This is a genomic window from Pseudoalteromonas sp. SR45-1 (assembly GCF_014163655.1).
Taxonomy (GTDB): Bacteria; Pseudomonadota; Gammaproteobacteria; order Enterobacterales; family Alteromonadaceae; genus Pseudoalteromonas; species Pseudoalteromonas distincta.
Genome location: NZ_JACJDR010000002.1, coordinates 1 through 396,067, shown reverse-complemented (window position 1 = coordinate 396,067; position 396,067 = coordinate 1). Strand labels below are relative to the sequence as shown.

Sequence of the window (396,067 nt, the reverse complement as noted above, 5' to 3'; positions counted from 1 at the left end):
GTTGGCGCGGCAGTATCAACTTCGCCTGTTGTTGTTGCGGTAGTTTCATTACCTGCTGTATCGGTAACCGATACTTCAACCGTAAACTCACCCTCACTTAATTCATTTGGTACATCAACACTAAAAGTGCCATCGGCTTGTACTTCAGTGGTGATTATTTGTGGGTTACCAGCGTCATCAGTTACTGTAATAGTAACAACCGTGCCCTCCGGCTCCCCCGTTGCGGTGCCTGAAATAGTTGGTGTGGTGTCGTTAGTATCACCTACGGGGTCAATAATAACTGTTGGCGCAGCAGTATCAACTTCGCCTGTTGTTGTTGCGGTAGTTTCATTACCTGCTGTATCGGTAACCGATACTTCAACAGTAAATTCACCTTCACTTAATTCATTTGGAACATCAACACTAAATGTGCCATCGGCTTGTACTTCTGTGGTTATGCTTTGTGGGTTACCTGCTTCATCCGTAACTATAATAGTAACAACCGTGCCTTCTGGTTCGCCCGTTGCGGTGCCTGAAATAGTTGGTGTTGTATCGTTACTATCCGCCAGTGCATCAATCGTAATATTTGGTGCGGTATTATCAATAGTTCCCTGTGCAGAAGCTTCACTTTGGTTACCTGCTTCATCACTAACGATGGCATTAACACTAAAGTCACCTTCAACTAACTCATTAGTATCGGCTGTCCAGCTACCATCAGCTAGCGTTTGTGTTGTAATTGTTTGTGTATTACCACCAGCATCTGTAACGATTAACGTAACAGTTGTTCCGGCTGGTACATTTTGTACAGAACCTGAAATTGTTGGAGTAGTATCGGCGCTATCTGGGATTGTATTAATTGCTATAATTGGAGCTGATAAATCAATTGTTCCACTAACAGTATCGCTTGCTTCATTACCCGCAGCGTCTGTTACTGTTGCTGTAATTGTAAAATCGCCTTCAGCAACCGCTTGAGTTGCACCTACTTGCCAAGTTCCATCTTCTGACACAACCGCCGTCAATGTTTGAGACTCACCATTTGCATCAGTAACTAAAACACTAACAAGGCTACCCGGTGCTACATCACTTGTTGTTCCGCTAAATGTAGGCGTTGTATCGTTTGAATCAGCAAAGTCATTTATTGCAACTAAAGGAGGGGTGGTATCAACTGTGCCTAATTGTGAATCTTGAGCTGCGTTACCTGCATTATCAGATACATTAGCAGTTACGGTAAAATCCCCCTCGCTTAAAGCAGTTGGAACCTCAATACTCCAAGTACCATCCGCACTTATAGTAGTAACTAACTGTTGCTCAGCCCCTAGATTATCAGTAACAGTTAAAGTCACTTCACTGCCCGATGCTAATCCTTGGGTAGAGCCTGTAAGAGTAGGTGTTGTATCGTTTGTATCTGCGATATTGTTAATAGTCACACTTGGTGCGGTTAAATCAACCGTACCTGTAACAGTTGCCGTACTGCTATTGCCTGCAGTGTCGCTAACACTCGCTGTTACTGTGAAATCTCCTTCACTGAGATCTGCAATAATATCCGCTGTATATGTACCATCTGTATTTGTAGTTGTTGTAAGTGTTTGTTCATTACCTTCACTGTCAGTTATTACTAATGTAACTTCGGTCCCTGCAGGTACATCAATTACATTACCGCTTACAGATGGGGTTACATCATTCGTATCCTCAATAGGATTAATCGTGATTGCAGGATCTGTTAAATCAATTTCTCCAGTTTCACTTGCAGAAGCTGTATTACCCGCAGCATCAGTTACAGTTGCAACCACACTAAACTGGCCTTCAACTAATTCATTACTTGCCTCAACTGACCAGCTTCCGTCAGCACCAGTAACTACTTGCACGGTTTCTGCTACGCCATCGCTTCCTGTAAATGTAACGGTTACTACCGCACCAGGTTCTACGTCTTGTGTAGAGCCGCTAATTGTTGGTGTTGTATCGTTAGTATCAATAATAAAATTAATACTTACAGTTAAATCAACATTACCTACTGCACTTGCTTGCGCTTCATTACCCGAGTCATCTATAACAGCAGCAACTACTGTAAAGTCGCCCTCCGGTAGAGGAGTTGTTACTTGTGCAGTCCACGAACCATCTTCTTGCGTCACTGCAAGTAATGTAAATGTGCTGCCATCGCTTGCCGTAATAGTTAAAGTAATGGTTGTACCTGCAGGCACATTACCGGTGTTACCACTTAAAAATGGAGTGGTATCGTTAGTATTAGCAATTGCATCGATTTGAATTGAAATAGGAGCAAACGTTATTTCGCCGTTTGTTTGCGCAGATGCCTCATTACCCGCAGCATCGGTTACTGACGCAGTTGCGGTAAATTCACCACCTGGCAAGATTTCACTAGCATCAACACTCCATGTGCCATCTTCATTTAATAAAGTAGTTAAAGTTTGTACGTTACCGTTTATATCGGTTACTAATACTGTAATTACAGAGCCCGCTGGAGCGTCTTCTACCCTACCTACAAATGTTGGTGTAGTATCGTTAGTATCAGCAATTGCAGTAACGGTAATATCAGGGTTTGTTAAATCAACAACACCTTGGTTATTTGCTTGGGCTTGATTACCTGCAGCATCACTTACACTTGCATCAACCTCAAACTGCCCTTCAGCCAATGGCGTAGTTACGTCGATAGACCAATCCCCATCAGCGTTAGTTTGGGTTAATAATGTTTGAGTTTGACCATCAAAATCGGTAATAACCACACTAATAATAGAGCCTGCAGGTACATCTTGCGCGTTACCTGTAATCGTTGGCGTGGTGTCTTGAGTGTCGTTAATATTATTAATTTGTACCGAAGGCGCCGTTAAATCAATTACTCCTGAATCACTTGCTAATGCTAAGTTTCCTACACTGTCGCTTACTTGTGCATCAACAGTAAAATCACCTTCAGGTAAAGGAGTCCCTACTTCTACACTCCAGCTTCCATCGGCTTGGGTAACTGCAGTTAATGTTTGTATTTGTCCTGCACTATCTGTAACAGTAATTGTTACTTGAGTGCCCTCAGGAACACCATTTGTTGTTCCAACAAGTGGTGGTGTTGAGTTATTTGTTTCATCAGTTACATTTACGGTGATTACCGGAGCAGTTAAATCTACATTCGCTAAAGCTTGGTCTATAGCTTGATTTCCAGCTGCATCAATCGCAACAGCGCTTACGTTAAACTCCCCTTCAGATAAAGGTGAGGTGGTAGTAATTACCCAATTTCCTTGAGCATCAACCTGAGTAACTATTGTTTGTACCGTACCTGCACTATCCGTTAACGTGACTGATACATTATCCCCAGTATTCAAACCAGATACTGTCCCTGTCACTGTCACTGTTTGCGAAGCAGAATCGGCAACAGGATCAATAGCAATAAGTGGAGGTGTTGTATCAACCTCAATTGAAATAGTGTCGTTTATAGGATTACCAACAGGATCCGTCGCTTCAACAACAACCGTTACAGGGCCATCAGCAATTGGTGTTGGTAGGGTTATTTCAAAGGTACCATCAGGGCCAATTACAACACTAACTACTTGAGAGTTTCCATCAACATCAGTTACCGTTACATTAACCGTTTCGCCGATTAAGTTTTCGCTCGTACCGGTGATTGTAGGTTGTGATGAGTTAGTAATACCTAGCTCATTAAGTGAAATAGATGCAGTAGTTGAATCAGGCACAATACCGTCAGAGGTATCTCTTAAATTAAAAGCTTCAGTAGCGCCTTGCTCAAAAGATGAATCAAAAGTAACACTACTAGGATCAACACTTTCAGAAATTCGGGTTAGCTGTACAAACGAACTGCCTCCATCTGCACCCGCAGCGTTACCCCCACCAGCGGCTGTTGCCTCTAAATTATCTAGAATGTCCCCATCACCTTCTAACGCATCTAAAAAATCTGTTACATCAGAATTAGCCGCTGTTGATGGGTCTTGCTCTGCCCCTAAATCTAAGCTTGCAATTGCTTCATCTAAACTTTCATCAAAAACAGTTGTTTCGCTAGAATCTCTGGCTTCTTTCGCTAATAAGTCTGGTGTTATTTTTACCTTTTGATTTGCGGGTATAGATAAGGTTTCACCTTGCACATCAATTTGTAAAGACGATTTAATAGCAGTAACAACTAAATCACCCACGGTGATAATGTCACCAACATTTAATGCTCTTATTGACCCATCATCCAGCACCACACCTGCCGAACCTTGAATATCAATAACTACCAGTTGATTTGCTTCCATTTTGGTACCCTCAAACTTTTTAAAATAACAATCTAATAAGTTAAAGGTAGGACAAAAAAGCCACATAGATACTGTACTCAAGTACAGGTTTAAAAGAAAAATTCAAAAAATAAAAAATCAACAAGAAAGTGGTAGAAAATTTTTTTTATGCTAACCAAAACGATTACTTGCAAAAATAGTATTCCTTTACTAAATACTTAAGGGAGTATTTACGGTCTTAACAGGATCTAAGAGGAAGAAATGATTACAAAAAACACTTTTAAGAAACATCAAGAGACTATGTTAATCGGACTAACGATTACAGCCGCAACTCTACTAAACTATGTGCATGCAAATGAACAATCAGCAATGCCACTTACCTATGTCTCAAGTAAAGCGATTGAAAACAATCCTGAAGTACAAGAAGCATGGCATGCTTTTAAATCTTCGATTTATGGAGTAGATGCTGCCCGCTCAGGTTATTTACCAAGTGTTGATGTATCAGCAAGCGCGGGCTATGAAAGAAGAAATTACGGTGTTGAAGAAGAATATAACCGTAATACAGCCGAGTTAAGTGTTACTCAAATGCTTTACGACGGTTTTAGAACCTCGAATACTGTTGATCGCTTTAAACGCATTCAACTCATTAGGTACTTTGAGCTTATTTCTCAAACAGAACAAACAGCACTTGAAGCCTCAATAGCCCTGCTCGACGTACAAAAATTCAAAGAGTTAGTACAACTTGCAGAAGCAAATTTACAAGAGCACGAGTCTGTATATCAACAAATAGAACAAAGTGTAGGAGCTGGTGTAGCGCGCGCTGCCGATCTAGAACAAATTAGTGGGCGCTTATCTTTAGCACAATCTAACGTATTAACGGAGTACTCAAATTTACATGATGTAAGCGCTCGCTACTTAAGGGTTGTAGGAGAGCTTCCTATGAACGATATAAAGCAAGCTGACCTTGATGAAAAAAATATACCAATTTCAGTTAATCAAGCGCTAGACGTCGCTTACAAAAATAGCCCTTCATTTTACGCCTCTTTGTATAATATTGAAGCACAAAAAGCGAACGCAAAAGCACAAAAAGCAGCGTTTCATCCTAACGTAGATTTATCTGCCCGCTACGGTAGCCAAGATAGAGATGAACTTGGTCAAAATGAAACCAGAACAGAAGCGCGAGTCGGCATCGATATTAGCTATAATTTATATAATGGTGGTCTTGATAATGCCAATTTAGAACAAGCCTATCAGGATATAAACATTGCAAAATATCAACGCGATCAGTCTTGTATTGATATTCGTCAGAGTCTGCAAATTGCTTATTACAACGTCACTATATTAGAGCAAAAGTTACCGGCGCTTGATCAACACCGCGAATCATCAACTAAAGTTAAAATTGCATATAAGGATCAATTCGATATAGGCCAACGAACTCTACTAGACGTACTTGATGCCGAAAACGAGTCATTTCAATCAACACGTTCATACATAGTGGCGCTTTACGACCGTCAATCAGCTATTTTAACTATGCTAAAAGAAATGGGGAAATTACTGCCAGCACTTAACGTGATGTCAGATAAATACCCTACATTAAAAGAGCTAACTGACGACCCTATTGTTCATAACGCACAAAATATCTGTCCGAGTTACGATGTAGCAACCACTTTTAGCCGCAAGGCATTTCTTCAAAAAAAAGCTAAGCAAGATAATGCATACATGAGTGTAACGGCTATGCCAAGGTACTTAGATATACCGCTGGAAACCGACACGACAGCAAGCAGCTTTACCGATGATGATGGTGACGGCGTACCAAATGAGCAAGACACTTGCCCAAGCACACCTTTGAGTACAAATGTAGATTTATCTGGTTGCACAATTTATAGCGCATCAACCTCGAATATAGAAATTGGTATTCCTTTTTCTGCTGACTCAAGCGATGTAAGGTCTCAATATATTCAAGAAATTAGTCGGCTTGCAGATTTTTTAAAAGAGAACCCAACTAAACAGGTTGAAATACAAGGTCATGCCTCTTTAGATGGAGACCGTAAATATAACCGTAAACTATCAGAAAAACGTGCGTTTGCCGTAGCTGAAATTCTGATTAAGCAATTCGATGTAGAACCTAAACGTGTTAAATCGTTCGGGTATGGCATCGATCAACCACGTGTAAACGAAATATCAGTAAGAGCAAATGCTGCGAATCGACGTATCGAAGCTGTAATTACTGATACCTAAAGACAATTAACGTTATGTAAATAACCTAAACTCGGCATGAAATATTTAAGTCGAGTTTAGGTTTACTAGTAACAATCCTATGCAGTTCTACATAACATTGGATGGTGTATGGAATTAAACGATGTACTTGATCATGGTGGCATCCTCGTTGACTGCCTAGCAGTTTTATGTCGTCATCATGGTAAAGAGTTTTCAAGAGAAGCACTATTAAATGGACTTCCTCTAACTGATGGAAATCTTACTCCATCAGGTTTTTCGCGCGCAGCAAAGCGCATCGGCTTTAAATCAAAAGTAGTTAATAAGCCATTACAAAAAATTAATACAGCACTGCTACCTGCCATCTTAATTTTAAAAGATAACCAAGCCTGTGTTATTAATTCTATTGATTACGATAAACAGTTGGTGAGTGTAATTTACCCAGAACTTACAGAATCAGTTATCGAACAAAGCATTGATGAGTTAGCTGCTAACAGTGTAGGTTTAGTTATTTATGCTCAACCAGAGTTTGCATTTGATGAGCGAACACCTGTACTTGAAAAACTATCAAAAGACGGATGGTTTTGGGGAGTAATTAAAGAATGCCGCTCACTTTATAAGGACGTAATTATTTCGGCTGTTGCTTTGGGTTTTTTGTCGGTTGCTATGCCTTTATTTGTAATGAACGTATATGACCGCGTAGTGCCCAACCACGCAACAGAAACCTTATGGGTACTTGCCATTGGCATTTTAATAGCACTCACTGCTGACTTTGTTTTGCGTTTAGTAAGAGGCTACTTTGTAGAGCTTGCTGCCAGTAGAATAGATGTCAAAGTATCGGCTGTAATAATGGAGCGGGTATTAGGTATGAAACTAAAAAACCGCCCATCGTCCGCAGGCTCCTTTGCTAGCAACATTCAATCATTTGAAGCTGTACGTAACTTTTTTAGCTCCATAACACTTGTCGCATTAGTAGACTTGCCATTCGTAGTTTTGTATTTAATTGTTATTGCCATTATTGGCGTACCTCTAAGTTTACCTATTATCGCGGGCGCACTTATATTATTAGCTTACGCTATAGCCGCACACCGCAAACTTGAGGCTCTTTCAGAACAAACAATGAAAGCAAGCTCAATGCGAAATGCAGTATTAGTCGAAAGCTTAACCAATATTGAAGATGTAAAGAGCTTTCACTCAGAGTGTAAAACACAGTCTGTATGGGAAAAGTCTACCATTTACATTGCACAAGTAAACGCACATAGCCGACTCGTTTCAAGCTCTATATCAAATACAGCATCATGGATACAGCAATGCGTAGGCGTAATAATAATGATAATAGGCGTACACCTCGTTATTGAAGGTGAGCTAACTCAAGGCGGGTTAATTGCAGCCTACCTATTATCGTCTCGTGCTATGGGCCCAATCGGGCAGTCGGCCGCTGTTTTAGCACAATATCATCATGCCGCAATAGCAATGCAATCACTGAACGAGATTATGGAAAAAGAGGTCGAGCGTCCACCTGGTAAGCATTGGTTAAGCCACCCTATTTTAAAGGGCGATATAGAATTTAAAGATGTATGTTTTAAATACTCTGACGAATCTCATAATGCGCTCAACGGCGTTAGTTTTAAAATTAAAGCCGGTGAAAAAGTCGCCATTTTAGGACGTAATGGCTCAGGTAAAAGTACATTAGAAAAGCTTGTTTTAGGACTATACGAACCCTGTTCAGGATCAATTTTGATGGACAATAATGATATACATCAAATTGACCCAGCTGAGCTTCGTCATAATATTGGCTACCTACCACAAACCGTTGCCCTGTTTTATGGAACCTTGAAAGACAACCTCACCATGAGTGCTTGGCATGCCAAAGACGAGCAAATTATTGAAGCCTGTGAGCGAAGCCAATTATTTGATTTAATTAATTCGCACCCAGACGGATTTGATTTACAAGTAGGCGAGCAAGGTCGTCAATTATCAGGTGGCCAGCGCCAAGCTGTAGGTATGGCAAGAGCCATAATTAACGACCCTCCAATACTATTACTAGATGAGCCAACCTCATCGCTAGATCATAATAGTGAAAGTAAAATTATTAACAATTTAAAGGGTTATTCTAAAGATAAAACCTTAATCGTGGTGACTCACCGCTCATCATTACTTGAGCTTGTTGACCGAATTATAGTTTTAGATAACGGAAAAGTAGTTGCTGATGGACCAAAACAAAAAGTAATTGCAGCGTTAAATAATAAGACAGTGGAGCAAGCCTCATGAGTGACAATAAAAAACCACTTGAACAGCGCTCCTTTGAATCTGTTAGCAGAGCAATAGAAGCAAGAAAACAAGGCAAGCCATCAGTATTTAATAAACTATTTAAAGGATGGATTTCTCCGCCTAACAGCCAAGACTGGGTAGTAGATGCTCAGTGGGAAAAAATGCAACAGGAGCCAGCAAGCGCTAGGTTATTGCTCTATTTAATTTGTTTAACGTTTATATGCCTTATTGTGTGGTCTGGTTTTGCTAATTTAGATGAAGTTGCTCGTGGTGAGGGGCGTGTTATTCCCTCCAATAAATTACAACTTATTCAATCTTATGATGGTGGTATGGTCGAAAAAATAAATGTAAAAGAGGGGCAAATAGTAAATGAGGGTGATGTACTCATTAAAATAGACCCTACCCGCTTTATTTCTAGCTTTAGAGAAAACCAATCCAAAGTTGAGTCGTTAAGCGCAAAAGTAGCGAGGCTCAGAGCACTCACTCAAAAAAAGGAGCTCGTATTTAGCGAGTCTGTTATTAAAAATGCGCCTAGAGTTGTGCAACATGAGCGTTCTCTTTATTTGAGTAACAGCCAAGAATTAGAGCAACAAGTAAGTATTCACAAACGCCAACTAGAGCAGCGACACCAAGATTACATTGAAGCCAAAGCGGCACTTGAGCAGCATACGAGCGCGCTGCGCTTAACAAACAGAGAGCTCTCTGTTACTCGCCCATTGTTACGCACGGGTGCTATTTCAGATATAGATATTATTCGTTTAGAGCGCCAAATAGTTGATCTAAACGGCGAGATAAACAGAACCAAGGCAGTTATAAATAGGAGCCTTTCGGCCATTAACGAAGCTAAAAATAAAGTAACCGAAGTTGAACTCGTTATGATTAACCGTTGGAACAATGAACTATCCGAAGCGCTACTTCGACTAGATTCAATTAAAGAAACTGAATCTGGCTTGGCCGATAAAGTAACTCAAACTGAAATACGTTCTCCTGTTAAAGGCACTGTACAGCGATTATTAGTTAATACTGTTGGCGGTATTTTACAGCCCGGTAGTGATGTTATGGAAATTGTCCCGCTTGACGATCAACTTGTAGTAGAGGCAAAAATTCCGCCTAAAGACATTGCATTTTTACGCCCTGGGCAATCTGCGATGATAAAATTTAGTGCCTACGACTTTGCCGTATATGGAGGCCTTGAGGCAGAGGTTTTACATATTAGCGCCGATACCATTACAGATGATCGTGAGAATACCTTTTATTTGGTGCAACTAAAAACCACCAAAAATAACTTTTCAAAAGAGCTGACTATTATTCCAGGTATGACCACTCAAGTGGATATTATTACTGGTAAAAAAACCGTACTTGAGTATCTTTTAAAACCAGTTCTTAGAGCTACATCGCAAGCAATGACAGAGCGTTAAGCATTTAATAAATGGAGAAATAATGCGCCAAAGTATTTTTATTACACAGCCTGAATTTGAATCGAAGCACTGGCGTGCAGCGTTTCCTGGTTGTTTAATATGCACAAAAGAACCAAACAGAGTAACGGCATCAAGTATTATTTGGGTTTTAGCCGGTACACCGAACTGGCTTGAGCTCGTTAAAAAGTATTCGCAACAACGTTTACTCGTTATTGTTATGACCAACGAACTAGAAATAAATCAACTAAGGAGTGCGCTTGAAGCAGGAGCTAAAGGATACGTAGAAGCACTCGCCACTAAAGTAATTATTGAACAAGTACTTGAGACTATTTGTTCTGGCGGAATATGGTTACCAGGACAATTACTATCTAATTTAGTGGGAGCTTTATCAAATACACCGTTTAAATATGCGAGCACATGCGAGCTTGAGTTACTCACAAAACGAGAACGCCAAGTAGTTGATATTGTTGTAACAGGTGCAACTAATAAGCAAGCTGCAGAATCTTTAAGTATTACAGAGCGTACGATTAAAGAGCATATGGGTTCTATATTTAATAAGCTAAAAGTACGCGACCGCATCCAATTAATGTTAGTTGTAAAAGGGCATTAACCGCACGGTTAATGCCCTTTTACTCTTTAATAACCCCATCAAAGCCTAAGTTAATAAGTGTATCGAGGTCATCTTGACTGGTAACACCTTGTGCGACCACTTTAATACCAATAGAGTGCGCTAACGTACAAACCCCTCGCAGGAATGTTTGGTTATCTTGGCTGTAACTAATATTATGCCCATAAACGCTATCAATCTTAATCATTTCAAGCCCAAACTCCTGAATTTTTTCAATTTTAGTAAATTCAGGACCTACACGTTTTAACGCCACCTTAGCGCCCATACACCTTACATCTTCACAAAAGCCTTTAAATATTTTTATTTCGCTGACGGCAATACTTTCTCGTATATCAAAGCAAATTTTAGAGGCTAAATCAGGAAATGCCGATAGATAGGTAAGAATTGAAGCAAGCGCAGCATCATCAAGTAATGTTTGGGCAGATAACTCAACCGAAATCAGCTTACTTGGTGGCTCAATACTATACTGAGCAACCAACGCCTTAATTAATCCCCAATCTAAACGCGCTAATAACTTTAAGCGATTAGCCCATTGGTAATAATAACTTGCCCGATATATTTGCCCGCCAAGCTCTAGGCTCAGTCCTAATTGATTTTGCATCAACTGCCCCGTAAAACTCGTTACTGGGTATGTGTTAATTTCTAGCGCTTTGTTATCTAGAGCTTCTTCTATTGCATTTTGCCAACTCGTTGCATCATCAAATAACTCGCTTTTTTGTTTATTGTCACTTACTTTTGCTTGAACACCTGGTTTATTATCGGCTGATTTTAAAAGTTCATCGGCTCGTTTTAATACATCAAACCGCGTGTCATTCTTTTGTATGTAAGTGCAACTATGCGGTATAGCTAATTCAATATTTTTATACTCTTCAATAAAAGATTCATGAAGCCTAACTACTTTTTTACTCAATACCTCAATATCATCAGTATCACTAAACAGTACAGTAAAGTCATTATGTGATATTCGGGCTATGTAGTTTTCTGAAAAGTGTGCTTCATTTGATTCTAAAAACTCGATTAAAACCTGCGAAAAACGACGTAAGAAATTAACCATTTCTACACGGCTAATTTGTTCGCTCATTTTATCTAGGTTTACAACCCGAAATAAAAACAAGGCGCCATGGGCATGATCTTTCGATTTTTGTAAGTGGGCCTCAAGCGTTGCACCAAAGTATTCTCTATTTGCTAAACCAGTTAGCTCATCATGTTGTGATTTAAATCTAAGCTCTTCTAAACGTTTACTATCTTCTTTAATAATACGACTAAAACGGGTAGATAATTGGTTCATAGATTGCACTAAACGTGCAAACTCAAATGTACGAGGGACGGTGGATTTAATAAAACGTTTTTCACCAAATGCATTAGCCTGATACACAACATCATCTAGCGGTTTTAATATCCTACTTAAAAAGTAAGCACTAACTATACAAGCAAAAAAAGCGACAATTAAAAAACTAAAAAATAGTTTAAGCGCACTTTCCCATAAGGCTTGCTCAGCATATTGACTATGGCTTTCTATAAACAAAGTTCCAAATTGCTGCCAACCATTATTTACTTGCCCAACTCCTGGTTGAACATTTAATCCATACATTGCCCTAAACCACTTAGGAGCCGTCGCTTTAAGCTCATCGGTAAATGTGCGTTTAACAATCACCTCACCATTAGGGTTTTGTAGTTCTATTCGCTTATAGTGACCGGTATCAAATGTGGCTGAAACTAATAATTCAAGCTCAACGGGGTCTTTGTCTAATTGACTGATCATCAACGCAAGTGAGCTGGCGTTATCTACATTTTTTAAGTACAGCTGGGTCGAAAAATAACTTTTAGCCGAATTAGTACTAATTAAAACACTACTTATAAAGCCCACAAAAATAACAATTAATAATGCAATCCATAGCTCTTGCCTGAGTGTTATTTTTCGTTTTTTAAGATACTTAGATAAGGAAAATGATGCCATTACCACATAACTCCTTCTTTGGTTGTCTGCTCCAAAATTTTACGCCAGCGTGAAAGTCTTGCTGTTGGGCTGGCTACACTTTTGGTTGAATTATTAGCCCATAAACCTTGGCTGTTAAAGCTAAAAACAGGGCTTAAATCTACACGTTTTGCAGCAGGTAAAACCTTTGTTATTAAACTGTCTAAAATAAGTGGCTGAGCGTTTGGTGTAGCAAAATAACCTAACACCATATGCGCTTGCGTTTTGTTAGTGCCCGCAATTTTTGCTTTTACATAAATAAGGCGTAACTTGTCGTCGCTCACACCTAACGCTCTTAAGCTGATATATTTTGCTATTGCGTAATCTTCACAATCACCGAGGCCTCTGCCTAATGTTTCTAAAGGGGTTGCCCAATAATCGTTTTGTTTCCAAAGCAAAATATCTGTTTGGTAGCGTAAATTACGCGCAAAAAAATCATTAACAATAAGAATTTGTTGTTGCTCTGGCTTGTTTTGAGTTTGCACCAACATGCTTTGCCAGTTGCGTGCAACCGCCGCTCGCGCAGGCCCGTATTTTTGACCCATGAGCTCTATAAAGGTATTAAATTGAATAGTTAGTCGGCTTGCAAGCACACCACTGGAGAGTACAAAAAACAGCAATAGGTAGCGCAAATTGGCTTTGCACCATATAAATAATTGAGGATTTAAATGACTTGGCTTAATCGCCATTTACAGAGCCACTGTTAATATAAGTGGCAATAAAATACATCTGTTGAGCACTACGCAATCTGCTTAAAATTAATCCTAACAACAGCATAGCACTCAATATAGGAGGATGAGATATTTTGAATAACTTTTTTAGTAGTACGTTACTTTTTTAACTTCGCGTGGTTTTACTTCACCTATGTATAAATCGTGCACACGCTTCATATTAAGCTCAAGCTCGGTCACGTAAGTATCATCTACTGCGTAAGTTTTAATTATTTGTGCACCTTTAATAAGCCCCTGCACTTTACTTTCTAAGTAATCGTCTTGAGCAATTGAGCCTTCCACCGTTGTTCCTGCGGTAATTTTTTGCCCATAGACTTGCTCAGTAAGCTCGCGGTAAGCTTCAAGCTTAGAAGCCTTAATGGCCATAAGTTGCTTTTGCGACGCGTTAGCGCCTTTTTGCAAGCTAATAGGCGCATACCCTATCGCTTTTAAAACGGGGTAATTATTTGGCTCTACATATTTATATTCAACATGCTTATCAAAAACGCTGCTACAACCACCTAAGGTTAAACACCCAAGTGTAATAAGTAATGAAATTGCTCGCATAGCATTTAGCCCTTGTATAGTAATTAGCAGTACATATGCACGTTTAATGCCATTTATAGCATTACTAATAATTACCAAATAACATTGGTACAGTCCTTGCTCTACCTAGTTAATAGCTAACGTTTAATTGGAGTAAAATTATGAAGTCGTTTTTATCATTGGCATTTGCAGGGTTAAGTGCAACGGCATTATTAACGTTCTCCCCTTTTACTAAAGCGCAGTGGTATGAATCAACGGGTCACGCGAACGTCCAAAATGGTGATACGAGCGCTGCCAAATCTGCCGCTATAAAAGATGCGATTACACAGGCGTTAGTATTCTCTGGCGCACGGGTTAGCTCTGTGCAAACCTTGGTAGATGGCGTGTTAATGCAAGATCAGCTAAAAATTAGCAGCCACGGCGAAATTCAAAAAATTGAACTGGTCAGCGAAAATAAATACGACAATAAATTTGCCGTTACATTACGGCTCGATATTTTTTCTCAAACAGAGCAATGCCCACAAAATAGTTTTAATAAGTTTGTGGCCGTTACACAAAGCCAACTTGTTCATCGTGAACATGCCAAAATGGGTCAAATATTTGACGTAAGCAAAGCGATTAGCAAAAATATTTTTACTTCCCTGCAAAAATCAAAAATGAGCGCAGTGCCTATTGCTTACTATAATAATGCAATAAGCGTTGATAAGTACTTTTCGCAGCAGCACGACTATTCAAATGCCCAATTAGAAGAAATATCTTCGCGCAGTAACGCTCAATATGTATTACTTAGCCAAATAACCAGCCTTTCGACTAGCGACAAACTCAATAACGATTATGCATTTTGGCAAGACGAGGCGTATGAGCGCAGCTACAACATTGAATTTGTATTATTTGATGGCACTACCTATGAGCAACTTTGGCAAAATAGTTACCATACTCAAGCAATTTGGCCATTTGAAAAAACAACCATAGTTGACGTTAATAGTGATAGGTTTTGGCAATCGCCTTATGGGCAAAGCATAACCGATATCAACCAAGCAGTAAGTTATGACATTCAAGCAGCCATGGCGTGTTTGCCAACTCAAGGCAAAATAATGCACATGGAAAATAGCAAAATCGTTATTAATTTAGGTAAAGCTCATGGGTTAAAAAAAGGCCAGATGCTAAGCATTGCGCACCATAACTATTTAACCGACGCAGCGGGTAATGTTATGCCACACACCATCACCACGCTTAATAAAATTCGCGTTGAGCAGCTTTATCAGCAAACTGCAGTAGCTGTCAGTATTGATGACAAACCACTACCTGGCGTGCAAATTAACGATGTAGTAGAAATAATCAGCCAAGATCTTTAGTTAATTTAGCTTTTAAATTAGGGTGAGCCGATAACCACTTGCCCAATTGTTCTACACCCGATAAATGCGGATAATGCTTTCTGCATGCAAACACCACATTACGCTGCTGATTAGGGAATATAGGCAAGTAATCAATCCCTACACGGTCGGTACATGCCAGTTTTGGTACAAATGTAATACCGTCATCCATGGCCACTAACGCTAATAATGTTTCTAAACTATTACCTTTATACTGATTAGATATATCGACTCCCGCAGAAAAACAAAACTTTTGGGCTTGATCTTTAAAGCAATGACCATCACTTAACATTAGTAGGCTGCATCCTTGAAGGTCGCTCAACGCCACTTTTTTATGCTTAGAAAGCGCGTTATCTTGTGATACCGCCACTAAAAAATCTTCTTTGTATAAAGCAACCGTATGGTAATTAATAAGCTCTGGCACATCGGCTAAAATAGCAAAGTCGAGTTCGCCATTATTTAAAGCTTCTAAAATTGTTGCTGTTTGCATCTCAATAAACGAAAACTGACTATCAATAAATGCCGCTTTCATTGATGTTAATAACGCAGGCAACAAGTAAGGCGCAATGGTAGGAATAATACCAATAGTTAATTTACCTTGTAGGGGCTCATTAGAAGTAGCAGCAAGTTCTTTGAGTATTTGCGTTTGTTCTAAAATAATCTCTATTTGCGTCAACAAACGTTCACCTTTTGCTGTTAACGTAACTTGTTTAGTTGAGCGGTCAAATAAAGTAACGCCAAGCTCATGTTCGAGTTTTTTTACTTGGCCACTTAATGTAGGCTGACTTACAAAACATGCATTGGCAGCTTTGCGAAAGTGCTTGTATTGCGCTATTGCTTTTACATATTCAAAATCTTTTAAGTTCATATTCAGCTCCGCATGATAGTTTATAACTATCAGTTTAATACAAACAAACGATTGGAACTATATTTAATTATTCGCCATAATGGCTATCAACAAATCAAGAGGAACAAAAAACTATGTTAAACAATATCGAAGGTCAAACAGTCCCAAGTGTTACATTTGCAACTCGTCAAAATAACGAATGGAAATCAGTAACAACAGATGAAATTTTTAAAGGTAAAACGGTTGTAGTGTTTTCACTACCTGGTGCATTCACACCAACATGTTCATCAACTCACTTACCACGTTACAACGAATTAGCAGGCGTACTTAAGCAAAACGGCGTTGACGAAATTGTATGTTTATCAGTAAACGATACCTTTGTAATGAACGCATGGGCTGAGCATCAAGAAGCGCAAAACATTACTTTATTACCAGACGGCAACGGCGAATTTACTGACGGCATGGGCATGTTAGTAGACAAAAACGATCTAGGCTTTGGTAAGCGCAGCTGGAGATACTCTATGCTTGTTAAAGATGGCGTGGTTGACAAAATGTTCATCGAACCAGATTTACCAGGTGACCCGTTTGAAGTATCTGACGCAGACACAATGCTTGATTACATCAACCCTAAGCAAGCTAAACCAGAACCTGTAAGCATCTTTACTAAACCTGGCTGTCCTTTTTGTAAAAAAGCAAAAGAGCTTCTTGCAGAAAAAGGCTTCGCATATGAAGAGATTGTTATGGGTGCAGGCGCATCACTAACAAGTCTAAAAGCTGTATCTGGTCGTGACACTGTTCCACAAATATTCATTGGTGGTAAACACATCGGTGGTTCAGACGACTTAGAAAAATACTTTGCTTAATTAAGTAAAAAATAGCAGGGGCGTACGCGCCCCTCTATATCAATCTCATCGCTTAGATTGAAAATAATAAAGGATACCACTATGAAAGAATTGCAAACCGATGTTGTTGTTATAGGCGCTGGCACTGCTGGTTTAAGTGCTTATCGTAATGCTAAACAGTTCACACAAAATGTATTAATGATCGAATCAGGCCCATACGGCACCACATGTGCACGTGTTGGTTGTATGCCAAGCAAGTTATTGATTGCAGCCGCCGAAGCCGCACACGCAATTGAAATGGCACCTGCATTTGGTGTTCATAGCTCAAAGCCTGTTATTGATGGCAAAGCAGTTATGGCACGCGTTAAAAGTGAACGAGATCGTTTTGCAGGATTCGTAGTAGAAGCCGTAGATGAATTACCAGATGGTGATAAAATTCGTGGTTACGCTAAATTTTTAGACACAAACCGCATACAAATAGACGACCATACAATTATTACAGCAAAACGCTTTGTAATTGCCACCGGTTCACGCCCTTCATACCCTGGCGTATTTAATAACTTTGGCGACAAACTTATTATAAACGACGACGTATTTGATTGGGATGACCTACCAGAATCAGTCGCTGTATTTGGCCCTGGTGTAATAGGTCTTGAAATTGGCCAAGCACTCAGCCGACTAGGCGTAAATGTAAAACTATTTGGTGTAGGCGGCGCAATTGGCCCACTTACAGATCCAGTAGTAAAAGACTACGCGAATACTGTTTTTGCTGAAGAATTTTTTGTAGATACCGACTCAAACGTATCTGACATGATGCAAGTTGGCGACAAAGCACAGCTAACTTACACCGACAAACAAGGTGAAAAACACACCGAACAGTTTGACTACGTACTTGCAGCCACAGGCCGAGTACCTAACGTAGATAAACTAGGCCTTGAAAACACCGGCATTGAACTTGATGAACGTGGCGTACCGCACGCAGACACGCACACAATGCAGTGTGGTGAGTCGAACATATTTATAGCAGGCGATGCAAGTAACATGCTACCACTGCTACACGAAGCATCTGACCAAGGTGCTATTGCAGGTCAAAATGCAGGGCGCTTCCCAGATGTACGTATAGGTCTGCGCAGAGCAAAAATTGCAGCTGTATTTAGCGACCCACAAATAGCCATGGTCGGCGAAAGCTACAAGCAAATTACTGACCGATTAGGCCCATGCGGTTGTTTTGAAGTAGGCGAAGTAAGCTTTGAAAACCAAGGTCGTAGCCGAGTAATGCTTAAAAACAAAGGTCATATGCGTGTATATGCAGAGCAAGGTACAGGCTTATTTTTAGGTGCAGAATTTATTGGCTCACAAGCCGAACACATCGCTCACTTATTAGCTTGGGCTGTACAAAACAAAATGACCGTACCAGAAATGCTTGATATGCCATTTTACCATCCAGTAATTGAAGAAGGGTTACGTACCGCCCTTCGCGACTTAAACGCCAAACTTAAATTTGGCCCAGACATTGTAAATTCATGTATGGAATGTGGCCCAGGCGCATAACCTATTTACCACACATACAAACTTGCTAAGCAAAAGCCAAAACTAACGTTTTGGCTTTTTTTATAATTTTTTTAAGCTGACCTCTCAAAAAAAAATTTAGCTGTTACACTTAATTGATAATTCAATTAAAAAGATGGAATAGCTATGCCCAATAATAAATTTAGACTAGTCACTCGCAGCGATTTTGATGGCTTAGTTTGTGCCGTATTGCTCAAAGATTTAGACCTAATTGACGATATTTTATTTGTTCATCCAAAAGATATGCAAGATGGCAAAATAGACATTACCGAAAACGACATTACGACCAACCTCCCCTACGTTGCAGGCTGTCATATAGCATTCGATCATCACCTTAGCGAAACCGTTCGCAACTCAAGCGACATAAAAAACCATATTATTGACCCAAAAGCCCCATCAGCAGCTCGCGTAGTTTATGACTATTATGGCGGCGCTGAAAAACTTCCAAATATTTCTGTTGAAATGATGGACGCGGTAGACAAAGGCGATGCTGCTCAGTTTTCAAAAGACGAAATATTAAACCCAACCGATTGGGTATTAATGAACTTTATTATGGATGCGCGAACTGGACTTGGCCGTTTTCGCGAGTTTAAAATTTCAAATTACCAATTAATGATGAAACTGATTGATGCGTGTAAAGATCAGAGCATCGAAGAAATCCTACAAATGGAAGACGTAGCCGAACGTGTTGCTTTATATAACGAGCATAACGAAAAAGCCAAAGAGCAAATTTCTCAATGCGCTACCGTTCATAAAAACTTAGTAGTCCTTGATTTAACTCAGGAAGAAACAATTTACGCCACCAACCGATTTGTTATTTATGCCATGTACCCCGACTGCAATATCTCGATTCATAAAATGTGGGGCCTTAAAAAGCAAAATGTAGTGTATGCCATAGGTAAATCAATAACTAACCGCAGTTCAAACACCAATGTTGGCGAACTGTGCCTTAAATACGGCGGCGGCGGCCATTTAAATGCAGGTACTTGCCAAGTAGAAACAAGTAAAGCTGAAGCTGTTCTTAGTGAATTAATTGATACTATTACAAGTGATGGTTAATATTAACTTACAATAACCAGAGTTATATAATAGCTCTGGTTATTTCATTTTAGTAGAGTGAGTTTTAATCGCTCTCTTTTTCATATAAATTTCTGTAATAATAAAAGAAATAATGACCTCATGTTAGATACTAAAAACTTCGAAAAAACACTTTACCAAGATACCAAAAAAGCATTTAAAAACATTATACAAAAATACGGTAACGATCTTTATGTAATGGGCTTTTACCACACAGGTAGCTACTCACTACTGCCAATGTTTAATACCTTATCGGATTTAAAAAAAGTATTTGAAGCAGAGTACAACAACGATGTAAGTAGCTTTTACATGGCTAAATGGAATCCAGAAGACTACCCGATGCTTGAGGATTATTCCGAATACTTTGATGAAACAACTCTAGAGTACCAAAAACTAGAAGACAGCATTGATTTGTTTCAATCAGATATAGAAGCAATGGATAATTGGCATCAATGGCTTACGACAATGGAAAAAGTGCTCATACAATTAGATGCCGAAGGAATATTTTCAAATGGTATCGAACGCGAAAAAATCACTTTAGCAATACTCGCCTATGATGAAGAAGAAAGCATTCAATTTAAAAGAATCAAACGACTTAACCCACCAACTGTTCTAGCACAAATTCAAGCCGACTTTGAAGCCATGGTTTCAGAGCGTGAAAAATGTGAGCAAGAAGCTTTAAACGCCTTTAATTAAAAAGTGCAGCACTACTACATATACGCTATACACAAAGTATAAGGAAGGGAAGTTAAAATATAACTCATTGATTTAATTGGTAGCCCCTGCAGGAATCGAACCTGCAACTGCCCCTTAGGAGGGGGCCGTTATATCCATTTAACTAAGAGGCCACAAATAAGCTGTGTGCTTAGAGGTCTGAATTATAACGGCATCTGGTTTTTTATATCAAGCGACAACTGAACTTAATTGCTTGATAAGTATATATCTTCTTTATTTAGTACATAAATTGGGATTAGTTTTCGACTACTCGCGACGATTTTTTTTGTATGCGCATTAATTACACGTGTATTAACAACAACAGCATCATGTCGATAAATTAATGTACCCGCTAATACATGGCTCGCCATTTGCTCTTCGCTAAGCTTTTCAATATCACGCGAGAAAGCAAAATCACCACGGCTATTTACATCTATTGTTTGGGTTGTTTTAAAATCAACCACGCCATAACCAAACTTTTGTAACTGATGAATTAACGTTTCAGAAATTTGATTACCCAATTGATTACTTTTAGTAAGCGATGAATCAAGATCGACCAAGGTAGTAACGGCAATATTAATATTGGTGTCGGTATCACTTTCAAATTCAAGCGTATCAACCAAATCAAGTGCCATTTGCTCTACATAGTTAGCAAGTGTTTTATGGTGCTGAAGTGGTGTAAATTGATTACCGTTAACATCATCTTGAGTTGATTTTTGCTCGGCTATTTTAAGCATGCTTGCTAGGTCATAATTTACTTGTGTGGTTGAAGGCGTATTAATTTCAGCACTTTCACTATTTTGAGTAAAGGCACAACCTGCTAAGTTAGCTAAAGCAAAAAAAACGATAAAGCGGTTAAATAATTTACTATACATAATTATCTCACTTGCTTGCTTGTTTTAACATTATGCCATCAGTGCGATAGCTACTATTAAGCGCATCAACAACCGACTGTGGAATAAACCCTTGTGCAGAACCTACTACGGCCTTACTTTCTAGCCCAACAATACGTGCATTAACAAGTACACCACCTTGATGGTTTACAAGCGTACCGGCAAGTACATATTTAAAGTTTTGATCTTGATTTAGCTCTAAATAGTCGCGACTAAATACAAAGTCGCCTGTTGAGGTAACACGCATATAATCAGTTGTTTTAAAATCAATAACGGGTACACCAAAGCTGTGTAATTCATGCATGAAGCTTTCTGCAATTTGGTTCCCTAGTAAGCTACCATCGTTGTAGTCTTCATCTAAAAAAACAAAACTCGAAACAGCTAACGGTGTTTGTTCACTTACGTACTGTAAGTTTTCAACCATGTCTTGCATTATGCCGCGCACATAATGGTTAATATTTTTGCGCATTGGCGGTGTTGCTTTTGTGTAGTTATCCTGTGGAGCCATTCCTGACTGAAATAAGTTATCATCAGAAACAGGCGCTGCAACGTCGCGTTGGTTACTCACCAGTTGGTTGCTTTGCTCACTTTGTGGTGTTGCGGTGTCTGTATTCATTGTGCCTAGTATTTGAGAGCAACCAAAGCCCAGTGGTAAGCATAATGTAATTAATAGGTTTTTCATTTTGTGCTCCAAATTAGTATTCGCTTCGGTATAAAAGTCCGTCACGCTGCTGAATTTTCTCATTGCCCCACATTACATTAATTGGGATCTCGGTACTTCCCGCAGAGAGCACCTGTTTATTTTCTATATTCACAAGCCGTGCATTAACTATGTATGCATGCTGCTGGCGAGTCACTGTTCCTGTGATAACTAAGTCAATATTTTGGCGATTACGTAATTTACTTAAATCGCGACTTAAAATACTGTCTGAGTTTTCTGATAAAGAGAGGTTATTCCCAAGTCTGTACTCAACGGTGTGATAACCCAGTTGAGTAAATTGTGTAAGCAGGCTTTCTTGGATCTGCTGGCTTAAGCCTGAGGCCTGCCCTGTCACTAATTTAGTATCTAGTGCATCTGCATAAAAGAAGCTACTAACGCCAACACGTGCATTAGCATTTAAGGCTCCATTTAGGTGGTTAAGTTGCGACGTTAAATTAACTACATAGTCATTAACCGTAAAAGGAGCCATGGCCGCTTTAGGTGCATTTGTAGGCACACTTGGTTCTGGTGGTGGCACCAAGTTACAAGCAGCTAAATTTAAAAACAATAAAGGCAGTAAAAGGCGCATAATTGCCATCCTCTTCAAAACATACTGAGGATAAAGCAATTTGTATGCCGACTTAACTATTGTGCGATAAAAGGCTGATCTACGTAATAGCTAACTAAACAATTTATATTTTGGCTCTTTAATTTTTGACAGTCAGCCATAGCGTTTTTTTTGTCTATGTATGCGCCTAGCTTTAAACGGTTATACATAACTCCTTTTACATTTATTGTTTCAACATTCATTACAAAATTATCGCCTAGTAAGCTAGGAAGCTTTTTTTGTAGTTGCCTAAAAGCTAAAGAGAGTTGTTCTTTTTGCGTTATTGAAAGCACTTGTAAAGCAAATTTGGGATTAACTGGTTTTGTTAATTGTAAATTGGAGCGATTAATTTTGTTGGTATTAACGATTTCTGCTTTTATTACTGGTGCGTTTTTCTGCTCATTTTCTTTTGCAATTGTATTAAGTTGCGATATTAGTAAGCTTAAGTCTTCTTCAATAAGTAATAAGCGCGCAAGTTCAGGCCTCATATTTTGCCACTGCTGGGAGCTCATTTTTAGAGCTTCAAGTTCTTGCTTTGTTATTTTTACGTAGCTTTTTTCGTCAGCTATTTCCGTCTGAGTAATACTATTATCAATTGCTTTATTATTCGCACAACCATAACTTAGCAACATTGCACTGATTAAAAATATACATTGAACTCTTTTCATCCTAATTCCTTTAATGGAGTATTTTATGTGTTTCAACAACACACTTTAATCCTTGCGCTTTTACTGAGTCGCATACAGAAATAAGCTCTGGCGAACTGTTTGTTGCGTACGCTAAGGCTAAAATAAATTTATTTTTAGCTTTATCATGCATATAAAAAGCTTCTTGCTGCTCTATTCGTGGTGCTATTAAACGGTAATAAATTTTTAAGATATTTAACGAACTAAAACTTCCTGCATTGGCAATGCTTCCAGTTGTTGCACTGAGCGCCTTTAACGTTAAATCAACGCCCATTACTACATCTCCTTGAGGCGATAAATTAACTGTTATATTTTGAGTGTTTTTTAGCTGCTTGCGTTGTTTATATTCATCATCAATTACTGCTTTATACTGCCCCGGTTTAAGGTCTGTAAATAAATAATAGCCATCATATGCTGCTTGAGTTTGTGCAACTTGATCCCCTTTTTCATTCAACAGCGCTATATTTGCAAAGGGTTGGATCTGTGTTGTATCACCTTTTTGTTGATAAACAACTCCCTCCACTTCACTTGCATTATTTAATGCAAAATCCATATACTCTACAAAACCAGCCCTTGGGGTAATAGAAAAACCCTCATTGGCTGGTATTAAAAACGGATCTTCAAAACTATTTCTATCAAGTATTATATCTGTTGTACGATTTGCTGGCATTGAAGTTAATAACGCAACGCCGTGTTCGTCTGTAATTGCTTGACGATAATTGTGAACGCCTTTTACTTTTACGCCGGCAACGCCGTGCTCATCATCATCCATAATACCGTTATTATTTTGATCTAAAAATACGCGTAACATTAAGCTACCCGTGTTAGTTAAGCTGCGCTTAGAGACAAAATATGTATTGTGTTCAACATCAAACCCTAAGCTAAAACGACTATAAATACCGAGCCGCCAATCATCGTTACTGTTGTAGTTTAAGTTACTCGTTAAACTAAACTTGTCGCTTTGCCAATTGAGCCCTAATTCGGCCGATTGAATATTATTACGAAGTGAATCAATTAAAGTCAGTTCGGCTTGTAAATCTCGGCCCAAGTTGCGGCTAAACTCAGCCTCGTAACTAACAAGCTCACTTACTGGCGATATACTATAATCTATACCAAACCTTGTGTAGGTTCTCCCAAAGCGCTTTTGAAAACGTGTTGTTCCAAAAGTACTCTTAGAGCTATCGTCTTGTTGCCACAGCAATTGGTTACTTAGTGCAAACCCTGAGTATGAGTAGTTGAACTGGTTACGTACTTGCTTAAAACGCCCTCTAGTATCACTCTCGTCATATAGGATGTTATTTTGATAAGAAAGGCGTCCATAGGTATTATTCATTAGCCCACCAGCTAAATTTATTTGGTAGCTATTAAAATCTTGCTGCTGTTCGTCGGTACGATTTGTAGCGCTAAAAAGTAGTGATTGTTCGGCAATTTGAGTTCGGGCTGTAAATTCAAATTCTTGTTCATTATTATTATTTTTTTCAATATTCGCATTTAATAATAATCGGTCAAATAAGCTTATGTTGGTACCAAATGCATACTTAAGTAGATCGTCATCCGTATTTTTTTGACCTGATGTAGCAGTGTATACAGATATATTATCTGTAAGCCCTTGCTCATATCTACCCGCAACTTGCCAACCCTGCCCCTGCGAGCTTGAAACATTGTTATTTAGTAACTGCTTGCCTTGTTCAGTAACCGACAATTCATAGTTACCTTGTCCCTGCTTAAGTTGATTTCCGTCCACAAAGTAATAATCACTTTTACGCTCAACTTGACCTTGAGGCCCATAAAAAATAAGCTCAAAATTATTAGCTCCAAATAATAGGTTTATATTATCAAAAATATAACGCCCATCTGCGAGGCTAAGCTGCTGGTCTATTAATATTTCATTACGATACAGCTCTACATCCCAACCTGGCTGTATAGCACCGCTTAAGTTAACTTGGTTATTAACTATTTTTCTACTGGTTACATTATTAGAAACTTTAACACCTCGGGCATACTGACTACTGTAGTTATTACCTACTTGCGTGGCGATAACATCACCAAAGGATATTTCAGTAGGCATGAAGCTGTTTTTTATTTCTTTGTCTAAGTTTTGCTTTGTAAACGTTAACCTAGAGTTGGTAAGTAAGTCAGTACTTCGTCCAGACAAAAAATACTCTGCAGATAAATACGCAAAGTCTTGAGTGCCTAAAAGTGAATAGTTCGTAGAATGTCTATCATCGCTCGCGGTAAAATTTAGTTGTAAGTCGGCAACCGGAGAAGATAGCGCTTTATATGGGCTAGCTTTCCATGGGAGCGTAGGTGGCGATCTCTTGTTAGGTGATTTTAGGTTGCGCGACTGTCTGTATCTTTGTTGTTCAACCGGTAAGGGGATCTCTGAGCTTATAAGTAATTCTAAATCTGGGTAATCAATATTAAACTCTAGATTTAAAGCATTATGTAAACTTTGAATATCTACATAAATATCATCTTCAATGGTAATTTGATTTTTTGCTAATAAGTAGCTCTGTGTAGGACTAGTAAATACAGCGGGTGTAACCGCTGCATTTAGAAAAAGAGGTTGTTGATTTGCTCCAACACCTTGAGCAATTCGATTGCTAGCATCAACATTCATTGCAAATTGTAGAATATCAAATAAGTCGCTTAAACTAACTTGTACACTTTGCTCGCTTTTAATTGCTGCAACTTCACCTAAGTAGTATGAGTTTAAATAAAGCGAAAGTATTAATAACTCGCCTGTGGCGATTCGCTGTTGCTGATTTTCTTTGTTTTTATAATCAATTACTTCAACGGGCTTAGTTAGCTTTAGTTCAATTGCGCGTAGTGTTGTTAAAGCATCCCCCACGGAAGAATTAGGATTAGCTATTACACTATTACTAAGCAAACTACTTATGCTTAGTAATAGTGCATACAATAAATTATTTAGCGTCATTCACAGTTAAAACATTAAGTGATTGTGAGGTTAAAGGCAGAGTGTATTGTGCAAATGTAAGGTCTTTATATTCTTGACTGCCTTCATATTTAAAAATGACTTTTCCTGCTTTATCTAAATTTTTGTCACTAAATAAACTAAGGGTTACAAACGCATTATCCACTTCTGGATAAATACTTAAATTACCAATTTCTGCAATTTTAACTTGCTCGTTATTGCTATCAACAAAGTAAGCACTTAATTTACCGTAGCTACTAAACTTACCTTCTCGTTTTATATTCAATAAAAACTGAGGACGTTGATTGCTTTCATTTAGCACTAGCTTAGCTTGTTCTATGGCAACTTCTGGCTCTTTCATGTCTTTACGTAACAAAATAGGAATGCTGTAGCTCATAATCATATTAACTTTTATTGAGCTTGTTTTATTAGTATTTTCACCAGGCAATGCTTGAAATAGAAGATGAGAGCGGTACTCACCAGAAGCTAGACCTTTAGGTTTACGTATTGCTATTTTTACTGTTTGTTTTTCACCAGGTGCTAAACGCATTTGTTTTGGTGACAAACGTGCCATTGAACTTAAACTTTCGCTTGTAGCCTCTGCCAACTGTATGTAGCCACCGCTAGGTTGCGCTTGCTTCTCACTCCATAAAACACGATATGTTTGATATTCATCCCCCGTATTAATTACGGTAACTTTAGCGGTTCGTTGACGTTCATCAAAACTAATACGGGTTGGAGAGATAAGTAAATTTGCGTATGCATTTTGTCCTAAAATACATACACTCAGTGCGAGCAGCACTACAACTTTATAAAGCATGTTTTTCCTTTAGTAATCAATCGTAATTTCTAATTGGGTGTCAGTAATAAAACTACCATCTAAGTAACTTTGGCTAGTCCCTGTCGTTATTAAACGGCCACCTACTTTGAGTAAAAGATCTCCAAATTCATCGCTAGTTTGCGTGCTTGGTAAATCCACTAATACAACCGAAAACTTGGCACTATTAGCTCCAAGTACTTCACTTTGCAATGTAGAGTCACTCATTTTATTAAACGATATTTGAGTAAGCGGAGGTAAATCGGTAAATAATAGTTCTGCGGGATTCCCCTCAGTTAATACGTAAATACTACCAAATGTGGTTATTTCACCATTGTGGTTAATCGTGATAGAGCTTAAAGTATTATTTTGAGGGATAACTAAAGTGCCAAAATTAAGCGCTTCTTGTTGTATGCTTGCGCTATAGGCTTGCTCGCTAAACATTAACGAAATCCAAGCAGAAACATACAAAAAGCGCATTGTTTGTTTAAACACTAATTAATATGACACTTCAATATTAAAGCTACCAGAATACTCACCATCAGGGTAATCCACACTTGATGCGTTTGATGAAGTAGAAAGAGTCGCGCCTATATTAAATGATACAGCGCCATCAGCACCAGCTTGTAGGTTAGGAGTACCCTGCGTATAAAGCGCTCCTGCATTTGTTCCGCTCGTTATAAAGTAAGTCCAAGCATCTACAGTAAAATCAGGTTCATTTAAGCCTTGGCCAGCTAAGGGTAGTATCAAAGTATTTACTGGGTCGCTAATGGTTAAAATAGAGTTTGGTACTACATCTGACACACTGAAAGCACCCGCTTCACCACCTTCAATTATTGAGATACTCGCAGCGTTACCAGTTGGATTATCTTGTGAAGTAACAGGGCTCGCAGCTGGATCAGGATTAACTGTCAGCGTTGCTTGTTCGGCGCCTAATGGATCTGAAATAGCACGAATAGTACCAAAATTTAAATCGTTATCTTTTGTGAGTACTACAGCATTTTGTACTGTTACTTTCGCTTCAAATGACTCTGTAGCAGCATAAGTGCTAAACGAGCTGACCACGGTGGCTACAGCTAATGCAGATAAATAAAACTTCATGCTAAATCCTTATAAGAAAATGGGCTTTATCAAATATTTGCCCAACTATAGTTAGTATCGACTATTAGTACAAATACTTTAATACTATATAAGTTTAAAAGTCCTAATTTATTAATTATATTGGTTTTCCGACAAAAGCAGCAATATTACATACTTGATCAAGCTGATTAGCTAAATAACAAAACGCACTTACTTGAGCATCGTTTATAAATGGACCTACACGTAATCCATACAAAGTCATATTATTATTTTTACGTTCAAACATAGTAAAATTAAATTGAGTAAATGCACTAGGGTATAATTGCTTAAGCCTTTCGACTCTTGCTCTAACAAGCTCTGGCTTTAAATACCAACCAAGCTGTGCTCCAATTTTAGTTTCATCTGTTAAGGTGAGTTCTGAGTTTTGTAAGTTTGGTGTTTTTACTTCTGGAGTGTTATTTAGTGCCGTCGGTTCCAAATTCTGTGAAGGCTGATTACCATAGGTGATATCGATTTTACTTTGCATGAGTAAAGGAGGGTTTTCAGTTAATTCACTTTGAGACGATAACGCCATAATTAATAGCTGTAAATCATCTTCCATAGCAGTTAAACGACCAATGCTTTCTTGCTGTAAGTGCCACTGCGAAACATACTCTTTTACTTGTTTATCAGTTATTAAAGAATGCTGCACGCTCTCGTTATTTACAGTTGCGCTGCTGCATCCATATAAATAAAAAGATAAGAATAAAACTGATATTAAATGACAAGACTTCAAATACCGCATTACAAAATGCACTCTACTAACCAAGATAATAAATCAAAGCAAATTTTGCGCCAATTTATAGCAACTTTTTAATTAAGTAGTCTATTTTGAAGTAAGAAAACCGAGTTGATAACAAAACAAAATTGCATTATTTAATTACTATCACTAATTATTGCTGTATTGCTCTAGCTACTGCCTCCGTGCACTCGTATATCAAAATTATTAGCGATAATTGCGTCAGGTTTAATCCCCAAGATTGATTAGGTATTATTACAGATTGATATTACGTAATACGGGCTACAGCCTTACTGGCTTATCGGTGTAGTTACTTACTATGCAATCGAGTTTATACAGCTTGAATACGTCACAGTCTGCTTTTGCATTTTTAAAGTTTTGGTAAGAGCCAAGTTTTAGCCTGTAAAACATTTTGTCGTTTATTTTGGCGGTTTCTACGTTAGTCAATATTTTGTCTCTAAATAACGGTGCTGCTTTAGTATTTAGCTCTTGCCATGCTTTAGCCACACCTTGCTCTGAGTCAACCGAAGCTACTTGCAAAGCAAATACATGTTTTGGTTTATTTAATTTTACAGCTTGTTTTTTATTACTGTAGTTTTGTTTAACTTGTTGGCGTGACTTAACATTGCGTGTGTTTCGTGGTGAACGTACAGACTTACTGCTATACCCTTGATTAGACTGCGCTATTGCTTTGCTGTTTATAATATCAATATGATTTACGAGATAAGTTATTTCTTTTTCTAACCTTAAAATTCGCTCTATGCCTTCACGAGCTTGTTGCCACTGCATTGCGGCATCTTTTAGCTGAGCAAGTTCAAGGGCTGTAATTGATACGTAGTCAGGCGAGTTACTTTGAGGCTGTTCATCAATGGTTTTTATTTCAGGCGTAACGCTGCATGCTGTGCCAAATAAAAGCATTAGCAAGCTAAGTAAAAGCCCAATGTTATTTTTTTTATATATAAACATGTATTTGCTGTCCTGAAAGCAGTGTTTTCACTACATTTCAGTTAAACATTCTCACAAGAAAGCGTTTAACTTTATTTAAGCTGTGAGCTATAAAACTTAGCTCTTCGCATGCTTGTCAGTGTTTTGTAAAACACAACGTTGCATACTCCCACCCTTCCTTGAGAGCATTATTTAATACAAATTTAATGCCAGTTAACACAAACTTTACAACATAAATAACAATATGTCTGTAATGACCTAAAAATTTTATTTTTAAAGAGGCTCCTTTCTTATTTTACTCTAGGGCCTGTTGACCTTTCAGGATTAAAACTTGTTCAATCTAGGGGCTATTTAATCGCGGCGCGAGGTTTGTAACCTAGTGGGCTCGATAACTGCTCCTGCGTTATTCTACTGACTTACATCCCTGTAAGAATAAGTAAAAACCGAGTAAAGCTTCCGCGTCCTGCTCACGCCCCTTACCTACATCCATGTAGGCAACAAAGAGTAAATTGCCCCGAGGCAGAACCCTTCGGGCAGCGCATGTTTGGCATCTATACTACGTTATCACCTATTTATGGGGAACAACCACACTACATAGGCTCTGCCTTGCCTAAATACCAAACAGCCTGCTGCAAATTTAGCCTCGAAAGATAAACAGGCCTGATAAAACTCATAAAAAAGGCGCCGATATAGGCGCCTTTCATGATTTACATTAACTGTTAAATCAGTTTTTTAATAAATGACTTTAATTCATCAGCAAATTCATCGCGACGAAGTGCAAATTCAATAGTCGCTTTTAAATAACCAATTTTACTTCCACAATCGTGGCTACGGCCTTTTATAGCGTATGCATCTACTTTTTCGTGTTCCATTAACATCGCAATTGCATCAGTTAATTGAATTTCATTGCCTGCTCCTTGCGGAGTTTTTGCAAGTAACGGCCATATGTTTTCGCTTAATACGTATCGACCCACTACAGCTAAGTTAGATGGCGCTTCGTCTACTGGCGGTTTTTCTACCATGTTAAAAATTGGCGAGCTTTCACCTTGTTTTAAGTCAACATCGCCTAAATCAACCACACCAAACTTATCTACTTCATCCATTGGTACTGGCTCAACCATTATTTGGCTATGCTTGTTTTGCTCAAAATTAGCGATCATTTCTGCTAAGTTATCTTTTTTAAGATCGCTCTCTACATCGTCAATAATTACATCCGGTAGAATAACTACAAACGGTTCGTTACCAATAATAGGCGCAGCACAACTAATAGCATGGCCTAAGCCTTTTGCTTCACCTTGGCGTACGTGAATAATGGTTACGTCTTTAGGGCAGATTGCTTGCACTTCGGCAAGTAGTTGCCGCTTTACACGCTTTTCTAAAGTAGCTTCTAGTTCAAAGCTCGTATCGAAGTGATTTTCGATTGAATTTTTACTTGAGTGAGTTACTAACACTATTTCTTTAATGCCTGCAGCAACGGCTTCGTTTACTACATATTGAATTAAAGGACGGTCTACCACTGGCAGCATTTCTTTAGGAATTGCTTTAGTGGCTGGTAACATACGAGTACCAAGGCCTGCTACTGGGATGACTGCTTTCATTTTATGTTTTCCTTAATCTTTTATTATACTGAAAATGGGTATTGAATCGCTTCGTGGCATTGATAGCCTGTTACTTCAAAGTCGTCTCGTGTTACCCACGTTTCTATGTCTTCTAATGATTTAATTTCTGGATTAATTTTTAACTGAGGTGATGCAAATGGCTCACGCGTTAACTGCACATCACGCATCAGCTCAAGTTGGTTTTCGTAAATATGTGCATTAGCAATTTTATGATACGCCTTACCCGCTTTGTGGCCGGTAATTTGAGCCACTAGCGCAAGCAACACAAAACACTGAATTTGATTAAAATTAAGGCCAAGTGGCACATCACAGCTTCGCTGGTATGACGTTAAATATAGCGTATCACCAAGTAAGGAGAAAGTGTGTGTATGCATACACGGGCGCAGGCAACCAAGCTCAAACTCACCTGGATTATAAAACGTGATTATTTCACCACGGTCATCAATGCCATTTTTTAAGTTATTAATAACTTTGGAAAGCTGATCAAGCGTTGAGCCATCTGGTCGTTGCCAACCACGACCTTGTACGCCGTAAACACGCCCCATGTCATCCTCACCTTTACGGTTAGGATTATTAAGCCATGCATTGTTATCGTTTGCGTTAGCATCCCACGTTTTACAGCCAATTTCACGAAATTGCGCAGCGCTGTCGTACCCGCGTAAATAGCCTAACAATTCAGCAATCGCTGCTTTGTAGTAACTTTTGCGTGTAGTGATCATCGGAAACTGATTATTAGCCACATCGTATTCTAAATCAGCATTGATAACGGTTAAACAACGCGTACCTGTACGTTTATTTTCGACCCACTGCCCTTCGTCAACAATACGCTGACATAATTCTAAATATTGTTTCATGCGTTACTTCTTATTATGCTTTAGCTGTGGTTATTTGTTTAGGTTGTTTATATGCCCAAATTAATAAGCCTAAACCACCTACAATCATAGGTAACGAAAGTATTTGTCCCATTGATATAAAGTCGGCAAATAAACCTAATTGTGCATCGGGTTGGCGGAAATATTCAATACAGAATCTAAACACGCCATAACCTAATAAAAATACACCGGCTACGCTGCCTGCTGGACGTGGTTTTTTAATAAACCATTGCAGGATTAAAAACAGCACTAAGCCTTCAAAAAATGCTTCGTATAATTGCGATGGGTGACGCGCAAGCGGACCGCCCGTTGGAAATACCATTGCCCATGGCACGTCGGTAACACGCCCCCATAATTCACCGTTTATAAAGTTACCAATACGTCCAGCTAAAAGCCCTACAGGAACCAGTGGTGCAACAAAGTCGCCCACTTGAAGAAGCGACTTTTTACGCGTCCACGAAAAAATTGCGACGGCAGTTATAACGCCAAGTGTTCCACCATGAAACGACATACCGCCCTGGTCTATTCTAAATAAATACAGTGGGTTTTCTATAAAGTAGCTAAACTGGTAAAACAATACGTAGCCAATACGCCCACCTAGTATTACCCCTAACATGCCGTAAAACAGTAAATCGCTTACTTGCTCTTTAGTCCAACCCGAATTTGGCTTTGATGCTTGACGATTTGCAAACCACATCGCAAATGCAAAACCTATTAAATACATCAAGCCATACCAACGTACGCTTAGCGGTCCAACAGAAAAAATAATTGGATCAATTTGAGGAAACTCAAGTGCCATAAAAAATAAACCTTTAGCTAAAAACCATTTTAATTGCGATAACTACAAGCAGCACCGCGAAAACTTTCTTAATTGTATTAACAGGTAAATAGTGAGTTGCTTTGGCGCCAATAGGCGCAACAAACCACGAGGTAATAACAATTCCAAATAATGCAGGTAAATAAACAAACCCAGCAAAACCATGCTCTAAATCGGTAACATGCCAGCCTGCGCTGATGTAACCAATAGAGCCAAATAATGCTATAACAATTCCGCACGCGGCTGCGCAGCCAATTGCTTTTTTTATATCAACCGAAAAATAATTAAGCATAGGTACTATTAAAGCACCACCACCAATACCAATTAAACCTGATAATCCGCCCATTATCGCAGAAAATCCACCTAAAATAGGACCTGCTGGTAACGGTTTATCTGACATCGGTTTATTACGCGCGGATAGCACCATTCTTGCTGCAATAAATACAACACTTATAGCAAACACTGTACGCAATATTTGTTCAGGGATTAAACTTGCTGCAAAGCCACTAATAAGTGCACCTAAAGCCACACCCGACATAACCCATGGGGCAATATCCCAAGGCACGTTATCATTTTTATGATGAGCCAGCGCTGAAGACGTTGAAGTAAATAAAATAGAAGCGAGTGAGGTTGCAATAGCAATTACTAATACATGATCAGCCGACGTTACATTAAATGAGAGTAGCAGAGTGCTTAGAACTGGAACGATAATTAAACCGCCACCAATGCCTAGTAACCCAGCTAAAAACCCAACAATACAGCCTAGTAGTGCGCAGCTTGCGACTAACAAACCTAAGTCATACATAGTAATCTCAAATACCCTTTTAAGGTTTATATATTAAAGGATTATAAAACTAATAGCATCTGTGTATTGCAATTAATTAGGCGTATAAGCTTATTTGGGAGTGTAAAACAAATCACCTAATTTATGCTCTAGCATAAAGCTTCGCGTTAAACGTAGTACTTGTTTGGCTGTGGATTGCGCTAAGCATTCACTTAATAGTTGTTCCATGTCACTGACATTTAAACGCCTAAGTACCCACTTCACTTTGTTAAGCGATGATAAGTTCATACTAAGGCGTCTGTAACCCATGGCAATAAGCAAAATGGCACCTTCAGGATCGCCGCCTAGTTCACCACACAAACTAAATGGCAGTTCATATTGCTCACATTCGTGCGCCACTTTATTTAGTACTCTTAGTACACCTGGGTGATAAGGGTTAAAAAGTTCGGCTACACGTGCGTTAGCCCTGTCTACTGCTAATAAATACTGTGTTAAATCGTTACTACCTACTGAGCAAAAATCGACTTTTTTCGACCACTCTGGAAGCATAAATACACTTGAAGGTACCTCTAGCATTATCCCTATGTCGGGTCTTTCTATGGTTTGCTCTGGGTATTTTTCACTTAACTCAAAATAAGCCTGTTCAAATAACGCAAGTGACTCATCAACTTCTTCAGTGCCGCTGATCATAGGGAGCATTATTTTTAGATTGCCTAAACCAATATTGGCTTTAAGCATCGCTTTTAGTTGATCTAAAAATAACTCTGGGTGATCAAGGCTAATACGAATGCCACGCCAACCTAAAAATGGGTTTTCTTCGGTAATGTTAAAGTAATCGAGTACCTTATCGCCCCCAATATCCAATGTACGCATAACCACAGGATTAGGATGATAGCTAGTTAGTACTTCTCGGTACCAATTTTCTTGCTCTGATTGCGAAGGAAACTGACCCTTTTGCATAAACCACGCTTCGGTACGGTAAAGCCCCACACCGTCACAAATATGCGCGCTACTTTGCTCGGTATTAAGCTCAAGGCCTGCGTTTAATAATAAGCTAACATGCTCACCGTCAAGCGTAATTGATTCTGAGTCTTGCTCTGCTAAAAAGCGGTTATTAAGTAGGTTATCTTGATGCTGTAACTCTGTGTATTCATCCATCAACATTTGTGAAGGCGATATATATAAACGCCCAGCAAATGCATCTAAAATCATCGGTTTGCCATTAAACTGCAGTAGAGGTAAATCTTCTATACCCCAAATGGCAGGGATCCCCATCGCACGCGTTAATATAGAAGCATGGCTATTTGCAGAGCCATTTACGCTTACAACGCCTGTTAAGTGACCTTTTGGCACCTCAGCTAGCATGGCGGGTGTTAAGGTATTAGCAATTAAGATAGTGTTGGCCGGATAATTTTTAACAGCGTGCTCGGTATTTACAAGATGGTGTAATACGCGAAGACCAATGTCTTTAACGTCAACAGCACGCTCTTTTATATAAGGGTCTTGCATGGCATTAAATTGAGATATTAAACGCTCTATTACAATTTTTAGGGCGCTTTTAGCACACCAGCCTTCTTGTAATTGCATTTCAACATTATACCCTAAACTTTTAGCGTCAAGCAGTTGTTGATACACATCAAATACCGCAAGAGCTTCGTGCGGAATAGAATCGCTTAGCGTCATAGATAGGGTATTAAATTCTTTGCGCGTTGCAGCTACAGCTTGTGTAAACAAACGGCGCTGCTCAGTAACGTCACTGTCTTTTAAAAGCTCAATAGATTTAAAATCGAGTTTTGGTAATACTACAAATGCTTGCCCTATACCTATTCCAGGTGCGCTCGATACGCCTTTTAAAACAGACGTTTGATGAGATGACTCATCTTGGCGGAGTATTTCTTTAATTTCAGCATGCGCTAACTGTGAAGCAAGTTGAGCAGAAAGCGTTATTAAAAACGACTCTTCGTCTTGGCTAAATACACGTGCCATTTTTTGTTGAACAACAATAACACCCAGTACTTTTTTTTGATGAACAACGGGTACAGATAAAAAAGCGTTGTAGCCTTCTTCATTTACTTCGGGGGAGAGCTTAAAGCGAGGATGTGATTTAGCAAATGCAATATTAATAGGTTCTTCGCGTTGTGCTACTAGGCCCACTAAGCCTTCGGTAAACCCAATTCTAAACTTACCCACCGCATCAGGATTTAACCCTTCGGTAGCCATAAGTACAAAATTGTCTTGGCTGTAATCTGCAAAATAAATGGAGCAGCACTGGGTTTTCATGGCATCTTTAACCATTTGCACAAAGCACACTAATGCGCTGTCTAAATTCGCTTGTCGCGATACAGACTCCGCAATAGATCTCAGTGTAGCCAGCATACCCTGCTCCTTTATTGTATCGAGAAATTACTACCTTTTACTTCGCCAATGATCTTTATGTTGTTCTCTCTTATTAAAAGGCATGGCGAAAGGAGCAAACTCTTTCATTACTCGTCGATAAACATCCCGTTTAAACGATACAACCTGTCTTACAGGATACCAATAACTTACCCAGCGCCAATCATCAAACTCTGGATGATGGGTTTTAAGTAAATTTACATCTTCGTCTTTACAGCGTAATTTTAGTAAAAACCATTTTTGTTTTTGCCCAATACACACCGGACTAGAGTCTCGGCGGATTAATCGTTTGGGTAATTTATAGCGTAACCAATGTTTTGAGCTTGCGACTATTTCTACATCTTCTGGTCGCAACCCTACTTCTTCGTGTAATTCACGGTACATGGTTTGTTCTGCAGTTTCGCCATCATCAACACCACCTTGGGGAAATTGCCAAGAGTGTTGACCATAACGTCTGGCCCAAAAAACCTGTCCCTGATTATTGCAAATCACAATTCCGACATTGGCACGAAAACCTTCGGCATCAATCACCTTAGTGCCTCATTTGTAAGTCGATTTTTAATGATTGTTCCACATTAGCCGCAATACGGCAAATACTATTATACCCAAGCCAATTAGTGAGCTAAGTTTGAGCTTTTAGTATGTTGATAAATTAATAGAGAATAGGTAAATATTTAGAAAATAACTCAGCAAAGCTATTGCGGTTCTTGTTTTCCTCTAGTTACTCACAGTTTGTGCATAACTTTTGTAAAACACGCTCATTTTGCAAACAAATCCACAATATTAGATCTTAAAACTTAGCTTCTCCACAGATTCTGTGGATAAACATGTTCATATAGTTGTATTTATCCTTACAACTTTGAAATGGCTTAATCAAAACTGAACGTGCACATTTAAAAAAACCTGCAGAGTCAGTAACTTAAAGTAAAGTAGCTTAATTTCAATATGTGCAAAATTAACACAAACAACAGGCGGTCAAAAAACGTACAACCCTAAAGATATCCACGGCTTAGCCTATTTGCTATCATGGCTATGGTATTTATACAACCGAAATTAAGAATATGCGACCTACAAAACCACACTCAATAAACGACTTAATGCAGCGCGTTAACAGTATTGCCGGATTAACACTTGGGCAACTTGCAAACCAGTACTATTTTAAAACACCTGATGATTTACTACGTGAAAAAGGCTGGACTGGGCAACTCATTGAATACGTACTAGGCGCTACTGCAGGCTCAAAACCCCTCCCCGATTTTGAAGATTTAGGAATTGAGCTAAAAACACTGCCTATTTCTTATAAAGGTAGGCCACTGGAAACTACGTTTGTATCGGTTACACCTTTAATGAACGTGACGGGAATGACGTGGCATACCAGCTCTGTGCGTAAAAAACTAAATCATGTTTTATGGCTGCCAATTTTAAGCGAACGTGATATTGCGCCGTTTGACAGAACCATCGGCAGCGGCTTTTTGTGGCAGCCTTCACCTGAACAAGACGCTTTGTTACAGCGCGACTGGGAAGAGCAAATGGAGCTAATTGCACTAGGTAGAGTCGACGAAATATCAGGCCATTTAGGCGATGCTATGCAAATACGCCCCAAAGCTGCTCATAGTAAAATAGTCACTGATGCTATTGGCCCAAATGGGCAAATAATTAAAACCCTACCCCGTGGTTTTTATTTAAAAACCAGTTTTACAGGTGATATTTTAAAGCAGCAGTTTCAGCTATGAGTGCGTAAGAAGTTAAAGCATGAGTAAAGCGTTATACTTTTGTGCTCCACTCTTTAGTGCTGCGTACATCAACAAGCTTAAAGCATACAATTTATTTTCATCTCTTTGGAAAAAGTATCAGGCATAAAAAATCCCCGCATAGGCGAGGATTTTATCATCTAAAATTAAAAGTTATATTCTATGTAAAATAGAATTACTGACCTTTAACTTCTTTAAGACCGTTGTACGGTGCTTTATCACCTAATTGCTCTTCAATACGTAGCAATTGGTTGTACTTTGCAACACGGTCAGAACGGCTCAGTGAACCTGTTTTGATTTGACCTGCAGCAGTACCCACTGCTAAATCAGCAATTGTTGAATCTTCAGTTTCACCAGAACGGTGAGAAATAACAACAGTAAAACCAGCATCTTTAGCCATTTTGATTGCAGCTAAAGTTTCAGTTAAAGAACCGATTTGGTTAAACTTAATTAAGATTGAGTTAGCAATACCGTTGTCGATACCACGTTTTAAAATCTTCGTGTTAGTTACAAATAAATCATCACCTACTAATTGGATTTTATCACCCATTAGTTTAGTTTGGTGTGCAAAGCCATCCCAATCAGACTCATCAAGACCATCTTCAATAGAAACGATTGGGTACTGATTAGTAAGATCTTGTAAGAAGAAGTTAAATTCTTCAGAAGTGAATTTTTTACCTTCACCTTTAAGATCGTAGATGTTTGCTTCTTTGTCGTAAAACTCAGATGCAGCACAATCCATCGCTAAAGTAATATCTTTACCTAGCTCGTAACCTGCGTTTGCAACAGCTACTTTGATTGCAGCAAGAGCCGCTTCGTTAGATGCAAGGTTAGGTGCAAAACCACCTTCATCGCCAACCGCTGTTGAATGACCATCAGCTTTAAGCACTTTAGCAAGGCTGTGGAATACTTCAGCGCCCATACGTAGGCCTTCGCGGAAGTTTTTAGCGCCAACAGGTTGGATCATGAATTCTTGAATATCTACAGAGTTATCTGCGTGCTCACCACCATTGATGATGTTCATCATTGGAAGTGGCATAGAGTAAACACCTGGTGTGCCATTTAAGTCAGCAATATGTTCATAAAGCTCAACTTTTTTAGACTGTGCAGCTGCTTTCGCAGTTGCTAGTGATACAGCTAAGATTGCGTTTGCACCTAATTTTTCTTTATTTTCGGTACCATCTAAATCTAGCATCACTTTATCAACAGCGTTTTGATCTAATGCATTTTGACCAGCTAAAGCATCAGCAATTTCTTTATTAATATAACCAACTGCTTTTAATACGCCTTTACCTAAGTAACGTGATTTATCACCGTCGCGTAACTCTAATGCTTCACGAGTACCAGTAGATGCGCCTGAAGGTGCTGCTGCACGACCCCAAGAACCATCTGCTAAATGTACGTCTGCTTCAACAGTTGGGTTACCACGCGAGTCCATAATTTCGCGACCGATTACTTTTACGATTTCTGACATCTTGATTCCTCTATATTCCCAAAATGGTGAGTTCAGCTAACTTTACTACGTTTTGTATAGCTTAGTCAGCCCTTAAAACAAAAAAGCCGTGCAATATGCACGGCTTTTAAAATTACGAATTCGCTTTTTGGTGGATGTGTGCAGCTGCTACAAACCCTTCAAATAACGGATGACCATCACGTGGCGTTGACGTGAATTCCGGATGGAACTGCGCGGCAATAAACCATGGGTGATCTTTATTTTCGATAATTTCTACCAGTTTTTTATCTTCTGATAAACCAGTAAAGCTTAAGCCTGCTTTTTCAAGTATTTCTACGAAGTTATTATTTACTTCGTAGCGATGACGATGACGTTCAACAATTTCGTCGCTGCCATATACTCCATGTACTTTAGAACCAGGCGTTAAATGACATTTTTGTGCGCCTAAACGCATAGTGCCACCTAAATCAGATTTTTCGCTACGTGTTTCAACATTACCTTCAGCATCTAGCCATTCAGTAATTAAGCCAACTACAGGCGCTTCTGAATTTGCATTAAATTCTGTAGAGTTTGCATCTGTTAAACCTGCAACATTACGTGCATATTCAATTAATGCTACTTGCATCCCTAAACAAATACCTAAGTATGGTACTTTATTTTCACGTGCATATTTAGCTGCTAAAATTTTACCTTCAACACCACGTCCGCCAAATCCACCCGGTACTAAAATAGCATCTAAGTGTGAAAGTAATTCAACACCTTTGCTTTCTAAGTCTTGTGAATCTACGTATTCAATGTTGATTGTTAGGCGGTTTTTAAGACCCGCATGCTTTAATGCTTCGTTAACCGATTTGTACGCATCTGGTAATTCAATATATTTACCAACCATACCAATGGTCACTTCACCCGTTGGGTTAGACTCTTGATAAAGTACTTGTTCCCACTCAGCTAAATCAGCTTCTGGTGGATCTAAGTGAAAACGACGACATACAAAGTTATCTAATTCTTGTGTTTTTAATAACGCAGGAATTTTATAAATGCTGTCTACATCGGGTAGTGAAATAACCGCTTTTTCTTCTACGTTTGTGAATAATGAGATTTTTGCACGCTCATTATTAGGTAGTTTACGGTCTGAACGACAAATAAGAATATCTGGCTGAATACCGACTGAGCGTAACTCTTTAACAGAGTGCTGAGTTGGTTTCGTTTTAACTTCACCGGCAGGGCCTAAAAATGGCACTAGCGTTAAGTGAATAAATAGCGCGCGTTCGCGGCCAATTTCAGTTCCCATCTGACGAATTGCTTCAATAAACGGTTGTGATTCAATATCACCTACAGTGCCGCCAATTTCTACAATAGCAATATCATAACCTTCAGCACCGTCGTATACACGCTGCTTAATATCGTTAGTGATATGTGGAATAACCTGAATAGTAGCACCTAGGTATTCACCACGGCGCTCACGACGTAATACGTCTTCATATACACGGCCTTGTGTGAAGTTATTACGACTAGTCATTTTGGTACGGATAAAACGCTCGTAGTGACCTAAATCAAGGTCAGTTTCTGCGCCGTCTTCTGTAACGTAAACTTCACCGTGTTGAATTGGGCTCATTGTGCCTGGGTCAACGTTGATGTAAGGATCCAGCTTTAAAATGGTAACATTTAAACCACGGGCTTCTAAAATAGCGGCCAGTGAAGCTGCGGCAATACCTTTACCCAACGAAGAAACAACTCCGCCAGTAACGAAGATAAATTTTGTACTCATGCGAACCCTAGAATATCAGGAATTAAAAGGAATATAACACCCAAAGAAGAGCCTAAGGGTATATCATCAAGACGGGGCGAAATTGTACCAAAACACGGCTTATCAATCCAGCTAAAATTAGCTAATACGCGCACAAAAAATGTGCACTATTTAACATTAAGCCTATTTTACTTTTTTAATCGCATCCCACGCACTATCCATCTCTTCAAAGGTTGCTGTATCTAAGCTTTTACCTTGCGCATGCAAATAAGCGTTTACCTTTTCAAAACGCGCTGAAAACTTATCATTAGCGCTACGAAGCAGTTGTTCGGGATCTCGTTTAACATGGCGTACAACATTAACAGTGGCAAAAAGTAAGTCGCCGAGCTCTTCCGCTGTATGATCAGATAACGGGTCTTGCTCAATCGCTTCTTTTACTTCAAGCACTTCTTCACTCACTTTATCTAGTGCACCATGATACGTTGGCCAATCAAAGCCAAGGGAAGCCACGCGTTGTTGAATTTTTTTGGCTTTACTTAAGCTTGGCATATTGCCAGGGATATCTTGCCAAAAAGAAGGGGATTCGGTTTGCGCTCTAGCACTTCGCTCCTGTGCTTTGATTGCTTGCCACTGCTGCGATAATTGATCGTCTGTTAACTCTTTTTTTTCACCAAACACATGCGGGTGACGACGGGTAAGCTTATCGTTTAATTGCTCTACTAGATCATTAAAATCAAATAGATTTTGCTCTTGTGCAAGTTGCGCATAAAAAACTATTTGAAATAGCAAATCACCCAATTCACCTTTAAGCTCATCTAAGTTGCCTGATTCAATACAGTCGGCAACTTCGTACGCTTCTTCTAGCGTATGCGGCACAATAGATTTAAAATCTTGCTTGAGATCCCACGGACAACCGCCCTTGGGATCTCGCAGTGTTTTCATTATGCTAAGAAGTTGTGTAAGCGCTGTATTATCATTCATGATTAATGACCACGCTTGGCATCATGTACACCTTCAATTTGGTGTAATTTAGAAAGAACACGGTTAGTACCCGATAAGTCATGTACTTCTATTTGCATTGTAAATATAGCTAACTGATTATCTTCAACCGTATTTACGTTCATGTTTAAAACATTTACTTTTTCGTTAGCAAGTACTGAGCTTATATCGCGTATCAACCCTGAACGATCGGTGGCTTCTATTTTAATACTTAGTGCGTACGAGCCGTTAATATCATCTGACCAACTTACCGAAATAACACGCTCAGGATGCTGGTTTTTTAAGTTATTAAACGAATCACAGTCTTCCTTATGAACACCTATTCCTCGACCTTGGGTTATATAACCTATTATTTCATCGCCAGGTACTGGGCGACAGCACTTGGCTACATGGCTCATTAAGCTGCCTACACCATCAACCACAATGCCGTTTTTATCACCAGTTACTTTACTTGGTGCTTTAATGCGAATAACCGGCTCATCTTCTGTCCGATCACTTACAAAGTTAAGCATTTGATTGAGGCGAACATCGCCCGCACCAATCGCAACCATTAAGTCATCCAGCTCTTTAAAGTTAAAACGCTTAATGGCTGGCTCTAAATCTTTATATGTTAAATTGAGCTTTTGTAATTCACTGTCGAGAATTTCTTTCCCCGCACTTAAGTTTTTGTCGCGGTCGAGCTGTTTAAACCAGTGGTGGATTTTAGCTCTAGCACGGGATGATTTAATGTATCCTAATGACGGGTTTAACCAATCACGACTTGGATTTGGTTGTTTTTGGGTCAGTATTTCTACCTGATCTCCTGTTGTAAGTTGATGCGTAAACGGCACTATTTTACCGAATATTTTTGCACCAATACAACGATGCCCCACATTTGAGTGGATGTAGTAAGCAAAATCAAGCGGTGTAGCGCCAAGTGGTAAATCGATAATATCGCCGCTTGGGGTAAATATGTATACGCGATCTTCTACTACTTGGTTTTTAAGCTCTTCTGCTAAATCGCCACCATCAACCACTTCTTCTTGCCATTGGAGTAGCTTACGCAACCAGCTGATTTTTTGCTCATAACCCGAACCGCGCCCTGGTAATGCACCTTCTTTGTACATCCAGTGTGCAGCCACCCCTAACTCAGCATCTTGATGCATGTCGCTGGTACGAATTTGTATCTCTACCGTTTTACCTTCAGGTCCAAATACCACGGTATGAATTGACTGATAGCCGTTTTGTTTTGGGGTTGCTACATAGTCGTCAAACTCTTTATTAAGATGACGCCAATTGGTGTGCACAATGCCCAGCGCACCGTAGCAGTCTTGCAATCGTTCAACGACGATACGCATTGCCCGAATATCAAAAAGCTGATCAAACTCGTAGTTTTTTTGCTGCATTTTTTTATAAATGCTGTAAATGTGCTTAGGACGGCCATAAACCTGGGCCTCTATGCCCGCTTCACTTAAACGATTTTTTACTTGCTCAACCATATCTTCCATGTAGGCTTCGCGTGTAAGACGTTTGTCGTCAAGTTGTTTGGCTATGCTTTTATAGGTGCCTGGGTGCAAATATCTAAACGATAAATCTTCCAGTTCCCATTTTAATTGCCCTATTCCTAATCTGTTTGCCAATGGTGCAAAAATATCAGCCGTTTCTTTAGCGGCAATGACGCGGTCTTCTTCATCCGCATTTTTTACATTGCGTAAATGACATACCTGCTCGGCAAGCTTAATGACCACGGCGCGCACATCTTCAACCATGGTTAATAACATTTTTCGAATATTATCAACTTGCATAGTGCCTTTACCTTGATGCGATAAAGTACTAATAGTGGCCATTTGTGCAACCCCAGTTAACAGCATGGCTATGTTATTCCCAAGCTGCTCTTCGATGGTTTCAAGCGATATTAAGTCGTTTAAAAAATACGGGGTTAAATACGCAGTAGCTAACGATTCGGGGTCGAGATTTAGCTCAGCTAAAATTTCAACCATTTCGATTGCAGTAGTTTGCCTGCTTTCACTATCACATTTTACGCAGAGCGCTTGGGCTTTAGTAAGTAGCTCTGTTTTTTCTTCAGACAAGGCAAGAAATGAAAGCCGAGTGCTAAAATCTGTTGTCTCATCTTGTTGATGTGATTGTCGTGTAGCTACCATAATGCGTTCTACCTCCGTTGAAATAACGCCATAGTTTCAATATGCCCTGTATGAGGAAACATATTCATTAGCCCAATTTTATTAAGATCAAAGCCAGCTTGTGAAATAATTGCGCTGTCACGGGCTAAAGTAACAGGGTCACAAGAGACATATAAAATAGTTTTAAACTGCTTTAAAGGTAATTCCTCTAATACAGCCATAGCACCAGTCCTCGAAGGATCGAGTACAAGCACATCTAAGTTTTTGCTAAACCATGGGGCGCTCTGTATGCTTTGGGTTAAATCAAAGCAATGAAACTGCGCATTGGTAATAGAGTTAGTTTGCGCATTTTGAGCAGCCATTGCAACCGCTGAAGTCACACCTTCTACACCAATTACAGATTTTGCTTGTTTTGCTAACACTAATGAGAAATTACCAATCCCACAAAATAAATCCAATAAATTTTCATCACCTTTTAAATCAAGCCAATTTGCAGCTTGCTTTAACATAGCTTCGTTAACTTGCGCATTTACCTGAATAAAATTACCTAAACCAAATTCAAATTTTAGATCAAATTCTTTAAGATAATAAAATGGCATGGCTAAGTGTGAATGTTCTATTGCATCGCTCTCGCTTTGCCATACAATTTTAAACTGCTGGCTTTTTGTTATGTGCTCAACCAAAGCCTTTGTATCATCATTAATTGCTTTAGTGTGACGAATAACAACAAAGTTTTGTTTATCACTTTGGCATAACTGTAAATGGCTTATACTGTGCAGTGCTTTGTGTTGATTAATTAAATCATCAAAAAGTGTGAAAACATCTGTAAATACTTCATCAAGTACTGCACATTTATTAATACTCACAATATTTTTTGAGCCACTTGCTCTGTAACCCACGCGCATTTTTTTAGCTGCTTTATCAAACATAACAGCTATACGAGCGCTGCGTCTGTAATGCACAGGTTTACTTAATAATGGGGTTTGCCAGTTTAAGCTGTTTAATTTAGCAAACTTACTAAATAACTGAGTAACTGCAGTTTGTTTTTCTACAACTTGTTGGCTTACTTCTAAATGCTGTAATTGGCAACCACCACACTGATTATAGTGCTCACAAAAAGCATCTACTCTTGATTCACTCGCTTGAATAACTTTAGTTACTTTTGCACTACTGTATTTAGCTTTATCTTCGACGAGTGTTGCTTTGACTGTTTCGTTTGGTAATGCACCGCTTACAAAACATACTTTATTGTTATGTTTAGCAATGCCACGCCCTTGATGATCCATTCCCGTTATAGTCAATTCTAGTGTTTGTTGCTTTAACGGTTTTTTTTTCGCTTTAAAAATTTGCGCCATTAGGCATTACCTTTACTTTATTTATGAAGCACCTATATTTAGATGCTTTAGAATGCGTGTTGAACCGTATATACTCAAGTCATACTAATAACGATAAAACGCTCTCATTATGACCAAATTAGGCTTACGCGATTCTGTTTTAACACTAACCCTGATCCCAACGGTGATCATAGGATTACTACTTGGTGGCTATTTTACAATAAATCGTTACATTGAGCTTGATGAAATTTTATATCAGCAAGGCACTACTATTTCTGAGCCCCTTGCTATTGCGCTTGAGCAACCCATGCTCGAAAAAAACAAACAGCTATTGAATCGCCTTATAAGCTACACACATAACAAGCACTCCCCTACAATTAAGTCGATTGCAATTTTTGATAAAAATAATGCGCTATTAATGACCAGTAATTATCACCGCTCATTTGAAAAGTTAATTAGTCAAAAAACGCTCATAAATTTAAAAACCACCCATGTGCAAAAGTCAGATGAGCTTGTTACATTTTTCACACCCATTATTAACCATACAAGTCACGATTCTAAATGGGACCCGTCGGCTTTTCAGTCATCTCTGGGCACCGTTATTATACAGCTAAACAAAGACCAAGCTGTTATAGGGCAACAACGAGCTTTATTAATTAGCGGTATTGTGATTATTTTATCATTGGTGTTTGCAGCTATTTTAGCTTTAAAGTTAAGCCGCATGTTTATGACGCCGCTTAATAAGTTAGTACTTGCAACCGACAAGTTAGTTGAAGGTAAAAGAAGTACTGGCCTTAACGACAACATGATTGGTGAGTTTGAGTTACTTCGAGAAGGCTTAAACACCATTGCTCACACTATGGTGATGCAAAAAGATGAAATGCAAAAAAATATTGATCAAGCAACAAGCGACTACCGCGAAACACTAGAGCAATACGAAACGTCAAATATAGAGCTCTCGTTTGCAAAAAAAGAAGCGCAAGATGCTAACCGTGTAAAATCAGACTTTTTAGCTAAAATGAGTCATGAGCTTCGTACTCCGTTGAACGGTGTTATTGGATTTACACGTCAGCTTTATAAAACACCGCTGAATAAACATCAAAAAGATTACCTCGACACTATTATGCTCTCAGCAAATAGTTTAATGACTATTATTAGCGACATTCTAGACTTCTCCAAACTAGAAGCCGGTGCAATGGAACTTGAGTCGATTCAGTTTCAACTTCGTGATGCTGTAAATGAAGTAATGACACTACTCGCTCCTAGCGCACACGATAAGCAATTAGAGCTATCCATTTACATTAACCAACAAGTACCGGATGACTTAACAGGCGATCCCACTCGCTTTAAGCAAGTCTTAATAAACCTATTAAGTAATGCGATTAAATTTACCGAAAAAGGCTCTATTAAGGTCGACATAAGCCATCGGTTACTCGACGACGAACGCACTTCTTTACTTGTGTCAGTAACAGATACTGGCGTGGGTATACCTATGGATAAGCAAGACTCTTTATTCACTCCATTTGGGCAAGCAGACTCAAGCATTACACGTAAGTTTGGTGGTACAGGCCTTGGTCTTATTATTACCAAGCATATTGTTGAAGCAATGAGTGGTCGTATAACGTTAAATTCTGCGCCTGGTAACGGTACCTGCTTTACATTCAATAGTGTGTTTAGTTTGCCAAATCACGTATTTACAAATGACTTACCGACTAAATCGCTCATTGGTAAGCGTATCTTATATTTAGAGCCACATGAGCATACGCACCATGCCGTACTTTCGTTATTAACCCAGTGGGAATCAAGCGTGACGGCATGTTTTAACGAGACTAGCTTTTTAGACGCTATAAAAAATACTGAACATAAATATGATGTTTGCTTAATTGGCCACATGGCATCAGTTGATGATATGCAGCAACTAAAAAGCTATGTAAAAGCCGTGCGTGAATCTACTGATTACTTATATTTAATGCTTAATACTGTATCGCACAATATGCGAGAAGCCTTTATAGGCAGCGGTGCTGACGCGTGTTTAAGTAAACCACTTAATCACCGTAAGTTATGTGAAGTACTTGCCGCACCTTACAGGCTTGACCACCCTACTCATAATATTGAACAAAACGATCAAGCTTTGCTGCCGTTAAAAGTATTGGTTGTTGATGATAACGATGCCAATTTAAAACTTCTCCATACTTTATTAAGTGAACAAATTGAAGTAATAGAAACGGCACATAATGGTTCACAAGCATACAGCTTAAGTAAAAGCCATAAATACGACATAATTTTTATGGATATACAAATGCCAATTATGGACGGTATAACCGCATGCAAGCTTATTCGCGAATCATCACTTAATGAAGATACACCAATTATAGCTGTAACGGCACATGCCCTTCAAAGCGAAAAAGAGCAACTACTAAAAGATGGCTTTAAAGGCTATTTAACTAAGCCTATTGATGAAGATATGCTTAAACAAATTATTAGCGACCATAGTCCACAGACCCCGGTTAATCGTGATAAAACAAAAACAGATACACCACAAAGCCCTGCACCATTTCAAAGTAGCCGAATTGATTGGGCGCAAGCCCTACAGCGTGCTGGCGGAAAGAGCGAGTTAGCGCTAGAGATGCTTAATATGCTACTTCTAAGCGTCCCTGAAACTCTTACATTGCTTGCTAAAGCGATAGAGGGTAACGATTGTCAGCAAGTCTTAAGTATTGTCCACAAGTTTCATGGCGCATGTTGCTACACTGGTGTACCAAAACTTAAATCACTCGCAGAAACAATTGAAACCTCACTTAAAAATAAATGCTTGTTAGAGAATATTGAACCTGAATTATTTGAGTTACAGGACGAGCTTGAAAACCTACTTGCAGATGCAAGTGTGACCGAACTGCAAAGGTAAGGTTTTATTTTAGATACAAAAAAACGCGGTATTTACCGCGTTTTTAATTAAGCTATTTGAATACTTATGTAAGTTCGTATTACATTCTTGCTTCAATCATTAAGCGTTTCATGTCGCGTACGGCTTTATCGAGTCCATCTATTGCTGCACGAGCAATAATAGCGTGGCCAATATTTAGCTCGTAAATCTCAGACATTGCGGCAATGGGTTTCACGTTATGATAATGAAGACCATGGCCAGCGTTAACAATCAAACCTAAGCTTGCTGCGTATTTAACACCTTCACGAATGTGCTCTAACTCTTTGTGTAAATCAGTATCATTTGTGGCATCAGCGTACGCGCCTGTGTGTATTTCTACATAAGGAGCACCACATTCTTTGGCTGCATCTAACTGTGCTTTATCTGCATCAATAAATAGCGATACTTTAATACCCGCTTCGGTAAGCGTTTTTGTTGCTGCTTTAATTTTATCTATATTACCGGCTACGTCTAAGCCACCTTCGGTTGTTAATTCTTCGCGCTTTTCAGGTACTAAACACACGTACTCAGGTTTTACTTCAAGCGCGATTTTTATCATTTCATCGGTAACAGCGGTTTCAAGATTCATACGAGTTTGAATGGTTTTAGCCATTACATAAACGTCGCGATCTTGAATATGGCGTCTGTCTTCACGTAAGTGAATCGTAATACCGTCTGCGCCTGCATGCTCTGCTACACTGGCTGCATGAGCTGGATCTGGATAGCTTGTTCCACGCGCTTGGCGAAGTGTTGCAATATGATCTACGTTTACACCCAAAAGAATATCTTTCATTTTCTTACCTGTAAAATTACGTTTATTGAGAGGCCATAAATAGCTCGCGGCTTTTTAATGGTTTACTACCTAATAAGGGTTTTAATAAATAGCGACTTAATTGCTTTGCCATATATAGCACATCATTTTGGCTAAAGTCATGATTTGCTATGGCGTTGAGTTGTTTGCCACTAAATCCAGAACGTGTATCTTCTTGTACTAAAAAACCAAGTTCGGGGAAATAACTATACGTCTGCTTTTCATCTATTGGTTCACCACTGGCGTCAAAACTAAAATCCACGCCATAACCGAGTAATTCCAATAGTTGAAACTCGTATGAGCGAAGCACCTCTTGTAAATTAGCCCCGCTGTTTAGGTTTGATAGATGAGTTTTATATAGCTCAAATACTTGTTCAATTGGCTCGTTAACAGGAACGATACGATTTGTAAGCTCATTTAAATAAAAACCACAATAAAGCTCATCACCTTTTAAAAAGTGCGAGTTCCCATGCAGTTCAAACTTATTGATATATTTTAAATCGTACTTGCCACTGTAATTAACAAGCAGTGCCTGAAACGGCTGAAGTTGTGCTTTATGTTTAGTGGCCTGGCGACCACTAATTCGGGCCAGCATTCTTAACTGACCAACGCCTTCTACAAGCATATCTAACATTACTTGGGAGTCACTATAAGGACGCCGATGTAATAAATACGCGGTGTAGAAGTCGCTATCCATTCACTAAGCTACTGCTTGGTCTAGTCTTCACTGTAACCTAAGCTTCTTAGTGCACGTTCATCGTCAGCCCAACCCGACTTAACTTTAACCCAAAGCTCTAAGAATACTTTGTTATCAAGCATTTCTTCTATGTCTTTACGGGCTTCACGACCAATGGTTTTTAGCTTTTCGCCTTTATTACCAATAACCATGCGTTTTTGTGTTTCGCGCTCAACAAGAATCAACCCGTTGATATGCCAAATACCGTTGTCTTGCCATTTAAACTGCTCAATTTCAACAGTTACAGAATACGGCAATTCTTCGCCCATAAAACGCATTAGTTTTTCACGAATTACTTCAGCTGCCATAAAGCGCATTGAACGGTCAGTTACATAATCTTCCGGAAAGTAAAATTCGCAAGGAGGTAAGCGTTTAGTTACTTCTGCTTTGATTAAATCAACATTTTTACCTTGCGTTGCCGATACTGGCATAATTCCAACAAAATCAAACTTGTCACTTAACCACTTCATATGAGGCAACACAAGGTCACGGTCTTTAACTTGGTCTATTTTATTAATAACCAATAATACCGGCTTACCACTTTGCGATACTTTATTAAGTACCATGTCGTCATCGGCATTCCAATGAGTGCCCTCAACTACAAAAATAATAAGCTCAACATCGCCGATAGAACTAGACGCGGCACGGTTCATTAAACGGTTAATCGCACGTTTTTCTTCAACGTGTAGACCTGGTGTATCTATGTATACCGCTTGGTGTTTATCTTCGGTATGAATACCCATAATACGATGACGCGTGGTTTGTGGTTTACGTGAGGTAATACTCACTTTTTGCTCAATAATTTCATTAAGCAAAGTCGACTTACCTACGTTTGGGCGCCCTACAATAGCAACCATTCCACAAAACGTATCTACATCACCTTCATGAGGCTGTATTAGGGTATCAAGGTTCATTTTTAAGTATCTTCAATGCTTTTTCAGCAGCTTTTTGTTCGGCTTTACGGCGCGAGCTACCTACAGAAATTATGCTATCCATTCCATCAACAATACATTCGACCGTGAATGTTTGATTGTGTGCTTGGCCTTTGGTATCAACCACAGTGTAACCCGGTAAAGATAATTTACGGGCTTGTAAATACTCTTGCAGCAGGGTCTTCGGATCTTTTTGGTTAAGCCCTGGTGAAATAGCATCTAATCGTGATTCGTACCATGACAATATAAGATCGCCACAGCTATCAATACCTGAATCTAAAAATGCAGCGCCAATAATAGCTTCTACTGCATCAGCAAGCGTTGACTCGCGACGGAATCCGCCACTTTTAAGCTCGCCCGGCCCTAAGCGTAAATAATCGCCTAGGCCAAATTCAAGACCAAACTCGGCAAGTGTTTGACCACGCACAAGCGTTGAGCGCATGCGGCTTAAATCGCCTTCACGCGCTTTAGGAAATTTGGCATAAAGTGCATTGGCAATCACAAAGCTTAAAATAGAGTCGCCTAAAAATTCTAGTCGCTCATTATGCTGGCCTTTGTGGCTGCGGTGCGTCATTGCTTGCTCAAGTAAACCTTGATCGGCAAATTCATAGCCAATTTTTTTATATAATTCTGTTACATTTTTTTTCATCGTTACTGAATATTACCTAGGCGCTCAAAGCGAACACCAGTTGGAACCCATCCTGGTAAAATATCATCAGGGCCATTCTCAAATTCAAAACTCATCCATATAAAGACAGCTTTACCCACCAAGTTTTCTTTTGGTACAAAGCCCCAAAAGCGACCATCTTGGCTGTTGTCGCGGTTATCACCCATCATAAAATAATGATCAGCAGGAACAGTCCATTCATCAGAAGGCGTGCCCGGTTGCTGGTAGTAACGCCCTTTTCTCTCAGGCGCTTGTGGGTTGATTAATATATCATGCGTAACTGTTGTTAAATTTTCATTTACACGAGCTAGAGGCATTGGGCCTTGTTTAAATTCGTTATCATTAATTAGTTTAAAATCAATTTTATTGAATTCATTACATAAAAGCTCACCCTGCTGGGTTTCGCCTTCTTTACAATTTGGCTGAATATATAAACGTTTATCGCGATAAACAATTTTATCGCCAGGTAAACCAATTGTACGTTTAATATAGTCAACATTTTCATCTAAAGGGTATTTAAAAACAACAATATCACCACGCTCAGGCTGCCCAATCTCAACTAATTGAGTACGCCAAACAGGGTCTTTTATTCCATATGAATACTTTTGTACTAAAATAAAATCACCTACTAATAATGTAGGCATCATTGAACCGGATGGAATTTGAAACGGTTCAAAGATAAATGATCTAAAAATAGTAATTGCTGCAATCATCGGGAAAATCGACTTTGCTGTTTCTGTTAGTACTGGTTCTGGTGCAATTAATGCCGCCGTTTCTTCATCTAACGGAGCTCCAGCAGACGTTTGCGCTATCGCTAAGCGCTCCTGTCTTTTAGGTGCATACATTAAGTGATCTATTAACCATATTAAGCCTGAGCCTAAAGTTAATAACACCAATAAAACTGAAAAATAACCAGCCATTTATAATCCTTTGTTTTTATTTGCCAACTTTTAAAATAGCTAAAAACGCTTCTTGAGGCACTTCAACATTACCTACTTGCTTCATACGTTTTTTACCATCTTTTTGCTTTTTAAGTAGCTTTTTCTTACGGCTCACATCACCACCGTAACACTTAGCAATTACGTTTTTACGTAATTGTTTTACCGTGGTACGGGCAATAACATGTTGTCCGATAGCAGCTTGAATCGCTATATCAAACATTTGACGTGGGATAAGCTCTTTTAACGCATCAGCTAACTGGCGACCACGAGACTGTGCACCATCTCTGTGAACAATTATTGCAAGTGCGTCAACGCGCTCACCATTGATTAAAATATCAACACGCACCATATCTGATGTTTGAAAGTGTTTAAAGTTATAATCAAGCGACGCAAAACCACGGCTAGTTGATTTTAATTTATCAAAGAAATCCATCACCACTTCAGCCATAGGTAGCTCGTACGTTACAGCTACTTGCTTTCCGTGATAAGTCATTTTTGTTTGGCTACCACGTTTTTCAATACACAAAGTAATAACGTTACCTAGGTATTCTTGTGGTACCAAAATATTAGCTTCAACAATCGGCTCTCGAATCTCTACAATATCGTTTACTGCAGGCAAATCAGATGGATTATCAATCTGAAATGTACCTTCTTTAGTAACTATCTCATAGATTACCGTAGGTGCTGTTGTAATTAAATCAATATCGTATTCACGCTCTAAACGCTCTTGAATGATTTCCATGTGTAGCATACCTAAAAAGCCACAGCGGAAACCAAAACCTAGTGCAGTTGAATTCTCTGGTTCAAAGAATAACGACGCATCGTTTAAGCTTAATTTATTAAGTGCATCACGGAACGATTCATACTCATCTGATGCAATTGGGAACATACCCGCATAAACCTGAGGCTTAATTTTTTGAAAGCCAGGTAAGCGAAGTGGAGCTGCATTTTTTTGATGAGTAATAGTGTCACCTACTGGCGCACCATGTATCTCTTTAATACCAGCAATAACAAACCCTACTTCACCTGTTCTTAAAATACCGGTGTTGGTTTGCTTAGGAGTGAACACACCTACTTGGTCGGCAGTATGTATATGCTCGTTCGACATTATTTTTATTTTGTCGCCAGTGCGTAATTCACCGTGCTTAATACGCACTAGTGATACAACGCCTTGGTATGGGTCAAACCAAGAATCGATAATAAGTGCTTGTAAAGGTGCATCTTTGTCGCCTACTGGCGGCGGTACATCTTTAACGATCATTTCAAGAACTTCGGCAATACCTACACCTGTTTTAGCGCTACACTGCACTGCATCAAGGGCATCAATACCAATAATCTCTTCAATTTCTTCTGCAACACGTAAAGGATCTGCTTGCGGTAAATCGATTTTATTAAGTACTGGAATTACTTCTAATTCCATTTCAATAGCGGTGTAACAGTTAGCTAGTGTTTGTGCTTCAACGCCTTGGCCTGCATCAACAACAAGCAACGCGCCTTCACAAGCAGCTAAAGATCGTGAAACTTCATACGTAAAATCAACGTGTCCTGGAGTATCAATGAAATTAAGTTGGTAGGTTTCGCCGTCGTTCGCTTTGTAATTCAACGTTACACTTTGCGCTTTAATGGTAATACCACGTTCGCGCTCAATATCCATTGAATCCAAAACTTGTTTTTGCATTTCACGGTCGGTTAAACCGCCACAAACTTGGATCAAACGATCTGAAAGGGTCGATTTACCATGGTCAATATGGGCGATGATCGAAAAATTACGGATATGCTTCATAAACTGGATTCTATACTTCTATTTTAATGGACTAAATATGAATACCTAAGTGACTTGAAAATACTTGCTTTAGGATGCCATAAGCTAAATTTGTATATAACAAACTGTACTTACGCTTTTTAAGATGGGTTACAACCATTTTATGTATTGAATAACAATAAGTTATATTTACTTAACTTAAATAATTCAGCCAGATAAAATAATTTAAAAAACCACGATTCCCTGTATTTCCAAGTTACTTTGGTATAAAACGGCAATTTTACATTTAATTGGCGTCAATCACCATCTATTTGAGTTAAAGGGATACTAATTGGGTGAATTTTTATAACTTTTATATCGTGCTTTAGAGATTTCACGCGAGTTTTAGCTATAAAAAAGCCAGTAACGCCACCTAGAGCAGCAGCTAAAATCTGCCAGCCTTCGGAAGCTATAAACAATTGCGCCGCAACAAATGCAAAAACAAGACTCAAAAGGAGCGGTAGCATGTAAACCACAAAAGCATGCTTAACGACATGACTATCATCTAGTGACAAAGTGACCTTTTGCCCTATTTCTACTGAGGATTCAAATTTATAAGGAAAGGTTTTTTTTGCAGTGCCAAATAATTTACTAAACACTTGTGAGCCGCAACGACCATTGCAGCCTTCACAAGCTTGTTTTTGCTGTGCTTCTAAATGAGCAATGTGGCCATCGAGGGCCACAACAGTGAGGGTTTGTTCAATCATAACAATCCTTACGGAATCGTCTATAGTGCGCGGGTAACTGACTCTGCAATCGCTTTTGCGGTCATACTCGGTACATTACCAACAACCGAAACATCAAAATTACCGCCATTATGCACATATACTGTCGTTGCACCAGAAGTGAGTGCTCCACTTAAACGCTTACCTGGTAATGGGCGCTGAATAAATACAGAAACCTCAACAAAACCATCAGAGAACAAGTAATAATCAGTTAACTCGTTATTTAAATCGAGCTTATGTCTGTCTGATTTTAGCAACTCAAAGCCATCTGGTAACCAGCTAATTTTCCAATTAGTGGCAGTACTATCTTCATTTATAAGTGCATCGTTTGGCAAAGGCGTTGGAAAGTTTCGATTGAGCACTTCAACTAGCATACCGGCTGGCTGCTCTGTCACACTAATATGTGTAAGCTGTAACTGCTCTAAGGCTTCACCTTCATGGTTAACGTACGCGGCTTTTAGCAACAACGACGATTCCATATCCAGCCAAATCCAATAATTATATTTATACTCGTCTTTAGATTCAATGCGAACAAGTTGCGCTGCGCGCCCTGCAATACGCCCTTTGCCGCCTAGTACAAAATCATAGTGCGCACTTAAGCGATCTATATCTTTAAATAGTACTTCAGGGATTGGACCTGCTATTGAATCTGTTTTTAGAGAATATGGTTCAGACTGAGGTTCAAAATAAGTAACTTGATTATCGATACGGACCATTTCAAGCCCAGCACCGTTAAGTAAACTTAAATGCTCAAGTTCGGTGTCACCTTGTAAAGCATGCACCCATCGGTAGGGTTCCATTGTTTTACCTTTGACAACCACAAACGAGGCGTCAAAATTACGGGTGTGAACGGCATTAGCCATTTTGAGTAATAAATCTTTGGCAGGATTTGTGTCGTTGGCAAATGCATTGAAGCTTACTACCAACGACAGAACAAAAGTGATTACTTTCATTTAATTAGTTTTTTTCCTCAGACGCTTTGGTATTAGTTTGCGCTGTTTCTAAAGAATTCGCAACTCGTGCTTGGCGTTGATGCTCAAGAACTAACGCACCAATACGCTGTTGCTGTAGTTCACGTAAACCTTGCTCAGCATTTTCAAGCGCAGGCTCAGACGAATAACTTACTGGCGAGGCCATACCTGCTAGCGGTGTGGTTTGCAGTAATGGAATTTCACTTTGCTGCTCATTGTTACTTTGAGGAAGCGTATTAACGCCCACAATAGCAAACATCGCTACACTTGCTGCAATAGCTAATTGGGCAACTGGTTTGCGCCAATTAAAAGCGACTACTTTGTTATCTTGTACTGTTTCAGTCATTGCTTGAGGCTGTGTTTTTGACTGACTAAAGTCAGCATAAACAGGCTCGCTTTCTAGTGCTAATGCAACGCGATCGCTAATATCAATATGTATGTCGTTATTATTTTTTTGAGCACGCATCGCATCACCAATTAACGCATAACGGCCAAACGTAGTTACATCTTGCTCTGCAATTTTTGCATCAGTTAGATGTTGCTCGCCATCAAGTAATGCCGATAACGCTTCGTTATCTAACTTGTTAAGGTGTGCTTTTGTCATACTAAGACTCGCCTATTAATGGGTTTAATTTGTTATCTATTGCTTCACGGGCACGAAATATACGCGAACGCACAGTCCCGACTGGGCAATCCATTACCACTGCTATTTCTTCATAGCTCATCCCTTCTATTTCTCTAAGGGTGATTGCGGTTTTAAGATCTTCAGGCAAACTATCAATCGTATTAAAAATAACAGCGCGTACTTCTTCGCTTAAAAGTAGGTTTTCAGGAGATGCATTCGATCGCATTGAATCTGCACAATCATAAAACTCGGCATCTTCAGCGTCTATATCATTTGCTGGCGGCTTACGCCCCTGGGCTACTAAGTAATTTTTAGCACAATTAACGGCAATACGGTATAACCACGTGTAAAAGGCGCTGTCACCTCTAAAGTTAGGAAGTGCACGGTAAGCTTTAATAAAAGCTTCTTGTGCTACATCAGCAATATCGCCTTGGTTAGATACATAACGTGAGATCAAACCTGCAATTTTGTTTTGATACTTCTTTACTAATAGGTTGAAGGCGTTTTTATCTCCTTGCTGGACCCTTTTTACTAGCACTAAATCTAATTCCTGCTCGCTCATTCGAGCCGGTACTCCTATGTCTGATTTTTGCTTGTTATTCATATTGTCGTCATTGTTCACAAATACTCTGACCTCTTTATGAATAAAAAGTTCTGCTTAATATTATTTTTTTATAAAATAGATGATAATAACGGCGCTAAGCCTTTAAAATCACTACGTAGTAGTATGACAAATATGATACAACTACAGATATTAAAAACAAATATTGCTCTATATGAGCATTGTAACCGCAAAGTACCTCTGACATGAACCAAAATAAACATCACATTGCAGATGTCGCTATTATAGGTAGCGGCGCAGCAGGCTTATCACTTGCATTATCTCTAGCTAATTATTGTAACGTTACCGTGATCAGTAAAGGAGCGCTTACCGAAGGTTCTACTTTGTATGCCCAAGGCGGTATAGCTGCTGTATTTGATAAACAAAACGACAGCATAGAATCTCATGTTGAAGATACACTCGATGCAGGCGGCGGTTTATGCGATAGAGACGCTGTTCATTATACCGCCAGCAATGCCCACGATTGCCTACAGTGGTTAATCGACCAAGGCGTACCCTTTGATATGGAGTTTGATAGCAAAGGAAAAGAGCGTTTTCACTTAACACGTGAAGGTGGTCACAGCCATCGTCGTATATTGCATGCAGCCGATGCAACAGGCAAAGCGGTGCAAACAACACTTATCAGCCAAGTTAAAATTCATAAAAATATAACGCTTTTAGAGCAATACAACGCCATTGATTTAATCACAGATAAAAGCGCCGGAAAAACAGGCTCACACATTGAAGGCATGTATGTGTGGAACAAAAAAGCTAAAAAGGTAGAAACCATTTCAGCTAAATTTGTTGCTCTTGCAACCGGTGGTGCAAGTAAAGTGTATTTATATACATCTAATCCAGACGTATCAAGTGGTGATGGTATTGCAATGGCTTGGCGTGCAGGTTGTAAAGTTGCCAACATGGAATTTAATCAATTTCATCCAACAAGTCTTTATCATCCAGAGCTACAAAACTTTTTAATTACCGAAGCCATGCGCGGTGAAGGGGCTTATTTAAAGCGCCCTGATGGAACTCGGTTCATGAAAGACTTTGACAGCCGTGAAGAGCTTGCTCCACGCGATATAGTGGCACGCGCAATCGATTTTGAAATGAAGCGCTTAGGCGCTAACTGTGTTTATTTAGATATTAGCCACAAAGATAAAGACTTTATTATTGAGCACTTTCCTACTATTTACGCAAAATGCTTAAGTGTAGGCCTCGATATAACGAAAGAAGCAATCCCAGTTGTGCCTGCTGCGCATTACACCTGTGGTGGTGTAATGACTGACTTTAACGGCAAAACAGATCTCGATAATTTATATGCTGTAGGTGAAGTTGCTTACACAGGCTTACATGGTGCAAACCGTATGGCAAGTAATTCACTATTAGAGTGCATTGTATTTGCCCACGCTGCAGCTAAAGATATTTTAAGTAAAATTGAACATGCACCAGAGCCGATAGCGCTTCCTCATTGGGATGAGAGCCGTGTTAGTAACTCAGATGAAGAAATTGTTATTACCCATAACTGGCATGAACTACGTTTATTTATGTGGGATTATGTAGGTATTGTACGCTCTACTAAACGCTTAGAACGAGCACTGCATAGAGTTGAGTTGCTACAACAAGAAATACACGATTACTATGCAAACTTTAGAGTAAGTAATAACTTACTTGAGCTTCGTAATTTAGTGCAAGTATCAGAGCTGATTATTAGAAGTGCTATGGAGCGAAAAGAAAGCAGAGGCTTGCATTACACTATTGATTACCCTGAACAAAGTGAAAATCCAACGCCGACTATTTTGACTCCAAAACGCAATTAATTGCGCCGACAGTGGCACGTTTTAGACGCGCATAACTTTGCTCATTAACGCCATTGGCTGAAATTATAAGCCAATGGTTGTTACTAAAACCTTTAATATGAAGCCATATATTATTACCATAAAATCGGCTTTTGTTACTTATTTCACCCTGAATTTTTAAGCTCTCGCCCTCAAATCTAAATAACTTTGGTTCTAATATTATAATGCCCTCATGTGGGTGAATTGCTAATACTTTGCGCCACATTATCAAGCCAGCTAGTGCATTTATTATTAAACAAAAAAGCATGGCTAATAGTGAATCTAAAAATAAACATAATATAAAACTAAGTATACAAAAAAAGACCACAATTGGTTTGTGGTCAGCTTTATTATTTGTAACCGTAAACCTATACACGAACTCGGTCTAAGATCAGCGAAACCATACCGTTTAACTGCTCGTCTTTACATTCTTCATGACCCATAAACCATGCAAATAAGTCAGGGTCTTCTTCTGTTAGCAAACGCTGAAAGATAGCCTGTTGCTCTGCGCTCAAAGAGTCGTATGCTTCTTCTACAAACGGCATAAACAAAACATCTAGCTCTAACATGCCACGACGACAAGCCCAACGAATACGTGCTTTACTATGAATTTCAACCATTTTAAACCTCATACTTAATTGACTCGAGTTTAACAAACACAAGCCTATTTAGCAGCTATTAATCTCTCATTAAATAATAAACCCACACCAATAAGCGCTTGTCTGTACCATACGTAACAACTGCGTTATTATGTCACTTCATTTATATTGCAAAGAAGGTTTTTATGTCGAGCGTTTATGCATGTCCGTTATCTCATCAACTTATTAGCCTCTGCGGTGCTGATAAATTATCTTATTTGCACGGACAAATCACTCAAGATCTAAATAAATTAACCAGCAGTAATTATTTGTGGGCTGGCCATTGCAGCGCCAAAGGTAAACTTTGGGGTGTATTTAAATTATTTTCTTACCAAGATAGCTACTACCTTGCGGGTAGCCAAGCTGAAGTTGAAAAATCATTAGCTGAACTTAAAAAATACGCTGTATTTGCAAAAGTTGATATTACTGAATGCTCAAAGCGTTTAATTGGTTTAATTGGTGATGATTTATCGGATGTACTGGCACAACTTGATATTAGCTTTGAAGGCGATGCAAGCGCGTGTGATTTTACGAATGGTAAAGCGCTAAAATTAGCTGATAACCGTGTTTTAATAATGGTTGATAACCAATTTAGCATGCCTGATAACGTATCCACACTTGATAACGAAGCCCCTTGGCAACAAGCAGCGATGCTTGCCGGTGAGCCTCAGCTAAGTGCAGATGCAATTGGCGAGTACGTTCCTCAAATGGTAAACCTACATGCTATTGGCGGTATAAGTTTCAAAAAAGGGTGTTATACCGGTCAAGAAACAGTAGCTCGTATGAAGTACCTTGGTAAAAATAAACGTGCAATGTATATCGTTTCAGGGCAAAGCGAAGGGATTCTTTCAGAGCCTGATTTAGAAACCCAATTAGGCGAAAATTGGCGCCGTGCAGGTAAACTTATTGCACAAAGCTTTGATGAGCAAACAAATAAATTAACAGGCCTCGTTGTGTTGCCAAACGATACTGATGTAACTCAGGTACTTCGTGCAAAACACACACCTCAGGTGGAGCTAAGCATTCTGCCTCTACCCTACTCTCTTGAAGATGAATAAATAGGAATGACTATGATCGTTGCGGCAAACAAAGTGGTAAAAATGCATTATTCAGTAATGGATAATGATGGCAATAGCATTGATAACTCGTTCGGTGGTGAGCCACTACACTTTATCATTGGTACAGGCTATTTAATTTCAGGCCTAGAAAATGCTTTGCTGGGCAAGCAACCAGGCGACACGCTTAGCGTAAAGGTTGAACCTGAAGAAGGTTACGGCGAGCGCCACGAAAACCTAATGCAAGCAGTACCTAAATCAATGTTTGAAGGTATGGAAATTGAAGTTGGCATGCAATTTCGTGCATCAACAGATGATGGTGACCAATCAGTAATGATCATCGATATTCAAGATGAAGAAGTGATTGTAGATGGTAATAACCCACTTGCAGGTATAACACTTAACTTTGATGTAGAAATACTAGAAGTACGTGATGCTACAGAAGATGAATTAACTCACGGCCACGTACATGGCGAAGGTGGGTGTGGCCACGACCACTAATGCACTGCTAAACAGATAAAAAAAGCGCCTTAGGCGCTTTTTTTATATCATATTGTTACGCTTAACCGTTTCAGCTTTTGGCTTACTAGGCAGCGCGATAGATACGTTTTTTTCTTTTAAAGCAGCTAGTAAACCTTTTTGATCGTTTGTACCAACTCTATACAAGGTGCCATCTTTGAGCGTTAACTGTATTGCACTAAAGCCAGATACTGTATATACCCAACCATCATGAGTAATTCGCATACCAATACCGTGCCTGTAAGAGTTTTGAACTGCTTTTGCTTCTGCTACTTCGCTAAGTTCAATACTTTGCCCAGCAACGCCTGGACCAAACGCCCAGCTAATATTTTTATCATCTACTTTTACTGTTAGGCCATGGAACAAAAAGCCCACCAGCACTAAAATCCCAGTAAATATTATTAAAGGTCCATCAGCGCCTAACAAGTTCCACGCAAGCGCCACAAAACCGCCAATCCACGCTAATACAAAAAAGATAAACACCGCATACTGTTTATGCTGATACATAATATTCTCTAAATTAAATAAATACTTAAAAGCTGTATACCAATGTAGCACTCAGCTCTGAGTCAAACTTGAGTTTATCATCTTCGGGTTTTGAATTATAACGATACATGTAGGTAAATTTGAGTGATACCGCGCCAATCACTTGGCTTATCAGTGCGGTTTCCGATTTTAAGCGAGAATTAAGACCTGAAAGCGACTGCTCTATACTCACATCTTGATTAAAACGAGTGCGCTTAGAAACTAAACGTTCCCACTGCATTGCTACACGTACTAAATAACCGGTTTTATCAATTTCATCTTCGCTCACATCCGAATCTTCATCGGCGACTGAACGGTATAAACCAGGTCCTATATCAATATCTACTTTGTTTTTAGAGCCTTGATATACACGCGCACCATAGCCTGTCGCCACCGTGCTTTTAAAATCAAGTCCACTAAATTCATCTTCTTCGTAATCACCGTAAATAAAAAATGAGGAGTTTTTAACACCTACTTTATAGTTACCTTGCGCTGATACAAAAATACGATTAGCTGTAACATCAGTGCCACCGCTTTCATCGTTCTCATCACGCTTATAAAGAGAGTCTATTTTAAATTGGTTACGCCATTTTTCAAAATCTTGGTATAAATTACCTTTGAGCTTAAAACTGGTCGAATTGGTGTTACCTTTACTTAGAATAAAACCAAATTCAGTATCACCGTAAAGCATATCACCTTTGTGTAACTCATGAATTTCTTCATCAGAGAGCTTGCCATATTCATGAAAATCTTCAAATGGATCAACAGCCCAACTTGGGCAGCTAATTATTAAAAAAATTAAAAATAAATACTTACGCACAACACTCTCTCTGCACACAATTATAAAAATAAGCGGTATTGCTTATTCACTCTCTTTCCATAAAATATGACAAAACGGAGCATCTTTATCACGACTAATCAAAATTTTAGCAAACAAAACATCATCATTTTCAAATTCTAAACCAACTAGCACCTGAATAAAGTGCTCTGGCTCAATCTCAAGGGCAACAAAATCTTGCCACTGATCGTCTGGCTCGTCTTCTTCGATAAAGCCTAGGTCTTCTCTAAACTCATTAAAGTCTTCAACATCTTTATCACTCAAGTTATTTGGCGCTAGCTCTAAAAAAATATCATAAGCTTGGTGAGTAGCTTCTTCTACCGTATATAAACGTGGACCCGACATATGTGCTTAACCTTAAGCTTTTAAGTTGCGCTATATTATCAAATCTCATCATCATTTTGATAAAAAAAAGCGTAAAACACTGACTTTTTTGTAACTGAGTCATGCTTTATTCAGCATACAGCTCAAACAATAAATAACAATTTAACTAACCCATTGAATATCAAGATTACTTTTTTAATTTAAGCTTAAAATAACAACGTAAAAAATTTTATTATCTCAAGTTCTAATTGTTTAGCTTTTTCTCATCTAAATCTAACCCTTTAAGACTACAGCTTTAGCAATAAATTCCATTTATTTAAAAAATACCGTCACTTTACTTAATTCTTATAACAACATAAGCTCAACTAACAGGTCAGAGGAGTGTGTAATGATAAAACTAGAAAAACAAAATGGCATTGCAACCGTCACGCTTAGCAGAGCAAAAAAACAAAACGCATTAAGCTTTGAAATGTTTGTAGAGCTAAACAAAGCCATTAAAAACATAAAAAGAGATCGCAGTATTCGTGCTGTAGTAATAAAAGGCGATGGCGAGCATTTTTGTGCAGGGCTTGATATATCAGCCGTAATGGCGGCACCATTGAATATTATAAAATTATTGCTTAAATGGTTACCTGGCAATCAAAATTTAGCGCAAAAAGTAGTATTAGGCTGGCAGTCACTGAGCGTGCCTGTTATTGCACAAATTGATGGCAACTGTTTAGGGGGAGGATTACAAATAGCGCTGGGTGCTGATTACAGGATTGTTCATATTGATGCCAAGCTTGCCATTATGGAAGCGCGTTGGGGCTTGTGCCCCGATATGGGCGCAAATGTAATGATGAGCGGTTTAGTTAAGCGTGACCAAGCACTTTGGCTTGCAAGCCACGCAAACCCAATCACAGCACAACAAGCAAATGAGCTAGGTTTAGTTACTCAGCTTACCGATGATACTCAACAAGCCACGCAAAACATGCTCAATACATTACTTGAGCGCTCACCCGATACGCTTGCTGCTATTAAACGTGTTACACAACTTAGCTATAAACCAAACCAACGAAAAATACTCGCTAAAGAAACTTTCAGCCAAATTCGCTTACTGCTAAACCCAAACACTAAAAAAGCAATTGCTAAAGCAAAAGGAAAAGCGGATATAACCTACGCAAATACAAAGCATTGGTAGACTATTGCACAATGCATAAAAGAGTTTGATTTGTTAAAGTTAAGCCCTTATCTTTTCTGTGAGCCACTTTGATGAAATATCTGCTCAGTAGCGCTATTATATTACTATGTTTAGCCTGCGCTAAACTCATTATGCACTTTATTGGTGGAAGCTTTCCTGCACCGCTACTCGCTATGGTTATTTTATTAGTTTTACTCTTATCGGGTATTGTAAAAGAGCAACATGTAAAACCATGCGCCTCCCCTATTTTAAATATTATGCCTATCTTTTTCATTCCAGCTGGCGTGGGATTTATTGAGCATCTCGGCCTTATAAAATCGCACTGGGCATTTTTAGCATCAGTTGTGGTGCTTGTCCCTATAACTACCTTATTGCTTGTTAGCAGTGTAATTGCGTACTTTAAGGGAAGAGAAAATAATGACTAATTTTACTTTTTCCGCTATTTCAGAGCTACAGCCTAATTTATGGTGGCTAAGTATTCCTTTCATTATTGTATTATTTTTAGCGCTAAGGGCCGTAAACCAAAGTATAAAAAGCAGCGTATTTAAATCGCTCACCAACCCCGTATTTTTAAGTATTAGTATTATTGCTTTATTACTCGTTAATCTAAATTTGCCTTATACGCAATTTGCCACGCACAGCAAATTACTAAGCTGGTTATTAGAGCCCGCAATTGTGGCTCTAGCGCTTCCTTTATATCAGCAGTTTACACACGTACGAAAAAATCTATTACTCATAGTCGCAACATGTAGCTTAGGCATTGTTAACGCAACCGTTGTGGCATTTTTGCTAAGCATATTATTTAACGCACCTGCACAGCTAAGTGCATCTGTTGCCGCACTCAGTGTGACGACCCCAATATCTTTAATTGTTACCGACTCGTTAGGAGGGATTAGCTCACTTGCTGCGGCTTTAGTTATTTTTATTGGTTTACTAGGCGCTTTATTTGGTTTTATGCTTTTTAAACTCATTAATATTTTTAATCACGAATCTCAAGGCGTTGCCATGGGCACAGCTTGCCATGCAATTGGGACAGCTGCTGCTATTGCTGAGCATCCAAAAGTAGGCGCTTACTCATCAGTTGCAATGGCACTAAGTGCTTTATTAACAGCGATTATAGTGCCGCTGTTATATCCATTTTTAGCCAACATTTTGCTATAGTTGGAAAAATACAACATAGCCCTAACATAGAGCGCTTTATGATCAGTTCTGAAATCGAACAGTTTGAAAAATATTACACCATGCTTACTGAGTATATGGTTACCTACAGTATGCAAATTGTTGGCGCTATTTTTATCGTCCTCATTGGTTTGTGGATAGCACAAAAGCTTGCCAAATTTGTAGCCGCGTTAATGACCCGCCATAACGTTGATATTACGCTCACAAACTTTGTCAGTAGCGTGGTAAAAGTACTGCTCATTGTAATGGTTATAATTATTGCACTTGGCAAAATAGGTATCAGCGTTACGCCATTTGTAGCAGCCATTGGTGCTGCATCTTTAGGTGCTGGTTTAGCGCTGCAAGGAATGCTTTCTAATTATGGTGCAGGCCTTGCCATTATAGCCACGCGACCTTTTGTTGTTGGTGATACTATTGAAGTTAAAAATGTAAGCGGCCAAGTTAAAACAATTGAGCTTGGCTACACTATTTTAATCAATGAAGAAAAAGTAGAAATCACCATTCCAAATAAGCACATAGTGGGTGAAATACTTCATAACTCATTTAGTTACTCATTGGTCAAAGGTGAAATAGATATAGCTTATAGTGCATGCTCTGATAACGCGATTAGCCTCATTGAAGACGTACTTAAAGCACATGAATTAGTCGCACAAAATCCGTTATCACAAGTGGGTATTGAACGCTTCGCCGATAGCGGTGTTACAATAAGCTACCGATATTGGGTGCCTACTACTAAAATTATCGAAACCAAACTGGCTATTAACGGTGGTGTTTATAAAGCAATTAATAACGCTGATATTGAAATTCCATTCCCTCAACGCGTCATTACAATTAACAAAGCCGACCTAGAAAGCTAATTTATTTTTATTTTGAGCTTGCATATCTGCAAGCTCATCCTTTACTACCCCCCTCTGCTCAGAATAAACTCAAATAGTTGTGTTATAGATTTATTTGCCATATAAATAGTGTTAATAAATATCAATACGCACTTAATTTTAATAATAAAAAAACAATAATGAGTAATGATGATGCGCAACCCCTTCTACCTAGGCGATTGGCAAGTAACACCTTCAACTAACTCAATTCAACTCACTGGTAAAGCCATACAGTTAGAGCCCAAAGCGATGGAGGTTTTATTGCATTTGTGTCAACAAAATGGCGACATTGTAAGCAGCGATGAATTGCTCAATAAATGCTGGAAAAATACTGATATTGGCGATAATCCATTACATAAAACTATCACTCAGCTAAGAAAAGCGCTCGGTGATAAAGCCAATGAACCACATTATATTGAAACTATCCGTAAACGTGGCTACCGCATTATTGCAAAATTATCTTTTCCGTTAGCAGATCCTATCCCAAGCACTAAAAGTACATGGCAGGGAGGATCCCCTTTCTTAGGCCTGCGTGCATATAACCCAAATGATACCCACGTTTTTTTTGGCCGTACCCAATCTATAGCTACCCTGCTGGAAAGGATATCTAGCCAGGTAAATTACGGTCGTGCTTTTTGCTTAATACTTGGCCCTAGTGGTACAGGTAAATCCTCGCTTGTTAATGCTGGAATTTTACCAAAACTGCTAGATGAGCGAGGCTATAATGGCATCGGTGTTATTTCCTACACCCAGATCGACTTTGCAGATGTGCATAAAAATAGACTTTTTCTAGACTTAGCTTCTGCATTACTTGATTGGGATATAAACGACCAGCCTGTGTTTGAAGGATTAAGCGCGCAAACACTTGCAGAGCAACTAGAATTGGCAATAGATGGCGTAATTAACGCCATACAAGCTGGACTTAGTAAAGCCTCTACAAAACTTAAAACACCCCAGTTATTTTTATTTATTGACCGCTTAGAAGTACTGCTTTCTTCTCCTATATTTAGTAGCGAAACACGCAGCCATTTTTTATCGGTTATTGAACGCTTAGCAATTTCTAAAGCTGTGATTGTATTTAGTGCGTGTCGTAACGACTTTTATCCTTTAGTGGTTGAACAACCAAGTTTAATGGCAGGCAAAGCTCATGGCGCGCACTACGATTTAACACCGCCAAACCGCCAAGAACTCCAACAAATTATTCGCCTGCCAGCGTTAACCGCTAATTTAACGTTCTCCAATGACCCACAAACCCAAACACCACTGGATGAAATATTGTGCGCCGATACCGCCAATAACCCCGATGCATTGCCCATGCTGCAATACACATTGCAAGAGCTGTACTTACAGCGCAGTGATAATAACGAGCTACTGCACAGTGTTTACAAAAAACTCGGGGGTATTGAGGGCGCCATAGGCAAAAAAGCAGAAGATATATTTATTGATCTTAGTAATGAGCAACAGCAGCAACTAAAAAGCGTATTATCACAACTGATCACTTTAAACCCAGATGGTAAAACCATTACGAGCCGCGCTGCCCGCTGGCAAACATTAACCAACACAAGTCAAAAAGAGCTTGTGCAAGCCATGGTCGATAGCCGTTTATTTGTATCGCATTTACAAAACCAAGAAGCCTGTTTTAGTCTTGCTCACGAGGCATTATTGCGTCAATGGCCGCGCGCAAAACAATGGATTAATGACCATAAAGATGCCTTAGCAATAAAAAGTCGTTTACAACATCAAACACGAAATTGGGTAGATGAAGGCAAAAGTAGTGCTTACCTCCTAGCGCCAGGTAAACCACTACAAGAAGCGCAGCTATTACTTAACGACAAACTGTTTAAATTAGATGATAACGAGCATGCTCTTATCAAAAGCTCTGTAAACAAAATAAAAACAAAAATAAGAGCAAAACGAGTGACCGTTGCTTTATTGTGCTTACTTACATTTACCGCGTTATTGATGAGCTTCATTAGTTTTAAAGCCCAACAGCATGCGCAAAACAAGCAGCTTGAGGCCGAAAGCTTACTAGGGTTTATGGTCGGCGACTTTGCCGATAAATTACGTAGCGTTGAACGTATGGACTTACTTGATGGTATTAGTAATAAAGCACTTGAGTATTTTACTAATCAAACTGACGATTCAAGTTCACTTTTTAGCTTTAGCGATAATAAAGCACAATTTAACAACCGTTTTCAGTACGCACAAACCCTCGAAGCAATGGGTGAAGTAGCTTATTCCCGAGGTAAAACTGATGAAGCCTTTACCGCCTTTGAAAACGCCCGCACCCGCCTTGAGGCATTATTAAAAATACAGCCTAATAACTTAGAGCTACTAACGCTTGCAGGTGCCAATGCCTTTTGGCTTGGTCAATTAGCTTATGATCAAAATGATCATCAAGCTACTGAGCAAATGTTTAAAAAATACCACGCTTACAGTAAAAAAATGTATGCGCTGGCAGCCAATGATTTTAACTCCATTATGGAATTATCGTATTCATCTAATTCTTTAGGTTCTTTATACATAGAAAAATCCAACTACAGCGCTGCAAAAAAGAACTTTGCAGAGTCACTTTTACTTAAAAATAAAGCGCTTAAACTGAAACCTAATAACAAAGATTTACTTCGAGATAAATCCGATACGATTAGTTGGCTTGCAAAAACAGAAGAGAAGCTAAGTAACTTTAATGAAGCAGTTAATATATTGGAAGGTGCAGTTGACGTAATCACAAAATTGATTGCTGACTACCCTAGTGATGCAAGCCTTTTTTACACGTCAGCAAACCTATATATGCAACAAAGTTATTTACTGAGCTATTTGAGTGATAAACGGATGGCCCATAAAAAAGCCAGCTTGGCTAATCAAGTTATCAATGAAGCTTTAGTACAAGATCCAAAAAACAATAAATTTCAGCTTATGTATTATCGCTCTTCAGCACATTCACTAATGCTATCTACTGATGAAGCTACTGACTCAACAATTGAAAAAATAATTAATTTTTTAAAATCTCAAAATTTTAAAAATACCAGCACTATTAATACACAAATTACACTGATTCAATATTTTATAAATAGACAATCACCACTCAAAGCGCAGGAGTTATTAACTGAGCTTGAGAATAATGAAAACTACAAACATCAATTAGCCAGCCTAACTAAAACTGGTGATTACTTAGTATATACAAGAATAAACTTAATCAAAGCAAACTTAGCTACAACTAATAAACAGCGAGAGCAATTTTGCTTAAGTGCTATCAAAGCAATTTCTGAAGCTGCAAAAATAAGTCAGAGCGTAAAAATAACATACCCACTAGTACAAGCTTATACCTGTTTAAACAGAGAAGACGAGATATCAGAAATAAAAACAAGCCTAGTTAAATTAGGCATTACGAACTTCCAACTATAATTACTCATAAAGGAAATGATATGAATAACACCCTAGAAAATGTCGACTTTCAAGTAAATATTGAACTTAACAACGGTGAAGCTATTTTTAGCTATACAAAAAATGGCGAACCCGCTACTGGCGGTGGTGTTGTAAGAACTGAAACCGCTGGCAACTACAATTTAGACGATGCCACAATTCAAAATGGTTTCGTATTTACTGGCGCTACTATCACCAATATCGACACACAAAAACCATGCGCCCAAGACTTCAGCTATAAAGTAAGTGACAACGGCCACACAATTATCATTACCGACACAGATGAAAATAATGGCTCTGTATGCTTAATCTTTAACGTTGAGTGCAATGGCAATAAATATGAAAGCGCTGATCCTCAAGTTAAGAATGAAAAAGAACTCTAATTAGTAATGCTTATTTTTAAATTGCACAGGCATATTAATTGCGGTGTAATTTATTTAAAAACGCCCCTTAAATAAACTTAAATAAACTTAAATAACAACAACTTAAATCAGAAGGTTACCGAAAGGTTTAAAAACGATAAATTGAATAAACTGCTAGACATAAAGTTTCATTAACAATAAAAATGAGCAACACCATGTCTAACAATAATGAAAATAGCAAAGCAAACAACACCGACAGCGCTGTATCTGCATTAATCAGCAGCATTTCTAATACCGTTAACAATGAAAAAATAAGCGCAATTATTAATGTCACTAATGTCATGGCCGATGCTATTTTTATTGTTAATGCAGATGGGGTGTTTGAATCAGTAAATCCCGTAGCAGCACGTTTTTTCAATGTAACGTCTGATTCATTAATAGGTAAAAAATGGCAAGATTGTTTACAAGAACAGTATCGCGATGACTATAAATACATGTTTGAAAGTTGGAAAAACAACTATCAAACACCACTCAATCATGGTCCGAAAGAAGTTAAAATAAGAAAAAACAATGGTAACTGTTTAGATGTTGAGTTATCTATATCATGTTTACCCGAATCGGTAGTCGCAAGTACCCCACTTTTTATTTGTATAATGCATGATATTTCAAAGCACGTTAAAAAATACAAAGTACTGGAAAACGTAGCCAGACTTGATCATCTCACTGGTATTGCTAATCGCTGTACTTTAGAAAAAACCATCATTAAAAATTGGCAAGAGTGCATAGTTAACAAGCAGCCTCTTAGCTTTATACTTATTGATATTGATTACTTTAAATTATTTAACGATAACTTTGGCCATGTAAAAGGTGATAAGTGCCTTCAAAAAGTCGCTCGTACAATTGAAGAGTGCTTACCATCTAAAGACAGTTTAGTAGCACGCTATGGTGGTGAGGAGTTTGCTGTTGTGCTGCCTCGTTCGCACATTTCAAATGCACAAATGATTGCTAAGCGTATTCAAGAAAAAATACTCAACATTAATTTTAGAGATCTCGGTTTACCAGCGAATGTAAAAATAAGTGTAAGTCAGGGTTTAGCGTGTGAATACAATAATCAATACAGAACATCTGAGGCATTAATATGCGCGGCGGATACTGCCTTATACAGAGCGAAGTCGGAAGGTCGTAATAAATTATGTATAAGGTGATGTACTAACTATTTGGTATAGCATTTATCTACTAAAATAAAAAAACCGCAATTGCGGTTTTTTTATGACTTGAGAAAAGCTTAAATATCGATTAACAATCCTTCATCCTTTTTAATCTTTTCGATCACCATATAAGTATGATGAGTACCCACGCCGGGAATATCTACTAAGTCGCCAAGAACTTGTCTATATTCTTCCATATTAGAAACGCGAATTTTTAATAAGTAATCATAACCACCAGCAACCATGTCACATTCGACTACTTGTTCTATCCTTAATATGTGCTCTCTAAATACTTTAAATACAGCTGTATTTGAAGCAACAAGCGATACTTGAACATGCGCTACTAAGCTCTGATTAAGTTTAGCTTCGCTAAGCTTGGCATAGTAGCCTTCAATATACCCTTCTTGCTCTAATCGTTTAACCCGATCTAGGCACGGGCTGGCACTCAAATTAACCTGTTTTGCGAGGTTAACATTAGAAATTCTGCCGTTCTTTTGAAGAACGTCTAGTATGGCTAAATCAATGCGATCTAGCATGCGTAATCTATTTGGAATTGTCATAACAGAATTTTATGCGGATAAGTTAAATTTATACCCTGTAAATTATCGTAAATCGCGAAATTTAACCAGCATATTCTGCTGAATTTTAATTAGAATGCACTCACAATATCACTGGTAATTTATTGGTAATTAATTTTACTTTAATTCTTAACATCCTGAGGGTTGCTTATGTTATTCAACGGCGATTTAACTACTACTTGTCCTATCAGACAAAGAATCCGTGACTTCTACCGCATAGATGAAAATGCAGTTATTGATCATATTTTACCGCTTGCAGAAGTAGGCGTAAAAGCACGAAGTCGTGCCTGGGAAAGAGCCCGCCAGATTGTTTTGAACATTCGTAAAGAGCAAGATGGGCAAGGCGGTGTTGATGCGCTTTTAAATGAATTTTCACTCTCTAGTGAAGAAGGCGTTGTATTAATGTGTTTGGCCGAAGCACTGCTTCGCGTACCAGATAAAGCAACTCAAGATGTACTTATTCGTGACAAGTTAGCCAAAGGTGATTGGAGCTCTCATCTAGGAAGCAGCGATTCTTTATTTGTAAACGCATCTTCTTGGGGATTATTAGTTACCGGTAAAATGGTTAACTACACAGACAAAACTAAAGAACAACAGTTCGGCATGCTTAAAAAGACCATTGGTCGTTTAGGTGAGCCAGTTATTCGTAAGTCTGTAAACTTTGCTATGAAAATTATGGGCAAGCAATTCGTAATGGGTCGTACCATTGACGAAGCAATTGAACGTGCAGCCGAAACAGAGCAAAAAGGTTATGTGTATTCTTACGATATGCTAGGCGAAGGCGCGCGCACAATGAAAGATGCGAAGCGTTACTTTGACAGCTACATGAATGCTATACACTCAATTGGTAAAGCGGCCAATGGTCGTGGTCCAATTAAGAGCCCTGGCATTTCAGTTAAGCTTTCTGCTATTCATCCGCGCTATGAGTTCACTCATAAAGACCGTGTGATGGAAGAAATAGTCCCTAAGTTAAAAGAACTTGCTCTTGCCGCTAAAAAATACGATATCGGCTTTACCGTTGATGCAGAAGAAGCAGACCGTTTAGATATTTCATTAGATGTAATTGAAGCGGTATTCAGTGATGAAGATCTTGGTGATTGGCAAGGGTTTGGCTTAGCGGTTCAAGCCTATCAAAAACGCGCTATTTTTGTAATTGAATGGCTAACTGACCTTGCAACCCGCGTTGGTCGCAAGATGATGGTACGTCTAGTTAAAGGCGCATACTGGGATACTGAAATCAAAACCACACAGCAAGATGGTTTAGATCACTACCCAGTATTTACCCGTAAAGCAACAACAGACGTTTCTTACAAAGCGTGTGCTATTAAAATGCTTGAAGCGCGCGATGTGCTTTATCCGCAATTTGCTACACATAACGCTTACACTGCCGCGACTATTTTAGAAGTAGCCAAAGGCGACAATACAGGTTTTGAATTCCAACGCTTGCATGGTATGGGTGAGTCATTATTCGACCAAATCGTTAACGAAGAAAAAATTCAGTGCCGCGTGTATGCCCCAGTTGGTCAACATGAAGACCTCCTTGCGTACCTTGTTCGTCGTTTGTTAGAAAATGGTGCTAACTCATCATTTGTGAACGCCATTGTAGATACAACAAAACCTGTTGAATCATTACTTCCAGACCCTGTAGAAACATTGCAAGGCTTGCGTAACAAGTACAATACGCAAATCAAAATGCCAATTGATTTATATGGTGAAGAACGTGCTAACTCTAAAGGCATGGATTTAACCGACATTAACGTTATTACCCCTTTCAAAGAGAATCTTGAAACATGGTTTAACGAGCACTTAATTGAGCAAAGCCAAGTACCTGAAGGCTCATTAGCTGTTAAAAACCCAGCAAATCACAAAGAAATCATCGGCCACGTTAAATTGCAAACTGGCGAAGAGATGAAAGTATTACTGGCTAACGCTGAAGCAGCACTTGAATCATGGTCACAAACACCAGTAAGAGAGCGAGCTAACTTACTGCGTCGCGTTGCTGACATATTAGAGCGTCATCACGACGAACTTGTTGCTATCTGTATTAAAGAAGCAGGTAAGGTAGCGCAAGATGGTATTGATGAAGTACGTGAAGCGGTTGATTTTTGTCGTTACTACGCGGCGCGCGCTGAGGAGCTATCGCAAGATGAGCGTTTTGAAGCCCGTGGCGTTATTTTATGTATCAGCCCATGGAACTTCCCGCTTGCAATATTCTTAGGCCAAGTTGCTGCTGCGATTGTTACAGGTAACACTGTAATTGCAAAGCCTGCTGAGCAAACAAGTTTAATCGCCCTTCGTGCTATTGAACTAATGCTGTCTGTTGGTTTACCTGAGCATGTTGTTCAACCGGTTATTGCTCGTGGTTCTGAAGTAGGCAAAACAATTGTTCCTGATGAACGCATTCAAGCGGTTATGTTTACAGGCTCTACTGAAACAGGCACATTAATTTCTCAAACACTTGCTGCACGTAACGATATTCAAGTACCGTTAATTGCAGAAACAGGTGGCCAAAACTGTATGATTGTTGACTCAACGGCGCTTCCTGAGCAAGTAGTTGACGATGTGATCAGTTCTGGTTTTCAAAGTGCTGGGCAACGTTGTTCTGCTCTTCGTGTTTTATTCATTCAAGATGACGTAGCAGATGGCATTATCGAAATGCTTAAAGGTGCGCTAGCTGAGTTACACATTGGCGATCCATCGTTACTATCAACTGATGTTGGTCCTGTAATTGATGAAAAAGCACTTAAAAACTTAAATGAGCACGTTGAGTACTTAAAAGGTAATTCTATACTTCATTACGAGTGTAAAATTCCGGATAACACGCAAAATGGCGCATACTTTTTTGCTCCTCGTTTATACGAAATCAAAGACTTATCAGTACTTAAGCGTGAAGTATTTGGCCCATGTGTTCATATTGTTCGCTTTAAATCGAGCGAACTTGATGATGTGATGGATCAAATTAACAACACAGGTTATGGCTTAACAATGGGTGTACATTCACGTATTGAAGAGCGCTGTGAGTACCTTGCTAAAATGTCACGTGCGGGTAATGTTTACATTAACCGAAACATGATTGGTGCTATTGTTGGTGTGCAACCATTTGGTGGCCGTGGTTTATCAGGTACTGGCCCTAAAGCCGGTGGCCCTAACTACCTTCAACGTTTAGTAAAAGAAAAGGCATCACCAGATAACGTGCAAATGACAAACCTGACGCCAGATGAGCTTGATTTACACCACTACAGCGGTGCAAATGAGCAAGTTAAAAAGCTAATGGCTAACTCAATGCGCGATGAAAAAATCTGGCGTGCAACACCACTAAACGACCGTGTTTCGGCTGTGCGTCAGTTGCTTGCTAAAATCGCGACGGTAGAAATTATCGACGATTTAGCAGACGATTTAGCATTAACATTATCAGAAGCTCGTGCACAGCTTAACCGCCTTGAAAAGCACATGCGTAAATTTACTACCCTGCCAGGGCCAACGGGTGAGTCTAATACACTTCATCTAGAAGCGCGTGGTTGTGTAGTGTGTTATGCAGATAAGAGCACATCATTTAACTTCTGGGCATTGTCTATCATTACCGCTATTGCCGCAGGTAATACGGTAATTACTGTAGCGTCTGAGCTGTTTTACGATGAAGCTGTTGCCTTTAAAGATAAATTTATCTCTACAGGTGTTGCTGAAGGTGTTTTCCAAGTAGCTAAACCTAATCAGTTACAAGCTATCTTAGCTCACCCTCATTTAGCTGGTGCGGTAGTTGCCGCTCGCTCGTCTCGTTTAGGCTACTTCAGCCAACAGCTTGCACAGCGTAAAGGCGCAATTTTACCGGTAATTAGCTCTGAGTATTACGATACATTAATCAAGCGCTTAATTACTGAAAAAACAATTAGTATTGATACAACAGCATCAGGCGGTAATACCTCGCTAATGACGCTTGTTGAAGATGATGAATAATTAAGCTAATGCTTTTTTACTAAAAAATAAAATAAGGCACTGTAAAGTGCCTTTTTTATTTGGTCGTTACGTATAAGTTTGTTAGTTTAAAAGTAGATTAACAACTGAAGCCGTAAAATTGAAAACCATTCCTATTACTAAGTTAGTCCCAGGTATGTTTGTGCAAAGCGTTACCAAACAAACTGGCAGCATTAAAATTAAAAACCAAGGCTGGGTTAAAACTCAAGCTGGTATTAATAACCTGATAAAAGCAGGTATTTTAGAAGTAGAAATCGACCCAGATAAAACCCTCATTGATTCAGTCCCTGAAAAAGATACTATCGCTACACCTACAACAAAAATAAAGCGTAATCCTTGGCAAAAAATAAACAGCGCTGAGCAAGAAATGGGAAAAGCAAAAAAGCTTTATGACGAAGCAAAAACACTGCAAATAAAAGCATTTAAAGATATAAAAGCTGGCCGTGATATAGATATAGGGCCGTTTAGAGAACTGGCAAGTGGCTTTATGGATTCTGTTTTTAGAAATCAAGATGCCCTAGCCTGCCTTACCCAAATGCGCCAAAAAGATGCCTACCTACTTGAGCACTCAATTAATGTATCAATATTAATGGGTATTTTTGCAAAACACTTAAATATAGAGAAAGACACTATTGTTGAGCTGACTACCGGCGCACTATTACACGACATTGGTAAAATAAAAATCCCTGATGAAGTGCTAAACAAACCTGGCCGCTTTACAGACGACGAATTTAAAATAATGAAAATGCATTCGCTTTTCAGTAAAGAGATATTAGAAGACTCTGGCTTAACAGGAATCGCTGTAGATATTGCAGGTATGCACCACGAAAGACTCGATGGTAAAGGCTACCCGTTTGGTAAAAAAGGTGACGAGATAAGTCAGTATGTGCGTATGGCGTCAATTGTAGATGTTTATGATGCACTTACCGCAGAACGTGTTTATAAAGCAGGCATGGAGCCAATAAAGGCGTTTAAAATATTAAAAGACGGGTGCCCTGATAGCTTTGATCCTGTGCTGCTTAATAAATTTATTCAATGTATTGGCATCCATCCGGTAGGAACGCTTGTAAGGTTATCGAGTCAAAGAGTGGGTTTGGTCACCGAGAGTAATCCGGGGGCACCACTAAAACCTGTCGTTAAAACATTTTACAGCGCTAAGCATAGCCGCTACACCGAAGTAAAAGATATTGATTTATCTAATAAAAAAACTGTAGACACTCTTGAGTCAGCGATTAAACCTAAAGAATATAACATTGATTTAGAACGCTTTTATAAAAATTCAATATTATCCTAAGCACTATTGAGAGCTCAATATTCTACCGAGCTCTCAACATGATAACTAAGCGCTTACTGCGGCCAGTCTTGCAAAGCTTTTAAGCTAAACTCATAACCATCAAAATCTAGCACACTTTGCTCAGGTGTAATTTCTGTGACTGTTAGAGCTCCTATGCTTTCTCCTTCGTGTAATTCTCGGCCATTTAGCTTGATCCAACGTTTATCAGCACTCGATGAATATATATGCGCTTGATATTTAATACTAGGTAACATTGATTGCAAACCATCAGGTAATAACTCAACAGGCTCAACACGTGATGACGTTTTTGACGCTTGAGTAACTTCATAATCTTGGTTTTTTTCGACATCTTGTATAGCTTGCGCAAATGCATTTTTAAGAGTTTTAGGCACAGCATCAAGCTCAGGGTCACTCGTCTGTTGAGATTGGGTGCTGCCATTAATTGGCTTACCCAATACTTTATATTTACTCATATCAAGTTGAGCCGATGCGGTATTTTGATTTTGCCCAAATACCGCAGTGTTTTGTGCATTATTTGGATTGTAATTACTTTGTGGGTTAAACGCTGGCTGATTATAATTTTGAACAGGCATTACTTGTTGCATGTTTTGCTGATTATAACCTGCTGCGCTCGTGACCTGGCTCGACGGCATAGGAATATACTGACCATTTGGGGTTAATAACATTTGCTGTACACCATTGGGGGTTTGCACATGCACAAGTTGCCCTTCAATCGTTGCAGTATTTGTTGGAGCTACTTTAGCAGGCTCCAACTTAGCTACTTTAGCAGACTCCAACTTAGCTACTTGCTGTTTTTCGGCTTCAGTTTCAGCACCTTCCTCTTTAACTTCTTTGTTAGGCGATGATTTTTCGCTTTTCACCACCTTAATTACAGCGGGTTCCGCTGCGTTTAATAAAGTCGTACTTTGAAACCACTTTCCGGCGGTAAAGCCACCCGCTACCGCAATAAAAGCAGCTAAGCTTGTACCAAATACTAATGCTAATCGTCTATAACGCTTAAGTGCTTGCTGTTGCTTTAACTGCTCAGATTGTAAGTCGTACTGTTCAGCACTCATATCTGATTGCTGCGACTGCTTTAGCGCATCTAATAAATAAGACATAACTTACCTAACTATAAAATAAATGAAAGCCCAATGCCTACGGCAAATAAAGCAGCGAATGCAAGGCTATAGGGTACAAATGACGTTGCTTTGTTAGCTTCGTTAACCGGTGCTACAAAATCCATGGGTAATGACTCATGGGCTGATTTTTTTATTATATCGCTATCAACTATCAACTGCTGCTTTGCAAAAGTCCCAACTAAAGCACGCTCACATACCAAGTTCATTAATCGTGGCACACCGCCAGTTAATTGATGAACAGCTTGCATGGCATCCATCGAAAAGATTCCTTTATCACACCCTGCAATATGTAACCGATGCTTTATGTAAGCGACTGTTTGGCCTTGCGTAAGTGGTAATAAATGGTAACGAGCCGTTATCCTTTGGGCAAGTTGCCTTAATTCGTTGCGCTTCAAAAGGTCTTGCAGCTCAGGTTGACCAACCAATACTATTTGTAATAATTTTTTATGATCGGTTTCTATATTTGTCAGCAAACGTAATTGCTCAAGCACGTTAGGGGCAAGTAATTGTGCTTCGTCAATAATAAGTATAGTGTGCCCGCCCGATTTATTATTAGTCTCTAAATGCTTTTTTATAATATCGGTAAGACTTTTAAGCGTCGCATTATGAACATCGTAACTAATATTGAGCTCATCACAAATACTGGCTAATAACTCCAGCTCTGAAAGCGCTGGATTATGGATCATCGCTACTTGAGTGTTTTCAGGAAGCTGCTCTAACATACTGCGGGTAATTGTAGTTTTACCTGTACCTACTTCACCTGTTAATAATACAAAACCACCGTCTTCACCTAATCCATAGGTAAGGTGTGCTAAGGCTTCTTTATGTCGTTCACTTAAAAATAAGTAATGAGGGTTGGGCGAAATCGAAAAAGGTTTTTCGTTCAGGCCAAAATAGCTTAAATACACCGTGATGTTCCTTCGTAATTAAATCACGGCCTATAATGGCAAAAAAATGCGCTGAGTGACAACGTTGTAAGCGCTTTATTATTGAAATAACGTAAATTTATGTAAAACAAAAAAAGTGCAGCTGTTTTAAGGCTGCACTTTTGTCTGTCTAATCTTAGTATGCATTTTACTCTTCGTAGCGCACTAACCGTAAATACACATTACTGGTTTTAGCATGTAAGCTATTCAACCCGCTATCAAATTGATAAACCCACGCTGAGCTCATCGTGCTTATACCCGATGTATTTGACCAATAGTTTTGAAGCTTAGTGCCCAAAAATACGTCTTCATTAATACTCGGCTCTGTGCAACTGTGCTCTAAAATACTCGCCAATTCTTTAATGTTAGGCATTTGCCAATCATCGTAATCTGCGGTTGTATCATTTTTAGCACCGCGTAGTGCCTCTTGCCAAGTAAGAGAAGGTGTTGAGCCTTCACAAAGTTGTGTCTCTGTATTATAAGTTTGCCCATAACTACAGCGTTGCCACATAAGGCCTGTTTCACTATCAGACACTGTGCCATCTACATTTATGGTAAATCTATCTGTCGGTGTTGTGGTATCTGCACCGTCGTAGCACGTTTGCGCCGCTGCAATATTAAAGCTCAAGCTTATAGTTGCCAGTGCATAGAGTAATTTTAATTTCATTATTTTCTCCTAACGACTTCTAACTAAACGTACATAAGCAGTATTTTCTTTTGGATAAGCAAGGTCGTTACCATCACTCATATCAATGATATACGCTTGAGATAAACTGGTACCATCAGCTGCTGTTTGTGAGGTCCAGTAACGTAAATGGCTTAATGCACTTTCACTTGGCATATTAGGAAAAAATGCCTCATCAATTAATATGCTTTGCCCTTGTTTACCGTAATCAATTAAGCCCAAAAGCTCTGTATAAGTAGGTAATCGCCAGTTAGTACCACCACAAAAATCTAAATCATTAACTTCGTTTATATAACTTTGTACTCCACAACTTGTATTGTCCGGACACGTTGAATTGGCTGTACTGGTATCGGTAAAAGTCGTATTCCCTACATCCCAAAAGTAATGATTTTGACCATCACGTAGCGAAGTATTTGGTACCGTGCCAGATGCCACACTTTTCACCTCCCATACAAGCCCAGTAACATTATCGCGTATACAGGTAAAGTCACTACTATCATCACCAACTTCATCAGCAAACTGATTAAGTTTAGTGTAATCAAACGCTAAATTACCTTTGCCAACTTTATCTAAGCGGTTTGCATAGCTATCGCGTCCAAGCTCTGCATCTTGCGCTGGAAAGTCATCACTCTCACAATTAATACGTTGAGTATTGTTATAACACTCACCAACACCACTATCGTTGATGAATCCAAGTGCTTTGGGTGATACATCAACAAATAAGGAGTCTGTATCTGTGCGTCCTTTTGAGTCGGTTACCGTGACTTCAAAGCTCAATGTAGACTCAGTATCAACATCTGAGGCAAAAAATGTCGTTGTACATTGGTCGCTATTGCTTAATGTTTCGCTATTACCGGTAAGTTGTTGCCATTCACACTTATAGGTATCGGTAACTGTTTCGCTATTTGTAGCATCAAGCGTTACTTGCTCAAACTCTTCGACATTTTGATCAGCGCCTGCATTTGCATCCACTAACTCATTTGTTTTGTTGAGTGTCATTGAATATTGAGTGCTCGCCTCGCCACCTTCATCATCAGTGACAGTTAGCTGCCAAGATAAATTCACGTTACTTTCAAGTAATGGATGAGAAAAACTAAGAGTTGATTCATTAAAACTCTCAATATCTAAATCAGGACCCGATAGCAATTGCCACAAATAACTATCAATTTGGCCATTATCATCAGGATCGCTCGACTCTAGGGCACTCAAAGTCACTGTATCTTTGTATACAGAGGGAAGTGTTTCAGGAGATGTTTGTGTAACAACAGCAAGAGGTAGTTGGTTATTAGAGCTCACTGAAATAGAAATGTCGTCACTAACAGCGCTACTACCTGTACTTTGATAGCTCACTCTTAATATTATTTCACTATCAGTTTTTACGTCAGGTGCAGTAAGTGTTTGCTCAGCGCCTTCAAGGGGGAAACCTTCTATGCTTGGGCCACTAACTTGTTGCCATGAAAACGTACCATCAGCGGGGGAACCTTGTGCTGTGATGGTAAATTCAGATTTTTCGATAATTTGTAAATCGGCTCCAGCATTAACAGACGTTTCAACAACTGTATTATCGCTATCACCGCCACCGCCTCCACACGCACTCAGTAAACTACAAGAAATGAGGGGGATTAAAGCAAACGCTTTCATACGCAGCACCTTATTATGTCAAATAATTACTATAGTGTAATCACTAGCAATAAAGATGCCATTAAAGTACTACATATATGTGTCTTGATGAATACGTACAAACAACTTCGTACCGATTTTACTGTAATCTATTTTGTATTCACGCCCGTCTAGAGCTTGAATAAACAGCAACTGCTTTTCTTCGCCAAATACATCAGCGCTACTTACATAAACCATTTCTAAATAACGCTCTTTTGCATCACGGCGGTTTTTAGGTAATTCTTCTTTAAATGGCTCCAGACCATGTTGCGTTACTTTAATTCGAGGATGAATTTCAGAGTTTACAATCACTAAATCATGCTTTTTATCTTTATGTATTATGGTGTTTCGACCACTTTTTAAAAAGGCTCTCTCTTGACTCATTTTTCTTTCCTACAGTCGTAGCTTAATTACTAAGCTGCGACGCTATAAACTGACTAGGCTCGCGCTTCCACTTATTTAAGTTAGCACTAAATGCCCAAATATCTCTATCTAAAACGCTGGCAGGCAATAATAAATCGTAACCTGTTAGCTGCTGAAGGTGCTTAGTTCTATTAGCAAACATGGCTATAAGCCCAGTATAGCTTATCCCTTTATGGGATGTGTAATGTGTATCTTCTATTAACCATTCTGATGGGCAATTGCCATTTTTGCAATGTTTTTGAACGACTTGCATAAATAAATTACGCTGCTCTATTAATAATTTCCCTGCAATTCTAGGCGCTATGCTTGATAAAAAGTCGTCTATATCATTTACCTTAACGCCAACCGCATTTAATTCTAAATAGTCAAAGCCATCTTCTACTTTGGGTATTCCACTGTGATGAAAGTTACTATGAGGCATACACCAAGCTCCGTACTTGTGGCAATAAACGAGCTCAGATTCGCTTAATATAAGGCTATGGTATGGTTCTTGAGATTTTAAAAATCCAATAAAAATAGCCACAAGGCACAAGCTCACTAAAAATATTTCAAGTATGCTAATCTCACCCGGCCTCAGTAAATTAAATAACATAATAAAGACTAAGCCTATAGCACCTACAACAATCGCCTCAATTGCGTTTCGCGCGCCCTGTGCCCGAAACTTAATGACATTGTCAGATTTATCCATATTGGTAAAACACCATATAAAAAACAAACATAATAATGCCCCAAATTATGACCTTTCTTGTTGTTATACATAAGTTACAGCTAGTTTTAAATTTCATACATTACCGCTTTTTCCTCAACAAAATAGGAACAATGAATAAATCTTATTTACTTTTACGCTTAACGCACAAATTTATGAGATACATAACCGTCTTTTCACGGTCTTATTTCGTACAATACTTACAATTCATTTTCAGGTATGAAATCAATGTACTCAAGACAATCAGGTAAAGCACTTTTTCCATTTATTATTACGTTACTTCTAATATTTAGCGTTTATTTATATTTACCCGCTAGCCACGGCGAACAAGCCGATTCATCACAAATGTCTACCCAAGTAACGGCTCATACTGTTACCTCTGAGGAAAACGCAGTGATGATAGAGGCCATCGGTAGTGCACGTGCAAACCAAGCTATTTATATAAAAAGTGCGCAAAACGATTATGTCACAGATATATATTTTAAAGATGGCGACTTAGTCAGTAAAGGACAAAAATTAGTACAGTTACAAAGCCAACAAGAGCAACTTGCAGTTAAAGAACTCGGTATTAACTTACGTGAGGAAAAACGCCAGTTAGATCGCCTTACCGAACTTTCACGCTCGCAATCAACGGCAAAGTCATTACTTGAAGAACAATTATCTCGTGTTGATGCCACTGAAGCTCAACTAGAAAGCGCTAAAACAAAGTTAAATGAAATGACTATTACCGCGCCATTTTCAGGCCTGTTAGGTAAGCGTGAAATATCAGTTGGCGCCTACGTAAGCAACACAACAATAATCACCACACTTGATGATATTAGTATTATTAAAGTTGACTTCAAAGTACCTGAAAAATATTTAGCACAATTAAACATAGGTATGAAAGTACTTACCCAAAACGATGCCTACCCAGGGCAGACATTTAACGGCAAGGTAACGCATATTAGCTCGCGTATTGATTCGGTAACACGCAGTGTTGAAGTAACTGCAAGTTTTGCTAATAAATCAGGATTACTTCGCCCTGGTATGTTACTAAATACAGCACTTGAGCTAAGCAGTAACCAAGCTTTAATGGTGCCAGAAAAAGCGGTTATCCCTTTACAAGACAAACACTTTGTTTTTCAAATTCAAGACGGAGTAGCCAATAAGGTTGAAGTGCATGTTGCTGGCAGAAATAATGGCTGGGTTGCTATCGATGAAGGTTTAAATGATGGCGAGCAAATTGTTACTGAAGGGCTAATAAAAATTCGCTCTGGTAGTAAAGTAAGCGTAAAGGGGTAATACGTGAAAATTACTGATACTAGCGTTAAACGCCCCGTTTTTGCCATAGTAATTAATTTACTGCTTCTTACTTTTGGTCTGGTTGCATTTACTATGCTGCCACTTCGTGAGTACCCTGATATTGAAACACCAATAGTAAATATCAGCACTGAATACACAGGTGCTTCTGCCGAAATTATAGAAACAAAAATAACGCAAATAATAGAAAATCGAATTTCCGGTATTGAAGGCATTAAAAGTATAAACTCATCTAGTCGTAATGGGCGTTCAAACATTACCATTGAGTTTGATATTAACCGCGATATAGATGCCGCATCTAACGATGTACGCGAACGTGTAGCACGTGCACTTGATAGTTTACCCGATCAGGTACGCCCACCAGAAGTGTCTAAGTCAAATAGTGATGAAAGCCCAATCGCATGGTTTGTATTAAACAGCGAAACAATGGACTCGTTACAGCTCTCTGATTACGCACAGCGTTTTATTGTTGACCGTTTAGCCGTTGTAGATGGTGTATCTAACGTGCGTATTGGTGGTGAGCGCCAATACGCCATGAAAATTTGGCTAAACCGCCAAGCAATGGCTGCACGTGGCATTACCTCGAGCGATATTGAAAATACACTGCGTACAGAAAACGTTGAATTACCTGCCGGCGAAATAGAATCAATAGATCGCGACTTTACCGTGCGTACCGCACGTAGTTATAAAGATCAGCGCGATTTTAAAAACCTTGTTATTAAACGTGGTGAAGAAGGTTATTTAGTGCGTTTAGGTGAAGTTGCCGACGTAAAATTAGAAGCTGCCGATGACGAAAGCTTATTTCGTGGTAACGGGCGCAACATGATTGGCCTAGGAATTGTAAAACAAGCTAAAGCAAACACGCTTACCGTAGTAGATAACGCACGCAGTGAACTTGAAAAAATCAAACGTAACCTACCTGAAGGCACCACAATTCAAGACAGCTACGATTCGTCTGTATTTATTAAAGAATCAATTAGTGAAGTTTACAGCACACTTGCCATCTCTATGGGTTTAGTCGTACTCGTTATATTTTTGTTTTTAGGCAATATACGAGCAACGCTTATTCCTGCGGTTACCGTACCGGTCGCACTTGTTGGTAGCTTTATGTTTTTATTAGCAATGGGCTACTCAATCAACTTACTAACTTTACTTGCCTTAGTACTGGCTATTGGTTTAGTAGTAGATGATGCCATTGTAATGCTTGAAAACATTCACCGTCGTATTGAACTGGGTGAGCCGCCATTACTAGCTGCATATAGAGGTGCGCGTGAAGTTGGTTTTGCCATTGTCGCAACCACGCTTGTACTAATATCGGTGTTTGTGCCATTGGTGTTTATGGATGGCCGTATAGGGGCATTATTTACTGAGTTTGCAATGGCGGTAAGTGCTGCCGTATTTTTCTCAAGTGTTACAGCGCTGACTCTCGCACCAGCCTTGTGTTCTAAAGTACTTAAAGTATCAGACAAACCAAATAAATTTAGCCAATGGATGGACCGCCAGTTTACTAAAATTGAAGTAAGTTACCGTAATTCACTCTCCACCAACATAACCCGTAAATGGGGTTTAATGGTGAGCCTATTATTAGCGGGCTTTGTTAGTTACTCGTTGTTTTTACAAGTCCCCTCTGAGCTAACGCCAAAAGAAGACCGTGGCACGTTCTTTATTATGATGAGCGGCCCTGAGGGCGCAAGTTATGAAAATAATGCCGCTAATATGGCTAAAATTGAAGAACGCTTAATGCCTTACTCGCAAGCAGGTGAGCTAAGTCGCGTACTTGTTCGAGTACCTGGCTGGGGTGGCAGCGGCGGTGTTGCTATTGTTGGTATGGCCGATTGGGATAAACGCAAACGCTCAACATGGGAAGTAATGGACGAAATAAGCGGTAAAATGCAAGAAGTTACCGATGTTCGTGCATTTGCCATTATGCGCCGTGGTATTGGCGGTGGTGGTTCATCTCGCCCTATTGAGTTTGTATTGCAAGGTAATGATTATGCACAACTTGCCGATTGGCGTGACCGTATAATTAAGCGTGCCGAACAAAACCCAGGTTTAGTAAGAATCGATCATGATTATAAAGAAACCTTTCCGCAATTTTTAGTCAGCATAGATAAAAACAAGGCCGCTGATTTAGGCGTTTCAGTATCTGATGTAGGCCGTACACTTGAAACAATGCTTGGCCAGCGCCGTGTTACAACCTTTATTGACCGCGGTGAAGAATACGATGTAATTTTAAAAGGGACGAAAGAAGACTTTACTAACCCTACTGACATTTCAAATATATACCTTAAATCACGAAGCGGTGAACTAGTCCCACTTGATAGCCTTATCAGCTTAAAAGAAGAAGCAACCGCATCGCGCTTAAACCGATACAACCGTATGCGCGCAATTACATTAAGCGCCAACTTAGCCGACGGTTATACGCTTGAGCAAGCGCTTAACTTTTTAAACGAAGTAGCCGCGCAAGAAAACGATATAGATGGCGCCGTAGATTACAAAGGCGAGTCGCAGCTTTATTACGAAGGCGCATCAGCGATGACCTACGTATTTATACTTGCACTCACTGTTACCTTTTTAGTACTGGCAGCACAGTTTGAAAGCTTTATGCATCCGTTCGTCATCATGCTTACCGTACCACTTGGTTTAATGGGCGCTATGTTCGGACTTTGGGCTACAGGACTTACCTTAAATATTTACAGCCAAATAGGTATTGTCATGCTCATAGGGCTAAGTGCTAAAAACGGTATTTTGATTGTAGAATTTACTAACCAACTACGCGATAAAGGCGTTGAATTTAGTGAAGCTATTTTGCAAGCAGCAACTCAGCGTTTGCGCCCTATTATTATGACCTCGCTGACTACGGTTATGAGTTCGGTACCTTTAGTACTTGCTTCAGGTCCGGGCGCTGAAAGCCGTATGGTGATAGGTGTAGTCGTGTTTACTGGGGTTATTGTATCGACCCTACTAACTCTTTTTGTTGTACCTGCTGCATATTATGCACTTGCACGTAACACTCAATCACCTGAGTTTTTACAGCAAAAATTAGACAAACAAGCCGCTGAAAAACCTTTCGAAGAGATCTAGCCTCTTAATTGCGCCGTAACCTTGTTGTTGCGGCGCATACAATTTATGCTCGCCTTTAAACCCCATATACATTTTAGGAATACTTATGAGCTCAACAACGCAAGTAGCAACATTTGGTGGCGGCTGTTTTTGGTGTATAGATGCTGCATTTAGACGTGTAAATGGCGTACTAACCGTAAGCTCTGGCTACACCGGTGGTGAAACAAATAACCCAACATATGATTCTGTATGCTCAGGCACAACCGGTCACGCTGAGGTTGTTAAAATTGAATTTGACGCGACTGTAGTTAGCTTTGAAACACTCTTAGCAATGTTTTTCACACTGCATGATGCAACACAATTGAATCGCCAAGGTAACGATATAGGCACACAATATAGAAGTGTGGTTTACTATCACGATGAAGCTCAACTTAAGCAAACCAACGAAATGATAGCTCAACTGCAAAGCCATGTCGCTGAGCCAATTGTGACAGAAGTCAGCCCTGCCACTACGTATTATCCAGCAGAGCATTATCATCAAGATTACTATAACGAAAACCCACAGCAGGGTTACTGTAGTATTTTAATAGCACCTAAATTACATAAGTTTGAAACCGTATTTAAAGAGTTCTTAACTGACTAGCTAATTTGAGCAGTTAAATTGATTAGTTAAACTTAGCTAAACATTAAAAAGCCCGACATATGTCGGGCTTTTTAATATTAATAAATACCGTTAAAACTGGTAGCTTGCGCCTGCAAAAAAGCGACGCTCTGGCGTGTTGTAGTAATACACTTCACCCGTTGTAAAATCAGTGTTTGAATCAACAGCGTTATATTCTTTATCAAATAAGTTTTCTACACGAAGTGAAACTTCAATATGTTCATTTACTTGATAATTACCCGCTAGGTTCCAGAGTGTATAAGAGCCTAAGCGCGTCACAGCACCTTGTCGGTCGCTACGGTATTGCATGTCTAAGCTTGCATCAAAAGCACCAAACTGTTTTGCAAGTTCCCAGTTAAAAGTACGTTTAGCAACATTACGCAACTCTGCGCCCGTTTCTTCGTCTTCAGCGCTTAAATAAGCAAAGTTAAGGTTGCTATCAAAACCAAAAAACTGCTGAGATAAGCTAAATTCAACCCCTTCGTAACGTGCTTCATCGATATTAGCCAATGCAAAGTTTGCATCGTAATCAATCTTATCTTCTATATCGTTTCTAAATATTGCAATATCAACTTGCGCGATATCAAAATCTACACTCAAACCTAACTCACGGTTTACTGATTTTTCAGGTTGTAAATCAGGGTTACCATAAAGTGGATAATATAAATCGTTAAATGTAGGAGCTTTAAAGCCAGTACTTTGGCTTATACGAAATGTTGCATCTTCAGATAAATGATAACCTGCAGCGGCTGTATACGTTGTTTCGTCGCCAAATTGCTCATCATCATCTTGGCGAACAGTTAAATTAGCCAGTACTTTATCTGCATCATAGTAAGCACCTACAAACACAGCAAGTACATCGCGGCTGTCTTCAACAAATGGTTGCGAACTATGCGACACATCATCGTTGTACCAATTAATACCACCACTAATGTTAAGTTCATTAGATAACAGGTACTGGCCGTTATAATCAATTTGTGCGCGTTTAGTTATAAAGGTACTTGTTGTTGGCCCAACTGAAAAATCGACATATGTATTGTCTGAATCATCTGTTGAAAGCGCTAAATCAATACTATGCGTTTGGTTAGTGTAGTTTTTGCTCCAACCTGCAGAAAGTTGATAGTTTTTAAAGTCATCTCGTTCAATCGTACTATCTGCTGGGCTAAAGCTACTGTCGTAATCTGCATAACCTTCACTGTATTGGCCTAATAACTTAAAGTCGCCGTAATGTGCATCGGTGTAGTTTACTTTAAACCCAAGGTTTTTATTTTCATAGCCATCTTCATCAGGTGCTACGCCTTGCAGTACATCAAAGTTATCTGTTTTTTCAAAGCCTGCGTTAAATGCTGTTGTTATATCATCTGATTTTACAGAACCTGCAACTTGATAATTTTGATAAGAGTCAGAACCAAATGTAGCGCTTAGGGATAAGTTATCTGACTCACGCGTAATAATATTAATAACACCAGCGAGTGCATCAGAGCCATAAACAGCCGCGCGAGAGCCTTTAATAATTTCTATGCGTTCAATACTATTTAAAGGGACATTATTTAGTGCTTTTTGACCAAGTGTTGCTGAGCCTGTACGTACACCGTCAATTAAAATCAACGTATCGCCAGAGCCTGTACCACGAAGTGACACACCTGTATTTTGACCAAAACCACCGTTTGGATTAACTTGAAAACCCACTCGCGTGCTTAAAAGTGTAGGTAAATCGCGTACGTTACTAGCTTCTATTTCAGCACGTTCAATAACATTTACACTCGCTAAAACGTCGTTAATTGATTGCTCAAACTTATTAGCTGTAACGGTTATTTTTTCAATTGATTGCTCTGCACCAGACACAGAAAATGAAAGCGCAGCAGAAATTGCAACGCCTAGAGTTGTTTTGTTTAACATGAGATCCCCTACCTTTGCCCACCGCAAAGATTTAAGTAAGTAAGATTGCATCAAGGCCGGTCTCCGGACTCAGTAAGCACATAAAAACATGCAATACTCTACCGTTGCGGGGGCAGTGTTGGGCTTGTAGTCATCATGAAAACGCACCAACTTCCCGATTATCCTGCTAAAAAAATCATTACATGAAGTGGCTAGCAAGCACCTTGAAAATATGCCGTCATTGTGAGCATTTTGTTTACAAATGTCAATGGACGTCTATATAGCTAAAAGCTATTTCAGTTCAGTGCTGTATTATTATAGCTTGAAGGAATACCGTACTTATCAAGTAGCTTCTGAAGTTGCATTTGTGTAGTAGGTAAATTTAATATTTCATCCATTTTGCGACTAGATATTTTATTTGATTGTGAGTTAATCAAAAAATGTGTTTCATACACTGCATCTGGTACGTCACTCTTAAATAGTAAATCCATATTTAAGATATTCTGCTTTTTAAAATACTGATAAGCAATACTGTTTAAAACCCCGACTTCAGCGCGCCTTAATAGCAGCATTTTAACTACATTGAATTCATCGATTGTAAGGCTTACCTGGTGCTCTTCTCTCAAGTATTCGGCATTTGTATTAAATCCTGCAAATTGATACGAGTACCCTAAAACCCCAACTTTGGTTAATTTGTCCAGATTGTCAAAATAAGTTTGTTCTGATGCATTCTCTTTGAGTGTATAAAGCTCGTTTTTGGTGATGGTATAAAATTCAGTTTTTTCAATGTTTTTCTGCGTTGTTTTTGGCAGCCATTGCATTGCCATTAAAAATAAAACGTCGAAGTTATTTTTTTCAACAGACAAAGTAAGCCTTTTTACAGGTAAAGAAATAAGTATAAAGTTAAATTCCTCCTGTGCGTCGTTTAAAATATTAATAAACTCAGGAGCAAAGCCCTGCTTTTTTTGCGCGTTAATAATAATCGGAAAGTAGCCATCTTCGACCAATACATCAATATCAACTGGCTTTGATAAGCTTGGCTTGGTAAATATAAGCAAAACAAATAACAGAAATAATTGATGGGGTCTCATTTTAATACCTTCTAGAGTGAAATTTTTATTATATTCAATTAAATATAATAGCTTAAATATCAAAAGGTGGATTAATACATGCAGAACTACGAGAGGATAAGGTGGGAAAGTTGTAAAAAATTAAGTAGCTTTAATCTGTCTGCAAATATAGACAAATTAAAGCATTTTTATTAAAAACAGTTTATAAATTAGTCGCGAAAGTTTTTAAACTGAAAAGGCTGACCTAAATCGGCACTGCGTACTACCTGCATTGCCTCTTGAAGATCGTCACGCTTTTTACCTGTCACACGCACTTCTTCGCCTTGAATAGCGGCTTGTACTTTAACTTTTGAATCTTTAATGGCTTTAACCACTTTTTTGGCCATGTCTTTTTCGATACCTTGTTTTAACCCAACGTTACGAAATACATTTTTTCCTGCACGGCTAATATCTTGAAGTTCTAAACTAGCTACATCCATACCGCGCTTTGAAATTTTTCCCGCTAAAATATCGAACAACTGCATAACTTGAGAGTCAGCTTCTGCTTTAAGCTTAATTGTTTTATCGTTTAGCTCAATAGATGCATCAACGCCCCTAAAATCAAAGCGAGTCTCTAGTTCACGGTTTGCGTTATCAACCGCATTTTTAGCTTCGTTCATTTCTACTTCAGATACAATATCAAATGAAGGCATTAGTATACTCCTAACTATTTAATCTTAATTTTATGTGGCAATTATAACGCTAAAATTATAAATCTTTACATTTTTCTGCATCTTGTTCAGGTGCGATACTAAATTAGTTTGATATACTTGCGCCTCTTTTTTAAGCGATTTTAGGATTTGTCGTGACAAGGCGTGTTTATCAAGCAGTTTTTTTAATCAGCATAGTGGCTTTCACCTTTTTATTTGCTAAAGAAATAAAAGGTGGCGTTGTAAATTTATTCCCTCATGTTGATAAAGTCGCCCATTTTGGGATTTTTTTTATATTAGCCATAATAATGGATAAGGCTTTTAAGCTTCCTTTATATGCTCAAATACTCTTATTAGCAGGCTATGGCGCCTCGATAGAAATAATGCAAGACGCACTACCTTATAGGCAAGCATCACTTGGTGATTTTTTTGCTGATTTTGCAGGTGCTGCAAGCTACTTTTTACTTAGAGTAATTTTTACACCTCGAAAAAAGAACCCACATGGCTAATATTTTAATCGTTGGCGATGGCGCTATTGGCTTATTGCTGAGCCACTTTTTGAGCGCATCGCATAATGTCAGTGTTTTAACTCGTAAAAACCCAACAAACACCCGCTTTTACAGCAGAGGTAAGGGTGCATCAAAAAAAATTGACGCTAAATTTATTTCATTAAATCAGCTAGATAAAGCAACTGAATTTGATGTAATTTTATTTACCGTTAAAGCTTTTCAAGTGCTTGATGCGTTTTCTCAAATAAAGCCATTTTTACCAACACATTGCTCTGTTGTACTTTCGCACAATGGAATGGGCAACGCTGATGAGATAAATAACCAACTAAACACCCATCAAGCACTCTACTTTTTAACGACAAGCATAGCGGGCTTTAAATCAAACCAATATATTGTGCAACACACAGGTGAAGGACAAAGCGTTATTGGTGGCTGTAATGAGCTTGCACTTCAAAATAGTGCGCCAATAGCTGATATTTTTAAAGTAATACCCAACCTAAAGTTTACTAATAACATTCAGCAGCTTCGTTTTGAAAAGCTACTCGTCAATATTGCCATTAATCCATTAAGCGCTTTAAGTAATGTAAAAAATGGCGAATTACGTGCACCTAAGTACAATACAATAATTTTTAATGCACTCACTGAAGCATGCAATATTGCAAAGGCTCAAGGGCTTAATATCCCATTAATTAAAGCTCTCAATACCGCTTATAAAATAATGGAGTTAACCGCAAATAATTACTCATCAATGCAGCAAGATATAGCTCACAATAGAGAAACTGAAATATCAGCTATATGTGGCTATATTAGCCAACAAGGTAAACTTCACAGTATTCCAACGCCTTACAACGATGAGTTGTTAGTCAAAATTCAGGCAAAAAAAAGCGTGGTATAAACCACGCTTATATAAGCTTTTAACTTTACGGGCGATAAACTTTTACAGTTTCGAAGCCCTGTTCGTGCAGCATAAGTGCCTGTAGTTGGCTCATTACGCCTCTGTCACAATATAAATAGTAGTCAGTGTCTTTTGGTAAATCACCAAACTTAGTAGCCAAACGGAAGAACGGCAAATGCACCACTTCAACACCATCGATTGCAAGCGGTGCAGCTTCTTCTTCTTCTGGTGAGCGAATATCAATTACTACAGAGCCTGCAGGTAAATCAGCAACCGACTCAGCCTCTTTTAGCTCTTGCTTGGCTTCTACGTCAATATCGCGTACATCCATTATGCGCGCGTTATTTACTACTGTATCTAGCACATCAAAATCGAACTTTTCTTCTTCGGCTTCTATTACTTCAATTTTGGCTTTAACTGTCGGCTTTTTAGAAATAACACCACAATATTCAGGCATCGTTTCAGCCATTTCAGCTGTACCAATTTGGCGAGCAAGATTAATAATTTCTTGTTTATCATTTTGAATTAGCGGGCGTAAAATAAGCGTTTCGGTAACACGGTCAATCACGCTTAAGTTCGCTAATGTTTGACTAGATACTTGGCCAATACTTTCACCAGTAACAAGCGCCTGAATGTTTAACTTTTCAGCCACTACACTTCCTGCTCGCATCATCATACGTTTAAGTACAACACCCATTTGGCTGTTTTCAACGTTTTCTAGAATTTCAGCAACAACAGGTTCAAAATCAACTGTTATAAATTTCACTTTATGTGTTGAGCTGTATTTTTTCCATAAAAAATAGCTCGCTTGCTTAACACCAATCTCGTGCGCTGCGCCACCTAAATTAAAGAATAAAAAGTGCGTACGTGCGCCTTTACGAATCATTTGGTAACTTGCTACGCCAGAGTCAAAACCACCCGACATAAGCGAAAGCACGTCTTCTTGCGTTGGTAGTGGAAAGCCCGCCATACCAAAATGCGTTTGCGAAACAATGTAAGCTTTATCGTCTTTTACTTCTAAGCGTATTGTTACTTCTGGACGGCTAAGCTTTACGCTTGCGCCTTCAATATGTTGATTTAGCCCACCACCAACATAACGCTCTAAATCAGTCGAGGTAAAGTCGTGCTGGCCTATACGCTTAGCACGCACACAAAAGGTTTTACCCACAATTGTGTGACCCACTAACGCTATTGTTTTTTGATAGATGTCATCAAGAGTTTCAAATTGCGTTTCAGTTACTTCAATAAACTGAACGATACCAGGTATGCGTTTAAGGCTGTCGATAAAATCAAGGCGAACTTGTGCATCTTCAAGCTTTGTAACAACTGAAATATTATCCCAGTTATTTCTTACTTGTACTTTTTCGTCAAGACGTCGCAATACAATTTTAATGTTATTTTCTAACACTTTAGTAAAGCGTTTACGGACCGAACGGCTTTTGATGGCTATTTCAGGATGTAGTTTGACGATAAATTTAAGCATAGTTCACTCTTAGACTGCGGGAATTCGCGCTCCCAGGCATTTGGCGCGCGATTATAGCAAAAAATTCAGCGTCTAGGAAACAACCAAAGGGCAACGGCTAAACAACAGTTGGGGCTTGTTGCGCTAACTCAGTGTATTTTTCGCGTAATAGGTTCATTTTATCAATACTTTTATCGGTACTGTACGCTCTAAATAATGTAAGTACTTTTAAAATACCGTGATATATATCTTGCTCAGCAAGGGTACCGCTTGGCCTACGAGCCTTAATATAAGGCGTCCAAAAACTAACAGTTAACTTTAGTGTATGGGCTAAATCAATGACATCTTGCTCATCAATAGCAATCATTTCACTATCGCGAAGACCTAGAATAATTTTACGAACTTGCTCTAATAACTCTAACTGAAAATCAATGTAAGCTTGTTTTAGCTCAGTGTCTCTGGCGAGTATATCGCCAAGATTGTCGTAAAAAAAATGGTAACGCCACATCAATTCAAATAACGAATCTAAATAAGCCGTTAAATGATTAAATGCATCATCATCTTTATTAATAGGTTTAAAGTGAGTATTTAAATGATCGCGATACAGCGCAAAAATATGACGGATAATGTCTTCTTTATTTTTAAAATGATAATAAAGATTACCCGGGCTCATCCCTAAGTTTGATGCAATATGATTTGTCGTTATTGCACGCTCACCATTTTCGTTAAACAACAAAATACTGGTGTGTATTATTTTATCCTTGGTATTCATATGCTAATACTCAAATTATCTATAGGCTACATTACACTCAAAAGAGGTAAACAGTATAAACAAATATGAATCATTAAAACACTCCCACCATGGACTGACCTGTTCAAAGAAAGTAAGTGTTTATATGCTTTATTAGCTAGGCTGCTTTGTGGCATAAACACTGTTAAACTAGCGCTAAAATCATAAATAGTGAACATTATGAAAGTTATTGCAATTTACCCGGGCACCTTTGATCCACTAACCAATGGTCATACAGATCTTATTCAACGTGCAGCTAAAATGTTTGATACTGTATTAGTTGCGGTTGCGAACAACCCAAGTAAAAAACCCTGCTTTAACCTTGAAGAACGTGTTGAACTTGCAAACTCTATTTTAAGTCACTTAGATAATGTTAAGGTCATTGGTTTTTCTGGCTTATTGGCTGACCTTGCGCGCGATCACAATGCTAATGTGCTTATTCGTGGTATTAGGGCTGTATCTGATTTTGACTATGAATTTCAATTAGCTAACATGAACCGCCGCCTGAATCCTGATTTAGAAAGTGTATTTTTAACACCCGCAGAGCGAAATTCATTTATTTCATCAACGCTTGTTAAAGAAGTAGCACGTCACAATGGTGATGTAAGCGAGTTTGTAGACCCTGTAATTGTCAAAGCGCTAAAAATTAAATTGGGCTGTGGTACCAGTTAATAATAAATAAGGCCTGTTAGCACTGAAAACCATTACTAATAGGTCCTTTTATTAAACACTTTATTTAGCTTTCCTTCTAACCAAGCAAGTTTTAAAACATCTTTACCTATAAAGAAAACTAAAACCATGGTCAAATCTGTAAAATTTATACCTACTATGTACACCCACCAGAACCACCAAAATTCATAATGGTGCATAACATCATTATCTATATACATTGCAAAAAATAGTAAGGTGTTTATACCTAAACCAAATAATAAATAAATGTATACACCGCTAATTCTTATAAAAAAACCAGATAAAATAATAACAAATAGAGTAATACTATCGAATAAGAAAAAATCGAAGTAAGTTATCGAATCCATATCAATAAAAATACTAGAAGAGTAAGAAAGTGCCATGATGAAAGATAGCCAAACAATGCTTTTATCTGCGTTATTTATAGAGCTTACTAAAGAATATAGAAAAGCCATCAAAAAGCCCCACTGTACAAAAGCACCTATATAAAAAGAGATATTTGTATTTAAAAGTAGCTCAATCATCTTACCCCAACACTATATAAACCGTTATTGTACCGCTTAACATATAACGGCAACATAAAAAATGCACAAAATCACTCTTCTTTTAAGTTGAGCTTTACTGCCTCAGCGATCTAAACTTAACCTTCTAACACACCTTAAAAGCTTGTTTAAGCCTAAAACATCCTTATTGATGATTAATACCAATGCCATTGTAAAGTCGACAAAATACATTCCAAAAATATAAACTGTCCAAAACCACCAATAGTAAAGAGTACCTGCAATTTCAATATCGTAATGCATACCTAAAAATAAACATGCATTAATAAAAAGCCCTACAATTAAATAGTCAAAAGCAATTGGTACTAATTTTTTATATATAAATCGCCAAAGTATCAGGGCGCTAATAGTAGCAAGATCATAATAGAAGTAATTTAGGTGAGGATTTTCAATCAGTGGATCCATAAAAAGACTAGATATATATGAAACCATCATTATAAATGAAAGATGCGCTCTACTTTTATCATTTTTATTAATACTCGCTGATAGGTTATATAAAAATGCGATTAGGAAAAACCATGTAAATAGTATTGCTACGTTATATCCTAAATCTACCAGACCCCAAAGTATATCAGCCACTACTTCTATTCCTTTTTCATAATACTATTGTGGAACCATATTTTAATTGCAGCTAAAGCTAAAAAATCTTTGTTTATAAAAAATATAGCTACCATTATGAAATCAGCAGCGTTAACCCCTATTACGTAAGCATTCCAAAGCCACCAGTAGCTTGTATTATTTGATATATAGATGTCGTAATGCATGAGAAAATGTAAAGCTGAGTTTACAGCTAAGCCAGTAATGATATATAGATAGGTAATACCACCATGCCAGAGCCGCCTAAGGGAAATAATAACTAGGAGAGTTAAAATATCGGAAAACAAAAAATCTAGATAAGTTACCGTATCCAGATTTGTAAATATACTAAATGAATATGAAATACTCATAACCAAAGACAAATACACTCTTTCTTTATTAGGCTTATTAATCGAATGAGCAAGGGAGTACAAAAAGGCCATAAGGAATCCCCATTGTACAAATGCACCTATGTACAAAGAAACTGTTGGGCTAATTATGAGTTCACTCATTATTCTTAAGATTTTTTTTATTCAAATTAATAATTTTTAAAGGCGACATTTTTATAAGATTTTTATTAAGTATTAGCGAGAGCATCATCAATACATCTATTAAAGTACTCCCAACAGAATAAAAACTCCAATACCACCACTCATCTAAGTGGTAAAGAATATATAGATCGTAATGCATTACTGATGCGAGGAGGCTATTAATGAATAAGCCTATCAGAATAAAATTGGCACTTGGGCAACATTTAATAAAGTCAATTTTTATAAAAAAGAGTATCGCTACTATGGTAAGAAAATCATATAAAATCCAATCTAAATAAGGAGCATTCAATATAGTAAAGTATCCACTTAAAAAATATGAACACAACATAATGCTTGATGTAATGAGAAGGGATTTATTTTTAATATTGACACTAGATACTAAGCAGTACAAAAAGGCCATTAAAAAGCCCCATTGTGTAAAAGCATTTATATAATCCAGAAAAGCACCAGTTAAGTACATTTTAAACTAGGTTACTTTATGGGTATCGTTTGACTTGAAGTAGCTGAGAATTTTGTTCTTTAATTTATGAAGACCGAGGAAATCTCTATCAATAATTAATGCGACTATCATAATTAAGTCCATTAAATTAACTGCGTATGTATAAACATCCCAAAAAAACCATCGTTCCATATTTCCGAATATATACATATCTAAATACATACAAAAAAAGAAAATCGAATTTATAGACAATCCAACAATTAAATACAAAAAAGAAGGTGTTGTTTTTTCGGTTATTTTATATATGCATATTAACGCTAAAATAGTAGAAATATCATACAAAGCCCAATCCAAGTATATTGAGTTTTTAATAGAAAGCCATGTATAGAAGTAGTCAGATAAGGTATAAGATATCATCATAATAAATGAACTGAGCAGAAGAGTTGTACCTCTTTTTACATCTAATGAGTATACAAACACATTAAAAAAGAAAGTCATCAGAAATCCCCACATCGTAAAAGCAGACAGTGAGAACAACCCAAAAAGCTCAGTTAGAATCATTTAAAACCTTAAATTATTACTTTGGTCTGACAGGCATTACACTGCCCCCGCCACGTTGTAAGCTATCACTACTTGCTGCAGCAATAGCCTCTTGAGAAATGCTTACTGTATCAGATTGCAGGGTTTTAGGGCTAGCAGTTTGTTCCATTGCAGGCTTTAATTGTTGTGTTTTGTTGTATGCTTGCATTTGTAATTGGCTATTAGCTGAAACTTGCATGTGATTGATCCTTGTAAAAGTTTTAATTATATTTGGTGCAACTTTTAACCACATTATTATGTAGATAAATGCATTACCTGTTTTAAGCAGTGATAGCTATTTTGCTACCTATCTTATACATAGCAATCAATGTGCCAACTTTTTTTGACACATTAAAATTCACTCAAAAAATATAACCCAACCAAACAACTCCGACCAGTTTACTGCAAATATAAAAAAACGCACAGGGATAACCGTACGTTTTTTGTATCCAGGGAGTTTAAGCTACGTATTTACACGGGATCTCCGCACGTGTACTTAGCTTCAAAATATATTCCATTGCTACTTCGTCACAATTTTCTTTACGAAGGCAAAGTTCACAATCTTTCATTACTTTTTCAGGCAAAGAGTCTTTGCTACAAAAAGTAAAACGTTGTTGTTCAAAAAAATCGGGTACACGGGTCAATACAATAACTCGGTTAAGTGCCAATTTTTTGGCTTTAGCAAGTAGGTGCTCTACAAGCTGTCTACCCTGCCCCGTCACTTTACTTTTTGGGTCTATACCCAATGAGCGTATTTCAGCAAGGCCGGTATCGTAAATGTATAACGATGCACAGCCCGACACTTTTCCATTTATTTCAGTAACTGCAAACTCGTTAATAGAGTGCACCATATCGCTTTTTGCACGAGGTAAGTTTTCGCCTACCGTTGCCCAATGCTGTATAAGTGTGGCTATTGCCTCTACATCATCTAAATTTGCATCACGTACCGTTATTTGCTGTTTTTTTTTGGCTTCTTTAACAGCATTAGTTACTTGCTCAATAGACGTCCCACCAAGCGCTTGACGCGCTTTTATACACGCATCAATTTTAAGTACTGGGTAAACATCGTCTTCAAATACAGTGTTTACTGATTTGTACTGCTCAAGTGATAGCTCCTCAAGCGTTTTACCTTCGCTAATCGCAAGCTGTACAAGTACACCCACAATGTGATGCCCTTCTCTAAATGGCACACCTTTAGCAACTAAGTAATCAGCAAGCTCGGTGGCATTAGCGTGGCCGCCTTTTGCCGCTGCTAACGTTTTATCGCCATTTACTTTTACGCCTTTAATACATGCTTGCGCCATATGAATACATGCAAGCCATGTTGGCATAGCGTCAAACAGGCCTTCTTTGTCTTCTTGCATATCTTTATTGTATGCAAGTGGCAGTGCCTTTAATGTCATCATCATAGCGCTAAATGCACCAAATACACGTCCGGTTTTACCGCGAATAAGCTCGAGTGCATCAGGATTTTTTTTCTGAGGCATGAGCGATGAGCCTGACGTGACGTTATCAGCAAGCTCTATAAATCCGGCTTCACCCGAATTATAAAAAATCAGATCTTCAGACATACGAGATAAGTGAATCATCGAAATAGACGCACAACTTAAAAGATCTAACACGAAGTCACGATCAGATACGCCATCAAGGCTATTTTTTGTAGCCGCTGTAAAACCTAATCCGTGGGCTAATGCTTGGCGATCAATCGGATAAGCTGTACCTGCTAATGCACCACTGCCTAATGGGCAAAAATTCATGCGCGCTTTAGCATCTTGCAGGCGGCTTTCATCGCGCTCTAGCATTTCTACATACGCCATACACCAGTGGCTAAACAATACTGGTTGTGCGCGCTGTAAATGCGTGTAACCTGGCAATATTGTGCCAAGCTCTCGCTCTGCAAGCGCTACAAATTCGCCTTTTAGCTGTGCAATGGCATCTAGTAAATGATCGGCTGTATCACGGCACCATAGTCTAAAATCGGTGGCAACTTGGTCATTACGGCTTCGGCCTGTATGTAATTTTTTAGCTAAATCACCTACTTTTTCAATTAGAGCAGCTTCAACATGTGAATGAATGTCTTCTGCACCTGAAGTAGCAACTGATTGTGGATCAGCTTTAACTTCTTCAAGTAGCTCATTTAATGCAGCAACTAATTTTGTATGCTCATCACTTGAAAGTACATTTACCTGTTCAAGTGCACCAGCCCATGCCACAGAGCCAATAATATCTTGCTCTGCTAACTGGTAGTCAAAGGGAAGAGAGTCGTTAAATTGCTTAAACGCCTCATCTGGACCCGTAGAAAAACGTCCGCCCCATAATGCCATGAAATCTCTCCAAACCCTGTAGTGCCCCTTTTATAAGGGGCTATAAATAATTTACTTTTTAGCCAATGCTGAAATTCTGCTTGAAAGCGAGAATAAACGAATAAAGCCTTCAGCGTGTGACTGGTCATATACATCATCTTCGCCAAATGTAGCAAATGCTTCGCTGTATAAGCTATTTGGTGATTGCTTTTGAACCGCAGTTACTTGACCTTTATATAGCTTAAGTACCACTTCACCTGTTGCCACTTTAGAAAGTGCTTCTGCACCGGCTAAAATAGAATCTTTAAGTGGTGTAAACCAACGTCCGTCGTACACTAAATGTGAAAATTCACCACCTAGTACTTCTTTCCATTTACGGCTCGCTTTATCAAGCACTAGCTCGTCAATGGCTTGAAGCGCAGCCATAATTACTGTGCCACCTGGTGTTTCATAACAACCGCGTGACTTCATACCTACTAAACGGTTTTCTACAATATCAACACGTCCAACGCCATGAGGCGATGCAATATCGTTTAATTTAACTAAACAGTCATATGGTTTAAGTTCTTCGCCATTTACAGCAACCACTTCGCCTTCAACAACTTTTAAAGTTACTAGTTCTGCCTTATCTGGTGCTTGCTCTGGAGAGTTAGTCCAAGTCCATACTTGCTCAGTTGGTTGGCACCATGGATCTTCAAGCTCACCACCTTCGTGCGAAATATGCCAAGCGTTAGCATCACGGCTATAAATTTTTGTAGCAGATGCTGAACACGGAATGTCACGCTCTGCTAAGTAATCAAGTAATGATTCACGACTCGATAAGTCCCACTCACGCCATGGCGCAATTACTTTTAAATCTGGAGCAAGGGCTGCAAAACATGATTCAAAACGAACTTGGTCATTACCTTTACCAGTACAACCATGAGAAAGTGCATCAGCACCTACTTTACGTGCAATTTCAACTTGTGCTTTAGCAATAATAGGACGCGCCATAGACGTACCTAGTAAATAAGTACCTTCGTAAATCGAGCCCGTTTTAAGTGTTGGATAAATGTAATCACTTACCATTTCATCTTTTAAATCAACTACGTAACATTCTGAAGCACCTGAAGCGATTGCTTTAGCTTCTACGCCTTCAAGTTCTTCTGCGCCTTGACCTACATCCGCTACAAACGCAACAACTTCACAACCGTAGTTTTCTTTTAACCATGGCACGATAGCCGATGTATCAAGACCACCTGAATAGGCTAAAACGACTTTTTTAATTGAACTCATAGGTGTTCCTTAACAAAATTTGGATTTAGTAATGTAACTAACAAAGCATTTTGCGCGTGCATGCGATTCTCTGCTTGTTGAATAATTTTCGATGCTGGACCATCCATTACCTCAGAGGTAATTTCAAATTCACGGTGTGCCGGTTGGCAATGTAATACCGTAGTTGCACCGGTTTGATCTAGCAATGCCTGATTTAATTGATAAGGCATATATTTTTCTTTAACTTGCTCAAGCGGTGTTGTATCACCCATTGATACCCATGTATCTGCATATACAACGTTTGCACCAACAGCCGCTTCAACACGGTCACTTACCATCACTGATGCGCCATTCATTGCCGCTATTTGCTCTGCCTTTTTAAGGATTTGCGAATCAGGCGAGCTGCCTTTTGGCGTTACAGCAACAAAATCAGTGCCAAGCGTTGCCGCTAAAAGCATTAATGAATGAGTTACATTGTTGCCCTCACCTAAGTAAGCCACTTTAAGCTCGCTCACATCGCCGTGAACTTCTTGAAGCGTTAAAAAATCAGCAAGCGCTTGGCATGGGTGGTATAAATCACACAAACTATTTACTACCGGTACTGATGCGTATTCACCTAATGTAGTTAATGTGCTGTGCTGATTTACGCGCGCAACAATACCATCGGCCCAAGTAGAAATATTAAGTGCGAAATCTTTAATTGATTCACGTGCACCCATAGCGCCATTTTGCTGATCTAAATAAACTGCATGGCCACCAAGGCGGTTAATACCTATATCAAACGATAAGCGAGTACGTAAACTTTGTTTTTCAAACAATGTTACGATTGATTTTCCCGCTAATACATTGCTGTATTTTTCTGGTTTTGCTTTTATATCTTGCGCTAACTTTAATAAATTAAGTGCGCCTTCTTGGTCTAACTCTAAACCCGTTAAAAAATTCTCAAACATAATAAACCTATGGTGTAATCTTAGTTCCGACATGCTCGCCTTGTAGCAGAGCAGTTAAATTTTCTGGCTTTTGCCAGCTGGAAATATACACACCGCGTCGTAAATGTTGGGCAGCGTGAAGGCTGGTCTTAACTTTGACCTCCATCCCGCCCACAATTACTCCATTTGTAATTAAAGTATCAATGTGTTTTGTGTCAAGTTGATGTAACGGCTGTTTATTTTCATCAAGCACTGCTTCAACATCCGTCATAAAAATAAGCTCGGCATTTAAGTTACTAGCAATAGCCGCTGCAGCTTCATCTGCATTTACGTTGTACCAAAGCCCTTGCTCATCAAAGCCTATAGAGCTAACAATGGGTAGGCGACCGATTTTAAGTAAATCATTAACAATAGAATCGTCGTTGCTTTTACATTTACCCACCAAGCAAAGCGCTTTTAGCTTTTGAGTGGCAGTAACACCTGCCTCAAAAAGACTTAAGCCGACAGGCTTGTGCCCAGCACTAATAGCTTGAGTCATTAATTGTTTATTAGCGCAACCTGCAAGCGCACCCACTATATAAGGCATTTGCTCTGTTGGGCTAATACGTAATCCTTGGTGTTTAGCACTGGCAAAACCCGCTTGTTTTAACCATGTATCAACTAAAGCGCCACCGCCATGTACAATCACAAACTCATCATTTGTTTGCTCATTTAATACATCAAACAACGCTTTTGCTGCATTTTCTGTATTAAGTACTGCACCACCTAGTTTAATTACCCACGTTTTTTTACTCATTTAAAACGCTCCTTTTAAACCAGTGGTATGATCTAAATTCATAGAAATATTAATACACTGCAAAGCTTGTCCAGCAGCGCCTTTTAATAAGTTATCAATAGCAGACATCACAATTAACTGCGTTCCTTGTTGCTGCCAGCCAATATCAACAAATGGCTGCTTAGCTACACCTTTAATTGAAGGTACTTTATCGCCTAATAAACGAATTAATGGCTCGCTCGAAAGTACTTGATAAGCCGATGCAACGTTTTCCTTGGTAACGCCTGGCTTAAGCTGTACATAAATAGTTTCTAAAATACCGCGCGGAAAATTACCTAGATGCGGTGTAAACAACACTTTGTGGCCAAGGTGTTGTTCAATTTCAGGGCCGTGGCGATGGTTAAACAAACCATAAGGTGCAAGCGACACTTCACAAAAATGCGTTCCTACACTGGCTTTACGCCCTGCGCCTGTAACGCCCGAAACCGCATTAATAATAATACTTTCGCTGCTTAATAAGCCTGCTTGCTTAAGCGGTTTTAGCGCATTAAGCGCTGCTGTTGGGTAACAGCCTGCAACAGCAATTAGCTTTGCATTAGCGATAGCATCATGGTTCCACTCAGCTAGACCGTAAGCCGCTTCATTTAAAAGCTCTGGATGTTGATGCTCAAAACCATAGTAAGTAACGTAGTCGTCATTGCTTGCTAAACGATAGCCACCAGATAAATCAAATACCTTTTTACCCATAGCTAAAAATTGCGGCGCTAGATCAACACTTACTTTGTGATCGGTACATAAGCATACGTAATCAGCATCACTTTGAATGTCATCAAAAGCTGATACGCTAAGAGGAAGTAAAGGGCAGTCTAGTAAGCCAAGGTGCTCTGGGTATAAATCACTTAGCAATTTATTTTTATCTAAGCTACCCTCAGATACATAACAGCCTGTTAAAGTTAAGTTTGGATGCTTAGCAACTAAACTTGCTAACTCTGCGCCGCTGTATCCGCTTGCGCCAATAATCACTACATTCATTTGTTACTCGTTATCTTAAAATTAATTACTACTTATCTATAATGTTCGCTTAAACTAGCTTAGACGCTAATTAAGTCTTTTTTATTAATGAATTTTGATTATCGTCGCATTATTTTCATGGCGTTACTTTTAATATATTTATGCTTAAAAAGTGAATTGATATTCATCATAAATACTTTTATATTGTTATGCAATTAAATTGAATAATAATTTTGGATTTTTTTATGCCTTTGCCTTCGTTTATTTTCATGTACCAACAATTGATTGCAGCCCCTTCTATTAGTGCTATTGAAGACAACCTGTGTATGAGCAATAAAAACGTAATTGAACTCCTAGCCAGTTGGTGCGAAACAATCGGTTTTACGTGTGAAATTATAGAATTAGAAGGAGGTAAAGGGCGCTATAATTTATTAGCAAAACGCGGAGAAGGTGATGGCGGATTAATGCTAGCTGGTCATACCGACACAGTGCCTTTTGATGACAGTCGTTGGAATCATAATCCATTTAAACTTACCGAACTCGATAACAAATTGTATGGGCTAGGAAGTATTGATATGAAAGGCTTTTTTGCTTTTGTATTACAAGCGATTAGTGAACTTGATGAAAAGCAGCAAACTCAGCCTATTTTAATCCTTGCCACCGCCGACGAAGAAACAACGATGGCTGGTGCACAACAAATATGTAAGCACCCGAATTTAAAACCTGCGCGTTGTATAATAGGCGAACCTACTGATATGACGCCAGTATTTATGCACAAAGGCCATATGAGTACAGCAATAAGAGTGGTTGGTCGCTCTGGGCATAGCTCCGATCCCGAACGTGGTCTTAACGCCATTGAAGTAATGCATAAAGTGATTACAAAATTGATGATCTTAAAAGAACAATTAAAGCATAAGTATTCAATAAACCACTTCGAAATCCCTTATCCAACATTAAACTTAGGTAATATTCATGGCGGCGATAACGCGAATAGAATTTGTGGTTGCTGTGAAATGCATATAGATATGCGCCCATTACCAGGTTTAAGTGTACAAGAACTACAAGCATTAGTACTCGATGCAACGAAAGAGATAAATCAGCAATACCCAAATGCGGTGAGCGTTATTGATTTACATGAACCAATACCGGCATTTAGTGGGAGCACCGACAGTGCTTTAGTAAAAATGGCTGAAAAAATAGCGGGGCAAAAAGCGGTCGCAGTAAATTACTGCACTGAAGCGCCGTTTATCCAGCAACTCGGTTGTGAAACGATTGTAATGGGCCCAGGCTCAATTAACCAAGCACACCAGCCTGATGAATTTTTAGCGATGGAAAAAATAAAACCATCACAACAAATAATCACTGATCTTATAAAAGCAAATTGCTTTAGCTAATAAGATTACAATAAAGGCGCCAATTGGCGCCTTTATTAATACAGAACTAAGGCCTAATCACCTTTAACTTCTAAGTTAATAAACTTAACTAGCTCTTCAGGTTGCCCTACTAGCATCATAACTTGTTGGTTAATTTCCATCATAGTTTTACCTTCAGGTAGCTTTGCAGACACACTGAATGAATTTAAACCTTTCGCAAAGCTAGTTAAAGCCTCTGCAATATCTTCAGTTACAGGAGCTTGTTGTAACTGTTGCTCTAGCGTCATTTCCATTTGCTCAAGCGTCATACCTTGCTTTTCAAGCTCGCTTGAGAGTAAATCTTTTAATTTACCCTGGTTATTTAAGGCAAAGCTAACATTACGCGGCTCTAATTTACTCATTGCTTGCATAACAAGTGTTTGCTGCTGTAATTCTTGCTCATACGTCAGCGGTTGATCACCCGCTTCTTGCTGCGCCTTGCTAATAGCCAATGAAGCATCCATTAACGCTTTTGAATTAGCTAAACCCATATCCATATTAAAACTAACAATGTCTTTTGCATCAAGCTTAACTACTACATCACTATTGCCAGACTCTTCATCGTAATCAAGTGATGAATGTAAGTCGTAACTTGCCGACGCTAACATTTCGTTTGTATCAGCTGGTAATTTTGATACGAAGCTTTTATCAAACTGAAAGCTTTTTACATCAAATGATGTATGTGGTGATATTTTATCCGGCTCGTAGCCAGTTATTTCAATGCTTTGAATATTAGCAACATTGTCACCTTCAGGGCTTATTACTTCCATGTTTGTTATTTCTACACTCTTTGAAATAACACTTGCCGATAAACCAGCGTATTTAAATGTAGCGCCAGTTTGCTCGCTTACTAAAGCAAGTTGCTTATCTACTTCTGCACGCACTTCTTGAGTTGCTACGTAGTTTGCGTAACTAACACCACCCACGCCTGCGGCCACAAGAGCTGCAACTATAACTAATTTTTTCATGTCATTTCCTTATTTAATTCTTTCTATAAAGTGTCTCAACTTAAGAGTAACACTGAAGAACATCACCGATAAGTGTTAATTAATCAAACTAAGTAACTCATGTACGGTTTTTACAGGGGTAATTTTAGCGCCTAGCCCTTCCATCGATTTATGGTAATTGCGAAATGGAATATATATTTCTGTAAAACCATGTTGTGCAGCCTCTTTAACACGCGGTACACCACTGTCTATTGGGCGTACATCGCCGTTTAAGCTAAGTTCTCCCATAATACACGTGGTACGAGGTACAACAAATTCGTTTAAACTGCTAAGTAACGCGGTTACTAATGCTAAATCGATGCAGGTTTCTGTCTCATCAATTCTTAAACCACCCACAATATTAAAAAACGTATCGTGAAATATTTTAGTTTTAGTATGCTTACGTAATATACCGGTCAGCATTTTTATACGATTCATATTTAAACCAACACAAACACGCTGCGGAAATTCAGCTTCTGTTTCGGTAGTTAAACATTGAATCTCAAGCAATAAATTACGATTCCCTTTACGAATACAGGTAATAGTAGAGCCAGGTGAGTCGGTGGTTGAACCCGATAAAAATATTTCACTTGGATTATCAACGCTTAACATTCCACGTTCACACATTTTAAAAATGCCAACAGTATCAATATCACCAAAGCGGTTTTTATTTGCCCTAAGGGTTCGTATTTGCCCATCGTTGGTATCTATGTGTAAAAGCGCATCAACAATATGTACAAGTGTTTGAGGGCCTGCTATTTCGTTATTTTTATTTACGTGAGCAATAATGAACATGGTTACATCATTTTGCTTACAGTACTGAGTTAATGCTTGGGCGGCGCTTTTTACCTGCGAAGGCGAACCTGGGCTACCATTTGCCGTATCGGTTACAACAGCTTGAATAGAGTCAATAACAGCAAACTTAATTTTATTTTTCTCGAGCTCTTCGATGATGGTTTCAACGCTCGTTTCTGAAAGTAAATAAAGCTCGTCCGGGTTATAGTTTAACTTTAAACGATTTACCCTGTTTTTAAACTGCGATAAAGATTCTTCTGCCGTACAGTAAAGTGACGGCATCCGTTGTGACATTCTCGCCACTAGGTCAGATAGCAAAGTTGTCTTACCCGCCCCCGGATCGCCGGAAATTATATTAACAGAGCCAGTAGTCACCCCGCCGCTTAGTACGCGATCAAGCTCGCCGATTTCAGTTAGCTGCTTTTCAGCCTCTGATGTAGCAATATCATTGATTTTTTTAGAGCCACCACCAACACCACCAGCATAACCACCAACGTTTGCTCGTATTGATGCTTTTTTACTGTGCCCTGCTGAAGGCTTAAATTCCGCTAATGTGTTCCACGCACCGCAGCGACATTGACCCTGCCAACGTTGATAGTTCATGCCACATTCGGTACAAACAAATTCTACTTTTGCCGCTTTAGCCATTGATCACTTTACCTACTATTCTTTAATTAAAAAAATTCTTACTATTAAGCGCTTATTTTGCCATTTCAGGCATTTACTTAGCAACAAACTCTTGCCTGCTTAAAAATCTAGCGTCACAATCAATAAATACACATGGTGTTTCTTTTTAGCTATAATTTAGGGCATACTTTTTGCTTTGTAATAGTTTAAAGTAACTTGCCAATAAAATGGCAAATAACACATACATAACAAGAGCTAAACAGTAGTAACTCAAATAATTGTACCTATATTAATAACATAGCGCGATTTAACGTTTATTGAACTTCTAATAAATGGACTTAACAGTATACCTACTTTTTCAATTAGACGGTGATGGTTTTATAAATGGCTGATGACATAATGCTCAAACACGAAGACCTCGTGAATGAGTTAAAAACATATTTAGGCAACGCTAAATTTGATCTAATTTTCAAATCAAAAACCGCAGGGTTAACTAAACCTGAGCAATTTTTAATGAAAATGGAAATGTCGCGTTTATCTCAGCCAGTGGCACGTTTTGTTGATCTTCGCGGATTAGTGACAGGCCAAGTAAAACCATATGAGCATAACGGCAAGCAACACTTTATGGATGACACAGCCATTGAAGTGTTTGAAAAAGCGCTTAAACAACATGGTGAATACACCTTAGCTGTTTACGAAGCCGTAATGAATACAGAAAATAACCACCGCGTATTACAAAAACAAGCAGCCGAAAAATCAGAGTTACAAGAGTTAGAAAATAACTTAAACACTGAAGTAATTAAGTTTGCCTCTTATGAGAGCCGCCGTGAAGAACGGATGAATTACTCAATAAAAGTAACGATTGATTACAAAGATAAAAAGAACATTGCTGCTAGCACCTCAGATATATCTTTAAGCGGTTGTAAAGTTAAGCTTGCAACGCGCTACTCTATAAAAAAAGGCGAACTCATCGCAATGCGCTTAGTAGGCCTTGAGCAAGACTTTGAACTTGGCCTAAAAAACGGTATTCAATACGAAGTTGTTGCAGTAGAAAATATCTCTCGTGAATTTAATCACATCCGCTTAAAGCGCACTTATATAGAAAACAACGATGCCTTTAATGACTTTTTAGAAAGTTTTATTCATGGTAATAAGCGTCGTTATAAAGTAAATCTAGATAATACGCTCGATGCTGTAGTATCAAAGGGGTATGAGCAGTACTACATTCCTCGCGTAACGTCTTTATATGTGTTTTTAAGTAAAAAAGATGAGCAATATTACCCAAGCCTTAGCCTTACCACTGAAAATAATATTTTTATTCAGCGCTACTTTACCGATGAAAGAAAAATACCGTGTTTGTACAATATACTTAATCATCAGCGTATTACACAATTACTAACTCAAATTACCGCAGTAAAAGAAGATTACCTCTATACATTTACACATATATCATCAGGTAAAATTTATTACTACTCAGCGACGCGTACAGAGTTAAATAACAACCCTAAATTACGTGATCTATTTTTAGGTTTTGGTAGCCAAAAAGAGAGCTGGCAGTGCTTTAAAATACAAGTAATGCCAAGTCATCCAGATGATTCTTTTATACCGCTTTCACTACCTAATAGTGCCGGTGAAAATATAGAAAAATTAAATAAGCCGCCTTCACCTCGTGTAAAAGGCCTTATAAAAGATGTTAAGTATATTGTTGTACTTACAAATATTGGCAATAAAGCTGAACAAGCAAATTATAAACAACTTACTTTTGATAAAGCATTAGTAAATCAGCTTAAGCACTTTGGCCACGCAAAACACAAAACACCACCCTACTTAGATATTGTGCCACTTGAATACGTAAATTTACGCTCGCATAAGCGCTATCTTTATAAAACACCAGTTAGTGTCACTATTAATGATGAGGTATTTAACGGCTATACACGTGACTTTTCGGTAATGGGTTTGCAGTTAGAGTGCGAACAACCTGCCACATTTAAAAAAGGCGATATAGTACTTTTAGCATTCCCTGAACTTCAAAAAATAACTAAAAAGCATAAGCTTAGTGAACTAAAGTACGAAGTAATGGCCATCAGTAAGTCATTTACTACTATTAACCTAAAAGCAAATCGTATTGCTGATTTACCCCATGCTGGCGTGACCTTTTTCACTCAGCTAATAGAAGGTAATAAAGACAAACTTAAAGTATCTGAAGAAGCACCTAAAGTAGAAGGCTTATCTACCGCACTTAGAAATATGGTTACAAAAAGCGTTTGCCAATTTCCGCTATATTTACACAAAGAAGCTGCACACTTTAAAACCGGCGCAATTGGATATGGGTTATACGCCAGCCCTATGCACGTGATTTTGCAAAACTTTGGTTTATTAAGTAACAAAACTGACTTTTCGAGCATTCTGACCGAAGAGCAAATTATTAATGTAATAACACCAAATATTAAAGATCGCAGCCGCCAAGATGCACCGCTTGCTTTTACACTTGCTATTAACTTCGATCCTCGAAAAGGCAGTATTGAAGAGGCTATTGTTAGCCAATGCGCTTTAGGTGAAGACTACTCAAGCTTTTATAAACAAATTAGTAAAGGTATTACATCGCAACTTATATTCGTAATGCGTTTGTATATATCGCGCACAGGTCGCCCCGATACTGATTATCTTTCTAATGAGCTAAAATACGTAAGTCAGTACGCAATGCACAAAGCTAAAGATTTAGAAGAAGCCTTATGGGCCGTAGCTGGTGTAGGTGATGTAGTAGATATAACTGAAGAAGCGCTAAGCCATTTAGAACTAAAAAAAGAGCAAGTAGCACAAATGAGCCGCCGTAAGCTAATTTGGTTAAACCGCTTACGTTAAGCGGTTTAACTTAATTTATTTTAAAGTGTTGGTTGTTTTTCTAACGGAATAGCCAACATATACAACAATTGCAATAATGACCCATCACAAATAGCCGCCTGTGCTTGCTCAACCACTTTTGGCTTACCATGTACGGCCACACCTAGGCCTGCTTTTGCCATCATGACTAGATCATTTGCGCCATCTCCAATAGCTACAGTTTGTGCTTTTTTAAGCCCTAGCTTTTGCTGAAGCACCTCTAAAACGACCGCTTTTTGCTGCGCATCGACAATCGTACCCAGCACTTTACCTGTTAGCTTGTCGTTTTTAAATTCGAGCACATTAGCGTGCACTTCATCTAAATTAATCAGCTCTTGTACACGCTCTGCAAAAGGCACAAAACCACCTGAGGCAATCGCCAAATACCAGTTATGTTGCTTTAAAATTTGGCACAGCATTTTAATGCCAGGCATTAATGGTAATGTACTTTTCAGTTCTTCAATTAAGCTTTTTTCAATACCTTCAAGCTTAGCTACACGCTGATATAAACTCTCACTAAAATCAAGTTTACCCGCCATTGCAAGTGCAGTTACAGAGGCAACTTCATCGTATACGTTCGCAAGGCGTGCTATTTCGTCTATGCACTCAATAGTTATTGCAGTTGAGTCCATATCCATAACCAATAAACCTGGCTCATATAAATTAGGCGGCGTATCAACTTGCACTAATTGACAATCAAGCGTGTTTGAAAATTCTTGTAGTACTAACGGGTTTATAGTTTTATCTGCATTTTGCGCGTAAAAACACAGTGCTGGTGCAAGCCCTAAATCAGGTTGGTATTGGCATATAGCGGTGACTTTTTGGTTATGTGTCGCTAAAAAGTCAACAATACTGGCAATGTGTTTTTCCGCAAAATCACCCGCAAATGCGATGCTAAATAACCCTAATGCTTTGTTTGGAATATAATCGAGAGGTGTAGATACACCACCACTATAGCTAAACCATTTATTTAGAGTTAAGTGTTGTAATGGTTGCTCAGCAGCTTGCTGTGCCATGTTGATTTGCGACATGGGATCTCCGTGTTTATTTTTATTTTCCTGATAGTTGGCATCTCAAAACTGCTATTCTCAACACTAAATTCGCCATCAGGTGGGGTTTAAGGTTATAGTTAGTGTAGTTGTAACATCAAATCAAAATGCTGTCAGTAGCATAAACGGTGACTATGAAAAATAACCATATTAAAAACCCTATAAGCGCATCCCAAAGAAAGCGGCTCGTTCGCTTAATTCTTGCGGCTGGCTGTTTTGTATTACTAAGCTGGGTGGGTGTTAATAGTAGTTTTCAGAGTCACCAGTTACTTTACGATAGCGCCGACAGCACTGCAAAAAGCCTCACTCAATTTATGGCTTTAAATGTTAAAACGCCGCTTATAGAAAAGAATAAACCACAACTCAACGCCATTTGTAACGATATAAGTAAAGATGAGTTTGTGCTTTCTGCCACTATTTATGATCAACAGGGCATTTTAATTGCCAGTAGTGACAATTGGCAATCACACCATATTTATGGTCAGCTTCCGGACTCAACACCGGGTATTAGTAAACTAAAAACACCTTTTATGGAACCCGTGATAAGCGATGATGACCGCCCTATAGGCTTTGTGTCTGTTACTTATTTAACTCGCGCTGCAATATCCGACAGCCACAATCATTTTCATGACTTAGGTCGGCAGGTACTATTAATGCTAGTGATTGCTTGTATTTTTACGTGGCAGTTAGGCCGTGGATTAAAGCGCTGGCAGGTAAATCGTTATATGCAAAAAACATCTGAACAAGAATCATAAAGTTGCTTTGCAAGCGTCTCTTTTTCGCTGTGTGGCTTTAAATCACATAGTGCTTCAAACACATCAGGTATATGTAATGGCGTGTTAACCTTCCCTTGGTAGCCACTTAACGGCATTGAAGGTGAATCCGTTTCAAGCACTAAGTGCTCGGGCTCAATAGCGGCAATAACAGCACGGGTTTTAGCTGCACGTTGATAGGTAATAACACCGCCTACGCCAAGCTTAAAGCCCTGTTTGATATAATACTTCGCTTGTTGGATTGAACCTGAAAATGCATGAATCACTCCCCCATTTTTTGGCTTACAACGTTTAAACGCTTGCGCAATTAAATCATGGCTTTGCCTGTGATGTACAATGAGCGGTAAGCTTAGCTCATTAGAAAGCCCTATTTGCTGTTCAAATAAATAAGTTTGTTTAGAGAGGTTTTCAATGCTTCTATCAAGCCCACACTCACCAATGGCCACTAACTGATGCTTATTTGTAGTTGCAAACTCGAATAACGCTTCTATGTGCAATTCTTTATGCTGTTTTAAAAAATAAGGGTGCAGCCCTGCCGCTATTTTTATACTTGGATAGGTTGCTTTGAGCTCTATAAGAGTATGCGATTGAGCAAGCGTAATACCCGGTACAACAAACTGATTAACTCCCTTTGCGACGCACTCGCCTATGAGCGACTCACGACTTGAATCAAACTCACTAAAATCGAGGTGGCAATGAGAGTCAATAAATTGCACGGTTACTTACTCATCTATTTATTAAGGGTTTAAGCGTGTAATTTGCCAGCTGTTATCTGCTTGGCGCTGATACATAAAACGATCATGTAAACGATGCGCCCCACCTTGCCAAAACTCAATTTTAGTGGGCACTACACAATAACCGCCCCAAAAATCAGGTAATGGAATTTCACCTTTAGCAAACTTATTTTTCATATTAGCAAAGGTTTCCATTAGTACTTTACGTGATGACACCGGACGGCTTTGCGCTGATGCCCACGCTGCTAATTGGCTTTCTTTAGGACGAGATAAAAAGTACTTTGCCACAGCAGAAGTTGGTAATGGTTTAGCCTCGCCATAAACAATAACTTGGCGTTCCATGTGATGCCAAGGAAAGTGCAAGGAAATTTTGTTATTGCCTTTAAGCTCCTGCGCTTTACGCGAACCTGTATTGGTAAAAAATACAAAGCCGTTATCATCCAGGTGCTTTAAAAGCACTATACGCTGTGAAGGCTGACCGGTTTCATCAACAGTTGCTACAACCATCGCTGTTGGATCGGGTAATTGGCTTGCTACAGCATGCTCAAGCCATGTTTCAAACTGCTTGAATGGGTCATCTTGCAAGTTATCTTCGCTTAACGCGTCTTGCAGGTATTCACGGCGGATATCTTCGAGTTTCATAACAAATCCTTTAAATAAAGACTTAGAAAAGAGCTTAGGGTAGCGAGCTTAAAACAATAGATATTGAGTAATAACAAGTATCGAGTCTCAGGTATATACGATAGAAATAGCACCGAGTCTCGGGTGTATCGTTGGGTTTCGTTTCACTCAACCCAACCTACAATGTAAAACATTGCATCTGCAAGTGTAGAAGTGCTGACAAGACGGAGTGCTTTTTTATGCCAAGGAGCATACATTTAGTATGTGACTTAGGCTAAAAAAGCACGACAACGCAGTCAAAGCGAACTACACGCAGCAGATTACATTTGCTCCATAACTTCAATACCAAGTAAGTCTAATCCCGTTTCTAATGTTCTTGAAACCAAATTACACAACACTAAACGGCTATCGCGCACGCTTGGCTCTACGCCTTCTTTAAGTACTGGGCAGGCTTCGTAAAATGTCATGTATAAGCTTGCAAGCTCGTATAAGTAACCACATAGTACGTGCGGTGTTGCTTCGCTGATCATTAAATCAAGTACTTCTTCGAGCTGTAGTAGCTTAAGTGCAAGTGCTTTTTCTTGAGGCTCAACAATTGCAACGTCTGAATTTAATGTAGCAGCATCAACGCCTGACTTACGGAAAATACTGCGTACGCGTGTATAAGCATATTGTAAGTAAGGAGCGGTTGCGCCTTCAAAACTTAGCATGCTGTCCCAGTTAAAAATGTAATCACTGGTACGGTGCTTAGAAAGGTCGGCATATTTAACTGCGCCAATACCTACTTTACGGGCAATTTCGCTGCGATCGCTATCACTTAAATCAGACTCACGTTCAGCTAATTTTGCTGCTGCGCGGTTAATTGACTCTTCTAATAAATCAGCAAGTTTTACTGTGCCACCAGTACGTGTTTTAAATGGTTTATTATCGGCGCCCATCATGGTGCCGAACGGGCAAAACTCGTAGCTTGTTTCGTCTCTTAATAAACCAGCTTTACGCGCTGTTAGCTCTACTTGGTTAAAGTGTAGATTTTGACGTGCATCTACAAAAATTAAGATGCGATCAGCACCTAATTTATTTGAACGGTAGTCACATGCCGCTAAGTCTGTTGTTGCATATAAAAAACCACCGCCAGATTTTTGTACGATAAAGGCTGATGGCTCGCCATCTTTATTAGCTAGCTCATCTAAAAACACCACTTGCGCGCCTTGCGACTCTACGGCAATGTTTTTATCTTTAAGTAGGCTAATAATATCGTTAAGCTCTGCATTGTATGCGCTTTCAGCCATAATATCGGCTTGGGTAAGCGTTACATTTAAACGCTTGTATACTTCTTCAGAGTGTTTAACTGAGGTGGCTATAAATAGTTTCCAAAGTTTTTCACAATGCGCATCGCCGCCTTGTAATTTAACAACGTAGTCACGTGCTTTATCTGCAAAGCCTTCTTCGTCGTCAAAGCGTTTTTTAGCATCGCGGTAAAAAGTTTCTAAATCAGCAAGCGCAACAGTATCTAAGTCAACGCCTTGACTAATTTGATCTTCTAAATGCGCGATTAACATACCAAATTGCGTGCCCCAATCACCCATATGATTTTGACGCACAACCGTATCGCCTCTAAATTCAAGCGCACGTACAATTGAGTCACCAATAATAGTTGAACGTAAATGACCTACGTGCATTTCTTTAGCTAGGTTTGGTGATGAATAATCAACAACTACTTTTTGTGGCTTAGCGTGCTCGTTTACAGCTAGTTTTGCATCATTGTTAGCCGCTTTCACGCTTTGCGCTAAAAACTCAGGCTTTAAATGAATATTAATAAAACCTGGACCCGCAATTTCAGTCTTTTGTGCAATATCGCTTACATCAAGGTTATCAATAATTTTTTGTGCAAGCTCACGCGGGTTGCTTTTCATTTTTTTAGCTGCGCCCATGGCTGCATTAATTTGGTAATCACCAAATTGTGGACGCGTGCTTTGCGTTACTGCCGGGTTTGTATCTTCAGGTAAGCCTGCACCGACCATAGCTGCAATGGCTTTTTCAATTAAAATAGTACGAATATTCATATTTTTTTACCTTTATAAACCCGCCAAAGCAGGTTTTCTTTTAATTCTTGTAAATGAGCTCTAGTTTTCGCGTGTATGGCTAAACGTTACTTCTGGGTAACGCTCGACCGATAAGTTAAGGTTTACACGGCTCGGCGCAATGTAAGTTAAGTTATCACCGCCATCGAGTGCTAAATTGCTTTCGCATTTACGTTTAAATTCTTCAAACTTTTTAACGTCATCACTGCTTACCCAGCGTGCCGTATTCACGTTTACGCCTTCATAAATAGCATCAACGTTATATTCTGCTTTTAAACGTGCTACAACCACATCAAACTGAAGTACGCCTACCGCGCCTACTATTAAGTCGTTATTAATAAGTGGTCTAAATACCTGTACAGCCCCTTCTTCAGAAAGCTGTACTAAGCCTTTTAATAATTGCTTTTGCTTAAGCGGATCGCGAAGGCGAATACGACGAAATAGTTCAGGGGCGAAGTTAGGAATACCACTAAATTTAAGTTTTTCGCCTTGCGTGAACGTATCACCAATTTGAATTGTACCGTGGTTATGCAAGCCAATAATGTCGCCAGCGAAAGCATCTGCGGCACGTTCACGATCGCCCGCCATAAAGGTTACCGCATCAGAAATGCTCACTTGCTTGCCAATTCGCACGTGATTCATTTTCATGCCTTGGCTGTACTTACCCGATACAATACGCATAAATGCAATACGGTCACGGTGTTTAGGGTCCATGTTGGCCTGAATTTTAAATACAAACCCGGTAAAGTTTTCTTCAGTTGCAACAATTAGTCTGTCTTCGGTTTCACGTGGTAATGGCGTTGGCGCCCACTTAGTTAAACCATCTAACACGTGATCAACACCAAAGTTCCCAAGTGCGGTACCGTAATAAACTGGCGAAAGCTCACCGGCTAAAAACAAATCTAAATCAAATTCGTTTGATGCACCAATAACAAGCTCAAGCTCATCGCGTAACTGCGCAGCTAAGTCTTCACCAATGGCAATATCTAACTCTGGATTATCAAGGCCTTTAATTGTGCGAACATCTTGAATTTTATGACCTTGGCCCGTTTTATATAAAACAGCTTCATCATTATGAATGTGATAAACACCTTTGAACTCTTTACCACAACCAATTGGCCAAGTAATGGGTGCACAGGCAATATTTAGCTCTGTTTCAACTTCGTCCAGCACTTCCATTGGGTCGCGAATATCACGGTCACATTTGTTCATAAACGTAACAATAGGTGTGGTACGCAGGCGTGTAACTTCCATTAGCTTACGGGTACGGTCTTCTACACCTTTAGCCGCATCAATAACCATTAAGCACGAATCTACTGCTGTTAATGTACGGTACGTATCTTCAGAGAAATCTTCGTGTCCTGGCGTATCAAGTAAATTAACAAGTGCGTCGTTATATGGAAATTGCATTACAGAAGTAGTAACTGATATACCACGCTCTTTTTCCATTTCCATCCAGTCAGATTTAGCATGCTGGTTAGAGCCGCGACCTTTTACAGTACCAGCTCTTTGAATAGCTTGTCCGAATAACAATACTTTTTCGGTAATCGTTGTTTTACCAGCATCCGGGTGAGAGATGATAGCAAAGGTCCTTCGCTTGCTGATTTCATTGATAATAGTCTGGTCTGCCATTGATAAATTCTTTTAGTTTATATGCGGGGTTGAATGCATTTTAATAAGCGTCTGCGAGTAAACCCGTTATGTTGATCGTAATTAACTACTATTCTCGCTGATTTTCACGTTGCAAACAGCTGATAATAAAGCGTCAATAGTTGATTTTTTAATAATGGCAATTGTAACAGGAGTCGGTATAAAAGTGTGCTATCTACTTAAAAATATCTTAGCTTTAAAATAAATGTGTACAGCAAGCGATATTTAAACGACCTACAATTTGCTCGTAGATCGTTTAAATAAAAATGAGTAGTTACTTAACAACATCAATAGTAGGTACAACCGACATTCCAACACGTAGTTGACTAAGTAAAGGCTGCTTAGCATCTAAACTAATCTTTACCGGTAGGCGCTGCGCTATTTTAGTAAAGTTGCCTGTCGCATTATGCGCACCAATAGTGGAGTAACTTACACCACTTGCTGGACTTAGACTGTCAACGTGTCCTTTTAATGTCACGCTTGGCAATGCATCAACTTTAATTAGAAACTTTAAAAGATGTAAAACTATGTAAGTTTTTTAAACAGCGAATTAATATTATATCCATGTAACTTGTTAAATTTAAATAACTTAAACATAAAAAAAAGAGCTAAAGATTATGCAACTAATGATTGTAATTTAGCCACCAAGACCGCTATAAGCTTGTGTAATCAGGTCGTAACGCATATTATTGGCAGATTGCATGGAGGATAAGTCGTTTGGTCATGAAAACCAGTAAGTTAAGTATAAGATTATTATGGTATATAACACCTCTTGTTATTCTGCCACTGCTATTTTTAGGTGGCTTTACGCTCACCAATGTCACTAATTCAACACAAAAACAAGCTGATTTAATAATGAGCCGTTTTGTTGAGCAACAACAGCAAAAAATATTCAACTATATCGACTCTTTTCACTCTACTGCAAAACTACTCTCAAATTCGCCGGTACTTAGTGACTTTTTAGCAAACGATATTAGCGCCAACGGTAATTACACCCGAAAACTTGGCGCGCTTATGGATGTATTTGCCAGTTACAGCGAAGCTTATCCAGATATAATTAGCATTAATTTAGTTTCAGCAAGTGGGAAAAGTGATGCCTACTACTCTAATAACCTAACAACAGCGCCTAAAAGCTATCCATTTTTTAATCGAGTATTGCAAAGTAATTTAAGTACACAGCAATTTATGATTCAAAAGGACGATGGCACCACGAGCTTATATTTCATTCAACGAATTGACAGCGTTGATTACTACTTGAAACGTCCACAGCAGCTTGGTTTTATTGTAATACATATAGAGCCTTCAATACTCAACTCCAGTATTTTAGAAGCGCCATATAACAACACACTTAATTTAATGTTGACCAAAGACGGGAAAATTTTATTTAGCTCCGACTACAACATGCGCGGCCAATACATAAGCGAATATGAACTTAACCAAGTACATGATCTTGCCGATATAGGCATGCTTTCTACCATTGAACTCTCAAGCATAGATAAAATAGAGCGAATGATTTTTGCCGTACAAATGCCCGGTGGATATTATTACGTTTCAACCATTCCCAAAGGTGTGCTTTATCAATCTGGTAAAGCCATAAGCCTAATAACAGGCTTAATTGTTATTATTTCGATAATCACCCTGCCAATATTAATTTTTATAGTGGTACGTAATTTACTGCTTAATCCAATTGAATTACTAGGTGCTGCAAGCCACCGTGTTGGTGATGGCGATTTGTCGGTGCACTTACCAGCTCATACAAATGACGAAGTGGGTGTTTTGTTTAACGACTTTAACCACATGGTTAATCAAATTAGACACTACCAGCAGCAGCTTGAAGAATATAAACACCACCTTGAAGATAAAGTAGAAAGTCGTACTAAAGCACTTGAAGCCATGAACAGCCAACTAGAGCTTGCAATTGGCCAAGCCGAGCAAGCTAATCAGCTTAAAAGTCGTTTTTTAGCTAATATGAGTCACGAAATACGAACGCCACTTACGGCTATTATGGGCTTTACAGAGCAATTACTCCACAACGACAAAGTAGCCAACGACAAACAACATCTAAGCACTATTTTACGTAATTCAAAACACTTACTAGAGTTAATAAATAACATACTCGACTTATCTAAAATTGAAGCCGAAAAGCTAGCTGTCGATTTGTCTGCGTTAAACGTAGTGCAGCTTGTGCATGACATTGAATCAATTATTCAACCACTGGCACAAGAAAAACAATTAACCCTTAATATTGATTACCAACTGCCGCTACCTCGCACCATTTATAGTGATGTGACCCGCTTAAAACAAATACTTATAAATATTGCAAATAACGCTGTTAAATTTACCGAAAATGGCAGTGTGTCTATTTGCGTGCATTATTTACAAGCAAGTCAAAAGCTAGAATTTGTAATTAAAGATACCGGCATTGGGATGTCTGAGCATCAAATAGAGCGTGTGTTTAAACCGTTTGAGCAAGCCGATGCCACAACCACACGTCGTTTTGGTGGTACAGGCCTTGGGTTGTGTATTTCTAAAAATTTAGCACTGTTACTTGGTGGCGATGTAACGCTTGAAAGTGAAGTTGGCGTTGGTAGCCGCTTTACAATTAGGGTGTCGTGTCAGTTATCTGATGATCAACCAATGCTTGAGTTTTTAACGCAAGAAAGCCAGTTAATACCAGAGAAAGACCCTCTCTTATCGTTTGCGACCAATAACTTTGAGGCTAATATTTTAGTCGCTGAGGATAACCCTGATAACCAGCTATTAATTAAATTATTACTGCAAACTTGGGGCCTTGAACCCGATATTGCTAGTAATGGCGCACAAGCTGTAGAAATGGCACTCGTTAATGACTATCAGCTTATTATAATGGATATGCAAATGCCTGTAATGGGCGGATTAGAAGCGACTAAAATGCTTCGTCATGCAGCATACGATGGCCCCATTATTGCCCTTACTGCTAATGTAATGAACCACGATATAGGTACTTACCTAGAAGCTGGCTGCAACAAAGCACTCGCTAAACCCATTGATAAAGATGCTCTGGAAAATGTACTCGTAAGCTACCTACATCTTGAAAAGGATAATCAAAATAAGTGGGACAGCTTATTAAAAAGCGAAAAGTTTCAGCAAATTACTGATAACTATTTAGCCAACTTACCTACTTATTTAGAAGAAGTTAAAACTCTGCAACATTGTAATGACTGGGAAGCATTAAGAAGTATAGCGCACAGTATTAAAGGTAGTTCTGGATGCTTTAATTTTGATGAGATTTATCACAGCGCTGCGGCACTTGAAGAAAATTTAAAAAGTAACAATAAAGTGCCAAGAGACGAGCTAGTAAATAAATTAATAGCAGCCATTGAGCAAGCAATTAGTGGCAAAGTAACCTAAAAGAAAACTTACAAAATAGTACAAGTTCGGTGCGTTAGTGCTCTATGCTTAAAACGCTAACCACCGACTTTAATTATGAAAAGTTTAAACCTAATGCCATGCCCATTAAAATAGCGTCTTCAAAGCCATTTTTGGCCGGATTATCACTTGGATAGTAGTTTTTACGCACTGACATCTCTGTAAAGCCAGCGTTCTCGTATAGCGCAATAGCCCGCGTATTAGATTCGCGTACTTCTAAAAAGAGGTTTTCAGCATTTTGCTGTTCACCATATTCAATAAACTGGGCTAACAACTGCCTTGCAATACCCTTACCCTGGTGGCTTGGTGTTACACAAATATCCATAAGCGTAAAATCAGGCCCTGCTTTTTCACCAATATAAAAACCGATCATGCTCACCTCATCAAATGCGGCAACATTAAAATAGCGCCCGCCTATACACGAACTCATTGTATTTAAAGTCCACGGATGGCTATGACATGCTGTTTCGATGGCCATTAATTGAGGTATTGCAGTTTCATCTACTGATTTAAAGTTTATCAAGGTGTTCACTCATTAAAGCCCATAAAGCACGCTTCTCAGAGGCGTTGAGCTGTGGGGTTGGCAATGTAAGCTGATTGTCGTTTAATTGCATCTCACTACCCTGTACAACGCTATTTATAATAATAGCCCCTGCACTGAGCTTAATGTCTGCAAATAGTTGCTCATTTATCGTTAAAGAACTAGCTGTCGTGCTTTGCGATAAAGTATCTGCTTGGTCATTTGCTTGAGAACAATAATGCTGATTGAGTTCAAGATTTTCTATATCAAAAATAGCTGCGTAACGTGGATGCATAACAACTCAGTAGATTAGACATTTGAACAATATAAGAAGTAATAAAAAAGATGTAAAGAAGAAATGGCAGGGGCGGAGAGATTCGAACTCCCAACCATCGGTTTTGGAGACCGCTGTTCTACCAATTGGAACTACGCCCCTGCAATGACGACGAATTATAGAGAAGTTTCGCCAAAGGTAAAGAGAAAAATCACTCTTTTAGTTTAACTGCTTTTTAAATAAACAAAACGGCGAATTAGCATGCTAATTCGCCGTTTTTTAATCACTTAAAATTAGTTAATTAAAACTAAAATTAATTATTCCCATTCGATAGTTGCAGGTGGTTTACCTGAAATATCGTAAACAACACGAGAAATACCATCAATTTCGTTAATGATACGGTTTGAAACCACACCTAAAAACTCATATGGTAAATGTGACCAGCGTGCTGTCATAAAGTCGATTGTTTCTACACAACGAAGTGATACAACCCAATCGTACTTACGTGCATCGCCCATAACCCCTACCGATTTAACTGGTAAGAATACAGTAAACGCTTGGCTTACTTTATGGTAAAGCTCAGCTTTGTGTAGCTCTTCGATGAAAATCGCATCTGCGCGGCGAAGTAAATCACAGTACTCTTTTTTGATTTCGCCAAGTACACGTACACCTAAGCCTGGTCCAGGGAAAGGATGACGGTAAAGCATGTCGTACGGTAAACCAAGTTCTAGACCAATTTTACGCACTTCATCTTTGAATAATTCACGCAATGGCTCAACAAGGCCCATTTTCATGTCATCTGGTAATCCGCCCACATTGTGGTGAGATTTAATAACATGCGCTTTACCTGTGGCAGATGCCGCAGATTCAATAACGTCAGGATAAATTGTACCTTGCGCTAACCATTTCGCATTTTTAAGCTTTTTGGCTTGCTCATCAAATACATTAATAAACGTGTGACCAATGGCTTTACGTTTATCTTCTGGGTCTGACTTACCAGCTAAATCATTTAAAAACTGCTCTTCAGCTTCAACTTTAACAATGTTTAAGCCAAATTTATTACCAAACATGTCCATCACTTGCTGACCTTCGTTTAAACGAAGTAAACCATTATCAACAAATACACATGTTAGCTTTGCGCCAATTGCACGGTGAATAAGCATAGCCACAACTGATGAATCAACACCACCAGATAGACCTAAAATGACTTCGTCATCACCTACCGTTTCTTTAATACGCTCAATAGCATCATCAATGATTTTTGCAGGAGTCCATAATTTTTCACAGCCACAAATATCAATAGCGAAACGCTCAAGCAAACGTAACCCTTGATGAGTATGCGTTACTTCTGGGTGAAATTGTACGCCGTAAAAACGCTTTTCTTCGTTAGACATTGCAGCATGTGGACAAGTAGATGTTTTAGCTGTTGTTGTAAAATCAGCTGGAATGTCCATTACTTTATCGCCATGACTCATCCATACGTCAAGTATGCCGTTGCCGCCATCAGTAATATGGTCTTCAATTGCATCAAATAATGCACAGCTGCCTACTTTTTCAACTTGTGCGTAGCCAAACTCTTTTTTATCAGAGCTGTGTACACTTCCACCAAGTTGAGCTGCCATTGTTTGCATACCGTAGCAAATACCTAGCACAGGCACGCCTGCATTAAATACATACTCAGGAGCGCGCGGGCTGTTTTCAAGTGTTGTTGATTCTGGACCACCAGAAAGAATAATACCTTGTGGGTTGAACTCGCGGATTTGCTCTTCAGTCACATCCCATGCCCAAAGTTCACAGTAAACACCAATTTCACGCACACGACGGGCGATTAATTGAGTGTATTGTGAACCAAAGTCTAAAATGAGAATTCGTGAATCGTGAATATCTTTGCTCATGGAGTATCTCGTAAAGTCTGATGCTAAATGCCGTTTGTTAATGTAAACGACTAAAAAGAGGGCTTGCAAAGCAAGCCCAGTATATTAAATTAATTACGCTGCTTAACCTAAGCGGTAATTTGGTGCTTCTTTAGTGATTTGCACATCATGAACGTGCGACTCACCCATACCTGCTGAAGTAACACGTACAAATTGTGGTTTTGTATTAAGCTCTTCAATTGTTGCACAACCCGTTAAGCCCATAGCACTTCGTAGGCCGCCCACTTGCTGATGAATAATCGTTGCAATAGGACCTTTGTAAGCTACGCGACCTTCAATACCTTCAGGTACTAACTTGTCTGCTTCGTTTGATTTTTGGAAGTAACGATCTGATGAACCTTCTTTTTGATCCATCGCGCCCAATGAGCCCATACCACGGTAAGATTTGTAATAACGGCCTTGGTATAACTCAACTTCACCTGGTGCTTCTTCAGTACCAGCAAGAAGAGAACCCACCATTACACACGATGCACCAGCAACAAGTGCTTTAACAATATCACCAGAAAAACGAATGCCACCATCAGCAATAACAGGAATGTCGCGACCTTTTAAGCCTTCAACAGCATCTGAAATAGCGGTAATTTGTGGAACGCCACAACCGGTAACAATACGTGTAGTACAGATAGAACCAGGGCCGATACCTACTTTAACTGCATCCGCTCCGGCATCAGCTAGTGCAATCGCACCTTCAGCTGTTGCAATGTTACCTGCAATAATTTGTAAGTCTGGGTACTCTTTGCGAGTTTTAGTAACACGGTCAATAACGCCTTGAGAGTGACCATGCGATGTATCGATAAGTAAAACATCAATACCCGCTTCTACTAATGCAGCAATACGCTCATCAGTACCTGCGCCAACACTTACAGCAGCACCTACACGTAAACGACCTTGGTCATCTTTACATGCGTCAGGTTTGTCTTGGGCTTTTTGGTAATCTTTTACTGTGATCATGCCTTTGAGTTTAAATTCATCATCAACAACAAGGATTTTTTCAATGCGGTGTTCGTGCATTAAGCCTAAAATTTCTTCGCGTGCTGCGCCCTCTTTAACGGTAACAAGCTTTTCTTTTTTAGTCATAACGGTAGAAACAGGCTGTTCAAGCTTAGTTTCAAAACGCATATCACGACTTGTAACAATTCCTACAAGCACATTGTTGCTGTCGGTAACCGGAAAGCCTGAAAAACCTTTTTCGTGCGAAAGCTCAATTGCATCTGCAATTGTTAAATCGGCAGTAACCGTTACAGGGTATGAAACAATACCTGCTTCGTAGGTTTTAACTTTACGTACGTTTTTCGCTTGTTCTTCAATAGTCATGTTTTTATGAATAAAACCAAGACCACCTTCTTGCGCAAGGGCAATAGCTAAACGAGCTTCTGTAACAGTATCCATAGATGCTGAAATAAGCGGCAAGTTAAGTTTGATACCACGCGTTAAGCGAGTTGAAATATTTGCCGTGTGTGGCAAAACAGTAGAATGACCAGGTACTAAAAGTACGTCATCAAAGGTAAGAGCTTCTTTAGCGATTCTAAGCATTTTGGCAACTTCTCACATGTGGATCTAAGATAAGGAATTGCGGCCAAATTTTAACAGCGTTGTTGGCATGAGTAAATAATATTTCGCAAATATTTATGATAAAGTAGTGCAATAAATAGTTTTAGGTTGTTTTTTATGTTTTCGAAGCCTTCGCAGGCGGTTTACACCGTTTCACGCCTTAATAGAGAAATTCGCACAATTCTTGAGCAAGGTTTTGCATCTTTAGTGCTCACGGGCGAAATTTCTAACTTTATTACCCCTGCATCTGGACATTGGTACTTTTCGTTAAAAGACGATAAAGCACAAATTAAAGCCGCTATGTGGCGTGGGAATAATCGCAACCAAAGCTATCGCCCTGCAAATGGCGCGCAAGTTACAGTAAAAGCGCGTGTATCACTTTATGAACCTCGCGGTGACTACCAGCTTATTGTTGAGCATATGGAACCGGCCGGCGAAGGTCAGCTAAAACAAGAATTCGATGCACTTAAAATGCGTTTGGCCGCCGAAGGATTATTTAGCTCTGCGTATAAAAAACCACTTCCGCAAAACATTAATCGTATTGGTGTTATTACCTCAGCAACCGGCGCTGCTATAAAAGATATTTTAACGGTACTTAAACGCCGTGCGCCGCAGTTAGAAGTAATCATTTACCCTGCTATGGTACAAGGCAAAGAAGCACACCTACATTTAATTAATCAAATTGAATTAGCTAATGCTCGTGATGAAGTAGACGTACTTATTTTAGGACGAGGCGGCGGATCACTTGAAGATTTATGGTGTTTTAATCACGAACAGCTCGCACGGGCTATTTTTGAAAGTGAATTACCGATAGTAAGTGCAGTAGGCCATGAAATAGATACAACCATTAGCGATTACGTTGCTGATGTTCGTGCAGCAACTCCATCAGCCGCAGCTGAGCTTGTAAGCCCAAATACGCAAGAGTTACACAACAAAGTAACGCAATTGGTTAATCGTTTATCTAACGCGTTTAAGCACGACATTGCCGATAAACGCGCTCTAGCAACGCAGTTACAACACCGCCTTAATTTGTGTCATCCGCGTAGTCAGCTTAGTCAAAAATCACAACGTTTGGATGAGCTAAGCATTGCGCTGCAACAAGCTATGCGTAATCGTTTATATCAGCAAGAACGCACACTCAATAACTTAACGCCTCGTTTGATGCGCCAATCACCTGATAAAAAACTCGCTTCAGCAAGCCATCAACTCTCGCAATTACAAGCTAGGCTAAACCAAGCTATACAGCATCAGTTACAACAAGCGAATAATAGCTTAGCACTGCAAGCAAGCAGGTTAGACTCGGTAAGTCCGCTTAATGTTTTAGCGCGCGGTTATAGCATCACTAAAACACAGCAAGGAAAAGTAGTTAAATCTGTGGGGCAAATTAAAACAGGCGATGTTTTAGTTACAGAGTTAGTCGATGGCTCTATAGAATCACAAATTATTTAAAGCTCTGTACTTAGCAACATTTTAAGTTCGCTATCGCTCGATGTGGAGGTAGTGCTTTTAAATTGTTGCCAAAACTCTTGTTCCATCAACTTATCGTTTAGCTCTCGCCATTGAGCATTACCAAATGTGTCGTTATCAATGGGGGCGGCAAGTTCAAATTCACATACTGTTTTTTTACATTTTGCACTAACAACGTCAGGAATAATTGATAAATCAGCTGTTAATAAAAAATCTTGTAATGCCATTTCAGTACGATAAGCCCATTCTTCGTCGCGCGTTTGATTTTCAAATTTATCACGTAAAATCTGCTCAAAATCTGAAGGGCCCCTCATTTTCTTTAAAACACTTTTGAGCGCCGCTTTCTGTTCGGCGAGTTGCTGCTTAAGCTGAGTTACTTGCTCTTCTAAAGGTAGTTCATCAAGCATTTGGGTTTCTGAATTGGTTGTAGGCGTGTCTTCAGCGGGCTCTATACTAGCGACTTGCTCAGGTACTGCAGAGTCTGCATTACTCAATACCTCATTACTTTGTTGTTCAGTATGAAGCTTTTTCTGTTTTTCATAACTTGGCTGCGACTTAACAGATCCCGGATAACTTGAAGCTGCATTAAAGTAGCTCCAAGTTAAACCTACACCCGCAATAAACCCAATCCCTAGAGCCAATAAACTATTCTTGTTCATGTTAATTCCTTTTAAGTTTTATTATTTTTAGTTACTTATAACATTGCACTCGTGTGCGATTCGTTTTCAGGCTCAGGATTTGCTAAAAAGTTTTGGTTCATACTTTGCGCCGGACACTCACAATCCGGTCGACCAATAATTTTAGCGGGTACGCCAACAGCGGTTGTGTGTGGTGGAACATTGCTAAGTACAACTGAGCCCGCACCAATTCGTGCGCCCTCACCTACTTCAATATTACCCAGTACTTTAGCACCCGCGCCAATTAATACGCCTGCTCTAATTTTAGGATGACGATCGCCCTGCTCATTGCCTGTACCGCCAAGCGTTACAGATTGCAAAATTGATACGTTATCTTCAATTACCGCTGTTTCACCAATAACAATACCGGTTGCGTGGTCAAACATAATGCCTTTACCCACTTTACATGCTGGGTGAATATCGACCCCAAACACTTCAGAATTACGGCTTTGAATAAAGCGCGCTAGCTCTTTGCGATTTTGTTGCCACAAACAATTAGCCAAACGGTGCGCCTGAATAGCATGAAAACCTTTTAGATTTAATATAACCGTAAGATAGGTTTCTGATGCAGGGTCGCGGTCTTTTACCGCTTTAATATCCTCAGCAACAAAAGATAGCATACGGTCACATTTTACAAATGCTTGGTCAAACAGCTCTCGGATAGTGAATGCAGATACCACCGCATCAGCCAACTTATTAGCAACAATAAAGCTCAATGCCGAACCTAAACAATCATGATTTAAAACACATGAATAAACATGACTTGCTAATAATGGTTCACGTTTTACTACATCGTTAGCTTCGTCGCGAAGCTGTTGCCAAATTGCATGACGCATAATACTGCACTGCCTTAAGTTGATATAAAATAGCCTTTTCCCAAGTCTAACGGATTTAACCACTAAGGTGTTAATCCCTTAGTTATTTGTTCTGGTTATTAGGTATAACTGTTTATTAAGTTTCATTATTAAATAATAAAAATGCCTCGATGCTTATAGCACCGAGGCATTATTTTAACGCTTAAAAAACACTTAAATTATTGAAATACTTTATCGACTTTCATCACTTCAATATTTTTTGCAGGAATTGCTAATTTATAATCAGCAATCACTTTATCTTCAGCCACTAATTCAGCAGGTTTATTAGTGTTATAAATCATTGGTGATGTTTGCTGCGATGCTAAACGTTTTTGCATATCAGCGCCGTCACCAGTAATAAATACATAGTGAACATTGTCTGTTTGTAAGTTTTCTTTAATAACGCGATTTACATCAGCAAGCGTTAGCGTTTTAAGTTTGTTAGTTACGTAACTTACAAAGCTATCTGTGTTATAAAATTCGCTATCAAGTGCATAACCTAATTGGCGATTTTGACTTGCGACCATTTGCGGCACAAAGTTAATTAAAAAGTTACGCGTTGCTTCAAAGTCATCTTCGCTCATACCATTTTTAATTAGCTTATCTAGCTCAAACAAGGCGGTACGTGTTGCAAAGTGCGCATCGTTATTAGAGCGAAGTGGGCGTAACCACACTTGAAATATTTGCTCTGAGCGCCCTAGGTTTGCATCTGGCTTGGTTTGAAACATACCACGTGGAAAGTATTCAATGTATGCGTAATCGCCATAGTTCATGCCGCGAGTTTCACGAATGCGCTCATATAAAAAGCTGTTAGAACTACGGTGCTCACCAAAGTACGAACGCACAAGCCAAAGGGCTGTCCAGTCTTCGCTACTTCTTATTGTATCAATAGGGAAACCAAACGATACCGCCGTCGATTGCGCTGACTTTTCTACAATAGTTGCATGATGACCTTTAAGCACTGGCGCATCAGGAATACTTAAACGGCTTTGCTCACCTTTTGGTAGCGTTGCAAAATCGCTCATCATTTTAGCTTTAAGGTTTGCAGGCACAGCCCCAATTAAGCCAACCGTGAGTTTAGATTGCGTAAGCTCGCTGTTATAAAACGCTTTAACATCATCTAGCGTCAACACTTCTAAATCCGAAATATCACCGTAGTTGTAACTTTCGTAAGGGTGATTTTTGTAAAGTTCACTGTATAGCACTTCTTTGCCTAGCTCTTCATCGTTAGATGCTTTTAAGCCTGATTTAATACCATCGATCATTTCTTTTTTAAGGCGTTTAAAGTCATCGTCTCTAAAGCCTGGGTTTAATAATTGATCGCTCACAAGTGAATACCACTGCGCTGCATTGTCTTTATGAATACGCCCTTGGAACGACAGCATTTCTTTATCTATTTGATAACCAAAGCTACCTGCAAGCGGATAAAGTGCTTTTTGAATATCTTTATAGCTTGTCGCCTCTGAGCCACCTTGTGCAAGCATTGCCGCAGTGAGCGCTGCGACACCTTTTTTGCCTTGAGGGTCGGCAGCCGCGCCGGTATTGAATAAAAAGTTAACATCGATTAACGGCGAGCTATTGGTTTTATCAAGCACTTTAAATGCAGGTGCCGCAGGTGCTTGTTCAAGCTTTGCAGTAAGCGCATTTAAATTAACTTCTTGCTCAAAACCTGGGGCTTTATCAAGTGCCGACATTGTTAATGTGGTACGTGCGTTATCAGTAAAGTATTTATTAGCAACGGCTTTAATATCTGCGCTGGTAATATTATCTGATGATTTATAAAGCTGGTTTATAACTTCAGGATCGCGCTCAAAATGCATGTAGCTGGCAAGCGTTGATGCAATCGCTTGCGACGAATCTAAGCCGTTAATAAAGCTGTATTTAAGGTTCGATTTTAAATCACTGAGCTTTTGCTCATCAACAAGCTCAGTGCGTGCTTTTGCATAAGTGCGGTTAATGGCATCGCGTGCAGTGGCTAAATCATCTGCATTTTCTACTTTAACAAATACGTGTAATAAACCCGGATCTTTAGTCTCTGGGTTATAAGTAAACATTTGGCTGGCAATTTGTTTGTCGACCACTAGCTCTTGATATAAATCAGAGTTATTTGAAAAATAAAGCTGTGAGATTAAATCAAGTGCCGCTCTGTCTTTTTTAGCAGGCTCCCACGCAGCGCCTTTGTACGATACGAGTAACCAATGCCCTGGTAGCGCTTCATCTTGCTGGTGCAAATATTTTGGTGCTTGTTGAACAGGCTCGGCTTTAATGTCGGCAACATAGTTACCCTTTTTCCAGCTACCCCAATGCTTTTTAACCATTGCCATTGTTGCTTGTGGATCTACATCGCCCACAATAACAAGTGACACATACTCAGGCTTATAAAATTTAGCAAAAAACTCTTTTCCGTACGCCATTTGATCAGGCATGGCTTCTATGTCTTTAAAAAAGCCCATAGTGGTGTGTTTATAAGTATGCTTATCAAACGCTTCTTCGCGCACAGCGCTTAATAATTTACGAATTGGGCTCGCGTTGTTTTTTAAGTACTCACCTTTTACCGTTTGCGCTTCGGTTCTAAATTGCTCTTCGGTGTAGGTTAAATTTTGAAAAATATCAGCTTCAAGCTCAAGCACTTTATCAAGATGCTGTTTTGAAAAGTTTAAATGGTAGTTTGTGTAATCGTTTGTTGTATAAGCGCGGTTATCAACACCTGAATTTTTTAATATGTCTGAATATACGTCTTCAGGGTATTTTTGTGAGCCTTTAAACATCATGTGTTCAAAAAAGTGAGCAAAACCTGTTTTGCCCTCTTCAACTTCGTTACGCGACCCTACCGATACCGGAATTTGCAGCGACACGACATCAGGGTAATCGGTTTTAACAACCATGACACGTAAGCCGTTTTCTAGCTCTTCAATTAAATAATCTTGCGAAAAAACACGATCATCAGCTTTATTTACTTGTTCTTGTTGTGCTGTTGTTTGCGTGCTTTGGTTTTGTTGCATGGCGCAACCCGTTAACGCCAGCGATACCGCTAAGCTGGTTGCTAATAATTTAAATTTCATTGTTGTCCCTTTTTAAATTGAGCAAATTTGTTGTTAGATTTAATACTAACTCACCCTCGATTATGCCCCAAAGCCAATAAATATAAGAGTCCCAAGGGAATTTATTATGTAAACAACTGTGTCAATTATAAATTATGGGAACAAGCACTATGAATAAACATCATGTTAATTGAAAAATTTTCACTAAATAAATCTATCTAGACGTCTAAATGGCTGCTATATTAAATCCATCAAAACGCACTTGGCTGGAATGAGGATTATGGCTTTATCATTAAAAGAGAAAATAGAGGACACCAACCAAGGTGTTTATCTTATTGGTACTACCCCGCCTAAAATAGGCACCGATAAAGCGCAATTAAAAACTATTGCAGAAAAGCTATTAGGTCGCTTACACGAAATTGAATACGACGGCGTAATAATTTACGACATTCAAGACGAAAGCAGTCGAACCAATCAAGCGCGCCCGTTTGCGTTTAAACAAACCGTTGATCCGCGTGAATACAGCCATTTACTGCGTAATTTATCTGCACAAGATGTAATTACTTATAAAAGTGTGGCGCAGCGTGGCGTAGGCGAATTTAAAGATTGGCTAAGTGAAACTAAAAACGACTACGATTTACAAAATGTAGTTTTAGTAGGTAGCCCGTCATCGGTAGGCGATATAAAGCTAAGCCTGCCAGATGCGTATAAAGCATTGGCTGAGCAATCAGATGATTTCTTTTTAGGTGGCGTTACAATTGCCGAGCGCCATTCAAGTAAACGAAATGAGCACGAACGATTAATAGAAAAAACAGCACAGGGTTGTAAGTTTTTTATATCGCAAGCTGTTTACGACGCACAAGCTACTATAGAGTTAATTACTAGCTACGCACGTACATGTAAAGCACAGGGTATTACACCTCAACGTATTATATTAACGTTTACCCCGTGCGGCGGCGAAAAAACCTTAGAGTTTATGCAATGGTTGGGTATCTCAGTGCCAGAGGCTACAAAATGGCGCATGCTTGATGCAGACAATACATTAAGCGAATCAGTTCGTATTTGCCGCGAGAACCTCGACTTAATACTTAAAAGCTGTGCACATTTAGACGTGCCGTTGGGCTTAAATATTGAAAGCTTAACAAACCGTAAAGAAGAAATTGATGCATCAATAAACTTATACCGTTTATTAAAAGCCATTATGGAATTGAACCTTGCGGAAAAGCTAATAGCTTAGAGCTTGAGCCTAAACCAATTCACACCCTTCTTGGCAAGCCTAGTGGCTTGCTTTTTTTATTAATCTTAAATTAAAAATGGTTATGAGCTTTTAATTAAGCCTATAATTTCACCTCTCTTAACTTGCTGATTGACCGAGTAATTCATATAGCAGTACTATCACTTAATTGTTAACGATAGAGCGTTAACAATTTTCTGTAAATGATAACTGTGGATAGGGAGATCAGATAAATGGAATCAATTAACTTAACACTCAAAGTTATAGGTGAACTATACGCAGGTAGCTGTTTAGAGTTGACAGCGAACAACGCTCTCTCCAACATTTCTAATATTATAACTTATATAGCAACAGTGTTAGTTACACTAACGGCTATCGCGCTTCCGCTAACACAACAGTCATTGCAATGGATGGAAGACAAGTACGATTCTGAAAGTGTAGTTAAATACTTAAATGACAAAGCCCCCATTCAAGCTAATTCAATAGTACCAAAAGTACTAATATACTTACTGTTTTCGCTAATCTTTTTTTTGGCACATGAGCTTTTAACAATACCTTTAAAAGCGTTCCTCTTTATCACTATCATTACCTATTTTGCATATGTCGTAGTAATGTATTCTAGGTATTTTGCATACGTATTTAAGAACCTGAGTAGTACAACGTATATATATGACAAAATATTAGAAAAAACTGAGAGTTTAGATGAAATCACAGTCACTGAAATTGCAGTTTTAATGGATATTGAAAAAGTTAGATTAATCAAAAAACAAGAAATTAATGAGTTAAGTAGTCAAGCTAGGGATCTTGGGCATTTATTAAAAAGTTCAGATATCCATGAATCTATTGAAAGTATGAATACCTATCTTAATAGCCTACATAAAATTTTATATAGCTTACCTAAAACAGCGCCCGAGGAAAAATATACAAAAACAGCTAACTTCTTATCTTATCTAACATTTCAGCTACTTGGTGATTCAAAACATGATATATCTTTAAGTAGATTAAATGAAATTATAGTGTGGGTTGAGAGCAAAAGGGACGATACATATAAACCGCTTACATCCGGTAGGTTTTTAATTGAATTCGAACATTTTAAGAACAGAGTTAATATTTGCATTCCTGACTTAATAAAGCATTTGAGAACTCTGATATGGCACTCTAAGAAAGAAAATATACATATCATAACAGAGCTTTATAAAAATATTTGTAAATCATTATGGCAGAGAGAGAAAAATGGCTCTTATTTTTACTTTTTCTTTCACTTCAAAATTGGTGAGCACTTATACAAAACTAACCTACATAAAGAACTAGAAGAATTATTTAAAAATAATGAATCAAAAGTCACTAAATCTCAGATCACGTTAGTCCTAAAAAATGCAGGCGTCCAGGATGACAAAAAGGTCGATGAATTTATGCTAGAGGTTTGGGACAACGCATATGTTAAGGCTGCAGAACAGTTAACATATACTTTCCTTCTGTATTTCCATAATAAAGAGAGTCACCTCCTAACAATAAGGAATATAAACAACCCAATAAAAACAAATTTTAACAACCTTACATCAGAGCTATTACCGAGTTCGATAGATGAAATATTTTCGCACATTACAAATTCAGAAAAGTTAGATTATTTTGTCTTTGGAGATTCACCAAGAGAGAACATAATTCATTCATCAGGGATGCTTCTAATCTATGAGGTTATTAAATGCATTTACAATAATAAAAAACCTTTATTTTCCTGTAAGCAGTTCCAATATCAAGACTTAAGTATTCTTATCTATTCGGCTAAAAGGTTAGAGATTATTGTAAAAAACATCGTCTTAATTAACGAAGTATCCCATTTCATATCGAGTCATTACTTAACTATTGATGAAGTTTTAAATGCAGCAAATACTCTTCTAGCTACGATGATAAAAGAGTTAGACGAATATAAATTAGAGCTTGAAAAAAATGGAGATTTAGACCCAAATGCTTTTAAAAAAATTAAGAAAGTATTTGAAGACGAAATAGAAAATAGCCCTATAACTTTAATAGGGTTGAAGCAAATAAAATTAGTAAATGAAAGCATATCTTCATTTAGTGTAAAGCTACCTAGAACAACTTTTTTAAGAAACAACAATATAGACACAGACTTTTGGAATATAGGCTCTATTTTAACAAAACATATAATGAATGAGCTTAATTTGATATTACGAAAGCGTGGATGCTCGCAGGCTAAGAACTTTCCCAGCGTAAGCTCTGGTATTAAAGCTGTAGTTATTACAAGGGGAATACAGCAATACCTAGTTGATAATGGCTTCAGTTTCACAGATAGAGAAATAATTTGGCCCGATAATACTACAGCTTACTGTTTAAAATTAAACTACGGAGCTATTGATAGTTTTTATTGTATATCAGATAAAGACACTTTATTTAAATGTCAAATAGGCGAATCTAATCCTTTTAAATTAGGCATAGTTGATATGGGAGAGGATATTGAAGTAAATATTCATTTTTTCTTTAAAGCTAATTTATGAAATATTTATCCTTTCTATTTCAATGATCAACCTTAATTGAGGCTAATTAAAACATCAGCGTTAATTTAACGCTGATGTTTTTTTGAAAATAACGTTTATTTTTTTCCTACTTATTGTTCAACTTTTTAGCGAGCTTATACGCTTGTTTATTTTTATACATTGCGTGGTCTGCATCATTTAATAGCGTTTCAAAAGGCTGCTTTTGTTTATTAGTAAAGCTATAACCTATGCTGAGCGATAAATCGCAAACGTCTTCTTTGAGTAAAGCTTTTGAATACTCTGAGGATATTTTATCCATGATGTAGTTAATTTTGCTTTTATCACTTAATTGCATTACTGCAACAAACTCATCACCACCTAAACGCCCTACTATGTCGGCATCCCTTAAATGGTTTTTTAGCGTATCTGCCAATATAATTAAGGCTTTGTCACCCACTTCATGTCCAAAGGTGTCGTTTAATTTTTTAAAGTCGTTTATATCAATAAACAAGCAACATACGTCGAAGCCCAAACGCAGTGCTAAATTAAGCTTTTGCTGAGCTAGTAAGTTAAGTGCTCGGCGATTATAAATATCTGTTAATGAGTCTAACATGGCTATTTCGCGCATTTGTTCATAGCTGTAAACAAGCGCTAGGTCGTCTTCAATTAAATCGCGTAGTTGCTCTATGAGCTCAAAGTATTCATCGGTGTAGCTAGTTATTTTAGTGTCTTTTAAGCATAGCGTGCCAAATACTTCACCTTCTGGCCAATGAATAGGTAAGCCTAAGTAGGATTCAACACCGTCCTCAACTACTTCTGGGAGGGTGTTCCATGCATCGTTATTGCTTGCATCATTAACATATAAAATATTATTAGTTTCAGCGACGTGCCGACAAAAAAGAGGAGTTTGAGGGGGAAGTATCGGGTTGGTTTCAAAGCTTGAGCCACCTTCGTTATTTCTAATAACAACGCGATAGCCTTTGCTTGTTGCCTGAACTATATAACCAGACGGGGCTGAAAAAAGCCCCGTGATAAGGTCCATTGTTTTTTGCCATTTATGCAAAGATATTTGGCCATCAACACCAGAGAATGCCCATTTATCAGTTTCAAACATTAACTTTACCTCGGCTATTTAATAGCTCCAGTATAGGCAAAAAAGTAAACTAAAAGCTATTATTTACGACGTCTACTTGGCTCTCTTTTACCTGTAATGCGTTTTTTATCGCGATCTTTTCGAGATTTATTCGTATTTTTACGATTATCTTTGGGCTTTTTATTTAAGTCAGGCTCGTAACCTTCTAACCACTGCGGCGTTAAACGCGTATCGAGTAATACTTCAATTTCTTCTAGCAGCCATTGCTCATCAAGACTTACCAATGACATAGCAAGCCCTTGTTCACCAGCGCGACCTGTACGGCCAATACGGTGCACATAATCCTCGGCAATGTACGGCAGTTCAAAATTAATTACGTATCTAAGTGTAGAAATATCTAAACCACGCGCAGCTACATCGGTTGCAACAAGTACGCGTGTAATACCTTCTTTAAAGTTTTGCAATGCACGGTCGCGTGCGCCTTGCGATTTGTCGCCATGGATTGATTCGGTTTTTAAACCATCTTTACACATTTCTTTAGCAAGCTGATCAGCCATTTGTTTTGTGCGAGTAAAAATAAGCACTTGGCGCCAGTTTTTCATGCCAATCATGTGCGATACAAGCTCGCGTTTGCGGTCCTCATCAACCGAATAAATAATTTGTTCTACTTCAACGGCTGCTGAGTTACGTTTATCTACTTCAATTAGCTCTGGATTTTTTAGTAACTTTTTACTGAGCTCAAACACGCTGTCATCAAACGTAGCTGAAAATAATAAGGTTTGGCGATCGCCTGGAATATGGCGCAATATACGTCTTATTTCATCAATAAAACCCATATCAAGCATGCGGTCGGCTTCGTCAAACACTAAAGAGTCTACGCTTGAAAGTACCACACTGCCTTTAACTATATGATCAAGCAAACGCCCTGGTGTGGCCACTATAACTTGTGCTGTTTTAAGTGCTTTTATTTGAGGGCCAATACTTGCACCACCATAGGCTAAAGCACCATTGATGTTAGTGCCTTGTGCGTACTTTTCAAAGCTGGCAAATACTTGCTGAGCAAGCTCTCGTGTTGGCGTTAAAATTACAACGCGGGCAAGGCCTTGCTCATCTTTTTTAGGGGTATTTAAAAGCTTATGTAACAGAGGTAAAACAAAGGCGGCGGTTTTACCCGTACCTGTTTGCGCGCTGCCCATTACATCACTTCCGGCTAAAATAGGCGGAATAGTTTTAATCTGAATTGCGGTAGGCTGAGTGTAATTATTTTGCTCAATCGCTGTTAATAATAACGGGTCGAGATTAAGTGATGAGAACGTAGTGGCAGACATAGGCTTAGCTTTAAAATAACAAAGAGCGCTATTGTACGCATATTACTGTACTGCGTAAATTAACCAGTCCAGAAAAGTATTTAATCGTGATTGCTCTCTTTCGCTTTAGCGCTAAAATAATAAAAAAGGCGCTAAATAACCGTTGTATTTAGCGCCTTTTATAATTTGCTGTAGCTTTAAGCTGGCTTTAGTGTCGCTTTACGTTCGTTGTAAAACGCTATTAAATCGTCAACTGTTGCTTGGCAGTATTCGCGAATACCCGAAACCACCATGTGCTTTTCACCACAACCCACTTTAACGCCGTTTTCTAACAGGTTAAAACGTAGTGTAATTTTTCCGCGCTTACCAGTGTACTCAAAGCTTGGCTCTGCAAATTCAAGTATTGGCGCTGTTATATCAAGGTTATCAAGATTAATAAGCATTGATTCGTAAATTATCATCGGACGAGCAGGGTTTATCATTACCTCTTGCTTGCCCATTAATGGGATAATTACATGCGGAAAGGTAGTACCAGAAAACTCAACATAATTTTTTATTAGACTATTAGTTAGTGCTGGGCATTGGCTGGTTTTACCGCTGCGCTTTACCTTTAAAATGACTTTTTCGCCATTGGTTACATCAAACTCATCGGCTCCCTCAGGGAAATGAAGTTTGGTGTTTTCATCAACCATACCGGCAAAAGTAAATTCCATTTGTTCACTAATACCGTAGCGGTCTAGTACCAATGAAAAAAGTAAGTCTCCTGGCGCGCAAAACTTTTTGGCATCTTTGTCATGAAGTGGATTGTAATCGTCAGCAACGCATTTAGCGAAGCGACAACCCTGCTCACGAGAGATAGAAACATAATCAGCATGCTGCTGAAAAAAAGGACTTAACATAGTTTGTTCACTGCTTAAACTGCTTATAACCTATCTATATTACCAGAAAAAAAATATTGAGAGGTCGAATCTGTTAGATTAATGGCTAAATAAAACAGAGTAATAAAAAACAATGGCCTTTTATTTATTAGCACTATCAATTATATGTGTTTTTCCGTACTGCAAAATATCAATAATGCGGCAACCCCTTTGGCACTACTTAATGGCTTTAAGTGTAGTAAGTGGGTATTTTCAAGGTTATATAAATTTGTATGCTCTGCTCAGCATTGGGCTTTACGTTGTTTTATACTACTGTGTGCTAAATGCAAAGCGGGCAATAATACGCGCTATTTTAGGTACTGTTTTTATAATTTCCTCACTGGCATTAGCACTTCATTGGGTGCCTGGTTTTAATAACCTCCCTATTGTTATAGATGAGCGTATTACAAGCGATGCGATTGCTTTTACCCTTTATGCTAATTTTGATAAAGCTATGGCTGGGTTATTCCTTTGTGCTTACTTTTATTCGAATAAAAAAGCTTTAAAAGCAGACTCTAATAAAGCAGGCCCATTAAACGTTAAACAACCCATTTTAATAGTTATTACTACTGTTTTAGCTTCGCTCACTGCGGCTTTAACACTTGGACTTGTAAGCTTTAACCCAAAAGTGCCCAACTTTTGGTTAGCCTTTATTGCTATTAATCTTTTATTTACCTGTGTAGCTGAGGAAGCTTTATTTCGAGGTTTATTACAAACCAAACTTAGCCAAATAATCACATCTACTCGCCTAGCGCTACTTGCCCCAATAATGACAGCTGCAGTGTTTGCTTTGGCGCATTTTGCTGGAGGATTTAACTATGTATTGGTCTCATTTATTGCAGGCTTAGGATATAGCTATATTTTTTATAAAACGCAGCGCTTAGAGTGGGCTATTATATGTCATTGGTTAGTTAATGTTTGCCACTTCTTTTTGTTTACTTACCCTATGCTCAGTAAAATCTAAATACATTTACAAATGCTAACAATTTACCCGTTAGCAAACATTGCCAGCGTTTGATTTTGTTAGTAATTTACTACTTTAAATAATAAATTAAAGGACTAATAAATATGCTACGTTTTATAGCGGCAATAACAGTGCTGGCCACAATAACCGGTTGTTCAGGAATGACCTATCATACAGACATAGACAACGGTGTTTTATCTCAAGAAATTGGCACCTACGTTAATAAAAGAGATTTACAGCAATTTTATAGCGACCAAGAAGCACACGAAAGTGGCGCAACACTTTTAGGCCGAATAGAAGGTGAAAGCTGTGATGGCGACGGTATGGGCAACAATAATGTAAGCTACAATCGCTCTAAATCAAACGCGATTGATTTACTTAAAGCTGATGCTATGCGCAGGGGCGGGAATGCTTTTACTATTAATTCCTGTAGTGAAACCTCTGTATCGTACTGCGACCTATCTGTTTTATGCACCGGACAGGCCTACGACTATTAATAAGTAAAAGTGCAAATTATATATTAAGCGCAAAGCTCAGTAGTACACGCTTTCCAGACTCGATTTTAGATACGCTGTGTTCGTACTTATCGGGTCTGAACAAATACACGCGATTAAATAAATTTATAATGCATTTTGAGCATTTAAATACCCCACCCGCTTTAGGTTTCTCTAATACAAAATTAAGCTTGTAATAGCGCCCTTGCTGCACAGGGTCAATATGGTTCATTACGCTATGATTGGTTGGGTAAGTAACAAGGTTTATCGAAAATGTGTTACTGCTAAAAATGGCTTTGTTTTTTACAGGTGCAATCATACTGCCTCCTATGAGTTTATATGCCGCATTGTAGCATTTAGTAAATTATGAATGCTTAGGCTAAACAATATCAAAATACGATGTCATATAGCTAAACAGCCTGAAACAAAAAAGCCGAACTTATTTTACTAAGCTCGGCTTTTAAAAGTACATTGTTTAGCAATTATGCACTTGGGTATTCGCGGTACGCACGCTCTATATTTTTAGCCTGCTTTTTAGAAATACCTAAATGAGCAAGCGCAACACGTAAACGAGCACGTGATAAGTCAGAGCCTAATATTTCCATTGCATCAAGCACTGACGTACTTGATGTTTTGCCTGTAATTGCGACAAAAATTGGCTCTAAAAAGTCTTTAATTTTAAGCTCGTGGAATGTAGCCACTTCTTTTGCAATTGCAAAAATAGCGGGCTTATCAAAGCTACGTAAGCCTTCTAGCTGCCATACAAAAAATTGTAGTGCTTGGCGTATTACGTTTTCGTCTGCTTTACCAGCTGTTAATAGCGCAGGGTCGTAAGTTGGAATACCACCTACAAAGTGCCCTGCCAGCTCAACCATATCCGAAAGGGTATTAATACGCGTTTTAGCCTCAGGTAATACTTTAGCTAACATTTCACCGTTAAACTTCCAATCAACAAAGCGCTGAATTAACTGCTCGTCGGTTAGATTTTCGCGGATCCACATGCCGTTTAACCAGCTTAATTTATCCACGTCGAATACTGGGCCACCAAGCGATACGCGCTTCATGTCAAAGTTTTCAATCATTTCATTAAGTGTGAACTTTTCACGCTCATCTGGCATTGACCAACCCATACGACCTAAGTAGTTAAGCACGGCTTCTGGCAGGTAACCCATTTCTTTATAGTAGTTAATAGACGTTGGGTTTTTACGCTTAGATAGCTTTGATTTATCTGGGTTACGTAGTAATGGTAAATGACCAAGTACTGGCGCTTCCCAACCAAAATCTTCGTAAAGTTTTAATAACTTAGGTGCTGAGTTAATCCACTCTTCGCCACGGAAAATATGACTAATTTGCATATGGTGGTCATCAACTACGTTCGCTAAAAAGTACGTTGGGAAACCATCCGCTTTTAAAAGCACTTGCATGTCTACGTTTTCCCACGGGATCTCAATTTCATCTCGTAGGTAGTCGTTAAACTTAAATGTGCCTTCGCTTGGGATTTTCATACGTATAACGTAAGGTTTGCCTGCCGCTAAGTTTGCTTTAATTTCTTCATCTGTATGGTTTAAACCACGACCGTCGTATTTAGGGCGCAAGCCTTCTGCCATTTGCTCTTCACGCATTTGATCAAGCTCTTCGCTTGTTGCAAAGCAGTAAAACGCTTTACCATCGTCAACTAACTGATGCGCGTATTTTTTATATAAATCGCTACGCTCAGATTGACGGTAAGGACCAAATTCGCCACCCACATCAGGACCATGATCCCACTCAAGCCCTAACCAGCGTAAGCTATCCATAATCGCAAGTTCAGACTCTGGCGTGCTACGTACTTGGTCTGTATCTTCTATACGAAGTACAAATTCACCGCCTTGTTGTTTAGCAAAACAGTAGTTAAATAAGGCGATATAAGCGGTGCCAAGATGCGGGTCACCAGTTGGCGACGGGGCAACACGGGTGCGAATTGTCATGGTAAATTCTCTTTAAATAAGTGAGATAATAAAAGTGGTTTATGCAGCTACTTTGTTTAAGTAAGCAATAATATCGTTTGATTCATACAGCCATTGTACTTGGCCATTTTTCTCTATACGCAGACAAGGCACTTTAACTTTGCCGCCTTGCTCAAGAAGCTCTTGACGATATTGCTCATTATTTTTTGCATCACGCGTTTCTATGTTTAAGCCTTCGCGCTTAATAGCGCGGCGTACTTTTACACAAAACGGGCATGCTTTAAATTGGTACAGTTTAAATTGTGAGGTTTGCTGATCAAGCTGTGCTTGCTCGTCGCTTGCACGCTTTTTACTGCGAGGAGTAAATACAAAATTAAAGAATAAGATTATACAACCTAAAAACCAACGAACTAATTTCATGTTCTGTGCTCTGCTTACAACAATTTAAGGAGCCAGATTTTAGCACAAATTTACAATCAAAAAAGCTCAATACTGTTATCTATCTTTGGTTCGTTATTAACTTCTAATTCACTGTAGGAGGTAACTCTATTACGGCCAGTATTTTTAGAGTAGTAAAGCGCTAAATCAGCCTGATTTACAATACTCGATACAGTATCAATACTCACTAACTCTAAAAAACCAATGCTAATGGTTAATTGGCCAATTTGTGGAAAAGGGTATTGGGCAACATTAAGGCGTAACCGGTTAAGTGCAACATGTGCATCAGCCTCTGTTTTTGCTTGAAATAACATTGCAAATTCTTCACCACCATACCTAAATACATAGTCTTCAATTCTAAAATTATTTTTTAGTAGCCGTGCAACAAGTAAAATAACCTCATCGCCAATTACATGCCCGTAGTTATCATTAATATTTTTAAAGTTGTCGATATCGGCAATAGCTAAATACCAACGTCGCTTTTTATTGTTATCATTTCTTGGTAACAAAAAACCGTTACCCGATACAATCTCAATTACTTTTTTATCAAATGTTTGCCTATTTAAAAGCTCTGTAAGTGGATCTAACCGCGACTTATATAATAGCCCAAGCTGATTAGCATAAATATTTAAAATATGTACAGCTAACATAGTTATTCGTTCTGGTAATTCTTGCTCGGTTTCTATTAATAAAGTGCCGACTACTTTTCCAAAATGATAAATAGGCACGTAACTTGATGTGCTACTAAAGGCATAGCTCACCCTAATTTTATTTTGAGTGACCTTTTGTAATAACAATGATGCTTCATCTGGGCTTAATTGCTCTAAATTACTGTTTGAATTAATAAGAGTAGGGGGTATGGGGGCTGAAAAATTTTTATTGACGTAAATGGCAAAATTATCAACTTCGAGCAAGTCGCTAATTATTTGTATTAATGCGCTATCTAAATCACTTTCTTCCTCTTGCTGGGTAAGCTTAATAATCCATTCGTGCCCACACTTATTTGCCTTCATTACACTGCCTAAACTAATTAAACTTTTATTAGTCTAGACAATACTCATGAATTTACTAAGTTATGAGGTAATACTTATTAACTAATCCTTTAGAATAGGTATTAAAGTAATACTAAGTCGTCGCGATGCAATACTTCTGCACCACTATCGTATTCAAGTAACTCACCTATTTGATTTGAGTGTGCGCCTTTGATTTTATTTACCTCGGTACTGCTAAAACGCGTTAAGCCACGTGCAATTACTTGATTTTTAGTATCTATTAAATCAATTAAATCGCCTCTTTCAAAACGTCCAAATGCATTAGTAACGCCTTTAGCAAGTAAGCTTGCACCTTTATTTTGAAGGGCACTAATAGCACCTGCATCTATAACAATTTGGCCGGTACTTTTAGGCCCAGCTAGTAGCCATTTTTTACGGCCATCTTTTGGGGCGGTGAGTTTTAAAAAGCGTGTACCAGGTAACTCGTCACTCATACATTTTAAAATAACGTTTTTACCAGCGCCTTTAGCAATAATGACTTCAACGCCTGCACGCCTTGCGATGTCGGCTGCTTGTAATTTGGTTGCCATGCCGCCAGTACCTAAGTTTGTACCACTGCCACCAGCAAGTTGGCGCAGCTCATCGTTTATATGTGTTACTTCGCCAATGAGGGTGGCATCGGCATTTGTGCGAGGATCGCTGGTAAATAACCCTTCTTGATCGGTAAGTAGCAATAATTTATTAGCATTAGCCAAAATAGCAACAAGTGCCGATAAATTATCGTTGTCGCCTACTTTTATTTCACTGGTAGCGACTGCGTCATTTTCGTTAATGATGGGCACAACGTCGTAATTTAATAACGCATTGAGTGTATCGCGGGCATTAAGGTAGCGCTCTCTGTCGTCTACATCAGCGCGAGTAAGCAGCATTTGCCCTACATTTACCCCATATAAAGCAAACAAGCTCTGCCAAATATGAATAAGTTGACCTTGTCCAATTGCAGCAAGCATTTGTTTATCAATTAAGCTTCTGCCACAGGGTTTTAATAGTTGTTCGCGCCCAGCAGCAACCGCGCCGCTCGATACTAAAATAACCTGATGCCCCTGCTTTTTAAGCTCGCAGCATTGGCGTACTAATTCAACCATATGTGCTTTGTCTAGCTTATCGGTGCCGCCAGTTAGTACGCTTGTACCAAGCTTTACAACTATTACCTGTTCCCTTTGCATGTGCTTTTTACTATTGATTAATTAAAGATGAATTAATTTATACCAGCTCGGTATTTTTGAACAAGTTAAAAATTTTCATGCTAGGATCTGATTTTATTAAATTAAGTAAATTACTCTCTATGCCTGCCAGTTTATGTTTAATTATTGCCACCTTTTTATGGGGCAGCTCTTTTATTGCGCTGAAATACGCCATTGCTATTTACGACCCTGCATTGGTGATATTTTTACGCATGCTCACCACGTTAGTTTTGTCGCTTTGTTTATGGCGCTACGTTATTCGGTTTGAGTACTTAAAAGGTGACTGGAAGTATTTAGTGGGTATGTCGCTTGCTGAGCCTTGCTTATACTTTTTATTTGAAGGCCATGCAATGGAATACACATCAGCCTCGCAGGCCGGTGTCATTGTCTCTTGCTTGCCTATTATTATTGCGTTGCTTGCCTTTGTATTACTTAAAGAGCATATAAGCAAAGCCATTGTTGTCGGTTTTACGCTGTGTATAGGCGGCAGTATTTTACTTACGCTTCTTTCACCAAGTACCGACCAAGCACCTAATCCGTTACTAGGTAACTTTTTAGAGCTTATGGCTATGGTGTGCGCTGCATTTTATACCGTAAGTATTAAACATTTAGCTAATCGCTACTCGCCCCTGACTTTAATTGCGTTGCAAGGTATTAGCGGCAGCTTGTTTTTTGCGCCGTTTTTATTTTTTATCGACCTACCAAGCGAAAATCAACACGACTTAACTGCGCTCATGAGCATTTTGTATTTAGGCTCGTGTGTAACCCTTGGCGGCTACGGCATGTACAACTATGCAATTAGCAAGGTATCGGTATTAACCGCTGCTGCGTACTCTAATTTAATTCCTATTTTTACACTTATTTTGTCAGCTATTATTTTGGGCGAAGTGCTCAACGTTTGGCAATGGCTGAGCATATTTGTGGTATTTATTGGCGTAATGGTAAGCCAGCGCCATCAAGAACTCGTGGTTGATATACCGCTTAGTGAATCAGGCGAAGACATTTGCGCAGATACAAGCAATCTTAAATCAGTACCCGAGGCAAGCGAATCAAAAGGGTAACAGGTAAGCAAATACAGCCCAGGTGTTTGTAAAAATGAGTTTTGGGATTGATGAATAACCTCAATCCCCGTTACCTTATAATTTTGAATCACCCCACTTTGCAGCTGCAAAGTAAACGCCTCTCCCACTTTGGCGTTTTGTAAAAATGCAAAGTGGGTGTCGTTATGCCCAGCTATTAGCGCGCCCTTTTCGTTTCCAAATTCTTTTCCGCCCAGCTCCCCTGCAGGTAAAAATTGGCTAGGCGCAAACGCTAAATTACGACCACTCGCTCCAGCCAATACACTTAATGTTTTATTATGGCTTGGCCAATCAAGCTTTGCAGTCACGTAGCTGTCGGCGTAATACCACGGCTTTACTTTAGTGCCGGGTGATTTAAGCGCCTCTTGCCATGCTTGCTCAATTAATACTTGAGCAAGCCATGCTTTTGCCTGCATATAAGCACCGTGACCAAATAATCCAAGCCCAGCTATTAGTAAACCCGCGCTTAGCCACTTTTTCATTTACGTGCCCTGCTTAATTTAAATGATCGGTTTATTTTAAGGGCGCTAAATCCCAATAATAAAATACAGCCTAGTAATATATGTAACCTGCTTTGCCCATCGGTTTGCGGTAAACGCATTGCCATACCTTGTGGTACTGCATTAGTAGCTTGCGCCGTTTGCTCTGCCACTTCTTTTATTTGAGTTTGTTCAATCGCTATAAAAGCAGTAAACGGGCTAAGTAATTGATGAGTAAGCGCAAGCTCCTGTACTTCATCTTTAACTACACTTTGCTCGTTGTATAAAAGTAATGACTTGATTTTTTGGCGCGCCCACAGTTTTGCTATACCTTGAGCGCTTGAGCTATTTTGTGTACTTAATTTAATACTTAAAGGACCTTGTGCTGTTTGCCCAGCAAGTACCACATTTTTAGCATTATTAAGTTTTATGGCGACCATGATAGGCTCACCAAAATATAAATCAGGTAGTGGTGACGGCCAAAAATCTAAGCTGTTACCGCTTTCATCGCTTAGCCCCAAATTAGTAATAGCCGGATGTGCAAGCTTATCAAACAACTGCTGCATTTTAGGTTGCACCTCGCTTGTGCTGCCTATAAACGTAAATGAGCCTTTACCTATATCTGCCGCTCGGCGCATAAAAAAGCTATTCGGTGCGCTGCCAATACCCACTGTAAATAAGCGGCTATCGCCTAATTTACTTTGAATATTTTTAAATAATGCATCTTCATTACTTACGCTGCCATCAGTTAAAAATACAACTTGGCGCACAAAACCATCAAACTCGCTACCATCAAGTACGGCATTAAGCGCACCTTGTATTTCAGTGCCACCGTCGGCCTCTAGGCTATAAATAAATCGCTCTGCACGGCGTAAATTAAAGTCACTGGCTATAAGTGGTTTATCGCTCATTGGAGTTACTATGTTGTCAAAACCAATAATGTTAAAGCTGTCGTCGCTATCAAGTAATGAAAGTGCATAAAACAACGCTTTTTTAGCTTGCTCCATAGATTGCCCATGCATAGAGCCTGACGTATCAACTACAAATACCATTTCACGAGGTAAGCGCTGTGTTTGTGTGAAATGATCCCCTGGTGGCATTAGCATAGCAAGCCCGTATCGGTCACCATTTTCAAACTGCTGAGTAAAAAATGCGGCTTGAGCTTGCTCTTTTTGCAGCGGTTTAAACTCAAGTACAAAGTCGCGATTAACTGCATTTGTCTCATTTAACGCTATTTTATATTGTCCAAACGCGGTGTTTTGCACATCAACATTGTGAAATTTAGAATTGATATCCACCAGCTCTAAGCCTACGTCTATATCTATGTTTAAGCTAAATTGGCTGCTTGGTACGTTATCATTTTGATTACTGCTTTTAATACTGTAAACAGGGCTTAACCATCCCGTTGGGAGTGAGTTAAAGTGCGTTTGGTTCTGAGTACTCACCTCAACTTCACCACTAATCGCGTGATAACGCGGTGTAATGGTAGTAGGAAATCTAATAGCAAATGTGCCGCTGCTGTAATCAATTATTTCTTGATACTCAAGCTCAATAATTACTTGCTCACCAGGACCAATGTTTGCCACATTCGTAATAAACATATTGGCGCGTTGCTGGCGTACAAGGGCCGCTTGCTTACCTGCTTTTTTAGCTTCTTCGTATTTTTTTTCGGCTTCCACTTTTTTATCAATTTGGCCTTTAATGACTCGCTCACCTATACGCATAGTCATGGCATGTACGGCGCTTTCATCAGGCAATGGAAAAACGTAGCGCGCATTAACCGCAAACGGGTTTTCGTTTTGATAGGTTTGCGTGACTACAACATGATTAATCAGGCCAGTTAAGGTCATATTGGCGTCGCTTTTTAATATTATTGCTGGGCCTGCTGGCGCACCATTGCTATCAAAAAGTTCTAACTTGGGTGATTGCGCATGGCTTTTGAAGCTCGCTAACAGCACAATCGCTATGAATATAAAAATGCTTACTTTAGTAAGCATTTTGGTCGGTTTACTCAACATAAAATCACTCCATCGAACGCTTTGTTTTACTTAGATTCAGTTAGATTTAGTTACTCGCCGTTTGGCCATTTACTGGATTCATTGAGCGAGTGGTAAGCGTTACGCGTCTATCAAAAAAGTTATCTTCCACCGTGTTGCTGTTAGCCAATGTTTGCTGCTCGCCAAATGCCTGCGTGCTTAAACGTTTGTGGCTCACACCGTGCTTTATTAAATAGCTTTGCACGGCATTTACACGCGCTTTAGAAAGTAAAAGGTTGGCTTGCTCATCGCCGCGCTGATCGGCAAAGCCACTTAAATCAAGTGCGAGTTGTGGTTGGTTGTTTAACAAGGTAACGAGTTGGTCTAACTGCAGTGCAAAATGCGGGGCAATAACACTTGAACCTGTTTTAAATTGCACCGTCATCGCCAATAAGTTATTAATTTGAACTTGAGTAAACTGCTCATTTTGATTGGCAAGCACTTCTAGCTGTTGCTCTAACATATTGTTGTGGTTAAGCACGTGTTGGTAATCGCTGGTTTTTTCTTTCATAACCGTAATTGCACGCTCTTGCTCTGCAATTTTGTTATCAGCTACTTTTGAATCACCTATTAAACCACCGGCAAATGCCCCAATAAACGCGCCTATTGGCCCGCCTACTACGCCGCCAATAATAGCGCCTGCACCTAAACCAATAGCCGTTTCTTTATGGGCTTCTTTTGATGGCGTGTTAGATGTTGAGGCAATTGCTGGAGTACAAAAACTAGCAACGAGTGTTAATGCAATTAATGTCTTCTTCATGATTTGACCCTTAAACTTACTTTTTAATTTGTGATGTTTTGTTTTGATGGACCTATTAAAACAAGTTCAAGTGGCAACAAAGGGGATCAAAAATGGCAAACTGCTGAGCAATTGTGGCAAAAAAATGGCAATTGCCTTTTTAAGCGTACTTAGCTTAAAAACTTCGATATAGTGCACAGCAGAGCCGATAGGATAATGATTAAGATGAAAAAAATAGCCATCGTTGAAGATGAACCCGCAATCCGCGAAAACTACATAGAAATGCTGAGCGCACAGGGCTACCAAGTCAGTGGCTTTGCCGATCGCGCCAGCGCTGAAGCTGCATTTAAAAATGCCCTGCCCGATTTAGCCATTGTTGATATTGGCCTAGGCCATGAAATAGATGGTGGTTTTTTACTGTGCCAAACATTGCGATCGCTTTCTAAAACACTGCCTATTATTTTTTTAACCGCCCGCGATAGCGAAATAGATACCGTATGCGGCCTACGCATGGGCGCCGACGACTACCTAACAAAAGACATAAGCTTGGCTCACTTGGCTGCACGTATTGGTGCGCTATTTCGCCGAATGGAAGCACTTGAACAACCCGCTGATGCAAATGCACTCATAACACGCGGGCAGTTAACGCTCGACACGCAACGTATGCAGGTATTTTGGCAGCAACAATTAGTTGATTTAACCGTAACCGAGTTTTGGATGCTGCATTCACTCGCCCAGCGACCAGGCCATGTTAAAAGCCGTAACGATTTAATGAGCGATGCAAAAATTTATGTAGACGACAGCACTATTACTTCACACGTAAAGCGTATTCGTAAAAAATTTATAGCACTCGACAGCTCCTTTGATTGCATAGATACCGTGTATGGCATGGGCTACAGGTGGGAAGAATACTAATGCTACGATTTGGTCTACGCAGTAAATTTATATTACTTTCATGTTTTTTGTTTTTGCTACCGTGGCTTGGCTACGAGTACGTATGGGAAATGGAAAAGTTTTTACGCCAAGGCCAAGAAAAAACCCTCGTAGGCACCACTCGCGCACTTGCTACCGCATTACATGAGCGCCCTGCATTATTTGACGAGCAAACCAACTTTTTAGACCAAGTTGTAAAAGGTCGTGATTTATACGCTTATAATCTTAAAAACCCTATTCAGCTCGACGGTAAACTTAACGATTGGGACAGCTATCAACCGTTATTTTGGCACTACGACAAACGCTATTTACAAAAAACAGATAACAAACATCAAGCCAGTGACTTATCGTTTGATCATATGGTTGGCAAGTTTGATAACTACTTATACGCCGCATTTAAAGTCACCGACAATACCCTTATTTATCGCGCTAAAAATAGTTTAAGCATTACCAATAACGATTATTTACAAATTGGCTTAAAAACACCTGACGGCCAATTTAATACCTATATAATTGCGCCACGCCAAGATGGCTGGGTTAATGCGTTTGATGCAAATACCAAAGCCCCTTTTACAAAAATTCAGGGCTATTTTGAAAGTACCGAATCAGGTTATAACGTAGAGCTGCGCTTTCCTATTAGCATGCTGGGCAACAAACTTGGCTTTGCTATTGTTGACATTGATAGTAAAGAGGCATTGCTAGAGCCTAAAATAATGTCGACCTCAAACTTAAATAACCCAAACGATTTAGGCTCAGTATTAGTCCCTTCTCCAGAAATTAGCCGTATTTTAAAAGGTATGGGCCACAGTGGTAGCCGCATTTGGGTGGTTGATAACCATCATCGTGTACTTGCGCAATCGGGTACTATTCAAAATGCAGATGGCGTATGGGCTGATGGACTTGCTAACAAAGCACCTGAAACTTGGTGGCAGCGCTTTGAGCAAAATTACTTACACCCAATTTACTATAAAATATTAACGCGCCCCGAAAATGAGTTTTTAGATACCCTGCACGATGTAGCTTCTATGCAGGGCACACATTTAGCGAAAGCATTAAAAGGACAACCTGCATCGTCTTGGCGCTTAACTCCCGACAGCAAAGCCGTTATTTTATCGGCCGCTTACCCTATTTGGATTCAAGACCAAGTAATTGGCGCGGTAATAGCAGAGGAAACCACAAACGGCGTACGTACGCTGCGTAACAAGTCACTTGAAAAACTCTTTAACGTTATTTTAGCTGTGATGCTAATTGGTACTGTCACATTGTTCTTTTTTGCCTCACGTATATCGAACCGAATTAGGCGGCTGCGCGATACCGCTGAGCAAGCAATTGATGCACAAGGGCGTGTTACCGGCAGTATTAATTACAGCGATGCTAACGATGAAATTGGGGATCTGTCTCGTAGTTTTTCAAACATTGTGAGCCGACTTGGTGGCTATACCGATTACTTAGAAAATATGTCGTCGCGGTTATCGCATGAGCTGCGCACGCCAGTTGCCGTAGTGCGCTCATCACTCGAGAACTTACAAAGCTTGCCACAGAACGAGCAGAGCCAAAAATACCTCGACCGCGCCAGTGAAGGCGTTGAACGCTTAGGTAAAATAATAACCACCATGAGCGAAGCCACTCGCCTTGAGCAAAGCATTCAAAGCAACGAACCTGAACCTTTTGATTTACAAAAAGTAATAAATGGCTGCATGCAAGGCTATCAGCTTACTTACCCAAACCAGTTATTTACGCTTGATGTATGCCAAAACAAATTACCTATGCAAGGTGCTCCGGAGTTTATAGCTCAGCTGCTTGATAAACTTATTAATAACGCGCTGGAGTTTAGTGAAGCCAATACGGCTATTAATGTAGGCCTTAAGCAGAGCGAAAATAAAGCAACATTAACTGTGAGTAATACTGGTCCCGCTTTACCTGAAGGGTTAACTGAGCATATTTTTGATTCAATGGTGTCGGTACGTAGCCAGCAAATGCAGCAACAGCCACATTTGGGATTAGGGCTTTATATTGTAAGGCTGGTGTGCGACTACCATAAAGGCAGTGTAACCGCGCAAAACAACGAACAAGGTGATGGTGTAGTATTTACCGTAACACTGCCGTTAGTTAATGGTTAAGGCTGTATTTATACCGTTATATTTGTACCGTTATATTTGTACCGTTATATTTATAGCCACTGCATTATATGCAAATAGTAAGTACGCAATAAATTAAATTCAGCTGTATATTTTTAGTTAAAAAGAGTTATCAAAATTCACCTTAACTCCATATAAATTAACAAATAAACCCCTCTCATCCCTTAAAACCCGCCGGTTACAATTTAGTACAACTTCAAATGTAACTATTCACTTTTTATTCAGTCGAATGACCATACCCTACATCATATTAAAGTATTAAATTGAAGGAATACTCATGAAACCATCACTAGAGCGTGAAGAACTAGACTTTATTTTTGACTTATACAGGCCCTCTAAAAAACCTGAGCCTGAAGAGATAAAACCAAAAAGCACCAATTACAAAGAGCTAAGAAAGCACGACGCGACTAAAAACCAAGGCGTATCGCACTACTTAGTCTGATTTTATTACGCTTGGGACTTCTCATGTTCTAAAAATGCTTTAATGCAGTTTATTTCTGCAAGTTTTACTTCTTCGCCTATTTCAGGGCCTTTTTTGCCATTTTTAAGTGCATCTTGCACTACTTGTTTCTTATCCATTTTTTGCAGTTCAGTATGAATTGCTCGCAGTTTAGCTGCTTGCGGGTATGGCTTATCTACCAGTGTTTCACCACGCCCTTGTGCATCGCATTGGCATGCTTGGGTAAACGCTATAAAACGTTCTGGGTATACCAACGCATTTAAGTTAGTCACTATTAGCTTGTGAATGGTTTGCGGCCTTAACTGATCAACTGTATGGCAAAGGGTGTGATTATCACTGGTGAGTACACCAATATCGCGAAAACGGTTAGGCACTTTTAAGCGCTCACAAAACGCCTCAATAACTGCAACGCCTTCGCGTTCATGCCCCCGTAGGTTTCCATATTTTTTAAAACTAAGCGCTTTTCCAAAATCATGGGTAAGTGCAGCAAAACGTGCTTCCAAGTTAAAATTTAAATCGGCTGCACGCCTAAGTACCAACATAGTATGCACAAATACATCCCCTTCAGGATGATGGTTTGCCGGTTGCGGTACATTAACCATGCGCTCAAGTTCTGGAAAAATACCCAAGCCTTGCAATGCTTCAAAATAAAGCTCAGGGTGCTTTTCACCCAGTGCTTTTTCAGTTTCAAGCCACACGCGCTCAGGTACTAAATGATTGAGCTCACCTTTATTTTTAAGCTCGCGCATTAATGCATAGGTACTTGGGTGAATACGCCAATCGCTGCCATAGCGCGCTAAAAAACGGGCAATACGCAGTACTCGAACAGGGTCTTCTACAAATGCCTCAGTGGTGTGGCGCAGTGTTTTATTTTGTAAGTCAGTTTGGCCATTAAACGGGTCAATAATATTACCGTATTCATCAAGCGCCATTGAATTTATGGTCAAATCACGCCTTGCTAAATCTTCTTCTAGCGTAACGGTTGGGCTGGCATCAACCACAAAGCCTGTATAGCCTTTGCCACTTTTACGCTCTGTGCGCCCTAGTGCATATTCTTCTTTTGTTTTTGGGTGTAAGTAAACCGGAAAGTCACTACCTATTGGCACAAAACCAAGCGATTCCATCGTTTTTGGTGTTTCCCCAATCACTACATAGTCGTTATCTTTTGATTTTATATTTAGCAGTTTGTCGCGCACTGCACCGCCAACGAGGTAAACTTGTTTTAAGTTACTTTTCACTTTATTCCCAATAACACTTGCCCAATTGTTTGACGCTAATCATATCATTAATTAAAAAATTCTGCGGTATTTGCCAAGCTTAAGTAAGCTCATTACAATGGCGCATTATTTTTAGCTATAGCCTCACAATTAATGAAAAACCATTCATCAAAAAAAGAACTCATGTTACTACCCATTTTATTAGTGGTTATTTTGATGTGTGTGGCGGGTCACTTTTTACTACAAGCAAATTTTCAAGACAGTAATGTGGTTGAATACATGTTGGCAGCACTGCCGTTTGCTATGTTTGGGTTGGTTATTGTGGCGTTTAAAATGGCGGCTAAAAGCGAAAAGGATGAACAAAACGAGCAGGACTCTTAATCCTACTCTGTTTTAGCTACTTATTATAATTTAAAGTATGTGATAGCCAAACCAGTCTGGCTTTATCGGCTGCGATATACCGCTGGGCGTGAGCTTAATGTTTAGCTGGCTGTCGAGTAAATCAATGGCAAAGCAATCGTCCACATCATGTAAATCATCTTTATGAATATGACTAAGCCCTGCGAGCAAATCGTTTTTAGCGCGCTCTTTAGCTTCATGGCTACTGCTTGCAACATACAGTGCAAAGTCATGTTGCTCAGCCATGGAATCACTTCTGTAAGCGCCTAAATTTACAAAATAGAGTTGTTTATTTTGCTCCACATAGCTATCAACAACTTCTACTTTAAAGCCATCAATATGATTAATTGCCATGTAGCTATCCATGTGAACACTACTTCTGTCGCCTACCCATTGGCTTTTTAACTTTGAGTAGGTTTGCTCTATATTCTCCCCTACTACAAAACGAATATCATGCATTTCAATGTGGCAACCTTGAATCCGGCCACCTAAATACACCATAAATAACTGCATGCTTTTCCTTAACCTAAATTATCAACATCAATATTATGCTTTTTAATCAACTTATAAAAATCTGAGCGGTTGCGCTTGGCAAGCTTAGCGCCTTCAGCTACGTTACCACCTGCCATTTTTAAAGTGTTAATTACATAGTCGCGCTCAAACTCTTTTTTAGCGTCGTTTAGTGATAATGGTTCTACGTTTGTTTCGTTACTATTTAGCGCAGCTAACACTAAATGCTCTGAAATAACATCGCTTGGCGTTAATGCTACAACCTGCTCTACTACGTTTTGTAATTGGCGGATATTACCTGGCCAGTCGTAACGTACAAGCGCATGCATAGCATCGCTTGCAAAGTGTTTTTCAGTTTGGTTCATGCGCTTAGCAATGCTTGCACTAAAGTGCTGTGCTAATAAGCTTATATCTTCGCGGCGCTCACACAGTGGCGGTAATTTTAAATTAACTACGTTTAAGCGATAGTATAAATCTTCTCTAAATTGCTGGTTTAAAATAGCTTCAGGAAGATTTTTATGTGTTGCCGACACTATGCGTACATCAATTGCTATCTCTTCTTGAAAACCTACTGGGCGAATTGTTTTTTCTTGTAATACGCGCAGTAACTTAACCTGTAAGTTAAGCGGCATATCGCCAATTTCGTCTAAAAATAACGTGCCACCCTGTGCTTGTTGAAACAAACCTTGGTGATCTTTAATTGCACCCGTAAACGAGCCTTTTTTATGACCAAATAATTCGGACTCTAAAAGCTCCCCTGGTACAGCGCCGCAGTTAATTGCAACAAAAGGGCCACCGCTTACATGGCTATGCTGGTGAATCGCCTGTGCGAGTAATTCTTTACCAGTACCACTAGCCCCCGAAATAAGTACATTAACTTGCGTTGGCCCAAGTAGTTTTACTTGCTCTAACAAGTGCAGCATTGCACCACTGCGCGTAACTATATTACTTTTAGGTGCAGCTTCATCGGCGTTAACACCATGAATTTCTATCGCTTTTGCAAGGCTGTCAAATAGCTCATCTTTATCCACTGGTTTAGTTATGAATGCAAAAATGCCCTGCTTAGTTGCCTCTACTGCATCAGGAATTGAGCCGTGCGCTGTCATCATAATGACAGGTAATGCAGGGTAGCGGCTTTGCAGCTGACGATGCAGTGCCATACCATCCATTTCATCCATGCGTAAGTCGGTTATTACGGCGTCAAACACTTGGCTTTTAAGTATTTGTAGTGCGGTTAAGCCGCTTTCGCAGGTTGTTACTTCGTATCCTTTTGATTCAATACGAATAGCGAGCAGTTTTAATAAGCTAGCGTCGTCGTCTACGAGTAATACTTTTGCACCTTGTACTTTAGTTGCGGCCATAGTTACTGCTCCTTCGTTTCTTCTCGTAGTAAAAGTTGCTGCTCAATCGTTGCTAACGATGAGAGGGTTTCTTGCATTTTATTATTAAGTGCTTGCTGCTCTTTTTTAGCATTTATTTGCATAGTTACTTGCTGCTTTTGAAGCCATAAATATTGCTTTATGTCATCAGGCCAAAAGTAAGCAAGATCGAGCTTTAGCAACTGAGTCATTACCGTATTTGGATCATTATTTATGTTTAAGCACATAAATTTAAAAAAGCGTTTAAGCTCGTTTTCGCCTGTAAAAACATTTTTGCTAGGTACCAATTTAAACCCGCCACACTGATTAGCGTGCCATGCAATAACTTGCTCTGCAGGAGGATAGCTTGGTTCAATTTTTGGTCTAGGTTTTGGACTAGGGTTACTGTTTTTGTCGGTCGTTTTTTTTGTATCGACCACAGGTGCAGGTGTAATTGACACACGCTCTTCTTGCCCATTATTAATTTCACAACCTGATATAACCATGCTGCTACTGAGCACACATAAAATAGCGATTAAACGCAAGCGCATGTTAATTAACTCCTAGATTTTTTGTTATGGGAATTTTAATTGAAAACCGGCAACCATGTGGCTCGTTATGCTCAACACTAAGTGTACCTCTTAGCTGTTCAACAGACTCTTTTACAATAGTTAAACCCAGCCCACTGCCTTGCAGCGTAACATTTTTACTGTGTTTACCTTGATAAAATGCGCTGAAAATTTGAGTTTTTTCTTGCTCTTTAATACCGCACCCTTTATCAAGTACAACGATACAAAGCTGGTTTTGCTCAAGCGCTAAATTAATAGTAACGCTTTGCTTATCTTCTGAAAATTTTAAGCCATTTGAAATAAGCTGAATTAAAATCATCTCAATAAGCTCACTAGGTAAAGCAAGCGGTTTGTTAGGTAAAGTATTTTGCCACTGCAGAGCTTGCTGACGCGCAGTTAAGCGATGCTCAAAATGGCTATTAATTTTATTAATAAGAAGACTAAATTCAACTTCGCTTAGACTATCTTTACTGGTGCGAATAGCATTATAACTCAGCAAGCTGTCAATCATTGTACGAAGGCGCACCATAGATTGGCTAATAAGCTCAAGCACTGCTTTTTGCTCAGCGGTAATTGGACCTACTATTTCATCAGTTAATAAGTCAGTGCCTTCGACCATTGAAGCAAGCGGCGTTTTTAGCTCATGAGTTACATGGCGTAAAAAAGTATCTTTTTGCTGCTCAAGCATATGAAGCTGTTCTTGTACCCATTGGAGCTTTTCTCCTAGCTCAACAAGCTCAGCTGAACCTTTCACAGATATTTTTTGCTGCCAATGCCCCTGCCCAAGCTTATCAATAACCGTAGTTAACCCTTTTAGCCGCCCACTTATGCGCCATAAAAAACCTCCCCCAACAATTAAAGTCAGTGGAATAAGTGCCACCAGCCAATTTATAAATGACGCTTGCAGGCTTGTAAGCTCTTTTTGGTTATTGGTAATTTGCGCTTCGTTTTTATCACGTAACCATAAAGTAAGCTCAGCAACTAAATCGCTCACTGGCACAAATAGCTCAGCTTGCTGTTGTTTTTTCTCAACAAGCTCTACATGCGCGGTTTGTAAGGTGGTATATAAGCGTTGCCATTGGTTGATATACTCTTTATTCGTGTTTACAAATTTGAGTTCATCAATGCTTTGTAGGGATGATTGCCATTTATCGACAATGAGCTTATCAAGCGATTCACTTTTTAATACCCAGTTTTGCCTAGTGGCCCGCTCAAGACTGTTGAGTTCTTGTTTTAGAGTATTAAACGATTTAGTAACTTGGTAATTGTTACTCACAATACTTTGAGTAACCGCTAATTGCTTGTTAAGCGCATTTAAAAATACAATCACCACTATAGAAAGCGGGAGCAACGAAAGCAGCATACTCATTGCAAATTGCCCGATTAAATTAGGCCGCCAGTTAAGCATTGCTTGGTATTTTTTAGCTATGGTTGCTGGCATTTCGTTTAGCCCTTTTAAATTAAGCGTTCTATTATTAAGTGCTTACCTTATACACTAGCTGAACCAGTAATTATATTTAATACGATTAACAGCCAGCACTATAAAACAATGTGTCGCCAAATAGAGACAACATAACTCCTTGATTTTAATAAACTCCCTTTCAACCCCGCTAAATAGTGTTGCAAAAGGCGCACAAAAATTACAATAAACCCAGTAAAAACTTCTCACTGGCTTAAAGAAAAAATAATAACCAATTGAAAAATATCAACAATTATTATTGGCACCATTTTTGTAATAGGTGTAATAACTTTAATCAATAAGGAAATAATAATGAACAAACGCATTTTAGTAATTTCATCATTACTGGCTTTAGGCTTTTTAGGCGCTAATGCACACGCAATGGACGTTCACGCGACTTTTAACGAACTTGATAAAGATAGTAACGGCACATTAAGTGAAGCCGAAGCAGGTGAAGATGCTGTGTTACACGAGAATTTTTCTCAAATTGATACTAATCAAGATGGGCAATTGTCGCTAGATGAATTCAAAAAATTTATTCAATAAACTCATTTAATAAGGAACGTGATTATGAAACAACTTATAGCCGCTTTTTCATTAATGTTTTTAGCAATTAGTGCCACTGTAATTGCATCGCCAACAAATGTGCGTTTTGCCCACTTAGATAAAGACATGGACGGACAAATATCAATTGCAGAAGCAAAGGAAGATAAGGAAGTAATGAGACAATTTGCCGACTTAGATGAAGACGGTGATGAAAAAGTCTCAAAAAAAGAATTTGAAAGCTTTAAACCTTAATGAGTAATTACTGATTAAGCTTTACTTAAGCTTGTTATAGGTAAACTGGAATTAAAAGCATTTGCCATAATCCCTGAGGGAGTGTGTAAAAGGATTTAATGTTGGGAGTTAAATTACGGCAAGTGCTTTTTCCTTTTCACTTTATTTTAGCCACAAACTTTAAATACATCTTTTGGAAGGAACACCATGAAGATACTTCCCCTTATTATAAGCATCTTAATGCTATTAAGCTTTGATGCCGCTGCACTTGATGTAAAGCAACGCTTTGATCACCTCGATAGCGACAAAAGTGGCTATTTAACGCATGACGAACTTGATCCCCAACCACAACTATTAAACACATTTGTAAAATGGGACAAAAACCAAGATAACCAAATTTCGTTAATCGAATTTAAAAATTACCTTACCAATAACCTCTACTGAGTATTTTTCATGAAAAAAACAAGCTATATAGCGCTTTTTGCGTTTAGTATTTTTAGCACATTAGGCTTTGCTGCAAGCAACAATGTTGCAGAGCAATTTGAAAAACTTGATAGAAACCAGGATGGTTTTTTAACACGTTCAGAAACCGCTGTAGACCCCGCTTTGTGGTCTCGGTTTTCAAGCTATGATCAAGACAAAGACGGCAAGCTAACGCTAAGTGAATACAGTTTATACGCTAGTAAATAAACCCTTTCAAAAGCTAGATATTTTATGTTCTAGCTTTACTGCTTTTTTCTTCATCATAATTTGTCTCACATATTGGTATTATAAAGTTGGGTTTGCTAGTGTTAACGCACTAACAATAAAAAATAATGCCTTATGTCGCTCAAAAAAATAATAAAACCACTCATACTAGCCAGCCTTTGCGCTAGTTCTAGTTACACTATTGCACAAACAAAAGTAATTTATAATGCCAACGGTTATACCCCTTTATATCAAGGTGAAGTACAGCAGTTTACTACCCTCGTTATTAAAAATGGCAAGGTAGTAAAACTAGGTAGCGATACACTTAAAGATAGTTACCCAGATGCCAAGCTAATTGACGCGCACGGTAATACCTTATTACCAGGCTTAATTGATGCTCATGGGCACGTTATTGGCCTTGGCGATAATTTATCGCAACTTGATGTACGCGGTGCAACATCGGTTGATGAAGTAACGAATAAACTAAAAGTATTTGCCGATAACAAACAAGGTTGGATTATAGGGCGAGGTTGGAACCAAGAGCTATGGCCTGATACACGCTTTCCTACGGCTAAAGATTTAGACAAAGTAGTTAACGATCGACCTGTGGTGCTTTCTCGAGTTGATAGCCATGCCATTTGGGTTAATTCAAAAGCGCTCGAACTTGCAGGTATTACCGCCCAAACAAAAGCACCTGAAGGCGGTGAGATAATTAAAGACGAATTTGGCAATCCTACGGGTATTTTTGTAGACAAAGCAGAATCGCTAATTACCCAGCATATGCCAGCCCCTTCAAAACAAGATATAAGTGACTCACTTGATGCAGCAGGTAAACATTTATTAAGTTTAGGCATTACCTCTACTCACGATGCTGGTATTGATAAAACCACATGGGAGGTTTATAAAGAGCGCGGCGACCTTGGTAATTTACCACTGCGTATTGTGGCAATGTTAAGTGGTGCAAGCCCTGATTTAGACACAATGTTAAAGGCAGGCCGGTACCACGACAAAAATGACTTTATGGAAATTCGCAGTGTTAAAGTTTACGCCGATGGCGCACTGGGCTCTCGTGGTGCAGCACTTATTGAAGAATATGCAGACAGACCTGGTCACCATGGTTTAATGCTTGAAACACAAGAGAAACTCGAAGCACTCTTTACACAAAGCTTTAAAAGCGGCTTTAGCGCAAATACTCACGCCATTGGCGACAAAGCAAATAAAGTAGTACTTGATGCCTATCAAAATGTGTTTAAAAAAACGGGCGGTATATTACTGCGAAACCGAATAGAGCACGCCCAAATTGTAACCCCTGATGATATCCCTCGCTTTAAAGCGTTAAAAATAGTCCCTTCAATGCAGCCAGTGCATGCCACTTCAGATATGCATATGGCAGAGCAGCGTTTAACTGAAAAACAACTAAGCGGCGCCTACGCGTGGCAAACATTTTTACAGCAAGGTTCGGTGGTTGCTGCGGGCTCTGATTACCCTGTAGAGCTTGCAAATCCATTTGATGGTTTGTATTCAGCCATTACACGCATGGATCATAACAAACTACCGGAAAACGGCTGGCGAGCAAGTGAAGTACTAAGCCGCGAAGATGCATTACGTGCATTTACTCTCGGTGGCGCCTATGCAGCTCATCAAGAATTTAAGGTGGGTAGTTTAGAAAAAGGTAAATGGGCCGACTTTATTTTAATTGATAAAGACTACTTTAAAGTGCCTGTTGACGAGATCTACAAAACAAACGTACTGCAAACATGGGTAGCAGGAATAAAGCGATACGAAAAAACTAAGACAGAAAATACCACCGAAAAATAAAACTAAAAAAGGGTTAACGCAAGTTAACCCTTTTTGGTTGTGTAGGAAGGCACTTTTAGCTAAACATGTTTTTCACATCTTTTAGCATGTCGTTGTACTCATCACTTGTGAATAGCTGCATAGACGGTATAACGCCTTTGTCTATATACGTTTGCAGCGCTGCAGACTTATCAGAAACCTGTAACGTGCCCTCTAAAATAGCCCCTACTCGAATAAAATCCACGTAACTTACTTTTTCAGGTTTGTAACTTGGGTCAGCCCAGCTCTGAGCTACATCAACAAACTCTTTAGGGAATTCCCACGCTTGCATAATAGATGAGCCAACCTTTCCGCTAAGCTTTTGAATTGCATGAGCCAAAAAGCTTGGATTAGCAAATACCTCTGGGTGGCGCTCAGCTTCAGTTAAAATTGGTAATACACCAATATTATAAACAAGTGCGGCGAGTGTAATAGAATCGCGGTTAAGTGACGTGTGCTTACTATTTTTTAAATAAAACTCCATAAGTGATATTGAATGGCTAGCAACGGTTAATGTTTTTTGCCATGCCTTACCCATGTAGCCTTTAATTAGCTCATTATTTGATACAAATAATTGTTCCATAGCCATAGCTGTAGCAATGTTTTTAATTTGACGTAATCCAATACGAGTCACTGCTTGTTGTAAATTAGATACTTTTACAGAACGTCCCATAATCGCACTATTAGCTACTTTTATCATACGAGCTGAAAGCGCTGGATCTTGTGAGATTACATCTGACATTTGGATTAAATTCACATCTGGGTTATCTGCAGCTTGGCGAACCTTAATCGCTACTTCAGGTAGCGTTGGTAAAACCAACGTATCGTTATTTATTCTATCGACTAGAATCGTTAATAAAGCGTTTTCTGTAGACATAAAGCTGCCATCCTTTTGTGTTCAGCCTGTAAAGTAACTGCAAACTCAGGCAGTTAATTTTCGTATTAGTAATATAATTAGTATTGTCTAACTTACCGATAAAGTTAAGAAAATTATAGAAGTTTATTTTTATTTATAATGCTTTACCGCTCATGCTTGCCTTACAACGCCAAATACTTGCTATTTACCATTTAGTTTTGCTTTAATGCACTCACAATAAGGAAGCGTTTGTACATACTTAATATTTTAACTAAAGCAGTACAAATTATTAAACTTACTTTTTAACAGGCAATATAATGATCTTAAATAAAATTAGCCAAGCAATTATGCTCTCTGGTGTTGTTTTTCTTAGCGCATGTTCTGAACAAGCGCCGTCTTCTACCGACAACACAGCCGTAGAGCTTGCTCAAAAAAGCAGTGCACAGTCAGGCCCTAAGCTTATTAATGCAGATAAACAACGTTTAGATATTTACACCGACTTTAGCTTACAAAGTGATTTATCGCACTTAAGCGATAATCAACGAGCAATGGTTGCAAAGCTTATTGACGCTTCAAAAATAATGGATGAGTTATTTTGGAAGCAAGCATTTGGTGAAAATAAAGATGCTTTTTTAGCAAAACTAAACGATGAAAAAGTACGTAAATTTGCTGATATTAACTATGGTCCATGGGATCGTTTAAATGGTGATGAAGCATTTTTATCCAGCTATAAAGAAAAACCTCTTGGCGCACAGTTTTACCCTGCTGATATAACCAAAGAAGAGTTAAACAATGCAGACGTTGAAGATAAAACAGGGCTTTATTCTGTAATTAAGCGTGATGAGCAAGGTAAGCTTTACAGCGTGCCTTATTCAAAAGAATACGCTGATGAGCTTGCAAAAGCCGCTGATATTTTACGTGAAGCAAGCAAACTTGCTGACGATAAAGAATTTGCTAACTATCTAAACTTGCGTGCCGATGCTCTACAAAAAGATGACTTCCAAGTATCTGACTTTGCTTGGATGGATATGAAAAATAACCCAGTAGATGTGGTTATTGGTCCAATTGAAACTTATGAAGATCAATTATTTGGTTACCGCGCAGCTTATGAATCTTACGTACTTATTAAAGATTTAAAATGGAGCGAACGCTTAGCTAAATTTGCAGCATTTTTACCTGAGCTTCAAAAAGGCTTACCTGTAGATGCTAAGTACAAACAAGAAGTACCAGGCTCTGACGCCGACCTAAATGCATATGATGTTGTTTACTACGCTGGGCATTCAAACGCGGGTAGTAAAACAATAGCAATTAACTTACCAAACGATGAGCAAGTACAGCTAGAAAAAGGAACTCGTCGTCTGCAACTTAAAAACGCAATGCGTGCTAAATTTGATAAAATTTTAGTGCCAATTTCAGAGCAGTTAATTGTACCAGAGCAGCGTAAACACATTACTTTTGACGCATTTTTTGCCAATACGATGTTCCATGAAGTGGCTCACGGTTTAGGTATTAAAAATACAATCACAGGTAAAGGTACTGTTCGTCAATCACTACAAGAACACGCAAGTGCCCTTGAAGAAGGTAAAGCCGATATTTTAGGTCTATACATGATTGAACAGTTACTTAAAAAAGGCGAAATTACTGAAGGCACTATTGAAGATTATTACACGACCTTCATGGCAGGTATATTCCGCTCAGTTCGTTTTGGCGCATCAAGCGCGCATGGTAAAGCAAATATGATCCGCTTTAACTTTTTTGCTCAAGAAGGTGCTTTTTCTAAAAATGAAGAAGGCTTATACCGCGTTAATATGGAAAAAATGAGCATTGCAATGGCTAAGCTTTCTCGCTTAATTTTAACCTTACAAGGTGATGGCGATTACGAAAAAGTAGATCAACTAATTGCAACGCATGGCGACATTAAAGAAGAGCTTGCTAAAGACTTAGAAAAACTAAGTAAAGCTAATATCCCTGTAGATGTAACATTTAAGCAAGGTAAGGAAATACTAGGGCTTAAATAAGTTTAGTTAAACTTAGTTAAACCCTAAAAAAGTGTTGCAGCTTATAACTGCAGCGCTTTTTTTAGCTCTGTGATTTGTAGATCTGTATAAGGCACTGCTGGGTGTTTACCCCATATTGGCGCAGGCCATGCAGCATCACTCGTAAAACGCGCAATATGATGAATATGCAACTGCGGCACCATATTACCTAAAGCCGCTATGTTTAATTTATCAGGTTTAAATACATCCATTAATAATTTACTTAGCTTGGCTGACTCTTTTAAATAAACAATTTGATCATCCTCAGATAAATCAATTATCTCTTTTAAGTTAGCCTGCCTAGGCACTAATACAAACCACGGATACAAGCTGTCGTTCAATAAAAGTACTTTACACAATGGCCAATCGGCAAGTTCTATACAGTCGCGTTTAAGTTCTGGCGCTAGTTTAAATTCAGGGTGAGTCATTGCTATGTCCTACTTTGTCTTTGATAATCACCACTTTATAGCATTTAGTTGCAGTTGCACACGCTTGGCTTTACCATCAAAGCAATATTTATAATAAGCTAAGGCAACCTTGTGCTAAAAAAAATAAAACACCTCTCACTAGCTATACCGTTAATGGTTGGCGCTATTAGTGTTCAAGCAAAACCTTTATCGCTGGAGCGAATTTTTGACGATCCGAGCCTTTCTGGTAAATCACCTGTACAACTTAAATTTTCGCCTGACGGCAGCCGTGTAACTTACCTACAAGGCAAAAGCGATGACTACAACCGCTACGATTTATGGGAATACAATCTAAAAGATAACACCAACCGTGTGCTAGTTGATTCAGCAAAGTTATTTTCAGGCCCAGAAAACCTATCAGATGAAGAAAAAGCACGCCGCGAACGCCAACGTATTTTTGGTAAAGGCATACTTGAATACAAATGGTCTAAAGATGGCAAAGCACTTTTATTCCCACTCAATGGCGACCTTTATTATTACGATTTAGCCTCTGCTAAAAGTAAAAAACTAACCGACAGTGAAACATTTGAAACCGATGCACGCTTTTCACCTAAAGGTAACTACGTATCGTTTATTCGAGAGCAAAACCTATTCGCTTTAGAGCTTGAATCTGGTAAAGAGATTCAGCTTAGTAAAGATGGCGGCGGCGTAATTAAAAACGGCATGGCCGAATTTGTTGCTCAAGAAGAAATGAGCCGTATGACAGGTTACTGGTGGTCAGGTGATGAAACTAAAATTGCCTATACCCGCGTTGACGAAACCCCTGTAAAAGAAGCTATCCGTAACGAAATTTACGCTGACGAAGTTAAATTATTTAACCAGCGCTACCCGTTTACAGGTACCGATAATGTTAAAATTCAACTTGGTGTGGTTAAGCTAAACGACCAAAAAGTAGATTGGATTGATTTAGGTAAAGATGAAGACATTTACATTGCACGCGCTAAATGGCTAAAAGACGGCAATACACTGTCGTACCAATGGCAAAATCGCTCGCAACATAAATTAGAACTGCGTTTTTATAACAGCGAAACTAAAGCCCAAAAAGTAGCGCTGACCGAAAACAGCGAAACGTGGATAAACCTACATTTTGATCTTGAGTTTTTAAAAGACAAAAAACACTTTGTATGGGCATCTGAGCGCGACGGCTTTAAACATTTATATCTGTATCGTACAAACGGTCAACTTGTTCGCCAAATTACCTCAGGTGACTGGGCTGTTGATAGCTTAAAAGGTATTGATGAGAAAAAAGGCATTGTTTACTTTGCCGGTCGAAAAGATACACCGCTTGAAAGCCATTTATACAGCGCGCCTTTATTTAAAAAAGGCGATGCCAAACGTATTACCGAAAAAGGTCAGTACCACAATGTTGTGCTAGCAAAGGACAGCAAAACCTTTATCGATAATAGCTCTTCTGATAATAAACCAAACTCAGCAGCGCTTCGTAAAGTAAACGGTGAATTTATTACCTGGCTTGAAGAAAATAAGCTTGATAGTAACCATCCGCTTACCCCTTATTTAAGCGACTTAACAAAACCAGAATACGGCACAATTAAAGCCGAAGATGGCCAAGTTATGCATTACCGTTTATTTAAGCCTAGCAACATTACTGATGGGAAAAAGCACCCTGTTATTGTTAACGTATACGGCGGCCCGCATGCTCAACGAGTGACGAATAGCTGGCGCAGTAAAAACTTGTACTTTCAGTACATGGCGCAACAAGGTTACGTAATTTTTCAACTGGATAACCGTGGTTCGTACAACCGTGGTAAAAAGTTTGAAGATGCTATTTATAAACATTTAGGTGTGGTTGAAGTTGCCGATCAAATTAAAGGCGTAGAGTTTTTACGTACACTTGATTACGTTGATCCACAACGCATCGGTGTTTATGGCCACAGCTACGGCGGCTACATGGCACTTATGACTATGTTTAAAGCAGGCGATTACTTTCAAGCCGGCGTATCAGGTGCTCCAGTAACCGATTGGGCTCTATACGATACACATTACACAGAGCGTTATTTAGGTCACCCTGATACAAATGCTAAAGGCTATGAGGACAGCGCAGTATTTCCATATGCTGATGGCTTAAAAGGCCCATTAATGATTTACCATGGAATGGCTGATGACAACGTATTGTTTACGCATTCAACTAAGTTATTTAAACAACTGCAAGATAACGAAAAACAGTTTGAAATGATGACCTACCCAGGATCTAAGCACAGCCTACGTGGTAAACAAGTGCAAACACACTTACATCAAACAATTACAAACTTCTTTAATCGCCATTTTGACGTTAAATAAGCAAGTAAAGTAATAACAGACTAAAGGCTGATTGATAAATCAGCCTTTTTTTTGCATTAATAGGCGTTAAGCCTAGATTAAACTCTTTTTTTAGCTACGCTTATTCTATGCGCTAAAGCGCACACTTTTTGAGGATAAATGTATGCCTAATCTACGAAGTTTTAGTATATCCCAGCGTTTTTCACTGTTAATAGCCATCGTTGTATTTGGACTAATAATACTTAGTATATCGAGCCTAACTCATCAATATAGTTCGCTAAAAGACGAGCAATACATAAAAACACAAAATGTAGTAGAAACGGCGTACAGTATAATCGAGCACTATTATGCGCTTGAACAAGATAACACTCTCACTCAACAACAAGCTCAATCACAAGCACTTAATGCAATAAAAGCACTGCGCTACGACAAAACCAATTACTTTTGGATTAACAATTACCAGCCAACAATGGTTATGCACCCTATAAAACCTGCGCTTGATGGAAAAGATTTAACTAATAACAAGGACCCTGACGGCAAAGCACTGTTTGTTGATATGGTAAATATAGTTAAACGCTCTGGCGAGGGATTTATCCCTTATAAATGGCCAAAACCAGGTAAAGATAAACCGGTTGAAAAAATCGCATTTGTTAAAGGTTTTAATCAATGGCAGTGGATTATTGGCTCGGGTGTTTACCTTGATTCAATTGAAGAAGCATTTAGCGAGCAACGTAACCTTATAGTCATCAGTGCAATAATTATGATTATTGCTGTTATTTTACTTAGTTACTTTATAGGTAAGAGTATTTTAATACCGACTCGCTTAGCAGCCGATATGATGAAAGACATTTCTCAAGGCGAAGGCGATTTAACCCGTAAATTAAATGAATCCGGTAATGATGAAATATCTGAACTATCACGTTCATTTAATTTATTTGCTCTAAAAATGCGAGAGTCACTTGTTCATGTAGCACAAAGTGCAAACGATGTAAGCGAACATGCGCATACAGTTGACGACTCAAGTAGAACAAGCCACTCATTTATTGAGCTTCAAAACGATAGTTCAACCCAAGTTGCAGCTGCCATGGAGCAAATGACTCACCAAATACACGATGTGAGCCGTAACGCTGAAGCCGCAGAGCAAGCAGCTAAGGATGCAGCACAAAATGCATCAACGGGTAAAAATGTGGTTGCGCAAACAATTACAGCAATAGAAACACTCTCAAGCAACATTGAAACAGTCAGCCGTGTAACAGAAGATTTAGCCAACGAGAGCCATAATATAGGCTCTGTGCTTGATGTAATAAGAAGCATATCGGAGCAGACAAACTTACTGGCATTAAACGCTGCCATTGAGGCTGCTCGCGCAGGAGAGCATGGTCGAGGATTTGCTGTTGTTGCAGATGAAGTAAGAACACTGGCCAGTCGTACAGGGCAAAGTACTGACGAAATTCAAACCATGATCACTAAACTACAAGAAGGTGCAAAAGCAGCAGTAGAAGCAGTTAAATCAAGCCAAGCACTTTCAGTTTCTACCGTAGAGCAGGCGTCATCAGCCAATACTTCACTTAATGAAATAGAACGACTTGTTTCAATTATTACCGAAATGAACAGCCAAATAGCACGTGCCACAGAGCAACAAACGCAAGCTGCCGACGAGGTTAATTTGCGTATTAATGAGCTATCTCAATCAACTGAGCAATCATTAAATAATACTAAGCAGCTTACCGATGCCAGTGATAACCTCAAACAAAGTAGCGAAGGTCTTTCGAGCGTAGTTAATCGTTTTAAATTAGATTAATCGATAGCGTTCTCATAAAATGCAAAAGCCCTGAATTAACAGGGCTTTTTTATTACATGTAAGTTTTTAGCTTACAAACAATAACGTGCAAACAAGCTCGTTACTGATGCAGCTGTTGGCTTACCATGCTGCCAATCACCGCCTTCAACACCGCTACCTGCTATATCCATATGAACATAAGGTAGAGGCTGTGCAGAGTCGTTACCGTGCTTATCAAGCCCACCAACAATAGCCATAAACGCCATAGGGAACTGATGTCCACGAGCAGTAACGGCAGATGCTGCGTTATTGCTAGATAAAACATCGTCAGCTAGCGTACGTGGTTTAATAAAGTCGTAGTCTTCACGGCGTGAACGCGATACTTCAGCGCCATCGGCCCACAAATCTCCAAGGTCAGCTATTTGACGTGAAACACCAGCACTACGAGCTGGACCATTTTCAACATACGCACCGTAAGGACCCATTGCGCGAGCTGCATGACCCGTTAATGTAGCAACAGTAAACAGCGTTGGATTAACCTCACCTTTAGCTAAATCTTTCATTTCGCTAAGCAGGTCGCCCATTGCTAAACGCCCTTCTGCATCGGTATTACCAATACGGACACGAACACCTTCACGGCTAGTAATAATTTCATCTGGCACAAAACAATCTGAGCCAATAGAGTTACGAACAACAGCTAAGTACGAGACCACTTTAACGCCTTTAGGCTGATAATCAGCAACGGCTTTCATAAAGCCCGCAACAGAAGCTGCGCCGCCTTTATCACGGCTCATGCCTGCCATATGGCCGCCTACTTTTAAATCTGCACCGCCTGTATCGTATACAAGGCCCTTACCTACAAACATAAGTGTGCGAGTAATTTCGCCCTCTGGTACATATTCAAGCTTGACAACACGTGGGTGATGGCGCTCAACTGCATACGATGCGCGAGCAACTGTACTTAGCATTGGGTAGTTTTTATCAATAGCTGCAATATCATCAATTACGTCAACTGCAATGTTTGAGCCTTTAAACAATTCAACGCAGTAATCAGCAAAACGTGGGGGAGCCATACGCTCAGGTTCAGTACCACACAGGTCACGCGCTGCATATTGGCCAGCTGCAATTGCATTAACAGCTTTAATAGTTTGCTCGCTTGCGCCAACTAAACCAATCTGTGTAATTGGTTCAATGCTTTCACCGTGATATTCACGCGCTTCTAATGGCTGCCATAAGGCTTGGCAAGCGCCTAAATAAGCAACCTCTAAAGCATGCTGATAACGGCTATCGCCATTTAAATTTGGTAAAAATAATGCAGGGTTAATACTGCCCGACGCTTTTGCTTCGTTAATTGCTAATTTAGCAGCATCAAAATAACGACGCACGTCGTCGTAATCTCTATTTAACGGACCGGTTGGCGCAAGTACAACGCGCTTGTTTTCAATTACTAATAAAGTAACTTGCTTACCGATGCGAGAATCTACGTTTGCTTGAGCTAAAATAGTATCACGTAATGAGTTATTTGGTAACTGAGAAAAGTCATTACTAATAATAATAAGCGCATCATGAGATGTGCATTCAAGGCTTGCACTAACCGCTTGAGGGTATGCCATAAATAAGGTCCTGTTAGAAAACATAAGCCCCTATTATCGTCGATTTAAATATTGAAGACCAGCAAGGAGCGATGAGCTAATCACATAACCTATCAATAAATGGCAACTTGGAGTTACAGGCTTTACAGCTTAATCGAGAATACTAAGTTGGAAGTTTTGCTCTGGCTCGTTTTTAATGCCAACGCCTATGCCAAGTAATCTTACAGGCTGTTGTAGCCCACGCTGGTAGGCCTTAGTAAATAGTTGGATAAATATTTCTGTGTTGAGCTCGTGATATACCTGATCGGCTGAGGTCACTACAAAATTTGCAAACTTCACCTTTACACTCAATTTATTAATACGGTTTCGTAACTGCTGTTTATTAAGCCTTAAAACTAATTCGTCTAACAATCTTGGCAGCTCATCTAAGCACTCTTGCAAACTTGTTTTGTTGTACTCGTAGGTATGTTCAACACTCAGCGATTTTCTTATACGATCCGTGGATACTTTACCAACATACTCACCTGCACATTTTTGATAAAGCGACACACCAAAATTACCCACATGTTGCTGCATCCAGTTAACGCCTTTATCACGTACATCCTTGCCGGTATACAAGCCTTTTAAATTTAGCTTTTCGAGCGTTACTTTGCCCACTCCTGGAATTTTCCCCAGCGGTAATTGCGCTAAGAAGTCATCAACCTCATCAGGCAAAACGACAAATTGACCATTCGGTTTGTTTTCGTCACTGGCTATTTTGGCAATAAATTTAATCGGTGCAATACCTGCTGATGCAGTGAGCCCTGTAGCATTGTAAATATCGGCTCTTATTTGCTGTGCAATAAGTGTGGCACTGCCTTTACATGCGGTGCTGTCTGTTACATCTAGATAGGCTTCGTCTAAAGAAAGGGGTTCAATTAAGTCTGTATAGCGGCTAAATACTTCACGTATTTGGTTTGAAGCTTCTTTGTATACAGCCATGCGCCCTGGGACAATAACTAAATCGGGGCATAATTGTTTAGCATGATAGTTCGACATAGCCGAGCGCACACCATACTCTCTAGCTATATAGTTAGCGGTTGAGAGCACGCCTCGTCGGCTATTGCCTCCAATAGCAAGCGGTACACATGCAAGTTTTGGATTATCTCGCATCTCTACTGCTGCATAAAAGCAATCCATGTCTATGTGAATAAACTTCTTCATCACCACAATAATAACTGGTTATTTATACAGTCATTATTATAGAATAAAATGTGATATGCAAGCCTAGGGCCTGTTTATCTTTCGAGGTTAAATTTGCAGCAGTATGTTTGGTATTTAGTCAAGGCAGAGCCTATGTAGTGTGGTTATTCCCCATAAATAGGCGATAACGTAGCACAAATGCCAAACATATGCTGCCCGAAGGGTTCTGCCTAGGGGCAATTTACTCTTTGTTGCTCGGTTTTTACTTAGCCCACTAGGTCACAAACCTCGCGCCGCGATTAAATAGCCCCTAGATTGAACAAATTTTAATCCTGAAAGGTCAACAGGCCCTAGTTAACGATTAAAAAAAGTGTTTATTGTCCTCCGATCTCTTATAACCTCGTAGCCAATACATAACCTCAAATAAAAATCCTGCCAACATTAAAATGATAGCGCCAGATTCATTCCCCATCGCGTAACAGGTAAAAGAGGCTATAAAAACCAAACAAGCTAAGGACCAATTAATTATATTCTGCATATTATTACCTTTGTGTGTGTTTTTGTGTGTCTGTGTAATTTAACTGTAGACCTAAAATTAAACAGGTACAATCATCTTATAAAAAAACATGCCATTAATTACCTTGAGCTCGTAACACCATGTTGATAATCTAAGTACTTTAAAATCAAGGGCCAATAAATAATGCAAACGTTTAAAGATCAGCACCCTATTCATACCGATATCACCGTAGCATGGGCTGATATGGATGCGCTACAACACGTAAATAATGTAGTGTATTTACGTTACTTTGAAATAGCCCGAATCGACTTTTTAAATAAAATAAATCTGTTCGACACAATAAGCCCAAACGGTGTGGGCCCAGTAATAAGCGAAAATAACGTTCGCTATAAACGCCCAGTAACTTTTCCCGACACACTCACTGTAGGCGTTACAATTACAGATCTTAAAACAGATCGCTTTACCATGAACTACACCGTTTATAGCCATGCACAAAAAGCAATAACGACTACGGGTGCATCTAAAGTTGTAATGTTTGATTTTACTACAGGGCAAAAAGCCCCAATCTCCGAGCCTCTTTTATCGGCTTTAATCAGCCATGCTCAAAACTAATTTAGTTAAGGAATTTTTATGCAATACAACCCACTAGGTAGCAGTGGCGTAAACGTATCTCGAGTGTGCCTAGGGAGTATGACTTGGGGTAAACAAAATACTCAAAGCGACGCTGATGAACAAATAGCCTACGCGCTAGAGCAAGGCGTAAACTTTATTGATACAGCCGAAATGTATGCTGTGCCTCCTTCGCCAGAGACCTATGGCAAAACCGAGGAGATTATTGGCAACTGGCTATCGCGTAATAAACAAAAACGCAGCGATGTGGTACTAGCTACAAAAATTGCAGGCAATGGATTGTCGTGGGTACGTGATGGCGGCAATATTACTCGCCAAACAGTAATAGAAGCCGTGGATGATTCACTTAAGCGACTTCAAACAGACTACATTGATTTATATCAACTACATTGGCCAAACCGCTCTACCCCTCACTTTGGCAGACAATGGCCCGGCACTCTTAAATTTACCGACGTAAATACACAAGAGCAACAAGCTAGTATGCTTGATATTCTAGAAGGCCTTAATGAATGTGTTAAAGCAGGTAAAATTAAACACTGCGGTTTATCTGACGATACGCCATGGGGTATAAGCCAGTTTTTAAGTTTGGCCAAAGAGCATAACTTACCGCGTATGGTATCTATTCAAAATGAGTTTAGCTTAGCGCACGCTAAAGACTGGCCGTATTTAATAGAACAATGTGTACACGAAGATATTGCCTACTTACCGTGGTCGCCTTTAGCAGCCGGTTTATTAACGGGTAAATACCTAAACGGTGCTCGCCCAGAAGGTTCTCGTTGGACCTTCATGCAGCGTAACGGTATTTTTAGAGATACACCCAATGCAGAGCAAGCAACTAAGCAGTATGTTGAGCTCGCTCATGCAAACAATATTACTCCAGCACAACTAGCCTTAGCATGGTGTAACCAAGTAGATGGCGTAACTTCTTCAATTATTGGGGCAACATCTATAGCTCAACTAAAGGAAGATATAGACGCATTTAGCATAACGCTAAACGACGAAATTCTTAGTGAGATTAACACCATATTTAGAAACCATCCGATGCCTTATTAAGCATGTATGAGTTAAAAGCAGCCTTGAATGAGGTTGCTTTTTAACTAAAATATTTGACCCTACTACAACCAACACTATACTTTTATTAAGTTTTCTTAATTCAACGAACACTTATCAATGCTGAAAAACGGATACTATGCATTTTGCTTATTAATTGTATTCAACGCGCACGCCGTTGAGCAAAAAGTACAACCTCTAGAAGAGATTATTTGGCTGCAAAGTTACACGCCCCCTTTTCATATAGCTAAAAGTGAAAGCGCACCACAAGGCGGTATTTGCGACAACCTAACCGAGCAACTCATTAGAACCATAACTGATGTAAAACATACTCGCTTAATTGTTCCTCAGCAGCGTATAAATAAATATTTAAATGAAGGGAAAAATGTATGTTTTCCGTGTGTTATTTATAAAAAAAATAATAACCAACAACTTAACTACTCAAATCCAACAACGGTATATCCCCCATTTTCAATTATCACGACTAAAGATCTAAAGCCGCAATTAGAAGAAAAGCACGGCTCGCCTATTCACCTTATTAATTTATTAACCGACCCGCAATATGTATACGGGCAAGCGGCTGCACGTAAATTTACAACTAAAATTAATACAATTATTGAAAATACAAAACGAGATAAAGAGTCTTCGTTAAGTTGGAGTAGCGAAAATGAAAGTCAGGCTGTTATAGCACGCTTGAGTCACGGCTTTTTAGACTACTCAATTGATTACCCGTTTATGGCTGATTACTTTAATAAACAAGGGGAGTATACGAATATAGAAAGTGTGCCAATTGCAGAAAATGACATTCAATTTATAAGAGGAGCAATAGGCTGTGCGGCTAAAGCACCTAATAATTTTGCAGAGCAAGCCCTTAAAAAAATTAACCGCGCATTAAAAAATAATGTACTTCAATCGCCTGAGTATCAACAAAGTCAGCATAATTGGCTTAAAACCACCTTTACTGACTTTGATAAACACTACCAACAGCAAGTCATTAATTTTTACTTACTTGCCACTGATGCTCAAGCAAACACTGATCATTAGCATAAAGCGCCACTGCAAAAATACTTTTAGCTGTTACCTCACCTACGCCCGACGGTGTACCTGTCATTATTACATCACCGTCTTCTAAGCTCATAAATTCACTAATTTCTTGTAAAATTGAGTCAGGGTTGTGCAGCATAAAATGAGTATCACCTCGCTGAATCACTTCATTATTAATTTTAAGTTCAAAGGTAAAGTGCTTCATTGCATCAGTTAGCGCTACAAAATCAGTTAAAATTACAGAGCCGTCGAACGCTTTAGCGCGCTCCCATGGAAGCCCTTTATTTTTTAATTTACTTTGCGCAGTACGCTTAGTTAAATCAAGGCCGAGTCCAACACCTGCAAATTTTTTATCTTTAACTACAAAACATAGCTCGGTTTCATAATGCAGCGTATCGCCGTTGTGAGCTGCAAATAACGTATTAGTAATTGCGCTATTTGGCTTATTAAATAAAACCATTTGATCTGGCGTTTCGTTATTTAGCTCTGCAATGTGTGCGGTATAATTACGACCAACACACACTACTTTTGATGGTGTTAATTCTTCAGATACTAACTTTATTGAATGCATATAAATAATGTCTCAGTTATTGGACCTGTTGACCTTTCAGGATTAAAATTTGTTCAATCTAGGGGCTATTTAATCGCGGCGCGAGATTTGTAACCTAGTGGGCTCGATAACTGCTCCTGCGTTATTCTACTGACTTACATCCCTGTAAGAATAAGTAAAAACCGAGCAACAAAAAGTAAATAGCCCCTGGACAGAACCCTTCGGGCAGCGCATATTTGGCATTTGTGCTACGTTATCGCCTATTTATGGGGAATAACCACACTACATAGACTCAGCCTTGCCTAAATACCAAATAAACTGCTGCAAATTTAACCTCGAAAGATAAACAGGCCCTAGCTAATAAGCGTTTCAAGTAAGCTCAAATTAATAGGTTTAAGTAAAACTCGGTCAATATTTAAATCTTTTATTTCTCTTGGATCTGGCTCTGCGCCACTTACAATCACTAAACGTAATTCAGAGTATCGTTCATTAATTTGCTGGCCTAAGTCAACGCCACGACCATCAGGTAAATGCATATCTAACAATACCTTATTAAATTGCTGGTCGTGATTAAGTATTTGCAAACATTGTGCGCAGCTAGACGCAATGACGGTTTCAACGCCTAAACTTTCTAAAAGTAGTTGCGTAATTTGCGCTGCATCATGATCGTCTTCCACAAGTAAAAAGCGCTGCTTTTTCTCGGTTAAGCCATTACTACAATTTATATCTTTAGCTTGCGGTGCATGCTCTGGCGCTACCAAGTAATCTTGCAAACATTGATATAAAGCCGCGCTATCAACAGGCTTTGGTATTACATCGTTAAAACCAAGTGCAGCAAGCTCCTCATGTATGCCTTTCATCGTAGCGGCAGTGAGCGCAATTATTGGGCCTTTGTAGCCCATTTTTCTAAGCTCTATGGTGGCTTCCTTGCCGCCCATTACAGGCATATGAATATCAATAAAAATAATATCGTAAGGCGCTTTATACGCATCTGCTATGCGTACTTTTTCAAGTGCTTGCTGGCCATGTTCGGCATAATCTACGCGCGCACCACAGGTACTGATCATATGACCAACTAGCATGCGTAAATCACGTAAATCATCAACCACTAACACTCGCCCATGCACTTTGCATGGAGCCGATTTACTTTGTAATTGTGGGGCACTACTAAAATTAAGTACTTGTCGTTCTACTTCGCTAATATCACCTGGATATACCGAAATCGTAAATGTAGAACCTTTGCCTATTTCAGAGTGCAAACTAATATCACCGTGCATACGCGCTAACAATTCAGCACATATTGCCAAACCTAAGCCTGCGCCACCTACAGAGCGTGATTCTACATCGGCTATTTGTTCAAATGGCTTAAATATAAGTTCTTGTTTTTCAGGGGCAATGCCCATACCTGAATCTTTAATGCTAAAAAATAGCATTTCGCGATCATCAAGCCATTGCGTCCACGCATTAACAACAATTTCGCCTTTATCGGTAAATTTAACCGCATTGTTTATTAGATTTATTAAAATTTGACGAACTCTTGTTGCATCCAGTCGTGCAACCAAAGGTAATGGCTGATGTGATTCAAAGCGCAGCGTAAGGCCCTTATCAAGCACCGATACGCGCATTAGCGTGTATACATCGGCAAGCATGCTATCAAGGTTAACTTCGCTTAGGGTAAGTTCCAGTTTATCGGCAGCTATTTTAGATAAGTCGAGCACGTCGTTTAACAAGCTCAATAAGTGTTTACCATTTCGATAAATAACACCCAATTCATTTTCAGCTTGCTGACTAAAATCGCTCTGCATTAACAGTTCGGTGTAGCCTAAAATAGACGATAGAGGAGTACGTAACTCATGGCTCAAATGAGCTAAAAATCGATCTTTTGAACGGTTTTCGGCTTCAGCTTTTAAGCGTTCTACTCTCTCGCCTTCAACATCTTTACGTGCCAAAGCATAACGAATAGCACGCGCAAAGCGGCTCGAACTCATTTCTGTTTTAATTAAGTAATCTACTGCACCGGCATCAAGCGCCGCCGAGTCTAACTCGTCGTTTGACTGCCCGGTAAGCATAATAATGGGACCGCTAAAGCCATTGGCAATTGCTTCTTTTAATACATCTAAACCATTCGATGCACCCAAGCGGTAATCAAGCAGGCAAATGTCGTGCTCATTTTTACTAAGCGTTGCAATTGCCTGCTCTGGAGAGCTTATCCATTGAATGTTAAACGTGTGTGAATCCAATTGGTCCAGATAGTCGCAGGTGAGTATGTAATCATCTTCATCGTCTTCTACAAGCAGCAACTGAGTCACTTTATCTAACATACAATCTCCATTAATCGTTAAATGTTGTCGGTAGCTCTACAAATTCTACCCAGTATTTTCCTAGCGTTTTCATCAAATCAACCAAACCATCAAACGTTACTGGTTTTGTAATGTAAGATGCAGCACCTAAGTTATACCCTTTAACCATGTCTTCTTCTTGTTTAGACGTAGTTAATATAACAACCGGAATTCCCTTTAAGTTAGGGTTTCCTTTTATAGCTTCAAGCGCTTCACGGCCATCCATTCTAGGCATATTTAAATCAAGTAATATAAGTCCAGGACGCGGCGAAACTGCTTTGTCTTCAAACTTACCTTTACGCTCTAAATACTCAAGCAACTCAACGCCATCTTCAACAAAATGAAGCTCGTTAAGTACACGACTTTCAGCAAGGGCATCTTGTGTTAACAAACGATCATCTTCATCGTCGTCTGCCATTAAAATAGTAATCGGTTTTACTTTTGAATAGGGCATTTAAGCCTCTCCTTGCAATGTGAAAAGCTCAGCTTCCACAGGTAGTTTTATAATAAAGGTTGCACCTTCACCGTCTTTACTTTGGGCTGTAATTGTTCCGCCGTGGCGCTCCACAATACGCCTACATACAGAAAGGCCAATACCCGTGCCTTTATATTGTGAGCGTCCATGCAAGCGCTGAAACGGTACAAATATTTTATCGGCATATTCTTGTGAAAAACCAATACCGTTATCTTCTATGGTAATAACTTGAAAACTTAAATGAGTATTATGATCAGAGCTGAAAATATCTTCATCTTGATAACTGATTTTTATGTGTGGGTTTACGTCGGGACGCCTAAATTTAACAGCGTTCGACAATAAGTTTAAAAACAGCTGCTGCATTTGGCTTTTATCGGCCTGAATAACTGGTAAATCATCTACATCAATTTGTGCTTCAGACTCTTTTATCGCAATCTCTAAATCACTTAATATATCAGCTACAACTTCATTTAAATTCGTGTCATCAAAATCTTTACCACGCGTTGTAATTCGCGAAAACTCTAATAAGTCGTTAATCAAGTTAGACATACGCTGCGCTGCATTTTTCATGCGCCCAATGTAATCCATCCCCTTTTCACCCAATTCATCTTTAAACATGGTTTCAAGACGGTCGCTAAAGGCTTGGATTTTTCTAAGAGGTTCTTGTAAATCATGGCTTGCTACAAAAGCAAACTCTTCAAGCTCTCGGTTACTACGGCTCAATTCATCTGAATATAATGTTAGCTCTTGTGTCCGCTCAGAAACCTTCATTGCTAATGTTTCGTTTTGTTTTTCAAGCTCAAAACGATATTGTGCTGCATTTCTTAAATTAAGGCGCGTCATAATAAACATACCAATAATCAGTAACGCACTCGTTATTGCTGTTATAGCGAATGTAATTTTAGCTTCATTTTTAATCTGTGCTAATTTAGAAAAATGGCTTACTTTAAAGAGTAATTCACGGTCTTGAATTTCATTAACATACTCTCTAATTTGCTTATAAAGCTTTCTTCCTTTATGCGTATTTAATACATACAACGCACGTCTTTCTTTGTCATCTAGCGCAAGGTTTACAGTTTGTTTTAATTCTTTAATTTTACTATCTACAAGAACTAACAACTGGGCTATACGCTCAGCTTGACCGTCAATCTCAGAGTGAAGCGACTTGACATGATCTGTTTGCGCTTCAATTTGGCCTACAGCATCGTAGTACGGCGTTAAATAGTCAGTCTCTTCTGTCAATAAATAACCACGCTGCCCAGACTCAGCCTGCACTATGGATAGATGCAGCTTCTCAATTGCAGTGGTTAGCATGCTAGTGTTGTCTAAACTTTTTTGGGTTTGTGTTAAGCCTTGAATCGTATTCAATGCTAAAAATGCGTTGCCCACAATAATACCTAGCACAACCACCATAAATGTTGCCCAAGTGATATTCGCTTTACCTTGCTGTTTTTTCTTGCTCATTTAGCTTCCCGAATTAAAGTTTATACAACACTTAATATTTATTGAGAGTCTGATATTTTTTGCAAACTTTCGCTGCACTGTTGGCAATTATTGATAATTTTATCAAGTGCATCTAACGCTTTTTCTTTTGGCATATCGTTTTCAAGTACCAATTTAATCAGCTCAGCATTCATCGAAATACGATTTAGCGGCCCTCTTGCATCGTGTACTAATTTATTGAGTTGCTCTGTTTGGTTATCGGATGTCATGCCCTTCCTCAAATCTATTTATATTCGCCAATACCGCCATATGCATTAAGGCGGTTATAAAGTGTTTTAGTACTAATACCAAGCATTTGTGCAGCAAGCGTTTTATTACCTTGGACCTTATCAAGCGTTGCATGAATAAGTTCTTTTTCAACTTCTTCAATTGTTTGCCCTGCTGATACAGGCTTTTCGGCAGCTTGATTATTAACGCGCGAAAAGGGTGACTCTAAGTTATCAGGTAAAATAATGTCGCTGGTTTGTGGGTCGCTCATAATAAATGCACGGTGTATAGCATGGCGGAGCTCTCGCACATTACCCGGCCATTCATAGCTTTGCAGCTCTTTGAGCTGTGCGGCAGTCCAACTAAAGGCAGTGCCGTTTTCGTCATTAAGTTGATCTAAAAAGGCTTTCGCTAATAAAGGTACATCTTCTTTTCTATCGCGAAGTGGCGGTATATCAATAGGAAAAACAGCCAACCTAAAGTAAATATCTTCACGAATAACATTATTTTGTGCCAAATCGGTAAGCGAGCGGTTAGTAGCTGAAATAACACGGCAATTGGTTGGTATTTCTCTGTTACCACCTACGCGTGTTACCTTTTTAGTTTCAAGCACTCGCAGTAAATTTGGCTGCATATCAATTGGCATTTCAGTTACTTCATCTAAAAACAAAGTACCGTTATTTGATTGCTCAAATACACCTTCTTTACGTGCAATTGCGCCTGTAAATGCGCCTTTTTCGTGGCCAAATAACTCACTACCAATTAACTCTTTTGAAAGTGCGCCACAGTTGCTAGCAACTAATGGCCCTTCGCACTGGCTTGCGTTATGAATAGCTTGAGCCACTACTTCTTTACCTGCACCACTTTCACCCATAAGCATCACGTTAGCATTTGTTTTAGCTACGCGTTCAATCATGTTGTAAAGCTTTTGCATTGGCTCAGATTCACCAATTAAACCGCCAAAGTGGCGTACAATACCGCTCGACTTTGCTTTTTTAACTGCTTTTTTAGGGCCATTTAAAACGAGTTCTAAATCTTCACGTTGTAATGGTTTTAATAAATGCCCTACATTTGGCTCACACATATCAGCTAAAATACCTTTAACTGAAGGATGGCCCGAAATAAGTGTAATTTTTGGAGATTGCCCAATCGTTTTTAAGTGATCAAGTAAGTGCAAACCGCTACCATCAGGCAGCATAAAATCAAGCAGCACATGATCAAAGGCATTATTTTCAAACCATTGATGTGCTTCTTTTAAACTGGTAGCTGTGCTTATATTGTGGCCGAGGAATTCGACTATGTGGCAAACAACGTCACTAAATTCAACGTCGTCATCTACTAAAAGTATGTCTAACATGATAAATCCCTATGCTTTTTCCTTATTCTACGCAACCTAGATATTAATTTAAAGGTGCGCCCAGAATCTAATTTTTAAAATAAACTTAAGCGATTAAATGCTATTAATGTTACCAACCTAATATTTACGTATGCTGAAAAAAATCGATCACAAATTATGATTAATAATTAAAATCGTTTCTATTTATAGAATGGTAGCAACTATTATTATTAAAAACCTAAAAAAGGAGACGAAATGCAGCAATTAAAAACCTTAATACATTCAGGTATTAATATTGACCAAGGTACTCAATTTACACGCTTAACAGCTCGCGCCATTGTAATTAAAAATAATAAAATACTTTTAATGTATACAAACCGTTATGAAGACTACAGCCTACCCGGCGGTGGAGTAGATGACGGCGAAAGTATTGAGCAAGGCTTAATTCGCGAACTAAGCGAGGAAACCGGTGCACAACAAATAAGTGTAGTTAAAGCTTTTGGACTCTATGAAGAGTATCGCCCTTGGTATAAAGACGATTTTGATATTATTCATATTAAATCGTATTGCTTTGTATGCAGTATTGCCGACAAGTTTGGCAAAGCGCAGTTAGAGCATTACGAGCAGCAAAATGGCATGACAGCCAAATGGGTTGATATTAACGACGCAATTGCACATAACGAGCGCACCATTGCTAACAGTGAAAAACAAGGGCTTTCTATTTTACGAGAAACTTACTTATTAAAGCGCATTGCAAAGGAGCTAATATAAAGCTCTGTGTTTGCCCCAGAGGGTGTTGTAAATTTTGCAACGCCCAGAATATTTTACTGCCTCGAGCACCTCAATTTTTATATTTAAAAAATCCTCCTTCAGCAAAAATATAAATTTAATTAATAAAATCAGATGGATAAAAACAAAATCAACTTTTTATAAAAACTGGCTCTAGCCTTGCACCTTTTAAATAACTAAATTTGTAAGGAGATAGAAATGAGTAACACAGTTAAAACGATTAATCCCGCAACTGAGCAAACCATTGAAACCTATACACTACTTTCTCAAAAGGAAGCAGAACAGGTAATCGAAAAATCTCACGAAACATATTTAAAATGGCGATTAACGTCATTCACTGAACGTGCAAAATACCTTAATAAGTTAGCCTCACTCTTTGAAGATCAAAAAGAAGCTATTGCAAAACTCATGACCGAAGAAATGGGTAAAGTTTATGAGCAAGGCTTTCAAGAAGTTGAACTATGTGCAGGAATTTGTCGTTATACAGCCGAACAAGGCCCACAAGTACTTGCTGACGAAGAACGTGATATGGACGGCGGCCGCGCAATTATCAGCTACCAACCAACAGGTGTACTATTAGGTATTCAACCGTGGAACTTTCCGCTTTATCAGGTAATTCGCTACAGTGCTGCTAACATCATGGCGGGTAACACAACCGTATTAAAACATGCTGGTAATGTATTTGGCATGGCTGAAAAAATAGAAGAGCTATTTAAACAAGCTGGTTTCCCAGAGTATTGCTTTAACAATCTACTTATCGACGGCAAAACAGCCAGTTCTTTAATTTCGCACAAAGCAATTAGCGGCGTAACCTTTACCGGTAGTGATGCGACAGGTAAAAAAGTAGCAGAAGAAGCAGGTAAACACGTTAAGAAAACAGTGTTAGAGCTTGGTAGTAACGACGCTTACTTGGTACTTGATGACGCAGACCTAGAGCTTGCAGTTAAAACCTGTGTAACCGGGCGCATGATCAATAACGGTGAAACGTGTGTTTCAGCTAAACGTTTCGTTGTTGTAGAGTCACTTTACGATGACTTTAAAGCGCAAATTAAAGAGCAATTTGAAGCCATGAAAATGGGCGACCCAATGGCAGACGACACAGACTTAGGTCCAATGGCACGTGAAGACTTACGCGACGGCATTCACGACCAAGTAATGGAATCAGTTAAAGCAGGTGCAAACATAGTAACGGGCGGCGAAATACCTTCGCAAACGGGCTACTACTACCCACCTACTCTACTAGATAACTTAGCCCCTGGTATGCCAGCCTATGACGACGAATTATTTGGCCCAGTAGCTTCGCTTATTAAAGCCAAAGACAACGACGATGCAATGCGCATCGCTAACGACTCTCGCTACGGTTTAGGCGGCGGTATTTTCTCTAAAGATGAGAAAAAAGCCATTGAACTAGCTAAAAAGTACTTTGACACAGGCATGATCAATATTAACGGCTACGGTTTAGCACAACCTAACCTACCGTTTGGTGGTGTTAAAGAAAGTGGCTACGGCCGAGAGCACGGCGGCTTTGGTATGCGCGAATTTGTGAATATCAAATGTATTATGATCAATAGCTAATTTAGCTTTAAATACTAATACATTAAAAAACCTAAAAGTGGGTAACCGCTTTTAGGTTTTTTTTAACTTTAAATGAGCAGTTTGCTTTTTAATCATTATCAACATAAAAGAATAATATAATAAATTCAGAGGCACTAATTGCAGCTAGCTGCATTATCAGCAAAAACATAATACCAATCCCAGCCTGAGGGTCAGGTTCAATACCAAAGACAAGTACTGGCGCTAAAGTAATAGTAAATAATGCAGCTATAATTCTAATAAAAATGAGCCGTTTATTTTTTTATAGTTTTTAGCGTTAGCTAAAAAATATAGAAGCAAATAAGGCAACAGCATAAACGCAAAGCCAATTTCAGTTGGCATCCAGTACTTAATAGCAACAGCAACTAAAGATAAAACAGCAAGCGCCTTAACTGGATAGTACATTTTTTTATAATTCACATGCTTTCCTTTGCACGCAGTGCTTTATTAGCACCAAATAAAATATTGCCGAACAATATAAAAACTTTAACTATGCAATGCAATGCAATGCAATCTATTTCACTAGACTTAACCTGACAGGCAACAATGAGCGATAAGCGGTCATTGAGATTGGCCAAATATCGTCGTGAATTGATTGGTAAGGCTGCTCTTTGCGCATATATTCATGAAAATGAGCGCTGAGCGCATATTGTTCTATTTATCTTTTCTTTAAAGTTTCAGAAACTTAGTAATAGTAATACCTTAAACTATTTGTTAAAACTATATCATTCAGAAAAATGAGCGTGACGTCGGCAGAAATATGCGCGATGAGCGCACTATTAAATTGTTAGGTGCTAGGAGGTTAACTGACATATGGAGCATGAATTGATTCGGCAAGTTCAAACTAAAGATTATGAGAGTATTGCAAACATATATAACCATTATGTTTCAAATACTTCTATTACGTTTGAAGAAACGACCGTTACAAGTACCGATATTCGAAATAGAGTAGAAAAATCACGTAGCACCAATCTTCCTTGGCTCGTTATGGAAATCAGTGGCTCTATTGTCGGTTATGCTTACGCTACCAAATGGAAAGAGAGAGCTGCATACAGATTTTCTGTAGAGTCTTCAGTTTACATTTCCGAAAAGCATCACGGTAAAGGCTACGGAACACTTCTTTACACCGAATTAATTAAGAATTTGAATTTACTAGAAGTAAATTCCGTAATCGGAGGCATTACGCTACCAAACCTTGCAAGTGTTGCTTTGCACGAGAAATTGGGTATGAAAAAAGTTGCTCACTTTAGCAATGTCGGTTTTAAATTTAGTAAGTGGTTGGACGTAGGGTATTGGCAGTTGAAACTCCGCACCTAACAAGCCAATAAACTCACTCACTTCGTTCGCTGGGACGCATACATGCGGAGCGGCTGCGCCATTATGCCCCACATGTATGCGCCCGTTATTGGAAAGTTAGGCATCAATGAGAAACATTTTGGCAGCAGTATTTGCTTCAACAGTTATTCAAATTCCACTCTCATATATTCTTTTTTCACGAGAATCTCTTGTGCTGGGGCAAGGATTTTTGGATTTTTCAAATGAGCAACAGCTTTTAATATTGGGGTTTGTTTTATTTGTAGCGCTATCTTTTATTTTGTTTGTTGGATTACCAGCCTTCTTTTTACTTAAAAAACTAAAACGTAACTCATTATTTTATCTAACTACTATTGGCGCTGTTGCTCCTATAGCATTCTTGTTACTGCTGGAATTGTCGACCGATACTAGAACCGGTTTTAGTTCTGGTGAAAACTATTACGGAACATATAGAGCGATGGTTGAAAATGGACTAAGGACTAAATGGGGTGTGATAAAATACACCGAAGAGCTGGTAGTCTATTCCATTCATGGTTTCTTCAGTGCATTGGTATTCTTTAAGATTGCAAATCGAGGCGTTGATGCCTAACAAAAACATTATTTCGCTCGCAGGCTCGCTGGGACAATTACTCGCTGGCTGGCGCTTCGCGCAGTATAGCCAGCAAGTAATTGCCCCATATGTTAAGCGTTAGGGCTCAAGGAGAATGTATTTGAATCGTCTGCTTCTTATTCTTAGTTTAAGTATTATTTCTTTTGATTCTTTCGCTTGTAGCTGCAAGGAACTATCAGCAAAAGAGTACTTCGAGAGTGCAAGTAAAGTCATGCATGGCAAAATTATGAAACTTGAGATAGTGTTCGACGAGCAAGATAGACCATTTCAAAAAATTACACTTGATCATGACTCAATGTTAAAAGGTTCTTTTTCAAAGGTTATATACTCTGCACTTGACGGCAATGCCTGTCACGGCATGACTTTTATGCTTGGTAAGCAGTATGTCGCATTTACCGATGAATCGAATTGGATTACTGGTTTTTGTGGGGGCACTCAGGCGATTTGGCCAAACATGGAGTTTAGTCAAGAATTCCTCAACACAATTAAGCAATTGAGCCCTAACAAGTCGTTAAAGCAGGACAAATAACAGTTGGCTTTTGCTCCTGCGTCGCTTATTTTAGCCAACATATTATTTGCCTCTTAACGAGGCGTTACCACTGTTTGCAATTGGCACTCTCCTGCCACTCGACAACATAAATAATGATTATAACTGGCAAGGTATTTTACTGTGTCGGATGGCGCTTCGCTTATCCGACCTACACTGCCTAATAGCTATAACTTTTCCTCAAACCTCGGCACTTTTCGCTTATCTGCCTTATTCATAGCAAGCTCTTGAATTTCTTCTTGCTTAAGCTCATCGGGTTTATCTTCTAGTGACTCCTGATTAGCGTTTTCGTAAGAAAGCTCAGTAAGGAGTGCAAAGTGATCAGAGCCATACTTAGCTAAGCGCTTAATACGCTTTACTTTAAAGCCTTCGCTGTGAAATAAGTGATCGAGCGGCCAACGCATAAAAAAGTAACTTGCATGAAAGGTGTTATAAAAACCACGGCCTTTTCGAGGGTCTAAAAAGCCACTTATTTGCATAAACAAACGGGTGCTACGCGACCATGCTACGTCGTTTAAATCTCCGGCAACTAAAGTAGGCCGTGTAGGGTTTTTAAGTGCTTTAGCCACCATTATTAGCTCTGAGTCGCGCGGGCGCGATGAGTCTTCTTCGGTCGGGCTTGGCGGTGCTGGGTGAATAAAGTGCCCTTGCATTTGCAGGCCTTCATCGTTTTCAAACAGAATATGAATTGAAGGAATATCTTCTTCTATTAGCTCACATATTTGTGCATCAAGAATTTTAAACTTGCTGTATAAGTGCATGCCGTAACGATTGTCTTTAGGGCATTCTATGTAATACGGGTAATTTTTTTTAATGACTGATAATTTATTTTCCCACCAGCTATCGCTTTCAAGCGTAATGAGCAGGTCGGGTTGGTGCTCATCTACAAGGCTAATTAGCTGCTCACTTTTATGGTTCGACATCAGTACATTTGCCGACATAATTCGTACGCTGTGGTCTATATGCTTTGGTGCGCTTTGCACTTCTTTTTTAGCAAGCCACGTATACGGGTAAATCCATTTACCTTGTAAAATCATTATAAGTAATGAGGTTAAGGCTATAAACACGTAGCCTATTGCGCTACTTTGCCATAATAAAAACAACGATATAACGGCTACAAAACTGGCAATATAAAATACCTGTAAGCGCACAAAGTCGCAGCTACGCACTAAGTAATGCTGGCTGTACGACATAGGCAACAAGGTAACCAGTAAAAAAAAGCCAATAATTATAGCCAGCGCAATGAGCATTTTAATATCCTTATAAAGTTAGTTTAGCGACTTAAAATTGAAAGTATTTCTCGGGTGTCGTGCACCATGTGAATAACTGTACGGTCTATTTCAATACTCACTGTACCATTATCTCTAGAGCGTTCAATCACTCTACCTCGTTTATATAAATCACGATCTAAATAGTCGCCTCGGTGGTAGCTTTTACTTAGCCCTGGTGGCGTCCAACCTGCGCGAATTAGCTGCTTAGCCTCTTTTTTAGAAAGGTAGTCATTGTCGTTGTGTTTATGTGAATGATGCTTATTATGGCCGTGTTTATGACCATGCTTATCTTTATGCGGTTTTGCGTCTGCGCTTATTGAACATAAAGCCAATGCTATTAGTGCTGTGTATGTTAGTGCTCTCATAAATAATCTCTAGCGTAATTTATAGCTAAAGGTTAACAAACACGGCTGAACATCATATGAAACAACTTACACTTATTTAACGTTGTTTATATTGTGTTTTACAGTGGCTTCGCATAATAGCGGGATCGCGTAATTTTAAGTGTTTTGTTTTACGACCAGCATGGCGTTTACGCCACACTTTAAAACTGCCTTTTGAAATATGTTCGCGCATAAATACCACCAGCTGCGGGTATTTTAATCCGTATAACTGCTCTATTGCCTCAAAAGGGGTTCTATCTTCCCACGCCATTTCGATAATGCGTGACTGCTGCTCTGCGTTAAACATGGTATATCTCACAAAATTTAACTTATACGCTAGGTAAAAATACTTAGATCAATGCAATTAAGCTCAGTAACTGTATAATTGGCGTTCAATTTATGTATTTTAAAAGATATCGAATTTTTATTTATGCGCGCAATATTTCTGTTTTTAGCTTTAACTTTACCTTCATTATTGCTTGCAGCGCCAAGTAAAACCCTGCGCTGCGTAACAACTCACTACCCGCCTTTTACTATATTTGATGAGAAAAGCGATACGTTCACAGGTTTAGATATTGAATACTTAACCTTTATTGAGCGTAATTTGAATCTTAAAATTGACGTAATTCATCTGCCATGGGCGCGCGTTAAAAAAGAAATGGCGCTGGGCTACTACGACTGCTATTTCTCTTTGGCCAATACAGAGGAACGAGCAAAGTATTTAGATTTTACAAGCGTGCCCTTGCATACTACTAAGTATGGTTTATTTGCTTTAAACAAAGATAAACTACTCACTGACGATTTATCAAATACCCCAATAGCGATGCTACGCGGTGTTGCTGTGCCTGAGGTTATTGCTAAAAAGTATAAACTTGATGAGAATAATCTGCTTCGCTCACTTTCAACTAAAGACACTTTTGAGCTGCTAGAAAAAAATCGCGTTGAATACGCAATAACTAACTATCAAGCAGGTTTGTGGTACTCAAAGGAATATAAAAACGTATACGCTAGGCAACTCAATGAGTTTACGTTTCCTACTTACATTGCTTTTAAGCGTGGCGTAATAGATACAAAATTAGTTGATGAGCAAATAAAGCGCTTTAAAGCACAAACTCAATAATTAACACTGTACACGTTAAGAGATAACCAATGTTTACAAAACTACCAAAGTGGGTTGAATATGGCGCGTTTACGCTCGCATTTATAGCGGGCATAGTAAACGCTGTAGGCTTATTGGGATTTGAGCACCAGGCTATTTCGCATGTATCTGGCTCTGTTACTTTACTTGGTATTAAAGCAATAACTAATCCCAGTACTGCTTTATTGCTACTTTCAATAATTATTAGCTTTATGTTGGGTTCGGCACTGTCGGGCTTTTTGCTCTCTGGTGGCTCATTAAAACTTGGTCGTCATTACGACACTTTGCTTTTTATTGAAGGATTGCTACTACTTGCGAGTGCTTATTTACTCAAAAACACATTCGTTTACGGCATTGTTTTAACGTCTGCTGCGTGTGGGTTACAAAATGCGCTAGCAACTAATTACAGTGGTGCTGTTATACGTACGACACATTTAACCGGTATTTTTACTGACCTTGGTTTAATGCTAGGTAAAGCGCTTAAAGGTGAGCAATTTGATATCCGTAAAGGCGTTATGTTTTTACTCATTATTGCAGGCTTTTTACTAGGCGGTATAACCGGCTACGTTTTATTTAAGCATTACTTAGTGCTGGCTTTGGTATTTCCTGCTGTGGCTTGTTTTGTTTTATCAATTACGTATCGGGTTTATAGGTTACGTACGCTTTAACGCAACAAGTTTAAATGCATATTAAAACCGCATATTATAGAGGCAATGCAATATAGATTACTTTCAAGGAATGTATGAAACCTTATTTTTTGCCGCTGATATTACCCTTTAGCCACACTGCGTTTGCCAATAATCAAAACGACGATGCAATAGAAACCATAACAACTACGGCATCACGTATTGAAGCGCTATCTACTCCACTCCCTTTATCAATAAGTACACTTAGTGAAGCGCAGCTAAATAGCATAGCGCCTACCCATATTGAAGAAGCCCTGCAACGTGTAGCAGGGGCTAATATTCAACGCGGAAATGGCCAAGAGTATTTACCCGCACTTCGCTCTCCGGTACTTTCGGGCGCTGGCGCTTGTGGTGGCATATTGACTTTGGAGGATGGCATACCACTTAGAGCCGCTGGGTTTTGTAATATAAACGAGCTATTTGAGGCGCACAGCGAAATGGCGCAGCGCATTGAAGTGCTAAAAGGCCCAGGCTCTGCACTTTATGGCTCAAACGCTGTGCATGGTGTTATTAATGTAATAACGCCCGACACCACACAAGGCGGTGGCTTAGTTGGTTTAGATTATGGCTCGTACGGTTATACTCGCTACAAACTACGCGCAGGGCAAGATTACGGCAACAGCGGTATCGGCATTAACGCAAGTGTTACCGACGATAGCGGTTACCGCGACGACGAAAGCGTAGAGCAACAAAAAGTAAATATTCGCCATCGCTATTCAAATAATAATTTATTACTTACCTCAGGCCTTACTTATACAAATCTTGATCAGCAAACGGCTGGATTTATTACAGGCTTTGAAAGCTATAAAAACGAAGACCTCGCGCAAAAAAACTTTGACCCTGACGCATTTAGAAAAGCACGCGCATTTAGAGCATGGAGCAATGCAACATGGCAATTAAATAACGATGATGTGCTCTCTACTACGTTATATTTTCGTGACCAAAGCATGGACTTTTTTAAGCACTTTTTACCCGGCACACCGCTTGAAAAAAACAGCCAAACAGGTTTTGGTGTGCAATCGCTTTATCAACATAATTTACAACGTAATATAAAAATAAACCTAGGGCTTGATGGCGAATACACGCAAGCCGATTTTACTCAAAGCCAAAACGAGCCCACTCAAGGTTCTGCATTTTTAGTTGCTACAGTACCCCAAGGTAAGCATTACGATTACGATGTAAACGCCACGCTTTATGCCCCTTTTGCATCGGTTGATTGGCAATTAAATAAGTGGTTACTTACTGCAGGTGTGCGCTACGAGCATATGCAGTACGACTACACCAATAATATGCTAGCAGGTAGAACAAAAGACGATGGCACAGAATGCGGCTTTGGTGGCTGCCGATACAGCCGCCCTGAGAGTGGGAAAAATAGTTTTAGTAATCTATCGCCAAAGCTTGGGGTTAGTTATCAGTACAATACAAATAACACGCTTTATGCAAACTTTTCTCGCGGTTACAGAGCGCCACAAGCGGCTGAACTATACCAATTACAACGCGAGCAAACTACTGCAAATTTAAGCGCCGAAATAGCAAATAACGCAGAGCTGGGTATTAAAGGAATTTACGAAAAACTACGTTATGGCGTGTCACTTTACGCTATGAGTAAACACAATACGATTTACCGCGATAGTGACTTTTTTACGGTAAATAATGGCAGCTCTCGCCATCGTGGTATTGAGCTTGAGCTTGACTACCAGCTCACTAAGTCGCTTGCGCTTAACTTTGCTGGCACTCACGCAAAGCATACTTACACTAACAACCAAATACTTAACGGTTTAAATATAAACGGCAACGACATAGATACCGCGCCGCGTAATATTGCTAATCTCGATTTAACATGGCAGGCATTAAACAACGCGCAATTTGCTTTGCAGTGGCACCGCGTTGGTAACTACTACACCGACCCAGAAAACTTAAATAAATACCAAGGGCATGATGTTTTAAGCCTACGCGCACAGTGGCAAGTTACTAGTAATCTTGAGCTACTTGCTCGTATTATTAACTTAACTGATGAGGCCTATGCAGAGCGCGCCGATTACACCAGTTTTACCGGCGACAGATACTTCCCGGGTAGGCCTCGTAACGCGATGCTTTCGGCAACTTATACGTGGTAATGCTTATTTGAGGGCTAAGCTGATTTAAATCGCTCATGTATTTCATGGGCGACTTTTTCATTACCTTTTTAAACATAGTAATAAATGCACTCACCGACTCATACCCTAATAACTCCGACACCTGCTGCACACTTTGCTTATCAGAAAGCGCTTTTAAGGCTGTAATTATATGCAATTGCGTACGCCATTTTCCAAATGTCATACCGGTTTCTTTTTTAATTAACCGCGCTAATGTGCGCTCAGTTAATGCAAACTGCTTAGCCCATTGTGGTAGTGTTTTTCGGTTGTTTGGCTTGTTTATAAGCTGATCGCTCATGGTTTGAATTACCTCGTTTTTAGATAATACAAAATCCAGTGGTTGTACGGGCATATCAATAAGTTGATCAAATAACACCTGCGCTAAACGCGCTGTTTTACTATTTAAAGTATAGTGCTGATTATGCCCAGCCAACTCACACATTAGCTCTTTAACCAACGGCGTAATAGCTAACGTACAGGTATTTAGCGGCATACCGTTTTTACTACTATCAATAAATAAATGACAAAGCTGCGCGTTATCAGACGCCCTATTGCTATGCACCTTTTGTGCTGGGATCCAAATTGCACTGTGCGTGGGCACCATCCACATTTTGGCCGATACTTCACACGTTACATACCCATGCAGCGCTAAAATTAATTGCCCTTTTGGATGGGTATGTAGTGGTATTTCGTGACTTGCATGGGCATGCTCTATTTTGGCTATTATGGGCTGCGCCATAGTTTCAAAATTTTTAATGTCGTCCCAACCAATTGCATCAAACATAGTTTTGTCTGTTTTTAGTTATTTAATGTCATTATCTCTAAATTATAGTTTTTACTAAGCCTTTATACTAGCGCCCATTAAGTATTAGCTTTAATGGTCTTCCCTTTTGTTAAATAACACACCTAAATCACGCTTTGCTGGCATATTACTTGTGCTTGGCATATTACTTATTGCCGCAAATTTACGCGCCACATTTACAGGTATTGCACCTGTGCTTGAACAAATTATTAATCACTTTGGGCTTAGCGCATCGCAAGCTGGTTTTTTAACAACACTGCCACTCATAGCCTTTGCGGTTGCATCGCCAATGGCGGCAACTCTTGCTAAAAAGCAAGGGTTAGAGCGTACCTTGTTTGTGGCTTTGTTATTTATACTTGCAGGGGTTGCAGCGCGGGTAATAAATACCTCAGCCATGCTTTTTGTAGGCACCGCTATTATTGGTGTGGGCATTGCCATCGCAAACGTATTATTACCAAGTTTAATTAAGCGCGACTTCCCTGCAAAGGTTGCGTTAATGACCTCAGCCTACGTGCTTACTATGGGCGTGGTATCGGGTGGGTTTTCTACTTTGGTATTTCCGCTTAGTCAGTTAAACGGATTAGGATGGCAACTTGCGCTGGGCTCATCAGCTCTTATTACTTTGGCGAGTATTATTGTATGGATGTCGCAATTAAGTAAGCACACAAAACCCGCGAGTATTGCTCAACACACTGACACGTCAAAAAGTGTATGGCGTTATTTACTAGCATGGCAAATTACCCTACTGCTGGGCTTAAACTCGTTTTTAAATTATATAATTATTACGTGGTTACCAAGCATATTAACCGAAACCGGTCACTCAGCTACCCAAGCAGGTGCTTATCATGGTGCTTTTCAAATAGCGACTGCATTACCGGGTTTAATATTAATTCCGTTACTTGCCAAATTAAAAGATCAAAGCGCGCTTAGCTTTATTTTAGCCATGTTGAGTGCACTCAGTGCATTGGGACTGCTTTACATGACTAGCTTTGCTTTTGTTTGGACCCTAATGCTGGGCTTTTGCTCTGGGGCATGTTTTATATTGGGGCTGTCGTTTATTAGTTTACGAACTGACGATTCGCAACAAGCAGCGTCGCTTTCAGGTATGTCGCAAAGCGTAGGTTATTTGCTCGCGGCTATTGGTCCTATGCTAGCTGGTGCATTACACACGACTACGGGAAGTTGGAGTGCGCCATTGTGGTTGTGCGCTATTGCCGGAGTACTGTGTGCATTATGTGGTTTAGGCAGTGGTAAAAACACCACTTTAGCTAAATCAGCTAACTAGCTGCTGTAACCACGAAAATAAACCAGACGAAGGTTTACTACTCGCGTGCTTTTGCTCATAGCGTTTATTCGTTACTTCGCGCTGTTCACGGCGCTCTTGTGCTAAATTAGCTTTTGCAGCAAAACGCAAGCGCTGCTCTTGAGTAAGCTCATCATTAAAACTAATGGCTGTTTTTTTCACTGCTCGGCTGCTTTTAGGTGAACTACACATATTATTCTCCAAATGACTGACTTATAAGTAGACAGTCATTTGGTTAAATAAATTTCAAACCGCTTACTAAAAAGTAATACTGATAACCCCAACTAACTAGTTTTGTGGGGTTGTATCAAACGCAGGTACTTCGTGTAAGCCGCTCAACCAGCTCAATGTTGATTTAGCCCAAATTTGTGCTGTTGGCGTAAACTGATCACGCTGATCAACCGCACCAATACGCAAGCCATATACACGGTCAGCTTTAGCTTCGTTAGTTGCATAAAGTGTTGTACCACATGTGCCACAAAAACCTTGCGCACGCTTGTTACCGCTTTGCGCTGTTTTAACAAACTCTTTTGGCTCACCTTGGGTAAACACGACCGAATTTGGCTCTGCAATAATAACGGCTCTAAATGGGCCGCTCGACATACGTTGGCAATCGCTACAATGGCAAACAAGTGCGTTGTTATTTTGAGACTTTGCTTGGTATTTAATTTCACCACAGTAACAGCTTCCAGTAATTTCCATTATTTAAATCCTTAATGCTTATGAAGATTGAATCGAGATATAAGACCGGCAATATCGATTCATTATTTTTAAAATATAAAAAAACTGCTCGCCGGTTCATGTGTATGTTCGGTTAGATTTTTAATTTTTGAAAGTGATTTTTTAAAAGTTGAGCAAGTGCTAAAAACATGATCCGATGTTTTAAATAAAACAGCAATACCACGTTAAGCTAATAGCGTAACGTGGTGTGTTTAAGCTATCTTTTATGTGCGTTTAAATAATCAACAGCTAACAGGCTAAGCGCCTTAGTGCCTACTTTAAACGATGATTCGTCGGCATAAAAATAAGGTGAGTGATTACTAGCCACTGTATTTAAATCTTCCTCACTTGGTGTGCCGCCTAAAAATACAAATACACTTGGCACTTCTAATGCGTAAAACGAAAAGTCTTCTGCGCCGGTTATTTTTCCCATTTCAACTACGTTTTCATTACCTGCTGCTTTTTTAAGGCTAGGTAACATTTGCGCAGTTAACTTTGGGTTATTAATCGTTACCGGATAACCTTCGTGAATGTGTACCTCTGCAGTTGCACCTGACGATTTAGCAATGTGCGTGGCTGTGGTTTTTATTTTTTCAAATATTTGTGCTCGGTTATCCATATCAAAGTTACGAATTGTACCTACCATTTCGACTTCTTCAGGAATAATATTATTACGTACCCCACCCGCTATCTTACCAAACGAGACAATAGCAGGCTCTTTGGTAATGTTGATGTGGCGACTAACAATATGATTTACGCCTGTTACTATTTGCGCAGCTGCGGCAATGGGGTCAACCCCAGTCCACGGTGCAGAGCCGTGTGCCTGCTTGCCATGTACTGTTATTTCAAATCGGTCTGCACTGGCCATTGCTGGGCCACTTCTATAGCCAATTTTACCGCTGTGCAAACTAGATGTTATGTGTAACCCAAAAGCAGCTTCTGGTTTGTATTGTTTAAATATGCCTTCTTTAAGCATTAACTCAGCGCCCCCCTCTTCCCCCTCTGGTGCGCCTTCTTCTGCAGGCTGAAATACAAACATAATATTACCGTGTAGCTCATCTTTCATGTTTGCAAGCACTTGTGCAGCGCCCATTAGCATAGCCACGTGCGTGTCGTGACCACAAGCATGCATTATGCCTACATCTACACCACGGTAATTAGTGGTTTTAGTTGATTTAAAATCAACATCGGCTTTTTCAGTAACTGGCAGCGCGTCCATATCTGCGCGTAGCATTACTGTCGGGCCTGGCTTTGCACCTTTTAATAGCCCCACAACACCTGTATAAGCAATCCCTGTTTGTACTTCCATACCCAGCGACTTTAAGTGCTTAGCGACAATACCTGCTGTGCGGGTTTCGCGATTTCCAAGCTCAGGGTTTTGATGAAAATCACGTCGCCAATCAATAACCTGTTGCTCTATCTTTTTAACTTGCTGATCAATGTTTGCATTGGCATTAAACGCACTAAGGGCAGCAAAGCCCAACGCTATTGAAATTAGTGATTTTTTCATCCTGTTTGTCCTTATTATATTTATTGGTTTTATAATATTGATGAGCACGAGCCTTTATGTATTATTGAGAACATAATTAGTTTGCTCTATAACCACTATTACTGAAGGCTCTACAATAATCAATCCCATTTAAGCTAGATGCCCAACTATGAAGGGCCACTTCACTTTTCACTGGTTTTATCTACTTTTAGTTTAAAGTTTTAGCGCTAATTAAGCCTACCACTTTTGCTTTTGTTGATTTAAAAATGGCACTAAATAGTCCACCAAAGCGCGGACAGTTGGGCTTAATAAACGTTGCGATGGATAGAGTAAATTCACGGGTAATGGGCTTGGCACATAATCGCTATTCAAACTATAAAATAAGAATAGCAATGTAGAACCTCCCCTTATGTTGGGGGTAATTATTTATATGCATTCGCATTTTTAATGCTGTCAAAATCGTTAAAGCGCACGTTGTGCTGCGCCATTACTTTAAGTATTTTTTTACTTAGCATTTGGCGTAAATAAAACGGCTGATTTGGCACAAAATGATGAATGGTATGCGTTTTACCAAAGTTAAAACAAAATAAGTGAAACGGCATAAATAAACGACTCGTTAGGACATGAGTTTGTTCAAGCATGTTATTAACGCCGCCATAGTAATGCATGCTTGAGGTAACAAAATTAAGCGAGCTTGAGCGAATAATATTAGGCACAATGAGCACAACCATTAAAAATTCAAACACATCCATTGTACTTAACAACCAACTAGGTGAATTTAGCGAAAGTGGTATAAATAAATCAACAATATGAAATAAAATAACGCTATATAAAACAGCATAATACGCAGTCGCTATCGGAAATCCCGCATTAAAAACACTCGAAAAACTAAAGCCATTAATTTCTTTTCTAAAACGTTTAGTAGAAATAATTAGCCCTAGTAACCCATCTACAATAACTAGCGCACGTAAAAATGGATTTTTAATACCGTTACCCACCAAGCGTTCTTCTAGGTCTTGTTGTGTGCCTGAGGTTTTGTGATGGTGTAAATGCATTTTACGTCGGTACCATGGGCTAATAGTATTTGGCCGCATTAACCATACTACTAACATCATAAAATTATGCATGAAAGGCTGATTGCTAAAGTATTGTTTATGTATAAGGTCGTGCTCTAACTCATGGGAAATAGACGCAGCAATAGCGGCAAGTACTATACACACCCAAGCAGGTATTAGGGCTAAATAATATAAAACACCAACACCAATTAATGCGCTAAGCGACAGCAATAAAATAATTAACCCTAAGGTATTTTGATGTTCAAGTAATGGGTATTTTTGACGAAGTAATGCTTCTTCTGCCTTAATAGCTTTAACAATCGATTGAATGTTCTGTTTGGCACTTAATTGGGTCATAATTAATGTCTTAAAAACCTTGTTGTACAAATAATACCTGAACCAAGCGCAAAATCGGCATAAAGCAGGAATAATTATTATAATACGATTCACTATTATCAATAGTTCAATTGCTTATTTATTCAATCGCATAACAGTTTAATAGCACTCATAACCCAAAATATTCGCTTTATATATCAGCCCAAAAAGACTTAAAAAATTTACCGATGGAGTCTCCTTGCTATAAACGATTAATTATCAACCAGTTGTTTATGCAAATAAAAGAAAAGGCTTGCCGCCCCCTCTTTTGTTTGTATAATGCGGATACAGAATAAGAGGTATATAAGTATCCTTTTTATTTTAAGTGGTTTTTCTTTATCTTTTTATGCTTAAAAGATTAAAGAAAAATTATGCCAGCGTGATGAAATTGGTAGACATGGGGGATTCAAAATCCCCTTCCGAAAGGAGTGCCGGTTCGAGTCCGGCCGCTGGTACCACTTTTTGAACCTCAGCTAATTATTGGCTGAGGTTTTTTTATGCCTAAAATTTAACTAGTAATCTATACCACTTCGCTTTACGAAGTGAGCTACTTTTAGATAAGAAAACCGTGTCGATAACAAGGTAAAACCTAGTTAAGCTGAAGCAAAAGCCACAAACCTTCCATTAAAGCCATCAATGTAATTAGAAAGGTACATAAATCTAATTAGCATGCGAGTTATGCGTCTTGCTCTTGATTTGTTATATTCCCAATTCGATTATTTAACTCTTCGTCACTAACATCTTCTTTATGTGTACCAATGATCCATATATGACCAAATGGGTCTTGTAGTGTGCCGGTCCTATCACCATAAAACTGATCATGTACGGGTCTTATTTCTGTTGCACCAAGCTCAATTGCTTTTTTAAACACGGTATCAACATCTTCAACATAAAGCATAAGGCTTAGCGCTGTACCACCGAGTTCTTTTGGGTTTTTTAAATGCTCTTCAGAACCATTATCTGAAAGCATAATATGCGAATCACCAATTATTATTTCTGCATGGGCTATTCCACCATCAGGTAAAGGCATCTGCATTACATGTTCAGCACTAAATGCATCACAATAAAAATCTATCGCTTTTTGTGCGTCATTCATAATTAAATAAGGTGTAACTGAATGAAACCCTTTTGGTATTGCTGAGACTGCCATAATATTCTCCTTTACTTACGCTGTGATTTTTAATATTTAATTAACTAAATATGCGTTTAATTGCCCCTAAATTTAAGCTTAGCTCATACAAAAAATTGCGTTACTTTTCGAGGTTTAAACGCTTATGCCAAGCAGCAATACTTTCATCAGGGTATTCTTCAAACTGCTTGTCACCTTCATTAATGGGCGCATTTACCCAATTTGCTTTACTACCAAGCATTAAATGAGTGCGCTCTGGCGGTATGGGTAACTCACTATCTATTGCACCAGCAAAGGGATGAACTTGCTCAGGCCAACGTGCATCGTATAACCATAAGTTAGCACTACAATGCTTACAAAAATGACGCTCTGCAGGGCTTATTTTATCGCCTGTTTTTGCATGATAAATAGTTATGTGTTCACGCCCTGTAACCTCAAGCGTGCTGTATTGCGCGTTTAAATTAATAACAAACCCGCCGCTCCCTGCGGTTTTACGGCATATAGAGCAGTAACATAAATTGTAAGGATAAGGGTGTTTTGAGTTGACCGTAAATACCACTTTGCCACAGTGACAAGCGCCATTAAGCTTCATAATATATCCAATATTTATTGTTGGCTTGAACTAATACCTTAACTAGGTGAGCTAAAAAAAACCACAACAATTACATGCTGTGGTTTTTTAATTATTGAGCTTACTAACGCTCCCAATATCTTAAATTACGCAAAGTATTTATAAATTTATCGGCTGAATGTGCCTCTAAATCTATCCAACCATCATCTACTTTTCCATCAAGGCCTGCCGCTTTGAATAAAGGCTTAGCCTCATTTGTAAAGCCTATAAATTTCATATGTGCGTACGCATCACTTACAAAGTCTTTAGCTTCTGCTACGGCAGCTAGTTTTTTAGCTCCATCTTCGGTGGTGAGTACAAGTACCGCATCGTATAAAACCGATGGACCACCATTAATAACCTGATCAGCTTTAAAGTGTTTACCTTTACTGCATTTAGCACCGCCAACTTGCGGGGCAATAATTTCAAAGTTTGCACCTTCACTTTTAAGTGCATTGGTAACCGATTCAAAAATTTCTGCATTAAAGCCATCACTTACTAAAATACCTAATTTACGGCCTTTGAAGGTGTTGGGCGCATTTTTCAAAATACTTAACGCATCAGATACAGGTAAGTCTTTACGTGTCGGCATAGCAGCTTCTGCCGGATCTGGCATTTCTTGCAAGCCAAGTCCTTCGGCAACTTTATTTGCGAGGGTTTCGTCAATATTTAACAAGTGCGATACCAAACGTTCTCGTATTGGCAAATGCTCAACTTTAGACAGCTCAAACACGTACGCAGATTGAATATGCGCCTGCTCTACCTCTGTTTGACTTAAATAAAATTGACGAGCTTGACTGTAATGATCGCTGAATGTTTCTGAGCGATAACGCAGTTTATCACCGCCATTTACTTCAGGTTCGCTTGAGCTTTTAAAGCCATGTACTGGGCATTCGCGCGGGTTGTTTTCGTCGCCGCTCCATGAGTTTGGCTCATAATTAACACGCCCTTTTGGATTGTGCATTGCCATGTGGCCATCTTGCTGAAAATGACGCATTGGACATTTAGGCGCATTGACCGGAATATGCGTAAAGTTAGGGCCACCTAAACGCTTGGTTTGAGTATCTAAGTATGAAAAGTTACGACCTTGCAGTAGCGGGTCAGGTGTAAAGTCGAGCCCCGGTACAATGTTTTGAGTACAAAATGCTACTTGCTCTGTTTCTGCAAAAAAGTTGTCTACAACACGGTCAAGCACCATACGACCAACAATTTGCACTGGTACTTGCTCTTCAGGTATAAGCTTGGTGGCATCAAAAACATCAAATTCAAATTCATCAGCAAATTGCTGATCAAACACCTGTACACCTAGTTCCCACTCAGGGAAGTCGCCGTTGCCAATAGATTCCCACATGTCTCTGCGATGAAAATCAGGGTCCGCGCCGTTTAGTTTAAGTGCTTCGTTCCATACTACAGATTGCATTCCGCCTTTTGGTTTCCAATGAAATTTAACAAATTTTTCATCACCTTTGGCATTAATAAATTTAAATGTATGAACACCAAAACCTTCCATAAAGCGTAAAGAGCGTGGAATAGCTCTATCAGACATTGCCCACATAACCATGTGCATTGACTCAGGTGACAAACTCACAAAGTCCCAAAAGTTATCATGTGCTGTTTGCGCCTGCGGAAAACCACGATCAGGCTCGGCTTTAGCGCTATGAATTAAATCAGGAAACTTCATTGCATCCTGAATAAAGAATACCGGTATATTGTTACCCACTAAATCCCAGTTTCCTTCTTGGGTATAAAATTTTACCGCAAAACCGCGTACATCACGTGCTAAATCTGGTGATCCTTTATTACCTGCAACCGTAGAGAAGCGAGTAAACACAGGCGTTTTTTCACCTTTTCGCTGAAAAATATCTGCACAGGTTAAATCTTCAAGCGTGTCGTAAGTTTCAAAATATCCGTGTGCACCATAGCCTCTAGCGTGCACTACACGCTCAGGAATGCGTTCATGATCAAAGTGAAAGATCTTCTCGCGCATTATGTGATCTTCTAATAATCCGGGGCCACGTTTGCCCGCACGTAATGAGTTTTGATCGTCACTTACAGGGCAGCCCTGCGCGGTGGTCATGGTAGGGTGTTCATCCGACGCTTTTTGATGCAATTCGCCGCCATGCCCTTTATTACCTGAGTATTTAAATGATTCAGCCATGTTTAGTCCTTCATACAGTTTGATTTAATGGGTCGATAGTTTTTATGAGCTTTAAAACTAAAAGCGACTATGCAAATGCAAAATAAAGGCCAGACATCAAACCTAGTAAAAAAGGGCTGTACAGATAACAATGTAGTATTTGAGATGATTTATAAAAGAAAAGGTTACACAGGTATGTAACTTTTTCACACAAAAAAAGAGCACTTAAAAGTGCTCTTAGGTTTATGCATTTTTAAATTTAGTTAATCTTTATTCTCGTTAACTAAAATAACTTTACGATGTGGGAAAGGTATTTCAATGTTGTTTTCATCAAGTGCTTTTTTAATTAACTCTGGCACCGTGTAAAGAATATCGAAGTAATGCTCGCCCTTACAAAATGGCCTTACTAAAAAGTCTACTGAGCTGTTGTTAAGTGTTTCTACTTCAACAAAAGGCGCTGGATCTTTTAGTATATGTGGGTGCGCTGCAAGTACCCCATCTATAACTTTACGTACAGCCGTTGTATCTTCACCGTAAGCAACACCAAAATGCATATCCACACCACGAATTGGATGATGTGAATGGTTTATAATTTGCGCGCCCCAAATTTGACTATTTGGTATAATAACCTATTGGTTATCGAACGTTTGTAAAATAGTAGTAAACATATCTACTTCTGTTACTTTACCAAAACGCCCTGCAGCCTCAATAAAGTCATTCACTTTATAAGGTCTAAATATTAGCAACATAACGCCTGCGGCAAGGTTCGACATTGCACCTTGTAACGCCAAGCCTATAGCAAGTCCCGCAGCACCGAGTAAAGCAATAATAGAGGCTGTTTGTACACCAAAGCGATTTAACACAGCAATAATAACGAACGCTAATATGATGTAGCGAGCCATGCTGCCTAAAAAGCGAAAAAGCGTATCGTCAAGATGAGTGTATTTATGACACAAGCCAATAATTAAATTGCGTACTTTGCCCGCTAACCATAAGCCCGCAAGTAAAATTGCAATTGCTAGTAATATGTTGGTTGCCCACGTAATTGCAGCGGGTAAATATTGATTAATATCAATGTTGTTTATTATGTCTTCCATTGTTTTTCCTGTTTTAAAACTTTTAGCTAGTTTTGCTATGCCAAACGCAATAGTTTAACAAAAAATTAACTAAAGTACGAATATAGGTTCAGTTTTACATGTATAAACACTTTGAAGGAGGGATTTCTTAACTACTGCTTTTAAAACTATGGATTAATAAAATATAATTTTAAGCCCTATTTAGCACCAATATTTAATTAAAGATTATACCCAGTAATATCTTGCTATAACGCAGTTTGGCTCATATAGTCAGCAAATTATCACACCTTATTTTGAACATCTTTGTTTATGAAATCTTCTGCTAGTGATTTTGGTACTTTATTAGGTTATGCACCTGGTAATGTTGCTGTTTACTCATCTGATTATGATACGGCTGATGAAAGCATTTATCCTAATCGTAGCGCCTATCGTAGTTACCTAGACGGTATTTACATGGGCTATAAATGGCAATGCGTTGAATTTGCCCGTAGATGGATGTACCTCAATCATGGTTATATTTTTGATGACATAGCCATGGCTTACGATATTTTTGAGCTGCGTTCAGTGCGCGATGTAAATAGCCAAAACAGATTGCCACTAAACGCGTTTAAAAATGGTGCTAAACATCACCCTCAAGTAGGTAGTTTACTTATATGGGAAGAAGGCGGCGAGTTTGAAGAAACAGGTCATGTTGCTGTCATTGTTGAAGTGCATGAAGATAAAATACGTCTTGCTGAGCAAAATGTAGGGCATCAAATATGGCCAACAAATCAAAACTGGTGCCGTGAACTAAAAGCAAAAGTAACTAAAGATGGCGACTATTGGATTGAGTGCTCTTACAGCGACGCCACTATTTTAGGTTGGATGACACAAACTGATGAAACAGAATATGCTGAGCCAACGTTTGAGCTAAACACTGACTTATTTACTATAGAAACCCATAAAGCAGTAGATACAGGCCAAGCAAACAAGTCATGGTTAAATATTGCGAATGACGATGAAGCTGCCTACGTAGAAATGATGCAAGGCCATAAACTTACATCAGTAGATGAGGATCAACATAATTACTTTGCAATATCTCAAACGGCGCAGCAAAGCATTGAGCATGCAACAAATGAACTGCATGGCTTATTTATGCATGCAACCGACTATGTATTGCAGCACCCTGAGTTATTAAAAAAGTTTAATTTACCCGATGTTGTGCTTAATAAAATTCGCCAATCGTGGGATAACCGCTTAAACCAATTAATTACCAGCCGGTTTGACTTTGCCTTAACAGCAGCAGGTTTAAAAGTTTACGAATACAATTGCGATTCGGCATCGTGTTACATGGAAAGCGGCAAAGTTCAGGGAAAGTGGGCAAAACACTTTAGTGTTAAAACAGGTGTAGATGCAGGCCAAAATTTATTTAAAGATCTCGTAAAAGCATGGCGAAAAAGTGAGGTAAAAGGTCTTGTTCATATTCTGCAAGATGATGAACCAGAAGAACATTACCACGCATTATTTATGAAAGAAGCTATTGAAGCCGCAGGCTTTGAATGTAAGCTAGTAATTGGCTTAAGCACACTTCGCTGGAATGAGTCAGGCAACATAGTAGATACTGATGGCGCACAACTGAGTTACGTATGGAAAACCTGGTCGTGGGAAACCGCACTTGATCAAATTCGTGAAGAATGCGAAGCCGACCAATCATTAGGTGATAACTTTGAACCACAATTCAAAGCTGGTGAAACGCCACGCTTAGTCGATGTATTACTGCGTAAAAATGTCATGGTGTTTGAACCGCTGTGGACATTAATTCCAAGTAACAAGGCTATTTTGCCAATACTGTGGAGCTTATTCCCTAATCATAAATATTTACTTAATACCGCGTTTGAGCTTAACGACGAGTTATTACAATCCGGTTATGTAGTTAAACCAATAGTAGGACGCTGTGGCGCTAATATTCAACTTATTGATGAGCAGCAGCAAGTTATAGAAAAAACAATGGGGCACTTTGCAGAGCAAGACCAAATATACCAACAACTATTTGCACTGCCTAAAGTAGACGACTACTTTGTACAAATATGTAGTTTTACAGCCGCCGGTAAATACTCTGGTGGTGGCGTGCGTGTTGATAAAAGCATGATCATAAACGGTCATAGCGATTGTATGGCGCTGCGTATTAAATAATAAACAATACTAAGCCCGCAATTTGCTGCGGGCTTAAGTTTGTGTAGCCCTTCCCTCTTTTAAGTTTTATAGCTATCTCAAGCGAGTTACTCCTGTTAGAGTAAATTTATTAAACACCACAAATTAAGGTATTTCATGGCGAATCAATTTAATGTACTCGGCACACGCTTAAAACTATGTTGCGGTAATGGTGGCTACACACGTGAAGGGTTTTGTTATGTACCAGAATCAGATCTTGGCAATCACAGTGTGTGTGCAATTATGACTGATGAATTTTTACAATTTTCAAAATCACAAGGTAACGATTTAATAAGCCCGAACCCTCTTTACGATTTCGAAGGTTTAAAAGCCGGTGATAAATGGTGCTTGTGTGCAGTAAGATGGCTTCATGCTATTTCAGCAAACGTTGCGCCACCAGTGGTGCTTGAGGCTACAAATAAAAAATCATTAGAAATAGTGCCGCTCGATGTTTTAAAAGCGCACGAATACATAGCCAACGTTTAAATACACCTAAGAGTAACTAAATCGAAGTCTGCATATTTTACAAATATATGCAGGCTTTTCAAAAACCCAATCTCCTCTGCAGCCTTAGAAACCTTAATTTAAAATATAACCAATTGTTTTTGAATCACTTTTCAAATAAAGCAACTTACGGCATAACAGTTGCTTCATTAAGTTTAAGTCATGCTCATAACGCAACATATTATATGAGCAACACATTACTTAATGTAGGAGAAATTATGAGTAACAATAACGAATCAAACAAAACAACTAAATTTACCGCGCCAGGTATGAGTGACGAATCAGCCCAAAAAACAATAGCTACCCTCGATAACCGCATGGTTGCATTGATAGACTTACAACTAACTTTAAAGCATATTCACTGGAACGTAGTGGGACCTAATTTTATTGGCGTACATGAAATGATAGACCCACAAGTAGACATTGTGCGCGAAATGACAGATACAATTGCAGAGCGAATTGCGACTCTTGGTGCAGTACCTGTTGGCACACCAAAATCAATTGTAGATCGCCGTACTTGGGACGAATACTCAGTAGGCAAAGGCCTAGTAACCGAACATTTGGCTGCGCTTGATAAAGTATATAATGGCGTTAATGCCGATCACCGCAAAGCGATTGAGACTCTTTCTGAGCTAGATCCGGTCTCTGAAGATATGATCACCAGCCAACTAGCCGATTTAGAGCAATTTCAGTGGTTCATACGAGCACATTTAGAATCATCTACAGGCGAATTACAAAGCTAATACATCTAAAGTAAGAAAGCCCAGCATTGTTATGCTGGGCTTTTTTTTGCGTAAAAATCTATTTATCGCTACCTAGCTTACCGCCCCTACCCCAGCTAGTACAAAATCAATATAAAAACAATAGAAAATTGGTATTACCAAAATGATTTTTAATTATTTTAACCTCTCCACTATTTCGCAAATTTATAAATCATTTAGAACTTTTAATGGTCGCTCTTCCAATTCAATATCACTTAAAAAGTAAACTAAACACGTATAAAAGTACGACATAAAATTTCAAAATAGTACCAACAAATGTATTAAATAGTACAAATAATATATAAAAATGCCTTTGGTAAAGATACTTCAATAAAATTCATTCAAAATACAAAAAATAAAAACACCCTATAAGCCATTAAATTTATTAAATATAAAAAAATAAAAGAGGTTTTTGTAATACACATTGTGAAATTTTGGTAAACAAAGGTTGTAAATAAAGTTGAATTGGATTAATTTCAACCATACCACCTGTATGACACACTACAGGAAAGAAACAGTTAAATTGGTTAACCAAGCCAAGTAACAACACACACACAATGACGCAAGTCGTACCCAAACGGGAGAGATACATGAAACTCAATCAAATTACTTCAACATTAATTAATAAGCATAAAAGAAGTAGCTCTACAACAATCAGTGCCGCAGCCCTTTTATTAATGGCTTCTTCAAATATTGCAGCGCAAGAGGCTCCCGCAGCTTCAGAAACGGCAGCTGCAGACATTGAAGTTATTGAAGTAAAAGGCATGCTAGGCAGTATGAAAGCCGCCGCTATGCTTAAGCGTACTGACGGACGTATTGTAGATGCGATTGTTGCTGAAGACATTGGTAAGTTACCAGATAATAATATTGCAGAAGCGTTGCAACGTATTACTGGCGTATCTATTAATACCGATTTTGGTGTGGGTGACAGTGTTTCGATTCGTGGCTTACCTCAAAACCGTGTTGAATTAAATGGTCGCTCTACTATTGGTGACTCTCGTGACGGCATTAGCTTGCAAGATTACCCATCAAGCTTCTTAAAAACAGTAGAAGTAGTTAAGTCTCCTACTGCCGATATGATTGAGGGTGCATTAGGCGGAACAGTTAGTTTAAAGACAGTTCGCCCATTAGAGTTAGATAAACTAACTGGCGCAGTTTCATTAGATGGCGAATACGCTGATAAAACAGAAAATGTAGCTCCTATTTTTAGTGGTTCAATTGGTAACAACTGGGACTTTGATGAAATGGGTACCTTTGGTGCCATTGCTATGTTTTCATTCCAAGATCGCGAAATTCGCCAAGATGAAACATCTAGCCGTGTTAAACCTCAAGATATCGAAATTAATGGCCAAGAAGGTAATACACCTAGTGGCAACGCTATCGTAAGAGACGAGCACAGTGTTGAACAATACGTAGAGCAGCGTAAACGAACTGCTGTAAATTTATCTCTTCAATGGGCACCACAATCTGGTAATGGCATGGTGTATCTTGATTTAAGCGGCACAAAGCGCTCAGGTGAACAAGCTGGTAACTCTATTTTAGGTGTCGCAGGTTCACTATCAACAGATGCAAATACAACTCAAGATGCTAACGGCGTAAATAATTACACGTTAACAAACGAGTTTGGTATTCCTAAAACATACAGTGACTTTCGTGAAACTGACTCGTTTTCAAATGCACTTGGTGCAGAGTGGAACCTTACTGACAGTATCAAAATCTCTGGTGAAATTGCGGTAGCATCATCAGAAAGCGTAAGACCTGATTCTGAATTTACACTTCGCCCAATCGAAAAATCAACATTTGAAGCAAGTGGTGGAACTCAGCTAACAAATCATTTATATGATGGTGCATTTTCTCAAGACGGTAATAAATTACCAAGCATCATTCATTCAGATCCTAATGCATTTACTGACCCACAAAACTTAGCACTTCGTACGTTTAAAAGTGAAGATAGAAGAACAGACAATGACGAAACAGCTATTCGTTTTGATGTTGAAATGTTTGAGCCACTCAGCAGCTTAAGCTGGGTATCTAAAGTAAAAGCGGGTGTACGTGTTACTAACCGCGATTACGAATATGAGCAATACAAAGTAGAAATTAAAGACATTTATAAAAATGCATTTAACGACTCAGACGGTTCGTTAGCCACTTTATGGGTTGATGACTACAACGCTGCTTTTTCAAATAGCTTTACAACAGTTAGCCACGACAACTCATTTGACCAATTAGGTCATTCGGGACAAAACGACCTACTAACCTTTTTAAGCTACAACGGTTTATCTAACCCGGCCAATACTTACGCTCAGCTTCAGCAGTTACTTGCAGGTACTAACCTAGCGTCAACAGGTAGTCTTTCAGATAACCAAGAGTTCCAAGAAAGCGCATACCGCAACGTAGTTGAAGATACTGCTGCCGTGTATATATCAGCCTACTTAGACTTTGATAACATCACTGCAATTGTGGGTGGTCGTTATGTAACTACAGATTTAGAATCAAGCGTATTTCTTAATGGCGAAAAAGTAACTGGCGACAATGACTACAGCGACTTTTTACCAAGCTTAAACGTAACGTATAACTACTCAGACGAAACATTATTCCGCTTTGCTGCTGCAAAAGTTATGCGCCGCGCTGACTTTAGCGAACTAAGCCCTGCATTTGACGTTAATAACGACATTACAGGTGCAACGCAAGGCTCTATTGATTTAGAACCATATCGTGCAACGCAATACGACTTATCTGTAGAGCATTACTTTGACCAAGGTAACGTAATTTCTTTCGCAGTATTTTATAAAGATGTTGAATCTTTCTTAAGTAACGAAAGTAGCTGTGTAGCTGCATCAAGCACTTCAACAGGTCAAAACGTAACTCAATGGAACCAAGTATGTCAGCTTGACGTTGCAGGTGTTTCACAAGACAACCTAGTTTACTCGGATGCAACTGACTTCCCAGTAGATGCTGATGGCTTTAACTATGTAGCAGGCTTACGTGACGCAGGACTAACGGGTATCGATACTGTTAAAAATGTAAACGGTGAAAACGGCTCAGTACAAGGCTTTGAAGTTGGTTATCAACAGTTCTTTACAGACCTACCTGGTGCATTTTCTGGCTTAGGCATTAACGCAAACTACACATACGCAGACAGCGAGCAACCAAACGGTAACCCGTTATTAGATATTTCTAAAAATACGTATAACTTACAAGTATTTTGGGAATACGAAGGTTTCTCTACTCGTCTAGCTTATAACTACCGTGACAGTTTCTTAGATACTGAAAACGAGAAACGTGTAGAAAATATTAACTCAGACGGCAGTATTTCAGCAGAAGGTACTGTTTACGGTAATAACTACCGTGACGACAGAGGCCAGTTAGACTTCTCTGCAAGCTGGGATATTAACGAAAACGTGACCTTAGTAGGTAATGCGACCAACTTAACGGGTGAGCCTTCTATTTACCTATCTGAACTAGGTGGTGCTTGGAAGTACACTGAAGCGGATCGCCGTTACAGCTTCGGTATTCGCGCTAAATTTTAATTTTCCCTAAAAACTAAAGCCTGCTTTTATGCAGGCTTTTTTACGTCTATAAAAAAGTGGCACTTGTGTTAAAACATCGCACAATTTTTATAACTAAATATTTATTTAAAGCAATAAAATTATCATTGAATAATACCCCAAACTAAAATTTAGATACCGCGTAAACAATATCAACCTTCTGCACTTCACTTTTAGCGCACAAACTAAGCACCATACATTGCACTAAAAACCAGCAACCTTGCAGCTTGGTTATAAAATGTCTAGTATTCTAAAGCTGTACTTATAATTGGTACGAAAAAAGGATTAACAATGTTTCTAAAATACATAACAACAATATCAATCACATTATCATTACTATTATTAACAGCATGCGGCTCTGGGGGAAGTAAAACAAAAGAGGCTGAAAGCATTGAAATACCACAATCAAAAGCGGTTATTAATAACAGTCCCTTAAGTGACTACAAAATAATTATCTATGGTAATAGCCATAGTTCACAGTTAGGGGGCTTATTAGAAATAATTATTACAAGCCAGTTACCTAGCACTTCAGTCAAAATAACGACTGTCAGTGGTCGATTTTTAGATGAAATAGTCGCAGTAAATGCGAATGTCGATAAATTAAAAAGTGATAACTGGAGTCATGCAATTTTTCAAGGTCAAAAGTACTCACAATCAGGTTCGACTGACTACCCTACAGGTGCAACGGAGCGATTAATCTCGAACGCAAAAGAGCATAAAATTACACCAATTTTATTTCCAGAGCATCCTCAAAAAGGAGATCCCGCAGAAGCAAAGCAGGTTTACGACCTCCATTTATCAATCAGTAAAAAACAACCTAGCTGCATAGCGCCTGTTGGCTTTGTATGGAATCGAGTATTAGAAATAATGCCTAGTATAAACCTTCATAGTGCCGACGGTAATCATGCATCCTATGCTGGCAATGTCCTTACAGCGATGACCTTTTATCAAATCATTACCTCGGAATTAACAGACACAATGCCATTTATTCCTGCTATAGATTTAACACAGCAAGAACAAGCTTTATTTGGACAAGTAGTAACAGAGGTGCTTGAGTTATATCCGGCATGTGGTGCTAAATAATCTTAAAAAATTTAAAACTAGATTTTAGATTTAGTGATTTCTTGAGGTGCTCAATATCAGTACATTAATACTACGCACATAAGCTGATTAAAAGACACCTCAGGAAAATTCAATTTTCACTTTTTTGCCAAATTATAAATTTAATATCTTGATAAATAATCACCTGCAATTTATTAAAATAACCGTCGTCCTAGCTATACTTATTTGAATATTAAATTTACTATCAAAACGTTGTAACTATTAGCAGGAAAACTAAGGTGCTGTCGCGTTTATATAATTTTATGCCCGGTTTAAATACATTGCTGCACTATGAACGCCAATGGTTTGCTGATGATGTAAGGGCGGCGCTATCAGTAGCTGCAGTGGCTTTACCTGTTGCCATTGCTTACGCACAACTAACCGGTGTTAACGCCGCCGTAGGGTTATACTCTTGCATACTGCCAATGATGCTATATGCACTTTTCGGCACTTCAAAACAATTAATAGTCGGCCCTGATGCCGCAACCTGCGCCGTTATTGCCGCTGTAGTAACACCTCTTGCTGCAGGTGACAGCTTTAAGCATTGGCAACTTGTTGTCACCATGACCGCCATGACCGGCTTTTGGTGCTTTATAGCCAGTAAATTTAAGTTAGGTGTATTAGCTGACTTTTTATCTAAACCTATTTTAATGGGCTTACTAAACGGCGTAGCTATCACTATTATTGTGGGTCAATTTTCTAAAGTATTTGGTTTTACTTTTGATGAGCGCTACTTACTTGAACGCCTCGGTGGTGTGCCCACATACCTAGCGCAAACACATGTTCCCACCTTATTAATGGCTTTGTTTACACTGGCGGTCTATTTTGCCATGAAACGGATAAAGCCCACGTGGCCTGCATCTATGTTTGCTATTACCTTTGGTGCGCTTTTGGTATGGATTTTTGATTTAAAACAATTTGATATAAAAACCATTGGCACCGTAACTGGCGGGCTTCCCGTTTTTAATACCCCTGTTTTTGATTTAGGGATTATTCGTGAGCTGGTGGTACCCGCACTTAACTTAGCCATCGTGAGCTTTGTTAGTATGATGCTAACTGCCCGCAGCTTTGCTGCTAAAAATGGCTACGACATAGACGCCGATAAAGAATTTAGAGCGTTGGGTATTGCCAATATAGCGTCAGCTCTTTCGCAAGGTTTTGCAGTCAGTGGCGCCGACTCACGCACCGCTGTTAACGATGCAACAGGTGGTAAAACGCAGTTAGTATCAATAATTGCAGCAGCTATTATTGCGCTCATAGCTGTATTTTTAACAGCCCCACTTGAATTTATTCCAAGCGCAGCGCTAGGTATTGTACTTATTATTGCCTCTGTCCATTTACTCGATTTAAAAGCTGTTTGGCAATTAAAACGAAAAGACAAACAGGCATTTTATCTCGCCTCAGCCACCTTACTTGCTGTGTTATTTATTGGCGTTATACCAGGGATCACACTTGCTGTATTACTAGGGTTATTTCAATTTATTCGCACTGTTATGCGTCCAACCGACAATATACTCGGCGTAGATGTTAACGGTGTAGTAAGAAGTTTAGACGCCACAGATAAAGCAAAAGCAGTGCAAGGCGTGTTTATCTATCGCTTTAATTCACCTTTAACTTACTTTAATGCCAGCTACTTTAAACGCAGATTACTTGAGCAATATGCAAGGCAAAAAGACGATACACAATGTGTAATAATTGACGCTGTACCCTGCTTTACTCATTTAGATTTAAGCGTAATGGCCATGCTTGCAGATCTCGACGTTATATTTAAAAAGCGTGATATAAGGCTTGAGCTTGCAGGTAGAAAACGTCAGTTACTTTCGTGGTTTGATATTGCAGGAATGAAGTCAGGAAAAGAAGGTATATATATTCACTCAGATTTATACATCGCCCTAAAAAGAAATAGCGTAAGCCAGCACACGCAAGAGGTTAGCTTGTTTGAGTCAGACGAAAATAAAGAACCGCTCACACAGCAATAAAATACAATAAGCAGATCAGCTAACTGATCTGCTGTTTAGTACTAATTACTTTTTATACTTTTGGATAGTTTGAAGGAAAAAACGCTTTTTTAGCGTCTTCATCAAACTCTTTTTTAAATTCGATGTCAGTGCCAATTGCGCGTGCGCGTGCAACCGCTGGGCGGTTATTAATACTTTCAAACCAGCGCTTAAGATTAGGATATGGTGCTAAGCCCTCTTCGCCCAGTACAACTGGTGCTTTATCAATCCAGCCCCAAGCAGAAATATCAGCAATAGTATACGTATCACCCACAATAAAGTCGCGCCCTTCAAGGTGCGTATCAAGCACTTCGTAATGGCGCTGCGCTTCACGTAAATAGCGATTAACCGCGTAATCAAGCCCTTCTGGCGCCATGTGTCTAAAGTGTACACTTTGCCCTGAATACGGCCCCAAACCAGATGCGATAAACATTAACCACGACAGCATTTCAGCGCGGTCATCTGGTTTTCCTTCAAGCTTTCCATACTTTTCAGAAAGGTACATTAAAATAGCATTCGAATCGAACACACGTATTTCACCATCAACAATTGCTGGCGCTTTAGCGTTTGGATTAATTGCTTTAAATTCAGGTGTATGTTGCTCACCTTTTAAAGTATCAAGAGGAACAAGTTCAAACGGTAAGCCTGTTTCTTCTAAAAAGAGTGCAACCTTCATTGGGTTAGGAGTATGGTGAAAATAAAATTTAATCATGTAAAGTTCCTCAATAATTGAGCAACGATTAAAGCACAACTTGAGCGGGTGTTCAAATTAAGTTTTAACTAAGTAAAATACACAGTTAAAACGTGATTTAACTGTGAGTATTTCGTGATACTTCAATCTTAAATATCATTTAGGCTGAATGCAATATCAGCCTTTGCGAGAAGTAACATGCCTTTTAAAGCTCTATCCCATCCATTTTTAATTTCACTTGTTGGGTTAATAATTTTTTGCTTTCAAAGCCAAGCTGCTGAGCAAGTAACTATTTCCAGTACAGCTAATCCGACTACCTTTTTAGAGCTTTACACGTCGCAAGGTTGCAGTAGCTGCCCACCAGCAGAGCGCTGGATTTCAACGTTTACAGATGATGAAAAACTATGGACTGATTTAATCCCTATTAATTTTCATGTTACTTATTGGAATTATTTGGGTTGGAAAGACCCGTTTGCCTCTGCTGTGTTTAGTAAAAGACAACGCACGTATAAGGCACTCGGTAAAAGTAGGATTGTAGCTACTCCAGGATTTATGGTTAACGGCAACGGGTGGCAAGGTTGGTTTTATAAACAAGCTATTCCTGTAGCTAAAGCCCGTTATTTAGGTAATTTAAAAGCGACTATAAACAACAGTAAAATTAATCTCGAATACGATACTGTTAATATCGAAGATAATACTGACCAAAACTTAATAGCCCATGTAGCTCTGTTAGGCTTTGGTATAGAAACACAAATACACAGCGGCGAAAACGCAGGCCATAAGTTAAAACATGACTTTGTTGTTAGTGGCTACGAGCAAAATGACATGCAGACCAAGCAGCAATTATCATTAGCTGACTTAACCCTGCCTCGCGCTAAAAAAATATCGCCAACAAAGCAAGCCTTAGTGTTTTAGGTATCTAAAAAAGGCGATCCTTCCCCACTACAAGTTGCAGCCGATTAGTTTTAAAAATTACAGTTAATTGAATAAAATTACTAATTAACAACTCAGCGCGCAATAAATCTCCTTGTATATCAACTATAGAAAAAGGCTTTCAATAATTTAAAAACTAATGAATTAGCATTGTTATTACAAAGAATTTATTCTTTTTCATTGTGTGTATCTGTATAAAACATAAATAACATTGTATTTACATCAACTTTTGTTTATAAAGTAAGTTGAATGGACTCTTGAAATAAGTAATTGACTTATAAGTATAAAAATCAAGCGCCTATCAATAAAAACTTCTGCAATTATCTATATGGACAAAAATTTATGCGAATTAACCAAAGCCACATTAAAACAATTGTAATCGCTGCAATTACAGCTTCGTCTTTAGCTGGGTGTGCTACAACATCATCAAAAGTAATAGAAACACCAACTGTTGCTAGCTATAACACAACCTACTCAGGTGCAAAAAGCAAACTAGTCGTAGGTCAGTTTGTAAACCGTTCGAGCTTTCAAAATGGTATATTTGCATCAGGCCAAGACCGTTTAGGTAGCCAAGCAAAAACAACACTAATGAGCCACTTACAACAAACAAATCGCTTTAGTGTGCTTGATCGCGACAATATGGCAGCCCTTGCGGAAGAGGCAAAGTTAACAGGTACAAAACAAGTTCTTAGCGGTGCTAAATTTGTTGTAACTGGTGATGTAACAGAGTTTGGCCGTAAAGCCATTGGCGATCGCCAGCTTTTTGGTTTATTGGGTAAAGGTAAATCGCAAATTGCTTATGCTAAAGTAACGCTTAATGTTGTTGATGTTACTACATCAGAAGTTATTTATTCAGTGCAAGGTGCTGGTGAATACAGCCTATCAGAACGTGAAGTTATTGGTTTTGGTAGCACAGCTTCATACGATGCCACATTAAATGGCAAAGTACTTGACCTAGCTATTCGCGAAGTCGTTAACAAGTTAGTTACTGGTCTTGAAGCTGGCCAATGGGGCAATAAATAATGAAAAAGCTAATTACCTTAGCATTTGTTTGTATAGCCCTAACGGGTTGTAACTCAACGAAAGAACCTATTTACTATTACGGCGACTATAGCACTGCCGTATACGCCTATTTAAAAGCAGATGACGTAACAGCCGAAGAGCAAATTAGTATGCTTGAGCAAATTATTGCCGATGCCGCAAACAAAAGTAAGAATGTTGCACCTGGCTTACATGCTCACCTAGGTATGCTGTACTTTGAAACGGGTAATCCTTCATTAGGCACTACTCACTTCGAAACTGAGAAATCACTTTTCCCAGAATCAGTTCATTACATCGACTTCCTTCTAAAATCTGCGAAAGGCGCTTAATATGCTTAATTTAAAATCATACACAGCGATCGTATTAGTCGCATTACTCGCTGGTTGTGTTTCACCTCCACCAGCACATGACTACACAGCATTTAAACAAGCAGACCCTCACTCAGTTATTATTTTACCTCCGCTAAATAATACACCTGAAGTAATTGCACCATACAGTGTGATGACTCAAATGGTCGCGCCTATAGCTGAGTCGGGTTTTTATGTTTTTCCTGTTGCTTTAGTTGATCAAACCTTTAAAGGTAATGGCCTCACTGTTGCAAGCGACGTACACCAAGTACCGGTGAATAAATTACATGAAATTTTTGGTGCAGACTCTGCGCTTTACATCACTATTGAAGAATACGGTACTAGCTATGTTGTAATTTCTAGCGAAACAGCTGTAACTGTGTCAGCCTCACTAGTTGATTTACGCACTGGCGAGCAATTGTGGCAAGGCAAAGCAAGAGCCTCTTCAGCTGAACAACAAAGTAATGGCGGTGGTGGCCTTGTAGGTATGCTTGTTATTGCAGCAATCAATCAAATTGCTGAAACGGTAACCGATAAAGGCTTTGAAATCGCAGCAATGACTTCAACACGCTTACTTTCTTCAGATGTTTACAACGGCTTATTATATGGACCTCGTTCACCTAATTATGGCCAACCAGCACCAAGCGAAAAGAAAAAATAAACTTTATAATTACTAATCTATTCTAGAGTTTTAAAAGGCCGTACTACCAAGTAGTAACCGGCCTTTTTTTTTGGACGCTCAATTAGTACCGGCTATGCGCAACAGCCGTACGACTATTAATTATCTCAAACCAACCACTTTAGCAGTCGTTCAATTTACTTATGTTTACAAATAATTATGATTTAACTAGATTTACTGATTATTTTTATTCACAATTCGTTCACTTTAATACATTAGTTATGCTCAGCGTCATGGCTAATCTTATATTTCAGTTTATTTATATGGCTTATCAAAGCTCAGATTAAGGAAGATGTAATGCGAAAGCTACTCTCTGTAATATTTTTATCAACGAGCTTCATTTCCGGTTGCGGTGGCGGGGGTGAAGACGCCCCAAACTCCGCTGTAACTGCTGTTAATGAAACATCAAAATCAATTAGTGCCACTTGGTTTTACGAGTACCCAAATAAATGCTTAGAAACATTTCAGTTTAATACAGATGGTAGTTTCGAAATCAATTCTAATCAGTCGAATGTAACCGGTAGCTACTCATTTGATGCATCTGTTGATAGCGGTGAACGTCACTCATTAACCCTAAGCTTTGAGCAACAAAATCAAGGGTATGACTGTGAAAGTTCTTTTGATTATATTGTTGGGGCTAACCTTGAGCTATTTGCTAGTTTTCCTAATGAACAACAAATGCAATGGTATGAATCAGGCACTGGCGGCAGTGCTATTTTTACACTTGATAGAGCAATAACGTTGTCTTTATCAAGCGCACCTACTGAAGCAAAAGCAGGCGAAGAAGTTACATTCAATGTAAATAAAGATGCTGAGTCAGACACCCCAGTCGAGTTATTATACGGACCCACTGGAATGACGGTATCAAGCAAAGGGGAAGTAAAATGGACCCCACTATTGCCTATGATAACGCAACAAAATACGGTTAAATTTGCTTTTACATCTGATAGAACCCTTGAGCCATTAGTTAGTGAAATAAATGTAACAATACCAAACTTTAAAGCACCTACAATGCGAAAGGATATTGAGCTCACCCATATATCTAACGGTATGCAAATTGGTAACTTCATTGGCGATGAAAATAACGAAATGTTGGTGCTTGATAAATTAGGTGGACTGTCTGTTATATCTCAAAAAAGCGATGGATTCGAATCAATTTACAGCTACCCATACTCTTTTGGCGGTAATCAGAATGAAATGCGCCTATCTGTATTTAAAGAAGATAATGGCGCAAACAATACCTTTGTAGGAACAAATAATAATATCTATCAAGTAAGAGGTTTTACACAGCCCCCTCGCAGTGTATTTTCGACAAGTAAAACTATCCACAATTTTATGGTAAAAAATATTGATAGTGATAGCGAACCTGAATTAATCGTAATTTTTGGTGAAAGCTATAGCGCTAAAGAAGCTGTTGTTTACGACAATAATTTTCAAACAGAGCTTTTTAGCTTTTCTCTAGAGGGAGATTCTCCTATTGAAATAGCTGTTGCCAATATCGATAGCGACACATCATTAGAATTAATACTCTCAAACGGTGAAGTTTTTGATATCCAAAGTGCTAGCAGTCAATGGTTTAACGCTGACGGCTTTGGCCCAATTATGGCAACAGGTGACGTAAATAGCGATGGTATAGATGAGATCATTAGCACTGAAGGATGGAATTCGATAACAGTATGGAATGCTAATGATCGCTCTCAAATCCTAACTATTAATAATCAGGATAATTGTTCTGTAGCCACAGCAAATATAGATAACGACCCAGCCGATGAGATAATAATTGGCGACTGCCAATGGGGTCAAGTTCACGCCTACGATATTACTGATAATACCCATGCAGAGCTGTGGACACTGCCACTTATAGATCATGGCAGCGCTGCGATGGTTGTTGGCGATATTAATAATGATGGTAAAGAAGAAATTGTTTGGGGGACAGGCTTAAGCAGTTCAGGTAAAGATATACTAGTAGTCGCTGGTATTACTCCAAATTCCGAAATTTTATGGCATAACGCAAATAGAGAATCACCTTCACAATACGATTCCTATATTGCAGCTGGGTGGGCAAATATAAGCCCTGAAAAAGAGGCGGCAGTTTATATAATTCCTAGTACAAATAGTGGCTATATTCGCCCTCGATACTTAACTATGAATGAAGATGGTGAAGTTACACCTAATTATAATAGCTCATCAAATATTCTCGAAGCAGCCCTAGCAGCAATAGGTGATATAGATTCAGACAATTATGATGAATTATTTATATTTGGAACTCGCAATTACTCTCCTTCCCTAAACGTAATTGAATTAGAGTCTGATATTTCTAAATGGCAAGTAACGACAGAAGATGACTCTTCTAATTATAATGCTTTAGAGGTTACTGATATTAATAACGATGGCTATGACGATGCATTAATAGCCACATATGAAACACTTACCGTACACGACATTAGTAACAATAATATTCTAGCTACATGGACAGCTAGCAGTGCCATCACCTCAATTACTGCCACAACAAGTACTTTAGGGGAAAAATTAGTAATACTAAGTACTCGAGATAGCCTAACAACTCTTACCTTTGAGAATAATAAACTGAGCATGCGCTCCAGTTCAGTAAACTCAGAGGAATGTAAGAGTCTTTATGCACAACCTCAAACGGATAGTGTTTTATGTTTTTCTCCTGAATACTCATATCAGGGTAATTTAGTTACTTTTTCATTAGACTTAGAACTATTACTAAAAGCTCGAATTAATGGTGAAGTAACAGGCCTAATACAATTACCTTATTCTGATAATGTATTAATTACCACAAACTCAAGTGACAATAATTATTATTCACAATCAAGTCTTATCTCTGAAGTTAGTACAAAGACAGGTGACATTATATGGCAAGGCTACCCATTAGCGGGAGAAGTAATGGGTAACTCAATAAAATTTGGCAAAATAGGTAAAGATACAGTGCCACTAGTTTTTGGCACTAATGTTGGAATGTTTTTAACTCATTAATTTAAATTAAAGGGCTACTTGTGGTTTATTAAAAATAATAAACCACAAGTATGCGCGAGAAAGTAGAGATAATTTAGTTTTGACTAAATAAACATGAGGTTTAAAAACTAAATTTAATAGCAACAGAAAAAATAGTTTTTATAATAATACTAACTAAAAAAGCCACCATAAAAAACATAGCAAATGCTGAAACAGCCCCGCCACCGGTATACCCTGCTTTAGCTTTTTCCACCACCAATACATAAATTCCTAACCCTACGCTTACCTTAAACCATAGCCAGTAATCGTTGCTAAAAAGAGGAATTGCAGCAAAACCTATTATGGGCACTAATATTTTGCCCTCTTCGTTTTTGTGTAATAAATAAAAAGCCATAATCGCAATATAAAATAGAGCCGTTATATCAGGCATATAAATAACTTCCTTGTAAGAAAATAATAAAACCAATAAACGCGGCGATTATACCTATTACTGAGTCCCTATAAAATCTGATAATTGTGTTTACTTTTTAGCTGTGCAATATTAATTCACTAATAAGTACAAGGATTGCTAAACCTATTTACAGGTTTGGTATAAAAACTAAAAGGATGAATATGATTAAGCCATTTTACGCTAGCTGTTTGTTAGCCCTCTTGCTATTAACACCCAGCCTTGTAATAGCAAATCCGACAGCCTCGCAATATCAGGAAATTCTTAACGAGAGCCTATTTGAAAACGAGCCCGGGGTATCGGTAATTATAAGCAAAAATGGCAAAGTACTTTTCAAAGGAACGCGCGGGCTTGCCAACCTTGAGCATAACATTGCACTTAATGAGCAAAGCGTTTTACGTTTAGGTTCTATTTCAAAACAATTTACTGCAGCTGCAATTATGATGTTGCAAGAGCAAGGTAAGCTAGCGGTTACCGATGATATTCATAAGTATGTTGCAAGCTTCCCCACCGAGGGCAACCTCGTCACAATCGAAAACTTATTAACCCACACCTCAGGCATAGCCAACTACACAGATGACGACGACTTATTCGATAAAGAAATACAAGTACCCATCAGCGTTGACGATACACTCAAGAGATTTGCCAAACACCCAATGGTGTTTGAACCCGGCGAAGCGATGGCTTATTCGAACACGGGCTATTCACTGCTAGGTAAAATAATTGAAGTGGCGAGTGGGCAATCTTACAAAGACTTTATTGAACAAAATATATTTAAAAAACTAGGGATGACTCAAAGCAGCTATGAAGGGCAAGAAATTGTTGCTCACCGCGCAGCTGGGTATGAGCAAACAGAGCAAGGCTTTATAAACACAAGTTATATTAATATGGACTGGCCTTATGCCGCAGGTGCGCTTATATCTACCCCAACCGACTTAAACATTTGGTTTAGCGCATTATCGTCTGGCAAGCTTATTAGTAAGGCAAGTTATGAGAAGATGGTTAGCCCTTTTAAACTCAATGACGGCAGCTTTTCATCCTATGGTTACGGATTAATTATTAAGCCTTTGAATGAATACACCGTAATTAAACACACTGGCGGAATAAATGGCTTTTTAGCACATGCACGCTATATTCCAGAGCAAAAGCTATATGTTGCAGTACTGGCTAATTCAAACCACATAAACCCTATTTTTATCAACGAAAAACTCACAGCCAAAGCACTGGGTATTGCGCTCCCCGAGTTTAAAAAAGCAGATGTAACAGCGCAGCAGTTAGCGCCCGTATTGGGTGATTACCGTATTGATAAAAACACCTTACGCAGCCTAATTTTTGAAAATGACGTTTTGTATTCTAAGCGCACCGGTGGCGATAAAACAAAACTAATTACCATGTCTAAAAATAGCTTTTACTATCCTAATTCAAACAATTACTTAGTAATAGAAAAAGACAGCCAAGGCCAATTAGTAATGAAGTATTTTAGTGGATTATCAACAACGCCCACTGAGGCGATTAAAATTTAGCGACAAATTTGAGCGAGGCACAAAATGCTTCGCTCTTGCTAAATAGCTCTCTCTAAAGCTACTTTGATTTATTAAGCATCGCTTTTAAATCGGCAAATGGAGAATGCGTTGCAGCCTCAACTTTTCGCTCTGTAGTCGACCCGCCATACATAATATGTTCGTGGTATTTATTGTGCTCATTGTCGTGGCAATAAATACACAATAACTCCCAGTTACTGCCATCCTCTGGATTATTACTATGGTTATGATCTATATGATGCACCGTTAACTCTCGTAAATTAGAGTACTCAAACTCACGAGCACAACGCCCGCATACCCAAGGGTACAATCTTAAGGCTTTAATTCGGTAACCTTCCTCTTGCTTCACATAAGCCTGAGGTACTGCGTTATTCTTACTCATAGTATTCCTGGTAAATTTACTATTTTGGTGATCAATACTAAAAAAACTTAATTACTGACAAATCACCAAAAGAAGTATCTATATGCCGGCCTGTTTGCTCCCACGCGCGTAGTACGACCATAAGTTTTTTATTGTCGGAAGTCCAAGAAATTCCACCACCGTATGCTTCAACTTTTTCGGCGCCCGAATCTTTTAACCCCAGCCCAGGGTTTGTGTTTTGAATATGCCCTTTACCTACTTTGTATTCAGCAAATACGTGAACATTATGCGGTAACGAAAATGATAAAAGCGAGCCAATACTCGCCCCATACGAATTAGAAATTAACTTAGTGATCTGTGGCACAGGTGAACTTAAAAAATCAGCCTGAAATACAATATTATCTTTATTCTCAAGAGATACATGCTTGAAAGACCAAGCGCCAACAACACTTAACGACAAATCAAATTTGCTGCTTAGCTTTGGCCTATTAAGAAAAAAATGCTCAAACAAAGACTCTTTATTATTGAAGGTATAAAAGTTGTGTTGGCCAGATAGCTCAAACTTGGTTGAACGTGTATTTTGCGAGAAAATTTGATCCGTTTGATTGCCGCTTAAATTGCTAGCCGTGCTTTGCAGCCCTTCAAGCGTTTGATAGTTAAATGTGATTTTAGAATTTTTAAATTTTCTATACGAGAGCAGTATATCCTGTGTTTTTGTTTCAACGTCATCTTCAAAAATGTCGGCAGAGTAGCCAATTTCAATGTCGTTAATATCAAAAAACACACCCACACGCTGGTTATTTATGGGCTCTAACGAAAGCAGTGTTTTTTGATTACTCCCAGCCAAGTCGTCGTATATTAGCGCGTGGCTAGTGCTTGGGTTTGAAATAGTTGTGCGTACCGATTTTAAGTCGAAGTCGAAAGCCAATACAGCACCGGATTGAAATGCCGCTAAAACAGCAAAGCCCACAATAACCAAGTAATTGCGATTCATTAAAAACACTCAAAAATTAATTTGTATTAGAGTAGCGTTTTTTTCACCTTAACTTATCACAAAAGATTAACAATTGATGAAAACTTTAAATAATGCGCTTTATGCCATTTTTTGAGGGGCTTTCAAGGTCAAACTCATTCACATGCTTAATTAGCTCCGGGAAGAACGCTAAAAACACGGCTTCTAATTCATCGTAATTCTGTGCTATGTCTTCAGCCGCGCCCGCAAAAGTGTTCGTAAAACGAATGCGTTTGGCTATATTATCAAGCGCAAGCCCTACTCCCTCAACGGTTTCGTACTCTTTAAACCAATCGTTTTTAGTCATACTTGTTACAACATGCTGCATTCGCGCTGGCATAACAGGTATACGGTTATTTAAAAGCTGATAGCTGGTGTACTTAAAATCACTTAAAGGTTGCTTGCTAAATCGTTGCCAATGCACAATTAAAAAGTGATCAAACACCACATCAATAGCCACACCAGCAAAGCGTTTACGCTCGGGTGAAAAGTATTGTTTAGCGTGTTTAACTGCGCGGTGAGAGTCGGTAAATTTATCAACTAAATAATGGTTATCGAGGCCATTTTTAACTGTGTTTGGTAAGTGCTTTACATGTCTTTTTCCACCAAAGTCACCCAACAGGTTCCCAAAGTGAGAATCGGCTGTGGGCTGCGCTAAATAAAGATGAGCTAAATAATTCAAAGTGTTCTCTGATTGGCTAATACAAATAAATAATAACGCAAATTTAAACCAAACTCACATTCGTGTTTAAAGCAGTACTTATGGTTTTGCTTACCAGTTTTTACTCAAACAGACTGCAAAGTATTGTATAAACAGCGCAACTATAAAACGTCTATATAAAAAGCCGCTATATCAGCTATGGCGGCTTTTTAATGCTTAAGCTTTGTTGTTAGTTTAGTTACACGACTTTACCCAATTTCCATTATCATTTTTGCTATAACTATTTTTAACCGCCGACCAAGCTACTTTGTGCGCTGTTGTTTCGCGGTCATCATCGTTTCTTCTATCGCTAGGGTCCTTATAGGTATCCCACGCACTATTAAACGCCTCTTGATATATCTCTTGAGCATGTTTAGGTAAGTTACTTTTTACCGACTCAGGTAATTCATCACGATTTTTATATGGCATAACTTCCTCCTTAGATTTACTCAATTACGCCACAAGCAACACGTTTGCCACCGCCACCTAATGGCTTTGGCTTATCTGCATAGTTATCACTTCCTTCGTGAATCATTACTGCGTGTTGTTTAAGTTTTTCAAGCGTGAGCCTTGGCGCTAAAACAGGCGATTTAGCTAGGCCACTTTCATTTACATACAACGCCGGTAAATCGCCTAAATGGCCATCCCCCCAAGGAGCATCATGATGCTCGCTAGCTTTTGGATCGAAATGCCCACCAGCGGCGCCCCCCGGCACAACTTTCTCGCCTTTTTTCTTGGGTTCACAACTAGCAAATTGGTGAACATGAAAACCATGCAGCCCCGGTGTTAAACCTTTTAAACTTGGTGAAAAAACAACGCCGTTATCATTTTCTGTTAGCGTAATAGTACCTAGTAGTTGCCCCTGGCCCGACTTAGTTACTTGGTGCATTTGAACTTTTACATTAGCCAGTGCACTATTTTGTAGTAACACACCGGTAAGTAGTATCGCAAAAGTTGGTTTTAAAACGCGGGTTAAAGATCTTTTAGCGTTTGAATCAAACTGCAAACAATTCATCATCATCTCCTCGTTAGTATCAAATTAATAAAGCAATAACGCTAAATTAAGCGACTATTAAACAAGTAGTTTCAATGTATATACCAGCCCTACGCGTAAACATGATTTTATGTATTATTTATTTTTAATTTATTGATTAAAAAGTAAATTTATAGTTTTTATTACGTTTAAATAAATAGCTAATTAATTAAAAAACTGACTTTCACCCAAAAGTTAAGCAAAAAACAAGGCATATTTACAAACAGAATGGCAACTTTACAAAACTGATAAAAGGAGATTACCGACGATCCAACCCAAAAAGACAAGCCAAGTTAAAAGGCAGCTATTATATAGGCGGTAGTCTCGAGAGTTGGTGTTGTTAGGGGGGCCTTACGACATGTAATAAAAAGCGCCTATCTAAATAAGTCTTTTCTATAATCAAAGCATATTTAAAACCAATTTACTTATATATGGAGTTTATTTAATGACAAAAAATTACGTTAATATTTATGATTGCTCCGCCGTTAAAAACGAAAAAAAAGGTGAAACTAAGTTTCACCTTTTTAATTAATTTTGAAACTAATTAGTTAACGTTAAGCCGTAGAAACGTTACTTGCGCCTGCATTGTTAAGTATTTCTTCAATAGCGTTTTTGTTGTCACTATCGTACTTAACACCAATTAATATAGAGCCCTTTTCAATGGCATCTTCATAATATTTAATTTCGTGCTCAGGAATAAACGCACCAATTGCAGCACCTAAAGTACCACCTACTGCGGCGCCTGCGCCACCAGCAGCAAATGCTGCGACTAATGGTCCGGCAACTAATAAGCCCGTACCACCTGTTGCTACAGTACCTACTGCAGTAAAACCGCCAATAATTGCAGCAAGAATACCACCTGAAGCCGCGCCTACAAGGCCACCTTCAGCGGCTTTTGTACCTTCGTCTACAGCAAAATCTTCCTTTGCGTATGAGTCGTTGGCTACAATGCTTATGTCAGCTTCATTAATACCTAAAGCTTCTAATCTATAAATTGCGAGTGTTGCTTGTGATGCACTTTCAAATAACCCAGTAATAACGGTACTCATAATAACTCCTTTATTTTATTTAAGAAAATACACTTACTACCAAGCAAAACCCAAACCACAAATTTAACTAATAAAAATCAATACCTTAAATAAATAATTGTATCAATTTACTTATTTAAAAGGTAAAAGTTGCTAAGCTTTGTAAAAAACTCCTACCTAATATAAGAAAACTTACTAGTAAGCAGTACGCAGCTTTAACATAAAATAAATTATTACTTACTCCACGTAATTTCAGCTAATTGGTTAGTTGCTGTTTGATGAATGATCAGCCCATTATTCCCCATGCGCATATGCCTAATTAAGCCAGAGTAAACTCCTTCTTTACTCGGAATTTGCCAGCTCTGCATAGTTTCGGTATTAAGGTCGAACCTTACTAAGGTTTCAGGACGCTTGGCTGACTCGTTAAACCAAATGGCGTTATCGGCATATTCAATTGCATACGGATGACTGTTTTCACCACTGGGATTATCCCACTGCGTTATTTTACCGTTTTTGGGGTTATAGCGGCCAAGTTTACCCATACCAGAGTTAACATAAAAAACCATATCGTCAGGCGTAATGGCTAATCGCCTAGTATGCGTTTTAGCGCCTGGGAGTTTTATCTCACTAAGCTCCATGGTATTTTTATCAACTTTAACCAAACAGTTACTACCATTACACGACACCCACGGCGTGCCTTTTGAATCAAGCTTAATACCATATGGCCGTGAGCCTTTAGTGGGTAAAGTAGCCAATTGAATATCGCCAGTTGTAGGGTCTAGCTTGCCAATCATATTGCTATGCTGGAGGGTAAACCAAAATATTCCGGCTTCATCAAATACACCAGTATGCGGGTCGCGGGCATTTTTATTTGGCATTTTAAACACTTTAAATTTTTCGGTTTTTAAGTCTAAATATCCAACCGTGCCATTTTTATTGCCTAAAAACCAAGGGGTTTGATTTTTATCAAGCGACACACTGTGCGCATATGTACCACTTGGCAGTGTATACTCTTTCATATCGCCGGTTTGAGGGTCTAACCTACCTAAAATATTACCCCACTGGCCAACCCACCAAATAATGCCATTTTTACCTTGCACCGGATCGCGAGCGCGCTGCCCAAGCGTTGGCACTTGCCAGTACTTAAAGCTAAGCTTTAAATCGCCGGTAACAACCTTAGATTCGCGCTTAGTGTTTACAGGATAATGCTCAGCTAAATAAGCACTTATATCTTTATTAAGCGCGGTATCTGCGCCCGCATCAACCATATAGCTTATTAATGTTTGCCAGTCCTGCTGGCTATAACCCGCGCTGCGCTCAAGGTTAGTTAAACTATGGCAACTAGCACAAAGCTGCTCAACTACTGGTCCCTTATCCTTGCCATAAACAGATAGCGGTGCAAACAAAGTACCCGACACTGTCATTACCAAAACGTATTTATTAAATAAAAATCGATTTTTACTCATAACGCCCTCCCTTGTTTTTTAATATTAAAGCATAGGGTGGAAGTGTTTACTATCTGTACAGCAATGAGTGCGATAAGCCGCCTAGAAGGTAAGTTAAATTGCAGAGTTAATATCTAAAAAGAAGATTTTGAGCAGAGTTGCGCACGCTCTACAATGGTTATTTAGCTTGTGTACAAATGTGGTGAAAGTGTGATGTGAGTGTGGTTTTAAACGACTAATTTGCATGAAACAAGAACGCCCTAATTTAAAAGCGCCTCAGCCTATCGGTACATAAATTGCTGTTATTAATATTCTTACTTAAAGAGTTATACATAAATAACGCTGCCGTTATTTATAAAAAGGAGAACATTATGAGTAATAAACAACTAATTACGACAATAGGTATAGGTCTCGCCGCTGCATCAGCAGGTATGTTAACAAGGAAAACTTTACAAAAATCGTGGGAAAAGGTTACCAACGAACCAGCTCCAAAAGATAGACCAAGCGAAGAAACAGATCTTAAAGAGGCCGTTACATGGGCAGTAGTCTCAGGTATTGGTGCGGGTGTTGCAAGAATGGCCGTACGCTACGTACTAGACAAGCGCCGCTCCAAATAAACCTACCCAATTAATACCTCTTATAAGTATTAAGCGTAGTGTGGTGAGGCGCTAAAGGCGCCTTGCGACAACCACTCCCCAGTTGTCGCAAGCAACTTGGCAAAAGCCTAGGTTAAGGTTACTTAACTATTGAGCTAAAAAATATATTAATACCCAAATCGGAGTTCAGTGATGAAACTTAAAAAGTCGGATGGCGCGGCTGCGCCACTTATCCGACCTACATAGGTTGAAAAACTGGAGGTGCCTTGCAACATGACCCTTTATCTTAAGCAGATACACTCTATTGGACATTAACTCCCTTTCAAAGTTGTTGCCTGCCTATAAGCTTGCGTATAATGCCCACATTCCGGCTGCATTTTTTAGCCGCTAACTTGGATTTTAATAATGAAAAAACTCTCTGCAGTGCAAATAAAACAGCAAGCGCTTGTACTTAATACTGCTGAAAAATTAGAAGAGCAAGGCCGCGCTGAGCTCCCAGACATGCTGCAATGCTGGTTTGATGTGGAATATCACTTATTTCCAAGTTCACTACTGCTGTGTTTTCAGTTTGAAAACGAGCAAGCCTTAGCAGCCGCAGAGCCAGATTTATTAAAATGGCAAAAACGCTTAAGCGGCGCAATGCTTAAAAAAGGCGTGATTTTAAAGGATATGCGTAAACATTTAGTGTTTACCTTAAAAGGGCCAGATGATTAATAGAGGGTTTTAAAGGACTATAAAGCCTTTCGCTCGTATCGTCGAAGCGCATAAAACCATAATGAAAAGCCGTTGCATTGCTGTAACGGCTTTTTACTTTTATTAGAACTTAAAGTAGAACCTATAAAGATCAATTTTTGACTCAGGGATTTTTATTAGCCGATGATACTAATTGGCCGTTAAACAATACTAATGCACGGCAAAAGCAAATTTCAGTCGATTCAACGTTAATCGGTTGCCCTAAGTTAGTAATAATAGGATAGTAAATTACACATAAAAAATAGCCTTATCTTAGGAGTATTATGATCAAAGTATTATTAGCGACCAGCTTAATTGCCTCTTCATTCGCTGCTTTAAGTAATCCTTTAACTGTTGAAGAACAGCGTATCAACAAAGCCCAATCGGCAATGCCAAATGTTTTAAATGCATTTACCTCACAAGTATCAAGTTTTGAGCAACAATTTAAAGAATTAAACGACTTTAAAAGTGCAAAAGCATTAGTACAAAACTTTAGCTTTGAACTCTGGGAAAACGCCAAGCAACGCATAATAAAAACCAGTAACTACGACGACCGAGAGCTCTACTGGGCACGCCTGCTTTCAAGTAAAGTAATACGCACAACTTCACCTAAATTTTCAATTACGCAGGCTCAACTAAATACTTTACTAACCCTACTTGAGGAAGGCAGTAGAGGCCGTACCGACCTTGCTTTTTCATCAGGCAGCACTAAAAAAATATTACTAACAGGCTTTGACCCTTTTTTACTCGATAAAAACATAAACCAAAGTAACCCCTCAGGTGTTGCGGCGTTATTACTCGACGGCCAAGTTATTAATTACAACGGCGTGAGCGCAGAAATTAACACCGTTATGGTGCCTGTGCGCTACGAAGACTTTGATCAAGGTATAATAGAATCACTACTTGCCCCCTACTACGCACTTAATAATGTAGACATGGTAGTAACCGTAAGTATGGGCAGAACAGAATTTGATTTAGAGCGTTTCCCAGGTAAACGCCGCAGTGTAACCGCCCCCGATAATGCCAATATTGTGTATGGTGGAACGCAAACAAGCCCAGTAATACCAAAGCTTAATGGCCGACCACTTCCGGGCAACGAGTTTGTAAAATTTAGCTTGCCTGTAAATTACATGCAACAAGCCAAAGGCCCTTATAAAGTTATCGACAATCACGAAGTCACCACCCTTGAAAAAACCTATAAAGCCGGTTCGTACGGCGAGCTTAAAAATAGTATTGCGGTAAATGGCGGCGGCGGTGGTTACTTGTCTAACGAAATATCGTACCGAAGTATTCGCCTGCGCGATGCGCTTAATTCAAGTATACCTACAGGGCACATTCACACCCCACGTATACAACAATTCGAACCAGAAACAGAAGCTAAAATAGTAAAACAAATAAAGGCAATGCTAGAGCAAAGCTTAGTAGCGCTATAGTTTATAACAACTAGTTTAAGCGCATAAAAAAGGGCAATAACATTGCCCTTTTTTATAACCAGCTTTAAAGAAGTAGTAATAGGGTTTCTTCTGCTCTAAGCTTTGTTAGTTTAGATATAAGAACTTTTGTAGGATCAGCTCCCATAATAGGCGAATTTTACTAGAGGTTTATAAAGTTGAATGAAAGCAAGCGGAAAAGCAGTATTCAATCTCAAACAATGAATTAATAGCCGAGCTAGCCGGCCAAGTTGAAACAACAACACTGAAATTTGTGATATTTCCGGCCTTAATTACCGTGTTAACAAGTGGAGTCCGTACAATGACCTTAGTTTGTGAAGAGAAAAATTTAAATGAGCTATATCTTATAAGTATTAGCGAGCCAAAATGATAGGGCTTATTATATTAGGCTTAGTTACATTAATTTATTATGGGAAAATTAAATTCACTAAGCCTACAAACATCGCCTCTGAAAACGGAATAAGTAAACTATTTATCTTATATACAATCCACTGCGGTACAGCGCTAGGGCTAGGTATAGCTTTCCCTGTAGTTGCTCTTTTTTCAGTGCCAGATCTTTTGCTGCTACTTATTCTATCATTGGCTATTCTGGCTGAGTTTATCGTTTCATATTTCTATATTTCATCCAAGGAAGTTGAGTGAGTTTAGGGTCAAAGGGCTTGTGGTCTGTGAAGGTTTGCAAGGCTAGGCTTGGAGTCGGTAGGCTTGGGGTCAGGTAAAGGCTAGGCTTGAGGCTAGGTTTGGGGTCAAATCTTGACTTCATACATCAAACTATCTCGAAGCTTTTCGAGCTGTAAGTTGACCTTATCATCTTCAATTATTAACTTATTTAGCCTGCATACCGTTTGAGATATGGCAGAATAATGTTGAACATTAAAAACAACGGCTAACGCTTTCAAATTTTGCCCTGTTAAATCTTGGCATAATTTTATGGCAAACATACGAGGTAAATTTTTCTCTTTACGCCCTTTTTTAACCGTTACAATATCATGTGCATCTATACAAAAATATTTAGCTAAGTACGCAATAACATCATCAGTTGAACGCCTCTGAACAACAACGCTTTTTTCGTTGTCTGATTTTGCGATATACTCCTTAATATTCTGAATAAATTCATCGCCGCCCAACACCGAAAATAACTTTTTAGCGCCATAAAAAGTACTTATTTCTTTATTGTTTTCATATTCAACAAACTGTTTGTACGCAGCATATTTGCGCTTTTTTCCTTGAAGCGAAAATATAAAGTCTCGAACTAACCATTTCGGCGTCGATGTTTTTTTTATAAAAGCTGAATAGCTAGACCATTTATATTCAATTAGCTCATCTACTAACGGTGTACTTGTTTCTATTGGGTTACGATGTATGTAACGACTAACGTGTAGTAAGTAATTATCAGCATCCACCAGCACAGCCTTATAGCGACCTCTAAACAGTGCACCGTCTGTATTGTGTGTTCTATTAAAATATTGCGTATAGAGACCATTAATATGTTTCATGGCCCTGCCTAAATTTGCATCAGGAGTTTTTATAAGTAGGTGGTAATGATTGGTCATTAAGCAATACGAATGCACTTCAATATTAAAACGAAGGCTTGCTTGCTCAATGCAGTATAAAAAATGCTTAAAATCGTCATCACTCAAAAAGGTATTTTCACGCCCTCTTCCGCGATTCATTACATGATAAAACGCATTTTCATACTCTATTCGCAGCGGTCTAGACATAATAATAAACTCAATGAGCAGTAAACTATAAATCTAGACCATTGATGTATGAAGTCAAGATTTGACCCCTTTGGTTTCTAGATGAATATCTCGCAAGCTTCAGCCCGAGTGGGTGGACAGGCTCAAGAGCAAAAATACTTGAATCTCGATTACCATTATTTCAGCCATTAATAGGTTCAACTAACGAAGAAATATCAGCATGGGGTATTGCTAAAAAAGTTCAATGGAAGGCATATATTGCTAGTGAATATGAAAGAGAAGCAGAACGTAATACAGAGAGAAATGAGAGGTTTGAGTGGTAGCTGTGAATTCAACAGAAAATAGAGGGCCAGATCTTGCTTCTTGCCAAGACCAAACAATGACCTCACGTTTAAACCCTCCCCCGTCGTCACGCCCTAAAATAAGCAATTGATGAGTAATGCATTTCATGGATGAAATGAAAGCCATGATTGCACATGGATGTGCTTTCATGGCGTTTACGTTCACATCAATTGTGCATTTAAGGATTAAGCGTGATGCTCGGGTGGCGCTGAGAGGTGACGAATAACCGAAGCGCAGCTTCGCAGTATGAGGAAGTGAAGGCATGGATGCCGACAGTAACCCAGCTTCAAGGATGAATTACTTGCAGCAGAGTAAAATTTAAAAACCTATAGCCCCTCTTTGGCTCACCAAGCCAGCGCGACAAAACCTTGAATAAGGTTTATAATATTTAAAAGTACGAAACGTATTCGCGTTATCGGTGATGATAACCTCAAGCACCTATTCAAATACTGATTCGGGCTATCGCCCGTGCGTCAGCAAGCTAAACGCCTACAACTAATAACACATACTCTTGGCTTTGAGCGAGTAAGTATATTTGTGATTCGTTGGGTTTCGTTTCACTCTTCCCAACCTACATCATATTATTTATGGCTTATCACCACGCACAAAAAAGCCGTTCCATTGCTGCAAGGGCTTTTATAATTTTGATAAATAACCACTCTACTATAGAAATTTTTCTGGTTAGCGGTAATAGAGATTGTGACTAGAGCGGCTAAATTTTAAAGCTAATTTTTACACTGAACTTTAATAAAGTTTGTGATCAATAAAACGATATTACGTTTATGCTCATTTCTGTTGTGAAACTAAGTACCTTAATACTTTATTTGATTGATGAGCGAAAGCAATATGCTTACAATCTAATGGCCTCCCTGTTTCAGGATGCTCAGCAGTTATTAGTGGATCTCCGTTTTTCTGAATCATAGCTTCAAATAATTCAGCTTCATCTAGCTCAGCCGCAAGCATCAAAGGTGTAAACCCATTAATCCTAGTATTATGACTGGCATTAGCGTCAGATCCTGCATTTATGAGTAATTGGGCTATTTTTCTCATATCATCTAATGTCATAAACTCTTTAACTCTATCTACTATCAAGTTATGCCCAGAATCTGTAATATTTTTAAACATTGGATCTTGTAAACACTTCTCGTAATTTCTTTTAACTTCATCCAATGTAGCGCCCATTAAACCGTTAGAATGTCTCCTTATAGTATCTAATAATTCATCATTTAGAGGATGTTCTTTTATCAAATTCTTCAAAACCTCTGGTCTTTTTATAATTCCGATTTTACACAAAGTTGCGAAGAGTGCTGATTGTTTATCAGTATTCCCTCTAAAGTTAACGTTTGCTCCCATCTCTATGACCTTGGCTACGACTTCTGGCCTGCCTGTATCAACGGCACATACTAGAGGTAATAATTCTTTTTTGGATGTTTTCGTATTAACAACACCTTCACTATGTTTAATAGAGCTTATTAGCTTGAATAACCTATCGTCCATGCTTGAACCATGATCCAATACATCCATTTGCAAGATAGAAAAAAGCAATGCAGATTCATTGGAATCAGATAGTGCATTTACATTTACACCTGTATTAATGAACTGTGAAACTGTTTCCACGCAATTCATCCATGAAAAATAGACTATTTGGGGCATCTGCTTACCCCAGGTATCTCCAACAACTATTTTTTTATTTGGGCTTCGAAAGTTAGGCTCAATACTTTGCTTAAAAGAACCAAGTAATGGTCCTATCCGTTGTGCTCCATTTGAGGAACTGTCATTAAACTGTAAAGCCGGTGGAAAATGCTTATGAAATGTTGCTGCATATAGTTTTAATTCCCAATCTTCAACAACACTATCAAAGCGATTAGCTTCTAATTGGCTTTTATCTTCTTTATGCAAAGGTATATCAATACCAAATAGGATTGCAGAGTTTTTCAACCTCTTAATAAAAGCCTTATCTGGTGTCGGTTTAAGGCTAGAAGCAATACTGAGAGCTTCTTTTATAATTTCAGGTATCGATGGCCCAGCAAAAAATAAAGCTTGTTCAAACGTTGCTTTAAAATGGCTATTTGCTTCTTTAAGCTCCCCATTCAGAGCATGCCATCGAGCGCGATACCAGCTCAGCCAATATCCCATATTAAATTTGGGGTGCTTAAAAGTTGAGACTTCAAGCTCGTCAATCAACGTTTTTAAGCACTGTTTTCGATCTGCATCAGAGAGTTCTTTATTTTCACCCTTTTTATAAAAAATGTAATCTATCTCTAGCCCTTGCTCCCCTAGCGATTTGAGCCAAACTTGATTGTTACTCTTTAAATGCCATATATATTGTTCAACTTGACTTAAGCTCAGTACATCAACATTGACTAATTGCTCTGGGTAAATATCGGCATAATTTCGCTGTAAATTATCGATAAAACGGGCTGCTAAAATAACAACTTTAATCTTTTCCCATTCATGCCCCTCTACTTCAGAATTAGAAAGGTAATCTGGAATATTTGTTATATTAGATAGCTTTGGCAGTTCATCATTACTTTTCCAAAGCTTGAAGCGATGACGTTTTTCTTTTGGAATAAATTTAAGAAAGCTATCCCACCACTCAATATTTGAAGATAACCAATCAAACGCCTGGGTTATCCCATTAGGATGAAGGTTATTTCTCATTAAATAATTTGGTCCCTCAATTACTTTTCCCATAAAAAGATTGAATTCAACAGCAATTGTATCGAGGATCCACCGGGTAAGAATTGCTTCAGTCTCTACTCTGGTTATACCGTCCATAGGAGTTGAGTTTACCAATTCAATATATTCCCGCATCATTGATTCAAATTTAGCTTCTAATTTTTTAGAGAAGCCCTTACTGATGAACTTAGAAAGAGGAACTGAAATAGATTCCTTGAATAAACTTGAAGCTAAGGTGTAGGGCTGGTCATATTTGAAAGCAAAAGTGTCTAGCTGTTTATTCGATGCTTTAACTCCTATTGCACTCGCGATAATGCGTACTATTTCAACAGGTGTCATAAATGGTTGGCGCTTTTCTTTAAGCATAATCAACTTCCATTGTCATAATTCTTTTAAGGTTTCGTTTAAAGTTAAGATGTGAGCGTCTATCACTCGGCGTACAAGGAACTGCAATGCGACCACCTTTAGGCGCATATATCAAGCCGTGCTTCTTTCCTTGTTTGAACACCCAACCAGATTTAATTAAGTGTTTTACCAACTTACTAATTTCTTTATCTTTACTATATGCAGACATAATCAAAATAAAGGACTAGAAAGTCAACAACTTCCTAGTCCTGACTCCTTAATCGTTTTTGTTATTATTAGCGGCAGCACGAGCTGCTCTTGCAGCAAAGCCTTTTGATGAAACTTGGCCGCCATTTGCTTTTGCCTCACCACTTTGAATACGAGCAACAGCTTTTGTGGTCATAGGTGCTTGATTAGATTTTGACTTAGACATAATTTTCTCCGAAATGAATTAACCCTGTATTGGGTGACAAGTAATTTACAAAGAAAATGACTAACCGTCAGTTATGTAACTCGCTGAGAAATTTTTATTTTTGTATTGGCGTATTTTTACTAATATATTTCATTGGAATTAAAAAGGGGGTTAAATCTCGACTTCATACATTAAGGTGTTAGCTGATAAATCTTGTATTTATCTAAGACCAAACACCAACCTCACGTTTAACACCCTTCCCCGTCATCACGCCCTGAAAACAAGCAATTGATGAGTAATTCATTTCATGGATGAAATGAAAGCCATGCTTGCACATGGATGTGCTTTCATGGCGTTTACGTTCACATCAATTGTGGTTTGAAGGATTAAGCGTGATGCTCGGGTGCGCTGAGAGTGTCCAGAGAGGGACCAGCGGCAGCCCCTCTTTGGCTGCCGTCGCCAGCGCGACAAAACCTTGAATAAGGTTTCTCTTCTCTAAAAAGCGCGAAAGGCATTCACATTATCGGTGACGATAACCTCAAACACCTAATCAAATACTTATTCGGGCTGCCGCCCGCGCGTCAGCAAGCTAAACGCCTACAATAAATAACACATACTCTTGGCTTTTAAGCGAGTAAGTATAGTTGTGATTTGTTGGACTTCGTTTCACTCTACCCAGCCTATGCAACTTGTGTTGTAAGGCGAAAGTTAAGTGCTTTCATCACTTTAAAAATAGTTTCCCAACGTGGCTTGGTTTTACCGTTAACTGCTTTATATAAGCTTTCACGGTTTAATCCCGTTGCTTTAGCAATATCACTCACGCCATGCTTTTTAACTAATAAGCCAAGTGCTTCAATAAAGGTATTTGGATCATCATCAGCTAAACACTCTTCTAAAAATGTATTAATTTCTTGCTGTGTTTCCATATAATCAAACGGATTAAAATCTGATGTTTGTAGCGCCATAATAATTACTCCAATTTATTCAACTTGCTAAACAAATGTAGCCTAAAGGCTACGAGTGCACAATGTTATTTATAACTTTTGGGCTGGCGCCCGCGCGCCAGCAAGCTAAACGCCTACAATAAATAACACATGCTCTTGGCTTTTGAGCGAGTAAGTATATTTGGGACTTGTTGGGCTTCGTTTCTCTCTATCCAACCTACGTACATATAATTTATGGCTTATCACCACACACAAAAAAGCCGTTGCATTGCTGCAACGGCTTTTATAATTTTGATAAATTCCCGGACTATAATGGGACTTACTATCCATTAAAGGTCAAAAAATTAGTCTCTGTTCTTAGTCGCGATAAGTCTCAACCGCTGGGCATGAACAAACTAAGTTACGGTCGCCGTATACGTCATCAATACGTGTAACAGTTGGCCAAAACTTGTTTTTAGCCACTGCAGGCACTGGGAATGCAGCGTAAAAACGGTCGTACGCGCGGTCCCATTCGTTACCTAACACATCGCCTTGTGTATGCGGTGCAAACACTAGCGGGTTGTTTTCGATTGACCATTCGCCAGAGATTACTTTTTCGATTTCGCCTTTAATTGACACCATTGCTTCGATAAAGCGGTCAATCTCACCTTTTGATTCAGACTCAGTTGGCTCAATCATTAATGTGCCAGCTACTGGGAACGACATAGTTGGTGAATGGAAGCCGTAATCTTGCAAGCGCTTAGCTACGTCCATTTCAGTAATGCCTGATTGCTCTTTAAGCGGGCGTAAGTCAACAATACATTCGTGAGCAACACGGTTGTTACGACCACGGTATAAAATTGGGAAGTGCTTGCTTAGCTCATGCGTTAAGTAGTTAGCATTAACAATGGCCATTTCAGTAGCTTGTTTTAAGCCCTCGCTCCCCATCATGGTGATGTAAGCCCATGAAATAGGTAAAATAGCAGCTGAGCCGTAAGGCGCTGCCGATACCGCACCGTTACCAATGTTAGTACCTGGTACGTTAATTACGCTGTGGTTTGGCATAAATGGCGCAAGATGCGATTTAACACCAATTGGGCCAACACCTGGACCACCGCCGCCGTGTGGAATACAAAACGTTTTATGCAAGTTTAAGTGCGATACGTCTGAGCCAATAAAGCCTGGGCTTGTTACGCCAACTTGCGCGTTCATGTTAGCGCCGTCCATGTAAACTTGGCCGCCGTGCTCATGAATAATGTCACAAATTTCGCGAATTGTTTCTTCGTAAACACCGTGCGTAGACGGGTATGTGATCATGATGCACGATAAGTTTTCAGACACTTCCTCAGCTTTTGCTTTAAGGTCTGCCATGTCTACGTTACCGTTTTTGTCGCAGTTAACTACCACAATTTTCATGCTCGCCATTTGCGCTGATGCAGGGTTAGTACCGTGCGCAGAGCTTGGGATTAAACATACATTACGGTGTACGTCGCCGCGTGACTCGTGGTATTTACGAATCGCGATTAAGCCTGCGTATTCACCTTGCGCGCCAGAGTTTGGCTGAAGCGATACTGCATCGTAACCGGTAATGTTTACTAGCCAGTCGTGAAGCTCGCCAATCATTATTTGGTAACCCTCTGCTTGATCTAGCGGGCAGAATGGGTGAAGGTTTGCAAACTCAGGCCACGTAATTGGGATCATCTCTGCGGTCGCGTTTAGTTTCATGGTACATGAGCCTAACGAGATCATTGAGTGATTAAGCGATAAGTCTTTGCTTTCTAGTCGCTTAATATAGCGAAGCATGTCTGTTTCGCTGTGGTAGCTGTTAAAGTTTGGATGCGTTAGTACTTCGTCGTCACGTACTAAACTTGCAGGGATAGACTCGCTGCCATTTGCTTCCACGTCGGCTGCAATAGCGTCAACACTTAGGCCATGGCCTTCGCCTAAAATAATATCGAATAACTCAGCTACATCGGCACGTGTTGTAGTCTCTGATACCGAAATTGAGTACTCGCCTTCGTGGTTTGTTGCAAAGTTTACGCCTTTTGCAATTGCACGCGCTATTACGTCGTCTTTGCTATCGCTTACTACTGTTAGCGTATCAAACCAAGTGCTGTGCTTAAGTGCAATGCCTTTAGCTTTAAGGCCACTTGCTAAAATATCAGCAAAGCGATGTATACGCTGCGCGATAGTTTTTAAGCCTTGTGGGCCGTGGTACACCGCGTAAAACGCTGCCATGTTGGCAAGTAATACTTGTGCTGTACAAATGTTTGAATTGGCTTTGTCGCGGCGAATGTGTTGTTCGCGCGTTTGCATTGCCATACGTAGTGCGTCGTTACCTAAACGGTCTTTAGATACACCAATAATACGACCTGGTAATGAACGCTTGTATGCGTCACGTGTTGCAAAAAATGCAGCGTGTGGACCGCCGTAACCCATAGGTACGCCAAAACGTTGAGCCGAACCAAGTACTACGTCTGCACCTAGTTTACCCGGCGCTTTTAACAGTAATAAACTCATTATGTCGGCAGCAACACAGGCAATGGCCTTTTTGCTTTGTACGCCAGCAATTAGGTCTGTTATGTCTACCACTTCGCCTGATGTAGTTGGGTATTGGAACAATGCGCCAAAAATATCAAAGTTAACGGCATCTTCTGCTTTACCTACAATTACTTCAAAACCAAACTGCTCGGCACGCGTTGTTACTACGTCGATTGTTTGTGTGTGTACGTCGTCTGCAATAAAAAAGGCATTGGCTTTTTTTGCTTTTGATACGCGTTTTGCAAGGCCCATAGCCTCTGCAGCCGCTGTTGATTCGTCAAGTAGTGATGCACTTGCTAAATCAAGACCGGTTAAATCTAGGGTCATAGTTTGGAAGTTTAATAATGATTCTAAACGCCCTTGTGCAATCTCTGGCTGATACGGTGTGTACGCTGTATACCAACCTGGATTTTCTAGTACGTTACGTAAAATTACGTGCGGTACGTTAGTTGGGTGGTAGCCTTGGCCAATGTACGATTTGAAAACTTTATTTTTGCTTGCTACTGATTTTAAGTAGCTTAGTGTTTCAACTTCAGTACGGCTTTGTCCAACTGTTAACGGTTGCTCTAGACGAATGCTAGCCGGTACAGTTTGGTCAATGAGCTCTTGCACACTCGATACTTCTAAAGCACTTAGCATATCGCTTACTTGTGCTGGGCTTGGCCCAATATGGCGGCGAATAAAATCTTGCTTTTGCTCTAGTTCTTCAAGAGATTTGGCGTTTGACATGTGTCCAGATTCCTATGATCCAAAAAATGTGGCTACTGCTGATGGGTAAACAGCAATAACTTAAAATTCTTATAATTTAACAGCTTACTTTGTATGGAAAAGTTAACTGTAAAATCATAAAAGCCCCGATATCTAAATAAAACACACGGGGCTTTTAGTTATCTACAAAGAATAATTATTCTTCGTCGATAGTGTGCGAGTAACCTTCAGCGTCTAATAAGTTGTCTAGCTCAGACTCGTCAGATGCTTTAATACGGAATAACCAACCGTCGCCGTAAGCGTCGTTGTTTACTGTTTCTGGTGAGTCTTCAAGTTCTTCGTTAATAGCAACAATTTCGCCACTGATAGGTGCGTAAATGTCTGATGCTGCTTTAACTGACTCTGCTACTGCACAGTCTTCGCCAGCGTCTACTTCGTCGCCAACTTCTGGTAATTCAACAAATACCATGTCGCCAAGAAGTTCTTGTGCATGCTCAGAAATACCAACAGTAAATGTACCGTCGCCTTCGTTACGAACCCACTCGTGTGAAGGTGCGTATTTTAACTCGCTAGGAATGTTGCTCATTTTATTTGTCCTTTGGTTTATATTGGGAGGATATCAATCACTGTAATTACACTGATTGATATAACCAAATTATTTAAATTATTGATTTACCGTTACGTACAAAGCTAGGCTTTACTACTTTAACGTTTACTAATTTTTTACGCATTTCTACTTGAGCTGTATCGCCTGTTGAACGTGGTACACGTGCAAGGGCTACACTAAAACCAAGTGTTGGTGAAAAAGTACCAGAAGTAATAATACCTTCACCACCATCAACAATTACTTTAGAACCGCTACGCAAAACGCCTTTTTCTTCAAACACTAAGCCAACTAGTTTGTCAGTGCTTTTTTCTGCGCGTTGCTTAACAAGTACGTCACGACCAATAAAGTCACGATCTTCTGGTTCCCATGCAATGGTCCATGCCATGTTAGCTGCAAGTGGTGATACGCTTTCGTCCATATCTAGGCCATAAAGGTTCATACCTGCTTCTAAACGTAGCGTGTCGCGTGCACCTAAACCAGCAGGCTTAACACCTGCGTCTAGCAGTTGTTGCCATAAATCGGCTGCTTGGTCGTTCGGTACTACTATTTCGTAACCGTCTTCGCCAGTATAACCCGTTGTGGCAATAAATAAATCACCTACTTGAACACCAAAAAACGGCTTCATACCTTCAACAGCTGCTTGTTGATCAGCATTTAAAAGAGTGGCTGTTTTTGCTTTAGCGTTAGGACCTTGTACTGCAATCATTGCAAACTCAGGGCGCTCTGTAACGGTTACGTCAAAGTCGCTCGATACGTTAGCTAAATGCGCTAGGTCTTTTTCGCGCGTCGCTGAGTTAACAACTAGGCGGTAAAACGTTTCACTAAAGAAATAAATAATTAAGTCGTCTATTACACCGCCTTGCTCGTTAAGCATGCCTGTGTAAAGCGCTTTGCCTGGTACGGTTAATTTTGCAACGTCGTTAGCTACTAGCTTACGTAAAAATGCTTTTGCTTGAGGCCCTTCAATATCAACAATAGTCATGTGTGATACGTCAAACATACCAGCGTCGGTACGTACGCTATTGTGTTCTTCTATTTGTGAGCCGTAGTTGATTGGCATTTCCCAGCCATGAAAATCAACCATTTTTGCGCCCGCTTCTAGGTGCTTAGCATGTAGTACAGTTTTAGAAGTCATAACATTCCTTCACGTTTAAATTAACCCTGTTTAGGGCGTGGCTTAAATAGATATAAAAACAGGTAAACATTGTTATGCTCGCCTGTTGTTTTTATTCGTTATGCGGCTTCACTATGCATAAGTGCAAAGCCTTGCGCTTGCATGTAGCTTTGCCATTTTTGTAATTCTTGTTGTTTAGCTACTAATACAAAGTGTTGTTCGTCGTTTTTATCAATGGCGGTAATAAATACATCACCGCTTTGTGCACCGTAGCAAAGTTGCGCGTCAGAAAGGCGCAAACCTGGTGTTAATTTAAAAGCATTAACTAGGGTATCAAATGCGTTGTCGCCACTTAAAATAAAGCTTGCTAGGTCGGTGCGTACTACATAATCAATATCAAAACGTAATTGCTGCTCGTTTATAAGCGCTTGTAGTTGCAGGCTTGCGTTGTGTGGTAGTACGAATCTAAAGGCGGTTTCGCTAAAGTAATAAACTGCAAAACTGTAGTCAGAATTATAGTCGCCATCAAGCGTGCCTTTTAAGCCTAAACCGCTGGCGGTAAGCTTAGTTAAATCAAGGCCTAAAATAGTGCTTAAAAATACACTGGTTTCGGTTCCGCTAAAATCCATTACAACGTGATTGTTGTTAGTTTGCAAAGCGTTAGTAACCGCACTACTTGCGTTGCTGTGGCGGGCAAACATTATTGGGTTAAAAGTCATAACAAACACCTGTGTATTTTCGATTACAAAAGTATATTGCCCACGTCTATCAACAACAAATTGTAATTATTTATCAATTGATAAATAATACTTATATATATGGCTATATAAATTGTAATTTTAAATATGAAAAACATATCAACAGACGGTTTACGTACTTTTGTAATGGTAGTTGAAATAGGTGGCTTTGCTAAAGCAGGCGATTTACTTGGCCTGTCGCAACCTGCTGTAAGTTTGCAAATCAAGCGCTTAGAAGACGTGCTTGGCTATAAACTATTTAAAAAACAAGGGCAGCGCCAAGTATTAAACCAGTACGGCGAGCTATTATTGCCTATGGCAAAACAAATGATGCAACACAACGATGCTATTTTGCAGCAGTTCACCTCAGAAAACATTGCAGGTAAAGTGCGCTTGGGTATTCCGAGCGAATTTGCAGCGCGTATTTTACCCTCAATTATTGGCGACTTTGTGGCGCTCTACCCTGAGGTGTCGTTAGAGGTTAAGTCGCGTTTAAGTAAGCATTTGCTTTCGGCTTCTCGCCAAGATCAGTTTGATTTAGTACTTGCGCTAAATGAGCGACTCAACTCTGATAAGTTTCCTATTTTTATGCAAGACGAACTAGTGTGGGTGGGCGACCTGTCACTTGCGCATAATGAGGTGGTTACCCTAGTTACCGCACCAGAGGGATGTATTTATCGTCGCCGTGCTACTGATGCATTAAAAAGTGCAGGCATTAAATACCGAATAGTTTATAGCAACGCCGATTTAACCGGCCTTATTGCTGCATTAAAAGAAGGCTTAGGTATTACGGTACTTGCCAAAAGTACAGTACCGAGTGAGCTTAACTATCAGGTTCAAACCAAGCATTTACCAGCTCTTGGTAATATTGGTATTAGTTTGGTTAAAAGTTCGGGTGAGTCGGAAAATGCGGTAGATAAACTCGCTGAATTTATAGCTCTACGCTTGGGCTAGCGCTTACGTAGCACATATAATTCGTTCAGCCTTTATAGCTAGTAAAGCAATTACAAAATAATACAAAAGAAACAATTTAGTTAATTAAGTTGCATAAGCAGGTGTTTTTAGTTCTATTAAACTGAATAATTAAATAGTTAATAGCATTGATTCGTATTCGTCAACGTGTTCAAATTGCGCCTATTAAGATAATTGACATGATTAGGAACACAATGAACCCTAAGTTTTTAGTATCTACTTTAGCAACTGCGGTTGCTTTGTCTTTTAGTGCTACTGCAATAGCAAAAGACACCAGCAATAAAGAACAACGCTTTGAACAAATTACTGTTATTGGCTCTCAGCAGGCAATTAACGATATTCCTGGTTCGGCTACGTTTATTTCTGAAGAAGAACTTCAAAAATTCCAGTTTACCGATATTTCTCGCGTTTTAGCGTCTGTTCCGGGCGTTTACGTGCAAGAAGAAGACGGTTATGGCCTTCGTCCTAATATTGGTATGCGCGGTACAGGTACTGGCCGTAACGATAAAATATCAGTAATGGAAGACGGTATATTAGTTGCACCAGCACCATATTCAGCACCTTCTGCATACTACTTCCCTACTATGGGTCGTATGGAATCTATTGAAGTATTAAAAGGCGCAGCCTCAGTTAAGTACGGCCCGCGTACTACAGGTGGTGTTTTAAACTTACTTTCGCGCAGCTTACCAACTGAGCCGAATAGCTCAAAAGGTATGGTAGATGCAGCCCTTGGTAGCGACGGTTACTACAAAGGCCACGCTTACTTTGGTAAAGAAAAAAATAACACAGCGGGTTTAATTGAAGTATTTACTTACGGCGCAGACGGCTTTAAAGAGCTGCCAGTAGGCAATGACAACACCGGCTTTGAAAAAACAGATTTACTATTAAAGTTTGGCCATACGTTTGGTCAAAACGATGCGCATAATCTTGAGCTAAAAATTAAGTACTCTGACGAAACATCAGACGAAACATACATGGGCTTAACTGACGAAGACTATCAAGAAAGTCCTTACCGTCGTTATGCTGCATCGCAAAACGATGAAATGAATACTCGCCATAACGCATACCAACTTAACTACGCGTACCGTTTTGGTGATGGCTATGAATTTTTAGCAACGGCTTACTTAAACGATTTTCATCGTAACTGGTATAAAGCCAGCAGCGTAGGTTTAAGTACTCTTGAGCAGTACAGCGATTTTGAAGCAAACCCAACAAGCGAAGGCATTGAAGGTATTGGTGTTAAAGCTAATAACCGCGACTACCAAGCTAAAGGTATTCAGTCTGAATTACATATTCCTGCAGGCGATCACTATGTGACTGTTGGCGTACGTTACCACGAAGACGAAATGGATCGTTTTCAGTGGGAAGACAAATACACACTTAATCAAGACCTAAGCTTAACGCTTACAGAGCAAGGCGTTCCGGGCTCTGATAGCAACCGTCTAGATAGCGCAGAAGCAAGCACCTTGTTTATTCAAGACGAGTGGACAATTGATGCTTTAGTAGTAAGTGCAGGTCTTCGTTATGAAGACATTACTATTACTCGTGAAGAGTGGTCTAAATCAGATCCAACACGCAGCAACGGTTTAACTAAAGATGTGTCGAACGACACTGAAATTTTAGTGCCGTCACTAGGTGCTACTTACACACTTAACGAAAGCGTAACGCTACTTGCGGGCATTCAAAAAGGGTATGCACCAGCAGCACCTGGTAATGCTGACCAAGAAGAAGAAGAAAGTGTAAACATTGAGTTTGGCTCTCGCTTTAATATGGATGGCTTTAGCGGTGAAGTAATTGCCTTTTACTCAGACTACGACAACATGCACGGTAACTGTACTGCAGCGGTTGGTTGTAGCGACGACAACATTGGCGACCAATACAACTACGGTGAAGTAGAAGTAGCGGGCTTTGAATTTAGTGCAGCACGTACGTTTGCAACTGATACAGCTATGTTCCCAGTTAAATTAACGTACACCTACACAGACTCTGAGTTTAAAAACGATTTTGATTCAGAAATTTGGGGCGCGGTAGAAAAAGGCGATGCAATGCCTTACGTACCAGAAAACCAAGTAGCGTTATCGTTAGGTGCTGAGTTTTCTGCGTTTGTAGTTAACAGCCAAATACGTTACGTATCTGATGCGCATGCTAACTTAACTGAGGCGGGCTTAAACGCAATTGATAGCCGCGTAGTATGGGATTTAGCCGCTAAATACTTAATCGATGAAAATCAAAAAGTATACCTAAACGTTGATAACTTGTTTGATAAAACATACGTTGCTAACCGTTCAAACGGTGGCATTCAGCCAGGTAAGCCGCGTACGGTACAGATGGGCTACACATACTCATTCTAACGAGTTAAATAGCTCTCTAGCTGCGTTAAAAATAACTCATATAAGAACAACTATATTTCGTTATTTTTGCCTTGCTATAGAGTTATTTTCCTATCGCTATAATAGAGCATCAATTCAGTACAATTGGTGCAAAGTTAAAGCGGAAATTACAGACACAAAAAAGCCGAGATTGAATTTCAATCTCGGCTTTTTAATACATAAAACTTATCGTTTTATATATTAGTTATTTGCGTTACGTTGGCGTAATACTTCAAACAAACAAATACCCGTGGCTACCGATACGTTTAAGCTTGAAACAGTACCCGCCATTGGGATTTTAACGAGCATATCGCAATGCTCACGCGTTAAGCGTCGCATGCCCTCGCCTTCTGCGCCCATAACAATAGCCATTGGCCCCGTTAAGCTTGCGTCAAATACATGGTTATCAGTTTCGCCAGCGGTGCCTACAACCCATACGCCTGCATCTTTAATTTCGCGAAGCGTACGTGCAAGGTTAGTCACTTGAATAAGCGGTACTGTTTCGGCTGCGCCACAGGCCACTTTACGTGCGGTACCGTTAAGCTTAGCCGACTTATCTTTAGGTACAATCACAGCGTGAACACCTGCCGCGTCTGCACTACGTAGGCATGCGCCTAAGTTATGCGGATCGGTAATACCATCAAGCACAAGTAAAAACGGTGTGTCTTCACGAGCGATTATCGCATCAAGATCTTTTTCATTGAACGTTGGCGCTGCTTTTACGTTAGCAATAATACCTTGATGCTGCTCACCTTTTGATTTGCTATCAAGGGCTTTACGCTGCATAAACTGTACTGAAATACCAAATTTACGTGCTTCATCAATAATCGGAGTTGAGCGTTTGTCGTCACGACCTTTAAGGGCGTAAATTTCTACAAAGCGCTCTGGTTCGCTTTCTAAAATTGCTTCAACAGAATGAAAGCCAAAAATTAATTCATTACTCACGTATTGTCTGCTCCTGGGCTAGTACGTTTGCGGGCATTTTTGCCTGCTCTTTTAGGCTTTTTAACGGCCTTCTTCTTTGGTTTTTTCTTTACGGCAGAGTCTGCTGCTTTTTTATCTGCAGGTTTTGTTGCAGACTTATTTGCAGGCTTGCCTTTATCTTTATTTGCTGGCTTTTTTTTACCTTTTGGTTTGTCATCGCTGTGCGACTTTTTACCTGGTACTTTGCCTGCTTTTAATTGCGAACGCACACTTGCTGGCGCATGCTCAGACTTACCTGAACCTTTTTTTGGTGCACGACGACGTGAGTATCTGTCTTGTGCAACATCGCCTTTAAGCGTTAAGTTTATACGGCGATCGTCTAAACTAACCGACGCAACTTTAACTGTTACCTTATCGCCAAGGCGATAAACTTTGTGAGAGTGCTCACCTATTAGGGTGTGTTTTGCAGCATCATGCGCAAAAAACTCGTCGCCTAAATTAGTAACGTGAATAAGCCCATCAATTTGTAAATCATCTAAACGAATAAACAAACCAAAGTTAGTGACCGATGAAATAACACCATCAAACTCTTCACCTACATGGTCTTGCATAAACTCACATTTAAGCCAATCAGCTACTTCGCGAGTTGCATCGTCAGCGCGGCGCTCTGTTGTAGAACACTGCTCACCTAGTTGATCAACTTCATCGTCGGTATAAGCGTATTCGCCAGACGTTTGCTGACCTTGTGCTTTTATTACTGCTTTAATAGCACGATGCACTACTAAATCTGGGTAACGACGTATTGGCGATGTAAAATGCGCGTAAGCCGATAACGCTAAACCAAAGTGACCAATGTTATCTGGCTGATATACAGCTTGTTTCATTGAACGCAGTAACATAGTTTGAATAAGTTCAGCTTCTGGGCGGTCACCTAGTCGCGCTAATACTTGCGTTATTTCTTTTGGTGTTGGCTCGTCGCTTAATGTACTTTCAATACCTAACTCGCCTAAAAACTTAGTAAAGTTACCTAGTTTTTCTTGGTCTGGTTCGTCATGCACACGATAAAGCGCACTCGCTTCATGCTTTTCAAGAATTTTAGCCGCTGATACGTTGGCTAAAATCATACATTCTTCAATGAGTTTGTGCGCGTCGTTACGAATAACAGGCACTATTGATTCTATTTTACGCTGAGCGTTAAATACAAAACGTGTTTCTAGGGTTTCAAACTCTATGGCACCACGGTCTTGGCGTGCTGCTTTAAGTGCCATGTACATTTGCTGTAAATCAGTTAAATGTGGCACAACGGCTGAGTATTCTTCGCGTAGTTTTTCGTCGTTTTGTAAAATGGCATTTACTTTGGTGTAAGTTAAACGTGCATGCGAGTTCATTATCGCTTCGTAAAACTTATAACCCGAAAGTTTACCAGCGCTCGACACGGTCATTTCGGCAACCATACATAAGCGATCTACTTTTGGATTAAGCGAACATAATCCATTAGAAAGCACTTTTGGTAGCATCGGAATTACTTGCTCAGGAAAATACACTGAGTTACCACGCAAAATTGCTTCTTTGTTAAGCGGCGTGTTCATTCCTACGTAATGCGATACATCGGCAATGGCAACCCATAAGCGCCAGCCACCTGATTTTTTAGGTTCACAATATACTGCGTCATCAAAGTCGCGTGCATCTTCGCCATCAATAGTTACAAGTGGTAAATCACGTAAATCTACGCGACCTTGTTTGTCAGCTTCTTCAACAAATTCACCTAGATGAGCAACTTGTGCTTCAACTTCTTCTGGCCATACATGTGGAATATCGTGATTGCGCAGTGCAACTTCAATTTCCATACCTGGGGCTAAATGCTCACCAAGTACATCTATAACTTTGCCTACCGCGTTCATGTTACGGCTTGGGTTTTGCGTAATTTTAACCTGCACCATTTGGTTATGGCGGGCACCGTTTTCGTTGCCTGGTAAAATCATTATATCTTGCGTTATGCGCGGGTCTTCAGCGACTACAACAGCAACACCGTGCTCAACAAAGTAACGGCCAACAATTGGCGCGCGCTCGTTAGTAAGCACTTTTATAATACGCGCATCGCATTTTGAGCCAGAACCACGTTTAGTGCCTTTAGCTAGTACAATGTCGCCATGTAACACCATATTCATTTGGTGCTTAGCAATAAACCAATCTTTACTCTCGCCTTCAACTTCTAAAAAGCCGAAACCGTCTCTGTGGCCTATTACTTTGCCTTTGGTTAAACCGGCTTCGTCAATTAGGGCGTAGCATTTAAATTTATTGAAATACAGCTGTCCGTCACGCTCCATAGCGCGAAGGCGGCGTTTAAATGCTATTTGGCGTTCGTCATCGTTTACTGCTAGTTCTTCACATAATTGCGCGTAGTTAGCAGGCTTTGAACGCTCTTGAAGGTGAGTAAGTATAAACTCACGACTAGGGACTGGGTTTTCGTACTTTTCTTGTTCTCGACTGAGATTTGGATCTTGGTTTGACATTCACTATCTTGTTAGTTGGTTATGTAGGTATTTTAACCCATATAGTTATAATGAGACAGGTAAAAGCTATTAAACTTTTAAGAAAGCACTTTTACCTTGCTGTTTACCTTGCTGTATAGTTTAAAAATCTAGCGCAATGGGGCTTAACGATCCCTTAACTGCAAAGTGTTTAGTCATCTCGTAGCAATGCTAAAACCTATACTATTTTTTTTGTAGGTTTTTCCACAGCAGTTTACTTATATTATCAATAAAGCTTGGGTCTTCTTCTTTCATCGTAAGTAAAATCTGCTTATTCATTTGTGTTTTATTTTGAGCGTAAATCCAACGATTTTTATTAAACTGCTGGGCAAACTCAAGTACACCCGCTTGTAGTTCGTCGTTATTTGCAAACACAGCTTCAACTACTTTGTTCTCTAGCAACTGCTGTGCACCAACCCGCTCTCCTGACATAGCTAGGCGATTAAAGAATGTTTGCGAAATTGCTTTATTAATTATAGGAAACATCGATGGAACAAACGGCACCATTACATCCACTTCAGGAAAACAAAAAAAGCCTTTGTCTGATTTCATAAATCTAAAGTCGCACGCACACGCAAGTACAGAACCATTACCATAGGTATGCCCGTTTAACGCAGCAATAATAGGCATAGGAAAAGTAACTATACGTTTAAATAAGTCACTTATTTGAATCATAAAGTCTGAAATTGCTGCAGGTAAAATACTTGGATTAGACATCCATTGAAGGTCGATACCCAATGACCAGTTTTTATCACTTGAAGACGTTAAAATAACTGACTTAATATTTTGTTCTGCTTCAATGTGGTCTAGGTGTAAATTAAACTCAGCCAAAAACGCTGGGTTGTGGCGGTTTTCAGCGGTATTCATGGTGAGTATAGCGATATTATTTTTAGTTGTTAGTTCTATTAAATTTGCCATTAAAACCTCTTTTAGCGCTTTTTAAGCTAATTTTAAGCGCTGTTCGTTACTTTTACATATCATAGTAATACTTTGCTTATAATTTATAAACCCGCTAATTAAAGCCACCCTTTTTGTTTAGCTATACGCGCAGCATCTATGCGGTTAGTGGCGTTTAATTTTGCAATGGCATCCGATAGGTAGTTACGCGTAGTCCCTTCGCTAATAAATAACTGCTTGGCTATGTCGCTTGTTTTAAGGCCATCGCTTGCAAGTTTAAGGGCTTTGCGTTCTTTATCGGTAAGTGGATCTGCGTCGTCTAATGCATTAATAGCAAGCTCTGGGTCAATTACCTTTTGTCCCTGCATTACTTTTTTAAGCGCATTTATTAACTCTTCACTTGGTGCTTCTTTTAAAATAAAACCTTTTACGCCAGTCGTAAGCGCTCGCCTAATATAACCCGCACGAGAAAATGTAGTCATAATAACCATTTTTATAGCAGGAAATTTAGCGGCTATTTTTTCGCTAAGCTCTATACCATTCATGGTTGGCATTTCTATATCGGTTAAAATTATATCGGGATGCAAATCACTATCAAGCGCCTCAATTGCATTAAGTGCATCTTGCCCGTTACTTGCTTGACCAATAATCTCAATATTAAAATCAAGCCCTAACAATGCTGCTACTGCGTCGCGTACAAGCGCCTGATCTTCCACTAAATATACTCTGATCATTATAAATCCTTAGCTGTAATTGGAAGCACTACTTTTAAAGTAAAATTATCGCCACAGGCAAATACTGCACTGCCATTTAGTTGCTCTGCTCGCTCTTTAATACCATTTAGGCCATTGCCCGAATTCAATGTACTGCACGGACCATGGTCAATTACGGTTATAAGTAACTGCTGCGCTGTTTGTTCTATATTTATTTCGCAATTTTTTGTATTGCTATGGCGTAATAAGTTAGTAACTGCCTCTTTAATTACAAGGCCTGCTATACCCTCTACTTTAGCGGGCAGAGCATTTAAAACCACATTAAATGAAACGTTAAATCCTTGCTCTATTAACCTTTGCTTTAACTGTGCTACTTGGCTGACAAGATTAAGCTGTTTTAAATCACTTACGGCGCTTCTTACATCGCTAAGTAACTGCCTTGCCAAATCGGCCACTTGTGCAATTTCGCTATTTGCTTGAGCGTATCGCTCTCCTTGGTTTAATTTATTAGCAAGCTCAGCCTTTAGAGCAATAGATGAAAGTGAATGGCCTAAAATATCATGTAAGTCGCGAGCTATTCGTTCTCGCTCTGCAATAGCTGCTAATTGCTCTAGTTGGTTAGCGCTTTCTTGTTCGCGCTTTTTGTATAAGCTTTCTCTTTTTGCTGCAATACCGTAACTAAATAATGTGGCGCATAGAATCAAAGCAACGCCTAAAAAGTATTGAACCTTACCTATATCACCAATATATGTGCTTAATAAAACCGTGAATATAATTGCGATCGCAGCATAAATTCTTTGACGGGAGCTGTAAGAGTAGCCTGCTATATAGGCTACGAAACCAAATAAAGTAGGCGTACCTGTGGTGTAAAAAGTAGCGCAAAAACAAATTAAGAGCATGGCTAAAAATAACTTAGTCACCCCTGCACTTTTACAGTTTATTGCTTTTATATACAAAAGAATAAAAGCAACATAGAAGGCTAAAGACATAACAATTTGGTTAACTGTAAAGCTCGCAAAATTAATTATTAGCGGGAGTAAATAAAAGCCGGTAAAAATTAAATGTCCATATTTCCAAAAACCTTTATCACTTTGTTGAGAAAAGCTGCTTAACGAGCTCATACTAATACCTCTGGCATATTATTTTTACTTATAGCACTATTTTTATTAATAAATATAAATAACATAAAAATGCATACCAGCATAAAGCAATCTGCGTACGTAATAGTAAAACTTAATGCCTCTAGCACTTCATTAATAGTTAAGCTGATTAAAATTAAAGAATTCATAATTACCTCCCGTTGAGTAAGGTAACTATGCCCGCGTACAAAAATAATAAGAGTGTGAAGTGTCATCAACTTTAATGACTTTTGTCATGCGGTAAAAAATTCATCTTAAGAATTTTTAAGCAATGTTAATATATTCAAAAAGTACAACAAGGAAACTAAATGCAGCCTCAGCAACAAAGTTTAATTTATTTACACATAGCGGTATTACTTTTTGGCGGGACCGCTCTATTTGCCAAACTTATTGGTTTAAATGCTTTAGATATTACCGTTTACAGAACTGCAATTGCAGGAATGGCTATTTTAGCCATGCTTTATTTTCAAAAAAAACAAATTAAACTCAACAAACCTAAAGACTATCTTATTGCGTTATTTTTAGGTGTTGCGGTGGGTATTCACTGGGTTACCTATTTTGCTGGTATGCAAATGGCCGGTATAACTATTGGAATGCTGGCATTTTTTAGCTACCCCGTAATGACGGTGTTTTTAGAACCCTTATTTAATAAAAGCAGGCCAAAAGCAAAAGATATAATAAGTGCAGCGGTGGTTGTTTTAGGTATTTACTTATTAGTACCAAGTGCAAACTTGGGCGATGATGTAACCCTAGGTGTAATAACAGGTGTGATATCAGCATTGTTTTTTTCAATAAGAAACATTACTCATAAGCGCTACTTTAGCCAATATGGCGGGCCGCAAACGATGTTTTATCAAACCTTAGTGGCAAGCATTATGTTGTGTGCATTTATAGAAGTACCAGTGTATGAGGTTAGTAATCATGACCTGATTTTAATTGCTGTAGCGGGTGTTATATTTACAGCTACACCGCACTCGTTATTTGCAGCAAGTTTAAAGCATTTATCAGCGGCAACTGCGGGGTTAATTTCTTGCTTGCAGCCACTTTATGGCACCATACTGGCTATAGTAATTATTCATGAACGTCCTACTGTTATGACGTTAGTTGGTGGAGCACTCATAGTGAGTGCCGCTTGTTTTGAGACGTGGTCAATCACTAAAAAGGCTCGACAATGAAAGTATTTGCACACCGTGGTGCCAGTGGGGATTTTCCTGAAAACACCAAAAGCGCTATTTTAGAAGCGTTAAAAGTAGGTGTTGATGGTATTGAAGTAGATATTCAAAGTTCCTTCGATGATTACATGGTAATACACGATTCATGGCTTGATAGAACCACCAGCGGTAAAGGCAGGGTGAGTAACTTTACCGCTCATGAGCTCTCTAAGCTTGATGCTGGAAATGGTGAAAAAATTCCTACTCTTCAGCAGCTGTTTGATTGGAATAACAATAAATCTTTATTAAATATTGAGCTTAAACACACGTTTGCACTAGAAAGGTTTGTGGCTCAATTAGAACAAAACATTGAAGCTAAAAAAATATCGAAAACCAATATTTTAGTATCATCGTTTGATCATCATCAACTACAGTGGCTTAAAAACAAGCTACCATGGCTTAAAATAGGCGCCCTTACTTCTTCTATTCCAATTAACTATGCAAAGTTTGCTAATGATTTAAACGCTTATAGCGTACATGCAGATAAAACCTTTATAAATAAGGCCTTTGCAGAGGATGCAAAAAAAAGAGGCCTAAAGATTTATGCTTATACAGTCGATAGGGAAGAAGATATAGCGCTAATGCTTGAGTATGGCATAGACGGAATTTTTACAAATTACCCAGCGCGAACCAAAGCTTACTTGTTGTCGTTACAAAAAGGCTAACTTACATTCCCCTCACTTAAATAACAATCGTAGGGCTTGAGCATAATGAGTGGTTTCATGAAAATTTATAACTATATAGAGCAAACATTCTTTTTTACGTTAACCCGTAAAATAGTCGGTAATTTAAGTTTTGTATTATTGTTCCAAGCAATTACGTTATTTTGGCTGCATCAGAGTTTAAGCGAACAACAGCAAAGTACAGGGCTATTTTGGCTGCTTACGCTTGTGATTATATCTGGTTTTATTTTTACTCTTTTTTATATGCGTTTTTTAATTGTTCGCCCTGTTACTGCTATGCGCGATACTTTGATAGAAATAAACCAACAAGATGCAAATTTAGCAGCAAAACTTCCCCACTTTTCGTATGACGAATTTAAAGATTTAAGTTCACAATACAATATATTTACTGCCCATTTAAGTGAGTTACTCAGCACAACATATAACAGTGCTCAAGCGAGTGCACACAGCAATACACAAGTCACTGAATCAATGAAAAATACTGAGCAATCAAGTGAGCAACAAATACAGTTAAGCCACAGTATTATTAATGCCAGTATGCAAATAACCCAAAGCTTACAAGACATAGTAAATAATACAGATAGCGTACATAACGTTAATAATGAACACCTTAACTTTGTAAAACTATCTGCGTCAGAACTCGCTGCTTTAGTAGAGCAGGTAAAACTTATTACTAATATGCTAGGTAGCTTTTCAAATACAATTGCGGGACTAAAAGAGAACAGTGAAAACATTCGTAGTATTTTAAAAATGGTTGAAGAGTTTTCTGATCAAACTAATTTGTTAGCCCTCAACGCCGCAATAGAAGCAGCTAGAGCGGGTGAAGCTGGCAGAGGATTTGCCGTAGTTGCAGACGAAGTACGCACGCTTTCAATAAAGGTAAGTGGCGCAACTAGGCAGATTAGCGACTTTATAAGTCAGATGAATGATTTGGTAAACGAGACAAATAAAGAGTCAGAGCAATTAATGACTCACTCTAATAACGCACAAAGCTCAATTAGTGCAACCTGTGATGGCTTTACTAAAATGCTTAGTGAGTTTGAGCACAACCAGCAGCAGCTGCAACAAATAGCCAGTGCTGTACATTTGCTTGAGGGCACCCAAAGTACGACTCACCAATCGGTAGAGCAAATCGTAGCTTTAGGGGAGCAAGCTAAACAACAAATAGATACGGCATTAGCCGATAGCGAGCAATCTCAACAGCTTAGCTTACAAACCCAACAACAGTTAAAGCGCTTTGTGCACTAAGAAGCGTTTTCGGGCTCAGATAAATATGGTAAATTACGCAGCTATTAATTTAAGTGTGTAAAGCGTGTGAGCAACCCTACCCCAGACTATGAAAAATTAGCCCTGCAAATAAAAACCTGGGGGCAAGAGCTTGGCTTTAGCGAAGTGGGCATTACTGATATTGACTTATCTAAGCACGAAGCCCAATTGCAACGTTGGCTTGATGCAGGCTACCACGGCTCGATGGATTATATGGCTGCCCACGGTATGAAACGCGCCCGCCCTGCTGAATTAGTGCCTGGTACACAGCGTGTTATATCCGTAAAAATGAATTATCTCCCTCCCGATGCTGACTTTGCAAAAACCTTAAAAAATAAAGAAAAAGCATATATAAGCCGCTATGCATTAGGTCGTGATTACCATAAATTAATGCGTAATCGTTTAAAAAAACTCGGCCAAAAAATAGAGCAAGAAATTGGCGAGTATGGCTTTAGACCCTTTGTAGATTCAGCCCCTGTACTTGAGCGTCAACTTGCCGAAAAAGCCGGCTTAGGGTGGCGTGGTAAGCATTCGTTATTAATTAACCAAGAAGCTGGGTCGTGGTTTTTTTTAGGCGAGCTATTTATTGATTTACCTCTACCAATTGATGCAGAAAACACCTTTGAAGGCTGCGGTAAATGCGTTGCTTGTATTACTCTTTGCCCAACAGGTGCAATTGTAGAGCCCTACGTTGTTGATGCACGTAAATGTATATCGTATTTAACCATAGAACACCAAGGGACAATACCAGAGCAGTACCGAACTTTATTAGGCAATCGTGTTTATGGTTGTGATGATTGCCAGTTGGTATGTCCTTGGAATCGTTATGGACAAATAACTGACGAAAATGACTTTCATCCTCGCACTCAATTAAAAGATAAAGATTTACTTGAGCTGTTTGCTTGGGATGAGCCTACATTTTTAAAAAACACCGAAGGCAGCCCTATTCGTCGCATTGGCCACGAACGTTGGTTACGTAATTTAGCAGTTGGTTTAGGTAATGCAGAGTTCAGCCCCGCTATTATTAATGCCCTACAAGATAAAAGCCAAATATGCAGCGAACTTGTTTTAGAGCATATTGAATGGGCACTTGCTCAGCAAAACGATAAACAACGATTACAAATTCGTAAAACAGCTAGGTTAATTAGAATTGTAGAAAAAGGCTTACCAAGGGATGCATAGCACCGCTTAAGTAAACCTTTATATTGCGAAGTAACTAGTTTTTCAAAAGTAACGATAGATCTTGTTCTATCTCTGTAAAGGCTGCTTTGACTTGTTTAACAGACTCTTCTCTTGCTACTGAGTTTTGGATAGTTTCATCTACTTTTTTATAAATAAACACCTCCTGATCTTCATCCAGTCCCATTGATGGGATACGTTCTTCGAGCTCTTCTTGTAACTGTTTAAACACTTTTTCGTTGTTTTGACGGTTTTCATTCAACAAGCTAATTAAGCTATGAAACTTACTATGAACAGTACTTGCTACGGCATTAAGTTTCGCTCGTTGTGATTCAAGCATTTTCTTGGTCATAATGGCGCGTAGCTGCTGCTCGGTAACACTTACAATAAAACATACGTGGTCGCGTATACGACCATGCTTATCAGGGTCATGATCGGGCATATTTAAAATGAGTAAGCTAATCAATTCATAGTTAACTAAAATTCGGTGCGAAAACTCATGTAAGCGCCCTTTGTTTTTCAGCATTTCAAATAGCTCCACCACAATAGGTGAACACACGCCGTTTAGCGCAAAGTGGCTAATTTCATTATTTTCTCTAAATTCTACATTGCTTTGTAAATCAAAAGACTGCAGACAATCTACAAGCGCTTTACCTAGCTCTTGAGGATCGTTAATAAAGCCTATGTTTTCAACGTAGTTAACTATTTGCCCCATTTCACTGCTATTGGCCATTGCATTAAATGCAGTTGATGTTGCATCTTCAACTTGCTTTTCTAGACTTTGCTTTTCAACGAGTACTTGATTTAAATTTTTAAGCTTAGATTTAAGTTCGTCATGGCCAAAAGGTTTTACAATATAATCTTCTGCGCCAACAGAATAGCCTTCCATGCGTTCTTCAACAGTGCCGCGAGCAGAAACAAACATAACAATAATGTGTGCGGTATTTGGATTTGCTTTAAGTGCTTTACATACTTCATAGCCGTTCATTTGCGGCATACTTACGTCGAGTAATATAACCTGAGGCATATAACCTTCAACCATGTTTAAACACTCAGGACCATTTGTTGCTACTTGTAATTCAAAATCAAGCTCCTCTAAAATTTCCTCAATAATTTCAAGGTTAAAGGGTTCGTCATCAACGGCAAGTATTTTAGTTAAGGCCATAATTTATCATCCATTCAAATTCTTTAAAAAGTTACTTGGTATGCCAAAAAACAATTAATTAGTGTGTTGTATTAACTGATCTTCAGCTAAATGCTCGTCTAAGTTTATTTCTAATGGCACTTGTATAGATATAGTTGCACCACCATTTTCGTTGTTACGTGCAGTGATTTCACCTTGGTGTAAAGATACAAACTCTCTACACAATGCAAGGCCTAACCCTGTGCCACCAGCACCACTATTTGTTTTACTGCTTTGCACAAACTTAGTAAAAATATGCTCCAACTCATCTTCTGGTATACCGACCCCATTATCGGTAACCTCTATAGTAGCAAGCTTATTATCTGACTCTAAATTTACCCGTATTTTACTTTTAGGTTCGCTAAATTTAAGTGCGTTACCTAGTACGTTTCGAAGTAACTGGTTTATTTGCTCTTCATCACATTGTGCAATTACAGGTAATGGCTGTGCGGTAAATATAATCTCAATTTCTTTTTCCATTGCCGTACCAGACACATCATCAATACTTGTTTTAATAATATTCGCTAAATTATAGGGACGAGGGTTAAATGGAAACTTGCCTACATCTAGCTTAGATAGGTCGAGTAAATTATTTAGTAACGACAGTAAACGCTCACCACTACTCTCTATTCGCGATAAATACTTAATGAGTTTTTCTTTTGCAAAATCTCCAGCTTCTAATTTACTTAAACCAAAACGAGAAAAGCTTAAAATAGAGTGCATTGGTGTTCGAAGTTCATGCGACATGTTTGCTAAAAATTCTGATTTACTTAAGTTTGCAGCCTCAGCCACATTTTTAGCATGCTCGAGTTGTGAAGTACGCGCTCTTACTTGCTCTTCAAGAACATCTTTTGCTTCAAGTAATAAATCCTCTTTTTGCTTAAGATGGGTTACATTTTTAAATATGACCGCAAGTGCTATTTCGCCATGGTGATCTATCTCATTAAAAGAGCCAACTAAGGGTATATAACCTCCTGCTGTTTTAGATAAACGTAAATCGCAGCTAAATTGTCGATTACTATTTAATGTCGAAATCTTATCTTTAATACCTAAAATTGAATCATCATCTAAAAAATCAAATACTGATTTACCTTCGAGTTCATTAAACGGTAAGTTAAATAGTCTCAAGCAAGCATCATTAGCTTCTATCACTCTACCGCACTTTTCAAATAACATAATTGCATCGGGCGTATGTTTATAAATAACCTGAAGTAGGCTGTCTTTTTCAATTAGGGCATCAACCGTATCTTGTAGCCTTTCTACAAGCTCTGCGTTATGACGTTTTAATAACTCTGTTTGCCATAATTTATGTATTGATTGTAATAGTGAGCTATCGTTTAAAGGTTTAATAAGTACATCTTCTACGCCTTGACGAATTGCGTCGATCATTGAAACTTGATCAGGGCGTGAGGTAAATAACAAACAGCGGCAATGCGGTTGGGTTACTTTTAAATTTGAAAAAATTCCTAAACCTGTTCCGTCATCTAAAATAAAATCGCTTATCAGTATATCTATTTGCTTTTCTTTACTAATTTCTAAAGCTTCTGCGGAGGTTGTTGCAGTATGAGTCTCGATATGAGCACCGATTAAGCTATTTTTCATTTTTTCGAGACGTTCAGGAACATGGTCGACGAGTAAAATAGTAGGTAATTGCAAAATATGGTTAGAGCCTAATTCTAATAGGCTCTCTAAAAGAGAAGTAATTTCTTTATTAGAAAAAAATGGGTAGACCACGGTTGCGTCAGGCGCAATATGATTTAGCTCGCTAAACGCAGTTAGTTGTTCACCGCTTTGTGCTTTTGGCGCAAGCAGCATAAAGCGCTCTTGCGCTACTTCGCTTACAAGCGGTTTTATAGAATCAACAGGCACACCATGGGCAACAACAACTAAGTCGTAATCGCCTATATTGGTATACATGTCTAGCATGCTGAAATGAATTAATTCGACCTCACACCCTATTAATTCTAAAAGCACTTTCACACGCATCGCGATGACACTACTACTATCAATAATTAATATTTTTCGAATCATCAAGCCACACTTCAAATTAATAAACTTAATATCCTAATAGCGTAGTCTATTTTTATTTAATTGGCATAAAGCCCTATCGTTATTTTGTAAAAAAATATTACAAGCTTTCAAAAAACAGTTTATTTAAGATGCTTTCCAAAAATAGTCAGGCTGTAGGGCTTGTTATCCATTATGGCAACGCTTGGTAACTCGCCCCATATTTCAAAATCAAAATGCTTAAATAATTTAACACTGGGTAAATTATGACTAAAAATAAAACCAAGCAATACTTTAATATTTAATTGCTTAGCTTGTGTTTGAGCAAATATCATTAGCTTTTTACCAAGCCCTTTACCTTGTGCTTTACGGGTAATGTAAATGCTCATCTCTACTGTGCCATCGTAAGCAGGACGCCCATAAAACGATTTATAACTTACCCAAGCAAGTACTTGGTTATTTTCGCAGTAAACATAAATAGGCCTTTTATCGTTATGGCTATTAAACCAGTCACGCTTTTCGTCAACAGTAACTTCTTCGGTATCTGCAGTTACCATTCGCCCTGCAATGGTTTCGTTATAAATGGCTACAATTTCATTAAGATCATCAATAGTTGCTAAACGGGTTGTCATAGGTCATTCAAAGGTTGATCAATTTGTTTCATATTAGCGTATGATTATCCAATCAAACAATTGAAAAGTTTAGGTAATGTAATGGTAAAAAAAATTATAATAGGATTAATGGCTTTATTTATTAATGCCCCACTCCACGCTGAAACATCATCAACTATTAACCAAACCTCTACCCAAGACTGTCAAGATTTTACCAATGTCGATGTTCGAAAGCTTCGCTCAAAAGAATCTATTAATTTATGCCAATTTAAAAATAAGCCTTTATTAATAGTAAACACGGCAAGCAACTGTGGTTTTACACCCCAATTTAAAGGCCTTGAAGCGCTATATCAACGATACAAAGAACAAGGTTTAGTCGTATTAGGGTTCCCTTCTGATGATTTTTTTCAAGAAGAGGATAGTGAAAAAGAAACAGCAAAAGTATGCTTTGTAAATTATGGTGTAACCTTTCCTATGTTTGCTACAAGCGAAGTGCGTGGTAGTAAAGCGAACCCAATTTTTAAATATTTGAATGAGCAAACTAGCTCTCCAAATTGGAACTTTTATAAGTATTTAGTGTCTGCTGATCGTGAGACGGTTTTACGGTTTAACAGCAAAGCAGTACCTGATTCAGAACAAATGATTGCTGCAATTGAAACTGTGCTTTCTGATAAATAAGTTTATACTGGTACAATTAGTTGAAACTAACTAGAATGATATTTTAATTCGGTTAAAAAAACACCACACTATACTCGGGAGATTTTATGACAGTAGCAAGCGCACGACATATACTTGTAGACAGTGAAGCACAATGCTTAGACTTAAAAACAAAAATTGAGCAAGGCGAAGACTTTGCTGAATTAGCCAAAGCGCATTCAAACTGCCCATCAGGTCAAGATGGCGGTGCTCTTGGTGAGTTTGGTCCTGGTATGATGGTTCCAGAGTTTGATAAAGTTGTGTTTTCAGCTCCAATTAACCAAGTACAAGGCCCTGTGCAAACTCAATTTGGTTATCATTTACTTGAAGTTACTAGCCGTTCAGAATAAATTTAACTGTATCGTAAGTAACGTTTTATAAAAGCCGCTTATGCGGCTTTTTTATGGAGTAATTATGCAATTAATTGGTTCTGTACCTTCACCTTACGTGCGCCGAATTAGAATTTGGGCACAACAAAACAACTGTAAACTAGAGCTTGTGAGTCTTGATATATTTTCTGAGCAAGATCGCCCTACTATGGCCAGTAAAAATCCAGCTCGAAAGATTCCCATTCTGGTAGATGGCGACTTAACACTTAGTGACTCTAATTCTATATTGCGCTATTTACTTGAAAAAACAGGTCAACCAAAACTAACGTGGCCGCAAGAGCACTTACTTACGACTATAAATGCCTGTAACGATTCGCTAGTAGAAATGCTGCTATGTGAACGCTCTGGATTTGACACCAAAAGCGATAAACTCTTTTTTAATTTGCAAAACGAACGAATTGAACAAACATTAAGCTTTTTAAATACCCATTTAAGCGATGAAGAATTTAAAAGCTGTGAATACCTCAACATCAGTTTATACTGCCTGCTTGATTGGATTTGCTTTCGTGAATTAACTGACTTTAGTCAGTATTCAGAGCTTGTTGCTTTTCATAAGCAATATGGCAAGCGTCAAGCAGCAATAGATACTAATCCTCGTCACTAATTTAAAAAGGTAAACACATGAGCGATATCGAAATTGAATCACAACTAGTTAACTTTGTAGAAAAAGTACGTGTTAGCGAAGTAATTTGGGCACTTGGTGCAGAAGATAATGGCTTTGTAGTGTGCGATTCTAACCAATTTGACGAAACTGACGTACTACTGCTTTGGGAAAGTGAAGAAGCAGCTAAAGCGCAATGTAAAGAAGAGTGGAAAGACTACAGCCCTGTAGAAATAAATCTTGATGAATTTTTAGATGCATGGGTTGAAGATTTAAATGAAGATAACGCACTTGTTGGCATTAACTGGAATGATGACCAAGTATGTACAGAGATTGAACCTACTGGTTTAGCTCGCGCATTAAGTGAATAATACTTTATACGCTTTATATTAAGAGCGGATAAAACCCGACTAGCATCTACTGCTAGTTGGGTATAAAATAAAACACATCATTATTTTCAAGGTATTACGTTGAAAACCCATCTTGGTCGCCGGCCCTTTTCAGCCATGGAACTGCACACTCTTTATAATGGATATATATACGGTGATTTTAAAGTTGCACGTGAGCAACCAAAACACTGGCATTTTTGGCTTCCTCTAATTGCATATTACAGTGGTGCATATAGCGATGAAATTGGCTATCTAACGCTTGATGATCTGTCTCTTGAAAAAGATGTCTTATGTTTTAATTTTCATACTCACGGTAAGATAAAACCTCGCTTAGTTCCAGTGCATCAGGCACTTATAGATGCCGGGTTTAATGAATATTTAGCATTCATAAAATCACAAAATCAACAACGATTAATGTTCGACTTACCCGCTAAAACTGGCAGATACAGTGAAAAAGTCCGTATTTGGTTTTCAGGTGAAGGTGAGCGAGCCGGCTATTTACAAAAGTGTGATATACCAAACGTTGATCAACTCGGTATGAAAACAGCCATAAGCAGCCTTCGTCTTAACTTTGAGCAACAAGTGCGTATACATGCTCTGCAAGCCAACTCTAAAGACGCCTTTAATTATCTCATGGGATTTAACGAATACCCACATAATGAATTTAAGGACGTGCTTTTATTAAATAACGTGATCCAAAAAATACGTATTATTAACTCACACCTGCATTGGCAGCGTTTTATAACACGCGAAAGCCACTGACAAACTTTGTTACTATTTCCCCTTAAAGTCATCGTTATAATCAATTACTCTATTAAAAAAAACTGTTAGGATATCTAACCCCCTAATAATATGAGCATAAAAAAGCCTATTTAGGGTAGTTTCTAACAACAACAATCTAGGGATCACTATGTTTCTTAAAAGCCTCTTAACAGTGAGCGTTGCTTTGGCAATGGGTGCTGCAAACGCTAACGAATTCGTTATTGAAAAACTCGCAAAACCAAGTTCACAACAGGTATCGTTAACACTCGATCCGAGCCAAGATACATTCACAGGGATGACTGAGATTTCCCTAGAAGTACTAAAACCAACAAAATACATTGAATTAAATGGCGTAGCTTACGCTGTTAAAATGGCGCAACTGCTTGGCGACGAAAACTGTGACTTAAACAACGAAATGCTTAAAACAGGTAAAGTTAAATTTAGCTGTGATGAGCAAATTCAACCAGGTAAATACACCCTTAAAGTTGATTTTTCAGCGCCATATAACCGTCAAAGTGTTGGTTTATACAAAACGTTAGACCAAGGCACACCTTACTTATTTACTCAATTTGAAATGAGTGATGCACGCCGTGCATTTCCTGTTTTTGATGAGCCAAGTTACAAAATTCCATTTCAGTTAACGATTACCGCGCCTACATCACAAAAAGTATATTCAAATACGCCTGAGCTTAAAACAACGGTTGATGGCGATATGACCACACACTTTTTTGATAAAACGCCGCCAATTCCTTCATACTTAGTCGCGATGGCTGTTGGCCCATTTGAAGAATTAGATATTAAAGGCATGCCAATTCCTGGTCGTGTAATTACCCCTCAAGGTAAAATTCACTTAGCCCAATACGCAAAAGAAAACATGCCAAAAGTACTGGGCGCACTTGAAGCGTATTTTGGTATTCCTTACGTTTACAAAAAATTAGACTCAGTAGCGGTACCAGAGTTTCCATTTGGCGCAATGGAAAACTCAGGCTTAGTAACCTACCGAGAAGATATTTTATTAGTTGATTTAGCTGCAGCAACACGCAGTAAAAAACAGCGTAATGTATCAATTATTGCTCATGAACTTGCTCACCAATGGTACGGTAATTTAGTAACCATGAAATGGTGGAACGACTTATGGTTAAACGAAGCATTTGCTAGCTGGATGGCTGCAAAAATTACTAAGCAGCTTAACCCTGAGTTTGAATCGCACTTAGACCTGCCACAAAACAACGTAATGGCACTTGATGCACGCCTAAGCACCAAGCCTATTCGTAAGCCAATTAAAACTGAAGCCGACATTATGGACGGTTTAGGTCTTGCTTACAGTAAAGGCAGCTCAGTACTTGCTATGGTTGAAAACTGGATTGGCGAAGATGCATTTCAAAAAGGTATTCAAAGCTACTTAAAAGAGTTTTCATATAAAAATGCTGAAGCGGCCGACTTATGGGAAGCACTTGGTAAAGCGTCAAATAAAGACGTAGCGAGTGTTTTAAAATCGTTTATTGAGCAATCTTCTTTCCCACTAGTTAAAGTAACTCAACAAGGTAGCAAAGTAACTATTTCACAAAGCCGCTTTGTAAACGCAGGCGTTGATGCGCCAGAGCAGCTATGGAATGTACCAGTTGCAATTAAATATGGTGCTGGCGATAAAGTGAAAACAGCAAACGTATTACTTAATAAACAAAGCCAAACACTAGATTTAGACTTTGAACCAGAGTGGATTTATCCCGACCAAGGTGCATTAGGCTACTACCGCTGGGTAATGGATGATGCACAATTTAGCGCACTTGTTAAAAAGGCGCCAAGCGTACTGAGTGACCGTGAACGCTTAGCGTTACTATCTGCTACTGATGCGCTACTTGATGCTGGTGTTATATCTGCTGCTAAGTTAATGCAAACACTTGAAGTGTTCGTAAGCGATAGCCACCCTCGCGTAGCAAATACCGCACTAAGTTACTTAGTGTCGCAACAGCGCACTTTTAAAGACGATAGCAATAAAGACCTATGGCCTGAATTTATTCGCGGTGCAGTAACGCCTGCTGCTAAAAAATATGGTTTAGAAGCAAAAGCGGGTGAAGATGGTGCTATTGCACAACTTCGTGCAGCCGTTGTATCACGCTTAGGTTTTGATGGTGAAGATCAAAACGTCATCAATAAAGCCAAAGAACAAACGCAGGTTTATTTAAATGATCCACAAAAGGTAGACCCATACTTAGCGGGTACGTACTTAACTCTTGCTGCTTTTCATGGTGACAAAGCGCTGCTTGATCAATTCATGACAACGTTTAAAACGACTAAAGATCCGCAAGTACGCACAAACATGCTTGCAGCTATGGGCTTTTTTGGTAAACCTGAGTTACAAAAAGCGGTATTAGCTTATAGCTTAACGGATGAAGTAACGGCATCTGACATGCGTACTATTTTGTCAGGTCAAAGTTACACAGATGAGCGCCAAGCATTATTTATTGATTGGGTTTACAGTAACTACGATAAAGTAACAGCAAGCTTACCGCCGTTCTTTATACCTAACTTGCCGTACTTTACAACTGCAAGCTGTGATGCAGAAAGTTTAGCGACAACAAAAACCTTCTTTAACGAAAAAGTAGCTGATGTAGCTGGTTACGCTCGTACATTAAGTAAGCTTGAAGAAAGCACAAACGATTGTATCGCGCTTAAAACACGTGAACTTGAATCGGTTAATAGCTTTTTAAAAAGTAAGTAATTATTAGGTTTATTGAGCTATAAAAATACAAAAGCCGCTGAAAATAAATTCAGCGGCTTTTTACGTTTATATTTTTGCTTTATTAATTACCAATAATCATAGTTAGCTTGGCTATAAAATCTTTGGCTGCTTGCTCAGAATTTATTTTAAACGCAACACCGTAGTGAATAGGTTGAGCGCTTTTAAAAATGCGCGTAGGAAAGCGTGTCATCTCACTGCTATGGAAGTACCCTTGCGCACGCGTTACGCCATCTATATCATTAAAATCATCGCTAAACACCTCAAATGCTGGGCGAATTACTATTTTACCCTTGCCGCTTTCGCTGTGGGTATAAAATGCTTCTTTAGAGTTTACTAACATGTACTCTGCAATATTTTTAATCTTAAAATTACTTCTGCACTGTAATTTAATGAGCTGTTCTGTCAGCTCGTCTGCACTATAAGCCACGTGTAATCCCTATTAGTTAATTTGCGTATTAGATTAACGCATACACACAATAAAATCTGAATTTATTTGTCTGCTTCACTTTGTTATATCACATACAAAAGCGAGTTTTTCATTGTTGTAACTCATTCTTGTTATATTTGTTTCGCAGTAGGTGCTTAAATTAAGCCATTGCGATACTTCATCACTTCCATCAAGTTTACGCTGATAAACGCGGTTTTTAATAGCATAAGCAATGGTCGCATTATCTTTTAAAATAAAATCTTGAACTTGAGCCGGTAACCTTAATAGGTCTTCAACTTGTTTATCTTGTGGATTAAAACTCGCTAAAATGTGTTGCTCGTTTTTAGTGTAACTAAATAAAAATGCAGCCATTGAGTTGTTATAAATAAGCGTTCGGCCAATATTACTGGCAGCTATTTCCCCCTTCGCTTGTGCAACTGAAGTATATTGAAGCGTGTGAGGCTTTCCTAAAATAAACATCACTAAATCATTTTGGACACCCCATGCATGGTATCCAACAGGTTCAATCCAATCAAAAATACGACGTGGCGCATCTTCATTTTTGAGTGGGTATTGCCACAATTTTTGCTTACCGTCAGCTTCTACAACAATCGCTGATATCGCATCACCACTTGGCATAACTGTTGGTGAGTATTCGCTTACGGGAGAGTTAGTTATATTGGTAACTTTTTTTGACGTGAAATCATAATAAGCAATATCAGTTTGGCTTTGCCCTTTATTAATTACTTCATGAGTAAAGTATAAACCTGTACTTGTTAAGTGCGGTTGGTTGTTATAACTATTTTTATCGCTCACAATACTAACTTGTACCCCGAAAGGTGTATTTAAATCAGCAAGTAATACTTGGCTTTTTGGCATGCTAGCCTGCACCACTATTGGGCTCAGCGCTGCTATAGAAAATAATCCAAGTAATGGTTTAATAAGTTTCATGCTTTCTCTCGTTTTAATTTTAAGCACCTCATGATAACGTTATTTGCTGATGGCGTCACTTGAGCTAAGTCAGTCAACTCTTAAGATACCCAAACGACTTAAAATAATGTTAAGTTTAGTCTGGTTATAAAACCTGGTCCTAAAAAAGAGAATTAACATGTCAGCTAAAAATCCTATTATTGCGATTACGGGTTCATCTGGTGCGGGTACAACCACCACAACGAATGCAATTAAACATATTTTCCGTAGCCTTAATATTCAAGCGGCTTTTGTCGAAGGAGATAGCTTTCATCGTTACACTCGCCCCGAAATGGATAAAAAAGTTCGAGAAGCACAACAAGAAGGTAAACATATTAGTTACTTTGGCAGAGAGGCCAATGACTTTGGCGCTTTAAAAACGCTGTTTGAAAACTATAGCGAAACAGGTCAAGGAAAGTTACGCCGCTACTTACATACCTTTGATGAAGCCGTTCCGTACAATCAATTACCAGGTACATTTACACCTTGGCAAGATCTTGACCATAATACTGACATTTTGTTTTATGAAGGGTTACACGGTGGTGTAGTTGATCAAGATGTAGACGTTGCAAAGCATGTCGATTTATTAATAGGCATGGTTCCAATTATTAACCTTGAATGGATTCAAAAATTAATACGCGATACATCCGAACGAGGCCATTCTCGCGAAGCGGTTATGGGCTCTATTGTGCGCAGTATGGATGACTATATAAATCATATTACCCCGCAGTTTTCTCGTACCCATATTAATTTTCAACGCGTGCCGACCGTAGATACATCAAACCCATTTAGCGCCAAAGATATTCCATCTCTTGATGAAAGCTTTGTAGTTATTCGCTTTAGGGGTATTGATGATGTTGATTTTCCTTATTATTTACGGATGATCGAAGGCAGTTTTATGTCTCGTATTAATACGCTTGTAGTACCAGGGGGCAAAATGGGCTTAGCTATGGAGCTGGTTCTTACTCCACTTATTAAAGATATTATTTTGAAAAAGCGTGCACTGGAAAACTTAGCACCTTTGGATATACCTATTTAACTCCTCTTCTAAGATTGAGCTCTCTCACGTACACTGCTGATTTTAGTAACAATAAGGGACATTGTGTTGTACTCATTAAAAATTATTGTGGGTTCTAAAAACCCTGTAAAAATTAACGCGGCTAAACATATTTTTGCAATGTATTTCCCTGAAAATGAAATTGATTGCCAAGGTGTTGATGCCCTATCCAATGTGCCAGATCAACCTATTGGCGAAGAAGAAACACGTGTTGGCGCACAAAACCGTGTTAATTATTGCAAAGAGCATTACCAAGCTCACTACTACGTGGCAATGGAAGGCGGTGCAGAGCAATTTAGCTATGGTGCAGCAACCTTTGCTTACGTAGTTATTGATAATGCCTTAAATCAGGTTGTAGGGCGCAGCAGCAACCTCCCCTTGCCTCAAGTGCTTTATAACGCATTACTTAACGGCGAAGAGCTTGGCGATGTAATGGACAAAGCATTTAATACTACCAACGTTAAACAAAAAGGGGGCGCTATTGGGTTACTTACAAACAATCACGCCACGCGCGAAAGCACCTATACACAAGCACTCACTTTAGCTATGGCGCCCTTTCTACACGTAGATCTCTACAGCCAAACAAATTAATTTAGGAAGTTTAATGAAATACAACTATGTATTGTTTGATGCAGACGAAACCTTATTTAGGTTTGATATTTTAGCGGGCATGACTCGCATGTTTAAAGCTTACAACGTAGATTTTAGCCAAGACGACTATATCCATTATCAAAAAACCAATAAGCAGCTGTGGGTTGATTATCAAAATGGTACTATTAGCGCAGATTACTTACAAGTAACACGCTTTAATGAGTGGGCTTCAAAACTTAATGTGCCCGCAAAAGAGCTAAACGATGCTTTTTTAGATGCTATGGCGCAAATTTGCGAGCCATTACCTGGTGCTATTGAGCTTTTAAATAAACTTAAGCCAAATGCTCGATTAGGTATTATTACTAACGGATTTGCCCGCTTACAAACCGTACGCCTTGAGCATACTGGCTTAAAAGATATGTTTGAATGGTTAGTAATATCTGAACTTGTGGGTATAGCAAAACCAAATAAAGCGATTTTTGAGCACACATTTGAGCTAATGGGTAACCCTGATAAAAGCGAGATACTTATGGTGGGTGATACTGCTGCAAGCGACATACTTGGCGGCAACAATGCAGGTATTGATACTTGCTGGTTACAACACCCTGGTGAGCAATTAGCCGATGGAATAAAACCAACTTATACAGTAACTCATTTAAATCAGTTACAAGCTCTTTTAGAGTTATAATAGAGTAAATTTTACGCAAAAAAAATGACGCTAATTAGCGTCATTTTTTATAACTGTTTGTGAGCTGTTCTTTTACTGCTTTTAGGCTGGAGCTAACTCAAGACCGGGTGCAGGCATCGTCACAGGCGTTTCAAATGTTGCCCACTCCCATGCTGACTCTGTAGCCATAATTTTACGTAGTAATTTATTATTTAAATCATGACCCGATTTAAATGCAGTTACTTTACCCAAAAGATTATGACCTGTCATAAACATGTCACCAACACAGTCTAATATCTTGTGCTTAACAAACTCATCGCTATAACGTAAGCCATTAGGATTTAAAACTTTGAATTCATCAAGTACCACAGCACTATCCATGCTACCACCTAGCGCTAGGTTGTTTGCATGCATGTATTCAATATCTTTCATAAATCCAAAAGTACGCGCACGGCTAATTTCTTCAATAAAGCTTTGCGTTGTTATATCCAACCCAATACGTTGGCGACTTTCATTGATAGCTGGGTGGTTAAATGCAATCTCAAAGTCGATATGAAAACCATCATATGGTTCAACTTCAGCCCACTTACCATCTTCTTCAATGCGTACTTTTTCTTTAATACGGATAAAGCGTTTAGCAACGTTTTGTTCTTCAATTCCGCCCTTTTGTAACAGATATATGAATGGTAATGCACTACCATCCATAATCGGCACTTCTGAGCTGTCCAATTCTACAATTAGATTATCAATGCCCATTGCAGCAACAGCTGCAATAAGATGCTCAGTAGTTGATAAGCGAACACCATCTTTGTTAATTAAACAAGTACACAACTGCGTATCACCAACGGCTTCAGGTGTTGTTTCAAAATCAACAACCGGATCAAGGTCGACACGACGAAATACAATCCCAGTATTTGCGCTCGCAGGTCGGAGAGTTATTGTGACCTTCTCACCTTTATGAAGTCCAATTCCTATGGCTTTGACTACTTGTGCAATCGTACGCTGTTTAATCATAGGTATGCTCACTTTTAAATCAGTTACAGTTAGACGGCGGAGTTTAACATAAATCCTTTTGCCTTTCAATATTTGTACACATTTCAAACAAAAGTATTATTAAATGTTAATCTGCCTGCTTACGTAAAAAAGCGGGAATATCAAAATAATCACCACCTTCTGATTTATCTGCTTTTTTACTATTTTGCACTGAAGAACTTGAACTACTTGAACTCGTTGAAGGCGCTTTCTCTTTACTTTGCGCTTGCTCTTTAGTCGTGTTTTCTTCAGCGTTTGTATCTTGGCTTGCAAAGCTTGGCACGTACATGCTGCTCGTTTGGTTTGATGTGCTTGCAACATCAGAACCTGATGCTTTTTTAAAGCCGTTATCAACAATACCAAACTGTGGACGACGATCGCCGCCTAAACCAGTTGCAACAACCGTTACACGTAGCTCATCAGTCATCTCTGGGTCGATTACCGCACCAACAACAACCGTTGCGTTTTCTGACGCAAGTGCTTTAACGTGATTACCAACAATTTCAAATTCTTCAATCGCAATGTCCATACCAGCGGTAATATTAACTAAGATACCTTTAGCACCTGTTAAATCAACGTCTTCTAGTAGTGGGCTTGAGATAGCTGCTTCTGCAGCTTCTTGTGCACGATCAGGACCTGACGCAGACGCCGTTCCCATCATTGCAGTACCCATTGCAGACATTACTGTTCTAACATCGGCGAAATCCACGTTAATTAAACCAGAACGTGTAATTAGCTCTGCTATACCTTGTACCGCACCAAATAATACGTCATTAGCTTTAGCGAAGGCATCTAGAAGTGTAGTCCCTTTCCCTAAAACTTTAAGCAATTTATTGTTAGGAATTGTAATAAGTGAATCTACAATTTCTGACAATTCATTAATGCCTTGTTCAGCGGCTGCTGCACGTTTTTTACCTTCAAAATCAAAAGGACGTGTTACAACTGCAACGGTTAAAATACCGAGTTCTTTAGCAATTTTAGCAACTACCGGTGCAGCACCAGTACCTGTACCACCGCCCATACCGGCTGCAATAAATACCATATCGGCGCCTTCAAGGCTGGCACGAATTGTATCTGCATCTTCTTCAGCCGACTTACGGCCTACTTCAGGGTTTGCGCCCGCACCTAACCCAGAGGTTATTTGCGTGCCTAGTTGAACTGTAATATCGGCAGCAGAGTTACGTAATGCTTGCGCATCCGTATTAGCGGCTATAAAACGCACGCCTTCTATTTGTTGTTTTACCATGTGCTCAACAGCGTTACCGCCACCACCGCCCACGCCGATTACTTTTATTACAGCTTCTTCGCTGTGTTGTTCCATTATATCAAACATGTTTACTCTCCGACTTGAGTCTTAAAACTCGCCTTGGAACCATTTAGTAATGCGGTTCCACCAATTATTGTTATCCTCTGCTTTCGACTTTTGTGCATTCATCGATTGCATGGTACGCCCGTATTGTAACAAACCAACAGCGGTTGCGTACGAAGGATCATCTACATAGTCTGTCAAACCAACCATCCCGATTGGTTTGCCTATTCTTACTGGCATTTGGAAGATGTCTTCTGCCACTTCCATAGCGCCAGTCATTTTAGCAGTTCCGCCTGTTATAACGAGACCTGCCGCAATTTGGTCTTCTAAGCCTGAACGACGAATTTCTTCCATCGCAAGCTCAAATAATTCTCTAAAACGAGGCTCTACCACCTCAGATAATGTATGGCGCGACATCAACCTTGCTGGTCGCCCGCCTACACTTGGTACTTCAATTGTGTCTTCGCTACTTGCCATTTGGCTACTAGCACATGCGTATTGTACTTTGAGTGACTCTGCATGTGATATAGGTGTGCGAAATATTTTTGCAATATCACCAGTAACTTGGTTACCCGCTACAGGTATAACGGCAGAGTGACGAAGTGCGCCATTAATATAAATGGTGATATCCATAGTACCGCCACCAATATCAAGTACTGCAACACCTAGCTCTTTTTCGTCATCTGTTAGTACAGAATAGCAAGACGCAAGGGCAGTAAAGATAAGTTGATCGACTTCAAGACCACAGCGTTCTACACATTTTTCGATATTTTTTGCCATGTCGTTTGAGCACGTAATGATATGTGCACGCGCTTCCATACGAACGCCGCTCATGCCTAGTGGGTTTTTAATGCCCTCTTGCATATCGATGCTGTATTCTTGCGGCAATGCATGTAGCATTTTACGCTCTGCTGAAATAGGCACAGAACGCGCAATATGTATTACGTTTTCAATGTCTTCGTCAGTGACTTCGGTGTTATTAATTGCCACCACACCACTTTCGTTTTGACACTGTATATGTTTGCCAGAAATACCCAAATACACAGAGCTTATACGACAATCAGCCATTAACTCGGCCTCGTCTATTGCTCGTCGAATAGACTCAGACACTAAGTTTAAATCGTTAACGCCGCCTTTATCCATACCATGAGATACTTGGCTGCCCACACCAACAATGCTGAGCTTGTTATCTGCGGTGATTTCACCTACCGTGGCAACCACTTTCGAGGTGCCAACGTCTAATCCTATTACTAGGTTTCTTTCTGCTGACTTAGTCATGCCTTACTCTTATTTTGTAATTGTTCTTCTTGCATTGGCTTAAAGCTTACTGCAAGGCCGGTATCATACCGTAAATCGATTGTATCTACTTGTGCATCTGCACGTTGTTCCATTCGTGGATAAACGTCTATAAAACGTTGTACACGCTTGGCTTTATCTTTACGCCCTAAATTTAAGCGAATCCCGTTATCTAGCCAAAGTTGCCACGAAAAACGCTCCGATAATGCCAAACTTGTTAATGTTAAACCATTAACTCTGAGCATTTCATCAAATTGCTTAAAAGCAACCCACGCCTCTTCTTCGCTACCTTCTGGGCCATATAACTGCGGTAAGTTATCATCTAACTTATCGCTGCTGGCTTGAAATGCTTGGCCACTTTGGTTGAGCAACAAGTCGCTATTCCAGTGAGCAACTACTTCATGTTCAACTACATACACCTGTATAGTATCAGGCCATTGTTTACGTACCGAAGCGGTAGCAACCCAAGGCAAGTCTTGAACTAGCTGCTGCACGTGCTTAACATCAAGTTCAAAAAAACTACTTAAATCGGCTTTTTTAATTGCTTTTATAATTGCCGTTTCATCTGTGTATTTGGGATGCCCTTGCACTGTAAGGTGCTTAATTTGAGCATCTTTATTTTCAACTAACCAATCAGATACACCTGTGGTTATTTGTACTAAGCCTATAACCACAACCAGAAAAAAACTCACTCCAAAAATCAGCGACCAATTAAAGTTAAGTTGCTGTTTTAGTTGTTGAGCTTTTTCTAAAAGGGGATGCATATTAAAGCGTTTGCTCTAAAATGCGAACAACTAATTGCTCAAAAGTTGCCCCGTTCGCTTTTGCAGCCATCGGTACTAGTGACTTTTCAGTCATGCCTGGTACTGTATTCACTTCAAGCAGGTAAAAATTCCCTTGCTCGTCTTGCATAGCATCAACACGACCCCAACCACTTGCACCCACTAAATCAAACGCATCTAGCGATATGGCTTGTAAGTACTTAGTATCTTGCTCTGATAAATCTGCAGGGCAATGATACTGGGTTGTATTTGATTGATACTTAGCTTGGTAATCGTAAAAGCCATTAGGTGTCGTCATCTCAATGACTGGTTGTACATCGTCGCCAAGCACCGTGATTGTAAATTCACGACCAGTGATCCACTGCTCTACAAGTACTTGGTTATCAAACTTAAATGCATTAGCTAGTGCATCTTCAAGCTCTTGTGTTGTACTTGCTTGCGCCATACCTATGCTTGAACCTTCATGCGATGGCTTAACCATGACCTTTTTAAATTCATCCATAATGGCTGCAGCATCAAAGCCTTTTTTAGCATCAACTACGGTATAAGGTGCAGTGCTTAAACCCGCTGATTTAAATAAGTGCTTACAACGTACTTTATCCATAGCAAGTGCTGAACCTAGTACATTACTGCCCGTGTAAGGCAAGTCCATAAATTCAAGTGCTCCCTGCACTGTGCCGTCTTCGCCACCACGGCCATGCAAAGCGATAAAAACGCGATCTACATTTAATTCTTTTAACTCCCACAAAGAACGACTTTGTGGGTCAAATGCAATTGCATCAATACCACTATTTTGCAGCGCATTTAAAACAGCCTGACCCGATCGTAAAGACACTTCACGCTCTGCTGAGTTACCACCTAGCAGTACCGCTACTTTACCAAATTGTGTGTTTACCTGAGTCATACTTCACCTTGCTTAAGTTTTTCTATCGACATACCCGTTGCAGCTAATGTTTTAACTAACTGGCCTATATTACCAGCGCCTTGGGTTAATACTAAATCATTGTTTTGTAAATTTGCGGCCAAAACACCTGCAAGCTCAGCATTTGTTGCTACGTGCAGCGGCTCTTTGCCACGTTGGCGAAGGCTACGACATAAGCTTTTGCTGTCTGCCCCCACAATAGGATCTTCACCAGCGCTATACACATCAAGTAATAGCAACTGATCTACATCAGCAAGTACTTTTACAAAATCTTCGTATAAGTCGCGTGTACGAGAAAATCTATGAGGTTGATATACCATTACTAAACGCTTATCAGGCCAACCTTCACGGACTGCTGCAATTGTTGCTGCAACCTCTGAAGGGTGATGCCCGTAGTCATCAACTAACATCACATTGCCCCGCTCGTTTTCAAATTCACCATAGTGCTGAAAACGACGGCCAATGCCTTCAAACTTCTGCAGCGCTTCTAAAATTGCATGATTCGCAATGTTTTGATCTTTTGCCACAGCAATCGCAGCGGTTGCATTAAGTGCGTTGTGTCTACCTGGCATATTCAACGTGGCAGTTAAACACTCACCTTGCTTGTTGGTTACTGTAAATGTGCACGTATTAGCTGATTGGCTAAAGTCGCTCATGCGATAATCAGCATCCTTCGATTCGCCATACGTGATAACTGGGCGACCAAAGCGCGGAATAAGCTCTGCTGCAACTTCAGAGTCAATACATACAACAGCTAAACCATAAAACGGCAAGTTATGAATAAAATCGACATACGTGTCTTTCATTTTTTCAAGACTGCCGCCATAAGTATCCATGTGATCTTCTTCAATATTTGTGATCACCGAGACCATTGGCTGCAAGTGTAAAAACGACGCATCGCTTTCATCAGCTTCTGCTATTAAAAAATCACTTTTACCTACTTTTGCGTTACTACCTGCGCTATTTAACAAGCCACCAATAATAAAAGTTGGATCGAGCCCTGCTTGTCCATAAATACTTGCAATTAGGCTTGTTGTCGTTGTTTTACCATGCGTCCCCGCAATCGCTATACCGTGGCGAAAACGCATTAGCTCTGCGAGCATTTCTGCGCGGCGCACAACAGGGATTCTTGCGGCCTTAGCTGCAATAATTTCAGGGTTTGTTTCATCAATCGCGCTTGAAACAACCACTACATTGGCATCTTTCACGTTATTTTCATGATGGCCAATAAATACCTCAGCACCGGCTTTAATTAAGCGATCTGTCATAGCGCTATGAGCAATGTCAGAACCTGTAATACGATAGCCTTCAAAAGCGAGTACTTCAGCAATACCGCCCATACCGGCTCCACCAATACCAATAAAGTGAATGGTTTCTATTCGGCGCATTGCTGGGCGCGTGTGTTTTTCTTGTACTGACGTTTCTTTCACTTATTTTCTCTTATTTGTTACTTGCTCACAGTGCGTTGCTACGCTTGCTGTGGCATCTAAAATGGCTTGTTTTTTTGCATTTGTAGCCATTTCAGTAATTAATGAAGGTTGGGCTAAATATGGGCTTAATAGTTCAACAATTGATTGTTTATTAAACTGCCCTTGTGGCATTAATAATGCGCCATTAGCCATCACTAAATATTGTGCGTTTGCTGTTTGATGGTCGTCCACAGCATGTGGAAAAGGAACAAAAATAGCCATTTTACCTGCTGCTGCAATTTCGCTAACAGTTAATGCACCAGCGCGGCAAACAACAATATCAGCCCAGCTATATGCCGCGTCCATATCATCAATAAATTCAGCTATTTTTGTATTACCATCCGCAAAGCCATGCATTTTATAAGCTGTTTCTACAGTAGATAAATGACCTTCACCTGTTTGATGCCATACGCTTATAGGAGCTGTATTATTTAGTACTTTAAATGCTTCTGGTAATGTTTGATTAAGCACTTGTGCACCGAGCGAGCCCCCTACCACTAAAATATTAATAGGGCTTGATACATCGCGTTTGGCTATATTCATAACGCTTTGGCGAACTGGGTTACCTACTAGCTCGGCTTGACCCTGTGCAAAAGCACTTGGAAATGCTGCTAATACACGTGTAGCCACCTTAGCTAGCAGTTTATTGCTCATACCCGCTACAGCGTTTTGCTCGTGAATAACTAACGGAATACCTAAACTCTTTGCGGCAATTCCCGTGGGTCCCGTAACATAACCGCCCATTGCGAGTACTACATCTGGACGCTGTTCTTTCAATACCTTACGCGCTTGCAATACTGCATTAACTACCATGAATGGGGCTTTAATAAGACGTTTTAATCCGTTACCACGAACACCTTTTACATTGATAAAATCAATATCTATATTATGCTTAGGTACAACGCTTGCTTCCATTCGATCTGGTGTGCCAATCCAGCTAACTTGCCAGCCCTGCTGTTTTAAATAATCAGCCACTGCAATACCAGGAAAAATGTGTCCGCCAGTTCCACCAGCCACTACTACTAATTTTTTACTCATCGCTTGCCTCCACGTGAGGTGGCTTGTTTGGTTGCCATTTTGGTTTCAAAATCTACGCGCAATAAAATGCCTGTGGCAATGGTCATAATTAACAAGCTTGAACCACCATAAGAAATAAATGGCAGGGTTAAACCCTTAGTTGGCAAAATACCCGCGCTCGCACCCACATTCACCATGGTTTGAAATGCAAACCAAATACCAATGGCAAACGAAAAATAGCCTTCGTATTCTTTGCCACATTTAAGCGCTTGTTGGCCTATTAATAACGCTCTAAATACTAAAGTAGCTAATACCATTAAAATACTTACAACGCCTATTAAACCAAGTTCTTCACCTATTACAGCAAAAATAAAATCGTTATGCGCTTCAGGTAAATATTGCAGTTTTTGTACACTGTTACCTAAGCCTTGGCCAAACCAACCACCTTGGCTATAAGCCATTAGCGATTGAACTAACTGATAACCTTTACCAAAAGGATCATCCCAAGGGTCCAAAAAGCCGACAACACGCGCCATTCGATATGGTTCAACAATAATCAGTAATACAACTAAACCGACGCCAGTTAGAATAAGCACAAAGAACTGCCATAATTTAGCGCCAGCTAAAAACAGTAAACCAACCGTTGTTACAAACATAACAACCACTGTGCCTAAATCAGGTTGCAGCAAAATAAGTAGCGCATACACTGCAAATACAGCTATTGGCTTTGCAAAGCCTTTAATATTTTCTTGTACTTCTTCGCGTTTTCTTACCAAATAACCCGCAATATAACTAAAAAAGTATAATTTAGCGGCCTCAGCAACCTGAAAACCAACAGGACCAATAGGTATCCATCGTTTAGCACCATTCACTTCACGCCCAACAATTAATACCGCTATTAACAGCACCATACCTAGTATTAATAAATAAGGGTTGGATCGTTTCCACCAATCCATTGGCACACAAACACTTATCCAAAAAAGCACAAAAGACATTGCCAAAAACATGCTGTGGCGAATAGTAATATGGTATGGGTCATCAAATAACCGCTCAGCGGTCGGCATTGAAGCGCTGGTTACCATGATAAAACCAACACCAATTAACATAATTACGCAGTACAACAGCGGTACATCATACAACTGACCTGAAGGTTTTGGTGTTAATGCATCTCTTATATCGGCAAAAGCAATCATAGTTGCCCTGCCATAACACATTGAATAAAGTCATCACCACGTTGCATATAGTTGTTATACATATCAATGCTGGCACATGCAGGTGCTAACAAAACAATATTGCCTGTACTACTAAGTACGTTGGCCAAAGCAACGGCTTCTTCCATGTTGTTAGTTAAATAGCTCTTATTGGTAATCGCAGCTAAGTCACTTGCATCTTTACCAAAACAAATTAATGCTTTTACATGCTGTTCTATGTAGGGTTTAAGTGCGTTTAAATCAGCGCCTTTAGCATCGCCACCTGCAATAACAATCAGGTTTTCACCATTACTAGCCAAACTATCTATTGCAGCAATGGTCGCTCCAACATTCGTTGCCTTTGAATCGTTAAAATACTTTACACCGTTAAGCTCAGCTACAAATTGGCAGCGATGAGCCAACCCATTAAATTGACCTAACGCGTTCTTATATTGATCTTTACTTACTTCAAACGGACTTAAAAGCGCCATTACTGCAAGCGTATTTAAATAATTGTGTTTACCCACTACCGCAAGCGTATCAACAGGTAAAAAGGCATCGCCTTTAAGCATAAAATGAGTTTCGCCATTATGCTGCGCTAAATGGTAATCACCTTGTTGAGCACCAAAGCTGATTAGGGGGGTTGTACCGCGCTCAACTGGATGTGTTTGAATATCGTCTGCATTGACAACAATAAGCTCTGCACCGCCATAAATACTTAGCTTTGAGTCTATATAAGCTTGGTAACTGTCGTATCGGTCAAGGTGATCTTCTGACACATTTAATACCGTTGCACTCAAAGGTTTTAAACTCGTTGTGGTATCTAGCTGAAAACTAGATAACTCAAGTACATACACATCAAAATCATCGTTGAGTAAATCAAGCACCGCTGTGCCAATATTCCCACCCAAAGCAACTTTATAGCCGGCTTCTTTTAATACTTCATAAGCGAGGGTAACCACGGTTGATTTACCGTTAGAGCCCGTAACAGCAACAACCGGTTTTGTATTAATACGTGCAAATAACTCAACGTCGCCAATCACTTCAACACCTGCGTTAATTGCATTTGCAACAGCTGGTATTTTTAAGCTAAGCCCAGGGCTTATAATAATCATATTGCTTGAACAAAGCTCAGCGTCATCTAAATTACCAAAGTGGGTATCTAGATTTGGCGCATGCTCTTTTAACCAATCAATCCCCGGCGGGGTTGCTCGGCTATCAACGACCTTGGGGGCGAGGCCATGAGATAATAGAAAACGCACAATGCCCAGACCGGTTACACCGAGTCCGAGCACTGTTATTTGTTTGTTTTTTATCTCGTTTAAATACTGCATTTATCGAATCTTTAAAGTAGCTAAGCCAGCAAGCACTAGCACAACAGAAATAATCCAAAAGCGCACAATAACGCGAGGCTCTGGCCAACCTTTTAATTCATAATGATGATGAATCGGCGCCATTCTAAAAATGCGTTGTCCGCGCAATTTATACGACCCCACTTGTAATATTACCGATAGTGCTTCCATTACAAATACACCGCCCATAATAATAAGTAGTAACTCTTGGCGTACTAAAACAGCAATAATACCTAATGCGCCACCAAGTGCTAATGAGCCAACATCACCCATAAATACTTGTGCTGGGTAAGTGTTAAACCATAAAAAGCCAAGCCCTGCGCCCACAATGGCAGTACACACAACCACAAGCTCACTCGCTAGCGGTAAATGTGGAATATGTAAGTAAGCCGAAAAGTTAATATTACCTGTTAAGTAAGCAATAATTGCCAATGCTGCAGCCACCAAAATAATTGGCACAATCGCCAAGCCATCTAAACCATCTGTCAGGTTTACCGCGTTTGATGTACCTACTATCGCAAAGTACGTGAGCACAATATAAAACAAACCTAATTGCGGTAATACGTCTTTAAAAAATGGAACAACAAGAGATGTCTCAGATGCTTGAGCACTGGTAAAGTACAAAGCAGTAGCTACAACTAATGCAATGACCGATTGCCAAAAGTACTTCCACTTAGCAATTAAACCTTTTGGGTCTTTACGAATAACTTTACGGTAATCATCAATAAAGCCAACAATACCTAATGAGCCAATTACAAACAGTGTTGCCCACACATATTTATTTGATAAATCGGCCCAAAGTAGCGTGCTGGTAAAAATAGCCGCTAAAATAAGTAAGCCACCCATAGTCGGTGTACCCGACTTAGACAAATGCGATTGCGGGCCATCGTCGCGAACTGTTTGACCTATTTGCATACGTTGCAAACCACGAATTAACTTAGGCCCCAAATAAAGAGACATAATTAGCGCAGTTAAAATACCTAAAATGGCACGTAGCGTTAAATACGAAAAAACATGAAAACCACTAAAATACTGTGTTAAATACTCTGCCAGCCAAACTAACATTATGATACTCCATTGATGGCTTGTTGCTGGCCATTAACTAAATCGGTTACTAATAATTCCATGCGAGAACTGCGCGATCCTTTCACTACTATTGTTGTTTTTTTATTCACTTTATTAATACTTTCTTGAATTTTTTGCTGCATCTGTTCGCGGCTCGAAAAGTGACGATTAGGGAGTTCAAACACATCACTTGCGTATTTACTTAACACGCCTAATGTAAATAACTCATCAATCCCTTGTTCAAGTGCATACTCGCCAACTTCTTGATGGTACTTACGTGCATCTTCACCAAGCTCACCCATATCTCCGAGTGCTAAAATGCGGTGACCTTGCATATCACTTAACAAGTCAATCGCAGCCTTTACCGACTTAACATTGGCATTATAGGTGTCATCAACCACGGTAAGTAAATCAGACACTTCAATTAAATTAACGCGCCCTTTTACATCACCCATTGTGGCAAGTGCATTGGCTATTTCTTCAAGGGTTACATCAAATTCACTGGTCAGCGCCGCAGCGATAAGTGCATTACTAATATTATGCTTACCAGGTAGTGCCAAAGTAACAGGCACTTGCTTGTTTTTAGTGCAAAGCGTAAAGCTTGCACGTGCATTGGCATCAAGCGTGATGTTCTCTGCCCAAATGTCTAGTTTTTCGGTTGTAGAAAAGCGCTTAACATTACGCCCTTCAAGTTTATCTAACCAATACTGGCTAAATTCACTATCGCAATTAACAATGGCAACGCCGTCATCTTTTAGGCCATCAAAAATCTCACCTTTAGCTTTTGCAACGCCCATTAAGCTACCAAAACCTTCCAAGTGAGCTGCTGCAACATTACATACAACGGCCACATCTGGTTTTGTCATTGCCGTTGTGTAAGCAATTTCACCTAAGTGATTTGCACCTAGCTCAATAACAGCAAAACGATGTTGAGGCTCTAAGCGCAATAACGTAAGAGGGACGCCAATATCGTTGTTAAAATTACCTTTAGTAGCTAATACATCACCGTGAACCGACAAAATTGCCGCACACATTTCTTTTACGGTGGTTTTGCCTACACTCCCTGTAATTGCAATTGTTTTAGGCGCCACTTGGGCCATAACAGCGGTGCCAATTGTACCTAGTGCAATACGTGTATCGCTTACTATAAATTGTGGAATATCTACATCAACTTTGTGCTGAACAATAACGCCTATAGCGCCTTTTTGTTTAGCCTCAGCTATAAATTTATGGCCATCAAAATTTGGCCCTTTAAGTGCTAAAAACACTTCGCCATCGCACACTGTGCGAGTATCAGTATTTATATTTAGCACGTGTTGATTATCACCTTGATAATCGGCTGTTAGCACATTAGCTAACCAATCAAAATCCATTGGGATCATTGTGTTATCCCTCTTACTGCTTTTTTTAGTTGTTCTTGTACATAACGGCGATCGCAAAAGTCGATGCGCTTATCGCCTATAATTTGATAATCTTCGTGGCCTTTACCTGCAATCAAAATAACATCATCAGCTGTAGCGTTTTCTATAGCAAAACGAATTGCAGTTGCTCTATCAGCCTCTAGATGTGCATTTTGAGGATGGGTTAGACCGCCTGCTACATCTGCAATAATGTCATCAGGATTTTCTGTTCGAGGGTTATCGCTGGTAATAATCACTTTATTAGCGTTTTGCTCTGCAGCTTGCGCCATTAATGCGCGCTTACCTTTGTCTCTGTCGCCACCGCAACCAAATACACAACTTACACCACCTGGCACATGCAACTGCAATGCTTGTAATGCAAGTGCAAGTGCATCGGGTGTATGGGCGTAATCAACAACACACGTTGGCATGCCAGCTTGACTAAAAGCTTGCATTCGACCAGCGACTGGCTGTAACTGCGCACAACCAGCAACTAGTTGTTCAAGCGGATAACCTAGCCCTAGTAATGTAGCGAGCGCTGCCGTTAAGTTATATAAGTTGAATTCGCCAAACAGAGGCGATTTAATTGAAATATCACCCCAACTTGTCGACAACTGCGCCGAAATACCTTCACTTGAATATTCAACATCAGAAAAATAAACGTATCGGGCATTCTTAGGAGCTAAATTTTTTCGGCCATAACAAATTAGGTTATTAAAATCATACTTTTCAAGCCATTGCTCAGCTTGAAAGTCATCTTGATTGAGCACTACAACTTGCGGCTCAAAATCACGGAAAAGCATTAATTTCGCATCACCGTAACTTGCCATATCACCATGGTAATCTAAGTGATCGCGCGAAAGATTAGTAAACACAGCCGCTTTAAACTGACATTTAGCAACGCGTTGTTGCACTAACCCATGAGATGATACTTCCATGGCTACCAGCTTTTTATGCTGCGAATTTAAATCGCTCAAAATATGCTGTAAATCAACTGTTGAAGGCGTAGTGTTTATCAGTGGAATTAAGTTATCAGGATGGCCATAACCTAAAGTGCCTATAATAGCCGAATCAGTACTACAAAATTGCGCTAAGTGGGCAATCATTGCTGTGGTAGTCGATTTACCATTTGTACCTGTTACACCAATTAAATCAAGAGTCTGACTTGGTTGGCTATAAAAGCGACTAGCTAATTCTGGAAGCTTTTTATCAAGCTCTGAGACTAAATACAGTGGCTCAAAACTGCTTTCAAATTCACATAATCTGTCAGCAATGATAGCTATTGCGCCATTTTCAATTGCTTTATTAATAAATTGTCCGCCATCAAGTGTATGGCCTTTAATAGCAACAAATACATCACCTGGCGTTACTTCACGGCTATCAAGGCGTAAATGCTTTACCAGTTGCGAGGGCGCATCTATTTCGATGTATTTTAAAATATCCTTTAAATCACGCATCGTTATCTTTACCTTGTACGTACGCAACCTCTTCCTTGTCAGGCGCTACGTTTAATATTCTTAATGCGTTAGAGATGATTTCTGCAAATGCAGGGCCAGCGGTGGCACCTCCATAGTACACATCACCACCTGGTTCATTAATCATAACTACCACGGCTAAACGAGGATTACTTGCCGGTGCTACACCTGCAAAGTAACCTACATATTCATCACCATAACCACCTGCTACGGCTTTTTTAGATGTACCTGTTTTACCGGCAGCACGATACCCATCAACTTTTATGTTGCGAGCAGTACCGTCTTTTTCAAATACACTTTCCATCATGTGGACTACGGCTTCTACGTCTTTTTGTTTAAAAATACGTTCGCCTTCAGGTATATTATCTTGCTTTAAAATAGTCAGTGGTCGATTAACTCCACCAGCGCCTAACATGGTATAAAAGCGCGCCATTTGCGCAGTACTTACCGAAATTGCATAACCAAATGATAAAGTGGCAATTTCAAAGTCAGACCAACGACGATTTGGATAAAACAAACCGCTGCTTTCACCTACCATTCCAGTACCGGTGTCACTGCCAAAGCCTACTTTTTGATATAAGCCAACAAGGTAATCTTTAGGCACTAACTGAGTAACCTTCGCAACCCCCATATTTGAGGAGTACTTTAGTATTTCGCGCAGTGTTAGTTCGCCGTGATTACGAGTATCTCTAACTAAACTACCACCTAAACGCATCCAACCTGGGTAGGTATCAATCGTGTCATCTGCCTGAATGGCGCCGTAGTCTAGCCCAGCTAAAATGGCTAGAGGCTTAACAGTTGAGCCTGGTTCAAACAAATCTGTAATTGCGCGATTACGACGCTTATGAGGTGCAGCATCGCTTAAGTTATTTGGATTAAATGAAGGACTATTTACCATTGCCAGCACTTCACCGGTTTTAACATCAACTACCATAGCTGAGCCCGATGTGGCTTTGTAAGTCAGTACAGCTGATTTTACAGCTTTGTAGGCAATAGCTTGAATTCGCTGGTCAATACTTAGTTCTATACTTTCTGGCTCTACGCGCTCACGCTCGTCAAGCACTTCTACTTCACGCCCTTGTGCGTCTTTACGTATAGTGCGGCGGCCTTCCTCGCCCGTTAAAGCGTTTTCGTATAGCTTTTCAATACCTTCAATGCCTTTACCGTCTATATTAGTAAAACCAATAACATGCGCGGTAACCTCACCGGCGGGGTAATAGCGTTTAGATTCATCTAGTAAATGAATACCTGGTAGGCGTAAATCGCCAATATAATTTGCTACAGCAGGAGTAACTTGGCGCTTTAAATAAACAAAGCGACGCGAGGGATCGTTTAATAGTCGAGAGTTAATCTTCTTAGGATCAATGCGCAATACATCAGCAAGCTCACGCCAGCGTAAATCGTTTTTATAATAAAGTGCAGTACGCTTATCAAGCTCAGCGGTATTTTCAGCTAAAGATAAATGATCTTCGCCGCTTTTACGTGCTTGTTTAATTACTTTAGAGACTAGCGACTTGTGCAATGCTTTAGGATCAGCATATACACTTACAACAGGCACACTTACCGCTAACTCTTTACCATTACGGTCAAAAATCATCCCGCGTTGCACATGTAGTTTTTCAACGCGCACGGTACGTTTGTCACTTTCTGAACGTGCTTTATCAGGTTCTATTACTTGTAAATAAGCAGCGCGAGATACGAGTGTTACAAACACCATAAACACAACTGCACACACCAGCATAAAGCGCCATGTGATTAAATTAGTGACTGGTTTTTTGCCTCTATTTCTCATTGTACTATTATTACCTGCTCATCTTGACTCGTAGGTCTTTTCATTTTCAATTGTGATGTAGCTACTTCTTCAATGCGTGCATGTTGCGAATAAAATTCTTCTTCAACAAGTAAGTAGCGCCACTCTAAATCGAGCTCATCGCGTTCTTGTAATAATTGATCTTGCTGTATAAGTTGGCCACGAGCTAAGTGGGTTGTTTGCACAACAGCTAAACTAGAAGCGAATATCACAACCAACAAGGCCGAGGTTAGCTTATTAGCTCCTAGGCCTTTTAATATTTCAAAGAATAAATTAGGTTGCCGATAGCTCGCTTTTTTACTCATCCCAACCTCTGTGCAATCCTAAGTACAGAACTACGAGAACGTGGATTACGCTCTACTTCTGCAGCACTTGGCTTAATAGCTTTACCCACTGCTTTTAACGTCAGATTTTTATTTATTTGTGCGTCAGTTAAAGGCAGACCTCTGGGTAATGCTTCTCCCTTACTCTGTTTTCTAATAAACTGTTTTACAATACGGTCTTCTAAAGAATGAAACGAAATCACCACTAAACGTCCGCCTGGCTTTAGCACTTTAACTGCAGACTGTAGCGCTGTTTGAATCTCTTCAAGCTCGCTATTGATATAAATACGAATCGCCTGAAAAGTACGTGTTGCAGGGTGCTTAAACTTATCTTTTACCGGTACAGCTTCATCAACAAGGTCAGCAAGCTGCTTGGTAGTTGTGATTGGCGTGTGCTCACGAACTTCAAGTACTTTGTGTGCAATGCGTTTACCAAACTTTTCTTCCCCCAATTTTTTAATTACGTGGGTAATATCATCCAACTCAGCCTCTGCTAACCACTGTGCTGCACTGCGACCTGTTGTAGGGTCCATACGCATATCGAGTGGGCCGTCTTTCATAAAACTAAAGCCACGCTCAGCGTCATCTAATTGTGGTGACGAAACACCAATGTCTAATAAAATGCCATCGACTTTACCAATTAGATCGTTTTGCTGTGCTACTTCGTATAGGTTTGAAAAGCGAGTATGTGCAATTGCAAAACGTGGGTCATCAGCAAATTTTTCAGCTGATTGTATTGCTTGTGGATCTTGGTCAATTGCTTGCAGGCGACCTTCATCACCAAGGCGTGCTAAAATTTGCCCAGAGTGGCCACCACGTCCAAATGTACCATCCATGTATATACCGTCTGGCTTAATTGCAAGGGCATCGATGGTCTCATCCATTAATACGGATACGTGTTCAAATTGCGCTGTCATTAGCTATTGTGTGCCTTTTTTTGTGCCGTTAGAGTGTAAAATTATCTAAATCTTGGTTAGGTTCAAAATCACCAAGCCTTTCAAGCTCAGTATCTTGCTGCATTTGCTCGTGCCAACGCGCCTCGTCCCAAATTTCAAACTTATTCATCAAACCAACCAGCATGATTTTTTTGCCAAGAGATGCATGGGCACGTAATGACGGCGCAAGCAAAATTCGACCATTTTTATCAAGTTGATACTCTGTGGCGTTACCTAGCAACATACGTTGCATTCGTCGAGCTCGTGGATTCATATTAGATATTTTCGCTAAACGGCTTTCTATTTCGAGCCACTCAGCCAATGGATATAACCATAAACACGGTTCATTTAATGCGACGGTACAAATAACTGTCCCCTGATCTTCAGACAACAGAGATTCTCGGTACTTTGTCGGTACCGCAAAACGCCCCTTATCATCCAAACTCAGTGAACTCGCGCCACGAAACATAAAAAACCTACTTTGAAATTGTTTTATTCAATTTTTTGTTTATTTTATCCAATGAGATCCACTAAAAACCACTTTTTACCACAGTGCTCCAGTTTAGGGCTTGACAAGCCATTTTGTCAAGTAAGCTGACCAGCTTTAGTGAGTCTCAAAGCTAGAAAAAATAAGGGCTCAAGCGAAGCGTTTGAATTACGTGGGAAAAAGTGGGATTGAGGTAAAGAAAAATATCAGCTTTGCTTTTATAACTTTCTGTTTACATGCATTGCTTACTGAATAACCAATGAATATTTACAATTTTTAAGGCGTTTTTATCCTCTTTGTAAAATTTACCTAGCCGTGTAGTAATAGTTACTGTTTATTTTAAAATACTAATTATCAAAAATTAAAAAACACAAACAAAACCTTTCAAATTCAGGCAGTTAAAATAAATAACAAGTTTGGTTTAATCATTGCATCATCTAAATCACTATTTAAATTTTAACTTATTAAGGATTGATTATGGCTACCGCAACGAATACGAAACCAAATACAACTTCAGATGTTAAGCCTGACGTTAAACTAACAAATACTGAGTCTCCTCTTACAGAGAAAGCAACATCAGCGGCGCACGATGCTGTAGATGCACTTTCTAGCAAAGCTGCAACAGCTGAAAGCAGTGTGCGTAAAGGAGCTTCTAGCTCAGCAGATGCATTGAGCGAAAAACAACTTATTGCACGTGAAAAACTAAGCGAATGTACTGCAAAAACTCGTGCTTTTGCTTCTGAAAATCCATTAGCAACTGCGGGTATTGCTTTTGCTGCGGGTATGTTAATCACATCACTACTTCGTCGTAAGTAATTAGTGATGAATAACCCACAAACAACAGCAACCAAGGATGGTAATGCGCAAGACCAAACTACTGAGCAACATAGCCAAAAGGATGATTGGCAAGATCATGTTGCAATGCTTTTAGAGTATTCTAAGCAGCTCAAGGATGATTACCAAACTCAAGGAAAGATCACCCACCAGCTTGCTAAAGCTGAATGGCGGTTATCGCTTAGATCGCTTGCATTGATCACTATATTTTTAGGATGCTTTGCCAGTGGTTTGGTTTTGTTGTGGGCAGGATTTCTAGGTGCTGTTGGATACGGTGTATACGATGTTTTTGGGTCGGTATGGCTAAGTATAGCAACAGCTACTTTACTACAAGTTGCTTGTTTAATATGGCTTTGGAAAAATACAGTTTACTTAAGCAATAAAATTGGCTTTAGTAAAACACTTAAAAGTTTAAAGCAGCTATTTAACTTACAAGGACATTAGTATGTTAGTTAACTACTTAATTAAAGCACCTAATGAAAACGTTGATGCTCTAAGTAAGCAAGTGGATACGCGCAGTGAATTGAAACGCCAACATCATGCAGCGTTCCAATATAGACTAAAGCGTTTTGCCGTAACCAAAGTTGGGCTTTCAAGTGCCTTTATCGCAGGTGCAGCAGTACAAGCGGGTAAAAGCGAAACCAGCTTCGTAAGAAAATACGGCTGGCTAGTGAACTTGATAGCTTAAGCGCTAAACATTTCTACCGTGATCAGATAAGTAATCAATACTTGGACCACTTGGCACAACTTGTGTTGGGTTGATCATTGTGTGACTAAAATAGTAGTGACGCTTAATATGATAAAAATCAACTGTTTCAGCCACTCCTTTAACTTGATATAGCTCCCTAAGGTATCCACTTAATGCAGGATAGCTTTCAATTGTGCGTAAATTACATTTAAAATGGCCAACGTACACACTATCAAACCGAATGAGTGTAGTGAATAGTCGCCAATCTGCCTCGGTGAGCCTATTACCTGTTAAATAACGCTGCTTGCTCAGTATCCCTTCTACTTTATCGAGTGCTTTGAATAAATCGTTAAACGCCTCTTCGTATGCATCTTGAGTTGTTGCGAATCCCGTACGATAAACACCATTATTTATATTTGGATAAATCAACGCATTTAATTCATCAATTTTTGGTCGTAGTGCCTCCGGATAGTAGTCATCGTTATTACCTGTTAACTCATTAAACGCACTATTGAACATACGTATAATATCGGCAGACTCATTACTGACAATTTTATTTAGCTTTTTATCCCACAATACGGGTACTGTAACTCGCCCGGAATACTTAGGATTATTTTTTGTATACACTTGATGTAAGTAGTTACTATTAAATAAAGCATCACCAGTACTGTGGTTTTGCGTATCAAAAGCCCAACCACTATCAAGCATATCAGGGCTAACAACCGACACCGTAATTAAATCGTGCAACCCTTTTAACGCTCTAAATATAAGCGTTCGATGCGCCCAAGGACACGCAAGTGACACATATAAATGATACCTGTTCGCTTGTGCTTTAAATCCGGCCTCGCCCGTTATTCCAGCGCTACCATCAACAGTTACCCAGTGACGTAACTGCGCCGTTTCGCGTTCAAACTTACCGTTACTTGAATCTGTGTCGTACCATTTATCTTGCCATTGGCCGTTAACTAATAATCCCATAAAACTCTCCTAAAAATACCGTTATATTTTGCCAAACTCACCGTTTTGATAATCACGCACTGCTTGCTGTACTTCTGCTTGCGTCGTCATTACAAACGGACCCATATGAGCAATTGGCTGATTAAGTGGATCGCCTGCTAAAACTAAAACGCCAGCGCCTTGTTCAGAGCTAATATTAATATCACTGCCTGGTTCTAAAATAAGTAACTTACCCGCTGGTATTGTTTGATTGTCGCTCATTATTAGTGAGCCGCTATGAATATAAAGCATTACTTTTTGTTGGCTAAGAGGCTCTAAATAAGTGCTTTTACCAGCAGGTAATGTAATATCAGCAAGCGCCGCATTAGCAGCTAAACTTTGCAGCTCGCTTGCAAGCGTTTCACTTTCGAACTGCCACGATCCCGCAAGTGCTTTTAACGTCACGCCTTGCGTATTTGTAAAACTAGGAGCTGGGTTTTTAGTCGTATCTTGATAACGTGAATCACGCATTTTTTCTGCGCTTGGCATGTTTATCCAAATTTGAAAGCCATGCAAACCGTCAACAGCATCAGCGAGTGGCATTTCACTGTGCATGACGCCGCGCCCTGTGCTCATCCATTGCACATCACCTGCTTTAATTGCTTCTTTGTTACCCATTTGGTCACGATGCTCAAAGCCACCTTTTAGAATATAAGTAAACGTTTCAATTCCTCGGTGCGGATGCTCAGGAAAGCCTCCCATATAATCTTTTTTTTCATCTGACTTAAGTTCATCAATCATCAAAAATGGATCCAAATATTTACCATCAAACCCAGGTATACGGCTAATGCTCACGCCATCGCCATCTTGAGTTGCATAAGCTGTAAGTATTTTTGATATTTTCATTTTTTAATTCACTCTAAAGAATAAGTTTATGAGACTATTAAATCATTCATTAAACAAAACAACTATGTCTTTAAATCGAGCTTAAAGTTCTAAAAAATAGAACGACATTGATTCATTGGTTACATTTTCAACCTTATAATTACTATGGTTATTTGGAGTGAATTTGGCTACAATTGTTATTGCAAAATACGAAACTAAGGAATGGTTATTTTTACTTATTCTCTCAAACATCAGCTTTATCGTTTGCTTATATTGCTAAGTATTCCGGGCACCGCTGTAATTATTTTTACTCTGCTGCTTGAACGCCACCACTCTATTGAGCAAAGTGAAAAAAAAGTAGAAAACATTGCTAAGCAATTAATTTTACAGCAAAAGCACTTAGTCGATGATATTGACCGTTTAGCGCGTTATTTGGCTAAAGAGGAAAGTAAGAAAGAAAATATAGCAACGTCCTGCCCTAATTATTTTAATCAATTTAGAGCTATTTATGCCCATGTTGCCAATATCGGGATTATAGATCCAAATGGCATTGTTATGTGTACAACAAGCGGATTAACCAAAACAATAAGTATTGCAGATCGTGCGTATTTTCAAAATGCCTTAAAAAGTAACCAATTGTCGGTAGGTTATTTTCAGCACGATAGAAACTTGCAAAAAAACACCCTTAACTTTGCGTTGCCTATCATTAATAAAAAAAATGTAATTCAGGGCGTTGTAGTTATCGTTGTTGCGCTTGACTGGTGGAACAATGCTTTTAATAATATTGAACTGCCGACTGGCTCTATTGCTGCAATCGCTGATTCTAATGGAAAAATTTTAGCGCGTTACCCACCAACAACTGCAGCCCTTGGCGATAATATTGCAAAGACTTTATTAGCAACTGATTCTTCGATTGATAATGAGGCATTAACAAAAATAAAATCTATTGAGGGTGAAGATCGAATGCTTCATCACTCTATTATTTATAAAGATCCGAGTAATAACAGCTTAAATATACATATTGCACTTCCTATTACGCATGCTTTAAAGCAAATAAATAATAATTTTTTTATAGCGATTGGTGTGTTTATTTTATCACTGCTAGTGCTATGTTTAATTGCACGTAAGCTGCTTAAAACCAGCATTATCGACCCAATTAATAATCTAACAAATGCAACAAACGTGTTGGCTAAGGGCGAAATGCCGTCACAAAAAACACAGCCAAATAATCCAGAGCTAAATACTCTCTATCAGCGCTTTAAATCAATGGCGCAAACTAGGTTAACAGCTGAAGCTAATTTAAAAAACAAGCACGATGAGCTTACCAGCTTGCTTAATACTCTACCCGACAGTTACGTTAGAATTAACATCCATGGCGATATTCTCAACATAACGGGGCAATTTAAGCCTCAAGTAAACCCAAACAGCACTGCAGTACCTCATTTATCATCAATACTTTCACACAGCAATGTTCAGCTTTTGTTATCGCAGTTATCTAAGCTTGATGTTTCGAGTAATTTAGAATTTACACTCGAAAAATCAGATCCTAAACGCAGCTTTGAAGCGCGTATTAGTGCAATGCAAAGTAAAAATGAATACGTTGTTGTGCTAAGAGATATAACACAACGAAAAATAAATGAAGAAGCACTCCACCTTGCCTCGCTAGTGTATAACAACAGTAGTGAAGGCATGGCAATCACCGATCCAGCGGGTATAATATTTGATGTAAACCCTGCGTTTTGCAAAACGACTTTATATAGTAAAGAAGAAGTTATTGGGCGCTCCTCTTCAATTCTTTCATCAGGAAAACATGATAAGAATTTTTACAATAAAATGTGGTCTGAATTACAGCAAACAGGCCGCTGGCAAGGCGAGGTTATTAACCGTAAAAAGAACGGGCAGCTATACTCTGAGTGGCTCACAATCGATACGGTTTATGATACAAACAACGCACCTATTCGTCGAATCGCGATATTTACAGACCTCACTGAGAAAAAACAAGCCGATGAAACAATTTGGCGACAAGCTCACTATGATCACCTAACTGACTTACCAAATCGTTTAGAGTTAAAGGAGCGATTAAATCAACGATTTTCAAACATTGTTACTCCCGACAATCAATTGGTTGTCATGCTTTTAGATATAGATCACTTTAAAGATATTAATGACACATTAGGCCATCACTATGGTGATAACTTATTAAAACTCGTATCTCAGCGTATAGTCCAGTCGGCAAAAAATGCTGAGTTTGTGGCACGTATTGGTGGTGATGAGTTTGTTATTGTGTTTAATCGTATAAAAAGTACGCGTCATATTAATCAAATTGCCAGTAATATTTTGCTTAGCCTATCGTCGGCTTTGCATCTTGAAAACGAAGAGTTATTTATTAGCGCCAGCATGGGCATAGCATGCGCCCCTAATGATGGTGAAAATACTGAACAACTTTTAAAGGCAGCCGATCAGGCTATGTATAAAGCAAAAAGTAATGGTCGTAACTGTTTTGAATTTTTCTCTGCTGACATGCGCGAATATGCACACGCGCGCATGGTGCTATTAAAAGACTTACGAAGTGCCATTGAACTTGAACAGTTTGAGTTGTTTTATCAGCCCATTGTTGCTTTGAATGATTTACATATTCATAAAGCTGAAGCACTTATTCGTTGGCAACATCCCGAAAAAGGCCTAATTAGCCCTGTCGCATTTATTCCTCTTGCTGAAGAAACTAGGCAAATAAATGCAATTGGCCAATTTGTATTTGCTCAAACCTTGCAAACGCTTAACGATATAAAAACCCTAACCGATGACACTTTTCAAATAAGTGTAAACGTGTCGCCAGTGCAGTTATCCACGCCAGAGAGTGGTATAGATGAATGGTACGATATGCTAAAAGCTGCAAAATTACCTGCATCCTCAATTGTGGCAGAAATAACTGAAGGCCTAATGATTAACCCCGAAGCATTAACGCAACGTCGCTTAAAAGAAATAGTAAAATCAGGTATGCAGCTTGCCCTTGATGATTTTGGTACAGGATATTCGTCACTCGCTTACTTACAAGAAATGGATACCGACTATTTAAAAATAGATAAACGTTTTGTTGATAATATCCAAGTAGGCAGTCAAGAACTTGCACTGTGTGAAGCAATAATTGTTATGGCGCATCAACTGGGCTTAAAAGTAATCGCCGAAGGAATTGAAACTAAATTACAAATGCAGCTATTACTTGAAGCCGGATGTGATTACGGACAAGGTTATTTATTTTCAAGACCTTTAAATAAAAGCAGTTTTATGGCACTTCTAGCTGATAAAAAAGTCGCTTTATTAAAATAAATAAACAAAAAATTACTGTTACGCAATAAATAATGCGTCTGCGCGGTCAAGTTAAGCAATCAGATATAAGTAGTAACAGGATTTAAAAATGGCAAAAGCAACATTAGAGCAATGGCGAATGTTTAAAGCGGTTGTGGATCACGGCGGATTTGCAGGCGCAAGTGCGGCTGTACATAAAAGTCAGTCAACCGTACACCATGCTGTTCAAAAACTTGAAGCCGCCTTGCAAATTAAGTTGCTTGAAGTAAAAGGTCGTAAAGCATTTTTAACCGATAGCGGTAAACTAATTTTACGCAGAGCTGAATTTTTAATTGAAGAAGCAACTAAAATAGAATCGGTAGCGAGCACACTAAGCGAAGGCGTAGAAAGCACATTAAAAATAGCTGTTGATGAAGTTTTTCCACACACCATTTTATACCAGGCACTTGCTAAAACGAGTGAACTTTACCCGCTTTTAAAGATTGATTTAGTAGAAAGCGTGCTAACCGGTGCAAACGAATTACTACATAACTCAGTGGTTGATTTAGCCATTTCATCAATTCCTATCTATGGAATTAGTTGCAGTACGTTATGCGATATAGAGTTTATAGCCGTTGCGCATAAAGACCATGTATTACACCAACAAACTGAACAACTCAACTTTCGCGATTTAAAGCTACACCGGCAAATAGTAGTTCGCGACTCAGCAACCCACACCAGTCACAATGATGGCTGGTTAGGTGCTGATATGCGCTGGACAGTCAGCCATTTACGCAACTCTATTGATATGGTTAGTCAAAATTTGGGTTACGCTTGGCTGCCAAAAACACAAATAGCACATTTAATTGAAGATAAAACGCTCATCCCACTTAATTTAGACCAAGGTACAACCCGTACCCTTAATTTATATTTAATGTGCAACGACAACGACAGGCTTGGTCCTGCAGCACAAGAGTTTAAAGAGCAGCTTATAGCTCTCACTAACTTTAGCTAATAGCTATTCGTTTTTTACATCGAGGTGATCTGCCACATAGGCGCCTCGCTGCCCACGCTCTTTAGCTGGGCCTATAGTACTGTCTTTACCTGTTTGCTGCTCAGTAGCTGCATTAATAACAGCACCTAATGTGATTATATAAGCGCTGATATACAACCACATCAACATGATCACTACACCACCTAGTGAGCCGTAAGTTTCGTTGTAACTAGAAAAACGCGACACATAAAAAGAAAAACCTATAGATGCCAAAATCCAAAGTACAGTAGCAATAGACGAACCCATCGTGATCCAACGCCATTTGGCCGGTTTACGATGTGGGGCATAACGATATAAAAGTACCAATGCAAAATTAAAGGTAAAAGCTAATAATGGCCAAGAGATGAGTTTAATTAATAAATCTATACTTTCTTTTAGTCCCACTAAATTAAGTACAATAGGTAAAATACCAATAATTAATAACGCAAAAATTGCGACAACAATCGCCCCTACCGAAAATAAAAAGCGTACTAATTGAGCTTTAAAAAATGAACGCTTTTCATATTCACGATAACTAATATTACACGCAGTAATAAGTGCTTGGCTGCCCTTAGAACTACTCCAAATAGTAAGTATAAGCGTACCGATTGCACTTAAGCTCAAGCTTGCACTTGATGTTTTTGCAAGGCTAGAAACCTGAGATAAAATTAGTTCACTGGTACTTGGTGGGAGCAAAGTAACTATTTTACTTAAATGATCACTAATATCTGCGGGGGATGAAAAGTACGCATACACAGATACCATCGCCGCAATGGCCGGAAAAATAGCAAGTAACGCATAAAATGCCACACCCGCTGCCACTATAGATAAGTTATCTTCACTCATTTGCTTAAAAATGCGCTTAACAATATCCCACCAACCTATAAAAGGGATATGACCAGGCTGCTCAGCTTGCTGTCCTCGTTTAGCTTCTTTCATTCTAAACCTCAATATTTGTATTACATTACTACAGCAAAATGTTTGCCAAGTTAAATAAAGTATTTGGTACTAAACTTGCTGTTACCTAATATTAGCGATTATAAAAACCAAACACGGACGATAAGCCATGCCTAGTAGCCAATCAAACATTATAGCTTTAAACAATACGCCTCCCAGCACGCAAAGTTTTCAAGGCGATGTGTTTACGTGGCAGTTTTTTCATGAACAAGCTGTGCAATTACTTCATGCAACAGCGCAAATATTACCCACACTATTACTCGGTATAATACTTTTAGCATTAAGCTATTTAATTGCAGGGCCACTTTCTCGATTGCTTATAAAGCCTGTTGACTACATGACTGACAGTAAACTAGTTCATCTAGTTGTAAGGCGCAGTATAAGCACTTTAATTATTTTATTTGGCGTGTACTTATTCCTGCGTTTAGCAGGGCTTACCGAGTTTGCTGTTGCCATTATGAGTGGCACGGGACTAATAGGACTTATATTAGGTTTTGCCTTTAGAGACATAGCTGAAAACTTTATCGCTAGTTTATTACTGAGCATACAAAGGCCTTTTAAAATCGACGATGTAATTGAAGTAGACAATCGTTTAGGTGTTGTTAAAAAAGTAACCGCAAGAGCAACCACACTTGTTGATTACGATGGCAATCATATTCAAATACCCAATGCAACGGTATATAAAAATACCATTAAAAACCTGACTGCCAATCCAAAAATGCGCGGAAAAGTAGAAATTGGTATTGGCTATGATAACGATATACGCAGCGCACAAACCCTCGCACTAGATATTGCCAATCAACAAAATGCGGTACTTAGCGACCCACCTGCGCAAGTTTTAATAAAAAACTTAGGCTCATCTACTATTAACTTCGTTTTGTATTTTTGGGTTAATAGCGAGCAGCACAGTCCATTAAAAGTAGCTTCCCAGCTTATGCGCGAATTAGTCAATGAGTTCACAAAACAAAACATCAGCATGCCTGATGACGCACGAGAAAGAATTATACTCACCGACCCTAGTGAAAATGTCTCTAGCTTAGAGGAAAAACAACCATCGCAAGTGCAAAGCGAAAAAAGTGAAACAGTTGATCAAACTAAAACACTTGATGATGTGAGCAGTGATACCGACGAAATACGTGAACAAGCAGAGCAATCAAGAGATCCAGAGCAAGGAAAAAATATTATTTAAGCAAGGCTATTTAATCGCGCTGCTACCAAGGCAAGTAGCAGCGAAAGTTCAACCTTAAACGACCTCCTCTACAGCGAACGTTATTTATATATAAATAGTAAATAAAAGCACAAAACCACTGTAATTTAGATTTTTAATGCATTTATCCCAACTTAAACACTCAAATTAAATAATACAGCTAACAATGTAATAACTTTTGTTATACCCATAGTAAAAGTTATAACCTTTTATACCCTATTGATAATAAACATAAAAACCTCTCACACACTTCAAGAAGATGCTTACTACAACTATAAGCCATACATAATTATGCAAAAAGTTATATTAACAAAAGCCTCCAAAAACCCAGCAAAACCAATAACATCAATAACTTATTAACAACTCATTGCTTGGCATTATTAATGCAATAACAATAATCTAACAACATTAGAGCTTAACTATGCGCATATACAATAAAACTCGCCAAGAAAAAGATTTACTCGGTACTAACGATACCCCTGCTGATGTTTTAGATGGCATACAAATACAACACGCTATCAATAAATCCGACATGCAAATAGCTGTCGTCGAGCCGTGCTCAAAATAGCTCACAAACACTGCTGAGCGAACAAACCTATTAAAAATCAAAAGCATTAAAAACTTAAATAACCCAAAAGTTAAATAACTCCCATTAATAATTGGAAATAAAAAATGACTAATACAACAAGTATGAAAAATAATGAGCCAAAAAAAATGTCGCTCTGGCTAAAAATACTTATAGGTATGATAGCGGGTATTTTTGCCGGCATGCTTTTAGGTAGTAATGCTGAATATATAAAACCAATTGGCCAGCTATTTATCAGTGCAATTAAAATGTTAATTGTACCGCTTATATTTTGCTCTTTAATTGTGGGCGTTACCTCAATGAAAGACACCACAAAAATGGGCCGTATTGGTATTAAATCAATCATATTTTATTTAGCTACAACCGCTATTGCCATTTCAATTGGGCTGGGCCTAGGGATCTTTTTTGAGCCAGGTGCAGGCTTAAATATGGTTGCCACAACAGTAACCGATACAAAACCAACTACCAGCTTAATGGATACTATTGTAGGCCTAGTGCCAAAAAATCCAGTGGGCTCGTTGGCATCGGGTAATATTTTACAAATTATTGTATTTGCATTGAGCTTAGGTATTGCTTTAAACCTTATTGGTGAAAAAGGCGAACCAGCAGCCAAAGTATTTGAAAGCCTAGCAGACGCTATGTACAAACTAACAGAGCTGGTAATGCGACTTGCGCCATATGGTGTATTTGCATTAATGGCATGGGTATCAGGTAAATATGGGTTAGACGTACTATTACCACTTATTAAAGTAATTGGTTTAGTTTACCTAGGCTGCATAATTCACATTTTAGTATTGGGTGGCGGTTTTGTTGGCTTGCTAGGTAAGCTTAACCCACAGCGTTTTTATAAAGGTATTATTGAAGCGCAAGTTATTGCTTTTACAACCACAAGTAGCTCAGGAACCTTACCTGCAAGTATAAAATGCGCAACCCAAAATCTAGGTGTATCTCGCACTGTTTCAAGCTTTGTTTTACCCGTAGGCGCAACCATAAACATGGATGGCACCGCGCTATATCAAGGTGTATTAGCATTATTTATTGCTCAAGCCTTTGGTGTTGATCTTTCTACTACCGATTACCTCACAATTATTGCTACCGCCACACTTGCATCAGTAGGTACAGCCGGTGTCCCTGGCGCAGGCCTAATTATGTTGTCATTGGTATTAACCACTGTTGGTTTACCGCTTGAAGGTATCGCTATTGTTGCAGGCATTGACCGTATTTTAGATATGGCACGCACCACTATTAATGTAACGGGTGATTTAATGGTGACTTTATTAATTGGTAAAAGCGAAGGTGAGCTTGATATCGCTGTTTACAACAAAGAAAACACAGCTCCACAAACGGCTAAACCGGTTATTTAATTACCAATTTTATAGAGAATAAAAATGACGACTAAATTTATATATGTACCCATTGCATTAAGCTTAATGGCGCTAGTTAAACCAGCTCATGCAGATGTAACTATTGAAGGTTTAAATGGCTTAGAAGCAGTTAAGTTATTTGGTGATATGCGTATGCGATTTGAGCGCACTGATGGCGATACAATCGATACAACTAGCCGCGCCAGATTACGTGCTCGTTTTGGTATTAAATATGCAGCAACGGAGAACTGGTCTGCGCAAATGCGCTTTAGAACCACCTCTAGCCAGCACGATTCAACGCATCAAACATTTGGCATAACAAATACAACCGACAACGACGACTTTGGCTTAGACAGAGCCTTCATGAAGTATACTGGCATTAATAATACTCGTGTATATATTGGTAAAGCCGCCGCTGTTTATATGCATTCATCTGAATTACTATTTCGTGACGATATTGCCCTTGAAGGTGTGCAAGCTAATTGGACAAACAATACATTTAGCGTAAACGCAGGGCATATAATCCTTGAAGAAAACGTAGATAATGGCGAAGGTAAACGCGATGCAAGCTGGCAGCAACTGCAAGGTGTTTATGCAGCGCAGTTTAACGATATAAAGTTTAAAGCGGGTATTGGTGGTATTTTTGTAAGTGCCTCAGACACCGCTTACGCAAGTGCTGAGTCAGGGCTTGATGACGACCAAGCTGGTAATGTGATGACTTACAATGCCGATTTAAGAATGGGGCCATTTCGCTTAGCTGCCGACTTCTATACAAGTGAAGCACAAAGTGACAATACCGCTTACACTGTACACGCCCGCTATCAAATCAATAAAGAGTTTGGTGTGCGCTTTTATATATTACACACAGAAGCTTATGCATTACCTATGAATGGTGCGTTTACACAAACTAATACACCGGGTTCGTATACTAATATTAAAGGCACGCGTGTTCAGCTCGATTATAAAATAGCTGATAACTTAAATGCCGATTTAAGATGGTACAGCGTAGATAACCTTAATAAAGATATTGCGACCAACAACGAAGGCCGCGACAGGCTACAAGTAAATTTGAATATGAAATTTTAATATATTCTTAACAAAGCGATTTAATTTTTTAATTTAAATCGCTTTTATTTCAATAAAAATTAATCTATTAATTTTTTAAAACCATTAAAAAATCACTATAAACATGTCCAATTAATCACTCAGCTAGCTATTTTATCTACTAATAAATATCCACTTCATAAATTTATTTAATAACAGCAAAAAAATACCTATAAGTACCTAATTTCTATAAAATGAAAATAGGGATTATAGTCCACCTGCATAAATATTTAGTCTATTAAAACTAGGGAAGAGGTTTAACTAATTGGTTTCACTTTTTAAAACACATTACTTTGCATTTACCATACTACTTATTACTTTTTTAGGTTGTAGTGTATCGATATGCCACGCTGAAGATTACCTACAGCCCGCTGCAGAGCCGCAAACTAAGCAAATAGTTATTGGTGGCGACTACAACTACCCGCCCTATGAGTTTATTGATAAAAAAGGGAAGTATACCGGTTACAATGTTGAGTTGAGCCGTGAAATTGCTGCCGTAATGGGCTTAAATATCAAAATAAAATTGGATACCTGGGAAAATACCCGCGCTTTATTTGATCAAGGTGAAATAGATATTTTACAAGGGATGGCTGCCACACCAGAGCGCACTGATCTTTATAACTTTAGCCCTCACACCTATGTAAATCACTCTATATTTGCACGAGACGATAGCCCTAAAATAACTAACTACACAGAGCTTGAAGGCTATCGCGTTATTGTACAAGCCAACGGCTCAGCGTTTGATATGCTAAACGAAGCTAAATTAAATATTGTATTAATTCCAGTTGAAACCCATGCCGATGCACTACGTTTGCTCGCATCAGGTAGATATGACTTTGCGGTAGTATCTAACTTACCGGGTTTATATTTAAGCCAAAAGTTAGGACTCTCTAATATTAAAGCGATATCTAACCTAGAACGAAATCGCTTATATGGCTATGCAACTAAAACAGACGATAAAGCCCTACTCTCGCAATTTACTCAAGGTTTAGCTATTTTAAAAAATACCGGCCGACAGCAAGAAATATACGATAAGTGGTTTGGCCCGTTAAAGGCCTCTATTTGGTCAAAAGCTGGCATAGCTGCAGGCTTATTTGTAATCGTGCTGTTATTGATAAGTACCGTTGTGCTTATTTGGAATAAAGCACTGCGTAAAAAAGTAGAAAGCCGTACAAAAGAGCTTCAAGCACAACAACTACAACTGCTTCATGCAGATAAAATGGCATCTTTAGGGGTACTTGTTTCTGGCGTTGCACATGAAATAAATAACCCGTGTAGTATATTAACGCTCAACTTCCCTTTTGTTAAGGAAGCCTTTGAACAAGCCACAGAGATTCTCGATGAGCATCAAGTAGAACACGGCGACTTTTTAATTGCAGGTGTTAGCTATAACCGCCTAAAGCATGTGCTCCCAGAAACACTCGACGACATGCACGTTGCAAGTAACAAAGTTAAAGGCATTGTTGAAGATTTAAAAAGCTTTGCAGTAAAGGGCGAAACCGCCCATCAAAAAAATGAACGCCTTGATTTAAACGAATTAACAAAGCGCTCTTTGCGCCTTGTTAATAACCAACTTAAAAACTCAACCAGCAATGTAGAAGTTAACCTTGCTAATAAGCTACCTACATTTTATGGCTCGGGTAGTAGAATAGAGCAAGTGATAGTTAACCTAATTTTAAATGCCTGCCAAGCACTTGAAAATAAAAGCCAAAAAATCACCATTACCACTTATTTCCATTCAAAATACGACAGTGTAGTGCTTACAGTAGAAGATCAGGGTATTGGGATTAACGCCAAAGACTTAAGAAAGTTAACCGACCCATTTTATACAACTAAACGCCAATCAGGTGGAACAGGCTTAGGGCTATCTGTATCTGCTGGGATTGTACGTGATCATCAAGGGCAAATAACCTTTAAATCAACCCTTGGCGAAGGCACAAAAGCAAAACTCTCACTACCACTAATACAAAAAGAGAATGAGTTATGAACACAAATTTATATCCCGGGTTTCAAGTTTTGATTTGTGACGATGACACAAGCTTTTTACGCAGTATTTCTTTTGCTATTGAGCGTTATTGTGGCATTAATAATGTTGTTCAATGTAGCGATAGTAGAGATGTACTGAGCCATTTAGCATCGGACAATATACGTGTTGTATTGCTTGATTTAAACATGCCGCATATAAGTGGCGATGAACTACTTCCAAAAATAATAGAGCTATATCCGTATATTTCTGTAGTAATTATTAGTGGTATTAACCAGGTTGAGTCGGCAGTGCAATGCATTAAGCTTGGCGCATACGACTACCACGTTAAAACCGAAGAACCAGAGAGACTAAGCAACAGCATAATGCAGGTTATTCGCTATCAAGAACTAAATTTAGAAAACCAGGCAATGCGCGATCATATGCTCGAAAAGCAAAGTATTTTACATCCTGCATTTTCTAAAATAATTAGTGTAAATCACCAAATGCACTCGGCATTTAATTACATAGAATCTATTTCAAATAGCCAGCAGCCTATTTTAATTACAGGCGAAAGTGGAGTCGGCAAAGAACTCATAGCCAGAGCCATACATGAAACGAGCAGTTGTAGTGGCGAACTCGTGTGTGTAAATGTGGCAGGCCTCGATGACAACTTATTCTCCGATACATTATTTGGCCACAAAAAAGGCGCTTTTACAGGCGCCGACCAAGCCCGTAAAGGCATGATAGAGAAAGCCTCTGGCGGTATCTTGTTTTTAGATGAAATTGGCGATTTAAGCCTTGTCTCACAAGTAAAACTTTTACGTTTATTACAAGAAGGTGAGTACTACCCGGTTGGCAGCGATACACCAAAAAGAATAAACGCCCGTATTATTGCTGCAACTCATCAAAACTTACACAGCAAAAAAGAAGATGGCCAATTTAGAAACGACTTGTACTATCGTTTAAAAATTCACCATGTAAATATTCCACCACTTAGAGAACGAAAAGAAGACATAGCACTGTTACTTGAGCACTTTTTAACACTTGCAGCTGATGAGTTTGATAAAGAGCTTGCATCAATTCCTACAGGGTTACTTGTTTTGCTAGAAAACTACAGCTTCCCCGGAAATATTAGGGAACTACGCGCAATGGCGTTTGATGCAATGAGCACGCATCAATCAGGGGAGCTTTCAATGAAGGCATTTAAAGGTATTATTGACTCTATGCCTGGTGTAAACATACATGCCCAACCAGAAAAGCCTTTATTTGAGGGCTCAACCACCTTACCCACTCTAAAAAAAGCGGCAGACCTACTCGTTAAAGAAGCCATGAAGCGAGCAAATTCAAACCAATCGTTAGCAGCGCAATTACTAGGAATATCTCAGCCAGCGCTAAGTAAACGTTTAAAGAATATGCAGTAACTTTAATGCAAAAATTCAAAACACAAAAAAGCCCGCAGCGTTAACTGCGGGCTTTCTATTTAATGAGTGAGTCAGCCGGTAAGCCGGGTTTTGTCCTTTCCGAAGAAAGTGATAATCATTCGTCTAGGCCATAAATCGCTCTATGGCTCAAGCAACCTACCCGGTTCTCACGTGGGCCACGCGTTCATTATTTAAAATGATAGAACCCTATTTGGTCTTGCTCCGAGTGGAGTTTACCTTGCAACCGACTATTACTAGCGGCCCGGTGCGCTCTTACCGCACCCTTTCACCCTTACCAATCGAGATTGGCGGTCTCCTCTCTGCTGCACTTGTCGTGGGCTCACGCCCCCCAGCCGTTAGCTGGCACTCTGCCCTATGGAGCCCGGACTTTCCTCCCCCTGATCATTTTCGTCACAGGCAGCGATCATCTTGGCTGACTCGGCGCGCAGTATACATGAGGCTAATACCAAGCGCAGTAAAATTTACTCTTTTTCTTCAATAATTGTTTTGTATAAAGCGTTTTTCTTCATTCCAAAGTATTCAGCAACAACGCCACAGGCTTTTTTCATTGGCATTTCACTCTCAAGCAGTGCCAGCATTTTGCGCGCTTCTGGTGGAACATCGTCTACTAGTTTTGGTTTGCCCGGCAACATTAATACAATTTCGCCGCGTTGCTTAGTGGGATCATCTGTTAAAAACTGTTTAAGCTCACTTACACTACCATTAAAAAATGTTTCAAAGGTTTTGGTTAGCTCTTTAGCAAACACAACTTGCTGCTCATCACCAAGAGCTAGTGCTAAATCATCAAGGCTTGCCATAATACGGTGCGTACTTTCGTACATTATGCTGGTAATACCTGAGTTAACAGCTTCGGTAAAAAAGTCTTGGCGAGCTTTGCTTTTAGCTGGCGTAAAACCAATAAACTGAAAACGATCGGTTGGTAAGCCTGAACAACATACGGCTGTAATTGCAGCACATGCACCTGGAACAGGTGTAACATGAGCGCCTTGTTCACGACATAGATTTACCACCGCGTAGCCTGGATCACTAATTAGTGGCGTACCAGCGTCAGATACTAAAGCAATATTTAAACCTTGATTAAGTTGATCAATAATTTGTTGTGCTTTTTGCTTTTCGTTGTGGTCGTGTAATGCAAACGTTTTTGCCTTAATTCCAAAGTGGCTAAGTAGCTTGCCGGTATGGCGAGTGTCTTCAGCAGCTATTAAGTCAACTTGCGATAATGTCGCAATGGCACGGTGACTTAAGTCGTCATAATTGCCAATTGGGGTGGCAACAATGTAAAGAGTGCCAATTTTCTGTGAATTCTCCTCATTTAACATTGAGGTCTCCTGCGTCAGTCAGTAATATAAGCAAATCGCGTTAACGTATTGGGAAATCATTGTGCGACTTAAACTAGTTAGTCTATTAATTATATTGTCAGGGTTATCGGCGTGTAGCACAACCGAAAAACCAACTAAAAACAGCGATAACGTAAGTAACCGCACTAATGCACTGCAAAATCAGGCAACCAGTGCGCAATCTATCTATCAATTGGCGCAAAACCGCCAAGGTGCCGATAAAATACAGTTATTGTATAGCGCCCGTGATGCTGCAATTAGTGAGCAAAATTGGCCTTTGTTAGAGAAAATTGGTAATGAGCTTGAATTAACCGCAAGTGTTGATCAAATCCAAAACCGTCTTTATATTGCATTTGCACAAAAACAACAGAATAAGAATGATCAAGCTTTGGTGATTTTACAATCGCTAGACGGACAACTTACTCAACCTGAGCATTTTGCTTGGCATCAGTTTTTAACAGCCAGTATTTATGCATCGCAAAATTTTCCAAAAAAAGCTGCCCCCTATTTCTTTAGAGCTTCTGAAACAGCTACAAAAAACAATATAGAAATCCCTCAGCTCAATCAAAATTTGTGGGATAACTTAAAACAGCTCTCTTCATATGCGCTTGAACGTTTTAACCGTGGTTCGGTTATCCAGCAAGGCTGGGTAAACCTTGGTCTATACTATCAAGTATATGCAAGTAGTGGCGTGGAGCTAGACCAAGCAATTAATAATTGGCGCAGGCGCTATATTGGGCATCCGGCTTTTTCTGTATTACCTGAACAAGACGAAATGCTTACTGAACTCGCCCCTATTAATATAGAGCGTTTAGTTGTGTTGTTTCCACAATCAGGCCCTAACGAACGCTTAGGTGATGCGCTTAAAGCGGGTGTGTTAGCTGCACTTGATACGCAAACTATCAACGACACTATTTTTATTGATGAAAACCTAAGCACTGAGGAAATCGCAGCGCAACTTGAAGAAATAAAGCCTGATTTTGTAATTGGTCCTCTACTTAAAGCAAATATTGATAAACTAGCCAATGCACAAACTCTTATTGATACTCCGGTACTGCATTTAAACACCTTTGATGGTGAGCGCATTTCGCTTCAGCATTATTACTTTGCATTGAACCCTGAGCACGAAGTACAACAAGCTCTGGAACACTTTTTAACTAAGGGCTATCAAAAGCCTATGCTGCTTGCGCCAAATAATGCAAATGGCCAACGTTTAGTTGATTATTTTAACCTACAGTGGCAACGCTACAGCGAAACCAAGCCACAAATCGGTTTTTATAACGATAAAAAAGATATGCCAAACACAATTACCAGCTTATTAGAAGTTGATAAGTCAAAAGATCGCATACAAACAGTTAAAGCATTATTTAAGCAAGAAGTAGAAAACGAAACGCGTTCACGCAGTGATATAGACGTTATTTATATTTTGGGTGATGCCATAGAAACTCGCTTAATTAAACCTTACCTTGATGTAAACGTCAGTACATTTGCTGATCGTATCCCACTTTATGCAAGCTCTAAAAGTCATAGTAAACAAATTGACAGTACAGACAAAGGCGACTTAGACGGCCTATACTTCACAGAATTACCGTGGATGCTTGATTCACAAATTAAACAACATAATTTACGCCAGCAGTACAACTCTCTATGGCCTGAGCAAATTGATATTAGCCAACGCTTATTTGCAATGGCGTACGATGCTGTATCAATATTACATGACATTAGACAGTTAAGCGTAATGCCAGGCAATCAATATAGTGGTTTAAGTGGTAAGTTGTCTGTTAATACCAGCGGCCATATAGAACGCATGCTCGACTGGGCTCAATATACAAACCGTCGCATTAAGCCTGTGCAATTAGAAACACAACGCCCGGTACCATTGTTTATGCAATCAGCGGGTGATATACAAACTATAAATTAAACTTTATTAAGTTAAGGGGGCGGCATGTCGTGGTTTAAAGAGCTGTGGCAAAATAGTCGCGAAAAAGGCCAGTATTATGAGCTTGAAGCGCAAAAATACTTAGTTACTCAGGGCTTAACACCCATTGAACGTAATTATTACTGCCCCTTTGGCGAGCTTGATGTCATTATGAAAGAAGGCGACACCCTTGTATTCATTGAGGTCAAGTTTCGCAAAAATAATGCCCGTGGCGGTGCCAACTATGCACTTAGCCCACAAAAACAAGCTCGATTAAAACGTAGTATTTATCATTACTTAGCAGCTAAAAATTTAACTAACCAAGCACTAAGAATTGATTATGTAGCCATTACAGGAGAAGCATCTCCTAATATTAATTGGCTTAAAAATGTATTTTAAACGCAAATACAAAGATAAATTATTGGTAGGCTATGCAAGACACAATTAAAGAAATTTTTACAGAAAGCATTCAAGTTCAAATCGCTGCTGGTGAAGTGCTACCTAGTGCGCTTGAGTCAGCTGCATTTACTATTGCACAAAGTCTGATAAACGGAAATAAACTCATTTGCTGCGGTACTGCAAATTGCCACATGCTCGCTCAGCATATGGCGGGAGTATTGGTTAATCATTATGAAACCGAGCGTCCTTGTTTACCTGCAATCGCTCTATCGCAAGAAAACGTTAATCTTGGGCAAAGTACTCAGGTAGACGATCACGATACATTTGCTCGTCAAGTCCGCGCTTTTGCCCAGCAAGGCGACTTATTGCTCGTACTTGCTATTAACGGTAACGAAAAACATGTTATTTCTGCCGTTGAAGCTGCACTAACTAAAGATATGAAGGTCATAGTTATGGTTGGTGATGATGGTGGCGAGTTGGTTGGCCTACTTGGCCCTAACGATGTTGAAATTAGATCCCCATCTAAACGCCCTAGCCGCATTATCGAATCCCATTTAGTTAACTTACATTGTTTAAGCGAACTTGTTGATTTAACGCTTTTCCCTCAGGATGAAAATTATGTTTAAACGCTCTCTTATTGTTTTAGGTACTGTTGTATTACTACAAGGCTGCGCAGCTGCTGTTGTTGCAGGTACAGCCAGTGCAGTAACTGCAGCGAACGATCGCCGTACCATTGGCTCTCAAATTGACGATAACAATATTGAAATAAAAGCCAGTATTGCACTTAGCGAAGTAGAACGCCTTGAAAAGTTTGCCAATATAAGCGCTGTAAGCGTTAACGGTATTGTTTTACTTGTAGGCCAAGTATCTAATGAAGAAATGAGAAACGAAGCACAGCGTACCATTGAGGGCGTTTCAGGTATTCGTAAGATACATAACCAAATTCGTATTGGCTCAAATATTGGCATTACTACACAAACGCATGACTCTTGGTTAACATCTAAAGTAAAAGCTCAGCTACTAACAGCAAAAGACATTAGCAGTAATAACATTAAAGTAGTTACTGAAAACGCTGAAGTATTTTTAATGGGTTTAGTATCTGACTCTGAGTCTACTCAAGCTGTAAACATTGCCCGAAATGTATCTGGCGTAGAGCGGGTAATTAAAGTATTTGAATATATGTAAAGTAAAATACAGACATAAAAAAACCGCTTATTAAGCGGTTTTTTTTTGCATTTACTTATTATTTAATAACGCGTAAATGAGAGCCTTTTTTCTTCTGTGGCTTTTCTGGTGGTGTTTCATCAATAAATTCAGCTGATGAATCAACACTTTCAAGCTCAGGCACAAAATCGTCTTCGTCCTCTAAAAACTCATCTGCAGTAAAGACTGTTCCTTCGCCATTTTCACGCGCGTATATTGCAAGCACAGCACCTAGAGGCACATACACTTGCATTGGCTGACCACCAAAGCGCGCATTGAAGCTAAGTTGGGTTAAGTCTAACGAAAACTGTGTGACCGCTGATGGACTTATGTTTAAAACAATTTGTCCGTCTTGAACAAACTGTGTTGGCACTTGTACATTTGCAAACCCAGCGTCTACCACTAAATGCGGTGTACACTCGTTATCGACTATCCAATCAAAAAAAGCACGTAATAAATAAGGACGATTAGGCGTCATTATAAACGGATCTCACGCTCAGCTTCAGTTAAAGAGGCTTGGAATGACTCACGTTCAAATAAACGGATCATGTACTCTTTAAGCTCTTTAGAACCTGCACCATTAAGCTCAATACCAAACTCTGGTAAACGCCATAATAGTGGAGCTAAATAACAATCTACTAAGCTAAACTCTTCACTCATAAAGTAAGGTGCTTCGCTAAAAATAGGTGCTACAGCAAGTAATGCTTCTGTTAGCTCTTTACGAGCTTGAGCAGCATCTGACGTGTTGTTACTGATTTTGTCAGCTAGGCTGTACCAGTCAGTATCAATACGATGCATCATTAAGCGGCTACGACCACGCATTACCGGGTAAACAGGCATTAGTGGAGGATGAGGAAAACGCTCATCAAGGTATTCCATGATGATGTTTGCCTGGTATAAACCAAGCTCACGGTCAATCAGTGTTGGCACTGTGCCGTAAGGGTTAATTTCGTGAAGTGCTTCTGGCAAGTTATCTTTTTCAGCCAAATGAATATCTACACTTACACCTTTTTCCGCAAGTACAATACGTACTTGGTGGCTATACATACAGTTAGCACCAGAAAAAAGGGTCATTACAGGGCGCTTATTGGCAGCTACGGCCATGCCTATACCTCCATTAAATAACTAAAACAGCAAAAGGGGCTTAAGCCCCTATTGCAAAATTACCTTTAAAAATGTTCAAGTTAATGAACATCTCTCCAGTATTCTTTCTTAAGCATAAATGCCAAGATAAATAGAATTATTAAGAATCCTATTACCTTAATACCTAGCGCTTCCGATTCAAGACGTGAAGGTTCACCCACGTACTCAAGGAAGTTTGTTAAATCACGAGCCGCTTGGTCGTATTCATCTACGCTTAATTCACCCGTACCATCAGTTTCAGTAGCAATAACTTTGGTCACAGTGTGGCCATGTTCTTCTACTTCTTTAGTGATAGGCGTTGGTAAACCTTGTAGTTCTTGAAGAACATGAGGCATACCTACCAATGGAAAAACAATATTGTTAACTCCAAACGGGCGAGATTCATCTTTATAAAACGATTTTAGGTACGTGTAAATATAATCTGGTGATTTTACACGTGCAATTAGAGTTAAATCCGGCGGAGCCGCACCAAACCATTTTGCTGCATCGTCTTTTGTAATTGCGTTGGTGATATGGCTACCTACTTTAGAGCCGTCAAAAATTAACTGCTCTAAACCAACTTCTGTTGGGATACCGATATCACGAAAAGTACGCTCATAACGTTGATACTGCATTTGGTGACAACCAAGACAGTAGTTCATGAACAACTTTGCACCGCGTTGTAAAGATGGTTGATCAGTAAGGTCGTTATTCGCTTCCATTAAAGGAACCGACGGACCTGCTGCCATAACCATGTTAGGCAACAAGTTTACTGATAAAGCAAATAAACCAATAATAAGCTTCTTCATCATTTCGTTAACCTCTCTGGCAATGGCTTAGTTTTTTCGTTCTTACTGTATACAAACAACAGTACGAAGAACATAAAGTAAGTCACAGTACAGATTTGAGAAATAATCGTTTTCATATCAGTTTGTGGAGTTGCACCCACCCAACCAAGAAGAACGAAAGTTACAACAAAGCCTGCAATGTTCCATTTATGGAAACCACAACGGTAACGAACCGATTTAACTCTACCACGGTCTATCCAAGGTAGTAATGCAAGTACTACAATCGATGCACCCATCGCCGCAACACCGATTAACTTATCAGGGATTGCACGTAAGATTGCATAGAATGGCGTAAAGTACCAAACCGGGAAAATATGCTCAGGTGTTTTAAGTGGGTTAGCTGCCTCGAAGTTTGGACCTTCTAAAAAGAAGCCATTCATCGCCGGCATAAAGAACACAACCCAACAAAACAGTATTAAGAAACCAACCACACCCACAATATCTTTAACTGTGTAGTAAGGGTGGAACGGTATCGCATCAACAATGTCTTTTTTGTTAGTGTAATACTCGTGGAATTTAAATTTAGGCTTATCTTCTTCAGCTACTGAGCCTTTCTTACGTTTAATCTCAATACCTTCAGGGTTATTTGAACCCACTTCGTGTAGAGCAACAATGTGTAAGAAAACTAAGATTACAATAACCAGTGGTAGTGCAATTACATGTAATGCAAAGAAGCGATTAAGCGTTGCACCTGATATTACGTAGTCACCACGGATCCAAAGTGTTAAGTCATCACCAATAACCGGAATAGCACCGAATAATGAAATGATTACTTGTGCGCCCCAGAACGACATTTGGCCCCATGGTAATAAATATCCCATGAATGCTTCAGCCATTAGCGCTAAGAAAATGAACATACCAAATAACCACAGTAATTCACGCGGTTTTTGGTAAGAACCGTAGATCATGCCACGGAACATATGCATATATACAACGATGAAAAACGCTGATGCACCTGTTGAGTGCAAGTAACGTAGTAACCAGCCATATTCTACATCACGCATGATGTACTCTACCGAAGCAAAAGCACCTTCAGCAGACGGAACAAAGTTCATCGTTAACCAAATACCTGTTAGGATTTGGTTTACTAGTACTAACATGGCTAGTGAGCCAAAAAAGTACCAGAAGTTAAAGTTTTTAGGTGCTGGATACTGTGCAATGTGCATGTTCCAAACACGTGTCATTGGGATTCGGTCGTCTATCCAACCAATAATCTTACCAAACATTAGGCTACCCCTCTTTCTTCGCCCACTAAAATAGTGGTGTCATCTAGAAAAGTATAAGGTGGTATTTCTAAGTTTAATGGTGCAGGTACCGATTGAAATACTCGACCAGCCATATCAAATTTAGAACCGTGGCACGGGCAGTAGAAACCGTCATCAGTCCCTTCTACTTTCTCACCAAAATTACCTTGTAAAAAGCCTGGTGAACATCCTAAATGCGTACAAATACCTACAGCCAAAAATATTTCTGGACGTAATGAACGGTAATCATTTGTTGATGATTCTAATTGTTGTGGCTCTTGCGATTGCGGATCACGAAGTTGACCTTCATGTTCTTTCATCTGCTCAAGCATTTTTGGGGTACGTGATACAACCCATACAGGTTTACCACGCCACTCGACACGTATTAATTGTCCAGGCTCAAGTTTGCTGATATCTACTTCTACAGGCGCACCCGCAGATTTAGCTCGCTCACTTGGATTCCAAGACGCAATAAAAGGAACAGCAGCCCCAGCCGCACCAACACCACCTACAACAGAGGTAGCTATGGTTAAAAAGCGACGTCGGCCATTGTCTACAGGCGCATTGCTCATCCACTTATCTCCACTATGATTCTCAACACTTGCTATATTGAGAACATCAGTTACAGCAGGTTAATTATTCGAAATTTTTAAAATAGAAGCGATCATAATTAAAACCCTTGATTAAAACAAGGTTATTCAAAGCCCCATGCTCGAATAAACCTGACTTGATCAAAAATTTGATTAAGCTAGCTCGAGAATAAAGCCGAACGACTATAATAACGCTTCTGTAAAAACAATATACTGACCGAGATCAACACCACTAAGAGGAAACAGTAAAAACTGTACATAGTGTCGTTAAACTCACTCATTTTACTTCCACGCCAATTGTAGCAAAAAATTCCACCAATTAACTGATGGATTTAAACTAATTACGATAATTATTTAACTTTTTTGCAGCTATCTGAGTGTTTTTTAACTTTCGTTCGATTAATACGCAGTTATTAATAAATTTGATCATCATTAATTACAGCAATACCAAGTATGGCGACCGCTATAAACAAATTTAAATTAAGTAGCAAATGTAAACTTTTTGATTTGAAAACAAAAAACCCAGCATAAGCTGGGTTTTTGAATTCTTGATAACGTATAGATTAACGTTTTGAGAACTGTGGACGCTTACGCGCTTTCTTAAGACCCACTTTCTTACGTTCAACTTTACGTGCATCACGTGTAACAAAACCTGCTTTACGAAGTTGTGGACGTAGTGACTCGTCAAACTCCATAAGTGCACGAGTGATACCGTGACGGATAGCACCAGCTTGACCAGTTGTACCACCACCAGAAACGGTGATGTAAAGGTCAAATTTTTCAGTCATATCAACTAGCTCAAGAGCTTGATGAACAACCATGCGTGCTGTTTCGCGACCAAAATACTCTTCTAGAGAGCGTTTGTTGATTACGATGTTACCAGTGCCTGGGCGTAAGAATACGCGAGCACTTGAACTTTTACGACGACCTGTACCGTAGTATTGATTTGCCATGATGGTGCTCCTTAAATGTCTAGAACCTGAGGCTGTTGTGCAGCATGGTTATGCTCAGTACCTGCGTAAACTTTAAGTTTACGGTACATAGCGCGGCCTAAAGGACCACGTGGCAACATGCCTTTTACAGCTTTCTCGATGATCATTTCAGGCTTTGCAGCTTGAAGTTTATCAAAAGTAGTAGACTTAAGGCCACCTGGAAAACCAGAGTGAGCGTAGTACACTTTATCTTTGAATTTGTTACCAGTTACAGTAACTTTTTCAGCGTTGATAACGATGATGTAATCACCAGTATCTACGTGAGGAGTGTATTCAGCTTTATGCTTACCGCGTAGGCGGTGAGCGATTTCAGTAGCGATGCGACCTAAAGTTTTACCTTCAGCGTCAACTACGTACCAGTCACGTTTTACTGTTTCTGGTTTAGCAACAAACGTTTTCATTTATAAAAATCCAATGTTTTTCAATTAAAACCACAAGTAGTTAATATTAACTACTGCTCTAAGTTTGCTATAACCCCTTCGAGTTTTAGACTTTTGCGCCGCTCACAAGTGGCTAGACTATATGAGGACATAGAACGCAACGTGGCAGACGCGGGAGTATACCAGCACTTAAAACACATTGCTACTCGCCGGTTGTTTTTTCCACAAGAAATTTCAGAAATAAGAAATACTATATATGTACCTCTTTTTTTATAGTTGCCCTATTACACATTTACTTACTTATTTAAACTAAATGCTCTCTAGCTAAATATTCTAAGGATTGCATTTCTTGTAAACGACTAATACAACGCTTAAATTCAAAATTTAAATTACCTTGGGTATAAAGTTCGGTAATAGGTTTTTCAGCCGATATAATTAAAGTTACATGGCGCTCGTAAAATTCATCCACTAAAGCAATAAAACGTCTAGCAGCATCATCATTAGTTTGACCTAGCTGTTTTACGTTAGAAATAATCACCGTATTGTATAAGCGGCTAATCTCCATGTAATCGACCTGGCTACGTGCTGTTTCGCACAATTCACTAAACTCAAACATCACAACGCATTTAGCTACTTTACGCGTTTTGATTTTTCGCCCTTCTATCTCTATCGGCTCATCTAATTGCCCTGGCTCTGGCGATAACTTATCGAAGTACTCAAATAGGTTTTTATCCGCATCTTCATCTAACGGACTATGAAAAATTTCAGCTTGCTCTAAAGTACGTAAGCGATAATCGATACCTGAATCTACATTAACTATCTCGGTATTTTTTTTAACAAGCTCAATAGCTGGCATAAAACGAGCTCGCTGTAAGCCATTTCTGTAAAGTTCATCAGGCACTATATTAGAGGTTGCTACAAGTACTATGCCCCGTGCAAATAGCGCTTCCATTAAGCCACCTAATAGCATGGCATCAGTAATGTCTTGTACAAAAAACTCATCAAAGCAAATAATGTCTGTTTCTGCTTTAAAAGTGTCAGCAATTTTTTCTAATGGATTAGCCGTATTATTTAGCTTTTTAAGCTCGTTATGCACTCGGTGCATAAATCGATGAAAGTGCACACGCATTTTACGTGTGCCCGGTAATGATTCGTAAAAAGTGTCAACTAAATAAGTTTTACCACGCCCTACTCCCCCCCAAAAGTACAAACCTTTTACAGGCGCAGGTTCTTCTTTACTAAATAGCTTAGCAAAAAAGCCTTTTTGTTTTGGCTTTGTCTGAGTTAGGACATCGTATAGACGTTGTAAATGGCGCACAGCATTTTCTTGTGCTGCGTCGTGTACAAAGTCATCTCGCTTTAAGTCTTGTTGGTATGTTTGCCAAGGAGTCATATCTATTTACAGTTAAAACACAGTTTAATTTGCAAAGCATATTAACACGCATCATAACTCGGGGTATATTACACTTAGTATGATTTATAATTGAATCGGCATTCGTTAGTTATTTTCCCAAAGGGGTAGTTTTTATGGGCACAGTTATGTGGGTAGGTTTGATTGTTATTGTTGCTGTTGTAGCATTTTTTATTGGCGCATTTGTTACTAAAAAACAGTTCAAACAAGATGAATTAAAAGAGCAAGCAGAGCAAGCTGAAAATGCGTTAGAGCAGTATCGTCAAGATGTAGCTGATCATTTAGCGAATACTGGTAAGCTCGTAAATAAAATGAAAGAAAACTATGATCAACTGCTTAGTCACGTTGAAGAAACAAACCAGCTTCTTCTAGAAGATAGAAATAAAGCACCAGCTGAACCATTCTTTTCAAAAGAAACAACAGAACAACTGCAGGCTTCATTAAAAGAGCGTCAATGCGATCGTTCTACAGCCGCAGCACAACCAGCTGATTATGTATCAGGTGAATCAGGTTTATTTGCTGGTCAAAATAAAGTTTCAGAACATTCTAAAGCATCTTGATGAACTTTTTTTTGACCCCATAGTCTTTAGATATAACAGCTTTGTTGTTTTATCTTAATAAACCGAAAAGGGCTGCTGTAAAGTAGCCCTTTTTGTTTTGCTTTATCTTAAGTGGAGTTACCCCTGACTATGAAAATGAAATTATCACTTATCAGCGCAGCTATTTTATCTACAAGCTTGTTAATGAGCCCAGTAGCGTCTTATGCAAAAATGCCAATTGCAGTAAATGGTCAACAACTACCAACTCTTGCCCCCATGCTAGAGAAAATATCTCCAGGTGTTGTAAGTATCCAAGTTTCAGGCTCAAAAGAAGTACGCCGCCGTGCAGATCCGCTTGAATACTTTTTTGGACAGCAACAGCCTCGCAGTCAAAAGCGTCAATTTAGTGGATTAGGCTCTGGGGTGATTATTGATGCTGATGAGGGTTATGTAGTCACTAATAATCACGTAATCCAAGATGCCGAAAAAATGGTAGTAACCCTCGAAGATGGCCGTGAATTTGAAGCAACTAAAATTGGTACTGATACAGAATCAGACATCGCTCTTTTACAAATAGACGCTGATGACTTAACTGAAATAAAACTCGCAAATTCAGACAGTTTACGAGTGGGCGACTTTGCTGTTGCTATTGGTAACCCATTTGGACTTAGCCACACAGTTACATCTGGTATTGTTAGTGCTCTTGGTCGTAGTGGTTTAAATATTGAGGGCTACGAAGATTTCATTCAAACCGATGCTGCTATTAACCAAGGCAACTCTGGTGGTGCATTAGTTAACTTAAACGGTGAATTGATTGGTATTAACACTGCGATTTTAGGTGCTTCTGGCGGTAACGTGGGTATTGGTTTTGCCATTCCATCAAACATGATGAAAAACTTAGTTGATCAAATTGTTGAACACGGTGAAGTACGCCGAGGTTCGCTGGGTATCTCTGGCCGCCCACTTGATGCAGGCCTTGCTAAAGCGCAGCAACTTGACGTTAAACAAGGTGCTTATGTAATGCAAGTAATGGACGACACTGCTGCAAGTAAAGCAGGTATAAAAGCAGGTGACGTAATTGTTAGCATTAATGGCGGTGATATTAGTGGTTTCCACGAGCTGCGCAGCAAAATTGCTACGCTAGGTGAAGGCCGCGAAATAAAACTAGGTATTTACCGCGATGGTAAAATTAAAACGGTAAAAGTAACTCTTGATGGTGCATCAGGTGTTACAGCGACAGGCGAAGAGCTGCATCCTGCGTTCCAAGGCGCGACACTTGAAAACGTGCAAAAAAATAGTAATAAAGGTGTTGAGGTTACGTCTGTAGACCCTCGCTCACCTTCTGCCCGTGTTGGCCTTGAAGAAGGTGATATTATTATGCAAGTGAATCGCCAACGAGTAGAGACTATTCGTGATATGAATAAGATTATCGAAAACACCAAAGGTAATATCGTACTTGGCGTGCAACGTGGTCGTGAGTCTATATTTATTTTAATTCAGTAATAAATAGCACTATTAATGTAATAAAAATAACAGTGGCACTTGCCGCTGTTATTTTTTTTATGTCATCATAAAGAGATTGCTCACTTACATAATAAGAAAACTGTGCTGAAATTAATAAAATTTATTCTTCCCCCTTTATTTGCAGGTCTAAGTATTGCTTTTTTAGTGGTTTTTTTCAGCCCTAATATGCGAGCCGCCTTACTTCCTAATGTTCCCCTTCCAAGCGCGATGAGTGCGAGTCACCTGAGTTTTTCTGATGCAGTTAAACGAGCAGCTCCTTCTGTAGTTACTATTTTTTCAGAAAGCATTTCCAAAGAACCTCGTTATAAAAGAAAAAACACGGTACAAGAGCTAGGCTCTGGCGTCATTATGTCGCAAGACGGTTATATTCTTACTAACTACCATGTTGTGAATAATGCAGACCAAATTATGGTTATCTTAACCGATGGCCGACGCTTTTTTGATGTGCAACTAATTGGTTTTGATACCATTACTGATTTAGCCTTACTTAAAATCAATGCAGATCACCTCCCGGTGATTCCCGTAAACGATAGCTATGTATCAAATGTAGGCGATGTTGTACTTGCTATAGGCAACCCGCTTAACTTAGGGCAAACAATCACTCAAGGCATTATTAGTGCAACGGGTAAGCAAAAAATTACAGATAGCCCTTACAATAACTTATTGCAAATGGATGCAGCTATTAACGTGGGCAACTCCGGCGGCGCATTAGTCAATTCCAATGGTGATTTAGTCGGCATTACTTCTGCACAATTTAAAACGCGTGAGAACTTGAATATTCAAGGAATATTTTTTGCGGTTCCTTACTCACTTGCTAAAAAAGTGATGGGTAAACTCATTCGTCACGGTCGGGTTGTGCGCGGCTATTTAGGCTTTGAAGGCACAGCAGTAGATAGTACGGGTAAAGAAGTAAACGACAGCCTAACGCCGGTTACCGGCATGCGTATTACTAATTTAGACCCTTTGGGGCCAGCATGGCAAGCAGGCATTGAAGAGCAAGATATCGTCATTAAAATTGCAGGGCTTTCGGTAGCAAACCCACAAAAAGTGCTTGAAAAAATAGGTAATACGGAGCCCGGTAAAGAAATAGAATTTGAGCTATACAGAGATGGCAAAATAGAAAAAATCATGGTGGTGGTAGCTGAGCTTGAAACAAAGCTTTAAAAAAGAGTAATACCAATCGTCAATAAAAAGGTCGGATAGCAATTTGCGTATCCGACCTTTTTTAAATAGCTTAACTAGTTATCTACTTAGCTACTTCTACGTTTAATGTTTGCACCCAACGCACTTAGCTTATCTTCAATGCGCTGATAGCCTCTATCAACGTGATAAATACGGTCAACAACCGTTTCACCCTGTGCCACTATACCCGTTAAAATTAAGCTAGCTGAAGCGCGTAAATCGGTTGCCATCACTTGCGCACCCGTTAAGCTTTCAGTCTCACCACAAATTGCGGTATGCCCTTCTAAACGAATATTAGCGCCCATACGCTGCAACTCTGGTACATGCATAAAACGGTTTTCAAAAATCGTTTCTGTGATCGTTGCACTACCATTTGCTACTACATTCAATGCTGTAAACTGAGCTTGCATATCCGTAGGAAAACCTGGGTGTGGAGCTGTTTTAATATTCACGGCTTTAAGTTCTCGGCCGCGCATATCAAGATAAATACTATCGTTATGTACTTCTAGGTGCGCATTCGTAGCACGTAGCTTTTCAATCACAGGCTCAAGAGAATGAAAGTCTGTATTTTTACAAAGTACTTCACCGCCAGCCATTGCTGCTGCGACTAAAAACGTCCCAGTTTCAATTCGGTCAGGTAAAATACTGTGTTCACAGCCAGCTAAACGCTCAACGCCTTCAACTTCAATGCGGCTAGTACCTGCACCTGTGATTTTAGCGCCCATAGCAATTAGGCAGTTAGCTAAATCAATTATTTCAGGCTCGCGTGCCGCATTATCAAGTATGGTTTTACCATCAGCGAGGGCCGCTGCCATTAATAGGTTTTCGGTAGCGCCTACACTTACCATTTCCATAAAAATTTCAGCGCCTTTTAAGCGACCATTAACCTTGGCATTAATATAACCATTTTCAACGTTTATTTGTGCGCCCATGCGCTCCAAACCTTGAATATGGATATCAACAGGGCGAGCACCAATAGCGCACCCACCAGGTAAAGACACTTGAGCCTCACCAAAACGTGCAACTAGAGGGCCTAATGCAAGCACAGAGGCGCGCATTTGCTTTACTAAGTCGTAAGGCGCTAATGTTTTATTAACCGTTGCACCGTCAATTACTAGCGTATCGCCCTGCCAATTAACATCTGCACCTAAAGTTTTTAATAAGGCTTCAGTGGTCACTATGTCGCGAAGACGCGGTACATTAGTAAATATACTTTTACCATCAGCTAATAGTGAAGCAAATAAGATAGGAAGTGCGGCATTTTTAGCGCCCGAAATAGTCACTTCACCAGCAAGTGAAGTGCCACCTTGAATTACAAATTGATCCATTAGGAGGCCCTAGTTATTGCGGTAAAATGAATTTTTGTTCACGCTTCCACTCTACAGGAGTAAATGCACGAATAGATACTGCGTGAATTGTCCCATCTGAAATTGTATTCATTAATGGACCATAAACTAGCTGCTGCTTTTTAACTCGGCTTAAACCGTCAAAGCATTCGCCTACTGCAACAACTTCATAATGACTACCATTGGCTTTTACATGTACTTCAGCTAATTGAAGTTCTTCGCGTAATAATGTTTCGACTTGGCTAGTTTCCATAACTCTCACTCAAATAGGGTTGTAACCTGACCCAATTGCATTAAATTTTGCAATTGCTCAGGTAGGTTTTGCAATTCAAGGCGAATGCCTTGCTGCTTTAATTCTGCAAAAGAGTGAATTAACCAAGCTAAGCCTGCTGTGTCAACCCTTGATACTCCACTTAGGTCGAAATAGATGATTTTATGCTTAGTTAATAACTTATTGTTCAGAAGCTGTTCATCGCCAATTGAATTTCGAGTAAGCTCACCGCTTACTCCAAAATGTTGTCCATCAACTTGGCTTATTGCCAATTTAGTCATTCGAGTTACTGCCTCTAAACTGAACTGGTAGCTGACTCTTTTGCTCTAAAAGGTTACTTACATTATCAATACCTTGCTGACGCAAAATACCTTGCAGCTCGCTTTGCTTTGCATCCAGTAAACTAATACCTTCGGCAATCATATCGTACGCGCGCCATTCACCGTCGCGGTCTTCGCGTACTTTAAAATCGATTCTGATATCAGGTTTACCGTCTTCAATAATTTTAGTCTTAACAACAACGACGTCTTTACCTTTAAACGCTTGCTCTGCACCAAACTCAACTTTCTGGTTTGTGTATTGAGTAAATACACCTGCATAAGTAGCAACTAAGTACTCTCTAAATACACCAATAAAGCGTTGAATTTCTTTAATTGCTTTGGCCTTTTCAGCCTCGTCGGTAATTGCACGAACTTTAGATACTTCACTGCCAAGTACACGAAGTGCTGCATATTTATAGTCGATATAAGGCATTAATTCTTCTTCGACTATTACGCGAAGGTATTCCTGATCTTTAACAATTAATGGCTGATCTTTTTTAATGCGCGCAAATGTATTATCGGCAACTTGGCGTACCATTTTATTAGGATCGACTAATTTCACATCTGCTGCACTTACGCTTTGAGTTAGCGTCATTGTGCCAATTGCTACAATAGCTAAAAACTTTTTCAACATAATAATTACTCACTACCTTGGTTGAATAAAAACTGCCCGATTAATTCTTCAAGTACAATGGCAGACTTAGTATCAGTGATTGAATCGCCATCACCTAGTGCTTTACTTTCCACACCAAATAAATCGTCAATTGCTTCATCTTGCTTGTTTTCTGTCACTGTTTCGCCTAAACAACGTTGCTTAGCAGAATCTGGAGAAATTACAGGGTGAATACCTAAGTACTGCTCACCTAAAATACCCGACGTTAAAATAGAGATTGAGCTTGTGTCTGAAAAACGACATAAGTACTGTGCGTCAATGGTCATATTAACGACTGGTAAAAACTCTTGTGGGTGAACATAAATTGATTCAACACGGCCAATTACAACACCACCTACTTTTACTGGCGCACGCGCTTTTAACGAGCCGATGTTTTCAAACTTGGCATTAAGCGTATATGTTTCGCCAGAGCCACTAATACCTGAATTGGCAACTTTAAGTGCAAGCATCGCAAAAGCTAAAATGCCAAGTGCTACAAAAAAACCAACTAAAATTTCTAATTTCCGTGAATTCATTATCTATACCCTATTAGCTGGTAAACATTACCGCTGTCAAAATAAAGTCAAAACCTAAAACTGCTAATGACGAATGAACAACCGTTTCGGTGGTTGCTTTGCTGATCCCTTCTGAGGTCGGCACACAGTCATATCCTTTATAAAGCGCAATCCAGGTCACCACTATGGCAAATACAAAGCTTTTAATAATACCGTTTAGTATGTCTTGCTGAAACGACACTTGCGATTGCATGATTGACCAAAAACTACCTGTATCAACCCCCAGCCAATCTACCCCCACTAAATGAGCGCCTATAATTGCTACAGCTGAAAATATCAATGCAAGCAATGGCATGCTTATAAAACCCGCCCAAAAGCGCGGTGCAATAATACGTTTTAGCGGATCGATTGCCATCATCTCAAGTGATGAAAGTTGCTCTGTTGCTTTCATTAAGCCAATTTCAGCTGTCAAAGCGCTACCTGCGCGTCCTGCAAATAATAATGCAGTAACAACCGGGCCTAGTTCTCGCAATAAGCTCAGTGCCACTAACGGCCCTAAACTATCCTCAGCGCCATAACCAACCAATACGGTGTAACCTTGTAAAGCCAACACCATACCGATAAACAAACCCGACACCATAATAATGAGTAACGATTGCGAACCAACCATATAGAGCTGGCGAACAAGTAACGGTGTGCCTTTTTTAAAATTAGGAACATGCGCTAATGCACTAAACAGCATATAAGCAGAACGACCAAGGGCCGCAAAGCGTCCTAGCGTTTTATGTCCTAGCTTTTGAAATAAATCCAACATTATGCTTTTTCTCCAAGTAGTTCGTCTGCATAAGCCTGAGCCGGAAAATGAAATGGTACAGGACCATCCGACAAGCCTTTTAAAAACTGTTGAACTAAAGGAGATTCATGATTACGCATTTCATCTGGAGTACCAGAACCAATTACCCCTTGATCGGCGATAATTATAACGTGTTCGGCAATACTCATTACCTCTGTTACATCGTGCGTCACGATTAAAGACGATAAACCTAATACTTCGTTGAGCGACTTAATTAGCTTAACCAATACGCCCATCGAAATAGGATCTTGCCCTGCAAATGGTTCATCGTACATGATTAGCTCTGGATCAAGTGCTATAGCGCGTGCAAGTGCAGCACGCCTTGCCATACCGCCGGATAACTCAGATGGCATTAAATCTTTAGCGCCACGTAGTCCAACCGCTTGCAGTTTCATTAACACAACTAATCGAATCAGGTCTTCACTTAGCTTTGTGTGCTCTCTTATAGGAAACGCGATATTGTCAAATACCGACATATCAGTAAACAACGCACCACTTTGAAAAAGCATACTCATTTTAGTACGTGCTTCGTATAACTCTTTACGAGACATTTTAGGAATGCTGCCACCTTCAAATAAAATATCACCTGAATCTGGTTTAAGCTGACCACCAATTAAACGCAACATAGTGGTTTTGCCAATTCCGCTTGGCCCCATAATCGCAGTAATTTTACCTTTAGGAACGCTAAAACTCATATTTTTATATATGGTTCTATTGCCTCTCGAAAAGCTAACATCCTTGACTTCTACTATTGATTGCGACAAGTCGCTCTCCATAAAAATGTTCACTAGTGCCCCTATTTTAAAGCTTTTTTGTCAAAGATGGAAAAAACAATTCGTAAGATTTTGTAATACACCCATGAAAAGGATTATAAGACTCGCTCAAAACAGCTTAACCCCGGCTTAAATTTTTAAATTAGCTGTTTAAAAGCAACATTGTTACCTAGTTGACCTTACTCTTTTATTTATACTTTCATCTTGGCTTTTGTTACTATTCGCGCCATCCGTATTTTGTATAACTGGCTTAACACAATGGTTACCTCGTTTGTTATTTTAATTCTTGGTTTTGCAGCTCTTGTTTGGAGTGCCGATAGGTTTGTTTATGGGGCTGCGGCTCTTGCTAAAAACTTTGGTGTACCTACACTTATTGTTGGTTTGACCGTTGTAGCCATGGGCTCTTCAGCCCCTGAAATGATGGTTTCAGCCTCTGCCGCTTTGGCTAACAAAACCGACACAGCCGTTGGCAATGCTGTTGGCTCTAATATTACAAACATTTTACTTGTGTTAGGTATCACTGCTCTATTTCGCCCTCTTTCAGTTTCATCTAGTACGTTAAAACGTGAAATGCCATTAGTGATGCTCGTATCTTTAGCTACTTGGTATGTGTTCTCAGATAACTACTTTTCATTTAGTGAAGGTGTTGCGCTTTTAGTTGGCTTTATCGTATTCATCGGTGGGTTAATCATTGTATCTATGCGTGCAAAAAACCAAGATGACCCATTTGTCTCAGAAGCCTGCGACGATGTACCAAACGATGTACCTACTAAAAAAGCGGTATTTTGGTTAATTGTCGGCATGGTACTCTTGCCGGTTAGTTCTCATTTTTTAATCGGCTCAGCTGTTGATATTGCTAAATACTTCGGCTTAAGCGACTTAGTCATTGGTTTAACAATTATTGCCATTGGTACTAGCTTGCCTGAACTTGCCGCCTCGGTTGCAGGTGTACTTAAAAATGAAGATGATTTAGCACTAGGTAATATTGTTGGCTCAAACATATTTAATATTTTAGCTGTATTACCTCTAGCAGGTATTATTAATCCTTCAGCAATTGATCCATCGTTAGTAAGCCGAGATATATTAATTATGATTGGTGCAACACTTGCTCTTATTATTATGTCATTGAACTTTAGAGGCACCCAGCGTATCAATAGGGTAGAAGGCGGCTTATTGCTAATAGCGTTTTTGGGTTACCAAGGGTATATTTTTAGTCAAGTAGGGTAAATGATGGCAACGCTAAACTTTATTGAACAAGGCCTTCGCGTTTTAGATGTTGAGCGCCAAGCACTTAGTGATATTGCACAATATGTAGATGAAAATTTTCATAACGCGTGCCAATTAATGTACGACTGTGAAGGCCGTATTATTGTTATTGGCATGGGAAAATCAGGCCATATTGGCAATAAAATAGCGGCAACCCTTGCAAGCACTGGCAGCCCTGCGTTTTTTGTTCACCCTGGTGAAGCAAGTCATGGTGATTTAGGTATGATCACTAAAAATGACGTGGTTATGCTTATTTCTAATTCAGGGGAAACCAGCGAAGTTTTAAATATCATTCCGGTTTTAAAACGACTTGGTGCCAAAATGATAGCGATGACTGGCAATACACAATCAACAATGGCAACCCTTGCTAATGTACATGTGTGCATTAAAGTAGAAAAAGAAGCTTGCTCATTGGGTCTAGCCCCTACATCAAGTACCACTGCAACGCTTGCGATGGGCGATGCCATGGCAGTTGCATTATTAGAAGCTCGCGGCTTTACAGCTGATGACTTCGCGCTATCTCACCCAGGTGGTAGTTTAGGCAAGCGCTTATTACTTACTTTAAAAGATGTTATGCACAGCGGCGCAAATACACCTATTATTGATATTTCACAAACAGTTAAAGATGCTCTAATAGAAATGTCAGCTAAAGGATTAGGTATGACAGCCATTGTTGATGAAAATCAGCAACTCGTAGGGTTATTTACCGATGGTGACTTACGTCGCATTTTAGAACAAAGAATTGATATTCATACAACACAAATAGATGTTGTTATGACTAAGTCATGCACTACAGCTACGCAAGATATTTTAGCCGCTGAAGCGCTCAATATTATGGAACGTAAACGTATAAATGGCCTAATCGTCGTCAATGAGAAAAACCAACCTATTGGCGCATTAAATATGCAAGACCTATTAAAAGCAGGAGTGTTATAAATGCAATTTGAAGAACTCTATCAACCGCTGAGCGATGATGCAAAAGCACGCGCTAAAAAAGTAAAACTACTTATATGCGATATTGATGGTGTATTTTCTGATGGCCGTATTTACCTTGGCAATCAAGGTGAAGAGCTAAAAGCATTTAATACAAAAGATGGTTTTGGCATTAAAGCACTTATAAACAGTGGCTTTGAAGTAGCTGTTATTACTGGTCGTCATTCACAGATAGTACAACAACGTATGAGCAGCTTAACCGTACAGCATATTTATCAAGGCCAAGAAAATAAGCTCATTGCCTATCAAGAATTAAAAGATAAACTCAACCTTAGCGATGAACAAATTGCTTATATTGGTGATGACGGTCCTGACATGCCTGTTATGGAGTTAGTAGGCTTTGCCGTTGCAGTAAATGATGCCCACCCTCTTATTAAGCGTTTGTCACATTATGTAACGCAAATGCCTGGTGGTTTTGGCGCTGTGAGAGAACTCACCGATTTGCTCATGCTTGAAAATGGTAAAGCATTGACTACACAAGGTACTAGTTCATGAATGCAGCGCGCATAATATTAAGCGTTTTATTCATTAGCTGTATGGTTTGGCTTTGGTACCCTTATTTTACACAAACAAATATTGTGCCTCAGGCTGAGCCTGAAGTTGTTGCTAAGCCTGATTACATAGCTATTGAGCTCAAACAGACAGCCTATGATGAGCAAGGTAAAATTAGCCACAAAGTCACTGCGGCTAAAATGGAGCTATACCAGCAATTAGGTTTCACGTTTTTTGAAAAACCCATTTTTACTTTATATAACGAGCAACAAACGTGGCAAATAAATGCAGACGAAGCAACATTATATGAAGATAAACAATTAATTTTAGAAGGTAATGTGGTTGCCAAAAATTTAACCGATAACGCCATGATAGACAAAATCAATGCTGATAATATTCAGGTTGATATAAAGTTATTAACAATGCGTTCGGAGCAACCCGTCATTATCACTGGACCCAATTTAAAAATCACCGGTAAAGGCCTAGAAGCCGACTTGAAAACCGAAGTGATAAAACTAATTAACCATACGCGAACCATATATTATGACCAATAAAATATTAAAATCACTTATCATTCCTACACTTATACTAGCGTTTAATAGTAGTGCTGCAGAGCAAAACACGCAACCTGCTGCCAATCAAATTTCAATAAGTGCCGACAAGCAAGAAGGTCAATTGAAAGCTAATGTGGGTATTTTTGAGAAAAACGTTGAGATTATTCACGGTAATCGCCGCATTACAGCCGATCGCCTCGAAGTACACAAACGTGATGAACTTGGTGATAATAAACAATTATTAATTGCCACAGGCAGCCCTGCGCACTTTGAAGAAAAGCAATCAGACGGCACGACTATGAGCGCCAGTGCTGACGAAGTACGTTATGATGTATCTAAGCGTTTTTTAACGCTTGTTGGTAATGCACAAGTATCGCAAGCCGGACAAAAAATAAATGCTAAAAGCATTACCTACGACATAGAGCAGCAGCTCATCAGTGCCGAAAAAGATGAAAACTCAACTGACCGCGTTCACACAATTTTAGTACCGATCGAAACTAAAAAAAGTAAAAAAGGCGATAAAGGTCAACCATGAGCACATTAAAAGCAGAACTATTGGCAAAAAGCTATAAAGGTCGTGAAGTTGTAAAAAACGTCGGCCTTGAAGTACAAGCTGGCAGTATAGTTGGCTTACTTGGCCCTAACGGTGCTGGTAAAACAACGACTTTTTATATGATTGTAGGGCTTGTTCCTAGCGACAAAGGTAAAATATCTATTGATGATAACGATATTACTCTTTTACCTATGCATAGTCGTGCTAGATTAGGCATAGGCTACTTACCACAAGAGTCATCGATTTTTAGAAAGCTGACTGTTTATCAAAACTTAATGGCCATTTTAGAAACGCGCAAAGAACTAAATAAACAAGCCAGAGAAGACACGCTCAATAACTTATTAGATGAATTTAGCATACAACACATTCGTGATAGCCAAGGTATGGCATTATCGGGGGGAGAACGTCGTCGTGTAGAAATAGCACGAGCGCTGGCAGCAGATCCTAAATTTATATTACTGGATGAACCGTTTGCCGGTGTTGACCCTATTTCGGTATTAGATATAAAGAAAATAATAGAACATCTTAAAAATCGTGGGATTGGTGTATTAATTACCGACCATAACGTAAGAGAGACCCTTGATGTTTGTGAAAAAGCCTACATTGTTTCTCATGGGGAGCTGATTGCATCAGGTACTCCAGAACACGTATTAAATGATAAAACAGTACGCGATGTTTACTTAGGCGAGCAATTTAGGCTGTAACATTTACGCCATGTCTTTAAGCATCTGCTAGTATTAATTATAACAACATAAAAGGATTGTTAGAGATACATGAGGCAATCACTACAGCTGCGCATGGGCCAGCAACTTACAATGACTCCACAGTTGCAACAAGCTATTCGTTTGTTGCAACTCAGTACATTGGATCTCCAGCAAGAAATACAAGAAGCTCTCGACAGTAATCCACTATTAGAGGTTGAAGAGGCAGACTATTCCGAAGACGCTGCTGGTAAAAACGAGCAAAAAGCTGATACCGATGACATAACTGTTAGCGCATCTGCTGATGATGCTCCGAGCGAATACGAACAAGATACTGGTGAAGCACTTGCAAAAGACACGCTAAGTGACGACATGGCTATGGATGTCAGTTGGGATGAGTACATGAGTGCCGCTCCTGCAGCCTCATCAGGTCCAATGCCTGAAGACGAATCAATATACCAAGGCGCCTCTACTGAAACGCTCCATGAGTATTTAATGTGGCAATTACAACTAACGCCATTTAGCCCTACAGACGAAGCTATTGCTATTGCTATTGTAGAAGCTGTCGATGATTCAGGTATTTTAACACTAAGCTGCGAAGAGATTTTAGAAAGCTTTAATCAAGAAAACGAAGATGATAACGAAGTCGAACTTGATGAAATTGAAGCGGTATTAAAACGCATCCAACTGTTTGATCCTGTTGGTATTGCTGCACGTAGTTTACAAGAGTGTTTGTGTATTCAGCTTAATCAATTTGATAAAGAAACACCTTATATTAATGAAACGAAAATGATTTTAACCGAGCATATTGATCTATTAGCAGCTCGCGACTATCGTACATTAATGAAAAAAACTAAGCTCAAAGAAGAAGAGCTTAAAGAAGTAATGACACTAATACATACTCTCAACCCAAAACCTGCAGATACTATTGTAAGGGAAGAATCTGAGTATGTTATTCCTGATGTGTCAGTTAAAAAAATTAAAGGCCGCTGGGTTGTCGAATTAAACCCAGATAGCATGCCTAAAATTCGTGTTAATAGCCAATACGCAGCAATGTCTCGCACTGTAAAATCAAGTGGCGACAGCCAGTTTATTCGCTCACATTTACAAGAAGCTAAATGGTTTATTAAAAGCTTAGAAAGTAGAAACGACACGCTATTAAAAGTTACTAATTGTATTGTTAAGCAACAACAAGGCTTTTTTGAACATGGCCCTGAAGCCATGAAACCAATGGTTTTAAATGATGTTGCTGAAATGGTAGAAATGCACGAATCGACAATTTCTCGCGTAACTACTCAAAAGTACATGCATACACCCCGTGGTATATTTGAGCTTAAATATTTTTTCTCAAGCCATGTAAGTACTGAAAACGGTGGTGAATGTTCATCTACAGCAATACGTGCGCTTATCCGAAAATTAATCGCAGCAGAAAACTCAGCAAAACCATTGAGTGATAGCAAAATAGCGGATATATTGGCTGAGCAAGGAATTAAAGTAGCGAGACGTACAATCGCAAAATACCGCGAATCTCTTGCTATTCCACCGTCAAATCAGCGTAAAAGTCTGATTTAAGACGCTAAACTAAGAGGGTAATGCTTATGCAACTAAACTTAACTGGTCGTCACGTAGAATTAACCGATTCACTAAGAGACTATATTAATACTAAATTTGCGAAGCTTGAAAGACACTCTGATCATATTAATAATGTTCATGTCATTCTCGATGTAGAAAAATTAAATCAAAAAGCAGAAGCCACAATACACGTAAGCGGTGCTGAGCTATTTGCCTCTACAGAACATCAAGATATGTATGCCGCTATTGACTCGTTGATCGACAAGCTCGATCGCCAAGTAATCAAACACAAAGAGAAGCTTGCTCGACACTAATATGATGAAATTAAGTTCACTTATATGCCAGGACTGCAGCAAAGCTGCGGTCCTTTTTAATAGCAAAAAAAGAATTTTAGAGTTCATTAGCGAACTTGCTCACGACAAACTTCCGTATTTACCGCAACAAGATATTCTTAATGCTTTAATGAGCAGAGAGAAATTAGGTAGTACAGGTATAGGACGTGGCATTGCTATTCCTCATGGAAGAATGAGCGGTGCAGAAGAGCCTTTGGCTTTAGTGCTCGTTAGCGAAACTCCAATAAACTTTGATGCAATCGATAATCGCCCTGTTGATATTTTTGTCGCACTCATCGTACCAGATGGCGATAACCAGCAGCACTTAAAGACTCTAGCAACCATTGCTGATAAACTAAACAACAAAGATTTTTGTAAACAGTTACGCAGTGCAAAATCTGATACTGAGCTTTACCAAGTTATTGTCGATCAATCATAGTTTTATAAAGGGTGTTAAATGGAGTTAATTATCATAAGCGGCCGTTCTGGTTCTGGAAAGTCGGTTGCTTTGCGCGTTGTAGAAGATTTAGGTTATTATTGCGTAGATAATATTCCAGTAAACCTACTACCTTCATTAGTTCGCAGTGTGTCTGATAGCTACGATAAAATTGCTGTTAGCATAGATGTGCGCAACATACCTAAAGAACAAGATGAATTTAACGATATTCTTGAATACTTACCAGGCTTTGCAAACCCTACGTTATTTTATTTAGATAGTGACGATCAGACATTGATCAAACGCTTTTCTGAAACACGCAGATTACACCCACTATCAATAGACTCGTTGCCTCTTGATTTAGCCATCAAAAAAGAAAAAGAATTACTTGATGTATTAACCACTCGCGCCGACTTTATGATAGATACGACTGATTTAAGTGTTCATCAACTCGCTGAATCTATTCGTGAAAAGATTTTAGGTAAAAAAGATAAGCAACTGATTGTCACATTTGAATCATTTGGCTTTAAACACGGTATACCAAAAGAAGCAGACTACGTATTTGATGCACGCTTTTTACCAAATCCACACTGGGAACCAGAGTTGAAGCCTTTAAATGGGTTAGATCAACCGGTTAAAGACTATTTAGCTAATCACAGCATAGTGCAAAAATTCACATGGCAAATTCAAACATTTGTACAAACGTGGTTACCGCATTTAGAAAGAAATAACCGCAGTTATTTAACCATTGCTATTGGGTGTACAGGCGGGCAACATCGCTCTGTGTATTTAGCGCAAACTATCGGTGAAAGTTTTGCAATGACACATCCCAATGTAAAAATTCGCCATCGCGAGCAAGAAAAATAATATAGCTGAATAATCACCTGTTCAGCTTAGGTAGAGTAAGTTATGCATTGTGAAGATACCTTTTTAATAAAAAACAAATTAGGCTTACACGCCAGAGCAGCTACTGTGCTTGCGCAATTAGCAGTACAATTTGATGCGACAATCACATTATTCCAAGATGACAAAGAAGCAGCAGGCGATAGCGTACTTGCATTAATGTTACTTGAAAGTAGCCAAGGAAAAGAAGTTAAAGTTGTTTGTAAAGGCCCTGATTCTGAGCAAGCTTTACACGCTGTTGGAGAATTAATAGCACAACGCTTTAATGAACAAGAATAATCTGTTTTATAAAAACAATATTCGCATTACTAGTGCTTCAATTAAAACAGATATATAAAATAAATAGGTTAGTAACGCCAGTTAACTCACCTCCCCCCATAAAGTAATATAACAATTTATAAAGGACGCCAATGCCAGAAGCTTTTGAACAAGATTATCCACTACAGCAACTAAAGCAGGTGACGAAGTCACTCAATAGTGGTCAATTTGTTCAAGTTAGGCGCATGCTCGCAAAAACGGCTCCTTGTGATACCGCATTATTATTAGAATCATCACCGCATAAAATTCGCCGACTGCTTTGGCAATTGGTCGATCCTGATGTGCAGGGTGATGTTCTTGAAGAATTATCTGAAGATGTTCGTTTAGGCATTATTGCCCAAATGGAACCTAAGCACATTGCCGCCGCAACTGAAGACATGGGCCACGATGACTTAGGTGAAGTATTACGTAGCCTGCCAGATACCGTCTATAAAGACGTTGTTAGCGCGATGGACATTCAAGACCGTGAACGTGCCACGCAAGCACTGTCATATCAAGAGCGTTCAGCAGGTGCGCTAATGAACACCGATACGGTGACCATTCGCCCTGATGTAACACTCGATGTTGTACTTCGTTATATTAGACTGCGTGGTGAGTTACCAGAGGGTACAGATGATTTATATGTTGTTGATAAACATAACTGCTTTATAGGCGCTTTATCGCTGAGTACATTATTAACTAATCCGCCAGAAAAAATTGTCCGCGATTTAATGGATGAAGATTGTGAGTCTATCCCAATCTCAATGGATGAAAGTGAAGTAGCGCAATTATTTGAGCGTCATAATTGGATATCGGCCCCAGTGGTGGACGATAACGACCAACTCCTCGGTCGTGTTACTATCGATGACATCGTTGATGTAATCCGAGAAGATGCCGAGCATAGCTTATTAAGCCTAGCCGGTCTTGATGATGAAGAGGATACATTCGCGCCAGTACTAAAAAGCTCTAAAAAACGCTCAGTTTGGCTAGGAGTTAACTTACTAACCGCACTTGCAGCTGCTTTTGTAGCTAGCTTTTTTGAAGGCACTTTAGATGTTCTCCCTATTTTGGCTGTGCTTAACGGTATTGTCCCTTCTATGGGTGGTGTTGCTGGTAGCCAATCATTAACGCTTGTTATCCGTGGTATTGCAGTAGGTCATATAAACCAAACAAACCAACGTTTCTTGATGATGAAAGAACTGGCCATTGGCGCGCTAAACGGTATTTTGTGGTCACTATTAATTGCGGGTGTTATTGCGCTATGGCAGTGGGACTTTATGCTTGGTGGCGTACTCGCCTTCGCTATGTTTATGAACTTAGTTGTGGCAGGTGTTGCTGGTGCAAGTATTCCAATAATTCTTAAAAGAATGAATATAGACCCTGCTCTTGCAGGGAGTGTGGTGCTAACCACAGTGACTGATATTGTTGGTATATTCGCCTTTTTAGGTACTGCTACATGGTTGCTGATATAAATTAAACGCTTTAAAAGTAAAAAACTACAGCAAAAATAGTTAGGGTAAATCAGTAGCTATGGCAACGGATACCAAACATAAAAATGACATACCTAAAAAAACGCTAAAACAAAAAAGCGTATCCATATTAAAAAGTGTACTGGTATATAGCTCTATATTTTTCGTCATTTATACCGCCGTCAATTGGTGGCGGCAACCTGTCATGCCAGCAAATCCTCAATTACAATTAATCGACTATAAAGGGCAAAACATTAATTTAGCAGCAATGAGCCAAGATAAACCCACGCTTGTGTATTTTTGGGGAACTTGGTGTCCTATTTGTAGTATTACCTCCCCTGCCATAAACGAACTCGAAAACGAGAATAAATACCCTGTTGTGAGCATCGCGATAAAATCAGGCTCTGATCAAGAGCTGCATGATTATTTAAATGAGCAAGGCTACAGCTTCAGTACTGTTAACGATCAACACGGGGAGATATTTTCCGATTGGCAGGGACAAGTCACGCCATCTTATATAATCTTAAAAGATAATAAAATGACGCAAGGACTCACCGGCATTCAGCCGTTATGGTCACTTAAATTGCGTTTGTGGTTATCATCAATGCTTTAAAAAAAAGCTAAACTTAGCACAGGATATCTAAAGAGAGGGGGCTCTAAAACCTCACTCTTTATCACCTACAATAATATAGATAATAAAGAGCAAAGCTGACTTAATTTACGTATACAAAAGCTAAAAAACGCGTACCGCAATTAGCCTTATCTATTAGCGAATAAAATTACTAACGTGTGCTTTGACGATTACCGCCCACTTTTGGCTTAGTGTTTGCCTTTTTAAATTGGCTAAAACCAGTATGTCGCGTTAGTGCCGGACGCCCACCTTTTTTACCACCTTTACCTGATTTTTCATCGCGCCCTTCTTCTGGCACTAAACAGTTAGGCCCTTTACCAATTAAATTAGCTTTACCCATTTTACGTAAAGCTTCACGTATCATTGGCCAACCAGCTGCATCGTGGTAGCGTAAAATAGCTTTATGTAATCTACGTTGGCGTGCGCCTTTAGGTACTGGAACAACTTCTGAGTTGTTTTTTATATTACGTAAAGAGTTCATCTCTGTATGGTAAATAGTCGTCGCATTAGCCATAGGTGATGGGTAAAAATTTTGTACCTGATCAAGCTTAAAGTCGTTTGATTTAAGCCATAAAGCCATGTTTACCATGTCTTCATCTTTTGTACCTGGGTGAGCAGATATAAAGTAAGGAATTAAATACTGCTTTTTACCGGCTTCTTTAGAGTACTTATCAAATAGTTCTTTAAATTGATCGTACGCTCCCATACCTGGTTTCATCATTTTTGATAATGGACCATCCTCTGTATGCTCTGGCGCTATTTTTAAGTAACCGCCTACATGGTGCGTTACTAATTCTTTAACGTAACGCGGGTCGCGTACAGCTAAATCGTAACGTACACCTGAAGCAATCAATACCTTTTTAATACCCTTAACTTCACGTGCTTTTTTATACAAATCTATTGTTGGCGTATGATCTGTATCCATGTGTTTACAAATATCTGGATACACACATGATAAGCGTCTACAGGTACTCTCGGCCTTTTTGCTCGTACAGCGCAGCTTATACATATTCGCCGTTGGGCCACCTAAATCAGAAATAACACCAGTAAAGCCGGGAACTTTATCTCTAATTTGTTCAATTTCTTCAATAATAGATTCTTGTGAACGACTTTGAATAATGCGCCCTTCATGTTCTGTAATTGAGCAAAACGAACAACCACCAAAACAGCCACGCATAATATTAACAGACGTTTTAATCATATCGTAAGCAGGGATTTTAGCATCACCATAACTTGGGTGAGGAATACGCTGATACGGCAAACCAAATACAGCATCCATTTCATGTGTTTCTAATGGATATGCTGGCGGGTTTACCCAAATAGAGCGATCGCCATGTCGTTGGTAAAGCGCTCTTGCACAACCAGGGTTTGTTTCTTGATGTAAAATTCTCGAGGCATGGGCGTATAAAGGTTTGTTAACACTTACTTGCTCATAAGCAGGTAACTTAACATAGGTTTTTTCCCACGGCTTAGGACGTGCAGGCTGAACCATGATTGGTTTTGCCGCTTCTGCTTTTAAATCAATACCCGCTTGTTTAAATTCAGATTTACTACAGCCAACATCATCCGCGCCATATGGGTTTGGAATAGGGTCTATTTTACCAATTTTATCAATAGCGGTAGAATCACTGCCACGCCAACCAGGTAGAGGCTCTTTTCGAATAACAGCCGTGCCGCGAATATCCTGAATCGTATCCATCGTTTCACCCGCCGCAATACGGTGTGCAACTTCAACTAGCGGGCGCTCTGCGTTACCGTAAATTAAAATATCGGCTTTTGCATCAAACAAAATACTACGACGTACTTTTTCCTGCCAATAGTCGTAATGAGCAATACGGCGAAGGCTGGCTTCAATACCGCCAATAACAATTGGGATACCTTTGTATGCTTCACGGCATTTTTGCGAGTAAATCATCACGGCGCGATCTGGGCGCTTACCGCCAACGTTATTAGGCGTGTAAGCATCATCGTGGCGCATGCGTTTTTCCGCTGTATAGCGGTTGATCATCGAATCCATGTTGCCGGCTGTTACACCAAAAAATAAATTCGGTCTGCCGAGCTCCATAAATGCATCTTTAGAGTCCCATGCAGGTTGGGCAATAATCCCCACTCTAAAGCCTTGCGCTTCAAGTACACGGCCAATTACAGCCATACCAAAACTAGGATGATCAACGTACGCATCGCCACTAATTATTATTATGTCGCAACTATCCCAGCCAAGTGCATCCATTTCTTCACGTGTAGTTGGTAAAAATGGCGCGGTGCCATAACATTCAGCCCAGTATTTAGGGTATGAAAATAAGGCGCGCTTAGCTTTGAGTGTGCTCATAATTGTGGCCGTAGAATAACAAAAGGCGCGAATTATACCCTACTAAATTCTTTATATATACAAAGTAGTCAAAGCATATCGCGCTTTAAATTCTAAATCGTTCATTAGCTTAAATAATAAGTTAATCTTTTTTAGCGTTTATTTATAAATTCTATCAATTCATGCTCAGGCATTGGTTTAGCATACATAAAACCTTGTACCTCATCACAGCCTAAGTTTTTTAAGAACTGAGCTTGTTCTTGTGTTTCAACGCCTTCAGCAATCGTTTTTAAACCCAACTTAGCACCAAGAGAAATAACTAAGGCAGCAATAGCGCCAGTGTCATCATTTGGCAGATCCTTAATAAATGCACGATCTATTTTCAATCTATCCAAGGGTAAACTTTGTATATAACTAAGCGATGAAAAGCCAGTCCCAAAGTCATCAATAGCAACTTCCATCCCTAGCTCTTGAAGCTCTCTAAGTGTATTAATAACAGTTTCGAGTTCATCCATTACTACGCTTTCAGTGACTTCTAATTCTATGTTTTTTGGCTTAACGCCATATTTTAATAATGTATTTTTAACGTTTTGAGCATAGCCTTTTACTTTAAACTGTGGAACAGACACATTAACCGCAATACAAATTTCGGTACCCATATTTTCTAGGCGCTTTTGTTGTTGGCAAGCTTGCTCTAAAACCCACTGCCCTATATCAACAATCAAGCCCGCATCTTCTGCAAGTGGAACAAATACCGCTGGCGATATATATGATCCATTACCGGTGGGCCACCTAAGTAATGCCTCACACCCAATTAGAGACAAGTCTCCTAATGAAAGTTGAGGTTGGTACCATACCTCTAACTTGTTTCGAGCAAAATCATGGCGTAATTGCCTAATAATTCCTATGCGCCAAGCCATTTTATCTTGCATGTCTACACTGTAATAAATTCCCTCTTTGTGTTTTGTTTTTTTAGCTTGATTAAGTGCAATATAAGCAACTTTAAGTGTATCAATCCCGCTACTTTGAAAGTCTTGCTGTTGGCATAAACCCAATCTAAAATCGATAGGCAATGTATGCTCTTCTGCGCAAAATGGAACACCTAACTGCTCATTCAATTTTTTTAAGTCGAGTTCATCACGGCGAATAATAAAACCAAAAACATCAGCACCAATACGAGATAGTAACTTAGCTGTTGGGTAGTTTTCTTTTAACCTTTGCACAATGCCAATTAATACTTTATTGCCGACCTCTTGCCCTAAGCCATTATTAATATCTGCAAAATTAACTATATCAAGTAGTACAAATACATAATCATTCACGTGCGGCTTTTGATAACGCTCTACCCGTTCAATAAAATTGGTACGATTTGAAATACCTGTAAGCACATCTTTATAAGCTGCATCTCTTAACTTTACAAACAGCCTTATATTATCCAGGGCAACACTCACATTTGTTAAGAAGATTTCAGCAAACTGCAATTGTGCTTGCAAAGGAACATGGTCACATTCTATATATAAAGCCGCTTTTCTATGCTTACTTTTTAATACAAATGTTGCACTTGAGCCTGTATGTTGATGCTTTAATAAATCAAAACACAACTCAACTTGTTTAAATACTTTGCTATCAACATTAATTAATTTTTCACCAAAGTAGTCTTCGTAATGCCCACAACCACCTAATACTTGAATAAAGTCATCGCCGTCTAATTTGCTGCACACAAGCCCTCGAGGTGAACACTTTAAAATAATACTCATGTGCTTGATGATTTCTTTGCATAGTTGCTTAATATCAGTAAGCCCTAAAATAGACTTTGATGCAGAAACAATCGTGTTCATTGCATCACTTTGATATTCAAGCTGGCATACCTGCTCGTAAGAGCGAATAGCGGTTATGAGCGATGTTACTAATTTAGAGCGAGTGAGTTCTGTTTTAGTTTTATAATCATTTATATCGTATTCACGTATTACTTTTTCTTCTGGTATATTACCAGCTTGCCCTGTTCTTAAAATAATTCTCACATGTTGATTATTTAATTCGTCACGCACCCTTTTTACAACCTGCAAGCCAGCATCGTCAGTTTCCATAATAACGTCTAAAAAAATAACTGAAATATCGTTATTTTCAGCTAAAATCTCTATTGCTTCAGCTCCCGAATAGGCATCATGAAATCGCAAGCCTGCCCCCAAAAACTCAACCCCAGACAAAGCTAACTTTGTTACAGAGTGGATCTCAGGTTCGTCATCAACAATTAAAATATCCCAAAACTTAGTCGGCTCAATTACTGCATCATCTTCATAGTCTTGTTCAAAAAATAAAAAATCGTTTTGATCTGACGACATTCGCTCTCCTAGGTAGCAATTTATAAATTATTTTTGGTTTATAATCTAATTCATACTATAGTCGATTAATAAAAAGTTGTTGTATTTCAACTCAAAAAACTAATAAAAGGTGTGCTTATTAAACCATTAAAAATATTGTTCAAAGGCGTACTGTTATTGCTATTGGTATTAGTACTGGTAGGGCTAATACTTCCTCAAAGTTATAGTGTAAATAAAACAATAGAAATCAATGCAAATATTGACGCAGTAAAACCGCTTATTACTGACTTTAATCAATGGCAAAAATGGTCTCCATGGGAAAAAGTAGACCCAAGTATACGTTTTACCTTGGGCGAACCTAGCTCTGGCCTAGGTGCTCATCAGTCTTGGAAAGGAAAATGGGGGTATGGTGAAATGATCATAACTTCGGTGAATCAAAATAAGGTCAGCTTTAATATACTTTTAAATGCTGAGCATATTATTAGGGGGACTTTTAATTTTAGTGAGCAAAACGGTATCGTCACTTTAATATGTAAGATTAACGGACAAACAACCGCCCCTTTAATATCGGGTTACACCGCAATTTTGAGCGAATATGTGCTCCGTAATACAGTTTCAATGGGGTTAAATAACCTTAAAACTGTTGCTCAGCTTAGTCATTCACAAAGGACAATGCACAGCCATGACAGTCAAGACAGCACAAGCGAGAATTAACCTTGCTAACATTATCGAATCCTTACTTGGTTACCCTATAACAAAAATAGGCAGTAACGGAGTACTGCCTACCCCCGAACAAAATTACGATATTAAAGGCCAAGTTAAGCCGCTTTATCATATCAACAGTGAAAACTCTGTTTTAGCTCGTGCCCAAAAGCGCCAAGATTTATTACTAATAAAACAACAACAAAATATAGAGTCAATTTTAGCAATGGCTATGGGGTTTTGCCCCGATGTAGCAAGTACTAAACAACCCGATGCTGACTGGGTAGAGCATTTTATCGCACTGTGCGAGGATACTTCAAATGCGTCAATGCAAACTTTATGGGCCAAAATTTTAACGGGAGAAACACTCAACCCTGGTACGTTTTCAATTAAAAGTCTGCAAACATTAAAGCATATGACACAGCGAGAAGCTGACTCTTTACAAAAATGTGTGTCGCTCTCAGGCTATAACGAAAAAGACGACAGCCACTTTATATTACTCGGCTTTTACAAAAAACCGTCATTGTTTGATTTGCTACGAAAAGGCAATAAAGTATCTTTAAATTTAGGAAAAACGGGTATTAGCTTTCCTGATATTTTAACGCTCATGGATCTTAATTTACTGTATAGAAAAGAAATTGAATCTGCAGTGCTTAAAGCGGGGCAAGAACTTACCCTTTCATTTTTATCGCAAAAAGTAACGTTAAAAGCAAAAAGTAGTGATTTGGTATTGAGCTATTATAAATTCACGCAAACAGGTGATGAGTTATCTAAACTCATTAATTTTCCTGTAAATAAAATTTATAAGCAGTTAATTAATAATGCGCTGGAGGGAGAGTTTGATTTAGCGTGGCACGCAATAAAATAATATGCCACGCTTTGTTTAATTAGAAAATACTAATTAAAAGTGAACCTGAATACCCGCAAATGGGCCAGATGCATCAATATCAGTCGTAATATCATCTACATCATCAAGTTCTAATACCATAGAGCGGTAACCTGCTTTAACAGCAACATCTACTGCTAGGTTATCAATAAGTTCCCACGCTACGCCTACTTGGTAATCTTGTACTTTGCTATCGTCAATAGCCAAAAAGCTACCTTCAAAAAATACACTTAAACCAGTAAATGGTAAGCCGGCTTCGGCACGGCCATATGCAAGAGGAACAAAACCAGAGAAATCTTTTGTTTCGGTAAAGTTAAAACCACCATTTTGAGTAGTACCATTTACAACAATATCACCATCAAACTGCTTAGCATTTAAACCTAAGTCAATTGAGATTAAATCGTTATCAAAAATCTCATAATAAAAAATGTAATCGATGTGTGTTAAATCACTTACCGTATTTACCGTAGAGCCTACAACATAATCAGAGCCATTAAAGCTAAATGTATCTGTAAGTAGCGCAGAACCATTTAACTCAAGCTCGGTATACTTTAATTTAATATTTGGAACTAATGGTACAGGGTGCTCAAGTGCCGCGTAGTAACTTACAAAAGTCTCATCTTCAAAATTAAAATCTTGAGATGCATTATTTTTATAAGAAAATTGACCATCGTTATCTGACTTCCACCCATCAACACCTACGTATAAACCTAGTAGAGTGTCAGCTTGCGCTGCTGGTGCTAAACATGCCATTGAAAGGGCTGCTGCTAAACAATACTTTTTCATTTTTTATCCTTGAGCTAGTAGTTCGCTGAGTTCGATTAAAGCCGCATTGGCTCTAGAAATATAATTTGCCATAACTAAAGAATGGTTTGCCACATAGCCAAAACCATTGCCGTTTAAAATAAGTGGGCTCCATACTGTTTCTTGAGTCGCCTCAAGTTCACGTATGATTTGTTGTAAGCTTACACGTGCATTTTTCTTTTCAAGCACGTCATTAAAGTCATACTCTATCGCTTGTAAAAAATGCAGTAACGCCCAAGTAGCACCGCGCGACTCGTAAAACACATCGTCAATTTCTAACCATGGTGTTCTTACTTGCTGCTGCAGTGGCGCAAGAGTTGCTTGTTTATTAGATGAATTACCCGCTAAATCGGTGTTTACTTTTTCTTGGCCTACACTGGCACTTAAACGTTGGCTTAAGCTACCTAAACGTTTTTCAGCTTCTTTAAGCCAACTACGTAAGTTATCTGCTCGTGCGTAAAATTGGCTATCGCGCTCATGCTCATTAGCAATTTGTCCACGATATACCATTAAGTAGTCAATACCTTTTTGGTACTCACCTTCGGCACTTGGCCATGCCCATGCCTCAGAGCTTATATTAAACTGCGGCTGCGCCTTTTTAAGGGCTTCATGTTCCGTTGATTGTGATTGAGAACGGCTAAAATCTTTTCGCATAGAAAGCGATAAATCACGTACCATTTCTAGTGCGCCATATTCCCACGCTGGTATATCATCCATAATAATACTTGGTGGTATTACATCATTTGATAAGTAGCCACCCGGTTTATCTAGTAAGGTATTGGCTACCGTAATTAATGTAGAAGTAGTTACATAACCCGTTACTATTTTTTCATTACGAAGCTGCGCTTGCTCTTTCGCGTTTGCAACAACGTCAAAACGTGAAGGTTCTGTGCTCCAATAAACAGCAATTGCGTAAAAAATGATAAGCAGTAAAACAATTATTCCTGCTATTTTTCCTTTATGTTGCGACATGTGTACTCCTAATGATGAGCGTGTTGAGTAGATGGTTTTGACTGCTTAGCTTGCGCTTCAAGCGACACGACTTGAGCATTAGTAAATAAGCGATTACCGTCACTAAAATATAGTGTGAGTTTACGTTCTTGTCCTACTTTTAATGGCTCTTGTGGTTCAAATGCCATTAAATGATAACCGCCAGGCTGAAAGCTGACACTTTCGTGCGCCTTAATTTCAACCGATTCAACTTGTAGCATTTTCATCATGCCGTCTACATGTGAATGTTCGTGTATTTCAACACGCCCTAAGCCATCAATAGTTGCCTTAGTTAAAGTTGCTGCGGCTCCACTGTGATTAATAAGGGTTAAATAACCTACAGTTGAAGTACTGCCAGGTAAAAACTCTCTAACTTGCGCGTTAGTTACTTCGAGCACAGCCACATCAGAACCATGATCGTGTCCTGAGTGCGCCGCCAACGATGACGAAAAAAAACTAAATATTAATGCAGAAGCCATCGAAAAACATAGTTTCGTCATCATTATTATCCTTATGAAAACTTTAAATTACAGGCTAAATTTAACATAGTTAACCTATAATAGTCAGTCAAATTAAGGATTAAGAGGCTACTTTTTTGTTATCGGCAACAAGCCAACACAACACTGCAACAAATAGTAACGGCCATGCAATCATTATAGATCCGAATAAAAGCGCTAAAACAGTCCCTGCTAATGCCACTACACCGGCACCAACTAATCCCATAGTAATTAAAGCCACTACCGCAACTACAGCAATAATTGCGGCCAAAGCACCTACAAGCTCGAGCCCAGCCCAACTAATGTCAGCAATCCATAACGGCAACTGCCAAGAATCAATCTGCACAAACGTTATTAAATCAGTAAACAGTAATAAATAGATAATTACACATACTGCCAAAGCTTTCATAGTAATTCTCCTTATACCAACCGGCTTATACATGAGGTCTATTTAACGATAAGAAAATTGCGCTATAACTAGGCAAAAATTTTTATACTTAGCTGTTCTAAATTAAAATTTTTAACAACGTTATAGGGTGATTTAATTCGTTAAATTGTTCAAATATTTATGCCTGTTGGTATTAATACTCTTTATTTTCAAGACAGCAATGCGCTATAAAATAGCCAAGTGCAACTGCAAACGGAAAACTCAAAAACAATAAAATAGTAACTACGCGTGTTGCCCATACCGGAAAGTCCAATCTATGGGCTAAACCACTACAAACACCCGATATTTTTTTATTCAGAGTATCTTTATACCAACCTCGTTGACGATTAAAGCTGTTCATAGCAATCTCCTAAGCAGTGTGTTTTAAATTAGTATTTAAGTTCGCCTTTAAGCGAGCCAGTTCAGCATCAATTTTTTCATTTTTAACTAACGACTCAATTTGGGCACTGGTAGAACTTGCTGTATCAGTCAGCTCATAAGCCTCTACTTGAGCTTCAATACCTTCAACTCGCTGCTCTATTTGTTCAAAACGAGACAACGCATGGGCAACTTTATCGCTTTGTAGTTGCGTACTGATTCGCCCTCTAGCAATAGCAACATTATGGCGTTGCATTAACTGAGCTTGCTTAGTTTTAGCCATAGCCATTTTTTGCTGCAAGCGTTCACAATCAGACTTAATTTTTGCAATAGACTCTTGCAATGTTTCTAGTTGAGTTTGCTTATTTTCAATGCTTTCGTTAACGTGTTGCTTCTCAAGTAAAGCTGATTTAGCAAGGTCATCACTGCCCTTCTCAACCGCACGTTCTGCTTTCATTTGCCAAGCTGCTAATTCTGTTTTTTTAGTATCAATTTGGCGATTAATTACTTTCTCTTCACACAATAAAGCGGCTGCTGTACTACGACACTCATTCAATGCATCTTGCATCTCGGTAAGCATTAGGTTTAAAAGTTTTTCTGGATCTTCTGCTTTATCAAGCATGGCGACAATGTTTGATTGAATTACATCACTTACGCGGTTAAATATTCCCATGGTATTCTCCTGTTGATTTTTAATTAATTTCAACAAGAAGATTCCAAGAGTTGTGCCAAGTCCATCAAAAAGAAAATAAAGCATTTAAAATCATAATGGTAAATAACAAACATTCTAAATTTTAGTGACTTTAAGCTGAACAACATAGAGTGTAATTGGCCAATAAATTATGATTTTGACTAATTTTTAGGATTAAAAAAGCCACTCGAAAGTGGCTTAAATTTAGAATTTTTAAAGCTTAGTTTTTATTCTGGTACAAAGCTTAATGCTTTATCCATTACCGATAAATCAGCTTGCTTACCGTGACCACTTTCAGAAAGGTGGCGTCTAAAACCTCGCGCACCAGGCTGCCCCTGAAAAATACCGAGCATGTGACGTGCAATATGCCAAAAATTAGCACCCAAACGCATTTCTTCTTCAATGTAGTCATACATTGAACGCACTACGTCGTGGCGTGACTGCGTGTTTGCAGCATCACCATAAATTTTCTCATCAACGTCATTGAGCATAAATGGGTTGCTGTAAGCCTCACGCCCAATCATTACACCATCAATATGTTGCAAATGTTCTAGGCTCTGCTCAATTGTTTTAACACCGCCATTTAGGCTTAAGTCTAGCTGCGGATAATCTTTTTTAAGTTGATAAACACGTGGATAATCAAGCGGTGGAACTTCACGATTTTCTTTCGGGCTTAAACCATTAAGCCATGCTTTACGAGCATGAATAATAAAATCATCACACCCTACTTTATGAGACGCTTCAATAAGCGCACATAAAAACTCATACGAATCTTGCTCATCAATACCAATACGCGTTTTAACGGTAACAGGAATGCTTACTTCGTTTTTCATTGCTGCTACGCACTCAGCAACTAATTGAGGTTCAGCCATTAAACATGCGCCAAATCGGCCATTTTGAACTCTGTCTGACGGGCAACCTACATTTAAATTTATTTCGTCATAACCACGCTCACCTGCAAGTTTTGCACATTGCGCAAGCACTTTAGGATCAGAGCCACCAAGTTGCAGCGCAACTGGGCCTTCGTGTTTATTAAAATGTAAGTAGTCGCCTCGACCAAATAAAATAGCCCCTGTGGTTATCATTTCAGTATAAAGCACAGTATGTTTAGTCATTTTGCGATGAAAAGTACGACAATGGCGATCAGTCCAATCAAGCATGGGGGCCACAGAAAAGCGTCTATCCAAAGTACATTTATTCAAAGCAAACCTCAGGGTATTAAAGTTATTAAGCACAGCTTAAAAGGCGCTGCATTTTACACAAAAGCCTAGCGAGCATCAATGTTAAGAGAAAACCTGCAAGCCAAAATAATGGGCTATACCATTTAAAATATTGGTAACCGCAACCGAGCTTAAAATAAGCCCCATAATTCTACTTACTATACTTGCACCACTGTCACCAATTAATTTATGTACATGCGTTGCAAGCAGTAACAAAACCAGTACAACAGCCAATACAGCAAGCATCATCGAAGACGTTAGTAATTGCTCAACCCAAGTATATTCTTCATTACGAGTCATTAATACGGCGCCTAACATAGCGCCAGGGCTCGCGATAGAGGGAATCGCAAGCGGAAAAATAGCGGTTTCAGTGCTGTCGCGTACACTTTTAATTTCGGCTTCTGGTTTACTTTCACCAAATATCATTGAGAGCGCAAAAATAAGTAATATGATACCGCCGGCTATTTGAAAAGCCGAAAGCGGAATTTCAATTGCGTTAAGTAATTGCTCACCTGCAAGTACAAAAAATAAGAGCACTAATGCAGATACGCCTACCGCTTTATATATAACTTTGCGTTTAAATTTCTCATCATCACCACGTGTGACTGCAATAAATACAGGTACAGTACCAATGGGGTCAATAACCGCAAAAAAGAAAATAAATATAGCTAATAGTTCGTGCATTACTGGGTTTCCTAGGTAAAAAGCGCTTAATAAAAACGCTGCAACTACAACACAGTATGTTAGTATATCACGGTAGCATAAGGATAAGAGTAATGATGAATATAGAATCACTCGTAAGTAAAGCAAAACAAGTTTGTGACAACCGTGGTGCGCGTTTTACGCCTATCCGCGAGAAAGTATTTCGCCTATTAGCCAGCGCACAAGGTGGTGTTGGTGCATACGATTTGCTTGAGCAATTAAAAATAACTGAAACGGGTGCTAAACCTGCAACTATTTATCGTGCATTAGACTTTTTAGCTGAGCTAGGTTTTATTCATAAAATTGAAAGCACAAATGCATTTATGCTGTGTCATCATTTTGATCATATACACCCAGTACAATTATTAATTTGCGATACCTGTGGTTTTGTCAAAGAGTTACACTCGAGTGTAATTTCGCATGAGCTAAATAATTTAGCTGCCGAAGGTGGGTTTGTTGTATCAGGGCAGACAATAGAAGCACATGGTAAATGTGAATCTTGCAGAGCATCATAATCCTTCAAAGTTATCCTTAGTGACTATACTCAAACTATATAGTCATTTCACAGAACAAATTTAAGAGTAGCCACTATGAATGTAGAATTCATCAATCCCTTTTTATCTTCTTTAATTAATGTTTTGAGCACTATGGCTCAAACTCAATTGAAGCCAGGTAAACCTCGCATTAAAACTGATGAGATAGCCTGTGGTGATGTATCAGGTTTGATTGGCATGGTTGGCCCGCAAACGCGAGGATCATTTTCAATTACATTTGATGAAGGATTAGCATTGACCATCATGGAGCGTATGCTTGGCGAACGCCCTGATACCATAGATGAAGAAGTTACTGATATGGTTGGCGAAATAACCAACATGGTAACAGGTGGTGCTAAAAATTTACTTGGCGAGAAAGGCTTCGACTTTGATATGGCAACGCCTATTGTGGTATCGGGTAAGGGTCATACAATTACTCACAAAAGCCAAGGTAAAAAAATCATCATGCCATTTAGCTGTGATGCTGGTAATGCAAACATTGAAGTTAGTTTCGATAAATTATGAGTTGGCAGCAAAAGCAAATTACATTAAAGCCTCGCCCGCGAGGTTTTCATATAATCGATGACGAAATATTGTCTCAGCTTCCTGAACTGGCAAATTATAAAGTTGGTTTGTTGCATTTATTTATTCAGCATACCTCAGCGAGCCTTACAATAAACGAAAATGCAGACCCCACTGTTCGTATGGACATGGAGAGCCATTTCAATAAATTCGTTCCTGAGCGTCAACCTTATTATCGCCACGATTATGAAGGTGACGACGACATGCCTGCACACATAAAAACCAGTACGTTAGGCTGCGAGTTAAGTATTCCTATTTCAAATGGCTATTTAGCGTTAGGTACATGGCAAGGTATTTATTTAGGTGAACATCGCGATTCTGGTGGCTCTAGAGGAGTTATAGCAACTATTCAGGGTGAGCTTTTTTAACTCAAGCTTCTCGGTTTAAAATGTTAACCTCTGTGTTTCTTCAGCCATACCCTCATAGATTCAAAATACGCCACTCTATAGACGTAAATCTTAGGCGCGCGAAGTAATAATTTCTAACAACCAAAACTTTAATGCTGAATATTGCACAAAGAATAAAGTAGATAAGAGAGATTTTAAATTATAATTTTATTTATGATTTTTAATACAAAGGATTTTGAAAGGATATAAAAAGATTGGAGCGGTACACGAGGCTCGAACTCGTGACCTCGACCTTGGCAAGGTCGCGCTCTACCAACTGAGCTAGTACCGCATAACTAAATTTACTATCACTACAATTTCTTTTGGTTAGAAATTGGAGCGGTACACGAGGCTCGAACTCGTGACCTCGACCTTGGCAAGGTCGCGCTCTACCAACTGAGCTAGTACCGCATTATATTTTCATTCAACACTACAATTTCTTTTGGTTAGAAATTGGAGCGGTACACGAGGCTCGAACTCGTGACCTCGACCTTGGCAAGGTCGCGCTCTACCAACTGAGCTAGTACCGCATTTTTTATTTCTTCAGTTATTTTACGCTTAAGCGCGACGGGTCGCGTTCAACATTCTAGCAACTGAGCTAGTACCGCATTTTAATTATGGATGTAAAACGACCACAATAAAAACAACTCAAACACACTAACCCCGCGTGGGTTATCGTCTTGAGCGGGGCAGGATTCTACAATAATCCGATGTGTTTGCAAGTGTTTTTTACAAATTAAAGAAATTTTCTCTATAGACTTTTAATTCCATAATCGAATCTTTAATGTCATCCAAAGCAAGGTGCGAGCCTTTTTTATTCACTTTTGCAAGCACTTCGGGTTTCCAGCGACGTGCTAATTCTTTAATAGTACTCACGTCAAGATTGCGGTAATGAAAAAAATCTTCAAGTTCACGCATGTATTTATTCATAAAGCGGCGGTCCTGCCCAATTGAATTACCACACATTGGTGATACACCTGCAGGCACCCACTGTTTTAAAAAATCTAACGTTTGTGCCACGGCATACTCTTCATCGAATGTACTTGCTTTACAGCGCGCTGTTAAACCCGACTTACCATGCTGCGTAGTACACCACTCGTCCATACCATTTAGTAATTCATCACTTTGATGAATAGCTATGGTTGGCCCTTCAGCTAATATATTCAGGTCTGCGTCAGTGACAACCGTCGCAATTTCGAGTATTTTATCGGTCTCTGGTTCGAGTCCTGTCATTTCAAGATCGAGCCAAATTAAATTTGATTTATTAATAGTCATAATTACCTAAGCGGTGCTTTCCTTTAGATCCAACGCATTTCGATATATCATATTAGCATCAACCGTCGAGCTAAAGCTTTTTTTAGGAAAAGCGACATTTAACTAAGGTTATAGGCCTCCAGTGGCAAAACAGAAAAAATTAAGTAAAGGCCAATCGCGTCAGATCAAGGCCAACCACCAAAAGCGCATTAATAGCGCAGACTCAAGACCAGCTAAAAAAGGCGCGCAAGAGTGGCAAACCGATAATTTAGGTCAGGTCGAGAGCGCAATTGTGATCAGTCGTTTTGGCCAACACGCCGATGTCGAAACTGAAAATGGCGATGTACTTCGTTGTAATATACGACGTACCGTGTCAAATTTAGTGTGTGGTGATGAGGTATTGTTTCGCCGTGCCAAAGTAAGTGAAGGTGATTTAGCCGGAGTAATTGAAGCCACGCAAGAGCGTCGCTCGCAACTTACCCGCCCTGACTTTTACGACGGCGTAAAAGTTATTGCGGCTAACATTGATCAAATACTCATGGTATCGGCGGTATTACCTGAGTTTACCCCAAGTATTATCGACCGCTATTTAATAGCCTGTGAAGATATGGGTATTGAGCCAATTTTAGTACTCAATAAAATAGATTTAATTGATGACGCAGGTCTTAGCGAAATACAAAAAGTTCTCGATATCTATCGTAAACTTGATTACCAAGTACTCCTTGTTAGTAATATATCGGGTAATGGTATTGATGAATTAAAAGAAGTACTTGTTGGTAAAAATAACATTTTTGTTGGTCAAAGTGGTGTGGGTAAATCAACCCTCGTTAATACTGTATTACCTAACGCTGAAATATTAACTAAAGAAGTATCTGAAAACAGCGGCCTAGGCCAGCACACAACAACTGTTTCACGCCTTCACCATTTACCAAGTGGCGGTAACCTAATCGACTCGCCAGGAATTCGCGAATTTGGTTTATGGCATTTAGATGTTGAGCGTGTAACCTGGTGCTTTAAAGAGTTTAGAGAATTTATAGGCGGATGCCGCTTTAGAGACTGTAAACATTTAAACGATCCGGGCTGTATAGTTAAAGAAGCTGTAGCAGATGGCAAAATTTCTCAATTGCGCTTTGACAGCTACCACCGAATTTTAGAAACAATGGCCGATGGCCGTGCAGGCGCCCGTGCGCCTCGCGTATAATTTAGGATAAATACTGTGAGTTTAGACAAATTTAAAATCGCAATGCAGTACGCAATGCCAAAACACTTTATTTCACGCGTAGTGGGTAAATTAGCCGCAGCTAAAGCAGGTGCTTTAACAACGACTTTAATTAAACTATTTATTAAGCAATATAAAGTAGATATGAGCGAAGCCCAATACCCAGATCCGGCTCATTATAAAAGCTTTAATGAATTTTTTACTCGTCCTTTAAAAGACGGCATGCGCCCAATGGTAGAAGATAGCAATATCATCACTCAGCCAGTGGATGGCGCAATCAGCCAGCTAGGCGATATTGTTGACGGACAGCTAATACAAGCTAAAGGTCACGATTACAGCTTACAAGCGCTACTAGGCGGCTCACAAGATGATACAACACCATTTTTAGGCGGTAAGTTTGCCACTATTTATTTAGCACCTAAAGATTACCACCGTATTCATATGCCAATTGATGGCACACTAAGCAAAATGATTTACGTGCCAGGTGATTTATTTTCAGTAAACCCACTTACCGCGCAAAACGTGCCTAACTTGTTTGCGCGTAATGAACGAGTAGTAGCAATTTTTGAAACTGAGATTGGTCCGCTTGCAATGGTACTTGTTGGCGCAACAATTGTAGCCAGCATAGAAACAATTTGGGCAGGTACTGTCACGCCACCAGCTGGTAGCGATGTATTTAGTTGGAAATACCCAACCACTGGCGATAACGCTATCACGCTTAAAAAGGGTGAAGAAATGGGTCGCTTTAAATTAGGCTCTACTGTGGTACTTGCATGGGGTGCTGATAAAGCTGAAATATTGGAAGATCAACTACCTGAAGTGGTTACTCGCTTAGGTACTGCGTTTGCAAAAATTAACGACTAAAATCAATCGTTAATTTGAAATTAAAAAACCGCGTTTATTTAAACGCGGTTTTTTATTTTTGTAGGCGTAAAGCCTGCTTACACGAAAAGGGCCGCTTTTAATATTTATAACTAATACTTTACTTACTTATTGGCTTCTCTAAAGCAAAGCGCCCTCTTAACCTCTTTGTGAATAAATCACTTAAGATCTTATTGCACAAATAGGAGTAAATGAGAAGACACCAAAGCATAGAAATTACGAGCTTTGCTCGTCACGCCAGCAAGCTGTGCGTCAACAAGCTGTGCGTCAACAAGCTTGGTGCAAAAGTTTGATATGTTGTAGGCGTGAAGCTTGCTCACGCGAAAAGCGCAGCTTTTAATTCTTTAACGCTACATTTAATAAAAGGCACAAGCCCCTCAAAAACTTATTTACCACACTCTTTACACTCTAAATCTTTAATCACTTTGAAATGCTGCTGCTTTAAAGTGAGTGCATCAAAGGTTATAAATTCACACCTCTCTGCATGCCCCAGCAATAAGTTGAGCGTAAGTTGCGCCTGCATAGAGCCTATTACACCAAGTAACGGGCTAATAACCCCTGCGTTACTGCAATTGATAACTGGTGTAGCTTCGCCCTGTGGAAAAACACAGCCATAACACGGGCTATCACTTTGCCTAAAATCAAAGCCCATTAATTGCCCTTTGGTTGCGAGTGCAGCACCCGAAATTAACGGTGTTTTATTGCTAATACAATAACGGTTAACACTATAGCGAGTACTAAAGTTATCAGAGCAATCAAGTACGATGTCAGCACCTTTGAGCATGTTAGCTGCATTACTCTCATCTAGCTTTTGACAATGCGTTACTATGTTTATTTGATTATTAAGACTCGCTAATACTTTACCCGCTGCGGCGACCTTGCTTTGTCCTAAGTGATTTATTTTATAAAGCACTTGGCGTTGTAAGTTTGAAAGCTCCACCTCATCATCGTCAATTAAAATAAGCGTTCCAACACCCGCAGCGGCTAAATATAAAAGTGCTGGGCTACCTAACCCACCAGCCCCCACTACTGCAACCGTTGAGGATTTAAGTGCTAATTGCCCTTCAAGCCCAACTTCTTCAAGCAATAAATGGCGGCTGTAACGCAGAGTTTCTTTATCGCTTAGCTCACTCACGTTTATCAGCCTTAATTAGTATTACCCTTGTTAGTTTTAATTGGCACTGCTTATGGCCACTTGCAGAGCGCTTATAGCCTCTACGTAATTATCAGCTTCGGTAATCGCACGCACTACGGCAACACTGCCCACGCCTGTTTTCGCTACCTGCTCAGCACGGCTTAAATCAATACCGCCTATTGCTACTTTTGGGTAGCTTTGCATAAGTGGTACAAACTTAATCAGCTTTTCAAGGCCTTGTATTTGACCTGTCATATCTTTTGTTGTGGTTGGGTAAATAGCGCCAAATGCCATATAACTAGGGCGATAATTATGCGCACGTAGCATTTCATAAAAACCATGAGTAGAAAGCCCAAGCCTTAACCCAGCGTCTTTAATTGCCGCTAAATTAGCAATGTCTAAATCCTCTTGCCCTAAATGCACGCCATATGCACCGTGCTTAATAGCTAACTGCCAGTAGTCGTTTATAAATACCTGTGCGTTGTATTGCTTGCCCAGCTCAACAGCTTGCTTAATGAGCCCATCAAGCTCATCTTGCGTTTTATTTTTAACGCGTAACTGCGCTGTTTTAATGCCTTGTTGTAAGCATTTTTCTAACCAATCTGTGCTATCTACAACTGCATACAAGCCAAGCGATTTACTTTCACAAGGTGCAAAATCAGCAGCCATATTAAAATCAAGCGGCACATCAAAATCTAATTCATCACCCAGCCAGCTCCCAGGCTCAATTACTTGTGGGTAGTCAGCTAAATTAGTGGGGAACGATGTATGAGCAACCGGTCCAATCCCTTCGCCATAGCGTACCGACTGTTTTAGCCCTTGGTTTATATATGCTTTAGCTAAAATAAAGGCATCTTTTAATGGGTAGTCTTTAGCTAAACACGCAGCAATTACTGAAGCCATGCTACACCCGGTGCCGTGGTTATGCGGTGTTTGTATTTTTTGATTACCTAACCAATATTCTTCGCCATTTTGTGTATTACTATCAATACAATAATCAATGCAGTAGCCACTTGGGTAATCCCAATGTCCGCCTTTAATAACAACAGCTTTTGCCCCCCAGCTTAATAGCTTATTAGCCGCTTCTTTTATTGCAGCTGGGCCAATTAAATACACACCAGTTAATAACTGTGTTTCGTGGGTGTTTGGAGTTATTACATCCACTAGCGGCAGTAAACATTCTTTTATTGCACTTACCGTGTCCTCTTCTGTTAGTAAGTCACCGCTTGAGGCAATAGCAACAGGGTCATATACAATAACGGGAGGCACAGACCACTTAGCTTTATAGTGGCTTATATGCTCGCTGATCAACTGAATTTGCTGCACATTGGCTAACATGCCAATTTTTATTACTTTGGCTTTCATGTCTTTTTCAAGCGCTAGTAACTGCGACTCAATAATATCAGTCGACACTGCATTAATAGCCTCTACGCCTAAACTATTTTGTGCAGTAAGCGCCGTAATTGCCGTGCAGCCATGCACGCCAAAACTTTGCATTGCTTTTATATCAGCTTGAATACCTGCACCGCCGCCAGAGTCAGAGCCGGCAATTGTCCATACTACGTTATTCATATTTTTTTCCTTACTGCTGATGCCAAAATGGCATCCCCATTGTTGGGGTTGATGGGGCTGCAACGTCTTTTTCCGGCATTGCTTTTGCTTGATATGCAAAGCGCCCTGCTTCAACTGCGGCTTTAAATGCGCGGCTCATAGTAATTGGGCAGCCCGCCCCTGCAATGGCTGAATTTAATAATACCGCATCATACCCCATTTCGAGTGCTTGGCAGGCATGCGATGGCAAACCTAAACCTGCATCTACTATTAATGTGGTATCGGGTAAACGCTCTCGAATAGTTTTTAAATTATAGCTATTTAACAAGCCTTTACCGGTGCCTATTGGCGCCCCCCACGGCATAAGCACCTCACACCCTAGCTCATTTAAGCGCTGGCAAAGTACTAAGTCATCGGTGCAATAAGGCAATACTTTAAAGCCATCATTAATTAATATTTTTGTGGCTTCAAGTAACGCAAAAGGGTCAGGCTGTAAATTGTAATCATCGCCAATCAGCTCCAGCTTAATCCAGTCGGTGGCAAATACCTCTCGGCACATTTTTGCAAGCGTTATGGCTTCTTTAACACTGTGGCACCCGGCGGTATTAGGCAGTATTTTTAAGCCTGTATTTTTTATTAACTGCCAAAAGTCATCACCGGCTGCTGCACTTTGTTGGCGCCTAAGCGACACGGTAACAATTTCAGCACCAGAGGCGACTATCGATTGGGTCATGATATCAGGCGACGGATAAAGCGCAGAGCCTATTAATAAACGGCTATTTACTTGCTCACCATAAATAGTTAAACAGTCTTTAGTTTGCATGAGCTTTATCCGCCTTGAATGGGTGACAGCAACTCAACACTGTCGCCTTCATTAAGTACATAGTTACTGTGCCGACTTTGTGGAATAAATTCGCCATTAACAGCCACAGCAAAAGGCGCAACTGCACCAAAACTTTGAAGTACCTCGACGAGCGCTTTGCTATTAACATTAAGTAGCTCGCCATTAATTGTAATGTTCATTTTATTCTCACTCTATTCGTGAAGCTACTTGCGCCACTAATGCCGGTGCCAGCATATAACCATGACGATATAAGCCGTTAATGCTAATTACATTGCCAACTTGTGATACTTCTGGGCGGTTATCGCTAAATGCAGGGCGTAATCCGGTTTGAATATTAAGTAGTCGTGCTTCGGCAAATCCGCTGTGTACGGTATAAGCCGCTGAAAGTAACTCAAGAGTTGAGCGCACTGTTGCGGCGCCGCTATCTTGCGATTCTATTTCGGTCGCACCAATTACATATTCATGATTAGGTTTAGGCGCTATATAAATTGGGTAACGCGGATGCATTAAACGCACAGGTCGCGTTAAATTTACTTCAGGTGCATATAGCCTTGCGACTTCACCGCGCACACCTCTAAGCGGTTTATCACTTTTAGCACCAAGCCCACGACAATCTATAATGTAGTCAAATGGTCGATTATTTATTTCGCCGTTTTTAATGGTTACGCGCTGGTTAAACACACACTTAACTTTGCGCTTGTTGAGCATGGTAAAACTTGCTTTATAAAAGGCTTGGTTATCTATTTGCCCCTCGCAGGGTAAAAATAGACCTTGGTTAAACCGATTAGCAAGCTCTGGCTCTAACTGCGCTATTTGCTGAGCATTTAATGCCTGAGCGCTGTGCCCTGCTATGGGCTTTATTCTCTGAGTAAAGCTTTGTAGGTCGCCCTTATCTTGCTGATGCGCAACGACCAATGTGCCTTGCTGCTGAAAAAACACATCCCCCTCAAGTTCACTCACTATTTCTGGCCAGCGCTTCATTGAATCAAGCCCCATTAAAGCTAAATCAGCCTCGCATAACACCGACTCAGCCAGCGGGGCAAGCATTGCTGCTGCCACTTTACCGGCGCTATTTGGGGTTTGCTCATCGTCTGCTTCAAACACCGTTACATGATGCAACTTACTTAGCTCAAGGGCAGCTAAGCGCCCTGCTAAACCAAAACCCACCACAGCAATGTTATAAAACATAAAACCTCCAAAAGCAGTTATTAGTAGGTGCGAATTCACTCGCACTTCTTAATATTTAAAGAAGCGAGGTATAAAACCTCACCTACATCTGTATCTAACTTATTGCTATACCGCTTTGTGGTAAATTTCTGAGCCTGTTTGCTTAAACTGGGCAGATTTAGCTTTCATCTCGGCTTCTACATCAATCATTTTGATCTCAATAGCCTCGCCAGCGTCATTTGGATCAATACCGCGTGTTTCTAAATCTTTAGCGTAATCGCGTACTTCTTGGCTAATTTTCATAGAGCAAAATTTAGGGCCACACATAGAACAAAAGTGAGCCACTTTGCCTGACTCTTGCGGCAGGGTTTCGTCGTGATACTCGCGAGCACGCTCTGGATCTAAACCAATATTAAATTGATCATGCCATCTAAACTCAAAACGTGCTTTTGATAGCGCGTTATCGCGCTCTTGCGCGCCTGGGTGCCCCTTTGCTAAATCGGCGGCGTGCGCTGCAATTTTGTAGGTAATTAAGCCTTCTTTTACATCTTCTTTATTTGGCAGGCCTAAATGCTCTTTAGGTGTTACATAACAAAGCATTGCACAGCCGTACCATGCTATTTGGGCCGCCCCAATACCAGAGGTGATATGATCGTACCCTGGTGCAATATCGGTCGTTAACGGGCCTAAAGTGTAAAATGGCGCTTCGTCGCAATGCTTTAATTGCTCATCCATATTGGCTTTAATCATGTGCATTGGCACATGCCCTGGGCCTTCAATAAATACTTGTACGTCGTGTTTCCACGCAATTTTAGTCAGTTCACCTAATGTGCGCAGCTCACTAAACTGCGCTTCATCGTTGGCATCAGCAATCGAGCCTGGGCGAAGACCATCACCGAGTGAAAAACACACATCGTATTGTTTTAAAATTTCGCAAATGTCTTCAAAGTGCGTGTATAAAAAGTTTTCTTTGTGATGCGCTAAACACCACTTAGCCATAATTGAGCCACCGCGCGACACAATACCGGTTACACGTTTAGCCGTCATTGGTACGTAGCGAAGCAGTACACCCGCATGAATAGTAAAGTAATCAACACCCTGCTCGGCTTGTTCAATAAGCGTATCGCGGAAAATCTCCCACGTTAAATCCTCAGCCACACCATTTACTTTTTCAAGCGCTTGATAAATCGGTACTGTGCCAATAGGTACAGGCGAGTTACGTACAACCCATTCGCGCGTTTCGTGAATGTAACGCCCCGTTGATAAGTCCATCACGGTGTCTGCGCCCCAGCGGGTAGACCACACCATTTTTTCTACTTCTTCTTCAATAGATGAGCTAACCGATGAGTTACCAATGTTGGCATTAACTTTTACTAAAAAGTTACGACCTACAATCATAGGCTCTGTTTCTGGATGGTTTATATTATTTGGTAAAATAGCGCGACCGCGGGCTATTTCGTCGCGTACAAATTCTGGGGTAATAAATTCAGGAATACTCGCACCAAACGACTCGCCTTTATGCTGCGCGGCTAGTAATTCTTTACGAATTTCTGCACGTCCCATATTTTCGCGAACGGCTACGTATTCCATTTCAGGAGTAATAATCCCTTGGCGTGCGTAGTGCATTTGCGTTACGTTTTTACCAGCGACACCACGGCGAATTTTTGGAAGGTGATCAAAGCGAATATGATCCAGCCCTTCATCTGCCATGCGCTGCTGCGAAAACTGCGACGTCACTGACTCTAAAACCTCAGTGTCACCACGGCTTTCAATCCATTGTTCACGAAATTTTGGTAAGCCTTTGCGCACGTCTAGTTCAAAATTAGGATCGGTATACGGGCCCGACGTATCGTAAACACGAAGCGGATCGTTTGACTCATAAACAGGGTTTTCATCTGTGCCGCCAATAAACGTGTCACTTAACGTGATTTCACGCATACCAACACGCACACCTGGTTGAGTACCTTCAACGTATACTTTATGAGAATTTGGGAACGGTTGACCCGTTAAGTTATAAATATATTCAGACGCGGCAGCACGAGTTTCTCGGCGTGACGCTTTATTTGTAGTATTTGACATGACTTGCCTCATTGCTTAAGGGTTGTCTTGTCAGATATTCCGAGGAATAGAGAAAGATCGTAAAGTAGCGTACATGCTACTTTGCAGCCTAAAATAAACAAAATCACTTTATTGTGCGCATAAAAAAAGACGCACAAGCGTCCCATTTTAGGCAGCTTGTTCCCTACGCAGGTATTAACCTGATCAGGTTCACGGATCCCGCTTTCGCGATCTCAGCCAAAAACTAATTACTTAGCTTTGGCACTCCGACAAGTATTGATATATAAATTTTGTTCGTCGATTCGAAGATATTATTCAACAAATCTGCGCTGAGTGTACGTCAGTTAAAAACTGCCCGCAAGGGGCTGTTTTTCAAAAACTTAAAATTATTTAGGGATAAACACAAATGTTTGCTCGCCTTGCATGACTAATTGCTGGTCTTGCATTTTAAGCTCTGCACCTTGCTTTAAGGCTTGTAATAACTGCTGCTCAAACTCATCAAGGTCTTCGCCGCATGACTTGCGCGTCATTCCTAATTTACTTACGGTAAGGTTACTTTCTTCAAGCGAGCCTTCACCAAAAAATTTGTTACAGCCAGCAAAACCGTTTACTTGCAGTGCTTCAATAAAGCTCATTGATGCATTAAACGAAGGTGGAATTGCTAAACCATCAACACGTGATAATTGCCATTGGGTGTATTTAAGCTGCTCACTGGTAACCGTCCCTGTTGATGCGCAACCAACACATAAACCGACTATAAGCATCGGTATTGCTGCTAATTTCATGCTACTACTAACTAATTGTCTAATTAATGTAATTGTAACAATATTTATGCCCTTTATCCGTTAAAAATGCATGTTTTAAATGTAAATTTTTGTTCTATGATAGTTCAAAAGTTATGCGATTAAGTACTAAGTTGTAGTTTTAAATACGTTATCTATTTGCTCTGGTAAAAACGGTCTACCTTTTTCATTAACAGACGTTCCTATAACCAGTGCATTGAGCATTACTTTTTCATCCCTTTTACGTATGACCGTTTGCTTAAACGCAAATTTTAAACGACTAATACGCTGCGGCTCTACAGCCACATAAAATTCATCACCTGGTAATAGAGAATGCTTATAATCCATTTCGCTGCGCATCACGACTAGGTTAATTTTATCTTTTGCTAACTGAGCAAAATCAATACCGTGTGCGTACAAGAACTCATGTCGAGCATGCTCTAAATAATTAAAATAGACGCTGTTGTTTACAATACCTTGTAAGTCACATTCGTAATCACGTACCTTGAAGTCAACTTTAAAGGTCATATTAGTAATCCTGATTATTTAACGTATAATTGCCGCGTTTATAGCACATGTGTTTAAATAATTGCTACCATACGAGTCCCTAAAATGGAGTTAAGTAACCCAATGAACTTACGTTTGTCTTTAATTACTGCCGCACTTTTACCGCTGCTTGGTGCACCAATTGCAGCTAACGCTGATGATAGCGACCTAGAAAGAATTGTTGTAACCGGCGATTTTCAGCGCGAAAGCATTCAAACTTTAAGCGCGAGTGCGAGCTTATTCAGCGAAGATGAAATTAATCAACGTGGTGCAAGTTACTTAGACGAAATGTTAGGCAGTACCGCCAATGTAAATTTTGCATCTGGTGCGTCGCGCGGTCGTTATATTCAAATTCGTGGCGTGGGACTTCGTTCACAATTTGTAGACCCTATTAATCCATCTGTAGGCTTAGTTATTGATGGTATTAACTATTCTGGCCTTGGTGGCAGTTCATTATTATTTGATATAGACCAAGTAGAAATTTATCGTGGGCCACAAGGTACACGCTTTGGCGCAGACGGTATGGCCGGTATGATCCAAATGGGTTCAGCTAAAGCCACAAGCGATCCAAGCTTAAAATTACAAGTAGGTGCTGGCACATACAACACCCGCGAAGCAGGCATTGCAGCAAGCACTGGCTTAACAGATGACACTAGCGCACGTGTTAGCTACTTTCGCAGAAAGTCAGACGGTTACGTAGATAACTTGTACTTAAATGACGAAACACAAAATCAAGACGAACAAGTAGCCCGCTTTAAATTAAACAGCCAGCTTACAAAGCATTTAAATACTGAGTTAAACCTTCACTATATTGACATAAACAATGGTTACGATGCGTTTACGCTTGATAACAGCCGCAATAGTGTTGCCGATGAACCAGGGCAAGATAATCAACAAAGCTACGCAATAGGTGTTAATAATACTTACACGGGTTTTGACGCTTTTGATGTAAATTTAAACCTGTCGGCTATTGATACCGAGTTGCTTTATAGCTTTGACGAAGACTGGGTATGTAACGATACAAGTGAGCCAAAGTTATGTGCTGCTGGCTTACATCCAGATGGATACAGCTCCACCGATCTTTACAGTCGCGATCGCGATGACCAATCTGTAGATTTACAATTTAATTCTAAAACAGGTAACTGGGTTGCGGGTATTTATTACCAAAACCGTGATGTTGATTTAGAGCGCCAGTACACATGGTTAGCAAGCCCGTTCTCTTCAACTTACGAAACGAGTAACGTTGCAGTATATGGTCAAGTAGCGACACCAATTGGTCCTAAAACAACATTAATTACAGGTTTACGTGTAGAGCAATACCAAGGCGACTACACTGATAGCAATGGCTTTATACAAGATACTGACGATGTAACGGTTGGCGGTAAAATAGCGCTTGAATATCAAGTAATTGATCGCACTATGATCTACACCAGCATTACGCGTGGCTACAAAGCTGGCGGTATTAACTCAGAAGCGCTTGCTAAAGCCAAAGATGAAGGCTTAAACCTAAGCGCTGATTTTTTCCAACAGCACACCAGTTTTGACCCTGAATATTTATGGAGTGGCGAATTTGGTGTTAAAGGTTCATCGCTTGATGACAAATTTACACTTCGCTTAGCAGCATTTTACATGCACCGCGACGATATTCAGTTAAAAGCATGGCAAGTAGAAGGTCAGCAATTTACCGGTTATGTTGATAACGCAAGTTCTGGTAGCAACTACGGACTTGAAGTTGAAGGTAGTTACCAACTAACTGATAATCTATTTTTAACAGGTAGTGCTGGTTACTTAAACACTGAAATTGACGACTTTGTAACACAATCAGGCTTAAATCAAGACGGACGCGAACAAGCACAGTCACCTAAATACCAGTATGCGTTTACTGCACGTTACAACTTTACTAATGCATTTTACGGCATGGTTGGTATTGAAGGTAAGGACGATTACTACTTCTCAGATAGTCACAATTCACAAGCACCAAGCAGCAACTTAGTTAACTTAAGCTTTGGCTACGAAGCAGACATGTGGGCAGTTCGCGCATGGGCTCGTAACGTGTTTGACGAAACAGTCCCTACACGTGGTTTTGAATTTGGTAACGATCCACAAGATGGTTACGCAACGCATACCTATACACAATTAGGTGAGCCTCGCGTGGCAGGTGTTACGTTTACACTTAATCTGTAAAGCATAGCCGCTGGCTTTCAAATGAAAGCTACAGCAAGCAATAAAAAACACCGCGTTTAAATTAAACGCGGTGTTTTTATTTGTAGGTGAGGTTTTATACCTCGCTTTTTATAAAGTTAAATTACACGAGCGCGAAATAAATTCGCACCTACAAGTTTGCCGTAGGTTGTTGGGGTTGATGTTTATTGTAGGTGAGGTTTTATACCTCGCTTATTTATAAAGTTAATTTACATGAGCGCGAAATAAATTCGCACCTACAGGTTTTCCACCTACGCCTACAAGCCAAGCATCACGCTCTTTGCACATCAAACGCGATTACGTCTTTAATTTTTTCTTTATTTGTTGCGAGCATTACAAGCCTATCAATCCCCAAAGCCACCCCTGCGCACTGAGGTAATCCATGCTCCAGCGCTTTAATTAAACGCGTATCCATTGGCACTTGCTTTAAACCGTTTTCAGCGCGGTATGCGTTATCTTCATTAAAACGTTTAGCTTGCTCGCTGGCATTTGTGAGTTCGTTAAAGCCATTCGCCAATTCCATATTTTTATAATAAAGCTCAAAGCGCCCTGCTACACGTGTATCGTGTTCACAAATTTGTGCAAGTGCCGCTTGAGACGCTGGAAAGTGATACACAAAACATGGCTTATCTTGTCCTATTGTGGGCTCCACTTTCATACAAAATAATAATTGCAGTAAGGTATCTTTATGCGTTTCATTTTGGGCTATATCAGCAAATCCATGCTCACACGCTAGTTGCTTTAATTGCTCTATGTTCGCTGTTAGCGGATCGATCCCAAGTGCTTGTTCAAACGCTTGCTGATAAGTAAGCCTTGTTGCCGGCTCGACATCTAAAACAAGCCGCATTAGTTCATCCATTTCATCCATAAGTGCAAATTCATCAAAGCCTGGGCGATACCATTCAAGCATTGTAAATTCGGGATTGTGATGACTACCTGCTTCTTCATTTCTAAATGCTTTACAAAGCTGAAAAATAGCGCCTGAGCCTGCTGCTAACAAGCGTTTCATAGCAAACTCTGGGGATGTTTGTAAAAAAAGAGGAAGCCCACCAGCATGCCCTGGACCTACAAATGTGGTGTTAAAACTGGCCAAGTGCACATCGGTGACACTGGCAGCACTTAAGCTCGGCGTTTCTACTTCCATTACATTACGCGTATAAAAAAACTCACGAATGTTACGTAATATCGCTGCACGTTGTTTTAGTGTTTCAATGCTTGCGCTTGGGGCCCAAAGATCTGCTGACATATTTTCTCCAAAAAAAATCCCAGCTTAAGCTGGGATTTTATAAACAATGTTAAAGCTTACTTAACACGGCTTACGTATTCACCGTTACGAGTGTCTACTTTAATTACTTCGCCAATTTGTACAAATAATGGAACTCGTACTACAGCGCCTGTGCTAAGCGTTGCTGGTTTACCACCAGTGCCCGCTGTATCGCCCTTAAGGCCAGGATCCGTTTCAGTGATCTCAAGCTCAACAAAGTTAGGTGGTGTAACAGCAATAGGGCTGCCGTTCCATAATGTGATTGTACATAAATCATTTTCAACTAACCATTTAACTGCATCGCCTAGTGCTTTTTCGTCAGCAGCAATTTGCTCAAATGTTTCGTTGTTCATGAAGTGCCAAAATTCGCCGTCTGTGTATAGATACGCTAAATCTGTATCCATTACGTCAGCACCTTCAACTGATTCACCCGATTTAAAGGTTTTTTCAAGCACCTTACCAGAGATAAGTTTACGGATACGAACACGGTTGAACGCCTGGCCTTTACCAGGTTTTACCATTTCATTTTCTAAGATACTGCAAGGCTCGCCGTCCATCATAATTTTTAGGCCGCCCTTGAACTCGTTGGTGCTATAATTCGCCATCGTTTCCTCTATTTATATTTTTTCGAGTAATCTACATGCCAATGATACAAAGAAATGAAGCAAATTTGCATAAAAACTGGCAAAAAGAATTAGCAAATGTAGTTACCTGCCCAAAAACCTTGCTTGAAATGGTCGGTTTATCGAGCCAAGTCCATGAAAACGACCTAAAAGCCCGCAGTTTATTTCCGGTACGCGTGCCTATCCCTTTTATAAAAAAAATACGCAAAGGCGATCCAAACGATCCTCTTTTATTGCAAGTCATGCCACGCCATCAAGAATTTTTAACTAAGTCGGGTTTTAATAAAGATCCCCTACTTGAGCAAGATAACGAACAACCCGGCCTTTTACATAAGTATAAATCGCGTGTTTTAGTAATGTTTAAAACCGGCTGTGCAGTCAATTGTCGTTACTGCTTTAGAAGGCATTTTCCGTATCAAGAAAACCAACTTAATAAAAAAAGTCTGCTTGAAACACTAAGCTACATAAAATCTGATGCCAATATAAACGAAGTGATTTTAAGTGGCGGCGATCCACTTATGGCCAAAGACGATGCAATAAGTTGGTTTTTAGATGAGCTTGAGCAATTACCACAAATTAAACGAATGCGAATTCATAGTCGTTTACCAGTAGTTATACCGGCGCGAGTAACCGATGAGCTATGTGAGAGATTAGCAAAATCGCCATTAAAAATTATTTTTATTAATCACATAAACCACGCCAACGAAATAGACGCTGACTTTAAAGCAGCCATGCAAAAGCTTAAACAAGCAAACGTAACGCTTTTAAACCAAGCTGTAATTTTAAAAGATGTGAATGATACGCTCGATGCGCAAATAAATTTAAGCGAAGCGTTATTTGACGCAGACGTATTGCCGTATTATTTGTATTTGCTCGATAAAGTTGAAGGGGCCAGCCACTTTGATATTAACGAAGAAGACGCAATAAAAATAATGGCAGAGCTATTAAAAGCCCTGCCTGGATTTTTAGTGCCTAAATTAGTTAGAGAAATAGGTGGTCAAAAAAGTAAAACACCTATCGATCTTAAGCTAATTTAAAACAGCATTTAAACGTATATATTTACGTTGTTACCCAATGATGCTGTTACCGACTTAGCCGGTGTTTGTGCACTTGACGATTGTGCAGCACCTTCAATAAGTGCAAGTGCTGCTGCGCCATCTGCTAGTTGCTGCTTTTTAGATAAAGCAGCGCTATAAAGCTCACTGCCTTGGCCTGAGCCAGAAACAGCGGGTAAACTTGTGCCTGATATATTCATATAACAAACCTGACTTTTAAATGTAATCCAAGTATTATGTCGGCCATGCAGTACAAAGCTTTAGGAAAACCATGGATTCAATTATTGAACAACTCAATACTAATTTAAAAATTGTTTATCGTCAGGCGCTTGATGCCGACAAAAAACTCGATGAACTACAACAGCAAGGCCATGGCAAATTTAAAGCCTTATTTGCACAAGATGCTGGTTTTAGCTTTGAAGCTAAACGCTTTAAGCCGTATGTTCTTGACGTAGCCGCTGACGTTGAAAGCTTATCTAACGATGGTTTTGATGAAGAAAAACTTAAAACAACCGTTATTAAGTTACAACAAATACTCACGCTGTTAGCTACTTTTAAGTAAAGATTAAAAAGCAAAAATGCCGCTATTTAGCGGCATTTTTATTTTAAGTTAATCTAAACTTGGTAATATTTGCTCACCAAACCACTCTGTTAATAAGCGTTTTTCGTAATATAGTGATTCGTCGCGGCCCATTTTAATTTTATCCATAAAGCCCATATCTTTGAGCTCCACATCAGTATCTTTACTAAGCACTGTACCGTCGTTATCGGTTAACGAATAATTAAGCTTAATGCGTGGAAAGTATATTGGTTTTACTACACGAATTTCCTCCATACCACCATAACGCACATCTCCCGCTAAATCTAAATCAGTAAACTCTACGTTTAACTTATAATCTTTTGGTAGTTGCTCAGCTAATTTAGACATATGTTTTTCAAAACTTGCCGCAATACTTTTGTGATACGAGCCCTTAGCTTGGTTAGACGCTCGCACATCACGATAATCATTAAAGTCATTCCATTTAACAACAGACTCACCAGCATGGGCAAGCGCAGGTAATGCGATACACATTGTTGTTGCTATTTTTTTAACTAAATTCATATCTTTCTCCAAAGAGGTAACCAATCACAAAAGTGTGGATTGGAGTAAACCTAGCATTAGCTATTACTAAAGCTATTTTAGCACTTGTTTATTAACTATAACTTAATCTTACGAATCAAGTGTTACTTGTTTTGCACAAAATATAATCAAAAGTATTTAATGTGCTGATATCAAAAAAATACGATTAAAATCATATAAATTACAGATAAAACATGTAAATCACCTCTATTTATGGTGAAATTAACTTAATTGATAAAAGGTACCCACGGAGCTTTCATGACTATTTTAGTAACCGGTGGCGCAGGCTATATTGGCTCGCACACTGTTTTAGAACTTTTACAGCAAGGTAACGATGTTGTTGTTATTGATAATTTAAGTAACTCATCACAAGAATCACTTGCGCGCGTAAAAAATATAACAGGTAAAGAAGCCACTTTTTACCAAGGCGACATTCTCGATAAACCCTTTTTAGATTCTGTATTTGCAAAACATACGGTTGATAGTGTTATACATTTTGCGGGTTTAAAATCAGTAGGCGAGTCGGTTGCAAAGCCAGTTGAGTACTATCAAAACAACGTTCAAGGTACGCTTACGCTTGTTGATGCGATGCGCGATGCGGGTGTATTTAAATTAGTATTTAGCTCGTCAGCCACGGTTTACGGCGACCCAGCAAGCTTACCAATCAAAGAAGACTTTCCTGTAGGCGGTACTACCAACCCTTACGGCACATCTAAGTTAATGGTTGAAATGATGCTACAAGATATCGCTAAATCCGATGAGCGCTTTGCGTTTGCTATTTTGCGTTACTTTAACCCAGTGGGTGCACATGAGTCGGGCTTAATTGGTGAAGATCCTAATGGTATTCCAAACAACCTTTTACCGTTTATCGCACAAGTAGCGGTAGGTAAATTAAAGCAACTCGCTGTATTTGGTGATGACTATGACACAGTTGATGGCACCGGTGTGCGCGACTATATACATGTTGTAGATTTAGCGATTGGTCATTTAAAAGCGCTTGATAAAATTGCCAGCAGTACGGGTGCATTAGTTTATAACCTAGGTACTGGTAATGGTTACTCTGTACTACAAATGGTTAATGCATTTATTAAAGCAAGCGATCAGGCTGTACCCTATCAGGTTTCACCTCGCCGCCCTGGTGATATCGCAGCGTGTTATGCAGCGCCAGAAAAAGCACTTAATGAACTTGGCTGGGAAGCAGTGCGCGGTATTGATGAAATGATGCAAGATACATGGCGTTGGCAGTCAAATAACCCTAACGGTTATAAGGGCTAAGTAAAACAAGCTTTGCGCTTACAATAAGTGCGCGGCATCAAACCGCGCATACCGAGTATTTTAATCACCGAATTCAATTTTGTGGCTGCGTCGAAGGCGTAGAGCTTGCTCACGCGAAAAGCGCAGCTTTTAATTACTTCTATTTAATTACTTATATCCAATATTTAATAAAGAGCATCTTCATTATGTCTGTGCCCACTGTCTTAGTAAGTTATGGTACACACCTGTTAATTGAATAATCTCTGGGCTATCTTCTACTTTGCTGCGCAAACTTTGAATCGACATATCTAAATCAAATAACAAACCACGTTTTTCGTCGCTGTTTACCATGCTTTGCAGCCAAAAAAATGAGGCTAATCTGCGCCCACTCGTTACAGGCATTACACGATGTAAACTCGTTGAAGGGTATAACACCATACTGCCTGCGGGCAGCTTTACACTGTGTGAGCCATAAGTGTCTTCAATAACAAGTTCTCCGCCCTCATAGTCTTCAGGGTCATTAATAAATAACGTCATTGATACATCTGTACGAATTTTTACTGGCGTACCCGGCACTTGTCTAATTGCATTATCTACATGCACACCAAACGATTGCCCGCCTTGATAGCAATTAAATAACGGAGGAAAAATTTTTGCAGGAAGCGCTGCCGACATAAACAAATTACTACGCGCAAGTGCTGCCATAATAATATCGCCAAGCTCTTGGCATTCAGGACTATTTTCAGGTAGCTGTAAGTTATTTTTTGCTTTGGTTGATTGATGACCTGCGGTAATACTGCCATCGGCCCACTGCGCTTTAAGCAAAACCTCATGGCAATACGCCACTTCTTCTTTCGTTAATAGCTCTGGAATTTTAACTATCATGTGCGCCCTCTCACATTTTCATCAAATAATTAAGGGCAGGTAATAGGCCTGCCCTTATGCTTACTTTTATTTTTTAATTTGTTTTAAAATTAAAAAGAGTAGCTCGCTGTTAAACTAAACTTACGACCATCACCTGGTACAAAGTGTCCACCCCCTAACTGATCAACGTAATCTTTATCACCTAGGTTTTCACCATTAAGCTGCAGGCTCAAATCTTTTGATATGTCATACGCAACCATCAGGTCAAAAATAGTATAACCTGGCGCACGAGAGCGTGTTGACGTAGTGCCGTTGTAACGCTCACCTATATACTGCGCACCTAAACCAAACGATAACTTATCCGACATATCGTACGTAGTCCAAACACTTGCGCTATTTTTAGGCGTACGTGCAAGCTCGTTACCGATTTGAGTTGCGTCGTCGCCTAATGCTTCTGTTACTTCGCTATCTTGGTAAGTGTATGAAGCAATTACAGTCCACTCTTTAGTAATTAGGCCCGTTGCTGAAAGCTCTAAACCTTGAACGCGCTGTTCACCACCGAGTATTTCGTCACTTGAGCTATCTGCAAATGGGTCATCAGTACGGGCATTGGTTTTTTCAGTACGGAAAAGTGCAGCATTAGTTTGCAGGCGGCCATCCATTAGGCTCCATTTAGTTCCTAATTCATAACTACGGCTTTCTTCTGCGTCTAAATCAGCTGCATTTGAACGCGTAGATACCGTTAGGCTTTCCGCCGATGGATTAAATGAATTACCTGCGCCTAAATACACACTGCCATTTTCTGTAGGTTTATAAACTACAGCTGCATTCCAGCTAAATAAATCGTCACTTGTAGAAATTAAAGCGCTTGGATCATTGTAATCGTTGTGATAATCCGTAGTGAAGCTATCAAAGCGAATTCCACCTGTAACTTCCCATTGCTTGTTAAGCGTCACTGTATCAAATGCATAAATAGCTTGGTTTTTAGCTTTAGCTTCAATGCTTGTACCGTCACGGCCGTACACACCCGTAAATGCAATTGTTGCGTCAGGGTTGTATAAGTCATTGCGTATTCCATCTTCAATCAGGTTATCAGGCGTAGTTGCAACAAAGTTATGGCGTGTAAACGTTTCATTTGCAAGTTCAACACCCACTACTACGTCGTGAGTAAAGCCAGCAAATTCATAGTTACCAATTAAATCAACTTGAAGTGCAGCAAGTGAATTTTCAGTATCACGTGTTTTTTCATCTGCAAAGGTAATGTCAGTGTCTGTTGTAACCGAGAAATAACGCGGTGCAGTTGTTACTGATTCACGCTTAACTTTACCTAAACGACCTTGCACACGTAACGTAGTATTTTGAGAAAAATCATACTCATAACGAGCTGTTGTTGAGTAGGCTTCAATATCTTCGTAATCACGGTAAATATTACCGTAAAAGTTATCAAAGTCGACAGGAGAAGGTGAGCGTGCACTATCTGCAAGTTCAGCTACTGGCGTATCACTGTAAACCCAAGGAATACCATAATCTGGTAAATTGTCTTGGCGTTGATACTCTAGGTTTAAATCAAAACGGCTGTTTGTACCAAGCCCTGTTGCAAATGCAAACGCAACAGCATTTGTTTCGTTTTCAACATGATCGCGACCTGCAACATCACCTTTATCAGTAAGAAGATTAATACGTAGTGCGCTTGTGTCGTTTACTTGAATGTTAGTATCAAAACGACCACGGTAATCGTTTTCTGTACCTAAACGTAGCGAAACGTCGTTAAAGTTGTCTAACTTCGCCTTTTTACTTTCTAAATTAACACTACCACCTGTTGCGCCACGACCAGAAACTGCAGAGCCTGGGCCTTTTGCAACTTCAACGGCTTCAATGTTGTAAATATCACGTGTGTAACCTGCAACATCGCGAATACCATCAACAAAAATATCATTTGTTGCACTAAAACCACGAATCGACATGCTATCGCCAGTAGGTGAGCCACCCTCACCTGCTGCTAAAGAAATACCTGAAACATTACGCAAAGCATCACGTAGGCTATCTACGTTTCTGTCTTTCATTACCGCTTGGTTGATTACTGTTACCGTTTTAGCTGTATCGAGTAGCGGTTGAGTGTATTTATGCGACGTTGATTTTTCTACAACATAACTAGACTCAGTTTTAGTTTCTGCTTTGGTTACCGATAGTTCTTGAACATCCTGTGCACTTGCCCAAGTTGAAAGCGTAGCTGTAACAACCGCTGCAATTGGCTTCACGTACGCATTTCCTTTATTCGATGGCTTACTCATGGTTACTCCGTAGTTTTTATTAAGCACTTAACTATTGTTAATTTAAGGTACATATTTAATTTCGGCGAAATCCTACCACTCAAACAACGCAATGTAAACGATAACTGTTATCAATTGCATTGTTATGTGAATTCCTATATTGTATACACACTCAAAAATTAACAGTAATTACGTCCTTGTAATTGCTTGTCGTAACTTTCAGGATTGTTGTTAAGTAATGCGAAGCTTAATTAAACCAATTAGCGTAGTTATCGCGCTTTGTAGCACTATGGCAGTAAAAGCCGACACTGTTAGTGAGCTAGAACAACTCGTTAATAAATGGCTACAAATAGAAAATCAAAACACAGAATTAAATACTCATTGGCTTGAACAAAAAAGCAGTATGGAGCAAACCTTAACGCTTCTTAATGCCGAGCAGCAGCAACTTAGCGAGCTTAATCAGCGTAGAAAAAAAAGCACCAGTGAGCTTGCCCAAAAACGCGAACAGCTTGTAACTCAGCAATCAGAACTTGAAAATGATCAACAGCAATTAAATGATCAACTAGCACATATTTCTGGGCAATTACTTTCATTACAAGTGCAACTCCCCCCGCCCCTTTTGAGTAGTTGGAAAAACGCCGGTGATTTAAGCGATTCAAAACTCAGTACAACTGACAAATTACAAACAGCACTAAAAATGCTGACTCTACTTAATGATTTTCAACAACGTATTTCTATTCACGAAATGGCTATTAAGCATCCTGACGGGCAAGAAGTATGGGTTAAGCAGCTTTATTTAGGTGCAGCTCAAGCATGGTTTGTAAGCGAAGACTTAAGTTATGTAGGTATTGGTTTTCCAAGTGACTTAGGTTGGCAGTGGGAATTTGATTCAAGCATTAATGCAGAACAAGTTGCACTGGGTATTGCTGTACAGCAAAAAAAGCGCGCTGCTGATTGGGTAACACTCCCTATATTAAGTTATGTAAATAAAAACCAGCAAGGGGCTAAATAATGGCGACTAACAGCATAATTAAAGTATTTAGCGCCACAGTTTTACTTTTTAGTGCAAACATATCTTTTGCAGCTAGCAGTGATGATGCTAAGCAAAGTATTTTAAGTGATATTAAAACAGCGCAGCGTACTCTAAGTAAAACTCAAAATAGCATTTCAAAAGAGCAAGCGACCCTTGCAAAGCAAATTTTTACCAAGCAGCAATCGCTCAGTAAATTACGCGAACAAGCAGCCGTTAATCGCCGCCTAGCTGACGAAAACACATTAAGTCTTGATCAGTTACAAACCCGATTAGACACTTGGCAACAGCAGCAGCAATATCAATTAAACTTACTTAGCCGTTTTGTACGCCAAAACACCAGCAATAGTGCTAGCAGTAACGAGTCGGCTAATAGCCAAAACGAGTTATTAAGCCGTGTTGTATCGCTAATTAATAATCAAGAGCAAGCACTTTATCCACAGTTAAAAAAACAATCGGTTGTGCTAAGTAATGGCGAATTAAGCCAAGCTAATACCCTTCAAGTCGGGCCTGTTGCATGGTTTAGTACGCAAACACCTAAACTTATGGGTTTATTAAATTTAGATGATGAATCTAATGCATTAAAAGTAGCGTTAGTACAATCAACAAGTGACGACAACCCACTCGATAATACTTTAAAGCAAAACGGTGTAGGCTCTACATTACTTACTTTTGACCCTAGTTTAACGCACTTAGTAACTAGCCAAGCCCAACAAGAAAGTCCGCTTGAACACCTAGAAAAAGGCGGTTTATGGGCTATCCCTATTATTTTATTTGCCTGCTTTGCACTAACCATTGCGCTATTAAAAGCCGCACAACTACTGCGTTTAAGTAAAATTAAAATGCACTCTCAAATGCAATTACAGCAATTTTTTAAAGCTGAAAATAGCAGTGAATTTGCAGGCATGCAGCAGCAGCTATTTAACTTAACGCTGCAAAGCGAAAAAGGCCAAGTACGAGACGATCAATTATTTAATCAGTTAATTCACGATAAGCATAAACTCGATAACTTTATTGGCGCTATTGCCGTTACTGCAGCAGTAGCCCCACTACTTGGGTTATTAGGCACTGTTAGCGGCATGATCGAAACATTTAAAATGATGACTTTATTTGGCTCAGGCGACCCAGAAGTTGTATCGGGCGGTATTGCACAAGCACTTATTACTACCGAGTTAGGTTTAGTCGTTGCCATACCTGCATTGGTATTAAATGCACTGTTATCGCGTAAAGCAAAAGCGTACTACAGCCAACTAGAAGGCTTTGCATTACAGCTAAGCCAACTAGAAAAAGGAGAAAACAATGTTTGAAAAAATCGTTAGTAACCCTATATGCTGGTGTATTCTTTTACTCGCTTTATTTGTATACCAGCTGATTTTTCATGACTTACTGCACCTTAAACAATACCAAGCGCAGCGCAAAGGTTATTGGCAAGAAGTTAGCTCTATTTTAACTGCAGCGCTTCCGCTACTTGGTTTATTAGGCACCATTGTTGGTTTGCTTGATACATTTAAAGTAATGGCGCTGGGCCATAACGAGTTAATGAGTGACGCCATTGGTGACGCATTACTAACAACTCAATTGGGTCTTGTGTGCGCTATTCCTGCGTGGTTAATGCAAGCGTATTTAGCGTATTCACAGCGTAATCCTAAATTACATACGTTAAGTAAGCAGTTAGGGTAACACTATGCAATCACGTTTAAAGCACAAGCTAGAGCAAGAAGCGGGGCAACATATCGATATGTCGCCGCTACTTGATGTGGTATTTATATTGCTAATATTTTTTATTGTTACAACCGTATTTGTACGCGAAAGCGGCGTTGAGGTTGATAAACCACAAGCCGTATCGGCTAGTCGTCTTGAGCAGCAAGTTATATTTTTAGCAATAACCGACAACCAACAAGTATTTTTTGATGGCAGCCAAATTGGTGTTGCTGGTGTACGTAGTAGTGTCGAGCAAATGTTAAAACAGCAACAACGCCCTGTGGTTATTCAAGCTGATAAAACAGTACCTACTGAATTACTTGTTCAAGTAATTGACGAAGCAAAGCTGGCAGGCGCAGCGCAAGTTAACTTGGCTACGAAACAATAATATGCACACGATTAGCCCGCTTCAAAAAACAAAAAACAATCGCCATCCGCTGTTTGCATTTGGCCTTAGCCTCATTGTGCTTAGTGCTGCATTACTGCTTTTATGGCTTGGGCAACTTGCTGAACATCATATACAAGACAAAGTGGTTGTACGTGAGATTGCCATGGTGGCACTGCCACCTCCGCCACCTCCATCAATATCACAACAGCAAACAAGTGAGCCAATGCAAAGCTTAGCGGTAGAAGGTGCAGGCGCGTCAATTCAAGCCGTAAAAATTAAGATAAAGAGTGATTTAAGTATTGTAAAACCCGATACACCCAACGTAAAAGTAAGCGCGCCACAATGGCAATCAATGAGTGTAAATTGGGATGCATTTAGCTTAAATCAACTCGATGGTCTCCCCACTTTACTTACTCCCGTCAAGGCCGTTTTACCAAAAAGCTTAACCCGCCGAGGTGTTGATGTATTTACTGTAAAACTCGATGTATTTATTGATGAAAGTGGCAAGTTAAGTTTAATTGAGGTAGTACAAAACCCATACCCTGAACTTAAACCAGCTATCGACAAAATTATTAAACAAAGCCGCTTTAGTGCACCTAAAAAAGAAGGTGAAACCGTACGCGCTCGCTTTATTTGGCCAATCGAATTTAAACCTTAAGCCTATTAAAATGAAAAATATGAATATATTTAAAACGCTAAAACCATTAACTCGCGCAGTTATCACTACTTTAATGTGCTCACTCCCTTTATTAGGTGTAAGTAGCGTGCATGCAAGCGCTGCTAGTACGCCATTAAAAAGTGCGCCACTAAAAGTAACTCTATCGCCTAGCGATCCAACATGGCAGTTGGCTATAAATAACAAATTACTAGGCCCTACAGAGGTTCTTATTGAGCCGACCGAGCGCGGTTTTGCTCGCCAAGTGCAACCACTCTTACAAGCAGGTAATTACAGTGAAGTTGCGGCGCTATTTAAAGGCCGTGATATAAGCGAAGATAGCACTGCTTTAAACTTATTACGTGCACAAGTACTGCTTTCAACAAAAGACTTTAATAACGCTGAACTAGCTTACTTAGCGTGTTTAAAAGCCTCACCTGATTTAGTAAAAGCACACCAAGGTTTGAGCCTTTTATACATGCAACAAGCAAAGTATGACAAAGCACAAACACACCTAGTTCACAGTATTGAACTTGGCCAAGCTGACGCACAAAGTTATGCGCAACTTGCTTATATACACGTGCAGCACAGCCAACCTTGGAGTGCAGTAGCGGCCTACCGCCAAGCGCTAATGCTAGCGCCAGAAACAAGCCAATATCAACAAGGTCTATTGTTTGCGTTAATTGAATCGGGTGATTTAAGTCAGGCAAGTGCATTACTAAAAGAATTACTTAATAAAAGCCCTGATAAAGCTGAACTTTGGCTGCAACGTGCACAAATAGCATTACAGCTTGATCACAAAAAGCAGGCGCTTGCTGCTATTGAAGTGGCCCTAAAACTCAACACTAAAGATGCCAGTAACCAGCTTTTAGCAGCCCAGCTGCATTTAACTGAAGGCAGCACTGAACGCGCAGTGAGTTTATTAAAGCAAGGTTTAAAACACGCCACTAAACAGCAGCAAGTTGAGGTTATTAATACCACGATGCAAACGCTAGCTTGGCTTGTATCGGAGCAAAAATGGGATTTAGCTAAAGAGCTAATAGGCAGCGCAAAAAGATTAACTAAGCAGCTACCCCGTGATGAACAAGCGCAGTTTTCTGTATACAGTGCACAACTTGCTATGCAGCAAGGTAATACTACGCGCGCTCTTAAAAGCTTAAATAACGCACTTAAAATAAACCCGAATTTAGGTGATGCCCTACTTAGTTTAGCGAGTATTTATCGCAGTAAAAATCAGCTTACCCAAGCTAAACTTATGTATGTTCGTGCACAAGCCCTACCTGATTATCAACTATCGGCATGGCTTGGATTATCGCAAATAGCGATTGATTCTAAAGAATACCCGAGTGCGCTAAAGCATCTTAGAAAAGCATTACAAGCAAACCCGGAGCGCCAAGACTTAATTACTAATATTCGCGCCCTTGAGAATATAGTGCGCCAAGAAGGATAAGTTTATAAATTTTACGCGAGCAAGCCAGGCGTCTCCAGATTAAGTTTAACTCCTTAGTTAAACTGACTTGTAGCCGCGCAGCTTGCTGGCGTGTAAAAACGCAGTTTTTAAAATGGCTTAATAATTAGAAGCTACGCTTTTCACTTGAGCAAGCTCGTCTACAATATATATTAAAGCGTTACCAATTTTGCATTTCGACTATGCGCGATTGCGTGCGCGCATATTCAAAGCTCAATTTTTTACCTTTATACAAATGTTCAATGTCGGTTTGAGCATTTATCACCAGTAACTTATGGCAATCGTAAAACTCATCTACTAATGCAATAAAGCGCCGTGCTTCGTCGTCAAAGGTGTGCTCATCAAGCGTTTGTTTTTCGCGTTGGTAACTATCTTCAATACCGTGAACAATCACTTTACCCGTTGCTTTAACACCCATTTGCGGCACGTTCGATACATATAACACATCAAATTGCGTTGCTAAAAACATATAGTCGTTAGCACTGCGCGGGCCTGAGCATAGCGCCATAAAATCAATCATCAAGGCGTTATCGGCTTTTAATAAATAAGGTAAATTGCGGCCATGTACACTAATTGTATTTCTATATGTTACCTCTGCATGAGAAACTAAAAACTCATTTTCAAAATCGTGATTTGATAAATTAATAAAATAGTGACGACTATTTTTACCGTATCTAAAGCGGTGATCGTCCTCGCCTGCCACGTTAATTATATGGCAGTGACTATTAATTAAATCGATAGTAGGTAAAAATCGCGCTCGTTGCAGGCCGTTGTAATAAAGCTGCTCTGGTTTTGCGTTCGATGTGGCCACCAGCACAACACCTTGTTCAAACAACGCATTGAACAATCTCGCCATAACCATAGCATCGCCAATGTCGCTCACAAAAAACTCGTCAAAACACAGTACACGAATGCTTTTAGCCCACTGCTTTGCAATCAGAGTTAATGGATTTTTTTGACCTTGTAGCTGCGAAAGTTGGGTATGCACTTGTGCTATAAAATGATGAAAATGCAGTCGCTGCTTTTGATCAGTAGATAGGTTTTTATAAAATAAATCCATCAACATGGATTTACCTCGCCCTACGGGTCCATATAAATAAACACCTTTTATTAAGGGCGCTTTTTGCCACCATGATGTGTGTGCTTGAAGTTGCTCGCTTAGCGTATTTAAAGCTTCCACTGCATTTTGCTGCGCAGCATCAAAACACAGTTCACCTGTGTCTATTTTTGCTTGGTAAAGGCTTAAAATTTGTGTGCTGTGCACTGTCATGGTATTTCACTATCGGCTATAATCGCGCCCATTGTAGCCGACTAAAAATGTGAACCAAAATGAAATTCCCTTGCCGCTTAGATAAATTTATTAGCCACTTAGTTGAAATACCGCGCACGCAAGCCCGCGCTAGTATAAAGCGAAAAGAAGTAAGCGTTAATGGCGAAGTAATCACATCACATAATTTTCAGCTAGCCCAGCAAGATGAAGTACTGCACCAAGGTACGCCTTTGGTATTTTTAGGTAAGCGCTATTACATGCTAAATAAACCTGTTGGCTATGTATGTGCTAACAGTGACGAGCTACATAAAACTGTTTTTGACTTACTTGATGAGCCAAATATGAGCGACTTTCACGTGGCAGGTCGCCTTGATATAGATACTACAGGGTTAGTTATTATTACTAATGATGGCGATTGGTCACATAAAATCACGTCACCTAAAAGCAATAAATTTAAAACCTACCTAGTCGAAACGCAAGAGCCTATTACCGATGAAGCACTTGAGCAATTACGTACAGGTGTCATGCTGCATAACGAAAAAGATTTAACCCGCCCCGCTATAGCTGAGAGACTTGCTGATTACGGACTGCGTTTATCAATAAGTGAAGGTAAGTATCATCAAGTTAAGCGTATGCTTTACGCGGTAGACAACAAAGTAGTTGAGCTACATCGCGAGCAAATTGCGGGAATTACCCTAGATGAAAACTTGGCTAGCGGTGATTATCGATTATTAACACCCGAAGAAATTAAGCTATAAAAGCGCTTTAAAGGAGCCTAAGGCTTGGATACACTAGAGCGTGTTGAACTTTGTGGATTGAAATTTGTTCAATCTAGGGGCGATTTAATCGCGGCGCGAGGTTTGTAACCTAGTGGGCTAAGTAAAAATCGAGCAACAAAGAGTTAATCGTCCCTAGAAAGAACCCAAAGGGCAGAGCATGTTTGGCATTTATGCTGCGTTATCGCCTAATTATGGGGAATAACCACACTACATAGGCTCTGCCTTGCCTAAAAACCAAACATACTACTGCAAATTCAACCACCAACGTTCAACACGCCCTAACTAAAACAATATAGCAAAACTTTTACTTGAGCCTTTCAACTTGCTCCACTAAAATAGCGCCCTTCAAAATCACTAAGGTCGGCCGTGTTAGTTAACTACAATCCCCCTATGAGTCCGTATTTAACAATACTTTTTCAGGATGACGACTTACTTATCGTTAATAAGCCAAGTGAGTTATTAACTGTACCAGGTAAAGATCCTAAACATGCCGACAGCTTAATTAATCGCGTTAATCGTGTTTTTCCAACAGCGAGAATAGTACACCGCTTAGATATGGCGACTTCTGGCATACTGTGCCTTGCCATGAATAAAGCCGCGCACAGACATTTAAGTATGCAGTTTCAAGAGCGCGAAACAGCTAAACGTTACATAGCACGTGTATACGGACAACTTGAAGCTGAAACAGGATCAGTAGATTTACCCCTTATTTGTGATTGGCCTAATCGCCCTAAGCAAATGGTTGATCACGACAGAGGTAAACCTTCGCTTACGCATTTTAAAATACTTGAGCGTGAAGAAAATGCAACCCGTGTAGAGCTAACCCCTATCACTGGTCGCTCGCATCAACTACGTGTGCATATGTTAAGTCTGGGTCATCCTATTTTAGGTGATAGACTTTACGCCCATAAAGAGGCACTTGCTGCCGCTCCTCGCTTACAATTACATGCACAAATGCTTCAGTTGAAGCACCCAACCACTGAGCAAGTACTTACTTTTGAAGCCGAGCCTGAATTTTAACTGGCTCAAATACTTCGTAAATTATTAAACTTTTAGATAACTTTGCCGATACCTAACTAATTGTCATTAGTTAGGTGCGTTATGCTATTTTCACGGTTTTTAAAAGGCGCTTTTTATATACAGCTCAGCTGTGCGCTACTTTTAGCTAACCCTATCAGCGCGGCAGAACATATTGCCCCACCGAGTCTATCAAGTATTGAAAATAGCGACATTGAGCGACTTCTTCCAAGCGATGAAATAAAACCAATATTAGCGGGTGAAACAGAATTTTTAAGTCTTTATAGCGAATATATGAGCGCTGATTTTAGAGGAGTAGTATTACTTATACCAGACTGGCACTCTACCCCAACCAACAACTCAGGCATGAGCTACTTGCGTAAAGAGCTTAATAATTTAGGTTACAGCACCTACGCAATGACAGTACCCGACATTGATTGGCAAGCAAGTAAAATGGCCAAAGCTACGCCTAATGAAGCAGATTCAGCGCCTAGTAAAGCCGAGGAATCTGCATCACCCGACACAGCAACAAACGCACAATCACAGCCTGCAAAAATAAAAGAAGAACCTCATTATGTTAATGCAATTGATAAAGTAACCGATGACATACTTGATAACTATAAAATAAATCTCATTTCTCGGTTTAATGCGCTGTATCAAACCGCTATGGAAGATTCGAGTAATATAGTGGTTATAGCACAAGGTACAAGTGCGGGTGTGTTGTTGGAGTACTATGCAGATTTTCCAGATGAGAGACTAGATGCGTTTATAAGTTTAAGCAGTTACTTACCTAATACTAAACGTAACGAAAGTTTGAGCCAAACAGCGTCACTTGTTACACCCGCCTTGCTTGATATTTACTATGCAAATGACAGCACAGACATTTTAATGAGCCTTAAAAATCGTCAGCGCTGGGTTGAGCGAAATGCAAAATTTGATTACCGCCAACGCCAATTGTTTGGCCTGCGCGATCAACCCGATCAACACGCACGCCTAACAAAAGAAATAGACGGGTTTTTACGCCGACTTTTTTAAATACTCATAAGCGGCTTGAATATCTTGGCTCTTTTTAACAGCCAGTTCCATCATGTGCTTTGGTAAACCTTGCGATACTAATTTATCTGGATGATGTTGCGACATAAGTTTACGGTACGCTACTTTTATATCACGCTGCGTTGCATCGCTATTTAAGCCTAATAACGCCAATGCTTGCGCACGGTTCATATTATTATTTGGCGGTACATGATGGCCAGAACCCTCACGATAGCTACTACTTTGACCTTGGCTTTGTTGCTGCTGATTAAAGCGCTGTTGTTGCTTTCTAAAGTTAAACTCAGCTTGATAACGTTTTAATACAAATGCAAAGTGTGTTTTAGAAATGCCTAGCTGTTTACTTACTTCTGCTAATAATTGCTTTTCTTGTTCGGCTAATACCCCGTCAGAAAACGCCATTTGTATTTGTATTTCTAAAAACAACTGTATTAAATCGTTTCGTTTAGCAAAGCGTTCTTTAAAATCGTGTACTGTTTCTTTAAGTGAAAAGTCGCTCTCTTTACCTGACTGAAATGCATGTTGTGCTTCGCGGCGTTCTTCGCCCTTTAAGCCCATTTCGTCCATGAACAAGTTAGCCGCTTTTATGTGTATTTCGCTCACTCGGCCATTCGATTTTGCAATGTGCCCCATAACAGCAAAGCAGCTTGAAAAGAATAAAGCTTGGCGCTCGTGAACATCGTCACCACTAAATAAGCTAGAAAAACCGCCTGCTTTATCAAAGTTATTTTTTAAGCTTTTATCAAATAAATGACCTAGGTATAAACCTAAAATAGCACCAAATATTTTGCCAAACATAAAGCCAAAACAAAAACCGAGAATTTTTCCCCACATCTATAATACTGCCTTCTTAAAAATTGAGTTGTTACGCCTTAAGGCGCATGTTTAATTGGTTTAAACGCTCTGGTGTACCAATGTCATCCCACTGCCCTATGTAGAGCTCAGTAGAGACTAAATGTTCATTTAGCTTTTCACGTAAAATAGGCCCTAAAGGGCGAATACCTTGCGTTAATCCTTTAAAAAAATCAGCCTGATAGCGGCCAATCCCCGAAAAGGTATATTTTTGACTCTCGGCCGATAAATGGCTCAATGCAAAGTCGCCATCAGGATTGTGTGGCGGGTTTTCTATAAGCACTATGTGCGCCTCACCGGGTTGCAAATGAAGTTGCATTAGCGCACTTACATCGTAGTCGGTGTATACATCGCCATTAACTACAATAAACGAGTCGCCCAACAACGGTAACGCTTCAATAATACCGCCGGCTGTTTCAAGGCCACCTTCAACTTCTTGGCTATAAAGTATATTTACGCCAAATTGGCTGCCATCTTTAAAATAGTCTTTAATTTTATCACCCTGCCACGCAAGGTTTATTACAATATCGGTAATGCCGGCTGCTTTAAGGTTATTTATATGGTGCTCAATAAGTGGTTTTTCTGCCACTTTTAACATTGGCTTTGGCATATTTTGCGTTAGCGGCATCATTCTTTGCCCGCGTCCTGCAGCTAAAATCATCGCTTTCATGAGCGCTCCTTTGCCAACTTTTCAGTCACTTTTGGCACTATGGTATTTTTTGTCCACTCACTCAATGCTTTAAGCTCTGGGTAATTTGCTGCTACTTCAATAATGTAATCAAGCGTCGGTAAAATATTATCTAAATAACCTGTTTTACCATCGCGCAAATATAATCGACAAAATATACCCGCAGCTTTTAAGTGGCGCTGTAATCCGGTTAAATCAAACCAATATTTAAACTCATCAAATGAAGTGTTAGCCAGTAAATTTTGAACTGTAAATTCTTGATAAGCAAAATCAAGTAAACTTGTTAACTCTTGCTCTGGCAATTTAAAGTAGCAATCGCGCAGTAGCGATACTAAGTCGTAGCAAAGCGGCCCGCGTACAGCATCTTGATAATCTATAATGGCCCACTGCCCGTTACTGTTCATAATATTACGGCTATGGTAATCACGATGAACGGTAACCGTAGGTTGCTCAAGCATCGCCTTTATTAATAGCTCTAAACTTGTTTGCCACATTATTTTTTGTTCGGCACTGAGTGGCTCATTAATAAAGTCGCTTACTAACCACTGGCTAAATATATCAAGCTCTAGCTTTATAAAATCTTCGTTATACGCTTGCATAGCATAAGCTGTGGGCGTTTTTGCCCACTGAGCACTTAAACTAATTAATGCTTGGTAATGCTCGGTGCGGTTTGCATCATCAAGCATGTCAGCTAGGTGCGTACTGCCTAAATCACTGAGAATAAAAAAGCCCTGTTTCTCATCACTTGCAATAATAGTGGGAAGTAAAAAACCTTGCTCAACAAACACCTGGTTTAGCGAAATGTAAGGTTCGTTATTCACTTTTTTTGGATCTGAGTCCATCACTATTAAATGTTTATTATCGTGATTTAAACGATAATAACGGCGAAAGCTAGCATCCCCCGTGATCGCGTTTAAAGTATGCGACTTGGCATTAAGGTGTGTGTTTATAAATTGTTGTAAATTCTCAAAGCGTGTCATTTTATTAGATATCTATTTTTATAGGTCAATTACTGTAATTGCCATTATTTTCCTTTATTATGTGTATATTATATTAAACACAAAGTATTAAGGTCGATAAATGAGCAAAACCTGGGGCATATTGATGCTAAGCGTAGTTAGCGCACCATCGCTTGCCGAAACTGAACTGGCACACAACCTTTGTGGCATTTCAATGCAAACCAGAGCTTGGCAACCACTTGAAGGCCTTAACCTTGGTGAAGTTGATATCCAAGCTGATGATGTTGAGCTACTTGGCACTCAAAGCGCTGAATTTACCGGCAATGTTGATATTAACACCCTTAAGATGAGTTTGTCCGCACAAACTGCGCTGATAGACAAACAGCGTGGTTTATTAAATGCAACGGGGCCAATTACTTATCAAGACTACGTAAGTAAAGTAAACAGCACCGGATTAAATGCCGATTTAAATAATTCAGAAGTCAGTTTGTTAGGCGCCGACTACAGTCTAACCGAACAACAAGGTAAAGGCGGCGCTGAAAAGCTCACTGTTAATCAGTCTGGCCTATTACTCATGAATGCAAGCTTTACTACTTGCCCAAGTGACACCCCAGCATGGGAAATTGAAGCTGACGAAATAAACCTTTCACGCGAAGAAGGCTGGGGCGAAACATATAACGCCGTATTGCGTATTTTAGATACACCAGTTCTATATTTACCCTATTTTACATTCCCGCTAGATGAACGCCGTAAATCGGGATTACTTACCCCGACTATTTCAAGCTCTGACAAATACGGCCTTGAAACAATTACGCCTTACTATTTAAATATTGCACCTAATTTTGATGCCACTATTACGCCTCGTTATATGTCTAACAAAGGGCTGCAGTTACAAACAGAATTTAGATACCTAACAGAGCAACACGAAGGCTTAGTAGGGATTGAATACTTAGATAGTGATGATTCTGAGCCTGATTTGAATGAACGCTACATGTTTCATTGGCAACAGCAAAGCTACCTAGGTGAAAACTGGCGCGCAAACGTTGATGTAACCAATGTGAGCGATGATAACTACATCACCGACTTAACTTCAAACTACGCAAGTAAAACCGATACTCAATTGTATCGTACTGGTTCACTTACCCATTTAGGTGATACATGGCGCACTGATATTAAAGTGCAAAACTTTGAAGTACTCGGCGATCACTTAGAGTCATACACTGCAATACCACAAGTTAATTTTACGCAAACAGCGCCTTGGCGTTTTGATAATTTTGACTTTAGTGTGTCGGGCGAGATTAGCCATTTTACTAATGATTCATCAGAAGTGGCCATAGACAGCGCAACTCGTGTACACGTAGAGCCAAAAGCACGCTACAACTACGCTACGCATGCGTGGTCATTTTTATCTGAAGTGAGCTTATTACAAACTAATTATAAGCAAAGCGGAAACTTAACCGGCACGCAATACAGCGATACTGTATCGCGTACTATCCCAAAAGTACGTTTGTACTCTCAGCTTAATTTTGAGCGTGACGCATCTTACTTTTTTGAAGATGGTATACAAACACTAGAACCGCAAATTCAGTATTTATATACACCTAATAAAGATCAGTCAGACATTGGCTTGTTTGATACAACCAAACTGCAAGATGATTATTATGGTTTATTTAGAGACGTGCGCTTTTCGGGTGTTGACCGTATAGCAGCTGCTAATCAGTTTACTTTAGGTGCGACAACGCGCTTATTTGATAAAAAACAAGAAGAAGTGTTTAACTTTAGTGCGGGCCAAATATTTTATTTAAGTGACGATGCCAAGCCAACAGAGCAAGGCTTAAACTCAGACACTAATTATAATGCACTATTTGCAGCTCAAACCATGTTACATTGGCACCGCCGTTGGTACCTCGCTGGAGGTATTCAATATGATACAGATGGCAAGCAAATGGTACAGTCAAATGTAACGCTTGATTATAAAGGTGATAATAATCAGCTAGTACAATTGAACCATCGCTATGCAAATGATGTCTCAGGAAATACAATCGAGCAAGCAGGTGTATTTACAAGTATTCCTATTAGCGACGAATGGCAATTTATTGCGAGCTATCATCGAGATCTTGAAAACAACAGAAGTATCGAAGTATTGAGCGGATTACAGTATGAATCATGCTGTTGGGCTATCCAAATTACTGGCCATCGCCAAATTGAAACTGATTTAAATCAGTCAATAGGACAAGAACAAGCAACTTTTGATTCAGGTATTAGTTTGAATTTTGTATTAAAAGGACTTGGCAGTAAAAGCCGTTATGATGCACAAAAATTATTACAACAAGGTATTTTTGGCTATCGTAGACCGTATTTTCTTAGTAACTAGAGTACTATCAGCAAGAGTAGTAAAAAGAATATGAATTTAAAAAAATTATTAACATCAGCAGTTTTAAGTGCCAGCCTTTGTCAAAGTGTAATGGCTGCACCAGTAGAAATAGATAAAGTTATTGGCGTTGTAAACCAAGGCGTAATTTTAAAAAGCGAAGTAGACACCATAATTGATCGTGTTAAAAAGCAAGCACAAGAACAAGGCCAGCAATTACCAAAAGATGAAACACTTCGTGTACAAGCTGTAGAGCGTTTAGTTAATCAAGCGCTTATGATGCAAATGGCTGATCGTATGGGGTTACAAATCTCAGACAGCCAACTCGATCAAACTCTCGCTAACATGGCAAAAGAGCAAGGCGGAACAATCGCCGACTTACGCCGCACTATTGAAGGTTCGGGCGAAAGCTTTCAAGCTTACCGTGAAGAAATTCGTAAAGAAATCACAACGCAGCAAGTAACACGTGCAAGCGTTGATCGTCGTATTTATATTAGCGAACAAGAAGTTGATAACCTTTTAAAAATTATGGAAACCCAAGGTCAAAGTGCTGAAGAGTACGACATTGGTCATATTTTAATAGATATCCCTAACGATGCGACAGCTGACGAAATTGCTGATGCAAAAACACGTGCAGATAAAGTTATTGAGCTATTAAACGATGGCCAAGAGTTTAAGCGTATTGCTATTTCATCATCAAGCGGCTCTAAAGCACTTGAAGGTGGACAACTTGGTTACATGGGCATTAACGAAATGCCATCGCTTTTTGCTGAAGCAGTAAAAGGCCAAAAGAAAGGCGCTATTGTTGGCCCACTTCGCTCTGGTGCTGGTTTTCATATCATTAAAGTACAAGACGTTCGTGGTCTACAAGTTGTAGAAACAACTGAAGTACGTTCACGCCATATACTTATTAAACCTTCAATTATTTTAAGTGAAGAAAAAGCACGCTCAATGCTTGCAGGCTTTGCGAAAGACTTACGTGCAGGAACAGCCGACTTTGGTGAACTTGCTAAAGAGTACTCAGAAGATCCTGGCTCTGCACTTAAAGGTGGCGAGTACGATTGGACAGATCCAACTACCTACGTACCTGCGTTTAAAGATACATTACTTTCTCTTAAAGAAAATGAAATAAGCGAACCGTTTAGAACACAGTTTGGTTGGCATATTGTGCAGTTACTTGGCAAACGTGTAGCTGATAAAACTGAACTAGCTAAACGTAACCGTGCTCATGGCATGTTGTTTAACCGTAAATTTAAGGAAGAAAGTTTTAACTGGCAGCAAGAAATGCGCGAGCAAGCTCACGTTGAAATTTTCCCTATAGACCAATAAATATGACTCTAAGAATTGCTATTACACCGGGTGAACCAGCCGGTATTGGCCCAGATTTGCTACTCACGCTTGCTCAGCAAGCGTGGGACGCTCAACTTATAGCGATTGCTGATGGCAAACTATTAAAAGAGCGTGCAAAGCATTTAGGCTTAACAATAAACTTAATTGAATTTGATGATAATGCCCCCGCCATAGCAGCACCTGCGGGCAGTTTGTATATTCATCAGGTTGATTTAGGTGCGGATGTAGAGCTTGGCGTACTAAACGACGGTAACGGCCAATACGTGTTAGATACCTTGCGTATAGCAAGTGAAAAAAACATGGATGGCACGTTCGATGCGGTTGTTACGGGCCCTGTTCACAAAGGCATTATTAACAAAGCGGGCATTTCATTTAGCGGACACACTGAGTATTTTGCGCAGCAATCAAATACTGCAGATGTAGTTATGATGCTTGCAACTGAAGGTTTACGTGTTGCACTTGTAACCACGCATATTCCTCTTGCGTATGTATCGCGTGCCATTACTCCTGAGCGCTTAACTAAAGTAGCGGGTATTTTAAATCACGACTTACAAACTAAGTTTGGGATAGAAAAACCACGTATTTTAGTGTGTGGCTTAAACCCACATGCAGGTGAAGATGGCCATTTAGGCCGTGAAGAAATAGAAACAATCACCCCAACGCTTGAAATACTTAGAAGCGAAGGGATGAATTTAATTGGCCCACTACCGGCCGATACCTTATTTCAACATAAATACCTATCTGAAGCAGATGCAGTACTTGCTATGTATCACGATCAGGGATTACCTGTGCTAAAATACAAAGGATTTGGTAAATCGGTAAATATTACCCTTGGCTTACCATTTATCCGCACCTCAGTTGACCACGGTACTGCTCTCGATTTAGCAGGGACTGGTACAGCTGACGTTGGCAGTTTTGAATTAGCGATCCGCGAAGCAATTAAGCTCGCCCAAGAAAAAGCACAAAATCAATGACCGATAAAGTACATTTAGGACACCGCGCTCGTAAGCGTTTTGGGCAAAACTTTTTATTTGATGAATCTATCATCGATAAAATAGTCTCTGCGATTGATCCTAAACCAGAAGACAACTTAGTAGAAATTGGCCCAGGCCTTGGCGCAATTACTGAGCCAGTAGCCGACTTAAGCGGCCATTTAACGGTTGTTGAATTAGATAAAGACTTAGCACAACGATTAATTGAACACCCATTTTTGGGTCCTAAATTAACCGTTAACCAAGGCGATGCAATGACGTTTGACTTTGCAAGCTTGGTTCGCGATGACAAAAAATTAAAAGTGTTTGGTAACTTACCTTACAATATTTCGACACCGTTATTGTTTCACCTTTTTGAATTTTCAGATCATATTGAGCACATGCACTTTATGCTTCAAAAAGAAGTAGTAAAACGCATGGTAGCAGGCCCAGGTAGTAAAACATTTGGTCGCTTAAGCGTAATGACTCAATACTACTGTAATGCAATGCCGGTTGTTGAAGTACCACCTGAGTGCTTTAAACCAGCGCCAAAAGTTGACTCTGCTGTTATTCGTTTAATACCTAAAAAGCCAGAGCAACGTACAGCAAAAAGCGTTAAAATTTTAAACACCGTGTGTTTAGAAGCATTTAACCAGCGCCGTAAAACGCTACGAAATAGTTTAGGTAACTTACTTACCGCAGAAGAACTAACTAGCATTGGCATTGATATAACGCTGCGTGCTGAGCGCTTATCTTTACAACAATTTATTGATATAGCTAACTGGATTTATGACAACAAGCAGTAACATTGGATCGCCTGTAAAGGTATCTGTAGAAACATTTTACGTAGAAGGCCAATCTCAACCTGAGCTTGAAAAATACGTATTTGCTTACTCGGTAACAATTAAAAACCATAGTTTATGCAGTGCAAAATTACTGAGCCGCTATTGGTTAATTACCGATGCAAATGGCAAACAAGTAGAAGTTGAAGGCGAAGGCGTTGTTGGCGAAATGCCAGATATTGGCCCAGGCGAAAGCTATAAATACACCAGCGGTGCAATTTTAGATACACCTGTAGGCACTATGCAAGGCCATTACACGTTACGCAACGAGTTTGGCTCTGAGTTTCAGGCGCCTATTAATGTGTTTCGTTTGGCTTGCCCTAACATTTTGCATTAAGCACTTAGATGGCAGATTATGCGATAGGTGATTTACAAGGGTGTTTTAGTGAATTTAACACCCTTTTACAACGGGTTGATTTTAACCCAAGTAAAGATCACCTATATTTAGTTGGCGACATAGTTGCTCGCGGGCCAGACTCCCTAGCCTGCTTAGACTATATTTACCAACATCAAAATAGCATGACCATTACTTTAGGCAATCACGACCTTCACATGGTTGCCTGCTACTTTCTTAACAAACCCACTAATCCAAAAGATAAATTAAACTCAATATTTGAAAGCCCTAAATTGGCTAACTACATCGCTTTTTTACAAACCCAGCCATTGGCTTTAGAGCTTATAAAACATAACTGTTTTATATCTCACGCGGGGTTAAATCCCGATTGGTCTGTTGAAGATGCGCTAAAACAAGCTCAATTTGCACAAAGCTGTTATCAATCAAGTAACGCAAAAGCGTTTTTTGAACACATGTATCAGGCTCACCCCGCTAGGTGGTCTAACACCCTTGATGACTTTGCAAAGTTTAGATACATAGTTAATTACTTTACCCGCATGCGTTTTTTAACAAGTGATAACAAACTCGAGCTTAATGCAAAGGGTGCAATAACCGATAGCCAAACATTAACCCCTTGGTTTAACCATCCTAATATAGCTAAAACTAAACACGATATTATTTTTGGCCACTGGGCCGCGCTTGAAGGTAGAACAGATAATCCAAGGGTTCACGCCTTAGATACGGGCTGTGTATGGGGTAACACCATGACCCTAATGGAGCTAAGTACAAAAAAAATTATTGTAGAAAAATCCCACCTTTCGTCTAAATAAACTGAAAAAAAACAATACATCTGTTAGATTTATAAATTAATAGTTAAAATTAGTTAAAGTAATTGATTTTAATTACTTAACTTATTGGTACAAACGCCGATAAGTTTTAATTGAAGTACTTTTGAGTGGAAACCTTATGAACCTGACAGTAAGCCAACGTATTTGGGGTGGTTTTATATTTATCACACTATTATTATTAATAATTGGTGGTAACTCCTTAATAAAAATTGCAAATATTGACCGTTCCACTCAAAAAGTGAACCAACTATCACTCCCTGCATTAAATAAAAGCTCTGAGCTGCAAGCCGAATTTATTTTAATGAGTAAAGCCGCTCAAGCTAGCTTTTACACGACATCCGCCAATGAGCTTGCGCCAATAAAAGCACAAGTTCTTGAGCAAAAACAATTGTTCAACACGCTGCACCGTGAACTTCAAGACGTAGTAAAAAATGATGCAACGCTTAATCAAAGTAGCCAGAACGTAGAAAAAACCTACTTAAGCTTTTTAAGCACCGTTGAAAACTTATTAGAAGATAAAAGCAAACAGCTAGCATTAAATAAAACATTAAAAGCACAATTAGAAAATATAGAACTAAGTGCAGAAGATGCTAACTCTGTTGTACTCGATATTACCGACATTGACGGGTTTGAGCAAAACCACCCTCGCGCTTATCAAGCTGCAAACAATTTAGAAAACAACTTTATGTCGGTAGTTAGTAACAGCACCGACATGCTAACCGTTAAAACGCTTAATACTCTCGATATTGTTAAAAACGAGCAAACTTATTACCTAGAAGAAGTAACGCGTACTATTGCATTAATTAAACCTGCGATTGAGCAAACTCACAGCGATTTATATTCAAGCTTAAAAGAGTATGTTGATACTTTAGAAAACAACATAAAAGGTAGCAGCGGTTTAGCTGCAAACAAAAAACGATTAATTGACTCGATTACGCTAACAGAGACAGAGCTTGCCCAGTCAGAGCAAGCCACCAAAATGGCACTTAACCAAATTGATGAGTTAGTTAATCAAGCAAGTGATGTTGCGTTTAAATTACAGCAAGGCGTGCGCAGCGACGTAGACTCAGCAAACTTATGGACGTGGGTTGGTATGATTATAGCCACCCTTTTAGCTGTAGCGATTGCTATTATTACTGTTAGCCGCATTACTAAACCACTTGCTGAAGTTAACCGAATTTTAGATATTGTTGCCAGTGGCGACATGACACAGCGTTTAGACGACAGCGCTAAAGACGAGTTTGGCGAACTATCTAAAAGCTGTAACACGCTAATTGACAGCCTACGCAGCCTAATTAAAGGTATTATTTCGCGTTCCACTCAACTTGCAGCAGCATCAGAGCAAACATCGGCCATTACCTCAGAATCAAGCCAAGCAATTCGTAACCAACAAGCACAAGTTGAACAAGCAGCCACTGCAACAACCGAAATGAGCAGTACATCGCAAACGGTTAGCAACAGCGCTCAACAAGCACTTAGCGAAATTAAAAATGCGGATAAAGAAGCTGAACGCGTTAAAGGTATTTCGAATAACAACAAAGCAACGATTGAGCAATTAGCACGTGAAGTAGACGACGCCTCACAAGTAATTAATAAACTACATCAAGATAGCGCATCAATAGGCAGCATATTAGATGTAATACGCGGCATAGCGGATCAAACTAACCTACTTGCTCTAAATGCCGCAATTGAAGCGGCACGCGCTGGTGAATATGGCCGAGGCTTTGCTGTTGTAGCAGACGAAGTACGCTCTCTAGCGAGTAAAACTCAAGAGTCGACCCAAGAGATACAATCAATGATTGAATCGCTACAAACAGGCGCAGAAGCTGCAGTAACGGCAATGAGTAAAGGTAAGCAACGTGCCGTATCGTGTGTTGAGCAAACAGACCTAGCAAGTAGTGCTCTTGATTCAATTACATTTGCGGTTTCGCAAGCTCACGACGTAAGTGAAGAAATTTCGACTGCAGCACTTGAGCAACAACAAGTAGCGCAAGAAATTAGCGAACGCCTTGAGTCGATTGTAGCCATAGCAGAGCAAACAGCCGAAGGCGCAAATCAAACTAATATTTCAAGTTCAGAAGTAGCAAAACTTGCTGAAGAACTTCGCTTGTCGGTAGACGAATTTAAAGTTTAAGTTTATTAAAACAATTAAAAAACCCCGATGGTACAATGTACCATCGGAGTTTTTATTTATCAGGACTTTAAAAGTGAGATGTAAAACTTTACCGGTAAGCACCTAGCTTGCTCACGTAAAAAACACAGCTTTTAATATTTATCTTACCTACTTTTGCCTTATCTAAAGCGCAGCGCCCTCTTAGCCTCTTTGTGAATAGATTACTTAAAACCTTATTGCACAAAGAGAAGCAAAAGAGGAGTAAATGAGAAAACATAAAACATAAAACATAGTAATTATGTATTTTTACTTCTCTAAAGCGCAGCGCCCTCTTAACCTCTTTGTGAATAAATTACTTATAAATCTATTTTTTGTAGGTATAACTTATTAAATGCGTTCACCGCCTGCTTTATAGCAAAACACTACATGCAAGAATGCGCTCAATTTAACGCATAGTCTATCACCCGCGAATGATAGCTTGCTTCTATATCCCCACTAAAATATCGCTTTTTTCTTCCTTACTTAGGCGTTTATTGCTAACCTCGCGTTAACGTTTTTACTTAAACAAATTTTTGCTAACGGAATAATTATGCTCAAAAAAATATCACTGTTTATCGGGATGGCAATCAGTGCGAATTCTGTTGCTAAAGGTGGTGTGTCACCTTATTTACCTTTAAATCAAGCCCCAGAACTTGAGCACCAAGTACAACGACTTTTAGCCGTAAGTAAAAATACACATATTATGAGTAAGCCTTATAAAGCTCACGATATTTATAGAGTGCTGCAAACAGTAAGGCATACTTACCCAGAACTATATCAAACACTTTCGTACCAACTTAGCCCTTACATTCAAAGCGATGCAGGTACATTTGCAAAAGTAACACTTGCTGCAGGCACAAAAGATAAAACACTGCCTAACCAACGCGGCCAAACTACTAAAACCAACTTAATAGTTGAAGGCGGCGCTTATGCTAACTTCGGGCGTTATTTTGGTGTAAGTGTTGCTGGCATAGCCAACGAAGACGAAATATTACCTACACAAAGCTTTTTTTACCTTGGTAATAAGTACGCGCAGCTAGATATAGGTTACCGAGAACATTGGTACTCACCTTTTAACGACAGTGCCATGCTATTAAGCACACACGCTAAAACAACACCTTCTATAACGCTTAGTAATGTAGAGCCAATAACCAGCTTTAATATTCGTTACGATATGTTTATTAGTAAAATGACAGAGCAAAGCGGAATTTTAAAAGAAGGTAGGCAAACAGGAGTCGCTAACGTATATGAGCCAGGTAAGCCTTATTTATTTGGCTTACACACTAGCTTTGCAGCAACCGATAACTTAACAATAGGCTTAAGCCGTTTAATGCAGTTTGGTGGTGGCCCACGTAGCGTTACTTTAAAAGACTTTACAGAAGGGTTTTTTAGCCCTGGTAGCAAAGACAATGTTGGTCGTAATGATGCCGATGAGCTTGGAGAAAATTTTGAGCTTGGGGATCAACTAGGTTCAATTACATTCGCATACAATAACAGTATTTACGCACTGCCTTATGAGTTATACGGTGAAGTAGCACTTGAAGACACCCTAGGTGGCTCTCGTAATAATGCATATAGCTTTGGCCTTTATTTACCTTTTATTGCTAACAACCACAGTTTACGCTTTGAGCACAGTAACTTACAACAAAGCTTTTATAGCAACCGACTGTATCTAGATGGTAATCGTAATTCAGGTAATGTTATTGGTCATTGGCTAGGTGACGAACACGCCTATACAGACTACACACCAGCTAAATCAATGAGCATAAACTGGCATTGGCAATTAAGTAAAATAGAAAGCTTAAATACCACCATTCGCATGCTTGAAAATAAACGAGATGGTTATAAAACAAGTTACGAACTGCAAACAGCGTATACACGCAAGTTAAGTAAACCAATAATGGGCGCTAAAAGTTGGGGAGCTGAGCTGTATCAAGGAAAGGATGTATACGGGGAAACATTTGCTAGATTAGGTGTATTTGCTAATTTTTAACACCCTGTAGGTGCGAATTTACTTCGCGCTTATCTAACTTAGCTTTATCAAAGCGAGGTATAAACCTCACCTACAATATATGCACCCTGTAGGTGCGAATTTACTTCGCGCTCATGTAATTTAACTCTACCAAAGCGAGGTATAAAACCTCACCTACAACATATGCCACCCTGTAGGTGCGAATTTACTTCGTGCTCATCTAATTTAACTTTAGTTAAGCAAAAAACACTGTCACAAATTGAAAGCAGTGTTTATTAAATGACTTACAAATTGTAACCTTTATTTATAAAAAATCTTTATACCACTTAATAAGCTCACTTACGCCTTGCTTAACAACAACTTGCGCTTTATAGCCTGTCGCATTAAATAAATCTGTTGTATCAGCATAAGTTTTATAAACATCATCGGCTTGCATTTCACGGAAGTTCTTTTTAGCTTCAATAGCTTCTATAAACTTTATCAGGTTTATTGGGCTACCGTGACCAATATTATAAACCGCATACGGAGCAGAACTAGAAGCTGGCGAACCAGTTTCAACAACAGGTATAACATCGGCAGCACGAACAACGCCTTCTACTATGTCATCTATGTAAGTAAAGTCACGCCACATATCGCTATTGTTGTTTGTATCAATAGTGTCGCCGGCAAGTATTTTTTTAGTAAAAATATACGGTGCCATATCCGGATGACCCCATGGGCCATAAACAGTAAAAGAGCGTAAACCTGTTGTAGGTAAGCTATATAAATGAGAATAGCTATGCGCCATTAGCTCATTCGTTTTTTTAATAGCAGCATAAAACGACACTGGGTGATCAACACAGTAGGTTGTTTCAAAAGGTGTTTCTTCGTTTAAGCCATATACAGAGCTTGATGAAGCATAAACTAAGTGCTTGTTAGCATAACATTTCTTTCTTAATGGGTGGCCAAAACCAGTGTACCACTAAATTAACTGATTTGTGGATTGGTGTAGCGATGAACACTTATACAGCTGCATCAAATTTGTCACACCAAATAAGCGTCATTTAGGATTAGATAAAGCGGTACTAGCGAAACATCACAAGGTAAATGAAATGGCGAAATTACAGAACCCAAGTCGTTGGCCATGAAAATCTCGAGGTTGGACAATGAAGTAAATTAAAATTCAGAGAAAAAAGAAATGCGGGCTGCATAAGATCTAATTTAATGTGACAACTAACTCAAAAAACTTCGCTAGTCCAGCCATCGAAATTGTAGCTCAATAGCCTTGCTGAGCAACAAAATTCCTGAGCCACTATTACTTTGAAACGTTAAACAAAGCTAGGTATCATTATCTATACGCATACATAACTAATCGGCGATAGGCTATTTAACAGCCATTATCAATGTGAGTTAAAGTGTATGGATAATGATAAAATACAGTAATTGTAACAACTACTGTATTTCTTAACTTATTTATAAGATAATTACCCTAGTTTAGCTGAAAGTAGTTCATTATAGTTTCATATTCATTTCTTTTCATGAAATAGCCAGCAGAGCTTTTAGAACCAAGCATAGATATATGAGCACCATCTAGACTATAAGGCACAGAGATTCCATTTTTAGTAAAGACATTTCCCTTTTCATATAGCAACTCTCTATTGATAAAATGAACATTAGAGTATTGATAAGATAATTTTTCCAAAAGTTCATTACCTTTATTCATTAATATATCGTTGTCTTCAATTTCATCAATATTGAAAGGAAAGTCGAAGTAAATACTTCTATAAAAGCTGTCTAAAGGGTTTTTCTTATACTTATGAGGAGCAGCCATAATAAATATATTAATTCCAAGCTTAGCTGATCTCTCAATTATTGACTCGACATCATTAAATTGTTTTTTTTCTAAAGCCTCACCCCAAGCACCTGCAAATATAATGTTTTTATATTTATTTAGGTTTTCTTTTAAATAACCTCTATTTAAAAGGCATTGCTTATAACCTAAATGAGTTTTGGGACCTGTAAAATTTTCCGTCAGAGAAGGCATACACCAATTTGTAACTATAGATTGAAATGATGCATTATTAGCTTTAAAAATTTCATCGAAAAAGGGTTCATTATGCCCAGCATAAGAGTCGCCAAATAATAATGTAGACGTAGGCTTTCCTTTAATGCCTAAATAGCAATTTGTGCCTTTCTCTAGATCTACTAGGGCACTATTACTTTCAGAGCGACTAAATGCATTAAAGCAATATCCATTACTTCTTAATGGGATTACAAGTTCTTCTTTTATGTTCTCGAAATCGGCAGTCAAATTAAATCGAGATGTAAAACCCTGTGATATAAAAGTAAAGCTACCCATTAAACCAACGGCTAGTACCATATATAATGGTTTAAACTTTAAATAGCTAAACAATGTATTAAAGTCATTTCTAAATTTTTTGTTTTCAATAAATTTATTACTCATAAAACCTAGTAAAACCGATAGAATAATACCCAGATAAATAAAGTTGTCGTTTAAAGAAAAAGAATAAATAACCACAACAAAAGGCCAGTGCCATAAATAAATTGAATAAGACCATGCCCCTATTTTTTGTGATAATAAATTGCTTGTAATAAAGCTTTTTTCTCGTTGTGCTTGAATTATAAAATAAGTACCAACTACTGGAAATAACGCTAAGTATCCGGGCCAATAGTTATCTTTTGAAATAAATAAGTAGGAAAAAATAATTAAGAATAAACCTGTTAGTTCCAATGATTTTTTACCAATTTCCTTTAAATTTTTAAAAGGGTATAGATAAGCAATACCACCAACCATCATCTCCCAGGCTCTTGTTGGTAACAAGTAATAAGATGCGTTTGGCCATTTATAAGTTGCTATTACACAAAGTATGAAGCCTATAACTGTTGCTAATAAAATTGTAATTTTAATTTTGTCCAAGCTCATTAGCTTTCGAAGCGAAACAAGGACTAGCGGATAAATAATATAAAACTGCCACTCGACAGACAGTGACCAAGTATGAAGCAGCCATTTTTTGTGTGACGCTTCATCGAAATAGCCAGACTCATTCCAATAAATTACATTTGATAGAAAGCCCATACTACTACTTGCATGACTACCTAATGATTTATACTCTATTGGAGTGAGGTAAAACCAACCTAGTATTAATAAAACCAAACAAAGTACAGATAATGCAGGGACAATTCGATTTGCACGCGAAACATAAAACTTTAAAATAGAAAAAGTCTCTTTCTCTATTCCTTTGAATATTATTCCAGTCATTAAAAAACCAGAGATAACAAAAAACACGTCAACTCCAGCAAAACCGCCAGGCATCCAAGCGGCCTTAAAGTGAAACAATACAACTGCAAATACTGCGATTGCCCTGAGTCCATTTATATCTTCTCTAAATTTCAAAATCTAGCCCTGTTTTAAACTAATTAATATGTAATTTTAAAGGATAAATAAAGAGGCTCCCCGGTAAATATGGTATCCCTCCCGTTTTTAATAATACTAGAAAGTATAAGTTAAGCAGCCATTTGTGGTGGCTTACATCATTGACACGATGTGACCTTTCATGATTATAAACCGCAACTATTTGGTTCCATAGTATTGGGTAGTATTTAGTAACCTGTGCTATTTCAGTATTATTAAAAATAGCAGGAGCAGTATATTACTCAACCTTTCGGCTTCAACAAAATATTAGCTGAAATTCGGGCTATTAAAAAAGTAGAGCTGTAGAGCTCCCGTATATAGCACGCCATTTATAAACGTAGCGCCGATATTAACTATTAAGGGATTATCTTACAGGGGAAGTGTACTGAAATAAAAAGAGTCTCAGCCAGACCCCTTCACTCAGATACTTTCACAATAACTGCTTTAGGTTAGCAATATAATGCATCAAAAATATAACTAATAAGATTAACTATCAGCATTTGAACTTACTTATTATAAAAACCTTTGTACCAAGTGATGAACTCAGTAACGCCCTCTTTAATACCTACTTGTGGTTTATAGCCAGTTGCTGTAAATAAGTCTTGAGTGTCAGCATAGGTTTGGTATACATCACCTGGCTGCATTTCACGGAATTCTTTCTTCGCTTCTATTCTAAGTTCATCTTCAATAGCTTTAACAAAATCCATTAAGCTAATGGGTGAACCATGACCAATGTTATATACAGCGTAAGGTGCAGAACTTGAAGCTGGCGTACCTTGCTCTACTGTCCATTGGTCATTACGACTTGGTACAACATCAGCAATACGGACAACGCCCTCTACTATATCGACTACGTGGGTAAAGTCACGCCACATGTCGCCATTGTTATTAATATCAATAGCATCACCATCTAATATTTTCTTCGTAAAGATAAATGGTGCCATATCTGGACGGCCCCACGAGCCATACACGGTAAAAAAACGTAAACCTGTTGTTGGAATATTGTATAAATGCGAATAGCTGTGTGACATCAACTCATTTGCTTTTTTAGTCGCAGCGTATAAGGAAACTGGGTGGTCAACTGAGTCTGACGTCTCAAATGGTACCTTAGCATTTAAGCCATACACAGAGCTTGATGAAGCATAAATCAGGTGCTTCACTTTAGTTTGGCGACAGCCTTCTAGAATATTTAAGTGGCCTACTAAGTTAGAATCGGCGTAAGCATCTGGGTTTTCTATTGAATACCTAACACCGGCTTGCGCTGCCAAATGTATTACTTTATCAAACAGCTGTGTTTTAAATAACTCGCTCATTGCAGGGCGTGCACTTATATCAAGCTTAATAAATGTAAACGCTTCATGGCTTTCAAACTGCGCTAAACGAGCTAGTTTTAAACTTACATCGTAATAGTCGTTAAGGTTATCAATACCGACTACTACATGGCCAGCTGCTAACAATTTTTGACATGTTGCCGCGCCAATAAAACCAGCAGCACCCGTTACTAAATATTTCATAATTTCCTAATCTTTAAGCTGATAAAGTTGAAAGTTG

The 396,067-nt window shown here is 39.3% G+C and carries 362 protein-coding genes, 6 tRNA genes, 1 other RNA gene, 2 pseudogenes and 2 riboswitches; of the genes and pseudogenes, 153 read left to right on the top strand and 218 right to left on the bottom strand.

Translation table 11 applies throughout. The features are described from left to right. Positions 1-4,229: retention module-containing protein (locus tag H5089_RS04200; RefSeq protein WP_182711537.1), on the bottom strand; the 4,229-nt coding region annotated here is incomplete at its 3' end. A gap of 240 nt (positions 4,230-4,469) precedes the next feature. On the opposite strand from H5089_RS04200, the gene H5089_RS04195 reads away from it, so the two are divergent. From H5089_RS04195 to H5089_RS04180, 4 genes are all read left to right on the top strand, one after another. After that, positions 4,470-6,446: a TolC family outer membrane protein gene (locus H5089_RS04195; RefSeq protein WP_182693282.1), complete on the top strand. Its 1,977-nt coding sequence runs from the start codon at positions 4,470-4,472 to the stop codon at positions 6,444-6,446. Between the two features lie 108 nt (positions 6,447-6,554). Next, positions 6,555-8,693, top strand: a complete 2,139-nt coding sequence (locus tag H5089_RS04190; protein ID WP_182711536.1) for a type I secretion system permease/ATPase — start codon at positions 6,555-6,557, stop codon at positions 8,691-8,693. Next, a complete protein-coding gene (locus tag H5089_RS04185; RefSeq protein ID WP_138488692.1) occupies positions 8,690-10,111 on the top strand; it encodes an HlyD family type I secretion periplasmic adaptor subunit in 1,422 nt (473 codons plus the stop codon). Before H5089_RS04190 ends, H5089_RS04185 begins: the two co-directional genes overlap by 4 nt. Before the next feature lie 22 nt (positions 10,112-10,133). Beyond that, positions 10,134-10,721 carry a response regulator transcription factor gene (locus tag H5089_RS04180; protein WP_182711535.1) on the top strand — a complete coding sequence of 196 codons (588 nt, stop codon included), beginning with the start codon at positions 10,134-10,136 and terminating at the stop codon, positions 10,719-10,721. A 19-nt stretch (positions 10,722-10,740) separates the two neighbouring features. On the opposite strand, the gene H5089_RS04175 is transcribed toward H5089_RS04180, so the two are convergent. From H5089_RS04175 to H5089_RS04165, 3 genes are all read right to left on the bottom strand, one after another. Next, a complete protein-coding gene (locus H5089_RS04175; protein ID WP_182711534.1) occupies positions 10,741-12,696 on the bottom strand; it encodes a LapD/MoxY N-terminal periplasmic domain-containing protein in 1,956 nt (651 codons plus the stop codon). Continuing rightward, positions 12,696-13,403 (bottom strand): transglutaminase-like cysteine peptidase, encoded by a 708-nt coding sequence (locus H5089_RS04170; protein WP_002961331.1) that lies wholly within the window; start codon positions 13,401-13,403, stop codon positions 12,696-12,698. Before H5089_RS04170 ends, H5089_RS04175 begins: the two co-directional genes overlap by 1 nt. Before the next feature lie 129 nt (positions 13,404-13,532). Next, the gene (locus H5089_RS04165; RefSeq protein WP_008168853.1) at positions 13,533-13,991 is read right to left on the bottom strand and encodes an LPP20 family lipoprotein; all 459 of its coding nucleotides are present in this window, start codon (positions 13,989-13,991) and stop codon (positions 13,533-13,535) included. A gap of 140 nt (positions 13,992-14,131) precedes the next feature. Between H5089_RS04165 and H5089_RS04160 the strand changes: the two genes are divergently transcribed. After that, a complete protein-coding gene (locus tag H5089_RS04160; protein WP_182692704.1) occupies positions 14,132-15,325 on the top strand; it encodes a flagellar assembly protein FlgT in 1,194 nt (397 codons plus the stop codon). On the opposite strand, the gene H5089_RS04155 is transcribed toward H5089_RS04160, so the two are convergent. Continuing rightward, positions 15,309-16,211 (bottom strand): LysR substrate-binding domain-containing protein, encoded by a 903-nt coding sequence (locus tag H5089_RS04155; RefSeq protein WP_182711533.1) that lies wholly within the window; start codon positions 16,209-16,211, stop codon positions 15,309-15,311. The genes H5089_RS04160 and H5089_RS04155 overlap by 17 nt on opposite strands. 113 nt (positions 16,212-16,324) lie before the next feature. Between H5089_RS04155 and H5089_RS04150 the strand changes: the two genes are divergently transcribed. The 4 genes from H5089_RS04150 (at position 16,325) to H5089_RS04135 (ending at position 20,374) form a co-directional block, all read left to right on the top strand. After that, complete coding sequence (locus H5089_RS04150) at positions 16,325-17,053, top strand: glutathione peroxidase (protein ID WP_182692706.1); 729 nt, start codon at positions 16,325-16,327, stop codon at positions 17,051-17,053. Between the two features lie 81 nt (positions 17,054-17,134). Next, complete coding sequence (locus H5089_RS04145; protein ID WP_182711532.1) at positions 17,135-18,583, top strand: dihydrolipoyl dehydrogenase; 1,449 nt, start codon at positions 17,135-17,137, stop codon at positions 18,581-18,583. A 144-nt stretch (positions 18,584-18,727) separates the two neighbouring features. Next, complete coding sequence (locus H5089_RS04140; protein WP_182711531.1) at positions 18,728-19,660, top strand: exopolyphosphatase; 933 nt, start codon at positions 18,728-18,730, stop codon at positions 19,658-19,660. 120 nt (positions 19,661-19,780) lie between these two features. Then, on the top strand, positions 19,781-20,374 hold the full coding sequence (locus tag H5089_RS04135; protein WP_182711530.1) for a DUF4303 domain-containing protein: 594 nt from the start codon (positions 19,781-19,783) through the stop codon (positions 20,372-20,374). A gap of 77 nt (positions 20,375-20,451) precedes the next feature. Here the strand turns inward: H5089_RS04135 and H5089_RS04130 are convergent. From H5089_RS04130 to rppH, 17 genes are all read right to left on the bottom strand, one after another. Further along, a tRNA-Arg gene (locus tag H5089_RS04130) sits at positions 20,452-20,526 on the bottom strand. A gap of 72 nt (positions 20,527-20,598) precedes the next feature. Beyond that, complete coding sequence (locus H5089_RS04125; RefSeq protein ID WP_182696094.1) at positions 20,599-21,267, bottom strand: FlgO family outer membrane protein; 669 nt, start codon at positions 21,265-21,267, stop codon at positions 20,599-20,601. Between the two features lie 7 nt (positions 21,268-21,274). Then, the gene (locus H5089_RS04120; protein WP_182711529.1) at positions 21,275-21,967 is read right to left on the bottom strand and encodes a FlgO family outer membrane protein; all 693 of its coding nucleotides are present in this window, start codon (positions 21,965-21,967) and stop codon (positions 21,275-21,277) included. 13 nt (positions 21,968-21,980) lie between these two features. Further along, positions 21,981-22,574, bottom strand: coding sequence for a FlgO family outer membrane protein (locus H5089_RS04115; RefSeq protein WP_149602251.1), 594 nt, complete (start codon positions 22,572-22,574; stop codon positions 21,981-21,983). Positions 22,575-22,630: 56 nt separating this feature from the next. Continuing rightward, the gene (locus tag H5089_RS04110; protein WP_259396039.1) at positions 22,631-23,296 is read right to left on the bottom strand and encodes an SPOR domain-containing protein; all 666 of its coding nucleotides are present in this window, start codon (positions 23,294-23,296) and stop codon (positions 22,631-22,633) included. Beyond that, positions 23,271-26,168 carry an MSCRAMM family adhesin SdrC gene (locus H5089_RS04105; protein ID WP_220486896.1) on the bottom strand — a complete coding sequence of 966 codons (2,898 nt, stop codon included), beginning with the start codon at positions 26,166-26,168 and terminating at the stop codon, positions 23,271-23,273. Before H5089_RS04105 ends, H5089_RS04110 begins: the two co-directional genes overlap by 26 nt. Positions 26,169-26,202: 34 nt before the next feature. Then, entirely contained in the window at positions 26,203-27,033 is an 831-nt protein-coding gene (locus H5089_RS04100) for a molecular chaperone (protein ID WP_182711528.1), read from the bottom strand. A 9-nt stretch (positions 27,034-27,042) separates the two neighbouring features. Next, on the bottom strand, positions 27,043-27,525 hold the full coding sequence (locus H5089_RS04095) for a DUF4402 domain-containing protein (RefSeq protein ID WP_182711527.1): 483 nt from the start codon (positions 27,523-27,525) through the stop codon (positions 27,043-27,045). A gap of 3 nt (positions 27,526-27,528) precedes the next feature. Further along, positions 27,529-28,131 (bottom strand): DUF4402 domain-containing protein, encoded by a 603-nt coding sequence (locus tag H5089_RS04090; RefSeq protein WP_170071817.1) that lies wholly within the window; start codon positions 28,129-28,131, stop codon positions 27,529-27,531. A gap of 115 nt (positions 28,132-28,246) precedes the next feature. After that, positions 28,247-28,801 (bottom strand): SPOR domain-containing protein, encoded by a 555-nt coding sequence (locus H5089_RS04085; RefSeq protein WP_182711526.1) that lies wholly within the window; start codon positions 28,799-28,801, stop codon positions 28,247-28,249. Positions 28,802-29,170: 369 nt separating this feature from the next. Continuing rightward, positions 29,171-29,854 (bottom strand): SPOR domain-containing protein, encoded by a 684-nt coding sequence (locus H5089_RS04080; protein ID WP_024594911.1) that lies wholly within the window; start codon positions 29,852-29,854, stop codon positions 29,171-29,173. A gap of 698 nt (positions 29,855-30,552) precedes the next feature. Beyond that, on the bottom strand, positions 30,553-31,431 hold the full coding sequence (gene galU, locus H5089_RS04075; protein WP_002958699.1) for a UTP--glucose-1-phosphate uridylyltransferase GalU: 879 nt from the start codon (positions 31,429-31,431) through the stop codon (positions 30,553-30,555). Positions 31,432-31,454: 23 nt separating this feature from the next. Continuing rightward, a complete protein-coding gene (locus H5089_RS04070) occupies positions 31,455-32,306 on the bottom strand; it encodes a thymidylate synthase (protein WP_002958700.1) in 852 nt (283 codons plus the stop codon). Positions 32,307-32,319: 13 nt separating this feature from the next. After that, positions 32,320-33,123: a prolipoprotein diacylglyceryl transferase gene (gene lgt / locus H5089_RS04065; protein WP_002958701.1), complete on the bottom strand. Its 804-nt coding sequence runs from the start codon at positions 33,121-33,123 to the stop codon at positions 32,320-32,322. A 13-nt stretch (positions 33,124-33,136) separates the two neighbouring features. Then, a complete protein-coding gene (locus H5089_RS04060; protein WP_002958702.1) occupies positions 33,137-33,946 on the bottom strand; it encodes a sulfite exporter TauE/SafE family protein in 810 nt (269 codons plus the stop codon). A gap of 90 nt (positions 33,947-34,036) precedes the next feature. Continuing rightward, positions 34,037-36,301, bottom strand: a complete 2,265-nt coding sequence (gene ptsP, locus H5089_RS04055; protein WP_182711525.1) for a phosphoenolpyruvate--protein phosphotransferase — start codon at positions 36,299-36,301, stop codon at positions 34,037-34,039. A gap of 30 nt (positions 36,302-36,331) precedes the next feature. After that, positions 36,332-36,850 carry an RNA pyrophosphohydrolase gene (gene rppH / locus H5089_RS04050; protein ID WP_002958704.1) on the bottom strand — a complete coding sequence of 173 codons (519 nt, stop codon included), beginning with the start codon at positions 36,848-36,850 and terminating at the stop codon, positions 36,332-36,334. A 530-nt stretch (positions 36,851-37,380) separates the two neighbouring features. Between rppH and mutH the strand changes: the two genes are divergently transcribed. Further along, positions 37,381-38,052 (top strand): DNA mismatch repair endonuclease MutH, encoded by a 672-nt coding sequence (mutH, locus tag H5089_RS04045; protein ID WP_182693772.1) that lies wholly within the window; start codon positions 37,381-37,383, stop codon positions 38,050-38,052. A 193-nt stretch (positions 38,053-38,245) separates the two neighbouring features. On the opposite strand, the gene eno is transcribed toward mutH, so the two are convergent. The 5 genes from eno to rlmD all read right to left on the bottom strand — a co-directional run bounded on the left by eno (position 38,246) and on the right by rlmD (position 45,744). Beyond that, on the bottom strand, positions 38,246-39,544 hold the full coding sequence (eno, locus tag H5089_RS04040; protein WP_002958706.1) for a phosphopyruvate hydratase: 1,299 nt from the start codon (positions 39,542-39,544) through the stop codon (positions 38,246-38,248). A gap of 112 nt (positions 39,545-39,656) precedes the next feature. Continuing rightward, positions 39,657-41,291 (bottom strand): CTP synthase, encoded by a 1,635-nt coding sequence (locus tag H5089_RS04035; protein WP_033020682.1) that lies wholly within the window; start codon positions 41,289-41,291, stop codon positions 39,657-39,659. A 162-nt stretch (positions 41,292-41,453) separates the two neighbouring features. Continuing rightward, positions 41,454-42,251, bottom strand: a complete 798-nt coding sequence (gene mazG / locus H5089_RS04030) for a nucleoside triphosphate pyrophosphohydrolase (RefSeq protein WP_165742743.1) — start codon at positions 42,249-42,251, stop codon at positions 41,454-41,456. Positions 42,252-42,253: 2 nt separating this feature from the next. Continuing rightward, a complete protein-coding gene (relA, locus tag H5089_RS04025; RefSeq protein WP_024594977.1) occupies positions 42,254-44,410 on the bottom strand; it encodes a GTP diphosphokinase in 2,157 nt (718 codons plus the stop codon). A gap of 8 nt (positions 44,411-44,418) precedes the next feature. Then, a complete protein-coding gene (rlmD, locus tag H5089_RS04020) occupies positions 44,419-45,744 on the bottom strand; it encodes a 23S rRNA (uracil(1939)-C(5))-methyltransferase RlmD (RefSeq protein WP_182711524.1) in 1,326 nt (441 codons plus the stop codon). A gap of 109 nt (positions 45,745-45,853) precedes the next feature. On the opposite strand from rlmD, the gene barA reads away from it, so the two are divergent. Next, entirely contained in the window at positions 45,854-48,628 is a 2,775-nt protein-coding gene (gene barA, locus H5089_RS04015) for a two-component sensor histidine kinase BarA (RefSeq protein WP_182711523.1), read from the top strand. 79 nt (positions 48,629-48,707) lie between these two features. Here barA and pdxJ read toward each other — a convergent pair whose 3' ends face one another. The 10 genes from pdxJ to rpoE all read right to left on the bottom strand — a co-directional run bounded on the left by pdxJ (position 48,708) and on the right by rpoE (position 57,417). Then, complete coding sequence (gene pdxJ / locus H5089_RS04010; protein WP_182711522.1) at positions 48,708-49,439, bottom strand: pyridoxine 5'-phosphate synthase; 732 nt, start codon at positions 49,437-49,439, stop codon at positions 48,708-48,710. Positions 49,440-49,461: 22 nt separating this feature from the next. After that, positions 49,462-50,154 (bottom strand): DNA repair protein RecO, encoded by a 693-nt coding sequence (recO, locus tag H5089_RS04005; RefSeq protein ID WP_002958713.1) that lies wholly within the window; start codon positions 50,152-50,154, stop codon positions 49,462-49,464. Positions 50,155-50,174: 20 nt separating this feature from the next. Further along, on the bottom strand, positions 50,175-51,107 hold the full coding sequence (era, locus tag H5089_RS04000; protein ID WP_182696102.1) for a GTPase Era: 933 nt from the start codon (positions 51,105-51,107) through the stop codon (positions 50,175-50,177). Beyond that, positions 51,097-51,774 (bottom strand): ribonuclease III, encoded by a 678-nt coding sequence (rnc, locus tag H5089_RS03995; protein WP_002958715.1) that lies wholly within the window; start codon positions 51,772-51,774, stop codon positions 51,097-51,099. The genes era and rnc overlap by 11 nt, the downstream gene beginning before the upstream one ends. Positions 51,775-51,776: 2 nt before the next feature. Further along, the gene (gene lepB / locus H5089_RS03990) at positions 51,777-52,712 is read right to left on the bottom strand and encodes a signal peptidase I (RefSeq protein WP_182711521.1); all 936 of its coding nucleotides are present in this window, start codon (positions 52,710-52,712) and stop codon (positions 51,777-51,779) included. 16 nt (positions 52,713-52,728) lie between these two features. After that, complete coding sequence (gene lepA, locus H5089_RS03985; protein WP_002958717.1) at positions 52,729-54,516, bottom strand: translation elongation factor 4; 1,788 nt, start codon at positions 54,514-54,516, stop codon at positions 52,729-52,731. Positions 54,517-54,791: 275 nt separating this feature from the next. Continuing rightward, positions 54,792-55,241: a SoxR reducing system RseC family protein gene (locus H5089_RS03980; protein ID WP_182711520.1), complete on the bottom strand. Its 450-nt coding sequence runs from the start codon at positions 55,239-55,241 to the stop codon at positions 54,792-54,794. 20 nt (positions 55,242-55,261) lie between these two features. Beyond that, complete coding sequence (locus H5089_RS03975) at positions 55,262-56,212, bottom strand: MucB/RseB C-terminal domain-containing protein (protein WP_002958719.1); 951 nt, start codon at positions 56,210-56,212, stop codon at positions 55,262-55,264. 4 nt (positions 56,213-56,216) lie between these two features. Continuing rightward, positions 56,217-56,834 carry a sigma-E factor negative regulatory protein gene (locus H5089_RS03970; protein ID WP_165723565.1) on the bottom strand — a complete coding sequence of 206 codons (618 nt, stop codon included), beginning with the start codon at positions 56,832-56,834 and terminating at the stop codon, positions 56,217-56,219. Between the two features lies 1 nt (position 56,835). Next, complete coding sequence (gene rpoE, locus H5089_RS03965) at positions 56,836-57,417, bottom strand: RNA polymerase sigma factor RpoE (RefSeq protein ID WP_002958721.1); 582 nt, start codon at positions 57,415-57,417, stop codon at positions 56,836-56,838. A gap of 245 nt (positions 57,418-57,662) precedes the next feature. On the opposite strand from rpoE, the gene nadB reads away from it, so the two are divergent. Beyond that, a complete protein-coding gene (gene nadB, locus H5089_RS03960; RefSeq protein ID WP_154903488.1) occupies positions 57,663-59,273 on the top strand; it encodes an L-aspartate oxidase in 1,611 nt (536 codons plus the stop codon). Here nadB and H5089_RS20225 read toward each other — a convergent pair. Continuing rightward, complete coding sequence (locus H5089_RS20225) at positions 59,248-59,604, bottom strand: hypothetical protein (RefSeq protein ID WP_223231626.1); 357 nt, start codon at positions 59,602-59,604, stop codon at positions 59,248-59,250. The genes nadB and H5089_RS20225 overlap by 26 nt on opposite strands. A gap of 55 nt (positions 59,605-59,659) precedes the next feature. Beyond that, entirely contained in the window at positions 59,660-59,911 is a 252-nt protein-coding gene (locus tag H5089_RS03955; RefSeq protein WP_002958724.1) for a succinate dehydrogenase assembly factor 2, read from the bottom strand. Between the two features lie 164 nt (positions 59,912-60,075). Between H5089_RS03955 and H5089_RS03950 the strand changes: the two genes are divergently transcribed. Both H5089_RS03950 and H5089_RS03945 read left to right on the top strand, forming a co-directional pair. After that, entirely contained in the window at positions 60,076-60,987 is a 912-nt protein-coding gene (locus H5089_RS03950; protein ID WP_002958725.1) for a folate-binding protein YgfZ, read from the top strand. A 12-nt stretch (positions 60,988-60,999) separates the two neighbouring features. Next, a complete protein-coding gene (locus H5089_RS03945) occupies positions 61,000-61,485 on the top strand; it encodes a peptidylprolyl isomerase (protein ID WP_002958726.1) in 486 nt (161 codons plus the stop codon). Between the two features lie 42 nt (positions 61,486-61,527). Here the strand turns inward: H5089_RS03945 and H5089_RS03940 are convergent, their stop codons facing one another. Genes H5089_RS03940 through H5089_RS03930 form a run of 3 tightly spaced genes read right to left on the bottom strand, consistent with a single transcriptional unit; the run spans position 61,528 to position 63,211 of the window. Then, positions 61,528-62,010 carry a hypothetical protein gene (locus H5089_RS03940; protein WP_002958727.1) on the bottom strand — a complete coding sequence of 161 codons (483 nt, stop codon included), beginning with the start codon at positions 62,008-62,010 and terminating at the stop codon, positions 61,528-61,530. A 25-nt stretch (positions 62,011-62,035) separates the two neighbouring features. Further along, positions 62,036-62,848, bottom strand: coding sequence for a DUF481 domain-containing protein (locus H5089_RS03935; protein WP_024597159.1), 813 nt, complete (start codon positions 62,846-62,848; stop codon positions 62,036-62,038). A 42-nt stretch (positions 62,849-62,890) separates the two neighbouring features. Continuing rightward, positions 62,891-63,211 carry an HI1450 family dsDNA-mimic protein gene (locus H5089_RS03930; protein ID WP_002958729.1) on the bottom strand — a complete coding sequence of 107 codons (321 nt, stop codon included), beginning with the start codon at positions 63,209-63,211 and terminating at the stop codon, positions 62,891-62,893. 367 nt (positions 63,212-63,578) lie between these two features. Here H5089_RS03930 and H5089_RS03925 point away from each other — a divergent pair, with 367 nt between their 5' ends. From H5089_RS03925 to H5089_RS03895, 7 genes are all read left to right on the top strand, one after another. Further along, positions 63,579-64,370 carry a crotonase/enoyl-CoA hydratase family protein gene (locus H5089_RS03925; protein ID WP_024603617.1) on the top strand — a complete coding sequence of 264 codons (792 nt, stop codon included), beginning with the start codon at positions 63,579-63,581 and terminating at the stop codon, positions 64,368-64,370. A gap of 71 nt (positions 64,371-64,441) precedes the next feature. Then, on the top strand, positions 64,442-64,795 hold the full coding sequence (locus tag H5089_RS03920) for a CidA/LrgA family protein (RefSeq protein WP_010553207.1): 354 nt from the start codon (positions 64,442-64,444) through the stop codon (positions 64,793-64,795). Continuing rightward, entirely contained in the window at positions 64,788-65,531 is a 744-nt protein-coding gene (locus H5089_RS03915) for an LrgB family protein (RefSeq protein WP_182711519.1), read from the top strand. The genes H5089_RS03920 and H5089_RS03915 overlap by 8 nt, the downstream gene beginning before the upstream one ends. 38 nt (positions 65,532-65,569) lie before the next feature. Next, a complete protein-coding gene (locus tag H5089_RS03910; RefSeq protein ID WP_002958733.1) occupies positions 65,570-66,406 on the top strand; it encodes a mechanosensitive ion channel family protein in 837 nt (278 codons plus the stop codon). Between the two features lie 168 nt (positions 66,407-66,574). Next, positions 66,575-69,829: a winged helix-turn-helix domain-containing protein gene (locus tag H5089_RS03905; RefSeq protein WP_182711543.1), complete on the top strand. Its 3,255-nt coding sequence runs from the start codon at positions 66,575-66,577 to the stop codon at positions 69,827-69,829. A 20-nt stretch (positions 69,830-69,849) separates the two neighbouring features. Beyond that, on the top strand, positions 69,850-70,230 hold the full coding sequence (locus tag H5089_RS03900) for a DP-EP family protein (RefSeq protein WP_165723569.1): 381 nt from the start codon (positions 69,850-69,852) through the stop codon (positions 70,228-70,230). A gap of 194 nt (positions 70,231-70,424) precedes the next feature. Beyond that, positions 70,425-71,414, top strand: a complete 990-nt coding sequence (locus tag H5089_RS03895; protein WP_182696568.1) for a sensor domain-containing diguanylate cyclase — start codon at positions 70,425-70,427, stop codon at positions 71,412-71,414. An 80-nt stretch (positions 71,415-71,494) separates the two neighbouring features. On the opposite strand, the gene H5089_RS03890 is transcribed toward H5089_RS03895, so the two are convergent. After that, positions 71,495-71,977: a winged helix-turn-helix transcriptional regulator gene (locus tag H5089_RS03890; protein WP_024596882.1), complete on the bottom strand. Its 483-nt coding sequence runs from the start codon at positions 71,975-71,977 to the stop codon at positions 71,495-71,497. A 168-nt stretch (positions 71,978-72,145) separates the two neighbouring features. On the opposite strand from H5089_RS03890, the gene putA reads away from it, so the two are divergent. Together putA and H5089_RS03880 are read left to right on the top strand one after the other, a co-directional pair. Further along, positions 72,146-75,949, top strand: a complete 3,804-nt coding sequence (gene putA, locus H5089_RS03885; RefSeq protein WP_024596881.1) for a bifunctional proline dehydrogenase/L-glutamate gamma-semialdehyde dehydrogenase PutA — start codon at positions 72,146-72,148, stop codon at positions 75,947-75,949. Between the two features lie 118 nt (positions 75,950-76,067). Next, on the top strand, positions 76,068-77,261 hold the full coding sequence (locus H5089_RS03880) for an HD-GYP domain-containing protein (protein ID WP_182711518.1): 1,194 nt from the start codon (positions 76,068-76,070) through the stop codon (positions 77,259-77,261). Between the two features lie 53 nt (positions 77,262-77,314). Here the strand turns inward: H5089_RS03880 and H5089_RS03875 are convergent, their stop codons facing one another. From H5089_RS03875 to H5089_RS03850, 6 genes are all read right to left on the bottom strand, one after another. Beyond that, positions 77,315-78,382, bottom strand: coding sequence for a general secretion pathway protein GspB (locus tag H5089_RS03875; protein ID WP_182711517.1), 1,068 nt, complete (start codon positions 78,380-78,382; stop codon positions 77,315-77,317). Between the two features lie 11 nt (positions 78,383-78,393). Next, positions 78,394-79,311 (bottom strand): ExeA family protein, encoded by a 918-nt coding sequence (locus tag H5089_RS03870; protein ID WP_165744853.1) that lies wholly within the window; start codon positions 79,309-79,311, stop codon positions 78,394-78,396. A 166-nt stretch (positions 79,312-79,477) separates the two neighbouring features. Next, on the bottom strand, positions 79,478-79,996 hold the full coding sequence (locus tag H5089_RS03865; protein ID WP_182711516.1) for a DUF1566 domain-containing protein: 519 nt from the start codon (positions 79,994-79,996) through the stop codon (positions 79,478-79,480). A 9-nt stretch (positions 79,997-80,005) separates the two neighbouring features. Next, positions 80,006-81,655: a DUF1566 domain-containing protein gene (locus H5089_RS03860; protein WP_182711515.1), complete on the bottom strand. Its 1,650-nt coding sequence runs from the start codon at positions 81,653-81,655 to the stop codon at positions 80,006-80,008. A 69-nt stretch (positions 81,656-81,724) separates the two neighbouring features. Beyond that, positions 81,725-82,057 (bottom strand): hypothetical protein, encoded by a 333-nt coding sequence (locus H5089_RS03855; protein WP_024596875.1) that lies wholly within the window; start codon positions 82,055-82,057, stop codon positions 81,725-81,727. Positions 82,058-82,079: 22 nt separating this feature from the next. Further along, positions 82,080-82,784, bottom strand: a complete 705-nt coding sequence (locus H5089_RS03850) for a DUF2982 domain-containing protein (protein ID WP_024596874.1) — start codon at positions 82,782-82,784, stop codon at positions 82,080-82,082. A gap of 246 nt (positions 82,785-83,030) precedes the next feature. On the opposite strand from H5089_RS03850, the gene H5089_RS03845 reads away from it, so the two are divergent. From H5089_RS03845 to msrA, 3 genes are all read left to right on the top strand, one after another. Continuing rightward, complete coding sequence (locus H5089_RS03845) at positions 83,031-84,083, top strand: efflux RND transporter periplasmic adaptor subunit (protein ID WP_002958748.1); 1,053 nt, start codon at positions 83,031-83,033, stop codon at positions 84,081-84,083. Between the two features lie 3 nt (positions 84,084-84,086). Then, positions 84,087-87,185, top strand: coding sequence for an efflux RND transporter permease subunit (locus H5089_RS03840; RefSeq protein WP_024603401.1), 3,099 nt, complete (start codon positions 84,087-84,089; stop codon positions 87,183-87,185). Positions 87,186-87,270: 85 nt separating this feature from the next. Continuing rightward, the gene (gene msrA / locus H5089_RS03835; RefSeq protein WP_182711514.1) at positions 87,271-87,807 is read left to right on the top strand and encodes a peptide-methionine (S)-S-oxide reductase MsrA; all 537 of its coding nucleotides are present in this window, start codon (positions 87,271-87,273) and stop codon (positions 87,805-87,807) included. A 90-nt stretch (positions 87,808-87,897) separates the two neighbouring features. Here msrA and H5089_RS03830 read toward each other — a convergent pair whose 3' ends face one another. The 3 genes from H5089_RS03830 to H5089_RS03820 all read right to left on the bottom strand — a co-directional run bounded on the left by H5089_RS03830 (position 87,898) and on the right by H5089_RS03820 (position 91,465). Further along, complete coding sequence (locus tag H5089_RS03830) at positions 87,898-89,724, bottom strand: TonB-dependent receptor domain-containing protein (protein ID WP_182711513.1); 1,827 nt, start codon at positions 89,722-89,724, stop codon at positions 87,898-87,900. Positions 89,725-89,760: 36 nt separating this feature from the next. Beyond that, a riboswitch (cobalamin riboswitch) is annotated at positions 89,761-89,945 on the bottom strand. Between the two features lie 54 nt (positions 89,946-89,999). Continuing rightward, on the bottom strand, positions 90,000-90,794 hold the full coding sequence (locus H5089_RS03825) for a hypothetical protein (RefSeq protein ID WP_024595949.1): 795 nt from the start codon (positions 90,792-90,794) through the stop codon (positions 90,000-90,002). A 188-nt stretch (positions 90,795-90,982) separates the two neighbouring features. Then, entirely contained in the window at positions 90,983-91,465 is a 483-nt protein-coding gene (locus tag H5089_RS03820; protein ID WP_002958753.1) for a YajQ family cyclic di-GMP-binding protein, read from the bottom strand. Positions 91,466-91,617: 152 nt separating this feature from the next. On the opposite strand from H5089_RS03820, the gene H5089_RS03815 reads away from it, so the two are divergent. Together H5089_RS03815 and H5089_RS03810 are read left to right on the top strand one after the other, a co-directional pair. Further along, positions 91,618-91,971 (top strand): VanZ family protein, encoded by a 354-nt coding sequence (locus H5089_RS03815; RefSeq protein ID WP_002958754.1) that lies wholly within the window; start codon positions 91,618-91,620, stop codon positions 91,969-91,971. Next, positions 91,964-92,866 carry a ketopantoate reductase family protein gene (locus H5089_RS03810; RefSeq protein WP_182711512.1) on the top strand — a complete coding sequence of 301 codons (903 nt, stop codon included), beginning with the start codon at positions 91,964-91,966 and terminating at the stop codon, positions 92,864-92,866. Before H5089_RS03815 ends, H5089_RS03810 begins: the two co-directional genes overlap by 8 nt. A 25-nt stretch (positions 92,867-92,891) precedes the next feature. Here H5089_RS03810 and thiI read toward each other — a convergent pair whose 3' ends face one another. Continuing rightward, positions 92,892-94,349, bottom strand: coding sequence for a tRNA uracil 4-sulfurtransferase ThiI (thiI, locus tag H5089_RS03805; RefSeq protein ID WP_149602230.1), 1,458 nt, complete (start codon positions 94,347-94,349; stop codon positions 92,892-92,894). 97 nt (positions 94,350-94,446) lie between these two features. Continuing rightward, on the bottom strand, positions 94,447-95,100 hold the full coding sequence (locus H5089_RS03800; RefSeq protein WP_002958757.1) for a TetR/AcrR family transcriptional regulator: 654 nt from the start codon (positions 95,098-95,100) through the stop codon (positions 94,447-94,449). 198 nt (positions 95,101-95,298) lie between these two features. Between H5089_RS03800 and coaD the strand changes: the two genes are divergently transcribed. Continuing rightward, positions 95,299-95,790, top strand: a complete 492-nt coding sequence (gene coaD, locus H5089_RS03795; protein WP_182711511.1) for a pantetheine-phosphate adenylyltransferase — start codon at positions 95,299-95,301, stop codon at positions 95,788-95,790. A 35-nt stretch (positions 95,791-95,825) separates the two neighbouring features. Here the strand turns inward: coaD and H5089_RS03790 are convergent, their stop codons facing one another. The 10 genes from H5089_RS03790 to argC form a co-directional block, all read right to left on the bottom strand. After that, positions 95,826-96,332, bottom strand: a complete 507-nt coding sequence (locus tag H5089_RS03790) for a hypothetical protein (RefSeq protein WP_182711510.1) — start codon at positions 96,330-96,332, stop codon at positions 95,826-95,828. Positions 96,333-96,434: 102 nt separating this feature from the next. Beyond that, entirely contained in the window at positions 96,435-96,947 is a 513-nt protein-coding gene (locus H5089_RS03785) for a hypothetical protein (protein WP_182711509.1), read from the bottom strand. 5 nt (positions 96,948-96,952) lie between these two features. Beyond that, positions 96,953-97,456: a hypothetical protein gene (locus tag H5089_RS03780; protein ID WP_182711508.1), complete on the bottom strand. Its 504-nt coding sequence runs from the start codon at positions 97,454-97,456 to the stop codon at positions 96,953-96,955. Positions 97,457-97,961: 505 nt separating this feature from the next. Next, positions 97,962-98,495, bottom strand: a complete 534-nt coding sequence (locus H5089_RS20220; RefSeq protein WP_259396038.1) for a hypothetical protein — start codon at positions 98,493-98,495, stop codon at positions 97,962-97,964. Positions 98,496-98,511: 16 nt separating this feature from the next. Next, entirely contained in the window at positions 98,512-98,712 is a 201-nt protein-coding gene (locus tag H5089_RS03775; protein ID WP_182711507.1) for a hypothetical protein, read from the bottom strand. Positions 98,713-98,971: 259 nt separating this feature from the next. After that, positions 98,972-100,837, bottom strand: a complete 1,866-nt coding sequence (gene argH / locus H5089_RS03770) for an argininosuccinate lyase (protein WP_182711506.1) — start codon at positions 100,835-100,837, stop codon at positions 98,972-98,974. A 51-nt stretch (positions 100,838-100,888) separates the two neighbouring features. Further along, positions 100,889-102,091: an argininosuccinate synthase gene (locus H5089_RS03765; protein WP_154903484.1), complete on the bottom strand. Its 1,203-nt coding sequence runs from the start codon at positions 102,089-102,091 to the stop codon at positions 100,889-100,891. Beyond that, positions 102,088-103,020 (bottom strand): ornithine carbamoyltransferase, encoded by a 933-nt coding sequence (locus H5089_RS03760; protein ID WP_002958764.1) that lies wholly within the window; start codon positions 103,018-103,020, stop codon positions 102,088-102,090. The genes H5089_RS03765 and H5089_RS03760 overlap by 4 nt, the downstream gene beginning before the upstream one ends. Positions 103,021-103,027: 7 nt before the next feature. Beyond that, positions 103,028-103,795 carry an acetylglutamate kinase gene (argB, locus tag H5089_RS03755; RefSeq protein WP_182711505.1) on the bottom strand — a complete coding sequence of 256 codons (768 nt, stop codon included), beginning with the start codon at positions 103,793-103,795 and terminating at the stop codon, positions 103,028-103,030. Beyond that, entirely contained in the window at positions 103,796-104,806 is a 1,011-nt protein-coding gene (gene argC / locus H5089_RS03750; protein ID WP_024596072.1) for an N-acetyl-gamma-glutamyl-phosphate reductase, read from the bottom strand. A 224-nt stretch (positions 104,807-105,030) separates the two neighbouring features. Between argC and argE the strand changes: the two genes are divergently transcribed. Then, entirely contained in the window at positions 105,031-106,179 is a 1,149-nt protein-coding gene (gene argE, locus H5089_RS03745) for an acetylornithine deacetylase (protein WP_182711504.1), read from the top strand. A 53-nt stretch (positions 106,180-106,232) separates the two neighbouring features. Here the strand turns inward: argE and H5089_RS03740 are convergent, their stop codons facing one another. Continuing rightward, positions 106,233-107,165 (bottom strand): hypothetical protein, encoded by a 933-nt coding sequence (locus tag H5089_RS03740; RefSeq protein WP_002958768.1) that lies wholly within the window; start codon positions 107,163-107,165, stop codon positions 106,233-106,235. A 75-nt stretch (positions 107,166-107,240) separates the two neighbouring features. Continuing rightward, positions 107,241-108,626 carry a DNA repair protein RadA gene (gene radA, locus H5089_RS03735; RefSeq protein WP_002958769.1) on the bottom strand — a complete coding sequence of 462 codons (1,386 nt, stop codon included), beginning with the start codon at positions 108,624-108,626 and terminating at the stop codon, positions 107,241-107,243. Positions 108,627-108,989: 363 nt separating this feature from the next. Here radA and H5089_RS03730 point away from each other — a divergent pair, with 363 nt between their 5' ends. Beyond that, positions 108,990-111,467 carry a PilZ domain-containing protein gene (locus H5089_RS03730; RefSeq protein ID WP_024596075.1) on the top strand — a complete coding sequence of 826 codons (2,478 nt, stop codon included), beginning with the start codon at positions 108,990-108,992 and terminating at the stop codon, positions 111,465-111,467. A gap of 20 nt (positions 111,468-111,487) precedes the next feature. On the opposite strand, the gene serB is transcribed toward H5089_RS03730, so the two are convergent. Beyond that, positions 111,488-112,516: a phosphoserine phosphatase SerB gene (gene serB / locus H5089_RS03725; protein ID WP_182711503.1), complete on the bottom strand. Its 1,029-nt coding sequence runs from the start codon at positions 112,514-112,516 to the stop codon at positions 111,488-111,490. A 152-nt stretch (positions 112,517-112,668) separates the two neighbouring features. Here serB and H5089_RS03720 point away from each other — a divergent pair, with 152 nt between their 5' ends. Beyond that, a complete protein-coding gene (locus tag H5089_RS03720; protein WP_024608994.1) occupies positions 112,669-113,289 on the top strand; it encodes an AhpA/YtjB family protein in 621 nt (206 codons plus the stop codon). Here the strand turns inward: H5089_RS03720 and H5089_RS03715 are convergent. The 5 genes from H5089_RS03715 to H5089_RS03695 form a co-directional block, all read right to left on the bottom strand. Next, a complete protein-coding gene (locus tag H5089_RS03715; RefSeq protein ID WP_182711502.1) occupies positions 113,256-114,023 on the bottom strand; it encodes a TatD family hydrolase in 768 nt (255 codons plus the stop codon). The two genes, H5089_RS03720 and H5089_RS03715, sit on opposite strands and share 34 nt — an antisense overlap. Before the next feature lie 21 nt (positions 114,024-114,044). Beyond that, positions 114,045-114,683 (bottom strand): pyridoxamine 5'-phosphate oxidase, encoded by a 639-nt coding sequence (gene pdxH / locus H5089_RS03710; RefSeq protein ID WP_002958774.1) that lies wholly within the window; start codon positions 114,681-114,683, stop codon positions 114,045-114,047. A 299-nt stretch (positions 114,684-114,982) separates the two neighbouring features. Next, complete coding sequence (gene argS, locus H5089_RS03705) at positions 114,983-116,725, bottom strand: arginine--tRNA ligase (protein ID WP_002958775.1); 1,743 nt, start codon at positions 116,723-116,725, stop codon at positions 114,983-114,985. A gap of 60 nt (positions 116,726-116,785) precedes the next feature. Next, a complete protein-coding gene (gene prfC / locus H5089_RS03700; protein ID WP_002958776.1) occupies positions 116,786-118,375 on the bottom strand; it encodes a peptide chain release factor 3 in 1,590 nt (529 codons plus the stop codon). A gap of 292 nt (positions 118,376-118,667) precedes the next feature. Then, on the bottom strand, positions 118,668-118,871 hold the full coding sequence (locus tag H5089_RS03695) for a hypothetical protein (protein ID WP_033020690.1): 204 nt from the start codon (positions 118,869-118,871) through the stop codon (positions 118,668-118,670). Between the two features lie 245 nt (positions 118,872-119,116). Here H5089_RS03695 and H5089_RS03690 point away from each other — a divergent pair, with 245 nt between their 5' ends. Continuing rightward, positions 119,117-121,783 (top strand): ATP-binding protein, encoded by a 2,667-nt coding sequence (locus H5089_RS03690; RefSeq protein ID WP_024596082.1) that lies wholly within the window; start codon positions 119,117-119,119, stop codon positions 121,781-121,783. Between the two features lie 73 nt (positions 121,784-121,856). Here H5089_RS03690 and rimI read toward each other — a convergent pair whose 3' ends face one another. From rimI to guaB, 5 genes are all read right to left on the bottom strand, one after another. Next, entirely contained in the window at positions 121,857-122,324 is a 468-nt protein-coding gene (rimI, locus tag H5089_RS03685) for a ribosomal protein S18-alanine N-acetyltransferase (RefSeq protein ID WP_002958780.1), read from the bottom strand. Then, a complete protein-coding gene (locus tag H5089_RS03680; protein WP_138488634.1) occupies positions 122,311-122,616 on the bottom strand; it encodes a hypothetical protein in 306 nt (101 codons plus the stop codon). The genes rimI and H5089_RS03680 overlap by 14 nt, the downstream gene beginning before the upstream one ends. Before the next feature lie 64 nt (positions 122,617-122,680). Then, positions 122,681-122,757 (bottom strand) — tRNA-Trp (locus H5089_RS03675). Positions 122,758-122,912: 155 nt separating this feature from the next. Beyond that, a complete protein-coding gene (gene guaA, locus H5089_RS03670) occupies positions 122,913-124,490 on the bottom strand; it encodes a glutamine-hydrolyzing GMP synthase (RefSeq protein ID WP_002958782.1) in 1,578 nt (525 codons plus the stop codon). A gap of 102 nt (positions 124,491-124,592) precedes the next feature. Then, a complete protein-coding gene (gene guaB / locus H5089_RS03665; RefSeq protein WP_002958783.1) occupies positions 124,593-126,062 on the bottom strand; it encodes an IMP dehydrogenase in 1,470 nt (489 codons plus the stop codon). A 135-nt stretch (positions 126,063-126,197) separates the two neighbouring features. On the opposite strand from guaB, the gene xseA reads away from it, so the two are divergent. Continuing rightward, positions 126,198-127,529 carry an exodeoxyribonuclease VII large subunit gene (xseA, locus tag H5089_RS03660; protein WP_182695719.1) on the top strand — a complete coding sequence of 444 codons (1,332 nt, stop codon included), beginning with the start codon at positions 126,198-126,200 and terminating at the stop codon, positions 127,527-127,529. On the opposite strand, the gene H5089_RS03655 is transcribed toward xseA, so the two are convergent. The 3 genes from H5089_RS03655 to H5089_RS03645 form a co-directional block, all read right to left on the bottom strand. Beyond that, positions 127,526-128,206 carry a hypothetical protein gene (locus H5089_RS03655; RefSeq protein ID WP_182711501.1) on the bottom strand — a complete coding sequence of 227 codons (681 nt, stop codon included), beginning with the start codon at positions 128,204-128,206 and terminating at the stop codon, positions 127,526-127,528. The genes xseA and H5089_RS03655 overlap by 4 nt on opposite strands. Before the next feature lie 35 nt (positions 128,207-128,241). Continuing rightward, a complete protein-coding gene (cysE, locus tag H5089_RS03650; RefSeq protein ID WP_002958786.1) occupies positions 128,242-129,060 on the bottom strand; it encodes a serine O-acetyltransferase in 819 nt (272 codons plus the stop codon). 197 nt (positions 129,061-129,257) lie between these two features. After that, the gene (locus H5089_RS03645; RefSeq protein ID WP_182711500.1) at positions 129,258-132,140 is read right to left on the bottom strand and encodes a pitrilysin family protein; all 2,883 of its coding nucleotides are present in this window, start codon (positions 132,138-132,140) and stop codon (positions 129,258-129,260) included. A gap of 259 nt (positions 132,141-132,399) precedes the next feature. Between H5089_RS03645 and H5089_RS03640 the strand changes: the two genes are divergently transcribed. Both H5089_RS03640 and H5089_RS03635 read left to right on the top strand, forming a co-directional pair. After that, positions 132,400-133,356, top strand: a complete 957-nt coding sequence (locus H5089_RS03640; RefSeq protein ID WP_182711499.1) for a methylenetetrahydrofolate reductase — start codon at positions 132,400-132,402, stop codon at positions 133,354-133,356. A gap of 230 nt (positions 133,357-133,586) precedes the next feature. Further along, a complete protein-coding gene (locus tag H5089_RS03635) occupies positions 133,587-135,866 on the top strand; it encodes a hypothetical protein (RefSeq protein ID WP_182711498.1) in 2,280 nt (759 codons plus the stop codon). A 106-nt stretch (positions 135,867-135,972) separates the two neighbouring features. On the opposite strand, the gene H5089_RS03630 is transcribed toward H5089_RS03635, so the two are convergent. The 3 genes from H5089_RS03630 to H5089_RS03620 all read right to left on the bottom strand — a co-directional run bounded on the left by H5089_RS03630 (position 135,973) and on the right by H5089_RS03620 (position 139,144). Continuing rightward, complete coding sequence (locus tag H5089_RS03630) at positions 135,973-136,959, bottom strand: sensor domain-containing diguanylate cyclase (protein ID WP_182711497.1); 987 nt, start codon at positions 136,957-136,959, stop codon at positions 135,973-135,975. 59 nt (positions 136,960-137,018) lie between these two features. Next, on the bottom strand, positions 137,019-138,266 hold the full coding sequence (locus H5089_RS03625) for a DEAD/DEAH box helicase (RefSeq protein WP_182711496.1): 1,248 nt from the start codon (positions 138,264-138,266) through the stop codon (positions 137,019-137,021). A gap of 176 nt (positions 138,267-138,442) precedes the next feature. After that, positions 138,443-139,144: a DUF3581 domain-containing protein gene (locus H5089_RS03620; RefSeq protein ID WP_182711495.1), complete on the bottom strand. Its 702-nt coding sequence runs from the start codon at positions 139,142-139,144 to the stop codon at positions 138,443-138,445. Positions 139,145-139,346: 202 nt separating this feature from the next. Here H5089_RS03620 and H5089_RS03615 point away from each other — a divergent pair, with 202 nt between their 5' ends. After that, positions 139,347-140,126 carry a CPBP family intramembrane glutamic endopeptidase gene (locus tag H5089_RS03615; protein ID WP_259396037.1) on the top strand — a complete coding sequence of 260 codons (780 nt, stop codon included), beginning with the start codon at positions 139,347-139,349 and terminating at the stop codon, positions 140,124-140,126. A 104-nt stretch (positions 140,127-140,230) separates the two neighbouring features. Beyond that, entirely contained in the window at positions 140,231-140,623 is a 393-nt protein-coding gene (locus tag H5089_RS03610) for a hypothetical protein (RefSeq protein ID WP_154903480.1), read from the top strand. Between the two features lie 16 nt (positions 140,624-140,639). Here H5089_RS03610 and H5089_RS03605 read toward each other — a convergent pair whose 3' ends face one another. The 5 genes from H5089_RS03605 to proB all read right to left on the bottom strand — a co-directional run bounded on the left by H5089_RS03605 (position 140,640) and on the right by proB (position 145,222). Next, a complete protein-coding gene (locus tag H5089_RS03605) occupies positions 140,640-140,939 on the bottom strand; it encodes a hypothetical protein (RefSeq protein ID WP_002958795.1) in 300 nt (99 codons plus the stop codon). 163 nt (positions 140,940-141,102) lie between these two features. Continuing rightward, on the bottom strand, positions 141,103-142,587 hold the full coding sequence (gene gltX, locus H5089_RS03600; protein WP_002961608.1) for a glutamate--tRNA ligase: 1,485 nt from the start codon (positions 142,585-142,587) through the stop codon (positions 141,103-141,105). Between the two features lie 39 nt (positions 142,588-142,626). Continuing rightward, positions 142,627-142,986: a glutaredoxin domain-containing protein gene (locus H5089_RS03595; protein WP_002961611.1), complete on the bottom strand. Its 360-nt coding sequence runs from the start codon at positions 142,984-142,986 to the stop codon at positions 142,627-142,629. Between the two features lie 56 nt (positions 142,987-143,042). Beyond that, positions 143,043-144,017: a GGDEF domain-containing protein gene (locus H5089_RS03590; RefSeq protein WP_182711493.1), complete on the bottom strand. Its 975-nt coding sequence runs from the start codon at positions 144,015-144,017 to the stop codon at positions 143,043-143,045. Between the two features lie 101 nt (positions 144,018-144,118). Beyond that, positions 144,119-145,222 (bottom strand): glutamate 5-kinase, encoded by a 1,104-nt coding sequence (gene proB / locus H5089_RS03585; protein WP_024597326.1) that lies wholly within the window; start codon positions 145,220-145,222, stop codon positions 144,119-144,121. Positions 145,223-145,341: 119 nt separating this feature from the next. Here proB and H5089_RS03580 point away from each other — a divergent pair, with 119 nt between their 5' ends. Continuing rightward, entirely contained in the window at positions 145,342-146,301 is a 960-nt protein-coding gene (locus H5089_RS03580) for a DMT family transporter (protein WP_024597327.1), read from the top strand. Here H5089_RS03580 and H5089_RS03575 read toward each other — a convergent pair. The 3 genes from H5089_RS03575 to pdsO are packed head-to-tail and all read right to left on the bottom strand — an operon-like array spanning position 146,196 to position 149,594. Continuing rightward, positions 146,196-146,801, bottom strand: a complete 606-nt coding sequence (locus H5089_RS03575; protein ID WP_182673329.1) for a class GN sortase — start codon at positions 146,799-146,801, stop codon at positions 146,196-146,198. The two genes, H5089_RS03580 and H5089_RS03575, sit on opposite strands and share 106 nt — an antisense overlap. Further along, the gene (locus H5089_RS03570; RefSeq protein WP_182711492.1) at positions 146,798-148,816 is read right to left on the bottom strand and encodes a marine proteobacterial sortase target protein; all 2,019 of its coding nucleotides are present in this window, start codon (positions 148,814-148,816) and stop codon (positions 146,798-146,800) included. The genes H5089_RS03575 and H5089_RS03570 overlap by 4 nt, the downstream gene beginning before the upstream one ends. A 46-nt stretch (positions 148,817-148,862) precedes the next feature. Beyond that, positions 148,863-149,594: a sortase-associated OmpA-like protein PdsO gene (gene pdsO / locus H5089_RS03565; RefSeq protein WP_182711491.1), complete on the bottom strand. Its 732-nt coding sequence runs from the start codon at positions 149,592-149,594 to the stop codon at positions 148,863-148,865. 204 nt (positions 149,595-149,798) lie between these two features. Here pdsO and pdsR point away from each other — a divergent pair, with 204 nt between their 5' ends. The 3 genes from pdsR (at position 149,799) to H5089_RS03550 (ending at position 153,086) form a co-directional block, all read left to right on the top strand. Next, positions 149,799-150,488 (top strand): proteobacterial dedicated sortase system response regulator, encoded by a 690-nt coding sequence (gene pdsR / locus H5089_RS03560; RefSeq protein ID WP_182711490.1) that lies wholly within the window; start codon positions 149,799-149,801, stop codon positions 150,486-150,488. After that, positions 150,488-152,626, top strand: coding sequence for a proteobacterial dedicated sortase system histidine kinase (gene pdsS / locus H5089_RS03555; protein WP_182711489.1), 2,139 nt, complete (start codon positions 150,488-150,490; stop codon positions 152,624-152,626). Before pdsR ends, pdsS begins: the two co-directional genes overlap by 1 nt. 295 nt (positions 152,627-152,921) lie before the next feature. Further along, on the top strand, positions 152,922-153,086 hold the full coding sequence (locus H5089_RS03550; protein WP_164487638.1) for a hypothetical protein: 165 nt from the start codon (positions 152,922-152,924) through the stop codon (positions 153,084-153,086). A 5-nt stretch (positions 153,087-153,091) separates the two neighbouring features. Here H5089_RS03550 and H5089_RS03545 read toward each other — a convergent pair whose 3' ends face one another. Next, positions 153,092-154,342 carry a multifunctional CCA addition/repair protein gene (locus H5089_RS03545; RefSeq protein WP_182711488.1) on the bottom strand — a complete coding sequence of 417 codons (1,251 nt, stop codon included), beginning with the start codon at positions 154,340-154,342 and terminating at the stop codon, positions 153,092-153,094. 132 nt (positions 154,343-154,474) lie between these two features. Here H5089_RS03545 and H5089_RS03540 point away from each other — a divergent pair, with 132 nt between their 5' ends. Further along, positions 154,475-154,702, top strand: coding sequence for a hypothetical protein (locus H5089_RS03540; RefSeq protein ID WP_007581571.1), 228 nt, complete (start codon positions 154,475-154,477; stop codon positions 154,700-154,702). Between the two features lie 30 nt (positions 154,703-154,732). On the opposite strand, the gene H5089_RS03535 is transcribed toward H5089_RS03540, so the two are convergent. The 4 genes from H5089_RS03535 to H5089_RS03520 are packed head-to-tail and all read right to left on the bottom strand — an operon-like array spanning position 154,733 to position 158,598. Continuing rightward, complete coding sequence (locus H5089_RS03535; RefSeq protein WP_002961636.1) at positions 154,733-155,233, bottom strand: DUF1543 domain-containing protein; 501 nt, start codon at positions 155,231-155,233, stop codon at positions 154,733-154,735. 8 nt (positions 155,234-155,241) lie between these two features. After that, positions 155,242-156,591: a sigma 54-interacting transcriptional regulator gene (locus H5089_RS03530; RefSeq protein WP_024597600.1), complete on the bottom strand. Its 1,350-nt coding sequence runs from the start codon at positions 156,589-156,591 to the stop codon at positions 155,242-155,244. Positions 156,592-156,593: 2 nt separating this feature from the next. After that, the gene (locus tag H5089_RS03525; protein WP_182672836.1) at positions 156,594-157,139 is read right to left on the bottom strand and encodes a hypothetical protein; all 546 of its coding nucleotides are present in this window, start codon (positions 157,137-157,139) and stop codon (positions 156,594-156,596) included. Position 157,140: 1 nt separating this feature from the next. Continuing rightward, the gene (locus H5089_RS03520) at positions 157,141-158,598 is read right to left on the bottom strand and encodes a sensor histidine kinase KdpD (protein WP_182711487.1); all 1,458 of its coding nucleotides are present in this window, start codon (positions 158,596-158,598) and stop codon (positions 157,141-157,143) included. 330 nt (positions 158,599-158,928) lie between these two features. On the opposite strand from H5089_RS03520, the gene H5089_RS03515 reads away from it, so the two are divergent. The 5 genes from H5089_RS03515 (at position 158,929) to H5089_RS03495 (ending at position 161,898) form a co-directional block, all read left to right on the top strand. Further along, positions 158,929-159,162: an EF-hand domain-containing protein gene (locus H5089_RS03515; RefSeq protein WP_002961641.1), complete on the top strand. Its 234-nt coding sequence runs from the start codon at positions 158,929-158,931 to the stop codon at positions 159,160-159,162. 24 nt (positions 159,163-159,186) lie between these two features. Next, positions 159,187-159,414 (top strand): hypothetical protein, encoded by a 228-nt coding sequence (locus H5089_RS03510; protein WP_024597597.1) that lies wholly within the window; start codon positions 159,187-159,189, stop codon positions 159,412-159,414. A 186-nt stretch (positions 159,415-159,600) separates the two neighbouring features. Next, positions 159,601-159,837: a calcium dependent protein gene (locus H5089_RS03505; RefSeq protein WP_033021630.1), complete on the top strand. Its 237-nt coding sequence runs from the start codon at positions 159,601-159,603 to the stop codon at positions 159,835-159,837. Positions 159,838-159,846: 9 nt separating this feature from the next. Next, a complete protein-coding gene (locus H5089_RS03500) occupies positions 159,847-160,083 on the top strand; it encodes a calcium-binding protein (protein WP_002961647.1) in 237 nt (78 codons plus the stop codon). A gap of 132 nt (positions 160,084-160,215) precedes the next feature. Then, positions 160,216-161,898 (top strand): amidohydrolase, encoded by a 1,683-nt coding sequence (locus tag H5089_RS03495; RefSeq protein WP_182711486.1) that lies wholly within the window; start codon positions 160,216-160,218, stop codon positions 161,896-161,898. Positions 161,899-161,953: 55 nt separating this feature from the next. On the opposite strand, the gene H5089_RS03490 is transcribed toward H5089_RS03495, so the two are convergent. After that, complete coding sequence (locus H5089_RS03490; RefSeq protein ID WP_039485043.1) at positions 161,954-162,793, bottom strand: HDOD domain-containing protein; 840 nt, start codon at positions 162,791-162,793, stop codon at positions 161,954-161,956. Between the two features lie 296 nt (positions 162,794-163,089). Between H5089_RS03490 and H5089_RS03485 the strand changes: the two genes are divergently transcribed. Continuing rightward, positions 163,090-164,790: a dipeptidyl-peptidase 3 family protein gene (locus tag H5089_RS03485; RefSeq protein ID WP_182711485.1), complete on the top strand. Its 1,701-nt coding sequence runs from the start codon at positions 163,090-163,092 to the stop codon at positions 164,788-164,790. Positions 164,791-164,831: 41 nt separating this feature from the next. On the opposite strand, the gene H5089_RS03480 is transcribed toward H5089_RS03485, so the two are convergent. Next, the gene (locus tag H5089_RS03480) at positions 164,832-165,236 is read right to left on the bottom strand and encodes an HIT domain-containing protein (RefSeq protein WP_165743397.1); all 405 of its coding nucleotides are present in this window, start codon (positions 165,234-165,236) and stop codon (positions 164,832-164,834) included. A gap of 111 nt (positions 165,237-165,347) precedes the next feature. On the opposite strand from H5089_RS03480, the gene H5089_RS03475 reads away from it, so the two are divergent. Both H5089_RS03475 and H5089_RS03470 read left to right on the top strand, forming a co-directional pair. Then, positions 165,348-167,573: a S9 family peptidase gene (locus H5089_RS03475; protein ID WP_182711484.1), complete on the top strand. Its 2,226-nt coding sequence runs from the start codon at positions 165,348-165,350 to the stop codon at positions 167,571-167,573. A 142-nt stretch (positions 167,574-167,715) separates the two neighbouring features. Continuing rightward, positions 167,716-169,353, top strand: coding sequence for a methyl-accepting chemotaxis protein (locus tag H5089_RS03470; protein WP_182695734.1), 1,638 nt, complete (start codon positions 167,716-167,718; stop codon positions 169,351-169,353). 71 nt (positions 169,354-169,424) lie between these two features. Here H5089_RS03470 and H5089_RS03465 read toward each other — a convergent pair whose 3' ends face one another. Continuing rightward, complete coding sequence (locus H5089_RS03465) at positions 169,425-170,945, bottom strand: leucyl aminopeptidase family protein (RefSeq protein WP_182711483.1); 1,521 nt, start codon at positions 170,943-170,945, stop codon at positions 169,425-169,427. A 129-nt stretch (positions 170,946-171,074) separates the two neighbouring features. Then, a complete protein-coding gene (dinB, locus tag H5089_RS03460) occupies positions 171,075-172,127 on the bottom strand; it encodes a DNA polymerase IV (protein WP_182711482.1) in 1,053 nt (350 codons plus the stop codon). A gap of 679 nt (positions 172,128-172,806) precedes the next feature. Here dinB and H5089_RS03455 point away from each other — a divergent pair. From H5089_RS03455 to H5089_RS03445, 3 genes are all read left to right on the top strand, one after another. Further along, positions 172,807-173,235: a thioesterase family protein gene (locus H5089_RS03455; protein WP_002958095.1), complete on the top strand. Its 429-nt coding sequence runs from the start codon at positions 172,807-172,809 to the stop codon at positions 173,233-173,235. 18 nt (positions 173,236-173,253) lie between these two features. Next, on the top strand, positions 173,254-174,306 hold the full coding sequence (locus tag H5089_RS03450) for an aldo/keto reductase (RefSeq protein ID WP_182711481.1): 1,053 nt from the start codon (positions 173,254-173,256) through the stop codon (positions 174,304-174,306). A gap of 117 nt (positions 174,307-174,423) precedes the next feature. Next, positions 174,424-175,347, top strand: coding sequence for an ABC transporter substrate-binding protein (locus H5089_RS03445; protein ID WP_182693575.1), 924 nt, complete (start codon positions 174,424-174,426; stop codon positions 175,345-175,347). Here H5089_RS03445 and H5089_RS03440 read toward each other — a convergent pair. The 6 genes from H5089_RS03440 to H5089_RS03415 form a co-directional block, all read right to left on the bottom strand. Then, positions 175,298-175,918, bottom strand: a complete 621-nt coding sequence (locus H5089_RS03440; protein WP_182711480.1) for a fumarylacetoacetate hydrolase family protein — start codon at positions 175,916-175,918, stop codon at positions 175,298-175,300. The two genes, H5089_RS03445 and H5089_RS03440, sit on opposite strands and share 50 nt — an antisense overlap. A 332-nt stretch (positions 175,919-176,250) precedes the next feature. Further along, positions 176,251-178,218 (bottom strand): hybrid sensor histidine kinase/response regulator, encoded by a 1,968-nt coding sequence (locus tag H5089_RS03435; protein WP_182711479.1) that lies wholly within the window; start codon positions 178,216-178,218, stop codon positions 176,251-176,253. A 10-nt stretch (positions 178,219-178,228) separates the two neighbouring features. Beyond that, positions 178,229-178,690 (bottom strand): response regulator, encoded by a 462-nt coding sequence (locus H5089_RS03430; protein WP_039485075.1) that lies wholly within the window; start codon positions 178,688-178,690, stop codon positions 178,229-178,231. Continuing rightward, positions 178,691-180,175 carry an ATP-binding protein gene (locus H5089_RS03425; RefSeq protein ID WP_154903470.1) on the bottom strand — a complete coding sequence of 495 codons (1,485 nt, stop codon included), beginning with the start codon at positions 180,173-180,175 and terminating at the stop codon, positions 178,691-178,693. It abuts the gene before it with no gap. A 38-nt stretch (positions 180,176-180,213) separates the two neighbouring features. Next, the gene (locus H5089_RS03420) at positions 180,214-180,423 is read right to left on the bottom strand and encodes a histidine kinase (protein WP_039485081.1); all 210 of its coding nucleotides are present in this window, start codon (positions 180,421-180,423) and stop codon (positions 180,214-180,216) included. 14 nt (positions 180,424-180,437) lie between these two features. Continuing rightward, positions 180,438-181,778 (bottom strand): sigma-54 dependent transcriptional regulator, encoded by a 1,341-nt coding sequence (locus tag H5089_RS03415; protein ID WP_039485084.1) that lies wholly within the window; start codon positions 181,776-181,778, stop codon positions 180,438-180,440. Between the two features lie 234 nt (positions 181,779-182,012). Here H5089_RS03415 and H5089_RS03410 point away from each other — a divergent pair, with 234 nt between their 5' ends. Further along, on the top strand, positions 182,013-182,528 hold the full coding sequence (locus tag H5089_RS03410) for an NUDIX hydrolase (protein ID WP_182711478.1): 516 nt from the start codon (positions 182,013-182,015) through the stop codon (positions 182,526-182,528). A gap of 216 nt (positions 182,529-182,744) precedes the next feature. Then, on the top strand, positions 182,745-184,121 hold the full coding sequence (locus tag H5089_RS03405; RefSeq protein WP_182672851.1) for an NAD-dependent succinate-semialdehyde dehydrogenase: 1,377 nt from the start codon (positions 182,745-182,747) through the stop codon (positions 184,119-184,121). A gap of 246 nt (positions 184,122-184,367) precedes the next feature. Here H5089_RS03405 and H5089_RS03400 read toward each other — a convergent pair whose 3' ends face one another. Next, the gene (locus H5089_RS03400; RefSeq protein ID WP_182711477.1) at positions 184,368-184,559 is read right to left on the bottom strand and encodes a hypothetical protein; all 192 of its coding nucleotides are present in this window, start codon (positions 184,557-184,559) and stop codon (positions 184,368-184,370) included. 393 nt (positions 184,560-184,952) lie between these two features. Here H5089_RS03400 and H5089_RS03395 point away from each other — a divergent pair, with 393 nt between their 5' ends. From H5089_RS03395 to H5089_RS03385, 3 genes are all read left to right on the top strand, one after another. Next, positions 184,953-185,456, top strand: a complete 504-nt coding sequence (locus H5089_RS03395; protein ID WP_182693011.1) for an arsinothricin resistance N-acetyltransferase ArsN1 family B — start codon at positions 184,953-184,955, stop codon at positions 185,454-185,456. Positions 185,457-185,574: 118 nt separating this feature from the next. After that, entirely contained in the window at positions 185,575-186,042 is a 468-nt protein-coding gene (locus H5089_RS03390; protein WP_182711476.1) for a hypothetical protein, read from the top strand. A 121-nt stretch (positions 186,043-186,163) separates the two neighbouring features. Further along, positions 186,164-186,592, top strand: a complete 429-nt coding sequence (locus H5089_RS03385; protein ID WP_259396036.1) for a hypothetical protein — start codon at positions 186,164-186,166, stop codon at positions 186,590-186,592. A gap of 185 nt (positions 186,593-186,777) precedes the next feature. On the opposite strand, the gene H5089_RS03380 is transcribed toward H5089_RS03385, so the two are convergent. The 3 genes from H5089_RS03380 to H5089_RS03370 all read right to left on the bottom strand — a co-directional run bounded on the left by H5089_RS03380 (position 186,778) and on the right by H5089_RS03370 (position 188,571). Next, positions 186,778-187,860 (bottom strand): endonuclease/exonuclease/phosphatase family protein, encoded by a 1,083-nt coding sequence (locus H5089_RS03380; protein ID WP_182711474.1) that lies wholly within the window; start codon positions 187,858-187,860, stop codon positions 186,778-186,780. Between the two features lie 23 nt (positions 187,861-187,883). Further along, on the bottom strand, positions 187,884-188,246 hold the full coding sequence (locus H5089_RS03375) for a hypothetical protein (protein WP_024595125.1): 363 nt from the start codon (positions 188,244-188,246) through the stop codon (positions 187,884-187,886). A 76-nt stretch (positions 188,247-188,322) separates the two neighbouring features. Continuing rightward, complete coding sequence (locus H5089_RS03370; RefSeq protein ID WP_024595124.1) at positions 188,323-188,571, bottom strand: TIGR03643 family protein; 249 nt, start codon at positions 188,569-188,571, stop codon at positions 188,323-188,325. A gap of 123 nt (positions 188,572-188,694) precedes the next feature. Between H5089_RS03370 and H5089_RS03365 the strand changes: the two genes are divergently transcribed. The 3 genes from H5089_RS03365 to H5089_RS03355 all read left to right on the top strand — a co-directional run bounded on the left by H5089_RS03365 (position 188,695) and on the right by H5089_RS03355 (position 192,205). Further along, positions 188,695-189,384 (top strand): ABC transporter substrate-binding protein, encoded by a 690-nt coding sequence (locus H5089_RS03365; protein WP_182711473.1) that lies wholly within the window; start codon positions 188,695-188,697, stop codon positions 189,382-189,384. Positions 189,385-189,413: 29 nt separating this feature from the next. Then, positions 189,414-190,070 carry a YoaK family protein gene (locus tag H5089_RS03360; RefSeq protein ID WP_182711472.1) on the top strand — a complete coding sequence of 219 codons (657 nt, stop codon included), beginning with the start codon at positions 189,414-189,416 and terminating at the stop codon, positions 190,068-190,070. A 74-nt stretch (positions 190,071-190,144) separates the two neighbouring features. Next, on the top strand, positions 190,145-192,205 hold the full coding sequence (locus H5089_RS03355; protein WP_182711471.1) for a TonB-dependent receptor: 2,061 nt from the start codon (positions 190,145-190,147) through the stop codon (positions 192,203-192,205). Here the strand turns inward: H5089_RS03355 and H5089_RS03350 are convergent. Then, a complete protein-coding gene (locus tag H5089_RS03350; RefSeq protein WP_259396035.1) occupies positions 192,138-193,007 on the bottom strand; it encodes a helix-turn-helix domain-containing protein in 870 nt (289 codons plus the stop codon). The genes H5089_RS03355 and H5089_RS03350 overlap by 68 nt on opposite strands. Before the next feature lie 106 nt (positions 193,008-193,113). Here H5089_RS03350 and H5089_RS03345 point away from each other — a divergent pair, with 106 nt between their 5' ends. After that, a complete protein-coding gene (locus H5089_RS03345) occupies positions 193,114-194,310 on the top strand; it encodes an MFS transporter (RefSeq protein WP_182692929.1) in 1,197 nt (398 codons plus the stop codon). On the opposite strand, the gene H5089_RS03340 is transcribed toward H5089_RS03345, so the two are convergent. The 4 genes from H5089_RS03340 to H5089_RS03325 form a co-directional block, all read right to left on the bottom strand. Continuing rightward, positions 194,299-194,520 carry a hypothetical protein gene (locus tag H5089_RS03340; protein ID WP_033020540.1) on the bottom strand — a complete coding sequence of 74 codons (222 nt, stop codon included), beginning with the start codon at positions 194,518-194,520 and terminating at the stop codon, positions 194,299-194,301. The two genes, H5089_RS03345 and H5089_RS03340, sit on opposite strands and share 12 nt — an antisense overlap. 96 nt (positions 194,521-194,616) lie before the next feature. Further along, the gene (locus tag H5089_RS03335) at positions 194,617-195,030 is read right to left on the bottom strand and encodes a GFA family protein (RefSeq protein ID WP_007377055.1); all 414 of its coding nucleotides are present in this window, start codon (positions 195,028-195,030) and stop codon (positions 194,617-194,619) included. 235 nt (positions 195,031-195,265) lie between these two features. Continuing rightward, positions 195,266-196,558 carry an amidohydrolase gene (locus tag H5089_RS03330; RefSeq protein ID WP_182711470.1) on the bottom strand — a complete coding sequence of 431 codons (1,293 nt, stop codon included), beginning with the start codon at positions 196,556-196,558 and terminating at the stop codon, positions 195,266-195,268. A 401-nt stretch (positions 196,559-196,959) separates the two neighbouring features. After that, positions 196,960-197,949, bottom strand: a complete 990-nt coding sequence (locus H5089_RS03325; RefSeq protein WP_182711469.1) for a fatty acid desaturase — start codon at positions 197,947-197,949, stop codon at positions 196,960-196,962. Between the two features lie 391 nt (positions 197,950-198,340). Between H5089_RS03325 and H5089_RS03320 the strand changes: the two genes are divergently transcribed. Next, positions 198,341-198,425: transfer RNA gene (locus H5089_RS03320), tRNA-Leu, on the top strand. 218 nt (positions 198,426-198,643) lie between these two features. On the opposite strand, the gene H5089_RS03315 is transcribed toward H5089_RS03320, so the two are convergent. The 4 genes and pseudogenes from H5089_RS03315 to H5089_RS03300 all read right to left on the bottom strand — a co-directional run bounded on the left by H5089_RS03315 (position 198,644) and on the right by H5089_RS03300 (position 202,940). Beyond that, positions 198,644-199,117, bottom strand: a complete 474-nt coding sequence (locus H5089_RS03315; protein WP_182673298.1) for a VOC family protein — start codon at positions 199,115-199,117, stop codon at positions 198,644-198,646. Positions 199,118-199,217: 100 nt separating this feature from the next. Continuing rightward, positions 199,218-199,688, bottom strand: a complete 471-nt coding sequence (locus tag H5089_RS03310; protein WP_182711468.1) for a GFA family protein — start codon at positions 199,686-199,688, stop codon at positions 199,218-199,220. A gap of 103 nt (positions 199,689-199,791) precedes the next feature. Continuing rightward, the gene (locus tag H5089_RS03305) at positions 199,792-201,864 is read right to left on the bottom strand and encodes a catalase (protein WP_182711467.1); all 2,073 of its coding nucleotides are present in this window, start codon (positions 201,862-201,864) and stop codon (positions 199,792-199,794) included. Between the two features lie 242 nt (positions 201,865-202,106). Next, positions 202,107-202,940: pseudogene (locus H5089_RS03300) on the bottom strand (mechanosensitive ion channel family protein). A 288-nt stretch (positions 202,941-203,228) separates the two neighbouring features. Here H5089_RS03300 and gss point away from each other — a divergent pair. From gss to H5089_RS03270, 6 genes are all read left to right on the top strand, one after another. Beyond that, positions 203,229-205,091: a bifunctional glutathionylspermidine amidase/synthase gene (gss, locus tag H5089_RS03295; protein WP_182711466.1), complete on the top strand. Its 1,863-nt coding sequence runs from the start codon at positions 203,229-203,231 to the stop codon at positions 205,089-205,091. Positions 205,092-205,226: 135 nt separating this feature from the next. Further along, complete coding sequence (locus H5089_RS03290) at positions 205,227-205,595, top strand: DUF2237 family protein (protein ID WP_024605487.1); 369 nt, start codon at positions 205,227-205,229, stop codon at positions 205,593-205,595. Positions 205,596-205,831: 236 nt separating this feature from the next. Continuing rightward, positions 205,832-206,356, top strand: a complete 525-nt coding sequence (gene dps, locus H5089_RS03285; RefSeq protein WP_024595435.1) for a DNA starvation/stationary phase protection protein Dps — start codon at positions 205,832-205,834, stop codon at positions 206,354-206,356. A gap of 608 nt (positions 206,357-206,964) precedes the next feature. Continuing rightward, complete coding sequence (locus H5089_RS03280; protein ID WP_182711465.1) at positions 206,965-209,904, top strand: TonB-dependent receptor; 2,940 nt, start codon at positions 206,965-206,967, stop codon at positions 209,902-209,904. A 309-nt stretch (positions 209,905-210,213) separates the two neighbouring features. Continuing rightward, entirely contained in the window at positions 210,214-211,005 is a 792-nt protein-coding gene (locus H5089_RS03275) for a hypothetical protein (protein ID WP_182711464.1), read from the top strand. 257 nt (positions 211,006-211,262) lie between these two features. After that, positions 211,263-213,002 carry a SulP family inorganic anion transporter gene (locus H5089_RS03270; protein WP_182711463.1) on the top strand — a complete coding sequence of 580 codons (1,740 nt, stop codon included), beginning with the start codon at positions 211,263-211,265 and terminating at the stop codon, positions 213,000-213,002. Between the two features lie 52 nt (positions 213,003-213,054). Here H5089_RS03270 and H5089_RS03265 read toward each other — a convergent pair whose 3' ends face one another. After that, complete coding sequence (locus tag H5089_RS03265) at positions 213,055-213,732, bottom strand: glutathione S-transferase family protein (RefSeq protein ID WP_182711462.1); 678 nt, start codon at positions 213,730-213,732, stop codon at positions 213,055-213,057. Positions 213,733-213,909: 177 nt separating this feature from the next. Here H5089_RS03265 and H5089_RS03260 point away from each other — a divergent pair, with 177 nt between their 5' ends. The 5 genes from H5089_RS03260 (at position 213,910) to H5089_RS03240 (ending at position 219,711) form a co-directional block, all read left to right on the top strand. Further along, positions 213,910-214,626 carry a DUF1223 domain-containing protein gene (locus H5089_RS03260; RefSeq protein WP_182711461.1) on the top strand — a complete coding sequence of 239 codons (717 nt, stop codon included), beginning with the start codon at positions 213,910-213,912 and terminating at the stop codon, positions 214,624-214,626. Positions 214,627-214,986: 360 nt separating this feature from the next. Continuing rightward, positions 214,987-215,667, top strand: coding sequence for a CsgG/HfaB family protein (locus tag H5089_RS03255; RefSeq protein ID WP_076923668.1), 681 nt, complete (start codon positions 214,987-214,989; stop codon positions 215,665-215,667). After that, positions 215,667-216,014, top strand: a complete 348-nt coding sequence (locus H5089_RS03250; protein WP_008165258.1) for a DUF4810 domain-containing protein — start codon at positions 215,667-215,669, stop codon at positions 216,012-216,014. The genes H5089_RS03255 and H5089_RS03250 overlap by 1 nt, the downstream gene beginning before the upstream one ends. Before the next feature lies 1 nt (position 216,015). Next, positions 216,016-216,693 (top strand): DUF799 domain-containing protein, encoded by a 678-nt coding sequence (locus tag H5089_RS03245; protein WP_138488585.1) that lies wholly within the window; start codon positions 216,016-216,018, stop codon positions 216,691-216,693. 315 nt (positions 216,694-217,008) lie between these two features. Next, positions 217,009-219,711: a VCBS repeat-containing protein gene (locus tag H5089_RS03240; protein WP_182711460.1), complete on the top strand. Its 2,703-nt coding sequence runs from the start codon at positions 217,009-217,011 to the stop codon at positions 219,709-219,711. 100 nt (positions 219,712-219,811) lie between these two features. On the opposite strand, the gene H5089_RS03235 is transcribed toward H5089_RS03240, so the two are convergent. After that, positions 219,812-220,156 carry a hypothetical protein gene (locus H5089_RS03235; protein ID WP_259396034.1) on the bottom strand — a complete coding sequence of 115 codons (345 nt, stop codon included), beginning with the start codon at positions 220,154-220,156 and terminating at the stop codon, positions 219,812-219,814. A 146-nt stretch (positions 220,157-220,302) separates the two neighbouring features. Between H5089_RS03235 and H5089_RS03230 the strand changes: the two genes are divergently transcribed. Then, positions 220,303-221,661 (top strand): serine hydrolase, encoded by a 1,359-nt coding sequence (locus tag H5089_RS03230; protein ID WP_182711459.1) that lies wholly within the window; start codon positions 220,303-220,305, stop codon positions 221,659-221,661. A 58-nt stretch (positions 221,662-221,719) separates the two neighbouring features. Here H5089_RS03230 and H5089_RS03225 read toward each other — a convergent pair whose 3' ends face one another. The 7 genes from H5089_RS03225 to H5089_RS03195 form a co-directional block, all read right to left on the bottom strand. Continuing rightward, positions 221,720-222,061 (bottom strand): YajD family HNH nuclease, encoded by a 342-nt coding sequence (locus tag H5089_RS03225; RefSeq protein WP_024604747.1) that lies wholly within the window; start codon positions 222,059-222,061, stop codon positions 221,720-221,722. Positions 222,062-222,098: 37 nt separating this feature from the next. Continuing rightward, positions 222,099-223,034 carry a hypothetical protein gene (locus H5089_RS03220; RefSeq protein ID WP_182711458.1) on the bottom strand — a complete coding sequence of 312 codons (936 nt, stop codon included), beginning with the start codon at positions 223,032-223,034 and terminating at the stop codon, positions 222,099-222,101. Between the two features lie 85 nt (positions 223,035-223,119). Next, the gene (locus H5089_RS03215; protein ID WP_182711457.1) at positions 223,120-223,734 is read right to left on the bottom strand and encodes an ACP phosphodiesterase; all 615 of its coding nucleotides are present in this window, start codon (positions 223,732-223,734) and stop codon (positions 223,120-223,122) included. Between the two features lie 213 nt (positions 223,735-223,947). Beyond that, complete coding sequence (chaB, locus tag H5089_RS03210) at positions 223,948-224,181, bottom strand: putative cation transport regulator ChaB (protein WP_182711456.1); 234 nt, start codon at positions 224,179-224,181, stop codon at positions 223,948-223,950. Positions 224,182-224,197: 16 nt separating this feature from the next. Continuing rightward, positions 224,198-224,767: a superoxide dismutase family protein gene (gene sodC, locus H5089_RS03205; protein ID WP_182711455.1), complete on the bottom strand. Its 570-nt coding sequence runs from the start codon at positions 224,765-224,767 to the stop codon at positions 224,198-224,200. Between the two features lie 572 nt (positions 224,768-225,339). Then, a complete protein-coding gene (locus H5089_RS03200) occupies positions 225,340-225,834 on the bottom strand; it encodes a general stress protein (protein WP_002958042.1) in 495 nt (164 codons plus the stop codon). Between the two features lie 212 nt (positions 225,835-226,046). After that, on the bottom strand, positions 226,047-227,279 hold the full coding sequence (locus H5089_RS03195) for a cytochrome C (protein ID WP_182711454.1): 1,233 nt from the start codon (positions 227,277-227,279) through the stop codon (positions 226,047-226,049). A gap of 350 nt (positions 227,280-227,629) precedes the next feature. Here H5089_RS03195 and H5089_RS03190 point away from each other — a divergent pair, with 350 nt between their 5' ends. The 3 genes from H5089_RS03190 (at position 227,630) to H5089_RS03180 (ending at position 230,019) form a co-directional block, all read left to right on the top strand. Continuing rightward, on the top strand, positions 227,630-227,875 hold the full coding sequence (locus tag H5089_RS03190; protein WP_002958040.1) for a DUF4235 domain-containing protein: 246 nt from the start codon (positions 227,630-227,632) through the stop codon (positions 227,873-227,875). A gap of 384 nt (positions 227,876-228,259) precedes the next feature. Beyond that, positions 228,260-228,568: a hypothetical protein gene (locus H5089_RS03185; protein WP_182711453.1), complete on the top strand. Its 309-nt coding sequence runs from the start codon at positions 228,260-228,262 to the stop codon at positions 228,566-228,568. 302 nt (positions 228,569-228,870) lie between these two features. After that, positions 228,871-230,019 carry a hypothetical protein gene (locus tag H5089_RS03180; RefSeq protein ID WP_182711452.1) on the top strand — a complete coding sequence of 383 codons (1,149 nt, stop codon included), beginning with the start codon at positions 228,871-228,873 and terminating at the stop codon, positions 230,017-230,019. A gap of 764 nt (positions 230,020-230,783) precedes the next feature. Here H5089_RS03180 and H5089_RS03175 read toward each other — a convergent pair. The 8 genes from H5089_RS03175 to H5089_RS03140 form a co-directional block, all read right to left on the bottom strand. Beyond that, positions 230,784-231,758 carry a transposase gene (locus tag H5089_RS03175; RefSeq protein WP_182711451.1) on the bottom strand — a complete coding sequence of 325 codons (975 nt, stop codon included), beginning with the start codon at positions 231,756-231,758 and terminating at the stop codon, positions 230,784-230,786. A 1,107-nt stretch (positions 231,759-232,865) separates the two neighbouring features. After that, on the bottom strand, positions 232,866-235,124 hold the full coding sequence (locus tag H5089_RS03170; protein ID WP_182711450.1) for a hypothetical protein: 2,259 nt from the start codon (positions 235,122-235,124) through the stop codon (positions 232,866-232,868). A 256-nt stretch (positions 235,125-235,380) separates the two neighbouring features. Next, positions 235,381-235,536 carry a hypothetical protein gene (locus H5089_RS03165; protein WP_008166284.1) on the bottom strand — a complete coding sequence of 52 codons (156 nt, stop codon included), beginning with the start codon at positions 235,534-235,536 and terminating at the stop codon, positions 235,381-235,383. 659 nt (positions 235,537-236,195) lie between these two features. Continuing rightward, positions 236,196-236,480, bottom strand: a complete 285-nt coding sequence (locus H5089_RS03160) for an addiction module antidote protein (RefSeq protein WP_007579952.1) — start codon at positions 236,478-236,480, stop codon at positions 236,196-236,198. A gap of 336 nt (positions 236,481-236,816) precedes the next feature. Continuing rightward, complete coding sequence (gene gcvP / locus H5089_RS03155; RefSeq protein WP_182711449.1) at positions 236,817-239,708, bottom strand: aminomethyl-transferring glycine dehydrogenase; 2,892 nt, start codon at positions 239,706-239,708, stop codon at positions 236,817-236,819. Positions 239,709-239,883: 175 nt separating this feature from the next. Continuing rightward, a complete protein-coding gene (gcvH, locus tag H5089_RS03150) occupies positions 239,884-240,273 on the bottom strand; it encodes a glycine cleavage system protein GcvH (RefSeq protein WP_002958029.1) in 390 nt (129 codons plus the stop codon). 73 nt (positions 240,274-240,346) lie between these two features. Beyond that, the gene (gene gcvT / locus H5089_RS03145; RefSeq protein WP_182711448.1) at positions 240,347-241,429 is read right to left on the bottom strand and encodes a glycine cleavage system aminomethyltransferase GcvT; all 1,083 of its coding nucleotides are present in this window, start codon (positions 241,427-241,429) and stop codon (positions 240,347-240,349) included. A gap of 98 nt (positions 241,430-241,527) precedes the next feature. Further along, complete coding sequence (locus tag H5089_RS03140; protein WP_002958026.1) at positions 241,528-242,127, bottom strand: hypothetical protein; 600 nt, start codon at positions 242,125-242,127, stop codon at positions 241,528-241,530. Between the two features lie 126 nt (positions 242,128-242,253). Between H5089_RS03140 and H5089_RS03135 the strand changes: the two genes are divergently transcribed. Together H5089_RS03135 and H5089_RS03130 are read left to right on the top strand one after the other, a co-directional pair. Then, positions 242,254-243,099, top strand: a complete 846-nt coding sequence (locus tag H5089_RS03135; RefSeq protein ID WP_002958025.1) for a LysR family transcriptional regulator — start codon at positions 242,254-242,256, stop codon at positions 243,097-243,099. 212 nt (positions 243,100-243,311) lie between these two features. Further along, entirely contained in the window at positions 243,312-245,468 is a 2,157-nt protein-coding gene (locus tag H5089_RS03130; RefSeq protein WP_182711447.1) for a TonB-dependent receptor domain-containing protein, read from the top strand. Between the two features lie 219 nt (positions 245,469-245,687). Here the strand turns inward: H5089_RS03130 and rlmB are convergent, their stop codons facing one another. The 6 genes from rlmB to H5089_RS03100 form a co-directional block, all read right to left on the bottom strand. Beyond that, positions 245,688-246,431: a 23S rRNA (guanosine(2251)-2'-O)-methyltransferase RlmB gene (gene rlmB / locus H5089_RS03125; protein WP_002958023.1), complete on the bottom strand. Its 744-nt coding sequence runs from the start codon at positions 246,429-246,431 to the stop codon at positions 245,688-245,690. Beyond that, positions 246,428-248,923, bottom strand: coding sequence for a ribonuclease R (gene rnr / locus H5089_RS03120; protein ID WP_058154169.1), 2,496 nt, complete (start codon positions 248,921-248,923; stop codon positions 246,428-246,430). Before rnr ends, rlmB begins: the two co-directional genes overlap by 4 nt. 201 nt (positions 248,924-249,124) lie before the next feature. Next, the gene (locus H5089_RS03115; RefSeq protein ID WP_002958021.1) at positions 249,125-249,859 is read right to left on the bottom strand and encodes an enoyl-CoA hydratase/isomerase family protein; all 735 of its coding nucleotides are present in this window, start codon (positions 249,857-249,859) and stop codon (positions 249,125-249,127) included. A gap of 98 nt (positions 249,860-249,957) precedes the next feature. Continuing rightward, complete coding sequence (locus H5089_RS03110) at positions 249,958-250,572, bottom strand: DNA-binding response regulator (RefSeq protein ID WP_024599310.1); 615 nt, start codon at positions 250,570-250,572, stop codon at positions 249,958-249,960. Beyond that, on the bottom strand, positions 250,572-251,672 hold the full coding sequence (locus H5089_RS03105) for a sensor histidine kinase (RefSeq protein WP_182711446.1): 1,101 nt from the start codon (positions 251,670-251,672) through the stop codon (positions 250,572-250,574). Before H5089_RS03105 ends, H5089_RS03110 begins: the two co-directional genes overlap by 1 nt. Beyond that, a complete protein-coding gene (locus tag H5089_RS03100) occupies positions 251,669-251,839 on the bottom strand; it encodes a hypothetical protein (RefSeq protein WP_164487629.1) in 171 nt (56 codons plus the stop codon). The genes H5089_RS03105 and H5089_RS03100 overlap by 4 nt, the downstream gene beginning before the upstream one ends. 159 nt (positions 251,840-251,998) lie before the next feature. Between H5089_RS03100 and H5089_RS03095 the strand changes: the two genes are divergently transcribed. The 4 genes from H5089_RS03095 to queG all read left to right on the top strand — a co-directional run bounded on the left by H5089_RS03095 (position 251,999) and on the right by queG (position 256,032). Beyond that, positions 251,999-252,865, top strand: coding sequence for a DMT family transporter (locus tag H5089_RS03095; protein ID WP_024594632.1), 867 nt, complete (start codon positions 251,999-252,001; stop codon positions 252,863-252,865). Continuing rightward, complete coding sequence (locus tag H5089_RS03090) at positions 252,862-253,566, top strand: glycerophosphodiester phosphodiesterase family protein (RefSeq protein WP_182711445.1); 705 nt, start codon at positions 252,862-252,864, stop codon at positions 253,564-253,566. Before H5089_RS03095 ends, H5089_RS03090 begins: the two co-directional genes overlap by 4 nt. A gap of 45 nt (positions 253,567-253,611) precedes the next feature. Then, positions 253,612-254,832: a methyl-accepting chemotaxis protein gene (locus tag H5089_RS03085; protein WP_002958016.1), complete on the top strand. Its 1,221-nt coding sequence runs from the start codon at positions 253,612-253,614 to the stop codon at positions 254,830-254,832. Positions 254,833-254,898: 66 nt separating this feature from the next. Continuing rightward, on the top strand, positions 254,899-256,032 hold the full coding sequence (queG, locus tag H5089_RS03080; RefSeq protein WP_182711444.1) for a tRNA epoxyqueuosine(34) reductase QueG: 1,134 nt from the start codon (positions 254,899-254,901) through the stop codon (positions 256,030-256,032). 34 nt (positions 256,033-256,066) lie between these two features. Here queG and H5089_RS03075 read toward each other — a convergent pair whose 3' ends face one another. The 3 genes from H5089_RS03075 to H5089_RS03065 form a co-directional block, all read right to left on the bottom strand. After that, positions 256,067-257,194: a PleD family two-component system response regulator gene (locus H5089_RS03075; protein WP_182693580.1), complete on the bottom strand. Its 1,128-nt coding sequence runs from the start codon at positions 257,192-257,194 to the stop codon at positions 256,067-256,069. 54 nt (positions 257,195-257,248) lie between these two features. Next, positions 257,249-259,243, bottom strand: coding sequence for an ATP-binding protein (locus H5089_RS03070; protein ID WP_182711443.1), 1,995 nt, complete (start codon positions 259,241-259,243; stop codon positions 257,249-257,251). Positions 259,244-259,362: 119 nt separating this feature from the next. After that, positions 259,363-259,851 carry a GNAT family N-acetyltransferase gene (locus H5089_RS03065; RefSeq protein ID WP_039485299.1) on the bottom strand — a complete coding sequence of 163 codons (489 nt, stop codon included), beginning with the start codon at positions 259,849-259,851 and terminating at the stop codon, positions 259,363-259,365. Between the two features lie 81 nt (positions 259,852-259,932). Here H5089_RS03065 and H5089_RS03060 point away from each other — a divergent pair, with 81 nt between their 5' ends. The 6 genes from H5089_RS03060 (at position 259,933) to H5089_RS03035 (ending at position 265,389) form a co-directional block, all read left to right on the top strand. After that, positions 259,933-260,508 carry a glutathione peroxidase gene (locus tag H5089_RS03060; RefSeq protein WP_182711442.1) on the top strand — a complete coding sequence of 192 codons (576 nt, stop codon included), beginning with the start codon at positions 259,933-259,935 and terminating at the stop codon, positions 260,506-260,508. A gap of 86 nt (positions 260,509-260,594) precedes the next feature. After that, positions 260,595-260,876, top strand: a complete 282-nt coding sequence (locus tag H5089_RS03055; RefSeq protein WP_002958009.1) for a peptidylprolyl isomerase — start codon at positions 260,595-260,597, stop codon at positions 260,874-260,876. 64 nt (positions 260,877-260,940) lie between these two features. Next, complete coding sequence (locus H5089_RS03050) at positions 260,941-261,519, top strand: glutathione S-transferase family protein (protein ID WP_024605976.1); 579 nt, start codon at positions 260,941-260,943, stop codon at positions 261,517-261,519. A gap of 17 nt (positions 261,520-261,536) precedes the next feature. Next, positions 261,537-261,887: a DUF2750 domain-containing protein gene (locus H5089_RS03045; protein WP_002958007.1), complete on the top strand. Its 351-nt coding sequence runs from the start codon at positions 261,537-261,539 to the stop codon at positions 261,885-261,887. A gap of 99 nt (positions 261,888-261,986) precedes the next feature. Further along, positions 261,987-262,667: a hypothetical protein gene (locus H5089_RS03040; protein WP_138488564.1), complete on the top strand. Its 681-nt coding sequence runs from the start codon at positions 261,987-261,989 to the stop codon at positions 262,665-262,667. A 148-nt stretch (positions 262,668-262,815) separates the two neighbouring features. Beyond that, entirely contained in the window at positions 262,816-265,389 is a 2,574-nt protein-coding gene (locus H5089_RS03035; RefSeq protein ID WP_182711441.1) for a M1 family metallopeptidase, read from the top strand. An 82-nt stretch (positions 265,390-265,471) separates the two neighbouring features. Here H5089_RS03035 and H5089_RS03030 read toward each other — a convergent pair whose 3' ends face one another. Together H5089_RS03030 and H5089_RS03025 are read right to left on the bottom strand one after the other, a co-directional pair. Then, on the bottom strand, positions 265,472-265,837 hold the full coding sequence (locus tag H5089_RS03030) for a hypothetical protein (RefSeq protein WP_007376965.1): 366 nt from the start codon (positions 265,835-265,837) through the stop codon (positions 265,472-265,474). A 75-nt stretch (positions 265,838-265,912) separates the two neighbouring features. Further along, positions 265,913-266,788, bottom strand: coding sequence for a hypothetical protein (locus H5089_RS03025; protein ID WP_058154159.1), 876 nt, complete (start codon positions 266,786-266,788; stop codon positions 265,913-265,915). 157 nt (positions 266,789-266,945) lie between these two features. Here H5089_RS03025 and H5089_RS03020 point away from each other — a divergent pair, with 157 nt between their 5' ends. The 3 genes from H5089_RS03020 to yjjG all read left to right on the top strand — a co-directional run bounded on the left by H5089_RS03020 (position 266,946) and on the right by yjjG (position 269,142). Then, positions 266,946-267,845: a phosphoribulokinase gene (locus H5089_RS03020; protein WP_002958002.1), complete on the top strand. Its 900-nt coding sequence runs from the start codon at positions 266,946-266,948 to the stop codon at positions 267,843-267,845. 63 nt (positions 267,846-267,908) lie between these two features. After that, positions 267,909-268,454, top strand: a complete 546-nt coding sequence (gene yjjX, locus H5089_RS03015; RefSeq protein ID WP_182711440.1) for an inosine/xanthosine triphosphatase — start codon at positions 267,909-267,911, stop codon at positions 268,452-268,454. 13 nt (positions 268,455-268,467) lie between these two features. Continuing rightward, on the top strand, positions 268,468-269,142 hold the full coding sequence (gene yjjG / locus H5089_RS03010; protein WP_182711439.1) for a pyrimidine 5'-nucleotidase: 675 nt from the start codon (positions 268,468-268,470) through the stop codon (positions 269,140-269,142). A gap of 81 nt (positions 269,143-269,223) precedes the next feature. Here yjjG and lpxC read toward each other — a convergent pair whose 3' ends face one another. The 16 genes from lpxC to mraZ all read right to left on the bottom strand — a co-directional run bounded on the left by lpxC (position 269,224) and on the right by mraZ (position 286,967). Further along, a complete protein-coding gene (gene lpxC / locus H5089_RS03005; protein WP_002957999.1) occupies positions 269,224-270,135 on the bottom strand; it encodes a UDP-3-O-acyl-N-acetylglucosamine deacetylase in 912 nt (303 codons plus the stop codon). A gap of 106 nt (positions 270,136-270,241) precedes the next feature. After that, on the bottom strand, positions 270,242-271,486 hold the full coding sequence (gene ftsZ, locus H5089_RS03000) for a cell division protein FtsZ (protein ID WP_182711438.1): 1,245 nt from the start codon (positions 271,484-271,486) through the stop codon (positions 270,242-270,244). A 21-nt stretch (positions 271,487-271,507) separates the two neighbouring features. After that, positions 271,508-272,740 carry a cell division protein FtsA gene (gene ftsA, locus H5089_RS02995; RefSeq protein WP_007582937.1) on the bottom strand — a complete coding sequence of 411 codons (1,233 nt, stop codon included), beginning with the start codon at positions 272,738-272,740 and terminating at the stop codon, positions 271,508-271,510. Next, positions 272,737-273,522 carry a cell division protein FtsQ/DivIB gene (locus H5089_RS02990; protein WP_002957996.1) on the bottom strand — a complete coding sequence of 262 codons (786 nt, stop codon included), beginning with the start codon at positions 273,520-273,522 and terminating at the stop codon, positions 272,737-272,739. The genes ftsA and H5089_RS02990 overlap by 4 nt, the downstream gene beginning before the upstream one ends. 1 nt (position 273,523) lies before the next feature. Then, entirely contained in the window at positions 273,524-274,444 is a 921-nt protein-coding gene (locus H5089_RS02985) for a D-alanine--D-alanine ligase (protein WP_058154153.1), read from the bottom strand. Further along, positions 274,441-275,892 (bottom strand): UDP-N-acetylmuramate--L-alanine ligase, encoded by a 1,452-nt coding sequence (gene murC / locus H5089_RS02980; RefSeq protein WP_039485322.1) that lies wholly within the window; start codon positions 275,890-275,892, stop codon positions 274,441-274,443. The genes H5089_RS02985 and murC overlap by 4 nt, the downstream gene beginning before the upstream one ends. Further along, entirely contained in the window at positions 275,893-276,969 is a 1,077-nt protein-coding gene (gene murG, locus H5089_RS02975) for an undecaprenyldiphospho-muramoylpentapeptide beta-N-acetylglucosaminyltransferase (protein ID WP_182711437.1), read from the bottom strand. Further along, a complete protein-coding gene (gene ftsW / locus H5089_RS02970; RefSeq protein WP_024606332.1) occupies positions 276,966-278,141 on the bottom strand; it encodes a cell division protein FtsW in 1,176 nt (391 codons plus the stop codon). The genes murG and ftsW overlap by 4 nt, the downstream gene beginning before the upstream one ends. Continuing rightward, positions 278,138-279,472: a UDP-N-acetylmuramoyl-L-alanine--D-glutamate ligase gene (gene murD, locus H5089_RS02965; protein WP_182711436.1), complete on the bottom strand. Its 1,335-nt coding sequence runs from the start codon at positions 279,470-279,472 to the stop codon at positions 278,138-278,140. The genes ftsW and murD overlap by 4 nt, the downstream gene beginning before the upstream one ends. Continuing rightward, complete coding sequence (mraY, locus tag H5089_RS02960) at positions 279,473-280,555, bottom strand: phospho-N-acetylmuramoyl-pentapeptide-transferase (protein ID WP_154903862.1); 1,083 nt, start codon at positions 280,553-280,555, stop codon at positions 279,473-279,475. After that, a complete protein-coding gene (gene murF / locus H5089_RS02955) occupies positions 280,555-281,937 on the bottom strand; it encodes a UDP-N-acetylmuramoyl-tripeptide--D-alanyl-D-alanine ligase (RefSeq protein ID WP_182711435.1) in 1,383 nt (460 codons plus the stop codon). The genes mraY and murF overlap by 1 nt, the downstream gene beginning before the upstream one ends. Next, a complete protein-coding gene (gene murE, locus H5089_RS02950) occupies positions 281,934-283,412 on the bottom strand; it encodes a UDP-N-acetylmuramoyl-L-alanyl-D-glutamate--2,6-diaminopimelate ligase (RefSeq protein ID WP_182711434.1) in 1,479 nt (492 codons plus the stop codon). The genes murF and murE overlap by 4 nt, the downstream gene beginning before the upstream one ends. Then, complete coding sequence (locus H5089_RS02945) at positions 283,405-285,222, bottom strand: peptidoglycan glycosyltransferase FtsI (RefSeq protein ID WP_002957987.1); 1,818 nt, start codon at positions 285,220-285,222, stop codon at positions 283,405-283,407. The genes murE and H5089_RS02945 overlap by 8 nt, the downstream gene beginning before the upstream one ends. Next, entirely contained in the window at positions 285,219-285,545 is a 327-nt protein-coding gene (ftsL, locus tag H5089_RS02940) for a cell division protein FtsL (protein ID WP_002957986.1), read from the bottom strand. Before ftsL ends, H5089_RS02945 begins: the two co-directional genes overlap by 4 nt. Next, complete coding sequence (gene rsmH / locus H5089_RS02935) at positions 285,542-286,480, bottom strand: 16S rRNA (cytosine(1402)-N(4))-methyltransferase RsmH (protein ID WP_024606338.1); 939 nt, start codon at positions 286,478-286,480, stop codon at positions 285,542-285,544. Before rsmH ends, ftsL begins: the two co-directional genes overlap by 4 nt. Positions 286,481-286,508: 28 nt before the next feature. After that, entirely contained in the window at positions 286,509-286,967 is a 459-nt protein-coding gene (mraZ, locus tag H5089_RS02930) for a division/cell wall cluster transcriptional repressor MraZ (protein ID WP_007582904.1), read from the bottom strand. Between the two features lie 495 nt (positions 286,968-287,462). Between mraZ and H5089_RS02925 the strand changes: the two genes are divergently transcribed. The 3 genes from H5089_RS02925 to H5089_RS02915 are packed head-to-tail and all read left to right on the top strand — an operon-like array spanning position 287,463 to position 288,507. Beyond that, positions 287,463-287,801, top strand: a complete 339-nt coding sequence (locus tag H5089_RS02925) for a hypothetical protein (protein ID WP_002957982.1) — start codon at positions 287,463-287,465, stop codon at positions 287,799-287,801. Positions 287,802-287,807: 6 nt separating this feature from the next. Beyond that, positions 287,808-288,263 carry a hypothetical protein gene (locus tag H5089_RS02920; protein WP_182711433.1) on the top strand — a complete coding sequence of 152 codons (456 nt, stop codon included), beginning with the start codon at positions 287,808-287,810 and terminating at the stop codon, positions 288,261-288,263. Position 288,264: 1 nt separating this feature from the next. Beyond that, positions 288,265-288,507, top strand: coding sequence for a hypothetical protein (locus H5089_RS02915; RefSeq protein WP_182711432.1), 243 nt, complete (start codon positions 288,265-288,267; stop codon positions 288,505-288,507). 3 nt (positions 288,508-288,510) lie between these two features. On the opposite strand, the gene H5089_RS02910 is transcribed toward H5089_RS02915, so the two are convergent. After that, the gene (locus H5089_RS02910; RefSeq protein ID WP_182711431.1) at positions 288,511-289,485 is read right to left on the bottom strand and encodes a glutathione S-transferase family protein; all 975 of its coding nucleotides are present in this window, start codon (positions 289,483-289,485) and stop codon (positions 288,511-288,513) included. A 21-nt stretch (positions 289,486-289,506) separates the two neighbouring features. Further along, positions 289,507-290,349, bottom strand: a complete 843-nt coding sequence (locus H5089_RS02905) for a pirin family protein (protein WP_182711430.1) — start codon at positions 290,347-290,349, stop codon at positions 289,507-289,509. A gap of 201 nt (positions 290,350-290,550) precedes the next feature. Between H5089_RS02905 and H5089_RS02900 the strand changes: the two genes are divergently transcribed. Both H5089_RS02900 and H5089_RS02895 read left to right on the top strand, forming a co-directional pair. Next, positions 290,551-293,655, top strand: coding sequence for an EAL domain-containing protein (locus H5089_RS02900; protein ID WP_182711429.1), 3,105 nt, complete (start codon positions 290,551-290,553; stop codon positions 293,653-293,655). An 88-nt stretch (positions 293,656-293,743) separates the two neighbouring features. Beyond that, positions 293,744-294,628, top strand: a complete 885-nt coding sequence (locus H5089_RS02895) for a LysR family transcriptional regulator (protein WP_182693268.1) — start codon at positions 293,744-293,746, stop codon at positions 294,626-294,628. Between the two features lie 3 nt (positions 294,629-294,631). Here the strand turns inward: H5089_RS02895 and H5089_RS02890 are convergent, their stop codons facing one another. Beyond that, positions 294,632-295,585, bottom strand: a complete 954-nt coding sequence (locus H5089_RS02890) for a YihY/virulence factor BrkB family protein (protein WP_182670939.1) — start codon at positions 295,583-295,585, stop codon at positions 294,632-294,634. A gap of 127 nt (positions 295,586-295,712) precedes the next feature. Here H5089_RS02890 and H5089_RS02885 point away from each other — a divergent pair, with 127 nt between their 5' ends. From H5089_RS02885 to H5089_RS02860, 6 genes are all read left to right on the top strand, one after another. Further along, on the top strand, positions 295,713-296,792 hold the full coding sequence (locus tag H5089_RS02885) for a mechanosensitive ion channel family protein (protein ID WP_182711428.1): 1,080 nt from the start codon (positions 295,713-295,715) through the stop codon (positions 296,790-296,792). Positions 296,793-297,231: 439 nt separating this feature from the next. Further along, positions 297,232-297,378, top strand: coding sequence for a hypothetical protein (locus tag H5089_RS02880; RefSeq protein ID WP_182711427.1), 147 nt, complete (start codon positions 297,232-297,234; stop codon positions 297,376-297,378). A gap of 104 nt (positions 297,379-297,482) precedes the next feature. Next, on the top strand, positions 297,483-298,760 hold the full coding sequence (locus H5089_RS02875; protein ID WP_182711426.1) for a dicarboxylate/amino acid:cation symporter: 1,278 nt from the start codon (positions 297,483-297,485) through the stop codon (positions 298,758-298,760). 24 nt (positions 298,761-298,784) lie between these two features. Continuing rightward, positions 298,785-299,846 (top strand): putative porin, encoded by a 1,062-nt coding sequence (locus H5089_RS02870; protein ID WP_182711425.1) that lies wholly within the window; start codon positions 298,785-298,787, stop codon positions 299,844-299,846. Positions 299,847-300,129: 283 nt separating this feature from the next. After that, the gene (locus tag H5089_RS02865; protein ID WP_182711424.1) at positions 300,130-301,851 is read left to right on the top strand and encodes a transporter substrate-binding domain-containing protein; all 1,722 of its coding nucleotides are present in this window, start codon (positions 300,130-300,132) and stop codon (positions 301,849-301,851) included. Continuing rightward, positions 301,848-303,251: a sigma-54 dependent transcriptional regulator gene (locus H5089_RS02860; RefSeq protein ID WP_182711423.1), complete on the top strand. Its 1,404-nt coding sequence runs from the start codon at positions 301,848-301,850 to the stop codon at positions 303,249-303,251. Before H5089_RS02865 ends, H5089_RS02860 begins: the two co-directional genes overlap by 4 nt. Before the next feature lie 63 nt (positions 303,252-303,314). Here H5089_RS02860 and rnpB read toward each other — a convergent pair. Continuing rightward, positions 303,315-303,692: RNase P RNA component class A (gene rnpB / locus H5089_RS02855), an RNA gene on the bottom strand. 41 nt (positions 303,693-303,733) lie between these two features. Continuing rightward, positions 303,734-304,591, bottom strand: coding sequence for a 16S rRNA (cytidine(1402)-2'-O)-methyltransferase (gene rsmI / locus H5089_RS02850; RefSeq protein WP_154903851.1), 858 nt, complete (start codon positions 304,589-304,591; stop codon positions 303,734-303,736). Between the two features lie 61 nt (positions 304,592-304,652). On the opposite strand from rsmI, the gene H5089_RS02845 reads away from it, so the two are divergent. The 4 genes from H5089_RS02845 to dolP are packed head-to-tail and all read left to right on the top strand — an operon-like array spanning position 304,653 to position 308,111. After that, positions 304,653-306,530, top strand: a complete 1,878-nt coding sequence (locus H5089_RS02845) for a penicillin-binding protein activator (protein WP_002957971.1) — start codon at positions 304,653-304,655, stop codon at positions 306,528-306,530. Positions 306,531-306,554: 24 nt separating this feature from the next. Next, entirely contained in the window at positions 306,555-306,926 is a 372-nt protein-coding gene (locus H5089_RS02840; RefSeq protein WP_182694726.1) for a YraN family protein, read from the top strand. Between the two features lie 32 nt (positions 306,927-306,958). Beyond that, the gene (locus tag H5089_RS02835; protein WP_002957968.1) at positions 306,959-307,552 is read left to right on the top strand and encodes an SIS domain-containing protein; all 594 of its coding nucleotides are present in this window, start codon (positions 306,959-306,961) and stop codon (positions 307,550-307,552) included. Then, positions 307,545-308,111: a division/outer membrane stress-associated lipid-binding lipoprotein gene (gene dolP, locus H5089_RS02830; protein ID WP_039485369.1), complete on the top strand. Its 567-nt coding sequence runs from the start codon at positions 307,545-307,547 to the stop codon at positions 308,109-308,111. Before H5089_RS02835 ends, dolP begins: the two co-directional genes overlap by 8 nt. A 58-nt stretch (positions 308,112-308,169) precedes the next feature. Here the strand turns inward: dolP and H5089_RS02825 are convergent, their stop codons facing one another. From H5089_RS02825 to zapE (H5089_RS02790), 8 genes are all read right to left on the bottom strand, one after another. Continuing rightward, positions 308,170-308,607, bottom strand: a complete 438-nt coding sequence (locus H5089_RS02825; RefSeq protein WP_002957966.1) for a ClpXP protease specificity-enhancing factor — start codon at positions 308,605-308,607, stop codon at positions 308,170-308,172. Beyond that, positions 308,607-309,233 carry a stringent starvation protein SspA gene (sspA, locus tag H5089_RS02820; protein ID WP_002957965.1) on the bottom strand — a complete coding sequence of 209 codons (627 nt, stop codon included), beginning with the start codon at positions 309,231-309,233 and terminating at the stop codon, positions 308,607-308,609. Before sspA ends, H5089_RS02825 begins: the two co-directional genes overlap by 1 nt. Before the next feature lie 80 nt (positions 309,234-309,313). Further along, positions 309,314-310,063, bottom strand: a complete 750-nt coding sequence (locus tag H5089_RS02815) for a cytochrome c1 (RefSeq protein WP_182711422.1) — start codon at positions 310,061-310,063, stop codon at positions 309,314-309,316. Next, positions 310,060-311,325 carry a cytochrome b N-terminal domain-containing protein gene (locus H5089_RS02810; protein WP_002957963.1) on the bottom strand — a complete coding sequence of 422 codons (1,266 nt, stop codon included), beginning with the start codon at positions 311,323-311,325 and terminating at the stop codon, positions 310,060-310,062. Before H5089_RS02810 ends, H5089_RS02815 begins: the two co-directional genes overlap by 4 nt. Then, complete coding sequence (gene petA / locus H5089_RS02805; protein WP_002957962.1) at positions 311,325-311,915, bottom strand: ubiquinol-cytochrome c reductase iron-sulfur subunit; 591 nt, start codon at positions 311,913-311,915, stop codon at positions 311,325-311,327. The genes H5089_RS02810 and petA overlap by 1 nt, the downstream gene beginning before the upstream one ends. A 581-nt stretch (positions 311,916-312,496) precedes the next feature. Continuing rightward, positions 312,497-312,889 (bottom strand): 30S ribosomal protein S9, encoded by a 393-nt coding sequence (gene rpsI / locus H5089_RS02800; protein WP_024595789.1) that lies wholly within the window; start codon positions 312,887-312,889, stop codon positions 312,497-312,499. 8 nt (positions 312,890-312,897) lie between these two features. Then, a complete protein-coding gene (gene rplM / locus H5089_RS02795; RefSeq protein ID WP_002957960.1) occupies positions 312,898-313,326 on the bottom strand; it encodes a 50S ribosomal protein L13 in 429 nt (142 codons plus the stop codon). 283 nt (positions 313,327-313,609) lie between these two features. Further along, entirely contained in the window at positions 313,610-314,698 is a 1,089-nt protein-coding gene (gene zapE / locus H5089_RS02790) for a cell division protein ZapE (protein ID WP_182711421.1), read from the bottom strand. Positions 314,699-314,832: 134 nt separating this feature from the next. Between zapE (H5089_RS02790) and H5089_RS02785 the strand changes: the two genes are divergently transcribed. The 3 genes from H5089_RS02785 (at position 314,833) to H5089_RS02775 (ending at position 317,943) form a co-directional block, all read left to right on the top strand. Then, positions 314,833-315,276, top strand: a complete 444-nt coding sequence (locus tag H5089_RS02785) for a YhcB family protein (protein WP_002957957.1) — start codon at positions 314,833-314,835, stop codon at positions 315,274-315,276. A gap of 129 nt (positions 315,277-315,405) precedes the next feature. After that, positions 315,406-316,758: a Do family serine endopeptidase gene (locus tag H5089_RS02780; RefSeq protein ID WP_024606350.1), complete on the top strand. Its 1,353-nt coding sequence runs from the start codon at positions 315,406-315,408 to the stop codon at positions 316,756-316,758. A 102-nt stretch (positions 316,759-316,860) separates the two neighbouring features. Then, a complete protein-coding gene (locus H5089_RS02775; protein WP_024595792.1) occupies positions 316,861-317,943 on the top strand; it encodes a trypsin-like peptidase domain-containing protein in 1,083 nt (360 codons plus the stop codon). 86 nt (positions 317,944-318,029) lie between these two features. Here the strand turns inward: H5089_RS02775 and murA are convergent, their stop codons facing one another. From murA to H5089_RS02740, 7 genes are read right to left on the bottom strand one after another with little or no spacing between them, the layout of a single operon-like run. Next, positions 318,030-319,289 carry a UDP-N-acetylglucosamine 1-carboxyvinyltransferase gene (murA, locus tag H5089_RS02770; RefSeq protein ID WP_002957954.1) on the bottom strand — a complete coding sequence of 420 codons (1,260 nt, stop codon included), beginning with the start codon at positions 319,287-319,289 and terminating at the stop codon, positions 318,030-318,032. A gap of 13 nt (positions 319,290-319,302) precedes the next feature. Further along, positions 319,303-319,560: a BolA family protein gene (locus H5089_RS02765; protein WP_002957953.1), complete on the bottom strand. Its 258-nt coding sequence runs from the start codon at positions 319,558-319,560 to the stop codon at positions 319,303-319,305. A gap of 5 nt (positions 319,561-319,565) precedes the next feature. Continuing rightward, positions 319,566-319,859, bottom strand: a complete 294-nt coding sequence (locus H5089_RS02760) for a lipid asymmetry maintenance protein MlaB (RefSeq protein ID WP_002957952.1) — start codon at positions 319,857-319,859, stop codon at positions 319,566-319,568. Further along, entirely contained in the window at positions 319,852-320,532 is a 681-nt protein-coding gene (locus H5089_RS02755) for a phospholipid-binding protein MlaC (RefSeq protein ID WP_039485391.1), read from the bottom strand. The genes H5089_RS02760 and H5089_RS02755 overlap by 8 nt, the downstream gene beginning before the upstream one ends. A 5-nt stretch (positions 320,533-320,537) precedes the next feature. Next, entirely contained in the window at positions 320,538-321,086 is a 549-nt protein-coding gene (gene mlaD / locus H5089_RS02750; protein WP_002957950.1) for an outer membrane lipid asymmetry maintenance protein MlaD, read from the bottom strand. 13 nt (positions 321,087-321,099) lie between these two features. After that, positions 321,100-321,879 (bottom strand): lipid asymmetry maintenance ABC transporter permease subunit MlaE, encoded by a 780-nt coding sequence (gene mlaE, locus H5089_RS02745; protein WP_002957949.1) that lies wholly within the window; start codon positions 321,877-321,879, stop codon positions 321,100-321,102. Further along, complete coding sequence (locus tag H5089_RS02740) at positions 321,879-322,694, bottom strand: ATP-binding cassette domain-containing protein (RefSeq protein ID WP_080945050.1); 816 nt, start codon at positions 322,692-322,694, stop codon at positions 321,879-321,881. The genes mlaE and H5089_RS02740 overlap by 1 nt, the downstream gene beginning before the upstream one ends. Before the next feature lie 255 nt (positions 322,695-322,949). Here H5089_RS02740 and H5089_RS02735 point away from each other — a divergent pair, with 255 nt between their 5' ends. The 13 genes from H5089_RS02735 to H5089_RS02675 all read left to right on the top strand — a co-directional run bounded on the left by H5089_RS02735 (position 322,950) and on the right by H5089_RS02675 (position 332,872). After that, on the top strand, positions 322,950-323,918 hold the full coding sequence (locus tag H5089_RS02735) for a calcium/sodium antiporter (protein WP_182692636.1): 969 nt from the start codon (positions 322,950-322,952) through the stop codon (positions 323,916-323,918). Positions 323,919-323,921: 3 nt separating this feature from the next. Next, positions 323,922-324,893 carry a KpsF/GutQ family sugar-phosphate isomerase gene (locus H5089_RS02730; RefSeq protein WP_182711541.1) on the top strand — a complete coding sequence of 324 codons (972 nt, stop codon included), beginning with the start codon at positions 323,922-323,924 and terminating at the stop codon, positions 324,891-324,893. Next, positions 324,894-325,445, top strand: coding sequence for a 3-deoxy-manno-octulosonate-8-phosphatase KdsC (kdsC, locus tag H5089_RS02725; RefSeq protein ID WP_007580311.1), 552 nt, complete (start codon positions 324,894-324,896; stop codon positions 325,443-325,445). Beyond that, positions 325,442-325,996 carry an LPS export ABC transporter periplasmic protein LptC gene (lptC, locus tag H5089_RS02720; protein WP_002957944.1) on the top strand — a complete coding sequence of 185 codons (555 nt, stop codon included), beginning with the start codon at positions 325,442-325,444 and terminating at the stop codon, positions 325,994-325,996. The genes kdsC and lptC overlap by 4 nt, the downstream gene beginning before the upstream one ends. Then, a complete protein-coding gene (gene lptA, locus H5089_RS02715; protein ID WP_002957943.1) occupies positions 325,986-326,531 on the top strand; it encodes a lipopolysaccharide transport periplasmic protein LptA in 546 nt (181 codons plus the stop codon). The genes lptC and lptA overlap by 11 nt, the downstream gene beginning before the upstream one ends. Further along, positions 326,528-327,253, top strand: coding sequence for an LPS export ABC transporter ATP-binding protein (gene lptB / locus H5089_RS02710; RefSeq protein WP_002957942.1), 726 nt, complete (start codon positions 326,528-326,530; stop codon positions 327,251-327,253). Before lptA ends, lptB begins: the two co-directional genes overlap by 4 nt. A 69-nt stretch (positions 327,254-327,322) precedes the next feature. Continuing rightward, positions 327,323-328,822, top strand: coding sequence for an RNA polymerase factor sigma-54 (locus tag H5089_RS02705; protein WP_002957941.1), 1,500 nt, complete (start codon positions 327,323-327,325; stop codon positions 328,820-328,822). A gap of 26 nt (positions 328,823-328,848) precedes the next feature. Then, complete coding sequence (hpf, locus tag H5089_RS02700) at positions 328,849-329,136, top strand: ribosome hibernation promoting factor (RefSeq protein WP_007580301.1); 288 nt, start codon at positions 328,849-328,851, stop codon at positions 329,134-329,136. Positions 329,137-329,140: 4 nt separating this feature from the next. Further along, positions 329,141-329,593 (top strand): PTS IIA-like nitrogen regulatory protein PtsN, encoded by a 453-nt coding sequence (gene ptsN / locus H5089_RS02695; protein WP_024595797.1) that lies wholly within the window; start codon positions 329,141-329,143, stop codon positions 329,591-329,593. Positions 329,594-329,611: 18 nt separating this feature from the next. Then, positions 329,612-330,457: an RNase adapter RapZ gene (gene rapZ, locus H5089_RS02690; RefSeq protein WP_002957938.1), complete on the top strand. Its 846-nt coding sequence runs from the start codon at positions 329,612-329,614 to the stop codon at positions 330,455-330,457. Positions 330,458-330,499: 42 nt separating this feature from the next. Further along, positions 330,500-330,772: an HPr family phosphocarrier protein gene (locus H5089_RS02685; protein ID WP_002957937.1), complete on the top strand. Its 273-nt coding sequence runs from the start codon at positions 330,500-330,502 to the stop codon at positions 330,770-330,772. Positions 330,773-330,903: 131 nt separating this feature from the next. Beyond that, the gene (mgtE, locus tag H5089_RS02680) at positions 330,904-332,262 is read left to right on the top strand and encodes a magnesium transporter (RefSeq protein WP_002957935.1); all 1,359 of its coding nucleotides are present in this window, start codon (positions 330,904-330,906) and stop codon (positions 332,260-332,262) included. A gap of 202 nt (positions 332,263-332,464) precedes the next feature. Further along, positions 332,465-332,872 (top strand): protein disulfide oxidoreductase, encoded by a 408-nt coding sequence (locus tag H5089_RS02675; RefSeq protein WP_259396033.1) that lies wholly within the window; start codon positions 332,465-332,467, stop codon positions 332,870-332,872. Between the two features lie 169 nt (positions 332,873-333,041). Here H5089_RS02675 and H5089_RS02670 read toward each other — a convergent pair whose 3' ends face one another. Further along, on the bottom strand, positions 333,042-335,219 hold the full coding sequence (locus tag H5089_RS02670; protein ID WP_182694728.1) for a YgiQ family radical SAM protein: 2,178 nt from the start codon (positions 335,217-335,219) through the stop codon (positions 333,042-333,044). Between the two features lie 131 nt (positions 335,220-335,350). Beyond that, on the bottom strand, positions 335,351-337,540 hold the full coding sequence (locus H5089_RS02665) for an EAL domain-containing protein (RefSeq protein ID WP_182711419.1): 2,190 nt from the start codon (positions 337,538-337,540) through the stop codon (positions 335,351-335,353). A gap of 111 nt (positions 337,541-337,651) precedes the next feature. Between H5089_RS02665 and H5089_RS02660 the strand changes: the two genes are divergently transcribed. Further along, entirely contained in the window at positions 337,652-338,233 is a 582-nt protein-coding gene (locus H5089_RS02660) for an SRPBCC family protein (protein ID WP_182711418.1), read from the top strand. After that, positions 338,202-339,089 (top strand): TIGR03899 family protein, encoded by an 888-nt coding sequence (locus tag H5089_RS02655; RefSeq protein ID WP_024606363.1) that lies wholly within the window; start codon positions 338,202-338,204, stop codon positions 339,087-339,089. Before H5089_RS02660 ends, H5089_RS02655 begins: the two co-directional genes overlap by 32 nt. Before the next feature lie 33 nt (positions 339,090-339,122). Here H5089_RS02655 and H5089_RS02650 read toward each other — a convergent pair whose 3' ends face one another. The 8 genes from H5089_RS02650 to H5089_RS02615 form a co-directional block, all read right to left on the bottom strand. Next, complete coding sequence (locus tag H5089_RS02650) at positions 339,123-339,893, bottom strand: TIGR04219 family outer membrane beta-barrel protein (RefSeq protein WP_182711417.1); 771 nt, start codon at positions 339,891-339,893, stop codon at positions 339,123-339,125. 3 nt (positions 339,894-339,896) lie between these two features. Continuing rightward, positions 339,897-340,883 carry a DUF2333 family protein gene (locus H5089_RS02645; protein WP_182711416.1) on the bottom strand — a complete coding sequence of 329 codons (987 nt, stop codon included), beginning with the start codon at positions 340,881-340,883 and terminating at the stop codon, positions 339,897-339,899. Between the two features lie 8 nt (positions 340,884-340,891). Beyond that, positions 340,892-341,401 (bottom strand): copper chaperone PCu(A)C, encoded by a 510-nt coding sequence (locus H5089_RS02640; RefSeq protein ID WP_404936171.1) that lies wholly within the window; start codon positions 341,399-341,401, stop codon positions 340,892-340,894. A gap of 79 nt (positions 341,402-341,480) precedes the next feature. Then, positions 341,481-341,807 (bottom strand): hypothetical protein, encoded by a 327-nt coding sequence (locus tag H5089_RS02635; protein ID WP_002957925.1) that lies wholly within the window; start codon positions 341,805-341,807, stop codon positions 341,481-341,483. A gap of 172 nt (positions 341,808-341,979) precedes the next feature. Beyond that, a complete protein-coding gene (locus H5089_RS02630) occupies positions 341,980-342,186 on the bottom strand; it encodes a PspC domain-containing protein (protein WP_101163631.1) in 207 nt (68 codons plus the stop codon). Positions 342,187-342,195: 9 nt separating this feature from the next. Next, entirely contained in the window at positions 342,196-342,876 is a 681-nt protein-coding gene (locus H5089_RS02625; protein ID WP_182711415.1) for a PspA/IM30 family protein, read from the bottom strand. 245 nt (positions 342,877-343,121) lie between these two features. After that, positions 343,122-344,054 (bottom strand): tRNA dihydrouridine(20/20a) synthase DusA, encoded by a 933-nt coding sequence (dusA, locus tag H5089_RS02620; RefSeq protein ID WP_259396040.1) that lies wholly within the window; start codon positions 344,052-344,054, stop codon positions 343,122-343,124. A gap of 123 nt (positions 344,055-344,177) precedes the next feature. Then, positions 344,178-344,798 (bottom strand): MarC family protein, encoded by a 621-nt coding sequence (locus tag H5089_RS02615; RefSeq protein WP_149602124.1) that lies wholly within the window; start codon positions 344,796-344,798, stop codon positions 344,178-344,180. A gap of 95 nt (positions 344,799-344,893) precedes the next feature. On the opposite strand from H5089_RS02615, the gene H5089_RS02610 reads away from it, so the two are divergent. From H5089_RS02610 to H5089_RS02600, 3 genes are all read left to right on the top strand, one after another. After that, on the top strand, positions 344,894-345,331 hold the full coding sequence (locus H5089_RS02610) for a transcriptional repressor (RefSeq protein ID WP_002957918.1): 438 nt from the start codon (positions 344,894-344,896) through the stop codon (positions 345,329-345,331). 75 nt (positions 345,332-345,406) lie between these two features. Then, positions 345,407-345,874, top strand: coding sequence for a chemotaxis protein CheX (locus H5089_RS02605; RefSeq protein ID WP_007580265.1), 468 nt, complete (start codon positions 345,407-345,409; stop codon positions 345,872-345,874). Next, complete coding sequence (locus H5089_RS02600) at positions 345,871-346,299, top strand: secondary thiamine-phosphate synthase enzyme YjbQ (protein ID WP_182693607.1); 429 nt, start codon at positions 345,871-345,873, stop codon at positions 346,297-346,299. Before H5089_RS02605 ends, H5089_RS02600 begins: the two co-directional genes overlap by 4 nt. A 234-nt stretch (positions 346,300-346,533) precedes the next feature. Here H5089_RS02600 and H5089_RS02595 read toward each other — a convergent pair. From H5089_RS02595 to orn, 4 genes are all read right to left on the bottom strand, one after another. Continuing rightward, positions 346,534-346,609, bottom strand: a tRNA-Gly gene (locus H5089_RS02595). A 43-nt stretch (positions 346,610-346,652) separates the two neighbouring features. After that, positions 346,653-346,728 (bottom strand) — tRNA-Gly (locus H5089_RS02590). 43 nt (positions 346,729-346,771) lie between these two features. Then, positions 346,772-346,847, bottom strand: a tRNA-Gly gene (locus H5089_RS02585). A gap of 199 nt (positions 346,848-347,046) precedes the next feature. Continuing rightward, the gene (orn, locus tag H5089_RS02580; protein ID WP_004336052.1) at positions 347,047-347,592 is read right to left on the bottom strand and encodes an oligoribonuclease; all 546 of its coding nucleotides are present in this window, start codon (positions 347,590-347,592) and stop codon (positions 347,047-347,049) included. A gap of 121 nt (positions 347,593-347,713) precedes the next feature. Between orn and rsgA the strand changes: the two genes are divergently transcribed. Further along, positions 347,714-348,772: a small ribosomal subunit biogenesis GTPase RsgA gene (rsgA, locus tag H5089_RS02575; RefSeq protein ID WP_004336055.1), complete on the top strand. Its 1,059-nt coding sequence runs from the start codon at positions 347,714-347,716 to the stop codon at positions 348,770-348,772. Between the two features lie 15 nt (positions 348,773-348,787). Continuing rightward, on the top strand, positions 348,788-349,654 hold the full coding sequence (asd, locus tag H5089_RS02570; protein ID WP_182711413.1) for an archaetidylserine decarboxylase: 867 nt from the start codon (positions 348,788-348,790) through the stop codon (positions 349,652-349,654). Between the two features lie 403 nt (positions 349,655-350,057). On the opposite strand, the gene H5089_RS02565 is transcribed toward asd, so the two are convergent. The 8 genes from H5089_RS02565 to H5089_RS02530 all read right to left on the bottom strand — a co-directional run bounded on the left by H5089_RS02565 (position 350,058) and on the right by H5089_RS02530 (position 357,737). Continuing rightward, positions 350,058-350,807 (bottom strand): HesA/MoeB/ThiF family protein, encoded by a 750-nt coding sequence (locus tag H5089_RS02565; protein WP_182711412.1) that lies wholly within the window; start codon positions 350,805-350,807, stop codon positions 350,058-350,060. A gap of 36 nt (positions 350,808-350,843) precedes the next feature. Continuing rightward, on the bottom strand, positions 350,844-352,379 hold the full coding sequence (gene thiE, locus H5089_RS02560; protein WP_182711411.1) for a thiamine phosphate synthase: 1,536 nt from the start codon (positions 352,377-352,379) through the stop codon (positions 350,844-350,846). Between the two features lie 10 nt (positions 352,380-352,389). Further along, on the bottom strand, positions 352,390-353,181 hold the full coding sequence (locus tag H5089_RS02555) for a thiazole synthase (RefSeq protein ID WP_138488527.1): 792 nt from the start codon (positions 353,179-353,181) through the stop codon (positions 352,390-352,392). A 5-nt stretch (positions 353,182-353,186) separates the two neighbouring features. Beyond that, positions 353,187-353,381: a sulfur carrier protein ThiS gene (thiS, locus tag H5089_RS02550; RefSeq protein ID WP_002960781.1), complete on the bottom strand. Its 195-nt coding sequence runs from the start codon at positions 353,379-353,381 to the stop codon at positions 353,187-353,189. Positions 353,382-353,388: 7 nt separating this feature from the next. Further along, the gene (locus tag H5089_RS02545) at positions 353,389-354,390 is read right to left on the bottom strand and encodes an FAD-dependent oxidoreductase (RefSeq protein WP_182711410.1); all 1,002 of its coding nucleotides are present in this window, start codon (positions 354,388-354,390) and stop codon (positions 353,389-353,391) included. A 105-nt stretch (positions 354,391-354,495) separates the two neighbouring features. Further along, on the bottom strand, positions 354,496-356,448 hold the full coding sequence (thiC, locus tag H5089_RS02540; RefSeq protein WP_220486894.1) for a phosphomethylpyrimidine synthase ThiC: 1,953 nt from the start codon (positions 356,446-356,448) through the stop codon (positions 354,496-354,498). A gap of 143 nt (positions 356,449-356,591) precedes the next feature. Continuing rightward, positions 356,592-356,706, bottom strand: a riboswitch (TPP riboswitch). A gap of 107 nt (positions 356,707-356,813) precedes the next feature. Further along, positions 356,814-357,212, bottom strand: a complete 399-nt coding sequence (locus tag H5089_RS02535; protein ID WP_010555269.1) for an META domain-containing protein — start codon at positions 357,210-357,212, stop codon at positions 356,814-356,816. A gap of 126 nt (positions 357,213-357,338) precedes the next feature. After that, positions 357,339-357,737, bottom strand: a complete 399-nt coding sequence (locus tag H5089_RS02530; protein WP_024592343.1) for a thioesterase family protein — start codon at positions 357,735-357,737, stop codon at positions 357,339-357,341. Positions 357,738-357,821: 84 nt separating this feature from the next. Between H5089_RS02530 and H5089_RS02525 the strand changes: the two genes are divergently transcribed. Then, positions 357,822-359,939, top strand: coding sequence for a TonB-dependent receptor (locus H5089_RS02525; protein ID WP_182711409.1), 2,118 nt, complete (start codon positions 357,822-357,824; stop codon positions 359,937-359,939). Between the two features lie 289 nt (positions 359,940-360,228). Here H5089_RS02525 and epmA read toward each other — a convergent pair whose 3' ends face one another. Continuing rightward, the gene (gene epmA, locus H5089_RS02520; protein ID WP_182711408.1) at positions 360,229-361,203 is read right to left on the bottom strand and encodes an elongation factor P--(R)-beta-lysine ligase; all 975 of its coding nucleotides are present in this window, start codon (positions 361,201-361,203) and stop codon (positions 360,229-360,231) included. A 56-nt stretch (positions 361,204-361,259) separates the two neighbouring features. Next, on the bottom strand, positions 361,260-361,826 hold the full coding sequence (efp, locus tag H5089_RS02515; RefSeq protein ID WP_024596699.1) for an elongation factor P: 567 nt from the start codon (positions 361,824-361,826) through the stop codon (positions 361,260-361,262). Positions 361,827-361,867: 41 nt separating this feature from the next. Between efp and epmB the strand changes: the two genes are divergently transcribed. Further along, complete coding sequence (gene epmB / locus H5089_RS02510) at positions 361,868-362,881, top strand: EF-P beta-lysylation protein EpmB (RefSeq protein WP_182711539.1); 1,014 nt, start codon at positions 361,868-361,870, stop codon at positions 362,879-362,881. Between the two features lie 8 nt (positions 362,882-362,889). Here the strand turns inward: epmB and H5089_RS02505 are convergent, their stop codons facing one another. Then, on the bottom strand, positions 362,890-363,099 hold the full coding sequence (locus tag H5089_RS02505; RefSeq protein ID WP_002960797.1) for a hypothetical protein: 210 nt from the start codon (positions 363,097-363,099) through the stop codon (positions 362,890-362,892). 71 nt (positions 363,100-363,170) lie between these two features. On the opposite strand from H5089_RS02505, the gene H5089_RS02500 reads away from it, so the two are divergent. Further along, the gene (locus tag H5089_RS02500) at positions 363,171-363,461 is read left to right on the top strand and encodes a hypothetical protein (RefSeq protein WP_002960798.1); all 291 of its coding nucleotides are present in this window, start codon (positions 363,171-363,173) and stop codon (positions 363,459-363,461) included. Positions 363,462-363,509: 48 nt separating this feature from the next. Here H5089_RS02500 and H5089_RS02495 read toward each other — a convergent pair whose 3' ends face one another. Further along, positions 363,510-364,001 (bottom strand): DUF3016 domain-containing protein, encoded by a 492-nt coding sequence (locus H5089_RS02495; protein WP_024606381.1) that lies wholly within the window; start codon positions 363,999-364,001, stop codon positions 363,510-363,512. A gap of 276 nt (positions 364,002-364,277) precedes the next feature. On the opposite strand from H5089_RS02495, the gene galE reads away from it, so the two are divergent. After that, on the top strand, positions 364,278-365,294 hold the full coding sequence (gene galE / locus H5089_RS02490; protein WP_002960801.1) for a UDP-glucose 4-epimerase GalE: 1,017 nt from the start codon (positions 364,278-364,280) through the stop codon (positions 365,292-365,294). A 183-nt stretch (positions 365,295-365,477) separates the two neighbouring features. Here the strand turns inward: galE and H5089_RS02485 are convergent, their stop codons facing one another. Next, the gene (locus H5089_RS02485; RefSeq protein WP_002960803.1) at positions 365,478-366,158 is read right to left on the bottom strand and encodes a Fe2+-dependent dioxygenase; all 681 of its coding nucleotides are present in this window, start codon (positions 366,156-366,158) and stop codon (positions 365,478-365,480) included. An 89-nt stretch (positions 366,159-366,247) separates the two neighbouring features. After that, entirely contained in the window at positions 366,248-368,428 is a 2,181-nt protein-coding gene (locus H5089_RS02480; protein ID WP_182711407.1) for a TonB-dependent siderophore receptor, read from the bottom strand. Positions 368,429-368,645: 217 nt separating this feature from the next. On the opposite strand from H5089_RS02480, the gene H5089_RS02475 reads away from it, so the two are divergent. From H5089_RS02475 to H5089_RS02450, 6 genes are read left to right on the top strand one after another with little or no spacing between them, the layout of a single operon-like run. Next, positions 368,646-369,419, top strand: a complete 774-nt coding sequence (locus H5089_RS02475; protein WP_154904276.1) for a DUF3450 family protein — start codon at positions 368,646-368,648, stop codon at positions 369,417-369,419. Further along, on the top strand, positions 369,419-370,744 hold the full coding sequence (locus tag H5089_RS02470; RefSeq protein ID WP_182694744.1) for a MotA/TolQ/ExbB proton channel family protein: 1,326 nt from the start codon (positions 369,419-369,421) through the stop codon (positions 370,742-370,744). Before H5089_RS02475 ends, H5089_RS02470 begins: the two co-directional genes overlap by 1 nt. Further along, entirely contained in the window at positions 370,737-371,117 is a 381-nt protein-coding gene (locus H5089_RS02465) for a MotA/TolQ/ExbB proton channel family protein (RefSeq protein WP_002960812.1), read from the top strand. Before H5089_RS02470 ends, H5089_RS02465 begins: the two co-directional genes overlap by 8 nt. Positions 371,118-371,121: 4 nt before the next feature. Further along, positions 371,122-371,526 carry a biopolymer transporter ExbD gene (locus tag H5089_RS02460; RefSeq protein ID WP_036981164.1) on the top strand — a complete coding sequence of 135 codons (405 nt, stop codon included), beginning with the start codon at positions 371,122-371,124 and terminating at the stop codon, positions 371,524-371,526. Between the two features lies 1 nt (position 371,527). Beyond that, complete coding sequence (locus H5089_RS02455; protein ID WP_182711406.1) at positions 371,528-372,184, top strand: energy transducer TonB; 657 nt, start codon at positions 371,528-371,530, stop codon at positions 372,182-372,184. Positions 372,185-372,203: 19 nt separating this feature from the next. Beyond that, complete coding sequence (locus tag H5089_RS02450) at positions 372,204-373,631, top strand: lipopolysaccharide assembly protein LapB (protein ID WP_182711405.1); 1,428 nt, start codon at positions 372,204-372,206, stop codon at positions 373,629-373,631. A 178-nt stretch (positions 373,632-373,809) separates the two neighbouring features. Here H5089_RS02450 and zapE (H5089_RS02445) read toward each other — a convergent pair whose 3' ends face one another. Beyond that, on the bottom strand, positions 373,810-374,919 hold the full coding sequence (gene zapE / locus H5089_RS02445; protein ID WP_182711404.1) for a cell division protein ZapE: 1,110 nt from the start codon (positions 374,917-374,919) through the stop codon (positions 373,810-373,812). Between the two features lie 59 nt (positions 374,920-374,978). On the opposite strand from zapE (H5089_RS02445), the gene rsuA reads away from it, so the two are divergent. The 3 genes from rsuA (at position 374,979) to H5089_RS02430 (ending at position 377,750) form a co-directional block, all read left to right on the top strand. Continuing rightward, entirely contained in the window at positions 374,979-375,677 is a 699-nt protein-coding gene (gene rsuA, locus H5089_RS02440) for a 16S rRNA pseudouridine(516) synthase RsuA (protein ID WP_182711403.1), read from the top strand. Between the two features lie 387 nt (positions 375,678-376,064). Continuing rightward, on the top strand, positions 376,065-376,718 hold the full coding sequence (rluA, locus tag H5089_RS02435; RefSeq protein WP_170071657.1) for a bifunctional tRNA pseudouridine(32) synthase/23S rRNA pseudouridine(746) synthase RluA: 654 nt from the start codon (positions 376,065-376,067) through the stop codon (positions 376,716-376,718). 81 nt (positions 376,719-376,799) lie between these two features. Beyond that, positions 376,800-377,750 (top strand): DUF3530 family protein, encoded by a 951-nt coding sequence (locus H5089_RS02430; RefSeq protein WP_182711402.1) that lies wholly within the window; start codon positions 376,800-376,802, stop codon positions 377,748-377,750. Here H5089_RS02430 and djlA read toward each other — a convergent pair. The 3 genes from djlA to H5089_RS02415 are packed head-to-tail and all read right to left on the bottom strand — an operon-like array spanning position 377,733 to position 380,285. Then, positions 377,733-378,599, bottom strand: a complete 867-nt coding sequence (djlA, locus tag H5089_RS02425) for a co-chaperone DjlA (protein ID WP_002960826.1) — start codon at positions 378,597-378,599, stop codon at positions 377,733-377,735. The two genes, H5089_RS02430 and djlA, sit on opposite strands and share 18 nt — an antisense overlap. A gap of 31 nt (positions 378,600-378,630) precedes the next feature. Further along, positions 378,631-379,287 (bottom strand): N-acetylmuramate alpha-1-phosphate uridylyltransferase MurU, encoded by a 657-nt coding sequence (murU, locus tag H5089_RS02420; protein WP_182711401.1) that lies wholly within the window; start codon positions 379,285-379,287, stop codon positions 378,631-378,633. Next, complete coding sequence (locus H5089_RS02415; protein WP_182711400.1) at positions 379,284-380,285, bottom strand: aminoglycoside phosphotransferase family protein; 1,002 nt, start codon at positions 380,283-380,285, stop codon at positions 379,284-379,286. Before H5089_RS02415 ends, murU begins: the two co-directional genes overlap by 4 nt. A 100-nt stretch (positions 380,286-380,385) precedes the next feature. Here H5089_RS02415 and lptD point away from each other — a divergent pair, with 100 nt between their 5' ends. The 8 genes from lptD to H5089_RS02375 all read left to right on the top strand — a co-directional run bounded on the left by lptD (position 380,386) and on the right by H5089_RS02375 (position 391,125). Further along, positions 380,386-382,638, top strand: coding sequence for an LPS assembly protein LptD (gene lptD / locus H5089_RS02410; protein WP_039485527.1), 2,253 nt, complete (start codon positions 380,386-380,388; stop codon positions 382,636-382,638). Between the two features lie 30 nt (positions 382,639-382,668). After that, the gene (surA, locus tag H5089_RS02405; RefSeq protein WP_149602106.1) at positions 382,669-383,964 is read left to right on the top strand and encodes a peptidylprolyl isomerase SurA; all 1,296 of its coding nucleotides are present in this window, start codon (positions 382,669-382,671) and stop codon (positions 383,962-383,964) included. A 2-nt stretch (positions 383,965-383,966) separates the two neighbouring features. Then, a complete protein-coding gene (gene pdxA, locus H5089_RS02400) occupies positions 383,967-384,959 on the top strand; it encodes a 4-hydroxythreonine-4-phosphate dehydrogenase PdxA (RefSeq protein WP_024589800.1) in 993 nt (330 codons plus the stop codon). Continuing rightward, entirely contained in the window at positions 384,956-385,762 is an 807-nt protein-coding gene (rsmA, locus tag H5089_RS02395; RefSeq protein WP_002960838.1) for a 16S rRNA (adenine(1518)-N(6)/adenine(1519)-N(6))-dimethyltransferase RsmA, read from the top strand. Before pdxA ends, rsmA begins: the two co-directional genes overlap by 4 nt. Continuing rightward, on the top strand, positions 385,746-386,135 hold the full coding sequence (apaG, locus tag H5089_RS02390) for a Co2+/Mg2+ efflux protein ApaG (protein WP_002960839.1): 390 nt from the start codon (positions 385,746-385,748) through the stop codon (positions 386,133-386,135). The genes rsmA and apaG overlap by 17 nt, the downstream gene beginning before the upstream one ends. 8 nt (positions 386,136-386,143) lie before the next feature. Continuing rightward, on the top strand, positions 386,144-386,962 hold the full coding sequence (locus tag H5089_RS02385) for a symmetrical bis(5'-nucleosyl)-tetraphosphatase (RefSeq protein ID WP_182711399.1): 819 nt from the start codon (positions 386,144-386,146) through the stop codon (positions 386,960-386,962). Positions 386,963-387,098: 136 nt separating this feature from the next. After that, positions 387,099-389,114 (top strand): methyl-accepting chemotaxis protein, encoded by a 2,016-nt coding sequence (locus tag H5089_RS02380; protein WP_182711398.1) that lies wholly within the window; start codon positions 387,099-387,101, stop codon positions 389,112-389,114. Between the two features lie 568 nt (positions 389,115-389,682). Then, positions 389,683-391,125, top strand: coding sequence for a capsule assembly Wzi family protein (locus H5089_RS02375; RefSeq protein ID WP_182711397.1), 1,443 nt, complete (start codon positions 389,683-389,685; stop codon positions 391,123-391,125). A gap of 283 nt (positions 391,126-391,408) precedes the next feature. On the opposite strand, the pseudogene H5089_RS02370 reads toward H5089_RS02375, so the two are convergent. The 3 genes and pseudogenes from H5089_RS02370 to H5089_RS02360 all read right to left on the bottom strand — a co-directional run. After that, positions 391,409-392,029, bottom strand: a pseudogene (locus H5089_RS02370) (NAD-dependent epimerase/dehydratase family protein); the annotation flags it as partial. A gap of 543 nt (positions 392,030-392,572) precedes the next feature. Then, positions 392,573-394,498: an acyltransferase family protein gene (locus H5089_RS02365; RefSeq protein WP_182711396.1), complete on the bottom strand. Its 1,926-nt coding sequence runs from the start codon at positions 394,496-394,498 to the stop codon at positions 392,573-392,575. 524 nt (positions 394,499-395,022) lie between these two features. After that, a complete protein-coding gene (locus H5089_RS02360; RefSeq protein ID WP_182711395.1) occupies positions 395,023-396,030 on the bottom strand; it encodes an NAD-dependent epimerase in 1,008 nt (335 codons plus the stop codon). Between the last annotated feature and the right edge of the window lie 37 nt (positions 396,031-396,067).

Excerpts from the sequence above, each read along its gene's own strand:
- H5089_RS04195 (WP_182693282.1), top strand. The coding sequence starts at position 4,470 with ATGATTACAAAAAACACTTTTAAGAAACATCAAGAGACTATGTTAATC.
- H5089_RS04190 (WP_182711536.1), top strand. The coding sequence starts at position 6,555 with ATGGAATTAAACGATGTACTTGATCATGGTGGCATCCTCGTTGACTGC.
- H5089_RS04185 (WP_138488692.1), top strand. The coding sequence starts at position 8,690 with ATGAGTGACAATAAAAAACCACTTGAACAGCGCTCCTTTGAATCTGTT.
- H5089_RS04180 (WP_182711535.1), top strand. The coding sequence starts at position 10,134 with ATGCGCCAAAGTATTTTTATTACACAGCCTGAATTTGAATCGAAGCAC.
- H5089_RS04175 (WP_182711534.1), bottom strand. The coding sequence starts at position 12,696 with ATGGCATCATTTTCCTTATCTAAGTATCTTAAAAAACGAAAAATAACA.
- H5089_RS04170 (WP_002961331.1), bottom strand. The coding sequence starts at position 13,403 with ATGGCGATTAAGCCAAGTCATTTAAATCCTCAATTATTTATATGGTGC.
- H5089_RS04165 (WP_008168853.1), bottom strand. The coding sequence starts at position 13,991 with ATGCGAGCAATTTCATTACTTATTACACTTGGGTGTTTAACCTTAGGT.
- H5089_RS04160 (WP_182692704.1), top strand. The coding sequence starts at position 14,132 with ATGAAGTCGTTTTTATCATTGGCATTTGCAGGGTTAAGTGCAACGGCA.
- H5089_RS04155 (WP_182711533.1), bottom strand. The coding sequence starts at position 16,211 with ATGAACTTAAAAGATTTTGAATATGTAAAAGCAATAGCGCAATACAAG.
- H5089_RS04150 (WP_182692706.1), top strand. The coding sequence starts at position 16,325 with ATGTTAAACAATATCGAAGGTCAAACAGTCCCAAGTGTTACATTTGCA.
- H5089_RS04145 (WP_182711532.1), top strand. The coding sequence starts at position 17,135 with ATGAAAGAATTGCAAACCGATGTTGTTGTTATAGGCGCTGGCACTGCT.
- H5089_RS04140 (WP_182711531.1), top strand. The coding sequence starts at position 18,728 with ATGCCCAATAATAAATTTAGACTAGTCACTCGCAGCGATTTTGATGGC.
- H5089_RS04135 (WP_182711530.1), top strand. The coding sequence starts at position 19,781 with ATGTTAGATACTAAAAACTTCGAAAAAACACTTTACCAAGATACCAAA.
- H5089_RS04125 (WP_182696094.1), bottom strand. The coding sequence starts at position 21,267 with ATGTATAGTAAATTATTTAACCGCTTTATCGTTTTTTTTGCTTTAGCT.
- H5089_RS04120 (WP_182711529.1), bottom strand. The coding sequence starts at position 21,967 with ATGAAAAACCTATTAATTACATTATGCTTACCACTGGGCTTTGGTTGC.
- H5089_RS04115 (WP_149602251.1), bottom strand. The coding sequence starts at position 22,574 with ATGCGCCTTTTACTGCCTTTATTGTTTTTAAATTTAGCTGCTTGTAAC.
- H5089_RS04100 (WP_182711528.1), bottom strand. The coding sequence starts at position 27,033 with ATGCTTTATAAAGTTGTAGTGCTGCTCGCACTGAGTGTATGTATTTTA.
- H5089_RS04090 (WP_170071817.1), bottom strand. The coding sequence starts at position 28,131 with ATGAAGTTTTATTTATCTGCATTAGCTGTAGCCACCGTGGTCAGCTCG.
- H5089_RS04080 (WP_024594911.1), bottom strand. The coding sequence starts at position 29,854 with ATGTTTATATATAAAAAAAATAACATTGGGCTTTTACTTAGCTTGCTA.
- galU (WP_002958699.1), bottom strand. The coding sequence starts at position 31,431 with ATGAAAGCAGTCATCCCAGTAGCAGGCCTTGGTACTCGTATGTTACCA.
- H5089_RS04070 (WP_002958700.1), bottom strand. The coding sequence starts at position 32,306 with ATGAAACAATATTTAGAATTATGTCAGCGTATTGTTGACGAAGGGCAG.
- lgt (WP_002958701.1), bottom strand. The coding sequence starts at position 33,123 with ATGGCACTTGAGTTTCCTCAAATTGATCCAATTATTTTTTCTGTTGGA.
- H5089_RS04060 (WP_002958702.1), bottom strand. The coding sequence starts at position 33,946 with ATGTATGACTTAGGTTTGTTAGTCGCAAGCTGCGCACTACTAGGCTGT.
- ptsP (WP_182711525.1), bottom strand. The coding sequence starts at position 36,301 with ATGCTGGCTACACTGAGATCTATTGCGGAGTCTGTATCGCGACAAGCG.
- mutH (WP_182693772.1), top strand. The coding sequence starts at position 37,381 with ATGCGACCTACAAAACCACACTCAATAAACGACTTAATGCAGCGCGTT.
- eno (WP_002958706.1), bottom strand. The coding sequence starts at position 39,544 with ATGTCAGAAATCGTAAAAGTAATCGGTCGCGAAATTATGGACTCGCGT.
- H5089_RS04035 (WP_033020682.1), bottom strand. The coding sequence starts at position 41,291 with ATGAGTACAAAATTTATCTTCGTTACTGGCGGAGTTGTTTCTTCGTTG.
- mazG (WP_165742743.1), bottom strand. The coding sequence starts at position 42,251 with ATGAATGATAATACAGCGCTTACACAACTTCTTAGCATAATGAAAACA.
- relA (WP_024594977.1), bottom strand. The coding sequence starts at position 44,410 with ATGGTAGCTACACGACAATCACATCAACAAGATGAGACAACAGATTTT.
- rlmD (WP_182711524.1), bottom strand. The coding sequence starts at position 45,744 with ATGGCGCAAATTTTTAAAGCGAAAAAAAAACCGTTAAAGCAACAAACA.
- barA (WP_182711523.1), top strand. The coding sequence starts at position 45,854 with ATGACCAAATTAGGCTTACGCGATTCTGTTTTAACACTAACCCTGATC.
- pdxJ (WP_182711522.1), bottom strand. The coding sequence starts at position 49,439 with ATGAAAGATATTCTTTTGGGTGTAAACGTAGATCATATTGCAACACTT.
- recO (WP_002958713.1), bottom strand. The coding sequence starts at position 50,154 with ATGGATAGCGACTTCTACACCGCGTATTTATTACATCGGCGTCCTTAT.
- era (WP_182696102.1), bottom strand. The coding sequence starts at position 51,107 with ATGAACCTTGATACCCTAATACAGCCTCATGAAGGTGATGTAGATACG.
- rnc (WP_002958715.1), bottom strand. The coding sequence starts at position 51,774 with ATGAAAAAAAATGTAACAGAATTATATAAAAAAATTGGCTATGAATTT.
- lepB (WP_182711521.1), bottom strand. The coding sequence starts at position 52,712 with ATGGCTGGTTATTTTTCAGTTTTATTGGTGTTATTAACTTTAGGCTCA.
- lepA (WP_002958717.1), bottom strand. The coding sequence starts at position 54,516 with ATGAAGCATATCCGTAATTTTTCGATCATCGCCCATATTGACCATGGT.
- H5089_RS03980 (WP_182711520.1), bottom strand. The coding sequence starts at position 55,241 with ATGATTGAACAAACCCTCACTGTTGTGGCCCTCGATGGCCACATTGCT.
- H5089_RS03975 (WP_002958719.1), bottom strand. The coding sequence starts at position 56,212 with ATGAAAGTAATCACTTTTGTTCTGTCGTTGGTAGTAAGCTTCAATGCA.
- H5089_RS03970 (WP_165723565.1), bottom strand. The coding sequence starts at position 56,834 with ATGACAAAAGCACACCTTAACAAGTTAGATAACGAAGCGTTATCGGCA.
- rpoE (WP_002958721.1), bottom strand. The coding sequence starts at position 57,417 with ATGAGCGAGCAGGAATTAGATTTAGTGCTAGTAAAAAGGGTCCAGCAA.
- nadB (WP_154903488.1), top strand. The coding sequence starts at position 57,663 with ATGAACCAAAATAAACATCACATTGCAGATGTCGCTATTATAGGTAGC.
- H5089_RS03955 (WP_002958724.1), bottom strand. The coding sequence starts at position 59,911 with ATGGTTGAAATTCATAGTAAAGCACGTATTCGTTGGGCTTGTCGTCGT.
- H5089_RS03950 (WP_002958725.1), top strand. The coding sequence starts at position 60,076 with ATGTCGAGCGTTTATGCATGTCCGTTATCTCATCAACTTATTAGCCTC.
- H5089_RS03945 (WP_002958726.1), top strand. The coding sequence starts at position 61,000 with ATGATCGTTGCGGCAAACAAAGTGGTAAAAATGCATTATTCAGTAATG.
- H5089_RS03940 (WP_002958727.1), bottom strand. The coding sequence starts at position 62,010 with ATGTATCAGCATAAACAGTATGCGGTGTTTATCTTTTTTGTATTAGCG.
- H5089_RS03930 (WP_002958729.1), bottom strand. The coding sequence starts at position 63,211 with ATGTCGGGTCCACGTTTATATACGGTAGAAGAAGCTACTCACCAAGCT.
- H5089_RS03925 (WP_024603617.1), top strand. The coding sequence starts at position 63,579 with ATGATAAAACTAGAAAAACAAAATGGCATTGCAACCGTCACGCTTAGC.
- H5089_RS03920 (WP_010553207.1), top strand. The coding sequence starts at position 64,442 with ATGAAATATCTGCTCAGTAGCGCTATTATATTACTATGTTTAGCCTGC.
- H5089_RS03915 (WP_182711519.1), top strand. The coding sequence starts at position 64,788 with ATGACTAATTTTACTTTTTCCGCTATTTCAGAGCTACAGCCTAATTTA.
- H5089_RS03910 (WP_002958733.1), top strand. The coding sequence starts at position 65,570 with ATGATCAGTTCTGAAATCGAACAGTTTGAAAAATATTACACCATGCTT.
- H5089_RS03905 (WP_182711543.1), top strand. The coding sequence starts at position 66,575 with ATGATGCGCAACCCCTTCTACCTAGGCGATTGGCAAGTAACACCTTCA.
- H5089_RS03900 (WP_165723569.1), top strand. The coding sequence starts at position 69,850 with ATGAATAACACCCTAGAAAATGTCGACTTTCAAGTAAATATTGAACTT.
- H5089_RS03895 (WP_182696568.1), top strand. The coding sequence starts at position 70,425 with ATGTCTAACAATAATGAAAATAGCAAAGCAAACAACACCGACAGCGCT.
- H5089_RS03890 (WP_024596882.1), bottom strand. The coding sequence starts at position 71,977 with ATGACAATTCCAAATAGATTACGCATGCTAGATCGCATTGATTTAGCC.
- putA (WP_024596881.1), top strand. The coding sequence starts at position 72,146 with ATGTTATTCAACGGCGATTTAACTACTACTTGTCCTATCAGACAAAGA.
- H5089_RS03875 (WP_182711517.1), bottom strand. The coding sequence starts at position 78,382 with ATGTCTTATTTATTAGATGCGCTAAAGCAGTCGCAGCAATCAGATATG.
- H5089_RS03865 (WP_182711516.1), bottom strand. The coding sequence starts at position 79,996 with ATGAAATTAAAATTACTCTATGCACTGGCAACTATAAGCTTGAGCTTT.
- H5089_RS03860 (WP_182711515.1), bottom strand. The coding sequence starts at position 81,655 with ATGAAAGCGTTTGCTTTAATCCCCCTCATTTCTTGTAGTTTACTGAGT.
- H5089_RS03855 (WP_024596875.1), bottom strand. The coding sequence starts at position 82,057 with ATGAGTCAAGAGAGAGCCTTTTTAAAAAGTGGTCGAAACACCATAATA.
- H5089_RS03850 (WP_024596874.1), bottom strand. The coding sequence starts at position 82,784 with ATGGATAAATCTGACAATGTCATTAAGTTTCGGGCACAGGGCGCGCGA.
- H5089_RS03845 (WP_002958748.1), top strand. The coding sequence starts at position 83,031 with ATGTACTCAAGACAATCAGGTAAAGCACTTTTTCCATTTATTATTACG.
- msrA (WP_182711514.1), top strand. The coding sequence starts at position 87,271 with ATGAGCTCAACAACGCAAGTAGCAACATTTGGTGGCGGCTGTTTTTGG.
- H5089_RS03830 (WP_182711513.1), bottom strand. The coding sequence starts at position 89,724 with ATGTTAAACAAAACAACTCTAGGCGTTGCAATTTCTGCTGCGCTTTCA.
- H5089_RS03825 (WP_024595949.1), bottom strand. The coding sequence starts at position 90,794 with ATGAGACCCCATCAATTATTTCTGTTATTTGTTTTGCTTATATTTACC.
- H5089_RS03820 (WP_002958753.1), bottom strand. The coding sequence starts at position 91,465 with ATGCCTTCATTTGATATTGTATCTGAAGTAGAAATGAACGAAGCTAAA.
- H5089_RS03810 (WP_182711512.1), top strand. The coding sequence starts at position 91,964 with ATGGCTAATATTTTAATCGTTGGCGATGGCGCTATTGGCTTATTGCTG.
- thiI (WP_149602230.1), bottom strand. The coding sequence starts at position 94,349 with ATGCTTAAATTTATCGTCAAACTACATCCTGAAATAGCCATCAAAAGC.
- H5089_RS03800 (WP_002958757.1), bottom strand. The coding sequence starts at position 95,100 with ATGAATACCAAGGATAAAATAATACACACCAGTATTTTGTTGTTTAAC.
- coaD (WP_182711511.1), top strand. The coding sequence starts at position 95,299 with ATGAAAGTTATTGCAATTTACCCGGGCACCTTTGATCCACTAACCAAT.
- H5089_RS03790 (WP_182711510.1), bottom strand. The coding sequence starts at position 96,332 with ATGATTGAGCTACTTTTAAATACAAATATCTCTTTTTATATAGGTGCT.
- H5089_RS03780 (WP_182711508.1), bottom strand. The coding sequence starts at position 97,456 with ATGAGTGAACTCATAATTAGCCCAACAGTTTCTTTGTACATAGGTGCA.
- H5089_RS20220 (WP_259396038.1), bottom strand. The coding sequence starts at position 98,495 with ATGATTCTAACTGAGCTTTTTGGGTTGTTCTCACTGTCTGCTTTTACG.
- H5089_RS03775 (WP_182711507.1), bottom strand. The coding sequence starts at position 98,712 with ATGCAAGTTTCAGCTAATAGCCAATTACAAATGCAAGCATACAACAAA.
- argH (WP_182711506.1), bottom strand. The coding sequence starts at position 100,837 with ATGGCATTATGGGGCGGACGTTTTTCTACGGGTCCAGATGAGGCGTTT.
- H5089_RS03765 (WP_154903484.1), bottom strand. The coding sequence starts at position 102,091 with ATGAGTTCAATTAAAAAAGTCGTTTTAGCCTATTCAGGTGGTCTTGAT.
- H5089_RS03760 (WP_002958764.1), bottom strand. The coding sequence starts at position 103,020 with ATGTTTGAGAATTTTTTAACGGGTTTAGAGTTAGACCAAGAAGGCGCA.
- argB (WP_182711505.1), bottom strand. The coding sequence starts at position 103,795 with ATGAGTAAAAAAACGTGGGTAATTAAACTAGGTGGTGCAGTACTTAAT.
- argC (WP_024596072.1), bottom strand. The coding sequence starts at position 104,806 with ATGAATGTAGTGATTATTGGCGCAAGCGGATACAGCGGCGCAGAGTTA.
- argE (WP_182711504.1), top strand. The coding sequence starts at position 105,031 with ATGCCTTTGCCTTCGTTTATTTTCATGTACCAACAATTGATTGCAGCC.
- H5089_RS03740 (WP_002958768.1), bottom strand. The coding sequence starts at position 107,165 with ATGAAAAAATTAGTTATAGTTGCAGCTCTTGTGGCCGCAGGCGTGGGT.
- radA (WP_002958769.1), bottom strand. The coding sequence starts at position 108,626 with ATGGCTAAAGCGGCAAAAGTAGAATTTGTTTGTACCGAATGTGGCATG.
- H5089_RS03730 (WP_024596075.1), top strand. The coding sequence starts at position 108,990 with ATGGCTGATGACATAATGCTCAAACACGAAGACCTCGTGAATGAGTTA.
- serB (WP_182711503.1), bottom strand. The coding sequence starts at position 112,516 with ATGTCGCAAATCAACATGGCACAGCAAGCTGCTGAGCAACCATTACAA.
- H5089_RS03720 (WP_024608994.1), top strand. The coding sequence starts at position 112,669 with ATGAAAAATAACCATATTAAAAACCCTATAAGCGCATCCCAAAGAAAG.
- pdxH (WP_002958774.1), bottom strand. The coding sequence starts at position 114,683 with ATGAAACTCGAAGATATCCGCCGTGAATACCTGCAAGACGCGTTAAGC.
- argS (WP_002958775.1), bottom strand. The coding sequence starts at position 116,725 with ATGAATATTCGTACTATTTTAATTGAAAAAGCCATTGCAGCTATGGTC.
- prfC (WP_002958776.1), bottom strand. The coding sequence starts at position 118,375 with ATGGCAGACCAGACTATTATCAATGAAATCAGCAAGCGAAGGACCTTT.
- H5089_RS03690 (WP_024596082.1), top strand. The coding sequence starts at position 119,117 with ATGAAAACCAGTAAGTTAAGTATAAGATTATTATGGTATATAACACCT.
- H5089_RS03680 (WP_138488634.1), bottom strand. The coding sequence starts at position 122,616 with ATGCATCCACGTTACGCAGCTATTTTTGATATAGAAAATCTTGAACTC.
- guaA (WP_002958782.1), bottom strand. The coding sequence starts at position 124,490 with ATGAGCAAAGATATTCACGATTCACGAATTCTCATTTTAGACTTTGGT.
- guaB (WP_002958783.1), bottom strand. The coding sequence starts at position 126,062 with ATGCTTAGAATCGCTAAAGAAGCTCTTACCTTTGATGACGTACTTTTA.
- xseA (WP_182695719.1), top strand. The coding sequence starts at position 126,198 with ATGTTTTCGAAGCCTTCGCAGGCGGTTTACACCGTTTCACGCCTTAAT.
- H5089_RS03655 (WP_182711501.1), bottom strand. The coding sequence starts at position 128,206 with ATGAACAAGAATAGTTTATTGGCTCTAGGGATTGGGTTTATTGCGGGT.
- cysE (WP_002958786.1), bottom strand. The coding sequence starts at position 129,060 with ATGCGTCATGCAATTTGGCAACAGCTTCGCGACGAAGCTAACGATGTA.
- H5089_RS03645 (WP_182711500.1), bottom strand. The coding sequence starts at position 132,140 with ATGAAATTTAAATTATTAGCAACCAGCTTAGCGGTATCGCTGGCGTTA.
- H5089_RS03640 (WP_182711499.1), top strand. The coding sequence starts at position 132,400 with ATGGCTTTATCATTAAAAGAGAAAATAGAGGACACCAACCAAGGTGTT.
- H5089_RS03635 (WP_182711498.1), top strand. The coding sequence starts at position 133,587 with ATGGAATCAATTAACTTAACACTCAAAGTTATAGGTGAACTATACGCA.
- H5089_RS03630 (WP_182711497.1), bottom strand. The coding sequence starts at position 136,959 with ATGTTTGAAACTGATAAATGGGCATTCTCTGGTGTTGATGGCCAAATA.
- H5089_RS03625 (WP_182711496.1), bottom strand. The coding sequence starts at position 138,266 with ATGTCTGCCACTACGTTCTCATCACTTAATCTCGACCCGTTATTATTA.
- H5089_RS03620 (WP_182711495.1), bottom strand. The coding sequence starts at position 139,144 with ATGTTAAGTCCTTTTTTTCAGCAGCATGCTGATTATGTTTCTATCTCT.
- H5089_RS03615 (WP_259396037.1), top strand. The coding sequence starts at position 139,347 with ATGGCTTTAAGTGTAGTAAGTGGGTATTTTCAAGGTTATATAAATTTG.
- H5089_RS03610 (WP_154903480.1), top strand. The coding sequence starts at position 140,231 with ATGCTACGTTTTATAGCGGCAATAACAGTGCTGGCCACAATAACCGGT.
- H5089_RS03605 (WP_002958795.1), bottom strand. The coding sequence starts at position 140,939 with ATGATTGCACCTGTAAAAAACAAAGCCATTTTTAGCAGTAACACATTT.
- gltX (WP_002961608.1), bottom strand. The coding sequence starts at position 142,587 with ATGACAATTCGCACCCGTGTTGCCCCGTCGCCAACTGGTGACCCGCAT.
- H5089_RS03595 (WP_002961611.1), bottom strand. The coding sequence starts at position 142,986 with ATGAAATTAGTTCGTTGGTTTTTAGGTTGTATAATCTTATTCTTTAAT.
- H5089_RS03590 (WP_182711493.1), bottom strand. The coding sequence starts at position 144,017 with ATGAAGGCAAATAAGTGTGGGCACGAATGGATTATTAAGCTTACCCAG.
- proB (WP_024597326.1), bottom strand. The coding sequence starts at position 145,222 with ATGCAAAGGGAACAGGTAATAGTTGTAAAGCTTGGTACAAGCGTACTA.
- H5089_RS03580 (WP_024597327.1), top strand. The coding sequence starts at position 145,342 with ATGCCTGCCAGTTTATGTTTAATTATTGCCACCTTTTTATGGGGCAGC.
- H5089_RS03575 (WP_182673329.1), bottom strand. The coding sequence starts at position 146,801 with ATGAAAAAGTGGCTAAGCGCGGGTTTACTAATAGCTGGGCTTGGATTA.
- H5089_RS03570 (WP_182711492.1), bottom strand. The coding sequence starts at position 148,816 with ATGTTGAGTAAACCGACCAAAATGCTTACTAAAGTAAGCATTTTTATA.
- pdsO (WP_182711491.1), bottom strand. The coding sequence starts at position 149,594 with ATGAAGAAGACATTAATTGCATTAACACTCGTTGCTAGTTTTTGTACT.
- pdsR (WP_182711490.1), top strand. The coding sequence starts at position 149,799 with ATGAAAAAAATAGCCATCGTTGAAGATGAACCCGCAATCCGCGAAAAC.
- pdsS (WP_182711489.1), top strand. The coding sequence starts at position 150,488 with ATGCTACGATTTGGTCTACGCAGTAAATTTATATTACTTTCATGTTTT.
- H5089_RS03550 (WP_164487638.1), top strand. The coding sequence starts at position 152,922 with ATGAAACCATCACTAGAGCGTGAAGAACTAGACTTTATTTTTGACTTA.
- H5089_RS03540 (WP_007581571.1), top strand. The coding sequence starts at position 154,475 with ATGAAAAACCATTCATCAAAAAAAGAACTCATGTTACTACCCATTTTA.
- H5089_RS03535 (WP_002961636.1), bottom strand. The coding sequence starts at position 155,233 with ATGCAGTTATTTATGGTGTATTTAGGTGGCCGGATTCAAGGTTGCCAC.
- H5089_RS03530 (WP_024597600.1), bottom strand. The coding sequence starts at position 156,591 with ATGGCCGCAACTAAAGTACAAGGTGCAAAAGTATTACTCGTAGACGAC.
- H5089_RS03525 (WP_182672836.1), bottom strand. The coding sequence starts at position 157,139 with ATGCGCTTGCGTTTAATCGCTATTTTATGTGTGCTCAGTAGCAGCATG.
- H5089_RS03520 (WP_182711487.1), bottom strand. The coding sequence starts at position 158,598 with ATGCCAGCAACCATAGCTAAAAAATACCAAGCAATGCTTAACTGGCGG.
- H5089_RS03515 (WP_002961641.1), top strand. The coding sequence starts at position 158,929 with ATGAACAAACGCATTTTAGTAATTTCATCATTACTGGCTTTAGGCTTT.
- H5089_RS03510 (WP_024597597.1), top strand. The coding sequence starts at position 159,187 with ATGAAACAACTTATAGCCGCTTTTTCATTAATGTTTTTAGCAATTAGT.
- H5089_RS03505 (WP_033021630.1), top strand. The coding sequence starts at position 159,601 with ATGAAGATACTTCCCCTTATTATAAGCATCTTAATGCTATTAAGCTTT.
- H5089_RS03500 (WP_002961647.1), top strand. The coding sequence starts at position 159,847 with ATGAAAAAAACAAGCTATATAGCGCTTTTTGCGTTTAGTATTTTTAGC.
- H5089_RS03495 (WP_182711486.1), top strand. The coding sequence starts at position 160,216 with ATGTCGCTCAAAAAAATAATAAAACCACTCATACTAGCCAGCCTTTGC.
- H5089_RS03490 (WP_039485043.1), bottom strand. The coding sequence starts at position 162,793 with ATGTCTACAGAAAACGCTTTATTAACGATTCTAGTCGATAGAATAAAT.
- H5089_RS03485 (WP_182711485.1), top strand. The coding sequence starts at position 163,090 with ATGATCTTAAATAAAATTAGCCAAGCAATTATGCTCTCTGGTGTTGTT.
- H5089_RS03480 (WP_165743397.1), bottom strand. The coding sequence starts at position 165,236 with ATGACTCACCCTGAATTTAAACTAGCGCCAGAACTTAAACGCGACTGT.
- H5089_RS03470 (WP_182695734.1), top strand. The coding sequence starts at position 167,716 with ATGCCTAATCTACGAAGTTTTAGTATATCCCAGCGTTTTTCACTGTTA.
- H5089_RS03465 (WP_182711483.1), bottom strand. The coding sequence starts at position 170,945 with ATGGCATACCCTCAAGCGGTTAGTGCAAGCCTTGAATGCACATCTCAT.
- dinB (WP_182711482.1), bottom strand. The coding sequence starts at position 172,127 with ATGAAGAAGTTTATTCACATAGACATGGATTGCTTTTATGCAGCAGTA.
- H5089_RS03455 (WP_002958095.1), top strand. The coding sequence starts at position 172,807 with ATGCAAACGTTTAAAGATCAGCACCCTATTCATACCGATATCACCGTA.
- H5089_RS03450 (WP_182711481.1), top strand. The coding sequence starts at position 173,254 with ATGCAATACAACCCACTAGGTAGCAGTGGCGTAAACGTATCTCGAGTG.
- H5089_RS03445 (WP_182693575.1), top strand. The coding sequence starts at position 174,424 with ATGCTGAAAAACGGATACTATGCATTTTGCTTATTAATTGTATTCAAC.
- H5089_RS03440 (WP_182711480.1), bottom strand. The coding sequence starts at position 175,918 with ATGCATTCAATAAAGTTAGTATCTGAAGAATTAACACCATCAAAAGTA.
- H5089_RS03435 (WP_182711479.1), bottom strand. The coding sequence starts at position 178,218 with ATGTTAGATAAAGTGACTCAGTTGCTGCTTGTAGAAGACGATGAAGAT.
- H5089_RS03430 (WP_039485075.1), bottom strand. The coding sequence starts at position 178,690 with ATGCCCTATTCAAAAGTAAAACCGATTACTATTTTAATGGCAGACGAC.
- H5089_RS03425 (WP_154903470.1), bottom strand. The coding sequence starts at position 180,175 with ATGAGCAAGAAAAAACAGCAAGGTAAAGCGAATATCACTTGGGCAACA.
- H5089_RS03420 (WP_039485081.1), bottom strand. The coding sequence starts at position 180,423 with ATGACATCCGATAACCAAACAGAGCAACTCAATAAATTAGTACACGAT.
- H5089_RS03415 (WP_039485084.1), bottom strand. The coding sequence starts at position 181,778 with ATGTTAGACATACTTTTAGTAGATGACGACGTTGAATTTAGTGACGTT.
- H5089_RS03410 (WP_182711478.1), top strand. The coding sequence starts at position 182,013 with ATGCAGCAATTAAAAACCTTAATACATTCAGGTATTAATATTGACCAA.
- H5089_RS03405 (WP_182672851.1), top strand. The coding sequence starts at position 182,745 with ATGAGTAACACAGTTAAAACGATTAATCCCGCAACTGAGCAAACCATT.
- H5089_RS03395 (WP_182693011.1), top strand. The coding sequence starts at position 184,953 with ATGGAGCATGAATTGATTCGGCAAGTTCAAACTAAAGATTATGAGAGT.
- H5089_RS03380 (WP_182711474.1), bottom strand. The coding sequence starts at position 187,860 with ATGCTCATTGCGCTGGCTATAATTATTGGCTTTTTTTTACTGGTTACC.
- H5089_RS03375 (WP_024595125.1), bottom strand. The coding sequence starts at position 188,246 with ATGAGAGCACTAACATACACAGCACTAATAGCATTGGCTTTATGTTCA.
- H5089_RS03370 (WP_024595124.1), bottom strand. The coding sequence starts at position 188,571 with ATGTTTAACGCAGAGCAGCAGTCACGCATTATCGAAATGGCGTGGGAA.
- H5089_RS03365 (WP_182711473.1), top strand. The coding sequence starts at position 188,695 with ATGCGCGCAATATTTCTGTTTTTAGCTTTAACTTTACCTTCATTATTG.
- H5089_RS03360 (WP_182711472.1), top strand. The coding sequence starts at position 189,414 with ATGTTTACAAAACTACCAAAGTGGGTTGAATATGGCGCGTTTACGCTC.
- H5089_RS03355 (WP_182711471.1), top strand. The coding sequence starts at position 190,145 with ATGAAACCTTATTTTTTGCCGCTGATATTACCCTTTAGCCACACTGCG.
- H5089_RS03350 (WP_259396035.1), bottom strand. The coding sequence starts at position 193,007 with ATGTTTGATGCAATTGGTTGGGACGACATTAAAAATTTTGAAACTATG.
- H5089_RS03340 (WP_033020540.1), bottom strand. The coding sequence starts at position 194,520 with ATGTGTAGTTCACCTAAAAGCAGCCGAGCAGTGAAAAAAACAGCCATT.
- H5089_RS03335 (WP_007377055.1), bottom strand. The coding sequence starts at position 195,030 with ATGGAAATTACTGGAAGCTGTTACTGTGGTGAAATTAAATACCAAGCA.
- H5089_RS03330 (WP_182711470.1), bottom strand. The coding sequence starts at position 196,558 with ATGAAAAAATCACTAATTTCAATAGCGTTGGGCTTTGCTGCCCTTAGT.
- H5089_RS03325 (WP_182711469.1), bottom strand. The coding sequence starts at position 197,949 with ATGACCCAATTAAGTGCCAAACAGAACATTCAATCGATTGTTAAAGCT.
- H5089_RS03315 (WP_182673298.1), bottom strand. The coding sequence starts at position 199,117 with ATGGCAGTCTCAGCAATACCAAAAGGGTTTCATTCAGTTACACCTTAT.
- H5089_RS03310 (WP_182711468.1), bottom strand. The coding sequence starts at position 199,688 with ATGAAGCTTAATGGCGCTTGTCACTGTGGCAAAGTGGTATTTACGGTC.
- H5089_RS03305 (WP_182711467.1), bottom strand. The coding sequence starts at position 201,864 with ATGGCTGAATCATTTAAATACTCAGGTAATAAAGGGCATGGCGGCGAA.
- gss (WP_182711466.1), top strand. The coding sequence starts at position 203,229 with ATGAAATCTTCTGCTAGTGATTTTGGTACTTTATTAGGTTATGCACCT.
- H5089_RS03290 (WP_024605487.1), top strand. The coding sequence starts at position 205,227 with ATGGCGAATCAATTTAATGTACTCGGCACACGCTTAAAACTATGTTGC.
- dps (WP_024595435.1), top strand. The coding sequence starts at position 205,832 with ATGAGTAACAATAACGAATCAAACAAAACAACTAAATTTACCGCGCCA.
- H5089_RS03280 (WP_182711465.1), top strand. The coding sequence starts at position 206,965 with ATGAAACTCAATCAAATTACTTCAACATTAATTAATAAGCATAAAAGA.
- H5089_RS03275 (WP_182711464.1), top strand. The coding sequence starts at position 210,214 with ATGTTTCTAAAATACATAACAACAATATCAATCACATTATCATTACTA.
- H5089_RS03265 (WP_182711462.1), bottom strand. The coding sequence starts at position 213,732 with ATGATTAAATTTTATTTTCACCATACTCCTAACCCAATGAAGGTTGCA.
- H5089_RS03260 (WP_182711461.1), top strand. The coding sequence starts at position 213,910 with ATGCCTTTTAAAGCTCTATCCCATCCATTTTTAATTTCACTTGTTGGG.
- H5089_RS03255 (WP_076923668.1), top strand. The coding sequence starts at position 214,987 with ATGCGAATTAACCAAAGCCACATTAAAACAATTGTAATCGCTGCAATT.
- H5089_RS03250 (WP_008165258.1), top strand. The coding sequence starts at position 215,667 with ATGAAAAAGCTAATTACCTTAGCATTTGTTTGTATAGCCCTAACGGGT.
- H5089_RS03245 (WP_138488585.1), top strand. The coding sequence starts at position 216,016 with ATGCTTAATTTAAAATCATACACAGCGATCGTATTAGTCGCATTACTC.
- H5089_RS03240 (WP_182711460.1), top strand. The coding sequence starts at position 217,009 with ATGCGAAAGCTACTCTCTGTAATATTTTTATCAACGAGCTTCATTTCC.
- H5089_RS03230 (WP_182711459.1), top strand. The coding sequence starts at position 220,303 with ATGATTAAGCCATTTTACGCTAGCTGTTTGTTAGCCCTCTTGCTATTA.
- H5089_RS03225 (WP_024604747.1), bottom strand. The coding sequence starts at position 222,061 with ATGAGTAAGAATAACGCAGTACCTCAGGCTTATGTGAAGCAAGAGGAA.
- H5089_RS03220 (WP_182711458.1), bottom strand. The coding sequence starts at position 223,034 with ATGAATCGCAATTACTTGGTTATTGTGGGCTTTGCTGTTTTAGCGGCA.
- chaB (WP_182711456.1), bottom strand. The coding sequence starts at position 224,181 with ATGCCATATAAAAATCGTGATGAATTACCTGAGTCGGTAAAAAGTAAC.
- sodC (WP_182711455.1), bottom strand. The coding sequence starts at position 224,767 with ATGAATTGTTTGCAGTTTGATTCAAACGCTAAAAGATCTTTAACCCGC.
- H5089_RS03200 (WP_002958042.1), bottom strand. The coding sequence starts at position 225,834 with ATGAGTACCGTTATTACTGGGTTATTTGAAAGTGCATCACAAGCAACA.
- H5089_RS03195 (WP_182711454.1), bottom strand. The coding sequence starts at position 227,279 with ATGAGTAAAAATCGATTTTTATTTAATAAATACGTTTTGGTAATGACA.
- H5089_RS03190 (WP_002958040.1), top strand. The coding sequence starts at position 227,630 with ATGAGTAATAAACAACTAATTACGACAATAGGTATAGGTCTCGCCGCT.
- H5089_RS03185 (WP_182711453.1), top strand. The coding sequence starts at position 228,260 with ATGAAAAAACTCTCTGCAGTGCAAATAAAACAGCAAGCGCTTGTACTT.
- H5089_RS03180 (WP_182711452.1), top strand. The coding sequence starts at position 228,871 with ATGATCAAAGTATTATTAGCGACCAGCTTAATTGCCTCTTCATTCGCT.
- H5089_RS03175 (WP_182711451.1), bottom strand. The coding sequence starts at position 231,758 with ATGTCTAGACCGCTGCGAATAGAGTATGAAAATGCGTTTTATCATGTA.
- H5089_RS03170 (WP_182711450.1), bottom strand. The coding sequence starts at position 235,124 with ATGCTTAAAGAAAAGCGCCAACCATTTATGACACCTGTTGAAATAGTA.
- H5089_RS03165 (WP_008166284.1), bottom strand. The coding sequence starts at position 235,536 with ATGTCTAAGTCAAAATCTAATCAAGCACCTATGACCACAAAAGCTGTT.
- H5089_RS03160 (WP_007579952.1), bottom strand. The coding sequence starts at position 236,480 with ATGGCGCTACAAACATCAGATTTTAATCCGTTTGATTATATGGAAACA.
- gcvP (WP_182711449.1), bottom strand. The coding sequence starts at position 239,708 with ATGTCAAACGCCAAATCTCTTGAAGAACTAGAGCAAAAGCAAGATTTT.
- gcvH (WP_002958029.1), bottom strand. The coding sequence starts at position 240,273 with ATGAGCAACATTCCTAGCGAGTTAAAATACGCACCTTCACACGAGTGG.
- gcvT (WP_182711448.1), bottom strand. The coding sequence starts at position 241,429 with ATGACTTCTAAAACTGTACTACATGCTAAGCACCTAGAAGCGGGCGCA.
- H5089_RS03140 (WP_002958026.1), bottom strand. The coding sequence starts at position 242,127 with ATGACTTTTAACCCAATAATGTTTGCCCGCCACAGCAACGCAAGTAGT.
- H5089_RS03135 (WP_002958025.1), top strand. The coding sequence starts at position 242,254 with ATGAAAAACATATCAACAGACGGTTTACGTACTTTTGTAATGGTAGTT.
- H5089_RS03130 (WP_182711447.1), top strand. The coding sequence starts at position 243,312 with ATGAACCCTAAGTTTTTAGTATCTACTTTAGCAACTGCGGTTGCTTTG.
- rnr (WP_058154169.1), bottom strand. The coding sequence starts at position 248,923 with ATGTCAAACCAAGATCCAAATCTCAGTCGAGAACAAGAAAAGTACGAA.
- H5089_RS03115 (WP_002958021.1), bottom strand. The coding sequence starts at position 249,859 with ATGGCAAATTTAATAGAACTAACAACTAAAAATAATATCGCTATACTC.
- H5089_RS03110 (WP_024599310.1), bottom strand. The coding sequence starts at position 250,572 with ATGATCAGAGTATATTTAGTGGAAGATCAGGCGCTTGTACGCGACGCA.
- H5089_RS03105 (WP_182711446.1), bottom strand. The coding sequence starts at position 251,672 with ATGAGCTCGTTAAGCAGCTTTTCTCAACAAAGTGATAAAGGTTTTTGG.
- H5089_RS03100 (WP_164487629.1), bottom strand. The coding sequence starts at position 251,839 with ATGAATTCTTTAATTTTAATCAGCTTAACTATTAATGAAGTGCTAGAG.
- H5089_RS03095 (WP_024594632.1), top strand. The coding sequence starts at position 251,999 with ATGCAGCCTCAGCAACAAAGTTTAATTTATTTACACATAGCGGTATTA.
- H5089_RS03090 (WP_182711445.1), top strand. The coding sequence starts at position 252,862 with ATGAAAGTATTTGCACACCGTGGTGCCAGTGGGGATTTTCCTGAAAAC.
- H5089_RS03085 (WP_002958016.1), top strand. The coding sequence starts at position 253,612 with ATGAGTGGTTTCATGAAAATTTATAACTATATAGAGCAAACATTCTTT.
- H5089_RS03075 (WP_182693580.1), bottom strand. The coding sequence starts at position 257,194 with ATGGCCTTAACTAAAATACTTGCCGTTGATGACGAACCCTTTAACCTT.
- H5089_RS03070 (WP_182711443.1), bottom strand. The coding sequence starts at position 259,243 with ATGATTCGAAAAATATTAATTATTGATAGTAGTAGTGTCATCGCGATG.
- H5089_RS03065 (WP_039485299.1), bottom strand. The coding sequence starts at position 259,851 with ATGACAACCCGTTTAGCAACTATTGATGATCTTAATGAAATTGTAGCC.
- H5089_RS03060 (WP_182711442.1), top strand. The coding sequence starts at position 259,933 with ATGGTAAAAAAAATTATAATAGGATTAATGGCTTTATTTATTAATGCC.
- H5089_RS03055 (WP_002958009.1), top strand. The coding sequence starts at position 260,595 with ATGACAGTAGCAAGCGCACGACATATACTTGTAGACAGTGAAGCACAA.
- H5089_RS03050 (WP_024605976.1), top strand. The coding sequence starts at position 260,941 with ATGCAATTAATTGGTTCTGTACCTTCACCTTACGTGCGCCGAATTAGA.
- H5089_RS03045 (WP_002958007.1), top strand. The coding sequence starts at position 261,537 with ATGAGCGATATCGAAATTGAATCACAACTAGTTAACTTTGTAGAAAAA.
- H5089_RS03035 (WP_182711441.1), top strand. The coding sequence starts at position 262,816 with ATGTTTCTTAAAAGCCTCTTAACAGTGAGCGTTGCTTTGGCAATGGGT.
- H5089_RS03025 (WP_058154159.1), bottom strand. The coding sequence starts at position 266,788 with ATGAAACTTATTAAACCATTACTTGGATTATTTTCTATAGCAGCGCTG.
- H5089_RS03020 (WP_002958002.1), top strand. The coding sequence starts at position 266,946 with ATGTCAGCTAAAAATCCTATTATTGCGATTACGGGTTCATCTGGTGCG.
- yjjG (WP_182711439.1), top strand. The coding sequence starts at position 268,468 with ATGAAATACAACTATGTATTGTTTGATGCAGACGAAACCTTATTTAGG.
- lpxC (WP_002957999.1), bottom strand. The coding sequence starts at position 270,135 with ATGATTAAACAGCGTACGATTGCACAAGTAGTCAAAGCCATAGGAATT.
- ftsZ (WP_182711438.1), bottom strand. The coding sequence starts at position 271,486 with ATGTTTGATATAATGGAACAACACAGCGAAGAAGCTGTAATAAAAGTA.
- ftsA (WP_007582937.1), bottom strand. The coding sequence starts at position 272,740 with ATGACTAAGTCAGCAGAAAGAAACCTAGTAATAGGATTAGACGTTGGC.
- H5089_RS02990 (WP_002957996.1), bottom strand. The coding sequence starts at position 273,522 with ATGCATCCCCTTTTAGAAAAAGCTCAACAACTAAAACAGCAACTTAAC.
- H5089_RS02985 (WP_058154153.1), bottom strand. The coding sequence starts at position 274,444 with ATGACTCAGGTAAACACACAATTTGGTAAAGTAGCGGTACTGCTAGGT.
- murG (WP_182711437.1), bottom strand. The coding sequence starts at position 276,969 with ATGAGTAAAAAATTAGTAGTAGTGGCTGGTGGAACTGGCGGACACATT.
- ftsW (WP_024606332.1), bottom strand. The coding sequence starts at position 278,141 with ATGATTGCTTTTGCCGATATAAGAGATGCATTAACACCAAAACCTTCA.
- murD (WP_182711436.1), bottom strand. The coding sequence starts at position 279,472 with ATGCAGTATTTAAACGAGATAAAAAACAAACAAATAACAGTGCTCGGA.
- mraY (WP_154903862.1), bottom strand. The coding sequence starts at position 280,555 with ATGTTAGTTTGGCTGGCAGAGTATTTAACACAGTATTTTAGTGGTTTT.
- murF (WP_182711435.1), bottom strand. The coding sequence starts at position 281,937 with ATGATCCCAATGGATTTTGATTGGTTAGCTAATGTGCTAACAGCCGAT.
- murE (WP_182711434.1), bottom strand. The coding sequence starts at position 283,412 with ATGCGTGATTTAAAGGATATTTTAAAATACATCGAAATAGATGCGCCC.
- H5089_RS02945 (WP_002957987.1), bottom strand. The coding sequence starts at position 285,222 with ATGAGAAATAGAGGCAAAAAACCAGTCACTAATTTAATCACATGGCGC.
- ftsL (WP_002957986.1), bottom strand. The coding sequence starts at position 285,545 with ATGAGTAAAAAAGCGAGCTATCGGCAACCTAATTTATTCTTTGAAATA.
- rsmH (WP_024606338.1), bottom strand. The coding sequence starts at position 286,480 with ATGACAGCGCAATTTGAACACGTATCCGTATTAATGGATGAGACCATC.
- mraZ (WP_007582904.1), bottom strand. The coding sequence starts at position 286,967 with ATGTTTCGTGGCGCGAGTTCACTGAGTTTGGATGATAAGGGGCGTTTT.
- H5089_RS02925 (WP_002957982.1), top strand. The coding sequence starts at position 287,463 with ATGGCTACCGCAACGAATACGAAACCAAATACAACTTCAGATGTTAAG.
- H5089_RS02920 (WP_182711433.1), top strand. The coding sequence starts at position 287,808 with ATGAATAACCCACAAACAACAGCAACCAAGGATGGTAATGCGCAAGAC.
- H5089_RS02915 (WP_182711432.1), top strand. The coding sequence starts at position 288,265 with ATGTTAGTTAACTACTTAATTAAAGCACCTAATGAAAACGTTGATGCT.
- H5089_RS02910 (WP_182711431.1), bottom strand. The coding sequence starts at position 289,485 with ATGGGATTATTAGTTAACGGCCAATGGCAAGATAAATGGTACGACACA.
- H5089_RS02905 (WP_182711430.1), bottom strand. The coding sequence starts at position 290,349 with ATGAAAATATCAAAAATACTTACAGCTTATGCAACTCAAGATGGCGAT.
- H5089_RS02900 (WP_182711429.1), top strand. The coding sequence starts at position 290,551 with ATGGTTATTTTTACTTATTCTCTCAAACATCAGCTTTATCGTTTGCTT.
- H5089_RS02895 (WP_182693268.1), top strand. The coding sequence starts at position 293,744 with ATGGCAAAAGCAACATTAGAGCAATGGCGAATGTTTAAAGCGGTTGTG.
- H5089_RS02890 (WP_182670939.1), bottom strand. The coding sequence starts at position 295,585 with ATGAAAGAAGCTAAACGAGGACAGCAAGCTGAGCAGCCTGGTCATATC.
- H5089_RS02885 (WP_182711428.1), top strand. The coding sequence starts at position 295,713 with ATGCCTAGTAGCCAATCAAACATTATAGCTTTAAACAATACGCCTCCC.
- H5089_RS02880 (WP_182711427.1), top strand. The coding sequence starts at position 297,232 with ATGCGCATATACAATAAAACTCGCCAAGAAAAAGATTTACTCGGTACT.
- H5089_RS02875 (WP_182711426.1), top strand. The coding sequence starts at position 297,483 with ATGACTAATACAACAAGTATGAAAAATAATGAGCCAAAAAAAATGTCG.
- H5089_RS02870 (WP_182711425.1), top strand. The coding sequence starts at position 298,785 with ATGACGACTAAATTTATATATGTACCCATTGCATTAAGCTTAATGGCG.
- H5089_RS02860 (WP_182711423.1), top strand. The coding sequence starts at position 301,848 with ATGAACACAAATTTATATCCCGGGTTTCAAGTTTTGATTTGTGACGAT.
- rsmI (WP_154903851.1), bottom strand. The coding sequence starts at position 304,591 with ATGTTAAATGAGGAGAATTCACAGAAAATTGGCACTCTTTACATTGTT.
- H5089_RS02840 (WP_182694726.1), top strand. The coding sequence starts at position 306,555 with ATGTCGTGGTTTAAAGAGCTGTGGCAAAATAGTCGCGAAAAAGGCCAG.
- H5089_RS02835 (WP_002957968.1), top strand. The coding sequence starts at position 306,959 with ATGCAAGACACAATTAAAGAAATTTTTACAGAAAGCATTCAAGTTCAA.
- dolP (WP_039485369.1), top strand. The coding sequence starts at position 307,545 with ATGTTTAAACGCTCTCTTATTGTTTTAGGTACTGTTGTATTACTACAA.
- H5089_RS02825 (WP_002957966.1), bottom strand. The coding sequence starts at position 308,607 with ATGACGCCTAATCGTCCTTATTTATTACGTGCTTTTTTTGATTGGATA.
- sspA (WP_002957965.1), bottom strand. The coding sequence starts at position 309,233 with ATGGCCGTAGCTGCCAATAAGCGCCCTGTAATGACCCTTTTTTCTGGT.
- H5089_RS02815 (WP_182711422.1), bottom strand. The coding sequence starts at position 310,063 with ATGATGAAGAAGCTTATTATTGGTTTATTTGCTTTATCAGTAAACTTG.
- H5089_RS02810 (WP_002957963.1), bottom strand. The coding sequence starts at position 311,325 with ATGTTTGGTAAGATTATTGGTTGGATAGACGACCGAATCCCAATGACA.
- petA (WP_002957962.1), bottom strand. The coding sequence starts at position 311,915 with ATGAGCAATGCGCCTGTAGACAATGGCCGACGTCGCTTTTTAACCATA.
- rplM (WP_002957960.1), bottom strand. The coding sequence starts at position 313,326 with ATGAAAACGTTTGTTGCTAAACCAGAAACAGTAAAACGTGACTGGTAC.
- zapE (WP_182711421.1), bottom strand. The coding sequence starts at position 314,698 with ATGACTCCTTGGCAAACATACCAACAAGACTTAAAGCGAGATGACTTT.
- H5089_RS02785 (WP_002957957.1), top strand. The coding sequence starts at position 314,833 with ATGGGCACAGTTATGTGGGTAGGTTTGATTGTTATTGTTGCTGTTGTA.
- H5089_RS02780 (WP_024606350.1), top strand. The coding sequence starts at position 315,406 with ATGAAAATGAAATTATCACTTATCAGCGCAGCTATTTTATCTACAAGC.
- murA (WP_002957954.1), bottom strand. The coding sequence starts at position 319,289 with ATGGATCAATTTGTAATTCAAGGTGGCACTTCACTTGCTGGTGAAGTG.
- H5089_RS02765 (WP_002957953.1), bottom strand. The coding sequence starts at position 319,560 with ATGGAAACTAGCCAAGTCGAAACATTATTACGCGAAGAACTTCAATTA.
- H5089_RS02760 (WP_002957952.1), bottom strand. The coding sequence starts at position 319,859 with ATGACTAAATTGGCAATAAGCCAAGTTGATGGACAACATTTTGGAGTA.
- H5089_RS02755 (WP_039485391.1), bottom strand. The coding sequence starts at position 320,532 with ATGTTGAAAAAGTTTTTAGCTATTGTAGCAATTGGCACAATGACGCTA.
- mlaD (WP_002957950.1), bottom strand. The coding sequence starts at position 321,086 with ATGAATTCACGGAAATTAGAAATTTTAGTTGGTTTTTTTGTAGCACTT.
- mlaE (WP_002957949.1), bottom strand. The coding sequence starts at position 321,879 with ATGTTGGATTTATTTCAAAAGCTAGGACATAAAACGCTAGGACGCTTT.
- H5089_RS02740 (WP_080945050.1), bottom strand. The coding sequence starts at position 322,694 with ATGGAGAGCGACTTGTCGCAATCAATAGTAGAAGTCAAGGATGTTAGC.
- H5089_RS02735 (WP_182692636.1), top strand. The coding sequence starts at position 322,950 with ATGGTTACCTCGTTTGTTATTTTAATTCTTGGTTTTGCAGCTCTTGTT.
- H5089_RS02730 (WP_182711541.1), top strand. The coding sequence starts at position 323,922 with ATGGCAACGCTAAACTTTATTGAACAAGGCCTTCGCGTTTTAGATGTT.
- kdsC (WP_007580311.1), top strand. The coding sequence starts at position 324,894 with ATGCAATTTGAAGAACTCTATCAACCGCTGAGCGATGATGCAAAAGCA.
- lptC (WP_002957944.1), top strand. The coding sequence starts at position 325,442 with ATGAATGCAGCGCGCATAATATTAAGCGTTTTATTCATTAGCTGTATG.
- lptA (WP_002957943.1), top strand. The coding sequence starts at position 325,986 with ATGACCAATAAAATATTAAAATCACTTATCATTCCTACACTTATACTA.
- lptB (WP_002957942.1), top strand. The coding sequence starts at position 326,528 with ATGAGCACATTAAAAGCAGAACTATTGGCAAAAAGCTATAAAGGTCGT.
- H5089_RS02705 (WP_002957941.1), top strand. The coding sequence starts at position 327,323 with ATGAGGCAATCACTACAGCTGCGCATGGGCCAGCAACTTACAATGACT.
- hpf (WP_007580301.1), top strand. The coding sequence starts at position 328,849 with ATGCAACTAAACTTAACTGGTCGTCACGTAGAATTAACCGATTCACTA.
- ptsN (WP_024595797.1), top strand. The coding sequence starts at position 329,141 with ATGAAATTAAGTTCACTTATATGCCAGGACTGCAGCAAAGCTGCGGTC.
- rapZ (WP_002957938.1), top strand. The coding sequence starts at position 329,612 with ATGGAGTTAATTATCATAAGCGGCCGTTCTGGTTCTGGAAAGTCGGTT.
- H5089_RS02685 (WP_002957937.1), top strand. The coding sequence starts at position 330,500 with ATGCATTGTGAAGATACCTTTTTAATAAAAAACAAATTAGGCTTACAC.
- mgtE (WP_002957935.1), top strand. The coding sequence starts at position 330,904 with ATGCCAGAAGCTTTTGAACAAGATTATCCACTACAGCAACTAAAGCAG.
- H5089_RS02675 (WP_259396033.1), top strand. The coding sequence starts at position 332,465 with ATGCCAGCAAATCCTCAATTACAATTAATCGACTATAAAGGGCAAAAC.
- H5089_RS02670 (WP_182694728.1), bottom strand. The coding sequence starts at position 335,219 with ATGAGCACACTCAAAGCTAAGCGCGCCTTATTTTCATACCCTAAATAC.
- H5089_RS02665 (WP_182711419.1), bottom strand. The coding sequence starts at position 337,540 with ATGTCGTCAGATCAAAACGATTTTTTATTTTTTGAACAAGACTATGAA.
- H5089_RS02655 (WP_024606363.1), top strand. The coding sequence starts at position 338,202 with ATGACAGTCAAGACAGCACAAGCGAGAATTAACCTTGCTAACATTATC.
- H5089_RS02650 (WP_182711417.1), bottom strand. The coding sequence starts at position 339,893 with ATGAAAAAGTATTGTTTAGCAGCAGCCCTTTCAATGGCATGTTTAGCA.
- H5089_RS02645 (WP_182711416.1), bottom strand. The coding sequence starts at position 340,883 with ATGTCGCAACATAAAGGAAAAATAGCAGGAATAATTGTTTTACTGCTT.
- H5089_RS02640 (WP_404936171.1), bottom strand. The coding sequence starts at position 341,401 with ATGACGAAACTATGTTTTTCGATGGCTTCTGCATTAATATTTAGTTTT.
- H5089_RS02635 (WP_002957925.1), bottom strand. The coding sequence starts at position 341,807 with ATGAAAGCTTTGGCAGTATGTGTAATTATCTATTTATTACTGTTTACT.
- H5089_RS02630 (WP_101163631.1), bottom strand. The coding sequence starts at position 342,186 with ATGAACAGCTTTAATCGTCAACGAGGTTGGTATAAAGATACTCTGAAT.
- H5089_RS02625 (WP_182711415.1), bottom strand. The coding sequence starts at position 342,876 with ATGGGAATATTTAACCGCGTAAGTGATGTAATTCAATCAAACATTGTC.
- dusA (WP_259396040.1), bottom strand. The coding sequence starts at position 344,054 with ATGCTTGATTGGACTGATCGCCATTGTCGTACTTTTCATCGCAAAATG.
- H5089_RS02615 (WP_149602124.1), bottom strand. The coding sequence starts at position 344,798 with ATGCACGAACTATTAGCTATATTTATTTTCTTTTTTGCGGTTATTGAC.
- H5089_RS02610 (WP_002957918.1), top strand. The coding sequence starts at position 344,894 with ATGAATATAGAATCACTCGTAAGTAAAGCAAAACAAGTTTGTGACAAC.
- H5089_RS02605 (WP_007580265.1), top strand. The coding sequence starts at position 345,407 with ATGAATGTAGAATTCATCAATCCCTTTTTATCTTCTTTAATTAATGTT.
- H5089_RS02600 (WP_182693607.1), top strand. The coding sequence starts at position 345,871 with ATGAGTTGGCAGCAAAAGCAAATTACATTAAAGCCTCGCCCGCGAGGT.
- orn (WP_004336052.1), bottom strand. The coding sequence starts at position 347,592 with ATGACTATTAATAAATCAAATTTAATTTGGCTCGATCTTGAAATGACA.
- thiE (WP_182711411.1), bottom strand. The coding sequence starts at position 352,379 with ATGAATAACGTAGTATGGACAATTGCCGGCTCTGACTCTGGCGGCGGT.
- H5089_RS02555 (WP_138488527.1), bottom strand. The coding sequence starts at position 353,181 with ATGCAAACTAAAGACTGTTTAACTATTTATGGTGAGCAAGTAAATAGC.
- thiS (WP_002960781.1), bottom strand. The coding sequence starts at position 353,381 with ATGAACATTACAATTAATGGCGAGCTACTTAATGTTAATAGCAAAGCG.
- H5089_RS02545 (WP_182711410.1), bottom strand. The coding sequence starts at position 354,390 with ATGTTTTATAACATTGCTGTGGTGGGTTTTGGTTTAGCAGGGCGCTTA.
- thiC (WP_220486894.1), bottom strand. The coding sequence starts at position 356,448 with ATGTCAAATACTACAAATAAAGCGTCACGCCGAGAAACTCGTGCTGCC.
- H5089_RS02535 (WP_010555269.1), bottom strand. The coding sequence starts at position 357,212 with ATGAAATTAGCAGCAATACCGATGCTTATAGTCGGTTTATGTGTTGGT.
- H5089_RS02530 (WP_024592343.1), bottom strand. The coding sequence starts at position 357,737 with ATGACCTTTAAAGTTGACTTCAAGGTACGTGATTACGAATGTGACTTA.
- H5089_RS02525 (WP_182711409.1), top strand. The coding sequence starts at position 357,822 with ATGGAGTTAAGTAACCCAATGAACTTACGTTTGTCTTTAATTACTGCC.
- epmA (WP_182711408.1), bottom strand. The coding sequence starts at position 361,203 with ATGTCAGCAGATCTTTGGGCCCCAAGCGCAAGCATTGAAACACTAAAA.
- efp (WP_024596699.1), bottom strand. The coding sequence starts at position 361,826 with ATGGCGAATTATAGCACCAACGAGTTCAAGGGCGGCCTAAAAATTATG.
- epmB (WP_182711539.1), top strand. The coding sequence starts at position 361,868 with ATGATACAAAGAAATGAAGCAAATTTGCATAAAAACTGGCAAAAAGAA.
- H5089_RS02505 (WP_002960797.1), bottom strand. The coding sequence starts at position 363,099 with ATGAATATATCAGGCACAAGTTTACCCGCTGTTTCTGGCTCAGGCCAA.
- H5089_RS02500 (WP_002960798.1), top strand. The coding sequence starts at position 363,171 with ATGGATTCAATTATTGAACAACTCAATACTAATTTAAAAATTGTTTAT.
- H5089_RS02495 (WP_024606381.1), bottom strand. The coding sequence starts at position 364,001 with ATGAATTTAGTTAAAAAAATAGCAACAACAATGTGTATCGCATTACCT.
- galE (WP_002960801.1), top strand. The coding sequence starts at position 364,278 with ATGACTATTTTAGTAACCGGTGGCGCAGGCTATATTGGCTCGCACACT.
- H5089_RS02485 (WP_002960803.1), bottom strand. The coding sequence starts at position 366,158 with ATGATAGTTAAAATTCCAGAGCTATTAACGAAAGAAGAAGTGGCGTAT.
- H5089_RS02480 (WP_182711407.1), bottom strand. The coding sequence starts at position 368,428 with ATGAGTAAGCCATCGAATAAAGGAAATGCGTACGTGAAGCCAATTGCA.
- H5089_RS02475 (WP_154904276.1), top strand. The coding sequence starts at position 368,646 with ATGCGAAGCTTAATTAAACCAATTAGCGTAGTTATCGCGCTTTGTAGC.
- H5089_RS02470 (WP_182694744.1), top strand. The coding sequence starts at position 369,419 with ATGGCGACTAACAGCATAATTAAAGTATTTAGCGCCACAGTTTTACTT.
- H5089_RS02465 (WP_002960812.1), top strand. The coding sequence starts at position 370,737 with ATGTTTGAAAAAATCGTTAGTAACCCTATATGCTGGTGTATTCTTTTA.
- H5089_RS02460 (WP_036981164.1), top strand. The coding sequence starts at position 371,122 with ATGCAATCACGTTTAAAGCACAAGCTAGAGCAAGAAGCGGGGCAACAT.
- H5089_RS02455 (WP_182711406.1), top strand. The coding sequence starts at position 371,528 with ATGCACACGATTAGCCCGCTTCAAAAAACAAAAAACAATCGCCATCCG.
- H5089_RS02450 (WP_182711405.1), top strand. The coding sequence starts at position 372,204 with ATGAATATATTTAAAACGCTAAAACCATTAACTCGCGCAGTTATCACT.
- zapE (WP_182711404.1), bottom strand. The coding sequence starts at position 374,919 with ATGACAGTGCACAGCACACAAATTTTAAGCCTTTACCAAGCAAAAATA.
- rsuA (WP_182711403.1), top strand. The coding sequence starts at position 374,979 with ATGAAATTCCCTTGCCGCTTAGATAAATTTATTAGCCACTTAGTTGAA.
- H5089_RS02430 (WP_182711402.1), top strand. The coding sequence starts at position 376,800 with ATGCTATTTTCACGGTTTTTAAAAGGCGCTTTTTATATACAGCTCAGC.
- djlA (WP_002960826.1), bottom strand. The coding sequence starts at position 378,599 with ATGTGGGGAAAAATTCTCGGTTTTTGTTTTGGCTTTATGTTTGGCAAA.
- murU (WP_182711401.1), bottom strand. The coding sequence starts at position 379,287 with ATGAAAGCGATGATTTTAGCTGCAGGACGCGGGCAAAGAATGATGCCG.
- H5089_RS02415 (WP_182711400.1), bottom strand. The coding sequence starts at position 380,285 with ATGACACGCTTTGAGAATTTACAACAATTTATAAACACACACCTTAAT.
- lptD (WP_039485527.1), top strand. The coding sequence starts at position 380,386 with ATGAGCAAAACCTGGGGCATATTGATGCTAAGCGTAGTTAGCGCACCA.
- surA (WP_149602106.1), top strand. The coding sequence starts at position 382,669 with ATGAATTTAAAAAAATTATTAACATCAGCAGTTTTAAGTGCCAGCCTT.
- pdxA (WP_024589800.1), top strand. The coding sequence starts at position 383,967 with ATGACTCTAAGAATTGCTATTACACCGGGTGAACCAGCCGGTATTGGC.
- rsmA (WP_002960838.1), top strand. The coding sequence starts at position 384,956 with ATGACCGATAAAGTACATTTAGGACACCGCGCTCGTAAGCGTTTTGGG.
- apaG (WP_002960839.1), top strand. The coding sequence starts at position 385,746 with ATGACAACAAGCAGTAACATTGGATCGCCTGTAAAGGTATCTGTAGAA.
- H5089_RS02385 (WP_182711399.1), top strand. The coding sequence starts at position 386,144 with ATGGCAGATTATGCGATAGGTGATTTACAAGGGTGTTTTAGTGAATTT.
- H5089_RS02380 (WP_182711398.1), top strand. The coding sequence starts at position 387,099 with ATGAACCTGACAGTAAGCCAACGTATTTGGGGTGGTTTTATATTTATC.
- H5089_RS02375 (WP_182711397.1), top strand. The coding sequence starts at position 389,683 with ATGCTCAAAAAAATATCACTGTTTATCGGGATGGCAATCAGTGCGAAT.
- H5089_RS02360 (WP_182711395.1), bottom strand. The coding sequence starts at position 396,030 with ATGAAATATTTAGTAACGGGTGCTGCTGGTTTTATTGGCGCGGCAACA.